Here is a 363,647-nt window from a genome sequence, read left to right on the forward strand (position 1 = left end):
GCGAGGAACTTCGTGTTTCCCGGCAGCGCTGCGTTTTCAGCAGCAGAGAAGCGATATTATGAACCGTGTTTCGCAGTTCGTCAACAACTTTTTAACTACTTCGTTGCGACTGCGGGGCTCAACTTCGAATGCTGCCAGGGCTCGTTACCACCGCACCCCAACCGCACCGCTTCCCTCGTCCGCGCTGCGTTTCCGTTAGCGCGAAAGAGGCGTGATTCTATGCACCCCGCCCCGTTCACGCAAGGGGTTTCTCAAAAAATATAAGGCCCCGCACGCTGCCGCGTGCGGGGCCTTATATAGAAGCAGCCGAACCGTCAGGCCGCGCGCACCTGGCGCACGACGATCTCCATATAGTGATCGAGATCCGGCGTCGCCTTGCCTTCTTCCTTCGCCGTATCGTCCCAGCGGCGCAGACGCAGCGCGTCCTCCGCAAACGGACGCTGCAGGAACACCGCCGTTTCCTCTTCGCTGAAGATGCCGCCCTGCAGCGCGAGGCTGCGCACCGAGTCCGGCGACAGGCTCTCGAAGTAGCCTGCGTCGGTGCGGCACAGGCAGCGCTTCGCGTCGACGTGCAGCCGGATCGGTTCCAGCACCGCGTCGGCAAACAGCGGCCGCAGGAACGGCAACACATAATACTGATGCAGATCGTCGATCCCGCGCGCGCTCGGTGTCTCGCCCTGACGATTCAGCAGGTGCCCGAGGTCGTGCAGGAACGCCGCCGCGACCAGTGCTTCGTCAGCCCCCGCCTCTTCCGCCAGCAATCCGCTCTGCAGCGCATGCTCGAGCTGGGTCACCGGCTCCCCGCTGTAGGCCACATGACCATGCTCGCGATACAGCCCGTGGATCTCTTCCACCGTCAATGCCATTCGTTTACTCCCAAGGCAGCGAAAACGTCTTCAGGTTCGTGAAGCTCTTCATCGCCTCCTGAACGCCTTCCTTGTAACCGAGGCCCGAATCCTTGATCCCGCCGAATGGCGACAGTTCGATCCGGTATCCGGGCACCTCCCACACATTCACGGTGCCGACGTTCAGCTCGTTCACGAAGCGCACGACCGCGGCCGTGCTGTCGGTACAGACACCCGACGACAGCCCGAACGCCGTGCCGTTGCTGATCCGGATCGCGTCGTCGATCGTGTCGAACGTCATCACGGGCGAGACGGGGCCGAAGGTCTCTTCGCGCACGATCGTCATCGACGGGTCGACGTTGTCGAGCACGGTCGGCGCATACAGCGCGCCGCGCCGCACATTGCCGGTCAAAAGGCGTGCGCCCTGCGCGACCGCTTCTCCGACCCGCGCCTCGAACAGCCGCGCCGCCGCCTCGTCGATCACCGTGCCCATTTCGTTCGCGGGATCGAACGGATCGCCGTACTTCCACGCGCGGGTCTTCTCGACGAGCAACTCGGTGAATGCGGGCGCGATCGAGCGCTGCACCAGCATCCGCTTGACGGCCGTGCAGCGCTGGCCCGAATTCCGGTACGAACCCAGCACCGCCAGCGACGTCGCGCGGTCGAGATCGGCGTCTTCGAGGACGATCAGCGGATCGTTGCCGCCCAGCTCCAGCACAATGCGCCGGTAGCCGGCCCGCGCGGCAATCGCCTTGCCGATCGCCACGCCGCCCGTAAACGTAATCAGCGACGCATGCGGATGCGTGACGAGTTCGTCCGCGATCTCGCCCGGATCGCCGGTCAGCACCTGCAGCATCGGCTCCGGCAGCCCGGCCTCGTAAAGCAGGTCGGCCAGATAGAACGCCGATAGCGGCACCTTCTCCGACGGCTTCACGATCACGCGGTTGTTGGTCGCGATCGCCGGTGCGATCTTGTGCGCCACCTGGTTCATCGGATGATTGAACGGCGTGATCGCGACGATCACGCCGTCGAGCGGCTGCCGCTGCGAGAACACGCGCCGCGCCTTGCCGTGGGGCGTCAGGTCGCACGAGAAACTCTGCGCATCGTCGCGCAGCGCCTCGATCGCCGCGAACTTCAGCACGTCGGCGACCCGACCGATCTCGTAGCGGGAATCCTGTTTCGACAGCCCCGATTCGAGCGTAATCAGGTCGGATGCTTCCTCGGTGCGCTCGCGCAGCAGCGCGGCCGCGCGCTCGAGGATCTGCGAACGCTCGTAGCGCGTAAGCGTCGGCCGGTAGGCCATCGCGTAATCGAAAGCGGCGCGCACGTCGTCGCCGCTTGCGAGCGGCGCGGTGCCGACCCGGGCGCCCGTATAAGGATCGTCGATGTCGAAGGTGCGCTCGCGCGTCGCGCGCGTGCCGCACCAGCGCAACGCCTCGGCACGAAACTCGGGGTGGTCTTGCCGGGGATGAGCCATCATGTCGCGACCCGGTTCAGCACGAAATCGAACACGTCGAAGTTGCGCGGGCGACGCGCGGGATCGTCCCGCTCGATACGGCGATTGAACAGCAGCGGTACTTCCTGCTCCGACACGCCGCCGTGCGAACGCAGCGGCACCGTGAGACCCGACAGATCGTGTTCCCGCTCGCGCGTACCGAGCGTCATGTCGCGACGGCCGATCACGACGAGATCGCCGATCCGGTCGGCCGGCAGTTCGAAGCGCGCGGCGGCTTCCGCGTTGTCGAGCACGAGTTCGACGCCGTCGAGGCCGCCGACGCGCCACATCGCCTCGGCCCGGTCGACGCCCGGCGCCAGGTAGAGGGTTGCAAACGAGCCGAGCGCGCCGTGGTGCACGACGTACGGATCGGTGATCGGCAGGATCACGCGCGCAGACTGCGCGCCGTACCAGCCGTCGAACGCATCCTGCAGATAGATCACGTTCGGCCGGCCCGTCGCGGGGTCGTGCTTCGCGTTCATCCCGTGATCGGCCGTGAGCCCGATCGCCCAGCCGAGCGCGTCGAGCTGCGCGAGGTAACCGTCCATCATCGCGTAGAACGCGTTCGCGCCGGCACTGCCGGGCTCGCACTTGTGCTGCACGTAGTCGGTGGTCGACAGGTACATCAGGTCGACCTGACGTGTCTGCGCGAGCCGCACGCCGGCCGCGAACACGAATTCGGACAACGCCGCGCTATAGACGTCCGGCGACGGCAGGCCGACCCAGTCGAGCACGTCGACGATGCCGTTTTCCGCGAGATTCGCCTGCGCAGCCTTCTCGGCGGAAAAGCAGACGCCGTTCAGTTGCCAGCCGAGCAGCCGGCGCAGCTTGTCCTTCGCCGTCACGACGGCCACCTTCGCGCCGGCGTCGGACGCCGCCGCGAGCAGCGTGCCGGCCCGCAGATAGGCCGGGTCGTTCATCATGACTTCGGCGCCGCGCCCGCCGTCGGCGGCCGCGTCCCAGAAGTAGTTGCCGCAGATCCCGTGGACCGACGGCGGCACGCCGCAGACGATCGACAGGTTGTTCGGGTTGGTGAAGGTCGGCACGACGCAATCGGCGCGCCACGCCGTGCCTTCCGCGATCATCCGGCCGATGAACGGCGCGACGCCCGCTTCCACCGCACGTTCGAGATACGCGTACTCGCAGCCGTCGACGCAGACGACGACGGTCGGCTCGACCGGCAGCCGGTAGCGCCGGCTGTTGACGTCGACCGAGCGTCCCGCGAAATCCGTCGAGACCTTGCCCGGTGCGGGTTGCTCGCCGGGCAGCCGCATGGCGAACGCGGCGTTCATGATGCCACCCGCTTGCCGCGCGGCACACGCGCGGCGATCAGCAGCAGCGCCGCGAGCGACGCGCCGAGCATCAGCAGCGACAGCGCCGACGCCGGCAGGTAATAACCGCGCTCCACCTGGCCGATCACGACGATCGGCACGGTCGCGAAGCCGGGCGGATAGACCGTCAGCGTCGCGCCGAGCTCGCCGAGCGACAGCGCGAAACCGAGTGCGAGGCTCGCGCGCATCGCCGGCACGAGCTGCGGCAGCAGCACGCGGCGCAGCACCATCGCGGGCGGCGCACCGAGGCTGGCCGCGGCTTCGCGCAGCACGGTCAGTTCCGGACGCAGCGCGGCGGCCGCGCAGCGATAGCAGAACGGCAGAATCAGCGCGAGCTGCACGAACACGACGATCGCCGCGGAGCTCGACAGGTCGATCGGCTTCTGGTGATACGCGATCAGCACCGCGAGCCCGAGCACGACGCTCGGCACGCCGTTCGGCACCATCACGAGCGCATCGACGACCGCGCCGAGGCCGCGCCGGTCGCGCCCTTCGAGCGCGAGCGCGAGCCACAGCCCGAGGATCGTGCCGACCGCCGACACGCCGAAGCCGATTTCGAGACTCGTCAGCAGCGCGTCGTATTCCGGCGACCTGAGCCGCTCGAACCAGCGCAGGCTGTAGCCGGCCGGCAAGATCGTGCCCGACCATTGCGTCGACACGCTCGACAGCGCGACGACGACGACCGGCAGCACGAACAGCCAGAAACACGCGAACGCGGCCAGCGCGAGCGCGATGCGCGACGCATGCTTGAGCAGTGTGTCGCTCCAGCCGATCTGGTGGCGCGGCACGGCCGGCCCGATACGGAATTCAGCGGACATCGTTCCCTCCCGTCGCACGCCGGTTCACCCGGCGATAAACCGTATAGAGCGCCAGCGACAGTGCCAGCATCACGACCGCGCCGGCCGATGCGGTCGGCAGATCGAGGTCGACGGTCGCGCTGCTGTAGATCGCGACCGGCAGCGTCACGAGCCGCGCGCTGCCGAGCACGAGCAGAATCCCGAACTCGTTCAGCGTCAGCAGGAAACACAGCACGGTGCCAGCGGCGATGCCCGGCCACGCGATCGGCAGCACGACGCGGCGCGCGAGCATCCAGCCGGGCGCGCCGAGGCTGCGCGCGGCTTCGATCAGGCGCAGGTCGAGCGTGGCGAACGACGCGAGCGTCGGCCGCACGACGAACGGCGTATAGAACACCGTCTGCGCGAGAATCACGCCGCCGATGCCGAACAGGAAATCGAGCGGCGGATTCTCGAGATGGAACAGGTGCTGCAGCGCGATGCTGATCGAACCTTGCGAGCCGTACAGGAAGATCAGCGTGAACGCGACGAGGAACGACGGAAACGCGACGTACAGTTCCAGGAAGCGCGTGACGAGCGACGCGCCCGGAAACGGCCTGAAGAACAGCAGCGCGGCCAGCAGCACGCCCAGCACCGATGCGGTGCCGGCGCTCGCGAACAGCACGCCGAGCGTCGTCAGCAGCACGTTGCGCGTGTCGGGGTTGCTGAAGAACGTCCGGTACGCGTCAAAACTCAGCCCGTGATCGCCCGACACGCTCAGCAGCACGAGCCGCACCAGCGGATAGACGACGAGCGGGCCCAGCACGACGATCGCGAGCGCGACCAGGTGCAGGTCGCCCATGCGCTTGCGGCGCCGCGCGACGGCCGCGTGCGCGGCGGCCGACGCGAGCACGTGCGGCGGCAGACCGGCTTCAGGGCTCGATAAGGACGACATCGTCTGCCTCGTAATGCAGGGAAACGCGCGCACCGCGCTCGGGGGCCGCGCCGCGGCCGCGTTGCATCGTGACGCGCACGGGTTCGTCGGGTGCCGCGTCGATCACGACCGCGATCGACAGGTCCGCGCCTTGCCATTCGACGGACGACACGGTGCCGTGCAGGCCGCCCGCCGCGGGCGGCATCACGGTCAGACGCTCGGGGCGCACGCACGCGACCTTGCCGCGCACTTCGTGGCGCGGATCGCCGAGCGGGAAGATCACGTGCGGCGGCAGCAGGTTCGCCGGGCCGAGATAGCGTGCGACGTAGCCGTCCTGCGGCGCGTCGTACAACTGCTGCGGCGTGCCGAGCTGCGCGATGTGGCCGTCGCGCATCAGCAGCGCGCGGTCGGACAGCACGAGCGCGTCGTCGCGGTCGTGCGTCACGCAAACGACGGTCAGGTTCGGCAAGCGCTCGTGCAGTGCCTTCAGTTCGCTGCGCACCGACGCGCGCAGGTTGGCGTCGAGCGCCGACAGCGGCTCGTCGAGCAGCAGCACATCCGGCTCGATCACGAGCGCGCGCGCCAGCGCGACGCGCTGCTGCATCCCGCCCGACAGTTGCGCGGGCAGGTGATGGCCCGCATCGCCGAGCTGCACGAGCTTCAGCGCGTCGGCGACGCGTCGCGTCACTTCCGACGATGCCATGCCGCGCGCGCGCAGCCCGAATGCGACGTTCTCGAACACCGACAGGTGCGGGAACAGCGCGTAATTCTGGAACAGCAGACCGAGATTGCGCTTGTGCGGCGGCGCATAGGTCAGGTCACGCCCGGCAACGGTCAGCGTACCGGTCAGGCCGTCGGCCTTCACGAACCCGGCGATGAAGCGCAGCAGCGTGGTCTTGCCGCAGCCGCTCTTGCCGAGCACGGTCAGAAATTCGCCGGCGCCGATCGACAGCGACAGATCTTCCAGCACCGTGCGTGCGCCGTAGCGCACGCTCAGGTGTTCGATCTGCACGCCGCCCGGCGCGCCGGACCGCAGCGTCGCGTGCGGTTCGGCGGCGCCGAATACGCCGGGATGGGTCAGGGTGGTTTCCACCGGGTTCATCCTCTTGCTCACTAATACAGGCGGCGTGCGCCGATCACTTCGGCTTGACGACGTCGAGCTGCTTGCCCGAGCTGCCGATCACGTCCTTCTTCCAGCGCTCGATCCACACCGGCTTCTTCGCCATCACCTGGTTCCAGTCGACCGGGATCAGCTTCACGCCCGCGATCGCCTTCTTGACCGCCTCGCCGTTCTTGCCCGTCAGCGGCACGTCGGTGCGGCCCGGGATGCCGAACATGTCGGGCACCTTCGACTGCACGTCCGTCGACATCAGGTAGTCGATCAGCTTCTTGCCGACGTCCTGGTTCGGGCCGCTCTTGATCAGGCCGATGCCGTACGGGAGCTGGAACGTGGTCGGCTGGTCGCCGTCCTTCGCGGACAGGAAGATCGGCTTGACGGACAGCGCGCCGTGTTCGGCGTCGTCGAGGTCCATCTGCAGGTCGCCGTTCGCGACGCTGATCTCGTTACGCGACAGCAGCACGTTCAGGTAGCCCGTGCCCTTCGTGTGGAACTTCACGCTCTGCGACAGCTTCGCGAGGTAGTCGAACGCCTTGTCCTCGCCCATCAGCGACGTCGTCAGGATCAGCACGGCCATCCCGTCGCCGGCGGTCGCCGGGTTCGAGTACGCGACCTTGCCGGCGTAGGTCGGCGACAGCAGGTCGCCGAACGTCTTCGGCTGGTTCTTCACGACGTCCGGGTTGATCGCGAACGAGAAGTAGTTGTTCACGAACGTCGCCCACGTGCCGTCCTCAGCCTTCGCGATCGCCGGCACGTTCTTGTAGTTCACGCTCTGGTACGGCTGCAGCAGACCCATCTGGCCGGCTTGCTGAATGAACGGCGGCAGCGTGACGATCACGTCGGCCTTCGGGGAATTCTTCTCGATGTTCGCGCGGTTGACGACCTCGCCGCTGCCCGCCGTCACGATGTTGACCTTGACGCCCTCCTTCTTCTCGAAGGCCGGCAGCACATCGCGATAGAGGTTCTCGAGACCGTCCGCCGTATACAGCACGACCGCGTTTGCCGCATGCGCCGGCATCGCGGCACCTTGCAGCAGACCGGCGGCGCAGGCGGCCAGCGCGAGCTTGCGGAACGCGCCGGCAGCGGCGCGCGAGGAATTCTGCAGTGTCATCTCACTTCTCCGTAGGCGGAACACCAAATGGCCGGGGGCACGATCCCGGTCCTTTTATCTCCGGGCAGGCCGATCAACGGCCCGCCTCGCTGCCGCGCTGAGCGTGGTTTCGCGCGGCAACCGAAGGATCACAGCGTTCGATGACAAACCCGTGACGAGTGCCACAATTTCCAAAAAATGACACATTTTGCCACTATCATGCAAGTCATTCAGAAATGCCGCCCGGCGTTTCGTTCGACTTTCGCTGGAGAAAAATGATGTCCGACCCGATCCTGCTTACGCCCGGCCCGCTCACCACGTCCGCCACAACCCGCCTCGCAATGCAACATGACTGGGGGTCGTGGGACGCCGCTTTCAACCAATTGACGGCCAGCGTCTGCGCGGACCTCGTCGGCATCGCGCACGGCGGCGACGAGTACGTGTGCGTACCGATGCAGGGGAGCGGCACGTTCTCGGTCGAGGCCGCGCTCGGCACGCTGGTGCCGCGCGACGGCATCGTGCTCGTGCCCGACAACGGCGCGTATTGCGCACGCATCCTGAAGATCCTCGGCCGGCTCGGCATCGACGCGATCGCGTTGCCGTTCGGCGAGGACACGGCCGTCGACGCGGCAGCGGTCGAGGCCGCGTTCGCCCGCGAGCCGCGCATCACGCACGTCGCGCTCGTGCACCTGGAAACGAGCGCCGGGATCCTGAACCCGCTGGATGCGATCGCGGCCGCGTGCCGGCGCCACGGCAAGCGGCTGATCGTCGACGCGATGAGTTCGTTCGGCGCGCTGCCGATCGCGCTGGCGGGCACCGGCATCGATGCGCTGATCTCGGCGAGCGGCAAATGCCTCGAGGGCGTGCCGGGGATGGGTTTCGCGATCGTGCGGCGCGACGCGCTCGACGCATGCGAAGGCAACTCGCCGTCGCTCGCGCTCGATCTCCACGATCAGTACGCGTACCTGCGCAAGACGGGCCAATGGCGCTTCACGCCGCCGACGCACGTGATCGCCGCGCTGCGCGCCGCGCTCGACCAGTATCTCGCCGAAGGCGGCCAGCCCGCGCGCGGCGCGCGCTATCTGGACAACTGCCGGACGCTGGTCGAATCGATGCGCGAGCTCGGCTTCGCGCCGTTCCTCGACGCGAGCGTGCAGGCGCCGGTGATCGTCACGTTCCACGCGCCCGACCATCCGGCCTACGATTTCCGCCGCTTCTACGACGCGGTGCGCGATGCAGGTTTCATCCTGTATCCGGGCAAGCTCACGCAGCTCGAGACGTTCCGCGTCGGCTGCATCGGTGCGATCGATGCCGACGATATCCGGCGCGCGGTCGCGGCGATCGCGCAGGCGGTCGAATCGCTCGGCATCGCCGTGCAGCGCGCGTAACGCGCACACAAACCGGCACTCCGGCCGGTGCACCAACAAAAAAGCCCGGCGGCCAACCGGCCGCCGGGCGAACGCACGAAATGTGCGTGGAGCCGGTGCTTACAGCTCGATCCGCTTGATGTCGCCGACGACGAAGATGTACGACAGCGCACCGACCAGCGCGATCACGCCGATGAACACGAGCGCGCCGACGAACGACCCGGTCGACGCGACGATGAAGCCGACGACGAGCGGCGTGACGATCCCCGCGAGGTTCGCCGCGAAGTTGAAGATGCCGCCCGTCACGCCGAGCAAGCCGTCCGGCGCGATGTCCGACACGAGCGTCCAGCCGAGCGCGGCCATCCCCTGCGCGAAGAATGCGACCGACATGATCGCGATCACGGCCTCGTTGCTCTTCACGTAGTTCGCGAGAATGATCGTCGATGCGAGCAGCAGGCCCGCGATGATCGGCAGCTTGCGCGCGAGGTTCGCGGACTTGCCGCGACGCAGCAGCCAGTCGGAGAAGATCCCGCCGAACATCACGCCGACCGACGCGGCGATGAACGGCATCACCGCGAAGAAGCCGATCTTCAGCCAGCCCATGTGGCGCTCGGTCGCGAGGTAGGTCGGAAACCAGGTCAGGAAGAACACGAGCGTCGAGTTGCCGGCGAACTGGCCGAGGCAGATGCCCGCGAGCTGGCGCTTCTTCAGCAACTGGCCAGCCATCGCCCAGCTGAACTTCTTCTGCTCACCCTTGCCGCCTTTGTCGCCGTCCTTGCGCGCACCGTGCACGAGACCGCCGCCCGCCTCGATATACGCCAGCTCTTCCGAGTTGGCGCCCGGATGGTTGCGCGGCTCGTGATAGAACTTCCACCAGACCAGGCCGAACACGATGCCGACCGCGCCAACGACCCAGAACAGCGAGCGCCAGCCGAACGCGCCCATCAGCGCAAACAGCACGGGGCTGAAGAACGCGAGGCCGATGTACTCGCCGACGGTGTAGGTGCCGGTCGCCATCGCGCGCTCGTTCTGCGGGAACCATGTCGCGACGACGCGGCTGTTGGTCGGGAAGCACGGCGCCTCCGTCACGCCGAGGCCGAGCCGGCATGCGAACAGCGTCGCGATGCCCGGCACGAAACCCTGCAGAAACGTACACAGCGACCACAGCGTCATCGACCAGTAATAGGTGATCTTGCTGCCGAAGCGGTCGAGGAACAGGCCGCCAGGCACCTGCATCGCGACGTACGTCCACGAGAACGCGGAGAACATGATGCCCATCACGGCCGCGTTGATGCCGAGCTCCTTGGTGAGCTGCGGCGCAGCCACCCCCAGCACGGTGCGGTCGAGATAGTTGATCATCGTGCCGATCGCGAGCAGCGCGAGAATCTTGTAGCGCGCCGAAGTGCGCCGGACCGTGCCGGCGGCGGGCGCCGACGCGGCGCTCGTGTGGGTGGTGTGCTGCATGGTCGTCTCCTGGTCTCTCTTTATGGAATGGGATCAGCGCGCGACGAGCGACTGAAAGTGATCGAACATCCGCTCGGCGTCGGGCGTGCGTCCGGTGAAGATCTCGAACGCGTCGACGGCCTGGTACACCGCCATCCCGCCGCCCGGCAACGTGGCGCAGCCGGCCGCGCGCGCGGCGTGGATCAGTTCGGTTTCGAGCGGGAAATACACGATGTCGGCCACCCACATGCCCGCGTGGAGCAGTTCGGCCGGCAGCGGCAGGCCCGGGTGCTTGACCATGCCGGTGGGCGTCGCGTGGATCAGGCCCGTCGCGGCCTGCATCGCGGCCGCGAGATCGCCGCCCTGCACGACCCGTGCTGCGGGGAAACGCTGCTGGAGTTCGGCCGCGAGCGCGGCGGCACGCGTGCCGTCGACATCGAAAATCGTCAGTTCGGCCGCGCCCATCTGCAGCGCCGCATGGGCCACGGCGGCGCCCGCGCCGCCCGCGCCGAGCTGGACGACGCGCTCGAGTGACGCACCGGGCAGGCCGCGGCGGAACGATTTCGCGAAACCCGACCAGTCGGTGTTGTGGCCGATCCGCTTGCCGTCCTTGAACAGCACGGTGTTCACCGCACCGAGCGCGCGGGCATCGTCCGACAGTTCGTCGAGGTGTTCGATCACGCGCTGCTTGCACGGATGCGTGATGTTGAGCCCGGTGTAGCCCATCCGCTGCGCGGCATCGAGCAGTTGCGGCAGCGCGTCGACGGTCACGCCGAGCGCGTCGAGATCGAGGCGCCGGTAGACATAACCGAACCCCTGGCGGAATCCTTCTTCCTCGTGCATCGCGGGCGACAACGAACCGCCGATGCCCTGGCCGATCAGGCCGATCAGAAACGACGGGCGGCTCATCGCGCGGCTCCCTGCGCAAACAGGGTCGACAGACGCTGCAGCGCGAACACGTAGCCTTCGGTGCCGCAGCCGCAGATCACGGCTTCGGCGACCGCCGACACATAGGAATGGTGGCGAAACGCCTCGCGGCGATGCACGTTCGAGATATGCACTTCGATCACCGGCTTCGCGATCGCGGACAGCGCATCGGCCAATGCCACCGACGTATGCGTATAGGCGGCCGGGTTGATCACGATGCCGTGCGTGTCATGACGGGCGTCATGCAGCCAGTCGATCAACTGGTGCTCGGCGTTCGACTGGCGGAAATCGATCTCCAGCCCGAGCCCTTCGGCGGCCGTGCGGCAGCGCTGCTCGACGTCGGCGAGCGTTTCCGCGCCGTAGATATGGGGCTCGCGTGTGCCCAGCAGATTGAGGTTCGGGCCGTTCAGCACCAGCACCTTGTGCTTGCTCATGGTGTTTCTGCTCCTAAAACGGGGGCGAATCGCTAGTCGACTTCGCCCCCTGACGTCAAGATTTGGCGCTAGTGTGCGCTTGCGTTTGCGCAATGTCTTTTCGGGTTTTCGCTAATTTGTACCACCTAGTTAGTTTGTATAATTCGCCTCACTCCCCCAGTAAATTCGGGGTATGGTGCGCGCCCGGAACTCAACGACTGGTTCATTCAGGGCCGGTTCGACCGACGCCATGCCCCGCCCATCCGCAGGATTCGCCCCATGAAGCGCTCGATCGCCACCGTGTCACTGTCCGGCACGCTCGCCGAGAAACTCGCCGCCATCCAGGCCGCGGGCTTCGACGGCGTCGAAATCTTCGAAAACGACCTCGTCTACTTCGACGGATCGCCGGCCGACGTCCGCCGCATGGCCGCCGATCTCGGTCTCGACATCGTGCTGTTCCAGCCGTTTCGCGACTTCGAGGGTGTGAGCGCGGCGCAGCTCGCACGCAACCTCGATCGCATCAAGCGCAAGTTCGACGTGATGCACGCGCTCGGCACCGACCGCATCCTCGTCTGCAGCAACGTGTCGGCCGACACGATCGCGGACGACGGGCTGCTCGTCGACCAGCTCGGCGCACTCGCGGAAGCCGCTCGACAGGCCGGTGTAGTCGCCGCGTACGAAGCGCTTGCGTGGGGCCGCGTCGTGAACCGGTACGGCCATGCGTGGAAGCTCGTGAATGCCGTGAACAGCCCGCATCTCGGCCTCGCGCTCGACAGCTTCCACACGCTGTCGCTCGACGATTCGCCGGACGCGATCGCCGACATTCCCGGCGACCGGATCGCGTTCGTGCAGATCGCCGACGCGCCGAAGCTCGCGATGGACGTGCTGGAATGGAGCCGCCACTACCGCTCGTTCCCGGGCCAGGGCGACTTCGACCTCGCGCGCTTCACCGCGCGCGTGATCGAGTCGGGCTACACGGGGCCGCTGTCGCTCGAGATCTTCAACGACGGCTTCCGCGCGGCGCCGACCGCGATCACGGCCGCCGACGGGCATCGCTCGCTGCTCTACCTGGAAGACCTGACGCGCGAGCGGCTCGCGCAGGACGGCCGCGCGCCGGCCGCCGGCCAGCCGCTGTTCGCGCCGCCGGCGCCGCCCGCGCACGTCGGGTTCCAGTTCATCGAATTCGCGGTCGACGCCCAGGCGGCGGCGACCGTCGGCGAATGGCTCGGCAGGATGCGCTTCCGGCTCGCCGGCCGGCATCGCTCGAAGGACGTGACGCTGTTCCAGCACGGCGCCGCGTCGATCGTGCTGAACGCGGAGCGCGACTCGTTCGCCGATGCGTTCTTCCAGCGGCACGGGCTGTCGCTGTGTGCGTCGGCGTTCCGCGTCGACGACGCGAAAGTGGCGTTCGAACGCGCGGCCGGCTTCGGCTACGTGCCGTTCTCCGGGCGCGTCGGGCCGAACGAGCGCGTGCTGCCGGGCGTGCAGGCGCCGGACGGCAGCCTCGAGTATTTCGTCGACGAAACGCCGAACGCGCCGACGCTGTATGAATCGGACTTCGTGCTGACCGACATCGACGGCCCGAGCGAGGTCGGCCCGCTGACGGGCATCGACCATGTGTGCCTCGCGCTGCCGGCCGACGCGCTCGACACGTGGATCCTGTTCTTCAAGACGGCATTCGGCTTCGAAGCCGAGCGCAGCTGGCTCGTGCCCGACCCGTACGGGCTGATGCGCAGCCGCGCGGTGCGCAGCGCCGACGGTTCGGTGCGGATCGCGCTGAACGCGTCGGTCGACCGTCACACGGCCGTCGCCGAATCGCTCGACCGCTACCACGGCACGGGGTTGAACCACGTCGCGTTCCGCACCGACGACATCGTGAAGACGATCGCCGCGTTCGCGGCCGACGGCGTGCCGTTCCTGCGCATTCCGGCCAACTACTACGACGATCTCGCCGCGCGCTACGCGCTGTCGGACGAACTGATCGACACGCTGAGCGCGCATCACCTGCTCTATGACCGCGACGAGCACGGCGGCGAATTCCTGCACGCGTATACGGAACTGGTCGACAACCGTTTCTCGCTCGAGATCGTCGAGCGGCGCGGCGGATACGACGGCTACGGCGCGACGAACGCGGCCGTGCGGCTGGCCGCGCAGGCGCAGCGCAGGAAATAAGGGAAGGACGCGAAGCAGGAGGTGTGGGGCGGGATCACATGGCGACCCGAGGTTCGACGCTCGCGGCCGGCTCAAAGGGCCACATCCGGCGCGCACCGTCGTGGTGAATCGAGCGGCTGCGAACCAGCCCGCGCGGCTGCCCGCGATCGGGCCGGGAGCCGCGCTCCGTATGACGTTACATACGGTAACCCGTACCGCAGCGCAGCATCCCGTCGCCGGCCACGGTTTTAAGAATCGCTTAAGTCTTCGTGGGCACCATCCGCAACCAGTACCCGATGGTTATCTCGAAAAGGAGGAAAGCGATGAGCGCCGTAGAAGCACCCGCGGGCCGCCAGGCCGCGCCCCCTGCAAAGAAGACGATGCTGCGCCGCCTGCTCAGTCATCATGAAATCGCGACGCTGCTGGTGCTGCTGCACGCACCGATCGGCGCGAACGCCAAACCCGAACTGCCTGCGCTGCAGGAAGCCGGCCTCGTCGAGATGGTCAAGCTCGACCCCGATACGGCACCGAGCTTCCGCTTGACCGAAGACGGCACGGCCGTCCTGAAAGGGCTCGGCTACCGCTGAGCCGCCGCTGTTCCAAGCTGTTCCACAACTTTCCCGCCGTTTTACGCCCTGCCCCGTTCATGCGCCGCGTCGGCTTCGCCGGCCGGCCTCTCACCCTGCCCGATCCTGCAGCATCAACCGGTATTCCGTCGGCGTCACGCCGACCGTCGCCTTGAACTGGCGCGTGAACGCGCTGTGATCCGTATAGCCGCATAACGCCGCGACGTCGGTCACCTTGTCATGCGTGATCAGCAGCGCGGTGGCCGCATCGAGCCGCGTCTTCAGCAGCACCTGGCGCGGCGTCAGGTGAAACACCTTGTGGAAGTAGCGTTCGAGCTGCGCGACCGACATCCCGGCCATCTGCGCAAGCTGCTTCAGGTTCAGCGGCTGCACGTAGTGATCCTGGATGTGCTGGACCACGTCGGCGAGCCGGCTGTACGCCGGGTGCGATCCCTCGTGCGCCTTCAGGTCGCGCGAGATGCCCGCGAGGCCGACCACCTTGCCCGCGGCGTCGCGCAGCGGTTCCTTGCAGGTCAGGCACCAGCCCGGCAGGCGGCCCGGATACAGGTGCAGTTCGAGCTGGTCCATCAGTTGCTGGCCGGCGTTGATCGTCGCCATGTCCTGCTCGAAATAGCTGCGGCCGAAACGGCGCGGAAACACTTCGTCGGTCGTCTTGCCGAGCAGGTCGCGCTTGTCCTTGTAGCCGCAGCGCATCGCCAGCGTGCGATTGACGAGCGCGTAGCGGCCGTTCGCATCCTTCACGAAGAACGCGACGTCGGGCAGCGCATCGAACACCGGTTCGAGCAGGCGGAAGTGCGCGAGCATCGCGCCGAGATCGGCGTTGTCGGGCTGGTAGCGCAACGTGTCGGACAGGCTCATGGGCGGTACGGCAAGCAAGGTCGTCATCCCGGCAACCGCGTAGCGAGTGGCAGATGGCGTCGATTATAGGAGCGCCCCGTCAAACGCGTCGCGCCGATCGCGGGGCAGGCAAGCGTGCGGTGGCCGGCCGCATCGCGCGTGCCGATCGGCCGGCGACATACGTTGTGTGCGCAACCACTTCGATGCGCGTGCGCGGCCGGCATCGATTCCGCTTCCGCCGCTGTCGGCGGACCGCGCCGACGCGCCGGCAACGCGCACCCGAATCCGTCATCCTAAAAATGCCGACGTACCGCGTCTTGGCGCGTTTGCGCATTCGGCGTGACGATTTCGGCATATATCAGGGTTATCGACGATATGCCGATATCGTCGCCGGCCGCGCACCGAACGCGCAAGACGCGCGCATTTTCGCTATCTAGACTTCGCTTCACGGTGACGAGACGACATCACGCCGCTGCCGCAATCGGCGCGCACGGCCCTCCGCACCAGCCAGCGCGCACGCCGATTCCGGCACAGCCCAGGCTGCACGCGGCGAGCACGCACGGCCTTCGCATCGGCCTGCCGACCGAATCGTCTCGCCCGGTTTACCGGCGCCGGCCCGCAAGCCGGCGGCGGCCCAACCACGCCATCAAGGGGAAGTGAAAGTGAAGCTGAAGGTATCGCACGTCGCGCTGGCTGCTGCCTGCGCACTGTCGGGCACGCACGCCATCGCCGCCGACGTCGTCAAGATCGGTTTCGCCGCACCGCTGACCGGCCCGCAATCGAACTACGGCACGGACATGCAGAAGGGCGTGCAACTCGCGATCGCCGACTTCAACGCGACGCGTCCGACGATCGGCGGCAAGCCCGTCACGTTCCAGCTCGACTCGCAGGACGACCAGGCCGACCCGCGCACGGGCACGACCGTCGCGCAGCGGCTGATCGACGACAACGTCCGCGGTGTCATCGGCCACTTCAACTCGGGCACGAGCATTCCGGCGTCCGACCTGTACGATCACGCCGGGCTGCCGCAGATCTCGATGGCGACGTCGCCGCAATACACGGCGCGCGGCTACAAGACGACCTACCGGCTGCTGACGAGCGACGCGCAAGCGGGCCGCATCGTCGGCACGTATGCGGTGAAGACGCTGCGCTTCAAGCGCATCGCGATCATCGACGACCGCACGGCTTACGGCCAGGGCATCGCCGACGAATTCGCGAAGGCCGTCGAGGCCGCGGGCGGCACGATCGTCAAGCGCGACTTCACGAACGACAAGGCGCTCGACTTCTCCGCGATCCTGACCAACCTGAAGGGCGTCAATCCGGACGCGATCTTCTACGGCGGCGGCGACGCGCAATCGTCGCCGATGATCCGCAAGATGCGCCAGCTCGGGATGAAGTCGGCGTTCGTGACGGGCGAGATGTCGCGCTCGCCGACGTTCCTGAAGGTGGGCGGCGAAGCGGCGGAAGGCGCGATCGTCTACATGGGCGGACTGCCGAAGGAAAAGATGCCGGGCTTCGCCGGCTACGCGGCACGCTACAAGGCGCGCTTCAACGAAGACGTGATCACGTACTCGCCGTACTCGTATGACGGCACGATCGCGCTGCTCACCGCGATGAAGGATGCGAACTCGACCGACCCGAAGGTCTATACGCCGTATCTCGGCAAGGTGTCGATCAAGGGCGTGTCGGCCCCCAGCATCGCATACGACACGAAGGGCGACCTGAGGGATGCGCCGGTGACGATCTACAAGGTCGAGCACGGCGCGTTCAAGCCGGTCGATACGATCGCCGGCAACTGATACGACTCGTACACGAGACCCTGCCCCGCGCGGCGCGCAAGCGGCTCACCGGCCGCCCGCGCCGCGCGCGTGCTTCAGCTTCACGGTCCGAAGCGTTCCTCGGCGCGCACCCGCGCTCGCGCATTTCGCGCTCCTGTAGAATCCTCCCACCCGCTTTGACGCTTCGTCTCTGCCGCGCCCCATCCCGGTGCGGCGGTGCGTGTTTCGTGCTCCATCCGGCACCCGGCACGCTTCGACGACGCAAGCCGCGCCTTGTCAGTCCATGCCGATAGCGGGCCCTGGAGACGCAGCACCGACAACAACATTCGAAAACCGATCGTCCTGACCATGCAAGCTTCCGAATTGAGCGGCGTGCCTCGCGCCGCCGAACGCGCGCTCACGCGCGGCGACTATAAAACCCTTGGCCTTGCCGCACTCGGCGGCGCCCTCGAGTTCTACGACTTCATCATCTTCGTGTTCTTCGCGCCGGCGATAGGACAGCTGTTCTTCCCGCACGACATTCCCGACTGGCTGCGCCAGTTGCAGACGTTCGGCATCTTCGCGGCCGGCTATCTCGCGCGCCCGCTCGGCGGCGTGATCATGGCGCACTTCGGCGACCTGTTCGGCCGCAAGCGGATGTTCACGCTGAGCGTGCTGATGATGTCCGTGCCGACGCTGCTGATGGGCCTGCTGCCGACCTACGACTCGATCGGCATCCTCGCGCCGGTGTTGCTGCTGCTGTTCCGCGTGCTGCAGGGCGCGGCGGTCGGCGGCGAAGTGCCGGGCGCGTGGGTGTTCGTGTCCGAGCACGTGCCGTCGCGCCACATCGGTTATGCGTGCGGCACGCTGACCGCGGGCCTCACGGCCGGCATCCTGCTCGGCTCGCTCGTTGCAGCGGGCATCAACAGCCGCTACTCGGCCGCCGAAGTCGGTGCGTTCGCATGGCGCATCCCGTTCCTGCTCGGCGGCCTGTTCGGGCTGTTCTCGGTGTACCTGCGCCGCTGGCTGCATGAAACGCCGGTGTTCGCCGAGATGAAGGCGAAGAAGGCGCTCGCGGCCGAGATTCCGCTGAAGGCCGTGCTGCGCGACCACGGCCGCGCGGTGATCGTGTCGATGCTGCTCACGTGGATGCTGTCGGCCGCAATCGTCGTCGTGATCCTGATGACACCCGCGCTGCTGCAGAAGCAGTTCCACCTGACGCCCGCGACCACGCTGTTCGCGAACAGCGTCGCGACGCTGTGCCTGACGGCCGGCTGCATCACCGCCGGTTCGCTCGCGGGCTGGATCGGCGCGAAGCGCGTGCTCGGCATCGGTGGCATCGGGCTGGCCGCGTGCTACTACCTGCTGTTCGTGCGGGTCGCGGCCGACGCGTCGACGCTGCCGCTCTACTACGGGATCGCAGGCTTCATGGTCGGCACGATCGGCGCGGTGCCGTTCGTGATGGTCAAGAGCTTCCCGGCCGTCGTGCGCTTCTCGGGCATCTCGTTCTCGTACAACGTCGCGTATGCGATCTTCGGCGGCCTCACGCCGGTGATCGTGTCGCTGATGATGAAATCGAATCCGCTTGCACCGGTCGTGTACGTCGCGACAATCTGCGTGCTCGGCGCGATCGCCGTGCAGTTCGCGAAGGATGCTAAGGACGTGAAGGGCACGCACTGAACGCCGGCGCGCGCCGCGCCCGTTCCATGAACAAAGGGCCGAATCCCGCGGGATTCGGCCCTTTCTTTTTGCTTCGGCGCAACCGCGTGCGTGCGATCAGCGCAGGCCGCCGTACGACGAACTCGGCCGGCGCAGGCCGTCGATGCTCGCGCCGCCGGCGCCGGTGACGAACAGCAGCAGGAAACCGCCGGCGATCGCGATGTTCTTCCAGAAGTGGATCACCATGTCGTGCTGGACCGCGGCGTCGGTTGCGTCCCAGAAATTGTGCCCGACCATCGCGGTCGCGACCGTATAGAACGCCATCAGCAGCGCAAGCGGCTTCACCTTGTAGCCGACGATCAGCAGCAGGCCGCCGAGCCCTTCGATCGCGACGACGATCGGCCCGATGACCTGCGGATACGGCACGTTCAGCCCGTGCAGGTAACCGACGAAATCGCTGTAGCCGAGCAGCTTCATCACGCCGCCCCACAAGAACAACGCCGCCAGCGCCAGGCGTGCAAAAAAAATGACGCCGGAATCGACGGAACGCGTCATGCCTCTCTCCTCGTATGCAATTCAGCCGGCCGCACGGGGCGCCCCCGGGCGGCTCGGGGCCGCGCGGCTCTGCGGGGCCCGCAGCAAATCGGTCAGCATAGAGGGTCTTTCGGCCGTGCCCAAGAAAAAGGTTGTAGCAAATCTTTACACGGCGGCGACCGCGCAGCCCGCGGGCGGCGGCACGGAAAAGACGTTTAGCCCGCGTCGCTCAACAGCACGCCTTTCTTGAAGATGAAACAGCCGTAGCCGCGCAGCTCGCCGGTGACGATCACCGCGTACGCCTGCTGCGCGCGCTCGTAGAACGCGAAACGCTCGATGCCGGTGAGCGGCACCGCACGCCCTTCCGCGCGGTCGATCTCGGCCTGCACCTCGCGCTGCACGGGCGGCACCGCGGCCGCATCGCCGACGACTTCCATCCGCCAGGCAGGCGTGTCGACGAACGTATCGAGCGGCAGCACCGACAGCACCGCACGCGCGACGCGCGCCGAATCGGCGCCGTCGATCCGCAGCGCGCGGCCGACCACCGTGTGCTCCGAGACGGATTCCGCCGGGAAATTCGCATCGCAGATCGCGATTTCGTCACCGTGGCCCATCGCGCGCAGCGTGTGCAGGATGTCGGCGTGAAGCAGCGGGTCGAGATTTTTCAGCATGTCGGGTGGTCTCCGGGATCAGGAACAAACCGCATAACGTTACCTGATCCCGGTGGCCGTTGTGCATCCTTCGCTCGGATCACGACGCCGCGGCCGGCATCTCGTCGATGAAACCCGTGACCGACTTCAGGCGGCCCGACGCGTCGACGGTGCCGAAGTCCGAGCCTTTCACGATCGCCGCGCCGTCGGGCGACACGAGTGCCCACGAGAACCGCAGGTGCTGGCCGAACGCGTCGACGTCGGTCGTGCGGCGGAAGCGGAATGCCGGGAATCGCTCCTGCACGGCCGCGATCATCGTGTCGATGCCTGCGTGGCCGTCGCCAGCCATCAGCGGATCGCGATAGGCCGCGTCGCTCGCGTAGGTCGCGTCGATCAGCGCACGGCGACGTGCGACGTCGGGTTCGTTCCATGCGTCGAAGTAGCGGTCGATCAGGTCGGTGTGAACGGACGGGACGGATTGGGCGGTGTTCATGCGAGGCTCCTTGTATCGATGAGGGGACGATGTCGCGGATGTTTCGGGTCCGCGTGCCGCTATCGTCGCCGGGCTCGCGTGGGCGGTCGATTACGTGCGAGGTAAGGAAATCGCGCCGGCCGCGTCGAGGACGCGCGCCAACTGTTCGATCTGCCCGACGACGCGTCACTGCGCCGATTCCATCTTTCGCAGCCGAAAAAAACGGGCGCCCTCGGGCGCCCGCATCGCATGCCGTCGCGACCGCACGCGTCAGGTCACCGGCGCCGGATTGAACAGCGTCAGCGCATTCGCGAGCTTCCATTGCTCGGCCCACGTGCGGCGCTTGCCGCTCGCGACGTCGAGCATCAGCCGGAACAGTTCCCAGCCCGTGTCCTCGATCGTGGCCGCGCCGGTCGCGATCTGCCCGGCGTCGAGATCCATCAGGTCGTGCCAGCGGCGCGCGAGATCGCTGCGCGTCGCGACCTTGATCACCGGCACCTGCGCGAGGCCGTACGGCGTGCCGCGGCCGGTCGTGAAAATGTGCAGGTTCATCCCCGCCGCGAGCTGCAGCGTGCCGCAGATGAAGTCGCTCGCGGGCGTCGCCGCGTACAGCAGCCCCTTCTGCCGCGCGCGATCGCCGGGGCGCACGACGCCGGCGATCGGCGCGCTGCCCGATTTCACGATCGAACCCATCGCCTTCTCGACGATGTTCGACAGGCCGCCCTTCTTGTTGCCGGGCGTCGTGTTCGCGCTGCGGTCGACGCGGCCGCGCTGCAGGTAGCGGTCGTACCAGTCCATCTCGCGAATGATCTCGCGTGCGACATCCTCGTTCGCCGCACGCGACGTGAGCTGCGCGACGCCGTCGCGCACTTCGGTCACCTCGGAGAACATGATCGTCGCGCCCGCGCGCACGAGCAGGTCGGCCGCGAAACCGACGGCCGGGTTCGCGGTGAGCCCCGAGAACGCGTCGCTGCCACCGCACTGCACGCCGACGACGAGATCCGACGCGGGGCACGTCTCGCGACGGCGGCGGTTCAACCGCTCGAGATGCGCTTCGGCCATCGTCATGATCGAGTCGATCATCGAGTTGAAGCCGACGTGCGCGGCATCCTGCAGGCATACGACGCCGCCGTTGTCGGTCGCGCCGTCGGCGGCGACCGGAATCGAGCCGGGCGGCAGCAGGCGCTCGGGCTGCAGCTTCTCGCAGCCGAGACTCACGGTCATCACCTCGCCGCCGAAGTTCGGATTCAGGCTGATGTTGCGCAGCGTGCGGATCGGGATGTCGGCGTCGGGCGCATCGATCGCGACGCCGCAGCCGTACGTGTGCTCGAGCCCGACCACATCGTCGACGTTCGGGTAGCGCGGCAGCAGCTCGGCCTTGATCCGCTTCACCGCATGCTCGACGACGCCCGACACGCACTGCACGGTCGTCGTGATCGCGAGGATGTTGCGCGTGCCGACCGAGCCGTCGGCATTGCGGAAGCCCTCGAACGTATAACCTTCGAGCGGCGGCAGCGGCGGCGCGGCACGCGTCGCGAGCGGCAGGTCGTCGAGCCCCGGCGGCTCGGGCATGCGCATCGTGCGTTCGTTGACCCAGCTGCCGCGCCGCAGGTCGGCCAGCGCATAGCCGATCACCACGTTGTAGCGGACGATCGGGTCGCCGGCCGCGAGATCGGCAAGCGCGACCTTGTGCCCCTGCGGCACGCCTTCGCACAGCGTCAGCCCGTCGGCGAACGTCGCGCCCTCGGGCAGGCCGCCGTCGTTGACGACGATCGCGACGTTGTCGTCCGGGTGCACGCGGATGTAGAGAGGGGAAGCAGTCATCGGAATTCCTGGAAGCTATCGTCCATATCGTTAGTCATCATACGACATTCGACGTCAACCGACGATGCTGCGTAAACCCTTATCCGGAAAGACCCTACTATCGAACGGCCAGCAAACCGCTTGCGTCACCCTTCCCCTTGTTGTACGATGACATACAACGACATCGCCAATGTGGCACGTATGCCGTTCCCGACGAACCCAGCACTCGCGCTAGACGGACGACCCCAACCATGACTTCACCGCAAGAACTCAAACAGATCATCTCCCACGGCCTGCTGTCGTTTCCGCTGACGGACTTCGACGCCGACGGCAGCTTCCGCCCGACCACTTATGCCGAGCGCCTGGAATGGCTGGCGCCGTATGGCGCGAGCGCGCTGTTCGCGGCCGGCGGCACCGGTGAATTCTTCTCGCTCACGCAGCGCGAGTATTCGGACGTGATCCGCGTCGCGACGGAAACCTGCAAGGGCAAGGTACCGATCCTGGCCGGCGCCGGCGGTGCGACGCGCGTCGCGATCGAATATGCGCAGGAAGCCGAGCGCCTCGGCGCGAGCGGCGTGCTGCTGATGCCGCACTACCTGACCGAAGCGAGCCAGGAAGGGATCGCCGACCACGTCGAGCAGGTGTGCCGCGCGCTGAAGATCGGCGTCGTGGTGTACAACCGCGCGAATTCGAAGCTGAACGCCGACATGCTCGAGCGCCTCGCCGACCGTTGCCCGAACCTGATCGGCTTCAAGGACGGCGTCGGCGAAATCGAGAGCATGGTCACGATCCGCCGCCGCCTCGGCGACCGGTTCGCGTACCTCGGCGGCCTGCCGACGGCGGAAGTCTACGCCGCCGCGTACAAGGCGCTCGGTGTGCCGGTGTACTCGTCGGCCGTGTTCAACTTCATCCCGAAGACGGCGATGGATTTCTACGAAGCGATCGCGAAGGACGACCACGCGACGGTCGGCCGCCTGATCGACGATTTCTTCCTGCCGTACCTGAAGATCCGCAATCGCCGCGCGGGTTACGCGGTCAGCATCGTGAAGGCCGGCGCGAAGCTCGTCGGCCATGACGCGGGCCCGGTGCGCGCGCCGCTCGTCGACCTCACCGAAGCCGAAGCGGCCGAGCTCGACGTGCTGATCAAGAAGATGGGCCCGCAGTAAGCGAGCGCGGCTGGCACGGCGCCTTCATCGGCGCCGTGCCAGCCGTGTTGCGTCGCGGCCGGCTCCCGCCTGCCGCGACCGTATGTTTCCTTTCCGCCCTGACGCACGCATCCGCCGCGAGGCATGCCGTCGCCGTCACATCTGCGCGATGATCCCGACGATCCGGTAGCGCACGTTCCCCAGCTTGACCCGCGTCGCCTCGATCTGGCCCTGCGCACCCGTACGGACGCGCGTATTCGATTCGCCGTCGAGGATCTGCCCGAGCACGTCGCGGTCGACGACCGCATCGAAGAACCGGCCGACCGTGATCGTCGCCGACTGCTTCGCGGTCGCGAGCTGGCTGTTCGCCTGCATCAGCGCTTCGGTGCGCAGGCTCGGGTCGCGTTCGTCGATGCTGCGCCGGTACTGGAGCGCGAACACCAGCGCCTCCATGTCCTGCCGGAAACGTCGGACGGCCTGCCCAAACATGAGCGAATGCGCATCGGCGCCCGTGACGAGCCGCCCCTGGTTGATCGTCACGTCGAATTCGCTGCCGCCCAGGTCGTGCTGAAACTCCAGCAATGCATTCGCGAGCACGCGCCCTTCGCTGTATTCGCCGATCTGGGTGCGGACGGATTTCGCGACGTCGCCGATCGCTTTCCACAATCCGGCCGCGAACAGGTGATCGCCACGCTTGTTGATGTTCATTGGAGGGTTCCCTCGTTGTCTTTTGTCGATCTCTCAGGTTCGCCCGCGGACCGCGTGGTCCGGAGCTTCGCTACTGTAGGAGAAATTCGGGGGACGTGGAAGGCACCATGAAAAAAGCGGAGGCGGCCAGCCGGCCGTCTCCGCTTTCGCATACTCGACGAGCGGCCCGGCGTTCGCCGCCGGGCCGCTGCCCGTTACTCGCCCTTCCCGTCGCGCAACCTCGGAATCGCGAGCGGATTACTTTCCTGCAGCCCTTCGGGCAGCAGGTCGTCCGGGAAATCCTGGTAGCACACGGGCCGCAGGAAACGGTCGATCGCCGTCGCGCCGACCGACGTGACGGCCGGGTTCGACGTCGCCGGGAACGGGCCGCCGTGCACCATCGCGTCGCAGACCTCGACGCCGGTCGGGTAACCGTTGACGAGCAGGCGCCCGGCCTTGCGTTCGAGGATCGGCAGCAGCCGGCGCGCGAGCGGCTTGTCGTCGGCATCCATCTGCAGCGTGGCCGTCAGCTGGCCTTCGAGCGCGTCGAGCACGCGCGCGACTTCGTCGAGATCGCGGCAGCGCACGATCAGCGACGCCGGCCCGAACACCTCGTGGCTGAACGCCGGCTCGGCCAGGAACGCCTGCGCGCCGACTTCGTACAGCGCGCCGCCCGCCTGGCATTCGGTCTGCGCGGCCTCGCCCGCGCCGATTTCGCGCACGCCCGGCAGTTCGGCCAGCTTGCCGCGGCCGTTGCGGTACGCATCGGCGATGCCGCGCGTGAGCATCACGCCGGCCGGCTTCTTCGCGAGCGCCTGTGCGGCGACGGCTTCGAAGCGGTCGAGATCGGGGCCGTCGATCGCGAGCACGAGGCCGGGGTTCGTACAGAACTGGCCGACGCCGAGCGTCAGCGAATCGACGAAGCCCGTCGCGATCGCGTCGCCGCGCGCGGCGAGTGCGGCCGGGAACAGCACGACCGGGTTGATGCTGCTCATTTCCGCGTAGACGGGAATCGGCTGCGGGCGCGCGTTCGCGAGTTGCACGAGCGCCATGCCGCCCTGCCGCGAACCGGTGAAGCCGACGGCCTGGACCGCCGGATGGCTGACCAGCGCCGCGCCGATCACACGGCCGGGGCCGACCAGCAGCGAGAACACGCCAGCCGGCATCCCGCATTTCGCCGCGGCGGCGCGGATCGCGCGGCCGACCAGCTCGGACGTGCCGAGGTGCGCCTCGTGCGCCTTCACGATCACCGGGCAGCCGGCCGCGAGCGCCGACGCGGTATCGCCGCCGGCCACCGAGAACGCGAGCGGGAAATTGCTTGCGCCGAACACGACGACGGGCCCGAGCCCGACCTTCTGCAGCCGCAGGTCCGCGCGCGGCAGCGGCGGGCGCGCGGGCTGCGCGGGGTCAATCGACGCGGCGAGGAAACGCCCGTCGCGCACGACGCGCGCGAACAGCCGGAGCTGGCCGACGGTACGGCCACGCTCGCCCTGCAGCCGCGCGACGGGCAGGCCCGTTTCGGCATGCGCACGCTCGATCAGCGCGTCGCCGAGCGCGACGATCTCGTCCGCGATCGCGTCGAGAAACGCCGCGCGGGCCGCGAGCGGCTGCGCGCGGTACGCATCGAACGCATCGCGTGCGAGTTCGCACGCGCGTTCGACGTCGGCCTGCGTCGCGACGCCGAACGCCGGCGCATCGATCGGCGCGCCCTTCGTCGGGTCGAACGCGCGCAAGGATCCGGCCGAGCCGGCCACCGCGTCGGCGCCGATCAGCATCTCTCCTGTCAGTTGCATGGGGTGTGCTCCGTGATTCGGGAATGGGTTGTTCATTGTAGCCCAACAGATACGATGTCTGCCGACATCATTTCACGAGTCGTACTACCTGCCGGACATCCGGCCGCGTGCCGGACATCCTTGTTTACCGGACCTTATCACGGAATTGATACCGATTCTTGTCACCATCCAAAGGGAAAACCCGAGGTTTCTGCATCCGGGCATTGCCCATAAACTTCGGCCCATGTCATACGACGACGTACATTAAAGTGCCTAATCAGACCACCCCTCGCGATCTACCGATCGATCTCGCGCGCACCGCGCGCCGGACCGCCGTGCGCTACTGGATCCTGGCGATGCTGTTCGTCGTCACGACGCTGAACTATGCGGATCGCGCGACGCTGTCGATCACGGGCACGCCGATCCGCAAAGCGTTCGGCATCGATCCGGTGACGATGGGCTACATCTTCTCGGCGTTCAGCTGGGCCTATGTGCTCGCGCAACTGCCGAGCGGCTGGCTGCTCGACCGCTTCGGCGCGCGGCGCGTGTATGCGGCGAGCATCTTCCTGTGGTCGGCGTTCACGTTGCTGCAGAGCACGATCGGCCTCGGCGGCAGCGCCGCGTTCGCGGTCGCCGCGCTGTTCGCGATGCGCTTCGCGGTCGGCATCGCCGAGGCACCCGCGTTCCCGGCCAATGCGAAAGTCGTCGCGAGCTGGTTCCCGACCGCCGAGCGCGGCACGGCGTCGGCGATCTTCAACGCCGCGCAGTATTTCGCGGCCGTGGTGTTCTCGCCGCTGATGGCGTGGCTCACGCATGCGTACGGCTGGCACCAGGTGTACCTGTGGCTCGGCCTCGCGGGCATCGCGCTTGCGTTCCTGTGGCTGCGCGTGATGAAGGATCCGGCCGACCATCCGGCCGTGAACCGCGCGGAACTCGACCATATCGAGCAAGGCGGCGGCCTCGTGCGTTCGACGGGCAGACCGGCCGGCGCGCGCGGCGCCGGCGCAGCGTCCGAAAGCAGCCGGGTCGCCGGCTGGTACTACGTGCGCCAGCTGCTGTCGAACCGGATGCTGATCGGCGTGTATCTCGGCCAGTACTGCGTGAACGTGCTCACGTATTTCTTCCTCACGTGGTTCCCGATCTATCTCGTGCAGGCGCGCGGAATGTCGCTGCTGAAGGCCGGCTTCATGACGTCGCTGCCCGCGATCTGCGGGTTCCTCGGCGGCGTGCTGGGCGGGATGCTGTCGGACGGGCTGATCCGCCGCGGCGTGTCGCTGACGCTCGCGCGCAAGATTCCGATCGTCGGCGGGATGGCGTTGTCGATGGTCATCATCGGCTGCAATTACGTCGACAGCGAAGCGCTCGTGATCGTGCTGATGGCCGTGTCGTTCTTCGGCAAGGGCATCGGGTCGCTCGGCTGGGCCGTGGTCGCGGACACCGCGCCGAAGGAAGCGATCGGACTGTCGGGCAGCCTGTTCAACATGTTCGGCAACACGGCCGGCATCGTCGCGCCGATCGCAATCGGCTACCTCGTCGGCGCGAGCGGCTCGTTCAACGGCGCGCTTGTGTTCGTCGGGCTGAACGCGCTCGTCACCGTGTTCAGCTATCTCGTGATCGTGAAGGACATCAAGCGCGTCGAGCTGCGACATCGCGACGCCTGAGCGTCGGCGAAACAGGCAGGAATACGACGGCGGCCGCGTAACAGCGGCCGCCGTTTTTGCGTCAGATCGAGGAATGCGCGACGCGCAGCATGTCGTGCACGCCGGACGTCATCAGCGCGAGGAACGCGAGCAGGCCGACGTAGCAGAGCGCATAGGTCGTCTTCGTTTCGACCGACGTCGCGTAGTACACGCGGTTCTCCGGCGCGTCGGGATCGTAGCGCCACGCGCGCTTCAACTGCGGCAGCGCGAGGATCGCCATCACGATCAGCAGCGGGCTCGGGCGATACACGAACAGCGCGATCAGCACGGGCACGCCCGCGAACCAGATGCGCGGCGACAGCACCGCGGTGATCCGCCCGCCGTCGAACGGCGACAGCGGAATCATGTTGAACAGATTGAGGAAGAAGCCCGTGTAAGACAGCGCGAGCAGCAGGTTGCTGTCGTAGTGGCGCGCGGCCGCGTAGCAGGCCAGCGCGCCGAGCGTGCCGACGAACGGCCCGGCGAGCCCGACATACGCCTCGGTTTCCGCGTCGTGCGGCATCTCCTTCAGCTGGATCCACGCGCCGACGAACGGGATGAACGTCGGCAGCCCGACGTCGAGCCCGCGCCGCTGCGCGGCCAGGTAGTGGCCGGCTTCGTGCACCAGCAGCAGCACGACAAAACCGGCCGCGAACCGCCAGCCATAGAACAGCGCGTAGACCGCGATCGACGCCAGCATGGTGCCCGCCGACACGAGCACCTTGCCGAGCTTGAGGCCGCCGAAGATCAGCAGCAACAGCTTCGTCATTCCTTGCGCTCCGTGCCAGTGACGTCGGACGCGTCGGCGACGACCGGCACCGCGACCGCCTTCGGCTTGCGCCCGAAGAAGCGCTTCAGCGCCGCGCCGCCGGCCAGCAGCGCCACCGCGCCGATCTTGAAGAACTTCACCGCGAACGCGCCGATCAGCGCGAGCAGCCCGAGCTTCTTCGCGCCGACGCCGACGATCAGCGCCGCGAGGCCGTACTCGGCGACGTGGTCGGTCGACTTGTTGAAATCGGCGTAGCGCTTGCCGTCATTGAAGCTGATGTTCGACAGCAGGTCGTCGGCCGACGCCTTGTACTTCGGCAGGTCGGCCAGCGTCGACGCCATCGTCAGCGACAGGTAACCGTCGCGGCCGAGCACGAGCGTCCGGTAGTTCACGCCGTCGTTCCCGGCGTTCGCGGGCGCGCCCTTGTCGCGGATGATCGCGGACCACACGAGCCGGTGCGTGGCCGCGTCGTACGCGGGCGCCTTCGCCCAGCCGACCACCTCGGTCTCGGGCAGGCCGCGCTCCTTGCGCCCCGGGTTGTCTTCCTCGGTGCCGGCCTGCAGGTTCTTCAGCAACTCGTCGGGCTTCCAGTCCTTCGCGTCGTCGTCACGGATATAGCCGCTCGGCTCGAACGACACGACCGAGATCCAGTCGGCATCGGGATCGTCGGGCAGCACGAGGCCGACCAGCTTCGATTCGTCGACCGAGTTGCCCATCGAACGCAGGTAGCGGCCGGCTTCGGCGGCCGGCACGAACGACTCGCCGGCCTTCAGCTTCAGCACGGCTTCGTGTTTCACGTCGATATCGGTCGGGCCGTTCACGACGGCCCCGTTGGCAGCCGCGGCGGCGGCCCTCATTTCCACCTGCGCAGCTTCGGTCTGCGCGTGGCCGGTGGTCGCGGCGAGTGCGAGCATCGCCACGCAGGCGAGCCGGACGGCATGTTTTTTCATTGTTGGATTCCCCTGAAATGCCTTGTCGTAAATATGCACGGCGTCGGCCCATGCGTTTTCAATCGCGGGTTCGGCGTCGTCTCTCAGTTGGCACGGGGGCTATGGTAACGCAGCGCCGCGACGCGCCCGGGGAACGGCGCGATGCTTACTTCGCAGGTAATGCCCAACGCGCGCGGGATTGCCTATCATCTGGGTCATGAACCCGACCGCCGCCCTCCATTCGCCGTCCCCGTCCGCCAGCCGCGCATCCGGCATCGGCCCGCTGCTGCGCACGTGGCGGCAACGCCGGCGCCTGAGCCAGATGGCGCTCGCGCTCGACGCGGAAGTGTCCGCGCGCCACCTGAGCTTCGTCGAATCGGGTCGTGCGCAACCGAGCCGCGACATGGTGCTGCATCTCGCGGAGCGTCTCGACGTGCCGCTGCGCGAACGCAATGCGCTGCTCGTCGCGGCCGGCTTCGCGCCGATGTTTCGCGAGCGGCCGTTCTCGGATCCGCAACTGGATGCGGCGCGCAATGCGGTCGAAGCCGTGCTGCGCGGCCACGAGCCCTACCCGGCGCTCGCCGTGGACCGTCACTGGACGCTGCTCGCCGCGAACCGGATGCTCGGCGCGCTGGTCGCGCAGGCCGATCCGTCGCTGCTGCAGCCGCCCGTCAACGTGCTGCGCCTGAGCCTGCACCCGGACGGCCTCGCGTCGCAAATCGTCAACTGGCATGAATGGCGCGCGCACATCCTGCATCGGCTGCAACGGCAGATCGATGCGAGCGGCGACCGCACGCTGCACGCGCTGCGCGACGAGCTTGCCGCGTATCCAGCGCCGGCCGGCCAGCCCGACGACACGCAGGCGCGCGCGGACTTCGCGGATATCGCCGTGCCGCTGCGGCTGCGCACCGCGGCCGGCGAGCTGACGTTCTTCAGCACGACGACGGTGTTCGGCACGCCGGTCGACGTGACGCTGTCGGAACTCGCGATCGAGGCGTTCTTTCCGGCGAATCCGGAGACGGTGGGCGCGATGCGGGCGCTGGCGGACGCGTTGCCGGCTTAACGGCCGCCATCAACGGCGCTCGAACGCCAGCTTGACGCCCAGCGCCAGCAGCACCACACCGCTAACGCGGTGCATGCGGGTCAGGATGCGCGGGTTGCGGCGGATCGATGCCGACAGCAAGCCGGCGAACAGCGCGACCGGCCCCTTGACGAGAAACGTCAGGCCGGCGAATGTCGCGCCCAGCACGAACAGCGACAGCATCGGATGCGCGGCGCCCGCGGGGACGAACTGCGGCAGGAACGCCAGATAGAAGAGCGCGACCTTCGGATTCGACATGTTGGACAGCGCACCTTGCGCGAACGTGCGCAGCCGCGATGCCGGCGCGCCGCGGCTGCTTGCGAGCGTCAGCTCGCCCGACGAACGCAGCAGCGTGATGCCGAGATACAGCAGGTACAGCGCGCCGACCACCTTCAGTGCGGTGAACAACCATTCGGATGCCTGAAGAAGCGCACCCAGCCCGAGCGTCGCGAGCATCGTGTGCACGAGCAGCCCGACGCTGACGCCCGCCGCGGTCACGAGGCCCGCGCGCGTGCCGCCGGACAGCGTGCGCGACATCACGAGCACCATGTCCTGGCCCGGCGTGACGATGATCAAAAGGGACGTGGCGATGAACGGCAGCCAGGATACGTGCAGCATCGGAGATCTCCTGAAGGGGATGGCCGGAACGGGAATCGCGCGTGTCGCACAGGCCGGCCGGTCGTCAGATTATCGGCGCGTTGCAGTGGAGATTGGATGCGTATTTGGCTATTTGAAATACCGAATTTAGCGCTATTCTCTAGCATCCGCATCGATGGTAGTGAAAAATGCCAACCAAACTGGACGCGATCGACCGGCGCATTCTGCGTGCGTTGCAACAGAACTCGAACCAGACGAACGCCGAACTCGCGCAACAGGCCGGGCTCTCGGCCACGCCCTGCCTGCGCCGCGTGCACCTGCTCGAAGAGCAGGGCGTGATCGACGCCTATGTCGCGCTGCTGAACCCCGCCGCCGTCGACCTGAGGTTCACGGCGTTCGTGCGCGTCACGCTGGAGCGCCAGGACAAGAAGACGGTCGAGCGCTTCGCACGCGAAATGGAGCAGGCGCCCGAAGTCCTCGAATGCCACCTGATGGCCGGTAGCTACGATTACCTGCTGCGCGTCATCGCGCGGGATCTCGACGACTATCAGCGCTTCCAGATGGAAACGCTCACGCAGATCGAAGGCGTACGCAACGTCGAAACCGAGATTCCGCTGAAGCGCATCAAACAGACGGTGCGCCTGCCGATCTAGGCATCCAGAAACGTGACTGGCTGCCCGGCCGGCTGTCCGCTCAACGCGCCGTCGCGCACGGCGACCTGTCCGCGCACGACCGTGTGCACGGGCCAGCCGGTGACCGCGCAGCCGTCGTAAGGTGTCCAGCCGCTCACGCTGGCGATCCATTCGTCGCGGATGATCCGGCGCGCGTGCAGGTCGACGATGCTGAAGTCGGCGTCGTAGCCGATCGCGATGCGCCCTTTCCCTTCGATGCCGAAGATGCGCGCCGGCCCGGCGCTGGTCAGGTCGACCAGCCGTTCGAGGCTCAGGCGGCCCGCCTGCACGTGATCGAGCATCAGCGGCAGCAGCGTCTGCACGCCGGTCATGCCGCTCGGCGACTGCGGATAGGGCCGGCGCTTTTCGTCACGCGTATGCGGCGCGTGATCGCTGCCGATCACGTCGACCACGCCGTCGCGGACGGCCTGCCACAGTGCATCCCGATGATGCCGCTCGCGCACCGGCGGATTCATCTGCGCGAACGTGCCGAGCCGCTCGTAGCAGTCGGGCGCGTGCAGGCTCAGGTGATGCGGCGTGACTTCGACCGTCACGCGCCGCCGGTGCCGCGCGAGCCACGCCATTTCGTCCGCGGTGGACACATGCAGCACATGCAGCACATGCAGCCGGCGGCCCGTCTCGGCGGCCAGCCCGACGATGCGCCGCGTCGCGGCCAGCGCGCTTTGCACGTCGCGCCAGTGCGGATGGTCGCGCACGTCGCCGCTCGCTTCCACGAGCGCCCTGCGTTCGCGCAGCCGCGCCTCGTCCTCCGCATGCACGGCCATGCGTCGCCGCCCGTTGCGCAGGATCCGGCGCAACACGGTTTCGTCGTCGGCCAGCAGATCGCCGAACGAACTGCCCATGAAGACCTTCACGCCCGCGCAGCCCGGCAGCCGTTCAAGCACCGGCAACCGCTCGGCGTTCGCGGCCGAGCCGCCGATGTAGAACGCGTAATCGCACCATGCCCGGCCGCGCGCGAGATCCAGCTTCGCCTGCAGATCCTGCGCGCCCAGCGTCAGCGGATGCGTATTGGGCATCTCGAAGATCGTCGTGACGCCGCCGAGCACCGCGCCGCGCGTACCGGCCTCGATGGTTTCCTTGTGCGTCAGGCCCGGTTCGCGGAAATGCACCTGACTGTCGACGACGCCCGGCAGCACATGCAGCCCGCCGGCGTCGAGCAAGACATCGGCGCTCCAGGTGCCGTGCAACGCGCCCAACGCGACGACACGGCCATCCGCGCACGCGACGTCGATCCGCTCGGCGCCGTTGGGCGTCATCACCGTGCCGCCGTGCACGAGCAGGTCGACGTGGCGGCGCTTCGGCCCGTCGCTCCGTTCAGGTCGGATGGGTTCGCCCATGATTCAGAACTCGTTCTGGATGTGCTTGTAGCCCAGCACCAGCGCATTGTTCGTGCGCGCGACGTCCTCGGAGAAGTCGCTCGCGTCGGCCGTCACCTGCGGCAACGCGGCAAGATCGGTTTCCGGCCCGATGCGTTCGGTCGAGCGCACGTAGAAACCCGGCGGCAGGTGGCAGCCGTCGACGACCGCGTTGTAGCGCACCACGCAGCCGTCGTCGATGGTGCAGTTGAACAGCACGCTGTTGAACCCGACGAACACGCCGTCGCCGACCTGGCACGGCCCGTGGACGATCGCGCGATGTGCGATCGACGTGTGCCGGCCGATGGTGACGCTCGCGCCCGACTTCGAATGAATCACCACGCCGTCCTGGATGTTCGAATGCGCGCCGATCACGATGGGGGCAATCCGGCCGTCCGCGTCCGTTTCGTCGGCGCGGATCACCGCGTACGGGCCGATGAACACGTTCTCCTCGACGATCACGAGCCCGCACAGGATGGCGGTCGGATCGACGAACGCGCTCGGGTGAATCTGCGGCAAGTCGCCGCGCGGGTTCTTTCTGATCATGAGGATTCCTGCTGAGAAAGGAGAGGGTTGCGCTTGAGCCGCTCGAACAGGCCCGGATCGCGCCACTGAGCGGCGACGGCCGGCGCGAACACGATGTCATCCAGGTCGATGCAGCCCATGCGCGGATTGAACGCATCGTCGCGAAAACACTGCGCGTAACCGGTCTCGGTCTCGTGCACGACGACCGAATGCAGCCGCACGTCGGCCTCGCCGTTCGACATGCCGGTGCGAGACAGCACCGCATCGACGAGACGAAACAACACACGCGAGAACTGCTCGGCGCTCGGCGAAACGGGCAGCAGCACCCAGCGCTCCGAGTGGCGGCGCATGCTGTCGAGATAACCCGGATCGTCGCCGGACCAGAGCGTCACCGCATGGTCGAACGCGTCGATCAGGTCGCGCACGTCGCCCTTGAGCAGCCCGAAGTCGTAGATCATCTGCCCGTGGTCCAGTGCATGCGCTTCGAGCACCAGCTCGACGCGGTACGAATGGCCGTGGATCGAATGCGAGCAGCGCCGCGTGCTGCAGCCGCGCACGACGTGTGCATTCTCGAAGCGGAACAGCTTGCGGATCAGCATGCGTCGACGCCTTCGCGAACCGGTGCGGCCCAGGCCACCGCATCGTGCGGATGCAGGCTTTCCAGATGGCGTACGCGAACGCGCGGGTTCGCATGGCGGTCGTCCAGCGCGGCCTGAACGCGGCGCGCGGCATCCTCGACGAACATCAGGTTCCCGCCGTTCAGCACCGCGAACGCCTGCTCGTCCGCACGCTTGACGGCCGTCTGCACCGGCGTGCCGAGCGCGTGCTCGATACGATCGATCAGGTCGATCAGCTCGAGTGTCGCGGCGTCGACGGGCAGCCCCACGCTCACGACGGCTTCGCTGCGCTGGCTGTGCGGCGTGGCCGCCGTCGCATGCCGCTGCAACCACGCGGCGACCGCGGCCGGCGCCACGCGATCCTCGCGGCCGAACGCCGCCAGGAACGCCTGCTCGACCCAGTGCCGCGACAGCGCGGCCGAACACGGGCACGTCGACGAATAAGCAACCGTCACCTGCGCGCGCAGGTCGAACGCGTCGCCGGTGAGCACCGCGTCGACCCGAACCGGATAGGACTTCCACCCAGCCAGCCCTTCGGTGACGAGCGCCGCGCGGCGCGCCAGCAGGTCGAAACGCAGTCGCACCCGTGCGCTGCGCGACGCGCAGTCGCGATGGCTGTCGACCATCGCGCTCAGCATGCGCCGCAAACCGTCGGGCGACAGCGCCGCGCCGTCGCCGAGCGCGTCGAGCAGCCCGTACAGCCGCGACATGTGGATGCCCTTCACATGCGGCGCGGGCAAATCGACCTGCACGTCGGCGCGCGCATGCACGTCGCGCCGGCAGCCGGGCTCGGCGACGGCAACGGGCAGGTCGATGCCCTGCATGCCGACCCACTCGAGCGAGCGGCGGCCCGGCGCGGCATCGGTCAGGGAAATATCGGGAAGGGCTGCATTCATGCTCGAGATCCGGTGGAGCGCCTTCTCCATCCGGATCGATGCAGGAAGCGCGTTCAGGTCAGGGCCAGTCGTGAAACGGGTTGTCCCACGTGGTCCAGTGTTCGGGGCCGGTGGCCATCTCGGTATCAGTCAGCAGGCACGCGTCGAAACGCGCGCGCAGCGCGGCCTCGTCCATGTCCATGCCGATCAGCACGAGTTCCTGGCGCGCGTCGCCGACGCGCTCGTCCCAGCGCGCGCGGATCTGCGCGACGGCTTCCGGGTCCTGCGGCCAGCGCTCGGGCGGCACGGCCGCCCACCAGTGGCCGGCCGGCCCGTGCCGCGCGACCGCGCCGGCCTGCGACCACGAACCGGCGACGGTCGGATGGGTGGCCAGCCAGAAGAACCCCTTCGAGCGGACGACGCCCGGCCATTCGCTTTCGACGAGATCGAAGAAGCGCCGCGGATGGAACGGTCGCCGCGCGCGGTAGACGAAGCTGCGGATTCCGTATTCGTCGGTCTCCGGCGTGTGCGTGCCGCGCATCTCCTGCAGCCAGCCCGGCGCACGCGAGGCCGCGTCGAAGTCGAACAATCCCGTGTCGAGCACGCGTTCGAGCGGCACCTTGCCGAATTCGGCGATCTCGATCCGCGCACGCGGGTTCAGCCCGCGCAGCAGCGCGACCAGCCGCTCGCGCGCGCCGCCGTCGATCAGGTCGATCTTGTTGATCACGATCACGTCGCAGAACTCGATCTGCTCGATCAGCAGATCGACGACCGTGCGCGCATCCTCGTCGCCCATCGATTCGCCGCGCGACTGCAGGCTGTCGCGCGACGCGTAGTCGCGCAGGAAGTTGAACGCGTCGACCACCGTCACCATCGTGTCGAGCCGCGCGACTTCGCCGAGACTGCGGCCGTCCTCGCCTTCGAACGTGAACGTCTCGGCCACCGGCAGCGGCTCCGAGATGCCGGTCGATTCGATCACGAGCTGGTCGAACCGCCCTTCGCGCGCGAGCCGGTCGACCTCGATCAGCAGATCCTCACGCAGCGTGCAGCAGATGCAGCCGTTGCTCATCTCGACCAGCTTCTCGTCGGTGCGCGACAGCCCCGCGCCGCCGTCGCGGACGAGCGCGGCATCGATATTGACCTCGGACATGTCGTTGACGATGACCGCGACGCGCCGGCCCTCGCGATTGTTGAGGATGTGGTTGAGCAGCGTCGTCTTGCCGGCGCCGAGGAAGCCGGACAGGACGGTCACGGGAAGCCGCGTGGACGGATGGAGTGCGGTGCTCATCGGGCGATTCCGGTAAAGGACGTTGAGGATCGAATGATATATTGTATCGCAACGATATAACATATCATTTTCAGCGTCCAGCACGCGTGGTCGTGCGGCAGCGCTTCACGCCGTCACCCATGCACCGGTTCGGCGGAATGCGGCGGCAGCGGCACCGCACATGTCATGCCAGTTGAAAGCTGTGCTTGATAAGCTGGCCGGCGAGACCGTTGGCCACCCACAACCACCATGAAAAAGAAATCACTTGCCGCGTTGTCACTCTGTGTCGCGCTGCCCGGCGTCGCGCTCGCCCAATCGATCGCGGCCCCGGCGCTGAAGCCCGGCGATACCTGGACCTACATCAACACCGTCGAAATCGGCCCGAACGGCTGGCGCCAGACGCGCGACGAGATTTCCGTGCAGCGCACGACACCCGGACACATCTACATCGAAACCCGGCAGAGCGGCGCGACGCAGGCGCCCCGTGAATTGATCGTCGATGCGGACTGGAGCCGTGCGCGCAGCGTCAACGGCACGGAAACCGTGGTGAACCGCCCGTTCGCGTTTCCGCTGACGATCGGCAAGACCTGGGCGCTCGCTTACACCGAGTCGCACCCGAATCCGCAGCATGCGTCGGAAGCGTACGACACGCACTACAAGGTCGTCGGCTCCGACACGATCACGGTGCAGGGCGGCAAGTTCGATGCGATCAAGATCGAGGCCGAAGGCACATGGAAGGCACAGGGCGCGCCGGGGCAGTCGATCACGTCCGGCGTGTCCCGCAACGCGAACGGTTCGACGATCCTGATGCAAAGCCACAACAACGGCACCGCGGAACAGACCGGCAAGACCTACAAGGCGTTCTGGTACGTACCGGCGGTCGGACGCTGGGTGAAGTCGGTCGAGGAGTACTACGACACGAACGGCGTGCGGACCGCGCGCTATACGAACGAACTGGTGTCGTACCGGCGCGCGGGAACGGAAGGTAGTTCGCCGCTGGCCGGCCAGCCCGCGCCCGCACCGGTGCCGCCGGAAGGCGCGCCTCCCGGCGATCAATGACCCGGCGCGCGCCTGCTTACGTATAAAGCGACGCCTGCGGCAATTCCCCCGTCAGCGCGAACCGGCCCACGTCGCGCAGCCGGTAGTCGAGCGGATCGTGCAGCGTATGCGTGCGCGCGTTCCGCCAGAAGCGGTCGAGGCCGAGCGACGCGGCCGTCGCGCGTGCACCGCATGCGTCGAACAGCGCCTCGCCGTTCTCGAGCGCCGCGCGCTGCGCGACGATCTTCGCGTCCGATACCGCCAGCGCCGCCTCGGCGCGCTCGTCCGTCGTCAGCGCATCGCGCCGCACCCACGCGCGCTGCAGCGCGTCGGCCGCACGATCGGCGAGCGCCGCCGCAGCCAGCGCCCGCACGCGCATGTCGCCGAAGCGCTGCAGCGTGTACGGATCGTCGGCAGCCTGCGCGACGTCCGAGTGAATCCACGGGCGGCCATGCTTCAGCACGTAGTCGCGCGCGTCGGCCAGCGCGCCTTCCGCGAGCCCGACGAACAGGTTCGTCAGCACGAGCTGCGACACGAGCGTGCGCAGCGTCGCGCGCGGTGACGGCGGCGACTCGGAACGGTGCAGCACCTCGTCCGGCGCGAGCGTCACGCCGTCGAAGCGCACGCTGCCGCTGTCGGTCTGGCGCTGGCCGATCGGATCCCAGTCGTCGTTGACCGTGATGCCCTCGCGGTCGGTCGGTACCACGCCGAACACGGTGCGGCCGGTTTCCGGATCGTGCGCGGACACCGTCATCCGCTGCGAGCCGCGCGTGCCCGAACAGAAGCCCTTCACGCCGTCGAGCCGGTAGCCGCCGTCCGGCGTCGCGGCGGCCACGAGCCGCGTGTCGAGCGGATTGACCGCATTGCCCCACCACCAGCGCTGCTCGACCGTGCCGCGCAGATAGCGTTCGCGCTGCGCGGCGCTGCCCCACACGTCGACGCTGACCACCTGCAGGCACTGGAACCCGACGAGATGCGCGAGCGCGCTGTCGACGCGCGCGATCTGCCGGATCGCGTCGTAGATCGCGGGCCACGCGGCTTCCTGCCCGCCGAACGCACGCGGCACCGCGAGCGTCAGCAGGCCTGCATCGGCGAGCCACTGCTTTTCCTGCGCCGCGTGACCGCCCGTGCGGTCGCGTGCGGCGGCAGTCGCGCGCAGCGCATCGATCGCGCTCGCCAGCGCGTCGCGGTCGAAGGCGGGCACATCGGTATCCGGCGCGAAGGTCGCCGGGCCGCTCGGATCGTTCATGCGACGGCTTCCTGCGGTGCGGCTTCCCGCACAACCGCTTCGCCCGACAGCGGCACCAGTGCGCCGAGCTTGCGGCCGGTCAGCCGCGACAGGATCTCGCGCCGCCAGTCGTCATAGATCGCGCGATATTCGGCGATGTCCGCGCCGAACACGTGCGCGGTGTGCGCGTACTCGTCGTGCAGATAACCGTCGAGCCGCGCCTGAGTTTCCTCGTCGGCCGCGATCACACGATCGATCAGCGCATCGCGCTCCGCGGCCGGCAGCGTCGCGAGCCGCTCGAACCACCACTGGACGATCTGCACGCGATGCCACTCCTCGTCCGGCCGGATCCGGTTCTCGCCGTGTTCGCGCATCGCGCCGTCGCCGATGCGGCCGGTCTTGCGCTGGATCCACAGCTTCGCGAGGATGTGCAGCTCGTAATGCCATTCGAACGCGAGAAAACCCGCGACGTCGCGCACCGCGATGTCGCCGATGCGCGCCCAGTGCGCGGCGACGAGCCGGTCGACTTCCGGCAGCGGATCGCGCCCGGTCAGTTCGGTCACGCGCTCTCGTCCGATCACCGCGTGCGCGCCGTCGTCGCCGAGCTGGCGCGACAGGATCAGCTGGAAATGCGGATCGTCGCGGAACAGCGTGTCGATCGCCTTCGCGACGACCTGCACGATGAACAGGTCGTGCGACGCCATCTTCGTGTAGTAGTCGGCGACGGCGGCCCGTTCGTCCGCGTTGCGCGGCTCGCGCGGCGGCGTGGCCAGTTTGTCGGGGAAGCCGGGACGATGGCGTCGCGCCACGTCGAGAAACAGCGCTTCCTCGAATTGTCCGTTCCATTCGCGCGGCGCGCCGATGGGCAAGGTCATGGGTAGGGTTCTCTCAGGATCATGAATGAAACGAGCGCGTGCTTGTGGCACGGCTCAGGTGCGCCGGGTCACATGTCGGACCAGGCGGTCGCCCGTGATTTGCACGGCCGAGACGAGCGCGATCAGGATCACGATCACGGTCGCCATGACGGTAGTGTCGAAACGCTGGTAGCCGTAGCGGATCGCGAGATCGCCGAGCCCGCCCGCACCGACGGCGCCCGCCATCGCGGTCGAGCCGATCAGCGCGACGACGGTGATCGTGAAGCCGCCGAGCATGCCGGGCAGCGCCTCCGGCAGCAGCACGTGCCACACGATGTGGCGGCGCTTCGCGCCCATCGCGAGCGCGGCCTCGATCAGCCCGCGATCGACTTCGCGCAGGCTCACTTCGGCGATCCGCGCGAAGAACGGGATCGCGGCAATCGACAGCGGCACGACGGCCGCCCATACGCCGATCGTCGTGCCGATCAGCACGCGCGTGAACGGCAGCAGCGCGACGAGCAGGATGATGAACGGCGTCGAGCGGAACACGTTGACGAGCGCGCCGAGCACCGCGTTCACGCCGCGCCGCGCGTAGATGCCGCCGGGCGCGGTCGTCACGAGGATCACCGCGAGCGGAATGCCGATCAGCGCTGCGATGACGGCCGACGCGGCGACCATCGACAGCGTGTCGCGGATCGCGTCGAGCAGTTCGGGCCACCAGAGCTCAAACATAACCGAGCACCTCCGCGTGATTCGCGTGACGGCGCGCACGTTCGAGCAGCGCGGCGACCGGGCCGCCGCGTGTCGACGACTGGCCGGCTTCATCGGCGCGCGGCGACGCCGCGATCACGAGCCGCCCCTGCGCATGCCCCTGGATGCGCTCGATCCCGCCGTGCAGGAACCGCACGGAGCCGCCGAGCGCCGCCGCGAGCGCACCGACGTCAGGCTCGCCGCCGCTCTCGCCCGTATATCGGACGTCGAGCACGACCTGCGCGCCGTCGGGCAGCGCGGCCTGCTCGGGCAGCGGCTGCACGCGCGCGGCCAGTTCGGCCGGCAAATCGTGCACGAGCGTGCTGAGCAACGCGCGCGTCGCGCCGTGGCGCGGATCGCCGAACACGCGCCACACGGGGCCCGTTTCGACGACTTCGCCCTGTTCGATCACCGCGACCGTGTCGCATACCGCGCGGATCACCTCCATCTCGTGCGTGATCAGCACGATCGTCAGCCCGAGGCGGCGGTTGATGTCGGCGAGCAGCGCGAGAATCGACTGCGTCGTCTCGGGATCGAGCGCCGACGTCGCCTCGTCGCACAGCAGCACCTCGGGATCGTGCACGAGCGCGCGGGCAATGCCGACGCGCTGCTTCTGGCCGCCCGACAGGCTCGCCGGATACGCGTCGCGCTTCGCGGCGAGCCCGACGAGGTCGAGCAACGCCTCGACCTTGCGCACGCGCTCGGCCTTCGGCACGCCGGCGATCTTCAGCGGCAGCGCGACGTTCTCGAACACCGTCTTTGCCGACAGCAGGTTGAAATGCTGGAACACCATGCCGGTGCGGCGCCGCAGCGCAACGAGCCCGTCCTCGTCGAGCGCGCCGACGTCGACGCCCTGCACGCGCACGCGGCCCGAGCTCGGCCGTTCGAGCCCGTTCACGAGCCGCAGCAGCGTCGACTTTCCGGCCCCGCTGCGGCCGATGATCCCGAATACCTCGCCGCGCCGCACGTCGAGCGTCACGTCGCGCAGCGCGGCGGCGTGGCCGCGCGGCGTCGCGAACACCTTACCGACCTGCTCGAGCGACACGGCTGCTGCGCCGGCCGGCACGGCCGCCGCTTCATGCGCCGTTGCAACGGCGCCGGCCCGCGCGACCGATGCGTCAATGAAACCCAGCGTATCGAACAATTGCGTCATCGCTTCGCTCCGTCACGTTCAGGCATGCGCGGGATGCGCGGGTTCGGATACGGCGGCCGGCCGGTGCCACGCGCCCGTGTGCCACGCGGGCAGGTGCGCGCCCGCGCCGAACAGCTTCTCGCGCAGCGTCGGCGCGGGATCGTAGTCTTCCTTGTAGACGCCGCGGTTCTGCAGCTCGGGCACGACCCAGTCGACGAAATCCTCGAACGACTCGGGCATCACGGTCCGCGTCAGGTTGAAGCCGTCGATGCCGGTCTCGTCGATCCACGACTGCAGTTCGTCCGCGACCTGCGACGGCGAGCCGACGATCGGCGCATAACGACCGCCGAGCGACATCTGTTCGAGCATCCGGCGCACGGTCCACGTGCCGGTCGTGCTCTTGCGCGAGATCGCGTCGACGGCCGACTGGATCGAATCGGTCTTCACATACGAAATCGGCTCGTCGAGGCCGTACTTCGCGAAGTCGATGCCGGTCGAGCTCGCGAAATGCGCGAGGCCGGCTTCCGGGCTCGCATAACGCCGGTATTCGTCGAATTTCTCGCGCGCGAGCCGCTCGGTCTCGGCCGTCACGACGCTCACGCCGGCGAAGATCCGGATCGATGCCGGATCGCGGCCCTGCCGCGCGGCGGCCGCGCGGATGTCGAGCGCCGCCGCGCGCGCGGCGGCCTTGCTCTGCCCGTTCACGAACACGCATTCCGCGTGACGGCCCGCGAACTCGACGCCCCGCGCGGACGAACCGGCCTGGTACAGCACCGGCGTGCGCTGCAGCGACGGCTCGCTCAGGTGGATCGCATCGATGGAATAGAACGGCCCGTCGTGCTTCACGCGCCGCACCTTGCCCGGCTGCGCGAACACGCGTGCCTGCGCGTCGCGAATCACCGCATCGTCGTCCCAGCTCTGCTCCCACAGCTTGTAGACGACGTCCATGTAGTCGTCCGCGCGCTCGTAGCGGTCGTCGTGGCCGATCTGCTGCGCGAGGCCCATCCCGCGCGCGGCGCTGTCGAGATAACCGGTGACGATGTTCCAGCCCACGCGCCCCTTCGTCAGGTGATCGAGCGTCGACATGCGGCGCGCGAACAGGTAAGGCGGCTCGTAGGTCAGGTTCGCGGTCACGCCGAAGCCGAGGTGCTTAGTGACCTGCGCCATCGCTGGCACGAGCAGCAGCGGATCGTTGACGGGCACCTGCACCGATTCGCGCAGCGCCGCATCGGGGCCGCCGCCGAACACGTCGTACACGCCGACGATGTCCGCGAGAAAGATCCCGTCGAACTTGCCGCGTTCGAGCGTCTTCGCGAGATCGGCCCAGTAGTCGAGATCGGTGTAGTGCGCGGAGCGGTCGCGCGGATGCGTCCACAGTCCGTGATTGATGTGCCCGACGCAGTTCATGTTGAACGCGTTGAGCAGGATCTTCTTGTCGCCGTTCGCCATGTTCGCCTCCGTCACCACGCGATCGCGTACAGCGAACCGAACGCGTTGTCGAGCGCCTTGCGCACGGCCGGCGAATGCTGGTAGATCGCGATGAACTTGCGGATGCGCGGGTCGTTCACGCTGTCCGGCCGCACGACCCACTGGATCGCGAAATTCTTGTTCTCGGTACCGTCGAACAGCAGCGCGCTGTTCGGGTCGGTCGTGCCGGCGAGCTTGATGAAGCTCGGGTAGCCCTGCGCGAGATCGACGTCGTCGAGCGAACGCGCGAGCTGCGACGCTTCGAGCGGGATGATCTTCAGGTGCTTCGGGTTCTCGACGATATCGTGGGTCGTCGCCCGGTAGTCGGTGCCCGGCTTCAGCGTGATCAGGCCCGCGCGCTGCAGCAGCAACAGCCCGCGCCCGCCGTTCACCGGATCGTTCGCGATCGCGACGCGTGCGCCGTCCTTCAGCTCGGCAAAACTTTTCACCTTCTTCGAATAGAGGCCGATCTTCATGATCGTGCCGGGCGCGATCGACACAAAGTTGTAGCCGCCCTGCTTGTTCGCGTTCTCGAGAAACGGGATGTGCTGGAAGTAGTTGACGTCGATGTCCTTGTTCGCGAGCGCCGCGTTCGGCGTATTCCAGTCGGTGAACTCGATGATCCGCACGTCGAGCCCCTGCGCCTTCGCTTCCTTCGCGGCGATCTTCAGCGCGTCGATCTGCGGGCTGGTCGAGATGCCGACCTTCAGCGGCGCGGGTTCGGCGCGCGCGCCGTTCGGCAGCACGAGGCCAAGCAACGCCGCGAGCAGCGCGGCCGCCAGCAGGCGGGCCGGCCGCGCAAACCGCGCCAGTCGGCCGGAGGAAAAGCGGGCGAAAAAAACGGCATGCAGCATGGAAACCACTCTCCTGTCCAAAGACGGTATCGACGGATGAGCGACGCCGCGGCGAACGCGCGGGCGTTCTCCGGACAGTCGTCGTCGCATCGGAAAAGGATCAGTTGATGATAGAGAGCGGCGGGAGGGCGGTCTACGAAGCGATTGTGAGAAGAAAATCGCGCGCGGCGATATGGCGCGTCATCACGCGTGGCCGGGCGCCCGGCCGGCCCTCAGGCCGAAATCTCGGCCTGGCCGCCGCGCGAATTCCGAAATCTCGGAACGCCGTTCGCGTGACGCTTTCCGCAGACGAAACAAACTCCTTGCAAATCAACGATCTGCAAGCTTCAAGGCAAGCCGGACAGCTGGCACGGAGGTTGCGTAATAGTCGGCACACAATGCCGCGAAGCAATGCAGGCATTCCAACATCAGGAGACACGTCTTGCAGACCTCTATCCATACCCCGTCCCATCCGGAACCGATTGTCGAAGCCGGTCCCGCCAAGCGCGAACGCTTCTGGCCGGACGGCTGGTGGAAGCTGATGGAAATCCGCATCGGCATCATCCCGCTGCCCGTCTACTTCATCCTCCTCGCACTGATCGTCGGTTTCGCGGTGACGGGCAAGGTGCCCGGCGAGATCTCGATGGCGATCGCCGTGCTCGCGTTCTTCGGCTTCACCTGCGCGGAACTCGGCAAGCGCCTGCCGCTGCTGCGCAACATCGGCGCGGCCGCGATCTTCGCGACCTTCGTGCCGTCGGCGCTCACGTACTACCACCTGCTGCCGAAGCCGGTGCTGAACCTGACGGTCGAATTCACGAAGTCGACCAACTTCCTGTACCTGTTCATCGCGTCGATCATCGTCGGCAGCATCCTGAGCATGGACCGCCGCGTGCTGATCCAGGGCTTCCTGAAGATCTTCATCCCGCTGGCCGTCGGTTCGGTCGCGGCCGCGATCGTCGGCACGGCGGTGGGCACCGCGCTCGGCCTCGGCGCACGCCACACGCTGCTGTACATCGTCGTGCCGATCATGGCGGGCGGCGTCGGCGAAGGCGCGATTCCGCTGTCGATCGGCTATTCGGAACTCATGCACCTGCCGCAGGGCGAGATGTTCGCGATGGTGCTGCCGCCGGTGATGCTCGGCAGCCTGACCGCGATCATCCTGTCGGGCGCGCTCGACATGCTCGGCAAGCGCCTGCCGCACCTGACCGGCAACGGCCGCCTGCAGGTCGGCGAAACGGGCGACATGACGCCGGAAAGCGAAGAGATCCGCGGCCACGTCGACGTCACGCACATCGCGGGCGCCGGCATCACGGCGATCACGCTGTACCTCGTCGGCCTGATGGCGTTCAAGCTGTTCGGCCTGCCCGCGCCGGTCGCGATGCTGTTCCTCGCGGTGCTCGTGAAGCTCGCGCGCGCGGTGTCGCCGCCGCTGCAGGAAGGCGCGTTCGTCGTCTACAAGTTCTTCTCGACCGCCGTCACGTATCCGCTGCTGTTCGCGATCGGCGTCGCGATGACGCCGTGGGACAAGCTGACCGCCGCTTTCACGATCGTCAACGTCGTGACGATCGTGTCGACGGTCGCGACGCTGATGGGCACCGGTTTCGTGGTCGGCCGCCTGATGAAGATGTACCCTATCGACACCGCAATCGTGAACGCCTGCCACAGCGGGCAAGGCGGCACCGGCGACGTCGCGATCCTGACCGCCGCGAACCGGATGCAGTTGATGCCGTTCGCGCAGATCGCGACGCGCATCGGCGGCGCGATCGTCGTCACGGTGACGCTGATCCTGGTCGCGCACTTCGGATGATGCGCCGCCGCGCGCACCGTCGCGCAGGCCGCTTTGCACGCGCCGCCGCCGGCTTTGCCGGCGCGCGGCGCGCGTCGTTCCGGACGGCCGGTCGCGGACGACCGGTCGGGCGGCCAGGGCCTGTTCACGCCGATAACGGGCTTCGATGAGGGCGAACGTGCAGAAGAGCTTCAAGGGTATCCCGTGGTGGGGCTGGGCGTCGGCCGCCGCGCTGTATGTCGGCGTGGCGGGCGCGGCCGTCGATTTCGCGTGGGAACGCGCGATCGACGCGCTCGAGGAAACCGGCGCGCACCGGCTCGACCTGTATGCGTCGAGCCTGAAGAGCGAGCTCGGCCGCTTCGAGATCCTGCCCGGCCTGGTCGCGCGGCAGGACGGCGTGCGCGCGATGCTGAAGGCCGCGCCGCACGACACGCCCGAACTCGCGCACACGGTGAACACCTACCTCGAAGCCGTGAACCGCGACGCGGGCAGCGGCGCCGTCGACGTGATCGACCTGCAGGGCGAGGTGATCGCCGCCAGCAACTGGAACGAGACGCTCAGCTTCGTCGGCACCAACGTGTCGTACCGGCCGTACTTCAAGGACGCACTCGCGCGCGGCAGCGGCCGCTTCTTCGGCATCGGCACCAACACGGGCGTGCCGGGCGTCTACTTCGCCAGCGCGGTGCGCGACGGCGGCGTGCCGATCGGCGTCGCCGCCGTCAAGATCAGCGTCGATTCGCTCGAATCGGCCTGGCGCGCGCCGGGCGTCGCCGCGATGGTCGTCGACAGCAACGGCGTGGTCGTGATCTCGACCGAGCCCGCATGGAAATTCACCGCGCTGCGCCCGATCACCGCGCAGCAGCAGCGCGACATCCAGGCGTCGCGGCAATACGCGGGCCGCACCGTCGACGCACTGCCGTACCGCCGCATCGGCGATCGCAGCACGGCCGCCTGGTTCGGCACGTTCCCCGACCTGCGGCACCCCGACCGCACCACCCGCTATCTCGTGATGTCGCGCCCCGCGCCGCAGGCCGGCGATTCGCTGATGGTGCTGCTCGACATCGCGGGCGCGCGGCGCCAGCAGCAGACGGCGTTCGTGTTCGTCACCGGCGCGTTCCTGATCGCCGCGCTGCTGGCCGGCTACGCGATCCAGCGGCGCCGGGCGATCGCGGCACGGCTGCGCGCGCAGGACGCGCTGCGCCGCGCGAACGACCGGCTCGAACTGACCGTCGCGCAGCGCACGGCCGCGCTGACCGCCGCGAACGAACAGATGCAGCGCGAGATCGTCGAGCGCGAACGCACCGAGCAGCGGCTGCGCGATTCGCAGCAGGAAGTCGTGCACGCGGGCAAGCTCGCGGTGCTCGGGCAGATGGCCGCCGGCCTCACGCACGAGTTGAACCAGCCGCTCGTCGCGATCCGCACGCTGTGCGACAACGCGCGCACGTTCTTCGAGCGCGGCCAGCCGGCGCCGGCGTATGCCAATCTCGAACGGATCGGCAAACTGGTCGACAGCATGGCCGTGCTCACCGGCGAGCTGAAGACCTTCGCGCGCAAGCCCGACGTCGAGCGCGTCGCGGTGTCGCTGAACGAGGCCGTCGCGCATGCGCGGCTCATCTACGACGCGCGGATCCGCGACGAAGGCGTGCAGCTCGACGTGAACATCGCGCCCGGCACGGCGGTATCGGCCGAATCGAGCCAGTTGCAGCAGGTGATCGTGAACCTGCTCGGCAACGCACTCGACGCGGTACACGACGCGCCGGTGCGCCGCATCGTCATCGATGCCGCCGGGCCGGACGAAGCCGGCCGCGTGCGCTTCACGGTCGCCGACAGCGGTGCCGGCATCGCACCCGAGGTGCTGCCGCACCTGTTCGAGCCGTTCGTCACGACCAAGCCGCGCGGCCAGGGCCTCGGGCTCGGCCTCGCAATCACGTCGCGCATCGTCGAGGCGTTCGGCGCGAAGATCGCCGCGACGAACCGCGACGAAGGTGGCGCGCAGTTCAGTATCGAATTCGCGGCGGCGACGCTGCAAAGGACAGAGCATGGAAGATGAGATTCGGGTGCTGGTCGTCGAGGACGATGAAAACGTCCGGATCGGCGTCGAGCAGGCCGTCGCGCTTGCCGGGTTCCCGGTCGACGCATTCGCGTCGGCCGCCGACGCGCTTGCGCACGTCGCGCCCGGCGCGCCGGTCGTGATCGTGTCGGACGTGCGGATGCCGGGCATCGACGGGCTGCAGTTGCTCGATCGCGTGATGGCCGTCGATGCGCAAATCCCGGTCGTGCTGATCAGCGGCCACGCGGATATCTCGACGGCCGTCGGCGCGATGCAGGTCGGCGCGTACGACTTCATCGAGAAGCCGTTCTCGTCGGACGTGATCGCCGGCCGTGTCGCGCGCGCGGTCGAGAAGCGCCGCCTGACGCTCGAGGTGCAGGGACTGCGCGCGGCGCTCAACAACTGGCAGGGCATCGAGGCATTCGTGCTCGGCAAGTCGCCCGCGATGGCCGACGTGCGCAAGAAGATCCTGCGCCTCGCCGATACATCGGTGTCCGTGCTGATCACCGGCGAGACGGGCACCGGCAAGGAACTGATCGCGCGCAGCCTGCACGACTTCGGCGGCCGGCGCGACGCGCATTTCGTCGCGCTGAACTGCGGCGGCCTGCCCGAGCAGATCTTCGAGAGCGAACTGTTCGGCCACGAGGCCGGCGCGTTCACCGGCGCGATCAAGAAGCGCATCGGCAAGATGGAATGGGCGCAGGGCGGCACGCTGTTCCTCGACGAGATCGAGACGATGCCGATTCAGCTGCAGATCAAGATGCTGCGCGTGCTGCAGGAGCGCGTGGTCGAACGGCTTGGCGCGAACGAATTGATTCCGGTCGACTGCCGCGTGGTTGCCGCATCGAAAGCCGACCTCACGGAACTCGCGGCCGACGGGCGCTTTCGCGCGGACCTGCTGTATCGCCTCAACGTCGCGCAGATCGAGCTGCCGCCGCTGCGCGAGCGGCGCGAGGACGTGCCGCTGCTGTTCGAGCATTTCGTGCTCGCGGCCGCGCGCCGCTTCGGGCAGCCGGCGCCGGTCGTCACGGCTGCGCAGGTGTCCGAACTGATGACGCACGCATGGCCCGGCAACGTGCGCGAACTGCAGAACGTCGCCGACCGCTTCGTGCTCGGGCTGACCGGCGACAGCCTGCTGTCGTCCGGCGGCACGCCGACCGCGGGCGGCACGCTCACGGAGCAGCTCGCGTATTTCGAACGGATGCTGATCGAGGACATGCTGCGGCGTCACAACGGCAACGTCGCGGAGGCGAGCGTCGCGCTCGGCATGCCGAAGAAAACGCTTTATCACAAGCTGCGCAACCTGCGGATTCCCGCGCGCGGCGACGCGGCAGCCGACGGCGGCGAATGACGCGAACGAGGACACGCACAACAGCATGGATCGCATCGAAGTCACCGAACACGGCCGCGTCGACGGCCACCTGATCCGCGGCGTCACGCGCGCGCAGAAAACCTTCCGCCCCAGCGACTGGCCCGAGCGCCTCGCGGGCGTCATCACGCTGTTCGTCGGCGAACTGCGGCCCGGCTATCCGTGCGCGCTGTCGCGACTCGCGATGCCCGTCGTCGACGGCGGCGTCAAATGCCTGATCGTGTCGGACGAACTGCGCAGCGTGTGCGCCGATGCGTTCGACTTCGCGATGCGGTTCGCCGCCGACAACGACCTCCCCGTCGAGCTTCAGACTACGCCCGCATTGACGGCGCGCTGACGCGCGCGCCGCATCTGCGGCGTGCGCACTTCCCCACTTTTTTCGATGCGATCGCGCACGCGCGCAGGCCGCCGCACGCCCCTTCGACCCGGCTCGGACCGTCAGACGATTGAAAGAATCCCAACGCACGACCACGGCCCGACAAGGCTTTGCGGCCGAGCCATCAATTAAATTGATCGTCACGATGAAAATTATGCGTTTTCCTTGCAGGTCGCCGTGATGCATAGTTGCGTCGAGTTGACGCACCTTTGAGTCTTTCAGTCATGAACATGCGAATCGAGCCGTCCGTGCTCGCGAACCCCGACCTGCAATTTGCGACGCTTTCGTCAGGCATCAGCCTGCCGTATGTCGAGCGGGGCAGCGGCGCGCCGATGGTGTTCGTGCACGGTTCGCTGTGCGACTACCGCTACTGGGATCCGCAGCTTGCATCGCTGTCGGCCCACTTCCGCTGCATCGCGCCGAGCCTCAGCCATTACTGGCCGGCCGTCGAAGCGGGCATCCAGGACGAGTTCAGCTGGCAGAACCACGTCGACGAACTCGCCGAATTCATCGACGCGCTCGATCTCGGCCCCGTGCATCTGGTCGGCCATTCGCGCGGCGGCAGCGTGGCGTTCAACGTCGCACGCCAGCATCCGCATCTCGTCGATACGCTGACGCTCGCCGATCCGGGCGGCCCGCTGCAACAGCAGGGCGTGTGCGAAGCCGCGCTGCCGGCCGCCGCGCTCGCGCTGCGCACGAAAGCCGTGAACCTGATCGGCCAAGGCGACGTCGAATCCGGTCTCGAGATGTTCGTCGATTCCGTGAGCCTGCCCGGCGCATGGAAGAAGAGCACGTCGCGCTTCCGCACGATGGCGATCGACAACGCGAGCACGCTGCCGAAACAACTGCGCGACCCGCTGCCCGCGTATTCGCAGCACACGGCCGGCGATATCGCGTGCCGCACGCTGCTGATCGACGGCCAGCGCAGCCCGAAGATGTTCCGCAACAACGTCGAGACGCTGTCGCAGTGGATCGGCGATGCGCAGCGGCAGACCGTCGCCGGCGCGTCGCACGGGATGAATGCGGCAAGCCCGGCCGTGTTCAACCGCTACGTGCACGCGTTCATCGCCGCGTAATTTCCCGGGCGGCGTTCGTTCCGCCCGATATTCCCCGTTTCATTCCTCGCACGATGCGGGCGCCCGTCCGCATCGAGGGCGCCCGGTTACGCCGCCGCCCTCGCCTTGCGCGTCACCGCATCCGGCAACCCGAACACGCTGTCGAACGCCCAGTTGTACGCGAACGTGAAGATCGGGAAGAACACGATCAGCACTGCGTCGTACAGGAACGCCTGCAGCAGCGACACATCGAGCCACCACGCGATCAGCGGGATCAGGAACGTAACGAGCGCGACCTGGAAACCGATCGCATGCAGCACGCGGCGCCCGACGGTGCGCGTCGTCGCCGCGCTCCGACGCTCCCACGCCTCGAATGCGAGGTTGTACAGAAAATTGACGGTGACGCCCGTCGTCGAAATCATCACGCCGAGCAGGCCACTCGTCGCCGCGCTCGCGCCGCTCAGCATGCCGAGCACCGATGACGCGACCAGGATGCCGAGCACCTCGAACATCACGACGTAGACTATGCGTCTCTTCCACCCTTGCATGACAATCCACCTTCCTCTCGGACAAGGTGGCGAGACTATCAGCGGGTCCCGCGTCCGCAAAAGTCAGGTCCTTTCAATTTTTCTGACAGGAGAGGCCGCACATGCTGACCAGCGACCACATCGACATGCTGCTCACCGTCATCGACAAAGGCTCGTTTTCGGCGGCCGCGCGCGCGCTCGGCCGCACGCCGTCGGCGGTCAGCATGGCGATCGCGAATCTCGAGGCCGAACTCGATCTGGTGCTGTTCGATCGCGGCACGCGCGAACCGACGCCGACCGCCGCGATGGCCGCGCTGTTGCCCGATGCGCGCTCGATCGCCGAGCAGTTGCAGGTGCTGCGCGCACACGCGCAGCACTTGTCGGAAGGTGTCGAGGACACGCTGCGGCTCGGCGTCGCGGCCGAGATCGACAGCGCGCCCGTCGCCCGCGCGCTGACGGCAGTCGCCGAGAAATATCCGGCGCTCGCGATCAGTGTCGTCACGGCACCGCAGGACGCGATCGTCGACGCGCTGCATCGCGCCGCCGTCGATCTCTGCGTGGCGTACTGCGGGCTCGACCTGCATCCTCAGGAACAGATCCACGCGCTGTGGACCGAGACGCTCATTGCCGTCGCCGCGCCGGCGCATCCGCTGATCGCCGAAGGCGCGCATCCGGAAGCGATCGAACGGTTGTCGGGCTTCCGGCAGATCGTGATCGCCGATCCGGAGCGGCCGTTGACCGACGTGCGGCCGTTGATCGGCAACCGCACGTGGAAGGTGACCGACATGGCGACCGCGATCGCGCTCGTGAAGGCCGGTCACGGTTGGGCGAACCTGCCCGCGTCCGTGATCGACGGATACGTCGCCAACGGCGAACTCGCGCCGCTCGTGTTCGAGAACATCCGCAACGGCTTACCGCTGCCCGTGTACCTGCGGCGGCCGAAGCACACCGGGCTCGGCAAAGCGGCGAGCGAACTGGTTCGCGCGCTGCGCGCTGCATGCGACGGCAGATAGCCGGTGCGGCGGCGAACGCCGCCGCACCGCCGGTCAACGCCTGACGGCTCGACCGTTAGTTGCAGTTACTGTGCCGCCGCCGCCGCGCCCTGGATCGAATCGACGAGCGACGCGTTGTCGTAGCGCCGTCCGGCAATCCCCCATCCGCCGTCGACAGCATGGACGACGTTCACCCAGACTTGCGCCGGCGTCAGCCGCCCGCCCGCGCGGCGCAGCACGATCGCGGTCGCCCGTTCGACGTATTGCCGCTGCTTGTCGGGCGCCGCGAGCGCGACAGCAGGCAGCTTCAGTTCGACGAACGCCGCGGGCTCCGCGCGTCCCTGCACGAAGGTCCGGTGCCGCGGCAGCACGTTGAGCGTGCCCACCACGTTCGGCGCCAGGAACGCATTCCCGGTCAATCCTTCGACATCCAGCAGCGCATCGGTCAGCTCAGCAAACACCGGCCCCTCGTCGTCCGGTGTGAAAACCCCTTCGGATACTGTCAGCGTGATCGGCATCGCACTTCCTCCTGGTCAGGTCATCGGAATCGTGACGTGATATAAATATCAGTCACTCTCTATACATTAGACACTAATCACTCTCTATGCAAGATAAAGAGCGATCACTCTGAAGCGAGCCAGTCATGCGTTATTCCGTCGAGCACAAGCACGAAACCCGCACGCGCATCCTCGATGCGGCGAGCCGCCTGTTCCGTCAGGAGGGATATGGCGGTTCGGGCATCGGCCCGTTGACGAAGGCGGCGGGCGTCACCAATGGCGCGTTCTACGGGCATTTCAAATCGAAGGGCGAAGCGTTCCGCAGCGTCGTCCTCGACGGTCTGGATCAGCTCCGCCAGGGCGTCGCGACGTTCAAGGCCGAGCATGGCGCGCGCTGGCGGCGCCCGTTCGCGGCGTTCTACCTCGGGCCGCGGCGCACCTGCGAACTCGGCGAAAGCTGCGCGCTGCCGAGCCTGTCGCCGGAAGTGATGCGCGCCGACGACGACACGCGCGACGCGTACGAACAGGCGTTGCGGCAGATCGTCGACGAAGTGTCATCCGGCCTGGGCGACCCGCCCGACGACGACCGCGCGATTGCATTCCTCGCGCTGCTTTCGGGCGGCGTCACGCTCGCCCGCGCGGTGCGCGACCCCGTGCTGGCAAAGCGGATTGCCGATGCCGTCGAGCGCTACGCGGTCGTGATCGCGGAATGCACGGACGTGAAACCGGATCAGTCGGCATAACGGGCGGCCAATAAAAAACCCCGATCCGCATCGTCACGGATCGGGGTTTCTCGACTCGCCGCCTGTTACGGCGGCCCGTCGCGAGCCGGTGCGTCAACGCACCGCGACTTCCTGCTTGACGGTCGCGGCGTCACCAACCGCCGTCGGCGCCGCACCCCATCCACCGCCCAACGCGCGGATCAGGTTGACAGTCGACACGGCCTGCGCACCGGTCAGCTGGTTCGCCTGCAACTGCGACACCAGCACCGACCGTTCGCTGTCGATCACGTCGAGATACGCGATCTCGCCTTCCTGATACTGCGTGCGCGACAGCGTCGCCGCGCGGCGCGATGCATTGACGGCCGCATCCTGCGCGTGGATCTGGTCGTCGAGCAGGCGCAGATCGGCGAGATTGTCCTCGACCTCGCGGAACGCGACGAGCACCTGCTGCCGGTAGTTCGCGACCTGCTCGTCGTACTGCGCGCGCGCCTGCTGCACGCCGGCCGCACGGCGCCCGCCGTCGAACAGCGGCAGCGTCAGCGCGGTGCCGGCGAACGGCCCGAGCAGGAACGTGCGGCTCGACCACATGAACAGGCTGCCGAGCGTCGACGCTTCATAACCGAACGCCCCCGTGATATCGAGCTTCGGGAAATACGCCGACTTCGCAAGGCCGATCCGCGCGTTCGCGGCCGCCATCGCGCGCTCGGCCGCCGACACGTCCGGACGGCGTTCGAGCAGCGCGGACGGCAGGCCCGGCGGAATCTTCACGCCGACCGGCACGATCGGCGTTTCCTTGAACCCGAAATCCGCGGGCGCCTTGCCGAGCAGGATCGCGAGCGCATGCTCGGAGGCCGCGCGCCGGCGCGCGACGCCGACCGCATCGGCCTGCGCGGTGGCCAGCTCGTTCTTAGCGCGCGACACGTCGAGCTCGCTGATATCGCCTTCGTTGAAGCGGCGCTGTACGAGCTTGAGCGCCTGATCGCGCAATTCCACCGTGCGGCGGTACAGGTCCTGGTCCGAGTCGAGCTGGCGCAGTTCGAAGTAGTTCTGCGCGACGTCCGCCTGCAGCGCGAGCTGCACCGAGCGGAACAGCGCTTCGCTCTGCGCCTGGTCGGCGCGCGACGCCTCGACGTTGCGGCCGACGCGGCCGAACAGGTCGGCCTCGTAGGACACCGTGCCCTGCGCACGCCACAGCGTCGCGTTGGTCGGGCCCGTGCCCTGCGGCTGGAACTGCGACGCCGACGACAGCCCTTCGCGCATCGGTCCGAAACCGGCGCCGATCTGCGGGAACCATTGCGAACGCGCCGAACGCGTCGCCGCGCGCGCTTCCTCGACCCGCGCGGCCGCGGCCTTCAGGTTCTGGTTCGCGGCGAGCGCCTGGGTCTCGAGCGAATCGAGCACCGGGTCGCCGAACACCGTCCACCATTCGCCGCGATGCGCGCCGTCCGACGGCTCGGCCGTCTTCCACGTGCCGGCCTGTTCGCCCTGGGCGAGCGTCGGCGCTTCCTTGAACGCGGCGGGCGTCGACGCATCCGGGCGCTTGTAGTCGGGGCCCACCGCGCACGCGGCGAGCAGCGTCGCGAGCAGGGTGCTCGCGGCCGCCACCTTCGCGAAGCGCATCAGGCCATTCGAGTTGTGCATGTTGTTCATCTTTCTATCCTCAAGCATCCGTTGCCGGCACGCCCGGTGCCGGTACGCCCGGAGGCGTCACGCCATAACCCGCCGAGTCCTTGCCGGCGACGTGGATCTTGCCGCCCGCGAGCGTACGCAGCACAACGTAGAACACCGGCGTCAGCATCAGCCCGAACAGCGTCACGCCGAGCATCCCGAAGAACACCGCGATACCCATCGCATGGCGCATCTCCGAACCCGCCCCCGTCGACGTGACGAGCGGCACGACGCCCATGATGAACGCGATCGACGTCATCAGGATCGGGCGCAGCCGCATCCGGCTCGCCTCGATCGCGGCCTGGAGCGGCGTCCTGCCGTCGTGCTCCAGTTCACGCGCGAATTCGACGATCAGGATCGCGTTCTTCGCGGACAGCCCCACCAGCACCATCAGGCCGATCTGCGTGAAGATGTTGTTGTCGCCCTGCGTGAGCCACACACCGGTGAGCGCCGACAGGATGCTCATCGGCACGATCAGGATCACCGCGAGCGGCAGCGTCAGGCTTTCATACAACGCGGCGAGCACCAGGAACACGAGCAGCACGCTGATCGGGAACACGACGATCGCCGCGTTGCCCGCGAGGATCTGCTGGTACGTGAGGTCGGTCCACTCGAACCGCACGCCGCGCGGCAGCGTCTCGTGCGCGATGCGCTCGATCGCGGCCTGCGCCTGACCCGACGAGAAGCCCGGCGCCGGGCCGCCGTTGATGTCGGCCGCCGTGTAGCCGTTGTAGCGCACGACCATTTCAGGGCCGAACGTCGGCGTCACCGTGACGAGCGACGACAGCGGCACCATCTCGCCCTTGTCGTTGCGCGTCTTGAGCTGCAGGATGTCGTCCGCGCGCTGGCGGAACGGCGCATCGGCCTGCACGCGCACCTGGTACACACGCCCGAAACGGTTGAAGTCGTTCACGTACAGCGAGCCGAGATACACCTGCATCGTGTTGAACACGTCGGTGACCGGCACACCGAGCTGCTTCGCCTTCACGCGATCGAGATCGACATTGAGCTGCGGCACGTTGATCTGGTAGCTCGTGAACAACGGGCCCAGTTCCGGCGCCTGCTGCGCGCGCTTGATGAAGTCGTTGGTCGCATCCGCGAGCCGCGCATAACCGACCGCGCCGCGATCCTCGATCTGCATCTTGAACCCGCCGAGCGTGCCGAGGCCGAGCACCGGCGGCGGCGGGAACACCGCGACGAACGAATCCTTCATCGCGCTGTACTGCTGGTTCAGCGCACCCGCGATCGCGCCGGCCGACAGCGCCTTGCCGTGCCGTTCCGAGAACGGCTTCAGCGTCACGAACACGATGCCCGCGCTCGAGCTGTTGGTGAAGCCGTTCACCGACAGCCCCGGGAACGCGACCGCGCTCTCGACGCCCGGCTGCTTCAACGCAATCGAACCCATGTCGCGGATCACCTTCTCGGTGCGGTCGAGCGACGCGCCGTTCGGCAGCTGCGCGAACGCGATCAGGTATTCCTTGTCCTGCGCGGGCACGAAGCCGCCCGGCACGACCTTCGACACCAGCACGGTCGCGCCCACCAGCACGAGGTACACACCCAGCATCACCGTCTTGCGCGACAGCACGCCGCGCACGCCGCGGCCGTAGTTCTCCGCGCCGCGATGGAACACTTTGTTGAAGCCGCGGAAGAAACCGCCGAGCACGCGGTTCATCACGCGCGTGAGCCAGTCTTCCTTCTCGCCGTGCCCCTTCAGCAGGATCGCGGACAGCGCCGGCGACAGCGTCAGCGAGTTGAACGCCGAGATCACCGTCGAGATCGCGATGGTCATCGCGAACTGCTTGTAGAACTGGCCGGTGAGGCCCGACATGAACGCGAGCGGCACGAACACGGCGACGAGCGTCAGCGCGATCGCGATGATCGGCCCGCTCACTTCCTGCATCGCCTTGTAGGTCGCCTGCCGCGCGTTCATCCCGCTTTCGATGTTGCGCTCGACGTTCTCGACGACGACGATCGCATCGTCGACCACGATCCCGATCGCCAGCACCATCCCGAACAATGACAACGCGTTGATCGAATAGCCGAACGCGAGCAGCAGCGAGAACGTGCCGATGATCGACACCGGCACCGCGATCAGCGGAATCAGCGATGCGCGCCAGGTCTGCAGGAACACGATCACGACGATCACGACCAGCGCGATCGCTTCGAGCAGCGTGTGCACGACCGCCTTGATCGACGAACGCACGAACTGCGTCGGGTCATAGACGATCTTGTAGTCGATACCCGCCGGCATGTCCTGCTTCAGCTCGGCCATCGTCTTGCGCACTTCGTCCGAGATCTGCAGCGAGTTCGCGCCCGGCGACTGGTTGATCGCCATCGCGACGGCCGGCTTGTTGTCGAGCAGCGAGCGCAGCCCGTATTCGGACGCGTCGAGCTGGATCCGCGCGATATCGCGCAGGCGCGTGACGCCGCCGTCCGGCGTCGTCTTCACGACGATGTCGCCGAACTCGTCTTCCGTCTGCAACCGGCCGCGCGCGTTCACCGACAACTGCAACGGCGTGCCGGGCAGCGACGGCGACGCGCCGATCACGCCGGCCGCGACCTGCACGTTCTGCTCGCGAATGGACTGCACGACGTCCTCGGCCGACAGCCCGCGCTGCGCGACCTTCTGCGGATCGAGCCACACGCGCATCGCGTAGTCGCCCGAACCCCACAGCTGCACCTGGCCGACGCCCTGGATCCGCGACAGGCGATCCTTCACGTTGATCAGCGCGTAGTTGCGCAGGTAGGTCATGTCGTACCGGTTGTCCGGCGAGATCAGGTGGACCACCATCGTCAGCGTCGGCGAGCTCTTCACCGTGGTGATGCCGAGCCGCTGCACGTCTTCCGGCAAACGCGGCAGCGCCTGGTTCACACGGTTCTGCACGAGCTGCGTGGCCTTGTCCGGATCGGTGCCGAGCTTGAACGTGACGGTGATCGTCATGTTGCCGTCGCTGTTCGCCTGCGACTGCATGTAGAGCATGTCCTCGACGCCGTTGATCTGCTCTTCAAGCGGCGACGCGACCGTCTCGGCGATCACTTTCGGGTTGGCGCCCGGGTACTGCGCCTTCACGATCACGGAAGGCGGCACGACTTCCGGATATTCCGAAATCGGCAGCAGGAACATCGCGATCACCCCGCCCAGCAGGATGATCACTGATAGGACTCCTGCAAAGATCGGCCGGTCGATAAAGAATTTTGAAATGTTCATGAATGGCTCTGTCTGGTTGAACGCGGAATCGAAGCGGCGGGCCGCTTACGAATCCGCCTTCGCCGGTGCGGCCGGCTTCGCGTTGTCCGCCAGCGGCGCGGACGGCGCATCGCCTCCCGTCATCGGGACCATGTGCGGTTTCACCTGTTCGCCGGGGCGCACGCGCTGCGTGCCGTTCACGACGACGCGATCGCCGGCGGAAAGCCCGCTCACGATCACGCGCCGGTTGCCGTGCTGCATCCCCTGCTGCACTTCGCGGTACGACACGCGGCCCTGCTGGTCGACGACGAACACGAACTTCTTGTCCTGGTCGGTGTTGATCGCCGCGTCGTCCACGAGCAGCGCCTGGTGCGGCGCGCTGCCGCCGACCTTCACGCGGGCGTAGAGGCCCGGGACGAGCGCGCCGTCCGCGTTGTCGAAGCGTGCGCGCACGCGGATCGTGCCGGACGACGTGTCGAGCCGGTTGTCGACCGAATCGATCACGCCGCTGCGCGAGTAGCCGGTTTCGTTCGCGAGGCCGAGCTCGACCGGGACCTTGCGGCCATCACGCGCGCCATTGATGTATTGCAGGTAGGTCTGCTCGTCCGCATCGAACGACGCATAGATCGGCGACACCGAAACCAGCGTCGTCAGCGGCGCGGCCGACGCGCCGGCCGACACGACGTTGCCGACCGTGATCTCCGCGCGCGACACGCGGCCCGACACCGGCGCGGTGATCCGCGTATAGCCGAGGTTGATGCGCGCCGTTTCCAGCGCGGCATCGCCCGCCTTCACGTTCGCCGCCGCCTCGCGGGCCGCGTTCTGCTTCTCGTCGTAATCGCGCTTCGCGATCGCGTTGTCGCCGATCAGCCGCTGCGCACGCTGCCAGTCGGTCTGCGCGTAGCCGTTGCGCGCCTGGGCAGCCGCGAGCTGCGCAGCCGCGCGGTCGACTTCGGCCTGGTACGGGCGCGGGTCGATCACGAACAGCACGTCGCCCTTCTTCACGAGCGCGCCGTCCTTGAAATTCACCGCGACGATCGTGCCCGACACCTGCGGGCGGACGTCGACCTTTTCGATCGCTTCGAGGCGGCCCGAATAACTCTGCCAGTCGGTCACGGTCTGCGGCACGATGGTCGCGACGTCGACTTCGGGCAGCGGCGCCGCCGCCTTTTCGGGCGCGTTCGCGTTCACGCGCATCGCGCCGAACGTTCCGAGGCCGACGACGGCGAGCGTCACGATCGCGGCGGTCGCGATTCGGGAGCGGGAGGTGCGTAGGATGGCCATGTGGATCTCCAGTAAGCGTGGATTGGTTTGGTTATTCGGAACGGTTCGGCTGGCGCGCCTGGAAGCGGCACTGGAAGAAGCGCACGGCTTCCTCGAAGGCGGCTTCGTGCGTCGCGAGCGCGGCGTGCGTGATGTCCGGGTAGCGGATCACCTGCGTGAGCACGCCCGATGAAATCAGGCAGCCCGCATATTTCTCCGCTTCGACGTGCAATACGTCGTTCTGCGCGGTGACGACGAGCGTCGGCGGCAGCCCCGCGAGGCGCACCGATTCGAGCGGCGCCGCGTACGGGTGCATGCGCTGCGCCGCCTGCGGCAGATACGCGCGATAACATGCCGCGCATTCGCGCGCGGTGATGTCGGAGGCAAGACGATCGGCGTCGCCGATGCGCGTCATGCTCGGGTCGAGCATCGGCCCGAACAGCGCCTGCGCGGCGATCGACACTTCGCCGCGGTCGCGCGCGATGAACGCGAGGCAGTTCGCGAGCTGGCCGCCCGCGTCGTGGCCCGCGACGCCGATCTTCTTCGGATTGCCGCCGAACGCGCGGGCACGTGTCGCGGCCCACACGGCGGCGCGATACGCATCCTCCGGCGCGGCCGGAAAAGGAAAGGCCGGCGCGAGCGAATAGTCGACCGACACTACGAGAGCTGGTAAGCGTTCTGCTAAAAAGCGCGCGGCGAAATCGGCGTCTTCGAGCGAACCGCGCACGAAGCCGCCGCCGTGGAAGTAAAGCACTACCGGCAATCCGGTCTTGTCCGGGCGGCGGTAGAGGCGCAGCACGATGTCCTGCGCGTAGCCGGGAATTTCCACTTCGGCCACGGTCAACGCCGCGCCAGCCATGGCTTGCACGGGCAACGCGGCTTTCAGGAATTTGCTGAATTCAGAAGCGTCCATGACGATGCAGCATCCATTTCGAGATGGAACGAATTCTGGGTCCGGCAGACATTGGGATAAATGCCTATAATCCGGCAACACAATTCAACGACCCCGAACAATCCGAGGCTGCGTTCACCCACGAGGTAACGCAGCCTTCTTGTTCCGGCGGCAAATTAGATTGCGGAGGTTGTGATGGACCGGCTTCAGGCCATGCAGGTGTTTACTCGCGTCGTCGATACAAGCAGCTTCACCAAGGCAGCAGAAACGCTCAGCTTGCCGCGGGCGTCCGTCACGACGATCATCCAGAATCTCGAGGCATTCCTCGGCGTGCGGCTGATGCACCGGACCACGCGCCGGCTGTCGCTCACGCCGGACGGCGCCGCGTACTACGAAAGATGCGTGCGGATCCTCGCGGACGTCGAGGAAACCGAGGCGAGCTTCCAGGCCAACAACCGGAAGCCGCACGGAAAGTTGCGTATCGACATGCCCGGCTCGATCGGACGGCTGCTCGTGATTCCGTCGCTGTGCGAATTTCATACGCGCTACCCCGACATCGACCTGCAGCTCGGCCTGTCCGATCGGCCGGTCGACTTGCTGCAGGAAGGCGTCGATTGCGTGATCCGCGTCGGCGCGCTGCAGGACTCGTCGCTCGTCGCGCGCCGGGTCGGCCTGTTCGAAGGCGTGACGGTCGCCGCGCCCGACTACCTCGAGCGCTTCGGCGAGCCGCAGACGATCGACGACCTGAGCCAGCACAAGGCCGTCAACTATTTCTCGAGCCGCACCGGCCGCACGATCGACTGGACCTTCCTGAGCGAAGGCAAGGAAATCGAGGTCAAGATGGACAGCATCGTGTCGGTGAACGACGCGGATGCGTACGTGACCTGCGGGGTCGAAGGCTTCGGGCTGATCCAGCCGCCGCTCTTCATGGTGCTGCCGCACCTGCGCGAAGGCCGGCTCAAGGAAGTCCTGCCCGGCGTCAAGCCGCTGCCGATGCCGATCTCGGTCGTGTATCCGCACAGCCGCCATCTGTCGCCAAAGGTGCGCGTGTTCGTCGACTGGGTCGCCGAAGTGTTCGATCGCTGCCCGCTGCTGAGCGGCAAGGGCAGCCTCGACGCGACGTGCAGCAAGCGCACGTTCGAGGAAGCCGAACGCGCGCCGGCGCTCGACACGCCGGTCATCAACGAGTGGGTCGCGTAATCGTCTGAACCAACACGCGCGGGCTGCGCAGCCCGCGCGTTGTCCCGCCTTCGTGCCGCGTGTCCGCGCGGCGCACCCGATCCTTCCCGAATCCGCAGCAAACCTTTGTGCCGAGCGCGGCAATCGCCCGCGTGCGCCGTTGCGTGACGTTGCGCGTGGTCGTCGCACCCGCGTGAGGCCCGCGCCATGGGGCTGCCGGCGCTTTCCACATAACCCTGTCAGCCATGCGGATGACGATTGTTCCACTGACACGACAATTCAATTCGCGTCTGCCGCATTTATCGCGACGGAACAGATACCTAGAGTAAACCCTGTCGCGCACCTCGTTGCGCATCGAACAGATCCCGCTGAATGGGACCGGAGAAAGCGCTGAAGCGCCAACTCCGACCGGATGCAAAGCATGGGATCTGAGTAAGCGCTGAAGCGCTAACTCATATCGACACAGGAGTTACGTCATGAACCGCCGCCACCTTCTCTCCGCCCTGACCCTCGCACTCGCCGTATCCGCACCGGCCTTCGCCGATTCGGGCACCCCGCATGCCGGCGATTACGGCAATACGTCGTGGTACTCGCAGCATTACGGCCCGCGCACCCGCGCCGAGGTCAGCGCGGAAGTCGAACAGGCTCGCCGCGACGGCACGCTCGCGTACCTGCGCAAGGCCAACTCGTATCCGCAAGGGCTCGAGCTCGCACAAGGCCCGTATCGCTCGATGCAGGAAAGCAACCAGCTCGCCGGCGGAGGCCGGTAAACGCGCAACGCCGCGCAGCGGGTCACCCCGCGCGCGGCGTCGCGACACACCCATCGACGACTCGCTGAGTCAGTTAGTTGCAGGAGCACATGATGAACGACCAATCACTTCCTTCGCCGCTCGATCACTGGGACGACACCACGCCGGTGTGGACGCCGTTCCGTTCGGCCCCGCACTCGCATTGAGCGCCGGCTGAGTCATCCGTCCGGCCATTACCTGCGCGGCACGCCGTCGCGCCACTCGCCCCAGTGCGTCACGATGTCCTGCACGAGCGGATTGCCCGCGCGGTACAGGTTTTCGGTCGCCGGGGGACGGCGCGTCGGCCAATGCGGCACATTTGTACCGCAGTTACAGCGACCACTGTTGCGACACGATTGGTGACATTACCCAAGGTCGATCCAACGACCAAGTCGCATCAGTGCCCGACACATCGATTGACACAGGCTGATTAGTCTGCCTGATCGCGCTTGCCGCCATACTCGTGGTCTATCGGCCGCATATCGCAAGTCCAAGCGGCCTCAATCCAGATCATCACGCCGGCCGGGCCAGCGAAAGAACACCTGTTCGCCGCAAGAAACCGCGGCCTTTCTCACCTGCCATTCACACTTACCAATACTCATTCGTTCCGTTAGCCGCAATTTTGTGCATCATCGATCTAGTTCGGGCACTTAGCATCAGTACTCCAGATGATATCCATATGGAGAGTGCCTATGACAACATCGTCACAGCCCAGCGTATCGCTCGACGGACCGCCAATCTGTCCGAACATGACGGATTCAGCGTTCAGGAAACGGATACTTGAATTGCGGGACGAAGCAGTCGAGATCACACTGCGACGGCGCATGGAACTGATGCGATGGAATCCGGCCACGGAAGCGCGAGTCATCGAGTGGTTCGGCTCGGCAAATATCGATACAAGACGCAGACTAACTTCGGGGCTCGATGCCCTGGCCAGGGTGATGGCTAATCTCGGCCCAAGAAATTTCGTCCGCATCGGTTCCGATGCCGACCGCGCAACAGGATGTCTGCCAAACATGAAGCATCCCGACGCCGTGGTCGCACATGTCTGTCGCCCCGACACCGCAACTCATACTATCGCGATCAATCTCCCGTTTTGCTCGCTACCCGAGCGATCAGCCGGAAACCTTTCCTCGCAGCAACTGACCATCGTTCACGAATGCGCCCATTTTGCTGACACTTTCGACGCGGGTGACCATCCAGCGGCATACGGTCGCTGGGCCTGCGCCCAGTTCGCGAAACGCTACCCGGGCATGGCGATCGGCAATGCGGACAACATCGCCTGGTTCATTCTGGCGCGTTGAATCGGAGCAACTCATGCGATATGCCCTCCCCGTCATACTCGGCGCCCTCCTGTCGCTCCCGATACAGGCCAATGCGTGCAAGATCCTGCTGACCGACAGCATGGAACTGCCGCTGAATTCGACCGAGATCGCCAACAGCGACCGACTCGCCGTCGTCAGACACTACCTGACCGCCAGGGAATGGACGCGCGAAGGGGCGGCGGCCTCGATCGACGCGACGGCTTACGATTGGGAAAACCGACCCAATCAACTCGCGCGGCAACGCGGTGCGCAGATGAAATCGTTTCTCGTGCAACTCGGGATGTCGCCCGACGACATCTACGTCGACGAGCGAATCGTGTCGCGCAGGAACGGCAAGCTCGATCCCGATGACAGAAAGCAGCTGTGGGTCCAGTTCGTTCCGAAATGCCCGCCTGCAGGGTGTCAGAGTCTCTGCAACTCAGCGGGTACGCCCGGTGTCGCCAGTTTTGCCCTGACGCCCGAGACGCCAGGGCCCCAGCCCGACTCGACCCGCTTTTCGTGCGGCGACAGCCGGGAGCCCACATCGGCGCGTTTTGTGACAACGGAACGCTGGACCGCACGCACACGCAATCAGACCTTGCTTTTACGAAATCAAGACCACAAGCCGTTGATGCACACCTGCTACCGGATCAGCACCAGTGCAACGCAATACCTCGGCATGACGGACGAGCGCGGTGAGACAGCGACCATGCAACTATTGGGGCCCGAATATACGCGCGTCGAACTCAAGCTCGCGCAACCCGGGCCGTGATCCTCTGCAGTCGGTCCCGCGAGCCCCAATCCGGTCGCTCCAGGCGATATTGACTCGCCCGGAGCTCGGCTACGCGTGAATGATCGAGTGACTCCAGCGCGTCGCTAGACTCACTCACCTGCGCGGCACGCCGTCGCGCCACTCGCCCCAGTGCGTCACGATGTCCTGCACGAGCGGATTGCCCGCGCGGTACAGGTTTTCGGTCGCCGGGGCGAAGCCGCCCTGGTCCGCGTAGTTCAGCAGGTTGTCGGCGCTCGTCTGCCCCGCATACGGCCGGTCGAAATCGGACCCGGTGCGCAGCACCGCGACGCGCGACAGGTCGACCCGCTTCACGCTCGCCGCGCGCTTGAGCGCTTCATACGTCGCGTTGTCTTCCTGCGCGGTCATGCAGTAGGTGCCCTTGCCGTCCGTCAGGATCTTGGTCCACTGGCGCGCGCGCTCGCCGATCAACGTGCCCGAGAACCACGTGTTGCCCGATGACGTGTCGCACTGGATCACCGTCGGCGGCCGGTTCGCCGGCGCATACGTGAACTTCGCGCGCGCGGCCTGCGCTTGCGCACTGTCGGCGAGCACGACGTTGCGCGACAGCGCGTATGCGGCGTCGGTCAGTTGCGGGTTCAGCTGGAATACTTCGGTGCGGTAGTCAAGCGGCGGCTTGTCGTTCGGGCTCTTCGTGTTGATGCCGAGATAGCCCGTATTCCAGCCGGCCGGAATCTCGCGTGCATCGAGTTCCCACTGCAGACTGAAATCGACGAGGTATTTCGACCACGCGGCCGACCCGACCGTGCCTTGCGCGGGGTCGACGCCCGCGATGCCGGAGACGAGGAAATACGTGCGGCGCAGATCGAAGCGCTGCGAGAACGTGAGCGCCATGATCGTCGCGGTCGCGTTCGCATAACCCATGCCGGTCGTCACGACGCATACGTCCTGCTTGTTGCAGTGAACGGCCGGATAGTCGGGCGACAGGCCGGGCACGGTGATGTCGCGCCACGGGCCGAGCCGGTCGAGCCAGGCCTGGCCCTCCGGACCGAACATCGTGATGATCATGACCTTGACCGGGCGGCCCTGTGCACCGGTCTCGGCGAATGCATTGTTGCCTGCGTTGTTGCCCTGGTTGTCCTGCGCGATCGACGGCGCGGTCGCACAGGCTGCAAGCGAGAATGCGGCGGCGGAAAGAATGGAGCGAGTCAGCATCGGCGTTCCTTGTTTCGATGATGTTGGGTGAGAACGGCTCTCGGAGACTGCGCGAGGGAGTATAGAACGGGCATGCGCGATGCGGAACCCGGCTACGAAACGGCTGCCGGTGTTTCGTGCGACGGCGCGCGTGTTGCGTAACGCGGTGAGTCGCCGCGGATTCACGCCATCGTGTCGCATGACAACCATCAGGAATGCTATCCGGTTGGCAGGAACGAACGCCGACAGGCCGCCGATCGTCACCCCCTTCCGCAGTGGCCGACTCCCGATCCGCTACGCGCGCGCGAGCCCCGCCACCCCGTAACCGAGCACGACCAGCGCGGCGACCACATGGCTCGCCGCGAGCCACCCCGGCGACTTCACGATGCGCCCGATCGCACTGCCGCCGAACGCGAACACGAGCTGCCCCGTGAGGCTGCCGGCAAACACGCACGCGGCACCCAGCAGCCAGTGCCGATGCGCGCCGGCGGCAGCCGTCGCGTAGCCATAGAACAGCAGGATGGTGAGCGGGTTCGCGAGCGTGACGAAGAACATCGACGTGAACGGGCGGTTGCCCGGCGGCGGCGCCTCGCCATCGAGCGTGCGGCGCCGATCCCGCAGCGCCTGCCACAGCATCCGTGCGCCCATGGCGAGCAATACGAGCGCGCCGACGACGCGGAACAGCGACAGGTGCGACGCGAGCGTGCTTGCCAGCATCGCGCCGAGCGTGAACGCGACGACCGCATAACAACCGTCGGCAGCGGCAACGCCCGCCGCCGCGCGCACGCCGGTGACGGTGCCGGCGCGCATGCCGTAGTTCGCGATCATCAGTGCGACGGGCCCGACCGACAGCGCGATCATCAGCCCGAACAGGAAGTCGTTCATCGGTCGTCGATGCGTTCGAGGGAACGCATCGATTCTAGCGACCGCAAAATGATCCCGTGCGGAAATTCCGCGTCAGGCGACGTCGACGCGCGCGGGCCCGTCCACCATCTCGCCGATCACGGCCGCGCGGTCGAAACCATCGGCGCGGAAGCACGCGAGGACTTCGTCGACGGCCTCGGGCGCGCACGCGACCAGCAGCCCGCCCGACGTCTGCGGATCGGTCAGCAGCGCCTGCGCGACGGGCGGCAGCCCGTCGGCCAGCCGCACATCGGTGCCGTACGCGGCCCAGTTGCGACCCGACGCGCCGGTGAACACGCCGTCGGCGACGAACGCCTCGACGCCCGTGAGCCACGGCAGCGACGCATAGTGCACGCGCGCGGTGAGATGCGCGCCGCGCGCCAGTTCGAGCGTATGGCCGAGCAGCCCGAAGCCCGTGACGTCGGTCAGCGCGTGCACGCCCGGCAACGCGGCGAGCGCGGTGCCCGGCCGGTTCAGCTTGGTGGTCGTCGCGATCATCTGCGCGTAACCCGCGGCGTCGAGCTGGCTCTTTTTCAGCGCGGCCGACAGCACGCCGACGCCGAGCGGCTTGCCGAGCACGAGCACGTCGCCCGCGCGCGCGGCCGCGTTGCGCTTCACGCGCGACGGATGCACGACGCCGATCGCCGCGAGCCCGTAGATCGGCTCGACCGAATCGATCGAATGACCGCCCGCGACCGGGATGCCGGCATCCGCGCACACCGCTTCGCCGCCGCGCAGCACGGCCGCGATCGTCTCGTGCGGCAGCACGTTGATCGGCATGCCGACCAGCGCGAGCGCGAGGATCGGCTTGCCGCCCATCGCATACACGTCGGACAGCGCGTTGGTCGCCGCGATGCGGCCGAAGTCGAACGGATCGTCGACGATCGGCATGAAGAAGTCGGTCGTCGCGACGATCGCCTGCTCGTCGTTGAGCCGGTAGACGGCCGCATCGTCGGACGTCTCGGTGCCGACCAGCAGATCCGGGAACAGCGCGGGCGGCGTCGCGCGCTTCAGCAGCTCGGACAGCACGCCCGGCGCGATCTTGCAACCGCAGCCGCCCCCGTGCGACAGGCTCGTGAGGCGCGGAACGGCAGGCTGGGCTTGGGTGGCTTCGGTCATCGTCGGCATCCGGTGAATAACAACGTTCCATTATCGACAATTCCGCGCGAACGCGCCCGATACCCACATAATTGACGCCGCCTGCCCTGTCCCGCCCTGCCTACACCTTCGTTCATGGATCACCTGTTCATCGGCCTCGTGCTGTGCTCCGCGCTGCTGCACGCCATCTGGAATGCGTTCCTCCACGTCAGCGAAGACCGGCTCGTCCAGCTCGGCACGATGTCGCTGCCGTATCTCGCGTTCGGCGTCGCCGGCGCCGCGCTGCTGCCCGCGCCGGCGCCCGCCGCGTGGCCGTACATCGCGGCGTCGGCCGCGCTCGAGGTCGCGTACTGCTTCACGCTCGCGCGCGCTTACCGCAACGGCGAGTTCGGGCAGATCTATCCGATCGCGCGCGGGATCTCGCCGCTGCTCGTGTCGGTGCTCGCGTTCGCGATGCTGCACGAGCAGCCGACGCCGTTCGGCTTCGCGGGCATCGCGCTCGTGTCGTTCGGCATCATGTCGCTCGCGCTGCGCCGCGGCTTCAGGTTCTCGGGGGAAGGCGTGCCGTATGCGCTGCTCACCGGCGTGTTCATCGCCGCGTACTCGATCTGCGACGGGATCGGCTCGCGCGTGTCCGGCAGTGCGCTCGGCTACATCGCGTGGGTGTACCTGCTGTGGAGCGTGCCGCAGCTCGTGCTCGTCTGCGCGATGCGCGGCGGCCCGCGCGCGGTGCTCGGCTCGCGCACGGCACTGCGGCAGGGCGCGATCGCCGGCACGATCTCGCTCGCCGCATACGGGATCGTGATCCTCGCGTACCGGCACCTGCCGGTCGCGACCGTGTCGGCACTGCGCGAAACGAGCTCGATCTTCGCGGTCGCGATCGGCTGGTTCGTGATGCGCGAGCGGCCCGGCGCGCAGCGGCTCGCCGCGTGCGCGCTGGTGGTCGCGGGCGCGGCGCTGATCCGGCTGTAAGCCGCACGCGCGCCCGCGGCGTGCCGCGTCAGAACTTGTGGCGAATGCCCGTCACCGCGACGATCTGTGTACGCGTGCTCGACGGATTCGAGATCCCTTCGATCGCGGCCACCGTGTTCGACGACGCGCGCTGGTAGAACGCATTCACGTAGATATCGGTGCGCTTCGACAGGAAATACTGCGCGCCGACGCTCGTCTGCAGGTAGTGCGAACTCGGCTTCGGCCCCTGCGACGCGAGCACCTGCGTGTAGGTTTCGCCGAGCGCGAACTGCAGCGCGGGCGTCATCAGGTAGCGCACGCTGCCCTCGTAGTTGTTGAAGCGTAGCGCGCCGCCCGTCTGCAGGTTGAACAGCGAACTGGTGTACAGCAGCCCGAACGTCGCGGCGCCCCATGCATACGCGCCGCCCGCGCCCCAGATCTGCTGGCGCGTCACGCCCTTGATGAACGTGTAGTAGTTGTCGGATGCCGCCGCGCCGGTGGTGTCGAGCGCCGGATGATCGACGCGCACATACGCCGCGCCGAGTTGCAGCGGCCCGTTCTCGTAGCTCGCGCCGAGGCTCCACACACGGTTTTCCGCGAACGACGTCGAATTCGAGAAGCCGTACAGGCCGACCGCGCGCAGCCCGTACCACGTGGGCGTCTGGTACTGCACCGAGTTGTTGGTGCGGAACGTGTTGTTCAGGTCGTCGGTGTCGAACGGATGCAGCGCGTACTGCGTGAGCGCGGTGGTCGCGCCGATCTGCAGCGGCTCCAGCACCTCCTGCGCCGCGTTGTACTGGCGGCCCATCGTCAGCGTGCCCCAGCGGTCGTTTTCCAGCCCGACGTACGCACGGCGCCCGAAGATCCGGCCGCCCTGGCTCGCGGCGCCGCTTTCGATGTTGAAGCCGTTCTCGAGCCGGAACACCGCGCGCGTGCCGCCGCCGAGTTCCTCCTTGCCGAGCAGCCCCCAGCGCGTGCCCTGCTCGTTGCCGCCGGTCGCCTGCCACGCGGCATGCCCGTTCTGGTTGTTCGTGTACGTGATCCCCGAATCGACGACGCCATACAGCGTCACGCTCGACTGCGCCTGCGCGTGCGTCGCACCCGCCGCGATTGCAACGCCTGCCAGCGCGACCGCCATCTCTTTCCGCTTCATCTCCGACCCCTTTTGTCGATTGAATATGGGGAGCGATTTATTTCGCCCGCAACGTGTTTTATTGAATAAAACATCGTCTTATTCATTGTCGAATTCGGCGATTTGAAGCGTCAAGCCATGCCAAAAATCGCACGAGGGAGTCGAAACGGCCTTGCTCGCAGTGCGTTTCGAAGAATGAAACAAACCCAATAACGACGGGCATTACAAGCCGATCACAACGCGTAATGCCCGCGTCGAAAAAAGCCCTTGACCGCAATTTTCTGCCGTTGTGAAATATTGATACGCTGTTTTAATGATTAAAACAAACGAGCAAAACGCTTCGAGACACTAGGTAAAGAACCTGATCCCCATGCTGACGTTTAATTGCAACAACGCGACCGACGGCGAATCGCCCGCGTATTTCGTCGCAGCGCCGACGGTGCCCGCGCTGCCGATCGTCGTTGATTCGCCGCACAGCGGCATCGCGTATCCGCCCGACTTCTCCACCGTCGCGCCGGGCGACGCGATCCGCACGACGTGGGATGCGTACATCGACGAACTGTGGGCCGGCGCCCCCGCGCGCGGCGGCACGCTGCTCGGCGCGACGTTTCCGCGTGCGTACATCGATCCGAACCGCGCGGAAACCGACATCGACGCGACGCTGCTCGCCGAGCCGTGGCCCGAGCCGCTTTCGCCGCAGCCGTACACGCAGCGCGGGATGGGGCTGATCCGGCGCGACGCGCTGCCCGGCGTGCCGCTGTACGACCGCAAGCTGTCGCTCGCCGAAGTGCATCACCGGATCGACGCGTACTACCGGCCGTACCGCCGCGCGCTCGCCGGCATCGCCGAGCCGCTGCATGCCGCGCATCGCGCGCTGTGGCACATCGACTGCCATTCGATGAAGTCGCGCGGCAATGCGATGAACGTCGACGCGGGCGCATTGCGGCCGGACGTCGTCGTCAGCGACCGGCGCAGCACAACTGCCGACCCCGCCTTCACCGCGTGGACCGCGCAGTGGTTCGCCGACGCCGGCTACCGCGTGCAGATCAACGACCCGTACCAGGGCGGCGACCTGCTGACCGCGCTCGCCGATCCGGCACGGCAGCGCCACAGCATCCAGATCGAATTCAACCGCGCGCTCTACATGGACGAAGCCGCGTTCGCGAAACACGCGGGCTTCGCCGCGCTGAAGCGCTCGGTCGATGCATATCTCGACGCGCTCGCCGATTACGTCCGCGCGCGCGTCGCTGCACCCGGAGATGCCGCATGACGACCTACATCGTCGACGCCGTCGACAGCGCGCTGAAGCTGCTGACCTACGTGGCCGAGCATCCGCACCTCGGCGTGACCGAACTCGCGTCGCAACTCGGCATCAACAAGTCGCGCACCTACCGGATGCTGTGCACGCTCGAGCTGCACCGCTTCGTCGTGCAGGACCCACGCACGTCCACCTATGCGCTCGGCCCGCAGGCGTTCGTGATCGGCGTGGCCGCATCGCAGCAGAACGCGCTGGTGCGCGCCGCGCACCGGCACATGCTCGAGCTCAACCAGGCGATCAACGAAACCGTCGTGCTGCGCGTGCGCGAAGGGCTCGAATCGGTGTGCGTCGCGCGCTGCGAAACAACGCATGCGGTGCGCACCGTCGGCTCGGTCGGCAACCGCCGGCCGATCAATTTCGGCGCATCGGGCAAGGTGCTGCTCGCGTTCGCGCCCGATGCGGTGCGCGACGAGTATTTCGTGCAACTGCGCAGGACCGGGCAGGCTGACGATCAGCCGAAACTCGCCGGCGAACTCGACGCGGTCGCACGCAAGGGCTACGCGGTCAGCAGCGGCGAAGTGACGCCCGGCGCGGTGGGGATCGCGGTGCCGGTGCGCGACCTGACGGGTGCGACGGTCGCGTCGGTCAGCGTGACGGGCCCCGAGGTGCGCGTGAGCCACGCCGACATTCCCGACTATCTCGAACGCCTGCAGGCGTGCAGCCACGCCATTTCCGCCGAACTCGGCTACGTCCCGGCGCGCGCCGCGCTGCAACCGGCCTGACGGCCCGCTCCTTCTTCGACGAGGATCCGATGTCCGCCTCTTCCCCGAACCCGGCCGGCGCGCACGGCGCCGACACTCCCGCGCTCGCGTCCGACGATCCAACGGTGGACGCCGGCCACGCGCCGCATCCGCACGGCAAGATGCTGCACCCGGTCGTGATGATGCTGTGGGTGCTGGCCGCCGCGATCGCGCTCACGTGGATCGTCGACTCCGGCCACTTCGCGCGCAACGGCCGGCTCGTCGTGCCGGGCACCTACCAGGTGGTACCGAAGACGACCGCGCTCGCGACGCTCGTCGCGCCGGCCGTCAGCCACAGCACGTCCGCACATGCGTTGCCGGCGAGCCTCGTGTCCGCGTTCGTCGCGGTGCCGGAAGGCCTGCTGAAGAACGCGCCGCTGATCGTGATGGTGATGTTCGTCGGCGGGATGTTCGGCGTGATGCGCCGCACGGGCGTCGTCGATGCCGGCATCGACCGGCTGCTGCAGCTCACCGGCAACAACGCGTACCTGCTGACGCCGATGCTGATGATCCTGATCGGGCTCGGCAGCACGCTGCTCGGCTTCATCTCCGAATACCTCGTGATCATTCCGATGGTCGTCGTGATCGCGCGGCGCCTCGGGCTGTCCGACCTGTTCGCGGTCGCACTCGTCGCGATCGCCGCGAAGATCGGCTATATCGCGTCGGTCACGAACCCGCTCGCGCTCGCCGTCGCGCAGCCGCTCGTCGGCGTGCCGCTGTTCAGCGGCGTCGCGCTGCGCGCGGCCGTATTCGTCGTATTCCTGACGATCGGCATCTTGTACCTGCTGCGCTACGTGCGCAACACCGGCTACCGCGCCGGGCAAACCGCGGCGGGCAACGCCGCGCACGCAACCGCGAAGCTGTCGCTGCGCCACAAGGCCACGCTGGTCGTATTTGCCGCGGCCGTCGCGATGCTGATCTACGGCACGCGCGAACTGAAATGGGGCAACGTCGAACTCGCGGCGTTCTACGCGGCCGTGAGCATCGCGACGGCCGCGATCGGCCGGCTCGATTCGCGCAGCGCGGCCGATGCGTTCGTCGACGGGATGAAGAACATGATGCTCGCCGCGCTGCTGATGGGGCTCGCCGCGTCGGTCGAGCTGCTGCTGCAGAACAGCCTCGTGCTCGACACGCTGATCCACTTCTTCACCCGGCTCGCGGACGGGCAATCGCCGGTGTGGGTCGCGAACGGCCTGATGGGCGTGCAGATGGTGCTCGACGTGTTCATCCCGTCGGTGTCGGGCAAGGCCGCGGTCAGCATGCCGATCATCGGGCCGATCGCGCAGCTTTCCGGCGTGAGCGGCCAGACGTCGGTGCTCGCGTTCGTGCTCGGCGGCGGACTGACGAACCTCGTCACGCCGACGTCGGGGATGCTGCTCGCGTATCTCGCGACCGCACGCGTCGACTTCGGCGCGTGGATCCGCTTCGTGCTGCCGCTGTTCCTGACGCTGCTCGCGCTGTCGTGCGTCGTGCTGACGTTCGCGGTGTGGATCGGGTATTGAGTTGAGTGCTCGAGCAGGTTGATGGAACGATTCGAAGTCAGTCTGCTCAATTCATGGCAATTTTAAAAATATTGATTCGGAACTTACCAGGACGAAGACACTCTGTTCGTTCAAATTCCTACAAATTCACAACATATCGAGTTTTTAATTCACTATTTCCCTTGTTTTATCAGACAAATCCGGAAAAACGAACACCATTCCGCGGGCCCTATCGCACCGACATGCGGCCTCTTCCAGGTAGCGATTACGTCAATTCATCATCGCGCATCGTTTACCCGCATCACCCTATGCTTCCTTGCGTCGCTCGCATATAACATCTGGAAAGAAACCCAATCAGCGACGAGCATCGAACCAAATAAAATCACACTGCGAATCAAAAAATCGAATAAAGCACGGGGGTGCGTAATCGATGAAGAAATCGAATCGGGTATATTGCGGCCGATTCGATCTCGACGCATCGGGCATTCATTCGCCTCCCGTCCCGATGCGGGGAAACCATGTCGAACGAAGCTGTCGAGGAACTACGGCTCGCACTCGTAATGAACGGCGGCGTCAGCCTCGCCGTATGGATGGGCGGGGTCACCAACGAGATCCACCGGATCGTCGCCCGCAAACACCCTGTGTATGCAGATCTGTTGGACATCACTCGCACGGCCGCACACGTCGACGTCATCAGCGGCACAAGCGCTGGCGGCATCAACGGTGCGGCGCTGGCTGTCGCGACCGCATACGGTGGCACATTCAGCCTGCTGCGCGACGTGTGGAAGGAAATGGGCGCGTTCGATCGACTGCTGCGGCCCCCGCTTGCCGACAATCCCGGTTCGTTGCTAATGGGCGATCAGTATTTCCTGCCCGAGATTGCAGGCGCGTTCCACAAGCTCGCCGCCAATTCGAACACGCCCGTCAGCGCGGCGGTCGACACACCGCTCGATCTCTACTTGACGACCACACTACTGCGCGGCCGGCCTGCCTACTCCGTCGACGATCTCGGCTCTCAGGTCGGCGACGTCGACTTCCGCGCCCGATTTCATTTTGTGCGTTCGTCGGAGCGGGACGACTTCAAGCACGCGACCCCGTTAATCGACACGCTATCGCATGCAGCACGCGCCACCGCATCGTTCCCGCTGGCATTTGAGCCCGCCAGAATCGATGTCGCCGCGATTGGCGGGCACTCGACGCTGGTAGACGCATCGAATACGCCGCTCGACACGCCGCGCTACGTAGTGGATGGCGGCGTGCTCGACAACAAGCCGTTCCATGGCGCGTTGCAGGCAATCTTCTCGAAGCCGACCGAACGTGGCGTGCGCCGTGTGCTCGTCTATATCGACCCCGACCCGGGCAATCACGATCGGAGCGACGCTCGGGCAAAGGCGTCAAACGAAGAACCGCCCTCTCTTGGCGCGGTGCTCGCGGCAAGCGTCTGGAACATCCCTCAATCACAGACGATCACCGATCAGCTCGACGAAATCAAGCAGCACAATCATGCTGTTCGGCAGCGTCGCAACGATGTGCTCGATCTCGTATGCACACTATCCGACACCCTGCTACTACAACACGCTATACAACTGTTCGAGTTGTACCGAAAGCGCAGGATCACCAGTACGTTCGAATCCTTCGTTTACTCGTCGTTTCCCTCTGCTGCGGCACAGGACACAGCCGCAATGGCCGGGCAGCATGTAATCGGTAGGCACGGCAAGGACGCGATGCGCACCGCGTTCGAAGCATTCCCTTGGCGAGGATGGATCCCGTCCGCATGGCCCGCCGACATGGACGCCCCCGCGTTCGAATGCTCGCAAAATTGGGAATGGGGCTTGGCGCCCGTCGACTTCGCGACCAAGGTTCTGCTCGACTTGCTGCGACTTACACAGCGCTTCCAGGATTTGCTCGATTTACGCACGTCAGGGGCGCCGACGCTCGTACAGCGTCCCGCCACCACTTCACCAGACGACGCTTGGTCCGATCCCGATGTCATGGGCCCGCTACCGGCACATCCGAACGAACGTGCAGACGTGGGCCGGCTTGCCCCGCTCTGGCGAGCCGCCTACGACGCGGTAAAGCAGGTGACGGACTTCGCGGGAAAGGAGGAGCCGCGCTGGACATCAAACGCGCACTCGCTGCTCGTCTCGATCGGCCAGCGCGCTGCGCATAACCGGCATACGCCGAATGCCGAACAGCAAATCGCCTTGCTGGATTCCAACGATCTCGCGAAGATGCTCGCATTCGTTATCGAGCCGCAACGCCGCTTACGCTGCGCGCGAATCGCGCATTTCGTCGCGGGCGCCATCTGCAACACCTGCGAGATCGCAACTGGCGTATTGCGGCGACTGAATCGGGATGGACTCAATCCGGTTGACGCCGAACGTGCACGCGGCCTGTCTCGGCTCGTCGACTTTCTTGCGCCGGCGAGCAACGCGGCCAGCCCGCCAAGATACCGGACTGCAGCTATGTCCGACGAAATCAGTCGCCATGTGCTGTTTCGCCTGATGCAACTCGATGTTATCGAATACGCATTCAACGATAGGGACGCACTGTCCGAGGATGCATTGATCGAACTTGTCCAAATCAGCGGCAACGCATCTAGCCCGCTTGCACCCGATACGACCAATGCACACCGCAAGCTGCTGGGGCTGCAACTCGCCCATTTCGGCGGCTTCTACAAGAAATCGTGGCGCATCAACGACTGGATTTTCGGACGTCTGGACGGCTCGGAGCGACTGGTGAAGGTGCTGTTGAATCCCGAACGCCTGCAATACGTGTATGGCGGGCGCGCTGGTGCAGCGCACCTCGCGGCCGACGACATCCGTCGGATCGCGGTCGATTCCGTGCCGTCTGATCGCCTGCGTTCCGTGCTCGACGCCGCCTGGACGCAACACGACTACGGCGCGCTGGTTGCCGCGGAACTGGCATACCTCGATCAGACGGGCAGCACACCGCCCGACATGCTGAAGGCCTGCGCAGATGCAATCACGCTGCGCCTGCACTACGGCATCCTCGAGGAAGAGTTGGGAGCGTTGGCGCAAGCGGCCAGAGAAGACGTCGAGGACGGTGCGGACCCGCGCGGACCGGGCCCGTCGCTGGACAAGAAATGGCGCACGACACCAAGCCCGCAGGCCGCCGCCGCGTGCCTCCAGACCGGCCTGATCGGTGCCGAGAGTCTACTGACCGAGCCCGGCTCGGACCTGTTCACGCGTACGGTCGCGCACACCGCGGCGGCGCTCCAGAGCGCGCTCGCCAGCAAGGGAGCAAAACTCGGTCCGATCAGCGCATTGTTCGCCTGGCTACGTGTACCCGTGCTTGGCTTTTACTTCGTCGTGCAGGGGCTCCTCCATCGTTCTCGTACGAGCGCAGCATTGAACGGCGTAATGCTCACGGCAGGTGCGCTGCTCGTCATTTTGCAATTCTTCTGGTCGCAAGCTGAGCTGGGCAATCCATCTACGCTGCCGCATGTCATCGTGCTGCTCGGCTGGGCAATGTTCGCATACGGAATCGCGCTATCGATGCTGCGTACGCCGATCCTGTTTGTCCTGTTGCTTCCGCTCGTCGCTTTCGGGATCGCGACAAGCTTTCCAGCCGCGTTGACCTGGGCACTCGTGATCTTCGGGTTTGCGCTAGCGCTCTCGCTGAGTCCCAGACTACCGCCGCTACAATGGGCCATCGGTATCGGAGCAATCGTGCTCGCCGGCGTGCTCGGCAGCGGTCAGCTCGAGATCGTCACGTGCCAGATTCCGCATGTGTGGACAAACGCGCGGTCCGTCTTCGCGCGCACATCCGCCTCCACGCACGACTTCCTGTGCACCACCTCGTCGAACGTGCCCGTCACACCCGCGAGCCACGCTCCATTAACGGCGTCCGGTACGCCCGTCCCGGCGTCAACGTCCAGTTGTCCGACGCCCGCGGCCAAACAATGCGGCACCATCTCGTGCGATTGCTCGCCGTGCGGACCCGCGCCCGCCAGGCCAACAGCGTGCGAACAATCGTTCAACGGGAGTCAGCCGGTGTTCGTTCTAAGCCTTGTCGTTGCACTGTCGATGCTGATGGCAATGTGCCAAGCGCTGCCGGCATGGATCCACCTGGAGCGTGCAACACTGCGACTGCTGGCCCGCATCGCCCGACGCAAAAGGCCAACGCGTCGGTAGCAGTCCGTCACGCGAAAATGCATTCACCGCCAAACGCCCGCTCGTCGATCGCCTCGGCGAGCGTCGCGAACGCCGTCGCGATCTCGTCCTCCGGCACGCACGCATAACCAAGCAGCAACCCGGGCGCCGCGCGCTCGCGATCCGCGTAATAACCGGACAGCGGCCGCACGACGATATTGCGTTCGAGCGCGGCCTGCGCCACCGCGCGATCGTCGACGCCGGCCGGCAATTGCGTGACGAGATGCAGCCCCGCGTCGCTGCCGAGCGCCTGCAGCGACTCGCCGTAGCGGCGCGCGACCGCATCGAGCAGCACCTCGCGACGCTGCCCGTACAGCGTGCGCATCTTGCGGATATGCGACACGAAGTGCCCTTCCGCGATGAATTCCGCGAGCACCGCCTGCTGCAGCAACTGCCCTTCGCGATACAACTCGGCGCTCGCGGTCGCGAAGCTTTCCGCCAGCGGTTCCGGCGCGACCAGGTAACCGACCCGCAGCCCGGGGAACAGCGTCTTGCCGAAACTGCCGACGTAGATCACCTGCCCGGCCGTGTCGAGCCCCTGCAGCGACGCGAGCGGCCGGCTGCCGTAGCGGAATTCGCTGTCGTAGTCGTCCTCGATGATCCAGCAGCCGTGCTGGCGCGCGTATTCGAGCAACATGCGCCGCCGCGCGAGGCTCATCACCATCCCGAGCGGATACTGGTGCGACGGCGTGACGAGCATCAGCTTCGGCGGTGCGGCGAGATCGGCAGCCGACGGCGCGATGCCTTCCTCGTCGACCGGGATCGGCCGCGTGGTCAGCCCCGACACGTTCAGCACGCTGCGCACGCCCCAGTAGCACGGGTCCTCGGTCCAGATCGCGTCGCCCGGATCGGTCAGCAACCGCACCGCCAGGTCGATCGACTGGTGGATGCCGGTCGTGATCACGATCTGCTCGGGCGTGCAGCGCACCGAGCGCGACGTGCGCAGGTAATCGGCCAGCGCCTCGCGTAGCAGCGCGAGCCCGCCGCCCGGCGCATAGGTCAGCAGGTCGGGGCGCAGACGCCGCCAGTACTTGTTGTGCAGCCGCGTCCACACGCGCGCCGGAAATCGCGACACATCGGGCACGCCCGGCATGAACGCGCCGCCCTGGCGCTTCGACACGCCGGCGCCTTCGACGAGCCGCGTGCCGCGCGCGGACAGCCGCCGCGCGGACGGCAACACCACGGCCGGGCCGGCCGCCGCGTCGGGCGGTGCACCGACGATCTCGTCCGGCGCGCTGTCGGCGACGAACGTGCCGCGGCCCGTGGCCGAGTTCACATACCCTTCGAGCGCAAGCTGTTCGTAAACTTGCGTGACCGTGTTGCGCGCGATCCCGAGTTCGGCGGCCAGCAGCCGCGACGACGGCACGCGCGTGCCGGCCGGCAGTTCGCGCGACAGGATCGCCTGTTGCAGCAGCCGGTGAAGCTGCCGGTAGATCGGCTGTTCGCCGCCGCGCACGAGGCGCTGCGCCAGCCAGTCCGACAACACGCTCGCGCGCATGATTGGCTCCTGAATATTTATTGAAATGGCTCTGATTGCCAGAGCCAAATGTGATTATAGTCGCCTCCATGGGCTGCCAACGCGCCCGATTCCCTACTCACCGGATAGAACATCAAGGAGATGACCGTGAAGAATGCCGACCTGCAGGCCCGCAAGAACGCCGCCACCCCGCGCGGCGTCGGTGTGATGTGCGATTTCTACGCAGCCCGCGCCGAGAACGCGGAACTGTGGGATGTCGAAGGCCGCCGCTTCATCGATTTCGCCGCCGGCATCGCGGTGCTGAACACGGGCCACCGCCACCCGAAGATCGTCAAGGCGATCGCGGATCAGCTGAACAACTTCACGCACACCGCGTACCAGATCGTCCCGTACGCGTCGTACGTCGAACTGGCCGAGAAGATCAACGCACGCGCGCCGGGCGACTTCCCGAAGAAGACCGCGTTCTTCACGACCGGCGCGGAAGCCGTCGAGAACGCGATCAAGATCGCGCGCGCCGCCACCGGCCGTCCGGGCGTCATCGCGTTCTCGGGCGGCTTCCACGGCCGCACGATGATGGGCATGGCGCTGACCGGCAAGGTCGCCCCGTACAAGCTAAACTTCGGCCCGTTCCCGGGCGACGTGTTCCATGCGCCGTACCCGAATGCGCTGCACGGCGTGACGACGGCCGACTCGATCAAGGCGATCGAGATGCTGTTCAAGGCCGACATCGATCCGAAGCGCGTCGCCGCGATCATCTTCGAACCGGTCCAGGGCGAAGGCGGTTTCTACCAGGCGCCGGCCGAATTCGTGCGCGCGCTGCGCAAGATCTGTAACGAACACGGCATCCTGCTGATCGCCGACGAAGTGCAAACGGGCTTCGCGCGTACCGGCAAGCTGTTCGCGATGCAGCACTACGACGTGCTGGCCGACCTGATCACGATGGCGAAGAGCCTCGCGGGCGGCATGCCGCTGTCGGGCGTCGTCGGCCGTGCGGACCTGATGGACGCGGCAGCGCCCGGCGGCCTCGGCGGCACGTACGCAGGCAACCCGCTGGCGGTTGCGTCGGCGCACGCGGTGCTCGAGATCATCGACGAAGAGAAGCTGTGCGACCGTGCAACGCAACTCGGCGATGTGCTGAAAGCAAAGTTGACCTCGCTGCAGGCCGACGTGCCGCAGATCGCCGACGTGCGCGGCCCGGGCGCGATGATCGCGGTCGAGTTCCTGAAGCCGGGTTCGGGCGAGCCGGATGCGGAATTCACGAAGCGCGTGCAGACGCGTGCGCTCGAGCGCGGCCTGCTGCTGCTCGTGTGCGGCGTGTACTCGAACGTCGTGCGCTTCCTGTTCCCGCTCACGATCACGCAGGCCGTGTTCGACGAAGCGCTCGTGATCCTCGAGGAAGTGCTGAAGGAAACGGTCGGCGTGCCGGCCTGAGTTCCCGTCCACTGAATACGCCGCCGCCGTCGTCATGACGGCGGCGGCCGTTTCGTCATCCATTTTCAAAGCAGGCTACGCAAATGAGCACTGTTCAGGAAACCCTGGCACTGAAAGATCCGTCGCTGTTCCGCCAGCAGGCCTACGTCAACGGCGAATGGCAAGGTGCATCGAACGGCGAGACGTTCGAGGTCCGCAACCCGGCGACGGGCGGCCTCCTCGGCACCGTGCCGGCGATGGGCACGGCCGAGACGCGTCACGCGATCGACGCCGCGAACGCCGCATGGCCGGCGTGGCGCAAGAAGACCGCGAAGGAACGCGCGGTCATCCTGCGCAAGTGGCACGACCTGATGATGGAAAACGCCGACGACCTCGCGCTGATCCTGACGACCGAGCAGGGCAAGTCGCTGGCCGAGGCGAAGGGCGAGATCGGCTACGCGGCGTCGTTCCTCGAGTGGTTCGCCGAGGAAGGCAAGCGCGTGTACGGCGACACGATCCCGACGCCGGCGAGCGACAAGCGCATCGTCGTGACGAAGGAAGCGATCGGCGTGTGCGCGGCGATCACGCCGTGGAACTTCCCGGCGGCGATGATCACGCGCAAGGTCGGCCCCGCGCTCGCGGCAGGCTGCCCGATCGTCGTGAAGCCGGCCGAGGCAACCCCGTTCTCCGCGCTCGCGATGGCCGTGCTGGCCGAGCGCGCGGGCGTGCCGGCCGGCGTGTTCAGCGTCGTCACGGGCGACCCGAAGGCGATCGGCGGCGAACTGACGTCGAACCCGATCGTGCGCAAGCTGTCGTTCACCGGCTCGACGCCGATCGGCCGCCTGCTGATGGCGCAATGCGCGGCGACGGTCAAGAAGGTGTCGCTGGAGCTCGGCGGCAACGCGCCGTTCATCGTGTTCGACGACGCCGATCTCGATGCGGCCGTGCAGGGCGCGATCGCGTCGAAGTACCGCAACAGCGGCCAGACGTGCGTGTGCACGAACCGCTTCTACGTGCATGAAGCCGTGTACGACCAGTTCGCGCAGAAGCTCGCGGCGGCGGTCGGCCAGCTGAAGGTCGGTCGCGGCACGGAGCCGGGCGTCACGCAAGGCCCGCTGATCAACGAAGCGGCCGTGCTGAAGGTCGAGGCGCACATCGAGGACGCGCTCGCGAAGGGTGCGACCGTCGTGACAGGCGGCAAGCGCCATGCGCTCGGCCACGGCTTCTTCGAGCCGACCGTGCTGACGGGCGTCACGCCGGCGATGAAGGTCGCGAAGGAAGAGACGTTCGGGCCGCTCGCGCCGCTGTTCAAGTTCAGCAGCGACGACGAGGTGATCCGCCTCGCGAACGACACCGAGTTCGGTCTCGCCGCGTACTTCTTCAGCCGCGACATCGGCCGCGTGTGGAAGGTCGCCGAAGCGCTCGAATACGGGATGGTCGGCGTGAACACGGGCCTGATCTCGAACGAAGTCGCGCCGTTCGGCGGCGTCAAGCAGTCGGGCCTCGGCCGCGAAGGCTCGCACTACGGCATCGACGACTATGTCGTGATCAAGTACCTCTGCCTCGCCGTCTGACGGTTCAGGGCCTGCCGCGATCGCGACAGGCCCTGACCGCCCGGCCGGAACCGGGCGGTCCGACGCGGGCCGGCGCCCCTCTCCGCCGCGCCCGCGTCATCTCTTCTCCCGCGCTCAGCGGAACACGTTCACCGCATCCACGAGCCGCGTCGCCTGCTGCTGCAGGCTCTCCGACGCCGCCGTACTCTGCTCGACGAGCGCCGCGTTCTGCTGCGTGATGTTGTCCAGGTGCACGACTGCCTGATCGACCTGCGCGACCCCCGTGCTCTGCTCGGCCGTCGACGAGCTGATCTCCGCGATCAGGTCCGACACGCGCTTCACCTGCGCGACGATGTCCTCCATCGTCCGGCCCGCCTCGTCCACCCGCCGCACACCCGACTCGACCCGGTCGACGCTCGCGCCGATCAACGTCTTGATCTCCTTCGCCGCGTTCGCGCTGCGCTGTGCGAGCGCCCGCACCTCGCCCGCGACCACCGCGAAGCCGCGCCCCTGCTCGCCCGCGCGCGCGGCCTCGACCGCCGCGTTCAGCGCGAGGATGTTGGTCTGGAACGCGATGCCGTCGATCACGCCGATGATGTCCGCGATCTTGCGCGAGCTCGCGGTGATGTCGCTCATCGTCGTGACGACTTCGCTCACCACCTGCCCGCCGCGCCCGGCCGCATCGCTCGCTGACCCCGCGAGCCGGTTCGCCTGCAGCGCGGTTTCCGCGTTGCTGTTGACGGTCGCCGTCATCTCGGCCATCGACGCGGCGGTTTCCTGCACGCTCGACGCGGCCTGCTCGGTGCGTGCGCTCAGGTCGTTGTTGCCCTGCGCGATCTCGTTGCTTGCGCGCTGCACGTTGTGCACCTGCTCGCTGACGTCGTCGACGAGCCAGCGGAACATCAGCCCGAGCTGGTTGATCGTGCGCAGCGTCATGCCGATCTCGTCGACGCGGTTCATCCGCACGCCGCGCCGGCTTTCGCCGGTCGCGACGTTCAGCGCCTGTTCGTGCAGCCGCTTCAGCGGGCGCACGATCTGCGCGTCGAGCCACAGGCCGGCCGCCGCCGCCACGCCGACCGTCGCACCGGCGAACGCCGCGAGCCCGCCACCGGTGAGCCCGCAGGCCCAGCCCGCGCCGACGATGACCGGCGCCAGCACGCACAGCGCCGAATGCACGCGCGCACGCACCGACATCGTCTGCGACAGCGACGCGATGCGCAGCAGCCCCGTGCGGATCACCAGCCCCTTGTGGAACCGGCGCTGGCCCGGCTTGCCTTCGCGAAACGCGCGATACAACGCGTCGGCAGCCGCGGACTCGTCGCTCGGCGCTTTCGTGCGCACCGACATGTAGCCCTGCGGCTCGCCGTTGCGCATCACCGGTATCGCGTTCGCGCGCACCCAGTAGTGATCGCCGTTCTTGCGGCGGTTCTTCACGAGCGCGGTCCACGGTTCGCCGCGCCTGAGCGTCGCCCACATGTCGGCAAACGCCTCGCGCGGCATGTCTGGATGGCGCACCACGTTGTGCGGCTGGCCGACGAGCTCCTCGTTCGAGAAGCCGCTGACCTGCGCAAACGTCGTGTTCGCGTAGGTGATGACGCTGTCTGCATCGGTCGTCGACATCAGCGTGACGTCGTCGGGAAAATCGAATTCTTGTTGGGTAACGGGCTGGTTATTGCGCATGCAAGGCTCCGAAAGGCGGATCTGTCGTCCGCGTCGCGCTGAAATCACGCTCAGTAGCCGAAAAACGGTTGATCGCTTTACGACGGTCTTCCACTTTACTGTCGGCAATTCGTTCTAAAACCTTACCCCTGCCGCGTATAAAATATTCAATTCGGCTATTGCCATGATTTCGATCAAATAATCCGGCGATAATCGCCGCGCACGCTTATCCGGATGTCACGAAACGCTGCATGGCAACCCCGCGCGCGGCGCGCCAATGCGGGCAGCCGTTGCACACGGCGAAACGATTCGGTCTATCCTGCTCCATTCAACCGGCATTTGAATTCGATGAAAAAGGCATTGCACGAACTGAATCGGCTGTCCTGGAATACGGCGACCGTCGCGCATAACAGTCGTAAAGGCGATCAGGCTGCGTTTTTCCGTAATGGCGGCTCGACGCTGTTTCCGGAAGAACGCGAACTGCTCGGCAATCTCGCGGGCCTGCCCGCGCGTGTCGAGCGCGCCGACGTGCTCGTCTGGATGCCCGACGGCATGCCGCGCCTGCCGCTGATGGTTGCGATCGCCGTGCACCGGGAGGCCGCATGACGCGCCGCACCGCCGCCGAGCGCGACGCGCTTTCCGCTCGCACGCTCGCACGCGACGACGTGCCGCTCGTGTGGACCATCGACCGGCGCGAAATCATCAAGCACCTGTACGTGCTGCGCGAGGGCGCGCTGCATCTCGTACCGGAGTTCTACGACGTCGACGGCTGGCCCGACGGCGAAGCCGATCACTACACGCCGATCCTGCTCGACTGCCACGATCGCGGCGGCTGGTTCCTCGGCATGTTCGACGGCGCTCGGCTCGTCGCGGTGACCATCGTCGACAGCCGGCCGCTCGGTGCACAACGCGACATGCTGCAGTTGAAGTTCCTGCATGTGAGCCGCGACTGGCGCGGCTGCGGGCTCGGCGAGCAGCTCTATCGCGCGGCCCATGTGCAGGCACGCGAGATGGGTGCCGCGCGCCTGTACGTGTCGGCGACGCCGTCGCAGCGCACGATCGACTTCTACCTGCGGCTCGGCTTCACGGTCAGCGCATCGCCCGACCCGGCGCTTTACGCGCTCGAGCCGGAAGACATTCATCTGGAAGGGCCGGCGGCCTGACGCATCGGCACACGGGTGAAGCATCGAATGTCCCGCTTTGCCGCACCCGCCATCGAACGTCAGCCGCCACGGAGAACGAAATTGCAGAACGAACCGCAGCCGCAAGGGGCGCCGAAGATCCTCGTCAGCATGTGCGTGATCGGTCATCCGGTCCGTTACAACGGCTCGGCGAAAACCGCCGCGCACGAGGCGCTCGAACGGTGGCAGCGCGAAGGGCGTCTCGTGCCCGTCTGCCCCGAACTGGCGGGCGGCTTCAGCGTGCCGCGCCCGCCCGCCGAAATCGCGGCAGGTGAATCGGGGCAGCGGGTGTTGTCGGGTGCCGCACGTATCATCGACGTGAACGGCACCGACGTGACGGCGCCGTTCGTGTCCGGCGCGCACACCGCGCTGGCACTCGCGCGCACGCACGATTGCCGCTTCGCGATCCTGGCCGACGGCAGTCCGTCGTGCGGCAGCACCTTCATTTACGACGGGAGTTTCGCGAACCGCCGCCATGCGGGCGCCGGTGTCACCGCGGCGTTGCTGCGCCAGCATGGCATCGAAGTGTTCGCGGACACCGAGATCGACGCGCTCGACGCGCGCCTCAAGCAGCTATCGCAAGCCGGTTAACGACAATGCGCGGCACGAGACGATTCTCGTGCCGCGCATCGTGCTGAAAACGGCGAGCGGCGCAGATTCGGCCGCTTCGCCGCGTGACGCGGGTCAGACGCGTTCGATTGCGATCGCGATGCCCTGGCCGACACCGATGCACATCGTGCACAACGCAAAGCGGCCGTTCGTGCGATGCAGCTGATACATCGCGGTCGTCACGAGACGCGCACCCGATGCGCCGAGCGGATGGCCCAGTGCGATCGCGCCGCCGTTCGGGTTCACGCGAGGATCGTCATCGGCCACGCCGAGCATGCGCAGCACCGCGAGACCCTGCGACGCGAACGCCTCGTTCAGCTCGATCACGTCGAACTGGTCGATCGTCATGCCGAGCCGCGCGAGCAGCTTCTGCGTCGCCGGCGCGGGGCCGATGCCCATCACGCGCGGCGCGACGCCGGCCGTTGCGATACCCAGCACGCGTGCGCGCGGCGTCAGGCCGAAGCGCTTCGCGGTTGCCTCGTTCGCGAGCAGCAGCGCGGCGGCGCCGTCGTTGACGCCCGACGCGTTGCCGGCCGTCACCGAACCGTCCGGGCGCACGACGCCCTTCAGCTTCGCGAGCGTTTCGAGCGACGTCTCGCGCGGATGTTCGTCACGCGACACGATCACCGGATCGCCCTTCTTCTGGGCAATCGTGATCGACACGATTTCCTCGGCGAGCGTGCCGTCCTGCTGCGCACGCGCGGCCTTCTGCTGGCTGCGCAGCGCGAACAGGTCCTGGTCGGCACGGCTGATGTTGTAGTCGACCGCGACGTTCTCGGCCGTCTCCGGCATCGAATCGACGCCGTGCAGCTGTTTCATCAGCGGATTGACGAAGCGCCACCCGATCGTCGTATCGTAGATGTCGGCCTGGCGCGCGAACGCGCTCGCGGCCTTGCCCATCACGAACGGCGCGCGCGTCATGCTCTCGACGCCGCCGGCGACCATCAGCGCGGCCTCGCCCGACTTGATCGCGCGTGCGGCCACGCCGACCGCGTCCATCCCGGAACCGCACAGCCGGTTGATCGTCGAACCCGGCACGCCCTGCGGCAGGCCCGCGAGCAGCGCCGACATGCGCGCAACGTTGCGGTTGTCTTCGCCGGCCTGGTTCGCGCAGCCGTAGATCACGTCGTCGATCGCCGTCCAGTCGACGTCGCGGTTACGCTCGACGAGCGCCTTGAGCGGCACCGCGCCGAGGTCGTCGGCGCGCACGCCGGACAGCGCACCGCCGTAACGCCCGATCGGCGTACGGATCGCATCACACAGAAAAGCTTCGGTCATCAGTGTCTCCAGTCGGCCGGAATTGACGCTTGGGCGCTTGCTCCGGTCCCGTGCTTCGCGGTCGCCGGTGCGAGCGCATCAGCGCTGGCTCCGGCCACCTGCAAGGCTGGGAAATGAACGGGGCGCGCCCCTTGCATAACCCGCCGGGATGCGCTTAAATGTTCTATATACGAACATAAGATCGTGTATCGAACGTTCAACGCATCATAGGGAGTGCGGGGACGACCTGTCAAGCGCCCGGTCCGCCGCGCGGTTGGCGTGTCAGGCCCCATGCGCTATCTTCTCGGCTGCACGACATTCCACCCGCTCATGACAACCGAAGACACTCAGAAACCCGGCGACTCCTATGTGCAGTCGTTCGCGCGCGGCCTCGCGGTGATCCGCGCTTTCGACGCGGCGCGCCCGGAGCAGACGCTCACCGAGGTCGCATCGGCCACCGGGCTCACGCGCGCGGGCGCGCGCCGGATCCTGCTCACGCTGCAGACGCTCGGCTACGTCGAGGCCGATGGTCGGCTGTTCCGGCTCACGCCGAAGATCCTCGAGCTCGGTTTTGCGTACCTGACGTCGATGCCGTTCTGGAATCTCGCCGATCCGGTGATGGAGCAACTGTCCTCGCAAATCCACGAGAGCTGCTCGGCCGCCGTGCTCGACCGCACCGAGATCGTCTACGTGCTGCGCGTGCCGACCCACAAGATCATGACGATCAATCTGTCGATCGGCAGCCGGCTGCCCGCGTACTGCACGTCGATGGGCCGCGTGCTGCTGTCCGCGCTCGACGACGCGGCGCTCGACGAAACGCTCGCGCAGAGCAGCATCCGCGCGCACACACCGCGCACGATCACCGATCTCGGCGAATTGAAGGCGACGATCGCGCAGGTGCGCCAGCAGGGCTGGGCCGTGGTCGACCAGGAACTCGAAGTGGGCCTGATGTCGATCTCCGCGCCGATCCGCAACCGGCGCGGGCAGATCATCGCGGCGATGAACATCAGCGGCAACGCGCAGCGGCATACCGCGAAGCAAATGGTGAAGGAGTTTCTCGGGCCGCTGCAGCAGGCCGCGCAGACGGTGTCGGAGCTGGTTGCGCGGCGGGGGTGAGCATCCACCTCGATTGTCGTATCGGCGATACGACAATCCGCTCATAAAAAAAGCGGGCAGCACAAGCTGCCCGCCAACTCCGACTCTGTTCTGACTCAATTGCAACGTTCTTCTCACGGAACACGGAGCACACTCCGCGCCGCACAATTTAGTGACGCGCGAAAGCCCGGTCAATTTGACGAGAACGAAATTGCACGAAGCCTATCGGACAGCGTGCCCGCTGCCCCGCTCACGCCCCGAGCAACATTCCCTTGCGCACCGGCATGGTGCCCGTCACGCGGCCGAGCAGCACGCCAGCCGTCACGAAGCGGATCGCACGGCGCATGTAGAACACGCCGTCGGTCGCGCTCGAAATCGTCGTGATCGCATCGTCGGGCGCCGCGACGGCGTTGTCCCGGACAGCCACCCACTCGCAGGTGTACGACGGCGTGCCGCTCCTCAGCCGTTGCCCGGGAACACCTTTCCCATCGGCTTCATCCGAATGCCCGGGGCCAGCCGAGTCCAGGGCAACTCGGCCGGATCCGCCGTCATCGGGCCAGGCGCCTTGGCGACCAGCACCGCGTGGGCGATGCCCTGGAAGTCGGCGCGGAAGTGCACCGAGCTTTTGTTGACGAGAATTTTCATCGCTTCCGGCTCGACGCCGCCCACGCGATAGAGATTGCGGTCGAGCATCTGCGCCTTGCCGCTGCTCACCACGATCAGCACGCCATCGATCCGCAGGCAGGCCACGGGACCGATATCGGCAAGCATGCCGTTCATCATCGGACCGTCATATCGGCATACGCCATCGGACAGCTTCACGACCTCGAAACGCGCGTGGTGCGGCACGTCGCCGGGCACGCCGGAGACGCCGCCGAGCGCCAGATCGATGAACGCGCCGACGCCGGCGCGATGGGCCGCGGCCGCGGCCGCCGGATCCCAGATCAAGCCGATCGCCGCATCCTTTGCGCCATTGCGCAGCAACGCCCGCAGCATGCCCGTCGTGTTCGAGTCTCCGCCCGCGCCGGGATTGTCCTGGGTATCGGCGATGACGACCGGCTTGTCGGCCCCCTCGGAAAGACGCATGGCCTCGCGCACGGCGTCGTCGGGCGACAGAAACGGCACCTGCCACGCGGCCTCGTCCGCCAGCATCTTGTCGTAGAGCGCCTGCACGGCCGCCTCGACCGACGCGGCGTCATCGCCGTAGCCCCAGATGACCGGGCCGCATTCGGGGAAATCGGCCGCAGGAAAACCGGGCGCGAACGACAACGAGGCCACGGCCCCGGTCTCCCGCGCCGCGAGCTGCGCGTACATGCCGCGCGAGGGTTCGAGCAGCGTGCACATGCCATTGATTGGGATCAGGAATGGCAGCCGGCGCACGGTGCAATGAAGCGGGCGGCGGCCCGCCGCGTGCGGGTCGAGCAGGCGCTCGAGCAGCACGGCCGCGCGCTCGCCGGTCTCGGCCATGTCGACATGCGGATAGGTGCGGAAAGCGACCAGCGCGTCGGCCTCGCGCAGCATCCGCTCGGTGACGTTGGCATGCAGGTCGAGCGACGCGACCACGGGCACAGCCGGGCCGACCGCTGCGCGCACGCGCTCCAGCAACGTGCCTTCGCCGTCGTCGGTATGCTCGGCGACCATCGCGCCGTGCAGGTCGAGGTACACCGCGTCGAACCCACCCCGGCGAACCGCCGCGAGGATTTCGCCGGCGATGCGCTCGAACGCATCCTCGGTCACGTGGGCCGACGGGCTTGCGCCCGCCCAGATGACGGGCAGCACGGTCCAGCCACGCCTTTCCGCCGCGACGATGAATCCGCCGGCAGGAATATTGACGTCGCGTAGCGCCAGCACGTCATCGCCCCGCACCATGGCCGGGAAGCCCTCGCCACGCTCGAAGTTGGCGTAAGCGGCTTTCGATGGCGCAAACGTATTGGTCTCATGCTGAAAGCCGGCGATCAAGATGCGCGTGTTCAAAAACGTGTCTCCGGAAATAGGCGGTCGATGCGCCGCGATGGATGTCGGGATGCTTGCAGGCCCACGATGTCAGGCTGTCGCCAATGCGTCGCGGGGCGCGGGAAGCCGGTTCGCCACCAGTACCGCGGCGCCCGCGACAAGCAGCGCGACCATGACCAGCAGGCCGGCTGCCATGCTGCCGGTCGCCGAGCGGATCGCACCGATGATGGTCGGACTCAGGAAGCCGCCGATCAGGCCGATCGTATTGATCAGGGCGATGCCGCCCGCGGCGGCGTTGCCCTTCAGGTATTGCGACGGAATCGCCCAGAACACCGTGTAGGCGGTCCAGATCATCGCCGTGGCGATCGTCATGCTGATCAGCGAGACGGCGAGATTGCCGTTTGCGGCCGTCGCCGCAGCCAATGCGATCGCGCCGATCAGGGCGGGCACCGCGCTGTGAAGACGGCGCTCGCCGCGGCGGTCCGAACGGCGACCGATGACGACCATCGCGATCGCGGCGCAGACGTACGGGATCATCGAATAAAGGCCGATCTGCATGGTATCGGTCACGCCGTCCGCCTTGAGGATCGACGGCAGCCAGAAACTCACCGCGTAGATGCCGCAGATGATCGTGAAGTAGGCAAACGCCAGCAGGTACACGCGCAGGTCGCGCACCACCTGCCCGAACGAATGATGACCCGCGCCGGGCGTGTGCAGGTCGGCGGCGAGCATCCGCTTCTCGTCGTCGGTCAGCCATGTCGCGTCGGCCGGCCGGTCGGACAGCACCTTGAGTGCAAGCGCGCCGAGCAGCACGCACGGCAGGCCTTCGACGACGAACATCCACTGCCAGCCGGCCAGGCCGTGGGCGCCGGACAGCCCGGTCATCAGCCACGCCGACAGCGGCGACCCGAAGATGCCGCCGATCGGGCCGGCCAGCATGACGACCGCCATCACACTGGCCATGCGGCGCTGACCGTACCAGTAGGTCAGGTAGAAGATCATGCCGGGAGCGAAGCCGGCCTCGAACACGCCGAGCAGGAAGCGCATCGCGTAGAACGTGGTCTCGTTATGGACGAACATCATGCCCGCCGAGGTCAGGCCCCACAGCACCATGATTCGGCTGATGGTCTTGCGTGCACCGATCCTCGGCAGCAGAAGGTTGCTCGGGATCTCGAACAGGACGTAGCCGAGAAAGAAGATGCCCGCGCCGAGTCCGTACACCGCATCGGAAAAACCCAGGTCGCTCTGCATGGAAAGCTTGGCGAACCCGATATTCACGCGATCGAGATAGGCGAACGTATAGCAGAGCAGCAGGAACGGCAGCAGGCGCCAGTTCAGCTTGCGGTACAGCGCCTGATGGGCCGGGCTGTCGGGCGCGACCGGGTCTTGAGGGGATGGAATGGCGGACATGCGCTCTCCTTTAGGGCGTATTGCTTCGAATCCCGCATCGATGTTCGAATCTGTTCGAATCGTCGAGGAGACGAAAAAGCAGCGCAAGAGCAACCTAAGCGAGTTATTGTTGCTCAACAGGCAACACTTCACCGGCAAACGGACCGACACGATGCGCGAACTGAACCAGCGCCGCTTGCGCTATTTCCATGAAGTCCTGACGCATGGCTCCATCCGCGGCGCGGCCGACAGCATCAACACGTCGCCGTCCGTCATCACGCGGCAGATCCGGCTGCTCGAGGAAGAAATCGGGGCCCCGCTGTTCGAGCGCCAGCCTCGCGGCGTACAGCCGACCGAGGCCGCGGCGCACCTGCTCGAGTACTGGCGCGGCTGCCGCTCCCAGCAGGAACTGTTCGAAGACCGCTTGCAGGCACTGCGCGGGCTGCAACACGGCGAGATCCGCATCGCCACCAGCGAAGGCTATATCGACTGCCTGATGGACGAGGTGCTCACCGATTTTTGCGCACGCTATCCAAAGCTCGACGTCACCGTCGATATCCTTCCGGTCAGCAAACTGCTCCAGGAAGTCGCCGAAAGCCGCGCGCATATCGGCCTCGCCTACAATCCCCCGGCGCATCCGGATATCGAGTACATCGCCACCTCGCCGCAGCCGGTGGTGGCGCTCGTCCATCCCGGGCACCCGCTCGCCGTGCGGGGCCGACCGGTCGAGGTACGCGCACTCACCGAGTATCCGCTCGCGCTGATGCCGCCCGCGTTCGGTCTCGGACAAGCCGTGCAGATGCTCGCCTACGCGGAGAACCTCCAGATCCACCCGACGCTCACCACCAACTCGCTTGCCGTGCTGCGCCACTTCGTCAAGCGCAACAACGGCGTCACGCTGCTCGCCGCCTTCGCTGCGTATCGGGAACTGGAGACCGGTGAACTCGTCGCACTGCCCGTTGCGCATCCGTTGCTCGAGGCGGCCAACGCGCGGCTGCTGGTCAAGGCGGGACGGCCACTCGGGGTCGCAGCCGATACGTTGCTGCGCGGCATCCTTCGGGATATGAAGTTGTTCTCGAACACGGGCGGACGCAAGGACAAGGGCAAGACAACGGCGCGCGGCAAGGCCGGCAAGCGCGCCACCGGGATTCACGGCGGGCCATAACCGTCCCCACTGACGATGCAGCCTGCCTCGCTGGCCGCCGACAGGCGGCCGACCCGGTGCAAGCCGACATCGAGCGGCGAGTGATTATTTGAGGAACCCGAAATTTCTCGCTGATTTCGTACGAATCAGGTTCGTCGCGCGCGCCGCTCGTCAAGCCCCGAGCAACATCCCCTTGCGCACCGGCACCGTGCCCGTCACGCGGCCGAGCGGCGCGCCGGCCGTCACGAAGCGGATCGCGCGACGCATGTAGAACACGCCGTCGGTCGCGCTCGAAATCGTCGTGATCGCATCCGTCAGCGGATCGACGATATCGAACAGCGGATCGCCGGCGCGGATCGTCGCGCCGACCGCCGCGCGGTGCACGAGGATCCCGCTCACCGGCGCATAGAACTGCTCGCTGCCCGCGAGCGGCGTGGCCGGCGCGACCAGCGGCGGCAACGGCGTGCGTTCGCCGCGCACTGCGCCGCACCACACGAGATAGTCGACGAGCGCAGCGGCGTCGCGCTCCGCGTATTCATACGTCACGTCGCGCTGGCCGCGGCATTCGACCGTCACGGCGACGGTGCCGGCCGCCATCGGCGTGCTTGCGGGCAGATGCTGCCGCAATTGCGACCACAGCAGGTGATGCGCATCGTCGAACGCATGGCCGCCGGAATCCTCGGCAAGCAGCGACACCTCCGCGCCGAGATAACGCGCCAGCGGTTCGACTTCCGGCCACGCGGTGTCGCTCGTGTACACGTGCATCACCGCTTCGAGCGAGCAATGCAGGTCGATCACGACGTCGGCGTCATGCGACAGCTTCAGCAGCGCGAGCTGCAGCGCATCGAATTCGGTGCGCGGTGCGATGTCGTCGAGCGCCGCGCCGACGCATTCGCGCACGATCGCGCGATTGCGCACGCCATCATCGCCGAGCCGGTCGCACGCTTGCGCGGCGATCTCCGCGAGCGGCAGGAAGCCGCGATTGAAGTTGCGGCCGCTCGCCAGGTCGAAACGGCCGATGAATTGCCCGAGCAGATGATGATTGAGGCCGACCGGGTTCGACACCGGCACGAGCACGATCTCGGCCGCGAGCCGGCCTTCGGCGTCGAGCTGCGCGAGACGCTGCTTCAGCACGAACGCCGCGAGCATCGCGGGCGTCTCGTCCGCGTGCAGCGCGGCCTGCAGGTAGATCTTGCGGCCGGTATCGGCCGGCCCGAAATGAAAGCTCGTCAGCGTGCGTTGCGTGCCGATCGACGGCGACAGGAGCGGCGTGGTGCGAATCTGCATCGATGGTCTCGAACGGATGAAAGCAGGGGAATCGGGGAAATCGGATGAATCCAGCGGCACGGCGCTCAGTCGCCGTACGGGTTGAAATCGAAGTACTTCTTCGCGATCCGGTCGTACGTGCCGTCCTTCAGCATCGACGCGATCGCGCCGTCGATCGACGCCTTGAGCGCCGTATCGGACTGCCGCATGCCGATGCCGACACCGCGATCGCCCATGTCGAGCGGCGCGCCGACGAACGCGAAACCCTTGCCCCTCGGCTGGCGCAGGAACCCGTAGTCGGCTTCCACCGTGCCGAGCAGCGCCGCATCGAGGCGGCCGTTGACGAGATCGGCGAACACGTCGTCCTGGCTCTTGTACGGCACCACGCTGACGCCGGCCGGCGCCCAGTGCACGAGCGCCCACGATTCGAACTGCGTGCCCGACTGCACGCCGACCCGCTTGCCGGCGAGCGACGCCGTCGTGCTGCCGAGCCCGAGTTCGGGCCGCGCGACGAGCCGCGACTTGAAGCGGAACAGCTTCGACGAGAACAGGATCTGCTTCTCGCGCTTCTCGGTGATCGCCATCGACGACAGGATCGCGTCGATCTTGCGCGCCTGCAGCGCGGGGATCATCCCGGAGAATTCGAGTTCGACCCACTGGCAGCGCAACTGCGCGCGGCGGCAGATCTCGTTGCCGAGATCGACGTCGAAGCCCTTCAGGCTGCCGTCGGGCGCCTTCGCGTCCATCGGCGGATAGGTCGGGTCGATACCGAGGCGCACGACGTGCGCGTCGAGCGCGCTGGCGGACGTGGCCGCCAAGCCAAGGCACAGGGAAACGAGCGGGACGAGGAAGCGTTTCATGGTCGACGGAAGGCAGGACGGTGGACAAGCGGCATGAGCCGGACTGCCTGCGATCGTAGTGCGCGCGCGCCGCCGCCGGAATCGCCTGCTGCCTTATCATGATCACCATTTCCGATCACCGGCATCGCGCTTGCCCATGGCGTTCACGCTATCCCAGCTTCGCATCTTCCAGGCCGTCGTCGAGCACGGCAGCCTGCGCGCCGCGGCGCGCGCGCTCGATCTCGCGCAAAGCGGCGTCACGCAGCAGCTGCAGAGCCTCGAGGCGACGCTCGGCGCGACGCTGTTCACGCGCACCAATCGCGGGATCGTGCCGACGGCCGTCGGTCAGCGCCTGCTCGCGCGCTCCGGTTCGATCCTCGGCGAATGCGAGCAGGTCGAGCGGGAAATCCGGCAGCTGAGCGGCGCGTACGAAGGCACCGTCACGCTCGGCCTCGTCGCCGAGCCGCTGATCGACGCGTTCGCGCCCGTGCTGACCGCGTTCCGCGCGCGCTTCGACAAGGTCGACGTGCACCTGCGCACCGGCACGTCGCGGATGATGATCGGCTGGTTGCGGGAAAGCGCGGTCGATTTCGCGATCGCGCTCGTCGCGAAGCAGACCGATACGACCGATCTCGCGGTCACGCCGCTGCATCCGTCGGCGCCGGTGGTCGTGTGCCGCAACGGCCATCCGGCGATGCACGCGCAATCGCTCGCGGAACTGGCCGGCTACGGATGGGTCGCCACGCGCTCGCCGAACCTGAGCGCGGACCCGGTCGTCAACCGGCTGCTCGCGTACTTCGACGCGCACGGCCAGCCGCCGCCGAAGATCCTCGCAACCGTCGAAGGGATGTTCGAGACGCTGCAACTCGTCACGCAGACCGATTGCCTGGCGCTCGAAACCGAAGCCATCACGCGGCACGGGCCGTTCGCCGGTGTGCTCGCGAAGGTGCCCGTGCGCGAGCAGGCCGATTCGCAGGACGTCTGCCTGCTGCAGCGCGCGGCCGTACCGCTGACGCCGGCCGCGCAGGAACTGGCGACGATGCTCGCGTCGTACCTGAGGATGGTGCGCAGGCGGTAAGCGCGTATTGCCGCCCGCCTCCGACGCCCGCTACGCCGCGCGTCAGTCCGCCGCCTCCCGCGCCGTCTCGCGCAACATCGCGACCGCGATCAGCGACAGCACCACGCACGCGGCCACGTAACCGGCCGGCGCGAGCTTGCTGCCGGTCGTCTTCACGAGCCAGGTCGCGATGAGCTGCGCGGTGCCGCCGAAGATCGTCACAGCGAGCGCATAGGCGATCGAGATGCCCGTCGCACGCACGTGACGCGGCAACGATTCGCACATCAGCGCCATTTCCGACGCCGAGCCGAGCGAATAGAACAGCAGCATCAGCGCGGTCAGCGGCAGGATCACCGACAGCGTCGGATGATGGTTCATCAGCCAGAACGCCGGGAACAGCAGCGCGACCAGCACGCCGCGGCCGACGAAGATCGGCAGGCGTCGGCTGCCGAGCTTGTCCGACAGCCAGCCGAACAGCGGGCACGTGACCAGCATCACGCAGCCCGACGCGACGCCGACGAACATCGACAGCTTCATCGGCAGGCCGAGCGTGTGGATTGCATAGGTCGGCATGTAGAAGGTGAGGATGTAGGTCGACACCGTGCCGCCCATCACCGTGAGCATCAGCAGCAGCACCGTGCGCGTGTGCGTCGAGAACAGCTCGTGCAGCACGCCGCGCTCGATCCCGTGATGACTGTCGACGGGCGCATCGTCCGCGAGCCGGCGGCGCAGATACATCCCGACCGGCGCGATCAGCACGCCGACCAGGAACGGCAGCCGCCAGCCCCAGCTTTCGAGCGCATCCTTCGTCATCGTGTTCGACAGCAGCGCCGCGAAGCCCGAGCCCATCAGCGCGGCGCCGCCCTGCGTCGCAAGCTGCCAGCTCGCGCGGAACGCGCGGCGCGACTTGTCGCCCTGCTCCAGCAGCGTCGACGTCGCCGCGCCGAATTCACCGCCCTGCGAGAAGCCCTGCATCAGCCGCGCGAACACCACGAGCAAGGGTGCGGCCACGCCGGCCTGCGCATAGGTCGGCGCGATCGCGATCAGGCCCGTGCCGAGCGCCATCAGCATGATCGTCAGGTTCAGCGCGGCCTTGCGCCCCTTCCGGTCTGCATAGACGCCGAGCACGACGCTGCCGAGCGGCCGCGTGAAGAAGCCGGCGGCGAACGTCGCGACCGACAGCAGCAGCGACGTGGTCGGATCGCTCGACGGGAAGAACAGCTTGCCGATCAGCACCGCGAAGAAGCCGTACACGGTGAAATCGAAGAACTCCAGCCAGTTGCCGATCACGGCCGCCGCGATCGCGCCGCGTCGCGTGACGGCGGGTGCGCCGGTCGCACCGGCTCCGGCGGCCCCCGGCGACGCGGGTTGCAGCGCGAGATGGTCTTTCTGCATCGTTTTATTCTCCTCTCAAAGCGGCCGGAAGCGCCGGCCGCGCGCCACGCGTCGCGCCATCACTGCCCGAGGTAGCGCTCCACGAGACGCGTCCAAAACGCCGCGCCGATCGGCAGGTTGCGATCGTTGAAGTCGTATTTCGGGTTGTGCACCATGCAGCCGTCCTCGCCTTCGCCGTTGCCGAGCCGCACGAACGAACCCGGCCGCTTCTGCAGCATGAACGCGAAATCCTCGCTGCCCATCAGCAGGTCCGTCTGCTCGACCACGTGCGCGTCGCCCACCAGCTCGCGCGCGACTTGCGCGGCGAAATCCGTTTCGGCATCCGTATTGACGACGACCGGGTAGCCTTCGATGTATTCGACGTTCGCGGTCGCGCCATAACTCGCGGCCTGCGTTTCGGCCAGCTCCACGATTCGGCGCTTGAGCAGCGCGCGCACGTCGGGGCTGAACGAGCGCACGCTGAGTTCGAGGCGTGCGCCGTTCGGAATCACGTTGTTCGCGGTGCCCGCGTGCATCGAGCCCACCGTGACGACCGCCGGCTGCGCGGGGTCGACGTTGCGCGCAACGATCGTCTGCAATGCCATCACGATGCTCGCCGCGACGACGACCGGATCGACCGTCAGGTGCGGCCGCGCCGCGTGGCCGCCGACGCCCTCGATCGTGATGATCGCCTTGTCGCCGGCCGACATGAACGGGCCGCGCCGCGTGAGGAAAACGCCGGGCGCCGCGCCCGGATGGTTGTGCATGCCGAACACGGCGTCGCACGGGAAGCGTTCGAACAGGCCGTCGTCGATCATCTTCTTCGCGCCGCTGTCGACGCCGTGCTCTTCCGCCGGCTGAAAATACAGGTGCACGGTGCCGGAGAAGTTGCGTGTCTTCGCGAGATGCTGCGCGGCGCCGAGCAGCATCGTCGTGTGGCCGTCGTGGCCGCACGCGTGCATCTTGCCGTGCGTGCCGCTCGCATACGGCAGGCCCGTCGCCTCGACGATCGGCAACGCATCCATGTCGGCGCGAATGCCGATGCTGCGCGTGCCGTCGCCCGCGCGCAGCGTGCCGACGACGCCCGTCTTGCCGACCCCGCGCGTCACCTGCCAGCCCCATTGCTCGAGCTTGTCCGCGACGAGCGCAGCCGTGTCGTGCTCTTCGTACGCGAGTTCGGGATGGTGGTGGATGTGGTGACGGATCTCGCGCAGCCCGCCGGCGGCGGGCAGCAGATCCTCGACTTCGGTGAATCGGGTAGCGGTGGTCATCAAGGGGCTCCAGCTGTTTGTCTGCGCACGCCGGGGGAGCGTGCGGTAAAGCGAGCCACTATATCGAGCCGATATCCGTTCAATAAGATGCGGAATTTTTCACCGCGATAAGATTTTTTAATCAGGGTTAGTACGGGGGCACCGCACCAGGTGTAGCTTTCGATTAGATATAGATACGACTTTCGATTAGATGCGGATACAGGCATCCGATGCAGGCCCCGTACGCCCGTTGCATATGGCGTATCTGCATCTAATCGAAAACGGCTTTTCGCCTTGATTGACAAGCCCCCGCGCATTTCTACCCGCGAGTCAATAGGCGTTCAATGGGAGGCCGAACTGGCTCTTCCTGACAGCCGCGCCGGCGGTGGTCCGCCCGGCCAGCTCGCGTACCACCATTGCCCCGACCCGACGGGTTTAGAGCCAAGGTCCGGCTGTCCCCGCTGACAATTGAGCCGAAGCAGAAATAGCCCCGTTTATCGGAACGGATACCGCCGCGCGTGCTCAACGCGTCGTCCATTCCCTGTCCGAACCGTATCAGTTGTCCACTGGTGCGGTCGCAGCGATTGGCGCAAACGCTGGTATCGCGTTAAGGCACGAGGGAAACTCCTTCAAGCAACTGATGGAACGGGCTGACAGCGCCCTCTACCGGGCGAAAGCGTCGGGCAAAGGTACAGGTTGTTTTTTCTCCGCGAGCGAAGACGACTGCGGCGGCTCGGCGGGCAACACCGCGCCCTCGCCGCGAATGTGTGAATAGAGGCATCTGGGAGTGATTGATGGCACACAAAATTTCAATCGGCTTCCAGTGGCCGCAAGTCAACTAGGAAGAGCCATTTCCAGCATACCGGGCCACCTACGATTGTTGGCTTCCAACAGGCGGGCAAAAGCCGCCGATTGTCCATTAGAATCGTCACTGCGATTTGTTTCCAAAAGGCGGCAAGGAGAACACAAGAATGATTGAGAGATTCTCGGGGGAAGCGGGCAAACGCCTGCGTGTTGAAGCACTCACGGGCCAAAAGCTGGTCGGCGGCGATAAAGGTCTGGCCGCCGAACTGGCCGACATGGCTGAACTGATTTCCGTCAAGGCAGGAGACGTCATCATCCAGCAGGACGGAACCGACAATGACTTGTATTTCATCATCACGGGCGCGTTCGACATCGTCGTCAACGCTACGCCGATCCGCCGGCGGTTTCCCGGCGATTCGGTCGGGGAGATGGCCGCCGTTGAGCCGGTCCAGAAGCGGTCTGCGACGGTTAGCGCGGCTGCGGATTCCCTTGTTGCCAAAATCACAGAACAGCAATTGAGCGAACTTGGTAGCCGCTATCCGGACATCTGGCGCCGGATGGCAAAAGAACTCTCGAAACGCTTGATCGAGCGCAATCAGTTCGTGAACGCGAAGCGCGAAAAAATCCGCGTTTTCGTGATTTCAAGCGCTGAAGCGCTTGGCGTCGCGCACCTGCTTCAATCCATGTTCGCACACGACAAGTTCCTAACCGTGCCGTGGAACCAAGGTGTGTTCAAGGTCGCAAACTATACGCTCGACGATATCGAACGTGAGCTGGATCAATGCGATTTTGCGGTGGCGATCGCGCATGGCGACGACGTCACTAATGCCCGCGGAACTGAGTGGCCAGCCCCACGCGATAACGTAGTGTTCGAGCTCGGCCTATTCATGGGACGCCTCGGCCGCAAGCGTGCGATCCTGATGGAACCGCGCGGCGAGGGCGTCAAGCTTCCGAGCGACATGGCCGGCGTGACGACGATCCCCTACGTTTATGACGAAAAGAACGATACAGAAGCGAAGTTTGGCCCGGCCGCGACTGCGCTCCGCAAGCACATCATGAGCCTAGGGACGATTTCCTGAAGAACCCGTAAATCGATCTCAATGCCAAAGCTGGACGTGCCACTGCCAACATCTGACTTCGGCGGAACAACAACTAGAGAATAACAATGGCTTTGGCCGACGATTTAAAAAAATGGGTTGGTGAAACGTTCACTGGTAAGTGGGAAGTTCAAGAGACTACTAGCGTACCAAATCCTGAGGATTTGCGTCTCAACTCCAACCACGCGAAAGATCTTAAGGCCGCGACGGTCCTCTACGCGGACTTGGACGGGTCGACCGACATGGTGAACACCAAGAAATGGCAGTTCAGCGCACAGATCTACAAGACCTTTCTGAAATGCGCTTCCGACATCATCAGGGATGAAGGGGGAAACATTACGGCCTATGACGGGGACCGAGTGATGGCGGTCTTCACCGGGAACTCGAAGAATACCTCCGCAGCCCGATGTGCACTGAAAATCAACTCTGCCGTTCTAGACATCATCCAGCCGGCAATTGCGAAAAAGTGGCAGACGGATTTTGTACTGAGACACGTCGTGGGCATCGACACAAGTCAACTGAGAACTGCGCGAATCGGTATACGCGGAGACAATGATCTCGTTTGGATTGGGCGGGCCGCGAACTACGCCGCCAAGCTCACAAATCTCGCCGGCAAGCCAACTCGCATCACCGCCGACGTCTACAACAAGTTGGCTGACAAGTTGAAGTACGCGAATGGCGTTGACATGTGGGCTCCAGAGCATTGGGACGACATGGGAATCTGGACATACACATCGACGTGGAAATGGACCGTGTAACCGTGAATGTCGTCTACTGGCCGACCTGATGCCGCTTTTACAGACCCGGTAGCCTTTACGAGCGACGATCCGTCCGGCCAACCGTGTGGCCCCGAATACTAAGAGTCTAACAGCCCTTCCGCTGGCCGTCCGGACGAACGGGCTACCAGTAATATTCGCCGTCGTCGCGTTGACCTTCGATCCATGTGTCGCCGAGGTCTAGCTTGTAGTATGAATAGGCTGGTTCGCCTCGCTTGCCGTCGACTTCGAGAGCTGTTTGCCCCGATAACCACGCGTTCATTCCGGCGTTGTATGCGGCTGGTCCGATGTGGCATCGGTTGCCTGCTCCAGCGGCAATAATCCGTGCTGCGTAATTGGTGGCCGGCCCGATACAAAACGGAATCGTGCCCAGCGCTTTCGTCGTGATAGTGGCGTTATCCAAAATACCATATTCGACGCCAATCTTTAGCGATGGAGGCGCCGGAATACTCGTGATGTAGTCGGTATCCGCTAGGTAACTGCACATGTTGTTGAGATCTTTCGCGATGCCTACGCAAGCCATGTAGGTACTATCGGCGTCGGGCAGAATTGCGAAGATTGCGTCGCCATTGACTCCGATCACGCTGCCACCTTCTCTCTCCACCACGGCAATCGGACCCGCCAAGATGTCTCTCACGAACTGTGCGACGCCCACGCCAAGCTCGTTTTGCGCAACCAATGCTGTGAAGCTGTTGACGTCGACGATCATTGAGAACGCCGGGAAACGAGGAAGCGATGGAATCTCCATTTCGTGTCAGAGTGCTTCAAGTGCGCTTAAGGCCGAGTCATTATAGTTCCCGGCAACCCAACTGATTAATCTTCGCTTCAATCTCGTAGATGGGAGCGGCCAGTACCTGAGTCGCAACTTCACCGGGCTTTTCGCTGAGCGGCGAGTACATGATAGGCGTCATACCTTTGAAGTCCGATGGCATCTTCAACTCTTCGTCCATCTTGGGAACCAGCAAGAGCGTGCGTTTGCGACCAAGCCGCGACATGAAGAAACCTAGCTCGAAAATGACGTTGTCTCGGGGGGCTGCTGTCTGCTGCTTCCTCGATCGAACTATGTCATCCGGGTGAGCAATGGCGACACCGAAGTCCGCTTGATTCACCTCGGTCTCGAGCGCCTCTAGGGGATATGCTCCAGGGGGGAAAATGTCATCGTCCGACCAGAGAACTGAGTCAGCTTCGGTGTATCTGAGTCCATGCCGAATCGCCTTGGCTACGGGTAGGCTCTCCTTGGAACTGATGAAAAACACTCGCGGCCTTTCGTTAGGCGAGCGGATAAGAGTGTTTCGCTGCAAAATGCGACTTGCTAGTTCAGCGGCGATGAGTTTATACACCGTAGGGTGAACGGTCGCGACTTGATCGAGCGCGTCTGGCGAAACTTTCAGCGATACGGTCGGCTCAAGTGCCGTGACCGTTGCGCTTCGCAGGATGGAAGGGTTGACCGTCGACATTTCTCCGACCGTAAGGTTGCGTTCCCGCGGGTACAGGAGCTTGCCCTTGACTGAGATGCCGACCTTTCCCATCAACAGGAAGTACATGTCTCGATCGCCCCCCCCCTCCTTGATGAGCACTTCACCAGCAGAGTGCTCTGTCAGTTGTCCAGCATCAGCCAGGGCCTCGGCAACTTGACGGTCCCCTTGAATTATGGTCTGCGCAAGCATTGCCTGCACGAGCGTGGTGCGTTCCTTGAAGCGATCGATTAGATTCATTTTGTCTCCTTTACTTTGCGAAGTCGTGGATTAGGTATGCCTAACGTCGTGATGAAGAACGGCCACTTTCTGCACGCATAGCAAGTCTCTTGCGCAGCGATAACCGAGGAGAAGCGGTCACCTCGGTGAGCGCGTCGTTTTGCCCAAACATGGTCAACGGCACGCGCATCGGTGCGAGGTCACGTGCGAAGGCATGTGCAGATGCTTCGAGCTTGCCGATAGTCGATCGCTTGACAATCAGCAATACAAGGAAGTTGGCCACCTGATCCGGCGCCTCGAGCAACGAATGCATCGTGCGGACGTCCTTCGGACTTGGCAGCGCCGGAAAACTCGGGTGTGAGTGCCACTCACCGAGATAGTTGAATCTCTCGTATTGGTGCCCGGTCAGGTCATGGAATCGACGCATGAAGCGCTTATGGAGGCTGGCGTCTCGCGAGAACGCCGCGAAAGATCCCCCCTTACGCTGAACAGACAGGTCAACGATACGAAAGACGCGGTCGGCAACGCGCTCGGTTGCCAACACGCCGCCAATTTCATCGGTTCGCGCGCGCCGAAGTTCCTGCAGTAGCTTGACGGCACATTCCGGCGCCAATTGAACTTCAATCATTGGCTTCACCCCGCGCTACCGCGTTAAATATTTCGAGCAGCGCTTTATTGCCCTCGGCACTCACTTCGGGGTCGACATCAACGGGGTCCGTCCAAAGACCAGAACCGAGGTCGATCGGCCACGTATCGAAGGGCTGCTCGAAGATCCACTCCCTGCGTAGCCCGATCATGTAGGCCGAGCACTCGAACTCGGAGCTGTCGCCGGCGATGGCGGAATCGATGACCAGGCGAGCGAAATGTGCCGCGATGGCCGACACGTCTGCATCGTCAGCAACCATCGGCGGCCCATCCTCTGGCCGCGACGCATAATCCTTCTCTGGCTGCGGAGGCTCGGGGAAATCTGGCTGGGCGCACCACTGGTCGATCATCGCCCGCGCGTCGAACGGGTTTGGATCTAGCCCAGGGCGTGCGCGGGCGATCAAGCCACCGTAGCCGCCAGCAAAGACGCGTGCCCAGCACATCGTCTTCTGATTGAGCCTGGCTGCCGCCGCGGCGTAGTTGAAGACATCGTGGTTGCCCGTGGCCTCGACGATGACATCCGCATTGGCAATCTCCCGTACCAGCGCGTCGTCCTTGCTACCGGACTCCTGGCCGCCCAGCAGGAAGTTGTGCACCTTTACGTCGACGCCTGCTGCCACGCGCGTCAGGCGCTCGCCGACGGCATGCGCCTTCGATTCACCCGCTTGTGTAGCATCAAGGTCGTTGCGAACAAGGTTCTCGAGCTTCAGGACGTCGGCGTCGATCAGAATGAACTTGCGCGCACCGCTACGCGCTAGGGACGTAGCTACCTTAGAGCCGAGGGAACCACACCCAACGATGGCGAACGTCTTGTCGGCCAGGCCAGCGTTGCGGGTTGGGAGGCGGTTGCCCGAGTCAGGAAGAACTAGTGCGAACTCGAATGGCCTTCTGTCATCAGACCGAACGTAGAAAGCGCGCACCTCCGTCGGCATCACGAGCATGAGGCATCGATCTTTGTTGTCGGAGATGGATTCCGCGACGAACATGCTCCAGAAGACACTACTGTTCGACCCGTCCTTGAGAAAGCTATCGATGGCTTTCAGGCGTGCATCGTCCGCAGCTACGGTGATTGCTAGCCCGTCCAGAGCGGCGTCCTCAACCAACGCCGTTGGCACCGTCGGATCTCCCCATTGCGTGCCGTTCAGCTCTGTAACATTGGTGAGCGTGACCATCACGCTCCGCGGGCCCCAGGACCGGTGTAATTTGATCGGTTGGGTTCCGGCAACGCTAGCTAGCTTGTCTTGGCCCGCAGCAGTCATATTCATCCGGCACCAGTTCCCGCGAATTTGCTGACCGTCCGTCACGTGGTGCGCCGACGGCAACGCCCATCCTGACGTGTGGGTAATGCCCAGGTCGGCGGCCATCAGTTTCAGCGCACTGCGCAGCATTACGGCGCCGCTCAGGTCCGGATGCCAATTGTCCGCGCGGTACTCAAGGCATAGATCGCCACTGACGAGGTACTGGTGAGAGCCCCAATCTTTGGTCTCCCCGATGGGGCGCACGACCGGCGGCGCGTTCGGGAAAATCAGTGGGTAAATCATGGTGACCGTGCGAACCTTGTCGGCGATCCGCAGATCCACGTCCACCTTCAAGGCAAGGTTGGAACCCGATACACCCCATCGAGCGTTCTCGACGCCGATCCCTTCGGCGACGAGCTCGTCGATCGCCGCCCGCTCGGTCAGGAGACGAGCCTGATCGGTGATGAACCACCACATTAGGCGAACCCCGCCGGAACCTTGTTGGGATTAGTGGGGCCTGCGGCCTGAGCTGGCAGCGTGAATACCGCAGCGGCCGATGCTGGCGCGCGACCGAGCCGGCTCGGCTGGGCGGACGACAACGTGGCGGCAAGCGACGACGACGAAGCAGCCTTCTGGCTGGTGGTCTTGCCAGCGAGCGCGTCGGTCGCTTCGTCGTAGTCGAAATCCTCCCGGATCCGGCTGTCACCGAACAACGTGCGGAATGCTTCAGGCGCATACTTGTATGTAGCCGGGCCAATCGCAGTTTCGTTGCCCTTGCAACGCCGCTGCTCATCTTCGGAGCGCAGTACCGCGCGGCTGATGCAGCAACGGATCCGCTCGCCCTTGTACCCGAGCCGGGTGATTGCCGTCGGACCGTGCTCCAGACCGATCTGGATGCCGAGATCGCCGGTGTCGATGCCTTCTTCCTCGAGGATGGTAATCGCCTCCTCGAAGCTGCTACGCATAGCGGCCGCGCACAGCATGGCGTTTTTGGCCGTCTCAGTGTCGTCGGTGGTCTGGGACGTCCCTTCGATTAGCACGCCATGAACGCAGTCGCCGATAAATCGGATCTTGCGGCCGGCGAAGTCGGCGTGGAGGACGGCGTCGAGTTCGGCTCGCAGCACATGCAGCGCCCGGACGACATCTTTGGCCGATTCGTCGTCATCGATCCTGTCCGACACGTAGGCCGTAAAGCCGTCGATGTCAGCGTAGATGGAAGTCGACTCCTGGCGTCGCGAATTCGCCGGGGTCAGTGTTTCCAAGTCGAGGTCGGCGAACGGCGGCGTGTGGCGCGTGAACTCAAACGAGCCGAGCGGCTGGTTGGCGAGGCCATCTTCCCAGTCCTCGACCACGTCATCAGCAGTGACTTCGAGATCCGCTTCATCCTCGGACTGCTCGATCTGTGCCTTGGTCAACGCCGCCTTGTCCTCATCCTTGACCGCGCTCCAGCCCACGACCTCACGCGCGGTGTTGGTCATGTAAATGCCGGGGTCGGCGCCACCGCCCGAGCGCTTGGCGGCCAGGTTGGCCGGCTCGCCCAAGAAGAGCGGCTCGCGGTTGCCGCGACGCCCATTGTTGACGGCTAGTGCCTTGCCTGAGTCGATTCCGGCCCTCACCTTGGCCGCCGGCAGCGGGTCCTCGCTGTTTTCTCCCGTGCGCGCGAGTACGTCGATGATCAGTTGCGCCGTCGCGACCGCTTTATGGATTCGGCCAGCCTCGTCGCCGTACGGCTTGGCAACGACGGCGTGAAGCCGCTGATTGTGAAAGTCAACCTGGATCGCGTCGACGTCCTTCAAGATGTCGCGCACCGCCCGGTAGTGCCGGTCCAGGAAGCGCAGCGTGCGGCTGTGCGCCCGCACACCCTCTGAGTCCGTGACCCCGAGCATCTCGTTAATGTTGAGAATGTCGACATACAGGTGTACGCCGTCGATGCGATAGGCGACACCGTTGCCGAGCCCGGTCAGATCCGTGTCGCGATGGTATTCCTTGATCTCGACCTTGCTGATCTGGTTGACCCAGCCGCGGATGCGTTCTTGGGCGCGATCTTTCTTCCAATTCCTGCTTGCCATATGTTCTACCCCAATGAATTAGCTGCCTGGACTCAATCGCGGAGACCAGAACGCGGTGCTATAACATGCGAATACGAACAATCAACGACCGTTGGGCCAGGATTCTTTTGTTGTTCAACCGGTCGAGAGATCGAATGCACAAGTCTGAAATTCGCTCGGCTCATCATGTGAGCCAGTAAAGACGGTGTGATCGAGATAGCGAACGCGCCCGCAATCCTCAGCGAGGCAACTCATCACGTATTAATGCAATAAGAATGGTCTGTCCGTTCAATAGCTCGATGAGCGCCATATCCCCCGTTGCCCACGGGGAAAATGTAATCTCCGGCGCTGCCATGGGTGACCATCCTTAGGAAGCCTTTGAGGACCTGCGCCTCAAAAGAAGCGGCAATTTTTACCCATCCCTCTCCCAGATCGAAAGATGCGACATCGACTAGATGTTGATGTGATATCCAATCTATCACAAGATCTAGTACAACACTATCGAACCCATAGCCATCTTCGATTCTTGACCGATGTCAACGGCCGGCCACCGAAATGTGGCGTTTTTACCGAAATCGCTGTATCTGCAAGCCAAACGTTTGCGAAGGCGGTTTTACGCGGGACACCCTCGGATACACTCTTTCACAAAGGCATCAGCGCCAAATATCTCGCAGGCTCCTATTCGATTTACGGTTGCAAACGAGCACGCACTGATGAAAAAAACGTTTTCGCCGTATTGAGCCAGCTTCAACACCGCAATATGAGGACGTATTTCATGAGTTACAGATGGATCAGGCACTCGGTAAGCACCGACCAGATTCCGGGAATTCCGGACAAGAGCTATCCACTGGCAGTCCTCGGGTATGGGGGGATGTACTCAAAACTGGAAGGAAAAACCCGCAAGGTCGCCGTTTCTTTTCAGCGCCTAGATGTCGACGGAGATCCTCCTTTCCACACGAAGATATCTTTGGCGCACTTGCGCGATCTCCAGGTAGGCTCTGTTTGGCAGAACCGTCGCCATGTCGGGGACATTCGATACGACAGGTTGAGCGCGGTGGTCGACTTCTCGCCTGATCGGTGGCGCATCTTCTCGCCTGTCCAGGAAGTACAGGCGGACCGACCGGCGCCTTTTTACGGTAAGTATCGGCCGACGCTTAAAGACGAGCGGAAGGAGCGCAGCTGGTTCCTCGAGTTCAGCCTTCCCGACGGCCGGACTCTTATGGTCCCGTGCTTGGAATTCCTGCTTCGTTGTTACGGCGCGTCTGCGATCATCCCTCGAGCACTCACGAGCAAGTCGTGGGAGGACGCCATCAAATTGTTCCTCACGAGCACGACTCCTGAAACCAACTCCGAGGGAAGATGGGTCATCCGCCCAACAGATCGAATGGTGAAGGCAGACCGGTCCTTCCTTGGACACATTCTCCACTCGCCCGAAGGTCGTCAGGCGGCAAAGTCGCTCGTTGACCAATGTGTGCAGGCCAGCCACGGGGAGGAACTGTTTTTCCCGCAGGTGACTCCGTGGTTCTCGACGACTGCCCCCGTCTCCGCCGAAGGCATCTGGATACGGCCGGGTAAAAGTTTTCTCGCCCTGCGAATGAAGTTGACGAAGGACCCTGCCGGTCACCCCATCTCAGAGGTGCGAATCCTGAAAGACGAGACGAGCCGCCACGAAGACGCACAAAGCCCAAATGATGCGTACGAGGGAAGCCCGCGGTTCACGTTGTCGCCAGAGTCTCGATTGAAATTACGCGGGCTCGATGAAGAGCACAATTTCGGCGGAGGCCCTCCCGAAAAAAGGACGACGTCGACTCCCTGGTTCCCCTTGGGTTCAGGACGCGACATCACAACCGTCTATGAACGACAGTCGAGTATTATTGTGCCGCCAAGTGCGGCGAATTACCCCAGCGTGCACCCGACGACTGACGGCGCTACCGACAAGCCCGAGATGCACCGCGTGGTGGTAGCGCACGGAACGCTACTCGAAATGTGGAATGCGCTGCGAAGCCTCAAAGGCAAGCATCCCCGTAACCTGCTCAGCGTTGAATGGCTCGACGCCAAACGCGGCTTCGTGGGTGATGATCTGCCGGAGCTCATCGCATTACAGCCGTTCGCAGATATGGAAGACGTTGCACCGGCCATCCGGCAATGGGTCTCCAAAGACATCAAAATCGAACCGCCACGTGGGATATTGGTGCTCCGCCTACAGGCCATTGTTCCCAAGACTTTCGAAGCGAAAACTGTCTACATCCTCGAGATCGAGCGTCGAGTGAAGCCGCGGGGAAGCGGAAAGGAGAAGGTCGAGCAGGAAGCTGAACGCTTTCGGGGTTTAGTTGCAGTACTCGCTCAAACGACCGACTTCGACAACTGGCTTCGAAAAACGTTGTCTCAAATCCGGTACACCGAAGGCAAGATCGTAGAACTGAAATCGTTGCAACCCGATCTGATAGATGCGTTTAAGCATAGCCAGTCTCGGGATGCCAAAGCCACGCCGTACCTCACATCCGCACTGCTCGCGCTAACGAAAGCCGGCGTCAATCTGTAACTGCCCCCCCCCGCAGCGATCGCGTGTGCTTCGCTTGGCCTGTCGTGACGAGCGAATCAATGCGCCGCAGCAACATCGCGCGGTCGGACGGTTGAATACCATCCGCGATGCCGTCATTGTGCAGCATCGCAGGCATATCGCGACGCCGCGATGAAGGAGCACGCGGTGCATTGAACGTCCTGGAGGCCCGATCACTGCCGCGATCAAGTCCATTTGGGGGCATGGGGCGGCGTATTGTTTCTGTCGGCCAAGCCTGTATAAGATTGCCTTGTCGCATTTTGCCCAACATGGTCCAATTGCGATTCCATCTGACTAATTATCGCGCATGACCATTGAGGTTTACTGCGGCGACCCAGAGGCACCGTCCGACGCGGCCGAGCAACGCGTACTTGCAAGGATTGTCGACATTCTGCAGCGGCGCGAAGAGTCTGCCATCGTGCTATTCAACGTTCGATGTGAGGAGCGCGAATGCGACATTCTGGTCAGCACGTTGGTTACGACGCTCGTCATCGAAGTGAACACTACTTGCAGCCCGTGGCGGGCGGCCTGACCAACGCACACTGGACTGCACGACGCACCGGCGAGCGTCGGAAAAATCCTTGCCTCCAGGTCCGTCATACGATGCATGCGCTCAAAGACGCTTTGCGCCGCTATGCCGGTCAGGACCCCGGTTACCCCCGTTGCGCAGTTCTATTCGACGGCGGCATTCCGCACGACTCAAAGGTGCCGCGCAGCACGGCGTTTTGGAACGCGTCAAACGTCGTGAACGATCCCGTCCCCCCCATGCCATTAGATAACTTCGAGCGAGCGCTACTAAAAGCCATCGACAACATCAATCTCACGTCCGATCGGTCTCACTTGCGCACGCAAACGATGGCGCAGCTAGTAACTCCAGTTGAGCTCCACGATTATTATCAAAAGCTTCGTCGTGGTCAGGCTGCGCGAGTGTGGCCCCCCGAAGAGGTATTCGACGCATTCCTTCGGTGGCATGAAGCGACCTGCGGGCGAGGCCGCGTTCGATACAAGAACGTACGCTATAGCTCTCCCGAGCTTGTGGAAATTGCGACAGCCCACTCCAGGCATCCAATAAAGAGGCGTCTGACGGTCGAAATCAAGCGCACCGTCCAGATCTCTCGAACACTCCTTTGCAGGGGGCCGGACAAAAGGGTCTTTGAAATCGAGATGATTGACGAGGATAAGCGACGTTTCGGCGAAGGAAGTTGGATACAGCTTGAGGCTACTACTCGCGATGAAAATATTCTCAGAAATGACCTTCAAACGGCACGTGCGAAGCATTCTGGCCGACTGAAAACCACGCAACAGGAGCGAATCGACGCAATCGAGCGTGGTCGCGGCAATAGTTACGCAGGCGCTGTGGGTGCAAGCAAAGCGCAAGCGAGGAAAGGTGGCGCGGCAGTTCGTGAGCACGCATTGGACGAAGTTCAGCGGGCGGCATACAACCTGCCAGCGACCACTTCGGTAACGACGCCGTCGTCACACCTCGAACGGGATGTCGGGGATGAATGGGGCGACGACGATCCATTGGCAGCCGCCGCTCGGCATGTCGAGGAAGCTTACCTCCGCACTAAATAAACTCCGGCCCGTCCGTACCGCGACGGCGGGGCGCATCTTTGATCGGATCGAAACGGAGCACTTCGCCCCATTTTATGCATGTCCCGTCGGACGGGCTTCCGTGTGCCGTCTCCGCATCTAATTGAAAGTCCAGTTTCACTTCATCGGCCACCCGCCTTCCTCCAATAAGGCGAGTTCCTTTACGTTCATTGACCCACGGAGGCCCGTGCTACATGAGCGTTTCAACACAGTATCCACATCTAATCGAGAAAACGTATCCAGATCTAATCGGAGATGACATGTATCGCGCCCCGTCACGGTGGCCGGTATCCGCTTGTCCGGCTGCTCGCATCAGAGTTGCCGTTACGCACGGCGCGCACGGCCCGCGCCGCTGCACGAGCGGTGCATGGCCGCGCTCGCTACACGCGCTTCAACGCATCCAGCCCGGCCGGCAGCTTCGCATCCGGAAACTGCGTGGACAGCGTCGTATCGCGCCACCGCGCCGCTTCTTCCGCGCGCTGCGTTTCGGCCTGCTCGCACACGAACAGCGCGTCGCCGCCGAGCAGCAGGCGCATCGGCACGTCGTCGCGACGCGACAGCTCGACGATCAGCTTCGCGATCCGCACCGGGTCGCCGATCTCATGGCCGCCATATGCGCCGAGCAGTTCGAGAATCTTCCCGACCGACGGCTGATAGTCGGGCAGCATGCCGTCGATGCCGCGCTTCGCCTGCGCGGCCCAGTCGGTCCGCATCCCGCCCGGTTCGAGCGTGCAGACGCGCACGCCGAACGGCGCGACCTCTTTCGACAGCACGTCGCTGAACCCGCCCACCGCCCATTTCGCCGCCTGATACGCGGACAAGCCGGCCGTCGACGTGCGTCCGCCGACCGACGACACCTGGAAGATGTGGCCCGAGCGCTGCGCGCGCATCGACGGCAACACCGCGCGCGTCAGGTTGACTACGCCGAACAGGTTCGTTTCGATCTGGTCGCGGAAGTCGTCAGCGCCCATCTGCTCGAACGGCGCCGTATGGCCGTAACCCGCGTTGTTCACCAGCACGTCGATGCGGCCGAACCTTTCGCGTGCCGCCGCCACCGCCTGCGCGGCCGCCGCCTCGTCGGTGACGTCGAGCGCGATCGGCAACAGGCGGTCGCCGTAACGCTCGGCCAGGTCGGCAAGCCGTGACGTATCGCGCGCACCGGCCACCAGCCGGTCGCCCGCCGCCAGCACGGCTTCCGAAATCGCACGCCCCAGGCCGCGCGCGGCCCCTGTTAACAGCCAGACTTTCGACATTTTGCTGCTCCTTGAAAATACAAAATGAATGATTACTCACTCATTAATAACGACGATACGTACGCGACTCGCGCGATGCATCGCCCTGCCAAAATCGTTCGGCTACGCAGGCAACCCGGGCTTCACGCCCTCCAGCGCCACCCGCTCACACCGCGTGCAGCACGGCCCACAGCGCGCGAAACCCGGCTTCCCGGTACGCATCGGCCCGTGCCGGATCACGCGCGACCGACTCCATCGCCGTTTCCGCGATCGACGTAAACAGCGCCGCGCAGAACGCGTGCGCTTCGTCGGCCGTCAGCCCGCGCGACGCGACGATCTGCTCCTGCAGCAGCGAGCGGATCGTGCCGAAGCCTTCGGCCCCGGCCGCGCGATGCGCGTCGTCGATACGCCCGCTCACGCCGAGCTGCTGCAGCGCGCGCCGCCCGTCCGGATTCTCGACGCCCCACGACACGTAGCCGCTCCACGCGTGCCGCACGGCCTGCTCGGCCGGCGCGCCTTCCGGAAACCCGGTCATCATCGCGTCGCGCATCTCGGCCTTCAGGCTCACGTACAGCGCGTTCAGCAATGCGTCCTTGGTCTCGAAATAGGTGAACACCGTGCCCTCCGCCACGCCGGCGAGCCGCGCGATGCGCGCGGTCGTCGCGGTTGCGCCGTCCTCGGCGAGCGCGCGGGCGGCGGCGGCGAGGATGGCTTCGTGCTTGTCGGGACTGCGCGGTCGGGCCACGTTCGATCCCTTTAATGAGTGAGCGCTCAATCATAATCAAGACGATCGGGACGATGCAAGCCCTGTTACACATCGGGGGTACGCATACACAATCCATCAAAACCGTGCACTATTAGCGTTTTGCCGTACCGGCGCCGGCCAGCCGGCGCCCGATGCCTTCGACGTTCGTTTCACGTTCACCGTTTCAAACCGCGAACCTCCCATGACGAATCAGCCTACCCAGACCGCGGCCGACCGGCCCGTCGACATGATCATTTTCGGCGGCGGCGGCGACCTGGCCGCCCGCAAGCTGTTGCCCGCGCTGTATATGGCGCACCTGCACTGCAACCTTCCGCCCGAGACGCGCATCATCGCCGTCGGCCGCCGCGACTGGGGCATCGACGGCTATCGCAAGTTCATGGACGAGCAGTCGCGCCCGTTCATCGACGAGAAGGCGTTCGACGCCGAAGCGTGGAGCCGTTTCCTCGACCTGTTCAAGTACGTGCTGATCGACGTGAACGCGCCGGACGACTACCTGCGGCTCGCCGAAGCGGCGCGTGGCGATGCCATTCGCGTGTTCTACCTGTCGACGTCGCCGGAGCTGTTCACGACGATCTGCGACAACCTGTCAGCCGCGCGCCTCGTCGACGCGCGCTCGCGCGTCGTCCTCGAAAAGCCGCTCGGCCACGATCTCGCGTCCGCGAAGGCGATCAACGACGCGGTCGGCAAGCACTTCGAGGAATCGCAGATCTATCGGATCGACCACTATCTCGGCAAGGAAACCGTGCAGAACCTGATGGTGCTGCGCTTCGGCAACCCGATCTTCGGGCCGCTGTGGCAGGCGCCGAGCATCCGCAGCGTGCAGATCACGGTGGCGGAGACGGTCGGCGTCGGCAGCCGCGCGGGCTTCTACGACCATACCGGCGCGCTGCGCGACATGGTGCAGAACCACCTGCTGCAGCTGCTGTGCATCGTCGCGATGGAGCCGCCCGTGTCGCTCGACCCGGACGCGGTGCGCGACGAGAAGCTGAAGGTGCTGCGCTCGCTGCGACCGATGACGGTGTCGGACGTCGCGCGCGACACGGTGCGCGGCCAGTACACGGCCGGCGCGGTCGACGGCCAGCCGGTCAAGGGCTATCTCGAGGAAGACAACGTGCCGGCGGACAGCCGCGCGGAAACCTTCGTCGCGCTGCGCGCGCACATCAACAACTGGCGCTGGGCGAACGTGCCGTTCTTCCTGCGCACGGGCAAGCGGCTGCAGCGTCGCCAGTCGGAAATCGTGATCGAGTTCGCGGACATGCCGTTCTCGATCATCCCGACCGGCCCGCGCCACTACAGCAACCGCCTCGTGATCCAGCTCCAGCCGGAAGAGTCGATCCAGCTGCAGATGCTCGCGAAGGAGCCGGGCAGCGGGATGAACATGGTGCCGGTAAACCTGAACCTCGACCTGCAGCAGGCGATTCCGGAGCGGCGCGCGGAAGCGTACGAACGGCTGCTGATCGACGTGATCCGCGGCCGCCTCACGCACTTCATGCGCCGCGACGAACTCGAGGCCGCGTGGTCGTGGGCAGAGCCGATCCTCGACGGCTGGAAGCAGCTCGGCGATCGGCCGCGCCTGTACACGGCCGGCACGTTCGGGCCCGCGGCCTCGTCGGCGCTGCTCGCGCGCGACGGCATGTCCTGGTCCGAAGAAGCGTAACCGCAAGCAAAACGGCGTGCCGCCCGCGCGGCACGCCGGCCCGATCGGGCCACCCGGGGCGGCGCCCGCCCCGTCTTCCCACGCAGGTCTGCCGCCGCTACCGCGGCCCCATCCACGCGGCCTTGCGCCGCGCCGGCGCATCGTTGCCGCTGCTGCCGCCGAGCACCTCGATCATGTAGTCGACGAACGATGCGATCCGCGACGAAATCGCGGTATTGCGGTAATACACCGCATGGATCGGCTGCTCGACGTCGAGCGTCTGGCGCGCGAGCACCTGCACGAGCCGCCCCGTTTCGCGATCCTGCGCGGTCATGAAATCCGACAGGCAGACGATGCCCGCGCCGTCCAGCGCGAGCTGCCGCAGCGTCTCGCCGCTCGACGACCAGATGCCCGGCTCGATGCGGCACGGCTCGCCGTCGGTGCCGAGGATCGGCCACACGTTCAGCGATTCGGGCTGCGTGAAGCCGAGCAGCGTGTGCTTGTCGAGATCCTCGACCTTGCGCGGCAGGCCGTGCGCTTCGACATACGCGGGGCTCGCGAGGATGCGCAGCCGGCTGTTGCCGATGCGCCGGCTGTGCAGCGTCGAATCCTTCAGCCGGCCGATCCGGATCGCGACGTCGGTGCGCCGCTCCAGCAGGTCGATGATGCCCTCGTTGCTGTTCAGCTCCAGCTCGACTTTCGGGAAGCGTTCGCGGTAGCCGCGCACGAGCGGCACGATCACGTGCAGCATGAACGGCGTCGCGGCGTCGACGCGCAGGCGCCCCGACGGCATCTCGCGCCGTGCGAGCATCTGCTCCTCCGCGTTCTCGACCGATTCGATGATCGCGCGCGCATCCTGCAGGAACGCGCGCCCTTCCTCGGTCAGTTCGAGCCGGCGCGTGGTCCGGCGCAGCAGCGTGGTCTTCAGCTTCTCCTCGAGCCGCGCGAGCGTGCGGCTCGCCGCCGATACGGTGACGTCGAGCTGCTGCGCGGCAGCGGTGATCGAGCCGGTGTCGACCACGGCGGCAAAGGCCTGGAGTTCGTCGAGCGTGATTTTCATTGTTGATCTGAAATCAAAACAATTTGGTTTATAGACCAGTTTTTCCGCAAAAGTAAAGGCGCCACACTGCGATCCATCGTCACTGGAACCTGGATCCCGCCATGCCCCTCGCCCTGCTTGCGCTGACCCTCAGCGCCTTTGCCATCGGCACCACCGAGTTCGTGATCGTCGGGCTGATTCCGACGATCGGCGCCGACCTCGGCGTCGGCCTGCCGTCGGCCGGCCTGCTCGTCAGCCTGTACGCGCTGAGCGTCGCCATCGGCGCGCCGCTCCTCACCGCGCTCACCGGCCGCGTGCCGCGCAAGACGCTGCTCGCCGCGCTGATGGCGCTGTTCACCGTCGGCAACCTCGTCGCGTGGCAAGCGCCCGGCTACGAATCGCTGGTCGTCGCGCGCATCCTCACCGGCCTCGCGCACGGCGTGTTCTTCTCCGTCGGCTCGATCATCGCGACCACGCTGGTGCCGAAGGACAAGGCGGCCAGCGCGATCGCGACGATGTTCAGCGGGATGACCGTCGCGTTCGTCGCCGGCATTCCGCTCGGCACCTTCATCGGCCAGCACTTCGGCTGGCGCGCGACGTTCCTGATCGTCGCGCTGTTCGGCCTCGTCGCGTTCGTCGGCGCGGTCATTTTCGTGCCGCGCGGGCTGCCGCAAACGCCACCGGCGCCGCTCGCCCGCCAGCTCCGCGTGCTCGCGCAGCCGCGCCTGCTGCTCGTCTATGCGATGACGGCCGTCGGCTACGGCGGCTCGCTGATCGCATTCACGTACATGGCGCCGCTGCTCGAACGGATCGCCGGCTTCACGCCGTCGCAAGTCAGCCTCGTGCTCGTCGGTTATGGCGTGTCGGTTGCGTTCGGCAACGTGTGGGGCGGCAAGCTCGCGGATGCCGTCGGCCCCGTGAAGGCGCTCAAACGGATCTTCCTGCTGCTCGCGATTGTGCTGCTCGCGCTGACCTTCACGATCCACGTCAAATGGCTCGCAGTGCTGACGATGCTTGCGTGGGGCGCGGTCGCATTCGGCAACGTGCCGGGGCTGCAGGTGTACGTGGTCAAGCAAGCACGCCACTTCGCGCCCGACGCCACCGACGTCGCGTCGGGCTTCAACATCGCCGCGTTCAACCTCGGCGTTGCCGGCGGCTCGTCGCTCGGCGGCCTGATCGTCGCGAACGTCGGCCTCGGCCACACGCCGTGGATCGCCGCCGTCGTCACGCTCGGCGCGTTCGCGCTCACGGCACTGAGCGGCCGTCTCGACCGTCACCACGGGCTGCCAGCACGCACGGCCGAACCCGTCGAACTCGCCCATTGAACGCTACCCACTTGCAGGAGCTCACCGGCATGAACGCATCGACCCGACGTCCGCCGTTCGCGGGCAAGACATTCGAAGTTCGCTACGACGGCCTCACCGCGCTCAACGCGTATGACGAGGATGGCCGCCGCATGCGCTACGAGATCACCGAAGGCGCGTACGCCGGCGCGAAAGGCGAAGTCGCGTGCACGTGGCAGCACGTCGCCGGCGAGACCTATGCGATCTCGTGGCAGGAAGCCGACCGCGCGACGGTCGTGCACCTCGACGATTTCGCCGCCGGCACGTCGCGCGCGTTCTTCACCGCGTCGTCGCTCGATTTTCACCGGCTCGAAGGCAGCCTGCGCGCAGTCTGAACGGAGCCCGACCATGCCCACTTCACTCGACACACTCGCCGACGGCGGCTTCAGCGTCGGCATCGAACTGCCGCTCGACAACGACTGGTCGCCGGCCGGCGACGCGAAGCGTCAGCGTGACGGCCGCCGCCCCGGCGTGCCCGACCTGGAAATCCGCGCGGAGCTCGCGCAGCTGGCCGATACGCTCGGTTTCCGCGCACTCTGGGTGCGCGACGTACCGGTGTACGACCCGTCGTTCGGCGACGCCGCGCAGGTGTACGAAACGTTCTCGTATCTCGGCTACCTCGCCGGCATCACGCGCAACATCCTGCTCGGCACGGCGGCCGTCGTGCTGCCGCTGCGCGAGCCGCTGCTGACGCTGAAATCGGTCGCGACGATCCAGGAACTGAGCGGTGGGCGCCTGCTGCTCGGCGTCGCGAGCGGCGACCGGCCCGTCGAATATCCGCTGTTCGGCCGCGATTTCGCGTCGCGCGGCGCGAACTTCCGCGACCAGGTCGCGTTGCTGCGCGACGGCGCGCGCGCTCACCTGCCGCCCGGCCTCGACGTGCTGCCCGTCGCCCGGTCGCCGGTGCCGCTATTCGTCGCGGGCCTCGCGCAGCAGACGCCCGCATGGATCGGCGCACACATGGACGGCTGCCTCGCGTATCCGGGCACGCCGGCCGACCACGCGCAGCGCGCCGCGAACTGGCGCGCCGTGGCCGGCGGCAAGCCGTACGTGAGCTTCATCCACCTCGACCTCGCGGACGACCCGCACGAGCCGTTGCAGCGGCACCGCTTCGGCGCCCGCGCGGGACGCCTCGCGCTGGCGGAAGAACTCGCGGCGATGCGCGACGCGGGCGTGCGGCACATCGGCCTGCATTTCCGCCGCAACCGTCGCCCGCTCGACGAGACGATGGCCGAGATCGCAGCGGACGTGCTGCCGGCATTCCATCCGAACGCGAACGTGCAAGCACGCTCGGCATGAAGCCGGCATCGGCCCGCAGCGGGTCCGCGTCACGATCGATATTTGATTTCAGATCAAATATTTTTGACCTCTAACGGCGTTTATCTCATCAGTCTGAAGCGCCAGAATGACTCACATACCGCAACCGCCCCCCTCTCCCAGGAGCACACGATGAGCAAGATTCCCGCATTCGGCCTCGGCACTTTCCGCCTGCAAGGCCAGGTCGTCATCGACTCGGTCCACGACGGCCTCGACGTCGGCTACCGCGCGATCGACACCGCGCAGATCTACGGCAACGAGGCCGAAGTCGGCGCAGCGATCGCCGCGTCGGGCGTACGCCGCGACGACCTGTTCCTGACCACCAAGATCTGGGTCGACAACTACGCGCCGGACAAGCTCGTGCCGAGCCTCGAAGAGAGCCTGCGCAAGCTGCGCACCGATCATGTCGACCTGACGCTGATCCACTGGCCGGCCCCGGACAACGGCGTCGCGCTCGACACGTTCATGACCGCGCTCGCCGACGCGAAGGCGAAGGGCCTCACGCGCCGGATCGGCATCTCGAACTTCAACATCGAACTGACGAAGCAAGCGATCGCGGCCGTCGGCAAGGACGCGATCGCGACGAACCAGATCGAACTGAGCCCGTACCTGCAGAACCGCAAGCTCGTCGAGTTCCTGAACGGCGAAGGCATCCACGTGACGTCGTACATGACGCTCGCATACGGCAAGGTGCTCGGCGACCCGGTGATCGGCGCAATCGCGCAACGTCATGACGCGACGCCCGCGCAGGTCGCACTCGCGTGGGCGCTGGGGCTCGGCTATTCGGTGATTCCGTCGTCGACGAAGCGCGAGAACCTCGCGAGCAACCTGCTCGCGCAGACGCTGCGCCTGACCGACGAAGACATGGCGCAAATCGCCGCGCTCGAACGCAACGGCCGCGAAGTCGACCCGGCCGGCCTCGCGCCGACGTGGGACTGAGCACGCCGCCCGCCATTCGACATTGGAACCGTCCGCGGCCAGCCGGCCGCGGCACCGACAGGATTTCATCATGACCCAGGACCCGCTGTTTCAACCGCTTCGACTCGGCGCACTGACGCTGCCGAACCGCATCGTGATGCCGCCGATGACGCGCTCCCGCGCCACCCAGCCCGGCGATGAAGCCAACGACCTGATGGCCGCGTATTACGCGCAACGCGCGAGCGCGGGCCTGATCGTCAGCGAAGGCACGTATATCGCGCCGCTCGGCAAGGGCTACGCATGGACGCCCGGCATTCACACGCCGTCGCAGGTCGCCGGCTGGCGCAAGGTAACCGACGCCGTCCACGCCGCGCACGGCCGCATCTTCGCGCAGCTGTGGCACGTCGGCCGGCTGAGCCACACGAGCCTGCTCGGTGGCCGGCAACCCGTGTCGTCGTCGCCGATCCAGGCGAAGGGCGTGAACGTGTTCGTCGCCGGTGAAGACGGCAGCACGCCGGGCTTCGTACAGGCGTCCGAGCCGCGCGCGCTGACGATCGACGAAATCCGCGAGATCGTCGATCAGTACCGCGCCGCCGCGCGCAACGCGATCGAAGCCGGCTTCGACGGCGTCGAGCTGCAAGGCGCGAACGGCTATCTCGTGAACCAGTTCATCGACTCGAACGCGAACACGCGCACCGACGCGTACGGCGGCTCGCTGGAAAACCGGCTGCGCTTCCTGCGCGAAGTCGCGCAGGCGCTGATCGAAGGCACCGGCGACGCATCGCGCGTCGGCGTCCGCCTCGCGCCGCTGACCACGCTGAACGGCTGCGTCGACGACGATCCGGAAACGACCTACCTCGCCGCCGCGACGCTGCTCGGCGAACTCGGCGTCGGCTACCTGCACATCGCGGAAGCCGACTGGGACGACGCCCCGCTGATGCCGGTCGCATTCAAGCAGCAACTGCGCGCCGCGTACCCGGGCGTGCTGATCTACGCCGGCGCATACACCGCCGAGCGTGCGCGCGACGCGATCGCCGCCGGCTGGGCCGACCTCGTCGCATTCGGCCGCCCGTTCGTCGCGAACCCCGACCTGCCCGAGCGCCTGCGCACCGGGGCCGCGCTCACGCCGCACGACCGCAACACGCTGTTCGGCGGCGGTGCGTCAGGCCTGACCGACTATCCGACGCTCGCGCAAGCCGCGGCGTAAACGACCCACAGGATTTCAACATGAGAATCACGCTCCCTTCCCGCCTGGGATTCGGCACCGCGCCGCTGGGCAACATGTATCGCGACATCCCGAACGAAGAAGCACTGGCCACGGTCGACGCGGCTTGGGAAAGCGGCATCCGCTACTTCGACGCCGCGCCGCTGTACGGCGCCGGCCTCGCCGAGCTGCGCCTAGGCGAAGCGCTCGCCGGCCGTCCGCGCGACGCCTATTCGCTCGGCACCAAGGTCGGCCGGCTCGTCCTCGACGAACACGAGGACGCGTCGCAACGCGATCTCGGCGAAAAGGGCGGCCTGTTCCGCCATGGCCTGCCGAACAAGATCGTCTACGACTACAGCGAGGACGGCACGCTGCGCTCGATCGACGCGAGCCTCACGCGGCTGCGCACCGACCGGCTCGACACCGTGTGGATCCACGATCCGGCGATCGACTTCCACGGCGAACGCTGGCTCGACGTGTTCGACGTCGCGATGTCGGGCGCGGCGAAGGCGCTCACGCGCCTGCGCGACGAGAAGGTCATCAAGGGCTGGGGCCTCGGCGTGAACCGCATCGAGCCGTGCGAGCTCGCGCTCGAACGCTCGGATCCCGACGGCTTCCTGCTGGCCGGCCGCTACACGCTGCTCGACCATGCGGGCGCGCTCGAACGACTGATGCCGGCAAGCGTCGCGCGCGGGCTCGGCATCATCGTCGGCGGTCCGTACAACTCCGGCGTGCTCGCCGGCGGCACCCACTTCGAATACCAGCCGGCCACGCAGGACATGCTCGACCGCGTCGCACGCATCCGGCAGGTCAGCGAACGTTTCGGCGTCGATGTGCGTGCGGTGGCGCTGCAGTTCTCGCTCGCGCATCCGGCCGTCGCGGCCGTGATCCCCGGCGCGAGCCGGCCCGATCGCATCGACGAGAACCTGCGGCTTGCCGCGGCGCCGATTCCGGCCGAACTGTGGGACGCGCTGAAGGCCGAGCGCCTGATCGCCGCACACGCGCCGACGCCGACCGGCGCGGCCTGAGCGTCCTGAGCCGCTTGCACGCGACCGCCGCGGCGAGCGGCCGCGCGCATCGGTTCCATCGCGATCGCGGCGACTATCGCCGCGATTGTCCTTTCCGAATTGCAGCCTGCGCAATCGGCGTCTAAGGTTTACGGGTTCGACGCCGCACGACCGTCCCCCGACCTGAAAGGATGCCCCGCCATGCCAAGCCGCTCCCCGAAACGCGACATGCTGCTGGCCCTCGCGGCCGGCCTTTCCTTCGCGGCCTTCGCCGCGCCGACTTATGCGGACGACGCCGGCAATCTCGCGCCGCCCGAGCCGGCAACGCCGGTACTGTCGACCACCGCGACCGGCGTGCAGATCTACGCATGCGAATACGATGCCGAACACCGGCTCGCGTGGGCATTCCAGCGCCCGGAAGCGATGCTGTTCGACGGCAACGGCGCGCTCGTCATCCGGCACGGCGCGGGGCCGTCGTGGGAAGCGCTCGACGGCAGCCGCATTACCGGCAAGAAACTCGCGGAAGCGCCGAGCGCGCGCTCGGGCAGCGTTCCTCAGTTGCTGCTCGCCGCGACGCCCGCTGCAACGGGCACGCTGGCCGGCGTGCGCTTCGTGCAGCGGCTCGATACGTCGGGCGGCACGCCGCCGGCAGCAACCTGCACGACCGAGCATGCGGTCGGCCGTTTCCCGTACTTCGCGCGGTACGTGTTCCTGAAGTAACGCGCGCGGCGTCCGAAGCAATGCGTGCCGTCCCGGCGCTTGCCGTCCCGCCTCCATTTATTCAGTTTTCCTATTTTTAGTGAATGGAAGCGTGACATCGTCGACACCATCGTTCCGGCTACAAAACGCGCTCAGCCGATCCGCATCGACAACTCGACATCGCCGCCGAACGGCACCGACAGATAGCCGTTTTCCGGCGCGCGCACGTAAGCGAGGTAGTCGGGGCTGTATTCCGCGTTGTCGGCAACGACGAACGCGCCCGGCCTGAGCCGCGGTTCGACCCGCGCGAGAATCTCCGGATACAACGCCTTCGCGCCGTCGAGCAGCAGCAGGTCGACCGTTTCCGGAAGATCGGTCGCCAGCGTGCGCAGCGCATCGCCCTCGCGAATCTCCACGAGATCGGCGAGCCCGGCCGCGGCCAGGTTCGCCCGCGCGCGCACGACCTTCGACGGCTCGAACTCGCTCGTGATCAACCGGCCACCGCCGTTGTCGCGCAGCGCGGCCGCGAGATGCAGCGTCGAAATGCCGAACGACGTGCCGAATTCGACGATCGCCCGCGCGCCGCCGCTGCGCGCGAGCATGTACAGCAGCGTGCCCGTCTCGCGCGACACGGCGAGCGGATAGTCCTTCAGGCGCGCATAGAAATCGGTGTAGTCGGTCTTGCTGCGCATCAGCCGCGCGTGCTCGTCGTGCGACAGGTCGGCAAAGTCCGGGTTCGTCGCGGGCGACGATGCGTCGGCTTCGTCGAACAGGCGCGCCAGCAGCGAAGCCAGCGGGTCGAGCGTCAGGGTAGTCATGCGTATCTCCGGTATCGGGTTGAGTGCGTCGTTGCACCCGACTAGAATATGACGAACTATTCAGGTTTTACTATTCGCATTGGCAAACCGCTCATGACCGACCGCCGAAACCCCCGGATCGCCACGCGCAAACAGCCTCGGCAGGCCCGCTCGACCCGTCTCGTCGAGGACGTGCTGCAGGCCGCTGTTCAGGTTTTGGCCAGCGAAGGCGCGCAGCGCTTCACGATGGCGCGGGTCGCCGAGCGGGCTGGCGTGAGCGTCGGCTCGCTGTATCAGTACTTCCCGAACAAGGCATCCGTGCTGTTCCGGCTCCAGCACGACGAATGGCGGCAGACGGCCGAGATGCTGCGCGGCATGCTGGAGGACGCTCGACAAGCGCCGCCCGAGCGGCTGCGCACGGTCGTCCACGCGTTCATTCGTTCGGAATGCGACGAGGCGCGGATGCGCATCGCGCTCGACGACGCCGCGCCGCTCTATCGCGACGCGCCCGAGGCGCAGGAAATAAGGGCGGCGGGCACCGTCATCTTCCGTGCGTTCATGCGGGAGGCGCTGCCCGAAGTGCCCGACGCGACGCTCGCCGTCGCGTGCGACCTGATCACCACCACGCTTACCGCCGGCGGCAAGGCGTTTTCGGAACACGAGCGCACGCCGGCGGAAATCGACGCGTATTCGACGGCCATGGCCGACATGTTCTGCGCATATCTCGAGCGTCTCGCGCACAATTGAGGCCGGCGCGGGCCCGAGAACCGCGCACGCGCGACGGCGAGATCGTCCGAATGCAGGTTGCCCGCACCGGAGAATCGCCGCATGCGCGGCCGTTTCCACCAGCCTCGACAGCCGCATCGAAGGCAGTTCGTAATATTTGATGACCCACCCGCACCTGCCCTGCCCGCCGATCCCGCATTCGAATAATCGCCTTAACGGATTCCAACTAGGCGTATACACGCGTTTCGTCGCGACGGAGTCCCGTTTCACGCCGATATAAGCGCTGCGACATGCGCTGCATGCTTTTCGCCCAATGGGACGTGATGGGCGGTTCGCCTAACCTTCGCTACGGCAAAGCACACGTGACGGGGTCGACCACACCACGCGTCGTACGACGCGACACACTCGCGATCGTTTCGATGCGTGCATGACGACATGGATCACGCGTCATTCGTCCCCACGACGTTGCCGACAATCCCAACTAGATTCGAGACACCCTGACGACGGTTCGCTACGGGCCGTTTCAGCATGCTGATAAAGGAGCAAGCTCATGAGTGATACCCCGGTGCAGCCGACGGTCGGCGTCGGCGCGGAAGAAACTGACTTTGGCACCAAGGGAGTCATCGACCGGTACTTCGGCATTTCGTCGCGCGGCAGCACGCAGCGCCGCGAGATCGTTGCGGGCGTGACCACCTTCCTCGCGATGGTCTATTCCGTATTCGTCGTGCCCGGCATGTTCGGCAAGGCCGGCTTCGACACGAGCGCCGTGTTCGTCGCGGTCTGCCTCACCACCGCGTTCGGTTCGTTGTTGATGGGCCTGTGGGCGAAGCTGCCGATCGCGATCGGCTGCGCGATCTCGCTGACCGCGTTCACCGCGTTCGGCCTCGTGCTCGGCAAGGGGCTGCATCCGACGGTCGCGCTCGGCGCCGTGTTCCTGATGGGTCTCGTGTTCACGGGCATCTCGGTCACCGGCGTGCGCTCGTGGATCCTGCGCAATCTGCCCGCGGGCGTCGCGCACGGCACGGGCATCGGCATCGGCCTGTTCCTGCTGCTGATCGCGTCGAACGACGTCGGCCTCGTGATCAAGAACCCGGGCGCCGGCCTGCCGGTCTCGCTCGGCCAGATCACCGCGTTCCCGGTCATCATGTCGGTCGTCGGCCTCGCCGCGATCTTCGGCCTCGAGAAGCGTCGCGTGCCGGGCGGCATCCTGCTCGTCGTGATCGCGATCTCGGTGTTCGGCCTCGTGTTCGATCCGACCGTGAAGTACCACGGCATCTTCGCGCTGCCGTCGCTGAGCGCACCGGGCCATGCGTCGCTGATCGGCGCGATGGACATCAAGGGCGCGCTGTCGATGGCCGTGCTGCCGAGCGTGCTGGCGCTGGTGATGACCGCCGTGTTCGACGCGACCGGCACGATCCGCGCGGTTGCCGGACAAGCCGGCCAGCTCGACGAGAACGGCCGCATCATCAACGGCGGCCGCGCGCTGACCGCCGATTCGCTCAGCTCGATCTTTTCCGGTTTCCTCGGCGGCGCGCCGGCGGCGGCCTACATCGAGTCGAGCGTCGGCGTGGCCGCCGGCGCGAAGACGGGCCTCGCGGCAGCCGTGGTCGGCCTGCTGTTCCTCGTCGTGATGTTCTTCTCGCCGCTCGCGGGCCTCGTGCCGTCGTACGCCACGGCCCCGGCACTGATGTACGTCGGCCTGCTGATGCTCAGCAGCGTGAGCAAACTGCACATGGACGACATGGTCGACGCGATGTCGGGCCTCGTGTGTGCCGTGTTCATCGTGCTGACCGCGAACATCGTGACGGGCATCATGCTCGGCTTCTCGACGCTCGTGATCGGCCGCATCGCCAGCGGCGAATTCCGCAAGCTCAACGTCGGTACCGTGCTCATCGCGGCCGTGCTCGTCACCTTCTATCTGGGCGGCTGGGCAATCTGACCGCGGGTCATGCGCGACGTCGCCTGCAGAAGGGCGGCGCGCATCGGGACGACAACGTCTCCTCCACCATCATCGTTGATGGTCTCCAAGCCTGGGAACGCGAGTTTCCAGGCTTTTTTTGTTGATGCGGAAGTGGCGCGACGCGAATCCGTGCCCGGTGCTACGATCGCGTTTTGCCTTCAGGAGCCGCCATGAACCCGCTCGGCATCGTCTCCGAATCGAGTACCCGGACCTCGGCGCGCAAGCCGCCGTTCATTCCGTCGTTCGGCTTCCACGAGGTGCATGAATCGCAGCCGATCGGCGCGCCGCCCGCGCGCATCATCGACACCGTCGCATCGCTCGACATGCGCGCCGATCCGGTCATCGACGCGCTGCTGAGGGCGCGCGAATTCCCGGCGTCGGTCATCGGCACGCTCCGCAACGGACCGGCCCGCAACGAACGCGCGCGCTTCGGCTTCGACACGTTTACGCTGCTTCGCCGCGACGACACGTCGCTGTCGCTCGGCCTCGTCGGACGCTTCTGGCGCCCGGCGCCCGACGTGCGAGCGATCGCCGATGCAGCGGCGTTCGTGCAGCACAACGACCCGCGCGATGCGAAGCTGGTGCTCCGGTTCGAGGTCGTCGGGCTCGCATCCGGCGCGCGCGTGCTGCGCACGGAAACCTTCGTCCACTGTCCGACCGCACGCACGCGGTGGCTGTTCATGCCGTACTGGCTCGCGATCCGGCTGGGGAGCGGCTGGATCAGGCGACGCACGCTGGCGGCGGTCGAGATGGCGCTGGCTTAGTCGCAACGCGTCAGAACGGCTTGATCACGACCAGCCCGACGACAATCCCCATCGCGACCACGACCGCACCCGCCGCCTGCCCGAGCCACGACGCGGGCGCGACGACGAGATCGTCGCGCTCCATGCGCCGCAGCGTGCCGGCCAGGATCCCGTGCAGCGCCGACAGCGCCGCGACGACCACCAGCTTCACCGACAGCCACGCCGCGCCGAACCAGTGCCCATTCAGTGCGATCGCCACGCCCGTGATCCAGACGAGCGCGAGCGCGGGCACCGTCACCGCGCGATCCCAGCGCCGCACCGCGCGATGCACGGCGAGGTTGGCGATACGGACGCCGACCGACAGCATCAGCAGCCCGCCGACGAACGTGACGACGGCGATCACATGTACGGCCTTGAGCAACAGGTAGATCATCGCGCGTGCCGCCTGCGTGCGATCCATCCGGCGCTCGCGAGCCCCGCAAACGGCACGACGGCCGACAGCACGAGCCGCGCGACTTCGCCCCTGCTCCACAGCCCGCTCGACGCGGTGCCGACGACCGCCCACACGTACAGCGCGAACGCGATGCCGTGAATCGGGCCCATGATCGATACCGCGACCGGATAACCGGCCAGATGCTTGGGCGGAACGGCGACGCACACCAGCACGACGAGCGTGGTCGCCTCCAGCAACGACAGGTATTGCAGGTTCCGCAACGCATTGCGGTCGTCTTGTTTCATCGGCGTGCCTCCAGGTGGGTCTGCAGCGATTGTCGCGTGTGGTGCGCGCCCGAGCCATTGGCTAAAATGACATCTTTAGACGGATTCTGGCCAAACCCTCGAACGCCATGCATACGGTCGCCGTGCTCGCCTTGCCCGATGTCGTCCCGTTCGATCTGGGCGTTGCATGCGACACGTTCGCGCGCGTGCGTGCGCCCGGCGTCGAACAGGCCTACCGCGTGCGCGTGTGCAGCGAGCATCCGCGCGTCGCCGGCGACCTGTTCGAACTGCGGCCCCCGTTTCGTCTCGATGCGCTCGCCGACGCCGATACGATCGTCGTCCCCGGCACGTCGGTGCCGCTCGCACGCACGTCACGCCGTGCGATTGCCGCCCTGCGCGATGCAGCCGCGCGCGGTTGCCGGATCGCGTCGATCTGCAGCGGCGCGTTCGTGCTCGCGGAAGCCGGGCTGCTCGACGGCCTGCGCGCGACGACGCACTGGCTCGCGGCCGCCGAACTCGCGCGCCGCTATCCGCGCGTGACGGTCGACCCGAACGTGCTGTTCGTCGACAACGGGCAGATACTGACGTCGGCCGGCGCGGCGGCCGGCCTCGATCTGTGCCTGCACATGATCCAGGCCGACTACGGCGCGGCGGTGGCCGTCGACGCCGCACGCTGCGCGGTGGCGCCGCGCGTGCGGGAAGGTGGACAGGCGCAGTTCATCGCGCCGGAATGGCCGGCCACCACCGACGGACTGCAAAACCTGATGGACTGGCTGCAGGCGAACCTCCGCAAGCCGCTCACGCTCGACGCGATGGCCCGCAAGGCGTCGACGAGCGTGCGCACGCTGACGCGGCGTTTTCAGGAGCAGACGGGCACGTCGCCGCGGCAATGGCTGCAGACCGCGCGCGTCCGGCATGCGCAGCAGTTGCTGGAGGTCACGGAGCTGTCGATCGAGCACGTCGCGACGGAGGCCGGGTTCGGTTCGGTCACCGCGTTTCGCGAGCGGTTCGCGCGCGTCGTCGGCACATCGCCGCAGCGGTATCGTCGCGCGTTCCGCGCGCGCGCCGGCGCGTGATGTTCACAGCGTCACCGCCGCCCGCGCAGCGGCACGCGATGCGTCGAGCCGACGACATGACACCGCGCGCGTGCAAGCATCAGGATCGCTACCGAAAATCGCCGTCGCCCCACCTCGTTCGCCACACTGTCGCGCCAACCGGACCCGATCGATGACCCGCATCCGCAACCCCCTGAACATCGCCCAGCTCCAGGCGTTCGTGTCCGCCGCGCATCACAAGAGCCTGCGCGCCGCCGCGCGCGAACTCGGCGTCACGCAGCCCGCGATCACGCATACGATCCGCGAACTCGAAACGGCGCTCAACGCGGAGCTGCTCGCGCGCAGCGTGCGCGGCGTCGAGTTGACCGCCTGCGGCCATGCGCTGCTGCCGCGCGCCGAGCAGTTGCTCGGCGACATCCGTCGCACGGTCGAGGCCGTCGAGCACGTGAAAGGCGAGATGTCGGGGCGCGTCGCGGTCGGCACGATGCCGTCGATCGCGCTGACGGCGCTGCCGCACGCGGTGACGGCATTCCGCCGGTCGATGCCGAACGTGAGCCTGCATCTCGTGGAATTGACGGTGCCCGACGCGCTCGCGCAGCTGCGCAACGGCACGCTCGACATCGCTGCGATGCACCACGTGCCCGCACTCGACCGCGATTTCACGCAGTCGCCGCTGCTGTCGACCGAGTTCACCATCGTGATGCGCGAAGGCCATCCGCTCGCACACGCACGCCGATTAGAGGAGCTGCTCGACGCCGAGTGGATCGTCACCGTCGGCGCCGAACAGTTTCCGCACAGCGTGATGGTCGGGATGTTCGAAGCACACGGCCTGCCGCTGCCGAAGCGCCTGCTGAGATCGCCGATGTCGTTCGCGGTCACGCTCGGGCTCGTCGCGCGCTCGGACGTGATCGGCTGCTTCACGCGCCCGCTCGCCGCGATGGTCGCGCCGCTCGGCATCCGCACGGCCGAACTCGACGAAAGCATGCCGCGCTTCGACCTGTCGATCATCGCGCGGCGCGACCTGCTGCCCACGCCCGCCGTCTCGCAATTCGTCACGTGCCTGCAGCAGGCGGTCAACGAAACGCTCGGTTGAATCGTTCCTGTGTCTGAAACGGTCGCGCCCCCGCCGCGCTACCGCCGGGTCCGGTATCGGGGCTTGTCCTAGGCGCCCTGCCGGTATTTTGTCTTGATAATCTTGCGCACGTCGCGCGCCCGCATCGGGTGGGCGAAACGGACAGTCCGACGCGAAGCCGCGCCGGACCGAAGGCTTACGGCGCGGCACAACCGCGCACCCATCGAACAAAACGAGGAGTCACCGAGTGAAAAAGATTCTTGCGGCTGTGACCGTTGCCCTGCTCGCCGTATCGGCCGGCAGCGCGTATGCGAAGGACTGGACGACCGTGCGGTTCGGCGTCGACGCAAGCTACCCGCCTTTCGAATCGAAAGGCGCTGACGGCAAGGTGGTCGGCTTCGACGTCGACCTCGGCAACGAAATCTGCCGCCGCATCAACGCGAAGTGCGTGTGGATCGAAAACGACTTCGACGGGATGATCCCGGCGCTGAAGGCCCGCAAGTTCGACGGCGTGCTGTCGTCGATGTCGATGACGCCGGCGCGTGAGGAACAGATCGCGTTCTCCGCGAAGCTGTTCAACACGCCGACGCGCCTCGTCGCGAAGAAGGGCGCCGGCCTGCTGCCGACGGCCGAATCGCTGAAGGGCAAGACGGTCGGCGTCGAGCAGGGCACGATCCAGGAAACCTACGCGAAGACCTACTGGGCGTCGAAGGGCGTGAACGTCGTGCCTTACCAGAACCAGGACCAGGTCTACGCCGACCTGATCTCGGGCCGTCTGGACGGCGCGCTGCAGGACGCGGTGCAAGCCGAGATCGGCTTCCTGAAGACGCCGCGCGGCGCGAACTTCGATTTCGCCGGCAAGGATATCGACGATCCGAAGACGCTCGGCAATGGCGCCGGCATCGGCCTGCGCAAGGAAGACACCGACCTGAAGGCGAAGATCGACGGCGCGATCTCCGGCATGCGCAAGGACGGCACGTACGCGAAGATCGCGAAGAAGTACTTCGATTTCGACGTCTACGGCAAGTAACACCGCCGGCAAGCGCACGAGTCGCATCCGTGCAGACGGGCTCCGCAAGGAGCCCGTTTTTTTTGCGCGAGCGGCGCCGGAAGCGTTATTTTTTCCGCGCCAACCCGATGATTCGCAAAAGAAAATAGATGGTTCGGGTAGCGGTTTGATGGGGGCGACGCAGGCAACGTACAATCGATCTTCCACGCACACCGGATCATTCGCGGCTGCGCCGCACTCCCCTCATCATGCAAACGCAGACCCATCCGCTGATTTCCCCCGCCGTCGGCACCGAACGCCAGATCACGAGCTTCCACTACGGCCCGCGCGGCGGCAAGAAGGTCTACATCCAGTCGTCGCTGCACGCGGACGAACTGCCCGGCATGCTGGTCGCCACGCTGCTGCGCCGCAAGATCGCCGCGCTCGAGACGTCCGGCAAGCTGCGCGGCGAAGTCGTCATCGTGCCCGTGCCGAATCCGATCGGCCTGTCGCAGCACGTGTTCGGCGATCACCTCGGCCGCTTCGACCTCGGCTCGATGCAGAACTTCAACCGCAATTTCTACGATCTCGCGGCGCTCGTGCTGCCGCGCGTCGAAAGCCGGCTCACGAGCGACGCCCAGCGCAACGTGGTTGCCGTGCGCGCCGCGATGCGCGAAGCGCTCGACGAGCAGGCGCCGCGCACCGAGCTCGATTCCCAGCGCCTCGCGCTGCAGAAGCTGTCGTTCGACGCCGATATCGTGCTCGACCTGCATTGCGACAGCGATGCGGTGATGCATCTCTACACCAATCCCGATCTGTGGCCGGACGTCGAGCCGCTGTCGCGCTATCTCGACGCGCAGGCGTCGCTGCTCGCGCTGAATTCGGTCGGCAATCCGTTCGACGAGATCCACAGCTTCTGCTGGTCGGATCTGCGCAACCGCTTCGGCGATCGCTTCCCGATCCCGAACGGCGCGATTTCCGTCACGGTGGAACTGCGCAGCGAACGCGACGTGTCGTACGAGCTGGCCGAAAAGGACGCGCAGGCGATCGTCGAATACCTGACCGAGCGCGGTGTCGTCGACGGCACGCCGGCGCCGCTGCCGCCGCTCGCGCATCCGGCCACGCCGCTCGCGGGCACCGATCCGCTCGTCGCGCCCGTGTCGGGCGTGATCGTGTTCCGCACGCCGGTCGGCGCGTGGATCGAAGCCGGCCAGGAAGTGGCCGACATCGTCGATCCGCTGACCGATCGCGTCATCACGCTGAAGAGCAGCGTGTCGGGCGTGCTGTACGCGCGCCAGATCGTGCGCTTCGCGACGGCCGGCATGGAAGTCGCGCGGATTGCCGGCGCGACCGCGATCCGCACGGGTTCGCTGCTGTCGGCCTGAGCGAGCGGCCCGCGCGCCGGGCCACGGCGCGTGCCAACGCGCCATAACGCGCGCCAACGAAATCGCCCGCTTGTGCGGGCGATTTGCTTTCCGGATCGTCGATGTCCAGCGATCCGGCCGGCCGGGATGCCTGACCGTTCAGAACGCCGGCACGATCGCGCCGCCGAACTTCTGGTCGATGAACTTGCGCACGTCGTCCGATTCATAGGCCGCCACGAGCTTCTTCACCCACGGCTTGTCCTTGTCCTGCGCGCGCACCGCGATCAGGTTCGCATACGGCCCGCGCAGATCCTCGATCGCGATCGCATCCTTCACCGGAGTGAGCCCCGCCTTCACCGCGTAATCGGTGTTGATCGACGCGGCATCGACATCCGGCAGCGCGCGCGGCAACTGCGCGGAATCCAGTTCGACGATCTTGATCTTCTTCGGATTCTCGGCGACGTCGAGCGGCGTCGCGTTCACGCCGTTCGTGCCGACGCCCGGCTTCAGCTTGATCACGCCGTATTTCTGCAGCAGCAGGAGCGCGCGGTTGCCGTTCGACGGATCGTTCTGGATCCCGACCTTCGCGCCCACCGGCAAGTCCTTCAGCGACTTGATCTTCTTCGAATAGAAGCCCATCGGCGCCGTGTAGGTGAGCCCGACGTTGATGATCTTGTAGCCGCGCTGCTTGATCTGGCTGTCGAGGAACGGCTGGTGCTGGAAGCCGTTCGCGTCGAGATCGCCGGAGTCGAGCGCCGCGTTCGGCTGCACGTAGTCGTTGAATTCGATGACCTTGATCGCGAGGCCGTCGCGCGCGGCGACCTTCGTCACTTCGGTCCAGATCTGCGCGTCGGGGCCGCTCATCGTGCCGATCTTCAGCGTTTGCGGGTCGGCGTGCGCGCCGGGCGCCGCGAATGCCAGCGCCGCGGCGAGTGCGCCGAGGCCGGTCAGGATCGAACGTCGCATGGTGTCCTCTTGTCCCGTGTCGTTGTTGAGGCACGGATCGTCGCATGGGGCCCGAACAACGCAAACCAAGCTTATTTCATGTGCATATTCCTGCTCCGGATCGAATAACAGCCGAATTCGGTATAACCCCTGATAGCGCAACCGGGCAGAATTCAGTGTCGCATCGGTACCACACATTCTTCATATGACAGTCGCTGTCATATTCATTACGTGGCCCGCCGATAAAGTTGCCGCCGGTCCGTGAAAGCGCCCATGAGAGCGCCGGAACCGCAACTGGACACGCCATTTATTCGCTCGGAGAATCCTTTGAACAAGAAACTGTTGACCATCGCCGTCCTGGCAGCAACGGCCGGCACGGCGCACGCACAAAGCAGCGTGACGCTGTACGGCGTCATCGATGCCGGTATCAGCTACGTGAACCACAGCAAGACCGCCAACGGCGGCACGGGCAAGCTGTTCAAGTATGACGACGGCGTTGCCCAAGGCAGCCGTTGGGGCCTGCGCGGCACCGAAGACCTCGGCGGTGGCCTGAAGGCGATCTTCGTGCTCGAAAACGGCTTCAACAGCGGCAACGGCACGCTCGGCCAAGGCGGCGCGATCTTCGGTCGCCAGGCTTACGTCGGCCTGAGCCAGTCGCAATACGGCACGGTCACGTTCGGCCGTCAGTACTCGTTCTCGACCGACATCCTCGGCTCGAACTACTCGACGGGCGGCAACACGGTCGCGGGTAACTACGCGTACCACGTGAACGACCTCGACCAGCTCACGTCGAGCCGCATCAACAACGCCGTGAAGTTCCAGAGCGCGAACTACTCGGGCTTCACGTTCGGCGCGTTGTACGGCTTCTCGAACTCGACGGACTTCGCCGGCGCAGCCGCGACGACGTCGGGCACGACGACGACCGCAGGCTCGTCGCGCGCATACAGCTTCGGCCTGAACTACGCGAACGGCCCGGTCTCGGTCGGCGCCGCTTACACGGACATCCGCTTCCCGAGCCAGTCGTCGCCGGCATTCTCGACGACGATCGCGAACATCAGCACGGGTAACGTCCGCGACCTGCGCACGTACGGCGTCGGTGGCCGCTACGTGTGGGGCCCGGCAACGGCATGGCTGCTGTGGACGCGTACGCAGTTCTCGACCGTTTCGGGCGCGGGCGGCACGTTCTACAACGCGTATGAAGCAGGCGCCAAGTACGCCTTCACGCCGGCACTGTCGGGTGGCCTCGGCTACACGTACACGAACGCGACGCAGAGCGGCAATTCGTGGCACTGGAACCAGGTCAACGGTATCGCCGACTACGCACTCAGCAAGCGTACCGACGTGTACGGCCTGGTCGTGTACCAGCAGGCATCGGGCAAGGGCGTGCAAGCGCAGATCGGCTCGAGCACGAGCTACTTCAATACGTCGGGCACGGGTTCGAAGAACCAGATCGCCGCACGTATCGGTATCCGTCACAAGTTCTAAAGCATCCGCTTAACTCGCGGATCACGACGGCAAGAAGCGCCCCGCTCCACGCGGGGCGCTTTTTTATGTGCTTTTAAGTTTCGCTTAATTCTGGGCTGAGAGGATGCTCTCACCCCCCCTGTTGGCCGCCTGAGCATCGGCGGCTTTTTTTTTTTAAATGCCGACGGCGCCGCCATCGATTGCCCACAAGACAGGATCGGAGGCCATGATGATCGAAGATACCGTTTTCAGCCATCTGCACGCGATTCTGACGTGCCAACACTCGATGCCGGTCCAGAGCTGCCGCGTATCGGTCGAAATGCAGCGCCCGTGGGGCCGCCCGTACCGGCTCGTCGAATGGACGATGCATCTCGACGCGCCCGCGCGGCGCCAGATCGTGCCGGCCGAATCGACCGACGAAGAGATCGCCGAGGTCGTCGCGTCGCACGTGCCGGGCCGGCTTTACGGCGACGGCCGGTTGCAGTTCTGAACGCCCCGTTGTTCCACCCGCCTCCCGCCTTTCGGCCGCCCCGCACGCATCGTGCGGCAGTCGGTCTCGTTTGACGCAACAACGAAACCTGCTACGCTGCGCGTTTTCGTCCACGCAACACACGATGGAAAACGCATTCAACGAACGCGGCGTGATGATCACGCGCAACGGCCTGTCGGCCGCCGGGCAGGTATTCGCACTGCGTGACATCCGCCAGGTCGACGTCGTCAAGATTCCGAAGAACCGCGTCGTGCCGTCGCTGATCTCGCTGATCGGCGCGGCCGCCGCCGTTGCAGGCGGCATCGGCGCATCGAGCGCCGCGCTCGTCGTCGGCGTGATGCTCGTCGTCGTCGGTTATCTCTCGTGGGCCACGCAAGACATCACGTATCGCCTGATGGTCGAGATGCCCGACGGCAAGCGCGAAGCGCTGTCGAGCGTCGATGCCGAGTTCGTCGAACGCGTCGCGCAGGTCGTGCGCGATGCTCGGGCCGCAACGGCAGCCGGCTGATTCCGGTCACCCGCCGCACGTTTCGGTTCGGTTCGCGACGTACGGGTGCGCGCGGCGAGTTTCGGCTCGCGCGGCGCGCTGCCACTGCCACACCTGACCGACGCATCGCCATCGAATCACGTTTCCGCCGCATCATCGCAAGCACCACGCCTCCACTGCGTACGCCGACCGCCTAGTATGGAAAGAGCGGCCCGCCGCCGCATCGTCCGAGGAGGTCGGCATGAACGTTCAATTGCTGTCCGGCATGCTTCGCGCGCAGGAACTGCTGCTCGTGTCGATGATCCGCGCGCTTCCCCTTGACGAACGCCGTGCGCTCGTCGACCTCTACACCGAACAGATCGCCTACGCCGAACAGGCGGGCCTCGAAAGTCACAGCGATCGTGCGACGCACGATGCGTTCATCGCGCATGCGCGCAACCTGCTGATCCGCATCGAAGCGCTGGCCTAGGGCCGGCGCGTTTCTCCCGAATTTCCCGGTGCGGCTTACCCGAGCCGCGCGGGTGAGCGCTCACCCGCACCGGCCGCTTCCCTCGCTTGTATTGATAATAATTCTCATTTACACTGGTAAAGTTATCAGTTGCCTTTCAATTCTCCGTTCGCCGCATTCCGCGCGCGGGCGGGCCAGCCAGGTGAACGCGTCACCCAGCCAGCCTTCGGGCTTGTTTTCGTCAATGGGAGACCACCTGTGCATTGCTATCCGCTGGCGCGGCGGCCGATCTGCGCCGCGCTGTTCGGCGCGTTCGGCCTGTCCGCCGCCCCGGCTCACGCCGATTCGTCGCCGCAAGGCGCCACCCCGCCTCCTGCCGTCGTCCTCGCCGCGTCCACGCGCGGCGATGCGGCGCTGCTCGACCCCGTCACCGTCACGGCCACCCGTACCGCCACGGCCGCGAGCCGCACGGCGGCTTCGGTGTCGGTGATCACCGACGAGGATCTCGAGGAGCAGCAGGCCACCAACATCAAGGATGCGCTGCGCTACGAGCCGGGCGTCACGGTGCGCCGCACCGCGTACCGGCCCGGCAGCGCCGCGCTCGGCGGCGGCCGCGACGGCGATTCGAGCATCAACATCCGCGGCCTCGAAGGCAATCGCGTGCTGCTGATGGAAGACGGCATCCGCCTGCCGAATGCGTTTTCGTTCGGTCCGCTCGAAGCGGGCCGCGGCGACTACGCCGATCTCGACACACTCAAGCGCATCGAGATCCTGCGCGGGCCGGCCTCCGCGCTTTACGGCAGCGACGGCCTGACCGGCGCGGTGAACTTCATCACGAAGGATCCGCGCGACCTGCTGTCGATCTACAACAAGCCCTATTACTTCTCGTTCCGGCCGAGCTACGACTCGGCCGACCGCAGCATCGGCGCGACCGTGTCGGCCGCGGGCGGCAACGATCGCGTGCAGGGGATGATCATCGCCGACGGCCGGCGCGGCCACGAGGTCGATACGCGCGGCAGCAACAATTCCGCGAGCACGCTGCGCACGACGTCGAACCCTCAGGACGTCTATTCGGAATCGCTGCTCGGCAAGCTCGTGCTGACGCCCACCACGCGCGACACGATCAAGTTCACCGCCGAAACGGTGCAGCGGCGCGTGAGCACCGACGTGCTGTCCGCGATCAATCCGCCGACCACGCTCGGCCTCACGACGAAAGACCGGCTCGAGCGCAACCGCTTCAGCGTCGACTACGACTTCCGCGACGACACGTTCCGCTGGTTCCAGACCGCGCACGTGCAGTTCTACTACCAGGACGCGAAGCAGGACCAGTACGCGTTCGAGACGCGCGGCACGCCGCTGAAATCGCGCTCGCGCGACAACCAGTACAAGGAACGCACGTTCGGCGGCTCCGCGTTCGCCGAAAGCGGCTTCGCGACCGGCCCGCTCGCACACAAGCTGCTCTATGGCGTCGACGGCAGCCTGTCGCGCGTGACGAACAGGCGCGACGGCACGGTGCCGGGCGTCGGCGAGGCGTTCCCGAACAAGGCGTTCCCCGACACCGACTACACGCTGTTCGGCGCGTTCGTGCAGGACCAGATCGGCTACGGCCGCCTGCTCGTCACGCCGGGCCTGCGCTTCGACACGTACCGGCTGAGCCCGACCGAAAACGATCCGCTGTTCACCGGCAAGGCAGTGTCGACGAGCGCGAACGAACTGTCGCCGCGCGTCTCGGTGCTCTACGAGATCACGCCCGCGCTGATTCCGTACGTGCAGTACGCGCACGGCTTCCGCGCCCCGACGCCCGACCAGGTGAACAGCAGCTTCTCGAACCCGGTGTACGGCTACACGTCGATCGGCAACCCGAACCTGAAGCCCGAGACGAGCGACACGTTCGAAGCCGGCCTGCGCGGCAAGGCCGGCACCGGCTACGGCGTCGTGCGCTACAGCGCGGCCGCGTTCACGGGCCGCTACCGCAACTTCATCTCGCGCACGACGATCGCCGGCAGCGGCCGGCCGGCCGACCCGTTCGTATTCCAGTACGTGAACTTCGCCGACGCGCGCATCCACGGCCTCGAGGGCCGCGCCGAATGGGTGATGCCGAACGGCATCACGTTGAAAACGGCGATGGCGTTCACGAAGGGCTCGACGCAGAACAACGGCGCGGCCAGCCAGCCGCTCAACACGGTCAACCCGTTCTCGGCCGTGTTCGGCGTGCGCTACGAGCCGAGCGAGCGCTGGTTCGTGCAGACCGACCTGTTGTTCCAGGCCGCGAAACGCGACAAGGACATCGACAAGTCCGACTGTTCGAACAAGGCGTGTTTCGCGCCGCCGTCGTCGTTCGTCGTCGACCTGCGCGGCGGCTACCGCTTCAACAAACATGTGAGCGCAACGATCGGCATCCGCAACCTGTTCGACCGCAAGGTCTGGAACTGGTCGGACGTGCGCGGCATTGCCGCCGATTCGCAGGTGCTCGATGCATATACGTCGTCCGGACGCACGGTCGCCGTCAGCATGAAAGTGGATTTCTGATGCGCGCCGCCCGCGCTACCACCCCAACCGTTACTTGAAGGAGTCCGACATGATGCAATCCGCCCTTCCCGGTCAACCGGCCACGCCGGCCCGCGCGGCCGCCGCGCTGCGCGACGCGTTCATCAAGCTCAAGACCGAGCGCCAGTTGCGCAACCGCGACGTCGCGCAGGCGCTCGGCGTCAGCGAAGGCGAGGCGCTCGCCGCATTCGTCGGCGAGCACGTCGTGCGGCTCGACGCGCGCTTTCCGGCGATGTTCGAGGAAATGCCGCGCCTCGGCCGCGTGATGGCGCTCACGCGCAACGACACGGCCGTCCACGAGAAGGACGGCGAATATGCGCAGATGAGCCATGACGGCCCCGTCGGCCTCGCGCTCGGCGACATCGACCTGCGCATCTTCTATCGTCACTGGGTGTCGGCGTTCGCGGTGCGCGACGAGACCGCGCACGGCCCGCTGAAGAGCCTGCAGTTCTTCGACGCGCAGGGTCACGCGATCCACAAGGTGTACCTGCGCGCGCACAGCGATCACGCCGCGTACGACGCATTCGTCGAACGCTGGCGCGCGCCGTCGCAGGAGCCGGGCCTCGACGTCGCGCCCGCCGCGCCGAAGACGCCCGAGCGTGCCGATACTGAGATCGACGTATCCGGCTTCCGCGCCGCATGGGACGCGATGACCGATACGCACCAGTTCTTCGGCATCACGCAGCGCTTCGGCGTGAGCCGCATGCAGGCGCTGCGCCTCGCCGATCCGCAATATGCGTATCCGGTCGAAACCGCGCATGCGCTGCGCCACGTGCTCGAACAGGCCGCCAAGAGCGGCCAGCCGATCATGGTGTTCGTCGGCAACGCGGGGATGATCCAGATCCATACGGGCCCCGTCGCGAACGTGCGCGAGGTCGGCGCGTGGATCAACGTGCTCGACCCGGGCTTCAACCTGCACGTGCGCGAGGACCTGATCGCCGCCGCGTGGGTCGTGAAGAAGCCGACGAGCGACGGCCTCGTCACGTCGCTCGAACTGTTCGACCGGCAGGGCGACCACGTCGCGCTGCTGTTCGGCGAGCGCAAGCCCGGCAAGGTCGAACGCGACGACTGGCGCGCGCTCGTCGCGACGCTGCCGCCGGCGGCACGCGGGGACGCGCGATGAATGCGCGATCGTTCGATCCGCGACGCCGTGCGGTGCTGGCGGGCGCGGTGGCCGGCGCGCTCGCGGGCGCGCTGCCCGGCAGCGTGCTCGCACAGGCGAACCCGAAGCGCGTGGTCGTGATCGGCGGCGCGCTCGCGGAAACCGCGTTCGCACTTGGCGGTGCCGAAACGCCCCGCTACCGGCTCGTCGGCGCCGACACGACCTGCACCTACCCCGACGCCGCGAAGCGCTTGCCGAAGGTCGGCTACCAGCGCGCACTGTCGGCCGAGGGGCTGCTGTCGCTGCGGCCCGATCTCGTGCTCGCGTCGGCCGAAGCCGGCCCGCCCACCGCGATCGCGCAGGTGAAAAGCGCCGGTGTCGCGGTGACGACGTTCGACGAGCGCCATGACGTCGAATCGGTGCGCGCGAAGATCACCGGCGTCGCGCAGGCACTCGACGTGCGCGATGCGGGCACCACGCTGCTGCAGCGCTTCGATCGCGACTGGCAGGCCGCGCGCGACGCGGTCGCCGCGCGCGCACCCGGCGGCGCGCAGCCGCCGCGCGTGCTGTTCGTGCTGAACCATACCGGCAACCAGGCGCTCGTCGCCGGCCAGCGCACGGCCGCCGACGCGATGATCCGCTACGCGGGCGCACGCAACGCGATGCAGGGCTTCGATCACTACAAGCCGCTGACGACCGAGGCACTCGCCGCCGCCGCGCCCGACGTCGTGCTGATCTCCGACGAAGGGCTCGCGGCCGTCGGCGGCCGCGCCGCGCTGCTTGCGACGCCCGGCTTCGGCGCGACGCCGGCCGGCCGCGCACAGCGCGTCGTGTCGCTCGATGCGCTGTTCCTGCTCGGCTTCGGCCCGCGCCTGCCGCTCGCCGTCACGACCCTGCACCGACGCCTGTCGGATGCGCTTGCCTGATTCCGGACCGCCCCGATGCCCGCTCATGCTTCGCCTTTCCCCGCGCCGTCGCCGGCATCGCGTTCCGGCGCCACGCGCATCGGCACGTCGCGCCGCTTCGCGCCGTTCGCGCTGACCGCACTCGCGTGCCTCGTGTGCGCGATGTCCATCGTCGCGCTGTGCGTCGGCGCCTATCGCATTCCGCTCGCGGAAGCATGGGCCGCACTGACCGGCGATGCGGCCGCGCAGCAGGCGCGCGCGGTGCTGTTCGAGATTCGCGCGCCGCGCGTCGCGCTCGCGCTGCTGGTCGGCGGCGGCTTCGGTGCCACCGGTGCCGCGATGCAGGCGCTGTTCCGCAATCCGCTCGCCGATCCGGGGCTCGTCGGCGTGTCGAGCGGCGCCGCCCTCGGCGCGACGACGATGATCGTGCTTGGCCCCGCGCTCTTTGCCTCACACGTGAACGCGGCCGCGTTACCCATCGCCGCCTTCGCAGGGGCGCTCGCGGTCGCGGCGCTCGTCTACCGGCTCGCCGCATCGCGCGGCCGGCTCGCGCTGCCGCTGCTACTGCTCGCCGGCATCGCGATCAACGCACTGGTCGGCGCGGCGATCGGGCTGCTCACGTTCATCGCCGACGACGCGCAGCTGCGCTCGCTGACCTTCTGGAGCCTCGGCAGCCTCGGCGGCGCGCAATGGTCCGCGCTGGCGGCCGTCGCGCCGTGCGTCGCGATCGGCTGCGTGTTGCTTGCGCGCGAACGCGACGCGCTGAACGCGCTGCAGCTCGGCGAAACCGAGGCGTTGCATCTCGGCGTACCGGTGCAGCGGCTGAAGCGGCGCGTGCTCGTCGCGGTCGCGCTCGCGGTGGGCGCACTCGTGTCATGCGCGGGCATCATCGGCTTCATCGGGCTCGTCGCGCCGCATTGCGTGCGCCTCGCGTGCGGCCCCGACCAGCGGATCGTGCTGCCCGGCGCCGCGCTGCTCGGCGCGTTGCTGACGCTCGCCGCCGACCTCGCCGCGCGCACGGTCGCCGCGCCCGCCGAAATTCCGCTCGGCGTGCTGACCGCGCTGCTCGGCGCACCGTTCTTTCTCGCGCTGCTGTGGAAGAGCCGCGGCGCGCTCGGCGGGTAACCCTTCTTTCAAGACGACCATGCTGACCGCCCACCACCTCGACGTCGCCCGCCGACACAACGCCATCCTGCGCGACCTGTCGCTGTCGATCGAGCCCGGCCGCGTGACCGCGCTGCTCGGCCGCAACGGCGCGGGCAAGAGCACGCTGCTGAAAACCTTCGCCGGCGAACTGACCGGCAGCGTCGCGCCGACCGGCGTGCGCGTGTCGGGCGACGTCACGCTGAACGGTGAACCGCTCGCGCGCATCAACGCGCCGCGGCTCGCGTGCCTGCGCGCGGTGCTGCCGCAGGCCGCGCAACCGGCCTTTCCGTTCAGCGTCGACGAAATCGTGCTGCTCGGCCGTTATCCGCATGCGCGGCGCAGCGGTGCGACGTCGCATCGCGATCGCGACATCGCGTGGCGCGCGCTCGAACGCGCGGGCGCCGACGCGCTCGTCGGCCGCGACGTCACGACCTTGTCGGGCGGCGAACTCGCACGCGTGCAGTTCGCGCGCGTGCTCGCGCAGCTGTGGCCGGACGACGATGCGACGGAAAACGGCCCGCGTTACCTGCTGCTCGACGAGCCGACCGCCGCGCTCGATCTCGCGCATCAGCACCGCCTGCTCGATACCGTGCGCGCCGTCGCACGCGAATGGCAGCTCGGCGTGCTCGCGATCGTGCACGATCCGAACCTCGCCGCGCGGCACGCGGATACCATCGCAATGCTCGCCGACGGCACGATCGTCGCGCACGGCGCACCGCGCGACGTGATGACGCCCGCCCATATCGCGCAGTGCTACGGCTGCGCGGTGAAGATGGTGGAAACCGGCGACGGTACACCACCGGTGATGGTGCCCATGTAGTGCACGGTCGGTGCGTCGCTCGACGTCCGGCCTTGCTCGCCACCCCGACCTTCACTTCGCATCATTCGCACTTCCCCTTCGAGGAAACCCCCATGCCGCTTCCGATGACCCGCATCATCCTGTACGTCCACGACGTTGCGTTGCTGAAGGCGTTCTACCAGCGGTATTTCGACCTCCCCGTCATCGAGGAAATCGACGGTGAATGGGTCGTGCTCGACGCGGGCGCGGTCGAACTGGCGCTGCATCTGGCCGGCCCGGCGTTTCGCCATGCCGCCGCGCCTGCGAACGCGAACGCCAGCCCCGTGAAGCTCGTGTTCAGGATCGACGCCGGGATCGAAGCACATCGCGACCGGCTCGCCGGCGACGGTGTGATCGTGCGCGATCTCAAGCGCTACGCCGGTTTCCCGTACCGGATGGTTGACGGCCTCGACCCGGAGGGCAATGTCTTTCAGGTGATGCAGCCGGACTGAATGCCGGCGCGGCCGCGCTCAATGCTCGACGTCCGCCGCGCCGAAGGTCCGCATCTTCCACCCGAGCCGCACGGCCAGCATCCGCATCGAGAATCCGGCCGCCAGCGCGACCACCGTCGCGAAGCCCGCATCGATACCGAGATGCTGCATCCCGACATACAGCGCGCCCGTGACGAACGCGACGCTCGCGTACAGCTCCTCGCGCAGGATCAGCGGCATCTCGTTGCACAGCAGGTCGCGCAGCATCCCGCCGCAGACGCCCGTGATCGCGCCGGACAGCACGACGATGATCGGCGCCGTGCCGGTCGACGCGCCGATGTCGCAACCGATGATCGTAAACGCCGCGAGGCCGATCGCATCGACGGTGACGAACAGCGTCTTCATTCGCGCGACATGCCGTGCGGCCCACGACGCGACGGTCGCCGCGACGAGCGTGATCACGAGGTATTCGGGATGCGCGATCCAGCCGAGCGGATAGTGGCCGAGCAGCACGTCGCGCACGGTGCCGCCGCCGAGCGCCGTCACCGCGCCGATGAGCGCGAGCCCGAAGCGGTCCATCCCGCGCCGCATGCCCATCAGCGCCCCCGACATCGCTTCCGCGACGATCGCAATCAGATAAAGCGTATGCATGGCGCGTGTCAGTCGTCGGTCCGGAACAGGTCGAGCACGCGTTCGCGCTCGGCCGCGTCTACTGCCGCGGGCATCGGCTCGTCGGGCTTGCCGTCGCCGGCCGGCGTATCCGGCGCATCCACCGCCTGCGCGCCGCCGCATGCGAAACGGCTGCGGATGTACGGCGGCACATCGGCCGTGCACGTGCCGCGCGTGTATTCGGCGTAGACGAAGTCGCCGTCGATGAGCGCGACGTCCTGCGGCGGCGTCGCAGCGACCGGCGTGCGCCCGTCGACGGCCGCCTTCATGTAGTCGAGCCACACCGGCAGCGCCAGCGTCGCGCCGGTCGCGCGCCCCATCGGGCGCGGCGTGTCGTAACCGAGCCACGCGACCGCGACGATGCCCGACGAGTAGCCGGCGAACCACACATCCTTCGATCCGTTCGACGTGCCCGTCTTGCCGGCCGCGTCGTCGCGGCGCAGCGCGAGCGCGCCGCGCGCGGTGCCGGCCCGCACGACGTCGCGCAGCATGCTGTCCATCACGAATGCGTTGCGGGCCGACACGACACGCTCGCCCGCCGGTGCCGTTGCTTCGTACATCGCGCCGCCATGGCGCTGCTTCACCGACAGGATCAGGCGCGGCTCCATCCGCGTCCCGCCGTTCGCGAACACGCTGTAGGCGCTCGCGAGTTCGAGCGGCGTCACCGCGCCCGCGCCGAGCGCGAGCGGCAGCGATGCCGGATTGCGCTGCGCGTCGAATCCGAAATGCACCGCGTGCTGCTGCACGTAGCGTGCGTCGGTGGCCTGCATCAGGCTGACCGCGACCAGGTTCTTCGAGCGCACGAGCCCGCGCCGCACCGGAATGAAACCCTCGTAGCGGTTGCCGAAATTGCGCGGACGCCACGGCTGCGCGCCGGTTTCCGCACGCGTGAGCGTGCGCTGCGTATCGTCGACGAGCACACCCGGGAAATAGCCCTTCTCCAGCGCCGCCGAATAGACGAACGGCTTGAAGCTCGAGCCCGGCTGGCGGTACGCCTGCAGCGCATGGTCGAACACGTTGCGGCTGAAATCCGCGCCGCCGACGAGCGCGAGCATGTCGCCCGTCGCCGCGTCGAGCGACACGAGTGCGCCTTCGAGTCCGTTGCGCGCATCGCGCTTCGCGCGTGGCTGCCGGCTCAGCGTGCGCTCGAGCGCGGCTTCGGCCGCGCGCTGGTCGCGCATCGAGATCGACGTCGTCACGTCGAGGCCGAGCGTATAAGCGTCGTCGTGGAAGCGCTCGACCATCATCCGACGTGCGCGCTCGGCAACGTACGGCGCGGCGATGATGCCGGGCGGCGGCGTGGTCGCCAGCGCGATCGGCGCATCGACGGCCGCGCGGTAGGTCGCGTCGTCGAGCTGGCCGAGCGCATGCATCCGCCCGAGCACATAGTTGCGCCGCGCGGTCGCGCGCGCCGGATTGACGACCGGGTTGAACGCGGACGGCGCCTTCGGCAACCCCGCGAGCACGGCCGCCTCGCCTGCGCTCAACGCGTCGAGCGGCTTGCCGAAATACACGTTCGCGGCCGCCGCGAAACCGTACGCGCGCTCGCCCAGATAGATCTCGTTCATGTACAGCTCGAGCAGCTTGTCCTTGCTGTATTCGCGTTCGAGCTTGGCTGCCATCAGGATCTCGGCGAGCTTGCGGCTCAGCACCTTGTCGCGCGTCAGGTAGAAGTTGCGCGCGACCTGCATCGTGATCGTGCTGCCGCCCTGCCCCGGCTGCCCCGTCACGACGTTCGCGAACGTCGCGCGCGCGAGGCCGCCGACATCGACCGCGCCGTGCTGGTAGAACTTCGCGTCCTCGGCGGCGAGCAGCGCATGCCGCATCAGCGGCGGGATGCGTTCGAGCGGCACGAACTCGCGCCGCTCGACGCCGTATTCGGCCAGCAGGTCGCCATCGCGCGAGAAGATCCGCAGCGGCAGCGCCGGACGATAGACGGCCAGGTGCTCGACGGACGGCAACTGCGCCCAGATGCGCTGGATCGTCCACGCGCCGATGCCCGCGCACGCGAGCGTCAGGCCGAGCAGCGCGCCCGCGAGTGTGCGCCACACGCGTCGGCGGCGCGGCGGCGCGGGTTGCGGCGGAGGGGATGCGGTGTGGTCGGTCATGTCGGGCTCCTTCTTCGATGCCGCGACGGCCGGCGCGCGATTGACGCCGACCGGTCACGGAAGGCGCGCATTGTCGAAGGGATGACGCGAAACCGGAACATTCTTTAGCCAAAGTTTGGCTGGCTAAATTTTATTTAGGAAAGCGTGCCCGAACCGTTCGCGCGTCTCGCGTAGGGCGCGGACCTGATCGACGTCGCGCACGGTGATACAGGTCGCGCCAGCCGAGCGGCGGCATGCCGCAGGCGATCACGTGACGGGTGCCCGACCGGATCTTGCGACCGCGGGATGAAGGGAGGCTGGGGACTCGTTCACGGCACGTCGCCGCTGACGGGAAGCGACGAGCGACGCACGGGGGAACCCGAGCGGGAATGCGCGGCGCGACCGAGGCCCGGCGGCCGTTGCTGCACCGCTTCCACGCGTGAACCCCATCCGGCCCGATATCGCGCCGGATTGCGCCTATCATGAAATCTCGGGTCATCGGCCGCGCATGATCCGGCGTTTTGGCAGCCGCGCGCGATCGCGGGTTCGGCAGACAGATCGGCAAACGAGGGAGTCGTCATGGCAGACCCACATGATCCACGGCGCCGTCACCTGATGCGGGCCGCCGCCGCTGGCGGCCTGCTGGCCGTCGGCGCAAGCTGGTATCGCCGCGCATGCGCGGCCGACGCGGTCACGCTGCCGTTCGAGAACGGGCTGCGCGAACTGACCCACGACTTTCCGCAAAAGGGCGAAATGCTGCTGGTGCGCATCCGCCCCCCGCTGCTCGAAACACCTTTCTCCGTGTTCGATGACGGCGTATTCACGCCGAACGACCGGTTCTTCGTGCGATGGCACCTCGCCAACATCCCGGCGCGGATCGACGCCGGCGCGTTCCGGCTCGCCGTGCACGGGCTCGTCGACCGCCCGCTCGAACTGAGCCTGCGCGACCTCATGAGCGGCTTTCCGCGCGTCGAAGTCGCCGCCGTCAATCAGTGCGCCGGCAATTCGCGCGGCTTCTTCAAGCCCCGCGTCGCCGGCGGCGAATGGGGCAACGGCGCAATGGGCAACGCGCGCTGGACCGGCGTGCGGCTCAAGGACATCCTCGATCGGGCGGGCGTGAAGGCGGGCGCGGTGCAGGTCCGCTTCAACGGCCTGGACAAGGGCGTGCTGCCCGCCACGCCGTCCTTCATCAAGGCGCTCGACGTCGACCGCGCGCGGGACGGCGAAGTGATCGTCGCGTTCGGGATGAACGGGCAGCCGCTGCCGCTGCTCAACGGCTTCCCGCTGCGCCTCGTCGTGCCGGGCTGGTATTCGACGTACTGGGTGAAGATGCTGAACGACATCGAGGTCATCGACCGGCGCGACGACAATTTCTGGATGGCGAAGGCCTATCAGATTCCCGACACGCCGCACGCGAGCATTCAGCCCGGGCAGGCCGGCGTCAAGACCGTGCCGATCAGCCGGATGGTGCCGCGATCGTTCATCACCAACCTCGACGACGGCGCCGTGATCGCGCTGGACCGGCCGCAGACGGTCCGGGGCATCGCGTTCGGCGGCGACACGGGCGTGCGCAAGGTACTGTTCTCCCATGATGGCGGCGCGTCCTGGGCGACGGCGCGCCTCGGGAAGGACTACGGCAAGTACAGCTTGCGCCGCTGGGAGGCGCAGTTCACGCCACACCGCGCCGGACAGGCCGTGTTGCAGGTCAAGGCGATCAACGACGGCGGCGTCGAGCAGCCGGACACGCCGAACTGGAATCCGGCCGGCTACATGCGCAACGTGGTCGAAACGACGCATGTATTCGTCGCGTGAGGAGCCGATCATGATGAAGACGTGTGCCGCGATCCTGCTCGCAGCGGTGACCTGCGCGGGAGGCGCCGCAATGGCGGAAACGGGCAAGACGGCGCGCGCCGCGCCGACCGGAACGGTCGAGGTCGCGTTGCCCGGCGATACGCAGAAGTTTCCGCCCGGCCCGGGCGCCGATCTCGCGAACCTGCATTGCCTGATCTGCCATTCGGTCGACATGGTGACCCGGCAACCGCTGCTGTCGTTCCAGGAGTGGAAGGCGGAGGTCATCAAGATGCGTGCGGTCTATGGCGCGCCGTTGCCGCCCGAGGCGATCGACGACCTCGCGCGATATCTGACCGCGATCAACGGGAAGCCGTGACGTATCGCAACGGGCGTCGCACGCGCGTGACCGTGATGATCTCCCGGAAAGGAAACAGCCCGATCAGCGTACGCTGAATCGGGCTGCCTCGGTCAGGCTGACCATCTCGTCAAAGCCCGCCAGAATGCACCGGCGGGCTTTCGCATTCGACTGCTGGCGCGGCGCTTAGCGCGCGGGGTTCAGCGTCAGGTTCATGTGACGGTTCACATCCTTGTACAGCAGGTAGCGGAAGCGGCCAGGGCCACCCGAATAGCATGCCTGCGGGCAGAACGCGCGCAGCCACATGAAATCGCCCGCTTCGACCTCGACCCAGTCCTGGTTCAGGCGATAGACGGCCTTGCCTTCGAGCACATACAGGCCATGCTCCATCACGTGCGTTTCGGCGAACGGAATCACGCCGCCCGGCTCGAACGTCACGATGTTCACGTGCATGTCGTGGCGCATGTCGCTCATGTCGACGAAACGCGTCGTCACCCACGCGCCGTTGGTGCCCGGCATCGGGATCGGCTCGACGTCCTGCTCGTTGGTCACGAAGGCTTCGGGAAGCGGAATGCCGTCGACGACCTGGTAATGCTTGCGGACCCAATGGAAACGCACCGCGGCATCGCTGACGTTGTGCAGCGTCCAGTCCGCGCCCGGCGGAATGAATGCGTAGCCGCCCGGCTTCAGCACGTGCTTCTTGCCCTGCAGCGTCAGCTCGGCTTCGCCTTCGACGACGAACAGCACGGCTTCGGCGTTCTTGTCCTGCTCGGGCTTGTCGCTGCCGCCGCCCGGGTTCACTTCGACGATGTACTGCGAGAAGGTTTCGGCGAAACCCGACAGCGGGCGAGCGATCACCCACAGGCGCGTGTTCGTCCAGAACGGCAGCCAGCTCGTGACGATGTCGCGCATCACCCCCTTCGGGATCACCGCGTACGCCTCGGTGAACATCGCGCGATCGGTCAGCAGATCGGTCTGCGGCGGGTGGCCGCCATGCGGCGCGTAATACGTTGTCTTAGACATAGTGCATCCAGGCAATGGGTTGGTCCGGCCCCTGGCGCAAACGGCATCGGGCGGCTTGCAGGCGCGTGGGGCGCGCATGCGGCGGCGGGACATCGTTGCCGGGGTGGCTTGAAAGCGCATGCGCCTTCGTTCGGTCGGCCAGGCGTCGCGACGGGTCCGTCCGGTTCATCGGACGCGGCGGCCCATGCTTGTGGGTCCGGCGGCCGCGCCGCGGAACTCGCGACAGGCGGCGAGGTGTGCGGCTGACGGCACGGTTCGACTCCGTACGCGGGCATCGTTGACGATAGCGAAGTCGATCGCCAGCGACCAATTAAATGTTGCGATGATATCCATTCGATTTCCCACTACCTGCCGGCACCCGCGATGCGCGGTGAAACGGCTTGGCGCGGCGGCCTGCATATCAGGGAAATCCTGACGGCCGGCGTATTGCACACGAAGCACCGGGACGATCGATGCGGCGCCTCCGATCGCAGCCATACCGGCGGCGCGATGCAGGTCGCGATACATCTGGTTACGCGGATGGCAAACGGTCGATGTGCGCTCGGGTGCGGGTGGCTCCGCTCCCGATGCAAACCTTCACCTTGCCGGAACGGATTGACGCGACGAACGCGAACGGAAAATGGATGGCGTTCGCGGATCTGCGCAGGCGCACTCAGGCGCGGCAGGCGGTAGGGTCGGGAAGCGGGGAAATACGACGAGGGGGAAATGGCCGGCCCGTCGATCGGGCACATGGCAGCGGCTGATGAAGCCGGAAAGGGTCGCCGGTCTGGCCGGCGATGGCGGCCCGGCAGGCCGCCGGGCCGATTCTCGCGTCGGGTGCCGACGCCGTCGGCGCGGCGGTGCGCGGGTCGCGCACCGTGCCGCGCCAGCGGCGATCAGTCCCAGTCGCGGTGGTGATGATGCTTGTGGCGACGATAGCCGCGATCGCCGCGATCGCCGCGATAACCGCGATCGCCGTAATCGCGTTCGTACGAGCTGCGCGACATGTTGCCGCCGAGCGCCGCACCCGCGCCGCCGCCGACCGCTGCGCCCAGCAGGCCGCCCGTTCGGCCGCCCATCGCGTTGCCCGCCGCGGTACCTGCGCCGCCGCCGAGTGCGCCGCCGATGATCGCGCCGGTGCGCTCGCGACGGTTCGACGTCACCGCGCCACCCGCGCCGCCGCCGATGGCGCCGCCGATTACCGAGCCGGTGCTGCCACCGACCGCGCCGCCGACCGCTGCGCCGGCTACCCCGCCGAGCGCGCCGCCAAGCGCGTTATTCAAGTCACCTGCCAATGCCGGCAGTGCAGTCGTGCCGGTCAGCGCGGCGACGACGAGAGCGGGGGCGATTTTCTTCCACATTCCCGTATTCTTCCTTGTTCGCAATCTGGTTATCGAAGGTCCGCTCGGTACGACGATCTGAATCGATCGACGTCGGTTCAGGCATTGTGCCGAACCCCGGACCAATTCATTTCATTGAGCTTGCGGCGAAGAATAGCACCGGTCCCGCACCGTTGCCGTGGACATTCTGGTAACAAGTTGTTTACGAATAACGGACGTCGAACGGCGACCCCGGGATCTCCGAAAACCCGCGCCGGCATTGGCTTCGGCAGGAATCTGGCGGTGCGGAACGACAGGCCGGCGACACGTGGCGTCGCACGTTTGAGACACACGTGGCAACACATCGGGCACGCGCCGTGAGCGCGCACCGAAATGCCGGTCGGGGCGAGATGAGGGGGTCAGTACACGCCGGGCAGCAACCGCCAGGTCCGCGCGCAATACGCGTCATATTCGGCCCCGAATTGAGAACGCAGCAGCGCCTCTTCGGAACGGATGCGCGCGACGAGCGGCACCATCATCAGTACGACCAGCAGCACGCCGACACTGGAGCGGAACGCCAGCGCCCAGCCGACCGAGTTGACGAGCAGGCCGAGATAACTCGGATTGCGGATGCGGCGGTAGATGCCGTCGGTCACGAGCGTATGGCCCGGCTGGATCGCGACGAGCCCGCTGAAGCGTTTGCCGAGCACGAACACGGGCCAGATGCGCAACGCACCGCCCGCGATGTACAGCACGACGCCGAACCATCGCACCGCATCGCCGCCGAAGGTCCAGACATCGAGCCGGTCGGTCAGCGCGGGCAGGTACGCGAGCAGGAACCCGCTCACCGCGAACGCCGCGAGCACCCAGCGGTTGTCGCGGTTCTCGCGCTCGCCGGCGCTCAGGTTGCCTTCGGTGAACATCGCGGCAGCGGCCATCACGAACGTCGCGACGACCACCACGGTCAGCGGCGGATGCGAGAAGAACGCGGCGAACCCGCCGCTGCCGAGCACGGCGAGCCCGAGATAGACGAGCGTGGATACGCCCGACACGACTGCGACCTTGCGGGTGACTGACATGGCTGCCTCGCCGGGATGCGCTTTCCTGTGAAGTATAGGAACCGCGCGCACGCCGCGCAGCGCGCCGTCGTCATGCGGCGCGCGAACCCGCGCGACTCGTCCGGCGCAAGGCGGCGGCCCGGACCGGTGCGGCCCGGGTCACGCCCGGTGCAGGATCAGCGGATGCGGAAGTTGCCGCCGATCCCGACGCTGACGGGCGGCGCGTAATACGCCGGCGCGTAGCCGTAATAGGCCGGCGCGGGTGCGTAGTAGCCGTACGGCGGCGCGACGTAGCAGCCGGACAGGCCGCCGATCAGGGCAAGCGTGATGAGAAGTCTGGACATGGCTCGATTCCCGGCGCGAAAGACGAATGACACCTAGCGGAGACCACACCGCCGCGGGAGGCGGCGGCCGGCGCGAAGAGGCGATCCGCTCTTCCTGTCGCTCGATGAAGTAATGCGCGGAGTCTAGCGCCGGGCTTGCCGCGCAGAGTTTCGCCGGCGGTTACAGGTGTTACTTCGCGTGACCGCCGAAACAGACCGCTGCAGCGCGACAGCCGGCATGTGCGCCGTCGCCGCGCCGCACGCGAACGCGCCGTTACACGAAACGCGCGCGAATACGCTGGGCGATCGATTCGAGCGTCGCCGCGTCGGCGATGTCGCGTGCATGCATCCGCAGCTCGGCGCCTTCCCAGCGCGGGATCACGTGGAAGTGCACGTGCGGGACCGTCTGGCCGGCCGCCGCGCCGTTGAACTGGCCGATGAACACGCCGTCCGGCTCGAGCGCCGCGCGCACGGCCGCCGCGACGCGCTGCGTCATGCGGATGCCGGCCGCGGCCGCGTCGCCCGACAGATCGAAGATCTGCGCGGCCGGCTCCTTCGGGATCACGAGCACGTGACCGTCGGCCTGCGGCATGAGATCCATGATCGCGAGGGTTGCGTCGTCTTCCGCGACCTTCACGCACGGCAGTTCGCCGCGCAGGATTTTCGCGAACGGGTTGTTGTTGTCGTAGGACATGGCGTTTTCCGATAACGGTTGGAATGGGTGAGCGTTCGATGCCGGACGATTATCGACCTTCGACGGGCAGGATTTCAACGTGTCAGGTCGTGTCTGTATTGCAGCGAACAATGGCTGCCGGTGCGCATGCAACGAGCGCAACCGGATGGAATAAACCGCCGTCGCCATCCGTTTATTTCGAGCGTGGGTTCACGCAGCAAGATCGCGAACCGGCGCCGGACACCCGTCGGCTGTGCTGGCCGGCAGCCGGGATGACTGCTCGCGTTCATCAACCGGAGTCATGCCATGGACCCTCTCCCTTCCTGTCGCTCACCCGCTTCGACCGTCTTCGCCGCGCACCCACCGGTGTTCGCGCGCACGTCGCACGCGATCGCGCGCACGTTACGCCGTGCGGCGTGCGCCGCCGGGCTGGCCGCCTTGTCGTCGACGTTCGCGTGGGCCGGCGGCAACGACATCATCCTGCCGGTTTCGTCGGTCACCGCATCGACCGTGCCCGCCAACGGCGATCTCAATCCGTACGGCATCGCGTTCGTGCCGCGCGGCGTGCCGACCTGGAGCACGTTGAAACCGGGTGACGTCGTCGTGTCGAACTTCAACGCGGCGTCGAACCTGCAAGGCACCGGCACGACGATCGTGAAGCTGTCGCCCGGCAATACGCCGGCGACGTTCTTCCACGGCAGCAACCTGGGCCTGACGACCGCGCTCACGGTGCTGCGCAGCGGCTTCGTGCTGGTCGGCAACGTGCCGACGCCGGACGGCAAGACCGTCGCCGCGCCGGGTTCGCTGCTCGTCATCAATCCGGCGGGCAATCTCGTCACGCAGCTGGTCAGCGCCACGCTGCTCGACGGGCCGTGGGACATGACCGTGATCGATCGCGGCCAGCGCGTGACCGCCTTCGTGTCGAACGTACTGAACGGGACGGTCGCACGGATCGAACTGGCGATCGGCAACGACGGCGTCACGATGCTGCCGGGCTCGCGCATCATCGCGTCGGGCTACGTGAACCGGACCGATCCCAATGCGCTTGTCGTCGGCCCGACCGGCCTCGCGTACGACCCGAACGTCGACGTCCTGTATGTCGCGTCCACGGGTGACAACGCGGTGTTCGCGATCCAGAACGCCGCGTCGACGAAACACGACGGCGGCGTCGGACGGATGATCTACTTCGACGCCAAGCACCTGCACGGCCCGCTCGCGCTGGCGCTCGCGCCGAACGGCCATCTCGTGACCGCGAACGGCGACGCGGTCAACCCCGACCCGCTGCAACCGAGCGAGATCGTCGAATTCACGGTGGACGGGCGCTTCGTCGCGCAGATGCAGGTCGATACCGCGCCGGGCTCGGCATTCGGCCTTGCGTTCGGGCAAGGCAGCAAAGGCCAGACGCAATTTGCGGCCGTCGACGACAACACGAATACCGCGACGGTCTGGACACTGCGTTCGGACAACAACAACGCGCAATGACGCACCGTGTGAACGGGCCACATGCGGCCCGTTCACATGCGCGATCGACACATACGATTCACACACGCCGGGCAACCTCCGCCCGACCGACGCCCCCCGGCGTAACAAGCACCCGCGATTGCCATCGCTTGCCCGAACCTGCGACACTGCCGGTTCATGGCCCGCCCGCAGACAACCGAGGACGCCCGCGCATGACGACACCCATCAAGACGTTGATCCTGCGCGGCACGGCCGTCGTGCTGCTCGCCGCGGCCGGTTATGCCGGCTACATGCTGTCGCAACTCGCGCCGATCGCCACCGGCTACGCCGCGAAGACACTGTGTTCGGGCGTGTTCGTATCGGGCCGCCCGGCCGCCTCCGTGATCGACGTCGACATCATGGCCGGCGTGCATCCGCTGCTGAAACTGGTGCGCCCGTCGCTCGATCCCGACCATCATCGTGCGGTGGCAACCTTCGCCGGCTTCGCCGAGCGCGAAGCCGACTTCCGGCCCGGACTCGGCTGCACGCTCGCGCTCGGGCCGTCGCCCGGCGCGTTGCCGGCCACCTTACCGGCGACATTACCGGCCGCGTTGCCGCCCCTCCCCGATCCGCCAGCCGCGCAGCCGGCACCGGCCGTACCGCCCACCGGCATCGACGCGCACAAACTGCAGACCGCGCTCGACCGCGCGTTCGACGAGCCCGATCCGGCACGGCCGCGGCGCACGCGGGCGGTCGTCGTGATGTGGCGCGGCCAGGTGATCGCCGAACGCTATGCACCCGGCTTCACGGCCGACACGCCGCTGCCCGGCTGGTCGATGACGAAGACCGTGACGGCCGCGCTGGCCGGCACGCTCGTCGCGCAACACAAGCTGTCGCCCGATGCATCGGCGCTGCTGCCGGAATGGCGCGGCAGCGGCGACCCGCGCGCGGCCATCACGCTCGACGAGCTGCTGCGGATGACGAGCGGCCTGCAATTCAACGAGGACTACGACGACCCGCTGTCCGACGTCGCCGTGATGCTGTTCACGCAACCCGATACCGCGCGGTTCGCATCGGCGAAGCCGCTCGCCGCGACACCCGGCACGCGGTGGTACTACTCGAGCGGCACGAGCGCGATCGTTGCGCGCGTGATGCGCGAGGCGCTGGGCGGCAGCGAGAACGACTACCTCGCGTTTCCGCGCCGCGCGCTGTTCGCGCCGCTCGACATGCGCAGCGCGGTGTTCGAGCCCGACGCGTCCGGTACGCTGGTCAGCCCGTCGTACATGTATGCGAGCGCGCGCGACTGGGCGCGCTTCGGACAGTTTCTGCTGCAGGATGGTGTGTGGAACGGGCAGCGGCTGCTGCCGGCGGGCTGGGTGCACTATCTGACGCGCGCGACGCCGCTATCGACGCGCCAGGAATTCGGCGCGCAGCTGTGGGTCAAGGTGCCGGAGCCGTTCAACGATCGCGATCCGCATGCGGCTGCGATGCCGGCCGACGCGTTTCATGCGGTCGGCCATGAAGGCCAGTTCGTCAGCGTGGTGCCGAGCCGCCAACTGGTGGTCGTGCGGCTCGGGCTGTCGCGGCCGGAATCCGCGTGGAATCACGAGGCGTTTCTCGCACGCGTGCTCGACGCCGTGCCGGCGCCCGGCGCGTGACGGCCGCGACGCGGCGGCAGCCATCGCGCCGCCGCGTCGCGCATTACCTGCGATGCATCACGGATTCGCGCTGCCCGCGTAGGTCTTGAAGCCCTCGCGCGTCGCAAGACGTTCGATATAGCGCGACACCGCCGGGAAATCCGGATGCTCGAACGGCGTGCCGAACCAGCGGTTCACCGACAGGCCGATCGGAATGTCCGCGAGCGTGAAGCTGTCGCCGGCCACGAACGCACCGGTCGATTCGAGATGCGCGTTCAGCACGCGCATGTGCTTCGTCCAGCCCGCGATCGACTGCGCGATCGTCGCCGGATCCTGATGATCGGGCGATTTCCGCACGAGGCCGAGGAACGCGCCGATCCACGAACGGTTCAGGTCCGCGCCCTGCCAGTCGATCCATTGATCGACCCGCGCGCGCGCCCGCGGCTCGGCCGGATAGAGCGCGTCATCGCCATAGCGGTTCGCGAGGTAGCGGATGATCGTGTTCGATTCCCAGAGCACGAAATCGTCATCCTTGATGACGGGCACGAGCGCGTTCGGATTCAGCGCGAGATAGGCCGGATCGTTGGTCGTACGAAAGCCCGCGCCCCAGTCTTCCTGTTCGAACGGCAGGTTCAGCTCGGTGCACAGCCACAGCACCTTGCGAACGTTGATGGACGGGATCTTGCCGAGGATGTGCAGCATGCAGTCTCCTTGTGAGGTCGGATGCGGAGCGCCTGGATCGTATGAAACGTCTCGGACGCGTTCACGTCGAATTTATACACGACCCTGCGGCAAACGACAGGCCCGGTGCGCAAAATCGCCATGCGGCCGGTTCGTCAGGTCGCGTAGCGCATGCTCGGCAGTCGGGAACCGGAACATGAATCCGTCCTGATGCAGCCGCGCAGGCATCACGCGCTGCCCGTCCAGCAGCAGCTCGGCCATCTCGCCCATCGCGACGCGCAGCGGCGCGGCCGGCACGTGCAGCCATGCGGGGCGGCGCAGCACCTTCGTGACGACCTGCACGAACTCGCGCTGGGTCAACGCACCGGGCGCCACCGCGTTGTACACGCCGCGCATGCCCGGGTTCGACATCGCGCGCGCGATGATCCGCAGCACATCGTCCCGGTGAATCCAGCTCATCACCTGCGCGCCGTCGCCGAATCGTCCGCCCATCCCGAAGTAATGCGGCAGCAGCATCGGGCGCAACGCGCCGCCGGGGCCGAACACGACGCCCAGCCGCAGCACCACCGAGCGCACCCCATGGCGCGCGAGCGGCTGCGCGGACCGTTCCCACTGCCGGCACAGCTCGGACATGAAGCCGGTGCCGGCGCTGCTGCCCTCGTCGAGCCGTTCGTCGGCCGGACGCACGCCGTAGTAGCCGATCGCGGAGGCCTGGATCCACGTGCGCGGCTTGACGTCGGCGGTCTCGACCCAGCGCATCAGCGACTGCGTGACGCCTGCGCGGCTGGCGAGCAGCAGTGCGCGACGGCGCTTGCTCCAGCGCGCGCCCAGCACCGGCGCACCCGCAAGATTGATCACCGTGTCGAAACGCTCGTGCGGCTGCAACTGCTCGACGGACGTCACGCTGCGCACGCGGCCGTGAAACTGGTAAGCCGCGCGCAGCGGATCGCGCGCCAGCAACGTGACCACATGCCCCGCATCGAGCAACTGGTTCACAAGGGTTTCGCCGATGAAGCCCGTGCCGCCGGTGACGAGCACGCTGCCGGGCGGCTGCCCCGCGAACGGATTGGCAACCGGAACGCGTCGCGCGATACGGCAGGCGGCCATCCCGTCGCGGAGACCCGACACCGTTACGCCGACGGCAAACAGGCTGAGCAGCCAGCCGCGCCAGCCGAGGTCGATCGCATGCAGCCCGGTCGGCGCGTGTGCCCACACGGCCAACTGCATCGCGAGCATCCCGAACAGCGCGCCACCGTTGACGGCCAGCAGCGTGTGCAGCACGCGCTCGGTCGCCGGCAGCTTGCGGCTTTGGTCCTCGACGACGAAATCCCACAACGTCAGCACCACTTCGACGAGGACCACCGCCGCGATGGCCGCGACCCATGCGCCGTGAAAGGCGACATTCGCGATCGACGCGAATACGAGACCGTAGAGCACGGAACGCACCGCATGAATCGCCAGTTCGAGCCGCGCGCGCGGGCTGTGCGGCAGGTCCTGCGTGAGTTCGTGGTGATAGAGCGTATCGAATGCGCCCATCGCGCCCTGCACGATCAGCAGGTTGAGCGCCCAATTGAAGGCAGGCAAGGTGTTCATGCTGTATCCCTCCTCCACAGCCAGACAAGCGGCGGAGCCATCGCGACCAGTGCGGCCGCGTCGATCGCCACGTGGCCCCATACACGGGCCTGAAATGAAAACAGCAAGTCCTGCGGCGCCCAGATCAACAGGCCGGCCAGCAGCCATCCCCACACTTCGCGCGTGCGCAGCCGGTTGCCGAGATGGACGAGCGCCAGCATCCAGACCGACGCGCACTGCACCGTCGCGCCGATCAGCGACATCCACCAGATCTGCTGGGCGCGCGCCGGTTCGGGCGCCGCGCCTGCCCAGAAATGCAGCTCGATGGCGCGGTGATACGCGTCGGCGAACGACGCGCCGGCAATCCACGGAACGGCCGCGCCGACAAGCAGATGCACGATCGCCGCGCCGTACATCCAGCTCACGACGATGCGGCGCGCGTTGTCGTGCACGGGCCGGGGCGCCGCCGTGCTTTCGACGGCGTTGCCGATACCGCACGCCTGCCCGTCGCAGCGCGCTTCGGCGTGATAGCCAAGCCAGCGCGAAACGGCATGCCGGTTGCGTGCGAAGCGTCGATACAGCGGTGCGAGCGCGTCGCGCATGGCCGGCACGCGCAGCGGCCACACGAGCCAGCTGCGCCCGACCAGCGTATAGGCAGCGAAGATGCTGTCCACGCCGGTCAGCATGCGTCCGTCAGGCAGCCGCGCATGCAGTTCGCGGTTCAGCGCGCGCAGGTCGGCCCCCAGCGGGGCGGGATCGAAACCCGGCTCGGCGATATCGACGAACGCCAGCTGGTGTCGTGTATTCCAGGCCTCGAGACGCCGCATTTCCGCGACGCATAACGGACACCGCCCGTCGAAGTACAGCACCAGTTCACTTGTGTTCATGATTTGCACTCCTTCTTTTTATCTCAAGCATCATGAATCGATCGTTCGACTGCTTTCGGATGCGCCGCACGCCACACTGGCGCAGCGGCAACACGCTCACATCGGCTTGAGCACCATCAGGAAGTAGACGGACAGCATCGCGAAGAACGCCGGATAACCGAGCAGTTCCCAGCGCTTCGCATAGCGCCAGTACCGCTCCGGCAACGCGGCGGTGCCGTTCGCATGCGCGAGCTTCGCCATCGCGGCGAGTTCGATCTGCAGCCACACGACCGGCAGCCAGCACGCGCCGGCGATCGCATACAGCACGATCGACGCGAAGAGCCAAGGCGTATGCCACGGCCAGCCGGCCGTGTGCGCGAGCCACAGCCCGGATGCCGGCTGGAAGATCACGGCCGGCGTCGTGAACCACCAGTCCGCGCGCACGACGAGCCGCGACACGGCCGCGATCGCGGGCACCGACCGCGTGCGGTTCGCGAAGAACAGGTAGAACGCGGTGCCGAACCCCGTGCCGACCAGCAGCACCGAGGACAGGATATGCAGCGCCTTGATGACGAGATAGGTATTCATGCGTGTTCTTCTTCTGAAAACAGGATCAACAGGATGGCGAGAATCGGCACGTTCTTGAGCACGGGGCCGAACGGTTCGGCCAGCAGGCCGGGCATCGTGACCGCGATGACGGCCGAGTACGCGACGATCAGCGCGGCTTGCGCGACCCACAGGCGACGCGACGGCGCGACGACGGTCGCGATGCCGAACGCGAAGTCCAGCGCGCTCGCCGCATAAAGCGCGATCAGCGCAGGCAGCCCCGTCAGGTGCGCGGGGGCGAGCAGCGCGAGGCTCGCGTCCAGCGGATGGATGAACGCGCTGGCGATAGCCGTCCAGATCCAGACGATCGCGAGCGCGCCCAGCAGCAACGGGCGCCGCCACATCGCGAGCGCGTCGCTGCGCAGCCTGGCGGCGTCCGCGCCGATGAAACCGTCGATGCCGCGCGGCGGCCGGCCGAGCACGGCCGTGGCGGCCGCCGGATCGCCGGTGTTCCCGCCGCGCAGCATCGTCCACGTGTCGCGCGTGAATATCGCGCCCGGCAGCGCACCGAGCAGCACGGCCGCCGCGCCGGCCAGCGGGCCCGGCAGCGTCACGCCGGCAGCCGGCAGAAACCCCAGCGCGGCGCGATAGCGAGCCAGCATCCCGCGGTATTCGACTTCGTCGCTGCCGACCACGTCGATCACCGGGCTACCGGCCGCCGGCGAATCAACGAGCCGCGCGACCAGTTCGGCGAGATCGTCGACGTGCACGGGGCGCAGCCGCTGATGGCCGCCCGCCGGCAGGACATGCACGGGCAGGCTCGCAAGCATCCGGAAAAACCGCGCCGACGTGCCGGACGCGCCGTAGACGAGCGCGGGACGCACGATCCGCGAGTCGATCGGCAGCGTCTGCAGGAAACGATCGGCCGCGTACTTGCTTGCGAAGTAGCGCGTATCGCCGCGCTCGACACCGAGTGCCGAAATCTGGATCACGCGCCGTACGCGCGCACGGCAGCACGCGGTGAAGAGCGCGCACGGCGCGGCGCGATGCACGGCGTCGAGCGTCGCGCCGCGTCGATCGGCGAGGATGCCGACCGCGTTGATCACCACGTCGACGCCATCCAGCCGCGCGAGCCACGATTCGGGATCGACGTCCTTCGCGAAATCGATCGCGACGTCACGCGGGCCGGCCGCACGACGCACGCCGCGCAGCACGCGATGGCCGCCGGCTTCGAGCTGCGTGCACACCGCCCGCCCGATGAAGCCGTTCGCACCGCACACGAGGACGGTCATGCTGCGTTCCCCGGTGCGGTCGCCCTGGCCGGTCGACGGCAAGACTGCGTTCATTTTCATCCTCTCTTTACAGTTATTTCTGTAATGACAGAAATAACAACCCCGAAAAAAGCGGGCTGTCTGCCCGCATTCCCTGTCCCACTTACTTCGACGACTTGCGCCTGACCGTCTGGCTGATCTTCGCGCCGATGCCGAGCGCCTTCATCAGCGTATCGGGCTTGAGCCGCAGCATCTCGTCCGACCAGGTCGTGAGCGTCTCGACGAACTGCAGCGTGTCGCGGATGCGCTGTTCGGTCTCGCGGCTCTCGTTGGCGATCTCGGGGCTCGTCAGGCAATCGCGCAGCACCGTGAGCGTCGGCTCGATCTCGCGCTGCCGCCGCCCTTCGACGATCAGCTTGAACAGTTCCCAGATGTCGGTCGACGTCTCGAAATGGTCGCGGCGGTCGCCCAGCACATGCACGACCTTCGCGAGCCGCCACGCCTGCAGCTCCTTCAGGCTCGTGCTGACGTTGGAGCGCGCGACGTTGAGCGTCTCGGCGATCTCGTCGGCCGCGATCGGCCGGCCGGCCAGATAGAGCAGCGCGTGGATCTGCGAGACGGTTCGGTTGACGCCCCACCGCGAGCCCATTTCGCCCCAGTGGAGAATGAATCGTTCGGCAATCGGTGTGAGTTCCATGTCCAGAAATTTAGTTATTTCAGTTATTTCTGTCAAGAGAGAAATAACCGGACGATCCGGCACCTTCCGGCCGTGCCCGCCCGCGATCGGCCGCTTCCATTACAATGCGCGGGATTTTTCCGATTTCAGGCCGTTTCTGCCTTTCCAACATGAGGTTTCCATGATCATCAAACCGCGCGTGCGTGGCTTCATCTGCGTGACGACTCACCCCGTCGGCTGCGAAGCCAACGTCAAGGAACAGATCGACTACGTGACTTCGCACGGCCCGATCGCCAACGGCCCGAAAAAGGTGCTCGTGATCGGCGCGTCGACCGGCTACGGCCTCGCCGCCCGGATCTCGGCCGCCTTCGGCTCGGGCGCGGACACGCTCGGCGTGTTCTTCGAGCGCGCCGGCAGCGAAACGAAGCCCGGCACGGCCGGCTGGTACAACAGCGCCGCGTTCGAGAAATTCGCGGCGGAAAAGGGGTTCTATGCGCGCAGCATCAACGGCGACGCATTCTCCGACAAGGTCAAGCAGGTCACGATCGACACCATCAAGCAGGATCTCGGCAAGGTCGATCTCGTCGTCTACAGCCTCGCGGCACCGCGCCGCACGCATCCGAAGACGGGCGAAACCATCAGCTCGACGCTCAAGCCGATCGGCAAGGCGGTCACGTTCCGCGGCCTCGACACCGACAAGGAAGTGATCCGCGACGTCGCGCTCGAACCGGCGACGCAGGAAGAGATCGACGGCACCGTCGCCGTGATGGGCGGCGAGGACTGGCAGATGTGGATCGACGCGCTCGATGAAGCCGGCGTGCTGGCCGACGGCGCGAAGACGACCGCGTTCACGTATCTCGGCGAGCAGATCACGCACGACATCTACTGGAACGGCTCGATCGGCGAAGCGAAGAAGGATCTCGACAAGAAGGTGCTGTCGATCCGCGACAAGCTGGCCGCGCACGGCGGCGATGCCCGCGTGTCGGTGCTGAAGGCCGTCGTCACGCAGGCGAGCTCGGCGATCCCGATGATGCCGCTCTACCTGTCGCTGCTGTTCAAGGTGATGAAGGAAACCGGCACGCACGAAGGCTGCATCGAACAGGTGTACGGGCTCCTCAAGGACAGCCTGTACGGCGCGACGCCGCACGTCGACGAAGAAGGCCGCCTGCGCGCGGACTACAAGGAACTCGATCCGCAGGTGCAGGGGAAGGTCGTCGCGCAGTGGGATCACGTGACGAACGAGAACCTGTACGAACTGACCGACTTCGCCGGCTACAAGACCGACTTCCTGCGGCTGTTCGGCTTCGAGATCGCCGGCGTCGACTACGACGCGGACGTGAACCCGGATGTGAAGATCCCGGGCATCATCGACACGACGGCCTGATGGCCTGAGGACCGGGCCCGCCGCGCGCGAACGCGGGCGGCGGGCCGTGCCTCCCGGCGGCGTCAGCGCGGCGCCGGCGCTTCCAGATAGACACCCGCCGACAGCGTGGCCTTCACTTGCCGCGTGAACTCGTCGGTGGACACTTCCTCCGCACCCGCTTCGATGGCCTCGTAGGCCTGGCGCACGACGTCGGCCGGCGTTGCCTTCGGCACGTCGAGGCCGCGCGTCAGATCGGTGTCGATGAAACCGGCATGCAGCCCGACGACCTGCGTGTGCTGTTCGCGCAGCGAATGGCGCAGGCCGTTGGTCAGCGCCCACGCGGCCGATTTCGACACGCCGTAGCCCGACAGGATCGGCCGGTTCACCCAGCTCGCGACGGACAGCACGTTCAGGATCGCGCCGCCGCCATGGCCGGCGAGGGTGCCCGCAAACGCCCGCGACATCGCCAGCATCCCGAACACATTGGTTTCCAGGTGATCGCGCAACGCGTCGAGCGCACCGTCGTCCGTCAGGCTGCCGAACCGCGCGATGCCGGCGTTGTTGATCAGCAGCGTGACGTCGCGCGCCGCGTCGGCAGCCGCGGCAACGGCCGCCGGATCGGTCACGTCGAGCTTCACGGGCACGACGCCCGGCAGCGTCACGGTGGCCGGATCGCGCGCCGCCGCATAAACCTTCCGTGCGCCTCTTTCGAGCGCCTGCTTCGCGAACTCGAGCCCGAGCCCGCGGTTCGCGCCCGTCACGAAAACGACTGCACCTTCGATCTTCATGATCCTTCCTTTCGCATGATGAATCGCATGCGCGCCGGCTCGCCGCGCGCGTGAAATCCGGTGAAAAAACAGGCTGCCATTGCATGGCGTATCGAACCGTTGCGCCCCGGTGGCGGACGGTGATCCGTCCGCTGCCCGCCTCCCAGCGGCGCCAAAGACGCCGACCGATTTCCATCCGTGCTCCGGCAGTCGCTTCGCGCCGCCCGCCAAGTCGGCTACACTGGATATCAATGTCGATCACCATTGTCTTTGCGGTGCATTGTGTTCGCGCGACTCGACCATGTCAATGGCGATCGACATTGTGTTTTTCAATCGACGCGATCAGCAGAATCAGGGAGGGATCGATGGGCGTGTCAAGACAGCAGGCTGCCGAGAACCGGAGCGCGATCGTCGCGGCCGCCGAGCGGCTGTTCCGCGTGCGCGGCGTCGACGCCGTGGGGTTGACCGAGCTGATGAAGGAAGCCGGTTTCACGCAGGGCGGCTTCTACAACCACTTCAAGTCGAAGGATGCGCTGGTCGCCGCGGTGATGGAAAAGGCGATGCAGGACCGCGCCGATTCGCCGAACGCCGGCAGTGTCGCTGCGCAGGTGGCGTCCTATCTGTCGGCCTCGCATCGCGACAACGTCGAGGCCGGGTGCCCGCTGTCGGGCTTCGCGGGCGACGCGCCGCGACTGACCGATGCGGCGCGCGCGTGCTACGCGCACGGCGTCGCCACGTATCTCGACCGGCTGGAGCGGATGGTGGCCACGGACGGCGCGACGCCGGCGCAGACGCGCCGCGACGCGCTCGCGGTCTTCAGCCAGATGGTCGGCGCGCTGGTGCTGTCGCGCGCGATCGCCGGCACCGATCCCGCGCTGGCTGACGAGATCCTCGACGCGGGACGGGATACGCTCACGGGCACACGCGCCGATCCGGTCGCACCGGCGTAACGGTGCGCGCGGTGGCGCGCCGCCCTTGCCGCGCTATTCGACCGCCCGCGCGGCATCCCACAGCGGCTGCCCGCCCAGCGCCGCATGCCACGTGTCGAAACGCGTGCGCCACGCTTCGAACGGCTCGGTCAGCGGATGGCGCGGATCTTCGCTGAGCGAATACGCCATCCCTTCGATCAGCCAGCGCGGCTTGGTCACGACGGCCAGGTTACCGAGCACTTCCGCCTGGCGGTGATGGATCAGTTCATGCGCGAGAAAGTAGGTCTGCCAGCCGCGCGGCGCGATGACCACGCCGAAATTCCCGAGCGTCAGCGCCGCGCGCGTGCCGAGGCCGAATGCGTCGGCGCACGCGCGCGTCGAGCAGAACACGACGCGCGGCGCATCGCGGAACGCACCGACGGCCGCCGCCGCGCGCGCAGAGCCGTCGCGATAAAGCTGCTGCGCGTCGCCGAGCTTCGCGGCATCGTCCGTGCAGATGTCGGCGCTCGGGCAGGACACGCCGGGGATCAGTGCGGGCGCGACGACGCGCAGCGGCTTGACGAGCGCATACGCGGCAATCGGCAGCGCGACGAGCAGCCCCGTGAGGGCGAAAGCGACGTGGGAGCGTTTCATCGAGGCGGCGGTTCCGTGGCGTTCCGTTGGAGTCTTCCTGCGTGAATATATCGGACCGGCGACATCCCCGACCCTGCTTTTCGCTCCGGCCGCCTGCCGGCGCTTATTGCGACCGGGGAGACGTCCTGACGCTCGCCGCCACGGCCCATCATCCCGCCTCAATAAAGACTTTTTACGACCTAATCGCGCTCGAATAATATATTGGACGCATGACTGAGCACGCCGCATTCTTGCCACCTATCGGCTCGCAACGGCCGCACGGCAAGGACAAAGGTCATGAACAGGAACGAACGGCTCGCGGGCATCGGCTACGGATTGCTGGCAGCGCTCATCTGGGGCGGTTTTCCGGTCGTCACGCGCATCGGCGTCACGCACGCGGCCCTCGACGCGTACGACATCGCGTTCATCCGCTTCATCGTATCGGGCACGCTGCTGCTGCCCATCGTGCTGCGTCGCGGCCTCGGCACGCTGCGCCCGGCATCGGTCGGGCTGATGGTGATCGGCGCGGGCGCGCCCTACATCCTGACCGTCGCGGCGGCATTGAGCCGCGCGCCGGTCGGCTATTTCGCGCTGACGCCGGGCAGCATGATCGCGTTCACGGCCATCCTCGGCCGGCAGGTCGCGCACGAGCGGCTGTCCGCCGCGCAGGCCGCCGGCATCGGCACGATCCTGGCCGGCATCGCGCTGACCGCGTCCGACGCGCTGCACGGCGCGATCGGGCTGCCGGCCCTCGCGCTGTTCGTGCTCGGCGGCCTGCTGTGGGCCGTCTATAACGTCACGACGAAGCGCGCCGCCACCGGCGCGCTGCACGCAACGGCCGTCGTGTCGGTCGGCTCCGCGGTGCTCTACTGCCCGCTCTATCTGGCCGTGCGCGGCGCCGCCGTGCTGCAGGCGCCCGTCGCGGCCATCACCACGCAGGCGATCTTCCAGGGCGTGCTGATGTCGGTGCTGGCGCTCTACTGCTTCAGCCAGGCCGTCGTCGCGCTCGGCCCGGCGATCGGTGCGACCTTCGCCGCGTTGATGCCGCTTCTCGCCACGCTCGAAGCCATGCTGCTGCTCGGCGAACGGCCGCATGCGCCGGCGCTCGCCGGCATCGCGATCGTCACGGCCGGCATGGCCGTCAGCCTCGCCAATCGGTGGCGCGCGGGAGAACGGCCGGCCATCCGGCGGCCGAACTCCGCCGCGCCTGGCTGAAACGGGCGACGCACGTCACGCGGCGTGCTCCGGGCGCGTGCCGCCGGCACCCGTCTCCCAGCGGCTCCAGCGAATGCCCAGCCACAGGAGCGCGGCGCTGCATGCGCACAGGATCGCCTCGATCAGCACGGTATCAACGTGCCAGTACCGCGACAGCAGCACGGCGACGAGGTCGAACAGGAAATGGAACGCGATCGCATACACGAGCCAGCGCTTCGTGCCGCGCTCGAACGCCTGCAGCACGATCAGCGACAAGCCGACATGCGCAGCCAACGCACTCGCGCGTTCGAACAGCGCGAGAAACGGCGACACGAGCGTCATGCCCGTGAACTGCGACCCGATCAGCGACTGCACGCCGGCAGGCACGACGACGCCTGCGTGCGCGAGCAGGTAACCCGTGCCGAGCACGAGAAACCCGACGCCGACGAGCAGCATCGCCTCCAGCCCGCCATGCCCGAGCCCGAGCATCACGGCCGTCTGCGCGTCGCGCCGCTTCGGCAGCAGATACCGGAATGCGACCCAGCGCCCGCATTCCTCGAAGAGCCCTGCCGTCAACGCCGCGAACACGAGCATCGGCAGATGCCAGCGCGGGTCGGTCCCGAGCCAGTGGAACAGCGGCGCCTGCCACGACAGGCGCAACACCGGCTGGAACACGAAGAACGTCAGCATGCCGTAGCAAAACACACGCAACGGCACCTGCGTGCGCCGTCGCCACGCAGCCGCGAGCAACACCGGAGCGAGCAGCGCGACGACACCGGCCACGAGCGTGGCGAACAGGAGCGCCGGGGTGACGGGATGCATGACGCCCGCCGCTATGCGAGCTGCTTATGGAAGAACGTCGTCGCGCAGAGCGCGCCGTCGGGCATCAGCGCAAAGTTCGGCACGACGCCGACGCGCTGCCAGCCGGCCCGCTCGTAAAGCCGCTCGGCGTCGCCGCCCGTCACGGTGTCGAGCACGAGCACGGTCTTGCCGGCGTCGCGCGCGGCCGCGTCGGCTGCCGCCATCAGCTGCGCGGCGACGCCCTGCCGGCGCGCGTGCCGCGATACGAGCATCTTCGCGATATCGGCGCGATGCGGCTGGTTCTCGGGCTGCGCGGTCACGACCTGCACGGTGCCGACGATCCGGCCGGCCGCGTCCTCGGCGACGAGCAGGATGCGCTCGCCGTTCCGGACGCCCTCGACCACGTGCGTCCAGAACGCGATGGCGGTCGGCCGCTCGATCGGCAACATGAAACTGACGGATGCGCCGCCCTCGACGCAGTCGATCAGCACATCGGCCAGCGCGTCGACGCAGGCGCTCGCATCGCTGGCGCCGACGCGGCGGACGGTAACGGGTTCGGTCATGCTATCTCCGGTAATCAGGCGTGCCGCACCGCGTGAGCGCGGCGTGCGCCTGGATCGAAACGAACACCGGCCGATCGTCGCGGCTCACGCAACGGCGGCAGGCTTTCGGCAACGCGGCGCCCGGTCGGCGCGCGTTACCGCCCCATCATCGTACGCGACGAAAAATCCCGCTGCATCGCCTATACTTAGCCGAATGGATAACCTTCAACCCGGCATCAGCGACGTCTTCCATGCACTCGCCGATCCGACGCGCTGCGCGATCGTCAGCGCGCTCGGCCAGGGCGAGCGGACCGTCTCCGCGCTGGCCGCGCCGTTCGACATGGCGCTGCCGTCGTTCATGAAGCATGTCGCGGTACTCGAGCGCAGCGGCCTCGTCCAGACCCGCAAAACCGGCCGCTCGCGCACCTGCGCGCTGGTCGGCAGCCGGCTGACGGAGGCCGAGCAATGGCTCGCCGCGCAGCGCGCGCTGTGGGAAGCGCGATCCGATCGACTCGTCGAATTCGTCGAACGCCGTCATCAGGAGGAGCAAGATGTCAGCAAGCCACGTCGAACCCGCTGAAGCCCACGATCTCGTGATCACGCGCACGCTGCGCGCGCCGCGCCACGCGCTGTGGCGTGCCTGGACCAACCCCGAACTTCTGAAGGAATGGTGGTGCCCGAAACCGTGGACCACCGAAGTGCGCGCGTTCGACCTGCGTCCGGGCGGCGCTTTCCACACGTTCATGCGCGGCCCCGATGGCGGCACGAGCGACAATCCCGGCTGCTTCGTCGAAATCGTGCCGGAGTCGCGCATCGCGTTCACGTCGATGCTCGCCGGCGGCTGGCGGCCGCAGGTGCCGTGGATGGGCTTCACGGCGATCATCACGATGGCCGACGACGAAGCGGGCAGCCGCTACGAGGCGCGCGTGATGCATCCGGATGCCGCGACGCGCGAGCGCCACGAAGCGCTCGGCTTCTTCGAGGGCTGGAACACCTGCATCACGCAGCTCGACGCGTTCGCAGCCGCGCTGCGCTGAACGCGGGCGAGTGCACGTGCGCGGTCATTGCGTGCCGCCCCGCCCGCGCCTACGATTCCTGAAGGAAGCGCGACGACACGCCGGCATCCGGCGTGCACCGTCGCGCGCGCTCCGCGGGAGGCGACATGTTGCACACGCACACGCATTCGACCCGGGTCAGCCGGCACCTGAACGCCCCGCGCGGGCGCGTCTACCGCGCGCTGCTCGATCCGCACGCGGTCGAGCAATGGAAGGTTCCCGACGGCATGACGTGCCGTGTAGACGCGTTCGATGCACGCGAGGGCGGCGCGCTGCGCGTGTCGCTGAGCTACGACACGCCGGCGGCCGGCACCGGCAAAACCACCACGCACACCGATACCTATCACGGCCGCTTCGTCACGCTCGTGCCGGACGAGCGGATCGTCGAGATCGACGTGTTCGAGACCGACGATCCGATGCTGCGCGGCGCCATGACGATCACGATCACGCTGTCCGACGAAGCGGGCGGCACGCGCGTGGACGCCGTGCACGACGGGGTGCCGCCCGGCGTACCGGCCGCCGACAACGAGACCGGCTGGCGCATGGCGCTGGCGAAGCTCGCGGCGCTGGTGGAAGCCGGGTGAGCACGCACCAGCCTGTCGCGATACGCGTCAACCGAGCCGGTAGGCGCGCGTGACCGTGCCCCGGAACAGCGCGTCGCGCTCGTCCGGGCTCGCATGCGCGGTCAGCCGCTTGAACACATTCCAGCCGTTCACGTACGAATACGAGCCCTTGTCGACCGGGAAATTGCTCTCGAACATGCAGCGCTCGGCGCCGAACGCCTCGATGCAGGTCAGCATCCACGGCTTCCACGCGTCGGCGAGCTGCACCGAAGACGGCGGCCGCGCGCCCTTGTCGAAATCGAAGCCGTTGATACGCATCCCGAGCCCGCCGACCTTCACGTACACGTTCGGCAGCCGCGCGAGCGCGCGCATCGACGCCGACCAGCGTTCGAACACCTCCGGCCGCCGGTCCGCATAGCTCGCGATCCGCACGACGCCGCCGCAGTGATTGACGATGATCCGCGTATCGGGGTTGGCCTTCGCGAGATCGAACAGTTCGGGCAGTTGCGGAAAGAACAGCCACGCGTCATACGACAGCCCGAGCGGCGCGAGCTGCGCGACGCCGGCCCGGTACGCGGGATCGAGCAGCAGCCCGCGCGGCACCGCCGACAGCGGATTGGCGAGCGTCGGATCGGCGTCCCACGTGGTCAGGTGCCGAACCCCGCGAAACCGCCCGCGCCCCGCTTCGAGATGCGCTTCCAGCACCTCGCGCACACGTTCGCCGCGGCGCAGGTCCGCGTGGCCGACGATGCCTTTCGCGACGGCCGGATGGCCATGCTGGAGCGGCTCGGTCACGCCGGCGACATAGGCCGTCTCGCCCACCGGCTTCAGTTCGGCCGGGCCGGCATCGCGATAGCGCGTCTGCGCCTGCATGTAGACGGACGCCTGGATGTTGTGGCCCGACCGCGCGTCCTGCAGATAATCGTCGAGCATGTAGATCCAGCCCGGCCGCTCATAGAAGTGATGGTGCGCGTCGACGATCGGCAGGTCGGGCTCGAGCGCGGGTTCGAGCGCCGACGCGAGCCAGTCGGGGCGGACCGCGAGATAGTTGCCTTGCGTGGTCATGCGGGAAGCTCCATCGTGGGCCGGTGCGTGCGTATCGACGCACGCGGGCAGCGCGAGCGACGCGGCGGCCGCGCCGAGCAGCCGGCGCCGCTTGATCGAAATCGTCGTGTCCATGTCACTCGCTCCGGTCGAACGCGTACAGCGACAGCGTGAGCAGCGTCGTGATCGCCAGCACGATCGCCAGGCCCAGCATGCCGGCCGTGAAGGTGCCGAAGCTGTCCTTCAGGTAGCCGACGAGATAAGGGCCCGCGAAGCCGCCGAGCGCGCCGATCGAGTTGATCAGCGCCAGCCCGCCGGCCGCGGCCTGACCGGACAGGAAGCGCGACGGCAGCGTATAGAAGATCGTGCGGCCGGCAATCGTGCCGATCAGCGCGAGCGTGATGCCGACGAGCGCCGGCCCGAGTGTCAGGAAATGCGTCGACACGCCGAGCGCCACCGCGCCGATGAACAGCCCGATGGCGAGGTTCGCGACCGGGCCGCCGCGACGGTCCACCCGCTTCGCCCACCACAGCAGCGCGACGGTCGCAAAAAAGTACGGCACCGCGGACAGCCAGCCCGTCTGCATCGTCGTCATGCCGTGCGCCTTCAGCATCTGCGGCAGCCAGATGCCGATCCCGTACGACCCCATCGTGAAACCGAACGAGATCAGCGCGAGCAGGTACACACGCACGTCGCGCAGCGCGACGCCGAAGCGCTTCTTCCGGCCGGCGGCCGCGCCTTCGCGCTCGAACGCACGGCGCAGCGCGGCACGCTCGTCGTCCGACAGCCAGGCGGCATCCGCCGGCGAATCGGACAACAGCTTCAGCACGAAGAAACCGAGCGCGCACGCGGGCAGCCCTTCGACGATGAACATCCATTTCCAGCCCGCAAGCCCGAGCACACCGTCGAGCTGTAGCAGCCATGTCGACAGCGGGCCGCCGATCAGCGACGACAGCGGCGTCGACACGGTGAACCACGCCAGCACGCGCGTGCGGTAGCTCGCCGGAAACCAGACGGCGAGGAAGAAGATCACGCCCGGAAAGAAGCCGGCCTCGCCGATACCAAGCAGCAGCCGGATCGCGTAGAAACTCGTCGGCCCGGTCGCGAGCGCGGTCGCGGCCGCCATCAGCCCCCACGTGATCATGATGCGGGCGAGCCAGCGGCGCGCGCCGAAGCGGTACAGCGCGAGATTGCTCGGCACCTCGAACACGCAGTAGCCCGCAAACATGATCCCCGCACCCCAGCCGAACTGCGTCGCGGTCAGCCCGAGATCGCGGTTCATCGTGAGGGCCGCGAACCCGACGCTCGTGCGATCCAGATAGTTGAAGAAATACGCGAGCGCGAGCAGCGGGATGAAGCGCCACGCGGCCTTGCGCACGGCCCGTTGCTCGATCGACGCGTCGGTCTCGCGATCGGCGGCCATCGCCGGGGAAGCGGATGTCATGGTTGTCTCCGTGGATACGGCGATCCGTGTCCGCGCGGTGCGCGCCGCGGTCGCCTTTGTTCGTTCGATGGATCGCGACCGCGCTATGCGCTCGCCACTTCGTTCGGCGACGGCGCGCCGCCCGGCCCGTCGCCGTGCGCCGCGTCGTCGGCGCCGAGCCGCCCCGCCACGACTCCGGCGTCGATCAGCGCACGCGCTTCGTCCGGTGTGTAGCCGAGCTCGCCGAGCAGCGCGCGCGTGTCCTGGCCGAGCGCGGGCGGCGCCGAGCGCAGCCGCAGGCGCTCGCCCGCGAGCGTCAGCGGCAGCAGCGCGGTGCGCGTGTCGACCGGACGACCGGCGCTGCTCGCGTCGGCCGGCAGCGTCACGGCTTCGAGGCCGCCCGTCGCGAGCAAATGCGGATCGTCGAACAGGTCCTGCGGCTTCGTGATCGGCGCGTACGGCAGGCCGATCGATTCGAAGATCGTGCCGATCTCCGCGGCCGAATGCGGCGCGAGCCGCGCACGCAACGCGGGCAGCAGCCACTCCCTCGCCTGCACGCGCAGGTTGTTGGTCGCGAGGCGCGGATCGTCCTTCAGCGCCGCAAATCCGAATGCGTCGCAGAACAGCGCCCACTGCGTGTCCGACACCACCGCGAGAAAGATCTGTTCGCCGTCCTTCACGGCGAACACGTCGTAGACGGCCCACGCGGAAATCCGGCTCGGCATCGGCGACGCGGCCTGCCCCGTCACCGCGAACTGCATCATGTGCTGCGCGACGAGGAACACGTTGTTCTCGAACAGCGAACTCTGCACCTGCTGGCCGCGGCCGGTGCGCTCGCGCTGCGCGAGCGCGGCCATCGCGCCGATCGCGCCGAACATGCCGCCCATGATGTCGTTCACGCTCGATCCCGCGCGCAGCGGCCGGCCCTCGGGGCCGGTCATGTAGGCCAGCCCGCCCATCATCTGCACGACTTCGTCGAGCGCGGTGCGATGCTCGTACGGCCCCGGCAGGAAGCCCTTGTGCGATACGTACACGAGGCCCGGATTCAGCGAATGCAGCGCGGGATAACCGAGGCCGAGCCGGTCCATCGTGCCGCTCTTGAAGTTCTCGCTGAAGACATCCGCCGTCGCGACGAGCCGCAGCACGATCTCCAGCCCGCGCGGATCCTTCACGTCGACCGCAAGGCTCTTCTTGTTGCGGTTGAACATCCCGAAGAAGCCCGCGCCGGAACCGCGCAGCGCACGCGTGCTGTCACCCGCGATCGGCTCGATCTTGATGACTTCCGCGCCGAGATCCGCGAGCAGCATCCCGCACGTCGGGCCCATCACCATGTGCGTCATCTCGATCACGCGCACGCCTTCGTACGGCAGCGTCGAAGCAGGTAGCCGGTCGTTCATTGCGCGACTCCCGTCAGGCAGCCTTCCGGTTGAGGCGCCGTCGGAACGCGGCCGTCCGCATAACGAAAGCCCTTCGGCAACCCGGCGTCCGGCACGTGGCCATACAGCGCCTCGGACGGCAGCGCGTCGTGCAGGATCGCGCGTGCGGCGAGCAGCGCGTCGACGTCGACGCCCGTGTCGATCCCCATCGATTCGAGCAGGAACACGAGATCCTCGGTGACGATGTTGCCGGTCGCGCCCGGCGCATACGGACAACCGCCGAGGCCGCCCTGGCTCGCGTCGATCGTCGTCACGCCCGCGTCGAGCGCCGCGACGACGTTCGCGAGCCCTTGCCCGCGCGTGTTGTGGAAATGCGCGCCGCCGGCCTTGTCGCCGACCTCGCGGCGCAGACGCGCGAACAGCCGACGCACCTGTGCCGGATTCGCATAGCCGCTCGTATCCGACAGGCCGATCTCGTCGACGCCGCATTCGGCCATCGCGACGGCCATCGCGATCGTCTCGTCGTCGCTGACGGCGCCCGCGATCGTGCAGCCGAACGCGACCGACACACCCGCCTCGATCTGTATCGACGGAAACCGCGCGTCGCGCAGCGCGACGATCGCACGCACCTCGTCGATCATCTGCGCGGGCGTCTTGCGGATGTTCGCGAGCGAATGCGCGTCCGTCACCGAGACCGGCAACGTCAGCTTGTGCACGCCCGCCGCGAACGCGTGTTCGGCGCCGCGCAGGTTCGGCGCCAGTGCGGCGACGTGCAGCCCGGGAATCGCCAGCGCGTGCGCGACGACGTCGGATACATCGGCCATCTGCGGCAACAGCCTGGCCGGCACGAACGACCCCACCTCGATCTCGCGCAGGCCGGCGGCGGCCAGCGCGGTGATCCAGCGCAGCTTGCCGGCCGTCGGCATCACGGTCCGGATGCTCTGCAGGCCATCGCGCGGCCCGACCTCGCTCACCAGCACCTTCGGATATTCGGAAACATTCATTCGATACCTCGTCGTTCTATCTGAAAGAACATAGTTCTGTTAGATAGAACTTTAGGCGCACACCGAATGAGCAGTAAGCGGGGTATACCCGTGAAAATGCGATTTTCTGGAACTTGAGTTCTGTCAGACAGAACGATATAGTCGACCGCACATCATTCGAAGGAAGCAGGCAGTGCCTACGACTCCAGCAGATCACGCCGACGACGGGCCCGATGCGGCGGCCGAAGCGTCCAGCGGCGTCGCCGTTCTCGATCGCGCGTTCGCGATCCTCCGTGCATTCGGACCGACCGACGACCGGCTGTCGCTCGCCGAGCTGTCACGCCGCACCGGGCTGTACAAGAGCACGATCCTGCGCCTGCTCGCCGCGCTCGAGCATGGCGGCTTCATGCGCAAGCTCGACGACGGCCAGTACGCGGTCGGACACGAGCCGCTGCGGCTCGCCGCGCTGTACCAGCGTTCGTTCCGGGTCGGCCCGGTGGTCGAGCCGCTGCTCGAGACGCTGAGCCGCGAACTCGGGGAAACGGCGTCGTTCTACGTGCGCCAGGGCGACACGCGCTCGGTGCTCTACCGCGTCGAGCCCGCACGCGCGGTGCGCGTGTCGATTCGCGTCGGCGAGGAATTTCCGGTTCGCCAGGGCGCGTCCGGGAAGGTGCTGCTGGCGTTCACCGACGCGCAGGATGCACGCTGGGACGACGTGCGCGAACACATGTGGGCCGCGTCGTACGGCGAGCGCGACCCCGAGACGGCGTCGGCCTCCGTGCCCGTGTTCGGCGCGGCCGGCGAATGCGTCGGCGCGCTGACGGTGTCGGGCCCGAAATCGCGGCTCGCCGCCGCGCCGGCGATGGCGGCGGCGCTCGCGATGCTGCTGCCGCTCGCGCAAAAGGCGACCGTTGCACTCGGCGGCGCGGGTGCCCGCTACGACGCGGCCGCCGTGCGCGACAGTCTCGAGCGGCTCGCGTCGGCAGCGGACGACGCCGGGTCGTAGCCGGCCGCGCGCGTACGGCAGTGCGGCAGCGCGAAAGGCGGCCGCATGCGACACTGGCCGCCGACGCACGCATCGCGCGCCGCCCGTGGGCGCACCCTGCGCGCAACCGCCAACCCGACATGCATGAGGGGCATTCGCCATGAACGCCGCGCGCACCGCCACCTGGTATTTCGATTTCGTTTCGCCGTTCGCGTACCTGCAGCAGGAACAGTTCGACCGGTTGCCGCCCGCAGCCGCGTTCGACGCGCGGCCGATCGTGCTCGGCGCGCTGCTCACGCACTGGGGCCAGAAAGCGCCGGCCGAGATCGCGGCAAAACGCGTCTTCACGTATCGCCACGCGCAATACCGCGCGGACAAACTCGGCATTGCGTTCCGGATGCCGCCCGCGCACCCGTTCAACCCGATCAAGCCGCTGCGCCTCGCGATCGCGATGGGCAGTACGCCCGACGCGATCCGGCGGATCTTCCGGCATATCTGGCGCGACGGCCAGGACGTATCGACGCCGGAAGGCTTCGCCGCGCTGTGCGAAGCCGTCGGTTTTCCGGAAGGCGTGACGGCCGTCGAAGCACAGCCGGTGAAGGACGCGCTGCGCGCGAACACGGATCAAGCGATCGCGCACGGCGTATTCGGCGTGCCGACCTTCGAACTCGACGGCGACCTGTTCTGGGGCGAGGATGCGACCGACATGTTCGCCGACTGCGCCACGTCGCGCACGTGGCTCGACTCGCCCGAGGTGCGCCGCATCAGCGCGCTGCCCGAAGGGATCCGGCGCGGCTGACCGCGCGGCGCCAGCCGGCGTCGGGCGCCGCCTGCATCAGACGTCGCGCCCTTCGACGAGCCCCGGCACGGCCTCGCGCATCATCGCGACGAACCGCACGAGCCGCGACGGATAGAACTGCGCATGCGGGTAGGTCAGGTAGACGGGCAGCGGCGCGGCCTGCCACTCGGGTGCGAGGTGCACGAGCTCGCCGCGCGCCAGGTGGTCGGCCAGCATCCACGACGAACCGACGCACGCGCCGACACCCAGCAGCGCCGCGCTGCGCAGCGCGTACAGGTTCGCGGTCGTGATGCGCGGACGGATCGCGATGCGTCGCGTCTCGCCCGTGACGGCGTGCGTCAGCGCCAGCTCGGTCCGGTAATACGTGCGCAGTGCGAGCCATGGCAACACGGCCAGCGCGGCGGGGTCGGCCGGCACGTCGGTACCGTTCAGCACGGACGGCGCGGCGACCACGAAGCGCGGCACCTTCGTCAGCCGGATCGCGACCACGGACGGATCGGTCGGCTCGCCGACCTGGATCGCGCAATCGATACCGCTGCCGATGAAATCCCGCACCTCGTCCTGCAGCAGCCATTCGACCGACACGCGCGGATAGTCGCGCAGGAACTGCGCGAGCGGCCCGACGAAACGCTCCTGACCGAACGCGTGCGGCACCGCGACGCGCAGCAGCCCGTCGGGCTCCTCCTGCGCACCGCGCAGGTCGGCCTCGAACGCCGCCCAGTTGGCCAGCAGTTCCTTCGCACGCTTGAAGCAGCGCTCGCCGTCGACGGTCAGCCGCATCGTGTGCGTCGTCCGTTGCAGCAGCCGCATGCCGAGCGAGCGTTCGAGCGCCTGCAGCCGCCGGCTGATCGTCGGCTGCGTCGTATGCAGTTGCGCGGCGGCAGCCGACAGGCTGCCGGCCTCGACTATGCGTACGAAGGTTTCCATCAGCTCGAAACGATAGCCCGCGCCGTCCACCGGCACCACCTGAACGCGCGAAGACCCGCCAGCAGCGGGAGAAGCGGAAGATTTTTCAGTCATTCGTTCAGCGTATAACAAATCTGCGCAAGGCGGCACTACCGTGGTCGGCCATGCGCCGCCACACTCGCGTCCATCCCGTTATCCAACCAAGGATGCACGCCATGTCCACCTCGCCCCGTCTCGACGCCGCGCCCCTCGTGGCGCAAGCCCCGGCCCGCCCGGCCGCCCCTTCGACGCCCGATCGCCGGCTCGTGCTGCTGCTCGCGGCCGCCGCCGGTCTCGGCGTCGCGCCCCTCTACTATGCGCAGCCGATGCTCGGCGCGCTCGGGCCCGATCTCGGCGCATCGGCGCGCGCGATCGGCTTCGTGCCGACGCTCACGCAGCTCGGCTATGCGCTCGGCATCCTGCTGCTCGCGCCGCTCGGCGACCGCTTCGACCGTCGCCGCGTAATCGCGACCAAGGCCGCCTCACTGGTCGTCGCACTGCTGCTCGCCGCCGTCGCGCCGTCGCTCGGGCTGCTGCTCGCGGCGAGCTTCGCGATCGGCCTCGCCGCGACGATGGCGCAGGACGTCGTGCCGGCCGCCGCGACGCTCGCGCATGACGCGCATCGCGGACGCATCGTCGGTACGGTGATGACAGGGCTGCTGCTCGGCATCCTGCTGTCGCGCGTCGTGGCCGGGTTCGTCGCCGAGACGGCCGGCTGGCGCGTGATGTTCGCACTCGCGGCTGCCAGCGTCGCCGCGATCGGTGTCGTGGCCGCGCGCGGGCTGCCGCACTTCGAGCCGACCACGCGCCTGCCGTATCGCGCGCTGATCGGGTCGCTCGGCGCGCTATGGCGCCATCATCCGGCGCTGCGGCGCGCCGCGCTTGCACAGGGGCTGCTGGCCATCGGGTTCAGCGCGTTCTGGTCGACGCTCGCGGTAATGCTGCACGGCGCGCCGTTCCACCTCGGCAGCGCGGCCGCGGGCGCTTTCGGCCTCGCCGGCGCCGCCGGCGCGCTGGCCGCGCCCATTGCCGGGCGACTGGCCGATCATCACGGCCCCGAGCGCGTCACGCGCATCGGCATCGGCATCGCAACGCTGTCGTTCGCATCGATGGCCGCCGCGCCGCTGATGTCGCCGCATGCGCAGCTCGTGCTGCTCGCGGTCGCGACGATCGGCTTCGATCTCGGCGTGCAGGCGACACTGATTGCGCATCAGGCAATCGTCTATCGAATCGATCCCGCGTCGCGCAGCCGCCTCAACGCGGTGCTGTTCGTCGGCATGTTCATCGGGATGGCGGCCGGCGCCGCGATCGGCAGTTTGTTGCTCGCGCAACTGGGCTGGAATGCGGTAACCGCGTTGGCCGTCGCGACGTCGCTGGCCGCGCTCGCCGTGCGGGTCTGGCGCAACTGACCCGGCGTCGCGCACGCACAACGGGCAGGCCCACAGGGCTTGCCCGCCTTTTCTTTTATTTTCGATCGGCGCATGCATCGCGCCGCGCGGCCCGGCAGATTCGCGCGGCCGGCAGCCCGCATTCGTTCATCCGGTGCAAGGTCCGCGCCGGCCCGCCGAATTGTCCAGTTGAACCAAATATTTTTCCGGCGGCCGTGCGGATCCGCGCACAAACGTCGGACGATTCGACCCTGCCGCGCCGCATGGCGCGCTCCCATCCGGCCCCGCCACGCAGCCCCGTTTTATCAGGGGATTCCCGGTATTTTTTCGGATTTTCTTCGAAATAACGGGTGACATACTTGCCCCCCGTTGCGCTCCGGTGCGAGCGCGCTTTCAGATCCTGCCGGCCGCATGTCTTGCGCTGCGCATCCGTCGGGGTCGCAGAACATGAACCATTTCGACACCACGATCCAGATCTTCCTCACCCACATGACGTTCGGCCCGCTGATGAATCATGCGATCCGCGTGGTCGCGGGCCTGTACACGTTCAAGGGCTTCGTGCTCATTCCCGTGCTGTGCTGGCTGTGGTTCCAGCCGGGCCCGAACCGCGAGCGGCAACGCGAGCTGGTCGTCGCGACGATCGCGAGCGGACTCATCGCGCTCGCGATCGGCCGGCTGCTCGCGCAGGTGCTGCCGTTCCGCGTACGGCCGATCTACAACCCCGACCTGCACCTGCAGTTTCCGTCGGCAGGGCTGCGCGCGGCGACGTTGCAGGCATGGAGTTCGTTTCCGAGCGATCACGCGATGCTGTGGATGGCGATCGCGACCGGCATCTTCATCATCGCGCGCCGCGCCGGCGTGTTCGCGCTGCTTTATTCGGCCGTATTCATTTGCCTGCCGCGCGCGTACCTCGGCTTTCACTACCCGACCGACCTGATCGCGGGCGCCGCGATCGGCATCGCGATCGCATGGCTGCTGACGCGCGACGCGGTCCGGTCGCGCTTCGCGCCGCAGGTGCTGGAGATGATCCGGCGCTTCCCCGCGCCGGCCTATACGCTCGCGTTCCTGCTGTGCTTCGAGTTGATCACGCAGTTCGACGAACTGCTGACGCTCGCGCAGTCGGCCACGCACACGATGTGACGGACGGGCGCCGCGATGCTGCCGCTGCTGTCCTTCCGTCGCCCGGGCTCGCGCTGCCGGCCATGCGCGGCCGCGGCGCGCCGAGCGGAAAGAACGAGCGAAACGGCCGCGCCTCGTCGACCGCGCGCGCGAACGACGGCCGCGCCAACAGACGCTTGCGATACGCAATCACGTTCGCGAACGACGGATCGATCCGGTGGGTCCAGTCCGCGTAGAACAGGAACGGCGCCGCGCCGCAATCGGCGAGGCTGAAGCGGTCGCCGGCCGCCCATTCGCGATCGGCCATCTTCTTGTCCAGCCACGCATACGACGTGTCGAGCATCGCGCGCGCATCGGCGACACCCCGCGGATCGCGCTCGTCTTCCCGCCGCAGCGCGTTGTACACGACCTTTTGCTGCGGCGTCGACACGTAGTTGTCGAAGAAACGATCCATCGCCCGCACCTCGAGCGCCGCATGCGGATCGTCGGGCAACAGACGCACGGGGCCCGGATGGTTCAGGCCGAGATACTCGATGATGATCGACGCCTCGACCACGGTGCGGCCCGCATCGACGAGCACCGGAAAGCGCTTCAGCGGCCACAGCGCGGTCAGTTCCTGCATCGGCTTCGGATCGTCGTGTGCGAGCAGGCGATACTCGAACGGCGTGCCGTTCTCGTACAACGCGGTCAGCACCTTCTGGCAGTAGGACGAAAAGGGATGGGCGTAAAGCGTCGGCATCATCGCGTGACCTCTCAGGGGTTTCGGCGCCGCGTCATGCGGCACCACATGAACGGATACCTTGACGACGAACGGCGCCGGGCCGTTTCGACATCGGTCCGGAATTTTTTTGTCGCGCAACCTCCGGCCGCTACGACCGGCCGTCCATCACGACGCGCCCTTCCGCGCGCCAGCGCAGCATCCCGCCGCCGAGATTCGCAACCGCGTCGAAGCCGGCCTTCAGCAGGATCACGTTCGCCTGCGCGGACCGTCCGCCGGCCCGGCACACGGTCACGACCGGCCGGTCGCGTGCGATCTCGCCGGCGCGCGCGGCCAGTTCGCCGAGCGGGATCGGCGTCGCGCCGGGCAGGTGGCCGAGCGGGCCCGTGAATTCGTCCGGTTCGCGCACGTCGACGACCTGCACAGCCTGCAGATGATCCTCGAGCCATTGCGGATCGATTTCCCAGAACCCGGCGAACGTATAGACGAGCGGCGCCCAGTCGGGCGCCGCCTGCGCTTCGGGTGCGTTCGCGGCGACGCCGCACTGCAGGTTCGCCGGCACCGCGACGTCGATCTGGCGCGGGTGCGCGAGCCCGAGGTTGTGCATGTAGCCCGCGAAATCGTCTTCGCTGAGATCGCCGCCGAGGCGCGGATTGAAGCGCCGCTCCTCGCCGACGCTCGTCACCGTGAGGCCGCGATAGTCGTGCGCCGGATACAGCAGGCACGCGGCCGGCAACGTGAAGAGCCGGCCGTGCACCGCGCGATACAGCGCGCGCGGGTCGCCCTGCTGGAAGTCGGTGCGGCCCGTGCCGCGGATCAGCAGGCAATCGCCGGTGAACGCCATCGATTCGTCGTCGAGCACGAGGCTGATGCAGCCGCTCGTGTGGCCGGGCGTCGCGCGCACGGTCACGTAGCGCGAGCCGAAGGTGCAGCGGTCGCCGTCGTTCAGGTAGCGGTCGGCGCCGTGCGCGCCGCTCGCGTCCGAGATCGCGATCGCGCTGCCCGTGCGCTGCTTCAGCAGCCACGCGCCCGTCACGTGATCGGCGTGCACGTGCGTGTCGACGGTCGCGACGAGCCGCAGCCCGAGCTCGTCGAGCAGCGCCACGTCGCGGCGCACCTGCTCGAACACGGGATCGATCAGCAGCGCTTCGCGCGACCCGCGGTCGGCGAGCAGATAGGTGTAGGTCGACGATTGCGGGTCGAAAAGTTGCCGGAAGATCATCGCGAGGTCGCTCCGTCGCCTGTTCAGGTTGGTGTTGTCCGGCCGGTACGCTGTGCGCCGCCGACGCGCGGGCCGGCGGGCGCGCGTGCCGCCCCGTCGCGTGCGTGCCGCGCCGCATGATCCGGCAACACGCGGCTACGTCTGCTGCGTATCGTCGTCCGGCACCGACGTCGGCATGATGACAGCGCCGCCGGGCAACCGGCGCCGCGCCTGCCGCGTTTCGCACATTCATACAGCGTAGATCAAAATTCGCGCGCCGCCGTACCCAGCGCGACAGCCGATTCCGATGACGAATGACGCGCGGCGGGACGATTCGCCACGCCCGGACGATTGCGCACGCTGCCCTGCACTACGGGCTGTTCTCGTCCCCGTTCACAGGAATTCCACCGACATGTCGATGACGATCGATCAGAGACGAAGACGCATAAATCGTTAGTCTCGCGCCGGTCAAAACGCAGGCCATCAACGTTTTACAGACTTTTATTTGGTTTCGCGACTATCGGGCTTTGTCGCGGGCAAGTTGCCTGACTTGCCGCACTCGACCAGCTCCGCCGCATGATCGATGGCGCTCGCGTCGACTGAAGAAGCAAAAAGGCAGTAGCGCCACAAGCCATCCTGCTTGTGGCGCTACGTTGTCACTTCTTCACCGGGTCAATGCCCCCAACACTGCGCACCCCGGATGTACCCGGGAATCGCCCCGGAGTTGTGCCTACATGGGTCGATCCTCTGAAGTGCCGCCACGTAATTGATCGTCAACGAATCGACGATGCTGTCGATCTGCGCGATTTGGGTACCTTGCTCGGGCGTAAAACAATCAGCATCCACATGAGCCGGATCAGACTGCCACGGACCGCCGACGGTACCGGCGAGGTCAGCAGGCAGCTTATGCCTCACGTCCGAAACTGGGGTGGCGAATCAATCTCCGAGCACGCTTCCTCGCATTGAAGCAGACCTTCAGATCTTCGGGCGGACTGGTTCCGGTGTGTTTGCCCTGTGCCCGCCAGCGGCGTGGCAAAGGGAAGTGGCGAAACCGCAATCGGACTCGCAACGTGAGTTCCTGCATCGTCTCAATTCGAATCGCCTTGACAAAACATAGCAAGGCGTCCCTCGATCCAGACACACTGCTGTATTCCTGTTCGCCGATTCGCGCCTCCAAGAGCACCGCAAGTCCGGACTCCCGCGCTATTTTCATTACGTCCATGTTCATCGCCTCCTGCGCCTTTGCGACTCGACGCCCGATCAGTTTTGCTCCCGGTGACTGCGCACCTTTCATGCCTCGCAGGGCAACCCTGGCCAGCACTGAAATTGCACGCTGTGGATGGTTCGCGTACGACGAGCTTGATGCCCTGTCTGCCAGCGTCCCGATAAAGGAAATCAACGAACCGCTTCGACATCGACAACGATTGGCGTATGGCCGATGTCCACTAGCGACGTCGCCTGCGCGCAAAGGGGTGCGTCCTGCCCCATGCTGTAGCAAACTCGTGGCACGCAAAAAAACGCTCGCAGCGGGCTTTTCCTTTGAGGTACTGGCTATTGGTTGACAGGACCCAAACAGGTAGCGTCGCTCACGAATCGAACACCTTGCCAAACTGCATCAGCGTCCATTCGCGTACGAAAGCTGCTCGATCGACGCCGAAACAACGCTCAACACGTGCCGCACGACCTCCTCTTCCGTCATACCTGAATCGAGGTACGTACGCACGCTCATGGACCGGGGCTGACAGGATCCGAACTCGTCGTCGACGATGTAGACCTTCGCCATGCCGGTACCTGCCGCCAGAAATACCTGGACGGTTTGGTTGCCAACTACCGTGCACATGCTCAGGGAACCCATCCTGCCTCTCCAGTCACTTTGTCGCGAACTCAGTATGCGCGCGAGCGACAGGCGCTATTCACCTATAAACCAACCCTTTCGTATCTCGTCTCGGTAAATTCGCCCTCATCGAGCGCTTTTGACTTACTTGCATCGTCCCGCGCCGCTTGACGAACTCACGCCCAAGTTCGACAAGCGATGAGAGTCCGCGCCGGCATTGCCAGTTCGCGCGTCGCCGTACATCGCGATGCAGCCGGAGCGTGGTGTGCAGTTCGTCTGGATTTGAGTAAGCGCCCCGTACCCGAATTGGGAAATTCATACGAGAACCACACCTACGAGAGAACATATGGCATGGTTCTCCGGTATGCGCACCTCGCGCCCGACCATCTGGCTCAACATGCCGAATCGGTCACGGTTGGGTCCCAGGGTGTGCCTATTTTCGACGCCGCATTTACCCGCCCGGCGTCGTGCTCAACCGCAGCGCGATAACTGGCGAGGCTTTATTGGTTTGAGTAACACAATCTGTCACGGTTAATCTGATACATGTCTCTGACGATCGATCCGAAGCAGGCCGCCGCGCTGCTGGCCGTCGCCGACACCGGCAGCTTCGAGCAGGCGGCCGTGCGCCTGCACGTGACCGCGTCCGCCGTCACGCAGCGGGTCCGCGCGCTGGAAGCGAGCCTCGGCACGCCGCTCGTGCTGCGCACGCGCCCGTGCCGCCCGACGGTGGCCGGGCAGCGCGTGCTGCAGCACCTGCGCCGCGTCGCGCTGCTGCAGGCCGACCTGCAAAGCACACTCGCGACCGAGCGCGCATCGCCGATCTCCGTGACGATCGCGCTGAACGCCGACAGCCTCGGTACGTGGTTCCTGCCCGCGCTGACCTCCGTGCTCGCGGGCGAGCGCATCCTGTTCGAGCTGATCGTCGAGGATCAGGACCACACGTTCGCGCTGCTCGAAAGCGGCATGGCCGTGGGCTGCGTGACGACCGAGCCGAAGCCGATGCGCGGCTGCATCGCGACGCCGCTCGGCACGATGCGCTACCGGCTGCTCGCGGCCGCCGCGTTCGCAGTGCGCTGGTTTCCGCGCGGGCTGAACCGCACGAGCGCGCGCAAGGCGCCCGTCGTCGCATATTCGCGGCGCGACACGCTGCAGTCGTCGTTCCTGAAGGAGAAGTTCGGGTTGCCCGAAGGCGCCTACCCGTGCCACTACGTGCCGGGCACCCATTCGCATTTCGCGGCGGTGCGGCACGGGCTCGGTTACGCGATGGTGCCGGAGCCGCTGATCGGCACCGCACCGCTCGACGTGCAGGGGCTCGTCGATCTCGCACCCGCGCATCCGACCGACGTCACGCTGTACTGGCACGCGTGGACCGTGCAGTCGCCGACGATGGCGTCGCTGTCCGCGCGGGTCGTCGAAGCGGCGCGCCGGTTGCTCGCGCCGCTGCCGAAATGACATGAGCCGGTGACGGGCCCGGCCCGCGGCCGTTACGCGCGACGCTGCGAGAAATACGCGCCGACCGCGTCGAGGAACGCGTCGATATCCGCGCGCGATACGTCGCAGTGGGTGACGAAGCGCGACGCGTACAGCATCTGCGTGAGGATCCCGCGCGCCTTGAGCCACGCCTCGAGCGGCGCGCAATCGGCTTCGGGGAATTGCGCGAACACCATGTTCGTCGCATGCGACAGCACCTTCACACCTTCGATGCGCGCGAGGCCTGCCGCGAGATGCGCGGCATTCGCGTGATCGTCCGCGAGGCGCTCGACGTTGTGGTCGAGCGCATACAGGCACGCCGCCGCGAGAATGCCCGACTGCCGCATCCCGCCGCCGAGCACCTTGCGCCAGCGCGCCGCGCGCTCGATCAACGCCGGGCTGCCGACCAGCACGGAGCCGACCGGTGCGCCGAGCCCTTTCGAGAAGCAGATCGACACGCTGTCGAACGGTGCGCACAGCTCGGCGATCGGACGGCCCGATGCGACGGCCGCGTTGCACACGCGCGCGCCGTCGAGGTGCGCGGACAGCCCACGGCTGCGCGCGAACGCGACGGCTTCCTCGACATAAGCTTCCGGCAAGACCTGGCCGCCGATCGTGTTCTCGAGCGCGAGCAGGCGCGTGCGGGCAAAGTGATTGTCAATCGGCTTGATCGCCGCGGCGATCTTCGCGAGCGGCAGCGTGCCGTCCGGCGCGTTCTCGATCGGCTGCGGCTGGATGCTGCCCAGCACGGCCGCGCCGCCGCCTTCGTACTTGTAGGTGTGCGCGAGCTGGCCGACGATGTATTCGTCGCCGCGCTCGCAATGGGCCATCAGTGCGGCCAGGTTGCTCTGCGTGCCGCTCGGGAAGAACAGGCCGGCTTCCTTGCCGGCCCGCTCGGCCGTGACCGACTGCAGGCGCAGCACGGTCGGGTCGTCGCCCCAGACGTCGTCGCCGACTTCGGCGGCAGTCATCGCGGCCAGCATGGCCTGGCTGGGACGTGTCACGGTATCGCTGCGTAAATCGATCATCGCTGTGCCTTGAGTAAACGCGGACCGGAACCCATGCGCCCGGCCCTGCCGAAACGAGACTCAGAGTGTACGCAATTCACGCAGCGCCTGCCCATGGTCGATCGTCGATCGCGCCCCGGCGCGTGCGGTACGCCCACGCCGGCGCAACCGGTGAACGCCGACGTCAATACCGCGGCGGCGGCGGCTGGACACCCGCGGGCGGCATCGGCGGCGCCGCGCGCGGTGCGCCCCCGCCATATCCGCCGCCGCCACCGCCGCTCATCCCGCCCGGCACCGGCACGCGGTTGCCCGTCGCATACATGCACTGCAGGTACGCGTAGTCGTAGCGGCGCTGAATGTCGTAGGCCGAGCCCTGCGCGGCGCCCGCGCCGACGACGCTGCCCGCGAGCAGCCCGGCGCCCGCGCCGACGGCCGCACCGGTACCGCCGTTGAACGCAGCGCCGGCCGCGGCACCCAGCGCGGTGCCGACGGCCGCGCTACCGACCGCGCTCGCGGTCGCGGCCTGCCCGGCACTCACGCCGCCCGATTGCTGGAATGCGTACTGGCGGCAGCTTCCGTCGTCGGCGCGGAACTGGTCGAACGACTTGCCGGTGCCCGGCAGCGCCATCACGCTCGGCCCGGTCGGCATGTATGCGCATGCGCCAAGGAGGCCGGCCAGCGCCAGCGCGGCCGGCACGTGCACGAATCGAAATGCGGATTTCATCGTCGCGCCTCCGTCACTGCGGCCGCGCCGGCACCGATCGCCAGCCCGACTTGCAGGTCTTCACATATGGGTAGTAGTGCCTCGACGCGTCGCAGTAGTACCAGAGGTTCGCGTCGCCGTCGTCTTGCGGCTGCCCCTTCTCGACATATTCGGGAGGCGGGCCGGGATCGACCGGTACCGCGATGACGGGCGGCGGGTAGTAGTAGGGCGCGGGAACGACAGGGTAGTAATACGGGTAGCTGAAGCCGGGGCCGACATAGACCCCGACCCGGGCGGCATGCGCCAAGCCGCCCGTCGCGAGCGCCACCGCGGCTGCCGCGCCCAGCGCGAGCTTCAATCCATTCACGTCACGTTCTCCGACAGGCCGGTTCGCCGATGCGAACCCGATACCCCGCACGCTACGCCGCACGCGATCCGGCATCCATTACGGGCGACCCCGCCAATGTTGCGCGACGTTACCCGTGTGACAGCCGCCACCGGCGACGGCCCGCCGGCACGGGCGTTCGCGTTACGCATTAACACGGCGAAACCGATCGGCCGTGAACGGCGCCGCGCGCCGGCCGCCCGGCGCGCAATTTCCGCAGGCGCGAAACCGTTCCGATGACGCGACGCGCCATATTGACGCACGTGCGTCAGACCGCCGCGCCGCGGCCGCGCGCGCGGCGGACGGCCTTCTTGATACGAATCAACGATTTATCCCGAAATCGCGCGCGGCGGGCTGGACATCTGCGACGAGTTGGCACATTTCGCGGTGCAACATCGCGGCACATACTCCAGCCAACCCCGACGCCTGTCCGTCGGGGTCCGCCGGCACCCGTCGGCGGGTATCGTCAGCTTCGGTCAACTGTATGGACACCGCACTTTCGGCCCTCGATCTGGCCCGCCTGCAATTCGCGTTCACCGTCTCCTTTCACATCGTCTTCCCGGCGCTGAGCATCGGCCTCGCCAGCTTCATCGCCGTGCTCGAATATCGCTGGCTCAAGACCGGCAAGCAGTACTACAAAACCCTCTGTCTGTTCTGGTCGAAGATCTTCGCGGTCGCGTTCGGGATGGGCGTCGTCTCCGGCGTCGTGATGAGCTACCAGTTCGGCACCAACTGGTCGGGCTTCTCGAGCTTCGCGGGCGCCGTCACCGGGCCGCTGCTGATGTACGAGGTGATGACCGCGTTCTTCCTCGAGGCCGGCTTCCTCGGCATCATGCTGTTCGGCTGGAACCGCGTGAGCCCGCGCGCGCACTTCGGCGCGACGCTGATGGTCGCGATCGGCACGCTGATCTCGACGTTCTGGATCCTCGCGTCGAACAGCTGGATGCAGACGCCGCAGGGCTTCGAGATCGTTGACGGCCGCGTCGTACCGACCGACTGGTTCGCGATCATCTTCAACCCGTCGTTCCCGTACCGCCTGTTCCATATGGCGATCGCCGCGTTCATCGTCGCCGCGCTGGTCGTGGCCGCAACCGCCGCATGGCACCTGCTGAAGGGCCGCCGCGACAAGAGCGTGAAGAAGATGTTCTCGATGGCGCTGTGGCTGCTGCTCGTGCTCGCGCCGCTGCAGGCCGTGATCGGCGACCAGCACGGCATCAACACGCTGAAGCACCAGCCCGCGAAGATCGCCGCGATCGAAGGGCTGTGGGAAACCGAGAAGGGCGGCACGCCGCTCAACCTGTTCGGCATTCCGGACATGAAGGCCGAAACGACCCGCTACGCGGTGAAGGTGCCGCACCTCGGCAGCCTGATCCTCACGCATAGCTGGGACGGCGAGATCCGCGGGCTGAAGGATTTCCCGCCCGAAGATCGCCCGAACTCGACGGTCGTGTTCTGGAGCTTCCGGATCATGGTCGGCCTCGGCTTCGCGATGATCGGCCTCGCCGCGCTCGCGTGGCTGCTGCGCCGCCGCGGCCGCCTGTATGAATCGAAGGGATTCCAGCGCTTCGCGCTCGTGATGGGCCCGACCGGCTTCGTGTCGCTGCTCGCGGGCTGGGTGACGACCGAGGCGGGTCGCCAGCCGTGGGTCGTGTATGGCGTGATGCGCACCGCGCAGGCCGTGTCGCCGCTGTCGGTGCAACAGGTCAGCCTGTCGATGATGACGTTCGTGATCGTGTACTTCCTCGTGTTCGGCACCGGCGTGTACTACATGCTGAAGCTGATGAAGGCCGGCCCCGCGCTGCCCGACGTGAAGCACGACGACACGCCCGACACGCGCCCCGATCACACCGCGCGCCGCCCGATGTCGGCCGTCGACGAGCTGATCGAAACCGTCTGAGCCCACCCCATCCGCACACGAGAAAACCTATGGACGTCACCGTAATCTGGGCCGCGATCATCGCATTGGGGCTCTTCATGTACGTCGTGCTCGACGGCTTCGACCTCGGCATCGGCATCGTCTTCCCGTTCTTCCCGGACGAGAAGGAACGCGACCTGATGATGAACACGGTCGCCCCCGTGTGGGACGGCAACGAGACGTGGCTCGTGCTCGGCGGCGCCGGGTTGTTCGCGGTGTTCCCGATCGTCTATTCGACCGTGCTGTCCGCACTGTACCTGCCGCTGATCTTCATGCTGGTCTGCCTGATCTTCCGCGGCGTGTCGTTCGAGATCCGCGCGAAGGCGCGGCGCACGAAGCACCTGTGGGATCTCGCGTTCATCGGCGGCTCCGCCGGCGCGACGCTGTTCCAGGGCATCGCGCTCGGTGCGTTCCTGCAGGGTATCGACGTGAAGGACGGCGTGTTCGCGGGCGACGCATTCGACTGGCTGACGCCGTTCAGCCTGCTGACCGGCCTCGGCCTGATCGTGACCTATGCGCTGCTCGGCTGCTGCTGGCTCGTCGCGAAGACGGAAGGCGACCTGCAGCGCCGGCTGCATCGCGTCGTGTGGCCGCTGACCATCGTGCTGCTCGGCTTCATCGCGGTCGTCAGCCTGTGGACGCCGCTGCAGGATCCCGCCATCGCGCAGCGCTGGTTCGACTCGGGGCTGTTCTGGCGCCTGCTGCCGGTGCCGTTCCTGGTCGCCGGGTGCGCGGTGTGGATGCGTCGCGCGGTACGCGACCGGCACGACATGATGCCGTTCGTGCTCGCGCTGGCGCTCGTGCTGCTCGGCTACGTCGGTCTGCTCGTCACGCTGTTCCCGTACGCGATTCCTCAGACCATGACGATCTGGGAAGCGGCGGCGCCGCGTTCCAGCCAGACCTTCACGCTGGTCGGCGCAGCGGTTATCCTCCCGATCATCATCGCCTACACGACGATGGGTTACTGGGTATTCCGAGGCAAGGTGCGCCATGAAGACCAGCATTACTACCACCACTGATTCCGCCGATCGCCCGCCCGAGGCGCCGCGACCGCGGATGCGCGGCTGGATGTGGTTCGTCGTGCTGTGGGCGGGCGGCGTGATCGGCGCCGTCACGCTCGGCTACGCGTTCAAGATCTTCATGAACCTGACGCTGTTTGCGGTGAAGTAAGCACCCTCTGCGTTGCTCGCCGGGGCGAATGCCGGACCCGTTCCGCGCATCCCGCCTCCGGCTCACTGCCGTCGCCGCCGGCACGCTGCCGTGGCGATCGCAATCCCCCGCTTTCACGCACCGGCGCACTCACCGCTCGCACTTCGTCGCGCACATCGCCTTGTCCACTTCCGTGAAGAACGCCTGGTAGTACCCGGGCTCCATGACGGTCTTGGTACGCGAATCGCCGGCGCTGTCCCACACCGTGCGATCGAATCGTGCCCGCACGATCGCGACGTGCGCCTCCCGCCCCGCCCGAACCGTCACGATAGCGGCCACGCGTTCATGATCGGGCTTCGTCGGCAGCATCCCGATGCGCGCCTTCAGCGCGCCGCGCAACAGCTGACGCCACTTCGGGATCAGCGCGTCGCTGCGCCCCGCTTCCACCAGCCCCGAATCGCGATCGACCGTCACCGGCGCATAACCCTGCGCGCGCAGCACGCCGGCCACCGCGTCGAGCGTGCGCGCCTGCGTCGCATCCGCATAGCGGCGATCGCTGAGCATGCGCAGCGTCTGCTGCTCGGTATCGGTCAGGTCGACTTCGGTCTGGCTCGAGCTGTAGCGCACCAGCGATCCGCCGTTGCCGATCTGCCGCTCGTTGTCGGGTTTCGTCGCGCACCCGGTCAGCGCCGCGAACAGTCCGGCACAGGCGAGCGCCAGTGCGCCGCGGCCGCGCGCGGGCGGCACTGCGGCCAGGCGGCGCGCCGCGCGCCGGAGGCGAAGACGGTGGCGAATTCCGGTTGCCCGGGTGTCGGGTGGCGATATGATCGTCATCGGGGCGTTCTCTCCTGTCGGCGCCATGATAGGGAGGCACCCGGGCCGCCACAAACGACATTTTTTGACCCACTGTTTAGCTTTTCTTCGCGATCTCACGATGCGCCGATTACCGCCCCTGAACGCGCTGCGCAGCTTCGAAGCCGCCGGCCGCCTGCAGAGCCTCACCCTCGCCGCCGAGGAACTGAACGTGACCCAGAGCGCGATCGCGCAGCAGATCCGCGTACTCGAATCGTTCTTCGGGCAGAAGCTGTTCGAACGCGACGGGCGTTCGCTGCGGCTCACGCCGCGCGCGCGGCATTACCTCGTCGACGTCGCGAGTTGCCTCGGCCGGCTCGCGCAGGCGACCGGGCAGATGTTCGAACCGGAGGGCGGCCAGCCGGTGCGGATCAACGCATCGGTGTCGTTCGCGCACGGATGGTTGCTGACGCAACTGGCCGTATTCCAGGCCGCGCATCCGGATATCGACGTGCAGCTCGTCACGACCGCCGACGCCGAACGCGACCAGATCGACGAAACCTGCGACATCGTGATCCGCCGCTATACGCCGGAGTTGCGCCGCAAGGGCTTCGTGTCGCGTCCGCTGCTCGCGACCGTCGCGGTGCCCGTGTGTGCGCCCGGCCATCCGGTGCTCGAACGGGTGCGCGTGCCGGCGGACCTGCGCAACGCGCCGCTGCTGCACTACGCGGGCATGCCGCAGGCGTGGCAATACTGGTTCCACCAGGCCGGCTCGGACGTCACCGAGACATTGCGCGGGCCGTTCTATCGCGAGTTCTTTCTGATGGTGAAAGCTGCCGCGAGCGGGCTCGGCGTGTGCCTTGCGCCGCGCGCGGTCGTTAGCGACGACATCGCGAACGGCCGGCTCGTCGCGCTGTTTCCCGAGGTCCACCTCGAAGGGCCGCCGTTTCATTGCCTGTATCGCAACGACGACGATCCGTCGCTGCGCACGTTCGTCGACTGGCTGTTCGCGCGGGCCGAGGAACTGGACGGGCCGGTGGCGGAGTGACGGCGGCGTCAGCCGCTATGGCGACTCGCGCACGACCCCGAGCTTCAGCCCCAGCATGCCGAAGATTCGGTTCATCGTCTGCACCGTGCCGTCGCTGCGCCCCTGTTCGATATCCTGAATCGTTTTTGTCGATACGCCCGCGAGCTTCGCCATTTCCACGCTCGTCAGCCGCATCGTGCGTTTGAGATGGCGCACGGATTCCCGCAACGTCCATTCGGGATGCGAAAGAACATCCTCGATCGCCTGCCGACGAAGCGCCAGTTGGTCGGGAAGCGACAGCGTGTTGTAGCGCTTGTCCATGGTGTCGTCGGCAGGATCAGAGTGCGGCCATTTCGCCTGCAAGCCGTGCAATGCCAGGCCGCAGATGCGCGTGCACGTCCGGCTCCAGCCCGAAATCCGCGCCATGGTCGGCCAGTTTCCGCAGACATGGCGCCATGTCGCGCAGCCGCGCCGCCAGCGCGCCGCGATCGAGTGTCCGATGTGTTTCCCCGGGCTGCGGCTCACTCGCCCGGACGACGGTGTCGAGCACGCGCGTCCAATCCGGGCTGCCGCCGTCGTTGTCTTGCCAGCGAATGCGTCTGGCGATGCCGTCGGGATGCAAGTACATCGGCGCGAAATCGTATAGCGGCGTAAGCGCGACGCGGCCGTCGAAGTCACGCTGCAAAGCAGTGTTTCGTGCGTGATTGTCCTTGTTGCCCAGCGCCAGATTCGCGACGTCGCGGCACAGATATTCGCTCACCTCGGCTTGCGGATCCGTGCATTCGCGCACGAGATGCCAGCACACCTCATCGTGAGTCGGCACGACGCCGAAACCGGCCCTGCCGGTCAACGACGCGATACTTTCCTGTGCGAGCCGGGCAACGCCCGACACACCGCGCACACGGTCGAAACGAGGGATAAAGAGGGATCGGCCGCGCAGCGTCAACGGCGCATGCACACGCAGGCCAAGAAATTGCGCGAGTGCCATGTATGCCGCCTCGTGGCGCAGAATTTGCGCAAGACGCTCATTCGTGCCACGTCCGAACTTCACGATGTAATGCGCGATCGCTCGCTCGTCGGGCAGCGTGTGATCCAGGTAGAGAAGGCCGTCGTCGGCCCGAGTCAGCAGCAGCTTGGGCCATTCGCCCTGCACACCCGACGATCCGGCCACAAAGAACCCGTGTGCGGCAAGAAACTCGCTGAACGCATCGCCGCGCGTCGCAATCTCGTCATCCGTGAAACCTTGCAGCGGCCCCCGCCGTTCGGCCAGCCACTGTGCGGCCTCCTTTACGCGGAGATTGCCGATCGAATTGCCGGCTCCCGCCAGCAACAGTGGCCAGTCGGCGCCCTCTTCCGCCATTTCCGGCAACCCAAGCCGGCGAAGCAGCTCAAGACGACCGAAACCCTGCGGCAACAAGTCAATCAGGAATACCGGCCAATGCGGCTGATCCAGCGGCTCGAGGCCGACCGGAAAGCGACAGGTCATCGCGTACGCGTCCTTGGCAGACCGGTGTTCGACGGCCCATTCGATGTCGTATCCCGTATACGTGCGGCTACGCCAGCCCTCCCCGGCTTGCCCGAGCAGGCTGACAACACCGACGTCATGCCAGATGCCGTTGGCGTGGAGTTGAATAGTGCATGACTGATTCATTTCGGCAGAAAAATATACAAATCATGGCGATTTATCTGCATGAATTATATAGAATTCTTCCGAAACAGGATGGCAACGGAAAAAACATCGGAAAGTGCGCCATTGCCAACCCGGCCCCGCTCAGCGTCGACCGCCCAGCGCGTCCTCGATCTTGCGATCGGTCTTGTACTGGCTCAGCGCATAAACCGACCAGATCGCGGCCGGGATCCAGCCGATCAGCGTCAGTTGCAAGACCAAGCAGATCAGCCCGGCGACTGGACGCCCGATCGTGAAGAACTGCAGCCACGGGACCAGCAGGGCAAGAATCAGGCGCATCGAAAACCTCTTGGTGCATTGTTGAAGGAGTGTGTGCGGTCAATATGGCGATGTGCTCCGACGAAATCAAGCGCATGCGGCGCCATCGTTCCCCTTCACCCGCTCGCCCCCTCCCCAAAAAACGGCCCTCGCATCGCACAAGGGCCGCATCAAAGCGCCGGAGAAAAACCCGCGTCGCGATCAGAACGTGTGCCGCAGGCCAACCCGCACGAGCGTCTGCGTATCGCCCGCCGACGAAATGCCGTTGCCGACGTCGCCGACCGACACCGTCGCGTCAACGACGTTGCCGTACGGATCGAGCGTCTTGCCGCTCGCCTTCTGGTAGCCGACGAGACCGTAGAGCGCGGTCCGCTTCGACAGGGAGTAGTACGTCGCGAGGTTCAGCTGGTGATACTTCGGCGCGGCTTCGCCGCCGACCGAGCTGCCGCGCGTGAAGTCGTAGCCTGTCGCGACGCGTAGCGCCGGCGACACCTGCCACGACGCCGTGCCGCCGATCGAGTTGTAGGTCGCGTTGCCCCGGAACGTCGAGAACGCGCCCGCCCGATACTGCGTGTTGCTGTACGACAGGCCCAGCGTCACCGCGCCGATCTGGTAGGTCGACGCGGCCGCGACGATCTGCATGCTCTTCGACGACGCAAAACCCTCGTTGATCGACGATGCGAACGTGCCGTCGTAAGAGCCGGTCCATGCGCCGCCGTTCGCGCCGAATGCATTGGTCGCGTACAGGTAGGCCGCACCGATCGCGAACGGCCCGTTCACGTATTGGCCGCAGACCATTCGACCGATACAGCCTGATACCACCGGATACCACACACCCCGTCAGACGGGATACCGACCTACGCCGACTCGGACAACCATCGCGCGACATGCGCGACAAGCCGATCCGCTTCGTCGAAGCATTCGACGCCCGCCACCTGCGGCGCGTCGCACATCGCAAAAACCGGCTTGCCCCACTGCAGGCCGAGCGCGATTTCGGACAGCGTGCCGAGGCCGCCGCCCACCGCGATCAGGCACAGCGACGCGCGCGCGATCAGTGCGTTGCGCGTGATACCGAGCCCGGTCGGCAGCGCAACGCTCAGATACGGATTCGCGTGCTGCGCATCGTCCTCCGGCAGCAACCCGATCGCACAGCCGCCCGCCGCATGCGCGCCGCGCGCGGCGGCTTCCATCACACCCTGCTTGCCGCCGCCGACGAGCGCGACGCCCGCCCCCGCGAGCCCGTGCGCGATCCGTTCGGCCACGTGCAACTGCAGCTCCGTCGCTTCGCGCGGCCCGATCACGCCGACCGGCATCCGATGCCGCCGCACGCCGCGTTGCCGTTCCGCCAGTTGCGCGAGCGCGTCGCGCGCCGCTTCCGACCATTCAATGACGCCGTTGCCGAACAAGGCCTTCCCCCAATGCAAGAACGCAGGTGCAGATTGCCGTCAGCACGATCGACAGCACGGCCGCCTGCGAGAAATCGGTTTGCCCGTCCGACAGCTTCAGATACATCAGCAGCGGCAGGATGTTGATCTGCGTGCCGGCCAGTGCGATCGCGGTGCCATAGGTGCCGAGCGCGATCGCCGTCACGAGGCACCACGCGGATGCGATCGACGGCCACAGCTCGCGCCATGCGACGTCGAGCCACGCGCGCCACGGCCGCGCGCCGAGCGTCAGCGCGGCTTCGAGCGGCCGCCGGTCGAGGTTCGCGAGCGCCGGATAGAGCATCAGCGCGACGCGCGGGATCAGGTAGTACGCATACGCGACGGCCAGCCCCGGCATCGTGTAGATCGCGCCGCCGATCTCGTTCGCGTTCGCGCCCAGCGATGCGAGCAGCGTCGTGACGAAACCGGCGCGGCCGAACGCGAGAATGAAGCCGTACGCGATCACCAGCCCGGAAAACGCGAGCGGCACGCCGAGCATTGCGAGCGACCATCGGCGGCGGGCTGGCGACTGCCCGGCCAAGGCGAAGGCAACCGGCATGCCGACGCCGACCGACAGCGTGCCGGCGAACACCGCGAGCGCCAACGAGCGCACGATCGCGTAGCCGACCAGCGGATCGCCGAACACGGCGGCAAACGCGCGGCCGCTGTCCGTGAATGCCGCGGCGACGAGCGCGGCGAGCGGCAGCGCGAAGAACACCGCGAGCAGCGCGGCCGCGGGCACCGCACCGAAGCGGCGCAGCGCGCCGTGTTCGATTGACGAGGCGTGCATCGTCCGCTCCTTATTTGCCGAGCGTCGCCTGCGACCAGAGCTGGTCGACCTCGGCCTTGCGCGCCGCCGCCTTCACGACGTCGAGCGGGCGCACCTGCGGTGCATTCGGCAACTTCGCCGCGACATCCGGCGCAACCGGCGTACCGGACACCGCCGGACGCACGTAGCCTTGCGCAAACAGCGCCTGCCCGACGTCGCTCATCACCAGGTTGAGCCACAGTTGCGCGGCGGACGGGTTCGGGCCGTTCTTCACGAGGCTCATCGCATACGGCGCCGACACGCTGCCGTCCTGCGGAATCACGACGTCGGCCGCGTCGCCCATGCCATCCACATACTTCGCCTTGAGACCGTCGTTCTCGTAGCCGATCAGGATCGGGATCTCGCCCTTCACGAACTTCGCGTACGGCGTCGTGCCCTCGACGCGCAGCACGTTGCCCGCGTTCTTCAGCTTGCCGAAGAATTCCGCGCCGGGTTTCGGGTTCTCGACGCTGCCGCCGTTCGCATACGCGGCCGCGAACACCGCGACCTGGCCCTGGCCCGTCGAACGCGGGTCGAGATAGACCACCGCGTTGCGATACTCGGGTTTCAGCAGGTCCGACCACCGCTGCGGCGCGTTCTTGACGAGCTTCTTGTTGACGAGGAACGCGATGTTCAGCGAATGCACCGCGAACCAGCGGCCGTCGGCCGCGCGGAAGACGTTCGGCAGCTTGTCGAAGTTGACCGGCTTGAACGGCGCGACGACATCCTTGCCCTCGGCGTCGAGCGCCGACGCGGCGAAGTAATACGCGGTATCGGCCTGCGGACGGCGGCGCGACTTGTCGAGCGCGACGACGGTGGCCGCTGAGCCAATGTCGTTGTACGTGATCTCGACCTTCGGATAGCGCTTGCGGAATTCGGCGAACAACGCCTTCCAGTTCGCCCATTCGGGGCCCGTGTCGAACGACACGACGAGCCCTTCGTCGGCGGCCTTCGCGTACAGCGCGTCTTCTCCGGGGTACAGCGGCGCGGCGTGGGCCGACGCACCAGCGAGCGCCGCGAACGCGCAGAGCGCCAGCACGCGGACGCGCAAGGCTTTCACAAGAGGATGGCCTGCAAACATCGTGAATCTCCGTTGAATGAAATGGGTCATCGCGCGCCCGGCGCCGCCGGCAGCACGAGCAGATGGCGAGGCTCGATGGCGATGCTTTGCACCGCGGGCTCGCGCCCTTCGCACAACAGCGTGTCGGTCGAGCCGGCGGGAATGAAGTCGTAGCGTTGCGTCGCGCCGAAATAGCGCACTTCGCCGGAACGTCCGGCGATGCGGTTCACGCTGTCGGCCGGCGGATCGGCCTGCACGAGTTCAGGCCGCACCAGTACGTCGATTTCGGCGCCCGGCCGGTGCTTGCCCGTCTCCGCGCGGAGCATCGCGAAGCGCACGTCGATCGTGCCCTGCGCGAGCACGCGGCCGCGCAGCAGTGTCGAATGCCCGACGAAACGCGCGACTTGCGCGGAGGCCGGGCGCTCGTACAGGCTGCGCGGCGTGCCCGCCTGCAGCACGCGGCCGCCGTCGACGATCGCGACGCGATCGGCCATGCTCAGCGCCTCGTCCTGGTCGTGCGTGACGAGCAGCGTCGTCGCGCCGCACGCACGCTGCAGCATGCGGATTTCGTCGCGCAACTGATGGCGGATGCCGGCGTCGAGCGCCGCCAGCGGTTCGTCGAGCAGCAGCAGCTTCGGTTCGATCACGAGCGCCCGGGCCAGTGCGACGCGCTGCTGCTGCCCGCCGGACAGCATCGCGATACCGCGATCCGCATGTGCCGACAGGCCGACCCGGTCGAGCATCTCCAGCGCGCGCCGGCGCCGGGCTTCGGCCGCGACGCCGCGCATCCGCAGGCCGTACGCGACGTTGTCGACGACCGACAGGTTCGGGAACAGCGCGTAGTGCTGGAACACCATGCCCACCTCGCGCCGCCATACGGGCACGCCCGCCACGTCGTCGCCGCCGATCGCGATGCGGCCGCGATAGCCGTCGAGCAGGCCGGCCGCGAGCCGCAGCAGCGTGGATTTACCGGAACCGCTGCGTCCCATCACGGCGAGCAGCTCGCCTTGCGTCGCGGACAGCGTGACATCGTCGACGCCGTGACGCGCACCGGGATACTGGAAACTGACGTGTTCGAAATCGAGACTCATGACGGACTCACTTCAGACGTTGCACGGTGCTGACGGACACGAGCGTCGCCAGCACGGCGAGGACAAGCAGCACGACGGTCGCCGCGCACGCCATCCCCGACGCGCCGTAGAACGCCTGCAGCAGCACGATCGGATAGTTGCGATAGCGGAAGCCCGCGATCAGGTTCGAGATCTGGAATTCGCCGATCGACAGCGCGGCCACCATCACGAGCCCGGAAAACAGGCTGTGCCGCAGGTTCGGCAGCACGATCGTGAAGAACTGGCGCCGCGGCGTCGCGCCGAGCGTCGCCGCGCACGCTTCGAGACGCTCGAGGCCGCGATGGCGCAGGTCGCTGAGCAGCGTTTGCAGCAGATACGGCAGCGTCAGCACCGCGTGCGCCGCGACCATCAGCGGCAACGTGCCGAGCCACGGCAGCGTGTCGCCGCTGAAGATCGCGATGTAGCCGAAACCGAGCGTCAGCGCCGGCACGCCGACCGGCATCAGCATCACGATGCGGGTCGCGATGCCGCGCCCCGCCTGCGCGCGGTGATGCAGCGCATACGCGAGCGGCAGGCCGACCACTGCATTGAGCACGCAGCACGCCAGCGCGACCATCAGGCTCACGCCGAACGCGCGGGTGAAGCTCCCGTTCGCGGCCAGATCGGTGAACCAGTGCAAGGTGAAGCCGGTGGGCAGCAGCGTGTTCGTCCACGACTGGCCCACCGACCCGATCAGCAGCAACGCAATCGGCAGCAGCAGGTAGACCCCGAACACCGCGACGAACGCCTGCGACACGAAGCGCCAGGCGCTCGGGCGCGCGGCTTTGTTACGACGAATCGGAACACCATCGGCCAGTGCCGGGGTGGTTGACGGATGCATGGACACGCTCGCTGCGGATGAGGAATGACGTCGCGCAGCGCCCGCCGGACTGGGCTGACGCGCTTGATCGGGACAGGCGAAGTGTGTGGTTTCGACATGGCATCGTCATGAAAAAAACGTACAAAGCCCGCATCGATCTGTGCGCGGAGGGAATAGTCGGCGATGAGGAACCTGTATCCGAACGTGGCGGAACTGCACGCCTTCGCCAGTTCTGCCAAGTACCTGAATTTTTCGTACGCGGCGCGGGAGCTTGGCCTGACACCCAGCGCGGTGAGCCGGCAGATCGCGAACCTCGAAGCGCTGTTCGGCGTGAAGCTGTTCGTGCGCGAGGGACGCAATCTCGCGCTGACGCGCGCCGGGCAGGTGTATCACGCCCGTGTCGTCGGGCCGCTGCGCGAAATCGGCAACGCATCGATCGAACTGCTGAGCGCGCGCGAGTCCGTCGACCAGTTGACGATCGCGAGCGTGCCCACCTTCACGACCAAGTGGCTCGTGCCGCGGCTCGCGCGCTTTCTGGCCACGGCGCCGAGCGTCACGCTGAGCTTTCGCCGTCATCTCGCGTCCGGCGACATGTTCCCGTTCGGTCTCGACGCGGCGATCCGTTATGGCGACGGTGCATGGGAAGGTGTCCAGAGCGATTACCTGGACGGGCGGACCTTCGTGCCGGTCTGCTCGCGTGAATTCGCGGACCGGCATGCGCTGCGCGCGCCCGCCGACGTCGTGGCGGCGCCGCGCCTCGTGCACGAACAGGCCGAGATCGCGTGGTCCGCTTGGGCGGAGCGTCATCGCGTGACGCAGATGAACGCACTCGCGGGGCCGCGCTTCGAACAGTACTCGGTGTTGATCCCGGCGGCGCAGACGGGGCTCGGGATCGCCCTCGTGCCGCGCTTCCTGATCCTCGACAATCTCACGGCCGGCACGCTCATCGAGCCGTTCGACGCGCCGGTCGACGTCGACGCGCAGGGGCACTACCTGTGCTACTCGCCCGAGCGCCTCGAAACGAGCGAAGCGTTGCGGCGCTTCAGGGAATGGATGCTCGGCGAATCCGCGAACGCGTGAGCGTCGGCGTAGCCGGCATCGTCATGCAAAAAAAACGCGGCGCCGCCGGCCATCGGCCGAACGGCGCCGCGCGTCCGGTGCCGGAAGCCGCCCGAAGGCGGCCACCGGCACGCCCCGTCAGCGCCCGATACCGAGCCCCGGCAGCACGCGCGTGTTCTCGGCCACGACCGCATGCAGCAGACGCGGTTCAGCACCGAGCAGCTCGAGGATCGTCGGCGCGACCTGCTTCGTGCCGACGAGATCGTTCACGGTACGCGCGCGGTGGATGCCCGGGTACGACACGAGCAGGCCGAGGTGGCTGTCGTCCGGCGCGTTGCCGCCGTGCTCCTCGTCCTTCTTCGTGCTCGACGTATAGATCACGCCCGGATTCGGCTGGACGATGATGTCCGGCGTGCGACCGTTGGCCGGATCGCCGAAGCGGTCGGCGAGCGCCGCGCCGTACAGGATGTACGCCTGCGAGCCGTCCGCGCAGATCCCCGGCGCATTGCAGCTCAGGTTCGCCTTCAGCGTCTGCACGACGGCCGTGCGCTGGTTGCGGTCGCGCAGCCAGATCAGGCCGACGTCGTCGGTCTGCACGAAGCCCGTGCCGACCAGGCCCGAACCGTCGTTCAGGTTGCCCGTCGTCGTGTTGTTCTGGCCGAAGTTGCCGTTCGGGTCGAGGTAGTTGTTCGCTTCGAGCAGCTTCGACAGCGTGTCGCCGTTCTTCACGAGCTTCGTGTGATCGGTCGGCGACTGGCCGTGCTTCGCCGTCACGATCACGGCCGTCGACGTGTACAGGTTGGCCTGCTTCAGCGCCGCGACGACATGGCCGATCGAGTTGTCGACATAGGTGATCGCGTTCGCGACCTCCCCGCTCGGCGTGAAGTCGGCGTCGAGATACCCGCCGCCCTTCGCGACCGGCGCCTTCTGCGCGACGCTGAGCGTCTGGAAGTCGGCGCCGAACAGCGTCGGCACCGGCGCGCTCTTCGTGCCCGTCGAATCGCGGCCTTCGATCTGGTTGATCAGCGCCTGCACGTGCAGGTTGTCGAAGCGCGCGGTGTGCGAATAGACGTCCGTGTAGTCGGTGTTCGTCGCCGGGTCGATCGAGTTGATCTCGGTGCGCATCAGATCGTCGACGCCGGTGCCCGACGGCCCGTTCAACCAGTCGTAGCCCCACGCGTGCTTGTCGGCCCACGCCGTATGCGCGTTCGGGATGCCCGCCTTCACGGCCTCGAACACCGTGTTGGTCTTCACGTAGTTGTGCGGGTAGACCGGCACGCACTGGCCGCCCACGCGCGCATGCGGGATCGCCTGCGGGTTGAACGCGCCGCCGCCGTTCAGGTGGATCAGCGCGCCGCCGTTCTGGGCGTCGATGCCCGTGGTTTCGTCGAACACGACGTTCCAGCCCTGCTTGCCCGAACACGTCGTGTCGCTCGGCGCATACAGGTTGCGGTCATACGACACGTCGTAGAACAGGCCGGCCGTCTTCGGCGAGCCGCCCGTCACGAGCGCCGCGAGGCCCGGGAACGAATCCGACAGGCCGGGCGTGTACGCATTCGTGTACGTCACGCCGTGCTGCGCGAGCACCGCGATGTTCGGACACGTGTTCGCGCCGATGCAGCGCGCGAGATCCTGCTCGTGCAGACCGTCGACGCTGATCAGCAGCACGTGCTTCACGACGCGGCTCGCGTGGCCACGGTCCTCGCCCTGACTGTCGCCGTCCTGCTGCGCCGCGTGCGCACCCATGCTGGCGAGCGCCAGCGCGCCCGCCACCATCACGGCCATCTTCCGCTGCTTACCGAAAAACGAAATCATCACCCCACCTCATCGATTGATGTTGAACTGCGTGACTTGCCATCAGGCGCGCAAAATATCGCCGGATCGTGCGGCGGTCGGATGAAGCGGGGCTTTCTGTTCTCTGTCAAACGTAACCAATCGCAAGTGACATGAAGCCGTCGCAATGCGTTGCCGCGCCGGGCATCGGTGCGCGCCCGGAATTTTTTTCGGCTTGGCCCGCGACTATTGGCGTGTGATAAAGGGTTTTCCCTGACCCGGAGCACGAGTATGTCGACCCTGGAAGCTCTCCGGTTCGTGCTGGACGATGCACGCACCCCCGAAATCATTCGCCATCACGTCGTCGACGCGCTGCAGTACGCGCTGCGCAATTACGGACAGGTGTTCACGGCGAAGGAAGTCGAATGGCTGACGCACTGGGATGACGCGCGTCTGCCGCTGGCCGCGAAGAAGGAGCTGGACAAGCGCGAGCCGGCGATCGCCGCGCGCTGAAAAAAAGCCGCCGCGCCCGGCAGGTGCGGGCGCGGCGACAGCAGATGAAACGACGCGTTACTGGAGCCCGAAGTCGACGCGGGTCGTCGCGCCCTTGTCCTCGATGCCCTTCGCATCGAGCTTCGGTGCGACGACGAACACACGGCTCGAATCGATCTTGCCGTCGAGGTACTGGCGCACCGACTCGGCGCGCTGCTGCGCGAGCGCGCGCAGCGCGTTGTCGTCGGCCGGCGCGTGATCGGCCAGCGCCTGCTTCATGTCCGCATCGGGCAACGTCTTCTGCAAGCCGACCAGGTTGCGCGGCTTCTTGAAGTCCGCGGCCTTGTACGCGCGCGTCAGGTACTTGCTGTATTCGGCCGGCTCGACCTTCACCGACATCGGATCAATGCTCTCGCCCTGGCCGACCACGTCCTTCAGCTTCTGCTGGCGCACCAGCCGGTCGACGTACGCGTCGCGCAGCCCCGACGTGTCCTTCGCCGGATCGACGCGGCCGATCAGGTCGAGGCGGATCGACGACTTCTCGGTCAGCATCTTCACGACGGTGTCGAGCTTCTTCTGCTGCGTGTCGGTCAGCGCGTAGGTACCCGGCGCGAACTCGACGTAGCCGAGATCCTCGCCGCCGCCGCCGAACGCGTTCGCGAGCAGCGTGAACGGCGACGTGACGGCCTTCGCGATCAGGTTCAGCACCGCATGCCAGATCAGCCCGCCGACGCTGAACTCCGGATTCGCCAGCGAACCCGACACCGGTAGGTTCACGTCGATCTGGCCGCGCGTGTTCTTCAGCAGCGAGATCGCGAGCTTCACCGGCAGCTTCGTCGCCGTGTCGTTTTCGACGCGATCGCCGAACGTGAGCTGGTCGATGAAGATGTGGTTGTTCGCCTGCAGCTGGTCGTTCACGAGCTGGTAGTGCAGGTCGACGTTGAGCTTGCCCTTCGTGATCGGATAACCCGCGTACTTTGCCGAATACGGCGTCAGATTGGTCAGCTCGATGTCGTGCGCGGTCGCCGTGAGGTCGAGCGCCGGCTTCTCGATCAGCGGGTTCACCGAGCCCTTGATCGAGATCGGCCCGTTGCCCGACAGGTTCGCGGCGACGTCGACCGGCGCGGACGTCGTCGAATCCGTGCCGAACGCGCCGATCGTGCCGTTGATCGCGACGAGGTTCGCCGTGTAGTTCGGCTTGATGAAGTTGTCGGTGTACGTGACGCGGCCGTTCTGCAGCAGCAGCTCGCCGAAATGCATCCGCACCGGGTTCTGCGGCGGCGTCGCGGCTTTCACGACCACCGTCGCGGACGCGGCCGACGCGGGCTGCGCCACCGCCGGCGCCGACGCGGCCTGCGGCGACAGCGGCACCGGTTCGCCCTTGCTCGCGTCGCGCGTGAGCGACTGCGCGGGGCCCGTCTCCTTCGCGACGACGTCCTTCAGGTTCAGGCGCCCCTGCGCGTCGAGCAGCACGCGGCCGTAGAAGTTCGAGAACGTCACGCGCGCGGCGTCGACGTCGGTGCCCTTCTCGTCGTAGTTCGCCTTCAGGTTCGTCAGCGCGAGCGAGCGCCAGCCCGCGAACGGGTCGGAGGTCGCCTTGTCGAGCATCCGCACGTCGACGAGCGCGACGTCGCCGCGATAGGTCGCGCGCGGCGCGTCCTTCACCTGCGCGAACGTCAGGTTGCCCTGTGCGTTGAGCAGCGCGCTCGCGATGGTCGCGTTCAGCGCGCTACCAAAGTACGGCTCGAACGCGGCCGCGTCGAGGCGGTTGCCGTTGATCTTCAGGCCGAGCTTCAGCGGCTGCGCGGTCACGTCGCCCGTCACGTTCAGCGAGCCCTTGCGATTCAGCGTCGCCTTCAGCTGCACGGGCAGCGGCTTCGTCATGTCGTCGCTGAGCTTCTGCACCGACAGCTCCAGCGGCTTGATCGCCAGCTTCACCGGGCGCGGTGTCGACAGGTCGGTGAAGTTCGCGGACGAATCCTTCACGTTCAGCGCGTCGATCCGGTAATGCCACGACGGCGCGGCGGCCTCGGCCTTGCGCGCGACCGTGCGCTTGGGCACCGATGCCTGCGCCGGTCCGGCCAGCGCCGCGAGGTCGATGTTGCCGTCCTTCAGGCGCTTCACGTCGAGCGCGAGCCCGGTCGCATCGACGCTCGCGATCTCCGCGGTGCGCGTGGCGACGTCGACCTTCGCGATCTTCGCGCTCGCGTCGGGCAGCACGATCGCGGGCGTCTTGCTATCGGGCGTCGCGATCTTCAGCGATTTCAGGCTCACCGTGCTGTCGGCCACCTGCGCTTCGAGCGGCGTCTTGCCCCAGTCGGTCTTCGCGTTGATCGTCGCGCCGAGCGTGCCGTCGAGCACGCGCGCGCGCGTCGCTTCGCCGAGATACGGCTGCAACGCCGGCAGCGCGAGCGCATCGATCGTCAGCTTCGTGTCGGCCTGCTTCTCCGCGAGCGTGAACGCGCCTTCGGCCCGCACGTCACCGCCGCGCGACAGCGACGTCGACAGCGTGTATTTCGCGGGCGTCTTGCCCTGCAGCGAGAAACCGTCGAGCGTCGCGGCGAGCTTCGTCAGCGAGACCGCGTTCGGCGTGGCCGGCACGCGATCGTCGACGTTGATCGTGCCGCCGTCGATCGCAAAATGACGGATCGTCAGGTCGAGCGGCGGCGCTTCCTTCGCATCGGCCTCGGCCTTCGCGCCGCTCGCGGCGTCGGCGGAGGACGCCGCCGCGCCCGATGCCGCCGGCTTGCCCTCAGCGGCCTTCGGTGCGGCGGCCGGCTGCGCGGCGAGCTTCTCGACGTTCAGCACGCCTTGCTTGTCGCGCGACAGGTCGACGACGGGCTGGTCGATCCGGATCTCGTCGAAATGCAGCGCATTGCGCAGCGGCTCGAGGCTGGTCGCCGCGACGTGCACGCCGCGCGCGGCGAACAGCGGCTCGGACGCCGGGCTCGTCACCTTCGCGTCGTTCAGGTCGACGGTGCCGGACACGCGCAGCGCGGGCGTTTCGCCGTTCATCGCGAAGTTGAGCGTGAGGTTGCTGCTCAGCAAGCCGCTCGCCACGGCCACCGGCAGCTTGGTCGGCGCATACGAGATCAGTTTCGGCACGTCGAGCCGGTCGAATTTCAGCGCGATCTCCGATTCGCGCGACTGCGCGAACGGCTTGGTCTTGCCGTCGATCGCGATCGGGCTGCCGTCGAAACGCATCCGCAACGTCGGCTGGACGAAGATGTCGGTCTTCGACGCCAGCGTCGCGATATACGGGATGCCGAGCGTCCAGTTGTCGACGACGTGCTTTTCGTTCAGCAGGCGGTCGTCGAAATCGATCCGGCCGTCGTTGACCTGGATGTTCGACACCGAGAATTGCGTCGGCTTGCTCGCCGGCTTGGACGGCGTGGAGAACTTCTCGATCAGGTCGGTGAAGTTGAAGCGCTGCGCGTCGTAGCGAACGATATGAAAGCGCGGCGAATCGAGCAGGATTTCGTTGACGATCGGCGCGCCGCGGAACAGCGACGACCACGACGGCCTCACGACGAGCTTGCCGATGTCGATGAAGTCGCCCTGGCCGCCGCGCTCACCGACGTGAATGCCGTCGGCTTCGAGATTCAGCGTGTACGGGTTCAGCGCGATGCGCTGGATCGTGGCCGGCCGGTCAAGCTGTTGGCTCAGTTGCTGTTCGGCGATATGGCGGATCAGCGGCGGCGCCGCGAAGAACCCGAGCAGTCCGAACAAAACGAGGAAGATCAGCACGCCGATGCCGATACGCCGGGTCCGGCGCGAGCGTGCAACGCCGCCGAGGGCATGGAGGGTCGAGGATACGGTTTTTTTGTCTGCGCTTGCCATGCTTGAATGCCTCGGGAACGGATGCCGGGCCGCACCGGAGAACCGGGCGGCCGCGCATGCTATCCCGAAAGTATAGGCTCAGGAGGTGACGGTACGGAATCGGGGCGCCACCGCGCCCGCCGGTCGGACAACGGTGGCGGTCATCCGTTCATTTCCGGACGACGACGGGCGGCATCCACGACCCGTCGCTCGCCTGCGGCTTCGGCGCATACAGGCGCAACGCGAGCGCGAAGTCGGTGCGCGGCGCCGGCAGCCAGTTGGCCGCATTCGTGCCACCCGGCGACGCCGACACGACGATGTCGATCGAGCCGTCGTGGTTGCGGCGCAGCCGGTCGCGATCGCCGAGCGAGCGGCGCGCCGCTCCGACGTCGGGCAGTGCGCCGTTCGTCGTGTAGGGCGTGAGCGTCCAGAACGCACGCACCGGCGGCAGCGCACCCGGCGCGAAATGCAGCACGTAGCGGTTCGCGCCGTTCAGCGCATGACCGTCGCTGTCGACGCGCACGACCGCGAGCGTCTCGTCGTCGCGCGTCGCGGTGCCGAGCTGCGTGTAGGCCGCGTACGCGCGCAGCGCGTAGTCCTGGCCGTACTTGCCGGCCGCATCGCCGATCCAGCTCCAGCCGTTCGCGTTCAGCAGGTTCGACGGCGGCGCCGCGAGCCGCGCGCGCGCCTCGGCGACGCCGGCCGTCGCGGCCGCGAGGCGGTCGCCCGTCCACAGCACCGGGTAGCCGGCCGACACGCCGATGTCGCCGAGCGATTCATGCGCATGCGCGTCGTCGGCCGGCGCCGGGTTGTCCTGCAGCGCCTGCGCGAAGCGCGCGAAGAACGCCTTCGGGTCGAGCGCGGCCACCTGCTCGGCCGGCGTGCCGCCGCTCAGCGCTTCGGACGGCGCGCTGCCCGCATGGACCGCGACCGACGCGCCGCGCGCGGCGCCCGTGTAAACGGACAGCGGCACCACGCGGATCGCGCGCTGCAATTTCTTCACGTTCGTGAGGTCGCGCCCGCCGCTTGTCTGCAGCCGCACTTCGAGCCACGCATTGGCCGGCGGCACGTCCACGCGCAGCGCGCCCTTCGGCAGCGTACCCTGCCAGTCCTTCGCGGCGAAGGCAATCGTTTGCGATCGCGCGCCGCCGCGAGCACCGCGTGCGGCCACGCTCGACGACGACCACAACACGTTCGTCCACATGTCGAGCGCACGTGCGTCCCAGTAGCGGCCGCGCGTGTCGGGCAGCGTGACGATCACGGGTTCGGCGGCGACGTCGAGCCAGCCGGTCGAGTCGAGCGTGTCGACGCCCGGCAGCGGCGGATTGACCGCACCGACGGGCGGCAGCGCCTGCGCGTGGCGCAGCGTGTTGAGCGGCGCCTGCCCCGGTTGCGCGCCGTCGCCGCCCGTCGCCGCTTCCTTCGCGACGTCCATCAGCACGAGCGGATACGCATAGACGTAGGAGTCGGCGACTTCCGTGCGCATCCAGCCGGTTTTCCGCTGGATTGCATCCGGTGGCGACGCGCACCCCGCGAGCAACGCCGCCATGGCCAGCGACGCGCACGCGCGCCGCAGAGAAACTGCTTCCTGCTGGTTTTCAATCATCGATTACTGGCCGAATATCGTTCTTTTCAGTCAACGCCTTGTTCGTCTCGCGAACGGCGAAAGCAAGGCACCCCAGCCTGCCCGGATCGCCGTTTCGCTACGATGGGCGCTGATGTCAGGCCGGTATCATAGCGCCTCGGGGCAATCCCTAATATGCCGAATAGCGAGGTGAACGCTAGCCGCACTGTCGACGAATTCGAAATAGTTCGAGAGATTCGTCACAAAATCGGAAATATCGGAACGACACACGCACACGCCGGAACAATCGCGGGTGGAAGGGGCGAATTCCGGATTGACGAATGGTGTCAATATTGACACCATTCGGTATGGCTAGCGTATCGAAGATCCTCGAACTGATGAGGCGCGAGCCCGCGAATGTGCGATTCAACGATCTGTTCAAGGTCTGCGAGACACACTTCGGAGCGGCCCGCCAATCCGGTTCGAGCCACGCTATTTTCAAGACACCGTGGCAAGGCGATCCTCGAGTGAATATCCAGAATGATCGCGGGAAAGCGAAGGCCTATCAGGTGCGACAGGTGCTCGACGCGATCGATCGACTGAAGGAACAGCAATCATGACCCAAGACCACTTTACGTACCGCGTAACGTGGTCCCCGGAGGACGGGGAGCACGTCGGCCTGTGCGCGGAGTTCCCGTCTCTTTCGTGGCTCGACGAAACGCCGGAAGGCGCGCTGGCCGGCATTCGCCGGCTCGTTGCCGATGTCGTGCGCGACATGGCCGCGAACGGGGAGAAGGTGCCCGAGCCGATCGCCGACCGGACCTACAGCGGCGAATTCAAGGTTCGCATCCCTCCACAGGCACACCGCGCGCTGGTGATCCAGGCCGCCGAGCAAGGCGTCAGCCTGAATCGCCTCGCGAGCGCCAAGCTCTGCGCCTGAGCGCGTAGTCGAGCGCAAAAACACGACCGGCCCGGCTCTCCGTCTGGAAGCCGGGCGTTTGCTTTTTCCGCGTTGTGACAACCTGTGTGCTTCAACAGCGTCATCGCCGCTTGACCTTACCATCATGGGAATGTTGATACTGGATTCATTCGCGGCACGAACCGCGCTTTTGGGGAATCCGACATGACTGAACCACTTGCCTCCGCAGCGCTGCAAACGATCGAACTGAGCGTCGACGGCATGCATTGCGGCGGCTGCACGGGCCGCGTGCAGCGCGCGCTGGCCGCCGTGCCGGGCGTCGTCGAAGCGACGGTCGATCTCGATACGCACGCGGCGACGGTGACCGCGCAGGAAACGGTCGAGCCCGGCCAGCTCGTCGACGCGGTCGGCGCGGCCGGGTACCGTGCGGCCGTGCGTGAAGCGGCGGTCGAGGCCGTCGCGATCCCGCATACGCTACTCGACGAAGCGCCGCCGGTCGCGGTGCCGGCGCTTCCCGCGGCCGGCGCCCCGATCGAACTCGACATCGACGGGATGACCTGCGCGTCGTGCGTGTCGCGCGTCGAGAAGGCGCTCGCGAAGGTGCCGGGCGTCACGCGCGCGTCGGTCAATCTCGCGACCGAGCGGGCCACGATCGACGCCGCGGCTGACATTTCCGCGTCGCAATTGGCGGACGCCGTCAAGCAAGCCGGCTATGGCGCGACGCCGGTCGCCAACGCCACCACCCCGCCTGCAGCATCCACCGCCTCCACCGATCTCGAACTCGACATCGGCGGCATGACCTGCGCGTCCTGCGCCGGCCGCGTCGAAAAGGCGCTGGCCGCCGTACCGGGCGTCGCGCGCGCATCGGTCAATCTCGCGACCGAGCGCGCGTCGGTGCACGGCGCCGGCGCGCTCGACGCCGCCACGCTGATCGCGGCGGTCACGACGGCCGGCTACCGTGCGTCGCTCGCCGCCGCGCCCTCGGCCGGCGCCGACGCGCAACCGGCCAGCCCCGCGCAGGATCCCGATGCCCGCAAGCGCCGCGAAGCGGTTCGCGAACGCAACCTCGTGATCTGGTCCGCCGTGCTGAGCGCGCCGCTCGTCGCGCCGATGCTCGTCGCGCCTTTCGGTATCGACCTGATGCTGCCCGGCTGGCTCCAGCTCGTGCTCGCGTCGATCGTCCAGTTCGGCTTCGGCGCGCGCTTCTACCGCGCGGCCTGGCATGCGGTGAAGGCGCGTGCCGGCAACATGGACCTGCTCGTCGCGCTCGGCACGTCGGCCGCGTACGGGCTGAGCCTGTGGATGCTGCTGCGCGATCCCGCGCATCCCGGCCACCTGTATTTCGAGGCGTCGGCCGTCATCGTCACGCTCGTGCGCTTCGGCAAATGGCTCGAATCGCGCGCGAAGCGCCAGACCACCGACGCGATCCGCGCGCTGAACGCGCTGCGTCCCGACCGTGCGCGCGTCGTCGAGCACGGCGTCGAACGCGACGTGCCGCTGTCGCAGGTGCGCGTCGGCACGAAGGTCGGCATCCGCCCCGGCGAGCGCGTGCCCGTCGACGGCCGGATCGTGTCGGGCCGCTCGCATATCGACGAATCGCTGATCACCGGCGAAAGCCTGCCCGTGCCGAAGGACGGCGGCGATCCCGTCACGGCCGGCTCGATCAACGGCGAAGGCGCGCTCGTCGTCGAAACCACCGCGATCGGCGCGGAGACGACGCTCGCGCGCATCATCCGCCTCGTCGAATCCGCGCAGGCCGAGAAGGCGCCGATCCAGCGGCTCGTCGATCGCGTCAGCGAAGTGTTCGTGCCGGCGATCCTCGGCATCGCGCTGCTGACGCTGGTCGGCTGGCTGATCGCCGGCGCCGGCATGGAAACCGCGATCCTCAATGCGGTCGCGGTGCTCGTCATCGCGTGCCCGTGCGCGCTCGGCCTCGCGACACCCGCCGCGATCATGGCCGGCACCGGCGTCGCGGCGCGGCACGGCGTGCTGATCAAGGATGCACAGGCGCTCGAACTCGCGCAGCGCGCGACCGTGATCGCATTCGACAAGACCGGCACACTGACCGAAGGCAAGCCGTCCGTGACGGCGTTCGAAGCGGTCGACATGCCCCGCGACGAAGCGCTCGCGCTCGCGGCGGCGGTGCAGCGTCAGAGTGAGCATCCGCTCGCGCGTGCGGTGGTTGCCGCACACGATGCGAACGTTGCCGCGCGCGGCGACACGGCGCCGTCGGCCGCAGCGGTCGCTGCGGTCACTGCGGCCGATGCCCGCGCGGTAGCCGGGCGCGGCGTGGAAGCGCGCGTCGGCGCGCAGTTGCTCGCGCTCGGCAGCACGCGCTGGCGCGACGAGCTCGGCATCGCGGTGCCGCCCGCACTCGACGCGCGCGCGGCCGAACTCGAGCGCGCGGGCAACACGATCTCGTGGCTGATGCGCGCCGACGCGCCGCGCGCGTTGCTCGCGCTGATCGCGTTCGGCGACACCGTGAAGCCCGGCGCCCACGATGCGATCGCGGCGCTGTCGGCGCGCGGCGTCGCAAGCGTGCTCGTGACGGGCGACAACCGCGGCAGCGCGGCGGCCGTCGCGGCGTCGCTCGGCATCGGCGAAGTGCATGCGCAGGTGTTGCCCGACGACAAGGCGCGCGTCGTCGCCGAACTGAAGCGCACGCACGGCGGGATCGTCGCGATGGTCGGCGACGGGATCAACGATGCGCCCGCGCTCGCCGCGGCCGATGTCGGCATCGCGATGGCGACCGGCACGGACGTCGCGATGCATACGGCCGGCATCACGCTGATGCGCGGCGATCCGACGCTCGTCGCCGACGCGATCGACATCTCCAGGCGCACGTACCGGAAGATCCAGCAGAACCTGTTCTGGGCGTTCGTCTACAACCTGGTGGGCGTGCCGCTCGCGGCGCTCGGCTGGCTGAATCCGGTGATCGCGGGTGCGGCGATGGCGTTTTCCAGCGTCAGCGTCGTGACCAACGCGTTGCTGCTGCGGAGATGGAAAGGCCGCGCGCGCTGACACGGCCGGCCGTGATGGCCGGGCGGCCGAACGGCCGTTCGGCGCTCAGCGGACAGGAAGGATCGGGAGGATTGCCGGCGTTGGCCGGCAGCGGCGGCGCCGAATCGCCGACACATCGCGGCGCAGACGGATTCAGCCCGTGATAACCGGCTTGATCAGGGTCGTCGTGATCGGCGCAAAGCCGCACGCGCGATACAGCGCGCGGGCCGCCGCGTTGTGATTGAACACCGACAGCCCGATTTCGGTGACGCCGTACCGGCGCGCCTCGGCGTCGAGCGCATCGAGCGCGCGCGTGGCCCATCCCTGGCGGCGTCGGGACGGGACGATGTCGAGGTCGTAGATGAACAGCGTGCGGTTCGGCCCTTCGGGCACGATCGCGTACCAGAGGTCGCCCACCGCGTCGCCGCTGGCGCCGTCGATGAGCACGACGAGTGTCTGGCCGGATGTCCGCAGGCCGTCCGGCAGCAGCGTGTCGAAACAGGCGCGCGCACGATCGGCCGCGTCTTCGACAGCATTTTGTCCGGATGAAACGAGATCGCGCGCGTAGCCGTCAATGGCTCGCGTGCGGTACGCGTGGAATTCGCCGGCCGTCATCGGCCGCATCAGCAGCATGGCCCGATCACCGTGAGGGAAATCGAACTTCCAGTGTAGCGGGACGGTCGCGCCGGCGTGCGATGCAGCGGCGGAAAACGGGCAGGCAGGTGCGGCGGGCGCCGCGCCGAATCAGCGAATCAGCGAATCAGCGAATCAGCGAATCAGCGACGATACAGGACGATCGGCACGAGATGCGCACGGCGCACGCGCTCGGCTTCGGCGCGACGCGCAGCGTACGAGTAGTCGGCGTCGAGCGGGAGGTGCGGCGACACGAACAGGTCGTCGATCTTTTGCAGCAGGGCGAAGATGAAGCTCATGTGAGACTCCTGACAGATGTTTCTAGGGTTTTCCCTTAGACAAACTCCATTCTAAGGGTTTTCCCTGAATTCTGCCAGTGCACCGCATCAGTTCGCCGCACGCGTGTTGTCGCCGATCCCGGGCTCGGAACGACGATCCTTGCCCCGTGTGGCCTTCAGGATAGGGTCGGAACAATCAACGGGTTCGGCGGGCACGCTTGGCGACGGCCGCCTCGCGATTCGCATTCCGCTGAAGCCGGTCGACCTGCGACAGCAGCGCCTCGTGGTGCTCCTCGAGCGTCATCAGCGTCGCCTGCTGCGTCGACAGATCGGCCGCGAGGCGATCGATCCGCTGTTGCTTGGTTGCCGCGTCCTGCTTCAGGTGCGCGATCTGCCGCGTTTGCAGCATCAGCGCGACGAGCCCCGCCAGCACGACGACGGCCAGCGCCAGCAGCAGGCGGTTGACGCGGCGCATCTCGCGATCGGCCGTGCGCGTCAGACCGTCCACATCGGACTGCAGCACCGCGAGCCGGTCCGTCAGCGGGCGCAGGTGCGTGTCCGGATCGAAGGCCGGCGCGGCCGGTTGCACGCGTTCCACCGACGGCTTGGTCACGAAGGACGCGGCGGAAGCGACGGGCTGTGCGACAGGCGACGGTGAAGCATCGGCCTGCGAGGCAGCGTCACGGGTGTTCGCGGTGTTCGAGGTGTTCGCCGCCTCGGGCAGTACCGGCGTCTGCGGCTCGACCGTCGAAACAGCGTCCGGCGTCGGGTTCGATCCGGCCGCTTCCAGCGGCGTGTCGACGCTCGCCGCAACCGGCACGGAGTGCACCGCCGTCGCTTCGCTCGCACCGGCGGCCGCCCGGCGTTTGCCGCCCGATGACGACGCGCGGCGCTCCTTCACGGCGTCGCCGGAAGATCGCCCTCCGCGGGACTTGACGGCCGCGGCTTCGACAACAGGCTTCGCGACTTCGCTATCGGCCGCTTCCAGTTCGGACGTCTTCGCCGAAGCGGCGTCGGCCGCTTGCCGCTCGGTTGCCGACACCGTAGCGCCATCGACCGCAGGCACATCGGCTAGCTTGATTGCGGCACCATCGGCAGCAGGCACATCGCCTGCGTTCGAGGCATCACCACCTTCAGGCGCCGAAACGCCGTCGGCTGCCACCGCGACATCCGGCGTTACCGGGCTCTCAGCTTCCGCATGCCCCGCCGCACTCGCGCCCTCCGGCGCGCCGAACCCGTCCAGCGCAGGCTGCCGCCCGGCAGACACGTCGTCCGCGACGCCAGCCTCCACATCGGCTGACGCACCCGCTTCGTCGCGCGCCACCACCGGCATACGCTCACCCGGCTCAAGCACCGGATCGCCGAACAGGTCGAACGTCCGCTCGTCCCGCGACGCATCGCCGGCCGGCGCGCTGCCGGACCGCACCGTCGCCCTCGCGGACGTACTGCCTGCGGCAGCAGCCGAACGCTGGCGGGCACGGGCCGACGAACGGTTGGAACGGGAGGGGGAGCGAGGCGTGGAAACGAATTCGGTCACGTCTGACAAATCATTGTCCGAGAACATCAATCGATAGCCCAATTATCTTCAAACAAATCAATTATTTGCATAACAAATTCGCCCACTATGCTCTCACGCCATCCAGCGCTATCCATTGATTCCCGATGGGCTGCATGATGGGCTGAAAACCGATGCTAACCGACAAACAAGCCAAAGCGCTCAAACCAGCCGACAAACCCGTCCTCGACGGGAAAGTGACTGGACGGCTGCCAACCCCGACCAGGTCTTCGCCCAGTGCGTGCGCGATCCGGTCGATATCCCTCCCCCGGGACACCACGCATCCGGCGCGCGCTGGACGATCCGTGACCCACACGCCAACTGCGCTCTACCGAGCCGTGCCACCAGCAGAGGCTCGCCACATCCCGCAGCAAATCGAATGCCACTAGCACGCCCAAACACACCAGTTGGCTCAACATGGTCGAGATCGAAATCGGCGTGCTGCAAAGCCAATGTCTGGATCGCCGCATCGGCTGCCGCGACCGGCTGATCACAGAGATCGCGGCCTGGAAGCAACTGCGGCACGCCATCGGCGCTCGCATCAACTCGATGTTCCCTACCGAAACGGCCCGAAAAAAATTGGCCAAAACCCAACCAGTATCGGCCTTTGATAAACCGTCATAACCTCTGCTGTCGCCACTGCCCTGACGTTCGAGAAAGCCGCTCGCCAATTTCATGAAGAACTGAAACCAGACTGGAAAAGCGAGAAGCATGCAATCCAATAGATCAGCCGTCTGGAAATTGATGTCTTTCCCAAGCCAGGCAATCGCAAGCTCGATGCAACTCGCCGTGATGACTGTGCTGACATCCTGCGCCCAATCCGGCTGACGAAGACTGCTACAGCCAGCTGCACGCGCCGACGTATGCAGCGGTCATGCAGTGGGCCTGGACACACGGCCACATTGCAGCTACCCCTGTCACGGTCGTCGACCGGAGCTTGCTCCATTTCCATTCAACGCATATATATATGATTGCGCTCAAACGTTTCACCTGATTCGCACCGTCGCATTGATTTCTGCATCCGCATCGTCCGTAAAATACGGTTATTTAAACCAGCACTACCGTTTCTGCATCACGACATTCGACGCATTATTCCTCTCGGCGTTTTGATTTAAGAAATGATCTGCAGTGAATATTGACGGCGACGCGGCACCGCTATCCCCGCGAAACCGATACGCAGGCATGCATCGATTTCATCGCTTCCTGCGTGCAACGATTCACGGATTCCACGTACTGCCTCACCGGTCAACTTGATGCACCTTTTGATAACAATTTCGGGTAATTCAATAAAAACTGAAAAGGATCTGAATATGTTCCATCGACACCAGCTCGGATGTGCATGCTGCAGCCCCCATTTGTTGGCGGGCGCCCTTGGACAAAACGAGAGCGAATGGCAGGAACTGCTCAAGGAATTGAGCCAGCTTGAAGCGCAAAGCGCGCCCGAGGCCGTTATCTTTCACGGCGGAAACATCTACCCGGACCCGGAGGATTGCAACACGCGCGTCGAAGCGCTGGGTATCGCCGAGCACAAGGTCATCGCCACCGGTGCGCTCGACGAGGTGCGCCGACGCATGCGGGACAGCTACCCCGACGCACGCGAGCAGGGGCTCGAACCCGGTCAGACCTTGCTTCCCGGCTTGATCGAACCGCACGCACATCTGCTGCCCAGCGCGGTTTTCCTTACCCCGCCCTGGCACGACCTGTCACCGTTCGACGGTCAAAAACTGAATCCCGACTACAGCGCCGAGGCTATCCGTGACAAGCTCAAGGAATTGGTCCGCGACGCGCAAGGCAGGGGGGAAAAGTGGGTATGCGGCAGCGGCGTCGACCCGTCGCTGATGCGCGATTGGGTGGATATCGACCGTGCCTGGCTGGATGGGATCAGCAAGGACGTGTGCCTGTTCCTGATCAATGCCTCCGGGCATCTCGGTTATGCCAACGGCGCCGCGTTGCAGGCCGCCAGCCTCGAAGCCAAATTCCCCGAGGGCGTGCTGACCGAATCGAATGTCACCCAGATGACGAACACCGTCCCGCGCCCGCAGCCGGCCGATCTGCTGATCGCCATGCGGAAGGTGATGTCGACCGCGAACCAGCACGGCATTACCACCCTGTTCGACGCCGGCGTCGGGATGGGTCTGGGGTTCTATGAAGTCGTCCTGTTGCAGGCGCTGGCGAGCACGCCATGGATGACGGTTCGCATGGGCGGGGCGTTGTTCGGCAATAACGACCTCTGGTCGTTGTGGCTCAACCAATTCAAACCGCAACTGAACAGCCCGCCCGAGTCGTTGTTTACCATCCGCGCAATGAAACTGATTGCCGATGGCTCCAACCAAGGCTTGAGCGGCTTGCAAAGTACGCCATACAAATGCTGCGCCGAGCACCGCGTTCCCGGCGTCGGGCCGAATGGTCTTTTCAACTTCGCGCCGATCGAATCGCTGGCGCAGATCATGCAGCAGGTCGATGCGGCGGGATGGCCGATCATGGTCCATGCGAATGGCGACGAGGGGATCGCCAATGTATTGGCCGCATACCAGTTGGTGCTGAGCAAGGTTCCCGAGCCCGTTTCGTGCCCGCCCGGGCCGGATGCGAAACGGGAGCCGTTGCGCCATCGGCTCGAGCATGCGTCGCTGCTGGACGACGACGATCTCCGCACCATGAAGCGGCTGGACATCTCGCCGAGTTTCCTGATCGGCCACGTGGGCTATTGGGGACGCGCGTTCCGGAACACCATTCTGGGTGAGGAACGCGCGCAGAAGCTCGATCGATGCAAGTCGGCGCTGCGCGAGGGCCTGCGTGTCAGCCTGCACAGCGATCACTTCGTCTCTCCGCTAGGGCCGTTGCGCTATATGGATCAGGCAATGTGGCGGGTAATGGAAGCCGACCCGGAGCTTGCGGTACTCAACGAAGCCGAATGCCTGAGCGCGCCCGAGGCGCTGCGCGCGGTGACCATCGACGCGGCGTGGCAATGCCACCTCGATGATCAGGTCGGTTCCCTGAAAGAGGGAAAACAGGCCGACCTCGTGATTCTGCAACAGGATCCCCTGCACGTTGAACCGACCGGTCCTTATCAACTGCGCGACATCGACGTGCACGAAACATGGGTCAGCGGGCGCAAGGTTTACGCAGCCCTCAAGCCGGCGGAAAACAAGTAGGCGGTCGCGCCCTGTGCGCGGCCCGAAGCGAAGCGGCATTCGTATCCCTCTCACCGGACAAGGAGAAGCACGATGACCTTCAAGATTCTCAGTTGCGATGGCGGCGGTATTCGCGGGTTGATCACCGCCCTGCTCATCCAGGACCTCGACAAGCGAAGCCAGATCATCGCGAAAGCGGACGGCTTTGCCGGTACGTCCACGGGCGGCCTGATCGCCCTGGGGCTCGCGCATGGCGCACCCATTGCGGAGATCGTCGACATCTACCGCACGCAGGGCTCGGCGATCTTCAAGGAAAACAGCGCGTGGTTGACGCAACAGCAAGCGCCCGGGCAGGACGCCGAACTGGCCGGACCGGGCCTGTTCGCATGCCAGTATGTCAACACCGGGCTTCAGCAGATCGCCAGGAAACTGCTCGGCACCGGCAAGCTGGCCGATCTGTCCCGCTTCGTCGTGGTCAACTCGGCGCGCTTGTGGGATCCGTCCGCGAAAAGCTGGGCGCCCTGCACATTCTCCAACGGCAGCAAGAACCCCTATCGGGACATCCGCATGCTCGACGCCGCGCTTGCGACATCGGCCGCGCCGTCCTATTTCCCGCCGTACGAAGTCGACGGCCTCGGCTACTTCGCCGACGGCGGCGTGTTCGCGAACAATCCTTCCGTGGCCGCCATTGCCGAAGCGTTGGGCAACGGGCAGGCAGGCAACCTGAACGACGTTCGCCTGCTGTCCCTCGGCACCGGGATGAGCCCGCAAGGCATTGCGCCGGATGCGATCGGCACCCCGTTGAACTGGGGCGTCTCGAAGTGGCTGTGGCCGGCCGCGAGCGAGAACGTTCCAGCCGCGGCGTTACTCGGGCTGACGATGGACACCACGGCGGCGATTGCCGCACGCCAGGTCGAACAGATACTGAACAGCGGCTATCAGCGCGGAAATTTCCTGCTCGGACAACCCATCGGTTTGGACGAGTGGGAAAAGGTGCCGGAGATGGAGAAGGAAACCCGGGCGTACATGAATTCCACCGCGTGGCAACACGTTTGCGATTGGGTGGAGACGAACTGGCGCTGATCGCGCGTTGACCACCGGCCGTCGCTCTCGACTGGCGACGGCCGGTATCACCGATGCCGGCACTGCGTCGACACGCACTTCAACCGAATCCCTGGGCACCGTCAGCCGCGTGCGGCCGGGCAATGCGTCCGCGGGCGAGCTGCCGTTGGGCGTCGACGGCCGCAATGCCTCCCATCACCGATCGTGAGATCGCTTGGGCGGCTGAACTGATTATTGATTGACGGGCCTGGCGAGCCCTCCCAAGAACCCATCGCAATTCATTGAATTTACATGGATTTCCGTCAAATCACGGCGAAGTTCATGGAAATCGGATGGCAGGGCCCGCGAACGCGGCACCGGAAGTCGAACGGAATCGGTGGCCGGCCCCTGTCGCATGCCCGCAACCGATTCAGCCTATTCGTCGCCCGACAGCCCGTTCCCTTCCTCGAATCGCGTGACGCCCCGCAGCCCGCGCAGCTTGTCGCAGATCGCCCGGTATTCGAGTTCCGACACCCGCGCGAGCGCGATGCGCACCTCGTCGTGCTCGCCGGTGTCGTCGGCACGCTGCAGGATGAACTGCTTCACACGCGCGCTGTCGGCACCGAGCGCCGCGTGCAGCGAATCGAATGTCACCGCGCCGCTCACGACCGTCAGCGCAAGCTGGCGCCGCTGGCGTACCGTGAAGTAGCGCCGTTCCAGCGGCTTGATGCCGGCCAGGATGATCAGGATGATGATCGTCGCCGAAATCGACGCGACGTAGAGCCCGCCGCCCACCGCGAGCCCGATCGCCGCGACCGACCACAGGCTCGCGGCGGTCGTCAGCCCGCGCACGATCTCGCCGCGCAGCAGGATCGAGCCCGCGCCGAGGAAGCCGATGCCCGACACGACCTGCGCGGCGATCCGCGACGGATCGAGCACGATGTGGTCGCTGCTGCCAAGCACGTCGGCGAAACCGAACGCCGACACGATCATGATCAGCGTCGAGCCGACGCACACGAGCATGTGCGTGCGCAGGCCGGCCGCCCACGACAGGCGCTCGCGCTCGAAGCCGATGACGCTGCCGAGCGCCGCCGCGAGAACGAGCCGCATCACGAGTTCCAGGTTGCTGAGCATCCGATTTCTCTCCTTTTTTTGTGCCGGCCGCGCGGAATGTTTTATCCTTGGCCCCGGCCGCGCCGATCCTCCGGGCCGCGCCGACACGTTTCGATCCAAGCGCTCAACCCCGTCATGTCCGTTTCCGACTCCGCTTCCGCCCAGGCCGCCCAGCTGCGCCACCATTTCGCGCACGTCGTCTTGCCGATCTGGCGAGGTTCAGGGTTCGACCACACATTGCGGTTGCCGTTCGAGGCCGTCGACCCGGCCAGCCACGCGCCGCTGCCCGCCACCCGTTATCGCGCAATGGCCTGCGCTCGGCAACTGTTCGTGTTCGCGCAGGCCGGCGACACGGCGCACGCGGCCACGCTGTTCGACGCGCTGTGCAGCCGCTTCCGCGACACGCGCCACGGCGGCTGGATCTACAGCGTCGACGCGCAGGGCGCGCCGCTCGATACGACCAAGGATCTCTATACGCACGCGTTCATCGTGTTCGCATGCGCCGCGTGGCATGCGGCGTCGGGCGACGCCGCCGCGCGCACGGTGGCCGAGGAGACCGCCGCGCTGATCCAGGAACGCTTCGCGCCGCGCCGTGGCGACGCGCTGCTCGATGCGGCGCGCCACGCCGATTTCTCGTCATCCGGCAGCGGCGCGCTGCAGAATCCGCTGATGCACCTGACCGAAGCGTGGCTCGCGGCCGCCGACGCGTTCGGCGACACGGCGTTCGACGATGCGCTCGTCAGCACCGCACAGGCCGTCGAACGCACCTTCGTCGATGCAGCGACCGGATGCGTGGCCGAGCTGCCGCTCGGCGCGGCCGACAACCGTTTCGAGCCCGGCCATCAATTCGAGTGGTTCTATCTGGTCGATGCGGCCGGCACGCGGCTCGCGCAAACCGGGCTCCCCGGCGCGCTGTCGCGCGCGTTCACGTTCGCGGAGCAATACGGCGTCGATGCGCAGACGGGCGGCGTCTGCGCGGCGCTCGATGCGCAAGGCGCGTGCGTCGACGGCACGCAGCGGATCTGGGCGCAGACCGAATACCTGCGTGCGCTCGCGACGCACGGCGGCACGCCGGCCTCCGTGCCGCTCGCGCAGCAGATCGAGCGTTTCGCCGCGCGCTTCCTGCATCCGCGCGGCTGGTTCGAGTGCAAGACGGCCGACGGGCAGGTGTCGCGCGCCGACATGCCGTCGACGACGCCCTACCACCTCGCGACCGCCTACGCGGCGTTGCCGACCGGCGCGTAACCCGTATCGGCGAACGACGGCGCCGCGCGTTCGCCGCGTGCGGCACGTCCATCGCCCAGTTCGAACACCGACACCGCCTGCATCAGGTGCGCGGTCTGGTCGTTCAGCGACGCGGCCGCTGCCGCGACTTCCTCGACCAGCGCCGCGTTCTGCTGCGTCAGTTGATCCATCTGCGTGACGGCCTGGTTCACCTGTTCGATCCCGACGCTCTGCTCGACCGACGCCGACGTGATCTCGGACATCGTCTGCACGACACGCGTGATCGACGTCGACACCGTCCGCATCGCTTCGCCGGCGCGCTCGACGAGCTCCGCGCCGCCGTTGATCTGCGCGACCGAATCCTCGATCAGCGCCTTGATCTCCTTGGCCGATTGCGCGCTGCGCTGCGCGAGCGAGCGCACTTCGCCCGCGACCACCGCGAAGCCGCGGCCCTGCTCGCCGGCCCGCGCCGCCTCGACCGCCGCGTTCAACGCGAGGATATTGGTCTGGAACGCGATGCCGTCGATCACCGAGATGATTTCCGCGATCCGCCCCGAGCTCTGCGCGATGCCGCGCATCCGGTCGATCACGCTGTCGACCACGCCGCCGCCGTGGCTCGTCGCTTCGAGCGCCGCGTCGGCCAGTGCGCTGGCCGCGCGGGCACTGTCGGTGTTCTGCCGGACGGTCGCGGTCAATTCCTCCATGCTCGCGGCCGTTTCCTCGAGCGACGCGGCCTGCGTGCCCGTGCGCGCCGACAAGTCGGCGTTGCCGCTTGCGATCTCGCCCGCGCCGTGGTGGATCGCATCGGACGCGTGGCGCACCGTGCGCACGGTGCCCGCGATGCTCGTCTGCATCGTGGCGAGGCCGCGCAGCATCCGGTCGATCTCGTACACGCCGCCGGCCCGCACGGCTTCGTCGAGCCGGCCCAGCGCGATCCGCTCGAAATGGCGGCCGGCTTCCTCCAGCGGCGCGACGACCGCGCGCCGCGCGGCCGCGTAGATGGCCGCGCTTGCCGCGAGCATCGCCACCAGCAGCACGATGCCGACCGACTTGAACCAGAGCATGCCGCCGTCGATCGTGTCGAGCGCCGTGCGGCTCGACGCGCTGCCGTAGTCGGCGAATCGATGCAGTTCGGCGATGTAGGCATCCTGGATGCCTTGCGTCGGCTGGTCGAGGAATGCCTGGATGTTGTCCGCGTCGAGGAACTGCACGAGTTCCCCAAGTGCGCCGCGCAGCGCGCGATAGCGCTCGGCGAGCGCCGCGACGCGCGCACGGTTCGCGTCGTCGACCGGCGGCGCGGCCGTCAGCGCGGCGAACGCCTTGTCTGCTTCCGCGAGCGAGGCGCCGGCATGGCGGATGATGTCTTCCGGCTTCGGGCCGCCGCGCACCATCCGCGTGCCGGCGCGCGACAGGTTGATGCGCGCGTCGAGCAAGTGCTCGGTCGCCTGGTTGGCCGCGTTGACCTGCGCGATCGCGACGTTCGACAGATCGTCGACGCCGCTGCGCGTCGACGCGAGCGCCCAGAAGCCGAGCGCTTCAATCGCGAACAGGAAGAGGCAAAACACGGTCAACACGCCGAGCAGACCCGACGCGAGCTTGATTTTTCCGAACATGGGGAGATTCCTGGAGAGCGAGATGAGGCAATGCCCCGGCATTAGCGGCATTTCTTCGCCGGACTTTAGGAGTAGCCGGCGATGAAGCCGGCTAATCACGCGCGTCGCTCGCGCATTCCCGCCGAATCGACCGCAAACCGGGACAACTCCCGCGTTCGACGCAACAATCGCGTCGCATCGCGCCGTAAATTGCAGGAAACGTGGACGAATTTCCTTGCTTATCCGCAGCCCCCTTCCTAGAGTTCAGCGCAAGCGGGCACTCATTTCGAGGAAAGCGGATGACCGACATCACGGACCACGCGCGCGGCGCATTGCGTGCGCAACCGTTCAGCATGCTGCTGGGCACGGAGTTGATGCATATCGGCGACAACGAGGTGTCGCTGTGCCTGCACGTGCGCGAAGAACTGCGGCAGCAGCACGGTTTCGTGCACGGCGGCGTCATCAGCTATCTCGCCGACAACGCGCTGACGTTCGCCGGCGCGCTCGTGCTCGGCCCGCGCGTGATCACGGCCGAATACAAGATCAACTACCTGCGGCCGGCGGTGAACGGCACGCTCGTCGCCCGCGCGAAGCTCGTCTACGCGGGCCGGCACCAGGCGACCTGCCAGTGTCATGTGTTCGTCATCGACGGCGATCACGAGCGGCTCGTCGCGATCGCGCAAGGCACGATCAACCGCGTCGGCGACGGCAAGGCGCCGGATATGCCGGAGGAAACGGCCTGAGCGGCTGCCCGGCCCGAGGTCGATGAGAGGATGCCGAATACGCAGCGCGTGTCGCGCTAGCGTTTCATCGCGGCAAGATAGACCGCATCATGCTCGCGACGCCCCACCGCAACCACGAGTACGACAACCTCCGCGTCGCGCACTTCGTACACGAGGCGATAGCCGACACCGCGCAGCTTGATCTTGTAGCGGTCCGGATGACCGTGCAGCTTCGCCGAAGGAATGCGAGGATTCTCGAGCCGTTCGGCGAGTCTGGCCTTGAACTGATCGCGAATCGTGCGATCGAGCTTCTTCCACTCCTTCAACGCAGGTTCGAGAAAAGCGAGCTCAAAGGTCATTCAGCTTGACCTTGACGACCTTCTCCTTGGCGCGCGAGTCGGCCAGCGCGTTGTCTTCGATATCTTCGAGACGTTCGACCATCGCCTCCCATGTCTTCGCCGGGATGCAATAGAACGCGGGTTCGTTGTGATTCAGGATCGCGACCGGGAAGCCCTCTCCTGCCGCCACGGTTCCCATCGGGTTCCGCTTCAGCTCCGAGACGCTCGCCGTCACGCTGGCCAGGATGGTGTGGGGCATGTCCGCTCCTTGTTCGATCGAATTTTTATTGTACTTTATTTGGCACCATATTTAGCCCGATTCAGGGTGCCATACAGGCCATGCCGAATTCGCTTCCGGCCGTGAAGTTCGACACGCCTTACTCGGTCCCATCGCCCGTCAACGGCAGGAAGCGCGGCGCCACGCGCGCCCGCACGTTTCCGTGCTCGTCGGTGCGATAGATCCCGCGGGCCGCGTTGTGCGGATGCGTCACCGCGTCGGCCACGCTCAGCAGCGGCGCGAAACACGCATCCGTGCCTTCGAGCAGCGCGCGCCAGTGCGCGGACGGCTGCTGCGCGAACACGTCGGCGAAACGCGCCTTCAGCGCGGGCCAGTGCGCGCGGTTGTACTGCGACGCCGGATCGACGTCGGTGAGCCCGAGCCGTTCGACCAGCAGCGCATAGAACGGCGGTTCGAGCGCGCCGATCGTCACGCATGCGCCGTCCGCGCAGCGATACACGTCGTAGAACGGCGCATCGTGAAACAGGCTCGGCTGTGCGCCGTCGAGCTGCCCGTTCGCGCGCGCCCACAGCGCGAGCGAACCGAGCATCGACACGATGTCGACGATCGCGCCGTCAACCACGCGCCCCGGCCCGCCGCCGCGCACGTCGAACAGCGCGCAGACGATCCCGAACGCGAGCCCGAGCGCGCCGCCCGCGTCGCCGACGACGGTCGGCGGCAATCCCGGCCGGCCGTCGCGCGGCGCGGACAGCGACAGCAGCCCCGTCAGCGCGACGTAGTTCAGGTCGTGCCCGGCCGCGGCCGCGAGCGGGCCGTGCTGGCCCCAGCCCGTCATCCGCCCGTACACGAGCGTCGGATTGCGGCGCGCGCAGTCGTCGGGCCCGAGGCCGAGCCGCTCCATCACGCCGGGCCGCAGCCCTTCGACCAGCGCATCGGCCTGCGCGATCAGTTCGAGCGCCGCGTCGCGGCCGGCCGGCGCCTTCAGGTCGAGTTCGACGATCGTCTTGCCTTCGCGCAGCAGGTCGCCGTCGCGGCCCCGCAGCGCGTCCGGCGCGCTCGTGCGGCCGGACGGGCGCGCGATCAGCGTGATCCGCGCGCCCATCCCGGCGAGCATCCAGCCCGCGAGCGGGCCGGGGCCAAGGCCCTCGAATTCGACGATGTGGATGCCGGAAAGCGGTGCATCAAGCGACATGCGATTCTCCTGTCGATCAGCGTTAGCGCTTCAGCGCTTACGCTGATCCCATGGCGTGGCTGGATGGAGTTAGCGCTTCAGCGCTTACTCCATCCCCACGGCGGTCGATCAGCGTTAGCGCTTTAGCGCTTACGCGGGTCCCGTGCATAGCGCACCATGCGCGCCAAACGAAAAATCCCTGCGCGGCGGATTCCGCTTCGCAGGGATCGGGGCAAGCAACGCGTACCGCTCGGCACGCCGGAACCGGCATGCGTCAGAACGCATCCCCCGGCACCCGCACCCAGCCTTCCATCAGCACGCGCGCGCTGCGGCTCATGATCGCCTTCGTGACGGTCCACTCGCCGTTCTCCTGCTGCTGCGCTTCCGCGCCGACGCGCAGCGTGCCCGACGGATGCCCGAAGCGCACCGCGTTGCGTGCGCCGCCGCCCGCCGCCAGATTGACGAGCGTGCCGGGGATCGCCGCGGCCGTGCCGATCGCGACCGCCGCCGTGCCCATCATCGCGTGGTGCAACTTGCCCATCGACATCGCGCGCACCAGCAGGTCGACGTCGCCCGCGTTCACGCGCTTGCCGCTCGATGCGACGTAATCGGCCGGCTTCGCGACGAATGCGATCTTCGGCGTGTGCTGCCGCGTCGCGATTTCATCGAGCGTATCGATCAGCCCCATGCGCAACGCGCCGTGCGCGCGGATCGTCTCGAACTTCTCGAGCGCCTTCGCGTCGCCGTTGATCGCGTCCTGCAGTTCGGTGCCCGTATAGCCGATCGCCTCGGCCTCGACGAAGATCGTCGGGATCCCCGCGTTGATCATCGTCGCCTTCAGCGTGCCGACGCCCGGCACCGCGAGATCGTCGACGAGGTTGCCGGTCGGGAACATCGACCCGCCCGCGCCCTCTTCGTCGGCCGCCGGGTCCATGAATTCGAGCTGCACTTCGGCGGCCGGGAACGTGACGCCGTCCAGCTCGAAGTCGCCCGTCTCCTGCACCGCGCCGTTCGTGACCGGCACATGCGCGACGATCGTCTTGCCGATGTTCGCCTGCCAGATCCGCACGGTCGCGATGCCGTCGCGCGGCACGCGCGACGGGTCGACGAGGCCGCCGCTGATCGCGAACGGGCCGACCGCCGCCGACAGGTTGCCGCAGTTGCCGGTCCAGTCGACGAAGGCCTTGTCGATCGCGACCTGCCCGAACAGATAGTCGACGTCGTGGCCGGGCCGCGTGCTCTTCGACACGATCACCGTCTTGCTGGTGGACGACGTCGCGCCGCCCATCCCGTCGATCTGCTTGCCGTAAGGATCAGGGCTGCCGATCACGCGCAGCAGCAGCGCGTCGCGCGCGGCGCCCGGCGCCTGCGCGGCATCGGGCAGGTCCTGCAGCCGGAAGAACACGCCCTTGCTGGTGCCGCCGCGGATGTAGGTCGCGGGAATCCTGATTTGAGAAATGTGAGCCATGTCCGTGTTCTCGATGTGACCGTGTCAAGCCGCCTGCGACGATTCGAGGAAGTCCTGCGCGAAGCGCTGCAGCACGCCGCCCGCTTCGTAGATCGACACTTCCTCGGCCGTATCGAGCCGGCACGTCATCGGTACCTCGACGCGCTCGCCGTTCCTGCGCTGAATCACGAGCGTCAGGTCGGCGCGCGGCGTACGCTCGCCGATCACGTCGAAGGTCTCGGTGCCGTCGATGCCGAGCGTCGTCCGGTTCGTGCCGGGCTTGAACTCGAGCGGCAGCACGCCCATCCCGATCAGGTTCGTGCGGTGAATCCGCTCGAACCCTTCGGCGGCGATCGCCTCGACGCCCGCGAGCCGCACGCCCTTCGCGGCCCAGTCGCGCGACGAGCCCTGGCCGTAGTCGGCGCCCGCAACCACGATCAGCGGCTGCTTGCGATTCATGTACGTCTCGATCGCTTCCCACATCCGCATGACCTTGCCTTCCGGCTCGACGCGCGCGAGCGAGCCCTTCTTCACCGCGCCGTCGACCACCGCCATCTCGTTGATCAGCGTCGGGTTCGCGAAGGTCGCGCGCTGCGCGGTCAGGTGGTCTCCTCGGTGCGTCGCGTACGAGTTGAAGTCTTCTTCCGGCAGGCCCATCTTCGCGAGGTATTCGCCGGCCGCGCTGTCCAGCAGGATCGCGTTCGACGGCGACAGGTGGTCGGTCGTGATGTTGTCGCCGAGCACCGCGAGCGGGCGCATCCCCTGCAGCGTGCGTTCGCCGGCAAGCGCCCCCTCCCAGTACGGCGGACGGCGGATGTACGTGCTCTGCGCGCGCCAGTCGTACAGCGGCGCCGCGCGCTCGCCCGCGTCGGCGCTGCGCGCGAACATCGGCTCGTAGACCTTGCGGAACTGCTCGGGCTTCACGCTCGACGCGACGATCGCATCGATCTCCTCGTCGGTCGGCCAGATGTCCTTCAGCGTGACGGGCTTGCCGTCCTGATCGTGGCCGAGCACGTCCTTCTCGATGTCGAAGCGGATCGTGCCGGCGATCGCATACGCGACGACGAGCGGCGGCGACGCGAGGAACGCCTGCTTCGCATACGGATGGATGCGGCCGTCGAAGTTGCGGTTGCCGGACAGCACGGCCGTCGCGTACAGGTCGCGATCGACGATCTCCTGCTGGATCTTCGGATCGAGCGCGCCGGACATCCCGTTGCAGGTCGTGCACGCGAACGCGACGATGCCGAAGCCGAGCTTCTCGAGTTCCGGCAGCAGGTTCGCTTCTTCCAGGTACAGCTCGACCGCCTTCGAGCCGGGCGCGAGCGAGCTCTTCACCCATGGCTTGCGCACGAGGCCGCGCGCGTTCGCGTTGCGCGCGAGCAAGGCCGCGGCGATCACGTTGCGCGGGTTGCTGGTGTTCGTGCAGCTCGTGATCGCGGCGATGATCACCGCGCCGTCGGGCATCTCGCCCGCCTTCTCTTCCCACTGGCCGGCGATGCCGCGCGCGGCGAGGTCGGACGTCGGCAGCCGCTTGTGCGGGTTCGACGGGCCGGCCATGTTGCGCACGACGCTCGACAGGTCGAACGTCAGCGTGCGCTCGTACTGCGCGCCGTCCAGCGTGTCGGCCCACAGGCCGGCTGCCTTCGCATAGGTTTCGACGAGCTTCACCTGCTCGTCGCTGCGGCCGGTGAGGCGCAGGTAGTCGGTCGTCTGGCCGTCGATGAAGAACATCGCGGCCGTCGCGCCGTATTCGGGCGCCATGTTCGAGATCGTCGCGCGATCGCCGAGCGTGAGGCTCGCCGCACCCGCACCGCGGAATTCCAGGTACGCGCCGACCACCTTTTCCTTGCGCAGGAACTCGGTCAGCGCGAGCACGACGTCGGTCGCGGTGATGCCGGGCTGACGCTTGCCGGTCAGCTCGACGCCGACGATGTCGGGCAGGCGCATCCACGACGCGCGGCCGAGCATCACGTTCTCGGCTTCGAGCCCGCCGACGCCGATCGCGATCACGCCGAGCGCGTCGACGTGCGGCGTGTGGCTGTCGGTGCCGACGCAGGTGTCCGGGTACGCGACGCCGTCGTCGCTGACCTGGATCACCGGCGACATTTTCTCGAGGTTGATCTGGTGCATGATGCCGTTGCCCGGCGGGATCACGTCGACGTTCTCGAACGCCTTCTTGGTCCACTCGATGAAGTGGAAGCGATCCTCGTTGCGGCGATCCTCGATCGCTCGGTTCTTCGCGAACGCGTCCGGATCGAAGCCGCCGCACTCGACGGCGAGCGAGTGGTCGACGATCAGCTGCACGGGCACGACCGGGTTCACCTTCGCCGGGTCGCCGCCGCCGTCGGCGATCGCGTCGCGCAGGCCGGCGAGATCGACGAGCGCCGTCTGCCCGAGGATGTCGTGGCACACCACGCGCGCCGGGAACCACGGGAAGTCGCGCTCGCGCTTGCGCTCGATGATCTGCTTCAGCGACTCGGCGAGTGTCGCCGGATCGCAGCGGCGCACGAGGTTTTCGGCGAGCACGCGTGACGTGTACGGCAGCGTGTCGTAGGCACCGGGCGCGATCGCGTCGACCGCGGCGCGCGCGTCGAAATAGTCCAGCGACGTGCCGGGCAGGGGTTTGCGGTTGGCGGTATTCATCATGTGGGGAACTCGGGTATGACGTCCGGCGCGCACCGGCCCCGCATCACGCGGGCGGCCGGTGCGCGCGGCTGGCGTTTCAGCGCTTCTCGATCGGTACGAACTGCAGGTCTTCCGGGCCCGTGTAGTTCGCGCTCGGGCGGATGATCTTGTTGTCGACGCGCTGCTCGATGATGTGCGCGCTCCAGCCCGACGTGCGCGAGATCACGAACAGCGGCGTGAACATCGCGGTCGGCACGCCCATCATGTGATACGACACCGCGCTGAACCAGTCGAGGTTCGGGAACATCTTCTTCGCGTCCCACATCACCGATTCGAGGCGCTCGGCGATGTTGTACAGCTTCAGGTCGCCCGCTTCCTTCGACAGCTTGTGCGCGACGCCCTTGATCACCTTGTTGCGCGGATCGGAGATCGTGTAGACCGGGTGGCCGAAGCCGATCACGACTTCCTTGTTCTCGACGCGGCGGCGGATGTCGGCTTCGGCGGCGTCCGGCGAGCTGTAGCGGCTCTGGATTTCATACGCGACTTCGTTCGCGCCGCCGTGCTTCGGCCCGCGCAGCGCACCGATCGCGCCGGTGATCGCCGAGTAAATATCCGAGCCCGTGCCCGCGATCACGCGGCCGGTGAACGTCGACGCGTTGAATTCGTGCTCCGCGTACAGGATCAGCGACGTGTGCATCGCCTCGACCCACGACTTCGACGGCGTCTTGCCGTGCAGCAGGTGCAGGAAGTGGCCGCCGATCGAGTCGTCGTCGGTTTCCGTCTCGATACGCTTGCCGTTGTGCGAGAAGTGATACCAGTACAGCAGCATCGAGCCGAGCGACGCCATCAGGCGGTCGGCGATGTCGCGCGCGCCCGGCAGGTTGTGGTCGTCCTTCTCCGGCAGCACGGTGCCGAGCACCGACACGCCCGTGCGCATCACGTCCATCGGGTGCGCGGACGCCGGGATTTGCTCGAGCGCCGCCTTCAGCGCGTTCGGCAGGCCACGCATCGCGCGCAGTTTGGTCTTGTACGCGGCCAGTTCGGTCAGGTTCGGCAGCGTTTCGTGCACGAGCAGGTGCGCGATTTCCTCGAACTCGCACGACTCGGCGACGTCGAGAATGTCGTAGCCGCGGTAATGCAGGTCGTTGCCGGTCTTGCCGACCGTGCACAGCGCCGTGTTGCCGGCCGTCACGCCCGACAGCGCCACCGACTTCTTCGGCTTGAATGCGCCTGCGGCGGCCGGTGCTGCTGCGTCTTTCGTCTCGCTCATGTTTCCGTTCTCCAGATTTGTTGTCCAGATGTCGACCGGACTTGGCGCTTCAGCGCCTAGTCCGGTCCCATGCAAAGCTGTTGGCGCTTCAGCGCTTGTCGACCGGTGTTAGTGCTTCAGCACTTACCCCGGTCCCACGCAAAGCGCGCTCTGGCCCCATGCAAAGTTCAGATTCGTGTCTCGTGGGGGGCGGGCCGCGTTACTTCTTGCCCTGCGCGAACAGCTCGTCGAGCTTGCGCTCGTATTCGTGATAACCGAGGAAGTCGTACAGCTCGGCGCGCGTCTGCATCGTCGGCACGGCCGCCTTCTGCGTGCCGTCGCGGCGCACCGTCTCGTAGAAATTCAGCGCGGCCTTGTTCATCGCGCGATACGCGCCGCAGCAGTACAGCGCGATGTCGACGTTCGCCTCACGCAACTCATCGGTCGTGAAGAACGGTGTCGAGCCGAACTCGGTCAGGTTCGCGAGGATCGGCACCTTCACGGCCGCCTTGAAGCGGCGATAGTCGTCGAGCGTCTTCATCGCTTCCGGGAAGATCATGTCCGCGCCGGCTTCGACGTAAGCGACCGCGCGCTCGATTGCCGAGTCGATCCCTTCGGCGGCGGCCGCATCGGTGCGCGCCATGATCACGAACTGGTCGTCGGTGCGCGCGTCGACCGCCGACTTGATGCGGTCGACCATTTCGCCGGTCGGCACGACTTCCTTGCCGGGACGGTGGCCGCAACGTTTCTGGCCGACCTGGTCTTCCATGTGCACGGCCGCGACGCCGGCCTTGATGAACGAACGGACCGTGCGCGCGATGTTGAACGCGCCGCCCCAGCCCGTATCGATGTCGACGAGCAGCGGCAGGTCGGTGGCATTGGTGATCCGGTTCGCGTCGATCAGCACGTCTTCCATCGTGCTGATGCCGAGATCGGGGATCCCGAGCGAGTTCGCGGCGACACCGCCGCCCGACAGGTACACGGCCTTGAAGCCGACGGCCTGCGCCATCTTGGCCGCGTACGCGGTGATCGCGCCGACCACCTGCAGCGGCTGCTCGGCCGCGACTGCCGCGCGGAATTTCGCGCCGGCGCTCTGAAGATGCGTGTTGCTCATGAACGGCCTCCTGAAGGAATGCCCGATAACAGCAAGGACCGGGCCAGCTCGCGAAACGTCGCTAACCCACTGATTCTTAAGCAACCGGCCCGGGTGATGCAGTGCCCGGCGATTTCAATTCAGCAACTTCATGTTTCAAAAATGAAATCCCGCGCGCATAATCGACCGTCATGGACCTCTCCTCGACCAAGCCTGTCGGCCCGGCCGATCGCGCGGCACGCCCGCGCATCTGGGCGATGGGCATCAGCCGCCTGCGCGAGCTGTTTCGCGAGATCGCCGGCGAATTCGACGAACGTGCCGACGTGCGCATCGTGACGCGCGCGTATGAGGATGCGCTCAGCGCGATCGCCGAGGCCGGCGCGATGCGGCCCGACGTGATCGTCGCGGCCGGCTCGAACGGCGGCTTCCTGAAGACGCGCGCGCAGGTGCCGGTTGTGGTCGTGTCGCCGACCGGCTTCGACGTGATGCAGGCGCTCGCGCGCGCGCGGCGCGACGCGACGCGGATCGCGCTCGTCAGCGCCGGGGAAACGCCGCCGGAGGTGCGCCGCTTCGTCGCCGCATACGGCCTCGACGTGCAGTTTGCGTCATATCAGTCCGCGCAGGAAGCGGAAGCCTGCGTGCACGACCTGCGCGACCGCGGCATCGAGACGATCGTCGGCCCCGGCCTCGTCACCGATCTCGCGGCCAGCGCCGGCATGGGCGCGGTGTTCCTGTATTCGCATGCTTCGGTGCGCAAGGCCGTCGATACGGCGCTCGAAGTCGCGTATGCGACGCACGCCGAGGCATTCCGCCGCCAGCGGCTCGACAACCTGCTGCAGCACCTGCGCGACGGCGTGGTCGCGCTCGATGCGCGCGGTCGCGTCGAAGCGATCAACGAGCGGCTTGCGTCGGCGCTCGGGGTCGAACCCGCGGCGGCCGTCGGCCGTGCGCTGGTCGACCTGCGGCCCGAGCTGCGCACGCTGCGCGGCGAGGACGGCGACGCGCTCGCGACCGTGCGCGGCGTGCGCTACGTCGTGCATCGCGGGCCGCTCGTCGATCGCGGCGTGACGTCGGGCAGCGTGCTGACGTTCCAGGAATCGCGCGCGGTCGAACGGCTCGACCGCGCATTGCGTTCGCAGCCGACCACGCAGCAATTCGCGGCGCGTTATGCGCTCGACGACGTGGTCGGCGCATCGGCACCGATGGCGCGCGTGCGCGACCTCGTGCGCCGCTACGCGAAATCCGACGCGACCGTGCTCGTGCTCGGCGAAAGCGGCACCGGCAAGGAAATGATTGCGCAGAGCCTGCACGCGCTGTCCGCACGGCGCAGCTACCCGTTCGTCGCGGTCAATTGCGGCGCGTTTCCGGAAGCGCTGCTCGAAAGCGAGCTGTTCGGCTATGAGGAAGGCGCGTTCACCGGCGCGCGGCGCGGCGGCAAGACCGGCCTGTTCGAGGCCGCGCACCGCGGCACGCTGTTTCTCGACGAGATCGGCGAGATGCCGCCGTCTCTGCAGAGCCGGCTGCTGCGCGTGCTGCAGGAGCGCGAGGTGATCCGCCTCGGCTCGACCGAGCCGATCCGCATCGACGTGCGCGTGATCGCCGCGACGCACCGTCCACTGCTCGCCGCCGTCGAGGCCGGCACGTTCCGCGCGGATCTCTATTACCGGCTCAATATCCTGAACGTCGGCCTGCCGCCGCTGCGCGAACGCGCGGCCGACATCCCCGCGCTCGCGGCCACGCTGCTCGTGCAGGCCGCGCGGCGCGAACCGCGCCTCGCCGAACGCCTGCGCGACGCCGGCGATGCGGCGCGCGTGCTCGGCGCAACCCAGGCGACGCTCGCGCGCTACCGGTGGCCCGGCAACGTGCGCGAACTGCAGAACGTGATCGAACGGATCGCGGTGGAACTGGCCGAGGAAGCTGATGAAAACGATCCGGCCGCCGCGTGCGGCGCGCTCGATCCCGACGCGCTGCAGGCGATCGCGCCCGAGCTGTTCGCCGCACCGCCCGACGCGGCCGACCCCGACGATGCGCAGACGCTGCACGCGCGCCGCCGCCGTGCGGAAGCCGACGAGATCCGCGCGGTGCTCGACGCCTGCGGCGGCGATCGCGACCGCGCATGCGCGATGCTCGGCATCAGCAAGACGACGCTGTGGCGAAAACTGTCGGCAAAATAAGCCGATTCGGGTTCGACACGCCGGTATGCGCGCGGCAGAACGGGCCCGTCAGTCGGCCTTGTGATAGTGGCGGTACGCCTTCGCGCGATTGCCGCACGACGACATCGAGCACCAGCGGCGACTGCCGTTCTTGCTGTCGTCGATGAACAGCCACTGGCATGCGTCGTTCGCGCAACGCTTGACCTTCGCGAGCCGCGCGCCGCCGAGCAGGTCGATCGCCGACCACAGCACCGGGCTCAGCAACCCCGCGAGCGTCGCACCCGTTTCCCCGATCCGCCACGCATAACCGCCGTCGACGCGCGCCAGCGTGACGCGCGGCGACGCTTCCGCCAGGAAACCGCCGAGCAGCGCGAGATCGTCTGCCTGCGGCTCGCACCGCTCGGCCTGCGCATGAAAGAGCCGATACAGCGCCTCGCGCAACGCGAGCGCGCGCGCCAGCATCGCCGGCTCGTCTTCCTCCACGCCGCGTGCGCGGCACCGGTCGGCCAGGCCGGCCGGCACGCGGGCCTGCTCGCGGCACCACGCCAGCAGGTCGTCCATCGTTCCGAAGGTTTCCGTCGGCGGATCGCTGCCGCGCCAGTACAGCGTGTTCGCGAAATCGATGCTCAGGGTTTCGGGCGGCGCCGGAATCAGGCAGTCCATCGTGACGGAAGGATGCGTATTGCTCATGCACGCATCGTATCTAACCACCATGCCGGTTGACAAGCTCGTGAACGCTTTCTAACATAACCAGCATGGTGGTTAAAAACAGATTGAACGCACTGCGCCCCCTTCAGTTCAAGGAGCCACAGATGATCGATCGCCTTTCCTGCGGAGTTATCCACAACGACGGCAGCCGCCCGTTCTACGACAGCATGCTCGGCGCGCTCCGCTACAAGCGGCTGGCATGGTGCGTATAAGCAGGTTTGCCGCACTGACGTCCCCTCTCAGTTCAAGGAGCCAATGCACATGATTGATCACCTCTCCTTCGGCGTGGCCCACATCGGCCGCAGCCGCACCTTCTACGACAGCACGCTCGGCGCACTCGGCTACAAGCGGCTGTACAGCGACGACGGCTCGATCGGATACGGCACGGCCGAACCGGTGCTCTGGCTGCAGCACGCCGCCCGCCCCGTCGCCGCCGATCCCGATTCGGGGCTGCACCTGTCGTTCAAGGCCGCGTCGCCCGTCGAGGTCGACGCGTTCTATCGCGCCGCGCTCGAGCACGGCGGCCAGGACAACGGCGGGCCCGGCAAACGCGAGCACTACGGCCCCGGCTACTACGCGGCGTTCGTCGTCGACCCCGACGGATACCGGCTGGAGGCGCATTGCGAACTGGACAACATCGTGTGACCCGTCCGCGTACAAATGCCAAGGGCCCGATTCCGCTTGATGCGGAATCGGGCCCTTGCCTTTGAATCATCGCCGTCCGGTTGCCGACGACCGCCGCAGGCGGTCGTTCAGCGGGATCGCGGCATGCGCGGTTATTGCGCGCCGCGGGTGCGCTGCAACTGCTCGCCGAGCCCTTCGATGCCGAGGCGCACCACCTGACCGGCCTTCAGGAACACCGGCGACGGCTTGATGCCCATGCCGACGCCCGGCGGCGTGCCGGTCGTGATCACGTCGCCCGGCTGCAGGCGCATGCAGCTCGACAGATAGGCGATCAGCTGCGCGACGGTGAACACCATCGTGCGCGTGTTGCCGTTCTGATAGCGGTGGCCGTCGACTTCGAGCCACAGGTCGAGACGCTGCGGATCGGGCACCTCGTCGCGCGTGACGAGCCACGGACCGATCGGGCCGAACGTGTCGAAGCCCTTGCCCTTGTCCCACTGGCCACCGCGCTCGATCTGCCATTCGCGCTCGGACACGTCGTTGACGACGCAGTAGCCCGCGACGTAATCGAGCGCGTGCGCTTCGTCGACGTCCTTGCACGTCGCGCCGATCACGACGCCCAGCTCGACTTCCCAGTCCGTCTTGACCGAACCCTTCGGGATGTCGATGCCGTCGTTCGGGCCGCAGATCGAACTCGTCCACTTGCCGAACACGACCGGCTCCTTCGGGACCGGCATGCCGGCTTCGGCCGCGTGATCGGCATAGTTCAGGCCGATGCCGATGAACTTGCCGACATGCCCGACACATGCGCCGATGCGCGGTTCGCCGGACACGAGCGGCAGCGTGGCCGGATCGATCGCACGCAGCCGCGCGAGACCCGCGTCGGACAGCGCATCGCCGGCAAGATCCGGCACATGTGCGGACAGGTCGCGAATCCGGCCGTCTGCGTCGAGGATGCCGGGCTTTTCCTGGCCGGACGGGCCATAGCGAAGCAGTTTCATCGTGCTCAACCTCTGTTGTCGAATGGGACAGGATACCGGCCGACGCGGCCATTCGCGGCCGCGCGCCGGACTGATTGTCGATCGTCGATTGCGCGCGTCGGCGCCGCATCCAGGATGGGGGTCGACGTGCGAGGGTCGCGCGGGCGCAGCGATCGAGGCGCCGCACGCAAGTACGGCACGCATCGAACGGGCGGCCGCCGGTCTGCGCATCGGCGACGACGGCCCGGCACCCGCGACATGGTCCGGCCTGCGCCGGCCGGCTTCACGCGCGGCCACGCCGTCGCTGGCCCGCACGCCTTTGTACCATCGGCCGCGCACCGTGAAATGACGCGCGACGGATACCGACTATTGGTGCGCCCGTGGACGTTGCGGCGCAGCATCGGACGCGCTCAAGCGGCCCGATCCGTCACGAATATCGGCATCGCCTGCCATCGGCGCATGAATACTGGCTATTCGGGGTGCCCCTGTCATCGAGAACGTTTGCCAATCCGTTCTTGTCCGGGAATGATCGGTAAAAAGACGCTGCATTGCACACTGTATGTTTATTGCTAAGCTCGTACGAATGGCTTTCATTGCCATACGCGGGCCCGATTTGTGCGCGTGCAGAACCGGCCAGCGTGCGTCGCCAACCGATCGACGGTAATCCCCCAACCTCACACCTAAAATGCAGACAACCAACGACCCGCTTCCCGGCTGCGACGCTCGGGAATCGATGGCCGCAATCGACCGCTATCGCGCACCCGCGCTCGACAAGGGCCTCGACATTCTCGAACTCCTGTCGGAACAGAAGGAAGGACTCACCCGCACCGAAATCACGAAGGAACTCGGCCGCAACGCGAGCGAAATCTACCGAATGCTCGAACGCCTCGTCGCACGCCGCTACGTGATGCGCTCGACCGGCGGCGACCGCTACACGCTCAGCCTCAAGCTGTTCGCGCTCGCGCACCGGCATCCGCCGATGAACCGGCTGATTGCCGAGGCGTTGCCGCCGATGCAGCGCTTCGCCGATGCCGCCGAACAGTCGTGCCACCTGTCCGTCTACGATCGCGGCAACCTGCTCGTGATCGCGCAGGTCGACGGGCCCGGCCCGTGGGGGGTGTCGGTCCGGCTCGGCTCGCGCGTCGGGCTCGCCGATACGGCGTCGGGGCGCGTGATGCTGGCGTTCCAGGGCCCCGAGCAGCGCACGCACATGCTGGCCGAGCATCGCAAGGTCAAGGGCGAAGCGCCGCTGAACGAGCAGGAACTTTCGAATGCATGCCAGTCCATCCGGCAGTCCGGCTACCTGCGCCAGGACAGCCGCCAGGCGTACGGCGTGACCGACCTGACCGCACCGATCCTCGGGCCGTCCGGCCACGCGATCGGGGTGCTGACCTGCCCGTACATGCGCCGGATCGATGCGCACATGGCGCCGTCCGTCGACACGGTCGTCGAAGGGCTGCGCGACACGGCCGCCCAACTGTCGATGTGCCGCACCGAGACCTGCTGAACCCGGGTTCACCGAAGCGCGCCGCGTGCAACCGCGGCCGCGCCAACCGAGATCGCGCAAGACACCCGTGCGATGCGCGATCTCGGTGCCATATCGTGCGCTTCCGGCGCTACGCTAAAATAGCGGCCCTCTCAAAAACTACGGCGGCCGGTTGTCGCGGCCGTCGTGTCCGATGGATGTCATGGCCAAACTTCTGAACGATCAAGAATTCCAGCGTTTCTCCGAACTTCAGCAGAAGCAGGCAAGCTTCACGATCACGCCCGAAGAGGCGGACGAACTGCGCGATATCGTCGCGCACGCGCAGAAGAAGCGCGACGATCGTGCCGCCGCGATGCAGGCAATCGAGAACTACATCGAGCAGTTCGACATCACGCCCGACGAGCTCTTCTCGCCCGAACAGATCGGCGACGCGGCACGCACCTATGGGCTGATCACGGCAACCAAGAAGGAACGTGCGCTGCCGCCGTCGATCACGTTCAACGGCAAGCCGTACCAGTGGACCAAGACGCTTCCGGACGACGTGCGCGGCGCGCTGTTCGACGCGTTCACGTCCGGCGAGTCGGTCAAGCGCTTCATCGCGATGCCGAAGGACATCGCGCGTTGCGCACTGACGATCGCCCGCCTCGAGCGCGAAACCGGCGCTGTCTATGCCGATCCGCACCTCGAGGAACTCGCGATTTCGCGCGACCTGGTGAACGACGCGGCGTCGAAACTCGCTGCCTGAATGTGACCACGGGCACGATTCATGCGTGCCCGTACCTCCGCGTGACGCCGGCATTGGCCGGCGCCGCGCTCGCGGAAGCCATGCGTCCGCATGCTCCCGAAAAACCTCACCTTGGCGTCCCGCAAGCGCTCACCCACGCCTCCCGAAAAAGCTCACCCAATGCTCCTGGAGACCCTCACCAAGGGCTCCCGAATGTCCTCACCGACGCCTCCCGCAGGCCCTCACCAACGCGTCCCGGAAAGGCTCACCGGCGCCTCCCGCAGGTGCTCACCGGCCGCTCCCGGGAAGGCTCACCGAACGCTCCCGTATCGGCTCACCACACGTTCCCGAAGAAGCTCACTCGCGGCTCCCGAAAAATCTCACCTTTGTCGCGATTTCGAATTTGCGACGCCGGATTGCGGTGGCAAATGCGTGCGAGCACCTTGTGTGAAACGGTCGCGCGGAACGGATATCGGAGCGCGTGACAGGCGTTTCCCGGCGCCATGAGCGGGTCGATATCTCAATGGCGAACAGGTTCGATGCGCTTAAAGTGTTTCGCGCAGGAAGCGGACTCAAATAATCTGCATTCCTGACGGTACACGTCCGCGATACGCCGGGTATCGGGACCATCGACTTCAATGCGATAGCCCCTCGCTTCGGGCACCCGACAGTCGCTACGGCTGCAACTTCATCCTGAAGCCCACGACACCGGGCTCCTCCGTCGTCGACACCGCAAAACCGCACGACTTCGCGAGCGAGATCATCGCCGAATTCTCGCGCAGTGCTTCGCCGATCATCCATGCGGTTCCGCGCGATCGCGCATAGTCGATGATGCGGGCCATCATCAGCCGGCCAAGCCCCTTGCCTTTCTGATCGGGCCGCACCGCGATCGCGAACTCGGCCGTCTCGTTGTCGGGATCGGCAACCGCGCGCGCCACCGCGAGCGTATGGTCGCGCCCGGACACATCGGTGTACGACACGATGAAGGCCATCTCGCGGTCGTAGTCGATCTGTGTCATGCGCGCCACCTGCGAATGCTCGAAGCTGCGCACCGCGCCGAAGAAACGCATCCGCAGATCCTCCGGCGTCATCGCGCCAAGCAGTTCGTTGTGCGCGGCCTCGTCTTCCGGACGGATCGGACGGATCGTCACCGTCTCGCCGCGCCACTCGAGCGTTTGTTCAAGGTGGCGCGGATACGGCATGATCGCCAGCCGGCTGCGCCCTGCAGCTACCGTGATGCGCGGCGCGATCACCAGCGCGCGGTCGGACAGCACGCGCAGCGTGACGGACATCGCAACGACTTCGCGCACGTCGCAGACGACCTGCGACAGCGCCGTCAGTGCGTCGAGCGTCGGCTCGACAGGTGTGCTGCGCGCATACGGCGAGCGCTCCATCACCGCGCGCGCGAGCACGGTGTTCAGCGGCGGCAGGCCGTAGACAACGAACGGCGCGGATACGCCGTCCGCAGGCGGCACGGCATAACGAAACACCGGACCGAAGTTCGAATCGTCGTACATCTCGACCGTGACATCGACGACTTTCTCACCCGCCTGCGCGTCAGCCTGCTCGCCCTGCAGACCGAAATGGGCCAGCCAGCGCAGCGCGGCTTCGCCAGCCAGTTCGTGCTGGCCGGCTTCGACCATCCGGCGCGCGTCGGCCTGCGCGGATGCAACGCAGTCGGCCGGCTGCAGCGGCGTGCCCTCGGGCGTCTGCATCAGCAGTTGCCGCCCGAGGTTGTAGTCGACGAGACGCGCATACGCGCGCGCGAGCCGCTGCGGCGTCGTGTGCACGGGAATGCCGTTCGCGTGCAGCGCATCGCGCGTCGCCGCATCGACCGCGCCGAAGAAACACGCGAGGATGCCGCGGTGCGCGAACTGCCGCGATTCGATCAGCGTGCGCGCAACCGAATCGGCCGGCGCGCTGTGGGAAGTCGAATGGACGACGAACAGCGTGCCCGTTTGCGGAAACGGCGCGAGCGCCTTGATCGCCGCGGCAAAGTGCTCGGGGCGCGCATCGTCGCCCAGCGTCAGTGGATTGCCAGGCGCCGCGAGATGCGGCAGCGCGGCCGACACGGCCGACGTGGCTGCCGGCGACCAGCCGGTCAGCACGTCGCGCACCTCGGCGACCGCATCGACCGCGAGTTTCGCGACGCCCGCATCGCTCGTCACGAGCGTCGCCGCGCCGCGCGCCGTGACGCGGCCGACGCCGAGCGTCTCGATCTCGTCAAGCAGATCGTCGAGCGCATCGACGCGCACCATCCCCGCGCGCTGGAACGCCGCCGTATAGAGCGCATCGCCGGGATCGGCGCGCCCGGTGCGCAACGCGAGCACCGGCTTGTTGCGTGCGGCCGCGCGCGCGGCCGACATGAACTTGCGCGCGGCACGCACGGTATCGAGTTCGAGCAGGATCGCGCGCGTGCCGGGATCGCTCGCCAGATAGTCGAGCACGTCGCCCGCATCGACGTCGGATTCGCCGCCGAGCGCGACGACATGCGAAAAACCGAGACCACGCGCATCGGCCCAGCCGAGCACCGCGTTCGTCAGCGCATTCGATTGCGACACCCACGCGACGCCGCCCGATCGCGCCGTATAGGCCGGTGCGCCGAAATGCGCATGCCGTGCGGGCGACAGCACGCCGAGGCTGCCCGGCCCGACGATACGGAGCACGAACGGCTTCGCCGCCTTGAGCGTGCGATCGAGCGCGACGCGATCGGCATCCGTGCGCGCCTCGCCGACGATCACCGCGACGCGCGTGCCGAGCTCGCCGAGCTTGCGCACGATGCCGGCCCAGGTCGCGGGCGGCGTGCAGATCAAGGCAATCGACGGCGACGCCGGCAGCCTGTCGACATCGGCGACGACCGCATGCCCGTTCAGCTCGCGATACTTCGGGTTGACGGGCCACACAGGCCCCTGGAACGCGCCGTCGAGCACGCGCGACCACACCATCGCGCCGATACTGCCCGCGCGCGATGACGCGCCGACGACCGCAACGGACTTGGGCTGGAACAACGCATCGAGATGGCGAACGGTCACATCGGCTCCCTGCGGTAACGAAAGACGATCCGATCGGCTTGCGGCCGGACAGGCCCCGCGCCGATCGACGCGAACCCCAAGCATAGGCGAAGCGCATGCGGCTGCCTATATGCCGTACGGCCGACTATCCGACGCGCGTCAACGCTCGCACCATGGACCTGCAACACAAGCGCGGCCCGGCATCGCCGCACGCCGGCCGCGCACATTTGCGCGGCGCGCACGGCGCAAGCAATGCAGCGCGACGCTGCGGCCGCTTCCTCAAAGGTGAGGATTTACAGGAGCCATGGTGAGTATTTTCGGGAATTGCACGACGCAACGCGCAAACGCGCGAAAGGTGATGAGATTTCGCGGCATACATGCACCACGGAAATCGCGAATACCAATGCGCATGCGCTGCGCAATTGCACGGTTGTTTACCGGAATTCGCCGCTATAGACAGTTGAATCGCGGCGAATTCGCAAAACGTGATCCGTTAATCGCGCGACATTTCACGTCGATTCGTCAGCGGGAATCGCACGGCGACTGCGCAAAAACAAAACGGTGCGACGGCCGCATGGCCGTTCGCACCGTCGGTCGGCGCACGAAAGGTGAGGATTTTCGGGAGTCAGTCCTTGATCAGGAAACGCGCGCGGTTCTTGCCGAGCCATGTCGGCGACCGCCCCCGGCCACTCCAGGTTTCGCCCGTCTTCGGGTTCAGGTATTTCGGCGGCAGCGTACGCTTCGGCTTCGCGGCAGCTGCGGCGGCGCTACCTGCCGGACGAAAACCGAGCTCTTCAGGCGTAATGTCGTATTCCTCGATTTTCGCGCGGATATCGGCAATCGCATCGGAAATCGCTTTTTCGCGTTCCTTGTCGATCTTTTGCTGAAGCCGTTCGAGCTGCGCGCTCAGTTGCCTGTAGGTCGCCATATGGATGGGACTCCGTGAGTGTTATTCGTGAAAAATAGGTGACTCTAAGCAAACAGAAAAGCACTTCGCCCGATCGAGGTCTCCTCGGCCGGTCATTTCAGGATCAATAACCGTTTTTCTTCTTGCATGCGAAGAGAAGATTTCGCGTGGCGTCATCACTCGATTGCTGAAGCACTTCGAAATCCCCGTTGCAGATGGCTCGGGCATTGTCCGTGCAATTGCTCCAGTCGCTGCCGGTGCATTGCACCTGCGTCGTCGGACGCCCGTCCGAAGTGAACAGCGGCGCCGAGCCGCCGCACCCGCCGAGCCCCGCAACCAGAGCCAACACTACGGCCGCCCGAGGCCGCCGACAGACCGACGCAAGCATGTGATTCATTGTTGTTCCCGTCAACCTTTTTTTGAATGTCGCGAGTATGCCATGCGCGGCCCGCCAGCCGTCAGTTCGGCGTGCGCTCCGGTTGCCCGCGCGCCTTGTACGGCAGGCTCCGGCGCGGATCGTCGGTGATGCGAACGAACACCTGCTCGACGTCCGGAAGCGCCTCGAGTTCGCGCTGCAGCGCCTGGCGATCGAACGCCGGATCCGCGCATCCTTCGACGTAAATAAAACGCCGCTGCACGGTGATCCACAGGCTCGTGCCGCGCAGGCGATCGGAGCCGGCGAAGTGTGCCTTCGCGGTGTCGGCGATCGGCGCGTCATACATATACGAGTTCGGCTTCGTGCAGCGGTGGGCGAGCCAGCAGGTGGTGCCGCGTTCGGCACGGTAATGCGCGTCGTCCGTCATCTCGGCCCGGGTCATCCACGGGCCGAGCGGCAACGGGCATTCGGCCAGGTCCTGCGACAGCGCGAAAAACGGATCGTTGTACCAGTTGCGCCGCGCCTCGGGCGCATCGGCGTCACCCGACTGCGCGAGCGCGGAGGTCGCCAGCAACATGGTCAGCCACCCTGCGATGCCGATCCGCTTCATCGTGATCTCCTGTTCGATGCACTACGCCTGGCCGCATCGGCATCGCCGATCGGCCTACCGGTCGATTCCCAGTGCCGCCAGCTTCTTGTACAGCGTCGCGCGGCCGATCCCGATGCGCGCGGCCGCTTCCACGACCTTTCCGTCACAGGCCGCCAGCGCATCGGTCAGGAATTGGCGCTCCCACGCCGCCAATGCATCGGCATACGAAGCTGCCGGTGCACCGGCAACACCGGCAGCACCGGCCGCATCCCCCGCGCGCCGCTCGGCCGGCGAGGTGGCAACCCGCTGCGCCGGCAACGCGCCGTCCGTCGAGACGCGCACGGGCCCGAGGAACGGCGCGAGCGCACGCGCATCGATCACCGAACGGTCCGACAGCATCAGCGCGCGTTCGAGCGTGTTGCGCAACTCGCGCACGTTGCCGGGCCACGGATACGCGCACAGCATCCGCAGCGCATCGTCGGTCAGCTCGCAGTGCGCAGCGCGCCCGTGCTGGGCGGCCAGTTCCTCGAGCGTCGCGTAGACGAGCGCCGCGATGTCGGACGCCCGGTCGCGCAACGGCGGCGCGTGGATCGTCAGCACGTTCAGCCGGTAATAGAGATCCGCGCGAAAACGCCCGGCCTCCACGAGCGCCGGCAGGTCGGCCGACGTCGCGGCGATGATCCGGACGTCCGCGCGCACGATCCGGTTCGAGCCGACCGGCTCGAACTCCTTGTCCTGCAGCACGCGCAGCAGCTTGCCCTGCAACGGCAGCGGCATGTCACCGATCTCGTCGAGAAACAGCGTGCCGCGATCGGCCAGCTCGAACTTGCCGATGCGCCCCTTGCGGTCGGCGCCCGTGTATGCGCCGGGTGCCGCGCCGAAGAATTCGGTTTCGAGCAGCGTGTCGGGAATCGCGGCGACGTTGACGGTCACGAGCGGCTGGAGCGCCCGCGCCGACGCCGCGTGGATCGCATGCGCGAGCAGTTCCTTGCCGGTACCCGTCTCGCCGAGCAGCAGCACCGGCGAATCGACCTGCGCGGCCCGCCGCGCCTGACGCTTGGTTTCGAGGCTCGCGGCGCTCGTGCCGACGAAGCTCGCGAACGTGTATTTCGCACGTCGTGCCTGCGCGAGCGAACGCTGCGTCGCGATCAGTTGCTGCTGAAGCTGTGCGTAGCGGGAAAAGATCGGCGTGAGCGTCTTCAACTGGTCGAACAGCGCGAAGCCGATCGCGCCGACCGTCTCGCCGGCCTCGTTCTTCAGCGGCAGGCGCGTGACGACGAGCGGTTCGCGGCCCGTCTCCATGATGTCGAGCAGGATCGGCTGCCCGGTCGACACGACCTCGCGCATCAGGCTGTTCGGGATCACGGCTTCGCAGTCGAGGCCGACGGCCTGCTGCGGATCGGCGAAACCGAAGCGCGCCGCGTATCGCTCGTTCATCCACACGACACGCGCGTCGCGATCGACGACCACCGTGCCCGCGCTCGAATCCTCGAAGGTCCGGAACAGCGACTCGGCGGCACGCCGCAGCACGTCGCCGTAGTTGACGGGCAGGCGGACCCAGTCGTTCATCATCGTGTCGTCGTCTCCGTGTACGCTGCACCGGATGTCTCCGGATCGAGACGGATTATCTCACTCCGGAGACACGCCGCAATGCGTTGCCCGGGAAAGCCCTGTGCGATTTCACGGGCTGGCCGGACGGCCATCTCGTCTCCAGATCGAGACGTTTTATGTAGAATCGTCAGACCTAGGCCGGCGCGGGCCCGCCAGCCTCCGGCGGACCCATGTCCGGCGGCGCAATCCGGCCGATGGCACGAAACATGCACGAACCTGAGCCGGTCCGCGGCGCATCGCGCGATCGAACAACAACCAAAGCCATTAGGAGACTCCCTTGTCCTTCGTGATCGTCCTCGCCGCGCTGGCGTTCCTGATGTTCGCCGCGTATCGCGGCTACAGCGTGATCCTGTTCGCGCCGATCGCCGCACTCGGTGCGGTGCTCCTCACCGAACCCGCCGCCGTCGCACCGGTCTTCTCCGGCATCTTCATGGACAAGATGGTCGGCTTCGTCAAACTGTATTTCCCCGTATTCATGCTCGGCGCAGTGTTCGGCAAGGTCATCGAACTGTCCGGGTTCTCGGAGTCGATCGTCCATGCGGCGATCCGCTACATCGGCCGCTCGCGCGCGAATGCGGTGATCGTCGCGGTGTGCGCGCTGCTCACCTATGGCGGCGTCTCGCTGTTCGTCGTGGTGTTCGCGGTCTATCCGTTCGCGGCCGAACTCTATCGCCAGAGCAACATCCCGAAGCGGCTGATGCCCGGCGCGATCGCGCTCGGCGCGTTCTCGTTCACGATGGATTCGCTGCCCGGCACGCCGCAGATCCAGAACATCATCCCGACCACGTTCTTCAAGACGACCGCGTGGGCCGCGCCCGCGCTCGGCACGATCGGCTCGCTGTTCATCATCGTCGTCGGCCTCACGTATCTCGAATGGCGCCGCCGCTCGGCGATGGCGAAGGGCGAAGGCTACGGCACGGCGCTCGTCAACGAGCCGGAACGCGTCGAGGCGACGTCGCTGCCGCACCCGGCGCTCGCGATCCTGCCGCTGATCCTCGTCGGCGTGTCGAACTTCCTGTTCACGAAGCTGATCCCGCAGTGGTACGGCACCGCGTCGTACACGGTCGCGCCGGACGTGCTGCCGGGCGTGCACACGCCGGTGACGACGTCGATCAAGACGGTCGTCGCGATCTGGTCGGTCGAGGCCGCGCTGCTGCTCGGTATCGTGCTGGTCGTCCTGACCGCGTTCCGGCGCGTCGGCGACCGCTTCGCGGCCGGCTCGAAAGCCGCCGTCGCCGGCGCGCTGCTCGCCTCGATGAACACCGCGTCGGAATACGGCTTCGGCGGCGTGATCGCCGCGCTGCCGGGCTTCCTCGTCGTCGGCGACGCACTGAAGAGCATCCCGAACCCGCTCGTCAACGCGGCCGTGTCGGTCAGCTCGCTCGCCGGCATCACGGGCTCGGCGTCGGGCGGCATGAGCATCGCGCTCGCCGCGATGTCGGACCTGTTCATCAAGGGCGCGCAGGCAGCCAACATTCCGATGGACGTGCTGCACCGGGTCGTCGCGATGGCGAGCGGCGGCATGGACACGCTGCCGCACAACGGCGCGGTCATCACGCTGCTCGCGGTCACGGGCCTCACGCACCGCGAGTCGTATCGCGACATCTTCGCGGTCACCGTCATCAAGACGCTCGCGGTGTTCTTCGTGATCGCCGTGTACTACACGACGGGGCTCGTGTAAGCCGCTGCATGAGGCGGCGTTCGGTACGCCGCCTCGCCGCCTGCCGCATCGCCGCGGCAGGCCGCTTCAAGCCTAACCTGCGTTTCACGATCGGACCGCATGCGAACCGGAAAGGATTCCGGAACTCGCATCCGGTCCGATTTCAATTCCCCGCTCACCGGCCCCGGTCGAATCCACGCCGCCGCGCCCTTGCCAGACGCCCGGGTCACCGCGCCACCATCCGGCACCGCCCGCCACCGCCTACGCATTGTTGCCCGCAACAAAACACTGCGTTGGGCGCGTTCGCATTTTTCGCGCGCCCGCCCCGGCCTACACTGGTTTCGACGTCGCCCGGCCCTTCGACAAACGAAGCGCCGCGATTCACCGGAATCCTGGAGGTCCCGATCATGAAGCGCCTGATTCACACCGTTGCCATTGCCCTGGCCGTATCGGCCCCGCTCGCCGCGCAAGCGCAGTCGAACCAGCCGCTGACGCGCGCGCAGGTCCGCGCCGAAGTGAAGGCGCTCAAGCAGGCCGGCTTCCAGTCGAGCGACTGGTTCTATCCGGCCAGCATCGTTTCCGCCGAAGCGAAGATTGCCCGTCAGCACGACGCCGGCTATGGCAGCAATCGCGGCGCGTCGTCGGAGTCGGGCCAGTAATCCGACGTCCGGCCCGCTCGACGGTGCCTACGTGCGTCGTTATGCCTTCACGGGCTGGATCAGCTTCGCGCACGCCGCTGCCTGCGGATCGCCCGCGGGCAGCTTCCCGCATACGCCGTCGAACTGCTTCACGACCGACCGGACCGACGCATCGTGCGCGCCGCCGCTGCGCCAGTGATTCAACTGCGTGACGACCTTGGTCAACGCGCGCAGGTTCGCGCCGTAGAACGCATCGCGGGTCTTGTCGGCCTGGGCGAGCACACTCGCGGCAATCCCTTCGATGCGCGCCGAATCGTCCGGCGCCAGTTGAACTGCATTCGCAAAATAGGTCGCCCCCCAGCGCAGCTTCGTCGCCGGCCCGCTCGCCGACTCGTATGCCTTGCGGTACCAGTCGAGTGCCGCGGCCTTGTCGCCGCGCGCCTTCGCATTTGCCGCCAGCCCGGACATGAAGTAATACGGCGTGGACGAACGCGGCAATTCGGCCTTCAGCAACGCATCCGACTCGTCGTACAGCCCCGCATCGGTCAGCGTGTCCGCGCCTTCGCTGACGAGCGCCTGCCGCTCGTACGCATTCGCGGCGCCCTGCACCGACGCGGCGATCTGCTTGCGCACCGTGTCGGCCAGCGCCGGCGCAGCAAGCGGCCTACCATTGCCCGCGTCGCCGCGCGCGAGCAGCACGCGGCCATGCAGCGCCATCAGCCGGTCGATCGACGACAGCGTGGTGTCGGTCGACAGGCGCGCGAGCGCCGTGTCGTAGGCGCCGCGCAACTTCGCGCGCTGTGCGTCGTCGCCGCCGAGATACGCGACCACGCGTGCGGGTGCCGCGACCAGCACATCCGAATCGGCCCGCGACAACGCGGGATCGTGCAGCACCGTGCGCAGCGAATCGGCGAGCGCCGCCTTGTCGAGCGTGCCGGCCTGCGCCGGATCGTCCGACGCGGCGACAACCGCCGACTTCAGCGCGAACCGCGCCGAATCGGCCTTCGCGCCGGCCGCCCGCGCGCGTTGCGCGAGCGACTGCAGCGTCTCGGCGACGCGATCGGCCGCCACCGGCAGCGCGCCGTCGGTGTCCCACGAGTAGTCGGCAAGCAGACGCCATTCGTCCGGTGTCAGCGACGCACCGTTCTTCAGCGCGTTCGCGAGCGTCTGCCGCACCGGATGCGCGGCCGTCATCCCGAGCGACAGCGCCTGCATGTAGCGATCGAGATCGGCTTCGCCCGGCAGCCGCGTCACTTCGGTGCCGTCGGGGCGGAACAGGATCATCGTCGGATAGCCGTGCACCTTGAAACGCTCGCCGAGCTTCTGCGCGCTTTCGGTATCGCCGTCGAGATACACAGGCACGAAGAACGACGAACGGGTCTTGAAGGCCTGCTGGCTGAAGATCGTCGACTTCACCTGGTTGCACGACGGGCACCATACCGCGCCCCAGTAGAGCAGCAGCGGCTTGCCGGTGCGCTTCGCGAGCGCGAACGCGGCATCGACGTCGCCGTGCTGCCATGCGATGCCGGGCGGCAGATGCGCACCGTCGGGCGATGCGCTCGACACCGCGGTGCCCGCGGGCGCGGCGGCGGCAAACGCCGCACCCGCGGCGGCGAACAGGCAGGCGGCAGTCAGATTCCGGAGAGCGGTTTTCATCGAAGCGGTTCCGTTGAAAGAGACGGTTGCGGGAAGGTGCGGCGCGCGAAACGATGGACATCAAGCGAGGGCCGGGAAGCGATGACGATGAAACGCGCCGACGTGCGGTGCGCCGCACGCATCGATACGGACAAACGAATACCGGCCGAAGCGACCGGCAAATCATTCAACGATACGATTGACGCAGCCAGCAGGAAACGAACGAATTCTCGAATGGATATGACGCGCGGCACCGTGGCCGCGCGTTCACGCGCGTTCCTTGATCCGCGCCATGTGATACACGGACGCATGCACGCCATCGCGCAGCGCGTAGCCCGGCGCTTCGCCTTCGATCCGGAAACCGTGCTTTTCATAGAGCGCGATCGCCGCGCGGTTGTCGGTGAACACGGTCAACTCGAGACGCGTGACGTTCAGCCAGTTTTCCGCGAGATCGATCGCAGCCGCGAGCAAGCGGCTGCCGATGCCGCGCCCGTGATGGGCCGCATCGACCATCATGCCGAGCCCCGCCGCATGGCGCCGGCGCGAATTCGGCTCGGCTTCCAGGCCAAGATGGCCGACCACCGTGCCGTCGATTTCGGCGACGAGGCTCGCACCGCGCTCGTGCGCGTTTTCGAGCCGCTTCCGCCATTTCTCGAGCGATGGAAACGGATACTGCAGCGTGTTCATGTACACCGCGGGATGCGCGGCGATCTGCCGGATCGCGTCGACGTCGTGCGTCTCGCTGTGCCGGATCTTGATGTCGGTCATGGGTGGGCCGGTTCCGAAAAGTCGCGCCGATAGCGCGGACTGCGCGCACGCGCAGCAACGTTTCGAGCTTAGCCGATTTCACGCATTTGAAACATGGTCGTCACGCCGTCCGGCGATGCCGTTGCATCCGCAACGACACGCAAGCGCGCGTGCCGATGCCGGCACCTACACGGTCACGCTGAAGTTCGCGAACACGGGCCGCGCCGCCGTGTTTCACGTCCATGACAAGCTGCATCTCGACCGCCTGCCGCAGCGCTGCATCGTCGAGCCGGGCAAGACGCTGCACGGCGACTGGGCCGCGCGCCAACAATGGCGGTAAATGTGACCTGTGGTGCTCGGCCCGAACAGCCTTCACCGCCGCTTCACCGGCGACCTGAGCCGCCTGGCCGGCGCACACGTGCCTCATCCGGAAGTTCGCGTCGGCTATGCGGGCGCGAGCGGCAACCTCCACCTGCGGCTGCGCAACGACGGCGGCGGCACGGTGCGCTTCACGGTGAAATCGAACCACGTTGACGGGCCGCTGTCCGGCCGTGGCAAACCCGACGATCGCGGTCATGGCCCGCGGCATCGAAGACGGCAACAGTCAGGGTCACTATCACGGCAACGGCAACAGCAACGGCACTGGCACCACGTGGACCGTCACGGTGCGCGCCGGCGACCCGTCCGAGCTGCACTGGAAGCTCGGCTCGACCGAGCCACTGGTACGACTTCGTGGTCACCGCGGACAGCGACGCGAGCTTCTCGCGCCCATGGCCGGCCGCGTCGAAACGGGCCGCCACCCGGTCGGCGACCCGGCGATGGGGCTTGCCGACCGCGTCTGTCGCCGCCCGCGCCGGCGCGGCCGCGAACGCCGGTCAGGCGCCGGCCGCGGCTGCGGCCGATCGGGCTGAAACGCCCGCCCAGCGCGGGTCAAACATCAGAAGGATCGGTGGTGTAACCCTCATTTCACCCCCACGAAAATGCTCCGTATTGCCGCTCGTTCGCGTTAAACTGCGTCAAGCTGTATTCAACAAAGACATCTTTGCCACTGCGGCATCCACGATACGAGGATAGGTTCGATGCGCACTACCGGCTCATCCGGGGCAATGACCCTGCTCACCGAACACGACCCGGCCGACGGCCGCGAATTGCGCTCGCTCCGGCTCGAAGCCACCGGCGACGGCAAAAGCGTGCTGCTGATCGAGATCGACGAACGCAAACCCGGCATCCACCGCGAGGTCCGCTACGAGATCACGCCGGCCGAACTCATCGCGGCGATCCGTTCGCACGGCGCGGAACTGCCCGGCGAAAACCACGGCGCCGCATCGCTGGCCCGCACCACTTCCTGAATTCAAACGGTGAGCCGCGCACAGCGCGCCGGCTCACCGAGATCCCCCTGCCGCCGTCAGGCGCTTTCCGTCATTCCCGCCGCTGTCTTGAAAATGGCCGATAATCGGCCCATCTGCGTTTCCTGCTCACGCATTCCCTTTTTGGCCAGCCGTCATGCTCCGTGACCTCGTCGCCCAGTACGGGCCGCTTCTCGTCTTCGCCAACGTGCTCGCGGCGGCCATCGGCCTGCCGGTGCCCGCGATGCCGACGCTCGTGCTGTTCGGCGCGATGTCCGCGATGCATCCGGCGATGATCGGCTCGCAGCTCGTGACGGTGGTGGCGTTGTCGGTGCTCGGCGCGCTGATCGGCGACACCGTCTGGTACGTCGCCGGACGGCGTTACGGCGGTACGACGCTGAAGACGATCTGCCGGCTGTCGCTGTCACGCGATACCTGCGTGAGAAAGACCGAACGCTTCTTCGGGCGCTACGGCGTACGCGTGCTCGCGGTCGCGCGCTTCATTCCGGGGCTGTCGCTCGTATCGGTGCCGATGGCCGGCGCGCTCGGCACGCGCTATCGCACGTTCGCCGGCTACGATGCGCTCGGCGCCGCGCTGTGGACGATCGTCGGACTGGTGGCCGGCCTCGTGTTCTATCGGCAGATCGACTGGCTGTTCGCCGGTGCGAGCCACCTCGGCCGCGCGGTGCTGCTGGTCATCGTCGCGCTGCTGGCGATCTATGCGGCCGTGCGCTGGATGCGCCGCCGCGCGCTGATCCGTCAGCTCGCCAACGCGCGGATCGGCGTCGACGAACTCGAACTGCTGCTGAGCGACACCGCCGCGCCGGTGGTGCTCGACGTGCGCTCGCCCGAGCACCGCAAGCTCGACCCGTTCACGATTCCCGGCGCGCAATTCGCCGACGAGCGGCAGATCGGCGACATCGTCGCGCGCTATCCGCTCACGCAGAAGTTCGTCGTGTTCTGCTCGTGCCCGAACGAAGTCACGGCCGCGCTGATGGCGAAGCGCCTGCTCGACGCAGGCTTCACCGATGCGCTCGCGCTGCGCGGCGGCCTCGACGCCTGGCGCGATACGGGCCGCCAGATGACGTCGATCGTGGAAGAGATGCCCGCCGCGAACGATCCGGTCGCGGGGTTGCACCGGCCGGCCTGATCGCACCGATCGCAGGCCGGCCGCGCAATGCGGGGGACCGCGCGTCCCCCTTCGATCAGAACGCGTGCAGCGGCAGGTTCACGACCAGACGGTACTCGCGGTTCGTCGCGTCCGAGTAGTGTGCCGAACCGTTGTGCCACATCGCGATGAACGTGACCTTCGTGTCCTTCAGCTTGCCGCTCTGGAACGTGTACGACGGGATGAAGCCGAACTCGTGGTGACGGCCCTGCACCGGCGCGCCGTTGCTCCAGTAGATGCTCGACTTGGTCGGGTCGTTCGCCGCGCCCGCGCTGCCGTCCGCACCCCAGCCCGTCACGCCCCAGACCATCGCCTTGAAGCCCGGCAGGCCCGCTTCCTTGCCGTAGAACGTGTAACGCAGCTGCAGAGACTTTTCGTGCGGCGCGTTGTAGTCGACGTCCATCGAGTTGGTCAGGAAGATGCCGTTCGTTTCGTTCAGGTAATCGAAGAACTGGTCGCCGAGCACCTGCTGGAAGCCGAGCAGCAGCTCGTGCGGGCCGTGCTGCGCGGCCACCGACAGGCTGTATGCGTTGTTGTCGATCTTGCCCTGCAGCGCATCGCCCGTGTCGTGCGTCGAGTAGACGTTGCCGAAGCCCGTCCACTTGATCGTCTGCGGGCTGCCGATGCTGTGCTTCACCGACGCGTAGTACTGGTGCCACACGTCGTCGGCCTGGTTCGCGTACAGCGCGACTTCGCCGTTCGGCGAGTAGTCCCACGTGCCGCCGACATACGACAGGCGATTGATGCGCGTGCCGCCGTATTGCGTCGTCAGGTTGGTCAGCGTCGTATGACCGCGCGCGTCGGTCTTCGTGAAGCTGCCGGCCTCGAGCATCACGTTCTTGAATTCATTGCTGACGATCGTCGCGCCGAGGAACGTCGGCGGCAGCGCACGGTTGTCGTGCTGCTCCATGAACGGGTTGTCGACGGCCTGCAGACCGTACTTGACCACCGTGTTCGAGATGCGCGCCTTGATGTCGTAGATGCCCGGGTAGGCCCACGCGAGCTGGTTGCCGCCGCCGCCACCCTTCGCGATGTGCACCATGCTGCCGGCGCCCTGGCCGCCGTCGAGCTTCAGCGCCGCGTACAGCGATGCGTCGAAACCGATACCGATCAGGCCCGTCGTGTAGCCCGACTCGAAGTTCGCCATCGCGCCCTGCACCCATGCGTGGCGATGCGGCCCGCCCTTGCTGTCGAGCACGTCCGAATAGTTGCGGAACAGGAAGTCGAGATGGCTGTCGGCAATGAAGCCCTTCGACTTCGACTGGGCCGACGGTTCATCGGGCGGCGTGACGGCCTGGGTCGCTTCCGCGTTGATGATGGCGTTCGGGGTCGATGCCTGCGCAACGGTCATGCCGGTGCCCGCGGCCGGTGCGGCCTGCGCGACCTGCAGCGGCGCGGGGGCCGCGTCGTCGGCGTGCGCGACGCCCGTCAGCGAGACACCGGCCAGCGCCGGCAGTCCCCATGCAAGCAGCATCTTCGATGCCGTCCCGATCGTCTTCTGTTTTTTCATCGTATTTCTCGTCTTGTGTTGATATCGTCCACGCCGGTCGCGATCCGCTCCCGGCCCCCCGGCGTGCCCGGCTAAGGACGCGCCTGTACCCGCGGCGCGAAGATCGTTCGCGCCGCCCCTGCCCCTGTTGACCTGCCTTGGTTTTGTTTGCCGAGCTACTTCAAATCACGCCGCACCCGCACGAATGCACGCGACACGCGCCGCCGACCCCTGCCGCACTTCCGGCAGCGGCACGTCCTGCGCGCACGCGTCGATCGCGACCGGGCAGCGCGTACGGAACGCGCAGCCGGACGGCGGGTTGAGCGGCGAGGGCATCTCGCCCGCCAACAGCATCGGACGGCGAGCACGCTCGCGCGCCGGCTCCGGCGTCGGCGCCGCATCGAGCAGCGCCTTCGTGTACGGGTGCTGCGGCACGTCGTACACGTCATGCCGCGTGCCGAACTCCATCACGCGGCCGAGATACATCACGAGCACACGCTGGCTGATCGCCTTCACCACGGCGAGATCGTGTGCAACGAACAGATAGGACAACGACAGTTCGCGTTGAAGATCGCGCAGCAGGTTCACGATCTGCGCCTGGATCGACACGTCGAGCGCCGACACGGGTTCATCGCAGATCACGAGCTTCGGCTCGCCGATCAGCGCGCGTGCGATGCCGACGCGCTGGCACTGCCCGCCGGAAAATTCGTGCGGGTAGCGCAGCAGGTGATGCGCGTTCAGGCCAACGCGTTCGAGCATCGTGACCACGCGGCGGCGCACTTCGGCGCGGCCGAGGCCGGCCTGGTGCGTGACGAGCGGCTCGGCGACGACCTGCTCGATCGTCATGCGCGGATCGAGCGACGCGAGCGGATCCTGGAAGATCATCTGCACTTCGCGCCGCATTGCGTTGCCGCGCAGGTGATCGGGCGTGACGGCTTCGCCGCGCCATTTCACGGTGCCGGCCGTCATCGGCACGAGGCCGATCAGCGCGCGCGCGAGCGTCGACTTCCCGCAGCCCGATTCGCCGACCAGCCCGACCGTTTCGCCGCGCTTCACGTCGAACGACACGCCGTCGACCGCGCGCAGCGTGCCCTTCGGCGACCACGGATAGCCGCCGAGCGGCACGCGGAAATGCACCTTCAGGTCCTCGACGGACAGCAGCGTGTCGTCCGTCGCGCCGGCATTGCGGCGTTCATTGACGCTCATCGCAGACCTCCCGCCAGATCGGCGACGGGGCGGTGGCATGCGCGCACCGCGCCCACGGCGCCATAGGTTTCGAGCGCCGGGCGTGCGGCGCCACAGCGTTCTTCCGCATACGTGCAGCGCTTCGCGAACGCGCAGCCGGCCGGCGCGGTGCCGGGCATCGGCGGATTGCCGGGAATCGCGACGAGCGGCGCATCGTGCGCGTCGGTCAGGCGCGGCAGCGCGTTGAGCAGGCCGATCGTGTACGGATGCGACGGCGCCGCGAAGATCGATTCGGCCGGTGCGTATTCGACGGTGCGGCCCGCATACATGACCATCACGTCGTCCGCGAGGCCGGCGACCACGCCCATGTCGTGCGTGATCAGCACGATCGCGGTGCCGCGCTCGCGGTTCAGCTCGCGCAGCAGGTCGATGATCTGCGCCTGCACGGTCACGTCGAGCGCGGTGGTCGGCTCGTCGGCGATCAGGATTTCCGGCTCGGACAGCAGCGCCATCGCGATCATCACGCGCTGGCGCATGCCGCCCGAGAACTCGTGCGGATACATGCGGATGCGCCGCGCCGCGTCGGGAATGCGCACCGATTCGAGCGCCTCGATTGCGCGCTTGGTCGCTTCCTTGCGCGACAGCTTGCGATGCAGCTGCAGCGTCTCGGTCATCTGCCGCTCGATCGTCAGGAACGGATTGAGCGACGTCATCGGATCCTGGAAGATCATCGCGATGCGGTCGCCGCGCACCCGGTTCAACGCGCGCGTATCCATCTCGAGCAGGTTGTCGCCGCGGTAGTGTGCGGTGCCGGTCGTCGTGCCGTTGCCGGCCAGCAGGCCGAGCAGCGCCATCACGGTCTGGCTCTTGCCGGAGCCCGATTCGCCGACGATGCCGAGCGTCTTGCCGGCTTCGAGCGAGAACGACACGCCGCTCACGGCGTCGATCGGCGGCGCGTCCTTGCGCGTGAAGCGCACGCCGAGGTTGTCGACTTCTAGTAGTGCGCTCATGTCAGCCTCCGCCGGGCCGCCCCACACTTCGGTGGAAGCGCCTGGGGGAGACGGGGGGGCTGCGCCCCCCCGAGCGAACGAAGTGAGTGTGGGGGTCGTTTCATCTCAGCGATCCTTCGGGTCGAGCGCGTCACGCAGGCCGTCGCCAACGAAGTTCACGCAGTAGAGCGTCACGCACAGCATGACGGCCGGGGCCAGCAGCAGCCACGGCATCGATTCCAGTTTCTGCGCGCCGTCCTGGATCAGCACGCCCCAGCTCGTCATCGGCTCCTGCACACCGAGGCCGAGGAACGACAGCACCGATTCGGTCAGCACGATGCCCGGCACCGACACGGTCGCGTACACGACGACCACGCCGAGCAGGTTCGGCACGATGTGGCGCAGCACGATCGACGTGGGCGTCACGCCGATCGCGCGCGCCGCATCGACGAACTCGCGGCTGCGCAGCGACAGCGTCTGGCCGCGCACGACACGCGCCATGTCGATCCACGAGAACGCGCTGATGGTCAGCACGACCAGCATGAACGAGCGGCCGAACAGGGTCATCATCAGGATCGCGATCAGCAGGTACGGGATCGCGTACATCATGTCGACGACGCGCATCATCACGGAGTCGACACGGCCGCCCGCGAAGCCCGCGGTCGCGCCCCACGCGACGCCGAACAGGCCCGACACGAGCGTGCCGAGCAGGCCGACCTCGATCGACACGCGGCCGCCGATCAGCGTGCGCACCAGCAGGTCGCGGCCGAGCTCGTCGGTGCCGAACCAGTGCTGGTTCGCCCAGGTCGGCGGCAGGCTGATCGAGCCCCAGTCGCTTGCGGCGGGATCGGCCACGAGCAGCCACGGGCCGACGAAGCACGCGAGCGTGATCAGCGCGAGCAGCACGAGGCTGAACACAGCCGCGCGGTTGTGAAGGAAGCGCGCCATCGCAAGCGCGAGCGGCGAGCGGGAACGCGGCGGCGAGTCGGTCTGCACGGGCAGGCCGACGACGGGAGTAGTCGGGGTCATCGCGGTGCCTCGCTCAATAACGGATGCGCGGATCGAGCCACGCGTACGCGAGGTCGACCAGCAGGTTGAACAGCACGGCGCAGACGGTGGTCAGCACGACGAGGCCGAGCACGAGCGTGTAGTCGCGGTTGATCGCGCCGTTCACGACGAGCTGCCCGAGGCCCGGTAGCGCGAACACCGATTCGGTGACGACGGCCGCCGTGATCGACGAGATGCAGACCGTGCCGAACAGCGACACGACCGGCATCAGCGCGGGCTTCAGCGCGTGGCGCAGCACGATCGTCGAGCCCGGCAGGCCCTTCGCGCGCGCGGTGCGGATGTAGTTGCTCGACAGCGTCTCGATCATCGAGCCGCGCATCACGCGCGCGAGCAGCGACATGTTGATGAAGGTCAGCAGCACGATCGGCAGCAGCCGGTACTCCCAGCCGCCGTCGCCCCAGCCGCCTGCCGGCAGCCAGCCGTTGCCGGCCGAGGTCTTCAGCAGGATCGCGAAGATCCACACCAGCACCGGGCCGAGCACGAACGGCGGCACGACGTTGCCGATGTTGCCGATCAGCATCACGATGCGGTCGATGAAGCTGTCGCGGCGGACCGCCGCGACGGTGCCGAGCAGCACGCCGAGCCCGATCGAGATCGGGATCGACACGCCGCCTACGCCGAGACTCACCGGCAGCGCCTTGCGCACGAGATCGTTCACGGACCAGTCGACGTAGCGGAACGACGGACCGAGGTCGCCGTGCAGCAGTGCGTCGAGATACATCAGGTACTGCTTCCACAGCGGCTGGTCGAGGTGGTACTTCGCGTTCAGGTTCGCGAGCGTCGCCGCGGAAAGCTGCTTCTCCGTATCGAACGGGCCGCCGGGTGTGAAGTGCAGCAGCAGGTAGCAGACGGTGACGACCGCGAGGATCGTCGGCACCGCCCACAACGTGCGCCTCAGTGCGTAGGCCAGCATGATCGCTCCGCTCAGTGCTTGATCAGGTACATGTCCTGCGAAGCACGCATGTCGATCACGTTCTTCAGCGAGTAGCCGCCCACATAGGGCTTCACGAGACGGTCGGCCGAGTACTGGAACAGCGGCACCATCGGCGTGTCGTTCAGCGCGAGGTCGTGCGCCTGCGTGAGCAGCGTGGCACGCGCCTTGTCATCGAGCTTCTGGTTGCCTTCGTCGACCAGCGCGTCGGCCTGCTTGTTGCAGTAGCCGACGGTGTTCTGCGCGCTGCCGCAACGGAGCAGATCGAAGAACGTCATCGCGTCGTTGTAATCGGCGAACCAGCCGTCGCGCGCGATCTGCACCTTGCCGTCATGCCGCTCCTTCATCAGCACCTTGAACTCGACGTTCTCGAGCTTGGTGTTGACGCCGAGCTTCGTGCGCCATTCCGACGCGGCGAACAGCGCGACCTTCTTGTGCAGGTCGTTGGTGTTGTAGGTCAGCGTGAACGACAGCGGCTTCGCATCCGAGTAGCCGGCCTGCTTCAGCAGGTTCTTCGCGGTGTCGACGCGCTTGGCCATCGGCCACGACGCCCAGTCCGGCGTGAACGGCTGCACGCCCTTCGTGCCGCTCGGCATCAGCCCGTACATCGGCTTCTCGCCGGCCTGCGTGAGCTTCGAGGTCAGCACTTCGCGATCGAGCACCATCGACAGCGCCTGGCGCACGCGCTTGTCCTTCAGCGCCGGATCGCTGTTGTTCAGGTAGTAGTAGTACGTCGCGAGCTGCAGGCCCTGGCGCAGTTCGCCGCCGAACTGCTTGCTGACCTGCTGGAAGATCCCCGACGGGATCGAGTAGCTGTAGTCGATCTGGCCGGCCTGGTACATGCGCATCGCGGTCTCGTCGCTCTCGATCGGCAGGTACGTGACCTTGTTGATCACGACCTTCGGCGCGTTCCAGTACTTCGCGTCCTTGGTGATCACGATGCGGTTGTTCGGCTGCCAGTCGGCCAGCTGGAACGGGCCGTTGCTGACGATGTTGCCCGGGCGCGTCCACGCGTCGCCGAGCTTCGTCACCGTGTCCTTGTTCACCGGCGCGAGCGGCACCATCGCGGTCAGTTCCGGGAAGAACGCGACCGGCACGTCGGTCGTCACCTCGAGCGTGTACGGATCGACGGCGCGCACGCCCAGCGTCGACGGGGCGGCCTTGCCCGCGATGATGTCCTTCGAGTTCTTCACGAACTCGACGAGGATCGTGTATTTCGAGCCCGTCTTCGGATCGACGAGGCGCTGCCATGCATAGACGAAATCGGCGGCCGTCACCGGCTGGCCGTTGCTCCACTTCGCGTCGTGGCGAAGCTTGAAGATCCACGTCTGCGGCGTCTTGCGTTCCCACGACAGCGCGACGCCCGGTACGACCTGGCCGGCCGCATCGATGCGGGCGAGCCCTTCGAACAGGTCGAGGCCGATCGTGTTGCCGGTCCACGATTCGATGTGCGCCGGGTCGAGCGACTCGACTTCGGCGGGCACCTGTCGCGTCAGGTCCTGCTGAGGAGCGAGCGCAACGTTCGACGGAACGGTAACGGCGTGGGCGACGGGCGTCGTCAGGGCGAGCGCGGCCAGCACGGCCGACATGGCATGCAAGGATTTCATCGTGGCAGTCTTGAGAAAGTGTGTTCGGTGAGCGTCGCGCGGCGAATGCCGCGGCTTACGCGTGAGACGCTGACGGGGGCAGCGATTGAGGAGGCCCGTGATTCTCGTATAGCATTTTAGTATTCCTTACGTTTCTTTCGACAGGCATCCCGTCTTGGAAACGAAGGAATACCCGTGCGTTAGAACAGCCTCGGTGTACCGACCCAGACCACCACCGACTCGATCTTCGCGGTGTTGGCCCAGCTGTGCGGGACCGTCGACTGATAGTGCGAGCTGTCGCCGGCCTGCAGGACGAACGTCTTGCCTTCCAGCGTCAGCGACACTTCCCCTTCAATCACATACAGGAACTCCTCTCCTGCATGGGTCGTCACCTCCGACCGTTTCTGCCCCGGCGGCATCCTCACGAGGATCGCCTCCAGCTGGCGCCCTTCGGATACGTTCGTCAGCCGCGCGAACAGGTTCGCCGAATCGGCAAACCCGAAGAAGCGCAGCTGCTCGCCTCGGCAGACCGAGCGTTCCTCGCTCGGCGTATCCACGAAGTACTGCACCGTCACACCGAGCGCGTGCGCGATACCGGCCAGCGACGTCAATGACGGCGACGCGAGCCCGCGCTCGACTTGAGACAGAAACGGCTTCGAAATCCCCGCGGCGGTAGCGGTGTCGTCGAGCGTGCGCTTGAGTCGTTGGCGCAACGCGCGAATCTTGCTGCCCAGTGCGGCGGCAGCGTCTGCGGACCGCGAGTTTTCAGTGGGGGGAACCATAGCAGGCCGAAAAGTGATCGTCAAAAAATGTTTGATGGAAAATAACTAAGTTAGATCGATATAGCTTAGTCTTCGGGTTCGCGCACGCCTTCGGAGTTGAGCCCGGTGCACTAAACGGGGCGCGAAGCGAGAGAAACGACGCGCTATCTTGCCAGACTCGCCGGCTTCACAGGCAAGCTGCAAGCGGCTCTCCGGGAATCTTCGGAGGGCCGGCACGAAATCTTACAAATAGATGACGAGACGAATGTTCCTGAAAGCTGCTGCCACATCGGGAGTTTCCCTGAGTGGCGCATACCTGACGCACCGGACCGGCGAACGTTACCATTCGCGCGCCGGTCGGGGCCACTCGCCGCCCTACCATGCGGCGTCCGCCCCCGGCCCGGGCTAACCGCCCGACTGTTCCATCGCCAGCGCAAGACCTACCCGGCCCATTGCGCACCGGCGCCAGTTCGACCCCTAGACGACGCGTGATCCGTGCCGTCCGTTTCAAACGAGATTGATGATGCATTCACCTGTTTCACAAACCCGATCGTTCACGACGGTCTTCCTCATCGAAATGTGGGAGCGTTTCGGCTACTACGGTATGGCCGCGCTTCTGGTCCTCTTCATGGTCGACCGGCTCGGTTTCACCGACAGCCATGCGAACCTGACCTGGGGTGCGTTCACCGCACTCGTCTATGCGGCGCCGTCGATCGGCGGCTGGATCGGCGACAAGGTGCTCGGCGCCCGCCGCACGATGATCATCGGCGCGTCCGTGCTGTCCGCCGGCTACCTGATGCTCGCGGTACCGAACGAACACCTGACGTACATGTACGCGTCGCTCGGCGTGATCGTCGTCGGCAACGGCCTGTTCAAGGCCAACGCGGCGAACCTCGTGCGCCGCATCTATGAAGGCGACGACGCGCGCATCGACAGCGCGTTCACGATCTACTACATGGCGGTCAACATCGGCTCGACCGTGTCGATGCTCGCGACGCCGTGGATCAAGGATCACTGGGGCTGGCACGCCGCGTTCGCGGTCTGCTGCGGCGGCATGCTGCTCGCGATCCTCAACTTCATGCTGATGCACCGCACGCTCGCGCACGTCGGCTCGGTGCCGGACGACCAGCCGATCCGCTGGAAGCGCCTCGGCGCGGTCGCCCTGGGCGGCGTCGCGCTCGCGCTGATCACGCTGTACGTGCTGCAGCACAAGCAGCTCGCGGTCGCGAGCGTGTGGACCGCGGCGTTCGCGATCCTCGCGATCTTCGCGTACATGATCGCGAAGTCGGAGCGCTCGGAGCGCGCGGGCCTGATCGCCGCGCTCGTGCTGATCGGCCAGGTGATCCTGTTCTTCATCTTCTACGTGCAGATGTCGACGTCGCTGACGCTGTTCGCGCTGCGCAACGTCGATCCGCGCTTCATGCTGTTCGGCACGACGCTGTTCACGTGGAGCGCCGCACAGTTCCAGGCGCTGAACCCGATCTGGATCATGCTGCTGAGCCCGGTGCTCGTGTGGGTCTACAACGCGGTCGCGAAGAGCGGGCGTGACCTGCCGGTCGCCGCGAAGTACGCGCTCGGCTTCGGCGCGGTCGCCGCGGGCTACCTGGTGTTCACGATCAGCGGCCGCTACGCGATCGACGGCCGCGTGTCGTCGTGGTTCATGGTGTGGGGCTACGGCCTCTACTCGCTCGGCGAACTGCTGGTGAGCGGCCTCGGCCTCGCGATGATCGCCCGCTACGTGCCGGCGCGCATGAGCGGCTTCATGATGGGTGCGTATTTCGTCGCGACGGGTGTGTCGCAGTATCTCGGCAGCGTCGTCGCGAACTTCGCGCAGATGCCGTCGCACGACCTGCCGGCCACCGAATCGCTGCCGCTCTACCTGTCGCTGTTCGAGAAGCTCGGCTGGCTCGCCGCGATCGGCATGCTGCTCGCGCTGCTGCTGCTGCCGCTGATGAACCGCCTGTCGCGCCAGCACCAACGTTGTGCGGAAGAGCGCCGCGAGGAAGCGCTGCAGGCGCAGGCAATCGCGTCGGCCCAGTAAGTACTATCCCTCGGCGTGCGGCATGCACGCCACATTCTCCCGCCGGGCACGCGAACGCGTCCTACACTGGTGGAAACGCATCCGCTCCGTCGCGATGCGCACTGGCGGGAGAAGGCCATGAAAAGCAAGACCACGAGGATCCTGAGGATACTGTCGGACATCCGGCACGCGCAGCGCTGCACCGCGCTGCGCGCCGCGCGAGCCGCGGCCGAAGCCGACGCGGTACTCGCGGAACGCGACGATCCGGCTCAGGACGAACGCGACGACGCCGAATCCGACGACGCCACCTCCACGCCCCGCTCCCGTATCGGCTCACCTCACTGACGCCGCGCGACACGTTCCGTGCCGCACGCGCCGTCTCCCGCGCCGCTCACGCGGCCGCGCCGCGCCACCGCGCGATCCACGTTCCCGAACCGGCCACGGCCATCATCAGCCCGAGCGCGCACGCGTCGGCCACGAGGCCCACGCCGACATGCCGCAGATCGGCGCTGTGCGCGACCGGATGCAGCAGCGAATCGATGACGAGCGAGATCGCCGCGCCCGCGACGAAGCAGATCAGCCCGCGCTGGCCGACGGCGACGACGGGGCGCACGGCCTGCGCAATCCGCGCGATCCAGCCGAAGCGCACGCAATCGGCCATCAGCCACGCGACGCCCACGAAGCTCACGACGCGCGGCAGCGCGAGATCGCGCTTGAATATGCCTTCGGGCATCGGCAGCCCCGAGAACAGCTTGTAGCTCGCGCAACCAAGCACGACCGCGCACGCGACGCCGGTCGCCGCGGCGCCCCACCGCCCGAGCGCGATGCGTCGGTAGAACGGCTGGCAGCGCGCGAGCACACCGGCCACGAACATCAGTTGCCAGGCGAACGGGTTGAAACTCCAGCGGAATCCGTCGGTGTCCAGCAGCTCGGGGCCGAGCCAGCCCGCCGTCATCCACGACGCGGCGCTGAGCGCGACGAGCAGCCACGGATGACGGCGCGCGAACGGCACGAGCACCGGCGACGCGAGCGCGAACAGCACGTACATCGGCAGCACCGATGCGAGATACGGCTGGCGCTGGAACGTCAGCAGCTCGGCGAGGCCCGTGAGCGGCGACGCGAGCATCACGCTGACGTCGTCGAGCGCGAGGTTCGGCGCATCGATCCCGTAATGGTCGAGCACCGCCGACACGACGAGCATCAGCGTCGACGTCGCGAGAAACGCGCGGTAGATCTGCATCGCGCGGCGCACGAACCGGCGCTGCGCGGCGCGCGCGCCGTGCCGTTCGGCGATCGCGCCGTACGCGCTCGCGGTCGCGAAGCCGCCAAGAAACACGAACACCTCGGCCGCGTCGCACAGCGCGAACGCGTGCAGCGTCACGCGCGACAGCACGCTCGCGCCGATGTGATCGACGACGATCATCAGCAGTACGAGCCCGCGGAAGAAATCGACTTCGATCAGGCGGCCGCCGCGCGACGGCTGAAGCGTGGCAGATGACGGCAGGCTCAACGACATGAGCGCACCTGCGCAACGATGGTGCAACAGGCACCGGGGAAGGGATCGGGAAGAAGCAGGCGAGCGCGGTCAGCGGCGATACGCGTATGCTCGCATCGCGCCAACCCGGCCGGCCAGGCACGGGGATGACCGTTCATCGGAAAGCTGCATACGAAGGGAAGTCGGTCAGGTCAGTCTAATGGCCGATCCGGAGCAACCCTAAGTAACAAAGTGCAACCGAATCTTCTGTTCGATTACAACGGCGAGGAGGAGGATGCGAAGCGGGCAGCGCCGCCAGTTCGACGTCAGCGCGACGCCAGTTTGCGGTCAGCATCGATGCGTTCGACTGCTGTTCGATCGCTGCTCGACGGTTGCTCGACCGTCGAGCGAGACGCGATGCGCGGCACGTTCCGTGTGGCCGCCGCACCGCGATCGACGCTTATCGGCGCGTGGGAAGACGCCGCATCAGCATCGCGCTGTGCCACGCGGTCAGCGCGACGGCGACCCAGATCGGCCCGTACGTCGCGAGCTTCGCGACGCTCAGCGTCTCGCCGAGCAGCAGCAGCGACACCGCGACGAGCAGCACGGGCTCGACGTAGCCGAGAATCCCGAACAGCGCCATCGGCAGCATCCGGCTCGCCTTCAGGTAGCTCGCGAGCGCGAGCGTGCTGAGCACGCCGAGCCCCGGCAGCAGCACGGCCCACAGCAGCGGATGGCTGGCGACGCGCGTCGTGCTCGTCGCGACCATCGCGAATGCGATCGGGCACAGCAGCGCGATCTCGACCGCGAACGCGGCGAGCGAATCGGCGTTGATCCGCCGGCGCAGCACGAAATACGGCGGATAGCCGAGCGCGACGACGAGCGTCGGCCATGCGAACGCGCGCGTCGCCCACACTTCGTGCGCGACGCCGAGCGCGGCGCACGCGACCGCCGCCCATTGCAGCGGGTCGAGCCGCTCGTGATAGTAGAAGCGGCCGACGAGCACCATCGTCAGCGGCAACAGGAAATAGCCGAGCGACACTTCGAGCATGCGCCCGTGCAGCGGCGCCCACAGGAACAGCCACAGCTGCACGCCGAGCAGCGCCGCGCTCACGGGCAGCGCGATCAGCAAGCGCCAGTCGCGCACGCTGCGCCGGAGGAGTTCGACGAGCGCCGGCCAGCGGCCGCGCAACGCGATCAGCGCGAGCGCGCCCGGCGCGGTCCACAAGACGCGCCACGCGAAAATGTCGAGCCCCGTGAGCGGCGCAAGCAGTTTCGCGTAAGCCGACATCAGCGCGAACAGCGTCGACGCCATCACCGACAGCATGAGGCCGCGCCCGGCTTCCGGATACCCCGTCATATCGTTCGGACCGCCTTACTGCTGCTGGAAGCGCTCGAAGCGCCTTTCGGTGCGGCGTTCCTCGAACGTCACCTCGGTCACGCGCGCGGCCGGCGGCCCGTGACGCAGCCACGCGAGCATCCGGTCGATCTGCGCGCCGGGCCCCTGGATCATCGCCTCGACGCTGCCGTCCTCGAGATTCGCGACCCAGCCGCGCAGCTTCAGCGCATGCGCTTCGCGCACCGTCGCATGACGGAAGCCCACGCCCTGCACGACGCCGCGCACCCGCACGTAGTAGGTCTCGATCCGTTCGTCCAGTTCATTGCGGCTCATCGCGTCGCCCTCCCGTTGCATTCAAGCCCGGCATTGTAGTCGCGTCGGCCGCTTCATACACGCCAGGGCCGCTTCACGCCGATAACGGGCTTGCGCCGGCCCTAGCCTTGCGTCGCCGCGCGCGCCGACCACGTACAATCTCGCCGACGCTCAACCGCCGCGCCGCTCGCGCGCGGCCCTGAAGGAAACGCATGACTGATACCTCCCGCGATCTCGTTCTCGTCACCGGCGCGTCCGGTTTCGTCGGCTCGGCCGTCGCGCGCATTGCGCAGCAGAAAGGCTATGCGGTGCGCGTCCTCGTGCGTCCGACCAGCCCGCGCACGAACGTCGCGGATCTCGACGCGGAGATCGTCACCGGCGACATGCGCGACGAGGCATCGATGCGCGCCGCGCTGCGCGGCGTGCGCTACCTGCTGCACGTGGCGGCCGACTACCGGCTGTGGGCACCCGATCCCGACGAGATCGAGCGCGCGAACCTCGAGGGCGCGGTCGCGACGATGCGCGCGGCACGCGCGGAAGGCGTCGAGCGGATCGTCTACACGAGCAGCGTCGCGACGCTGAAGGTGACGAGCGCCGGCGATCCGTCCGACGAGAACCGGCCGCTCACGCCCGAGCAGGCGATCGGCGTCTACAAGCGCAGCAAGGTGCTGGCGGAACGCGCGGTCGAGCGGATGATCGCCGACGAAGGGCTGCCGGCCGTGATCGTCAATCCGTCGACGCCGATCGGCCCGCGCGACGTGAAGCCGACGCCGACCGGCCGCATCATCGTCGAAGCCGCGCTCGGCAAGATTCCCGCCTTCGTCGACACGGGGCTGAACCTCGTGCACGTCGACGACGTCGCGCACGGCCACTTCCTCGCGCTCGAGCGCGGCCGGATCGGCGAGCGCTACATCCTCGGCGGCGAGAACCTGCCGCTGCAGCAGATGCTCGCCGACATCGCGCAGATGACGGGCCGCAAGGCGCCGACGATCGCGCTGCCGCGCTGGCCGCTCTACCCGCTCGCGGTCGGCGCCGAAGCGGTCGCGAAGTTCACGAAGAAGGAGCCGTTCGTCACCGTGGACGGGCTGCGGATGTCGAAGAACAAGATGTATTTCACGTCCGCGAAGGCCGAGCGCGAGCTCGGCTACCGTGCGCGTCCGTACCGCGAAGGACTGCGCGATGCACTCGACTGGTTCGGCTCGGCGGGCTACCTGAAGTAACACAAAGCGGCGCGCTTCGCGCCGCATTGCGCACTTTGTTACACGTCGCGCACGGCCCCGCACCGGCGCAGCGGGTAAAATCGCGGGTCTTACGCAGAGAAGACACGCATGAACCTGAACGATCAGATCGATTCGCTCAACACGGGCGTCGATCAGCTGCTCCACGATCACCACGCCGCGCAGCAGGCGGCACGCAGCGCGGAAGCCTTCGCGCGCGCCGCGGCGACGGAAGCCCGGGCCGCCGCAGAACGTCACGCCGCCGCGGAAGCCGAAGCGCAGGCCGCCGCGCAACGCCACACGGCCGCAGCGGCCGACGCCGAAGCCGCGCAGCAGCGCCACGCCGACGCGACCGCCGCCGCCGAAGCCGCCGCCCACCGTCATACGGATGCCACCGCGCAAGCCGAAGCCGCCGTGCAGCGCCATGCGGAGGCCACCGCGCTGACCGAAGCGCTCGCGCAACGTCACGCGGATGCGGAAGCCGCGTCGCAACGTCACGCGGCCGCGATCGCCGAAGCGGAGGCCGCCGCGCAGCGTCATCACGCTGCCGCGACCGAAGCCGATGCGGCCGCGCAGCGCCATGCGGCAGCAAGCGCCGAGGCCGAGGCCGCCGCGCAACGTCACGCGGCAGCGACCGCCGAAGCGGACGCGGCCACGCAGCGCCACGCTTCCGCGATCGCGGAAGCCGAAGCGCTCGCGCAGCAACACACGCAGGCGATCGCCGAAACGCTGGCCGCCGCGCAGCGTCACGCCGACGCGACCGCCGAGGCCGAAGCCGTCACGCGGCGCCACGCCGAAGCGATCGCGCAGGCCGAAGCCGCCGCGCAGCGCCACGCCGACGCCACCGCACAAGCCGAGGCCGTCACGCAACGCCATACCGAAGCGATCGCGCAAGCCGAAGCCGCCGCGCAGCACCACGCGAAGGCCATCGCCGACGCCGAGGCGCTGGTCGAGGCCGTCGTCAAGGAAGCCGCGACGACCGCGGCTGCCGCAACGGCCGTTGCCGCCGACATCGTCGAACCGGCGGACACGCCGGCGGCGGAGCCGGCCGTGAACGCGTCCGCGCCGGCTGCGGTGGAAGCGGCCGATGCCGAAACCGCGATCGTCGCGACGGCACAAGCCGACACCGTGGTTGAAACCGACGCCGCCGCCCCGGCGGACAAATCGACGCTGCACGTGTCGCGTCCGACGCAGAACGAACTCACGCTGACCGTCAACGGCGCATCGATCACGCTGCATCCGGAGCAACTGGGCCAGTTGATCGAGGAGCTCGCGCATGCGCGCGCGTCGATGCAGCCGGAGCCGCCGCCCGGTATCCCGGCCGGCTGGCGCTTCGTGACGACGAAGAACCCGATGATGGCCGTGCAGAAGCAGTCGAACGGCGATCGCCTGCTGGTCGCCCGCCACACGGGCTACGGCTGGGTGCCGTTCACGTTCTCGCCGGACGTCGTGGTGCAGATGTACATGATGCTGACCCAGCGGTAAGCGCCGGCCGGCCAGTCAGCAGCGCCGCCGAAAACGAAACAGCCCGACCGGTTTCCCGATCGGGCTGTTTGCGTTCCGGCTGCCGGAACGCGCGCCGAAGGCGCGCGAAACGCTCAGCGATCCACCGGCGCCTGCACGCGCGCCTTCCACTGGCCGCCCTTGCCGCGCCAGTAGCGCCACGCGGACGCGAACGTCGCGCCGACGTAGAACAGCGCGACGAGCGGCAGCGCGGGCGCCCACAGCGGCGAGCGCCGGTAGTAGCGCAGCATCGGCGCATACGCGGCGCACATCGACGCCCACGCAAGCCACGCCGGCCACGCGCGCGCGCCGTACGCGAGCGCCGCGACGGGCGGCACGAGATAGATGATCGTCATCCCGAGCAGCGTGCCGGCCAGCAGCAGCGGCGAATAATGCAGCTGCGTGAACGCGGTGCGCGCGATCATGTTCCAGATGTCGCGCCAGCTGTCGTACGGGCGCAGCGACACGCTGCGGTCGGCCAGGTCGAGCCGGATCGGATGACGGCCGTCGCCACGATGCTTGATCTGCGCGGCCAGGCTGCAATCGTCGATCAGCGCGCCGCGGATCGACTCGATGCCGCCCGCTTCCTCGAGCGCCGTGCGCTTCACGAGCATGCAGCCGCCGGCCGCGCCAGCCGTCCGGTTGCGCGGGTTGTTGATCCACGAGAACGGATACAGCTTCGCGAAGAAGAACACGAACGCCGGGATCAGCGCCTTTTCCCAGAACGAATCGCAGCGCAGCCGCACCATCAGCGACACGAGATCGCGGTTCTCGGCCTGTGCGCGCGTGACGAGCTGCGCGACGGCGTCGGGCGGATGGCCGATGTCGGCATCCGTCAGCAGCAGGTAGTCGGCCGGCAGGCCGAGCGTCTGCACCGCGGCGATCCCCTGCGACTGCGCCCACACCTTGCCCGACCAGCCGGCCGGCAGCGGCTTCGCGGCCAGCACCGTCAGCCGGTCGGCGCGGTTGATCGCGAGCGCGGCTGCGCGGGCCGCATCGGCGGTGCCGTCGTCGCTGTGGTCGTCGACAATGATCAGATGAAAATTGCCGGGATAGTCCTGCTCGAGCAGCGAAGTCGCCGCGCGGGCGATCACGTCGGCCTCGTTGCGCGCCGGCACGACCGCGACGACGGCCGGCCAGCCGGCCTCGGCCGCGGCGCCGCGCGCGTCGGGTGGCAGCGGCCGCGCGGGCACCGCGCGCCAGAAGCCGCCGCGCGCGACGAGCAGCACGATCCAGATCATCAGCGACAGGCCGGACACCAGGAATGCGAGCACCAGCATCATCGGCACGCCTCCGGCCGGACGTCGGCAGGTTTAATAGGGGTCAGGAACAAAGCGCTTGCAGCCGCACGGGCGGCCGGGCAATACGCGTAAGAATCGACGGTCATCGAATGGCCTTGAAATGAGCGCGACGCCGGGCAGCCGGAGCGGCTGCCCGCGAAACCGCGTAGTTTACTGGGTTCCGCGCGCGCCAGCGCCGACGCGGCTATCCCGCAATTGCAACACGGCCGACACGGCACCGAAGCAAGGACTTCCCGATAGGGTTAAAATGCGCGATTAATTCGGGGTTCCGGGGCCTGGCGTGGCCGGTTCGATCCTGCCTTCATAACTTCAAGCCGGGGCGATCGAGCTGTGCCAGCTCCTCGAACCCCGGCGTCTGTCGTCGGAGTTCGCTCACTTATGCGAGTCATCCTTGCCCAGCCCCGCGGCTTTTGTGCGGGGGTTGTCCGTGCGATCGAGATCGTCGATCGTGCGCTGCAACAGCACGGCGCGCCGGTCTATGTGCGTCATGAGATCGTTCATAACCGGCATGTCGTTGAAAATCTGCGAAATAAAGGGGCACGATTCGTTGAGGAACTCGACGAGGTGCCGCACGGCGCTGTCGCGATCTTCAGCGCGCACGGTGTCGCCCAGACGGTCGAGCGCGACGCGGAAACGCGCGGGCTCGACGTGCTCGACGCGACCTGTCCGCTCGTCACGAAGGTGCACGTGCAGGGCCGCCAGTATGTCGCGGCGGGCCGCCGGCTGATCCTGATCGGCCATGCGGGCCACCCGGAAGTCGAGGGTACGATCGGCCAGATTCCGGCCGAGGTGATCCTCGTGCAGAGCGAAGCGGAAGTCGATACGCTGACGCTGCCGGTCGATACGCCGGTCGCGTACATCACGCAGACCACGCTGTCGGTCGACGATACGCGCGGCATCATCGAAGCGCTGCAGCGCCGGTTCACCGACATCGTCGGCCCGGACACGCGTGACATCTGCTATGCAACGCAGAATCGCCAGGCCGCCGTACGCGAGCTGAGCGAACAGGTTGACGTGCTGCTCGTCGTCGGCGCGACGAACAGCTCGAACTCGAACCGCCTGCGCGAGATCGGCACCGAAAGCGGTGTGCCGAGCTATCTCGTCGCCGACGGCTCGGAAGTGAAAGCCGAATGGTTCACGGGTGTGCAGACGGTCGGCCTGACAGCCGGCGCGTCGGCGCCCGAAGAGATGGTCGAGGATGTAATCGGCGCGCTGCGCGCGCTGGGGCCCGTCGATGTCGCGACGATGGCGGGCCGTGAGGAAAAAGTCGAATTCAAGCTGCCGGCGAAGCTCACGCAAGCTGTCGCCCGCGAAGTTTAAGGAGGACATCCCTTGTCTATTCCGCTGCTCCAGCAAGTCCGTGTCGGCGCATACATCGTGCGCCAGCACCTGTCCGGCAACAAACGCTATCCGCTCGCGCTGATGCTCGAGCCGCTGTTCCGCTGCAACCTCGCGTGCAACGGCTGCGGCAAGATCGATTATCCGGATCCGATCCTGAACCAGCGTCTGTCCATCGAGGAATGCCTGCAGGCCGTCGACGAGTGCGGCGCGCCCGTCGTGTCGATCGCCGGTGGCGAACCGCTGCTCCACAAGGAGATGCCGGAAATCGTCAAGGGCATCATGAAGCGCAAGAAGTTCGTGTACCTGTGCACGAACGCGCTGCTGATGGAAAAGAAGATGGACGACTACGAGCCGAGCCCGTATTTCGTCTGGTCGGTCCACCTCGACGGCGACCAGCAGGCGCACGATCACTCGGTGTCGCAGGAAGGCGTGTACGACAAGGCTGTCGCGGCAATCAAGGAAGCGAAGCGCCGCGGTTTCCGCGTGAACATCAACTGCACGCTGTTCAACGATGCGGTGCCCGAGCGCGTCGCGAAGTTCTTCGACACGCTGGGGCCGATCGGCGTCGACGGCATCACGGTGTCGCCGGGCTACGCGTACGAGCGCGCGCCGGATCAGCAGCACTTCCTGAACCGCGACAAGACGAAGAACCTGTTCCGCGAGATCCTGAAGCGCGGCGAAGGCGGCAAGCGCTGGTCGTTCAGCCAGTCGTCGCTGTTCCTCGACTTCCTGGCCGGCAACCAGACGTACAAGTGCACGCCGTGGGGCAACCCGGCGCGTACGGTGTTCGGCTGGCAGAAGCCGTGCTACCTGGTCGGCGAAGGTTACGTGAAGACCTTCAAGGAACTGATGGAAACGACCGAGTGGGACAACTACGGCGTCGGCAACTACGAGAAGTGCGCGGACTGCATGGTCCACTGCGGCTTCGAGGCAACGGCCGTGATGGACACGATCGCGCACCCGCTGAAGGCGCTGAAAGTGAGCCGCAAGGGCATCAAGACCGACGGCGCGTTCGCACCGGACATCTCGATCGCGAAGCAGCGTCCGGCCGAGTACGTGTTCTCGCGCCACGTCGAGATCAAGCTCGAGGAAATCCAGCGCGCCGGCAAGGGCAAGCTGCAGAAGCCGGCGAAGCCGGCAACGGCCGCTTAAGCGCGTTTCGCCACGCGGGGGCCCAGCCTCCGCGCATGCGAGCATGAATGAAGCGCCACGGAGTTCGCTCCGTGGCGCTTTTGTTTTGGGCCGTGTTTTGCCGTTGCCGTGTTGTCGCGACGGCCGTGCAATCGCCGAAGACGCGCGATTGCATCGGCCGCGCCGGTGCGGCCGGCCCTGTCTCCTCCATCCTCCCTGCGAAACCGGCGCGACGCTACGCGGCCAGCGATTCGGCCGCGTGCGTGCGCATCTTCTCCGCCGCGCCCGCCACGAGCGCCGGCTGGCCGCTCAACGCGAACGTGCAGACGTGACTCCACAGCTCGGCCAGCCGATGCCGCGTGAGCGTCGCGACGCAGGTGTCGTTTGCCGCGAGCACGCGTTCGAGCACCGCGCACTCGCCGTCGCGCAGCGCCCATGCGCCGCTTTGCGTCGCGCGTGCCACGCTCGCATCGAGCGCGCGCTCCGCGTCGACGCACAGATCGATGCTCGCCTCCGGGCACACCGCGTCGTCGAGCGCCAGGAACACCAGGTAGACGCTCGTGCGCAACCGCATCAGCAGCGCCTCGTTGCCGTGCTCGCCGCGCAGCGCGACGAGCGCCATGTGGCATTTCAGCGAGATGTCGCGTACATGCGCGGGCGGCAACGGCAACAGCCACTCGCGCGTCAGCGGCACGTGGCGACGGTTTTTCCGGGTGGCCTTCATGAGTCGCGCCCGCTTGCGGCGAATCGGATCTGGCAACGCATACTCGTCTCCCGCATCAGAACGTGTTCTCGCCCTTCAGGTAGTACGCGGTCTTCACGAAGAACGCCTTGACCGGATGGCCGCCCTGCACGTCGCGCGCGGCGCGCGCTTCCATCGCGGCCCGCTCTTCGCGCGACCGGTCGGGCACGGGATTCCGGACACGCTCGAGCGCACGCTGCATCGCGAGCGGATAGTCCTGGTTGCCGGCGGTCGTCGCACGATAGCCGGCGCGCGTCATCTGCACCAGTTGCGCGTCGGTTTCGGCACGCGCCGCCGACCAGCTCAGCCGCGCGGCATTCGGTGCCCAGTCGGCACCGGCCGACTGCGCAAAGCTGACGGCGGGCAGCGCGACGAGCGCGCAGGAAAGAACAGCAACGGGAACGAGGGATCGCATGGTGGCCTCCAGATGGTTGTCCCCGCATCGATCGTGGATGTCGATGCGTTGAAACCATCGTATGTCGCGCCGCATTCGGCTTGAATAGCCGATTCTGCAATTGATATTTTCGGGTACGGCATCCGGTATGCGAGCCGCGTGATTCGCCAATCCCGCCGAACTGGAATTTCTTTATTTCATTCAACACCCTGATCGCATTGTTGCCGGCGATCCGAAGCGGTGCGCGCATCGCTTTTTCAATTTCCGAAATGACGTGTTGCCTGTGCCATGCCGGCCAGTGCACCTGCCGGCGCGGCTTCCGGCGTGATATCGCGCATGCGGATATCACGAATACAGTTTCGTCGGATAAAACGTTCTTCTGATACAAGACAACTCATTCGTTTCGGATTGCCGGATTGCGACACGACGCGCGCGGCAAGGACGCGCGATAATCACGCATCGGCCGTTTCGCACGGCGTCTCATGCATTCCCCTTTTTTATCGAGTCCTTCCATGGCTGCCCTCGACACCACCGCCATCGACAGTTGGCACGCGCACGTTTATTTCGATGCGGCCAGCCGCGACGCGGCCTGGGCGTTTCGCCAGGTCGTCGACGAACGGTTCGGCGCGGTCATCGAGCTCGGCCGCTTTCACGAACGCCCCGTCGGCCCGCATCCGGCATGGTCGTACCAGATCGCATTCGACGCCGCGCGATTCGACGAGATCGTGCCGTGGCTCGTGCTGAACCACGGCGCGCTCGACATCTTCCTGCATCCGAATACCGGCGACGATCTGGGCGACCATCGCGACTGCGCCGTGTGGATCGGGAAGTCGTATGTGTTGAATCTCGACGCGCTGGCCGGATAAGCACCGGAGAAAAACGGTTTTCGGCGACGGCGATGCAAGCGCCGCCCGCGATCACTCGATGTCGTTCGTGCGCGCGTTGCCGACCATCCGTTCGAGATTCTCATTCACGCGTCCGAGCAACGCCGCAAGCTGATCGCGCTCCGCGTCGCTCAACCCGGCGAGCGCCTGCTCGCTCGCCCCGTCCATCACGGCCCGCCCGCTGGCGAGCCCCTTCGACGCCGAATCCGTCAGCGAAATCAGCCGGCTACGCCGGTCGTCCGGATCGGGCACCCGCAACACGAGACCATCGCGCTCCATCCGGTTCAGCAACTGCGCCATGCTCGGCTGCTCGACCTGCGCGCGCCGCGCGAGCTCCGTCTGCGACAGCGCACCCGCCTTTTTCAACGACACCAGCACCGGTAACTGGCTCACCGCGAATCCCAGATCGCGCAGCGGCCGGTCGACCACGCGCGTGAACAGCCGGTAAGTGATGCCGACCAGCGGCAACGGATTCGTCTTCGTGTCAGCGTCGCTCATGTTGACATTCCATAGGAGGCTATGTTTTTATATAGGCACCTATGTTATCAGATCGTGAGCGAACCATGAATACGCGCTTTCGTGTTGCCATCGTCGGGGGCGGGCCCGGCGGCCTGACGCTCGCCCGCCTGCTGACGCTCGGCGGAATCGACGCGATCGTGTACGAACGCGACGCCCATCCGCTCGAGCGCCCGCAGGGCGGCACGCTGGACCTGCACGAGGAATCGGGCCTGCTGGCGCTCGAGCAGGCCGGCCTGACCGACGCGTTCCTGGCCGTCGCGCGCTACGAGGATCAGGGTTCGCGCCTGCTCGATCGCTCGGGCCGTGTGCTGTTCGACGACGACGGCGCGGGCGGCAACCGGCCCGAGGTCGACCGAACCGCGTTGCGCGCGCTGCTGCTCGACGCATTGCCGCCGGACTGTGTCCAATGGGGCCGCACGGTGCGCGAAGTCTCCATGCTGCCCGACGGGCGGGCGATGCTGGCGTTCGAGCACGGGACGGAAGGCCCGTTCGATCTCGTGGTCGGCGCCGACGGCGCGTGGTCACGCATCCGTCCGTTGCTGTCGCCGTATCAGCCGCAGTACAGCGGCCTCACGTTCATCGAATTCGGCATCGACGACATCGATCGGCAACATCCCGCGCTGTCGCGGCTCGTCGGTCGCGGCAAGATCGGCGTGCACGGCAACGGCAAGGCAATCATCGCGCAACGCAACGGGCACGCGCACGTGCGCGGTTATGCGATCTTTCGCGTGCCGCTCGACTGGGTCGCGCGGCGTTTCGACTTCGCGGCACCCGATGCGATGCGCGCCGCGCTGATCGCCGAATTCGACGGTTTCGCCGACGCCATCCACGACCTGTTCCGCGCCAGCGGCGACCGCTTCGCCGAGCGGCCGATCTTCGCGCTGCCGGTCGGTCACTGCTGGGCGCATCGCCGCGGCGTCACGCTGATCGGCGACGCCGCGCACGTGATGTCGCCGTTCGGCGGCGAAGGCGTGAACAATGCGATGCGCGACGCGGCCGAACTCGCGGCCGGCCTCATCGCCGATGCCGACCGCGACGCGGCCGTTGCCGCCTTCGAGCAGCGGATGTTCGCGCGCGTGACCGAATCGGCGCGAGAGGCCGCCGATGCCGCCGCGACCCAGCTTTCGCACGATGCCGAGGCACTGACCCTCGCGCGGTATCGCGACCTGCACGCAGCTTGAGCGGCGCGCGCGCCGCGCGTCGACATCCACGTTTCGGGCTGACGTGAAACGTCCCGCGGCGCGGCGCCCATACAGTGGGTTCCGTTATCGACGCTGCAGGGAACCCGCCATGACACACGCCGACGCCGATGCCCGGCGCATCCATGAAGGCTGGCACGCCGCCGTCGTCGCACGCGACCTCGATGCGCTGATGTCGCTGTACGCCGACGACGCGGTGCTCGAAACGCCGCTCGTCGTCGTCGCGCTGCCCGCGCACGGCTCCGGCGTGCTGCGCGGCAAGGCCGCGATCGGCGAGTTCTTCGCGGCCGGCCTGCGCAATCCGGGCAACAAGCTCGGACGCTGGTACCGGACGGGATTGTTCTTCTCGAACGGCCGTCAGCTCACGTGGGAATATCCGCGCGAAACGCCGGAAGGCGACCAGGTCGATCTCGTCGAGGTGATGGATCTCCGCGACGGGTTGATCGTCCATCATCGCGTGTATTGGGGATGGGTCGGCTTTCTCGCGCTGCAGGCCGCCACGCCGGTGCCGGACCGCGCATGACGGCCGCCGCGTCGAACCGGGCCGCGGCCCGCCGCGTACTCGCCGCGACCTGCGTGAGCTACACGCTCGTGCTGCTCGACGCGTCCATCGTCAACGTCGGGCTCACCGACATCGCGCACACGTTCGGCAGCCACGTGGCCGGCCTGCAGTGGATCGTGAACGCGTACACGCTCGCGTTCGCCAGCCTGCTGATGACGGGCGGCACGCTCGGCGACCGGCTCGGCGACCGCACCGTCTATGTCGCGGGGCTGGCCGTATTCGTCGCCGCTTCGGTACTGTGTGGCATCGCGCCGACCCTCCCGGCGCTCGCGATCGCCCGCGCGTTGCAAGGCGTCGGGAGCGCGATGCTGGTGCCCTGCTCGCTCGCGCTGATCAACCGCGCGTTCCCCGAACCGGCCGCGCGTACGTCGGCGATCAGCATCTGGATGGGCTGCGGCGGCATCGCGATGGCGTCGGGCCCGTTGATCGGCGGCCTGCTGATCCATCTGTTCGGGTGGCGGAGCATCTTCTTCGTGAACCTGCCGCTCGGGCTCGCCGGCATCTGGCTCGGCCGCACGATCGCGCGCGCCGCCGTCGACGCATCGCGGCATTTCGACTGGAGCGGCCAGGCGGCGGGCATCGTCGCGATCGCGGCGCTGATCGGCACGCTGATCGAAGGCCCGTCGCTCGGCTGGCGCTCGGCGCCGATCGTCGGCGGCGCCGTGACGAGCCTCGCTGCGTGGATCGCGTTCATCGCGATCGAAGCGCGGCGCCGCGAGCCGATGCTGCCGCTCGCGTTCTTCCGCAACCGGCTGTTCGCGGGGTCGACGTTCGTGTCGATGGTGTCGGCGTTCGTGTTCTACGGCTTGCTGTTCGTGCTCAGCCTGTTCTATCGGCAGATTCGCGGCGCGAGCCCGCTCGACACGGGGCTCGCGTTCCTGCCGATGACCGCGATGGTCGCGCTCGGCGGGCTGTGCTCGGGCCGGCTCGTGGCGCGCTTCGGCGCGCGCGGCACGATGTGCGCGGCATTCGGGCTCTATGCGGCCGGCGCGCTCGGCATGACGGGCGTGAGCGCGACCACGCCTGCGTGGCTCGCCGTCGCGCCGATGCTCGCGATCGGCTTTGCATCGGGATTCATCTCGCCGGCCGCGACGTCGCCGGCGCTCGGGACCGTCGACCGGCGTCGCGCCGGCATTGCGGCGGCCGCGCTGAACGCGGCGCGGCAGAGCGGGTCGGCGCTCGGTGTGGCGATCTTCGGCGCGTGCATCGCGACGCTGCAGCCGTTTCCGGCCGCGATGCGCGCGGCGCTGGCCATGGCGACCGCATTGTCGGCACTCGCCGCAGCAATATGGTGGATCACGGCGCGGGCGACGCCGGCAACCGGCGAATCGGCTGTGCGCCTGCGGACCGCCACGCGCCGTTAGCACATGCTTCGGCAGACACGCCCGTTGAGCCGCGTCACGGAGTCAACGCCGCGCTCCGCTCACGCGACATACATCGCGACACTGACGAACTGGCACAGGCTGCCGGCCAGCACGAAAAGGTGCCAGATGCCGTGCCCGTGGCGGATGCGTTCGTCGTTGATGAAGAAGTAGATCCCCGCGCTGTAGATCAGGCCGCCGGCGACGAGCCACGCGGTGCCCACCGGCGGCAATGCGTGGATCAGCGGGCGCACCGCGACGAGCGCCAGCCAGCCCATCAGCACGTACAGGATCATCGACAGCAGGCGCGTGCGCCGCCCGAGCGTCAGTTCCTGCACGATGCCCAGTGCGGCCAGCCCCCAGCTCACGCCGAACAGCGACCAGCCCCACGGGCCGCGCAACGTGACCAGCGTGAACGGCGTGTAGCTGCCGGCGATCAGCAGGTAGATCGCCGAATGGTCGCATTTCTGCAGGATCGCTTTCAGGCGCGGATTGCGCACGCTGTGATACAGCGTCGAGATCGCATAGAGCAGGATCAGCATCGCGCCGTACACGCTGAAGCTCACCACCTTGTAGGGATCGCCTTCGAGCGCGCCCATCGTCACGAGCGCCACGAGGCCCGCCACCGACAGTACCGCGCCGACGAGATGGGAAATGCTGTTGAAACGCTCACCGACATGCACGACGTGTTCTCCTGCGGGTCCATCGGGAAAAATGAACTCTATGATACCGGCGGCTGGAATTGGCCGTGCTGCGCGCCGGCAAACGGCGTGACGACGCACGCCACATGGCCCCCAAAGAAAAAGCGCCGCGAAATCCATCGCGGCGCTCCTTTGTCCCTCACCGAACCGTTTCACCGGCCCGGTTCAGCAACACTTTCCGGCTCCCGACCCGTACCGTGCATTCTGACGCTCGCGGAAAAATTCCTCGTACGTCATCGGCTCGCGGTCCGGATGGGTCGCGCGCATGTGCGCGACGTAGGTGTCGTAGTCGGGCAGGCCGACCATCAGCCGCAACGCCTGCCCGAGGTAACGCCCCGCGCTGCGCAGGTCGCCGCCAAGATCGCTGAACATCGCGGCCTCCCCTTAACGTCCGCTGCCGAGCGCCTGCGCGGCCGGCATCGCTTCGTACGGCGTCTCGCGCACGGTCGGCTTCGACTCGCGGCGCGCGCGCAGCACGGCGATCACGCCGTACACCGCGATGCTCACCACGACGAAGATGAACAGCCCGGCCAGCGCCGCATCGATGTAGTCGTTGAAGATGATCCGCTTCATCTGCGCGATCGACTTCGCCGGCGCGAGCACCTTGCCTTCGTCCACCGCGGCCTGCAGCTTTGCAGCGTGCGCGAGGAAGCTGACCTTCGGGTTCGCGTCGAAAATCTTCTGCCAGCCGGCCGTCAGCGTGCAGATCAGCAGCCACGCCGTCGGCACCATCGTCACCCACGCATAACGCTCGCGCTTCATCTTGAACAGCACGACGGTGCCGAGCACCAGCGCGATCGCGGCGAGCATCTGGTTCGAGATGCCGAACAGCGGCCACAGCGTGTTGATGCCGCCGAGCGGATCGACCACGCCCTGATACAGGAAGTAGCCCCACGCGGCCACGCACAGCCCGGTGGCGACCAGGTTCGCGGGCAGCGACTCGGTGCGCTTGAGCGCCGGGTGGAACGTGCCGAGCAGATCCTGCAGCATGAAGCGGCCCGCGCGCGTACCGGCATCGACCGCCGTCAGGATGAACAGCGCCTCGAACAGGATCGCGAAGTGATACCAGAACGCCATCATCGCTTCGCCGCCGATCACCTGGTGCAGGATGTGCGCCATGCCGACGGCCAGCGTCGGCGCGCCGCCCGCGCGCGCGATGATCGTCGTTTCGCCGACGGCCTTCGCGGTCTGCGTCAGCATGTCCGGCGTCAGCACGAAGCCCCACTGCGTGACGGTGTTCGCGACGGCTTCCGGCGTCGAGCCGAGCACGGCGGCCGGCGCGTTCATCGCGAAGTAGATGCCCGGCTCGATCACGCAGGCGGCGACCAGCGCCATGATCGCGACGAACGATTCCATCAGCATCGCGCCGTAACCGATGAAGCGCGCGTTGGTTTCGTTGTCGATCAGCTTCGGCGTCGTGCCCGACGAGATCAACGCGTGGAAGCCCGACACCGCGCCGCACGCGATCGTGATGAACAGGAACGGGAACAGGTTGCCCGCCCACACCGGGCCCGTGCCGTCGACGAACTTCGTCAGCGCGGGCATCTTCAGTTCCGGTGCGACGACCAGGATGCCGATCGCGAGGCCGAGGATCGTGCCGATCTTCAGGAACGTCGACAGGTAGTCGCGCGGCGCGAGCAGCAGCCACACCGGCAGCACCGACGCGACGAAGCCATAGCCGATCAGGATCCACGTGAGTTGCGTGCCGCTGAACGTGAACCACGCGGCGAGCGTCGGCGACGCGGCCACGTTCTGGCCGAACGCGATCGCCGCCATCAGCCCGAAGAAGCCGATGACCGACACTTCGCCGATGCGGCCCGGACGGATGTAGCGCGTATAGACGCCCATGAACAGCGCGATCGGAATCGTCGCGGCGACGGTGAACGTGCCCCACGGCGAATTGGTCAGCGCCTTCACGACGATCAGCGCGAGCACCGCGAGGATGATCACCATGATCAGGAACGCGCCGAACAGCGCGATCACGCCGGGCACCGTGCCGAGCTCCATCTTGACGAGATCGCCGAGCGAGCGGCCGTCGCGGCGCGTCGAGATGAACAGCACGATGAAGTCCTGCACCGCGCCGGCGAACACGACGCCGGCCAGGATCCACAGCATGCCGGGCGTGTAGCCCATCTGCGCGGCGAGCACGGGCCCGACGAGCGGCCCCGCGCCGGCGATCGCGGCGAAGTGATGGCCGAACAGCACGTACTTGTTGGTCGGCACGTAGTCGAGGCCGTCGTTGTACTTGACCGCCGGCGTCATCCGCAGCCCGTCGAGCTGCATCACCTTGCTGGCGATGAAACGGCTGTAGAAGCGATACGCGATCAGATACACGCAGACTGCGGCGATCACGATCCAGAGGGCACTGACGCGCTCGCCGTGCGCGAGTGCGATCGTTCCGAACGAGAACGCGCCGAGCAGCGCGACCGCGATCCAGAGCAAGGTGCTGGAAGCCCGATTCATGGCGTCTCCTGGTCTCCAATGTGTTTTAGATGGCATGCGGCGAAGTGGCCGCACACGCGTGACGTCGATGCGTCGCGCCGCAGCCTCGCGGAGGCCAGGGCGATGGGCCGTAGTATTCCGTGCGACGGGGGCGGCTTACAAGCGGATAACTACGTACGTGGGGCTACGTAAAATTACGTAGACGCACGTCGCAGACTCGTTGCACGCGCATCGTTCGGTCGCGATTGATCGCGCCCGGCAAGCCACGTACAGTGTTCGCCTGCGTCGACTCCGGAGCTGCCATGCCGATCGGATTTCAGAAGATGAACGCGAATGGCGATGACTTCGTCATCGTCGACCTCCGTGGCCAGGATCAAGGTCAAGCGCACGCGATCGACCGCGACCTCGTCCGGCGCATGGGTGACCGGCATAACGGTATCGGCTTCAACCAGCTCGCGGTGATGTCGGCCTGCGACGATGCGGCAGCCCGCGTCGCATTCTGGAACCCGGACGGCTCGACGCTCGACACGTGCGGCAGCGCGACGCGCGGCGTCGCGTGGAAGCTGATGCGGGAAACCGGCGCGGCGTCGGTCGTGCTGCGCACGAATCGCGGGCGCCTGCTCTGCTCGCACGATGCGCACGGGCTGATCACGGTCGAAATGGGCGCGCCGCGGGTCGGCTGGCAGGATGTGCCCGTCGCAGAAGCCGTCGACACGCTCGCCCTCCCGCTACCGGGCGCACCGGTCGCGTGCAACATGGGCAATCCGCACTGCACGTTCTTCGTCGACGATCTCGATGCGATCGATATCGAAACGCTCGGCCCGGCGATCGAAACGCATCCGCTGTTTCCGCTGAAAACCAACGTGCATTTCGTGCGGGTCGTCAGCCGCACGCATATCCGCCTGCGCATCTGGGAGCGCGGCGGCGGCGTGCCGCTCGGTTCGGGATCGTGTTCGTGCGGCGCGGTGGTCAACGGCATCCGGCTCGGGCTGCTCGACGCCACGGTGCGGGTCGAATGCGACGGCGGCGACGTCACCGTTCAATGGGACGGCGCCGGCAGCGTGTTCCTGAGCGGGCCGGTCACGTTCGGGTTCAGCGCGGTGTGGGTGGACGGGGAGCAACCGGCGACCTGATAGCCGGCATTCGCGGCATTCGCGGCATTCGCGGCCTGGGGCGAATCACCACACCGGCAAGCGCGCGATGCGTAGCGGCATCGTCATCGATCGTCGAGGCGATGCGTTCGGCGCCAAGATGCGGCGCCGGGCCTCCGACGTTCACGCAAACTCGCGGGACCATCGACGGCGCGCGGTTCGTCAGCCGCGGCGCTGCGCGCGCCGGGCTGCCAATCATCGACGATCACTGCTTGTCGTCGATCTTCTTCGGTTTCGGCGGCGACGGCACCTTCGCGTACTGGAACGCCGGCGTCGCCTTCAGTGCATCCTTCGTCGCGCCCGGCAGGTAGATGTTGCCGTTGCGCACATCGAGCGATGCGATCGGCACCGCGACGTCGTGCGCGGCCACGCCGAGGAACCCGCCGGCCGACACGATCGCCGCCGACACCGAGCCGTCCGGCGCGACGATCAGGTCGCGCACGGTGCCGACCTTCTGATTCGCGTCGTTATAAACGGCCTTGCCGAGCACGCTCTTCTTCACGCTCCAGCCTTCGAGCAGCGCCTGCGATTGTTCGACGGTCACGCTGAGCGGCTGTGCGCCGGCGATCTGCGCGTGTGCGCTGACGCTCGATGCGAGGACGGTTGCTGCGATGAGGGTCTTGTAGAAAGGCATGCTGTTATGCACTCCGGTGAATTGTTGTCGGTATCGGCGGCCGGCCTCGCCGCCTCCGTGCATGCGTCGCGCGCCCCGTAGCCGGCATGCGCGCAACGCATCGCACCGGCCCATGTTAGCGCCACTCGCGCGATGCTGCATCGGACGCGATGACGCAGCACCCGTCACGCGTTGCGCGAATACACCCTGCGATGCCGCACCGCCTCGGCCAGCACATCGAGCACCGGCTCCGTCTGCGTCCAGCTCAGGCACGCATCGGTGATCGACACGCCGTATTGCAGCGGCACACCCGGCTTCAGATCCTGGCGCCCGGCTTCGAGATGGCTCTCGACCATCACGCCGACGATCCGGTGCTCGCCCTGCGACAGTTGCCGCGCGAGATCCTGCCCGACGTCGATCTGCCGCTCGTGCGATTTGTTCGAATTCGCGTGCGAGCAGTCGACCATCACCTGCTCGCGCAACCCGGCCTTGCGCAACACCGCGCAGCACGCCTCGACATGTTCGGCGTCGTAGTTCGGGCCGTTCTTGCCGCCACGCAGGATCACGTGCGCGTCGTCGTTGCCGCGCGTCTCGAAGATCGCGGCCATCCCCATCTTCGTCATCCCCATGAACGCATGGCTCGCGGCCGCGGCGACGATCGCGTCGGATGCGACCTGCACGCCGCCGTCGGTGCCGTTCTTGAAACCGATCGGGCAGCTCAGGCCCGACGCGAGCTGGCGGTGGCTCTGGCTCTCGGTCGTGCGTGCGCCGATCGCGCCCCACGCAATCAGGTCGGCGATGTATTGCGGGCTCAGCAGGTCGAGGAATTCGGTCGAGGCCGGCAGGCCGAGCGCGTTGATGTCGAGCAGCAGTTGCCGCGCGGCGCGCAGGCCTTCGTTGATGCGGAAGCTGCCGTCGAGGCGCGGATCGTTGATATAGCCCTTCCAGCCGACCGTCGTGCGCGGCTTCTCGAAGTAGACGCGCATCGTGATCAGCAGGTCGTCCTTCAGCGCATCGGCGGCGGCCTTCAGGCGGCGCGCGTAGTCGAGCGCCTGATCGTGGTCGTGGATCGAGCACGGGCCGACGACGAGCAGCAGCCGGTCGTCGCGGCCGTGCAGGATGTCGCCGATCGCGCGGCGCGTATCCTCGACGAGCGTCTGCGTGGCGGCCGGCACTGGTAGCTCGTCCAGCAGCAGCGCCGGCGAAATCAGCGGTCGCACGGCGCCGATGCGGACGTCGTCGATGCGCGTGGTGTCCTGCGTCGCGTCGGCGCTGCCTACCTCGCGATCGTGGGAAGGATTGTCGAGGTTCTGCATGGTGTTTCTCCGGGGGACGTCTGGAATGATGTGCAGGCTCGATTATGGCACCCGGAAGCGACGGCAGAGGGTTGCGGCGGGGGAAGGCAGGCGGCGGCGGTCGCGGCAACGCGACCGGCGTCAAAACGCGGAATGAAAAAGGGCGACCCGCGGAGGATCGCCCGGCCATTCGCGATGTTGCCCGTCGCGGCTAGTGCTGCGTCTCGGGCGCCAGCGAATTGCTCGGCAGGAGCGCCGTCAGCCAGCAATTGCTCGGCGCGGCCTTGCCGTTGAAGCGGTCGTAGAGCCACGGCAGCATGCCGGCCACCCACGGCACGATCGCGCCGGCATGTTCAAGCGGATACTCGGTGTACACGACCGGTACGCCGCTCGAGCAGAATTTCTGCGCCAGGGCGCGCACGTCGTAGGCCATCATCACGCCGTCGCCCACCTGGCTGCTGAACGTGCCATCCAGCGCACCGGCCGTGCCCTGGCCGATAAACATCGGGATCGTCGGCGACGCGGCCAGCCCGGCATTCACCTTGTTCGCATACGTGACATACACCGGAATGCTGTTGATGTCGTTCGCGTACTGCGGCTTGAGCAGCGTTGCCCAGTGCAGCCCCGTGTACTTCGGCAGGATGTACGCGAGCGACTGATTCTGGATGTCCTTGAACACGGCGACGCCGGTGTCGCTGAGATAGGGCGTCAGGTCGAAGTTGTAGCCGCGCGCCAGCCCGGCGAGCGCGGCCGCGGCGACGCCGCCCCAGACGATGCTGCCGTCGACATAGCGCAGGTTGTGCGCGGGGTCGACCAGCACGCCGCCTTCCGCCGCGCCGACGAGCTGCTTGTTGATGTCGGGTGCATAGCTCGGCGCGAGTTGCGCGGCCCAGTTCGTCGCGATCGCGCCGCCGGAATAACCGATCATCGCGACCTTGCTCGACGGATTCAGGCCGGTCGACGGCGTGTTGAGCGCCGCGCGGATCGAATCGAGCGTCGTCATCCCGTATTCGGGGCCGGCAGCGAAGTCCGCCGTCTGGCCTTCCGTATCGGGCACGATGATGTTGTAGCCCAGCAGCAGCAGCGTCGACAGCGGAATCGATTCCGCGCTGTAGAGCAACGTGCCGATGTTGATGACCTTGGTCACGTCGCGGTCGCCTGCGATCACCTGCGACGGCTCGTCGTACGGGTTCAGCGAATCGTAGGCCGACTGGTACGAGATGGCCTGGCCGTTGCTGACCGCGCTCCGGATCACCGACGTCACGTTGACGACCGGCTGGTTCTGCGCGTTGTTGGTGCGATACAGCAACTGCTGCGCGGTGACCGCGGTCGGAATGCCAGCCACGTGATAGGTGACGTTACGGGTCTTGAGCACGGTGCCCGGTGGAATCGATGCCAATGGCGTCGAACCGGTGTACGTATAGAACGGATCGGACACGGTCGGCGCGCCGGCGCTGGCCGGCGGTGCGGCGATGGCCAGCGCGGCGGACAAGGCGGCCGCGACGGTCATGAAACGTTTGGAGGACATGGGTGGGGGCCCCTGGGATAACCTGCTTTCATCGAAGGAAGTTCGGCGGTATTGCAGACCATCGTGATTGCCGCTTCAAAACCGTTTCCAAGCCATTGAATGTCTCCTGTGAATGAATAATCCGGCCTGTACTGAATATGTCTTTTTAGTAGGACTACAAACCGGATTAATTGAAGCACAACGAGAACGCGTTCGATGGGCGTTTTCCATTGTTTGAAGGTAAACGCCTAAATCCGCCGCCGCGCGATGCGGGCGCCCCAGCCGTTCGGCCGACTGTCCGCGCGCGGCCGAACTGCCGTACGATCACGGCTGTCCGGTACCGAAGCGGCCCGCCGCGCAACGCACCGCCCGCCTGTGACCGATCGTTTCCTGCCCAACCGACACGCCACGATGACCGTATCCGAATTGCTCCGCGCCATCCGCCAACCCTATGTCGACTTGCTCGCGAAAGCGGCAGCGCAACCGGCGGTGATCGTCGAACCGGCCTACCGGCGGGACGACGGCACGCTGGCCACCGAAGGGCCGCTCGCGCTGCCGTGCCGGGCCGACACCATCGCGGCCGAAGGCGAAGCGGTCGGCCAGCCCGCGATGGTCGATTCGACCACGCAACTGGATTTCGCGCCGTTCGCGTTCGACCTCGAAACGGCGGCTGTGTCGATCCAGCCGTTCGTATGGGACTGGGCGTCGATCGAGGCCGACGGTCTCGACGAAAGCGCGGCGGTCGACGCGTTCAAGACGTGGTTCCTCGCGTGGTTCGATGTCGACGACGAGAACGCGCCGGCCGAAGACGGCCTGCACGGCATCGTTCACTACCTGTCGGAACCGGTTCGCACGGAACAGGGGTGGCGCGTCAACGCGGATCTCGGCTCCGCGCCCGAAACGGCCGTCGAGGATCTGCTGTTCCGGCTCGTCGATGCGGGCGCCACGCGAATCAGCATCGGTTGAAATACCACTTCATCGCTCACACACCATCATGAAAAACGCCCTCGCCGCCGTCCTGCTCTGCATTTCGTTGCCGGCACTCGCCAAGGTTTCCACCGACGTGCTCTGCTTCACATCGGATGGCGACAAACCCGTGCGCTTCGAGATGCGCACCTACTACGACGATGTGGTCAAATGGTCGGGCGGCATGGTCCGGTACACGAAATCGAAAACGGCGCTCCCGCTGGTGATCGAGCACGAGGAAGACGTAGTGCTCGCCGAAGACCGCCCGCACCAGTACACGACAACCTGGGTCGAAATGGTCGACGGCAGGATCAACGGGCGATACGAAATGATGTACCAGGGCGCCAACATCTATTCGATGACCTACACCAACGCGCGCACCGGCAAGAAAACCGCGTTCGGCAGGGCGCTGGATGTCGACGCATCCGAAGAGACCGGGTGCCGCTGGTGATGCGCGGGTTGATCCGGATCGCATGGGTGCTGATCGCGCTACGCGCGGGTGGGTCGGAGGCCGCGCTGCGCACGGTCTACGAGGGAACGCTGCAAGGCGCCGGGCAAGGACGGCACCATGGAAACGAGCGCCGCACTGACGCGCTTCATCGCGCAGCGGCGTGACAAGGCCGAGCCAGGCGAACGGCCGACCGACGGTGAAGGCAATTCGCTGTCGTGCGCCGACGTGTTTCCCCAGTATCTTGCGTTCGAACTCGATGCGCCCGGCAAGCTGTCGTTCGCCGTGTCCGGTATCGGCCACGCGATGGGCGCGTGTCTCGGGCCGCAGCTCGACACGCCGTTTGCGGCGCTCGCGCCGATCCTGACGCCCGGTGGTGCGCGTTATCTCGTGCCGGGCGTCAGGCTGAAGTAACGCGGCGGGGCGTTGCGGTGTCCGCATCGCGCAGTAACGACACCGCGCGATGCGCACGCACCGCGGTCATCGCGTCAGGACGCGTCGCCCGGCGCGTCGACGTCGATCCCGAGTTCGCTGGCCATCCGCTGAACCAGCGCATTCAGACGCGCTACTTCATCCGCGAGGCGCTTCTGTTCGGCCTTCAGCGCCTCGAATTCGGAAGGCGGCACGGTGTCCGCGCCGCCGGCATCCGCGCTCGCGAAATCGGCCACGTTCACCTCGCCGCACATCAGGTGCATCCAGCGATTCTCGCGTGCACCCGGCGCACGCGGCAGCCGGATGACGAGCGCCTGCGTACGCGCCGCGAGTTCGTCGAGGAATGCCTCGACCGACGAGATATCCGCGAAGCCGTGCAGGCGCGCGCTGTTCAGGCGCAGCTCGGCGGCCGTCTGCGGGCCGCGCAGCAGCAGGATCGTCAGCAGCGCGATCGCCTGGCTCGGGATGCCGAGCACACGGTTCATGTTGTGCTCGAAACGCGGCACGCGGCTGCTGCTGCCCTCCATCACGAGGCTCAGGTGCTTCAGCCCGTCGAGCGCGGTCGTGACTTCATCCTCGCTGACGTTCATCACCGGCGCGCGCGCGGTCTTCTGGTTGCAGCCCGCGGTCAGCGCATTCAGCGACAGCGGGTAGGTGTCCGGCACCGTGTGCTGTTTCTCGACGAGCACACCGAGAATGCGGGCCTCGAGAGGCGTGAGTTCGCGAAGGGCGCGTGGCGTGGGCAGATCCGGCGTGGTGTTCATGATGGCGTCGCAGCGTGCAGCAGGTGGAGGGAAACGGTCGCCGCCCGTCCGGCATCGCGCACGGGCGAGCCATATGATAGCTCGCGACGCGCGGCCCGGCGCCGCTTGCCGCGCCGGCGCGCGCACTTGCCGCATCCGGCATTCGTCCAACGTATCGGCTGCCCGCGCCGCACGGCGATGCATGCACACCGCACCGCGGAATCGCCTTCCGCGCATACGGCGGCGTTTGCGCGACGCGCAGGCCGGCGCTACGATACGCGTTCACCCGGACATCCACGGCGCCGTGCGCGATCGTCTTCGCACGCCCGTACCACGCATCATCCGTCCCGCACGCACCGTCGCCGCCGCGCATGCGCGCCGCTCGTCGACACCCTTTACCTCTTCACCGGTTCACTGCCATGACTGCATCCTCATCCGCGCCGCACGTGCGCGCCATCGTCACCGGACACACACGCGGCCTCGGCGCATCGCTCGCCGAACAACTGCTGCTGGAAGGCATCGCCGTGCTCGGCGTGTCGCGCAGTCGCCATCCGTCGCTCGCATCGCAAGCCGGCGACCGTTGCGCCGAAGTCGAACTCGACCTGTCGGACGCATCGGCCGTCGCGACCTGGCTGGCCGGTGATACGCTGCGCCACTTCGTCGACGGCGCGTCGATCGTGCTGCTGTTCAACAACGCGGGCATCGTCGACCCGATCGGCCCGCTCGCCGCGCAGGACCCGGCGATCGTCGCTCGCGCCGTCGGCCTGAACGTCGCGGCGCCGCTGATGTTGTCGGCCGCGCTCGCGCAAGCGGCAGCCGCCACGACCGAATGCCGGATCCTGCACCTGTCGAGCGGCGCGGCGCGAAACGCGTATGCGGGCTGGAGCATCTACTGCGCGACCAAGGCCGCGCTCGATCACCATGCCCGCGCGGTCGCGCTCGACGCGAACCGCGCGCTGCGGATCTGCAGCGTCGCACCGGGCGTCATCGACACCGGCATGCAGGCGACGATCCGCTCGACCAGCGAAGACAACTTCCCGATGCGCGACAAATTCGACGAGTTGAAGTCGAGCGGCGCGCTCGCGACGCCCGAGGCGGCCGCGCGACAGCTGATCGGTTATGCGCTGAGCGATGCGTTCGGCTCGGTGCCGACGGCCGACGTGCGGGAACTGCCGGGCAACTGAGCCGCGCAGCGCGTCATCCTTCCAGCCGCTTCGTCCAGTCTTCGACCTGCCGCTCCGTCCGGCGCTTTTCCAGCATCTTGCGCCAGCCGGGCGGCAATATCGGCACGTCACACAGCGCATCGAGCGTGGCCATGTCGAGCGTGCGCCGGTACAGCACATCGAGCACCGTCGACAGCGGCCATTGCGGATACGGGCGCTCATCCAGCGCCAGCACATCGCCCGGCGCCACCCACCCTTCGTGCAGCACGCGGTAGTACCAGCCGGTCCGGCCGCTTTGCTGCACGAGCGCGGCCATCCGCGGATGATCGAAGCGTGCGTTGAGCTTCCAGCACGGCTGCCGCGACTGCGACACCTGAAGCACGGCGCCACCCAGCGTCAGCACATCGCCAACGCACACGTCGTGCTCGGTTACGCCAAGCGTCGACAGGTTCTCGCCGAACGCGCCGGGCAGCGCAAGCACGTCGCGCGCACCGATCTGCTCGGACCACCACGCATAGTGATCGTGCGCATAGTGGTGAACCGCCTTGTCGGGGCCGCCATGATGCCGCGCGTCGGCCTGCTCGTCGCCGGCGAAGCCGAGCGCGCCCAGCCACAGACGCGAGTCGACCGCGCGCTTGTCGATCGCGCTCGCGTGCGGCGAGCCGGCCAGCGGCCGGCTCGTGCCGATCCGCACCGCGCCGATGGTGGCCGCGATCGCCGGCCGTGTGCCATCGCTCATGCCGTCACACGGTCCGGCAGTGCCGCAAGCAGGCGTTCGAGCTCGCGCGTGCGTGCGTCGCCGAGCGGCAGCAGCGGCTTGCGCGGTTCGCCGACGTCGAAGCCGCGCAGCCGCAACCCGGCCTTCACGGTCACCGGCAACCCGCCGTTGACGATGAACTGCAGCAACGGCAATTGCGCGTGAAAAACCGCCCTGGCGCGCGCCAGGTCGCCCGCGCGCATCGCGTCGACCAGCGCGAGCGGCAACGCCGCGTTCAGGTTCGGCGCGGCCGTACACCATCCGGCTGCGCCCGCGGCCAACGCGGCGAGCGCCATCGGATTGCTGCCGTTGTAGAACGGAATCGCGCCATCGCTCAACTGCGCGAGCCGGTGCATCCGCCCGATGTCGCCGGTGCTCTCCTTGACCATCGTCACGTTGTCGACGGTCCTGCAGATCGTCGCGATCAGGTCGGGCGACATGTCGACGCCGCTCGTCGCCGGGTTGTTGTACAGCATCACGGGAATGCCGATGGCGTCGCCGATCGCGCGATAGTGCGCGACGATCTCGTCGTTGCCGAGCTTCCAGTACGACACCGGCAGCACCATCACCGCATCGGCGCCGGCCTGTTCGGCGAAGCGCGCGCGGCGCACCGCACCGGCCGTGGTGAGATCGGAGATGCCGACGACGGTCGGCACGCGCCGCCGCACCGCGCGAATCGACGCGGTGGCGACCGCCTCCCATTCGTCGTCGGACAGGTAGGCGCTCTCGCCGGTACTGCCCAGCGGCGCGATCGCGTGGACGCCGTCGGCGATCAGGCGCTCGATCAGCGCGTCGAGCGCGTTCAGGTCGACGCCGCCGTCGGCGGAGAACGGCGTGACCGGGTAAGCAATGATGCCTTGCAGCAGGATAGACACGATGCGTATTCCTCAATGATGGGCGGACGTGGCAGAAGCGATCCGCGCGCTCATGCGATGCAGTCTCGATGCGTGCGCAATGCGCGGCGCGCGTAGTACGCGAACGTCACGGCGTCGCGCTTCGGCGTCGAAATCCAGTCGTGCGCTTCACGCGCCAGCGCCGGCGGAACCGGCCGGATCTCGCCGGCCGACATCGCGAGCAGCTGCAGCTTCGCGGCCCGCTCGATCAGCAACGCGAGCATGCACGCTTCCTCGATCGTCTTGCCGACCACGAGCTGGCCGTGATGCGACAGCAGGATTGCGCGCTTGTCGCCCAGCGCCTTCGAGATGATCTCGCCTTCCTCGTTGCCGACCGGCACGCCGGGCCAGTCCTTCAGGAACGCGCAATCGTCGTAGAGCGGGCAGGTGTCCATATGCGACACGACGAGCGGCTGCTCGAGCATCGACAGCGCCGCGACGTGCGCCGGATGCGTATGGATGATGCAGTTCACGTCCGGGCGCTCGCGATAGATCCACGTGTGGAACCGGTTGGCCGGATTCGGGATGCCTTCGCCGTCGACGACGTCGAGATCCTCGTTGACGCGCAGCAGGTTCGCGGCCGAAATCTCGTCGAAGCCGAACCCGAGCCGCTGCGTGTAGTACGTGCCGGCGTCGTCCGCACGGCAGGTAATCTGCCCGGCCAGGCCGGAGTCGTGACCGGCGTCGAACAGGATCCGGCACGTGAGCGCGACCTTCTGCCGCGCGGACCAGCCGCTGTCGCTCACCTCGTTGTCAAGACGCCGCTCCGCCAGCGCAACCAGCGCCTCCTTCGTCAACTTCAGCGTTTCCGCCATGTTCGCCTCCTGAATGGGTCGGATGTGTCGCATCGTCCGCAGCCGTTTCGCGAGGATTCGCGCCAGGCTGTGACACATGATCCATTATATGACACACAGTGTCATGCGTTACAATCGGTTTTTCGAAGGACACCCGGCGCCCCATGACGATTCGCCTGAAGCTGCTCAGAAAACAAAAGGGCTGGACGCTCGACGTGCTGGCCGACGAGACCGGCCTCACCAAGAGCTATCTGTCGAAAGTCGAGCGCGGCCTGAGCGTGCCGTCGATCGCAGTCGCGCTGAAGCTGTCGAAGGCACTGAATGTCGATGTCGAGCAGTTGTTCTCGGAAAGTCACAATCGCGAGCTGATCACGGTCACGCGCGCCGGCGAGCGCACGGCCATGGGCGCGGCGGCCGACAGCCACGCACACCGCTTCGAAAGCATCGCGGCCGGCGTCGCACCGAAGAAGATGCTGCCGTTCGTCGTGCATCCACCGCACGAATTCGTCGCGTCGACGTTCCGCGAGCACGAGGGTGAAGAATTCCTGTTCGTACACAAAGGGCGCGTCGAAATCGAATTTCCGAACGAGACGGTGCAACTCAAGACCGGCGATTCAGTCTATTTCAACGCACTCATCCCGCACCGCACGCGCAGCCTCGGCACCGCGCAGGCGGAGATCCTGGTCATCGTCAGTCACGACGACTAGACTCGTCACTTCTTCGCGCAAGGATCCCCCGATGGTCACGAAGGCCACCGCACCGTTCCAGCAGATCAAGACGCTCGTTCGCCAGAACGTCGAATCGGGCGACTGGCGCCCCGGGGATCGCATTCCGTCCGAGCTCGATCTCGCCGCGCAGTTCAGCGTTGCACGCATGACGGTCAACCGCGCGCTGCGCGAGCTGACCGAGGAAGGCGTGCTGAAACGCATCGCGGGCGTCGGCACCTTCGTCGCCGAGGTGAAGCCGCAGTCGAACCTGCTGATGATCGCGCACATCCGCGACGAAATCCGCGCGCGCGGGCACGAGTATCGCTGCCGCGTGCTCAGCCAGTCGAGCGAGCCCGCATCGTTCGACGTCGCGGCCGCGTTCGGCCTGCCGGTCAACACGCCGGTGTTTCATGTGGTCTGCGTGCATGAAGAAAACGGCCGCCCGATCCAGCTCGAGGACCGCTACGTGAACCCGGCCGCCGCGCCCGGTTTCATCGATCAGGATTTCCAGATCGAGCCGCCGTCCGAATACCTGTACAACAACGTGTCGCACTACGAACTGGAAATCGAGCACGTCGTCGACGCGTCGCTGCCGACCGGCGAGCAGGCGCGGCTGCTCGACATGCGCGCCGACGAGCCGTGCCTCACGCTCACGCGCCGCACCTGGACGAACGGGCTGCCCGTCACGTTCGTGCATTTCCTGCATCCGGGCAACCGCTACCGGCTCGGCTCGCGCTTCAAGCCGGGCGCCGGGCGCCACCCGACCTGAACCTTCATCGCGCGCATCATTGCGCACGGCGGCCGTTTCATGCCGAAACGGCCGCCGTGTTCGCGACCCGCGCCGGTCAGATCGCGCCGGCCTGCCCCTCCCCACGCGACCACACGACCGGAAACAACGGGTGGTCGAGCGGCGCGCCGTCGGGCAGTTGATCCGCGAGCCCGGGGAACTCGGGCGACGTTTTCCAGCGGCGCGGCGCGTGACGGACATCGTCGCCGACGAAGCGGATCGAGAATGCGCGCCGGCGGTTCTGCGTGCCACCCGACGCATGCAGCGTGAGCATCCGGAAGCACACCATGTCGCCAGGCTCGAGCGCCCAGTGGCGGATCGGAAACGCCGCGCGGTCGGCTTCGATATCGGGGAGGTCCGCGAGGCTGCCTTCCGGGAACCACTTCGCTTCCTTGTCCATGAACGTGCGCGGCATCAGCCACGGCCCGAGATGCGAACCCGCGACAAATTCCAGCGTCGATTCGAGCGGCACCGGATCGACCGGAATCCACATGCTGACGTTGTCGTCGCCTTCGATGTTGTAGTACGGCTGGTCCTGGTGCCACGGCGTGCGCTGCCGCGTACCGGGCTCCTTCACGAGCAGGTGGTCGTGATGCAGCCGCACGTGCTCCGTACCCATCAGCGCGGCGGCCACCGACGGCGCCGGCGAGCGCACGATGAAGTCGCGATACGCGTCGTTGTGCTGCCAGTTGCAGAAATCCTCGAAGAACCAGCCCGGATCGTCGGGCCGGCTCGCGACTTTCGCGCGCTCGCTCGGCTGCGCGAGATTCGTGTCGATGCCGGCGCGGAGCGCGGCCACTTCGTCGGGCGAGAAAATGCCCTTGATGCAGACTGCGCCTTCCTCGCGGAACGCGGCGATCAGTTCGGGCGTCACGGCTTTCGCGACGCGATCCTGGATACTCGTCATGGTGTGCCTGTCGGATGAATGAATCACGGGGTCACGGTGCGGCGGTCAGCTGCTTCGCGCCGTAGATGTCGAAGTCGAAGTATTTCGCGGCGATCTTCTGGTACGTGCCGTTCGCGCGGATCGCGACGATCGCGTCGTTCAGCCGCTTCTTCATGTCGGCGTCGCCCTTGCGCAGCCCCATCGCGACGCCATAGCCGGTGATCCGCACGTCGGTCACGTCGGGGCCCGCGAACGCGTAGCCCTTGCCGCGCGGCGTCTTCAGGAACGAGTAGCCGGCCTGCGTCTTGTCCTGGAAGGTCGCGTCGAGGCGGCCGTTGACGAGATCCTGGTACACCTGGTCCTGGTTCTGATACGAAACGATCGTCACGCCCTTGGTCGCCCATTCGGCCTTCGCGTACGCCTCCTGCGTCGTGCCCTGGTCGATCCCGATGCGCTTGCCCGCGAGCGACGCCGCGGTCGGCAGCAGCTTCGAGCCGGCCGGCGCGACCAGCGCGCCCGGCGACGCGTACAGCTTGTTCGAGAAGTCGATCTGCTTGAGCCGCTCGTCGGTGGCCGTCATCGCGGACATGATCACGTCGAACTTGCGCGCGCGCAGCGCCGGAATCATCCCGTCGAAACCCTGCTCGACCCACACGCACTTCGCATGCAGTTCCTCGCAGATCGCATTGCGCAGGTCGATGTCGAAACCGGCGAGCGAGCCGTCGGGCTGCTTCGCCTCGAACGGCGGATACGTGGGATCGATGCCCCAGCGGATCGTCGACGTGTCCTGCGCGAACGACACGAGCGGCGCGAACGCCAGCGCGGTAACGAAGAGCTTTGCAGTGCGGTTCATGGCGGGTCCTTGAAAGTCTCGACGTGGCGGGCGACCGCCGGCGTCCGGTGGATGGCGCCGCGCCGGGATGCCGGCGCGGTGCGCGGAAGACGGGGACTTCGATGAAACTGCGTTGCAGTCTAGACCGCTCAATTTTTGAGCGCAAGCGGGAGAAGACGGAGTGAACCGATTGACGTTCGAAGGGAGTCGAGAAAAAGGGATGGCGCTTGAAACAAGCCTGTATAGCGGTGATTTACGTGGTTTTCGGGTGTTTACCCTGCGCGATGCACGCTCGCCACAGAGCGTGTTTTTCCTGATATCCGGCGAGCAACGATGTCTATACGGGTGTCGTTTGGTCTCGCTCCGGTGATATTGCCAATGCGTACTATACCGCTCCAGCGATCGCACGGAGGCAATGGCTCACCCAAATATGTAAGATATACCTTACATGCAAGAGCGCCGAACCCACGCCGGGAGGTCAACATGCAACTCCATGAAATCGGTCAGGCCGTTGCGAAACGGCGGGCAGAGCTCGACCTTACCCAGGCCCAGCTTGCCAAGCTCGCCGGACTGTCTCGCCTCACCGTGAACCAGCTCGAAACCGGCAAGCTCAACGAGCTCGGCATCAACAAGCTGATCCCTTTGCTCGGCTTGCTCGGCATCGAACTCGTGACGCGGACACGGCCCGCTCAAAACGGTCTGTACAAAACCGTCGTTAGCGCGAACGTCAGCTACAAGGGCGAATTGACCGAACGTCTGCTGGTCGACGCGTTGGCGAGCGGCCAAATTCCGACGGGATATGAAGCGCAACTCACCGTCATCCTCGACGAGGTGCCATTGCCAGCCGTGGTGAAAGCGGCCGAGGAAGCCGCCGAGCGCTCTGGCACGCCGCTTCGGGTCATCTGGAAAAACCTGGCTGCGTGGTCGAAGGCGCTTCATCTCTATCGAGAGGTATGGGTCTGACCGCGGCACCAACCCGCCCCCGCTGAAACCTACCGCGCCCGCGCAACACCGCACCAGGTCCGGCAAAACCGCGATTGCCCGCAGCCTCCGGTCATGTTAAAAATCGTCGCACGCATTTGGAAATGAAATGTTCTAATCCGAAAAAGTGCATAAATGAATAGACCCCTGTTCGACCTCGACCTGCTGCGCGCGCTCGTGATGGTCGCCGACTGCGGCAGCTTCACGACGGCCTCCGCGCGCCTGCACTCGACACAGTCGACGGTCAGCCAGAAGGTGCGCCGGCTCGAGGAAATCGCCGGACATCGGCTGCTCGACCGCGGCACGCGCGACGTGCGGCCGACCGACGCGGGCGTGACGGTGCTCAGCTATGCGCGGCGCATGCTCGCGCTGAACGACGAGATGCTGGAAGCGCTGTCGGGCGCGACGGTCGCGCTGACGATCCGGCTCGGCGTGCCCGACGATTTCGCGGCGGGCCGCACGACCCATGCGCTCGCCGCGTTCAATCGCGAGCATCCGCAGGTCAAGCTCGAAGTGATGTGCGGACTGAGCCGCGACATCAGCGCGGCATACGATCGCGGCGAGCTCGACCTCGTGCTGATCAAGCAGCGGCGCGACAGCCGCGAGGCCGTCGTGCGCTGGCCCGAGAAGCTGCGCTGGATCGACAGCGCGCAGCATCCGTCGATCGATCTCGACCCGGTGCCGATCGTCGTGTTTCCGCCGCGCGGGCTCTATCGCGACGACATGATCAAGGCGATCGAGGAGCGCGGCCGCCGTTGGCGGATCAGCTTCACGACGTCGAGCCTGAGCGGCATCCAGGCCGCCGTCGCCGACGGGCTCGGCATCAGCGTGCTGCCCGCCCGCGTGGTAACCGACGAGCACACCGTGCTGACCGCGAAGCAGGGTTTCGCGCCGATCGAGCACATGGACATCGCGATCCTGCATCGGCCGACGGCCGACCCGATGGTCAGCGAACTGACGAAGACGCTCGCGGCGATGCTGGAGCACGAAGAGTAATCGGGCGACGGCCTGCACACCCCGGAACGACTCAGAACATCGTGTTCCCGTTCGCGGCCTGCTCGGGCACTGGCTGATTGACGTCCCAGTGCTCGACGATCTTGCCGTTCTCCAGCCGGAAGATATCCATGATCGCGCTGCCGCGCGTGCCGGGTTCGCGCACCGCGTGCACGTGCAGGATCACGTAGTCGCCGTCGACGAACGAGCGATTGATCTCGCTGTGCGACTGCGGATATTTGTCGCGCAGGAACGCGACGAACTTGCGGAAGCCGTCGCGGCCGTCGGCCGCGTTCGGGTTGTGCTGCACGTAGCGGTCGCCGACATACGCGAGCGCGGCGTCCGCGTCTTTCTCGTTCAAGCCTTTTTCGTAGAACGCGAGCACCGTCCGCCGATTGGCTTCCTGCTGCGCGTCGCTCGGGCCGGCCGCCGCCGCATGCGCGGCCGTCACGGCGAACAGGGCCGCCGCCATCCATCGTGCGGCCCGTGCCGCTGTCGTGCGTCGCATCGTCGTCTCCCGGGAAATTCGGCTGAAAGCCGGATCATACCGGGGCGACGCGACGCTCAGACCAGTGCGCCGTCGCGCGCGACGATCTTCCCCGACGACACCACGAGACGCCGCACCGGCCGCGCGACGACCGCCTCGGCGAACGTCAGCGCATCGACGAGCACGACGTCCGCACGGCTGCCCGGCTGCAGCCCGTAATCATCGAACCCGCAACCGCGCGCCGCGCTGTGCGTCACGCAGTCGAGCGCGACTTCGAGCGCATCGTCGCGGCGGAAATCGTTGCGCATGCCGATCAGCATCGCGCGTTCGAGCATGTCGGGCGAACCGTACGGCGTCCACGTGTCGCGCACGCCGTCGTTGCCGCCGATGACGGTCACGCCCGCCGCGCGGCACGCGGCCACCGGCGGCACCGGCACCGCCGCCGGCGCGGTCGTGACGATCGCGACGCCGAGTTCGGCCATCCGCGCAAGCAGCGCGTCGCGCTCGCGTTCGGCGATATCGCCGAGACAGAACCCGTGGCTGATCGTGACCTTCCCCTGCATGCCGTGCGCGGCCGTGCGCTGCAGGATCAGGTCGAGCGAGTACGCGCCCATCGACGCGCGCTCGTGCAGGTGGATGTCGAGCCCGCGGCCATGGCGCTCTGCGATCGCGAACAGCACGTCCACCGCTTCGACCGGATCGCCCTCGATCGCGCACGGGTCGAGCCCGCCGAGCAGGTCGGCGCCGGCGGCCAGCGCGTCGGACAGCAGCGCGTCGGTGCCCGGCCGCTTGAGCACGCCCGATTGCGGAAACGCGACGATCTGGATCTCGACCTGCCCGCGCAGCGTCTCGCGCGTCGCGAGCACGCCGCGCAGATGCCGCAGCCCGGCTTCGGTATCGACGTCGACGTGCGTGCGGATGCGTGTCGTACCGGCCGCGAGGAAGGCGCGCGCCAGCGCGAGCGATGCCACGCCCGCGTCATGGCCGCTCGTCGCGCGATAGTGCCGTTCGTTCTCGATGCGGTCGACGAGGCGCGGCCCGACCTGGTTGCGATACCACGGCATTCCCCAGTGCGTCTTGTCGAGATGCGTGTGGCCTTCGACGAGGCCGGGCAGCGCGAGCGCTCCCGCGCCGTCCTCGATCGCGCAGCCGGCGGGCGCGTCGAGCGACGGGCCGACGCGCGCGATGCGATCGCCTTCGATCAGGATGTCGAGCGCGGCGTCGGCGCTCGTGCGGACGTTGCGGATCAGCAGGTTCGTCATGTCGGTTCCGGTGTGGTCGGTCAGTGCGAAGCGGGCGCGGCGCGTGTCGTGCCCGCGGTCAGGTCGGTCAGCGCGTGAAGCGCAGCGCGGGGGCGAACGGCGCGCCGGTATCGCTTTCGCCGCGGCGGAACACCCAGCGTTCGGCCGGCACGCCCGCGACGGCCGCCGCCGCATTCGGCGCGCGCACCGCGACGAACGTCGCGTCGCAGCCGACCGCGATTCCGTAGTTATCCTTGCCAAGCACGCGCGCGCCGGCGTGCGTTGCCATGTCGAGCGCGATGCCGAGCGCTTCGTCGGTGTAGAAGCCCGACCGGTAGCCGACCATCATCGCGCGCTGCAGCATGTCGCCGTTTCCGTACGGCCACCACGCGTCGCGGATGTTGTCGTTGCCGGCGAACACGTGCACGCCCGCGTCGCGCAGCTGCCGCACCGGCGGAAACGCGCAGTCGCCCGGCGCGTTCGTCAGGATCGACACGCCGGCTTCGGCCAGCGCCGCCACCGTGCGTTGAACGTCGTCGTAGCCGACTTCGCCGAGTGCATACGCGTGGCTCACGTTCACGCGCCCGCCGAGCCCCGCCGCGCGCGTGCGCGCCGCGATCCGCAGCAGTTGCGCGATGCCGGTGTCGCCCGGTTCGTGCAGATGGATGTCGATCTTCGCGCCGCGCTTTTCGGCGATGCCGAACACGATGTCGAGCTGGCCGTCCGCGTCGCCGTCGAGCGTCGTCGGGTCGATCCCGCCGACCACGTCCGCGCCTTCGCGCACGGCCGCGTCGAGGATCTCGGCGGTGCCCGGGCACGTCACGACGCCGGCCTGCGGAAACGCAACGAGTTCGATGTCGACGATCCCGCGCCATTGTTCACGCGCGGCCATCACGGCCTGCAGGTTCGACAGGCCGGTCGTCGCATCGACATCGACGTGGCTGCGCATCGCGACCGTGCCGAACGCGGCGGCCTGCGCGATCAACGCGTTCGCGCGCTCGACGATCGGCGGTGCGGCCGCGAGCTGGCGCTTCTCGACCGCGAGCCGCTCGCGCAGCGAACCGACCGATTCGTGCGGCACCCAGCGATCGCCGACGAAGCTCTTGTCGAGATGGATATGGCCGTCGACGAAGCCGGGCAGCACGACGCGCCCGTCGAGGTCGATCGTTTCCGTGCCGGGCGCAGCCGCGCAATCGGCACCGATCGCGGTGAAGCGGCCGTCGCGGACGACGAGGTTGATGGGCTGGCCGCCGGCGTCGACGGCGTTGATGAAGATACGATCGGTCATGGCTCGGAATGTGGGGCAGTCGCTGCGCGACACCGGCGCGGACAGGGGAAGGAACCGCGGCCGGCGCGGCGCGACCGTTGGCAGGGAATCCGGCCACGATATCGGACGCTGCCGCCCGAGGCCAATTAAATGTCGCGATGCCGCGCATTCGATTTCGCGATGCGCGGCGTGTGCGCCCGCGGTTCATTGCGCGGCGATGGGGCTGGATCGACGTGGAAACGGCGGAAATACCGATGGCCGAGCAGCGGCGGCATCACCGGAACTCAAGCGCCCGAAGGCCGCCTCGCGCCGTTGCCGGCCCACGCTTGCGCGCCCCGCCCGGCCGGCGATTTACGCGGCAACAGACTTTACACGTTGTTACCCGGCCGCACCGGACGTGCATCCGGCCATTCCTTATACTCACGCCGAGTTCGCCACCCGTCCCGGAATCCTTCGGCGGACACGTTGCCGATGCAGGAAACACATGATGCGCATGCCTTCCACGAAGACCGTTCTGTTCGCCTCGCTCGTCGCCGTGGCGGCGCTTCCGCTGACCGCCTGCGTCGCGCCGGGTTATTACGGCGCGCAGCCGGGTTATCCGCAGCAGCAATACGCGACGCCCGGTTATGCGCAGCCCGCGTATTCGCAGCCGGGCTACGTGCAGCAGCAACCGGCCTATCCGAACCAGGCGCCGCAACCGTACGACCAGTACGGCAACCAGCCGCAATACGGGTCGCAGCCGTATGATCAGTACGGCAATCAGCAACAGCAATACGGCAACGGCTACGGCACGCAGTACGGCACGGTCGCGAACATCCAGCCGGTCAACGGCTCGGTCGGCCCGTCGGGCGTCGCCGGCACCGTCGTCGGTGCGCTGATCGGCGGCGTGCTCGGCAACCAGGTCGGCCGCGGTCACGGCCGCGATGCGGCCACCGTGATCGGTGCGCTCGGCGGCGCGGTCGCGGGCAACCAGATCGGCCAGCAGATGGGCGCGGCGCAGCCGCCGAGCAGCTATCGGATCGACGTGCAGGTCAGCGACGGCTCGACGCGCTCGTTCGACGTGCAGTCGCCGGGCAACCTGCGGCCGGGCGATCGCGTGCAGATCAACGGCAATCAGCTGTCGCGGTATTGATGCCGGTTCGGTGCGCCCTCTAACCTGAGCGGGCGCACGTTGCGCGTGTGATGTCGTGTGCGGGTACGGCACGACGGCGCATCTGTTTTACGTCATCCTCATCCTTCGTGCCGACGCGGCGCGCATCACGCGCCGCCGGTACGCCGCAGTGCCTCCGCCTGCGTGTCCGCTTCCCGCGCGACGTTTCGCACGTCCGTTGCACCGCTCGCCCGCTCAAACCTGCCGCATTGCCGTCACACGCGCACCTACCGCGAAACGCGATCCCACTCGGATGAGCGACGCGGCCGGGATGCAACACGCATCGAACGCCGCCACGCGACATCCGGATTCCTATTAGGATAAGCACGATGCATCCCGCGGCCGCAACGGCCCGCGCCGGCATGCACGTCCCCCAAACCGGAATACCCCGATGACGATCACGACCCGCCTGCTCGACGCGGCCGACGCCGCCCGTTTCCAGACCGTCCGCCTGCGTGCGGTCGACACCGCGCCCACGTCTTTCCTGCCGACACTCGACGAAGAATCGCAGGTACCGGTCGATGAATTCGCGACGCGCATCACGCCGACCCACGAGCGCGCGGTGTTCGGAGCATTCGACGGCGACACGCTCGTCGGCATCACCGGCGTGCGCCGCGATGCGCGCGTGAAGATCGCGCACAAGGCGACGATCTGGGGCGTGTTCGTCGATCCCGCGTATCGCGGGCAAGGCATCGCGCAAACGCTGCTCGAAAACGCGACCGCGCATGCATCGCAAGCGTGGCAGTGCAAGCAGCTGATGCTATGCGTGAACGAGGTCAACGCCAACGCCGAGCGGCTGTATGCGTCGCAAGGGTTTGTCCGGTTCGGCACGGAGCCGCGCTCGATGTTTCTCGACGGGCGGTTCTACGACGAGCATCACATGGTCAAGACGCTGGCCTGACGCGTTCGATCCGGTTTGCGTGCGCGCGCATCGATCGACGTACGCGCACGCCCTGCTCATTCACATCACGTCACCGCTTGTCGGAGATCGTCGCGTTGACGACCTGCCCGGCGATCGTCACGTTCGCGAGCGTCATCGCGCTCACGTTGAACGCATAGATCGGCCCCGGCGACGTGACCGTCGGCGTGCCTGACGCAACCGGCGTGCCGAAGTCGCAATCGCTGATCGTCACGCCCGAGATCGGCTGCACGGCCGGCGCGGGCGGCGTGCCGTTGTAGTCGAACGCGACCGGCCCCTGCGCGACGATCGCCTGGAAGCACGATGCGGTCACGCCGTTCAGCGTCACATTGCTCGCCTTCACGCCCGAGATCGTCACGTTCTGCACGACCGGCGGACGCGTGCGCACCGCGTCGTTCGCGGGCTGATAGTCGCAATCGAACGTGATGATGCCGCCCTGCGCGGCCGACGGGTTGCCGGCCGACGGCGTGACGACGCCGAGCGGCACGCTCGCGTTGATCGGGCTGCCCGCGAGCAGCGCGCTGCCGTAGCCGCCGCCCTTCTGCGTCAGGCCGTTCGGCAGCGTGACGCCCTTCACGTGGAAATCCTTCACGTAGCCGCCGCGATTCATGTTGGTCTTCACGCGGATCGCGATGTTCAGCGGGTTGGTCTGCCAGTTCGCGTTCAGCATCGACAGGTTCGTCGCATAGATCTGCTCGACGCCGCCGCCCATCTCGCTGCCGAGCGTGATGCCGCCGTGCCCGCTGTTCATCGTGCAGTTGCGGATCAGGTGCCGCTTCGCGGGGCCGTATTCGGTGTCGCGATCCTTGCCCGACTTGATCGCGATGCAGTCGTCGCCGGTATTGAACGTGCAGTCCTCGCACAGCACGTCGGTGCACGCGTCCGGATCGAAGCCGTCGTTGTTCGGGCCGATGCTGTTCGTCGTCACGCCGCGAATCACGACATGGCGCGATGCGGTCGGATGGTGCTGCCAGAACGGCGTGTTCTGCGTCTGGTAGTTCTCCATCAGCACGTTCGTGCAGCCAATGAATTCGATCATGCACGGCCGCAGGTAATGGCCGAGGCCGAAGATGCGCTTCTCGACCGGCACGCCGGCCTCGGACAGCGCGGGCAGATAGTTCTGGTCCTGCTGCCACGGCGTGACCGGCGACGTGAGCAGCGCGTAGAGCGCGTCGGGAATCGCGGGCGCGACGATCCGCAGGTCGACGTTGTTCGGGTTCGCATACGCCTGGCCCGGTACCCCCGCGGCTGCGCCGTACGCGCCCGACGAGCCCTTGTAGGTCCACCAGCACACGCTGCCGGCCCCGCTGCCGGAGAACGGCGTCATCGCCTGCCCGTTGAGCACCGAGGTCGGGCCCTCGCCCGTCAGCGCGATGTTCGTCGCGTTGCGCGCGTAGACGGGCGCACCGTAGTTCAGGCAATCGTTCGCCTGCCAGCGGCTGTAGTACAGGCGGCCGTTCGCGCCGCAATCGACTGGGCCGTCCTTCGCGTAGTCGGCCGGGTTCGGGCTGAAGTAGATCGTGCAGTTCGCGCTCAGGTGGAAGGTCACGTTGCTCTGCAGCACGATCGGCCCCGCGCAATACCAGTTGCCGGACGGCACGACGACCCGGCCGCCGCCCTCGCGGCGGCACGCGTCGATCGCCGCGAGAAACGCCGGACGCGAATCGAATGCGCCGGGTGCGGTCGTCAGTTCGGAACCCGGGCTCACCGGCGACTTCGCGACGTTGTACGGCGACGTTTGCGCGACCGTCGCGCACGGGCGCGCGCCGTAGTGCGTCACGTCGAAGTCGCGTCCGCGCAGCGCGAGCCGCGACACGTGCGCGAGCGACGCGGCGATGCGCGCCGCCGCGCCATGTTCGCCCCAGACCAGGTCGACCGCCGATGCATTGGGCATGCTGCCTCCCGCAAAAGCCCGGGTGGCCGCGAACGGTCCGCCGAGCACGGCGCCGCCGGCGAGTGCGCCGGTCCAGCCGATGAATGCGCGGCGCGACACCCGCTTCGACGAGGGCGATCGGACAAACGAAAACGGACGACGGCTGTTTGCGGCCATGGGCACTCCTTCAGTGTATGAGGGTATCGACGCGCCGGGCGGCGGAGCGTTATTTATACGTCGTCGTACTACATCGCGCAGTCTAGACGCGATCGAAGCCGGACACGTATTTGTCGTTTACCCTGTTTTTTCTGCCTTATTACACTAGATGTGTGCGCACACTCACATCTGCGAGTGCATCTTTAGAGATATGTTGTCGTATGTTTATGCGCAAAAACTCCAACAAGAATCCGTAGTCGACGACGCTTGCCGGAGCGATGTCCCTGCTCGCCATCCACCACGACCGCCGCCCTGCGCCGGCTCGTGTCGTGCCGTCGCCGTCGCAGTCGGTTCGAACCTCCGCACCCGCCCGCTACCAACCCGCCTCCGTAATTCCGCCCCTGTTCAGCCCCCCGTCGCCCACGCTATCGTTTCCCATCTTCACAGCCCCGGAGCCCCACTTGCCTTCCCGCCACGGAGTCGACCTCATCCGCGCCCGCGCACTGTTCGACCGCGAACGCCGCGCCTTCACCGAAGCCATGCCGACCTCCCGCGCGCTGTCCGCGGAAGCGTCCGAGCACCTGCTGTTCGGCGTGCCGTTGCACTGGATGCAGGATTGGTCGACCCCGTTCTCGCTGTACGTGAAGGAAGCGCGCGGCGCGACGTTCACCGACGTCGACGGCCATCGCTATGTCGATTTCTGCCTCGGCGACACCGGCGCGATGTTCGGCCATGCGCCCGAACCGGTCGCGCGCGCACTCGTCGAGCAGGCCACGCGCGGCTACACGACGATGCTGCCGAGCGAGGACGCCGCGTGGGTGTCGCGCGAACTCGCGCGCCGCTTCCGGCTGCCGGTCTGGCAGTTCGCGCTGAGCGCGAGCGACGCGAACCGCTTCGTGCTGCGCTGGGCCCGCGCGGCGACCGGCCGCAACACGATCGTCGTGTTCAACGGTTGTTATCACGGCACGGTCGACGACGTGTTCGTCGATCTCGTCGACGGCCGCCCGGTGCAGCGCGACAGCCTGCTCGGGCAGTCGTACGACTTGCTCGCGAACACGCGCGTCGTCGAATTCAACGATCTGGATGCGCTCGAAGCGGCGCTGAAGGATGGCGATGTCGCGTGCGTACTCGCCGAGCCCGCGATGACGAACATCGGAATGGTGCTGCCCGAGCCGGGCTTCTGGGAAGCAGCACGCGAACTGACGCGCCGCTACGGCACGCTGCTCGTGATCGACGAGACGCACACGATCAGCAGCGGCCCGGGCGGCTACGCGGTCGCGCACGATCTCGAACCGGACCTGCTGGTGGTCGGCAAGCCGATCGCGGGCGGCGTGCCGTGCGCGGTGTACGGCTTCAGCGCGGCATTCGCGGAACGTGCGAAGCAGGCGAAGCTGAACGCGCCGCCCGGTCACTCCGGAATCGGCACGACGCTCACCGCGAACATGCTCGCGATGCATGCGATGCGCGCGACGCTGGCCGAAGTCGCGACCGACGCCGCGTATGCGCACATGTTCGAACTGGCCGCGCAGCTGGCCGCCGGGCTCGAACAGGCGATCGCGAAACACGGGCTGCCGTGGTGCGTGACGCGCATCGGCGCGCGCACCGAGTTTCAGTTCGCGCCCACACCGCCGCGCAACGGCACGCTTGCCGGGGCACAGCTCGACAGCGAACTCGAACACATCGTGCACCTGTACCTGCTGAATCGCGGCGTGCTGATCACGCCGTTCCACAACATGATGCTCGTGTGCCCGCAGACAACAGCCGACGATGTCGACCAACTCGTCGCGCAATTCGACGCGTGCCTGGGCGAACTGGTGTGACGTGATGCGCGGTGCGGCGCAGCGGCCACGGCTGGCGCGCACCCACCGCGCTACCCGCTACGCTGCCCGCAACGCGCGCCGCGCCACTTCCGCGAAATAACGCGCGCCGACCGGCAGGATCTCGTCGTTGAAATCGTACGTCGCGTTATGCAGCGGCACGCCGCCGCGCTCGGCCGCTTCGCCGTTGCCGATGAACACGAAATTGCCGGGCACGACCTGCAGGAACGCGCCGAAATCCTCCGAGATCATCATCGGCTGCACGTCGGCGTTCACCGCGTCGGCGCCTGCGATCTGCGCCGCGGCCTGCACAGCCGCGTCGATCCATTCCGGAGAGTTCACCGTCGGTGCGAACTCGTGCGTGTAGTCGAACGTGCAGGTCGCGCCGTGCGTGCGGCAGATCCCTTCGCTGATCTCGCGCATCCGCGTTTCCAGCAGCGCCTGCACGTCGCGCGAATAGCTGCGCGTGTCGCCCCTGATCGTCACGGTCGACGGCAGCACGTTGCGCAGCCCGTCGGTGATGAACTCCGTGCACGAGATCACCGCCTGCTGGCCCGGATCGAGATTGCGCGACACGATCGTCTGCAGCGCGAGCACGATCTGCGAACCGATCACGATCGGATCGATGCCCATGTGCGGACGCGCCGCATGCGTGCCGCGCCCGTCGATTCGGATCACGAAATTGTCCTCGCTCGCCATGATGCCGCCCGCGCGCGTCGAGAACGTGCCCGCGCGCATGCCCGGCATGTTGTGCGCGCCGAAGATCGCGTCGACCGGAAAGCGCTCGAACAGCCCGTCGGCCATCATCGACTTCGCGCCGCGGCCATGCTCCTCGGCCGGCTGGAAAATGAAGCGCACCGTGCCGTCGAAATCCTTGCGTTCGGCCAGCAGCTGCGCCGCGCCGAGCACCATCGACATGTGGCCGTCGTGCCCGCACGCATGCATCTTGCCGGGCGTGCGCGACGCATGTTCGCGGCCCGGCGCGTGTTCGGCGATGTTCAGCGCATCCATGTCCGCGCGGATGCCGATCGCGCGCCGGCCGGTACCCACCGTCAGGTTCGCGACGAGCCCCGTGCCGCCGATCCCGCGATGCACGTCGAGCCCGAGCGTCGTCAGGATGCGCGCGACGTAGTCCGACGTGTTCACCTCTTCGAAACCCGTCTCCGGAAACTGATGCAGATGACGGCGCCAGGCCTTCAGTTGCCCCTGCAGCGTGCTCTCTTCCATTGTGTCCATTGCGCTTGCCTCGTCGGTCGTTGTGTCGTTCAGGCCGCTACCGTCGCGCGGTTCAGCCAGTCGCGCTGCCGCGCGAGCACCGCGTCGGCCGTCTCGCCGACGCAGTTTCGGTACACGGACGGCGCCGTTGCACCTTCCGTATTGATCGCCAGCACGCGCGAATGCGCGTCGAGCCCCGCCTGCCGCGCGCTCGCAGGGTCGCGCATCAGCACGTCCAGCCCCGCGACGCCCGCCGCACCCGATTCGCCGGCGACGAGCGGCACGTCGCGTTCGCTGCCGGCCGCGAGGCCGCGCATCGCCTGCACCGCATCGTCGTCGCCGATCAGCATGAAGTGGTCGATGCACATCTCGAGGAAATCCCACGCGAGCGGCGACGCCTCGCCGCATGCGAGCCCGGCCATCACCGAATCGACGCTGCCGCTCGCTTTGGTCGCGCGTCCCGCGAGCGCGCTCTGGTACAGGCAATCGGCCTGGCGCGGCTCGACGACGATGAAATGCGGCCGCTGCGCGCCATCGCGCTCCCACAGGTAACTCGCGACGCCCGCCGCGAGGCCGCCCACACCGCCCTGCAGGAACACGTGCGTGAACGGTCGCCCATCGTCATGCGCCGCCTGCGCGGCGGCCTCGGCGGCGATCACGCCGTAGCCCTGCATCACGTCGCGCGGAATCGCCTCGTAACCGTCGTACGACGTATCCGACACGACATACCAGCCGTTCGCCTGCGCAAGCTGCGCCGCGCAGACGACCGACTCGTCGTAGTTCCCCGCGATGCGCACGATCCGTGCGCCGTACGCCGAGATCGCGCGTTCGCGTTCGGCGTCGACATTCGCGTGCAGCACGATCACGCAGCCGCAGCCGATCGCGCGCGCGGCAGCCGCCAGCGCGCGGCCGTGATTGCCGTCGGTCGCGCTGATCACCGTCAGGTCGACCAGCAGCGATGCGTAGCGGCCCGTGATCAGCCCTTGCGGATCGAGATCGTGGGTGCGCCGCAGGCGCTTCACGAGCCGCAGCAGCGCAATCGGCGCGCCGAGCGCCTTGAAGCTGCCGAGCGGCGAGCGGCACGACTCGTCCTTCACGCTGACGCTCGCGACGCCGAGCCGCGCGGCGAGATCCGGCAGCGCGCGTAGCGGCGTGCGCGCGTTGCCGACGAGCGGCCAGTGCGCGAGCCACGCGCCGCTTTCGTCGGCCGACGCGATGTTCATCACGCGGCGCAACGCGTTGGGATAGGCGGCGCGCGATGCGCGGGGGTTGGCGATCAGCATGGCGAAAGGCTCCGGAGCCGGACCGCGCCAGCGGTCCGTCGGGTGGGTCGGATCGGGCAAGCGCGGGTTGCACGCGCCGCCGGTTGGAAAATAATATTGCGCATGCCGATCAATTAATTCGCCAAATCAGTCGCTCCGACGCAAAAATTTCTCATTCTTTCGAGGTTTCAGACCATCATGTCCACCCCGCTCGATGCGTTCGATCGCAAGCTGCTGATGGAAATCCAGCGCGACGCACAGACGCCGCAGGCCGAGCTCGGCACGCGCGTCAACCTGTCGACCGCCGCCGTGAACCGGCGCTTGCGGCGTCTTGCTGAAGACGGCGTGATCGAGCGCTACACGGCCGTGGTCGCGCCGGACAAGGTCGATCATCCGCTGACGATCGTCGTGAACGTCGAGGTCGAAAGCGAGCAGATCGACCAGCTCGACGCGATGAAGCGGTCCTTCGAGCGGTGCCCGCAGATCCAGCAGTGCTACTACGTGACGGGGGAATGGGATTTCGTGCTGATCCTCGCCGTGCGCAATATGGATCAGTACAACGCGCTCACGCGCGAGCTGTTCTTCGCGAACAACAACGTGAAGCGGTTCAAGACGCTGGTGAGCATGAGCCGCGTGAAGGTCGGGCTCGAGGTGCCGGTCGAACCCGGCGAATGAGTGCGGCAATGAAGCGGCCGGCGCACAACCGCGTGCGCCGGCCGCCTCCCATCCACGGCTACGTTAACGACAAATGAAGCTCGCCGCCGAATTCACGTCGCCCGAGCCGTTGTAGCGCGCCACCTGCGGATACGGGCACAGCGGACGCGTGCGCCCAGCCCCCCACGACGCGGGCACGTCCGCATTCGGCACCGCGTTGGTCGCATCACGCGCGGCGGCCACGATCGCGGCGGGCGCCTGCCCCTGCTCGACCCACGCAACCAGCGGCGTCAGCATGTCGAACTGGTCGGCCGCCGGCCCGCCCGCACAGTGGTTCATCCCGGGCACCGGATAGAAGCGCGCGAAGCTCGACGCATCGCCGCCGTTCGCCTGCGCGACCCGCTGGTACCAGTCGCTCGTGTCGTTGAACGAGAACACCGGGTCGCCGGTGCCGTGATAGACGAGCAGCTTCGCGCCGCGCGACTTCAGCGCGGCCAGGTTCGTCTCGTCGGGCGGCGTCATGAACGACCACGCGGATTGCGTGTACACGCCGTTCGTCGCGAAGATCGCCGGCGCGTCGTTGTCCATGTCGAAGCCGAGCGCGAAACCGGGCAGGTTCGCGAGCGTCGCGGTGCTTTTCGGCGGCGACATGAACGTGAACGCCATCGCGACCGGATCGAGCGTGATGGAATTCGATTGCTTCCACGCGGCCCAGCCGCCGCCGGCCACGCCCGGATCGTACGGAAAGCTCGCATAAAGCGCCGTGCCCGCGCTGTTGTGCGCCCCCGCGAACACGTTCTCGAGCGCGGTTTTCTGCGCGGTCGTCAGGCATGCGCCGGTACGCGTGCCGTTCGCGCAGGTCGGGATGTCCGTCTCGACGCTGAAGTGCGCCTGGCACGCGGCGACGTCCTGCACCATCCCGTCGGCCACGCCGTCGAGCGCGTCGCATTTGTCGAGGATCTTCGCGCCGACGAACTGGCGCTCGGCATCGGTGAAGCCGCTGCGGATGTCCGGCAGCCCGTTCGATCCCGTCGCCGACGCGATCTTCGCGAACTGCTGCGCGCCGTACATCTCGCCGATCGCCGCCTTCGGCAAATGGAAGCCCGGATCGCCCGCGATGATGCCGTCGTAGTCGCCCGGGTTGCGCACCGCCGTGACCATCGCGTGACGCCCGCCGTTCGAGCAGCCGCCGAAATAGCTGCGATCGGGCGCCTTGCCGTAGGCCAGCCGGATCACCTGCTTCGCCATCGGCGTCAGCGCGTCGACGGCGCCGTAGCCGTAGTCGAGCCGCGCCTGCGGATCGAGGCCGAACAGCGGGTTCTGCGCGGCGCTGTGCCCGGAATCCGAGCTGATCACTGCGAAGCCCTGGTTCAGCGCATCGGTCAGCGGCCCGCCGCCGCCGATCTCGCCGGTCGCGGTCACGACGTTGCCGTCGAGCCCGCCGTTCGCCTGGTAGAAGAAGCGGCCGTTCCACGCCTTCGGCAAGCGCATCTCGAAGCCGATCGCGTAGGTCTGGCCGTCCACCGCGCTCACGCGCGGGTTCATGTTCCCTTCGATCACGCAGTGCTCGGCGATCGGCTGGCCGGCCACCGTCAGCGCGCCGGCGGCCGCGGTCGTCACCGACGTGAACGACGTGTTCGCATACGCAAGCTTCGCGGCGAGCGCGTCGCAGGTCTGCGCCATCGCGGCCGGCGTCGCCGCGCTCAGGTGCGTGGGCGCGGAGCTGACCGAATCGTCGCCGCCGCAACCGGCGAGTATCGCGGCGGACAGCGGCGCAATGCAGAGGAATGCAGATTTTCTGTTCAAGATACCTCCCGTTGTTCAGGCTGCCGACTCAGAACATGTGCTTGACGCCGACCATCGCGCCGAGCTGCCCCATCCCTTCGCCCGGCGTCGTGCCGGGGCCACCGCCGCTGACCGCGTAGCGTGCGTGCGCGCTGTTCCACAGATACGAGCTTTGCGCGTAGACCGACGTGCGCTTCGTCAGCAGATAGGTCGCGCGCAGCGTCGCCATCGTCGCGCGCGTGTCGTGTGCGCTGTTGACGATCCGGTAGCCTTCGCCGTCGACGACGAAATCGGGCTTGACCGTATACGACGCCCCGACGAAGAACAGGTCGGAATGCGCGCCGGGCGCGGCCGGCGAACCGGTCGACACGCGCCGCCCGATCCAGCCCGCGCCGATCCGCGCGCCCGCCGCCTGTGCATACGCGCTCACGTGAATTCGTGCGTCCTTGCCCGCGCTGCTCGTGAACGCGACCGGCGCGACGCCGTCGAAGAAGTTCGCGGCCGCGCCGGTGCCGCCGCGCTGCTCCTCGTACGACGCCGCCGCGCCGAAATATGCGCTGTCGTACTTGAGCATCGCCGACCAGTCGCGGCATTCGACCGCGTGGCCCGGCACCTGCCCCGCGCACGTGCCCTGCCCCGGCGAGTTGCCGGTGCCGGCGCTGTCGCGGCCGAACGAATAGGCGGCGCCGAGCGTCACGCCGCGATAGGTGCCCAGGTAGGTCACCGCGTTGTCGGCGCGGCCGTTCGGCACGTACGCGTCGAACGAACCGAGCCCGTAGATGTCGGGGCCGATGATGTCCGCGCCCTGCAGCGCGAGGTAGGTCATCGTGTACTGGCGGCCGAACGCGAGCGTGCCGAAGCCGCCCTTCAGCCCGACGAACGCCTGCCGCCCGAACAGCCGCCCGCCCTGGCCGAGATCGCCGCCGCGCACGTTGAAGCCGCTTTCGAGCGTGAATACCGCCTGATAACCGCCGCCGAGATCCTCGCTGCCGCGCAGGCCCCAGCGCGACGGCATCTCGCCGGTCACGCCCGGCATCCGCACCACGTGGTCGCCGGCCGCGTTCGCGTGCGACACGAATTCGACGCCGGTGTCGATGATCCCGTACAGCGTCACGCTCGATTGCGCGTGCGCACTGGTCGCGGCCAGCGCGCATGCGCCGGCCGCCAGCAAGGCTTTGGTGTGCTTCATGGTTAATGTCTCCAGACCTGCGTCGATATCGCGCTCTGCCGGCGCTCGTGGGTGAAAGTAAAGAAACTCAGTCGTGTGCCTGCGGCCTGCGGATCAGCACCAGCGCCGCGATGGCGGCGACCAGCGTGACGGGGATGCTCGCGCCGATCACGACCGACGCGCTACGGCCCATCGCGAGCAGCTCGGCGGCCGCGAGCGGGCCAACCACGGAGCCGAGCCGGCCGACCGCGACCGCGGAGCCGACGCCGGTGCCGCGCATTGCGGTCGGGTAGTACATCGCGGCCAGCGCATACAGCACCGACTGGCCGCCGACGACGAACATCCCGGCCGCAAACGCCGCGGCGGACAGCCAGACGAGCCCGGGCGCGATCGCGAGCGCGGCGAGCGACAGCACGATCCCCGCGTACATGCCGCCGACGACCCGCGACGGCCGCATCCGGTCCATCGACATGCCGATTCCAAGCACGCCGAGGCCGCTGCCGATGTTGAAGAAGATCTGCACGATTCCGGCCTGACTGCGCGCGAGCCCCTTCGCCGCCATCAGCGAAGGCAGCCAGTTCAGCAGGAAATACAGCACGATCAGCGTGCAGAAATAGCTGAGCCAGAGCGCGAGCGTGGTGCCCGTGCGCGCGCCGCCGAACAGCGTGTGCGCAACGCCTGGGCGCGCGGCGCCCGATGCGCTGACGTCGAGGAACGCGCGCGATTCCGGCAGCAGCGCGAGCAGCAACGGGGCGAGCAGCAGCGGCCCGATGCCGCCGACGTAGAAGATGTGCCGCCACTCGGTGTCGCCGGCCAGCAGCACCCCGATCAGCGACGCGATCACGCCGCCGAACGGAATGCCGCAATACATCACGGCGACCGCGCTGCTGCGCGAGCGCGCGTCGGCTGCTTCGGAAGACAGCGCGATCAGGTTCGGCATCGCACCGCCGAGGCCGAGGCCGGTCAGCGCACGCACGACGACCAGCATCGCAAAGCTCGACACCTGCGCGGTCGCGATCGACAGCAGCCCGAACAGGCAGACCGACGCGATCAGCACGTGCTTGCGGCCGATCCGGTCGGCGAGCCAGCCGCCGAGCATCGCGCCCGGCAACAGGCCGAACGTGCCCGCGCTGAACGCGAGCCCCATCTGCGAAACCGTGAGCCCGAACTCGTGCGCCATGCGCGGCGCGGCGACGCCGACCGACTGCAGGTCGAGCCCCTCTAGCAACGCGATCGCGAAACACAGGCCGAGCGTCGTCGCGACGGCCGGCCTCTCGGCAACGGAAGTGTCCATGTCGTCTCCAAACCTTGTACTGCGCGTCATGCCGGGACGCATGCGCGGTGTCTTTGTCGTGATCGGACCATGCGCCAGAAATTATCAGGTAGCCTGATTCATTGTCCGAAATAAAATCCGCGCGACCAGCCGGTCGTGCGGACCGTCATCCCATCGGGGGACGGGACGATTTAATAACAGGTAACCTGATATTTCAAGTGCGCGGTACGCCGGTGTTAACCCGCAATGCGCGCGGAAGCCGGCCGGGCAAGGCCGTGCGAAACGACGAGTGTCGCGAAAACGCGGCTCAGTCGCGCAGGTTGCGCACGAACAGTTCGAGCGTGCGCTGGACCTGCACGGCGTCGGCGGCGGTGAGGTCGTCGCCGAGCATCCGGCGCTCGAGCGGCCGCAGCACCCGTTCGCATTCGCGCAGGATCGCCGAGCCTTCGTCGGTCAGGCGCAGCAGGATCACGCGGCCATGATTCGGATCGGCCTCGCGCGTGACGAAGCCGCGTGCCGCCATCGCGACCATCACCTCGTTCGCGGATTGCGGCGTGATGAACGAGCGCACCGCGAGCTGCGCATTGGACAACGCGCCGCGCGCTTCGAGCACCGACAGCGCCGTGTATTGCGCGAGCGTCACGCCGAGCGGTGCGAGCGCATCGCTCATCTGGCGACGCAGCAGCCGATCGAGATTGCCGATCAGGTAGGTCAGCCGCTGCTGGGCACGCACGGGCGGCCTGGCCTCGGTAGCACGGGCAGCGCGTTTCGCGCCGGCCGGTTTGACGGGTGTCGAACTCATGAAGGTGTCGGGAGGAATGTCGCGGGCCATCTTACCTCACGCGGCCCGCATGGCGGACAGGCTCGCATCGCCCGAATCGCCGCAACTGCCACGCTGTATACAACATGAACCCGACTCGGCGGTTTCGATCGTGGTTTACCCGCTGATTTGCACGATTCAGCTTGAACGCGCGGCGGCGATGTATACAATTTTATCAAGTAGCCTGATAACTCCGCACGCCGGCACCGGCAACGCGGCACAACCCCCGATATCCGCCATGACCGACCTCGACGCTTCGACTTCCGACACGCGCGCCGCCTCCCCGTCGCAAACGGTCCGCACGCTGCTCGGCCTGCGCGAGCTCATCGTCGGCGGAGAGCTCGCGCCCGGCGCACGCATTTCCGAACTGTGGGTCGTCGAGCGGCTGAGCGTATCGCGTACGCCGGTTCGGGCGGCGCTGATCCGGCTCCAGGAAGAAGGGCTGATCGAGCCGATCGCGACCGGCGGGTTTGCGGTACGCGCGTTTTCGGCGCGCGAGATCGGCGATGCGATCGAACTGCGCGGCACGCTCGAAGGGCTCGCCGCACGGTTCGCGGCCGAACGTGGCGTGCCGCCGTCGATGCTGCGCGACCTGCGCGCGTGCGCCGACGAGATCGACGTCCTGCTCGCCGGCCCGCTGACCGACGACACGTTCTCGCGCTACGTCGACGCGAATGCCCGCTTCCACCGGCTGCTCGCGGCCGCGGCCGGCAGCGACGTCGTCGCGCGGCAGATCGACAAGGTCGCGACGTTGCCGTTCGCGTCCGCGAGCGCGTTCGTCGTCGTGCAGTCGCTCGATCCGCGCGCGCACGAAACGCTGATCGTCGCGCAAGCCCAGCATCGCGCGGTGCTCGACGCGATCGAACATCGCCAGGGCGCGCGCGCGGAAGCGCTGATGCGCGAACACGCGCAGATCGCGCACGACAACCTGCGGCGCGTGCTCGACAGCCAGCGCGCGATGACGAAGCTCAAGGGCGGCAACCTGATTCGCCGCGACGCCGGCTGACCGGCACGCGGCACCTTCGCGCGGCGCACGACGCGCCGCTCATCCGACGACACACACGGCGTGCGCACACGCCATGGAGGAGACGTATGTTCCTGAAAAACGCGTGGTATGTGGCCTGCACGCCGGACGAATTCGCCGGCAAGCCGCTGGGGCGGCAGATTTGCGGCGAACGCATGGTGTTCTTCCGCGACGCGGACGGCGCGGTCACCGCGCTCGAGGATTTCTGCCCGCACCGCGGCGCGCCGCTGTCGCTCGGCACCGTGCGCGACGGCCGGCTCGTGTGCGGCTATCACGGGCTGACGATGGGCGCGGACGGCAAGTGCACGAGCATGCCGTGTCAGCGCGTCGGCGGCATTCCGGCGATCCGCCGCTATCCGGCCGTCGAGCGGCACGGCTTCGTGTGGGTGTGGCCGGGCGACCCGGCCCAGGCCGACCCCGCGACGATTCACCGGCTGCACTGGGCCGACGATCCGGGCTGGGCGTATGGCGGCGGTCTCTATCACATCGACTGCGATTACCGGCTGATGATCGACAACCTGATGGACCTCACGCACGAGACCTACGTGCATGCATCGAGCATCGGGCAGCCGGAGATCGAGGAAGCGCCGCCCGCGACGAAGGTGAACGGCGACACGGTCACGACCAGCCGCTTCATGGAAGGCATCGTGCCGCCGCCGTTCTGGGCCGCCGCGCTGCGCGGCAACGGGCTCGCCGACGACGTGCGCTGCGATCGCTGGCAGATCTGCCATTTCACGCCGCCGAGCCACGTGATGATCGAGGTGGGCGTCGCGCACGCGGGCAAGGGCGGTTATCACGCGGACCCGCGCGACAAGGTGTCGAGCATCGTCGTCGATTTCATCACGCCGGAAACCGAGACGTCGATCTGGTACTTCTGGGGGATGGCGCGCAGTTTCGCGGTGGACGACCGCGCGTTGACGGAGACGATCCGCAACGGACAGGGCGCGATCTTCGCCGAGGATCTCGACATGCTCGAAGCGCAACAGCGCAACCTGCTGCGCTGGCCGGACCGGCCGCTGCTGAAGCTGAACATCGACGCGGGTGGCGTGCAGTCGCGACGCGTGCTCGACCGGCTGATCGACCAGGAGCGCGCCGTCGCGCTGCCGTGCTGACTGCGTGCCGCATCGCCGCCGCATGGCGGTGCGGCGCCCCTACCCCACCATTCCCATGAAAGTCACGCTCATCCGCAAGCTTCCCGTCGCGACCGACATCTGCGCGTTCGAACTCGCACCGGCAGACGGCACATCGCTGCCGCCGTTTACGGCCGGCGCGCATATCGACGTCCACGTCGGCGGCTTCGTCCGCCAGTATTCGCTGTGCAACAGCCCGTCGGAGACGGGCGTCTACCGACTCGGCGTGCTGCGCGAGCCCGCGTCGCGCGGCGGCTCGCTCGCGATGCACGCATGCGAGCCCGGCACGACGCTCGACATCAGCGCGCCGCGCAACCACTTCCCGCTCGACCCGCGGGCCGCGCACACCGTGCTGCTCGCCGGCGGCATCGGCATCACGCCGCTGCTCAGCATGGCCGCGCACCTGATCGAGACCGGTCAGTCATTCGAACTGCATTACTGCGCGCGCGAGCCGGCGCGCGCCGCGTTCCTCGACCGGCTCGACACACCCGGGCTCAAGGCCCGCACGCGGCTCTGGTTCGACGACGCGCCGGGCGGCCAGCGCATCGATTTCTCGCACGTGCTCGCGAAGCCGGATGCGCGCACGCACCTGTACGTGTGCGGCCCCGGCGGGTTCATCGGCGCCGTGCTCGCGGCGGCCGAGCAAGCCGGCTGGGATCCTGCGAACGTGCATCGGGAGTATTTCGGCGCGGCCGGCTTAGGTGCGGCCGGCATAGGTGCGGCTAGCTCAGGCACCGCAACTGCCCCGGGCGAAGACGGAGCCGACCACGCATTCCAGGTATCGCTCGCACAATCGGGCCGCGTCGTCGACGTGCCGGCCGGCACGACGATCGTCGACGCGCTGCGCGGCTGCGGAATCGACGTGCCGGTATCGTGCGAGCAAGGCGTGTGCGGCACCTGCCTCACGCGCGTGCTGTCCGGCACGCCCGATCATCGCGACGTCTATCTGACCGACGACGAACGCGCGGCCAACGATCAGATGCTGCCGTGCTGTTCGCGTGCGGTCACGCCGCTGCTGGTGCTGGATCTGTGAAAGTGCGCGCGGCGCGGTAGACGCGCCGCCGCATGCGCGCCTTATGCGCCGCGCGCCGCGCCGGCGACGATCACGCCCGCATCGGCCGCGTCGCGCGCATACATCGCTTCGATCACGGCCGCGCGCTGCGTCAGCACCGCGCGCTGGTTGATCGAACCCTTGTCGGTGATTTCGCCGAGATCGAGCGACGGCGGCGTGTCGAGCAGGCACAGCCGCGTGATGACCGTCGCGCTGCCGGTCGCGTCGCGATTCAACCGCTGCAACAGATCCGCAAAGAACGCGCGCACGGCCGGCGCCTGCAGCACGGCGTGCACGTCGGCGTCCGGCCCCTCGCCCGCAAGGCGGCGGCAATCGTCGACGCGCGGAAAGATCATCGCGCCGACGTCGTCACGGTTCATCCCGGTCACGACCGCGTCCTGCACGTACGGCGCGCCGTTCGACACGATCCGCGCGCGCATCGGCCCGACGCTCACGAAGGTCCCCGTCGACAGCTTGAAATCCTCGGCGATCCGGCCGTCGAACATCAACCCGATCTCCGGACGCCGCGGGTCGACGAAGCGCACCGCGTCGCCGCTGCGGTAGTAGCCTTCGTCGTCGAACACCTCGCGCGCGTCGTCGCCGCTTGCGCGCCAGTAGCCGGCCATCACGTTCGGCCCCCGAAAGCGCGCCTCGAGCTTGCCGTCGATCGGCACCAGCTTCGCGTCGCAGCCAGGCGCGGGCAGGCCGATGTAGCCGGCGCCCGACATCGGCCCGGTGGTGAACATGCACGACGGCGCGGCCTCGGTCATCCCGAGGCCCGCCATGATCCGGATGCGCTCGCCGCAGTGCGCGAGCGTCACGCGTTCGAGCCGGTCCCACGCGGCCTGCGATAGCCCGGCGCCCGCGAAGAAATACATCTTCACGCGCGAGAAGAAGGTCGCGCGCAGCGCAGCGTCCGTTTCGAGCGCGGCGGTCAGCTCCTCCCAGCCTTTCGGCACGTTGAAGTACACCGTCGGCGCGATCTCGCGCAGGTTGCGCAACGTCTCGTCGAACTTGCCCGTGACCGGCTTGCCGTCGTCGATGTACAGCGTGCCGCCGTTGTACAGCGCAATCCCGACGTTGTGACTGCCGCCGAACGTGTGGTTCCACGGCAGCCAGTCGACCAGCACCGGCGGCTCGATGCCGAATTGCGGAAACGTTTCGAGCAGCATCTGCTGGTTGCTGCACAGCATCCGGTGCGTGGTCGGCACCGCCTTCGGCAGCCGCGTCGAACCGGACGTGAACAGGAACTTGGCGATCGTATCGCCCGTGATCGCATCGTGCGCGGCATCGACGCTGCCCGGCGCGGTGTCGAGCAGCGACGCGAAGCGCGTGACGCCGCGCATCCCGTCCGCCGCCGACACGACCACACGCTCGACGTCGGGCGGCACCGTCGCATCGAGCGCGGCACGGAACGCATCGCCGTCCGCGGCAAACACGAGCCCCGGCGTCAGCAGCGCCAGCGCATGGCGGAGCTTGCCGTAGTCGCTCGACACGAGCGAATACGCGGGCGACAGCGGCGCATACGGAATACCGGCCCACAGCGCGCCGAACGCGATCTGCAGATGTTCGAGATCGTTGCCGGACAGGATCGCGACCGGCCGCTCGGCCGACAGCCCGCGATCGAGCAGCGCCTGGCCGATCGCGCGTGCGCGTTCGAGCATCTGCGCATAGCTGATGCCGATCCATGCGCCGTCGGGGCCGCGCCGCGCGACGAGCCAGCGGTCCGGGTGCGCCTGCGCACCGCTGACGAGCCGATCGGTCAGCCGGCGCGGATACGCGCCGAGCGCGGTCGATGCGCGCAGGGTCCAGCAGCCGTCGCGTTGCGCGATGTCGGGCGGGGCCGCACCGATCGCGACGGGGCGGTAGCCGGCGGGGGCGGGCTGCGCGGCGGCGATGCCGCGCAGTTGGGTCGGATCCGCATCCAAGGTCTGTCTCCAGTCGGTTCCGCCGGCGCGCTCGCGGCGCGCGGCGGGAACTTCATTGTGTCGTTGTCGGTGCCGCGCCGCGGCGGCCTGCTCAGATCGGGTAGTGGCGCGGCGCGGTCTGCACGGTGATCCAGCGCAGGTCGGTGAATTCGGCGATCGACGCCTTGCTGCCGAACCGGCCGTAGCCGCTCGCCTTCACGCCGCCGAACGGCATCTGCGCCTCGTCGTGCACGGTCGGGCCGTTGATGTGGCAGATGCCCGACTCGATCCGTTTCGCGATCTGCATCGCGCGTGCGATGTCGCGGCTGAACACCGCGGCAGCCAGCCCGTATTCGCTGTCGTTCGCGGCCGCCAGCGCCGCTTCGTCGCCGTCGACGCGCTGCACGGTCACGACCGGCCCGAACGATTCGTCCGCGTAGAGCTTCATGTCGCGCGTGACGCCGTCGACGATCGTCGGCTGCATCACCGCGCCGTCGACTTCGCAGCCGAGCGGCAACGCCGCGCCGTGCACACGCGCGTCGGCGACCAGCGCCGCGATGCGCTGCGCGGCCGCCGCGCTTTCCAGCGTGCCGAGCACGACGCCCGGTGCGGCCGGGTTGCCCGCCTTCAGCGTACGCGCCTTCGCAACGAGCCGCTCGACGAACGCATCGGCGACTTGCCGGTCGACGATCACGCGCTCGGTCGACATACAGATCTGGCCCTGGTTGAAGAACGCGCCGAACGCGACCGCGTCGACCGCCGCATCGAGATCCGCGTCGTCGAGCACGAGCACCGGCGCCTTGCCGCCGAGTTCGAGCAACGCCGGCTTCAGGTGCTGCGCGGCGAGCGTCGCGACGATCCGGCCGACGCGCGTCGACCCGGTGAAGTTGACGCGCCGCACCGCCGGGTTCGCGATCAGCCGTTCGACGATCGCGGGTGCGTCCTGCGGCGCATGCGTGATCACGTTGACGACGCCATCGCCGAGCCCCGCGTCATGCAGCACGCTGCCGATCAGCCGGTGCACGCCCGGGCAGCCTTCGGACGCCTTCAGCACGACCGTGTTGCCGCACGCGAGCGGCATCGCGAGCGCGCGGGTCGCGAGAATCACCGGTGCGTTCCATGGCGCGATGCCGAGCACGACGCCGCACGGCTGGCGCACGGCCATCGCGAGGCTGCCCGGCACATCGGACGGGATCACCGCGCCGTCGATCTGCGTCGTCATCGCGGCGGCCTCGCGCAGCATGTTCGCCGCGAGCATCACGTTGAAGCCGTACCAGTTCGCCATCGCGCCGGTTTCGGCGCGGCCGATCTCGATGAATTCGCCGGCGCGGGCGTCCATCCGGTCGGCCGCCACGAGCAGCCGCCGGCGGCGCTCGGTTGGCGCGAGCGCCGCCCACGCGGGAAACGCGCGTGCGGCCGCCGCGACCGCGGCATCCGCATCGGCGAGCGTCGCCGCGGCGGCGCGCGACGCCACCTGTCCCGTCGCCGGATCGATCCGGTCGAACGTGCCGCCATCCGACGCGCCGCGCGACACGCCGTCGATCAACAAACTCACTTCGTGCATTTCGCTGTCTCCGCTCAGTCCGGTTGCGTGCCGCGTCGCGCGTCAGCGCTTGTACGCCTGCAGCCCCGGCTTGATGCTCTTGTCGTCGAGGAACTGCTTGAGGCCCTGCTCGCGGCCGCCTTCCGGATCGCGATAGTTCGCCTGGTCGAGCTTCGCGTACAGATAATCCTCGTTCTGCTCCCACGTCAGTTCGCGGCAGCGCTTGAAGCCGTGCTTCGCATTGCGGATCACGACCGGATTCTTGTCGAGCAGTTTCGCGGCGAGCGCGCGCACTTCGTCGCGCAGTTGCGCACGCGGCACGCTCTTGTTGACGAGCCCCATCTTCGCGGCCTGCTGCCCGGTGAAGGTATCGCCGGTCATGATGTAGTACAGCGCCTCGCGATGCCCAACCGTATCCGCCATCGCCTTGCTGACGAGGTTGCCCGGCGGGATGCCCCAGTTGATCTCGGATAGGCCGAACACGGCTTCGTCGGCCGCGATCGCGAGATCGCACGCGACGAGCGGCGAGAAGCCGCCGCCGAAACACCAGCCGTTGACCATCGCGATCGTCGGCTTCGCATACATGCGCAGCAGCTGCCACTGCCAGCGGCTCGCGTCGCGGCGGATCTTTTCCTGCAGGATCTCCGGGCCCGCATCCACTTCGCGGAAATACTCCTTCAGGTCCATCCCGGCCGTCCATGCATCACCCTCGCCGGTCAGCACGAGCACCTGCGCGTCGGCGTCGAGTTCGACCGCTTCCAGCACGTCGATCATCTCCGTGTTCAGCGTCGGGCTCATCGCATTGCGCTTGTCCGGGCGGTTCAGCGACACCCAGGCGATCCCGCCCTCGACCTCGACCTTCACCGTCTTCCAGCGACCTTCGTAACTCATCTTCGTTCTCCAATGATCGTGCCGCCCTGCGCGACTCGACGCCAATTTACTATCAGGTAACCTGATATGTAAAGTAGAATGGAAGCGGCTCGGGACAAACCCCTAAACGGGCACGAACGCGCGGTTTCGCGCCGCGCGGCGCCCGCCCTTCGCGACATGAGGAGACACGCTTGGACATCCGCAACCTGATTGCCATCGACACGCACGTGCATGCCGAAGTGTCGTGCTGCCAGCCGCCCGACCTGTTCGCGAAGGCCTTCGACGACGCCGCCGACAAGTACTTCGGCACGGTGCTGAAGCAGGGCCGCCGGCCGACGATTCCGGAGACGATCGCGTATTACCGCGAGCGCCGCATCGGCTTCGTGATGTTCACCGTCGACTGCGAGACGAACATCGGCCGGCGCCGCATTCCGAACGAGGAGATCGCGCAGTTCGCGCAGGACAACGCCGACGTCATGATCGCGTTCGCGAGCATCGACCCGCACAAGGGCCGCTTCGGCGCGCGCGAGGCGCGCCGCCTGATCGAAGAACACGGCGTGAAGGGTTTCAAGTTCCACCCGACGATGCAGGGGTGCTTTCCGAACGACCGGCTCGCGTATCCGATCTACGAGGTGATCGCCGAACACGGGCTGCCGGCCGTGTTCCACAGCGGCCATTCTGGGATGGGTTCAGGCATGCGCGGCGGCGGCGGACTACGTCTGAAGTACTCCGAACCGATCCATCTCGACGATGTCGCCGCCGACTTTCCGGACATGAAGATCGTGATCGCGCACCCGTCGTGGCCGTGGCAGGAGCAGGCGCTGTCGATCGCGCTGCACAAGCCGAACGTCTACATCGATCTGTCGGGATGGTCGCCGAAGTACTTCTCGCCGGAACTGGTCAAGTATGCGAACACGCTGCTCAGGCACAAGGTGCTGTTCGCATCGGATTTTCCGCTGATCCGGCCGGATCGCTGGCTGGAGGATTTCAACGGCGCCGGGTTTCGGCCCGACGTGCATCCGCTGATCCTGAAGGACAACGCGGTGGCGTTGCTGGGGCTGGGGCTAGAACCCGACGCGCCGCGCGCGTGACGCGCCGAGTGATGAATGCGCCGATCGAAGCGTGGCGGCCGGCGCGGTCGTGCGCCGATGCCGCGTTCGCCGGCCGCGCCGCGGCGCTCAGGTTGCGCGCTTCGGGATGAACCGTGCGGTCGGCAGCCCCGCATGCCGCGTCTGCGCGACGAACACGCCGCCCGCATGCGCATCGCTTGCCAGCGCGTCGTCGCTCAACCCGACGCGCGCACTCGTCACGTACAGCCGCCCGTCGCCGTCGAGCGCCGCGCAGCTCGGCTGCGCGGTCGGCACGTCGACGCGCTCCGTCTCGATGCCGTCAGGCCCGTAGCGCACCACCCGCCGGCCGCCCCACTGCGCGTTCCACAGGCCGCCGTCGCGATCGATCGTCGAGCCGTCCGGGTCGCCGTCCGGGTCGGTCAGGCGCGCGAACGGCCGCACGTTCGCGACGTCGCCATCCGTGCGGTAATCGCAGACGAAAATCTCGCGCACCAGCGAATCGCAGAAATACATCTTCGAACCGTCCGGCGAAAACGCGATGCTGTTCGCGATCGCCGCCGCCGGCAACGCGAGCCGTTCGAGCGTGAGGTCGGGATTGAGCCGGTAGAACCCGCCGACCGCGCGCGGCGGCTCGCCGCCCTCGTCCTTCATCCCGAACACGAACGCGCCGGACGGATCGCAGCGCCCGTCGTTCAAGCGCGTCGGCAGGTCGGGCTCGACGTCGACGATCCGCGTGAACGCGCCGCTGCGCAGGTCGAAGAACGCGAGATGCGTCGCGAGCCCGACGAGCAGCACGTCCGGATCATGCGTCAGCGCGAAGCACGCAAGCCGCTCGGGCATCGCCCACGGCGTCAGGTCCGAACCGTCCGCGCGGCATCGCCACAACTGCGCGCCTTCGATGTCCACCCAGTACAGCGTTTTCGTCGCATCGCACCACGTCGCGCCTTCGCCGAGCGTGTTGCGGCTGTCGGCCAGCAGCGTCGCCGACGCGGCCGGATGATTCTGTTGCATGCCGTCTCCCGATATCTGTCGCGAATGACCGTCGCGTTCGCGGGCGGCCGCGCTGCCGGTCAGATCTTCATCGCGCGCCGCTGGTTGCGACGATACTGGTCGAACAGCACCGCGAGCAACAGAATTCCGCCGCGTATCAGATATTGGTAAAAGGTCGGTACGTTCAGCAGGCTCATCGCATCCTGCACCGCGCCCATGATCAGCACGCCGACCAGCACGCCGGAGATCGTCGCGACACCGCCCGTCAGCGACACGCCGCCGAGCACGCACGCGGAGATCACGCCGAGTTCGAGGCCGACCGACGTCTTCGGGTCGCCCAGGCTCATCCGCGACGCGAGCATCACGCCGGCGAAGCCCGTCACGAGCCCCTGCAGCACGAACACCGCGATCTTGATGCGCATCACCGGCAGCCCGGCGAGCAGCGCGGCCTCGCCGTTGCCGCCCACGGCCAGCACGTTCTTGCCGAACACCGTCTTGCGCAGCAGGAAGCCGAACACGACGAAGCCGACGATGTTGCTCCAGATCGGATACGAGATGCCGAGGAACGAGCCGGCCCCGAGTTCGAAGAAGCGCTCCTCGGAGATCATCACCGCGTCGCCGTTCGACGTGATGAACGCGAGCCCGCGCACGACCTCCATCATCGCGAGCGTGACGATCAGCGAATTGATCCGGTAGCGCGCGATCAGCACGCCGTTCACGAGCCCGACCGCGCCGCCCGCGAGCACGCCGGCCGCGGTGCCGAACAGCACGCTGTGCGTCGCGGTGATCAGCGTGGACGCGACGACGCCCGAGAACGCGACGATCGACGCGACCGACAGGTCGACCTCGCCGAGCGCGAGCACGAACATCATCGTCACCGCAATCGAACCGATCAGCGTGACCGACAGCAGCAAGCCCTGGATGTTGCGCGGCGTGAGGAAGTCCGGCACGGTCAGCGACAGCGTCGCGAACAGCACGAGAAACACCATCACGATGCCGGAACGGTTGATCAGCTGCCACACGCCGCCGCGCGCTCGCGCGGGCACGGCGGCGGCATCGGGGGACGGAGAAGTGCGTTGGGGTTGCATTGCCTGGCTCATATCATTTGCATTCCAGTTGAACCGCGGGCCGCTAACGCGGCAGCGCGAGCTTGATCAGCGCGTCGGGCGTGGCCTGCGCCTTCGCCACCTCGCCCGCGATCCGTCCTTCCTTCATCACGACGATCCGGTCCGACACGCCGATCACTTCGGCCAGATCGCTCGACACGAGGATCACCGTGCGGCCCGCTTCCGCGAGTTCGTAGAACAGGTTGTAGATTTCGGCGCGCGCGCCGACGTCGATGCCGCGTGTCGGCTCGTCCATCAGGAACACATCGATGCGCTCGGCCAGCCAGCGCGCCAGCACGACCTTCTGCTGGTTGCCGCCGGACAGCGCGCCGATCGGCGTGTCGCCGTCGCGGGTCTTGATCGCGAGCCGCTCGATGTAGCGTTGCGCGAGTTCGCGTTCGCGCCGCGTGTCGAGCAGCACGCGCGCCGGGCTGAAATGGCGGCGCGCGCTGATGTTCAGGTTGTCGGCCACCGACGCGATCGCGACGATCCCTTCCTGCTTGCGGTCTTCCGGGCACAGCGCGATGCCGGCGCGCACCGCGTCGCGCGGGCTGGCAAACGCGACGCGCCGCCCGCCCAGCTCGACGTGCCCGGCACTCGGGCGCACCGCGCCGTACAGCAGCTTCATCAGTTCCGAACGGCCCGCGCCGACGAGCCCGAAGAAACCGACGATCTCGCCGCGCCGCGCGGCGAACGACACCGGCTCCGCCAGACCGGGGCCCGTCAGCCCTTTCGCCTCGATCAGCACGTCGCCGGCCGTGCGCGGCCGGTAGCCGTACACGTCCTCGATCGAGCGGCCGACCATGCAGCCGATCAACCTGTCGCGGTCGAGTTCGGCGACCGAATCGAACGTATCGATCCGGCGGCCGTCGCGAAACACGGTCACGCGGTCGCACAGTTCATACACTTCCTCCATCCGGTGCGTGACGTAGATAATCGCGCGGCCTTCCGCGCGCAGCGCGCGGATGATCCGGAACAGCTGCGTGGTCTCGCGCGCGGACAGCGAGCTCGTCGGTTCGTCGAACGCGATCACGCGCGCGTCGCGCATCAGCGCCTTGCCGATCTCGATCATCTGGCGCTGACCGATCGACAGGTACTTCACGGGGATGCCCGGATCGATGTGCTCGCCGAGCCGTTCCAGCGCATCGAGCGCGCGCGCGGCCAGCGTGCGCTCGTCGACCACGCCGAGCCGGCTCGGCAGTTGCCCGAGCATCAGGTTCTCGGCAACCGTCAGCTCGGGCACCAGATGCAACTCCTGGTAGATGATCGCGATGCCGGCCTCGAGCGCCGCGCGCGTCGACGCGAAGCGCTGCGCCGTACCGTTCAGCGTCAACGTGCCGGCCTGCGGCTGGTTCACGCCGGACAGCACCTTCAGCAGCGTCGATTTCCCCGCGCCGTTCTCGCCCATCAGCCCGTGCACTTCGCCCGCGCGCACCGACAGCGACACGGCGTCGAGCGCACGCACGCCCGGGAACGTCACCGTGATGCCGTCGAGCGCGAGCAACGGGCCGCCCGGCGGCGGCGGACCGGTTTCGGCCGTGACGTCGTCGCCACCGGACACGGCCGTCATCGTCTGCGTCGTCATCGCGTTCTCGCCCCGCGCCGCTCAGATGCCGAGCTCGGCGCGCACCGCCTGCCAGTTGGCGCGCGTCATCAGCTTGCCGCTCGTCTGCGTGTCGGCCGCCGGCGTCTTGCCGTTGCGGATCCAGTCGACGAGGTTCTGCGTGCTGTCCTTGCCGTGGTTCGTCGAGCTGACCGCGATCGTCCCGTAGAAGCCGGTCGGCTCCTTCTTCTGGAACTCGGCGAACGCTTCGCCCGCGCCGTTGATGCCGACGCCGATCACGTCGGCCGACGGGATGTGCAGCTGTTCGGTCGCGCGCACCGCGCCGAGCACGGTTTCCTCGTTCAGCGCGTAGACCACCCATTTCTTCACGTTCGGATGGCGCGCGAGCACCGGTGCGGCCGCGCTGAAGCCGCCTTCGTCGTCGGTCGTCTTCTGCGGCGCGTCGAAGATGTTCTCCTGGCGGAAGCCGTTCGCGAGCAGCGCCTGCGTCGCACCGTCGGTGCGCAGCTTCGCGGTCGGCAGCTCGTAGTTGGTGATCCGCAGCGCGCCGACTTCCTCGGGTTTCCAGCCGCGCCGCTTCATCTCGTCGGCGATCGCCTGGCCGACCTGGTTGCCGATCTTGGTCGCCGACATCCCGAGGTGCGGCACGCTCGCGAGCGGCTTGCCGGTCGAATCGACGAGCTGGTCGTCGACGGTCACGAACTTCATGTTGTAGCGCTTCGCGCGCGCGGCGATCGCCGGGCCGAGGCGCACGTCGGGTGCGCAGATCACGAAGCCCTGCGCGCCCTGCGAGCCGAGGTTGTCGATCGCGGCCAGCACTTTCTCGCCGTCGGGCGTGCCGATCTTCACGACCGAGAAGTTCTCCTTCTGGCCGAGCGCGGACGCCGCGTTCTGCTCGTTGATGAACCACGCCTGCTCGGGCATCTTCACCAGGAAGCCGATCTTCAGCGGTGCGTCGGCGCGCGCGGCGCCCTGCATGCCGAGCGGCGCGATGCAGAGCGCGGCCAGCAGCGCGCGCAACGTGTGTCGGCGAATCGTGTGAATCGTGCGGGTCATGCTGTGTCTCCTTGGTATCGGCCTGGGCCGTAATGATTCATCGTGCGCGGGCGCGGCAACGCGCGCCGCGCTGGTTCAGCGGCCGAACGCGTCGGTCTGGACGCGCCGGCCGAACAGGAACGCATCGGCGACGAGCCGCAGCGGCCGCACGTCGACGTCGCTTGCGCCGCGCGCGATCAGCGCGCGGAAGTGCGCATACAGCGCCGGATACTCGCGTTCGGGCCCGATCTCGACCGGTTCGCCCGCGATCGACAGTTGCGCGCCGCCGCGGCTGATCGCGAGCACGCCGTCGGCCGTATCGACCGCGATCTCCCATTGCTCGACGGGGCCGTGCCGCCAGTCGAATTCCGCGCGCACCGGTACGCCGTCGGTATCCGCGCAATCGAGTTCGGCCGCGATCGGCGTCTGCACGTCGCTCGGCACGAACAGCGTCGCCTCGCGCAGCACGAGCTCGCGCGGCAGGATCCGCGTGACGATCGACAGCGCGTTGATGCCCGGATCGAACACGCCGAGGCCGCCGGGCTCCCAGATCCACTGCTGCCCCGGATGCCAGCGCCGTACGTCCTCCTTCCAGCGCACCTGCACCGCGCGGATCGTGCGCGTCGCGAGCCACGCGCGGGCGGGCTCCACCGCGCTTGCGCAGCGCGAATGCCAGGTCGCGAACAGCGTGAGGCCGCGCGCGTGCGCCAGCGCTTCCAGCGCGGCCACTTCGCCGAGCGTCGCGCCCGGCGGCTTCTCGAGCATCACGTGCTTGCCGGCTTCGAGCGCGGCACGCGCCTGCGCATAGCGCACCTGCGGCGGCGCGCACAGCGACACGGCATCTAGCTCGCGCTCGGCGGCCAGCAGCGCTCGCAGATCCTGATAGTTGCGCACGCCGCTGACTTCCGCGTGACGGCTCGCGCAGGCCGTCAGCCTGAAGCCCGGTTCGGCGGCAATCGCCGGAAGGTGCTGGTCGCGCGCGATCTTGCCGATCCCGACGACACCCAGCGAAATCGGATCACTCATCGTGCATTCCTCCTGTTGCGCCCGTTCAGTGCGCCCAGCGCAGCACGAGCGGGTCGAGCCGGCGTGCGATCGCGAGCAACTCCGCGCGCGTGTCCGGATGCAGTTCCGGCATCGGATGCCGCGGCCGCTCGCACGCGATCACGCCGCCTTCGCGCATCAGCGCCTTCGCGGTGAGGATCCCGGACTGGCGGTTCTCGTGATTGATCAGCGGCAGCCACGCCTGGTAGCGCGCGAACGCGTCGTCGCGGCGCCCTTCGCGCCACGCTTCGAGGATCGGCCGGATGCCGTCCGGATACGCGCCGCCCGTCATCGCGCCGGTCGCGCCCGCATGGAGATCGGCGAGCAGCGTGATCGCCTCCTCGCCGTCCCACGGCCCCTCGATCGCGTCGCCGCCGAGCCGGATCAGCTCGCGCAGCTTGTTCGCCGCACCGGGCGTCTCGATCTTGAAATAGGCGACCTGCTCGATCTCGCGTGCCATCCGCGCGAGGAACGGCGCCGACAGCGCGGTGCCGCTCGCGGGCGCGTCCTGGATCATGATCGGGATCGCGATCGCGTCGGACACGCGGGCGTAGAAATCGAAGATCTGCGCTTCGGGCACGCGGAACGTCGCGCCGTGATACGGCGGCATCGTCATCACCATCGCCGCGCCGAGTTGCTGCGCGCGCAGGCTGCGCGCCGCGCACACCTGCGTGCTGTAGTGCGACGTCGTGACGATCACCGGCACGCGGCCCGCGATGTGTTCGAGGATCGTGCGCGTGAGCACGTCGCGTTCGTCGTCGGTGATCGCGAACTGCTCGGAGAAGTTCGCGAGGATGCACAGCCCGTCCGAGCCCGCGTCGATCATGAAATCGACCGCGCGCTTCTGGCTCGCGAGATCGAGCTCGCCGTTATCGGCAAACGTCGTCGGAACGACGGGGAAGATGCCGCGATAGCGCGGCGTGCTGCTCGAAGTCATGGTTCGGGTCCTGCGTCGGTCGAATCGGCGTTCAGCCGGAAAGCAAAGCGTTCAGGATTCGCGAGCGAGCGCGCCCGCGGCCGGCTGCGGCGCGCGCAGCGTCGCGCGGACCACGAACGTGATCAGCACCGCGAACAGCAGCGTCGCCGCGAGGAAATACAGGCCGGCCGCGAGGCTGCCGGTCGCCTGCTTGATCAGGCCGATGCCGTACGGCCCGACATAACCGCCGAGATTCGCGAGCGAATTGATCGCGGCGATGCCGACCGCCGCACTCGTCCCGGTCAGGAATTCGCCGGGCAGCGCCCATACGACGGCCTGGATCGAGTAAAGCGAGAACGCCGTGAGGCAGATGAACAGGAACTGCAGCGCGGGCTGCCGCGCCCATGCGCTCGCGGCCATCGTCAGCGCCGCGGCGGCCGACACGACGACGATGTGCCAGTAGCGCTCGCGCGTGCGATCCGAATGACGCGGCACGACCAGCAGCCCGACCACCGCGAACAGGTACGGCACCGCGGACAGCAGGCCGGTGGCCGCGTCGCCCACGCCGAACGCGTGAATGATCGTCGGCAGCCACAGCGACAACCCGTAGATGCACAGCGGGAACGGCAGGAACAGCGCCGCGAGTAACAGCACGCGCCGGTCGGCCAGCGTGGCGAGCGGATTGCGGTGCGCGTCGGGGCGGTACGTGTCGCGATCGGCGGCGAGCTGGCGAGCGATCCAGCGCCGCTCGTCGTCGCCCAGCCAGCGCGCGTGATCCGGCGATTCGGGCAGCAGCCTAAGCGTCGGCCACACGAGCAGCACCGCCGGCAGGCCGCTGACGACGAACAGCGTCTGCCAGTTCGACAGCCCGAACAGCCCGTGCGTCGACAGCAGCCAACCCGCGAGGGGCCCCGTCACGATGCCGGCGAGCGGCTGCGCGAGCACGAGCAACCCGATCACGCGGGCGCGGTCGCGCATCGGGAACCATTGCGTGAGGAAGTAGAGGATGCCGGGATACAGGCCGGCTTCGGCCGCGCCGAGCAGGAAACGCAACGCATAGAAGCTGGTCGGCCCCTGCACGAGCGCCATCGCCATCGTGATCGCGCCCCACGTCGCGAGAATCCGCGCGAACCATACGCGCGCGCCGAAGCGTTCGAGCGCGAGATTGCTCGGCACCTCGCACAGAAAATAGCCGATGAAGAACAGCCCCGCGCCGAGCCCGTACGCGGCGTCGCTCAGGCCGACGGCCGCGTTCATGTGCAACTTCGCGAAGCCGACGACCGTGCGGTCGACATAGGCCACCACATAGATCAAGGCGAGAAACGGCACCAGCTTGCGCGTGAGCGTGCGCATCAACCGCCGTTCGTCGACGGCGGCCGGCGGGCCGGATTGAGCCGCGGTCGGTGTCGCGGACGGGTGCTGCGTCGTCGTCATCGTGTCTCCATGGGAGGGCTGCGCCGGCGTCGTCGCCGGTCTGCCCTGCGTCACCTGTGCCGCGTTTCGCGCGCGCCGCTCAATGCGAATGGCTCGGCACGTCCGCGCCGCGCGTGCCGACCAGGAAGTCGAGGTCGCACCCCTCGTCGGCCTGCAGCACGTGATCGATGTACAGCCGCGCGTAGCCGCCCTTGCCGAGCTGGCCGGCCACGCCCGGCGCCGCGGTCGGATCGACGTCCGACAGGCGGCGCTGCAGTTCGTCATCCGTAATGTCGAGATGCAGCGTGCCGGCCTCGCAGTCGAGTTCGATCCAGTCGCCGTTGCGCACGGCCGCGAGCGGCCCGCCGGCGGCGGCTTCCGGCGCGACGTGCAGCACGACCGTGCCGTACGCGGTACCGCTCATCCGCGCGTCGGAAATCCGCACCATGTCCTTCACGCCCTGGCGCAGCAGCTTCGGCGGCAGCCCCATGTTGCCGACCTCGGCCATCCCCGGATAACCGCGCGGCCCGCAGTTCTTCAGCACGAGCACGGAGCTCGCATCGACGTCGAGCGCTTCGTCGTTGATCGTCGCCTTGTAGTGCTCGAGGTTCTCGAACACGACCGCGCGGCCGCGATGCTTGAGCAGCTCGGGGCTCGCCGCCGACGGCTTGAGCACCGCGCCGCGCGGCGCGAGATTGCCGCGCAGGATGCGGATGCTGCCGTCCGCGATCAGCGGCCGGTCGAGCGGACGGATCACCTCGTCGTCGAAGTTCGGCGCTTCGCGCACGTTGTCCCACAGCGACTTGCCGTTCACCGTCAGCGCGTCCGGGTTCGGCAGCAGCCCGCCTTCGCCGAGCCGGCGCAGTACGGCCGGCAGGCCGCCCGCGTAATAGAACTCTTCCATCAGGAAGCGCCCCGACGGCATCAGGTCGACGATCGTCGGCGTGTCGCGGCCGATGCGCATCCAGTCCTCGAGTTCGAGCGGCACGCCGATGCGGCCCGCGATCGCCTTCAGGTGAATCACCGCGTTGGTCGAGCCGCCGATCGCCGCATTCGCGCGGATCGCGTTCTCGAACGCCGCGCGCGTCAGGATCTTCGACAGCACGAGCCCTTCGAGCGCCATCTCGACGATGCGGATGCCCGACATGTGCGCGAGCACGTAACGACGCGAATCGACGGCCGGAATCGCCGCGTTGTGCGGCAGCGCGACGCCGAGCGCCTCGGCCATGCACGCCATCGTCGACGCGGTGCCCATCGTGTTGCAGGTGCCGGCCGAGCGCGACATCCCGGCTTCGGCCGACAGGAAGTGATGCAGGTCGATCTCGCCGGCCTTCAGCGCTTCGTGCAGTTGCCACACGGCCGTGCCCGAACCGATGTTCTTCCCTTCGAGCTTGCCGTTCAGCATCGGGCCGCCCGACACGACGATGGCCGGCACGTCGCAGCTTGCCGCGCCCATCAGCAGCGCGGGCGTCGTCTTGTCGCAGCCGGCGAGCAGCACGACCGCGTCGATCGGGTTGCCGCGGATCGCTTCCTCGACGTCCATCGACGCGAGGTTGCGCGTGAGCATCGCCGACGGCCGCAGGTTCGATTCGCCGTTCGAGAACACCGGGAACTCGACCGGGAACCCGCCCGCCTCGGAGATGCCGCGCTTCACGTGCTCGGCGAGCTTGCGGAAGTGCGCGTTGCACGGCGTCAGTTCGGACCACGTGTTGCAGATGCCGACGATCGGCCGGCCGTCGAACTCGTGATCGGGAATGCCCTGGTTCTTCATCCAGCTCCGGTACATGAAGCCGTTCTTGTCGTTCGTGCCGAACCATTGGGCGGAGCGCAGCCTGGGTTTTGTTGCCGACATCGTCAGTCCTGTGGTGACGGGATACCGGCGCAGTCTAGGCAGAATTTTGATAACTCGCTAATGACGTTTTAGGCGATTACGATATCGATTCCGATATCGATATAAACCCGTACGATGCCCGATACCAGCCCGTGGGGAAACCGCGGCCGCCTGAAGACCCGCCAGCTCCTGCTGGTCGTCGCGCTCGCCGACGAAGGCAGCATTCATCGCGCGGCGGCCGCGCTGAACATGACGCAGCCGGCCGCGTCGAAGCTGCTGCGCGAACTCGAGGAGTCGATCGGCGCGGTGCTGTTCGAGCGCCTGCCGCGCGGGATGCGGCCGACGCTGTACGGCGACGCGCTGATCCGCCACGCGCGCGCGGCGCTCGGCAGCCTCGACCAGGCGCACGAGGAGCTGGCCGCGCTGAAGGCCGGCCATCTCGGGCATGTGGCGGTGGGCGCGATCACGTCGCCGGGCCTGCGGCTCGTGCCGCCGGCCGTCGCCGCGGTGAAGGGCACGCATGCGGGCCTGCACGTGTCGGTCGAGATCGACACCAGCAACGTACTGCTCGAGCATCTCGCGCAGGACAAGATCGACATCGTGCTCGGCCGGCTTTCCGCCGAACACGACAAGCTGCGCCTGCGCTACGAGCCGCTGACCGGCGAGTCGGTGGCCGCCGTCGTGCGGCCCGGCCATCCGCTGCTCGCGCAGGCGCCGCTGTCGCTCGCGGACGTGCAGCGCGCCGCGTGGGTCGTGCCGCCGGCCGGCAGCGTGCTGCGCCACCGTTTCGAACTCGTGTTCCAGCGCGCGAGCCTCGCGCCGCCCGCGAACCTCGTCGAGACGTCGGCGCTGCTGTTCATCACGCAGCTGCTCGAACAGAGCGACATGATCGCGGTGCTCGCGGACGACGTCGCGCGCTACTACGCGCGACACGGGATCGTCACGGTGCTGCCGCTGGAGATGGATTGCCGGATGGACGATTTCGGGATCATCACGCGCACCGACCGGCTGCATTCGCCGGCCGTCACGGTGATGGCCGACGCGATCCGCGCGGCGGCGCGGGAGGTGTACGGCGTCGCGCTGTGACGCGTAGGCAGGGTCGTTTCCGGCGTCGATCCGGATGGCGCTTCTGCGGAAATATCTGAACCACCCGCTCTTGCGGCGGCTTGCGGTGTCGTCACGCGCCGCTCATCCGTCGTGCCCGACCGCCGCGCCGCCAACCGCCTTGTGCAGCGCGACGATCGCGAGGCCCTGCTTCTCGAGCGCCTCGACCGTCGCCAGGTCGGCCTCGCGGGTCGCCATACCCACTTCGATGCGCTCGAGCCGGCTCGTCATTCCGCGCTGCCGGAGCAGCGCGGCGTGTGCGTCCGTCTGGCGCGCGGCATCGACATGCAGCGCGAGATCGGCCGCGCGGCGCCGCTCGGCCGCAAGCGCGTTCAGCGCGTTCTCGGTTTCCTCGATGCCTTCGAGCACGGCGTGCCGGTACGCGACGATCGCGGCCGCAAGCTCCGCTTCGCGGGCGCGCACGACGGCGCGGCGCGCGCCCCAATCGAGCAACGGGATCGTCACGGAGAGCGCGCCCGAACCGACCGTGCTGCGTCCCGGCAGCGGCATGCCGACCAGATTGCCGCTGACGACGATGTCGCCCACCAGGTTCAGGCGCGGATAGAGCTCGGCGTTCGACACGCGCAGCTCGGCCGCCGCCTGCTCGATCGCGCGCTCCGCGCGCCGGATGTCCGGCCGCGTGCGCAACAGATCTGCCGGCACGGCCCGCAGCGCGACCGGCGGCACGGCCGGCTGGGCGGCCGCGGCGAGCCAGCGGTCGTCCGGTTCCGGCTCGCCGGTGAGCAGCGCGATGCGTTGCGCAGCCTGCTGCACGGCCTGGTCGGACGCCGCACGGCGGGCCGCGAGCTCGGCGGCGCCGGCAAGCACGCGCTCGACGTCGAAGTCGCTGGCGACGCCGGCCGCGCGCTTCTCGCGGGTCAGCACGATCCGTTCCCGCTGGTCGCTCACGCTTTGCGCGAGCAGGGCGCTGCGGCGCTGCGCGCCGCGCAGCTCGACGTAGCAGCGCACCAGCTCGGCGATGACCGTCACGCGCGCCTGCCGCCAGTCGGCCTGCGCGACACCCGCGCCCGCTCGCGCCGCATCGGCGGCGGCCGCAAGCCGGCCGAACAGGTCGATTTCCCACGATGCGTCGAAGCCGGCCTGGTAGTAACCGCTGGCGCGGTCGGACGGCACGAACGGCACGTTGCCGGACTGAAAATCCGTGCCGTCCGTTTCGTTCGCGAACCCGCCGGGCCCGTCCGCGCCCGACACACGCTGCTGCCGTTGCAGCTCGCCGATCGCATCCAGCTGCGGCAGGCGCGCCGCGGCCGCTTGCCGGGCAATCGCGCGCGCGGCCTGCAGGCGATAGCCGGCCTCCGCAAGCGTCAGGTTGTGCGACAGCGCGGTCGCAACCAGCCCATCGAGCGCCGGATCGCGGAACAGAGTCCACCAGTCGGCGGGCGCGGCTGCGGCCGCCGAAGCGGACTCGTCGCGATTGCGCCAGTCGGCCGGCACGGGCTGACGCGCATCGGGCAACTGCGTCGGCGACAGGCAGCCGGACAGCATGCCCACGCCGACCAGCCACGCAATGCCACGCAACCACAGGCCGCACAACCGGCCCGTCTTCCTGCCACCCATGACGCTCATGTTCGTGTTCATCCTCGACAACGCGGCTTGACGCATCGGCGCCGCCGCTCAATAATAGATCGATCAATCAGTCTATTAAAGATTAAGGCCAACGTCCAGCACGGAGTACCCGATGAGAAAGGTCGATCCGGAAAAAGTGGAAGCGAAACGGCGCCAGATCCTGGATGCGGCGCTCGAATGTTTCGCACGCAACGGCTTCCACGGCACGTCGACGGCAGCGATCTGCGCCGCCGCGGGCATGAGCCCCGGCAACCTGTTTCATTACTTCCCGTCCAAGGCGGCGATCGTCGAGGCGATCGCGCAGGAAGACCGGCGCGAGTCGGCCGGGCTGTTCGCGCGATGGGCGGATGCCGACGACGTCGTGGCAGCGATCGAAGCGCTCGCACTCGAGAAGATGAAGGCCGCGAGCGAGCCGCTCTATGCGCGCATCAGCATCGAGATCGCGGCCGAGGCGTCACGCAATCCGGATGTCGCGGCACTGTTCGCCGAGAACGAGGCGCACGAGAAGGACCTGCTCGTCGCACTGGTCAGGCGCGGCATCGCACAAGGGCAGATCGACCCGGCGCTGAAACCGGACCTGGTCGCCACCTGGCTGATCGCGCTTGCGGAAGGTGCGGTCGGCCGCGTCGTGTTCGAGCCCGGCTTCAGGACGAAGACGCATGCGCCGATGCTCCGGCTGATCATCCAGAGGATGCTGCGTCCGCAATGACGCGCGGCGATCCACCACCCGATTTTTCTTTCGTGAAGACTCCCATGATCCGGAAACCGCCCGCGACGGGCGCCCTGTTTCGCTGGAAAGCCGTTGTACGCGCGCGCTGCAGCACGCTGACATTTACGCTGCTGATGGCGCTGGTAGGCGGCGCCGCAAGCCTGCTGCCGTCACCGACGCACGGTGAACTCGCGGCACGGCCCGCACCGGCTGCACAACGTGTCACCATCGCGGCGGCCGGGCCGGCCGTGTTTGCGCGCACGATCCGGCTGACGGGCACGATCGCCGCGCGCAACGACATCGCGATCGGCACGCCGCTGCAGGATCAGCGAGTGACGGCCGTGCTGGTCGACGAAGGCGATCGCGTGAAAGCCGGCCAGATCCTCGCACGGCTCGATACCTCGACGCTCGACGCACGGATGCGCGACGCACGAGCGGTTGTCGATCGCGCACGGGCCGCGGTCGCGCAGCAGCAGGCGCTCGATGCCGATGCGCAGGCCGCATGGCGCCGCATCGAGCCGCTCGGCCGCTCCGGCGCGGTCAGCGACCAGCAGGTCGACCAGCAGCGCGCGCAGGCCGCCGCGGCCGCTGCGAACCTGCGCGGCGCGCGCGCGGATCGCGAGCAGGCGCTCGCGCGGCTGGCCGAGACGCGCGCAGAACTCGACAAGGCTGCGGTCCGCGCGCCAACGAATGGCGTGATCGCGAGCCGCACCGCGCGCGCCGGCGCGCTGGCCGGCAGCGAACCGCTGTTCCGGCTGATCGGCCAGGGCGAACTCGAATTCGACGGCGACGTGGTCGAACGCGACCTGGGCGCGCTCAGCGCCGGGCAGCGCGCGACGGTCACGCTGCCCGAATCGCAGGGCACCGCCGACGGCACCGTGCGTCTCGTCGCGCCGCGCATCGATCCGCAAACCCGGATGGGCAAGGTGCGCATCGCGCTGGACGACACGTCGCGTTTCCGGGCCGGCGGCTTCGCGCGCGCCGAGCTCACGGCCGAACGGGCCGACGTGCCGGTCGCTGTGCCGCAACGCGCGGTCACGTTCGGCGCGCAGGACGCGGCGTTCGTGTCGCAGGTCGACGCGGCCGGCCGCGTGACGCGCCGCGCGATCGTGGCGGGCCGGCGCGATGGTTCATGGATCGAGATCCGCAGCGGCCTGAAGGCAGGCGACCGCGTCGTCGCGGCCGCATCGGCGCTGGTACGCGACGGCGACGTCGTCCAGGCGGCCGGCATCGGCGCAGCGGGGGCGAAATGAGTTTCAGGCTGTCGTCATGGGCAATCCGTCGCCCGATCCCGACCATCGTATTGTTCGTCGTGCTCGCGGTGGCGGGCTGGGCAGCGTTTCTCAAGCTGCCGATCAACGCCAACCCGCGCGTGGATTTTCCAATCGTCACGGTAGCGATCGCGCAGGCGGGCACCGCGCCCGCCGATCTCGAGCATGCGATCACGCTGCCGGTCGAGCGCGCCGTGTCGGGGCTCGCGAGCGTCCGGCACATCACGTCGACGATCGGCGACGGCTTGTCGATCACGACCGTCGAATTCCAGCTCGGCGTCGATACGGCGCGCGCAGTCAACGACGTGCGCGAAGCCGTCGCGCAGAACCGCGCGAACCTGCCGCAGTCGATCGAGGAGCCGATCATCACACGGGTCGACGTCGAGGGCGGCGCGATCCTCGATTACGCGCTGCGCGCGAAAGGGCGCAGCGTCGTCGAACAGTCATGGTTCGTCGACGATACGCTCAGCCGCGAACTGCTGGCGGTGCCCGGTGTGCAGCGCGTGCAGCGCCTCGGCGGCGTCGATCGCGAGATTCGCGTGCAGCTGCGCCCGGAGCAGCTCGAGGCGTTCGGCATCACGACCGACCAGGTCAATGCGCAACTGGTGCGCACGAGCGTCGACGTACCGGGCGGCCGTGCGGTGCTGGCCGGCAGCGAGCAGTCGGTCCGCACGCTCGGCGGCGCAACGTCGGTCGACGCGCTCGCCGCGATGCCGATCGCGCTGTCCGGCGGCCGCTGGGCCCGGCTGTCCGATCTGGCAACGATCCGCGACGGCGCGAGCGACGCGCGTTCGCTCGCGCGGCTCGATGGCGCGGAAGTGGTCGGTTTCGCCGTGTATCGCGCGAAGGGATCGAGCGATACGGACGTCGCGTCCGGTGTGCACGCGGTGCTCGAGCGCCTGCAGAGACAGCACTCCGACATCGAGATCCGCGAGGTGGCGTCGACAGTCGAATACACGCTCGCGAGCTACGACGCGACCATGACGACGCTGATCGAGGGCGCCGTGCTGACCGTGCTGGTGGTGTTCGTCTTCCTGCGCAGCTGGCGCGCGACGCTGGTTGCCGCCGTCGCGCTGCCGCTGTCGATGCTGCCGACCTTCGCGGCGATGCTGGGGTTCGGCTACACGCTGAACAGCATCACGCTGCTGGCGCTGACGCTCGTGATCGGCATCCTCGTCGACGACGCCATCGTCGAGATCGAGAACATCGAGCATCATCTGGACCTCGGCAAGCGGCCGTTCCAGGCCGCGATCGACGCCGCAGACGCAATCGGCTTCGCGGTGGTCGCGATCACCGCGACGATCGTCGCGGTGTTCCTGCCCGTCAGCTTCATCGGCGGCATCGTCGGGCGGTACTTCACGCCGTTCGGCGTTACCGTGTCGGTCGCCGTGCTCGCGTCGCTGCTGGTCGCGCGGCTCGTCACGCCGTTGCTGGCCGCGTACCTGATGCAGCCCAAGCCCGCCGGCACGGCCGCGCACGCGTCACGTTCCGGCCGACAGACCGGGCGTGTGCTCGGCCGCTACCTGACGCTGCTGGACTGGGCGCTGCGACACCGGCGCATCTGCGTATTCGCGGGCGTCGCCTTCTTCGCCGCATCGCTGGCGATCGTGCCGCTGCTGCCGTCCGGCTTCCTGCCGACCAGCGACGTCAGCCAGTCGCGGATCGAGGTGACGCTGCCGCCGGGCACACCGCTCGCGAAGACCGACGCGGTACTGCAGCAGATTGCGGCAGAGGCGCGCCTCCGGCCCGAGGTGCTCGCCGCGTTCACGACGGCGGGCGGCGAAGATGCGTCCGGCACCACCGATGTGTCGACCGGCACCGTGATGCTGAAGCTCGTGCCGCCGAACCGGCGCGAGCTCGGCCAGAAGGCGTTCGAACAATCGCTGCGCCCGGCGCTCGACCGCCTGCCCGACATCCGCTATGCATTCCGTGCGGATGGCGCCGCGCGCGACGTGTCGATCATCCTCGTCGGTGCCGATCCGGCGCGACTGTCGCTGGCCGCGTCGGCATTGCGGCACGACATGCGCAACGTGCCCGGCCTTGCCAACGTGCAGGCCAACGAACCGCTGCCGCGCCCCGAGATCCAGGTGCATCCGCGTTTCGACGAGGCGGCGCGCGCGGGCGTGACGACCCACGCGATCGGCACCGTCGCGCGCATCGCGACCGTCGGCGACATCAATGCGAACTCGGCGCGCTTCAACCTGCGCGACCGGCAGGTGCCGGTGCGCGTCGCGTTACCGGAGACGGAGCGCGGCGACCTGAATACGCTGCGGCAATTGCGCGTGGCGACCGACAGCGGAACGAGCGTGCCGCTGCAATCGGTCGCGGACGTCGATTTCGGCAGCGGACCGTCGCGCATCGAACGTTTCGACCGGCTGCGGCGCGTGTCGGTGGATGCCGACCTGACAGACGGCATGACGCTCGGCCCGGTGCTCGACGCGGTCGATGCGCTGCCGTCGATGCGCGCGCTGCCGGACGGCGTGCGCCGGGCGGAGTATGGCGACGCCGAGTACATGAACGAGATGTTCTCCCGGTTCGGCACGGCGATGACGTTCGGCATCCTGATGGTGCTCGCGGTGCTGACGTTGCTGTTCCGCGATTTCCTGCAGCCGCTGACGATTTTGACGGCGCTGCCGCTGTCGGTCGGCGGCGCGCTCGGCGCGCTGTTGCTGTACGGCGCCGCGATCGACCTGCCGGTCGTGATCGGCATGCTGATGCTGATGGGCATCGTCACGAAGAATTCGATCCTGATGGTCGACTTCGCGATCGAGAAACGGCGCGAGGGCATGCCGCGTCATCAGGCGTTGCTGCAATCCGGCGCGGAACGCGCGCGGCCGATCATCATGACGACGATCGCGATGGTGGCCGGCATGGTGCCGTCGGTGATCAGCACGGGCGCGGATGCGGGCTTTCGCGCACCGATGGCCGTCGCGGTGATCGGCGGCCTGATCACGTCGACGCTGCTGAGCCTCGTGTTCGTGCCGGTTGCCTATACCTGCATGGACGACCTGCGGACGTGGCTCGCCGCGCGCCTCGCGCGGCTCACGTCGGTAACGGCCGAGGATCGCACAGAGGCCGAGCGGCGCGGCGGCTAGCGAAACCGCGCGGTTCCGGACAGTCGGAATTCGACGTCCGGCAATCGCGCGGCATTTTCCTCAGCCCGCGGCAAACTCGATCACCGGTTCGCAGCGGATCGGGAAGTTGACCGAGTTCGCAACATAGCACTTCGCATGCGCCGCATGGTGCAGACGCTCGGCCAACTCGCGATCGTCGCCGGCCTGGATGGTCACGCGCGGGTGCAGCACGATCTCGGTGAAGCGTCCCGGCCCGGGATTGTCGACCATCGTCCCTTCCGCATCGTCGACATAGGCGAGCACGCGGATGCCGGCATCGGCGCACAGATGCAGGTACCAGAGCTTGTGGCACGCCGAGGCCGATGCGAGCAGCAGGTCTTCGGGGTTCCAGCGCGACGCGTCGCCACGGAACGCCGCATCCGACGAACCGGGGATGTCCGGTTTGGAACCGGACCGGATCACGTGCTCGCGGCCGTACTCGCGATATCCCGACGTGCCGGTGCCGCGGTTGCCGATCCACTGCACTGCGACGCGATACTTGTGTTCACCAGATGCCATCTCGCTCTCCATTGATATCGGTTGCTTCTGCCGGGCCGGATGTCGTTTCAAGGCGCCCGCCCATGGTCGCCATTGTGGCACCGGATCTCCGTTTGGTATACCATTATTCCAAATTGAGGAGCACGCAGGCATGGAAGCCAAACTCGACTCCACGGCGGATGCGGTAGCCGCATCGCTGCGGGACATGATCATCAACGGCGAACTGGAGGCCGGCGAGCGGCTCGTCGAGCGCGACCTGGCCGACCGCTTCGGGATCAGCCGGATTCCGATGCGCGAAGCGATCCAGCGCCTGGAGCGCGAAGGGCTGCTGGATATCTTCCGGAATCGCGGTGCCGTCGTGCGCATGCTGACCGCATCGGATGTGCAGGAAATCTACGATCTGCGTGCGCTGCTCGAAGGCGACGCGATCTACCGCAGCGTGAAGCGGCTCGACGACGAGACGCTGGCGCGCGCCGAACTCGTGCATCGCCTGCTGGGCGACGCGACCGTGCCGCGCCGACAGGGCGAGCTGAACCGCGAATTCCATGCGTTGCTGTATTCGTGCTGCGGCAACGCGCGGCAGTTGAAGGCGATCGGCGAGCTGCGCAGCCAGGTCGAACGCTACGAACGCCTGCAGGCCACGCTGCTCGCGGATACCCCATCGTTCCAGGTCGAACACGACGAGATCCTGCAGGCGTGCCGCGAACGCAATGCGCGCGCGGCACGCTCGATGACGGTCGCGCATCTCGAATCGGCCAGGGGCATCGTCATGCGGCTCGTCGAAGGGAGGTGACGCGGGTACTGCGCATGCACGTCGCTACACCGCGCACGGCTTCGTGCCGGGTCGCGCCGATTGCGTCGGCAAACTCGGCGTCGCCGGCGCAGCCACGCATCAGGTCGACCGCGTCGCGCTCCCGCGCCGCACGCGACCGGTCGTGCCGCGCACCACCAGCCGCGGCAGCGACGCGATCCGCACGCGCGACGCGTCATCGCTGCGGCCGCCCGCCTCCCGCAACGCATTGAGCAGTTCGACCGCGAGGCCCGCGGCCTCGGCGGTCGGAATCGCGACGGTCGTCAGCGTGGGACGCGTGTCGCTTGCCAGATGGATGTCGGTCAGGCCGACGATCGACAGGTCGTCGGGCACGCGCCTGCCGCGATCGGCCGCCGCGTGCAGCGCGCCGATCGCGGGCAGGTCGTTGGTGGCGACCAGCGCGGTCAGCCCCGGATGCGCATCGAGCAGCCGGCCCGCCGCGCGCACGCCGCCTTCGATCGAATCGGGCTCGGCCGCGACGATCGACGCGTCGAGCCCCGCCTCGCGCATCACGTCGACGAAGCCGTCATAACGCGCCGCCTGCACGCCGCTCGCCGAGCCGCCGACGATCACGCCGATGCGCGTGTGCCCGAGTTCGAGCAGATGCCGCGTCGCGATCCGCCCCGCCTCGCGGAAATCGATGGCCACGCACGGCAATCCGTCGGGCAGCGCGTCGGGCCGCTCCCACAGGCACAGCACGACCGGCACGCCGCGCCGCGCGACGTCGAGCAGATCCGGCAGGTGCAGGTTCGCATTGGTCACGAGAATGCCCTCGGAAATCGTGCCGGCGATCTGGTCGAGATATGCGCGCCCCTGCAACGGATCTTCGTTCGTATTGCAGACGATCAGGAACTGCCCGTTACGGCGCACCGCCCGTTCGACCGCCAGCGCGAACTCCGGGTAGAACGGGTTCGCGATACTCGATACCATCAGCGCGACCGTCGGCGCGCGCCCTTCCGCCAGCGCCCGCGCGGCGAGATGCGGCCGATACCCGAGCGCCTGCACGGCCTCCAGCACCCGCGCGCGCGTGGCTTCGCCGACCCGGCCGCGGTCGCGCAGCACGTTCGATACCGTCGCGGCCGTCACGCCCGCGCGGCGCGCAACTTCATCCAGTGTCGCCATGGTTTGCTCACTATATGAGACGTCGATCCAGTATTTGCTTCGCTTACCGAAGCGGCGCACTATCGCCGCACACCTTGCCGCCCGACCGACGGGCGCGACTCGGCCGCGATCGAATCGCCTCTTTTTTTGATCGCGATGATTAAGCGCTTAATCAGACATGATGGCGCATTAAAACATGGAGCGGAGACAATGGCGAGCATCTCGATGCGACGCGTGCAGAAAGCCTATGGCGATCACGCGCCGGTCATTCGCGACGTCGATCTGGAGATCGGCGCGCACGAGTTCTGCGTGTTCCTCGGGCCGTCCGGATGCGGCAAGTCGACGCTGCTGCGCATGATCGCCGGGCTCGAGGACTTGAGCGCGGGCGAGCTGTCGATCGACGGCCGCCGCGTCGACGACGTGCCGGCCGCCGAGCGCGGCGTCGCGATGGTGTTCCAGAGCTACGCGCTGTTTCCGCACATGACGGTCTACGAGAACATGGCGTTCGGGCTAAAGCTCGCGCGTGTGCCGAAAGCCGAGATCGACCGGAAGGTGCGCGATGCCGCGCGCATCCTGCAACTCGACACGCTGCTCGAGCGCAAGCCGAAGGCGCTGTCGGGCGGCCAGCGGCAGCGCGTCGCGATCGGCCGCGCGATCGTGCGCGAGCCCGGTGTGTTCCTGTTCGACGAACCGCTGTCGAATCTCGACGCGGCGCTGCGCGGCCAGACCCGCATCGAGATCGCGCGGCTGCACCGGCAGTTCGAACGCGCGAGCGTCGTCTACGTGACGCACGACCAGACCGAAGCGATGACGCTCGCCGACAAGATCGTGCTGCTGCACGCCGGCGCGGATACCGCACAGCACGGCAGCATCGCGCAGGTCGGCGCACCGCTCGACCTCTACCACCATCCGGCCAGCCGCTTCGTCGCCGGCTTCATCGGCTCGCCGCGCATGAACTTCCTGCCGGCCGTCGTCACCGCGGCCGATGCCCGTCGCACGACCGTCACCGTCGCCCCTTCCGGCGAAACCTTCACGCTGGCGCGCGACGGCTCCGCGCTCGCTGCCGGCGCGACCGTGACGCTCGGCATTCGCCCCGAACACCTGACGTTCGACACCGCGCATGAAGCGACGACGCTCGTGCGCGACGTCGCGCTCGTCGAACGCCTGGGCGAGCAGACCTACGTGCACCTCGACCAGCCCGGCGGCGCGCCGCTGATCGCGAAGGTGCCCGGCGATGCGCAGGTGCACAGCGGCGAACGCGTGCACGTGCATGCGCCGGCCGCGGCCTGCCATCTCTTCACCGAAGACGGCCGCGCGGTACCCGCGTGCGCCGACCTCCACGTCCATCACTACGCTTAAGGATCGCGTATGCGCCTCGGAGTCTGCTATTACCCGGAACACTGGCCGGAATCGATGTGGGCCGACGACGCCCGCCGGATGAAAGCGCTCGGCATCGAGCAGGTCCGGATCGCCGAATTCGCATGGAGCCGTATCGAGCCGTCGCCGGGCGAATACGACTGGGGCTGGCTCGACCGCGCGGTCGACGTGCTCGGCGCGGCCGGCCTCGAGATCGTGATGTGCACGCCGACCGCGACGCCGCCGAAATGGCTGGTCGACCGCCATCCCGACATCCTCGCGATCGGCGCGGACGGCCGGCCGCGCGCGTTCGGTTCGCGCCGCCACTACGATTTCTCGTCGCCGACCTATCTCGAAGCGTCGCGGCAGATCTGCACGGCGGTCGCCGAACGCTACGGCCGCCATCCGGCCGTGCGCTACTGGCAGACCGACAACGAGCTGGGTTGTCACCAGACCGTCGTCAGCTACTCGCCGGCCGCGCTCGTGCGCTTTCGTGCATGGCTGAAGGCACGCTACGGCACGATCGACGCGCTGAACCGTGCATGGGGCACCGTGTTCTGGAGCATGGAGTATCGCCATTTCGACGAAGTCGACGCGCCCGTCGGCACGGTGACCGAAGCCCATCCGTCGCACCGGCTCGACTACCGGCGCTTCGCGTCCGACGAGGTCGCGCGTTATCACCGGATGCAGGTCGACGTGATCCGTGCACACTCGCCGGGCCGGCCCGTCGCGCACAACTTCATGCAGCTGTTCACCGAGTTCGATCACTACGAGGTCGCGCGCGACCTCGACATCGCGACGTGGGACAGCTATCCGCTCGGCGCGCTCGAGGAGCAATGGTTCGCGCCCGACGTGAAGGCGCGCTGGCTGCGCACCGGCCATCCCGATTTCGCGTCGTTCAATCACGACGTGTATCGCGGCATGTCGAAGCTGCCGTTCTGGGTGATGGAGCAACAGCCGGGGCCCGTGAACTGGGCGCAGTGGAACCCCGCGCCGCTGCCGGGCATGGTGCGCCTCTGGAGCTGGGAAGCGTTCGCGCATGGCGCCGGCTGCGTGTCGTACTTCCGCTGGCGGCAGGCGCCGTTCGCGCAGGAGCAGATGCATGCGGGCCTGAACACGCCGGACAACCAGCTCGACGAAGGCGGCCGCGAAGCGCAGCGCGTCGCACGCGAGATCGCGGCCGTGCACGACGCCGGCGCGGATGCGGACGATCCGGTGCGCGCGCCCGTCGCGCTGATCTACGACTACGAGGCGAAGTGGCTGTTCGAAGTCCAGCCGCAAGGCGCCGATTTCCACTACCCGCGTTTCGCGTTCGAGTACTACTCGGCCCTGCGTTCGCTCGGCCTCGACGTCGACGTGGTCTCCGTGCATGCGCCGCTCGACGGTTATCGGCTCGTGGTCGTCCCGCCGCTGCCGATCGTGCCGGACGATTTCGCGGCACGGCTCGCCGCATCGGGCGCGCATGCCGTGTTCGGGCCGCGCACCGGCTCGAAGACCGTCGACCTGCAGATTCCGCCGACGCTCCCGCCCGGCCCGCTCGCATCGATCCTGCCGATCCGCGTGTGGCGCGTCGAATCGATGCGGCCGAACGTGACCGAACGGATCGACGGCACGCTGCGCGACGGCTCGCCGCTCGCAGGCGATGCGCGCCACTGGCGCGACTTCGTCGAGCTGCACGACGACACGCGCAGCGCCGTGCGCGCGCGTTTCGCCGACGGTCATCCGGCCTGCGTGTCGCACGGCGCGCTGCACTACTGGGCCGCGCTGTTCGACGACGCGACCACCGCGCAACTGTTCGCCGACGTCGCAACCGAAGCGGGCCTCGCGCCGACGCCGCTCGGCGACGGCGTGCGCGTGAGCCGGCGCGGCGGCCTGACCTACGTATTCAACTATGGCGACACGCCGCACACGATCGACGCGGTACCGCCGTCGGCGTTCGTGCTCGGCGCCGCGCAGGTCGAGCCGCAGGACGTGGCCGTGTATCGAAGCCGTTCGTAGCAACCGCCACCGGCGCCCCGACGCGCCGGTCACGCACAACGACATACAGCACAGGACTGGAGACACCATGACACTTCGCCCCCTTCGTGCCGCCACGCGGCTCGCTGCAGCCACCGCCGTCGCGCTCGCGTCGCTCGGCATGACCGCGCCCGCCGACGCCGGCACGCTGACCATCAACATCGCGTTCAAGGGCGCCAGCCAGCGCGCGGTCTGGCAATCGACGCTCGACGCGTTCCACAAGGCGCATCCCGACATCGACGTGAAGGCCACCTTCGTCGACGAGGAAGCGTACAAGGTGCAGCTCCCCGCGTGGCTCACGACCATCGCGCCCGACGTCGTGAACTGGCACGCGGGCGAGCGGATGGCGTACTACGCGAAACGCGGGCTGTTCGAGGACCTGAGCGGCGACTGGACGAAGAACGGCTGGGGCGCGATGTACGCGTCGACGCGCGACGCATCGTCGTATAACGGCAAGCAGTACGCGGCGCCGACCGTCTACTACTCATGGGGACTGTTCTACCGCAAGGACCTGTTCCGCAAGGTCGGCATCGCCGACGAGCCGAAGACGTGGGACCAGTTTCTCGATGCGTGCAAGAAGCTGAAGGCGGCCGGCATCACGCCGGTCGCGATCGGCGGCCGCGACGCGTGGACGCTCGCCGGCTGGTTCGACTATCTCGACCTGCGCCTGAACGGCAACGCGTTCCACCAGCAGCTGATGGCCGGCGACGTGCCGTACACCGACCCGCGCGTGAAGAAGGTCTACACGACCTGGAAATCGCTGATCGATGCCGGTTACTTCATCGACAACGCGCTGTCCTACGATCTCGACGGCGCGCAGCCGTTCCTGTTCCAGGGCAAGGCCGCGATGATGCTGATGGGCACCTTCATCGCCGCCGGTTTCCCGGCGAACGTGAAGCAGGAAATGGGCTACTACCGCTTCCCGATCATCGACCCGAAGGTGCCGACCGCCGAGGACGGCCCGGTCGAATCGCTGCATATCCCGACGAAGGCGAAGAACAAGGCCGACGCGCACACGTTCCTCGCGTTCGTGGAGACCCCCGAGATGGGCGCGAAGCTCGCGGAAGGCCTCGGTTCGCTGTCGGCCAACAGCAAGTCGCCCGAGCCGGCCGATCCGATCTCGCGCATCGGTTTCCGGATCCTCGCCGATACGAAGGGCGGCGTCGCGCAGTTCTACGACCGCGACATGACGAAGGAAATGGCCGACGAGGGGATGAAGGGCATGCAGCAGTTCCTGGCCGATCCCGCGCAACTCGATACAGTGCTCGCGCAGCTCGAACAGACCCGCAAGCGGATCTACAAGAAGTAACCGCGTGACCCAAGCGGCGGCCCCGCGCCGCCGCGCTCGTTCAGGAGGCTTGCCGTGTCCAGTCCGATCACGTCCACCCCGCCCGCCGGCACCGCGCCGCCGCCGCGCGGGACATCCGCCGCCGCGTTGCCCGCGCGCCGGCCGTCGCCCGCCGTGAGGCGGCAACGGCGCGCCGCATGGCTCTTTCTCGCGCCCGCGTGCGCGATGGTTGCCGTCTATGTGATCTGGCCGATCCTGTCGACGCTGTGGCTGAGCCTGTACAACTGGGACGGGATGACCGAGCGCAGTTTCGTCGGGCTCGCGAACTACGTCGAACTGCTGCACGCGCCGACGTTCTACACGGCGCTGCGCAACAACGTGATCTGGCTCGCGCTCTTCATGCTCGCGCCGCCGCTCGGCCTCGCACTCGCGTTGTACCTGAACCAGGCGGTCGCCGGCATCCGCCTCGTGAAATCGCTGTTCTTCGCGCCGTTCGTGCTGTCCGGCGTGGTCGTCGGCCTGATCTTCTCGTGGTTCTACGATCCGACCTTCGGGCTGCTCGCGCTGCTCGCCGGGCACGGCATCCCGGTGCTCGGCGACGCGCGTTATGCAACGCTCGGCGTGGTATTCGCGGCGCTGTGGCCGCAAACGGCGTACTGCATGATCCTGTACCTGACCGGCCTCACGTCGGTCAACCCGGAACAGATCGAAGCGGCGCGGATGGAAGGTGCGCGCGGCTTCGCGCTGCTGTGGCACGTCGTGCTGCCGCAACTGCGGCCGACCACCTTCATGGCGATCGTCGTCACGGTGATCGGCGCGCTGCGCAGCTTCGACCTGATCTCGGTGATGACGAGCGGCGGCCCGTTCGAGCGTTCGACCGTGCTCGCGTATTACATGTACGACCAGGCGATCAAGTACTACCGGCTCGGCTATTCCGCGTCGATCGCGGTCGTGCTGTTCGCGATCATGCTCGTCTACATCGTGTTCCAGTTGCGCCGCATGCTGCGCAACGAGCAATAACCTGACCGGTGGCCATCATGTTTCCGACTCCCGTTGCCCAATGGAAGCCCGTCTCGCGCCGGCTGTACAAGCTGTCGCTGCCCGTCGCGCTGCTGATCTGGCTGCTGCCGATGATCGCGGTGTTCGTCACGTCGGTGCGCTCGACCGAGGAACTGGTCGAAGGGCACTACTGGGGCTGGCCGCGACATTTCGCGATGGTCGAGAACTATCGCGACGCGCTGACGACGTCGCCGATGCTGCATTACTTCTGGAACAGCGTGCAGATCACCGTGCCGTCCGTGCTCGGCTCGATCGCGTTCGCGGCGATGGCCGGCTTCGCGCTCGCGACCTACCGGTTTCGCGGCAATACCACGCTGTTCGCCACGTTCGTCGCCGGCAACTTCGTGCCGGTGCAGGTGCTGATGATCCCGGTGCGCGACCTGTCGCTCAGGCTCGGCGTGTTCAATACCGTCGAAGCGCTGATCCTGTTTCACGTCGCGTTCCAGACCGGCTTCTGCACGCTGTTCCTGCGCAACTTCATCAAGCAGTTGCCGTTCGAGTTGATCGAGGCCGCGCGCATCGAGGGCGCGGGCGAATGGACGGTGTTCTGGCGAATCGTGCTGCCACTGATCCGGCCCGCGCTCGCGGCGCTCGCGATCCTCGTGTTCACGTTCGTCTGGAACGACTACTTCTGGGCGTTATGCCTCACGCAAGGCGACGAAGCCGCGCCGATCACGGCGGGGGTCGCGGCGCTGAAGGGGCAATGGACGACGTCGTGGAATCTCGTATCAGCCGGCTCGATCCTCGCCGCGCTGCCGTCCGTCGCGATGTTCTTCGCGATGCAGAAGCATTTCGTCGCGGGGCTCACGTTCGGCGCGACGAAAGGCTGAACGCGCGCTGCGTGCGTATTCGCATCTCCCCCTCCGCATCGTGAGGTTGCCCGCTTCGGCGGGCTTTTTTTCGTTCGGCGCGGAGCTTCCTATCCGCCCGCGGACGACACCGGCGGACTCAGCCCGGTTCGCCGCCGGACGGCTCCCATGCGATCACCAGTTGCAGGAGTCCCGGAAATCGCGCATCGAGATCCTCGGTTCGCACGCGGCTGCGTCGCTCGAGCCCGTATTGACGCTGGCGAATCACGCCCGCTTCACGCAGCGCCTTGAAGTGATGGGTCAATGACGATTTCGCACGATTGAAACCGAACCAGCTGCACGGATGGTCGTACGCCTCGGATTCCAGCAACAACCGGCGGACGATCGTCAGGCGCAACGGGTCGGCCAGTGCGCCGAAGATCGCGTCCAGGCGCAAATCGGATACGGCCGGTTCCGGCAGCGGATTGGGAAGGTTGGCGGGGACTGCGGCGGCCGGGTCGTGGTGGGGAGTGCGTTTCATGTTCACGACTATATCACTGTACGAGTTTTTTCGAACTAAGCTATAGTACGAAAAAACTCGTACAAGGAAGGTTGCCGTGTCCGACACTGCCGCAGTGCAATCCAGCCGCGCGTCCGCGCGCATTTCCCCCGACATGTGGCGCGCCGCATGGACGGTCACGTCGGTGTTCATGCTGTCCAATTCCCCGACGCCGCTGTATGTGGTCTGGCAGCGCACGCTCGGTTTTTCATCGGGCACGCTGACGGTCATCTTTGCCCTTTACATCTTCGGACTCCTGGCCACGCTGTCGGTCGCCGGACAGTTATCGGATCGTTACGGCCGCAAGCCGGTTCTTCTGCCGGGGATCCTCGTGGCGCTGGTCGCATGTGCGTTGTTCGCCAGCGCAACGTCCATTGCAACGCTTGCCGTGGCCCGGCTGCTGACGGGTATCTCGGTCGGCGTCATCGTGTCGGCAGGAATGGCATCCGTGGCGGACCTCGGCGGCGGTGAGCGTCGACGTCAGGCCGCCCTGCTCGCATCGGTGGCGATGGTACTCGGCGCGGGCCTCGGACCGTTACTGGCCGGCGGCGCGGCGCAAACGGTCGCGCATCCGATAGCACCGGTGTTCGGTATCGAATTTCTCGTGTTGCTGAGTGCGCTCATCATCGCGTGGCGGTTGCCCCTTGGCCGGCCAGCACGGGCAAGCGGCCAAGGCGTGCGTCTGCATTTGCCGTCGGTCCCGGCGATGAATCGACGCCACGTCGCGGCCGGTATCGGCGTGTTCGGGCCCGGCATTACCGCAACCTCGTTCGTGCTTGCGTTGGGGCCTTCGTTACTCGCCCGTCTGCTCGACGTTCGCAGCCCGCTGCTCGCCGGCGGCATGGCGTGCGCGATGTTTCTCGCTGCAACGGGCGTTCAGTTCGCCGTGCGGCAATGGTCGGTACGTGCGTTGTTCGCGGCGGGCACGGCGGCAACCGTACTGTCGATGGGTGCACTGTGCGGCGCGGTGCACATGCTGTCGGCACCCATTCTGGTGGCGGCCGCGCTGTTCGCGGGGATCGCGCAGGGTCTCGGGCAATTGGGCGGCCTGACGCTCATCGGCCTGCATGTGCCGGACACGCGCAGGGCCGAAGCCATTGCCGTCATGAATATCGGCGGCTATCTGCCGGCGGGGCTGCTGCCCGTCATGACCGGCTACGCGATCGACTTCCTTGGCCTGGCGGCCGGTGCCACTGCCTTTGCCGTCGCACTGGCGCTGATTGCGCTTGGCGCGGGCTGCATGGTGTTCCGATCGCTGAAACGCGGCGGCGACCGACCGTAGCCGCGCGTCGGCTACGCAGCGATCACGCGGTTTCGCCCCTGATGCTTGGCCTCATACAAGCGCTCGTCGGCCTTGCGCAGAATCGCGTCGATCGTCTCCCCGTCACGACCAAACTCCGAGATGCCGACGCTCACCGTGAGCTCGATCGGTTTGCCATCGCCATTCTCGAACGGCGTGCCGGCGATCGCCGCGCGAATGCGCTCACCGACCGAGCGCGCGGTATCCAGCGCGGCCTGCGGCAACAACACCATGAATTCCTCGCCGCCCACCCGCGCCACACCGTCGTACGGGCGGATCGCGTCGAGGCATTTCTTGACGAAGCGTTGCAGGACCTGGTCGCCCGTCTGATGCCCGTAACTATCGTTGATGACCTTGAAGTGGTCGAGGTCGAGTGCCAGCAGCGAGAACGGTGCGCCGTTGCGTTTCGCGCGGGCAATTTCCGCCTCGACGCTTTCAATGAACCGCCGCCGGTTGGCCGCGCCGGTCAGCGGATCGGTTGCGGCCATGTATTCGAGTTTCTCGTTGGTTCGCTGCAGCTCCTGCAACGCACGTTCCGTGCGGGCCATCGCTTCGCGCAAGCGCGCAAACAGCTCTTCCTGGCTATAGATGGTCGAGAACGAGCGCGTGGTGTGAAATGCCTGCACGACACCGTAACTCAGCAGGAAAAACCCTCCGGCGAAGATCACATGCGCGAGCCACCACATGTGATTCCACGGGCGGCCGAGGATGAACGCAAGCGACGACAGCGCGAACGACGACACCGAGATGCCGTAGATCAGCATGAGCGGGGTGCGGATGCGCCGCACCACCAGCGCGATGACGTTGACGGTCGAAAACGCGAGTGCACCGCCCTCCATCGACAGGCGAACCCACGGACTGCCGGCAAATGGCGAGTACGCGACCCAGGCCACCAGCACATCGATCACCAGGAACACGACGATCCATGTCGCCCACGCGCGCCGATTGACACGGACCGCCTCGGTGTCCGCCGACCGACTGTACGAGAGCTGTCCGACGAAGATCAAGATGGACATGACGAGGCGCGAGGCCGGCCCATACAGCAGGAAGAGCCAGATATTGTGGTGCGCCATGCCGGTGAACGCACCGTGCAATGCGTAGACCAGCGAAAAGCCCAGAAAGCCGAGCGTCAGCCAACGCAGCAGCGGCTCTCCCGACAGGCGATAACAACGCCAGCACACGTAGGTGACGAACACGCCTTCGAGCGTCGCGGCTGCGATCGCCAGCTCGTGGAAAGCGTGATTCTCGAATTTCAGCGCGGGGTTCTGAAAGAAATAGAGGTACGCGATCAGAAAGGCCGGCACCAAAGCGAAGCCGGCGAGCAGCAGCCTGGCGTAGGCCTTGGTGATGAACTGGATGGCGGCGGCCGGCTCGTTTGCGGATGCAGCGATGCTCATCGTCTCCCCTCCGGATTTCATCGGATGAATCCAGTATATGCGTAGCGATTTGCATTTGATACTGGCCGGACACCATAGAATCGCGTGCTGTAAATAGATCGTCGAATTGAATCGAAACCGGTTCTTGCGACCGTAATCCGGGCGTTGCCGATGACGGGAATGGTCAGTGAAGCCACGTTCGTCATAGCCAATCGAGCGCCTGTTTACAGGACGGGCCGGATGTCGGAGCAACGACGCGGCGCGCTTGGCGAGTGACGCTTCGTGGCCGGCCGCCGACCCTTTTGCCCCGCGTTCCCGCAATGCCGCGGAGCACCTGTTTTCGTGCGGCCGCCGCTACCCGCGGCCCGATCCTCCATCGCGCAACCGCGCATCCACCGCGCCGATGTTCTTCTCGTGCGCAACCAGCATCAGCGACAGCGCGTGATGGATATCCGGTTCCGCGAGCGTCGGCAGCAGCGCCTGCAGCTTGCGGACGACCCAGCGCTGGCCACGGTTCAGGAACGCCATGCGCGCCGCCAGATCGTCGATCGCCATCGCCTTTTCATAGAACGCGCCGGTCGCGCGCGTCGGCACCGCGTCGAGCGACCGGATCGCGTCGACGAGCACGCTGCACCAGTGCGCTTCGTCCTGGCGAATGCCCGCGACAAGCCTGTGCAACTCGGGATCGGTGATCTCGGCCGCCGTCTCCGACGTCACGCGCGCGCCGGCGCGCTCGGCCTCCAGCAGTTCGTTCAGCAACGCGAGCAGCGCGTCGCGCTGCGCATCGGCGGGCCCGTCGTCGCCGGTCAGGTTCGACATCGAATGTCCTCCGTTTCGGAATGGACGGCGCACCGCCACGTCCGACGCGGACCCGTCATGCGCTGCGCGCACAACCGATCCACGCATCATGCGGAAGGCAGCGGACCGCGCGAGGAATGAATCCCAGTGTGACACGTCAATGTGACTCGCGCCGCCGTGCGACTCGCCGCGCGTGATGCGCGTCAAGTCATGCCGAACAACCTCACGTCCACCCTTCGAGCCGCAACGTCGACCGCACGAGCCGCTGTTCCTCCTGCTCGATCTCGCGCAGATAGTCGACGCACTGACGGATATGTTCGCTCGCGGCCTTGCGCGCCTGGTCGGGCAGCCGCCCCGTGACCGCGTTGTAGAGCCGCGCATGCTGGCGGTCGATCTGCTTCTTCAGCGGCTCGCGGTGATAGAGGTTGTTCACCGACGCGAACACCGAACTGAGCAGCAGGTCGGTCAGCGACTGCAGCGTGTTGACGAGCACGGGGTTGTGCGACGCCTCGCAGATCGAGAGATGGAATGCGTGGTCGAGCTTCGCACGCGCGGCGGGATCAAGATCCTGCGCGTCGGCCGCCGTCATTTCGTCGTAGCGGCGCTTGATCAGGATGAAGTCCGCCGGCGTGCCGCGCAGCGCGGCGAGTCGCGCGGCCTCGGCCTCGAGCATCCCGCGCACCTCGAACAGGTCGTACAGCGTGCGCGGCTGCGAGCCGAGCAGATGCATCATCGGCGTGATCTCGCGCTGCGGGGTCAAGCTCGCGACGAACGAACCCTTGCCGTGCGCCGTGTCGATGATCCCGCGCGCGTGCAGCAGCTTCATCCCTTCGCGCACGGCCGTGCGCGACACGCCGAGCTTCTCGGTCAGCCGCCGTTCCGACGGCAGCGCCTGCCCGGCTTTCAGCACGCCATCGACGATCAGCTTCTCGATCCGCTCGGCGACGACGTCGGCCACGCGTCGCGCCGGCCGCTCTCGATCCTGCATTTCCATACTGGTATGACCACTTTGGACAGATATCGTCGATTTTCGCATAAACCCTTGTCTCCATGAGGTTTTGTGGTTCGCATCGAAGCCGCTTCGAGGTGCCCGTTCAAAAACTGGTATGACCACATGGAACACGTCTGGACAGGCGCGGCCGGCCCGCCAAGAATCGCGTCCATCCGGTGTGTCGCGCATCGCGCGGCCGCCCGCATGAAGGAGACGGAGACACCCCGATGAGTTTCATCTACGACGAACGGATCGACGGCCCGCTGGCCACCGTCGAGCGCAACACGCTCGTCGCCGCGCTGCACGCGGCGGCGCCCGGCCTCGACGTGTTGCACGAACGCGAGGCGCTCAAGCCGTTCGAATGCGACGGCCTCGCCGCGTACCGCACGGTGCCGCTCGCGGTCGTGCTGCCCGACACGGTCGAGCAGGTACGCGCGGTGCTGCGCGTCGCGGCCGCGCACCGCGTGCCGGTGGTCGCGCGCGGCGCGGGCACGGGGCTGTCGGGCGGCGCGATGCCGCTCGAAAAAGGCATCCTGCTCGTGATGGCGAAGTTCAACCGGATTCTCGACATCGACCCCGATGCCGGCATCGCGCGCGTGCAGCCCGGCGTGCGCAACCTCGCGATCTCGCAGGCGGCCGCGCCGCACGGCCTCTATTACGCGCCCGATCCGTCGTCGCAGATCGCCTGCTCGATCGGCGGCAACGTCGCCGAAAACGCGGGCGGCGTGCATTGCCTGAAATACGGGCTCACGGTGCACAACATCCTGAAGGTCGAGATCCTGACGATCGACGGCGACACGCTCACGCTCGGCGCGGATGCGCTCGACGCGCCCGGCTTCGACCTGCTCGCGCTGTTCACCGGCTCCGAAGGGATGCTCGGCATCGTCACGGAAGTCACCGTGAAGCTGCTGCCGAAGCCGCCGAGCGTGAAGGTGCTGATGGCGAGCTTCGACGACGTCGCCGAGGCCGGCGCCGCGGTCGCGCGGATCATCGGCGCGGGCGTGATTCCGGGCGGCCTCGAAATGATGGACAACCTCGCGATCCGCGCAGCCGAGGATTTCATCCACGCGGGTTATCCGGTCGATGCGCAGGCGATCCTGCTGTGCGAACTCGACGGCGCGGCGAGCGACGTCGACGAGGACGCCGACCGCGTCGCCGCGCTGCTGCGCGAAGCGGGCGCGACCGAAATCCGCGTCGCGCGCGACGAAGCCGAGCGCCAGCGCTTCTGGGCCGGCCGCAAGAACGCGTTCCCCGCGGTCGGCCGCATGTCGCCCGACTACTACTGCATGGACGGCACGATCCCGCGCCGCGAGCTGCCGCGCGTGCTCGAAGGCATCGCCGCGCTGTCCGCGGAATACGGACTGCCCGTCGCGAACGTGTTCCATGCGGGCGACGGCAACATGCACCCGCTGATCCTGTTCGATGCGAACCGGCCCGGCGAGCTCGACCGCGCCGAAGCGCTCGGCGGCCGGATCCTCGAGCTGTGCGTCGCGGTCGGCGGCAGCATCACCGGCGAGCACGGCGTCGGCCGCGAAAAGATCAACCAGATGTGCGTGCAGTTCAACGCCGACGAAATCACGTTCTTCCACGCGGTGAAGGCCGCGTTCGATCCGCAGGGCCTGCTCAATCCCGGCAAGAACATCCCGACGCTGCACCGCTGCGCCGAATTCGGTGCGATGCACGTCCATCACGGCAAGCTGCCGTTTCCCGAACTGGAGCGCTTCTGATGCGACGCGAAATCGAATCGATCGACGACAGCGCGGCGCTCGTCGCCCAGGTCGACGCCGCACTCCACGACCACCAGCCGCTGCACATTCGCGGCGCCGGCACGAAAGCCTTCCTCGGCCGCCCCGTCGAAGGCCGCACGCTCGACGTGCGCACGCATCGCGGCATCGTCGCGTACGACCCGACCGAACTCGTCGTCACCGCGCGCGCGGGCACGCCGCTCGCCGAGCTCGAAGCGATGCTCGACGCGGCCGGCCAGATGCTGCCGTGCGAGCCGCCGTCGTTCGGCGGCGCGGCAACGGTCGGCGGAATGTTCGCGGCGGCGCTGTCGGGGCCGCGCCGCCCGTGGGCCGGCGCGGTGCGCGATTTCGTGCTCGGCTGCCGCGTGATCGCCGGCCACGCGAAGCACCTGCGCTTCGGCGGCGAAGTGATGAAGAACGTCGCGGGCTACGACGTATCGCGACTGCTCGCGGGCAGCTTCGGCTGCCTCGGCGTCGTGACCGAGGTATCGCTGAAGGTGCTGCCGAAGCCGCGCGCGACCGGCGATCTCGCGTTGCCGCTGGCCGCGGGCGAAGCCGTGCGGCGCGTCGCCGCGTGGCGGCGCGCGGGGCTGCCGCTCGCGGGCGCATGCCACGCGGACGGCGTGCTGCGCGTGCGGATCGAAGGCGGCGAGGGCTCGGTGAAGGCCGCGCGCGCCACGATCGGCGGCGACCGGATGGACGACACCGGCGACGCGTTCTGGGCGCGGCTGCGCGATCACGCGCTACCGTTCTTCGACGATCCGCGCCCGCTGTGGCGCGTGTCGGTGCCGGCCGCCGCGCCGCTCGATGCGTTGCCCGGCGCGTTACTCGCCGATTGGGGCGGCGCGCAGCGCTGGCTGAAGAGCGACGCCGCGCCGGCCGACGTGCAGCGGCTGGCTGCGCAATGGGGCGGCCACGCGACCTGCTTCACCCCGGGTACGACACGCGAGCCGTTCCAGCCGCTGCCGCCCGCCTTGTTGCGCGTGCATCGACAGCTCAAGGCGCAGCTCGACCCGCACGCGATTTTCAATCCCGGCCGCCTGACCGCCGACTTCTGACCTTCGAAGCGACCCGCCGATGCAAACCAATCTCAGCGAAGCAAGCAAGGCCCTCGCCCGGGCCGACGAAGCGGAAGCGATCCTGCGCGCGTGCGTGCACTGCGGCTTCTGCAACGCGACCTGCCCGACCTACCAGGTGCTCGGCAACGAGCTCGACGGGCCGCGCGGCCGCATCTACCTGATCAAGCAATTGCTCGAAGGCGAGCCGTGCGGCGAGCGCACGCAGCAGCATCTCGACCGCTGCCTGACGTGCCGCAACTGCGAGACGACCTGCCCATCCGGCGTGCGTTATCACACGCTGCTCGACATCGGCCGCGCGGAAGCCGAAAAGCGCGCGCAGCGGCCCGCGCGCGAGCGCCTGCTGCGTGCGGGGCTGCGCCATGTGGTGCCGCGCCCGGCGACGTTCGCCGCATTGCTGAAGGCCGGCCGCGCGCTGCGCCCGCTGCTGCCCGGCACGCTGCAGGACAAGATCCCGGCTGCCGCGCCCGTGGCCGCGCCGCGTCCGCCGGTGCGCCACGCGCGGCGCGTGCTGATGCTCGAAGGCTGCGTGCAGCCGTCGCTGTCGCCGAACACCAATGCGGCCGCCGCGCGCGTGCTCGACCGGCTCGGCATCGGCGTGAGCCCGGCGCGCGAAGCCGGCTGCTGCGGCGCGACCGAATATCACCTGAACGCGCAGGACGCGGGCCTCGCCCGCGCGCGCCGCAACATCGACGCGTGGTGGCCCGCGATCGAGGCCGGTGCGGAAGCGATCGTGCTGACGGCGAGCGGCTGCGGCGCGTTCGTCAAGGAATACGGCGACCTGCTGCGCTCCGACCCCGCCTATGCGGACAAGGCACGGCGCGTCAGCGTGCTCGCGCGCGATCTCGCCGAGGTGATCGCGGCCGAGCCGCTCGACGCGCTGGCCGATTCGACGCAACGCCGTGTCGCGGTCCACTGCCCGTGCACGCTGCAGCACGCGCAGCGCCTCGGCGGTGTTGTCGAAAGCATCCTGACGCGGCTCGGCTTCGATCTGACGAATGTCGCCGACGGCCACCTGTGCTGCGGCTCGGCCGGCACGTATTCGCTGACGCAGCCCGAGCTCGCGACGAAACTGCGCGACAACCGGCTCGATGCGCTCGAAGCCGCGCGGCCGGACCTGATTGTCACGGCCAACGTCGGCTGCCAGACTCACCTGAACGGCGCGGGCCGCACGCCCGTGCGCCACTGGATCGAGCTCGTCGACAACCGACTCGTCAACTGACCTGAATTCGGAGGAACGCCATGCAAACGAAACCCGAACTCGAACTCGCCGATGCCGACCGCATGCTTGCCGCCGCCCGCGCGGAAGCAGAGCGCCACGGCTGGGCCGTGTCGATCGCCGTCGTCGACGACGGCGGCCATCTGCTCGCGTTCGCGCGCCTGAACGGTGCATCGCCGGCCAGTTCTTACATCGCGCAGGACAAGGCGCGCGCGGCGGCGCTCGGCCGTCGCGAGACGAAGGCGTATGAGGATATGATCAACGGTGGCCGCACCGCGTTTCTCAGCGTGCCGCTGACGGGGTTGCTCGAAGGCGGCGTGCCGGTCACGGTCGGCGGCCGGATTGCGGGTGCGATCGGCGTGTCTGGCGTAAAGTCCGAACAGGACGCGCAGATCGCCCGCGCCGGCACACAAAGCGTCGCGACATAACCAGCCAAGCCGCGCGCGCGCATTTTTCCCCGGGAGGATTAACGATGATCGACCAAGCAGGACTGCAAGTCGCGCCAGCGCTGAGCCAGTTCATTGAAAACGAAGCGCTGCCGGGCACCGGCATCGACAAGGCCGCGTTCTGGAGCGGTTTCTCGGCCCTGGTGCACGACCTGGCGCCGCGCAACCGCGAATTGCTCGCGGAACGCGACCGCCTGCAGCAGGAACTCGACACCTGGCACCGCGCGCACCCCGGCCCCGTGCGCGACCACGCCGCGTATCGCGCGTTCCTCGAACAGATCGGCTACCTCGTGCCGGTCCCGTCGAACGTCGCGGCAGCCACCGCGAACGTCGACAGCGAGATCGCCACGCAGGCCGGCCCGCAGCTCGTCGTGCCGCTGTCGAACGCGCGTTATGCGCTGAACGCCGCGAATGCCCGCTGGGGCAGCCTGTACGACGCGCTGTACGGCACCGACGCGCTGCCCGAAGACAGCGGCGCCGAACGCACCGCCACCTACAACCCGACGCGCGGCCAGCGCGTGATCGACTACGCGCGCAACGTGCTCGACAACGCGGCGCCGCTCGCGAGCGGCTCGCACAGCGACGCGCTGCGCTACCGCGTGCAGGACGGCCAGCTCGCCGTCGAAACCGCCAAGGGCAGCGTGCCGCTCGCGCAGCCGGCGCAGTTCGTCGGCTACCAGGGCGCGGCCGACGCGCCGTCGGCGATCCTGCTGAAGCACAACGGCCTGCACCTCGAGATCCAGATCGACGCATCGACGCCGATCGGCCGCGCCGATCTCGCGAACGTGAAGGACGTCGTGCTCGAGGCAGCGGTCAGCACGATCATCGACTGCGAGGATTCGGTCGCGGCGGTCGACGCCGACGACAAGGTCCAGCTCTACCGCAACTGGCTCGGCCTGATGCAGGGCACGCTGGTCGAGGAAGTCGCGAAGGGCGGCAAAAGCTTCACGCGCCGCCTGAACACCGACCGCGACTACACGACGCCCGACGGCGGCACGCTGTCGCTGCATGGCCGCTCGCTGCTGTTCGTGCGCAACGTCGGCCACCTGATGACCAACGGCGCGGTGCTCGACCGCGACGGCAACGAGATTCCGGAAGGGATCCTCGACGGCGTCGTCACGACGCTGTGCGCGCTGCACGACCTGAAGGCGAAGCGCAACTCGCGCACGGGCTCGATCTATATCGTGAAGCCGAAGATGCACGGCCCGGTCGAAGTCGCGTTCGCCGATACGCTGTTCGCGCGCATCGAGGATCTGTACAGCCTGCCGCGCAACACGCTGAAGATGGGCATCATGGACGAGGAACGCCGCACCAGCGTGAACCTCGCCGCGTGCATCGCGGCCGCCGCCGCGCGTGTCGCGTTCATCAACACCGGCTTCCTCGACCGCACCGGCGACGAGATGCACACCGCGATGGAAGCGGGCCCGATGATCCGCAAGGGCGACATGAAGTCGTCGGCATGGATCACGTCGTACGAACGCAACAACGTGCTCGCGGGCCTGTCCGCCGGCCTGCGCGGCCGCGCGCAGATCGGCAAGGGCATGTGGGCGATGCCGGACCTGATGCACGCGATGCTCGAGCAGAAGATCGCGCATCCGCGCGCCGGCGCGAACACCGCCTGGGTGCCGTCGCCGACCGCCGCGACGCTGCACGCGCTGCACTACCATCTCGTCGACGTGCAGGCCGTCCAGCAGGCACTCGAAAAGACGCCGTACGCGAGCGAGCGCGACGCGCTGCTCGAAGGCCTGCTGACCGTGCCGGTCGTCAAGCGCGCCGAATGGAGCGAGGAGGAGATCCTGCGCGAGGTCGAGAACAACGCGCAGGGCATCCTCGGCTACGTCGTGCGCTGGGTCGAACAGGGCGTCGGCTGCTCGAAGGTGCCGGACATCCATGACGTCGGCCTGATGGAAGACCGCGCGACGCTGCGCATTTCGAGCCAGCACATCGCGAACTGGCTGCGCCACGGCGTGATCACCGAGGCGTTCGTGCTCGACGTGTTCAAGCGGATGGCGCGCGTCGTCGACCAGCAGAACGCGGGCGACCCGAACTATCGCCCGATGGCGCCCGGCTACGACCAGTCGACCGCGTTCAAGGCCGCGTGCGCGCTCACGCTGCAGGGCACATCGCAGCCGAGCGGCTATACCGAGCCGCTGCTGCACCAGTTCCGGCTCGCGTACAAGGCGCAACCGCACGGCGGTTAAGCATGTGCATGCGGGGCTCGCCCCGCATGCCGGCTTCACGAAACGGGCGGCCTTCATGGCCGCCCGTTTTCAAATTCGCATTCTTGCGACCTTTGAAACGAATAATCGGCGCATATCGCCCGCTTTCGCTTTTCGCGTGCGTCCCTCGTTAAACCGCCGAAATCGGCGGCCGCGCGCCGCACGGCGTCTTCCGCCATGCCGCAAAGCCTTGCGCTGCAACGCTTTGCCCGATATCCGCAAGCCCGGGATTTCACTGTAATTTGATCCGGATCAACGGGTCGCAACATTTTCCGCGCATCCCGACGTGCGCGTTATACTCCGTTGAATCCGCGCTGCCCGATTCGTCGGATCATCGAATCGCTGCAGATGTCGCCAATGAATGCATGATTTACCGGTATATCTAGCCGCGATTGCCGATAATCGGTGTCCATTTTCTCCGCCGACCGGCGGGGAGGCGTCGGAATGGCCGCGTAACGGATCGCCGCCGACACGTCATACGAACAATCGCATCGCCCCGCGTCCCGGCGGCGATGCCCATCGATCCACGGACCATGGCAGAAACCGACTACGCAATGCCCAGCGAATCCGGCCTGACGAGCCGTGTCGCCGCCCATCTGCGCAGGTTCCTGCTGCCGCACCTGATCTTCTATACCGGCCTGCTGATCGCGCTGCTCCTGCTGCTCCTGTGCGCGATCGTGCTGTACGAGGGCCGCATGGACGCGCGCGACCGCGCACGCATCACGCAGCAGAACCTCGCGCTGATGGCGTCGTGGGACATCGAGCGCAACATCGAGATCTATTCGCTGTCGCTGCAGGCCGTCGTCGAAGGCGAGAACGACCCCGAGGTCGTCAGGCTGCCGATGCCGCTGCGCCGCCAGGTGCTGTTCGACCGCGCGACGACGGCCAAGTACCTCGGCGGCATCTACGTGCTCGACGCAAAGGGCGACATCGCGGTCGACGGCAAGAGCGACGTGCCGCGCAAGGCCAACTTCGGCAACGAGCCGTACTTCACCGTGCACCGCGACCACCCCGACGTCGGCCTGTACGTCAGCGACCCGTACCATTCGCGGCTGCGCGGCGGCTCGCCGAGCATCGCGCTCAGCCGGCGGATCTCGAAGCCCGACGGGTCGTTCGGCGGCGTCGCCGTGATGTCGATCCGGCTCGAATATTTCCAGAACCTGTTCTCGCGCCTGTCGCTCGGCGACCGCGGCTCGATCGCGCTGATCAACACGGACGGCCGGATGCTCGCGCGCGAACCGTACGACCCGGCGATCGTCGGCCGCGACATCAGCCGCGCCAGCACATTCCGGAAATTCATGACCGCCAGCGACGGCAGCTTCGCCGACACCGCGTCGATCGACGGCGTGCGGCGCCTGTACGTATTCCGGCACCTCGACCACCTGCCGCTCATCATCATGGTCGCGCAATCGGAAGGGAACATCTATGCCGCATGGTACGACCGTGCGATTCCGATCGGCTCCGCGATGGCCGCGCTCGCGATCGGCTTCGTCGGCCTGTCGCTGCTGCTCGACGTGCAGCTGCGCAAGCGCCACCGCGCGGAAACCGAGTTGCAGGCGCTCGCGCGCACCGACGGCCTCACGGGCCTCGACAACCGCCGGATGCTCGACGTCACGCTCGCGCGCGAATGGCGCCGCGCCGCGCGCTCGCAGCTCGCGCTGTCGCTGCTGTTCATCGACGTCGATTACTTCAAGCACTACAACGACACGCAGGGTCACCAGGCCGGCGACGACGCGCTCGCCGCGGTCGGCCACTGCATCGCCGGCTGCCTGCGCCGCCCGGCCGACTATGCGGCGCGCTACGGCGGCGAGGAGTTCGTCGTGGTGCTGCCCGACGTCGACACGGACGGCGCGGTGACGATCGCCGAGACGATCCGCACGGGCATCCTCGATCTCGGCATCCGGCACGACGCCGGCACGACCGGCCGCCTGACGGTGAGCATCGGCGTGACGACGAGCTATCCGGAACACGACGACGACATGCAGGCCGCGCTGAAGCTTGCCGACGATGCGCTGTATCGCGCGAAGGAAGCCGGGCGCAACCGCATCGTCGCGCTGACGGCCGTGTCCGACGATCTCGCGTCGCGGCGGGCCTGAGCGAAGGCGGGGCGGCCGCCGGGCCGCCGCCGTCCGCGTGCAAAATCGCCGACAATGTCGGCTCGACACGCCACCGCGCCGCCGCGCGGCTGACGCGCGCGGCCGGCCGCACCGGTTCGCGGCCGCTTCGCACCACCATGAGACTCAAGGCAAAGATCTTCCTTCTGGCCATCGTGCCGTTCCTGCTCGCGATCGCCGGCATCGGCTTCGGCGTGCGCCAGCAGGCGACGTCGCTCGCGCGCACGCAGCACGCGACGATCCAGGCCGCGTACCTGTCGAGCAAGGAAGTCGAGCTGAAGCATTACGTCGAACTCGCGACGAGCGCGATCATGCCGCTCTACGACGCGAGCGGCCGCAATGCCCGCGACGACGCGCTGCTGCGCACGCAGGCGCTCGCGATGCTGCAGAAAATGGATTTCGGCCCCGACGGCTACTTCTTCGTGTACGACCTGCACGGCAATTCGCTGATGCATCCGCGCGAGCCCGAGCGCGTCGGCCACAACTTCTGGTCGATGCGCGACCCGCAGGGCGCGCTGACGATCCAGAAGCTGATCGGCGCGGCGTCGCACGGCGGCGGCTACGTGCGCTATGCATGGCAGCGGCCGTCGACGGGCCGCGTCGCGCCGAAGCTCGGCTACGTCGTCGCGCTGGAGCGCTGGGGCTGGATGGTCGGCACCGGCATCTATCTCGACGACGTCGACACCGCGCTGCAGCGCATCGACGCGCGCGCGTCCGCGAACATCGAGCGCACGATGAGCTGGCTCACCGCGATCGCGCTCACGGGGGCGGCGGCGATCGCCGTGTGTGCGCTGGTGCTGAACGTCAGCGAGTCGCGCAGCGCCGACGCGAAGCTCAAGCTGCTCGCGCAGCGCGTCGTCGAATCGCAGGAGCAGGAGCGCGCGCGGCTGTCGCGCGAGCTGCATGACGGGATCAGCCAGATGATGGTGTCCGCGAAGCTGATGCTCGAATCCGCGCTCGCGCGCTTCGAACGCGGCGCGGCGCGCATGCCCGAGGCCGAGCAGGCGCTCGTGACCGGCGTCGGGCGGCTCGGCGACACGCTGCGCGAAGTGCGGCGCATCTCGCATGCGCTGCGCCCCGCGATGCTCGACGATCTCGGTCTCGCGGCCGCGCTCGAGCAGCTCGTGCGCGAACTCGGCGCCGAAAGCGGCATCGACATCGGCTATACGCAGGTCGCGCACAGCGGCACGCGGCCGCTGCCCGCCGCGGTCAACACCGCGCTGTTCCGGATCGCGCAGGAAGCGCTCAGCAACATCGTGCATCATGCGCAGGCGTCGCGCGCGGCCGTCACGCTCGACGTCGGCGCGCACGCCGTCACGCTGACCATCGCCGACAACGGCTGCGGCTTCGACGCCGAACGCTCGCAGGCCGACGCGCGCCGGGGCATCGGCCTGCGCAACATGCGCGAGCGCCTCGACGCGCTCGGCGGCATGCTGACGATCGCGTCGCAGGTCGGCCATACGATCGTGGCCGCGCGCGTGCCGCTGCGCAGTGCCGCCTGACGACGCGCCCCATAACAGGAGACCTTTCACGCATGAGCGCCCCCGACACCGCCCGGTCCGCCGCCCGACTGCTGCTCGTCGACGATCACCCGCTCGTGCGCGACGGCTTGCGGATGCGGCTCGAAGCGGCCGACCTGTCCGTGGTCGGCGAAGCCGGCAACGCCGACGAGGCGCTCGCGCTTGCCGCGTCGCTCGAACCCGATCTCGCGTTGATGGACGTCGGCATGAACGGGATGAACGGTATCACGCTCGCGGGCGTGTTCCACGAGCGCTTTCCCGGCATCCGCGTGCTGATGCTGTCGATGCACGACAACGTCGAATACGTGACGCAGGCCGTGCGCGCCGGCGCGAGCGGCTACCTGCTGAAGGATTCGCCCGCGAGCGAGATCGTCCGCGCGATCGGCGCGGTGCTGGCCGGCCAGACGTTCTTCAGCGAAGGGCTCGCCGCGCGGATGATTCACGCGAGCGCGACCGCGTCGCCGCTCGATCGCCTGACGCCGCGCGAACGCGACATCCTCGATGCGCTCGCCGAAGGGCTGTCGAGCAAGCAGATCGCGCAGCAGACGGCGCTGTCGGTACGCACGGTGGAGACGCACCGGCTCAACCTGAAGCGCAAGCTCGAGATCGAAGGGCAGGCCGAGCTGATCAAGTTTGCGGTCGAGCATCGGCGGCGGTAGGGCGGCGCGACAACCGCGCCCCTGTCACGATTCGCCGTCCCGTTTCATATTCGCCCAATCGTCCTCTCCCCGAGTCGACGGAATCCTTTCGCATGCCGCGGGCGGGCGACATCCTCACGAGCCGCGCGATCGAGTGCGTGACGTCATCAAGCGATACACGGTATTCAGGCGACTGCCCGGCGCCGCCACGCATCGTCGCGGTGTTCGCCGGCGAACCGCGCCGCGCTCGTCGATGCCGCGGTCGACGATTGCCCGCGGACGTTCGGTGCCGACATATCACGCGCGGCGACGAGCGAGGGCGCCCAAGAACCGATGCCGTTCAGTCCCACACCGCACGGCATCGCCGATGTCATCGCGACGTGACAAAAGTTCATCTTTAGATTGGTTGGGGCCAGTAGGATTCGTTTCGTCCAAATGTAACCGGGACGGAAACAAAAATTTCGGCGGCATGACGCCTAACCGGGTTGCCGTTGGATGTCGCGGGCGCTATTGAGTGAATAGCGCCTCGGCGTCGTAAATCAATTTAAATCGTTCAAGAAACTAAAAACCATGCAAACCAAACTCATTTCCGCTCTGTTGCTCGTGGGTGCCGCCACGGCTTCGCAAGTCGCATCTGCAGCCGACGGCACGATCACGTTCACCGGCAGCGTAACCGCGCAAACTTGCACGATCAACGGCAACGGCAGCAACTCGAACAACTTCAATGTGCCGCTGCTGAACGTGTCGACCAGCGCGCTGGCCGCCGCAGGCCAAACTGCCAGCGCCAAGGCGTTCAGCATCGCGCTGACGGCCTGCACGCCGGCGTCGGGCAACGTCCACGCCTACTTCGAACCGGGCCCGACGGTCGACACCGCCACCGGCAACCTGTTCCTGACCGCAGGCGGCGCGACCAACGTCGAGATTCGCCTGTTGAACGGTGACTATACGCCCATCAAGCTTGGTGCCGCCGACGCTTCGCAGAACTCACAGTCGGTTGCAATCACAGCTACCGGCACCGCCACGCTGAACTACCTCGCGGAATACTACGCCACCGGCGCCGCAACGGCCGGTGCGGCGACGTCGAGCGTCATGTACTCGCTCGTTTATCAGTAACTTATTGATTAGTTATCCACATTAAAACCGGGTGGGGCGGCAGGCATTCGCCCCCTGCCTCCGTTACGTTGCCTGAATCGATCCAGCCATGAAGCTACGAAAAGCACTCAGATTCTCGATCGCCGCCGCATGTATCGCATGGCTCGGCTACCTGGCGACACCCGCCGACGCGTCGGTGGTGATCGGCGGCACGCGCGTGATCTACGGCGCGGGCGAATCCGAGGTCACGCTGAAACTCTCGAACGCAGGCCAGGCGCCGGCGCTCGTGCAGTCATGGGTCGATGCAGGTGACGTGCGCAGCGCACCGTCCAATATCAAGGTGCCATTCACCGTCACGCCGCCGATTGCGCGGATCGATCCGTCCAAGTCGCAGACACTGCGTATCGTCTATACCGGCGAGCCGCTGCCGGAGGATCGCGAGTCGGTGTTCTGGCTCAACGTGCTCGAAGTGCCGCCCAAGGCGAGCGCGGCGGACGCGGACATGAACCGGATCCAGCTCGCGTTCCGCTCGCGCATCAAGGTGTTCTATCGCCCGGACAAGCTCAAGGGTTCGTCGGCCGATGCGCCGGCGCAGCTCACGTGGCGCCTCACACAGGTCGACGGCAAGCCGGCCATCGAGGCGCATAACCCGACGCCGTTCCATGTTTCGCTGACCATGATCAGCGTGCAGTCGGGCGGCCGCCGCGCGATCTTCGACGATGGCGGCATGGTCGGGCCGGGCGCGACGCGCGTCTTTCCGCTGAAGGGTGATGTGCCCGATGCGGCCGGCGCCAGCGTGCACTACACGGCGTTGAACGACTACGGTGGCGCAGTCAGCAGCGAGGCGCCACTGCGGTCAGGCACCGCGGCACCGTCGCCGTGATGCGCGGCTGACCTCTTCGATTGCGCGCGGCGCGGCTGGCGCGCCACGTCCTTCCTATCGCAAGACCAAGCATGCTCGCCCCGGGCAGGGCGCAGGCTTGC

323 protein-coding genes and 9 pseudogenes are annotated in these 363,647 nt (G+C 67.2%); 150 read left to right on the plus strand and 182 right to left on the minus strand.

The annotated features are described in order from the left end of the window. Positions 1 to 314 precede the first annotated feature (314 nt). The 7 genes from VL15_RS12365 to phnS are packed head-to-tail and all read right to left on the minus strand — an operon-like array spanning position 315 to position 7,606. On the minus strand, positions 315 to 866 hold the full coding sequence (locus VL15_RS12365; protein ID WP_048245811.1) for a phosphonate degradation HD-domain oxygenase: 552 nt from the start codon (positions 864 to 866) through the stop codon (positions 315 to 317). A gap of 4 nt (positions 867 to 870) precedes the next feature. After that, positions 871 to 2,325 carry a phosphonoacetaldehyde dehydrogenase gene (gene phnY, locus VL15_RS12370; protein WP_048245813.1) on the minus strand — a complete coding sequence of 485 codons (1,455 nt, stop codon included), beginning with the start codon at positions 2,323 to 2,325 and terminating at the stop codon, positions 871 to 873. After that, positions 2,322 to 3,632 carry a phosphonoacetate hydrolase gene (gene phnA, locus VL15_RS12375; RefSeq protein WP_048245814.1) on the minus strand — a complete coding sequence of 437 codons (1,311 nt, stop codon included), beginning with the start codon at positions 3,630 to 3,632 and terminating at the stop codon, positions 2,322 to 2,324. Before phnA ends, phnY begins: the two co-directional genes overlap by 4 nt. Continuing rightward, a complete protein-coding gene (phnV, locus tag VL15_RS12380; RefSeq protein WP_048245815.1) occupies positions 3,629 to 4,489 on the minus strand; it encodes a 2-aminoethylphosphonate ABC transport system, membrane component PhnV in 861 nt (286 codons plus the stop codon). Before phnV ends, phnA begins: the two co-directional genes overlap by 4 nt. Further along, positions 4,479 to 5,399 (minus strand): 2-aminoethylphosphonate ABC transporter permease subunit, encoded by a 921-nt coding sequence (gene phnU, locus VL15_RS12385; RefSeq protein WP_048245816.1) that lies wholly within the window; start codon positions 5,397 to 5,399, stop codon positions 4,479 to 4,481. The genes phnV and phnU overlap by 11 nt, the downstream gene beginning before the upstream one ends. Continuing rightward, a complete protein-coding gene (gene phnT, locus VL15_RS12390; RefSeq protein ID WP_048245817.1) occupies positions 5,377 to 6,480 on the minus strand; it encodes a 2-aminoethylphosphonate ABC transport system ATP-binding subunit PhnT in 1,104 nt (367 codons plus the stop codon). Before phnT ends, phnU begins: the two co-directional genes overlap by 23 nt. Before the next feature lie 34 nt (positions 6,481 to 6,514). Next, the gene (phnS, locus tag VL15_RS12395; RefSeq protein WP_048245818.1) at positions 6,515 to 7,606 is read right to left on the minus strand and encodes a 2-aminoethylphosphonate ABC transporter substrate-binding protein; all 1,092 of its coding nucleotides are present in this window, start codon (positions 7,604 to 7,606) and stop codon (positions 6,515 to 6,517) included. 257 nt (positions 7,607 to 7,863) lie between these two features. On the opposite strand from phnS, the gene VL15_RS12400 reads away from it, so the two are divergent. After that, complete coding sequence (locus VL15_RS12400) at positions 7,864 to 8,973, plus strand: 2-aminoethylphosphonate--pyruvate transaminase (protein WP_048246207.1); 1,110 nt, start codon at positions 7,864 to 7,866, stop codon at positions 8,971 to 8,973. 99 nt (positions 8,974 to 9,072) lie between these two features. Here VL15_RS12400 and VL15_RS12405 read toward each other — a convergent pair whose 3' ends face one another. From VL15_RS12405 to aroQ, 3 genes are read right to left on the minus strand one after another with little or no spacing between them, the layout of a single operon-like run. Then, positions 9,073 to 10,416: an MFS transporter gene (locus tag VL15_RS12405; protein WP_048245819.1), complete on the minus strand. Its 1,344-nt coding sequence runs from the start codon at positions 10,414 to 10,416 to the stop codon at positions 9,073 to 9,075. Positions 10,417 to 10,449: 33 nt separating this feature from the next. Further along, positions 10,450 to 11,304 carry a shikimate dehydrogenase gene (locus VL15_RS12410; protein ID WP_048245821.1) on the minus strand — a complete coding sequence of 285 codons (855 nt, stop codon included), beginning with the start codon at positions 11,302 to 11,304 and terminating at the stop codon, positions 10,450 to 10,452. After that, on the minus strand, positions 11,301 to 11,756 hold the full coding sequence (gene aroQ / locus VL15_RS12415) for a type II 3-dehydroquinate dehydratase (RefSeq protein WP_048245822.1): 456 nt from the start codon (positions 11,754 to 11,756) through the stop codon (positions 11,301 to 11,303). Before aroQ ends, VL15_RS12410 begins: the two co-directional genes overlap by 4 nt. Positions 11,757 to 12,014: 258 nt before the next feature. Here aroQ and VL15_RS12420 point away from each other — a divergent pair, with 258 nt between their 5' ends. Then, positions 12,015 to 13,907 (plus strand): bifunctional sugar phosphate isomerase/epimerase/4-hydroxyphenylpyruvate dioxygenase family protein, encoded by a 1,893-nt coding sequence (locus tag VL15_RS12420; RefSeq protein ID WP_048245823.1) that lies wholly within the window; start codon positions 12,015 to 12,017, stop codon positions 13,905 to 13,907. 302 nt (positions 13,908 to 14,209) lie between these two features. Further along, positions 14,210 to 14,473 (plus strand): hypothetical protein, encoded by a 264-nt coding sequence (locus tag VL15_RS12425; RefSeq protein WP_048245824.1) that lies wholly within the window; start codon positions 14,210 to 14,212, stop codon positions 14,471 to 14,473. A 90-nt stretch (positions 14,474 to 14,563) separates the two neighbouring features. On the opposite strand, the gene VL15_RS12430 is transcribed toward VL15_RS12425, so the two are convergent. Further along, positions 14,564 to 15,358 carry an AraC family transcriptional regulator gene (locus VL15_RS12430; RefSeq protein ID WP_048245825.1) on the minus strand — a complete coding sequence of 265 codons (795 nt, stop codon included), beginning with the start codon at positions 15,356 to 15,358 and terminating at the stop codon, positions 14,564 to 14,566. Between the two features lie 614 nt (positions 15,359 to 15,972). Here VL15_RS12430 and VL15_RS12440 point away from each other — a divergent pair. Further along, positions 15,973 to 17,109, plus strand: a complete 1,137-nt coding sequence (locus VL15_RS12440; RefSeq protein ID WP_048246209.1) for a branched-chain amino acid ABC transporter substrate-binding protein — start codon at positions 15,973 to 15,975, stop codon at positions 17,107 to 17,109. Positions 17,110 to 17,436: 327 nt separating this feature from the next. Then, complete coding sequence (locus VL15_RS12445) at positions 17,437 to 18,747, plus strand: MFS transporter (protein WP_048245827.1); 1,311 nt, start codon at positions 17,437 to 17,439, stop codon at positions 18,745 to 18,747. Between the two features lie 96 nt (positions 18,748 to 18,843). On the opposite strand, the gene VL15_RS12450 is transcribed toward VL15_RS12445, so the two are convergent. From VL15_RS12450 to garD, 4 genes are all read right to left on the minus strand, one after another. After that, positions 18,844 to 19,281, minus strand: a complete 438-nt coding sequence (locus VL15_RS12450) for a DoxX family protein (RefSeq protein ID WP_048245828.1) — start codon at positions 19,279 to 19,281, stop codon at positions 18,844 to 18,846. Between the two features lie 194 nt (positions 19,282 to 19,475). Continuing rightward, positions 19,476 to 19,931, minus strand: a complete 456-nt coding sequence (locus VL15_RS12455) for an RbsD/FucU family protein (RefSeq protein ID WP_048245829.1) — start codon at positions 19,929 to 19,931, stop codon at positions 19,476 to 19,478. 79 nt (positions 19,932 to 20,010) lie between these two features. Continuing rightward, entirely contained in the window at positions 20,011 to 20,403 is a 393-nt protein-coding gene (locus VL15_RS12460; RefSeq protein ID WP_048245830.1) for a nuclear transport factor 2 family protein, read from the minus strand. 249 nt (positions 20,404 to 20,652) lie between these two features. Beyond that, positions 20,653 to 22,206, minus strand: a complete 1,554-nt coding sequence (garD, locus tag VL15_RS12465) for a galactarate dehydratase (protein ID WP_048245831.1) — start codon at positions 22,204 to 22,206, stop codon at positions 20,653 to 20,655. A gap of 230 nt (positions 22,207 to 22,436) precedes the next feature. On the opposite strand from garD, the gene kdgD reads away from it, so the two are divergent. Further along, the gene (gene kdgD / locus VL15_RS12470) at positions 22,437 to 23,351 is read left to right on the plus strand and encodes a 5-dehydro-4-deoxyglucarate dehydratase (protein ID WP_048245832.1); all 915 of its coding nucleotides are present in this window, start codon (positions 22,437 to 22,439) and stop codon (positions 23,349 to 23,351) included. A gap of 135 nt (positions 23,352 to 23,486) precedes the next feature. Here kdgD and VL15_RS12475 read toward each other — a convergent pair whose 3' ends face one another. Both VL15_RS12475 and VL15_RS12480 read right to left on the minus strand, forming a co-directional pair. Next, positions 23,487 to 24,038, minus strand: coding sequence for a hypothetical protein (locus tag VL15_RS12475; RefSeq protein WP_048245834.1), 552 nt, complete (start codon positions 24,036 to 24,038; stop codon positions 23,487 to 23,489). A gap of 194 nt (positions 24,039 to 24,232) precedes the next feature. Continuing rightward, entirely contained in the window at positions 24,233 to 25,810 is a 1,578-nt protein-coding gene (locus VL15_RS12480) for an aldehyde dehydrogenase (NADP(+)) (protein ID WP_048245835.1), read from the minus strand. A gap of 248 nt (positions 25,811 to 26,058) precedes the next feature. Between VL15_RS12480 and VL15_RS12485 the strand changes: the two genes are divergently transcribed. Further along, complete coding sequence (locus VL15_RS12485) at positions 26,059 to 27,450, plus strand: MFS transporter (protein ID WP_048245836.1); 1,392 nt, start codon at positions 26,059 to 26,061, stop codon at positions 27,448 to 27,450. 61 nt (positions 27,451 to 27,511) lie between these two features. On the opposite strand, the gene VL15_RS12490 is transcribed toward VL15_RS12485, so the two are convergent. Both VL15_RS12490 and VL15_RS12495 read right to left on the minus strand, forming a co-directional pair. Then, entirely contained in the window at positions 27,512 to 28,237 is a 726-nt protein-coding gene (locus tag VL15_RS12490; RefSeq protein ID WP_048245837.1) for a site-2 protease family protein, read from the minus strand. Then, complete coding sequence (locus VL15_RS12495) at positions 28,234 to 29,187, minus strand: DUF2167 domain-containing protein (RefSeq protein WP_048245838.1); 954 nt, start codon at positions 29,185 to 29,187, stop codon at positions 28,234 to 28,236. Before VL15_RS12495 ends, VL15_RS12490 begins: the two co-directional genes overlap by 4 nt. Positions 29,188 to 29,383: 196 nt before the next feature. On the opposite strand from VL15_RS12495, the gene VL15_RS12500 reads away from it, so the two are divergent. Next, positions 29,384 to 30,229: a helix-turn-helix domain-containing protein gene (locus VL15_RS12500; RefSeq protein ID WP_048245839.1), complete on the plus strand. Its 846-nt coding sequence runs from the start codon at positions 29,384 to 29,386 to the stop codon at positions 30,227 to 30,229. A 9-nt stretch (positions 30,230 to 30,238) separates the two neighbouring features. Here VL15_RS12500 and VL15_RS12505 read toward each other — a convergent pair whose 3' ends face one another. Next, positions 30,239 to 30,865 (minus strand): LysE family translocator, encoded by a 627-nt coding sequence (locus VL15_RS12505; RefSeq protein WP_048245840.1) that lies wholly within the window; start codon positions 30,863 to 30,865, stop codon positions 30,239 to 30,241. Positions 30,866 to 31,032: 167 nt separating this feature from the next. Here VL15_RS12505 and VL15_RS12510 point away from each other — a divergent pair, with 167 nt between their 5' ends. Next, positions 31,033 to 31,497 carry an Lrp/AsnC family transcriptional regulator gene (locus tag VL15_RS12510; RefSeq protein WP_048245841.1) on the plus strand — a complete coding sequence of 155 codons (465 nt, stop codon included), beginning with the start codon at positions 31,033 to 31,035 and terminating at the stop codon, positions 31,495 to 31,497. On the opposite strand, the gene VL15_RS12515 is transcribed toward VL15_RS12510, so the two are convergent. The 5 genes from VL15_RS12515 to zigA are packed head-to-tail and all read right to left on the minus strand — an operon-like array spanning position 31,494 to position 36,196. Beyond that, complete coding sequence (locus VL15_RS12515; protein ID WP_048245842.1) at positions 31,494 to 32,873, minus strand: dihydroorotase; 1,380 nt, start codon at positions 32,871 to 32,873, stop codon at positions 31,494 to 31,496. The genes VL15_RS12510 and VL15_RS12515 overlap by 4 nt on opposite strands. A gap of 3 nt (positions 32,874 to 32,876) precedes the next feature. After that, complete coding sequence (locus VL15_RS12520; RefSeq protein ID WP_048245843.1) at positions 32,877 to 33,437, minus strand: carbonate dehydratase; 561 nt, start codon at positions 33,435 to 33,437, stop codon at positions 32,877 to 32,879. Continuing rightward, complete coding sequence (locus tag VL15_RS12525; RefSeq protein WP_048245845.1) at positions 33,434 to 34,015, minus strand: 6-pyruvoyl trahydropterin synthase family protein; 582 nt, start codon at positions 34,013 to 34,015, stop codon at positions 33,434 to 33,436. The genes VL15_RS12520 and VL15_RS12525 overlap by 4 nt, the downstream gene beginning before the upstream one ends. Further along, a complete protein-coding gene (gene folE2, locus VL15_RS12530; RefSeq protein WP_048246210.1) occupies positions 34,009 to 34,929 on the minus strand; it encodes a GTP cyclohydrolase FolE2 in 921 nt (306 codons plus the stop codon). The genes VL15_RS12525 and folE2 overlap by 7 nt, the downstream gene beginning before the upstream one ends. A 58-nt stretch (positions 34,930 to 34,987) precedes the next feature. Then, positions 34,988 to 36,196, minus strand: a complete 1,209-nt coding sequence (gene zigA / locus VL15_RS12535; RefSeq protein WP_196319578.1) for a zinc metallochaperone GTPase ZigA — start codon at positions 36,194 to 36,196, stop codon at positions 34,988 to 34,990. Between the two features lie 228 nt (positions 36,197 to 36,424). On the opposite strand from zigA, the gene VL15_RS12540 reads away from it, so the two are divergent. After that, complete coding sequence (locus VL15_RS12540) at positions 36,425 to 37,234, plus strand: hypothetical protein (protein WP_048245849.1); 810 nt, start codon at positions 36,425 to 36,427, stop codon at positions 37,232 to 37,234. 16 nt (positions 37,235 to 37,250) lie between these two features. On the opposite strand, the gene VL15_RS12545 is transcribed toward VL15_RS12540, so the two are convergent. The 6 genes from VL15_RS12545 to VL15_RS12570 are packed head-to-tail and all read right to left on the minus strand — an operon-like array spanning position 37,251 to position 43,498. After that, positions 37,251 to 38,462: an acyl-CoA dehydrogenase family protein gene (locus tag VL15_RS12545; protein ID WP_048245850.1), complete on the minus strand. Its 1,212-nt coding sequence runs from the start codon at positions 38,460 to 38,462 to the stop codon at positions 37,251 to 37,253. Next, positions 38,459 to 39,316 (minus strand): hypothetical protein, encoded by an 858-nt coding sequence (locus VL15_RS12550; RefSeq protein ID WP_048245852.1) that lies wholly within the window; start codon positions 39,314 to 39,316, stop codon positions 38,459 to 38,461. Before VL15_RS12550 ends, VL15_RS12545 begins: the two co-directional genes overlap by 4 nt. Before the next feature lie 54 nt (positions 39,317 to 39,370). Continuing rightward, the gene (locus VL15_RS12555; protein WP_048023409.1) at positions 39,371 to 40,027 is read right to left on the minus strand and encodes a methionine ABC transporter permease; all 657 of its coding nucleotides are present in this window, start codon (positions 40,025 to 40,027) and stop codon (positions 39,371 to 39,373) included. Next, complete coding sequence (locus VL15_RS12560) at positions 40,020 to 41,198, minus strand: methionine ABC transporter ATP-binding protein (protein ID WP_048245856.1); 1,179 nt, start codon at positions 41,196 to 41,198, stop codon at positions 40,020 to 40,022. The genes VL15_RS12555 and VL15_RS12560 overlap by 8 nt, the downstream gene beginning before the upstream one ends. Before the next feature lie 18 nt (positions 41,199 to 41,216). Beyond that, on the minus strand, positions 41,217 to 42,626 hold the full coding sequence (locus VL15_RS12565; protein WP_048245861.1) for an LLM class flavin-dependent oxidoreductase: 1,410 nt from the start codon (positions 42,624 to 42,626) through the stop codon (positions 41,217 to 41,219). 11 nt (positions 42,627 to 42,637) lie between these two features. After that, positions 42,638 to 43,498: a MetQ/NlpA family ABC transporter substrate-binding protein gene (locus VL15_RS12570; RefSeq protein WP_048245864.1), complete on the minus strand. Its 861-nt coding sequence runs from the start codon at positions 43,496 to 43,498 to the stop codon at positions 42,638 to 42,640. A 421-nt stretch (positions 43,499 to 43,919) separates the two neighbouring features. On the opposite strand from VL15_RS12570, the gene VL15_RS12575 reads away from it, so the two are divergent. From VL15_RS12575 to VL15_RS12595, 5 genes are all read left to right on the plus strand, one after another. After that, a complete protein-coding gene (locus VL15_RS12575) occupies positions 43,920 to 45,284 on the plus strand; it encodes a 2-hydroxycarboxylate transporter family protein (RefSeq protein WP_048245865.1) in 1,365 nt (454 codons plus the stop codon). Between the two features lie 145 nt (positions 45,285 to 45,429). Further along, positions 45,430 to 47,313, plus strand: a complete 1,884-nt coding sequence (locus VL15_RS12580) for a sensor histidine kinase (RefSeq protein ID WP_048245868.1) — start codon at positions 45,430 to 45,432, stop codon at positions 47,311 to 47,313. Then, positions 47,303 to 48,664: a sigma-54-dependent transcriptional regulator gene (locus VL15_RS12585; RefSeq protein WP_048245869.1), complete on the plus strand. Its 1,362-nt coding sequence runs from the start codon at positions 47,303 to 47,305 to the stop codon at positions 48,662 to 48,664. Before VL15_RS12580 ends, VL15_RS12585 begins: the two co-directional genes overlap by 11 nt. A 25-nt stretch (positions 48,665 to 48,689) precedes the next feature. Then, positions 48,690 to 49,019 carry a DUF3579 domain-containing protein gene (locus VL15_RS12590; protein ID WP_048245871.1) on the plus strand — a complete coding sequence of 110 codons (330 nt, stop codon included), beginning with the start codon at positions 48,690 to 48,692 and terminating at the stop codon, positions 49,017 to 49,019. 263 nt (positions 49,020 to 49,282) lie between these two features. After that, a complete protein-coding gene (locus VL15_RS12595; RefSeq protein WP_048245872.1) occupies positions 49,283 to 50,134 on the plus strand; it encodes an alpha/beta fold hydrolase in 852 nt (283 codons plus the stop codon). A gap of 86 nt (positions 50,135 to 50,220) precedes the next feature. On the opposite strand, the gene VL15_RS12600 is transcribed toward VL15_RS12595, so the two are convergent. Next, complete coding sequence (locus tag VL15_RS12600) at positions 50,221 to 50,661, minus strand: PACE efflux transporter (RefSeq protein ID WP_048245874.1); 441 nt, start codon at positions 50,659 to 50,661, stop codon at positions 50,221 to 50,223. A 101-nt stretch (positions 50,662 to 50,762) separates the two neighbouring features. Here VL15_RS12600 and VL15_RS12605 point away from each other — a divergent pair, with 101 nt between their 5' ends. Then, the gene (locus VL15_RS12605) at positions 50,763 to 51,653 is read left to right on the plus strand and encodes a LysR family transcriptional regulator (RefSeq protein WP_048245876.1); all 891 of its coding nucleotides are present in this window, start codon (positions 50,763 to 50,765) and stop codon (positions 51,651 to 51,653) included. Positions 51,654 to 51,718: 65 nt separating this feature from the next. Here the strand turns inward: VL15_RS12605 and VL15_RS12610 are convergent, their stop codons facing one another. Further along, the gene (locus VL15_RS12610; RefSeq protein WP_048245877.1) at positions 51,719 to 52,150 is read right to left on the minus strand and encodes a hypothetical protein; all 432 of its coding nucleotides are present in this window, start codon (positions 52,148 to 52,150) and stop codon (positions 51,719 to 51,721) included. Between the two features lie 125 nt (positions 52,151 to 52,275). Here VL15_RS12610 and VL15_RS12615 point away from each other — a divergent pair, with 125 nt between their 5' ends. Next, a complete protein-coding gene (locus tag VL15_RS12615) occupies positions 52,276 to 52,872 on the plus strand; it encodes a TetR/AcrR family transcriptional regulator (protein ID WP_048245879.1) in 597 nt (198 codons plus the stop codon). Positions 52,873 to 52,965: 93 nt separating this feature from the next. Here VL15_RS12615 and opcM read toward each other — a convergent pair whose 3' ends face one another. Genes opcM through VL15_RS12635 form a run of 4 tightly spaced genes read right to left on the minus strand, consistent with a single transcriptional unit; the run spans position 52,966 to position 59,882 of the window. Next, entirely contained in the window at positions 52,966 to 54,501 is a 1,536-nt protein-coding gene (opcM, locus tag VL15_RS12620) for a multidrug efflux transporter outer membrane subunit OpcM (RefSeq protein ID WP_048245881.1), read from the minus strand. 10 nt (positions 54,502 to 54,511) lie between these two features. Next, positions 54,512 to 57,727, minus strand: a complete 3,216-nt coding sequence (ceoB, locus tag VL15_RS12625; protein ID WP_048245882.1) for a multidrug efflux RND transporter permease subunit CeoB — start codon at positions 57,725 to 57,727, stop codon at positions 54,512 to 54,514. 45 nt (positions 57,728 to 57,772) lie between these two features. Next, positions 57,773 to 58,990: a multidrug efflux RND transporter periplasmic adaptor subunit CeoA gene (ceoA, locus tag VL15_RS12630; RefSeq protein ID WP_048245883.1), complete on the minus strand. Its 1,218-nt coding sequence runs from the start codon at positions 58,988 to 58,990 to the stop codon at positions 57,773 to 57,775. 31 nt (positions 58,991 to 59,021) lie between these two features. Further along, positions 59,022 to 59,882 carry an alpha/beta hydrolase gene (locus tag VL15_RS12635; protein ID WP_048245885.1) on the minus strand — a complete coding sequence of 287 codons (861 nt, stop codon included), beginning with the start codon at positions 59,880 to 59,882 and terminating at the stop codon, positions 59,022 to 59,024. Positions 59,883 to 60,056: 174 nt separating this feature from the next. Between VL15_RS12635 and ceoR the strand changes: the two genes are divergently transcribed. The 4 genes from ceoR (at position 60,057) to VL15_RS12650 (ending at position 63,904) form a co-directional block, all read left to right on the plus strand. Continuing rightward, positions 60,057 to 61,061: a putative multidrug efflux transcriptional regulator CeoR gene (gene ceoR, locus VL15_RS12640; protein ID WP_048245886.1), complete on the plus strand. Its 1,005-nt coding sequence runs from the start codon at positions 60,057 to 60,059 to the stop codon at positions 61,059 to 61,061. Positions 61,062 to 61,516: 455 nt separating this feature from the next. Further along, positions 61,517 to 61,810, plus strand: a complete 294-nt coding sequence (locus tag VL15_RS12645; RefSeq protein ID WP_048245887.1) for a DUF4148 domain-containing protein — start codon at positions 61,517 to 61,519, stop codon at positions 61,808 to 61,810. A 710-nt stretch (positions 61,811 to 62,520) separates the two neighbouring features. After that, positions 62,521 to 63,132 (plus strand): M35 family metallo-endopeptidase, encoded by a 612-nt coding sequence (locus VL15_RS39950; RefSeq protein ID WP_230684436.1) that lies wholly within the window; start codon positions 62,521 to 62,523, stop codon positions 63,130 to 63,132. 13 nt (positions 63,133 to 63,145) lie between these two features. Beyond that, complete coding sequence (locus VL15_RS12650; RefSeq protein WP_048245888.1) at positions 63,146 to 63,904, plus strand: hypothetical protein; 759 nt, start codon at positions 63,146 to 63,148, stop codon at positions 63,902 to 63,904. A gap of 114 nt (positions 63,905 to 64,018) precedes the next feature. Here the strand turns inward: VL15_RS12650 and VL15_RS12655 are convergent, their stop codons facing one another. The 3 genes from VL15_RS12655 to selD form a co-directional block, all read right to left on the minus strand. Then, positions 64,019 to 65,098 carry a purine-nucleoside phosphorylase gene (locus VL15_RS12655; protein WP_048245889.1) on the minus strand — a complete coding sequence of 360 codons (1,080 nt, stop codon included), beginning with the start codon at positions 65,096 to 65,098 and terminating at the stop codon, positions 64,019 to 64,021. A 273-nt stretch (positions 65,099 to 65,371) separates the two neighbouring features. Next, positions 65,372 to 65,962: a LysE family translocator gene (locus VL15_RS12660; protein ID WP_048245890.1), complete on the minus strand. Its 591-nt coding sequence runs from the start codon at positions 65,960 to 65,962 to the stop codon at positions 65,372 to 65,374. A gap of 72 nt (positions 65,963 to 66,034) precedes the next feature. Then, positions 66,035 to 67,099, minus strand: coding sequence for a selenide, water dikinase SelD (selD, locus tag VL15_RS12665; protein ID WP_080970823.1), 1,065 nt, complete (start codon positions 67,097 to 67,099; stop codon positions 66,035 to 66,037). A gap of 114 nt (positions 67,100 to 67,213) precedes the next feature. Here selD and VL15_RS12670 point away from each other — a divergent pair, with 114 nt between their 5' ends. Further along, positions 67,214 to 68,050, plus strand: coding sequence for a DMT family transporter (locus tag VL15_RS12670; RefSeq protein WP_048245892.1), 837 nt, complete (start codon positions 67,214 to 67,216; stop codon positions 68,048 to 68,050). A gap of 28 nt (positions 68,051 to 68,078) precedes the next feature. On the opposite strand, the gene VL15_RS12675 is transcribed toward VL15_RS12670, so the two are convergent. After that, positions 68,079 to 69,182, minus strand: coding sequence for a porin (locus VL15_RS12675; RefSeq protein ID WP_048245893.1), 1,104 nt, complete (start codon positions 69,180 to 69,182; stop codon positions 68,079 to 68,081). A gap of 349 nt (positions 69,183 to 69,531) precedes the next feature. Between VL15_RS12675 and VL15_RS12680 the strand changes: the two genes are divergently transcribed. The 4 genes from VL15_RS12680 to VL15_RS12695 all read left to right on the plus strand — a co-directional run bounded on the left by VL15_RS12680 (position 69,532) and on the right by VL15_RS12695 (position 76,857). Continuing rightward, positions 69,532 to 70,431 carry an N-formylglutamate amidohydrolase gene (locus VL15_RS12680; protein WP_048245895.1) on the plus strand — a complete coding sequence of 300 codons (900 nt, stop codon included), beginning with the start codon at positions 69,532 to 69,534 and terminating at the stop codon, positions 70,429 to 70,431. Further along, entirely contained in the window at positions 70,428 to 71,201 is a 774-nt protein-coding gene (locus VL15_RS12685; protein ID WP_048245896.1) for an IclR family transcriptional regulator, read from the plus strand. Before VL15_RS12680 ends, VL15_RS12685 begins: the two co-directional genes overlap by 4 nt. Positions 71,202 to 71,230: 29 nt before the next feature. Then, positions 71,231 to 72,721, plus strand: coding sequence for a YfcC family protein (locus VL15_RS12690; RefSeq protein ID WP_048245898.1), 1,491 nt, complete (start codon positions 71,231 to 71,233; stop codon positions 72,719 to 72,721). 497 nt (positions 72,722 to 73,218) lie between these two features. Further along, a complete protein-coding gene (locus tag VL15_RS12695; protein WP_080970808.1) occupies positions 73,219 to 76,857 on the plus strand; it encodes a patatin-like protein in 3,639 nt (1,212 codons plus the stop codon). A gap of 7 nt (positions 76,858 to 76,864) precedes the next feature. Here VL15_RS12695 and VL15_RS12700 read toward each other — a convergent pair whose 3' ends face one another. Next, entirely contained in the window at positions 76,865 to 78,373 is a 1,509-nt protein-coding gene (locus VL15_RS12700; protein WP_048245900.1) for a PLP-dependent aminotransferase family protein, read from the minus strand. A gap of 120 nt (positions 78,374 to 78,493) precedes the next feature. Between VL15_RS12700 and VL15_RS12705 the strand changes: the two genes are divergently transcribed. Beyond that, the gene (locus tag VL15_RS12705) at positions 78,494 to 79,783 is read left to right on the plus strand and encodes a 4-aminobutyrate--2-oxoglutarate transaminase (RefSeq protein WP_196319580.1); all 1,290 of its coding nucleotides are present in this window, start codon (positions 78,494 to 78,496) and stop codon (positions 79,781 to 79,783) included. An 83-nt stretch (positions 79,784 to 79,866) separates the two neighbouring features. After that, positions 79,867 to 81,336: an NADP-dependent succinate-semialdehyde dehydrogenase gene (gene gabD / locus VL15_RS12710; RefSeq protein WP_048245901.1), complete on the plus strand. Its 1,470-nt coding sequence runs from the start codon at positions 79,867 to 79,869 to the stop codon at positions 81,334 to 81,336. Between the two features lie 114 nt (positions 81,337 to 81,450). Here gabD and VL15_RS12715 read toward each other — a convergent pair whose 3' ends face one another. Further along, complete coding sequence (locus tag VL15_RS12715) at positions 81,451 to 82,995, minus strand: PAS domain-containing methyl-accepting chemotaxis protein (protein ID WP_048245902.1); 1,545 nt, start codon at positions 82,993 to 82,995, stop codon at positions 81,451 to 81,453. A gap of 327 nt (positions 82,996 to 83,322) precedes the next feature. Here VL15_RS12715 and VL15_RS12720 point away from each other — a divergent pair. The 3 genes and pseudogenes from VL15_RS12720 to VL15_RS12730 form a co-directional block, all read left to right on the plus strand. After that, positions 83,323 to 83,535: pseudogene (locus tag VL15_RS12720) on the plus strand (SAM-dependent methyltransferase); the annotation flags it as partial. A 41-nt stretch (positions 83,536 to 83,576) separates the two neighbouring features. Continuing rightward, positions 83,577 to 84,137 carry a GNAT family N-acetyltransferase gene (locus VL15_RS12725; RefSeq protein ID WP_048245904.1) on the plus strand — a complete coding sequence of 187 codons (561 nt, stop codon included), beginning with the start codon at positions 83,577 to 83,579 and terminating at the stop codon, positions 84,135 to 84,137. 81 nt (positions 84,138 to 84,218) lie between these two features. After that, on the plus strand, positions 84,219 to 84,746 hold the full coding sequence (locus VL15_RS12730; RefSeq protein ID WP_048245905.1) for a DUF523 domain-containing protein: 528 nt from the start codon (positions 84,219 to 84,221) through the stop codon (positions 84,744 to 84,746). Between the two features lie 93 nt (positions 84,747 to 84,839). On the opposite strand, the gene pcaF is transcribed toward VL15_RS12730, so the two are convergent. Next, positions 84,840 to 86,042 (minus strand): 3-oxoadipyl-CoA thiolase, encoded by a 1,203-nt coding sequence (pcaF, locus tag VL15_RS12735; protein WP_048245907.1) that lies wholly within the window; start codon positions 86,040 to 86,042, stop codon positions 84,840 to 84,842. A gap of 309 nt (positions 86,043 to 86,351) precedes the next feature. Between pcaF and VL15_RS12740 the strand changes: the two genes are divergently transcribed. After that, complete coding sequence (locus VL15_RS12740; RefSeq protein ID WP_048246213.1) at positions 86,352 to 87,137, plus strand: IclR family transcriptional regulator; 786 nt, start codon at positions 86,352 to 86,354, stop codon at positions 87,135 to 87,137. Positions 87,138 to 87,366: 229 nt separating this feature from the next. Here VL15_RS12740 and VL15_RS41925 read toward each other — a convergent pair. The 3 genes and pseudogenes from VL15_RS41925 to VL15_RS12750 all read right to left on the minus strand — a co-directional run. Next, a pseudogene (locus VL15_RS41925) lies at positions 87,367 to 87,507 on the minus strand (succinylglutamate desuccinylase); the annotation flags it as partial. A gap of 68 nt (positions 87,508 to 87,575) precedes the next feature. Next, positions 87,576 to 89,090, minus strand: coding sequence for a M81 family metallopeptidase (locus tag VL15_RS12745; protein ID WP_048245908.1), 1,515 nt, complete (start codon positions 89,088 to 89,090; stop codon positions 87,576 to 87,578). A gap of 69 nt (positions 89,091 to 89,159) precedes the next feature. Continuing rightward, positions 89,160 to 90,479: an MFS transporter gene (locus tag VL15_RS12750; RefSeq protein ID WP_048245910.1), complete on the minus strand. Its 1,320-nt coding sequence runs from the start codon at positions 90,477 to 90,479 to the stop codon at positions 89,160 to 89,162. A 151-nt stretch (positions 90,480 to 90,630) separates the two neighbouring features. On the opposite strand from VL15_RS12750, the gene VL15_RS12755 reads away from it, so the two are divergent. Further along, positions 90,631 to 91,623, plus strand: a complete 993-nt coding sequence (locus VL15_RS12755) for a LysR family transcriptional regulator (protein WP_048246214.1) — start codon at positions 90,631 to 90,633, stop codon at positions 91,621 to 91,623. Between the two features lie 150 nt (positions 91,624 to 91,773). On the opposite strand, the gene VL15_RS12760 is transcribed toward VL15_RS12755, so the two are convergent. Continuing rightward, positions 91,774 to 92,889: a succinylglutamate desuccinylase/aspartoacylase family protein gene (locus tag VL15_RS12760; protein WP_048245911.1), complete on the minus strand. Its 1,116-nt coding sequence runs from the start codon at positions 92,887 to 92,889 to the stop codon at positions 91,774 to 91,776. A gap of 65 nt (positions 92,890 to 92,954) precedes the next feature. Continuing rightward, complete coding sequence (locus VL15_RS12765) at positions 92,955 to 93,728, minus strand: transporter substrate-binding domain-containing protein (protein WP_048245912.1); 774 nt, start codon at positions 93,726 to 93,728, stop codon at positions 92,955 to 92,957. 136 nt (positions 93,729 to 93,864) lie between these two features. Between VL15_RS12765 and VL15_RS12770 the strand changes: the two genes are divergently transcribed. Next, a complete protein-coding gene (locus tag VL15_RS12770) occupies positions 93,865 to 94,785 on the plus strand; it encodes a LysR family transcriptional regulator (RefSeq protein ID WP_048245913.1) in 921 nt (306 codons plus the stop codon). 42 nt (positions 94,786 to 94,827) lie between these two features. Here the strand turns inward: VL15_RS12770 and VL15_RS12775 are convergent, their stop codons facing one another. Together VL15_RS12775 and VL15_RS12780 are read right to left on the minus strand one after the other, a co-directional pair. Further along, positions 94,828 to 96,159, minus strand: coding sequence for an MFS transporter (locus VL15_RS12775; RefSeq protein WP_048245914.1), 1,332 nt, complete (start codon positions 96,157 to 96,159; stop codon positions 94,828 to 94,830). A gap of 59 nt (positions 96,160 to 96,218) precedes the next feature. After that, positions 96,219 to 97,409 (minus strand): M20 aminoacylase family protein, encoded by a 1,191-nt coding sequence (locus VL15_RS12780; protein WP_048245916.1) that lies wholly within the window; start codon positions 97,407 to 97,409, stop codon positions 96,219 to 96,221. Between the two features lie 475 nt (positions 97,410 to 97,884). On the opposite strand from VL15_RS12780, the gene VL15_RS43785 reads away from it, so the two are divergent. The 3 genes from VL15_RS43785 to pycC all read left to right on the plus strand — a co-directional run bounded on the left by VL15_RS43785 (position 97,885) and on the right by pycC (position 100,047). Further along, a complete protein-coding gene (locus VL15_RS43785) occupies positions 97,885 to 98,163 on the plus strand; it encodes a diguanylate cyclase domain-containing protein (protein ID WP_419188664.1) in 279 nt (92 codons plus the stop codon). 196 nt (positions 98,164 to 98,359) lie between these two features. Beyond that, positions 98,360 to 99,271: a Pycsar phage resistance system effector protein PycTIR gene (pycTIR, locus tag VL15_RS12785; protein ID WP_048245918.1), complete on the plus strand. Its 912-nt coding sequence runs from the start codon at positions 98,360 to 98,362 to the stop codon at positions 99,269 to 99,271. A gap of 86 nt (positions 99,272 to 99,357) precedes the next feature. Continuing rightward, entirely contained in the window at positions 99,358 to 100,047 is a 690-nt protein-coding gene (gene pycC / locus VL15_RS12790) for a Pycsar phage resistance system uridylate cyclase PycC (RefSeq protein ID WP_048245919.1), read from the plus strand. A gap of 142 nt (positions 100,048 to 100,189) precedes the next feature. Here pycC and VL15_RS12795 read toward each other — a convergent pair whose 3' ends face one another. The 5 genes from VL15_RS12795 to VL15_RS12815 all read right to left on the minus strand — a co-directional run bounded on the left by VL15_RS12795 (position 100,190) and on the right by VL15_RS12815 (position 105,711). After that, positions 100,190 to 100,774 (minus strand): hypothetical protein, encoded by a 585-nt coding sequence (locus tag VL15_RS12795; protein WP_048245920.1) that lies wholly within the window; start codon positions 100,772 to 100,774, stop codon positions 100,190 to 100,192. A gap of 79 nt (positions 100,775 to 100,853) precedes the next feature. Further along, positions 100,854 to 101,780, minus strand: a complete 927-nt coding sequence (locus tag VL15_RS12800; protein ID WP_048245921.1) for a TIR domain-containing protein — start codon at positions 101,778 to 101,780, stop codon at positions 100,854 to 100,856. A 40-nt stretch (positions 101,781 to 101,820) separates the two neighbouring features. Continuing rightward, positions 101,821 to 102,387 (minus strand): Mov34/MPN/PAD-1 family protein, encoded by a 567-nt coding sequence (locus VL15_RS12805; RefSeq protein ID WP_053077631.1) that lies wholly within the window; start codon positions 102,385 to 102,387, stop codon positions 101,821 to 101,823. Then, entirely contained in the window at positions 102,380 to 104,119 is a 1,740-nt protein-coding gene (locus tag VL15_RS12810) for a ThiF family adenylyltransferase (RefSeq protein WP_048245922.1), read from the minus strand. The genes VL15_RS12805 and VL15_RS12810 overlap by 8 nt, the downstream gene beginning before the upstream one ends. Next, a complete protein-coding gene (locus tag VL15_RS12815; protein WP_048245923.1) occupies positions 104,119 to 105,711 on the minus strand; it encodes an adenylate/guanylate cyclase domain-containing protein in 1,593 nt (530 codons plus the stop codon). The genes VL15_RS12810 and VL15_RS12815 overlap by 1 nt, the downstream gene beginning before the upstream one ends. A gap of 505 nt (positions 105,712 to 106,216) precedes the next feature. On the opposite strand from VL15_RS12815, the gene VL15_RS12820 reads away from it, so the two are divergent. Both VL15_RS12820 and VL15_RS39960 read left to right on the plus strand, forming a co-directional pair. Further along, on the plus strand, positions 106,217 to 108,232 hold the full coding sequence (locus VL15_RS12820; RefSeq protein WP_155420198.1) for a hypothetical protein: 2,016 nt from the start codon (positions 106,217 to 106,219) through the stop codon (positions 108,230 to 108,232). A 468-nt stretch (positions 108,233 to 108,700) separates the two neighbouring features. Continuing rightward, positions 108,701 to 109,825 (plus strand): hypothetical protein, encoded by a 1,125-nt coding sequence (locus VL15_RS39960; protein ID WP_230684437.1) that lies wholly within the window; start codon positions 108,701 to 108,703, stop codon positions 109,823 to 109,825. A 398-nt stretch (positions 109,826 to 110,223) separates the two neighbouring features. Here VL15_RS39960 and VL15_RS12835 read toward each other — a convergent pair whose 3' ends face one another. Together VL15_RS12835 and VL15_RS12840 are read right to left on the minus strand one after the other, a co-directional pair. Continuing rightward, positions 110,224 to 111,096, minus strand: coding sequence for an SDR family NAD(P)-dependent oxidoreductase (locus tag VL15_RS12835; protein ID WP_048245927.1), 873 nt, complete (start codon positions 111,094 to 111,096; stop codon positions 110,224 to 110,226). A gap of 145 nt (positions 111,097 to 111,241) precedes the next feature. Beyond that, positions 111,242 to 111,820, minus strand: coding sequence for a TetR/AcrR family transcriptional regulator (locus tag VL15_RS12840; protein ID WP_048245928.1), 579 nt, complete (start codon positions 111,818 to 111,820; stop codon positions 111,242 to 111,244). 202 nt (positions 111,821 to 112,022) lie between these two features. Between VL15_RS12840 and zwf the strand changes: the two genes are divergently transcribed. Then, complete coding sequence (zwf, locus tag VL15_RS12845; protein WP_048245929.1) at positions 112,023 to 113,498, plus strand: glucose-6-phosphate dehydrogenase; 1,476 nt, start codon at positions 112,023 to 112,025, stop codon at positions 113,496 to 113,498. A gap of 97 nt (positions 113,499 to 113,595) precedes the next feature. Here zwf and VL15_RS12850 read toward each other — a convergent pair whose 3' ends face one another. Then, on the minus strand, positions 113,596 to 114,537 hold the full coding sequence (locus VL15_RS12850) for a LysR family transcriptional regulator (RefSeq protein WP_048245930.1): 942 nt from the start codon (positions 114,535 to 114,537) through the stop codon (positions 113,596 to 113,598). 101 nt (positions 114,538 to 114,638) lie between these two features. On the opposite strand from VL15_RS12850, the gene VL15_RS12855 reads away from it, so the two are divergent. From VL15_RS12855 to VL15_RS12885, 7 genes are all read left to right on the plus strand, one after another. Continuing rightward, entirely contained in the window at positions 114,639 to 115,841 is a 1,203-nt protein-coding gene (locus tag VL15_RS12855; RefSeq protein WP_048245931.1) for an MFS transporter, read from the plus strand. 29 nt (positions 115,842 to 115,870) lie between these two features. Beyond that, positions 115,871 to 116,194, plus strand: coding sequence for a MoaF-related domain-containing protein (locus VL15_RS12860; RefSeq protein ID WP_048246216.1), 324 nt, complete (start codon positions 115,871 to 115,873; stop codon positions 116,192 to 116,194). Positions 116,195 to 116,207: 13 nt separating this feature from the next. After that, positions 116,208 to 117,158 carry a TIGR03571 family LLM class oxidoreductase gene (locus VL15_RS12865; RefSeq protein WP_048245932.1) on the plus strand — a complete coding sequence of 317 codons (951 nt, stop codon included), beginning with the start codon at positions 116,208 to 116,210 and terminating at the stop codon, positions 117,156 to 117,158. Positions 117,159 to 117,308: 150 nt separating this feature from the next. Continuing rightward, complete coding sequence (gene dkgB / locus VL15_RS12870) at positions 117,309 to 118,115, plus strand: 2,5-didehydrogluconate reductase DkgB (RefSeq protein WP_048245933.1); 807 nt, start codon at positions 117,309 to 117,311, stop codon at positions 118,113 to 118,115. Between the two features lie 70 nt (positions 118,116 to 118,185). After that, on the plus strand, positions 118,186 to 119,301 hold the full coding sequence (locus VL15_RS12875; protein ID WP_048245934.1) for an alkene reductase: 1,116 nt from the start codon (positions 118,186 to 118,188) through the stop codon (positions 119,299 to 119,301). Between the two features lie 20 nt (positions 119,302 to 119,321). Further along, complete coding sequence (locus tag VL15_RS12880; protein WP_048245935.1) at positions 119,322 to 120,326, plus strand: aldo/keto reductase; 1,005 nt, start codon at positions 119,322 to 119,324, stop codon at positions 120,324 to 120,326. 180 nt (positions 120,327 to 120,506) lie between these two features. Then, complete coding sequence (locus tag VL15_RS12885; protein WP_048245936.1) at positions 120,507 to 121,025, plus strand: DUF3455 domain-containing protein; 519 nt, start codon at positions 120,507 to 120,509, stop codon at positions 121,023 to 121,025. A gap of 131 nt (positions 121,026 to 121,156) precedes the next feature. Here VL15_RS12885 and VL15_RS12890 read toward each other — a convergent pair whose 3' ends face one another. Further along, positions 121,157 to 121,822 (minus strand): O-methyltransferase, encoded by a 666-nt coding sequence (locus tag VL15_RS12890; RefSeq protein ID WP_048245937.1) that lies wholly within the window; start codon positions 121,820 to 121,822, stop codon positions 121,157 to 121,159. Between the two features lie 48 nt (positions 121,823 to 121,870). Here VL15_RS12890 and VL15_RS12895 point away from each other — a divergent pair, with 48 nt between their 5' ends. The 3 genes from VL15_RS12895 (at position 121,871) to VL15_RS12905 (ending at position 125,251) form a co-directional block, all read left to right on the plus strand. Next, positions 121,871 to 122,548, plus strand: a complete 678-nt coding sequence (locus VL15_RS12895; RefSeq protein ID WP_048245938.1) for a TetR family transcriptional regulator — start codon at positions 121,871 to 121,873, stop codon at positions 122,546 to 122,548. Positions 122,549 to 123,077: 529 nt separating this feature from the next. Next, complete coding sequence (locus VL15_RS12900) at positions 123,078 to 124,466, plus strand: NCS2 family permease (RefSeq protein WP_048245939.1); 1,389 nt, start codon at positions 123,078 to 123,080, stop codon at positions 124,464 to 124,466. 191 nt (positions 124,467 to 124,657) lie between these two features. Then, complete coding sequence (locus tag VL15_RS12905) at positions 124,658 to 125,251, plus strand: hypothetical protein (protein ID WP_048245941.1); 594 nt, start codon at positions 124,658 to 124,660, stop codon at positions 125,249 to 125,251. 10 nt (positions 125,252 to 125,261) lie between these two features. On the opposite strand, the gene VL15_RS12910 is transcribed toward VL15_RS12905, so the two are convergent. Together VL15_RS12910 and VL15_RS12915 are read right to left on the minus strand one after the other, a co-directional pair. Next, a complete protein-coding gene (locus VL15_RS12910; protein WP_048246217.1) occupies positions 125,262 to 125,663 on the minus strand; it encodes a CopD family protein in 402 nt (133 codons plus the stop codon). Further along, positions 125,660 to 125,968 (minus strand): DUF3817 domain-containing protein, encoded by a 309-nt coding sequence (locus tag VL15_RS12915; protein WP_048245942.1) that lies wholly within the window; start codon positions 125,966 to 125,968, stop codon positions 125,660 to 125,662. The genes VL15_RS12910 and VL15_RS12915 overlap by 4 nt, the downstream gene beginning before the upstream one ends. A gap of 107 nt (positions 125,969 to 126,075) precedes the next feature. Here VL15_RS12915 and VL15_RS12920 point away from each other — a divergent pair, with 107 nt between their 5' ends. The 4 genes from VL15_RS12920 to VL15_RS12935 all read left to right on the plus strand — a co-directional run bounded on the left by VL15_RS12920 (position 126,076) and on the right by VL15_RS12935 (position 130,447). Next, the gene (locus VL15_RS12920) at positions 126,076 to 127,023 is read left to right on the plus strand and encodes a GlxA family transcriptional regulator (RefSeq protein ID WP_048245943.1); all 948 of its coding nucleotides are present in this window, start codon (positions 126,076 to 126,078) and stop codon (positions 127,021 to 127,023) included. A gap of 151 nt (positions 127,024 to 127,174) precedes the next feature. Further along, positions 127,175 to 128,095 carry a LysR substrate-binding domain-containing protein gene (locus VL15_RS12925; RefSeq protein WP_048245944.1) on the plus strand — a complete coding sequence of 307 codons (921 nt, stop codon included), beginning with the start codon at positions 127,175 to 127,177 and terminating at the stop codon, positions 128,093 to 128,095. A 226-nt stretch (positions 128,096 to 128,321) separates the two neighbouring features. Next, positions 128,322 to 129,104 carry an ABC transporter substrate-binding protein gene (locus VL15_RS12930; RefSeq protein ID WP_048245945.1) on the plus strand — a complete coding sequence of 261 codons (783 nt, stop codon included), beginning with the start codon at positions 128,322 to 128,324 and terminating at the stop codon, positions 129,102 to 129,104. 227 nt (positions 129,105 to 129,331) lie between these two features. Further along, a complete protein-coding gene (locus VL15_RS12935) occupies positions 129,332 to 130,447 on the plus strand; it encodes a succinylglutamate desuccinylase/aspartoacylase family protein (protein WP_048245946.1) in 1,116 nt (371 codons plus the stop codon). A 138-nt stretch (positions 130,448 to 130,585) separates the two neighbouring features. Here the strand turns inward: VL15_RS12935 and VL15_RS12940 are convergent, their stop codons facing one another. Continuing rightward, positions 130,586 to 131,392, minus strand: a complete 807-nt coding sequence (locus VL15_RS12940) for a MetQ/NlpA family ABC transporter substrate-binding protein (RefSeq protein WP_048245947.1) — start codon at positions 131,390 to 131,392, stop codon at positions 130,586 to 130,588. A 306-nt stretch (positions 131,393 to 131,698) separates the two neighbouring features. On the opposite strand from VL15_RS12940, the gene VL15_RS12945 reads away from it, so the two are divergent. The 10 genes from VL15_RS12945 to VL15_RS12990 all read left to right on the plus strand — a co-directional run bounded on the left by VL15_RS12945 (position 131,699) and on the right by VL15_RS12990 (position 141,250). Continuing rightward, a complete protein-coding gene (locus tag VL15_RS12945; RefSeq protein ID WP_048245948.1) occupies positions 131,699 to 132,856 on the plus strand; it encodes a porin in 1,158 nt (385 codons plus the stop codon). Between the two features lie 208 nt (positions 132,857 to 133,064). Continuing rightward, the gene (locus VL15_RS12950; protein WP_011353838.1) at positions 133,065 to 133,325 is read left to right on the plus strand and encodes a DUF2866 domain-containing protein; all 261 of its coding nucleotides are present in this window, start codon (positions 133,065 to 133,067) and stop codon (positions 133,323 to 133,325) included. 124 nt (positions 133,326 to 133,449) lie between these two features. Beyond that, positions 133,450 to 133,833, plus strand: coding sequence for a DUF6232 family protein (locus VL15_RS12955; protein ID WP_048245950.1), 384 nt, complete (start codon positions 133,450 to 133,452; stop codon positions 133,831 to 133,833). A gap of 220 nt (positions 133,834 to 134,053) precedes the next feature. Further along, positions 134,054 to 134,281, plus strand: coding sequence for a hypothetical protein (locus VL15_RS12960; RefSeq protein WP_048245951.1), 228 nt, complete (start codon positions 134,054 to 134,056; stop codon positions 134,279 to 134,281). Positions 134,282 to 134,518: 237 nt separating this feature from the next. Further along, positions 134,519 to 136,789, plus strand: coding sequence for a TonB-dependent hemoglobin/transferrin/lactoferrin family receptor (locus VL15_RS12965; RefSeq protein ID WP_048245952.1), 2,271 nt, complete (start codon positions 134,519 to 134,521; stop codon positions 136,787 to 136,789). Between the two features lie 49 nt (positions 136,790 to 136,838). Beyond that, a complete protein-coding gene (locus VL15_RS12970) occupies positions 136,839 to 137,930 on the plus strand; it encodes a hemin-degrading factor (RefSeq protein WP_048245953.1) in 1,092 nt (363 codons plus the stop codon). Beyond that, a complete protein-coding gene (locus tag VL15_RS12975) occupies positions 137,927 to 138,835 on the plus strand; it encodes a heme/hemin ABC transporter substrate-binding protein (RefSeq protein ID WP_048245954.1) in 909 nt (302 codons plus the stop codon). The genes VL15_RS12970 and VL15_RS12975 overlap by 4 nt, the downstream gene beginning before the upstream one ends. 15 nt (positions 138,836 to 138,850) lie before the next feature. After that, positions 138,851 to 139,939 carry a FecCD family ABC transporter permease gene (locus VL15_RS12980; protein ID WP_048245955.1) on the plus strand — a complete coding sequence of 363 codons (1,089 nt, stop codon included), beginning with the start codon at positions 138,851 to 138,853 and terminating at the stop codon, positions 139,937 to 139,939. Positions 139,940 to 139,958: 19 nt separating this feature from the next. Continuing rightward, positions 139,959 to 140,780 (plus strand): heme ABC transporter ATP-binding protein, encoded by an 822-nt coding sequence (locus tag VL15_RS12985; RefSeq protein ID WP_048245957.1) that lies wholly within the window; start codon positions 139,959 to 139,961, stop codon positions 140,778 to 140,780. Between the two features lie 92 nt (positions 140,781 to 140,872). Beyond that, complete coding sequence (locus VL15_RS12990) at positions 140,873 to 141,250, plus strand: VOC family protein (protein ID WP_048245958.1); 378 nt, start codon at positions 140,873 to 140,875, stop codon at positions 141,248 to 141,250. Between the two features lie 18 nt (positions 141,251 to 141,268). Here VL15_RS12990 and VL15_RS12995 read toward each other — a convergent pair whose 3' ends face one another. The 3 genes and pseudogenes from VL15_RS12995 to VL15_RS43790 form a co-directional block, all read right to left on the minus strand. Continuing rightward, positions 141,269 to 141,880, minus strand: coding sequence for a trimeric intracellular cation channel family protein (locus VL15_RS12995; protein ID WP_048245959.1), 612 nt, complete (start codon positions 141,878 to 141,880; stop codon positions 141,269 to 141,271). 8 nt (positions 141,881 to 141,888) lie between these two features. Continuing rightward, positions 141,889 to 144,006: a penicillin-binding protein 1A gene (locus tag VL15_RS13000; protein ID WP_048245960.1), complete on the minus strand. Its 2,118-nt coding sequence runs from the start codon at positions 144,004 to 144,006 to the stop codon at positions 141,889 to 141,891. A 178-nt stretch (positions 144,007 to 144,184) separates the two neighbouring features. Next, positions 144,185 to 144,376 (minus strand): annotated as a pseudogene (locus VL15_RS43790) (hypothetical protein); the annotation flags it as partial. 188 nt (positions 144,377 to 144,564) lie between these two features. On the opposite strand from VL15_RS43790, the gene VL15_RS13005 reads away from it, so the two are divergent. Next, positions 144,565 to 145,797, plus strand: coding sequence for a molybdopterin-dependent oxidoreductase (locus VL15_RS13005; RefSeq protein WP_053077632.1), 1,233 nt, complete (start codon positions 144,565 to 144,567; stop codon positions 145,795 to 145,797). Positions 145,798 to 145,807: 10 nt separating this feature from the next. Beyond that, positions 145,808 to 146,152 carry a hypothetical protein gene (locus VL15_RS13010; RefSeq protein ID WP_053077636.1) on the plus strand — a complete coding sequence of 115 codons (345 nt, stop codon included), beginning with the start codon at positions 145,808 to 145,810 and terminating at the stop codon, positions 146,150 to 146,152. A gap of 165 nt (positions 146,153 to 146,317) precedes the next feature. On the opposite strand, the gene VL15_RS13015 is transcribed toward VL15_RS13010, so the two are convergent. The 6 genes from VL15_RS13015 to VL15_RS13030 form a co-directional block, all read right to left on the minus strand. After that, positions 146,318 to 147,154, minus strand: a complete 837-nt coding sequence (locus VL15_RS13015; RefSeq protein WP_048245961.1) for a bifunctional allantoicase/(S)-ureidoglycine aminohydrolase — start codon at positions 147,152 to 147,154, stop codon at positions 146,318 to 146,320. Positions 147,155 to 147,319: 165 nt separating this feature from the next. Next, positions 147,320 to 147,661, minus strand: a complete 342-nt coding sequence (locus VL15_RS41930) for a hypothetical protein (RefSeq protein WP_155420200.1) — start codon at positions 147,659 to 147,661, stop codon at positions 147,320 to 147,322. Positions 147,662 to 148,029: 368 nt separating this feature from the next. Beyond that, the gene (locus tag VL15_RS13020) at positions 148,030 to 148,494 is read right to left on the minus strand and encodes a hypothetical protein (protein ID WP_048245963.1); all 465 of its coding nucleotides are present in this window, start codon (positions 148,492 to 148,494) and stop codon (positions 148,030 to 148,032) included. A gap of 377 nt (positions 148,495 to 148,871) precedes the next feature. Further along, on the minus strand, positions 148,872 to 149,531 hold the full coding sequence (locus VL15_RS13025; protein WP_048245964.1) for a methyltransferase family protein: 660 nt from the start codon (positions 149,529 to 149,531) through the stop codon (positions 148,872 to 148,874). A gap of 155 nt (positions 149,532 to 149,686) precedes the next feature. Then, a complete protein-coding gene (locus VL15_RS42675; RefSeq protein ID WP_193099666.1) occupies positions 149,687 to 149,854 on the minus strand; it encodes a hypothetical protein in 168 nt (55 codons plus the stop codon). A gap of 253 nt (positions 149,855 to 150,107) precedes the next feature. Next, positions 150,108 to 150,527 (minus strand): HIT family protein, encoded by a 420-nt coding sequence (locus VL15_RS13030; protein WP_048245966.1) that lies wholly within the window; start codon positions 150,525 to 150,527, stop codon positions 150,108 to 150,110. Between the two features lie 285 nt (positions 150,528 to 150,812). Here VL15_RS13030 and VL15_RS13035 point away from each other — a divergent pair, with 285 nt between their 5' ends. Beyond that, positions 150,813 to 151,988 (plus strand): hypothetical protein, encoded by a 1,176-nt coding sequence (locus VL15_RS13035; RefSeq protein WP_196319581.1) that lies wholly within the window; start codon positions 150,813 to 150,815, stop codon positions 151,986 to 151,988. 191 nt (positions 151,989 to 152,179) lie between these two features. After that, complete coding sequence (locus VL15_RS13040; protein ID WP_048245967.1) at positions 152,180 to 153,604, plus strand: serine hydrolase domain-containing protein; 1,425 nt, start codon at positions 152,180 to 152,182, stop codon at positions 153,602 to 153,604. A 57-nt stretch (positions 153,605 to 153,661) separates the two neighbouring features. Here the strand turns inward: VL15_RS13040 and VL15_RS13045 are convergent, their stop codons facing one another. The 6 genes from VL15_RS13045 to VL15_RS13070 form a co-directional block, all read right to left on the minus strand. Further along, positions 153,662 to 154,285 (minus strand): glutathione S-transferase family protein, encoded by a 624-nt coding sequence (locus VL15_RS13045; protein WP_048245968.1) that lies wholly within the window; start codon positions 154,283 to 154,285, stop codon positions 153,662 to 153,664. 72 nt (positions 154,286 to 154,357) lie between these two features. Beyond that, positions 154,358 to 155,857, minus strand: coding sequence for a TIGR01777 family oxidoreductase (locus VL15_RS13050; protein WP_048245969.1), 1,500 nt, complete (start codon positions 155,855 to 155,857; stop codon positions 154,358 to 154,360). Further along, the gene (locus VL15_RS13055; protein ID WP_048245970.1) at positions 155,854 to 156,723 is read right to left on the minus strand and encodes a thiol-disulfide oxidoreductase DCC family protein; all 870 of its coding nucleotides are present in this window, start codon (positions 156,721 to 156,723) and stop codon (positions 155,854 to 155,856) included. Before VL15_RS13055 ends, VL15_RS13050 begins: the two co-directional genes overlap by 4 nt. Positions 156,724 to 156,819: 96 nt before the next feature. Continuing rightward, positions 156,820 to 157,290 carry a DUF2269 family protein gene (locus VL15_RS13060; RefSeq protein WP_048245972.1) on the minus strand — a complete coding sequence of 157 codons (471 nt, stop codon included), beginning with the start codon at positions 157,288 to 157,290 and terminating at the stop codon, positions 156,820 to 156,822. Beyond that, positions 157,287 to 158,594, minus strand: a complete 1,308-nt coding sequence (locus VL15_RS13065) for an SDR family oxidoreductase (RefSeq protein ID WP_048245974.1) — start codon at positions 158,592 to 158,594, stop codon at positions 157,287 to 157,289. The genes VL15_RS13060 and VL15_RS13065 overlap by 4 nt, the downstream gene beginning before the upstream one ends. Before the next feature lie 88 nt (positions 158,595 to 158,682). After that, positions 158,683 to 159,216 (minus strand): GbsR/MarR family transcriptional regulator, encoded by a 534-nt coding sequence (locus tag VL15_RS13070; RefSeq protein WP_048245976.1) that lies wholly within the window; start codon positions 159,214 to 159,216, stop codon positions 158,683 to 158,685. Positions 159,217 to 159,376: 160 nt separating this feature from the next. Between VL15_RS13070 and fabV the strand changes: the two genes are divergently transcribed. Next, positions 159,377 to 160,579 carry an enoyl-ACP reductase FabV gene (gene fabV, locus VL15_RS13075; protein ID WP_048245977.1) on the plus strand — a complete coding sequence of 401 codons (1,203 nt, stop codon included), beginning with the start codon at positions 159,377 to 159,379 and terminating at the stop codon, positions 160,577 to 160,579. A gap of 62 nt (positions 160,580 to 160,641) precedes the next feature. Here the strand turns inward: fabV and VL15_RS13080 are convergent, their stop codons facing one another. After that, entirely contained in the window at positions 160,642 to 161,346 is a 705-nt protein-coding gene (locus VL15_RS13080) for an SDR family oxidoreductase (RefSeq protein ID WP_048245979.1), read from the minus strand. A gap of 344 nt (positions 161,347 to 161,690) precedes the next feature. On the opposite strand from VL15_RS13080, the gene VL15_RS13085 reads away from it, so the two are divergent. Further along, positions 161,691 to 162,275: a TetR/AcrR family transcriptional regulator gene (locus tag VL15_RS13085; protein WP_048245980.1), complete on the plus strand. Its 585-nt coding sequence runs from the start codon at positions 161,691 to 161,693 to the stop codon at positions 162,273 to 162,275. 33 nt (positions 162,276 to 162,308) lie between these two features. Here VL15_RS13085 and VL15_RS13090 read toward each other — a convergent pair whose 3' ends face one another. Continuing rightward, a complete protein-coding gene (locus VL15_RS13090) occupies positions 162,309 to 162,887 on the minus strand; it encodes a membrane protein (protein ID WP_048245981.1) in 579 nt (192 codons plus the stop codon). 276 nt (positions 162,888 to 163,163) lie between these two features. On the opposite strand from VL15_RS13090, the gene VL15_RS13095 reads away from it, so the two are divergent. Further along, positions 163,164 to 164,081 (plus strand): DMT family transporter, encoded by a 918-nt coding sequence (locus VL15_RS13095; protein ID WP_053077633.1) that lies wholly within the window; start codon positions 163,164 to 163,166, stop codon positions 164,079 to 164,081. A 15-nt stretch (positions 164,082 to 164,096) separates the two neighbouring features. Here the strand turns inward: VL15_RS13095 and VL15_RS13100 are convergent, their stop codons facing one another. Continuing rightward, positions 164,097 to 164,882 (minus strand): YhfC family intramembrane metalloprotease, encoded by a 786-nt coding sequence (locus VL15_RS13100; protein ID WP_048245983.1) that lies wholly within the window; start codon positions 164,880 to 164,882, stop codon positions 164,097 to 164,099. Positions 164,883 to 164,893: 11 nt separating this feature from the next. Continuing rightward, positions 164,894 to 165,424: a GNAT family N-acetyltransferase gene (locus VL15_RS13105; RefSeq protein WP_048245985.1), complete on the minus strand. Its 531-nt coding sequence runs from the start codon at positions 165,422 to 165,424 to the stop codon at positions 164,894 to 164,896. A 193-nt stretch (positions 165,425 to 165,617) separates the two neighbouring features. Between VL15_RS13105 and VL15_RS13110 the strand changes: the two genes are divergently transcribed. The 3 genes from VL15_RS13110 (at position 165,618) to VL15_RS13120 (ending at position 167,042) form a co-directional block, all read left to right on the plus strand. Continuing rightward, entirely contained in the window at positions 165,618 to 165,983 is a 366-nt protein-coding gene (locus VL15_RS13110) for an ArsR/SmtB family transcription factor (RefSeq protein WP_048245986.1), read from the plus strand. Then, positions 165,955 to 166,440 (plus strand): SRPBCC family protein, encoded by a 486-nt coding sequence (locus tag VL15_RS13115; protein ID WP_048245987.1) that lies wholly within the window; start codon positions 165,955 to 165,957, stop codon positions 166,438 to 166,440. The genes VL15_RS13110 and VL15_RS13115 overlap by 29 nt, the downstream gene beginning before the upstream one ends. Positions 166,441 to 166,565: 125 nt before the next feature. Continuing rightward, positions 166,566 to 167,042 (plus strand): SRPBCC family protein, encoded by a 477-nt coding sequence (locus VL15_RS13120; protein WP_048246222.1) that lies wholly within the window; start codon positions 166,566 to 166,568, stop codon positions 167,040 to 167,042. Between the two features lie 27 nt (positions 167,043 to 167,069). On the opposite strand, the gene VL15_RS13125 is transcribed toward VL15_RS13120, so the two are convergent. The 4 genes from VL15_RS13125 to VL15_RS13140 form a co-directional block, all read right to left on the minus strand. Beyond that, on the minus strand, positions 167,070 to 168,200 hold the full coding sequence (locus VL15_RS13125) for an amidohydrolase family protein (protein ID WP_048245989.1): 1,131 nt from the start codon (positions 168,198 to 168,200) through the stop codon (positions 167,070 to 167,072). A 1-nt stretch (position 168,201) separates the two neighbouring features. Beyond that, positions 168,202 to 169,509, minus strand: a complete 1,308-nt coding sequence (locus VL15_RS13130; RefSeq protein ID WP_048245991.1) for an MFS transporter — start codon at positions 169,507 to 169,509, stop codon at positions 168,202 to 168,204. Positions 169,510 to 169,592: 83 nt separating this feature from the next. After that, positions 169,593 to 170,885, minus strand: coding sequence for a CaiB/BaiF CoA transferase family protein (locus VL15_RS13135; protein ID WP_048245993.1), 1,293 nt, complete (start codon positions 170,883 to 170,885; stop codon positions 169,593 to 169,595). Beyond that, positions 170,882 to 171,868, minus strand: coding sequence for a hydroxymethylglutaryl-CoA lyase (locus VL15_RS13140; RefSeq protein ID WP_048245994.1), 987 nt, complete (start codon positions 171,866 to 171,868; stop codon positions 170,882 to 170,884). The genes VL15_RS13135 and VL15_RS13140 overlap by 4 nt, the downstream gene beginning before the upstream one ends. 172 nt (positions 171,869 to 172,040) lie before the next feature. Between VL15_RS13140 and VL15_RS13145 the strand changes: the two genes are divergently transcribed. After that, positions 172,041 to 172,853: an IclR family transcriptional regulator gene (locus VL15_RS13145; protein WP_048245996.1), complete on the plus strand. Its 813-nt coding sequence runs from the start codon at positions 172,041 to 172,043 to the stop codon at positions 172,851 to 172,853. A gap of 119 nt (positions 172,854 to 172,972) precedes the next feature. Further along, positions 172,973 to 173,631 (plus strand): annotated as a pseudogene (locus VL15_RS13150) (2-hydroxychromene-2-carboxylate isomerase). 36 nt (positions 173,632 to 173,667) lie between these two features. On the opposite strand, the gene VL15_RS13155 reads toward VL15_RS13150, so the two are convergent. Next, on the minus strand, positions 173,668 to 174,651 hold the full coding sequence (locus VL15_RS13155; RefSeq protein ID WP_048246000.1) for a LysR family transcriptional regulator: 984 nt from the start codon (positions 174,649 to 174,651) through the stop codon (positions 173,668 to 173,670). Between the two features lie 101 nt (positions 174,652 to 174,752). On the opposite strand from VL15_RS13155, the gene VL15_RS13160 reads away from it, so the two are divergent. Further along, the gene (locus tag VL15_RS13160; RefSeq protein ID WP_048246002.1) at positions 174,753 to 175,985 is read left to right on the plus strand and encodes an MFS transporter; all 1,233 of its coding nucleotides are present in this window, start codon (positions 174,753 to 174,755) and stop codon (positions 175,983 to 175,985) included. A gap of 426 nt (positions 175,986 to 176,411) precedes the next feature. After that, positions 176,412 to 177,104, plus strand: coding sequence for a phosphatase PAP2 family protein (locus VL15_RS13165; RefSeq protein ID WP_048246005.1), 693 nt, complete (start codon positions 176,412 to 176,414; stop codon positions 177,102 to 177,104). 73 nt (positions 177,105 to 177,177) lie between these two features. Here VL15_RS13165 and VL15_RS13170 read toward each other — a convergent pair. The 4 genes and pseudogenes from VL15_RS13170 to VL15_RS13180 all read right to left on the minus strand — a co-directional run. After that, positions 177,178 to 177,825: pseudogene (locus tag VL15_RS13170) on the minus strand (glutathione S-transferase); the annotation flags it as partial. Between the two features lie 127 nt (positions 177,826 to 177,952). After that, on the minus strand, positions 177,953 to 179,023 hold the full coding sequence (locus tag VL15_RS13175; protein WP_048246007.1) for an MBL fold metallo-hydrolase: 1,071 nt from the start codon (positions 179,021 to 179,023) through the stop codon (positions 177,953 to 177,955). 883 nt (positions 179,024 to 179,906) lie between these two features. Further along, positions 179,907 to 180,401 carry a hypothetical protein gene (locus VL15_RS39975; RefSeq protein ID WP_155420201.1) on the minus strand — a complete coding sequence of 165 codons (495 nt, stop codon included), beginning with the start codon at positions 180,399 to 180,401 and terminating at the stop codon, positions 179,907 to 179,909. A 216-nt stretch (positions 180,402 to 180,617) separates the two neighbouring features. Beyond that, the gene (locus tag VL15_RS13180) at positions 180,618 to 180,857 is read right to left on the minus strand and encodes a hypothetical protein (RefSeq protein ID WP_048246009.1); all 240 of its coding nucleotides are present in this window, start codon (positions 180,855 to 180,857) and stop codon (positions 180,618 to 180,620) included. A 528-nt stretch (positions 180,858 to 181,385) separates the two neighbouring features. Between VL15_RS13180 and VL15_RS13185 the strand changes: the two genes are divergently transcribed. After that, positions 181,386 to 182,288: an HTH-type transcriptional regulator ArgP gene (locus VL15_RS13185; protein WP_419188665.1), complete on the plus strand. Its 903-nt coding sequence runs from the start codon at positions 181,386 to 181,388 to the stop codon at positions 182,286 to 182,288. 32 nt (positions 182,289 to 182,320) lie between these two features. Here VL15_RS13185 and ltaE read toward each other — a convergent pair whose 3' ends face one another. The 3 genes from ltaE to VL15_RS13200 form a co-directional block, all read right to left on the minus strand. Further along, positions 182,321 to 183,334 carry a low-specificity L-threonine aldolase gene (gene ltaE, locus VL15_RS13190; protein ID WP_048246013.1) on the minus strand — a complete coding sequence of 338 codons (1,014 nt, stop codon included), beginning with the start codon at positions 183,332 to 183,334 and terminating at the stop codon, positions 182,321 to 182,323. Between the two features lie 163 nt (positions 183,335 to 183,497). Beyond that, entirely contained in the window at positions 183,498 to 184,037 is a 540-nt protein-coding gene (locus tag VL15_RS13195) for a YMGG-like glycine zipper-containing protein (protein WP_048246015.1), read from the minus strand. Positions 184,038 to 184,050: 13 nt separating this feature from the next. Next, positions 184,051 to 184,383, minus strand: coding sequence for a hypothetical protein (locus tag VL15_RS13200; RefSeq protein ID WP_048246018.1), 333 nt, complete (start codon positions 184,381 to 184,383; stop codon positions 184,051 to 184,053). A gap of 502 nt (positions 184,384 to 184,885) precedes the next feature. On the opposite strand from VL15_RS13200, the gene VL15_RS13205 reads away from it, so the two are divergent. Genes VL15_RS13205 through VL15_RS13215 form a run of 3 tightly spaced genes read left to right on the plus strand, consistent with a single transcriptional unit; the run spans position 184,886 to position 187,486 of the window. Further along, positions 184,886 to 186,298, plus strand: coding sequence for a cytochrome ubiquinol oxidase subunit I (locus tag VL15_RS13205; protein ID WP_048246020.1), 1,413 nt, complete (start codon positions 184,886 to 184,888; stop codon positions 186,296 to 186,298). Between the two features lie 29 nt (positions 186,299 to 186,327). Next, complete coding sequence (gene cydB, locus VL15_RS13210) at positions 186,328 to 187,335, plus strand: cytochrome d ubiquinol oxidase subunit II (RefSeq protein ID WP_048246022.1); 1,008 nt, start codon at positions 186,328 to 186,330, stop codon at positions 187,333 to 187,335. Further along, complete coding sequence (locus tag VL15_RS13215) at positions 187,307 to 187,486, plus strand: hypothetical protein (RefSeq protein ID WP_034187692.1); 180 nt, start codon at positions 187,307 to 187,309, stop codon at positions 187,484 to 187,486. Before cydB ends, VL15_RS13215 begins: the two co-directional genes overlap by 29 nt. A gap of 129 nt (positions 187,487 to 187,615) precedes the next feature. Here VL15_RS13215 and VL15_RS13220 read toward each other — a convergent pair whose 3' ends face one another. Beyond that, on the minus strand, positions 187,616 to 188,299 hold the full coding sequence (locus tag VL15_RS13220; RefSeq protein ID WP_048246024.1) for a hypothetical protein: 684 nt from the start codon (positions 188,297 to 188,299) through the stop codon (positions 187,616 to 187,618). Between the two features lie 100 nt (positions 188,300 to 188,399). On the opposite strand from VL15_RS13220, the gene VL15_RS13225 reads away from it, so the two are divergent. After that, positions 188,400 to 189,305, plus strand: a complete 906-nt coding sequence (locus VL15_RS13225) for a LysR substrate-binding domain-containing protein (RefSeq protein WP_048246028.1) — start codon at positions 188,400 to 188,402, stop codon at positions 189,303 to 189,305. A 15-nt stretch (positions 189,306 to 189,320) separates the two neighbouring features. Here VL15_RS13225 and VL15_RS13230 read toward each other — a convergent pair whose 3' ends face one another. The 9 genes and pseudogenes from VL15_RS13230 to VL15_RS13270 all read right to left on the minus strand — a co-directional run bounded on the left by VL15_RS13230 (position 189,321) and on the right by VL15_RS13270 (position 196,471). After that, a complete protein-coding gene (locus VL15_RS13230) occupies positions 189,321 to 189,605 on the minus strand; it encodes a helix-turn-helix domain-containing protein (RefSeq protein WP_048246030.1) in 285 nt (94 codons plus the stop codon). A 16-nt stretch (positions 189,606 to 189,621) separates the two neighbouring features. After that, on the minus strand, positions 189,622 to 190,935 hold the full coding sequence (locus tag VL15_RS13235; protein ID WP_048246032.1) for a type II toxin-antitoxin system HipA family toxin: 1,314 nt from the start codon (positions 190,933 to 190,935) through the stop codon (positions 189,622 to 189,624). Positions 190,936 to 191,055: 120 nt separating this feature from the next. Further along, positions 191,056 to 191,250, minus strand: coding sequence for a YqaE/Pmp3 family membrane protein (locus VL15_RS13240; RefSeq protein ID WP_048246034.1), 195 nt, complete (start codon positions 191,248 to 191,250; stop codon positions 191,056 to 191,058). Between the two features lie 180 nt (positions 191,251 to 191,430). Further along, positions 191,431 to 192,024: pseudogene (locus tag VL15_RS13245) on the minus strand (porin); the annotation flags it as partial. Positions 192,025 to 192,086: 62 nt separating this feature from the next. Next, the gene (locus VL15_RS13250; RefSeq protein WP_155420207.1) at positions 192,087 to 192,542 is read right to left on the minus strand and encodes a TIGR00725 family protein; all 456 of its coding nucleotides are present in this window, start codon (positions 192,540 to 192,542) and stop codon (positions 192,087 to 192,089) included. Between the two features lie 70 nt (positions 192,543 to 192,612). Next, the gene (locus VL15_RS13255) at positions 192,613 to 193,443 is read right to left on the minus strand and encodes an ABC transporter permease (protein ID WP_048246038.1); all 831 of its coding nucleotides are present in this window, start codon (positions 193,441 to 193,443) and stop codon (positions 192,613 to 192,615) included. A gap of 10 nt (positions 193,444 to 193,453) precedes the next feature. Then, positions 193,454 to 194,542: an extracellular solute-binding protein gene (locus tag VL15_RS13260; RefSeq protein ID WP_048246040.1), complete on the minus strand. Its 1,089-nt coding sequence runs from the start codon at positions 194,540 to 194,542 to the stop codon at positions 193,454 to 193,456. Positions 194,543 to 194,568: 26 nt separating this feature from the next. Then, on the minus strand, positions 194,569 to 195,612 hold the full coding sequence (locus VL15_RS13265) for an ABC transporter ATP-binding protein (protein WP_048246042.1): 1,044 nt from the start codon (positions 195,610 to 195,612) through the stop codon (positions 194,569 to 194,571). 7 nt (positions 195,613 to 195,619) lie between these two features. Further along, positions 195,620 to 196,471 (minus strand): ABC transporter permease, encoded by an 852-nt coding sequence (locus tag VL15_RS13270; RefSeq protein WP_048246043.1) that lies wholly within the window; start codon positions 196,469 to 196,471, stop codon positions 195,620 to 195,622. A gap of 162 nt (positions 196,472 to 196,633) precedes the next feature. Between VL15_RS13270 and VL15_RS13275 the strand changes: the two genes are divergently transcribed. Next, positions 196,634 to 197,530, plus strand: a complete 897-nt coding sequence (locus VL15_RS13275; RefSeq protein ID WP_048246045.1) for a LysR substrate-binding domain-containing protein — start codon at positions 196,634 to 196,636, stop codon at positions 197,528 to 197,530. A gap of 117 nt (positions 197,531 to 197,647) precedes the next feature. Here VL15_RS13275 and VL15_RS13280 read toward each other — a convergent pair whose 3' ends face one another. Further along, positions 197,648 to 199,324 carry an alkaline phosphatase family protein gene (locus VL15_RS13280; RefSeq protein WP_048246046.1) on the minus strand — a complete coding sequence of 559 codons (1,677 nt, stop codon included), beginning with the start codon at positions 199,322 to 199,324 and terminating at the stop codon, positions 197,648 to 197,650. A 249-nt stretch (positions 199,325 to 199,573) separates the two neighbouring features. On the opposite strand from VL15_RS13280, the gene VL15_RS13285 reads away from it, so the two are divergent. Continuing rightward, complete coding sequence (locus VL15_RS13285) at positions 199,574 to 199,795, plus strand: hypothetical protein (RefSeq protein ID WP_048246048.1); 222 nt, start codon at positions 199,574 to 199,576, stop codon at positions 199,793 to 199,795. Between the two features lie 57 nt (positions 199,796 to 199,852). On the opposite strand, the gene VL15_RS13290 is transcribed toward VL15_RS13285, so the two are convergent. Next, on the minus strand, positions 199,853 to 203,614 hold the full coding sequence (locus VL15_RS13290; protein ID WP_048246050.1) for a DUF748 domain-containing protein: 3,762 nt from the start codon (positions 203,612 to 203,614) through the stop codon (positions 199,853 to 199,855). A 148-nt stretch (positions 203,615 to 203,762) separates the two neighbouring features. Beyond that, positions 203,763 to 205,199 carry a DUF1254 domain-containing protein gene (locus VL15_RS13295; RefSeq protein ID WP_048246052.1) on the minus strand — a complete coding sequence of 479 codons (1,437 nt, stop codon included), beginning with the start codon at positions 205,197 to 205,199 and terminating at the stop codon, positions 203,763 to 203,765. Between the two features lie 326 nt (positions 205,200 to 205,525). Between VL15_RS13295 and VL15_RS13300 the strand changes: the two genes are divergently transcribed. From VL15_RS13300 to VL15_RS13310, 3 genes are all read left to right on the plus strand, one after another. Further along, entirely contained in the window at positions 205,526 to 205,777 is a 252-nt protein-coding gene (locus tag VL15_RS13300) for a toxin HicA (RefSeq protein WP_048246054.1), read from the plus strand. Then, positions 205,774 to 206,097 carry a type II toxin-antitoxin system HicB family antitoxin gene (locus VL15_RS13305; protein ID WP_047902238.1) on the plus strand — a complete coding sequence of 108 codons (324 nt, stop codon included), beginning with the start codon at positions 205,774 to 205,776 and terminating at the stop codon, positions 206,095 to 206,097. Before VL15_RS13300 ends, VL15_RS13305 begins: the two co-directional genes overlap by 4 nt. A 183-nt stretch (positions 206,098 to 206,280) precedes the next feature. Continuing rightward, the gene (locus VL15_RS13310) at positions 206,281 to 209,097 is read left to right on the plus strand and encodes a heavy metal translocating P-type ATPase (protein ID WP_080970814.1); all 2,817 of its coding nucleotides are present in this window, start codon (positions 206,281 to 206,283) and stop codon (positions 209,095 to 209,097) included. Between the two features lie 132 nt (positions 209,098 to 209,229). On the opposite strand, the gene VL15_RS13315 is transcribed toward VL15_RS13310, so the two are convergent. The 3 genes from VL15_RS13315 to VL15_RS13320 form a co-directional block, all read right to left on the minus strand. Next, positions 209,230 to 209,709: a GNAT family N-acetyltransferase gene (locus VL15_RS13315; RefSeq protein ID WP_048246056.1), complete on the minus strand. Its 480-nt coding sequence runs from the start codon at positions 209,707 to 209,709 to the stop codon at positions 209,230 to 209,232. Between the two features lie 143 nt (positions 209,710 to 209,852). After that, entirely contained in the window at positions 209,853 to 210,008 is a 156-nt protein-coding gene (locus VL15_RS42680) for a hypothetical protein (RefSeq protein ID WP_164992063.1), read from the minus strand. A 175-nt stretch (positions 210,009 to 210,183) separates the two neighbouring features. Next, positions 210,184 to 211,524, minus strand: coding sequence for a hypothetical protein (locus VL15_RS13320; protein WP_048246226.1), 1,341 nt, complete (start codon positions 211,522 to 211,524; stop codon positions 210,184 to 210,186). Positions 211,525 to 211,771: 247 nt separating this feature from the next. On the opposite strand from VL15_RS13320, the pseudogene VL15_RS39980 reads away from it, so the two are divergent. The 3 genes and pseudogenes from VL15_RS39980 to VL15_RS13335 form a co-directional block, all read left to right on the plus strand. Beyond that, positions 211,772 to 212,166 (plus strand): annotated as a pseudogene (locus tag VL15_RS39980) (transposase); the annotation flags it as partial. A gap of 686 nt (positions 212,167 to 212,852) precedes the next feature. Beyond that, complete coding sequence (locus VL15_RS13330; RefSeq protein ID WP_048246059.1) at positions 212,853 to 214,694, plus strand: amidohydrolase; 1,842 nt, start codon at positions 212,853 to 212,855, stop codon at positions 214,692 to 214,694. Between the two features lie 72 nt (positions 214,695 to 214,766). Further along, entirely contained in the window at positions 214,767 to 215,756 is a 990-nt protein-coding gene (locus tag VL15_RS13335; RefSeq protein ID WP_048246060.1) for a patatin-like phospholipase family protein, read from the plus strand. Between the two features lie 393 nt (positions 215,757 to 216,149). Here the strand turns inward: VL15_RS13335 and VL15_RS13340 are convergent, their stop codons facing one another. Further along, on the minus strand, positions 216,150 to 216,848 hold the full coding sequence (locus tag VL15_RS13340; RefSeq protein ID WP_048246061.1) for an MgtC/SapB family protein: 699 nt from the start codon (positions 216,846 to 216,848) through the stop codon (positions 216,150 to 216,152). 114 nt (positions 216,849 to 216,962) lie between these two features. Here VL15_RS13340 and VL15_RS13345 point away from each other — a divergent pair, with 114 nt between their 5' ends. Continuing rightward, complete coding sequence (locus tag VL15_RS13345; protein ID WP_048246063.1) at positions 216,963 to 218,072, plus strand: AGE family epimerase/isomerase; 1,110 nt, start codon at positions 216,963 to 216,965, stop codon at positions 218,070 to 218,072. Here the strand turns inward: VL15_RS13345 and VL15_RS13350 are convergent. Next, a complete protein-coding gene (locus VL15_RS13350; protein ID WP_048246065.1) occupies positions 218,045 to 219,664 on the minus strand; it encodes a methyl-accepting chemotaxis protein in 1,620 nt (539 codons plus the stop codon). The two genes, VL15_RS13345 and VL15_RS13350, sit on opposite strands and share 28 nt — an antisense overlap. 278 nt (positions 219,665 to 219,942) lie before the next feature. Here VL15_RS13350 and VL15_RS13355 point away from each other — a divergent pair, with 278 nt between their 5' ends. Next, positions 219,943 to 220,386, plus strand: a complete 444-nt coding sequence (locus tag VL15_RS13355) for a PaaI family thioesterase (protein WP_048246066.1) — start codon at positions 219,943 to 219,945, stop codon at positions 220,384 to 220,386. A 56-nt stretch (positions 220,387 to 220,442) separates the two neighbouring features. Here the strand turns inward: VL15_RS13355 and VL15_RS13360 are convergent, their stop codons facing one another. The 7 genes from VL15_RS13360 to prpB all read right to left on the minus strand — a co-directional run bounded on the left by VL15_RS13360 (position 220,443) and on the right by prpB (position 228,547). Further along, positions 220,443 to 220,724 (minus strand): type II toxin-antitoxin system RelE family toxin, encoded by a 282-nt coding sequence (locus tag VL15_RS13360; RefSeq protein ID WP_048246068.1) that lies wholly within the window; start codon positions 220,722 to 220,724, stop codon positions 220,443 to 220,445. Continuing rightward, a complete protein-coding gene (locus tag VL15_RS13365) occupies positions 220,714 to 220,962 on the minus strand; it encodes a type II toxin-antitoxin system Phd/YefM family antitoxin (protein ID WP_048023838.1) in 249 nt (82 codons plus the stop codon). Before VL15_RS13365 ends, VL15_RS13360 begins: the two co-directional genes overlap by 11 nt. 118 nt (positions 220,963 to 221,080) lie before the next feature. Beyond that, a complete protein-coding gene (locus VL15_RS13370; protein WP_048246070.1) occupies positions 221,081 to 222,133 on the minus strand; it encodes a CaiB/BaiF CoA transferase family protein in 1,053 nt (350 codons plus the stop codon). Between the two features lie 253 nt (positions 222,134 to 222,386). Then, complete coding sequence (gene prpF, locus VL15_RS13375) at positions 222,387 to 223,580, minus strand: 2-methylaconitate cis-trans isomerase PrpF (protein ID WP_048246072.1); 1,194 nt, start codon at positions 223,578 to 223,580, stop codon at positions 222,387 to 222,389. 24 nt (positions 223,581 to 223,604) lie between these two features. Next, complete coding sequence (gene acnD, locus VL15_RS13380; RefSeq protein ID WP_155420208.1) at positions 223,605 to 226,202, minus strand: Fe/S-dependent 2-methylisocitrate dehydratase AcnD; 2,598 nt, start codon at positions 226,200 to 226,202, stop codon at positions 223,605 to 223,607. A gap of 79 nt (positions 226,203 to 226,281) precedes the next feature. Beyond that, positions 226,282 to 227,454, minus strand: coding sequence for a bifunctional 2-methylcitrate synthase/citrate synthase (gene prpC / locus VL15_RS13385; RefSeq protein ID WP_048246077.1), 1,173 nt, complete (start codon positions 227,452 to 227,454; stop codon positions 226,282 to 226,284). A gap of 199 nt (positions 227,455 to 227,653) precedes the next feature. After that, positions 227,654 to 228,547 (minus strand): methylisocitrate lyase, encoded by an 894-nt coding sequence (gene prpB, locus VL15_RS13390; protein ID WP_048246079.1) that lies wholly within the window; start codon positions 228,545 to 228,547, stop codon positions 227,654 to 227,656. 170 nt (positions 228,548 to 228,717) lie between these two features. Here prpB and prpR point away from each other — a divergent pair, with 170 nt between their 5' ends. Further along, positions 228,718 to 230,700: a propionate catabolism operon regulatory protein PrpR gene (gene prpR, locus VL15_RS13395; RefSeq protein ID WP_048246080.1), complete on the plus strand. Its 1,983-nt coding sequence runs from the start codon at positions 228,718 to 228,720 to the stop codon at positions 230,698 to 230,700. A gap of 48 nt (positions 230,701 to 230,748) precedes the next feature. Here the strand turns inward: prpR and VL15_RS13400 are convergent, their stop codons facing one another. Beyond that, a complete protein-coding gene (locus tag VL15_RS13400; protein WP_230684438.1) occupies positions 230,749 to 231,369 on the minus strand; it encodes a CGNR zinc finger domain-containing protein in 621 nt (206 codons plus the stop codon). A 279-nt stretch (positions 231,370 to 231,648) separates the two neighbouring features. On the opposite strand from VL15_RS13400, the gene VL15_RS13405 reads away from it, so the two are divergent. Beyond that, positions 231,649 to 232,032 (plus strand): VOC family protein, encoded by a 384-nt coding sequence (locus tag VL15_RS13405; RefSeq protein WP_048246227.1) that lies wholly within the window; start codon positions 231,649 to 231,651, stop codon positions 232,030 to 232,032. 131 nt (positions 232,033 to 232,163) lie between these two features. Here VL15_RS13405 and VL15_RS13410 read toward each other — a convergent pair whose 3' ends face one another. Beyond that, positions 232,164 to 233,012, minus strand: a complete 849-nt coding sequence (locus VL15_RS13410) for an ureidoglycolate lyase (RefSeq protein ID WP_048246084.1) — start codon at positions 233,010 to 233,012, stop codon at positions 232,164 to 232,166. 664 nt (positions 233,013 to 233,676) lie between these two features. Here VL15_RS13410 and VL15_RS13420 point away from each other — a divergent pair. Together VL15_RS13420 and VL15_RS13425 are read left to right on the plus strand one after the other, a co-directional pair. Beyond that, the gene (locus VL15_RS13420; protein ID WP_048246086.1) at positions 233,677 to 234,498 is read left to right on the plus strand and encodes an IclR family transcriptional regulator; all 822 of its coding nucleotides are present in this window, start codon (positions 233,677 to 233,679) and stop codon (positions 234,496 to 234,498) included. 172 nt (positions 234,499 to 234,670) lie between these two features. Then, positions 234,671 to 235,222, plus strand: a complete 552-nt coding sequence (locus VL15_RS13425; RefSeq protein ID WP_048246088.1) for a hypothetical protein — start codon at positions 234,671 to 234,673, stop codon at positions 235,220 to 235,222. A 653-nt stretch (positions 235,223 to 235,875) separates the two neighbouring features. Here the strand turns inward: VL15_RS13425 and VL15_RS13430 are convergent. The 5 genes from VL15_RS13430 to VL15_RS13445 all read right to left on the minus strand — a co-directional run bounded on the left by VL15_RS13430 (position 235,876) and on the right by VL15_RS13445 (position 241,656). Further along, positions 235,876 to 238,233, minus strand: coding sequence for a GNAT family N-acetyltransferase (locus VL15_RS13430; RefSeq protein WP_048246089.1), 2,358 nt, complete (start codon positions 238,231 to 238,233; stop codon positions 235,876 to 235,878). 604 nt (positions 238,234 to 238,837) lie between these two features. Continuing rightward, entirely contained in the window at positions 238,838 to 239,140 is a 303-nt protein-coding gene (locus tag VL15_RS13435; RefSeq protein ID WP_048246090.1) for an H-NS family nucleoid-associated regulatory protein, read from the minus strand. A gap of 103 nt (positions 239,141 to 239,243) precedes the next feature. Further along, complete coding sequence (locus tag VL15_RS39985; RefSeq protein WP_080970815.1) at positions 239,244 to 239,516, minus strand: hypothetical protein; 273 nt, start codon at positions 239,514 to 239,516, stop codon at positions 239,244 to 239,246. Positions 239,517 to 239,577: 61 nt separating this feature from the next. Then, positions 239,578 to 240,105, minus strand: coding sequence for a BON domain-containing protein (locus VL15_RS13440; protein ID WP_048246092.1), 528 nt, complete (start codon positions 240,103 to 240,105; stop codon positions 239,578 to 239,580). Between the two features lie 54 nt (positions 240,106 to 240,159). Next, positions 240,160 to 241,656 carry a sigma-54 interaction domain-containing protein gene (locus VL15_RS13445; RefSeq protein ID WP_048246098.1) on the minus strand — a complete coding sequence of 499 codons (1,497 nt, stop codon included), beginning with the start codon at positions 241,654 to 241,656 and terminating at the stop codon, positions 240,160 to 240,162. Between the two features lie 316 nt (positions 241,657 to 241,972). Here VL15_RS13445 and VL15_RS13450 point away from each other — a divergent pair, with 316 nt between their 5' ends. Next, positions 241,973 to 243,376: a GntP family permease gene (locus VL15_RS13450; protein WP_048246099.1), complete on the plus strand. Its 1,404-nt coding sequence runs from the start codon at positions 241,973 to 241,975 to the stop codon at positions 243,374 to 243,376. Positions 243,377 to 243,762: 386 nt separating this feature from the next. Further along, a complete protein-coding gene (locus VL15_RS13455; RefSeq protein WP_048246100.1) occupies positions 243,763 to 244,014 on the plus strand; it encodes a DUF4148 domain-containing protein in 252 nt (83 codons plus the stop codon). Between the two features lie 39 nt (positions 244,015 to 244,053). On the opposite strand, the gene VL15_RS13460 is transcribed toward VL15_RS13455, so the two are convergent. After that, positions 244,054 to 245,649, minus strand: coding sequence for a thioredoxin family protein (locus tag VL15_RS13460; protein ID WP_048246101.1), 1,596 nt, complete (start codon positions 245,647 to 245,649; stop codon positions 244,054 to 244,056). A 246-nt stretch (positions 245,650 to 245,895) separates the two neighbouring features. After that, positions 245,896 to 246,396 carry a GNAT family N-acetyltransferase gene (locus tag VL15_RS13465; RefSeq protein ID WP_048246102.1) on the minus strand — a complete coding sequence of 167 codons (501 nt, stop codon included), beginning with the start codon at positions 246,394 to 246,396 and terminating at the stop codon, positions 245,896 to 245,898. 106 nt (positions 246,397 to 246,502) lie between these two features. Between VL15_RS13465 and VL15_RS41940 the strand changes: the two are divergent. From VL15_RS41940 to VL15_RS13485, 3 genes and pseudogenes are all read left to right on the plus strand, one after another. Further along, a pseudogene (locus VL15_RS41940) lies at positions 246,503 to 247,211 on the plus strand (phospholipase domain-containing protein); the annotation flags it as partial. Between the two features lie 243 nt (positions 247,212 to 247,454). Further along, positions 247,455 to 247,724 (plus strand): hypothetical protein, encoded by a 270-nt coding sequence (locus tag VL15_RS13480; protein WP_048246105.1) that lies wholly within the window; start codon positions 247,455 to 247,457, stop codon positions 247,722 to 247,724. 154 nt (positions 247,725 to 247,878) lie between these two features. Beyond that, positions 247,879 to 248,871 (plus strand): DedA family protein/thiosulfate sulfurtransferase GlpE, encoded by a 993-nt coding sequence (locus tag VL15_RS13485; RefSeq protein WP_048246106.1) that lies wholly within the window; start codon positions 247,879 to 247,881, stop codon positions 248,869 to 248,871. Between the two features lie 55 nt (positions 248,872 to 248,926). On the opposite strand, the gene VL15_RS13490 is transcribed toward VL15_RS13485, so the two are convergent. The 7 genes from VL15_RS13490 to VL15_RS13520 all read right to left on the minus strand — a co-directional run bounded on the left by VL15_RS13490 (position 248,927) and on the right by VL15_RS13520 (position 256,919). Beyond that, the gene (locus VL15_RS13490; RefSeq protein WP_048246107.1) at positions 248,927 to 250,399 is read right to left on the minus strand and encodes an OprD family porin; all 1,473 of its coding nucleotides are present in this window, start codon (positions 250,397 to 250,399) and stop codon (positions 248,927 to 248,929) included. 165 nt (positions 250,400 to 250,564) lie between these two features. Beyond that, positions 250,565 to 251,584, minus strand: coding sequence for an ABC transporter ATP-binding protein (locus tag VL15_RS13495; protein ID WP_048246108.1), 1,020 nt, complete (start codon positions 251,582 to 251,584; stop codon positions 250,565 to 250,567). After that, a complete protein-coding gene (locus VL15_RS13500; protein WP_048246109.1) occupies positions 251,581 to 252,573 on the minus strand; it encodes an ABC transporter ATP-binding protein in 993 nt (330 codons plus the stop codon). The genes VL15_RS13495 and VL15_RS13500 overlap by 4 nt, the downstream gene beginning before the upstream one ends. Before the next feature lie 105 nt (positions 252,574 to 252,678). After that, positions 252,679 to 253,581, minus strand: a complete 903-nt coding sequence (locus VL15_RS13505; protein WP_048246110.1) for an ABC transporter permease — start codon at positions 253,579 to 253,581, stop codon at positions 252,679 to 252,681. A 13-nt stretch (positions 253,582 to 253,594) separates the two neighbouring features. After that, positions 253,595 to 254,533, minus strand: coding sequence for an ABC transporter permease subunit (locus tag VL15_RS13510; RefSeq protein ID WP_048246111.1), 939 nt, complete (start codon positions 254,531 to 254,533; stop codon positions 253,595 to 253,597). An 11-nt stretch (positions 254,534 to 254,544) separates the two neighbouring features. After that, positions 254,545 to 256,158, minus strand: a complete 1,614-nt coding sequence (locus VL15_RS13515) for a peptide ABC transporter substrate-binding protein (protein ID WP_048246112.1) — start codon at positions 256,156 to 256,158, stop codon at positions 254,545 to 254,547. Positions 256,159 to 256,337: 179 nt separating this feature from the next. Further along, positions 256,338 to 256,919 (minus strand): cupin domain-containing protein, encoded by a 582-nt coding sequence (locus tag VL15_RS13520; protein WP_048246113.1) that lies wholly within the window; start codon positions 256,917 to 256,919, stop codon positions 256,338 to 256,340. Positions 256,920 to 257,418: 499 nt separating this feature from the next. Between VL15_RS13520 and VL15_RS13525 the strand changes: the two genes are divergently transcribed. Next, a complete protein-coding gene (locus VL15_RS13525) occupies positions 257,419 to 258,939 on the plus strand; it encodes a peptide MFS transporter (RefSeq protein ID WP_048246114.1) in 1,521 nt (506 codons plus the stop codon). Positions 258,940 to 259,056: 117 nt separating this feature from the next. Then, positions 259,057 to 259,263, plus strand: a complete 207-nt coding sequence (locus VL15_RS13530; RefSeq protein WP_048246115.1) for a hypothetical protein — start codon at positions 259,057 to 259,059, stop codon at positions 259,261 to 259,263. A 46-nt stretch (positions 259,264 to 259,309) separates the two neighbouring features. On the opposite strand, the gene VL15_RS13535 is transcribed toward VL15_RS13530, so the two are convergent. From VL15_RS13535 to VL15_RS13545, 3 genes are all read right to left on the minus strand, one after another. Next, the gene (locus VL15_RS13535) at positions 259,310 to 260,434 is read right to left on the minus strand and encodes an OpgC domain-containing protein (protein WP_048246116.1); all 1,125 of its coding nucleotides are present in this window, start codon (positions 260,432 to 260,434) and stop codon (positions 259,310 to 259,312) included. Positions 260,435 to 260,852: 418 nt separating this feature from the next. Beyond that, entirely contained in the window at positions 260,853 to 261,752 is a 900-nt protein-coding gene (gene rarD, locus VL15_RS13540) for an EamA family transporter RarD (protein ID WP_048246117.1), read from the minus strand. Between the two features lie 15 nt (positions 261,753 to 261,767). Next, the gene (locus VL15_RS13545; protein WP_034187849.1) at positions 261,768 to 262,064 is read right to left on the minus strand and encodes an acylphosphatase; all 297 of its coding nucleotides are present in this window, start codon (positions 262,062 to 262,064) and stop codon (positions 261,768 to 261,770) included. A 191-nt stretch (positions 262,065 to 262,255) separates the two neighbouring features. Here VL15_RS13545 and hpnA point away from each other — a divergent pair, with 191 nt between their 5' ends. Continuing rightward, positions 262,256 to 263,263, plus strand: coding sequence for a hopanoid-associated sugar epimerase (hpnA, locus tag VL15_RS13550; RefSeq protein ID WP_048246118.1), 1,008 nt, complete (start codon positions 262,256 to 262,258; stop codon positions 263,261 to 263,263). A 108-nt stretch (positions 263,264 to 263,371) separates the two neighbouring features. Beyond that, the gene (locus VL15_RS13555) at positions 263,372 to 264,745 is read left to right on the plus strand and encodes a hypothetical protein (RefSeq protein WP_048246119.1); all 1,374 of its coding nucleotides are present in this window, start codon (positions 263,372 to 263,374) and stop codon (positions 264,743 to 264,745) included. Positions 264,746 to 264,858: 113 nt separating this feature from the next. Here VL15_RS13555 and VL15_RS13560 read toward each other — a convergent pair whose 3' ends face one another. After that, positions 264,859 to 266,046 (minus strand): glycosyltransferase, encoded by a 1,188-nt coding sequence (locus tag VL15_RS13560; RefSeq protein ID WP_048246120.1) that lies wholly within the window; start codon positions 266,044 to 266,046, stop codon positions 264,859 to 264,861. 396 nt (positions 266,047 to 266,442) lie between these two features. On the opposite strand from VL15_RS13560, the gene ispH reads away from it, so the two are divergent. Both ispH and hpnH read left to right on the plus strand, forming a co-directional pair. Beyond that, complete coding sequence (ispH, locus tag VL15_RS13565; protein ID WP_048246121.1) at positions 266,443 to 267,384, plus strand: 4-hydroxy-3-methylbut-2-enyl diphosphate reductase; 942 nt, start codon at positions 266,443 to 266,445, stop codon at positions 267,382 to 267,384. Positions 267,385 to 267,396: 12 nt separating this feature from the next. After that, positions 267,397 to 268,557, plus strand: coding sequence for an adenosyl-hopene transferase HpnH (hpnH, locus tag VL15_RS13570; RefSeq protein WP_048246122.1), 1,161 nt, complete (start codon positions 267,397 to 267,399; stop codon positions 268,555 to 268,557). A gap of 214 nt (positions 268,558 to 268,771) precedes the next feature. Here hpnH and VL15_RS13575 read toward each other — a convergent pair whose 3' ends face one another. Further along, the gene (locus tag VL15_RS13575) at positions 268,772 to 269,260 is read right to left on the minus strand and encodes a hypothetical protein (protein ID WP_048246123.1); all 489 of its coding nucleotides are present in this window, start codon (positions 269,258 to 269,260) and stop codon (positions 268,772 to 268,774) included. A gap of 55 nt (positions 269,261 to 269,315) precedes the next feature. Then, the gene (locus VL15_RS13580) at positions 269,316 to 269,693 is read right to left on the minus strand and encodes a hypothetical protein (RefSeq protein ID WP_048246124.1); all 378 of its coding nucleotides are present in this window, start codon (positions 269,691 to 269,693) and stop codon (positions 269,316 to 269,318) included. Positions 269,694 to 270,184: 491 nt separating this feature from the next. Here VL15_RS13580 and VL15_RS13585 point away from each other — a divergent pair, with 491 nt between their 5' ends. Next, a complete protein-coding gene (locus VL15_RS13585) occupies positions 270,185 to 270,538 on the plus strand; it encodes a DOPA 4,5-dioxygenase family protein (protein WP_048246125.1) in 354 nt (117 codons plus the stop codon). Between the two features lie 51 nt (positions 270,539 to 270,589). Here VL15_RS13585 and VL15_RS13590 read toward each other — a convergent pair whose 3' ends face one another. After that, positions 270,590 to 271,054, minus strand: coding sequence for a MarR family winged helix-turn-helix transcriptional regulator (locus tag VL15_RS13590; protein ID WP_048246126.1), 465 nt, complete (start codon positions 271,052 to 271,054; stop codon positions 270,590 to 270,592). A gap of 65 nt (positions 271,055 to 271,119) precedes the next feature. On the opposite strand from VL15_RS13590, the gene VL15_RS13595 reads away from it, so the two are divergent. From VL15_RS13595 to VL15_RS13605, 3 genes are all read left to right on the plus strand, one after another. Continuing rightward, on the plus strand, positions 271,120 to 272,256 hold the full coding sequence (locus VL15_RS13595; protein WP_048246127.1) for an FAD-dependent oxidoreductase: 1,137 nt from the start codon (positions 271,120 to 271,122) through the stop codon (positions 272,254 to 272,256). 109 nt (positions 272,257 to 272,365) lie between these two features. Further along, entirely contained in the window at positions 272,366 to 272,797 is a 432-nt protein-coding gene (locus tag VL15_RS13600; protein WP_048246128.1) for a nuclear transport factor 2 family protein, read from the plus strand. Next, positions 272,794 to 274,200, plus strand: a complete 1,407-nt coding sequence (locus VL15_RS13605) for an MFS transporter (protein WP_048246129.1) — start codon at positions 272,794 to 272,796, stop codon at positions 274,198 to 274,200. Before VL15_RS13600 ends, VL15_RS13605 begins: the two co-directional genes overlap by 4 nt. 59 nt (positions 274,201 to 274,259) lie before the next feature. On the opposite strand, the gene trhA is transcribed toward VL15_RS13605, so the two are convergent. From trhA to VL15_RS13620, 3 genes are all read right to left on the minus strand, one after another. After that, positions 274,260 to 274,880: a PAQR family membrane homeostasis protein TrhA gene (gene trhA / locus VL15_RS13610; protein WP_048246130.1), complete on the minus strand. Its 621-nt coding sequence runs from the start codon at positions 274,878 to 274,880 to the stop codon at positions 274,260 to 274,262. Positions 274,881 to 275,063: 183 nt separating this feature from the next. Continuing rightward, positions 275,064 to 275,270 (minus strand): YbdD/YjiX family protein, encoded by a 207-nt coding sequence (locus tag VL15_RS13615; protein ID WP_048246131.1) that lies wholly within the window; start codon positions 275,268 to 275,270, stop codon positions 275,064 to 275,066. 12 nt (positions 275,271 to 275,282) lie between these two features. Continuing rightward, a complete protein-coding gene (locus tag VL15_RS13620) occupies positions 275,283 to 277,361 on the minus strand; it encodes a carbon starvation CstA family protein (RefSeq protein ID WP_048246132.1) in 2,079 nt (692 codons plus the stop codon). Between the two features lie 281 nt (positions 277,362 to 277,642). On the opposite strand from VL15_RS13620, the gene dapF reads away from it, so the two are divergent. After that, positions 277,643 to 278,473: a diaminopimelate epimerase gene (gene dapF / locus VL15_RS13625; protein ID WP_048246133.1), complete on the plus strand. Its 831-nt coding sequence runs from the start codon at positions 277,643 to 277,645 to the stop codon at positions 278,471 to 278,473. Positions 278,474 to 278,696: 223 nt separating this feature from the next. On the opposite strand, the gene VL15_RS13630 is transcribed toward dapF, so the two are convergent. From VL15_RS13630 to VL15_RS13640, 3 genes are all read right to left on the minus strand, one after another. After that, a complete protein-coding gene (locus tag VL15_RS13630; RefSeq protein ID WP_048246134.1) occupies positions 278,697 to 279,125 on the minus strand; it encodes a PRC-barrel domain-containing protein in 429 nt (142 codons plus the stop codon). Between the two features lie 164 nt (positions 279,126 to 279,289). After that, on the minus strand, positions 279,290 to 280,420 hold the full coding sequence (locus VL15_RS13635; RefSeq protein ID WP_048246135.1) for a 3-deoxy-7-phosphoheptulonate synthase: 1,131 nt from the start codon (positions 280,418 to 280,420) through the stop codon (positions 279,290 to 279,292). Positions 280,421 to 280,610: 190 nt separating this feature from the next. After that, on the minus strand, positions 280,611 to 281,927 hold the full coding sequence (locus VL15_RS13640) for a lipase family protein (protein ID WP_048246136.1): 1,317 nt from the start codon (positions 281,925 to 281,927) through the stop codon (positions 280,611 to 280,613). A gap of 390 nt (positions 281,928 to 282,317) precedes the next feature. On the opposite strand from VL15_RS13640, the gene VL15_RS13645 reads away from it, so the two are divergent. The 3 genes from VL15_RS13645 (at position 282,318) to VL15_RS13655 (ending at position 283,734) form a co-directional block, all read left to right on the plus strand. Beyond that, positions 282,318 to 282,872 carry a hypothetical protein gene (locus VL15_RS13645; protein ID WP_048246228.1) on the plus strand — a complete coding sequence of 185 codons (555 nt, stop codon included), beginning with the start codon at positions 282,318 to 282,320 and terminating at the stop codon, positions 282,870 to 282,872. A gap of 28 nt (positions 282,873 to 282,900) precedes the next feature. Further along, entirely contained in the window at positions 282,901 to 283,323 is a 423-nt protein-coding gene (locus VL15_RS13650) for a hypothetical protein (protein ID WP_048246137.1), read from the plus strand. A 117-nt stretch (positions 283,324 to 283,440) separates the two neighbouring features. Further along, positions 283,441 to 283,734, plus strand: a complete 294-nt coding sequence (locus VL15_RS13655) for a hypothetical protein (RefSeq protein WP_048246138.1) — start codon at positions 283,441 to 283,443, stop codon at positions 283,732 to 283,734. A gap of 74 nt (positions 283,735 to 283,808) precedes the next feature. On the opposite strand, the gene VL15_RS13660 is transcribed toward VL15_RS13655, so the two are convergent. Beyond that, complete coding sequence (locus VL15_RS13660) at positions 283,809 to 284,516, minus strand: YceH family protein (protein WP_048246139.1); 708 nt, start codon at positions 284,514 to 284,516, stop codon at positions 283,809 to 283,811. A gap of 398 nt (positions 284,517 to 284,914) precedes the next feature. On the opposite strand from VL15_RS13660, the gene VL15_RS13665 reads away from it, so the two are divergent. Beyond that, positions 284,915 to 285,679, plus strand: a complete 765-nt coding sequence (locus VL15_RS13665; protein ID WP_048246140.1) for an SDR family oxidoreductase — start codon at positions 284,915 to 284,917, stop codon at positions 285,677 to 285,679. A 13-nt stretch (positions 285,680 to 285,692) separates the two neighbouring features. On the opposite strand, the gene VL15_RS13670 is transcribed toward VL15_RS13665, so the two are convergent. Genes VL15_RS13670 through VL15_RS13680 form a run of 3 tightly spaced genes read right to left on the minus strand, consistent with a single transcriptional unit; the run spans position 285,693 to position 288,123 of the window. After that, positions 285,693 to 286,397 carry an MOSC domain-containing protein gene (locus VL15_RS13670; RefSeq protein ID WP_048246141.1) on the minus strand — a complete coding sequence of 235 codons (705 nt, stop codon included), beginning with the start codon at positions 286,395 to 286,397 and terminating at the stop codon, positions 285,693 to 285,695. Then, complete coding sequence (locus VL15_RS13675) at positions 286,394 to 287,290, minus strand: dihydrodipicolinate synthase family protein (RefSeq protein ID WP_048246142.1); 897 nt, start codon at positions 287,288 to 287,290, stop codon at positions 286,394 to 286,396. Before VL15_RS13675 ends, VL15_RS13670 begins: the two co-directional genes overlap by 4 nt. A 50-nt stretch (positions 287,291 to 287,340) precedes the next feature. Continuing rightward, positions 287,341 to 288,123, minus strand: a complete 783-nt coding sequence (locus VL15_RS13680; protein WP_048246143.1) for an aldolase — start codon at positions 288,121 to 288,123, stop codon at positions 287,341 to 287,343. Between the two features lie 143 nt (positions 288,124 to 288,266). Here VL15_RS13680 and VL15_RS13685 point away from each other — a divergent pair, with 143 nt between their 5' ends. Both VL15_RS13685 and hutC read left to right on the plus strand, forming a co-directional pair. After that, complete coding sequence (locus tag VL15_RS13685; RefSeq protein ID WP_048246144.1) at positions 288,267 to 288,809, plus strand: helix-turn-helix domain-containing protein; 543 nt, start codon at positions 288,267 to 288,269, stop codon at positions 288,807 to 288,809. Between the two features lie 31 nt (positions 288,810 to 288,840). Continuing rightward, entirely contained in the window at positions 288,841 to 289,578 is a 738-nt protein-coding gene (gene hutC / locus VL15_RS13690; protein WP_048246145.1) for a histidine utilization repressor, read from the plus strand. Between the two features lie 76 nt (positions 289,579 to 289,654). Here the strand turns inward: hutC and VL15_RS13695 are convergent, their stop codons facing one another. Beyond that, positions 289,655 to 290,503: a phytanoyl-CoA dioxygenase family protein gene (locus VL15_RS13695; RefSeq protein ID WP_048246146.1), complete on the minus strand. Its 849-nt coding sequence runs from the start codon at positions 290,501 to 290,503 to the stop codon at positions 289,655 to 289,657. A gap of 31 nt (positions 290,504 to 290,534) precedes the next feature. Then, positions 290,535 to 291,335: an ABC transporter substrate-binding protein gene (locus VL15_RS13700; RefSeq protein WP_048246147.1), complete on the minus strand. Its 801-nt coding sequence runs from the start codon at positions 291,333 to 291,335 to the stop codon at positions 290,535 to 290,537. A gap of 462 nt (positions 291,336 to 291,797) precedes the next feature. Here VL15_RS13700 and VL15_RS13705 point away from each other — a divergent pair, with 462 nt between their 5' ends. Both VL15_RS13705 and VL15_RS13710 read left to right on the plus strand, forming a co-directional pair. Next, positions 291,798 to 292,277: a helix-turn-helix transcriptional regulator gene (locus VL15_RS13705; protein WP_048246148.1), complete on the plus strand. Its 480-nt coding sequence runs from the start codon at positions 291,798 to 291,800 to the stop codon at positions 292,275 to 292,277. Between the two features lie 153 nt (positions 292,278 to 292,430). Then, positions 292,431 to 293,291, plus strand: coding sequence for a LysR family transcriptional regulator (locus VL15_RS13710; protein WP_048246149.1), 861 nt, complete (start codon positions 292,431 to 292,433; stop codon positions 293,289 to 293,291). Between the two features lie 31 nt (positions 293,292 to 293,322). On the opposite strand, the gene VL15_RS13715 is transcribed toward VL15_RS13710, so the two are convergent. The 3 genes from VL15_RS13715 to VL15_RS13725 all read right to left on the minus strand — a co-directional run bounded on the left by VL15_RS13715 (position 293,323) and on the right by VL15_RS13725 (position 296,304). After that, a complete protein-coding gene (locus tag VL15_RS13715; RefSeq protein ID WP_048246150.1) occupies positions 293,323 to 293,796 on the minus strand; it encodes a nuclear transport factor 2 family protein in 474 nt (157 codons plus the stop codon). Between the two features lie 56 nt (positions 293,797 to 293,852). Beyond that, positions 293,853 to 295,037 carry an amidohydrolase family protein gene (locus VL15_RS13720; RefSeq protein ID WP_048246151.1) on the minus strand — a complete coding sequence of 395 codons (1,185 nt, stop codon included), beginning with the start codon at positions 295,035 to 295,037 and terminating at the stop codon, positions 293,853 to 293,855. Positions 295,038 to 295,104: 67 nt separating this feature from the next. Next, the gene (locus VL15_RS13725; protein WP_048246152.1) at positions 295,105 to 296,304 is read right to left on the minus strand and encodes an amidohydrolase family protein; all 1,200 of its coding nucleotides are present in this window, start codon (positions 296,302 to 296,304) and stop codon (positions 295,105 to 295,107) included. A 463-nt stretch (positions 296,305 to 296,767) separates the two neighbouring features. On the opposite strand from VL15_RS13725, the gene VL15_RS13730 reads away from it, so the two are divergent. Beyond that, complete coding sequence (locus VL15_RS13730; protein WP_048246153.1) at positions 296,768 to 297,415, plus strand: glycine zipper 2TM domain-containing protein; 648 nt, start codon at positions 296,768 to 296,770, stop codon at positions 297,413 to 297,415. Positions 297,416 to 297,824: 409 nt separating this feature from the next. Next, positions 297,825 to 298,334 (plus strand): GNAT family N-acetyltransferase, encoded by a 510-nt coding sequence (locus VL15_RS13735; protein ID WP_048246154.1) that lies wholly within the window; start codon positions 297,825 to 297,827, stop codon positions 298,332 to 298,334. A 70-nt stretch (positions 298,335 to 298,404) separates the two neighbouring features. Here VL15_RS13735 and VL15_RS13740 read toward each other — a convergent pair whose 3' ends face one another. Next, positions 298,405 to 300,402: a glycoside hydrolase family 28 protein gene (locus tag VL15_RS13740; protein WP_048246155.1), complete on the minus strand. Its 1,998-nt coding sequence runs from the start codon at positions 300,400 to 300,402 to the stop codon at positions 298,405 to 298,407. 440 nt (positions 300,403 to 300,842) lie between these two features. Here VL15_RS13740 and VL15_RS13745 point away from each other — a divergent pair, with 440 nt between their 5' ends. Next, on the plus strand, positions 300,843 to 302,201 hold the full coding sequence (locus VL15_RS13745; RefSeq protein WP_048246156.1) for an aspartate aminotransferase family protein: 1,359 nt from the start codon (positions 300,843 to 300,845) through the stop codon (positions 302,199 to 302,201). Between the two features lie 57 nt (positions 302,202 to 302,258). Here VL15_RS13745 and VL15_RS13750 read toward each other — a convergent pair whose 3' ends face one another. Further along, positions 302,259 to 303,434, minus strand: a complete 1,176-nt coding sequence (locus tag VL15_RS13750; RefSeq protein WP_048246157.1) for a M20 aminoacylase family protein — start codon at positions 303,432 to 303,434, stop codon at positions 302,259 to 302,261. Positions 303,435 to 303,463: 29 nt separating this feature from the next. Next, positions 303,464 to 304,696, minus strand: coding sequence for a diaminopropionate ammonia-lyase (locus VL15_RS13755; protein ID WP_048246158.1), 1,233 nt, complete (start codon positions 304,694 to 304,696; stop codon positions 303,464 to 303,466). 177 nt (positions 304,697 to 304,873) lie between these two features. Between VL15_RS13755 and VL15_RS13760 the strand changes: the two genes are divergently transcribed. Next, positions 304,874 to 305,350 carry an Lrp/AsnC family transcriptional regulator gene (locus VL15_RS13760; protein ID WP_048246159.1) on the plus strand — a complete coding sequence of 159 codons (477 nt, stop codon included), beginning with the start codon at positions 304,874 to 304,876 and terminating at the stop codon, positions 305,348 to 305,350. A 63-nt stretch (positions 305,351 to 305,413) separates the two neighbouring features. Here the strand turns inward: VL15_RS13760 and VL15_RS13765 are convergent, their stop codons facing one another. The 4 genes from VL15_RS13765 to VL15_RS13780 all read right to left on the minus strand — a co-directional run bounded on the left by VL15_RS13765 (position 305,414) and on the right by VL15_RS13780 (position 310,357). Next, positions 305,414 to 307,135, minus strand: coding sequence for a tannase/feruloyl esterase family alpha/beta hydrolase (locus VL15_RS13765; protein ID WP_048246160.1), 1,722 nt, complete (start codon positions 307,133 to 307,135; stop codon positions 305,414 to 305,416). Between the two features lie 28 nt (positions 307,136 to 307,163). Beyond that, positions 307,164 to 308,303, minus strand: coding sequence for a porin (locus VL15_RS13770; protein WP_048246161.1), 1,140 nt, complete (start codon positions 308,301 to 308,303; stop codon positions 307,164 to 307,166). Between the two features lie 67 nt (positions 308,304 to 308,370). After that, on the minus strand, positions 308,371 to 309,576 hold the full coding sequence (mhpT, locus tag VL15_RS13775; RefSeq protein ID WP_048246162.1) for a 3-(3-hydroxy-phenyl)propionate transporter MhpT: 1,206 nt from the start codon (positions 309,574 to 309,576) through the stop codon (positions 308,371 to 308,373). A 286-nt stretch (positions 309,577 to 309,862) separates the two neighbouring features. Beyond that, positions 309,863 to 310,357, minus strand: a complete 495-nt coding sequence (locus VL15_RS13780) for a MarR family winged helix-turn-helix transcriptional regulator (protein WP_048246163.1) — start codon at positions 310,355 to 310,357, stop codon at positions 309,863 to 309,865. A 256-nt stretch (positions 310,358 to 310,613) separates the two neighbouring features. Between VL15_RS13780 and VL15_RS13785 the strand changes: the two genes are divergently transcribed. The 3 genes from VL15_RS13785 (at position 310,614) to VL15_RS13795 (ending at position 313,562) form a co-directional block, all read left to right on the plus strand. Then, a complete protein-coding gene (locus VL15_RS13785) occupies positions 310,614 to 311,381 on the plus strand; it encodes a GntR family transcriptional regulator (RefSeq protein ID WP_048246164.1) in 768 nt (255 codons plus the stop codon). An 86-nt stretch (positions 311,382 to 311,467) separates the two neighbouring features. Continuing rightward, on the plus strand, positions 311,468 to 312,511 hold the full coding sequence (locus VL15_RS13790) for an aromatic ring-hydroxylating oxygenase subunit alpha (protein WP_048246165.1): 1,044 nt from the start codon (positions 311,468 to 311,470) through the stop codon (positions 312,509 to 312,511). A gap of 55 nt (positions 312,512 to 312,566) precedes the next feature. Continuing rightward, positions 312,567 to 313,562: a PDR/VanB family oxidoreductase gene (locus tag VL15_RS13795; protein ID WP_048246166.1), complete on the plus strand. Its 996-nt coding sequence runs from the start codon at positions 312,567 to 312,569 to the stop codon at positions 313,560 to 313,562. A 41-nt stretch (positions 313,563 to 313,603) separates the two neighbouring features. Here VL15_RS13795 and VL15_RS13800 read toward each other — a convergent pair whose 3' ends face one another. From VL15_RS13800 to VL15_RS13810, 3 genes are all read right to left on the minus strand, one after another. After that, positions 313,604 to 315,508, minus strand: coding sequence for a feruloyl-CoA synthase (locus VL15_RS13800; RefSeq protein ID WP_048246167.1), 1,905 nt, complete (start codon positions 315,506 to 315,508; stop codon positions 313,604 to 313,606). Positions 315,509 to 315,599: 91 nt separating this feature from the next. Next, positions 315,600 to 317,051, minus strand: a complete 1,452-nt coding sequence (locus VL15_RS13805) for an aldehyde dehydrogenase (RefSeq protein ID WP_048246168.1) — start codon at positions 317,049 to 317,051, stop codon at positions 315,600 to 315,602. A gap of 42 nt (positions 317,052 to 317,093) precedes the next feature. Then, entirely contained in the window at positions 317,094 to 317,921 is an 828-nt protein-coding gene (locus tag VL15_RS13810) for a p-hydroxycinnamoyl CoA hydratase/lyase (protein ID WP_048246169.1), read from the minus strand. Positions 317,922 to 318,091: 170 nt separating this feature from the next. Here VL15_RS13810 and VL15_RS13815 point away from each other — a divergent pair, with 170 nt between their 5' ends. Further along, entirely contained in the window at positions 318,092 to 318,991 is a 900-nt protein-coding gene (locus tag VL15_RS13815; RefSeq protein WP_048246170.1) for an amidohydrolase family protein, read from the plus strand. An 87-nt stretch (positions 318,992 to 319,078) separates the two neighbouring features. Here VL15_RS13815 and VL15_RS13820 read toward each other — a convergent pair whose 3' ends face one another. From VL15_RS13820 to VL15_RS13855, 8 genes are all read right to left on the minus strand, one after another. Then, complete coding sequence (locus VL15_RS13820) at positions 319,079 to 319,981, minus strand: SMP-30/gluconolactonase/LRE family protein (RefSeq protein WP_048246171.1); 903 nt, start codon at positions 319,979 to 319,981, stop codon at positions 319,079 to 319,081. Positions 319,982 to 320,040: 59 nt separating this feature from the next. After that, a complete protein-coding gene (gene araH, locus VL15_RS13825) occupies positions 320,041 to 321,060 on the minus strand; it encodes an L-arabinose ABC transporter permease AraH (RefSeq protein ID WP_048246172.1) in 1,020 nt (339 codons plus the stop codon). Between the two features lie 31 nt (positions 321,061 to 321,091). After that, complete coding sequence (gene araG, locus VL15_RS13830; protein ID WP_048246173.1) at positions 321,092 to 322,651, minus strand: L-arabinose ABC transporter ATP-binding protein AraG; 1,560 nt, start codon at positions 322,649 to 322,651, stop codon at positions 321,092 to 321,094. A gap of 21 nt (positions 322,652 to 322,672) precedes the next feature. Further along, a complete protein-coding gene (locus VL15_RS13835) occupies positions 322,673 to 323,686 on the minus strand; it encodes an arabinose ABC transporter substrate-binding protein (protein ID WP_048246174.1) in 1,014 nt (337 codons plus the stop codon). 75 nt (positions 323,687 to 323,761) lie between these two features. Further along, complete coding sequence (locus VL15_RS13840; RefSeq protein ID WP_048246175.1) at positions 323,762 to 324,691, minus strand: Gfo/Idh/MocA family protein; 930 nt, start codon at positions 324,689 to 324,691, stop codon at positions 323,762 to 323,764. Positions 324,692 to 324,716: 25 nt separating this feature from the next. Beyond that, entirely contained in the window at positions 324,717 to 325,646 is a 930-nt protein-coding gene (locus VL15_RS13845) for a dihydrodipicolinate synthase family protein (RefSeq protein ID WP_048246176.1), read from the minus strand. A gap of 51 nt (positions 325,647 to 325,697) precedes the next feature. After that, complete coding sequence (locus VL15_RS13850; protein WP_048246177.1) at positions 325,698 to 327,059, minus strand: MFS transporter; 1,362 nt, start codon at positions 327,057 to 327,059, stop codon at positions 325,698 to 325,700. Between the two features lie 79 nt (positions 327,060 to 327,138). Further along, entirely contained in the window at positions 327,139 to 328,890 is a 1,752-nt protein-coding gene (locus VL15_RS13855) for an IlvD/Edd family dehydratase (RefSeq protein ID WP_048246178.1), read from the minus strand. Positions 328,891 to 329,004: 114 nt separating this feature from the next. Between VL15_RS13855 and VL15_RS13860 the strand changes: the two genes are divergently transcribed. Further along, positions 329,005 to 329,955 (plus strand): LysR substrate-binding domain-containing protein, encoded by a 951-nt coding sequence (locus VL15_RS13860; RefSeq protein WP_048246179.1) that lies wholly within the window; start codon positions 329,005 to 329,007, stop codon positions 329,953 to 329,955. Positions 329,956 to 330,057: 102 nt separating this feature from the next. Here the strand turns inward: VL15_RS13860 and VL15_RS13865 are convergent, their stop codons facing one another. Further along, on the minus strand, positions 330,058 to 331,560 hold the full coding sequence (locus VL15_RS13865; RefSeq protein WP_196319582.1) for an efflux transporter outer membrane subunit: 1,503 nt from the start codon (positions 331,558 to 331,560) through the stop codon (positions 330,058 to 330,060). 112 nt (positions 331,561 to 331,672) lie between these two features. On the opposite strand from VL15_RS13865, the gene VL15_RS13870 reads away from it, so the two are divergent. Genes VL15_RS13870 through VL15_RS13880 form a run of 3 tightly spaced genes read left to right on the plus strand, consistent with a single transcriptional unit; the run spans position 331,673 to position 336,635 of the window. Then, positions 331,673 to 332,269 (plus strand): TetR/AcrR family transcriptional regulator, encoded by a 597-nt coding sequence (locus tag VL15_RS13870; RefSeq protein WP_048246181.1) that lies wholly within the window; start codon positions 331,673 to 331,675, stop codon positions 332,267 to 332,269. A gap of 44 nt (positions 332,270 to 332,313) precedes the next feature. After that, positions 332,314 to 333,522, plus strand: a complete 1,209-nt coding sequence (locus tag VL15_RS13875) for an efflux RND transporter periplasmic adaptor subunit (protein WP_053077635.1) — start codon at positions 332,314 to 332,316, stop codon at positions 333,520 to 333,522. Further along, the gene (locus VL15_RS13880) at positions 333,519 to 336,635 is read left to right on the plus strand and encodes an efflux RND transporter permease subunit (RefSeq protein WP_048246182.1); all 3,117 of its coding nucleotides are present in this window, start codon (positions 333,519 to 333,521) and stop codon (positions 336,633 to 336,635) included. The genes VL15_RS13875 and VL15_RS13880 overlap by 4 nt, the downstream gene beginning before the upstream one ends. A 60-nt stretch (positions 336,636 to 336,695) precedes the next feature. Here the strand turns inward: VL15_RS13880 and VL15_RS13885 are convergent, their stop codons facing one another. Then, positions 336,696 to 337,172: an OsmC family protein gene (locus VL15_RS13885; RefSeq protein WP_048246183.1), complete on the minus strand. Its 477-nt coding sequence runs from the start codon at positions 337,170 to 337,172 to the stop codon at positions 336,696 to 336,698. A 130-nt stretch (positions 337,173 to 337,302) separates the two neighbouring features. Here VL15_RS13885 and VL15_RS13890 point away from each other — a divergent pair, with 130 nt between their 5' ends. After that, positions 337,303 to 337,944, plus strand: a complete 642-nt coding sequence (locus VL15_RS13890; protein ID WP_048246184.1) for a GntR family transcriptional regulator — start codon at positions 337,303 to 337,305, stop codon at positions 337,942 to 337,944. A 99-nt stretch (positions 337,945 to 338,043) separates the two neighbouring features. On the opposite strand, the gene VL15_RS13895 is transcribed toward VL15_RS13890, so the two are convergent. Further along, positions 338,044 to 339,084, minus strand: coding sequence for a LacI family DNA-binding transcriptional regulator (locus VL15_RS13895; protein WP_048246185.1), 1,041 nt, complete (start codon positions 339,082 to 339,084; stop codon positions 338,044 to 338,046). A 189-nt stretch (positions 339,085 to 339,273) separates the two neighbouring features. Here VL15_RS13895 and VL15_RS13900 point away from each other — a divergent pair, with 189 nt between their 5' ends. The 5 genes from VL15_RS13900 to VL15_RS13920 all read left to right on the plus strand — a co-directional run bounded on the left by VL15_RS13900 (position 339,274) and on the right by VL15_RS13920 (position 345,612). Then, on the plus strand, positions 339,274 to 340,422 hold the full coding sequence (locus VL15_RS13900) for an ABC transporter ATP-binding protein (RefSeq protein WP_048246186.1): 1,149 nt from the start codon (positions 339,274 to 339,276) through the stop codon (positions 340,420 to 340,422). A gap of 9 nt (positions 340,423 to 340,431) precedes the next feature. Beyond that, positions 340,432 to 342,417 (plus strand): beta-galactosidase, encoded by a 1,986-nt coding sequence (locus VL15_RS13905; RefSeq protein WP_048246187.1) that lies wholly within the window; start codon positions 340,432 to 340,434, stop codon positions 342,415 to 342,417. A 67-nt stretch (positions 342,418 to 342,484) separates the two neighbouring features. Next, positions 342,485 to 343,744 (plus strand): ABC transporter substrate-binding protein, encoded by a 1,260-nt coding sequence (locus tag VL15_RS13910; RefSeq protein WP_048246188.1) that lies wholly within the window; start codon positions 342,485 to 342,487, stop codon positions 343,742 to 343,744. A 54-nt stretch (positions 343,745 to 343,798) separates the two neighbouring features. Then, on the plus strand, positions 343,799 to 344,743 hold the full coding sequence (locus VL15_RS13915; protein ID WP_048246189.1) for a carbohydrate ABC transporter permease: 945 nt from the start codon (positions 343,799 to 343,801) through the stop codon (positions 344,741 to 344,743). Between the two features lie 17 nt (positions 344,744 to 344,760). After that, positions 344,761 to 345,612, plus strand: coding sequence for a carbohydrate ABC transporter permease (locus VL15_RS13920; protein ID WP_048246190.1), 852 nt, complete (start codon positions 344,761 to 344,763; stop codon positions 345,610 to 345,612). 118 nt (positions 345,613 to 345,730) lie between these two features. Here VL15_RS13920 and VL15_RS13925 read toward each other — a convergent pair whose 3' ends face one another. Beyond that, entirely contained in the window at positions 345,731 to 346,282 is a 552-nt protein-coding gene (locus VL15_RS13925) for an ArsR/SmtB family transcription factor (RefSeq protein WP_230684440.1), read from the minus strand. Between VL15_RS13925 and VL15_RS13930 the strand changes: the two genes are divergently transcribed. Continuing rightward, positions 346,281 to 347,411: an MFS transporter gene (locus VL15_RS13930; protein ID WP_230684441.1), complete on the plus strand. Its 1,131-nt coding sequence runs from the start codon at positions 346,281 to 346,283 to the stop codon at positions 347,409 to 347,411. The two genes, VL15_RS13925 and VL15_RS13930, sit on opposite strands and share 2 nt — an antisense overlap. Positions 347,412 to 347,422: 11 nt before the next feature. Here the strand turns inward: VL15_RS13930 and VL15_RS13935 are convergent, their stop codons facing one another. The 3 genes and pseudogenes from VL15_RS13935 to glcC all read right to left on the minus strand — a co-directional run bounded on the left by VL15_RS13935 (position 347,423) and on the right by glcC (position 350,597). Then, on the minus strand, positions 347,423 to 348,826 hold the full coding sequence (locus VL15_RS13935; protein WP_048246193.1) for a GGDEF domain-containing protein: 1,404 nt from the start codon (positions 348,824 to 348,826) through the stop codon (positions 347,423 to 347,425). A 333-nt stretch (positions 348,827 to 349,159) separates the two neighbouring features. After that, positions 349,160 to 349,594, minus strand: a pseudogene (locus tag VL15_RS13940) (DUF6306 domain-containing protein); the annotation flags it as partial. Positions 349,595 to 349,826: 232 nt separating this feature from the next. Beyond that, positions 349,827 to 350,597 (minus strand): transcriptional regulator GlcC, encoded by a 771-nt coding sequence (gene glcC / locus VL15_RS13945; protein WP_048246195.1) that lies wholly within the window; start codon positions 350,595 to 350,597, stop codon positions 349,827 to 349,829. A 224-nt stretch (positions 350,598 to 350,821) separates the two neighbouring features. Here glcC and glcD point away from each other — a divergent pair, with 224 nt between their 5' ends. The 10 genes from glcD (at position 350,822) to VL15_RS14000 (ending at position 363,546) form a co-directional block, all read left to right on the plus strand. Continuing rightward, complete coding sequence (gene glcD / locus VL15_RS13950) at positions 350,822 to 352,321, plus strand: glycolate oxidase subunit GlcD (RefSeq protein WP_048246196.1); 1,500 nt, start codon at positions 350,822 to 350,824, stop codon at positions 352,319 to 352,321. Beyond that, positions 352,321 to 353,397 (plus strand): glycolate oxidase subunit GlcE, encoded by a 1,077-nt coding sequence (gene glcE / locus VL15_RS13955; protein WP_048246197.1) that lies wholly within the window; start codon positions 352,321 to 352,323, stop codon positions 353,395 to 353,397. The genes glcD and glcE overlap by 1 nt, the downstream gene beginning before the upstream one ends. Positions 353,398 to 353,416: 19 nt before the next feature. Continuing rightward, positions 353,417 to 354,637 carry a glycolate oxidase subunit GlcF gene (gene glcF / locus VL15_RS13960; protein WP_048246198.1) on the plus strand — a complete coding sequence of 407 codons (1,221 nt, stop codon included), beginning with the start codon at positions 353,417 to 353,419 and terminating at the stop codon, positions 354,635 to 354,637. 20 nt (positions 354,638 to 354,657) lie between these two features. Next, entirely contained in the window at positions 354,658 to 355,062 is a 405-nt protein-coding gene (locus VL15_RS13965) for a GlcG/HbpS family heme-binding protein (RefSeq protein WP_048246199.1), read from the plus strand. Positions 355,063 to 355,106: 44 nt separating this feature from the next. Beyond that, on the plus strand, positions 355,107 to 357,281 hold the full coding sequence (locus VL15_RS13970) for a malate synthase G (RefSeq protein WP_048246200.1): 2,175 nt from the start codon (positions 355,107 to 355,109) through the stop codon (positions 357,279 to 357,281). 551 nt (positions 357,282 to 357,832) lie between these two features. Further along, positions 357,833 to 359,395, plus strand: a complete 1,563-nt coding sequence (locus tag VL15_RS13975; protein ID WP_048246201.1) for a sensor domain-containing diguanylate cyclase — start codon at positions 357,833 to 357,835, stop codon at positions 359,393 to 359,395. A gap of 137 nt (positions 359,396 to 359,532) precedes the next feature. Beyond that, positions 359,533 to 360,915 (plus strand): cache domain-containing protein, encoded by a 1,383-nt coding sequence (locus tag VL15_RS13980; protein WP_048246202.1) that lies wholly within the window; start codon positions 359,533 to 359,535, stop codon positions 360,913 to 360,915. A gap of 32 nt (positions 360,916 to 360,947) precedes the next feature. Beyond that, positions 360,948 to 361,592, plus strand: coding sequence for a response regulator (locus tag VL15_RS13985; protein ID WP_048246203.1), 645 nt, complete (start codon positions 360,948 to 360,950; stop codon positions 361,590 to 361,592). Between the two features lie 549 nt (positions 361,593 to 362,141). After that, positions 362,142 to 362,684 carry a fimbrial protein gene (locus VL15_RS13995; protein WP_048246205.1) on the plus strand — a complete coding sequence of 181 codons (543 nt, stop codon included), beginning with the start codon at positions 362,142 to 362,144 and terminating at the stop codon, positions 362,682 to 362,684. Between the two features lie 88 nt (positions 362,685 to 362,772). Beyond that, positions 362,773 to 363,546 (plus strand): fimbria/pilus periplasmic chaperone, encoded by a 774-nt coding sequence (locus VL15_RS14000; protein ID WP_048246206.1) that lies wholly within the window; start codon positions 362,773 to 362,775, stop codon positions 363,544 to 363,546. The last annotated feature ends 101 nt before the right edge of the window (positions 363,547 to 363,647 follow it).

Source organism: Burkholderia cepacia (genome assembly GCF_001039005.1).
Classification (GTDB): domain Bacteria; phylum Pseudomonadota; class Gammaproteobacteria; order Burkholderiales; family Burkholderiaceae; genus Burkholderia; species Burkholderia theae.

What these genes read in the sequence shown, in the direction of transcription:
- VL15_RS12365 (WP_048245811.1), bottom strand. Translation starts at nt 866, where the DNA reads ATGGCATTGACGGTGGAAGAGATCCACGGGCTGTATCGCGAGCATGGT.
- phnY (WP_048245813.1), bottom strand. Translation starts at nt 2,325, where the DNA reads ATGATGGCTCATCCCCGGCAAGACCACCCCGAGTTTCGTGCCGAGGCG.
- phnA (WP_048245814.1), bottom strand. Translation starts at nt 3,632, where the DNA reads ATGAACGCCGCGTTCGCCATGCGGCTGCCCGGCGAGCAACCCGCACCG.
- phnV (WP_048245815.1), bottom strand. Translation starts at nt 4,489, where the DNA reads ATGTCCGCTGAATTCCGTATCGGGCCGGCCGTGCCGCGCCACCAGATC.
- phnU (WP_048245816.1), bottom strand. Translation starts at nt 5,399, where the DNA reads ATGTCGTCCTTATCGAGCCCTGAAGCCGGTCTGCCGCCGCACGTGCTC.
- phnT (WP_048245817.1), bottom strand. Translation starts at nt 6,480, where the DNA reads ATGAACCCGGTGGAAACCACCCTGACCCATCCCGGCGTATTCGGCGCC.
- phnS (WP_048245818.1), bottom strand. Translation starts at nt 7,606, where the DNA reads ATGACACTGCAGAATTCCTCGCGCGCCGCTGCCGGCGCGTTCCGCAAG.
- VL15_RS12400 (WP_048246207.1), top strand. Translation starts at nt 7,864, where the DNA reads ATGTCCGACCCGATCCTGCTTACGCCCGGCCCGCTCACCACGTCCGCC.
- VL15_RS12405 (WP_048245819.1), bottom strand. Translation starts at nt 10,416, where the DNA reads ATGCAGCACACCACCCACACGAGCGCCGCGTCGGCGCCCGCCGCCGGC.
- VL15_RS12410 (WP_048245821.1), bottom strand. Translation starts at nt 11,304, where the DNA reads ATGAGCCGCCCGTCGTTTCTGATCGGCCTGATCGGCCAGGGCATCGGC.
- aroQ (WP_048245822.1), bottom strand. Translation starts at nt 11,756, where the DNA reads ATGAGCAAGCACAAGGTGCTGGTGCTGAACGGCCCGAACCTCAATCTG.
- VL15_RS12420 (WP_048245823.1), top strand. Translation starts at nt 12,015, where the DNA reads ATGAAGCGCTCGATCGCCACCGTGTCACTGTCCGGCACGCTCGCCGAG.
- VL15_RS12425 (WP_048245824.1), top strand. Translation starts at nt 14,210, where the DNA reads ATGAGCGCCGTAGAAGCACCCGCGGGCCGCCAGGCCGCGCCCCCTGCA.
- VL15_RS12430 (WP_048245825.1), bottom strand. Translation starts at nt 15,358, where the DNA reads ATGACGACCTTGCTTGCCGTACCGCCCATGAGCCTGTCCGACACGTTG.
- VL15_RS12445 (WP_048245827.1), top strand. Translation starts at nt 17,437, where the DNA reads ATGCAAGCTTCCGAATTGAGCGGCGTGCCTCGCGCCGCCGAACGCGCG.
- VL15_RS12450 (WP_048245828.1), bottom strand. Translation starts at nt 19,281, where the DNA reads ATGACGCGTTCCGTCGATTCCGGCGTCATTTTTTTTGCACGCCTGGCG.
- VL15_RS12455 (WP_048245829.1), bottom strand. Translation starts at nt 19,931, where the DNA reads ATGCTGAAAAATCTCGACCCGCTGCTTCACGCCGACATCCTGCACACG.
- VL15_RS12460 (WP_048245830.1), bottom strand. Translation starts at nt 20,403, where the DNA reads ATGAACACCGCCCAATCCGTCCCGTCCGTTCACACCGACCTGATCGAC.
- garD (WP_048245831.1), bottom strand. Translation starts at nt 22,206, where the DNA reads ATGACTGCTTCCCCTCTCTACATCCGCGTGCACCCGGACGACAACGTC.
- kdgD (WP_048245832.1), top strand. Translation starts at nt 22,437, where the DNA reads ATGACTTCACCGCAAGAACTCAAACAGATCATCTCCCACGGCCTGCTG.
- VL15_RS12475 (WP_048245834.1), bottom strand. Translation starts at nt 24,038, where the DNA reads ATGAACATCAACAAGCGTGGCGATCACCTGTTCGCGGCCGGATTGTGG.
- VL15_RS12480 (WP_048245835.1), bottom strand. Translation starts at nt 25,810, where the DNA reads ATGCAACTGACAGGAGAGATGCTGATCGGCGCCGACGCGGTGGCCGGC.
- VL15_RS12490 (WP_048245837.1), bottom strand. Translation starts at nt 28,237, where the DNA reads ATGACGAAGCTGTTGCTGCTGATCTTCGGCGGCCTCAAGCTCGGCAAG.
- VL15_RS12495 (WP_048245838.1), bottom strand. Translation starts at nt 29,187, where the DNA reads ATGAAAAAACATGCCGTCCGGCTCGCCTGCGTGGCGATGCTCGCACTC.
- VL15_RS12500 (WP_048245839.1), top strand. Translation starts at nt 29,384, where the DNA reads ATGAACCCGACCGCCGCCCTCCATTCGCCGTCCCCGTCCGCCAGCCGC.
- VL15_RS12505 (WP_048245840.1), bottom strand. Translation starts at nt 30,865, where the DNA reads ATGCTGCACGTATCCTGGCTGCCGTTCATCGCCACGTCCCTTTTGATC.
- VL15_RS12510 (WP_048245841.1), top strand. Translation starts at nt 31,033, where the DNA reads ATGCCAACCAAACTGGACGCGATCGACCGGCGCATTCTGCGTGCGTTG.
- VL15_RS12515 (WP_048245842.1), bottom strand. Translation starts at nt 32,873, where the DNA reads ATGGGCGAACCCATCCGACCTGAACGGAGCGACGGGCCGAAGCGCCGC.
- VL15_RS12520 (WP_048245843.1), bottom strand. Translation starts at nt 33,437, where the DNA reads ATGATCAGAAAGAACCCGCGCGGCGACTTGCCGCAGATTCACCCGAGC.
- VL15_RS12525 (WP_048245845.1), bottom strand. Translation starts at nt 34,015, where the DNA reads ATGCTGATCCGCAAGCTGTTCCGCTTCGAGAATGCACACGTCGTGCGC.
- folE2 (WP_048246210.1), bottom strand. Translation starts at nt 34,929, where the DNA reads ATGAATGCAGCCCTTCCCGATATTTCCCTGACCGATGCCGCGCCGGGC.
- zigA (WP_196319578.1), bottom strand. Translation starts at nt 36,196, where the DNA reads ATGAGCACCGCACTCCATCCGTCCACGCGGCTTCCCGTGACCGTCCTG.
- VL15_RS12540 (WP_048245849.1), top strand. Translation starts at nt 36,425, where the DNA reads ATGAAAAAGAAATCACTTGCCGCGTTGTCACTCTGTGTCGCGCTGCCC.
- VL15_RS12545 (WP_048245850.1), bottom strand. Translation starts at nt 38,462, where the DNA reads ATGAACGATCCGAGCGGCCCGGCGACCTTCGCGCCGGATACCGATGTG.
- VL15_RS12550 (WP_048245852.1), bottom strand. Translation starts at nt 39,316, where the DNA reads ATGACCTTGCCCATCGGCGCGCCGCGCGAATGGAACGGACAATTCGAG.
- VL15_RS12555 (WP_048023409.1), bottom strand. Translation starts at nt 40,027, where the DNA reads ATGTTTGAGCTCTGGTGGCCCGAACTGCTCGACGCGATCCGCGACACG.
- VL15_RS12560 (WP_048245856.1), bottom strand. Translation starts at nt 41,198, where the DNA reads ATGACGCAATTGTTCGATACGCTGGGTTTCATTGACGCATCGGTCGCG.
- VL15_RS12565 (WP_048245861.1), bottom strand. Translation starts at nt 42,626, where the DNA reads ATGGCGAACGGCGACAAGAAGATCCTGCTCAACGCGTTCAACATGAAC.
- VL15_RS12570 (WP_048245864.1), bottom strand. Translation starts at nt 43,498, where the DNA reads ATGCTGCATGCCGTTTTTTTCGCCCGCTTTTCCTCCGGCCGACTGGCG.
- VL15_RS12580 (WP_048245868.1), top strand. Translation starts at nt 45,430, where the DNA reads ATGAGGGCGAACGTGCAGAAGAGCTTCAAGGGTATCCCGTGGTGGGGC.
- VL15_RS12585 (WP_048245869.1), top strand. Translation starts at nt 47,303, where the DNA reads ATGGAAGATGAGATTCGGGTGCTGGTCGTCGAGGACGATGAAAACGTC.
- VL15_RS12590 (WP_048245871.1), top strand. Translation starts at nt 48,690, where the DNA reads ATGGATCGCATCGAAGTCACCGAACACGGCCGCGTCGACGGCCACCTG.
- VL15_RS12595 (WP_048245872.1), top strand. Translation starts at nt 49,283, where the DNA reads ATGAACATGCGAATCGAGCCGTCCGTGCTCGCGAACCCCGACCTGCAA.
- VL15_RS12600 (WP_048245874.1), bottom strand. Translation starts at nt 50,661, where the DNA reads ATGCAAGGGTGGAAGAGACGCATAGTCTACGTCGTGATGTTCGAGGTG.
- VL15_RS12605 (WP_048245876.1), top strand. Translation starts at nt 50,763, where the DNA reads ATGCTGACCAGCGACCACATCGACATGCTGCTCACCGTCATCGACAAA.
- VL15_RS12610 (WP_048245877.1), bottom strand. Translation starts at nt 52,150, where the DNA reads ATGCCGATCACGCTGACAGTATCCGAAGGGGTTTTCACACCGGACGAC.
- VL15_RS12615 (WP_048245879.1), top strand. Translation starts at nt 52,276, where the DNA reads ATGCGTTATTCCGTCGAGCACAAGCACGAAACCCGCACGCGCATCCTC.
- opcM (WP_048245881.1), bottom strand. Translation starts at nt 54,501, where the DNA reads ATGAACAACATGCACAACTCGAATGGCCTGATGCGCTTCGCGAAGGTG.
- ceoB (WP_048245882.1), bottom strand. Translation starts at nt 57,727, where the DNA reads ATGAACATTTCAAAATTCTTTATCGACCGGCCGATCTTTGCAGGAGTC.
- ceoA (WP_048245883.1), bottom strand. Translation starts at nt 58,990, where the DNA reads ATGGCCATCCTACGCACCTCCCGCTCCCGAATCGCGACCGCCGCGATC.
- VL15_RS12635 (WP_048245885.1), bottom strand. Translation starts at nt 59,882, where the DNA reads ATGGACGCTTCTGAATTCAGCAAATTCCTGAAAGCCGCGTTGCCCGTG.
- ceoR (WP_048245886.1), top strand. Translation starts at nt 60,057, where the DNA reads ATGGACCGGCTTCAGGCCATGCAGGTGTTTACTCGCGTCGTCGATACA.
- VL15_RS12645 (WP_048245887.1), top strand. Translation starts at nt 61,517, where the DNA reads ATGAACCGCCGCCACCTTCTCTCCGCCCTGACCCTCGCACTCGCCGTA.
- VL15_RS39950 (WP_230684436.1), top strand. Translation starts at nt 62,521, where the DNA reads ATGACAACATCGTCACAGCCCAGCGTATCGCTCGACGGACCGCCAATC.
- VL15_RS12650 (WP_048245888.1), top strand. Translation starts at nt 63,146, where the DNA reads ATGCGATATGCCCTCCCCGTCATACTCGGCGCCCTCCTGTCGCTCCCG.
- VL15_RS12655 (WP_048245889.1), bottom strand. Translation starts at nt 65,098, where the DNA reads ATGCTGACTCGCTCCATTCTTTCCGCCGCCGCATTCTCGCTTGCAGCC.
- VL15_RS12660 (WP_048245890.1), bottom strand. Translation starts at nt 65,962, where the DNA reads ATGAACGACTTCCTGTTCGGGCTGATGATCGCGCTGTCGGTCGGGCCC.
- selD (WP_080970823.1), bottom strand. Translation starts at nt 67,099, where the DNA reads ATGACCGAAGCCACCCAAGCCCAGCCTGCCGTTCCGCGCCTCACGAGC.
- VL15_RS12670 (WP_048245892.1), top strand. Translation starts at nt 67,214, where the DNA reads ATGGATCACCTGTTCATCGGCCTCGTGCTGTGCTCCGCGCTGCTGCAC.
- VL15_RS12675 (WP_048245893.1), bottom strand. Translation starts at nt 69,182, where the DNA reads ATGAAGCGGAAAGAGATGGCGGTCGCGCTGGCAGGCGTTGCAATCGCG.
- VL15_RS12680 (WP_048245895.1), top strand. Translation starts at nt 69,532, where the DNA reads ATGCTGACGTTTAATTGCAACAACGCGACCGACGGCGAATCGCCCGCG.
- VL15_RS12685 (WP_048245896.1), top strand. Translation starts at nt 70,428, where the DNA reads ATGACGACCTACATCGTCGACGCCGTCGACAGCGCGCTGAAGCTGCTG.
- VL15_RS12690 (WP_048245898.1), top strand. Translation starts at nt 71,231, where the DNA reads ATGTCCGCCTCTTCCCCGAACCCGGCCGGCGCGCACGGCGCCGACACT.
- VL15_RS12695 (WP_080970808.1), top strand. Translation starts at nt 73,219, where the DNA reads ATGTCGAACGAAGCTGTCGAGGAACTACGGCTCGCACTCGTAATGAAC.
- VL15_RS12700 (WP_048245900.1), bottom strand. Translation starts at nt 78,373, where the DNA reads ATGCGCGCGAGCGTGTTGTCGGACTGGCTGGCGCAGCGCCTCGTGCGC.
- VL15_RS12705 (WP_196319580.1), top strand. Translation starts at nt 78,494, where the DNA reads ATGACCGTGAAGAATGCCGACCTGCAGGCCCGCAAGAACGCCGCCACC.
- gabD (WP_048245901.1), top strand. Translation starts at nt 79,867, where the DNA reads ATGAGCACTGTTCAGGAAACCCTGGCACTGAAAGATCCGTCGCTGTTC.
- VL15_RS12715 (WP_048245902.1), bottom strand. Translation starts at nt 82,995, where the DNA reads ATGCGCAATAACCAGCCCGTTACCCAACAAGAATTCGATTTTCCCGAC.
- VL15_RS12725 (WP_048245904.1), top strand. Translation starts at nt 83,577, where the DNA reads ATGACGCGCCGCACCGCCGCCGAGCGCGACGCGCTTTCCGCTCGCACG.
- pcaF (WP_048245907.1), bottom strand. Translation starts at nt 86,042, where the DNA reads ATGACCGAAGCTTTTCTGTGTGATGCGATCCGTACGCCGATCGGGCGT.
- VL15_RS12740 (WP_048246213.1), top strand. Translation starts at nt 86,352, where the DNA reads ATGACAACCGAAGACACTCAGAAACCCGGCGACTCCTATGTGCAGTCG.
- VL15_RS12750 (WP_048245910.1), bottom strand. Translation starts at nt 90,479, where the DNA reads ATGTCCGCCATTCCATCCCCTCAAGACCCGGTCGCGCCCGACAGCCCG.
- VL15_RS12755 (WP_048246214.1), top strand. Translation starts at nt 90,631, where the DNA reads ATGCGCGAACTGAACCAGCGCCGCTTGCGCTATTTCCATGAAGTCCTG.
- VL15_RS12760 (WP_048245911.1), bottom strand. Translation starts at nt 92,889, where the DNA reads ATGCAGATTCGCACCACGCCGCTCCTGTCGCCGTCGATCGGCACGCAA.
- VL15_RS12765 (WP_048245912.1), bottom strand. Translation starts at nt 93,728, where the DNA reads ATGAAACGCTTCCTCGTCCCGCTCGTTTCCCTGTGCCTTGGCTTGGCG.
- VL15_RS12770 (WP_048245913.1), top strand. Translation starts at nt 93,865, where the DNA reads ATGGCGTTCACGCTATCCCAGCTTCGCATCTTCCAGGCCGTCGTCGAG.
- VL15_RS12775 (WP_048245914.1), bottom strand. Translation starts at nt 96,159, where the DNA reads ATGCAGAAAGACCATCTCGCGCTGCAACCCGCGTCGCCGGGGGCCGCC.
- VL15_RS12780 (WP_048245916.1), bottom strand. Translation starts at nt 97,409, where the DNA reads ATGACCACCGCTACCCGATTCACCGAAGTCGAGGATCTGCTGCCCGCC.
- pycTIR (WP_048245918.1), top strand. Translation starts at nt 98,360, where the DNA reads ATGATTGAGAGATTCTCGGGGGAAGCGGGCAAACGCCTGCGTGTTGAA.
- pycC (WP_048245919.1), top strand. Translation starts at nt 99,358, where the DNA reads ATGGCTTTGGCCGACGATTTAAAAAAATGGGTTGGTGAAACGTTCACT.
- VL15_RS12795 (WP_048245920.1), bottom strand. Translation starts at nt 100,774, where the DNA reads ATGATCGTCGACGTCAACAGCTTCACAGCATTGGTTGCGCAAAACGAG.
- VL15_RS12800 (WP_048245921.1), bottom strand. Translation starts at nt 101,780, where the DNA reads ATGAATCTAATCGATCGCTTCAAGGAACGCACCACGCTCGTGCAGGCA.
- VL15_RS12805 (WP_053077631.1), bottom strand. Translation starts at nt 102,387, where the DNA reads ATGATTGAAGTTCAATTGGCGCCGGAATGTGCCGTCAAGCTACTGCAG.
- VL15_RS12810 (WP_048245922.1), bottom strand. Translation starts at nt 104,119, where the DNA reads ATGTGGTGGTTCATCACCGATCAGGCTCGTCTCCTGACCGAGCGGGCG.
- VL15_RS12815 (WP_048245923.1), bottom strand. Translation starts at nt 105,711, where the DNA reads ATGGCAAGCAGGAATTGGAAGAAAGATCGCGCCCAAGAACGCATCCGC.
- VL15_RS39960 (WP_230684437.1), top strand. Translation starts at nt 108,701, where the DNA reads ATGCGACATTCTGGTCAGCACGTTGGTTACGACGCTCGTCATCGAAGT.
- VL15_RS12835 (WP_048245927.1), bottom strand. Translation starts at nt 111,096, where the DNA reads ATGTCGAAAGTCTGGCTGTTAACAGGGGCCGCGCGCGGCCTGGGGCGT.
- zwf (WP_048245929.1), top strand. Translation starts at nt 112,023, where the DNA reads ATGACGAATCAGCCTACCCAGACCGCGGCCGACCGGCCCGTCGACATG.
- VL15_RS12850 (WP_048245930.1), bottom strand. Translation starts at nt 114,537, where the DNA reads ATGAAAATCACGCTCGACGAACTCCAGGCCTTTGCCGCCGTGGTCGAC.
- VL15_RS12855 (WP_048245931.1), top strand. Translation starts at nt 114,639, where the DNA reads ATGCCCCTCGCCCTGCTTGCGCTGACCCTCAGCGCCTTTGCCATCGGC.
- VL15_RS12860 (WP_048246216.1), top strand. Translation starts at nt 115,871, where the DNA reads ATGAACGCATCGACCCGACGTCCGCCGTTCGCGGGCAAGACATTCGAA.
- VL15_RS12865 (WP_048245932.1), top strand. Translation starts at nt 116,208, where the DNA reads ATGCCCACTTCACTCGACACACTCGCCGACGGCGGCTTCAGCGTCGGC.
- dkgB (WP_048245933.1), top strand. Translation starts at nt 117,309, where the DNA reads ATGAGCAAGATTCCCGCATTCGGCCTCGGCACTTTCCGCCTGCAAGGC.
- VL15_RS12875 (WP_048245934.1), top strand. Translation starts at nt 118,186, where the DNA reads ATGACCCAGGACCCGCTGTTTCAACCGCTTCGACTCGGCGCACTGACG.
- VL15_RS12880 (WP_048245935.1), top strand. Translation starts at nt 119,322, where the DNA reads ATGAGAATCACGCTCCCTTCCCGCCTGGGATTCGGCACCGCGCCGCTG.
- VL15_RS12885 (WP_048245936.1), top strand. Translation starts at nt 120,507, where the DNA reads ATGCCAAGCCGCTCCCCGAAACGCGACATGCTGCTGGCCCTCGCGGCC.
- VL15_RS12890 (WP_048245937.1), bottom strand. Translation starts at nt 121,822, where the DNA reads ATGACTACCCTGACGCTCGACCCGCTGGCTTCGCTGCTGGCGCGCCTG.
- VL15_RS12895 (WP_048245938.1), top strand. Translation starts at nt 121,871, where the DNA reads ATGACGAACTATTCAGGTTTTACTATTCGCATTGGCAAACCGCTCATG.
- VL15_RS12900 (WP_048245939.1), top strand. Translation starts at nt 123,078, where the DNA reads ATGAGTGATACCCCGGTGCAGCCGACGGTCGGCGTCGGCGCGGAAGAA.
- VL15_RS12905 (WP_048245941.1), top strand. Translation starts at nt 124,658, where the DNA reads ATGAACCCGCTCGGCATCGTCTCCGAATCGAGTACCCGGACCTCGGCG.
- VL15_RS12910 (WP_048246217.1), bottom strand. Translation starts at nt 125,663, where the DNA reads ATGATCTACCTGTTGCTCAAGGCCGTACATGTGATCGCCGTCGTCACG.
- VL15_RS12915 (WP_048245942.1), bottom strand. Translation starts at nt 125,968, where the DNA reads ATGAAACAAGACGACCGCAATGCGTTGCGGAACCTGCAATACCTGTCG.
- VL15_RS12920 (WP_048245943.1), top strand. Translation starts at nt 126,076, where the DNA reads ATGCATACGGTCGCCGTGCTCGCCTTGCCCGATGTCGTCCCGTTCGAT.
- VL15_RS12925 (WP_048245944.1), top strand. Translation starts at nt 127,175, where the DNA reads ATGACCCGCATCCGCAACCCCCTGAACATCGCCCAGCTCCAGGCGTTC.
- VL15_RS12935 (WP_048245946.1), top strand. Translation starts at nt 129,332, where the DNA reads ATGCAAACGCAGACCCATCCGCTGATTTCCCCCGCCGTCGGCACCGAA.
- VL15_RS12940 (WP_048245947.1), bottom strand. Translation starts at nt 131,392, where the DNA reads ATGCGACGTTCGATCCTGACCGGCCTCGGCGCACTCGCCGCGGCGCTG.
- VL15_RS12950 (WP_011353838.1), top strand. Translation starts at nt 133,065, where the DNA reads ATGATCGAAGATACCGTTTTCAGCCATCTGCACGCGATTCTGACGTGC.
- VL15_RS12955 (WP_048245950.1), top strand. Translation starts at nt 133,450, where the DNA reads ATGGAAAACGCATTCAACGAACGCGGCGTGATGATCACGCGCAACGGC.
- VL15_RS12960 (WP_048245951.1), top strand. Translation starts at nt 134,054, where the DNA reads ATGAACGTTCAATTGCTGTCCGGCATGCTTCGCGCGCAGGAACTGCTG.
- VL15_RS12970 (WP_048245953.1), top strand. Translation starts at nt 136,839, where the DNA reads ATGATGCAATCCGCCCTTCCCGGTCAACCGGCCACGCCGGCCCGCGCG.
- VL15_RS12975 (WP_048245954.1), top strand. Translation starts at nt 137,927, where the DNA reads ATGAATGCGCGATCGTTCGATCCGCGACGCCGTGCGGTGCTGGCGGGC.
- VL15_RS12980 (WP_048245955.1), top strand. Translation starts at nt 138,851, where the DNA reads ATGCCCGCTCATGCTTCGCCTTTCCCCGCGCCGTCGCCGGCATCGCGT.
- VL15_RS12985 (WP_048245957.1), top strand. Translation starts at nt 139,959, where the DNA reads ATGCTGACCGCCCACCACCTCGACGTCGCCCGCCGACACAACGCCATC.
- VL15_RS12990 (WP_048245958.1), top strand. Translation starts at nt 140,873, where the DNA reads ATGCCGCTTCCGATGACCCGCATCATCCTGTACGTCCACGACGTTGCG.
- VL15_RS12995 (WP_048245959.1), bottom strand. Translation starts at nt 141,880, where the DNA reads ATGCATACGCTTTATCTGATTGCGATCGTCGCGGAAGCGATGTCGGGG.
- VL15_RS13000 (WP_048245960.1), bottom strand. Translation starts at nt 144,006, where the DNA reads ATGACCGACCACACCGCATCCCCTCCGCCGCAACCCGCGCCGCCGCGC.
- VL15_RS13005 (WP_053077632.1), top strand. Translation starts at nt 144,565, where the DNA reads ATGGCAGACCCACATGATCCACGGCGCCGTCACCTGATGCGGGCCGCC.
- VL15_RS13010 (WP_053077636.1), top strand. Translation starts at nt 145,808, where the DNA reads ATGATGAAGACGTGTGCCGCGATCCTGCTCGCAGCGGTGACCTGCGCG.
- VL15_RS13015 (WP_048245961.1), bottom strand. Translation starts at nt 147,154, where the DNA reads ATGTCTAAGACAACGTATTACGCGCCGCATGGCGGCCACCCGCCGCAG.
- VL15_RS41930 (WP_155420200.1), bottom strand. Translation starts at nt 147,661, where the DNA reads ATGTATCGCGACCTGCATCGCGCCGCCGGTATGGCTGCGATCGGAGGC.
- VL15_RS13020 (WP_048245963.1), bottom strand. Translation starts at nt 148,494, where the DNA reads ATGTGGAAGAAAATCGCCCCCGCTCTCGTCGTCGCCGCGCTGACCGGC.
- VL15_RS13025 (WP_048245964.1), bottom strand. Translation starts at nt 149,531, where the DNA reads ATGTCAGTCACCCGCAAGGTCGCAGTCGTGTCGGGCGTATCCACGCTC.
- VL15_RS42675 (WP_193099666.1), bottom strand. Translation starts at nt 149,854, where the DNA reads ATGTCCAGACTTCTCATCACGCTTGCCCTGATCGGCGGCCTGTCCGGC.
- VL15_RS13030 (WP_048245966.1), bottom strand. Translation starts at nt 150,527, where the DNA reads ATGTCCTACGACAACAACAACCCGTTCGCGAAAATCCTGCGCGGCGAA.
- VL15_RS13035 (WP_196319581.1), top strand. Translation starts at nt 150,813, where the DNA reads ATGGACCCTCTCCCTTCCTGTCGCTCACCCGCTTCGACCGTCTTCGCC.
- VL15_RS13040 (WP_048245967.1), top strand. Translation starts at nt 152,180, where the DNA reads ATGACGACACCCATCAAGACGTTGATCCTGCGCGGCACGGCCGTCGTG.
- VL15_RS13045 (WP_048245968.1), bottom strand. Translation starts at nt 154,285, where the DNA reads ATGCTGCACATCCTCGGCAAGATCCCGTCCATCAACGTTCGCAAGGTG.
- VL15_RS13050 (WP_048245969.1), bottom strand. Translation starts at nt 155,857, where the DNA reads ATGAACACCTTGCCTGCCTTCAATTGGGCGCTCAACCTGCTGATCGTG.
- VL15_RS13055 (WP_048245970.1), bottom strand. Translation starts at nt 156,723, where the DNA reads ATGAACACAAGTGAACTGGTGCTGTACTTCGACGGGCGGTGTCCGTTA.
- VL15_RS13060 (WP_048245972.1), bottom strand. Translation starts at nt 157,290, where the DNA reads ATGAATACCTATCTCGTCATCAAGGCGCTGCATATCCTGTCCTCGGTG.
- VL15_RS13065 (WP_048245974.1), bottom strand. Translation starts at nt 158,594, where the DNA reads ATGAACGCAGTCTTGCCGTCGACCGGCCAGGGCGACCGCACCGGGGAA.
- VL15_RS13070 (WP_048245976.1), bottom strand. Translation starts at nt 159,216, where the DNA reads ATGGAACTCACACCGATTGCCGAACGATTCATTCTCCACTGGGGCGAA.
- fabV (WP_048245977.1), top strand. Translation starts at nt 159,377, where the DNA reads ATGATCATCAAACCGCGCGTGCGTGGCTTCATCTGCGTGACGACTCAC.
- VL15_RS13080 (WP_048245979.1), bottom strand. Translation starts at nt 161,346, where the DNA reads ATGAAGATCGAAGGTGCAGTCGTTTTCGTGACGGGCGCGAACCGCGGG.
- VL15_RS13085 (WP_048245980.1), top strand. Translation starts at nt 161,691, where the DNA reads ATGGGCGTGTCAAGACAGCAGGCTGCCGAGAACCGGAGCGCGATCGTC.
- VL15_RS13090 (WP_048245981.1), bottom strand. Translation starts at nt 162,887, where the DNA reads ATGAAACGCTCCCACGTCGCTTTCGCCCTCACGGGGCTGCTCGTCGCG.
- VL15_RS13095 (WP_053077633.1), top strand. Translation starts at nt 163,164, where the DNA reads ATGAACAGGAACGAACGGCTCGCGGGCATCGGCTACGGATTGCTGGCA.
- VL15_RS13100 (WP_048245983.1), bottom strand. Translation starts at nt 164,882, where the DNA reads ATGCATCCCGTCACCCCGGCGCTCCTGTTCGCCACGCTCGTGGCCGGT.
- VL15_RS13105 (WP_048245985.1), bottom strand. Translation starts at nt 165,424, where the DNA reads ATGACCGAACCCGTTACCGTCCGCCGCGTCGGCGCCAGCGATGCGAGC.
- VL15_RS13110 (WP_048245986.1), top strand. Translation starts at nt 165,618, where the DNA reads ATGGATAACCTTCAACCCGGCATCAGCGACGTCTTCCATGCACTCGCC.
- VL15_RS13115 (WP_048245987.1), top strand. Translation starts at nt 165,955, where the DNA reads ATGTCAGCAAGCCACGTCGAACCCGCTGAAGCCCACGATCTCGTGATC.
- VL15_RS13120 (WP_048246222.1), top strand. Translation starts at nt 166,566, where the DNA reads ATGTTGCACACGCACACGCATTCGACCCGGGTCAGCCGGCACCTGAAC.
- VL15_RS13125 (WP_048245989.1), bottom strand. Translation starts at nt 168,200, where the DNA reads ATGGACACGACGATTTCGATCAAGCGGCGCCGGCTGCTCGGCGCGGCC.
- VL15_RS13130 (WP_048245991.1), bottom strand. Translation starts at nt 169,509, where the DNA reads ATGACATCCGCTTCCCCGGCGATGGCCGCCGATCGCGAGACCGACGCG.
- VL15_RS13135 (WP_048245993.1), bottom strand. Translation starts at nt 170,885, where the DNA reads ATGAACGACCGGCTACCTGCTTCGACGCTGCCGTACGAAGGCGTGCGC.
- VL15_RS13140 (WP_048245994.1), bottom strand. Translation starts at nt 171,868, where the DNA reads ATGAATGTTTCCGAATATCCGAAGGTGCTGGTGAGCGAGGTCGGGCCG.
- VL15_RS13155 (WP_048246000.1), bottom strand. Translation starts at nt 174,651, where the DNA reads ATGACTGAAAAATCTTCCGCTTCTCCCGCTGCTGGCGGGTCTTCGCGC.
- VL15_RS13160 (WP_048246002.1), top strand. Translation starts at nt 174,753, where the DNA reads ATGTCCACCTCGCCCCGTCTCGACGCCGCGCCCCTCGTGGCGCAAGCC.
- VL15_RS13165 (WP_048246005.1), top strand. Translation starts at nt 176,412, where the DNA reads ATGAACCATTTCGACACCACGATCCAGATCTTCCTCACCCACATGACG.
- VL15_RS13175 (WP_048246007.1), bottom strand. Translation starts at nt 179,023, where the DNA reads ATGATCTTCCGGCAACTTTTCGACCCGCAATCGTCGACCTACACCTAT.
- VL15_RS13180 (WP_048246009.1), bottom strand. Translation starts at nt 180,857, where the DNA reads ATGGGTTCCCTGAGCATGTGCACGGTAGTTGGCAACCAAACCGTCCAG.
- ltaE (WP_048246013.1), bottom strand. Translation starts at nt 183,334, where the DNA reads ATGATCGATTTACGCAGCGATACCGTGACACGTCCCAGCCAGGCCATG.
- VL15_RS13195 (WP_048246015.1), bottom strand. Translation starts at nt 184,037, where the DNA reads ATGAAATCCGCATTTCGATTCGTGCACGTGCCGGCCGCGCTGGCGCTG.
- VL15_RS13205 (WP_048246020.1), top strand. Translation starts at nt 184,886, where the DNA reads ATGGACACCGCACTTTCGGCCCTCGATCTGGCCCGCCTGCAATTCGCG.
- cydB (WP_048246022.1), top strand. Translation starts at nt 186,328, where the DNA reads ATGGACGTCACCGTAATCTGGGCCGCGATCATCGCATTGGGGCTCTTC.
- VL15_RS13215 (WP_034187692.1), top strand. Translation starts at nt 187,307, where the DNA reads ATGAAGACCAGCATTACTACCACCACTGATTCCGCCGATCGCCCGCCC.
- VL15_RS13220 (WP_048246024.1), bottom strand. Translation starts at nt 188,299, where the DNA reads ATGACGATCATATCGCCACCCGACACCCGGGCAACCGGAATTCGCCAC.
- VL15_RS13225 (WP_048246028.1), top strand. Translation starts at nt 188,400, where the DNA reads ATGCGCCGATTACCGCCCCTGAACGCGCTGCGCAGCTTCGAAGCCGCC.
- VL15_RS13230 (WP_048246030.1), bottom strand. Translation starts at nt 189,605, where the DNA reads ATGGACAAGCGCTACAACACGCTGTCGCTTCCCGACCAACTGGCGCTT.
- VL15_RS13235 (WP_048246032.1), bottom strand. Translation starts at nt 190,935, where the DNA reads ATGAATCAGTCATGCACTATTCAACTCCACGCCAACGGCATCTGGCAT.
- VL15_RS13240 (WP_048246034.1), bottom strand. Translation starts at nt 191,250, where the DNA reads ATGCGCCTGATTCTTGCCCTGCTGGTCCCGTGGCTGCAGTTCTTCACG.
- VL15_RS13250 (WP_155420207.1), bottom strand. Translation starts at nt 192,542, where the DNA reads ATGCCGGTCGGCGTGATCGGGCCGCGCGAAGCGACGGAGCTGCAGTTG.
- VL15_RS13255 (WP_048246038.1), bottom strand. Translation starts at nt 193,443, where the DNA reads ATGCACGCCTCGTCAATCGAACACGGCGCGCTGCGCCGCTTCGGTGCG.
- VL15_RS13260 (WP_048246040.1), bottom strand. Translation starts at nt 194,542, where the DNA reads ATGTTTGCAGGCCATCCTCTTGTGAAAGCCTTGCGCGTCCGCGTGCTG.
- VL15_RS13265 (WP_048246042.1), bottom strand. Translation starts at nt 195,612, where the DNA reads ATGAGTCTCGATTTCGAACACGTCAGTTTCCAGTATCCCGGTGCGCGT.
- VL15_RS13270 (WP_048246043.1), bottom strand. Translation starts at nt 196,471, where the DNA reads ATGCATCCGTCAACCACCCCGGCACTGGCCGATGGTGTTCCGATTCGT.
- VL15_RS13275 (WP_048246045.1), top strand. Translation starts at nt 196,634, where the DNA reads ATGAGGAACCTGTATCCGAACGTGGCGGAACTGCACGCCTTCGCCAGT.
- VL15_RS13280 (WP_048246046.1), bottom strand. Translation starts at nt 199,324, where the DNA reads ATGATTTCGTTTTTCGGTAAGCAGCGGAAGATGGCCGTGATGGTGGCG.
- VL15_RS13285 (WP_048246048.1), top strand. Translation starts at nt 199,574, where the DNA reads ATGTCGACCCTGGAAGCTCTCCGGTTCGTGCTGGACGATGCACGCACC.
- VL15_RS13290 (WP_048246050.1), bottom strand. Translation starts at nt 203,614, where the DNA reads ATGGCAAGCGCAGACAAAAAAACCGTATCCTCGACCCTCCATGCCCTC.
- VL15_RS13295 (WP_048246052.1), bottom strand. Translation starts at nt 205,199, where the DNA reads ATGATTGAAAACCAGCAGGAAGCAGTTTCTCTGCGGCGCGCGTGCGCG.
- VL15_RS13300 (WP_048246054.1), top strand. Translation starts at nt 205,526, where the DNA reads ATGGCTAGCGTATCGAAGATCCTCGAACTGATGAGGCGCGAGCCCGCG.
- VL15_RS13305 (WP_047902238.1), top strand. Translation starts at nt 205,774, where the DNA reads ATGACCCAAGACCACTTTACGTACCGCGTAACGTGGTCCCCGGAGGAC.
- VL15_RS13310 (WP_080970814.1), top strand. Translation starts at nt 206,281, where the DNA reads ATGACTGAACCACTTGCCTCCGCAGCGCTGCAAACGATCGAACTGAGC.
- VL15_RS13315 (WP_048246056.1), bottom strand. Translation starts at nt 209,709, where the DNA reads ATGCTGCTGATGCGGCCGATGACGGCCGGCGAATTCCACGCGTACCGC.
- VL15_RS42680 (WP_164992063.1), bottom strand. Translation starts at nt 210,008, where the DNA reads ATGAGCTTCATCTTCGCCCTGCTGCAAAAGATCGACGACCTGTTCGTG.
- VL15_RS13330 (WP_048246059.1), top strand. Translation starts at nt 212,853, where the DNA reads ATGTTCCATCGACACCAGCTCGGATGTGCATGCTGCAGCCCCCATTTG.
- VL15_RS13335 (WP_048246060.1), top strand. Translation starts at nt 214,767, where the DNA reads ATGACCTTCAAGATTCTCAGTTGCGATGGCGGCGGTATTCGCGGGTTG.
- VL15_RS13340 (WP_048246061.1), bottom strand. Translation starts at nt 216,848, where the DNA reads ATGCTCAGCAACCTGGAACTCGTGATGCGGCTCGTTCTCGCGGCGGCG.
- VL15_RS13345 (WP_048246063.1), top strand. Translation starts at nt 216,963, where the DNA reads ATGTCCGTTTCCGACTCCGCTTCCGCCCAGGCCGCCCAGCTGCGCCAC.
- VL15_RS13350 (WP_048246065.1), bottom strand. Translation starts at nt 219,664, where the DNA reads ATGTTCGGAAAAATCAAGCTCGCGTCGGGTCTGCTCGGCGTGTTGACC.
- VL15_RS13355 (WP_048246066.1), top strand. Translation starts at nt 219,943, where the DNA reads ATGACCGACATCACGGACCACGCGCGCGGCGCATTGCGTGCGCAACCG.
- VL15_RS13360 (WP_048246068.1), bottom strand. Translation starts at nt 220,724, where the DNA reads ATGACCTTTGAGCTCGCTTTTCTCGAACCTGCGTTGAAGGAGTGGAAG.
- VL15_RS13365 (WP_048023838.1), bottom strand. Translation starts at nt 220,962, where the DNA reads ATGCCCCACACCATCCTGGCCAGCGTGACGGCGAGCGTCTCGGAGCTG.
- VL15_RS13370 (WP_048246070.1), bottom strand. Translation starts at nt 222,133, where the DNA reads ATGTCGCTTGATGCACCGCTTTCCGGCATCCACATCGTCGAATTCGAG.
- prpF (WP_048246072.1), bottom strand. Translation starts at nt 223,580, where the DNA reads ATGGCTCACATTTCTCAAATCAGGATTCCCGCGACCTACATCCGCGGC.
- acnD (WP_155420208.1), bottom strand. Translation starts at nt 226,202, where the DNA reads ATGAATACCGCCAACCGCAAACCCCTGCCCGGCACGTCGCTGGACTAT.
- prpC (WP_048246077.1), bottom strand. Translation starts at nt 227,454, where the DNA reads ATGAGCGAGACGAAAGACGCAGCAGCACCGGCCGCCGCAGGCGCATTC.
- prpB (WP_048246079.1), bottom strand. Translation starts at nt 228,547, where the DNA reads ATGAGCAACACGCATCTTCAGAGCGCCGGCGCGAAATTCCGCGCGGCA.
- prpR (WP_048246080.1), top strand. Translation starts at nt 228,718, where the DNA reads ATGGACCTCTCCTCGACCAAGCCTGTCGGCCCGGCCGATCGCGCGGCA.
- VL15_RS13400 (WP_230684438.1), bottom strand. Translation starts at nt 231,369, where the DNA reads ATGAGCAATACGCATCCTTCCGTCACGATGGACTGCCTGATTCCGGCG.
- VL15_RS13405 (WP_048246227.1), top strand. Translation starts at nt 231,649, where the DNA reads ATGATTGATCACCTCTCCTTCGGCGTGGCCCACATCGGCCGCAGCCGC.
- VL15_RS13410 (WP_048246084.1), bottom strand. Translation starts at nt 233,012, where the DNA reads ATGAAACTGCTTCGCTATGGCCCGTCCGGCCAGGAAAAGCCCGGCATC.
- VL15_RS13420 (WP_048246086.1), top strand. Translation starts at nt 233,677, where the DNA reads ATGCAGACAACCAACGACCCGCTTCCCGGCTGCGACGCTCGGGAATCG.
- VL15_RS13425 (WP_048246088.1), top strand. Translation starts at nt 234,671, where the DNA reads ATGGATGTCATGGCCAAACTTCTGAACGATCAAGAATTCCAGCGTTTC.
- VL15_RS13435 (WP_048246090.1), bottom strand. Translation starts at nt 239,140, where the DNA reads ATGGCGACCTACAGGCAACTGAGCGCGCAGCTCGAACGGCTTCAGCAA.
- VL15_RS39985 (WP_080970815.1), bottom strand. Translation starts at nt 239,516, where the DNA reads ATGAATCACATGCTTGCGTCGGTCTGTCGGCGGCCTCGGGCGGCCGTA.
- VL15_RS13440 (WP_048246092.1), bottom strand. Translation starts at nt 240,105, where the DNA reads ATGAAGCGGATCGGCATCGCAGGGTGGCTGACCATGTTGCTGGCGACC.
- VL15_RS13445 (WP_048246098.1), bottom strand. Translation starts at nt 241,656, where the DNA reads ATGATGAACGACTGGGTCCGCCTGCCCGTCAACTACGGCGACGTGCTG.
- VL15_RS13455 (WP_048246100.1), top strand. Translation starts at nt 243,763, where the DNA reads ATGAAGCGCCTGATTCACACCGTTGCCATTGCCCTGGCCGTATCGGCC.
- VL15_RS13460 (WP_048246101.1), bottom strand. Translation starts at nt 245,649, where the DNA reads ATGAAAACCGCTCTCCGGAATCTGACTGCCGCCTGCCTGTTCGCCGCC.
- VL15_RS13465 (WP_048246102.1), bottom strand. Translation starts at nt 246,396, where the DNA reads ATGACCGACATCAAGATCCGGCACAGCGAGACGCACGACGTCGACGCG.
- VL15_RS13480 (WP_048246105.1), top strand. Translation starts at nt 247,455, where the DNA reads ATGCGCACTACCGGCTCATCCGGGGCAATGACCCTGCTCACCGAACAC.
- VL15_RS13485 (WP_048246106.1), top strand. Translation starts at nt 247,879, where the DNA reads ATGCTCCGTGACCTCGTCGCCCAGTACGGGCCGCTTCTCGTCTTCGCC.
- VL15_RS13490 (WP_048246107.1), bottom strand. Translation starts at nt 250,399, where the DNA reads ATGAAAAAACAGAAGACGATCGGGACGGCATCGAAGATGCTGCTTGCA.
- VL15_RS13495 (WP_048246108.1), bottom strand. Translation starts at nt 251,584, where the DNA reads ATGAGCGTCAATGAACGCCGCAATGCCGGCGCGACGGACGACACGCTG.
- VL15_RS13500 (WP_048246109.1), bottom strand. Translation starts at nt 252,573, where the DNA reads ATGAGCGCACTACTAGAAGTCGACAACCTCGGCGTGCGCTTCACGCGC.
- VL15_RS13505 (WP_048246110.1), bottom strand. Translation starts at nt 253,581, where the DNA reads ATGACCCCGACTACTCCCGTCGTCGGCCTGCCCGTGCAGACCGACTCG.
- VL15_RS13510 (WP_048246111.1), bottom strand. Translation starts at nt 254,533, where the DNA reads ATGCTGGCCTACGCACTGAGGCGCACGTTGTGGGCGGTGCCGACGATC.
- VL15_RS13515 (WP_048246112.1), bottom strand. Translation starts at nt 256,158, where the DNA reads ATGAAATCCTTGCATGCCATGTCGGCCGTGCTGGCCGCGCTCGCCCTG.
- VL15_RS13520 (WP_048246113.1), bottom strand. Translation starts at nt 256,919, where the DNA reads ATGGTTCCCCCCACTGAAAACTCGCGGTCCGCAGACGCTGCCGCCGCA.
- VL15_RS13525 (WP_048246114.1), top strand. Translation starts at nt 257,419, where the DNA reads ATGATGCATTCACCTGTTTCACAAACCCGATCGTTCACGACGGTCTTC.
- VL15_RS13530 (WP_048246115.1), top strand. Translation starts at nt 259,057, where the DNA reads ATGAAAAGCAAGACCACGAGGATCCTGAGGATACTGTCGGACATCCGG.
- VL15_RS13535 (WP_048246116.1), bottom strand. Translation starts at nt 260,434, where the DNA reads ATGTCGTTGAGCCTGCCGTCATCTGCCACGCTTCAGCCGTCGCGCGGC.
- rarD (WP_048246117.1), bottom strand. Translation starts at nt 261,752, where the DNA reads ATGACGGGGTATCCGGAAGCCGGGCGCGGCCTCATGCTGTCGGTGATG.
- VL15_RS13545 (WP_034187849.1), bottom strand. Translation starts at nt 262,064, where the DNA reads ATGAGCCGCAATGAACTGGACGAACGGATCGAGACCTACTACGTGCGG.
- hpnA (WP_048246118.1), top strand. Translation starts at nt 262,256, where the DNA reads ATGACTGATACCTCCCGCGATCTCGTTCTCGTCACCGGCGCGTCCGGT.
- VL15_RS13555 (WP_048246119.1), top strand. Translation starts at nt 263,372, where the DNA reads ATGAACCTGAACGATCAGATCGATTCGCTCAACACGGGCGTCGATCAG.
- VL15_RS13560 (WP_048246120.1), bottom strand. Translation starts at nt 266,046, where the DNA reads ATGATGCTGGTGCTCGCATTCCTGGTGTCCGGCCTGTCGCTGATGATC.
- ispH (WP_048246121.1), top strand. Translation starts at nt 266,443, where the DNA reads ATGCGAGTCATCCTTGCCCAGCCCCGCGGCTTTTGTGCGGGGGTTGTC.
- VL15_RS13575 (WP_048246123.1), bottom strand. Translation starts at nt 269,260, where the DNA reads ATGAAGGCCACCCGGAAAAACCGTCGCCACGTGCCGCTGACGCGCGAG.
- VL15_RS13580 (WP_048246124.1), bottom strand. Translation starts at nt 269,693, where the DNA reads ATGCGATCCCTCGTTCCCGTTGCTGTTCTTTCCTGCGCGCTCGTCGCG.
- VL15_RS13585 (WP_048246125.1), top strand. Translation starts at nt 270,185, where the DNA reads ATGGCTGCCCTCGACACCACCGCCATCGACAGTTGGCACGCGCACGTT.
- VL15_RS13590 (WP_048246126.1), bottom strand. Translation starts at nt 271,054, where the DNA reads ATGAGCGACGCTGACACGAAGACGAATCCGTTGCCGCTGGTCGGCATC.
- VL15_RS13595 (WP_048246127.1), top strand. Translation starts at nt 271,120, where the DNA reads ATGAATACGCGCTTTCGTGTTGCCATCGTCGGGGGCGGGCCCGGCGGC.
- VL15_RS13600 (WP_048246128.1), top strand. Translation starts at nt 272,366, where the DNA reads ATGACACACGCCGACGCCGATGCCCGGCGCATCCATGAAGGCTGGCAC.
- VL15_RS13605 (WP_048246129.1), top strand. Translation starts at nt 272,794, where the DNA reads ATGACGGCCGCCGCGTCGAACCGGGCCGCGGCCCGCCGCGTACTCGCC.
- VL15_RS13615 (WP_048246131.1), bottom strand. Translation starts at nt 275,270, where the DNA reads ATGTTCAGCGATCTTGGCGGCGACCTGCGCAGCGCGGGGCGTTACCTC.
- VL15_RS13620 (WP_048246132.1), bottom strand. Translation starts at nt 277,361, where the DNA reads ATGAATCGGGCTTCCAGCACCTTGCTCTGGATCGCGGTCGCGCTGCTC.
- dapF (WP_048246133.1), top strand. Translation starts at nt 277,643, where the DNA reads ATGCCGATCGGATTTCAGAAGATGAACGCGAATGGCGATGACTTCGTC.
- VL15_RS13630 (WP_048246134.1), bottom strand. Translation starts at nt 279,125, where the DNA reads ATGCCTTTCTACAAGACCCTCATCGCAGCAACCGTCCTCGCATCGAGC.
- VL15_RS13635 (WP_048246135.1), bottom strand. Translation starts at nt 280,420, where the DNA reads ATGCAGAACCTCGACAATCCTTCCCACGATCGCGAGGTAGGCAGCGCC.
- VL15_RS13640 (WP_048246136.1), bottom strand. Translation starts at nt 281,927, where the DNA reads ATGTCCTCCAAACGTTTCATGACCGTCGCGGCCGCCTTGTCCGCCGCG.
- VL15_RS13645 (WP_048246228.1), top strand. Translation starts at nt 282,318, where the DNA reads ATGACCGTATCCGAATTGCTCCGCGCCATCCGCCAACCCTATGTCGAC.
- VL15_RS13650 (WP_048246137.1), top strand. Translation starts at nt 282,901, where the DNA reads ATGAAAAACGCCCTCGCCGCCGTCCTGCTCTGCATTTCGTTGCCGGCA.
- VL15_RS13655 (WP_048246138.1), top strand. Translation starts at nt 283,441, where the DNA reads ATGGAAACGAGCGCCGCACTGACGCGCTTCATCGCGCAGCGGCGTGAC.
- VL15_RS13660 (WP_048246139.1), bottom strand. Translation starts at nt 284,516, where the DNA reads ATGAACACCACGCCGGATCTGCCCACGCCACGCGCCCTTCGCGAACTC.
- VL15_RS13665 (WP_048246140.1), top strand. Translation starts at nt 284,915, where the DNA reads ATGACTGCATCCTCATCCGCGCCGCACGTGCGCGCCATCGTCACCGGA.
- VL15_RS13670 (WP_048246141.1), bottom strand. Translation starts at nt 286,397, where the DNA reads ATGAGCGATGGCACACGGCCGGCGATCGCGGCCACCATCGGCGCGGTG.
- VL15_RS13680 (WP_048246143.1), bottom strand. Translation starts at nt 288,123, where the DNA reads ATGGCGGAAACGCTGAAGTTGACGAAGGAGGCGCTGGTTGCGCTGGCG.
- VL15_RS13685 (WP_048246144.1), top strand. Translation starts at nt 288,267, where the DNA reads ATGACGATTCGCCTGAAGCTGCTCAGAAAACAAAAGGGCTGGACGCTC.
- hutC (WP_048246145.1), top strand. Translation starts at nt 288,841, where the DNA reads ATGGTCACGAAGGCCACCGCACCGTTCCAGCAGATCAAGACGCTCGTT.
- VL15_RS13695 (WP_048246146.1), bottom strand. Translation starts at nt 290,503, where the DNA reads ATGACGAGTATCCAGGATCGCGTCGCGAAAGCCGTGACGCCCGAACTG.
- VL15_RS13700 (WP_048246147.1), bottom strand. Translation starts at nt 291,335, where the DNA reads ATGAACCGCACTGCAAAGCTCTTCGTTACCGCGCTGGCGTTCGCGCCG.
- VL15_RS13705 (WP_048246148.1), top strand. Translation starts at nt 291,798, where the DNA reads ATGCAACTCCATGAAATCGGTCAGGCCGTTGCGAAACGGCGGGCAGAG.
- VL15_RS13710 (WP_048246149.1), top strand. Translation starts at nt 292,431, where the DNA reads ATGAATAGACCCCTGTTCGACCTCGACCTGCTGCGCGCGCTCGTGATG.
- VL15_RS13715 (WP_048246150.1), bottom strand. Translation starts at nt 293,796, where the DNA reads ATGCGACGCACGACAGCGGCACGGGCCGCACGATGGATGGCGGCGGCC.
- VL15_RS13720 (WP_048246151.1), bottom strand. Translation starts at nt 295,037, where the DNA reads ATGACGAACCTGCTGATCCGCAACGTCCGCACGAGCGCCGACGCCGCG.
- VL15_RS13725 (WP_048246152.1), bottom strand. Translation starts at nt 296,304, where the DNA reads ATGACCGATCGTATCTTCATCAACGCCGTCGACGCCGGCGGCCAGCCC.
- VL15_RS13730 (WP_048246153.1), top strand. Translation starts at nt 296,768, where the DNA reads ATGATGCGCATGCCTTCCACGAAGACCGTTCTGTTCGCCTCGCTCGTC.
- VL15_RS13735 (WP_048246154.1), top strand. Translation starts at nt 297,825, where the DNA reads ATGACGATCACGACCCGCCTGCTCGACGCGGCCGACGCCGCCCGTTTC.
- VL15_RS13740 (WP_048246155.1), bottom strand. Translation starts at nt 300,402, where the DNA reads ATGGCCGCAAACAGCCGTCGTCCGTTTTCGTTTGTCCGATCGCCCTCG.
- VL15_RS13750 (WP_048246157.1), bottom strand. Translation starts at nt 303,434, where the DNA reads ATGGACACAATGGAAGAGAGCACGCTGCAGGGGCAACTGAAGGCCTGG.
- VL15_RS13755 (WP_048246158.1), bottom strand. Translation starts at nt 304,696, where the DNA reads ATGCTGATCGCCAACCCCCGCGCATCGCGCGCCGCCTATCCCAACGCG.
- VL15_RS13760 (WP_048246159.1), top strand. Translation starts at nt 304,874, where the DNA reads ATGTCCACCCCGCTCGATGCGTTCGATCGCAAGCTGCTGATGGAAATC.
- VL15_RS13770 (WP_048246161.1), bottom strand. Translation starts at nt 308,303, where the DNA reads ATGAAGCACACCAAAGCCTTGCTGGCGGCCGGCGCATGCGCGCTGGCC.
- mhpT (WP_048246162.1), bottom strand. Translation starts at nt 309,576, where the DNA reads ATGGACACTTCCGTTGCCGAGAGGCCGGCCGTCGCGACGACGCTCGGC.
- VL15_RS13780 (WP_048246163.1), bottom strand. Translation starts at nt 310,357, where the DNA reads ATGAGTTCGACACCCGTCAAACCGGCCGGCGCGAAACGCGCTGCCCGT.
- VL15_RS13785 (WP_048246164.1), top strand. Translation starts at nt 310,614, where the DNA reads ATGACCGACCTCGACGCTTCGACTTCCGACACGCGCGCCGCCTCCCCG.
- VL15_RS13790 (WP_048246165.1), top strand. Translation starts at nt 311,468, where the DNA reads ATGTTCCTGAAAAACGCGTGGTATGTGGCCTGCACGCCGGACGAATTC.
- VL15_RS13795 (WP_048246166.1), top strand. Translation starts at nt 312,567, where the DNA reads ATGAAAGTCACGCTCATCCGCAAGCTTCCCGTCGCGACCGACATCTGC.
- VL15_RS13805 (WP_048246168.1), bottom strand. Translation starts at nt 317,051, where the DNA reads ATGCACGAAGTGAGTTTGTTGATCGACGGCGTGTCGCGCGGCGCGTCG.
- VL15_RS13810 (WP_048246169.1), bottom strand. Translation starts at nt 317,921, where the DNA reads ATGAGTTACGAAGGTCGCTGGAAGACGGTGAAGGTCGAGGTCGAGGGC.
- VL15_RS13820 (WP_048246171.1), bottom strand. Translation starts at nt 319,981, where the DNA reads ATGCAACAGAATCATCCGGCCGCGTCGGCGACGCTGCTGGCCGACAGC.
- araH (WP_048246172.1), bottom strand. Translation starts at nt 321,060, where the DNA reads ATGAGCCAGGCAATGCAACCCCAACGCACTTCTCCGTCCCCCGATGCC.
- araG (WP_048246173.1), bottom strand. Translation starts at nt 322,651, where the DNA reads ATGACGACGCAGACGATGACGGCCGTGTCCGGTGGCGACGACGTCACG.
- VL15_RS13835 (WP_048246174.1), bottom strand. Translation starts at nt 323,686, where the DNA reads ATGACCCGCACGATTCACACGATTCGCCGACACACGTTGCGCGCGCTG.
- VL15_RS13840 (WP_048246175.1), bottom strand. Translation starts at nt 324,691, where the DNA reads ATGAGTGATCCGATTTCGCTGGGTGTCGTCGGGATCGGCAAGATCGCG.
- VL15_RS13845 (WP_048246176.1), bottom strand. Translation starts at nt 325,646, where the DNA reads ATGACTTCGAGCAGCACGCCGCGCTATCGCGGCATCTTCCCCGTCGTT.
- VL15_RS13850 (WP_048246177.1), bottom strand. Translation starts at nt 327,059, where the DNA reads ATGACGACGACGCAGCACCCGTCCGCGACACCGACCGCGGCTCAATCC.
- VL15_RS13855 (WP_048246178.1), bottom strand. Translation starts at nt 328,890, where the DNA reads ATGTCGGCAACAAAACCCAGGCTGCGCTCCGCCCAATGGTTCGGCACG.
- VL15_RS13860 (WP_048246179.1), top strand. Translation starts at nt 329,005, where the DNA reads ATGCCCGATACCAGCCCGTGGGGAAACCGCGGCCGCCTGAAGACCCGC.
- VL15_RS13865 (WP_196319582.1), bottom strand. Translation starts at nt 331,560, where the DNA reads ATGAGCGTCATGGGTGGCAGGAAGACGGGCCGGTTGTGCGGCCTGTGG.
- VL15_RS13870 (WP_048246181.1), top strand. Translation starts at nt 331,673, where the DNA reads ATGAGAAAGGTCGATCCGGAAAAAGTGGAAGCGAAACGGCGCCAGATC.
- VL15_RS13875 (WP_053077635.1), top strand. Translation starts at nt 332,314, where the DNA reads ATGATCCGGAAACCGCCCGCGACGGGCGCCCTGTTTCGCTGGAAAGCC.
- VL15_RS13880 (WP_048246182.1), top strand. Translation starts at nt 333,519, where the DNA reads ATGAGTTTCAGGCTGTCGTCATGGGCAATCCGTCGCCCGATCCCGACC.
- VL15_RS13885 (WP_048246183.1), bottom strand. Translation starts at nt 337,172, where the DNA reads ATGGCATCTGGTGAACACAAGTATCGCGTCGCAGTGCAGTGGATCGGC.
- VL15_RS13890 (WP_048246184.1), top strand. Translation starts at nt 337,303, where the DNA reads ATGGAAGCCAAACTCGACTCCACGGCGGATGCGGTAGCCGCATCGCTG.
- VL15_RS13895 (WP_048246185.1), bottom strand. Translation starts at nt 339,084, where the DNA reads ATGGCGACACTGGATGAAGTTGCGCGCCGCGCGGGCGTGACGGCCGCG.
- VL15_RS13900 (WP_048246186.1), top strand. Translation starts at nt 339,274, where the DNA reads ATGGCGAGCATCTCGATGCGACGCGTGCAGAAAGCCTATGGCGATCAC.
- VL15_RS13905 (WP_048246187.1), top strand. Translation starts at nt 340,432, where the DNA reads ATGCGCCTCGGAGTCTGCTATTACCCGGAACACTGGCCGGAATCGATG.
- VL15_RS13910 (WP_048246188.1), top strand. Translation starts at nt 342,485, where the DNA reads ATGACACTTCGCCCCCTTCGTGCCGCCACGCGGCTCGCTGCAGCCACC.
- VL15_RS13920 (WP_048246190.1), top strand. Translation starts at nt 344,761, where the DNA reads ATGTTTCCGACTCCCGTTGCCCAATGGAAGCCCGTCTCGCGCCGGCTG.
- VL15_RS13930 (WP_230684441.1), top strand. Translation starts at nt 346,281, where the DNA reads ATGCTGTCCAATTCCCCGACGCCGCTGTATGTGGTCTGGCAGCGCACG.
- VL15_RS13925 (WP_230684440.1), bottom strand. Translation starts at nt 346,282, where the DNA reads ATGAACACCGACGTGACCGTCCATGCGGCGCGCCACATGTCGGGGGAA.
- VL15_RS13935 (WP_048246193.1), bottom strand. Translation starts at nt 348,826, where the DNA reads ATGAGCATCGCTGCATCCGCAAACGAGCCGGCCGCCGCCATCCAGTTC.
- glcC (WP_048246195.1), bottom strand. Translation starts at nt 350,597, where the DNA reads ATGGAAATGCAGGATCGAGAGCGGCCGGCGCGACGCGTGGCCGACGTC.
- glcD (WP_048246196.1), top strand. Translation starts at nt 350,822, where the DNA reads ATGAGTTTCATCTACGACGAACGGATCGACGGCCCGCTGGCCACCGTC.
- glcE (WP_048246197.1), top strand. Translation starts at nt 352,321, where the DNA reads ATGCGACGCGAAATCGAATCGATCGACGACAGCGCGGCGCTCGTCGCC.
- glcF (WP_048246198.1), top strand. Translation starts at nt 353,417, where the DNA reads ATGCAAACCAATCTCAGCGAAGCAAGCAAGGCCCTCGCCCGGGCCGAC.
- VL15_RS13965 (WP_048246199.1), top strand. Translation starts at nt 354,658, where the DNA reads ATGCAAACGAAACCCGAACTCGAACTCGCCGATGCCGACCGCATGCTT.
- VL15_RS13970 (WP_048246200.1), top strand. Translation starts at nt 355,107, where the DNA reads ATGATCGACCAAGCAGGACTGCAAGTCGCGCCAGCGCTGAGCCAGTTC.
- VL15_RS13975 (WP_048246201.1), top strand. Translation starts at nt 357,833, where the DNA reads ATGGCAGAAACCGACTACGCAATGCCCAGCGAATCCGGCCTGACGAGC.
- VL15_RS13980 (WP_048246202.1), top strand. Translation starts at nt 359,533, where the DNA reads ATGAGACTCAAGGCAAAGATCTTCCTTCTGGCCATCGTGCCGTTCCTG.
- VL15_RS13985 (WP_048246203.1), top strand. Translation starts at nt 360,948, where the DNA reads ATGAGCGCCCCCGACACCGCCCGGTCCGCCGCCCGACTGCTGCTCGTC.
- VL15_RS13995 (WP_048246205.1), top strand. Translation starts at nt 362,142, where the DNA reads ATGCAAACCAAACTCATTTCCGCTCTGTTGCTCGTGGGTGCCGCCACG.
- VL15_RS14000 (WP_048246206.1), top strand. Translation starts at nt 362,773, where the DNA reads ATGAAGCTACGAAAAGCACTCAGATTCTCGATCGCCGCCGCATGTATC.